332 protein-coding genes, 1 tRNA gene, 8 pseudogenes and 1 riboswitch (2 of these 342 only partly in view) are annotated in these 461,373 nt (G+C 74.0%); of the genes and pseudogenes, 181 read left to right on the plus strand and 160 right to left on the minus strand.

From position 1 onward, the window contains the following. Positions 1-367, plus strand: partial view of a phosphatase PAP2 family protein gene (locus ACQUFX_RS04420; RefSeq protein ID WP_428964745.1) — the end only. Its footprint begins 521 nt before the window's first position; the window shows 367 of its 888 coding nt (coding positions 522-888); its start codon lies beyond the left edge, outside the window; it ends in the stop codon at positions 365-367. Between the two features lie 59 nt (positions 368-426). On the opposite strand, the gene ACQUFX_RS04425 is transcribed toward ACQUFX_RS04420, so the two are convergent. Continuing rightward, a complete protein-coding gene (locus tag ACQUFX_RS04425; RefSeq protein ID WP_067364692.1) occupies positions 427-879 on the minus strand; it encodes a YbhB/YbcL family Raf kinase inhibitor-like protein in 453 nt (150 codons plus the stop codon). 194 nt (positions 880-1,073) lie between these two features. On the opposite strand from ACQUFX_RS04425, the gene ACQUFX_RS04430 reads away from it, so the two are divergent. The 4 genes from ACQUFX_RS04430 (at position 1,074) to ACQUFX_RS04445 (ending at position 4,414) form a co-directional block, all read left to right on the plus strand. Next, positions 1,074-1,733, plus strand: a complete 660-nt coding sequence (locus ACQUFX_RS04430; protein WP_428966859.1) for a maleylpyruvate isomerase N-terminal domain-containing protein — start codon at positions 1,074-1,076, stop codon at positions 1,731-1,733. A 122-nt stretch (positions 1,734-1,855) separates the two neighbouring features. Next, entirely contained in the window at positions 1,856-2,857 is a 1,002-nt protein-coding gene (locus ACQUFX_RS04435; protein WP_428966860.1) for an LLM class F420-dependent oxidoreductase, read from the plus strand. Then, complete coding sequence (locus ACQUFX_RS04440; RefSeq protein WP_428964746.1) at positions 2,854-3,645, plus strand: SDR family oxidoreductase; 792 nt, start codon at positions 2,854-2,856, stop codon at positions 3,643-3,645. The genes ACQUFX_RS04435 and ACQUFX_RS04440 overlap by 4 nt, the downstream gene beginning before the upstream one ends. Before the next feature lie 61 nt (positions 3,646-3,706). Continuing rightward, positions 3,707-4,414 carry an NPCBM/NEW2 domain-containing protein gene (locus ACQUFX_RS04445; RefSeq protein WP_428964747.1) on the plus strand — a complete coding sequence of 236 codons (708 nt, stop codon included), beginning with the start codon at positions 3,707-3,709 and terminating at the stop codon, positions 4,412-4,414. A gap of 72 nt (positions 4,415-4,486) precedes the next feature. Here ACQUFX_RS04445 and ACQUFX_RS04450 read toward each other — a convergent pair whose 3' ends face one another. The 5 genes from ACQUFX_RS04450 to ACQUFX_RS04470 form a co-directional block, all read right to left on the minus strand. Continuing rightward, complete coding sequence (locus ACQUFX_RS04450; RefSeq protein ID WP_428964748.1) at positions 4,487-6,949, minus strand: transglutaminase family protein; 2,463 nt, start codon at positions 6,947-6,949, stop codon at positions 4,487-4,489. A gap of 74 nt (positions 6,950-7,023) precedes the next feature. After that, complete coding sequence (locus tag ACQUFX_RS04455) at positions 7,024-8,247, minus strand: DUF58 domain-containing protein (protein ID WP_428964749.1); 1,224 nt, start codon at positions 8,245-8,247, stop codon at positions 7,024-7,026. Positions 8,248-8,255: 8 nt separating this feature from the next. Further along, entirely contained in the window at positions 8,256-9,251 is a 996-nt protein-coding gene (locus ACQUFX_RS04460) for an AAA family ATPase (RefSeq protein ID WP_067373676.1), read from the minus strand. A gap of 28 nt (positions 9,252-9,279) precedes the next feature. Then, positions 9,280-11,907, minus strand: coding sequence for a fibronectin type III domain-containing protein (locus tag ACQUFX_RS04465; RefSeq protein WP_428964750.1), 2,628 nt, complete (start codon positions 11,905-11,907; stop codon positions 9,280-9,282). A 311-nt stretch (positions 11,908-12,218) separates the two neighbouring features. Continuing rightward, positions 12,219-12,773 carry a fibronectin type III domain-containing protein gene (locus ACQUFX_RS04470; protein ID WP_428967158.1) on the minus strand — a complete coding sequence of 185 codons (555 nt, stop codon included), beginning with the start codon at positions 12,771-12,773 and terminating at the stop codon, positions 12,219-12,221. Between the two features lie 1,756 nt (positions 12,774-14,529). On the opposite strand from ACQUFX_RS04470, the gene ACQUFX_RS04475 reads away from it, so the two are divergent. Then, entirely contained in the window at positions 14,530-14,793 is a 264-nt protein-coding gene (locus ACQUFX_RS04475; RefSeq protein ID WP_428967159.1) for a hypothetical protein, read from the plus strand. A 383-nt stretch (positions 14,794-15,176) separates the two neighbouring features. Here the strand turns inward: ACQUFX_RS04475 and ACQUFX_RS04480 are convergent. Then, positions 15,177-15,359 (minus strand): annotated as a pseudogene (locus tag ACQUFX_RS04480) (hypothetical protein); the annotation flags it as partial. 221 nt (positions 15,360-15,580) lie between these two features. Here ACQUFX_RS04480 and ACQUFX_RS04485 point away from each other — a divergent pair. From ACQUFX_RS04485 to ACQUFX_RS04495, 3 genes are all read left to right on the plus strand, one after another. Continuing rightward, positions 15,581-15,664 (plus strand) — tRNA-Leu (locus ACQUFX_RS04485). 36 nt (positions 15,665-15,700) lie between these two features. Further along, positions 15,701-16,234 (plus strand): AbrB/MazE/SpoVT family DNA-binding domain-containing protein, encoded by a 534-nt coding sequence (locus ACQUFX_RS04490; protein WP_428964751.1) that lies wholly within the window; start codon positions 15,701-15,703, stop codon positions 16,232-16,234. After that, positions 16,231-17,013 carry a tyrosine-type recombinase/integrase gene (locus tag ACQUFX_RS04495; RefSeq protein ID WP_428964752.1) on the plus strand — a complete coding sequence of 261 codons (783 nt, stop codon included), beginning with the start codon at positions 16,231-16,233 and terminating at the stop codon, positions 17,011-17,013. Before ACQUFX_RS04490 ends, ACQUFX_RS04495 begins: the two co-directional genes overlap by 4 nt. Positions 17,014-17,419: 406 nt before the next feature. On the opposite strand, the gene ACQUFX_RS04500 is transcribed toward ACQUFX_RS04495, so the two are convergent. Continuing rightward, positions 17,420-18,256, minus strand: coding sequence for an SDR family NAD(P)-dependent oxidoreductase (locus ACQUFX_RS04500; RefSeq protein ID WP_428964753.1), 837 nt, complete (start codon positions 18,254-18,256; stop codon positions 17,420-17,422). Between the two features lie 471 nt (positions 18,257-18,727). Here ACQUFX_RS04500 and ACQUFX_RS04505 point away from each other — a divergent pair. The 8 genes and pseudogenes from ACQUFX_RS04505 (at position 18,728) to ACQUFX_RS04540 (ending at position 26,282) form a co-directional block, all read left to right on the plus strand. Further along, positions 18,728-19,621, plus strand: a pseudogene (locus tag ACQUFX_RS04505) (IS5 family transposase). A gap of 236 nt (positions 19,622-19,857) precedes the next feature. Next, positions 19,858-20,661, plus strand: a complete 804-nt coding sequence (locus tag ACQUFX_RS04510; RefSeq protein WP_428964754.1) for an IS3 family transposase — start codon at positions 19,858-19,860, stop codon at positions 20,659-20,661. A gap of 361 nt (positions 20,662-21,022) precedes the next feature. Beyond that, positions 21,023-22,564 (plus strand): flavin monoamine oxidase family protein, encoded by a 1,542-nt coding sequence (locus ACQUFX_RS04515; RefSeq protein WP_428964755.1) that lies wholly within the window; start codon positions 21,023-21,025, stop codon positions 22,562-22,564. Positions 22,565-22,608: 44 nt separating this feature from the next. Further along, positions 22,609-23,256, plus strand: a complete 648-nt coding sequence (locus tag ACQUFX_RS04520; protein WP_428964756.1) for a Rid family hydrolase — start codon at positions 22,609-22,611, stop codon at positions 23,254-23,256. Between the two features lie 607 nt (positions 23,257-23,863). Continuing rightward, on the plus strand, positions 23,864-24,352 hold the full coding sequence (locus ACQUFX_RS04525; protein ID WP_428962602.1) for a winged helix-turn-helix domain-containing protein: 489 nt from the start codon (positions 23,864-23,866) through the stop codon (positions 24,350-24,352). Beyond that, entirely contained in the window at positions 24,331-24,936 is a 606-nt protein-coding gene (locus ACQUFX_RS04530) for an IS630 family transposase (RefSeq protein WP_428966861.1), read from the plus strand. The genes ACQUFX_RS04525 and ACQUFX_RS04530 overlap by 22 nt, the downstream gene beginning before the upstream one ends. Before the next feature lie 193 nt (positions 24,937-25,129). After that, positions 25,130-25,846, plus strand: coding sequence for a hypothetical protein (locus ACQUFX_RS04535; RefSeq protein ID WP_428964757.1), 717 nt, complete (start codon positions 25,130-25,132; stop codon positions 25,844-25,846). 91 nt (positions 25,847-25,937) lie between these two features. Beyond that, positions 25,938-26,282: an ATP-binding protein gene (locus tag ACQUFX_RS04540; RefSeq protein WP_428966862.1), complete on the plus strand. Its 345-nt coding sequence runs from the start codon at positions 25,938-25,940 to the stop codon at positions 26,280-26,282. Here ACQUFX_RS04540 and ACQUFX_RS04545 read toward each other — a convergent pair. Then, on the minus strand, positions 26,197-26,709 hold the full coding sequence (locus tag ACQUFX_RS04545) for an SDR family NAD(P)-dependent oxidoreductase (protein ID WP_428964758.1): 513 nt from the start codon (positions 26,707-26,709) through the stop codon (positions 26,197-26,199). The genes ACQUFX_RS04540 and ACQUFX_RS04545 overlap by 86 nt on opposite strands. Positions 26,710-26,795: 86 nt before the next feature. Beyond that, positions 26,796-27,062: pseudogene (locus ACQUFX_RS04550) on the minus strand (hypothetical protein); the annotation flags it as partial. A 279-nt stretch (positions 27,063-27,341) separates the two neighbouring features. Here ACQUFX_RS04550 and ACQUFX_RS04555 point away from each other — a divergent pair. The 3 genes from ACQUFX_RS04555 (at position 27,342) to ACQUFX_RS04565 (ending at position 29,836) form a co-directional block, all read left to right on the plus strand. Then, positions 27,342-28,520, plus strand: coding sequence for an IS701 family transposase (locus tag ACQUFX_RS04555; RefSeq protein WP_428966863.1), 1,179 nt, complete (start codon positions 27,342-27,344; stop codon positions 28,518-28,520). Between the two features lie 224 nt (positions 28,521-28,744). Beyond that, entirely contained in the window at positions 28,745-28,882 is a 138-nt protein-coding gene (locus ACQUFX_RS04560; RefSeq protein ID WP_428962625.1) for a hypothetical protein, read from the plus strand. A gap of 30 nt (positions 28,883-28,912) precedes the next feature. Further along, entirely contained in the window at positions 28,913-29,836 is a 924-nt protein-coding gene (locus ACQUFX_RS04565; protein ID WP_428964759.1) for an IS630 family transposase, read from the plus strand. Between the two features lie 240 nt (positions 29,837-30,076). On the opposite strand, the gene ACQUFX_RS04570 is transcribed toward ACQUFX_RS04565, so the two are convergent. Further along, positions 30,077-30,370, minus strand: coding sequence for a helix-turn-helix domain-containing protein (locus ACQUFX_RS04570; RefSeq protein WP_428964760.1), 294 nt, complete (start codon positions 30,368-30,370; stop codon positions 30,077-30,079). Between the two features lie 321 nt (positions 30,371-30,691). On the opposite strand from ACQUFX_RS04570, the gene ACQUFX_RS04575 reads away from it, so the two are divergent. Both ACQUFX_RS04575 and ACQUFX_RS04580 read left to right on the plus strand, forming a co-directional pair. Beyond that, complete coding sequence (locus ACQUFX_RS04575) at positions 30,692-31,474, plus strand: transposase family protein (RefSeq protein WP_428964761.1); 783 nt, start codon at positions 30,692-30,694, stop codon at positions 31,472-31,474. Positions 31,475-31,801: 327 nt separating this feature from the next. Beyond that, positions 31,802-31,975: pseudogene (locus ACQUFX_RS04580) on the plus strand (helix-turn-helix domain-containing protein); the annotation flags it as partial. Here the strand turns inward: ACQUFX_RS04580 and ACQUFX_RS04585 are convergent. Further along, a complete protein-coding gene (locus ACQUFX_RS04585; RefSeq protein WP_428966864.1) occupies positions 31,951-32,544 on the minus strand; it encodes a hypothetical protein in 594 nt (197 codons plus the stop codon). The pseudogene ACQUFX_RS04580 and the gene ACQUFX_RS04585 overlap by 25 nt on opposite strands. After that, positions 32,426-32,884 carry a hypothetical protein gene (locus tag ACQUFX_RS04590; protein WP_428964762.1) on the minus strand — a complete coding sequence of 153 codons (459 nt, stop codon included), beginning with the start codon at positions 32,882-32,884 and terminating at the stop codon, positions 32,426-32,428. The genes ACQUFX_RS04585 and ACQUFX_RS04590 overlap by 119 nt, the downstream gene beginning before the upstream one ends. Positions 32,885-33,286: 402 nt before the next feature. Between ACQUFX_RS04590 and ACQUFX_RS04595 the strand changes: the two genes are divergently transcribed. The 3 genes from ACQUFX_RS04595 (at position 33,287) to ACQUFX_RS04605 (ending at position 35,786) form a co-directional block, all read left to right on the plus strand. Next, entirely contained in the window at positions 33,287-33,964 is a 678-nt protein-coding gene (locus tag ACQUFX_RS04595) for a nitroreductase (protein WP_428964763.1), read from the plus strand. Between the two features lie 237 nt (positions 33,965-34,201). After that, entirely contained in the window at positions 34,202-35,002 is an 801-nt protein-coding gene (locus ACQUFX_RS04600; RefSeq protein ID WP_428964764.1) for an NAD(P)H-dependent oxidoreductase, read from the plus strand. A 214-nt stretch (positions 35,003-35,216) separates the two neighbouring features. Beyond that, complete coding sequence (locus ACQUFX_RS04605; protein ID WP_428964765.1) at positions 35,217-35,786, plus strand: TetR family transcriptional regulator; 570 nt, start codon at positions 35,217-35,219, stop codon at positions 35,784-35,786. 247 nt (positions 35,787-36,033) lie between these two features. On the opposite strand, the gene ACQUFX_RS04610 is transcribed toward ACQUFX_RS04605, so the two are convergent. Then, positions 36,034-36,252 (minus strand): hypothetical protein, encoded by a 219-nt coding sequence (locus ACQUFX_RS04610; protein WP_083978730.1) that lies wholly within the window; start codon positions 36,250-36,252, stop codon positions 36,034-36,036. Positions 36,253-36,775: 523 nt separating this feature from the next. Continuing rightward, positions 36,776-37,606, minus strand: a complete 831-nt coding sequence (locus ACQUFX_RS04615; protein ID WP_428964766.1) for an SDR family oxidoreductase — start codon at positions 37,604-37,606, stop codon at positions 36,776-36,778. A gap of 413 nt (positions 37,607-38,019) precedes the next feature. On the opposite strand from ACQUFX_RS04615, the gene ACQUFX_RS04620 reads away from it, so the two are divergent. Beyond that, a complete protein-coding gene (locus ACQUFX_RS04620; protein ID WP_428964767.1) occupies positions 38,020-38,223 on the plus strand; it encodes a hypothetical protein in 204 nt (67 codons plus the stop codon). Between the two features lie 209 nt (positions 38,224-38,432). On the opposite strand, the gene ACQUFX_RS04625 is transcribed toward ACQUFX_RS04620, so the two are convergent. Together ACQUFX_RS04625 and ACQUFX_RS04630 are read right to left on the minus strand one after the other, a co-directional pair. Further along, positions 38,433-39,152 (minus strand): ABC transporter permease, encoded by a 720-nt coding sequence (locus tag ACQUFX_RS04625; RefSeq protein ID WP_428964768.1) that lies wholly within the window; start codon positions 39,150-39,152, stop codon positions 38,433-38,435. A gap of 26 nt (positions 39,153-39,178) precedes the next feature. Then, positions 39,179-40,060, minus strand: a complete 882-nt coding sequence (locus ACQUFX_RS04630) for an ABC transporter ATP-binding protein (RefSeq protein ID WP_428964769.1) — start codon at positions 40,058-40,060, stop codon at positions 39,179-39,181. 107 nt (positions 40,061-40,167) lie between these two features. Between ACQUFX_RS04630 and ACQUFX_RS04635 the strand changes: the two genes are divergently transcribed. Together ACQUFX_RS04635 and ACQUFX_RS04640 are read left to right on the plus strand one after the other, a co-directional pair. Continuing rightward, a complete protein-coding gene (locus tag ACQUFX_RS04635) occupies positions 40,168-41,325 on the plus strand; it encodes a sensor histidine kinase (RefSeq protein ID WP_428964770.1) in 1,158 nt (385 codons plus the stop codon). Continuing rightward, complete coding sequence (locus ACQUFX_RS04640; protein ID WP_428964771.1) at positions 41,322-41,924, plus strand: response regulator transcription factor; 603 nt, start codon at positions 41,322-41,324, stop codon at positions 41,922-41,924. The genes ACQUFX_RS04635 and ACQUFX_RS04640 overlap by 4 nt, the downstream gene beginning before the upstream one ends. Before the next feature lie 199 nt (positions 41,925-42,123). Here ACQUFX_RS04640 and ACQUFX_RS04645 read toward each other — a convergent pair whose 3' ends face one another. Beyond that, positions 42,124-42,672, minus strand: a complete 549-nt coding sequence (locus tag ACQUFX_RS04645; protein WP_428964772.1) for a hypothetical protein — start codon at positions 42,670-42,672, stop codon at positions 42,124-42,126. Positions 42,673-43,055: 383 nt separating this feature from the next. On the opposite strand from ACQUFX_RS04645, the gene ACQUFX_RS04650 reads away from it, so the two are divergent. Both ACQUFX_RS04650 and ACQUFX_RS04655 read left to right on the plus strand, forming a co-directional pair. Further along, on the plus strand, positions 43,056-43,637 hold the full coding sequence (locus tag ACQUFX_RS04650; protein ID WP_428964773.1) for a hypothetical protein: 582 nt from the start codon (positions 43,056-43,058) through the stop codon (positions 43,635-43,637). Between the two features lie 26 nt (positions 43,638-43,663). Next, positions 43,664-44,152: a DUF2690 domain-containing protein gene (locus ACQUFX_RS04655; RefSeq protein ID WP_428964774.1), complete on the plus strand. Its 489-nt coding sequence runs from the start codon at positions 43,664-43,666 to the stop codon at positions 44,150-44,152. 15 nt (positions 44,153-44,167) lie between these two features. On the opposite strand, the gene ACQUFX_RS04660 is transcribed toward ACQUFX_RS04655, so the two are convergent. The 3 genes from ACQUFX_RS04660 to ACQUFX_RS04670 all read right to left on the minus strand — a co-directional run bounded on the left by ACQUFX_RS04660 (position 44,168) and on the right by ACQUFX_RS04670 (position 48,111). Then, positions 44,168-46,657 carry a tetratricopeptide repeat protein gene (locus ACQUFX_RS04660; protein WP_428964775.1) on the minus strand — a complete coding sequence of 830 codons (2,490 nt, stop codon included), beginning with the start codon at positions 46,655-46,657 and terminating at the stop codon, positions 44,168-44,170. A 41-nt stretch (positions 46,658-46,698) separates the two neighbouring features. Then, the gene (locus ACQUFX_RS04665; protein ID WP_428964776.1) at positions 46,699-47,112 is read right to left on the minus strand and encodes a hypothetical protein; all 414 of its coding nucleotides are present in this window, start codon (positions 47,110-47,112) and stop codon (positions 46,699-46,701) included. Between the two features lie 126 nt (positions 47,113-47,238). Further along, entirely contained in the window at positions 47,239-48,111 is an 873-nt protein-coding gene (locus tag ACQUFX_RS04670; RefSeq protein ID WP_428964777.1) for an alpha/beta fold hydrolase, read from the minus strand. 322 nt (positions 48,112-48,433) lie between these two features. Between ACQUFX_RS04670 and ACQUFX_RS04675 the strand changes: the two genes are divergently transcribed. After that, positions 48,434-50,857 (plus strand): ATP-binding protein, encoded by a 2,424-nt coding sequence (locus tag ACQUFX_RS04675; RefSeq protein WP_428964778.1) that lies wholly within the window; start codon positions 48,434-48,436, stop codon positions 50,855-50,857. 52 nt (positions 50,858-50,909) lie between these two features. Here the strand turns inward: ACQUFX_RS04675 and ACQUFX_RS04680 are convergent, their stop codons facing one another. The 7 genes from ACQUFX_RS04680 to ACQUFX_RS04710 all read right to left on the minus strand — a co-directional run bounded on the left by ACQUFX_RS04680 (position 50,910) and on the right by ACQUFX_RS04710 (position 57,280). Then, positions 50,910-52,424, minus strand: coding sequence for a cellulose binding domain-containing protein (locus ACQUFX_RS04680; RefSeq protein ID WP_428964779.1), 1,515 nt, complete (start codon positions 52,422-52,424; stop codon positions 50,910-50,912). Positions 52,425-52,610: 186 nt separating this feature from the next. Next, a complete protein-coding gene (locus ACQUFX_RS04685) occupies positions 52,611-53,441 on the minus strand; it encodes an AAC(3) family N-acetyltransferase (RefSeq protein ID WP_428964780.1) in 831 nt (276 codons plus the stop codon). A 62-nt stretch (positions 53,442-53,503) separates the two neighbouring features. Continuing rightward, the gene (locus ACQUFX_RS04690; protein ID WP_428964781.1) at positions 53,504-54,445 is read right to left on the minus strand and encodes an aminoglycoside phosphotransferase family protein; all 942 of its coding nucleotides are present in this window, start codon (positions 54,443-54,445) and stop codon (positions 53,504-53,506) included. 57 nt (positions 54,446-54,502) lie between these two features. After that, complete coding sequence (locus ACQUFX_RS04695) at positions 54,503-55,021, minus strand: pyridoxamine 5'-phosphate oxidase family protein (RefSeq protein WP_428964782.1); 519 nt, start codon at positions 55,019-55,021, stop codon at positions 54,503-54,505. 147 nt (positions 55,022-55,168) lie between these two features. Next, entirely contained in the window at positions 55,169-55,534 is a 366-nt protein-coding gene (locus tag ACQUFX_RS04700; protein WP_428964783.1) for a GntR family transcriptional regulator, read from the minus strand. Continuing rightward, positions 55,531-56,310 (minus strand): hypothetical protein, encoded by a 780-nt coding sequence (locus ACQUFX_RS04705; protein ID WP_428964784.1) that lies wholly within the window; start codon positions 56,308-56,310, stop codon positions 55,531-55,533. The genes ACQUFX_RS04700 and ACQUFX_RS04705 overlap by 4 nt, the downstream gene beginning before the upstream one ends. 97 nt (positions 56,311-56,407) lie before the next feature. Continuing rightward, positions 56,408-57,280: an aldo/keto reductase family oxidoreductase gene (locus tag ACQUFX_RS04710; protein WP_428964785.1), complete on the minus strand. Its 873-nt coding sequence runs from the start codon at positions 57,278-57,280 to the stop codon at positions 56,408-56,410. A 126-nt stretch (positions 57,281-57,406) separates the two neighbouring features. Here ACQUFX_RS04710 and ACQUFX_RS04715 point away from each other — a divergent pair, with 126 nt between their 5' ends. Continuing rightward, entirely contained in the window at positions 57,407-57,850 is a 444-nt protein-coding gene (locus tag ACQUFX_RS04715; protein WP_428964786.1) for a winged helix-turn-helix transcriptional regulator, read from the plus strand. A gap of 105 nt (positions 57,851-57,955) precedes the next feature. On the opposite strand, the gene ACQUFX_RS04720 is transcribed toward ACQUFX_RS04715, so the two are convergent. Continuing rightward, positions 57,956-58,510: a sugar O-acetyltransferase gene (locus ACQUFX_RS04720; protein WP_428964787.1), complete on the minus strand. Its 555-nt coding sequence runs from the start codon at positions 58,508-58,510 to the stop codon at positions 57,956-57,958. A gap of 81 nt (positions 58,511-58,591) precedes the next feature. Here ACQUFX_RS04720 and ACQUFX_RS04725 point away from each other — a divergent pair, with 81 nt between their 5' ends. Continuing rightward, positions 58,592-59,554 carry a LysR family transcriptional regulator gene (locus tag ACQUFX_RS04725; RefSeq protein ID WP_428964788.1) on the plus strand — a complete coding sequence of 321 codons (963 nt, stop codon included), beginning with the start codon at positions 58,592-58,594 and terminating at the stop codon, positions 59,552-59,554. Positions 59,555-59,573: 19 nt separating this feature from the next. On the opposite strand, the gene ACQUFX_RS04730 is transcribed toward ACQUFX_RS04725, so the two are convergent. Then, complete coding sequence (locus ACQUFX_RS04730; protein WP_428964789.1) at positions 59,574-59,840, minus strand: helix-turn-helix domain-containing protein; 267 nt, start codon at positions 59,838-59,840, stop codon at positions 59,574-59,576. A 90-nt stretch (positions 59,841-59,930) separates the two neighbouring features. Between ACQUFX_RS04730 and map the strand changes: the two genes are divergently transcribed. From map to ACQUFX_RS04755, 5 genes are all read left to right on the plus strand, one after another. Continuing rightward, the gene (map, locus tag ACQUFX_RS04735; protein ID WP_428964790.1) at positions 59,931-60,725 is read left to right on the plus strand and encodes a type I methionyl aminopeptidase; all 795 of its coding nucleotides are present in this window, start codon (positions 59,931-59,933) and stop codon (positions 60,723-60,725) included. A gap of 427 nt (positions 60,726-61,152) precedes the next feature. After that, positions 61,153-62,616, plus strand: a complete 1,464-nt coding sequence (gene rox, locus ACQUFX_RS04740) for a rifampin monooxygenase (protein ID WP_428964791.1) — start codon at positions 61,153-61,155, stop codon at positions 62,614-62,616. 543 nt (positions 62,617-63,159) lie between these two features. Continuing rightward, positions 63,160-63,762: a hypothetical protein gene (locus tag ACQUFX_RS04745; RefSeq protein ID WP_428964792.1), complete on the plus strand. Its 603-nt coding sequence runs from the start codon at positions 63,160-63,162 to the stop codon at positions 63,760-63,762. Between the two features lie 136 nt (positions 63,763-63,898). After that, positions 63,899-64,414: an RNA polymerase sigma factor gene (locus ACQUFX_RS04750; protein ID WP_428964793.1), complete on the plus strand. Its 516-nt coding sequence runs from the start codon at positions 63,899-63,901 to the stop codon at positions 64,412-64,414. Beyond that, positions 64,404-65,273 (plus strand): RICIN domain-containing protein, encoded by an 870-nt coding sequence (locus ACQUFX_RS04755; RefSeq protein ID WP_428964794.1) that lies wholly within the window; start codon positions 64,404-64,406, stop codon positions 65,271-65,273. Before ACQUFX_RS04750 ends, ACQUFX_RS04755 begins: the two co-directional genes overlap by 11 nt. Before the next feature lie 30 nt (positions 65,274-65,303). Here the strand turns inward: ACQUFX_RS04755 and ACQUFX_RS04760 are convergent, their stop codons facing one another. Then, a complete protein-coding gene (locus tag ACQUFX_RS04760; RefSeq protein ID WP_428964795.1) occupies positions 65,304-66,128 on the minus strand; it encodes a Rossmann-fold NAD(P)-binding domain-containing protein in 825 nt (274 codons plus the stop codon). A 143-nt stretch (positions 66,129-66,271) separates the two neighbouring features. Here ACQUFX_RS04760 and ACQUFX_RS04765 point away from each other — a divergent pair, with 143 nt between their 5' ends. Then, a complete protein-coding gene (locus ACQUFX_RS04765) occupies positions 66,272-66,691 on the plus strand; it encodes a MarR family winged helix-turn-helix transcriptional regulator (RefSeq protein ID WP_428964796.1) in 420 nt (139 codons plus the stop codon). A 63-nt stretch (positions 66,692-66,754) separates the two neighbouring features. Here the strand turns inward: ACQUFX_RS04765 and ACQUFX_RS04770 are convergent, their stop codons facing one another. Beyond that, complete coding sequence (locus tag ACQUFX_RS04770; protein ID WP_428964797.1) at positions 66,755-67,381, minus strand: RICIN domain-containing protein; 627 nt, start codon at positions 67,379-67,381, stop codon at positions 66,755-66,757. A 315-nt stretch (positions 67,382-67,696) separates the two neighbouring features. Between ACQUFX_RS04770 and ACQUFX_RS04775 the strand changes: the two genes are divergently transcribed. The 9 genes and pseudogenes from ACQUFX_RS04775 to ACQUFX_RS04815 all read left to right on the plus strand — a co-directional run bounded on the left by ACQUFX_RS04775 (position 67,697) and on the right by ACQUFX_RS04815 (position 74,552). Then, on the plus strand, positions 67,697-68,083 hold the full coding sequence (locus ACQUFX_RS04775) for a PALP domain-containing protein (protein ID WP_428964798.1): 387 nt from the start codon (positions 67,697-67,699) through the stop codon (positions 68,081-68,083). Next, the gene (locus tag ACQUFX_RS04780) at positions 68,080-68,376 is read left to right on the plus strand and encodes a transcriptional regulator (protein WP_428964799.1); all 297 of its coding nucleotides are present in this window, start codon (positions 68,080-68,082) and stop codon (positions 68,374-68,376) included. Before ACQUFX_RS04775 ends, ACQUFX_RS04780 begins: the two co-directional genes overlap by 4 nt. Before the next feature lie 425 nt (positions 68,377-68,801). Further along, the gene (locus ACQUFX_RS04785; RefSeq protein WP_428964800.1) at positions 68,802-69,179 is read left to right on the plus strand and encodes a DUF2089 domain-containing protein; all 378 of its coding nucleotides are present in this window, start codon (positions 68,802-68,804) and stop codon (positions 69,177-69,179) included. Continuing rightward, a complete protein-coding gene (locus ACQUFX_RS04790; protein WP_428964801.1) occupies positions 69,179-69,436 on the plus strand; it encodes a hypothetical protein in 258 nt (85 codons plus the stop codon). The genes ACQUFX_RS04785 and ACQUFX_RS04790 overlap by 1 nt, the downstream gene beginning before the upstream one ends. 9 nt (positions 69,437-69,445) lie before the next feature. Then, entirely contained in the window at positions 69,446-69,871 is a 426-nt protein-coding gene (locus tag ACQUFX_RS04795; RefSeq protein WP_428964802.1) for an SHOCT-like domain-containing protein, read from the plus strand. A gap of 383 nt (positions 69,872-70,254) precedes the next feature. Beyond that, positions 70,255-70,506: pseudogene (locus tag ACQUFX_RS04800) on the plus strand (RNA polymerase subunit sigma-24); the annotation flags it as partial. A 205-nt stretch (positions 70,507-70,711) separates the two neighbouring features. After that, positions 70,712-71,716 (plus strand): zinc-dependent alcohol dehydrogenase family protein, encoded by a 1,005-nt coding sequence (locus ACQUFX_RS04805; protein ID WP_428966865.1) that lies wholly within the window; start codon positions 70,712-70,714, stop codon positions 71,714-71,716. Between the two features lie 78 nt (positions 71,717-71,794). Continuing rightward, complete coding sequence (locus ACQUFX_RS04810) at positions 71,795-72,775, plus strand: helix-turn-helix transcriptional regulator (protein WP_428964803.1); 981 nt, start codon at positions 71,795-71,797, stop codon at positions 72,773-72,775. Between the two features lie 10 nt (positions 72,776-72,785). Further along, positions 72,786-74,552, plus strand: a complete 1,767-nt coding sequence (locus ACQUFX_RS04815) for a glycoside hydrolase family 15 protein (protein ID WP_428964804.1) — start codon at positions 72,786-72,788, stop codon at positions 74,550-74,552. A gap of 25 nt (positions 74,553-74,577) precedes the next feature. On the opposite strand, the gene ACQUFX_RS04820 is transcribed toward ACQUFX_RS04815, so the two are convergent. Genes ACQUFX_RS04820 through ACQUFX_RS04835 form a run of 4 tightly spaced genes read right to left on the minus strand, consistent with a single transcriptional unit; the run spans position 74,578 to position 80,722 of the window. Then, positions 74,578-75,666 (minus strand): enolase C-terminal domain-like protein, encoded by a 1,089-nt coding sequence (locus ACQUFX_RS04820; protein ID WP_428964805.1) that lies wholly within the window; start codon positions 75,664-75,666, stop codon positions 74,578-74,580. Continuing rightward, positions 75,663-78,740, minus strand: a complete 3,078-nt coding sequence (locus ACQUFX_RS04825) for an FAD-binding and (Fe-S)-binding domain-containing protein (protein WP_428964806.1) — start codon at positions 78,738-78,740, stop codon at positions 75,663-75,665. The genes ACQUFX_RS04820 and ACQUFX_RS04825 overlap by 4 nt, the downstream gene beginning before the upstream one ends. Further along, complete coding sequence (locus ACQUFX_RS04830; RefSeq protein WP_428964807.1) at positions 78,737-80,503, minus strand: thiamine pyrophosphate-dependent enzyme; 1,767 nt, start codon at positions 80,501-80,503, stop codon at positions 78,737-78,739. The genes ACQUFX_RS04825 and ACQUFX_RS04830 overlap by 4 nt, the downstream gene beginning before the upstream one ends. Before the next feature lie 36 nt (positions 80,504-80,539). After that, entirely contained in the window at positions 80,540-80,722 is a 183-nt protein-coding gene (locus tag ACQUFX_RS04835) for a hypothetical protein (protein WP_428964808.1), read from the minus strand. A 198-nt stretch (positions 80,723-80,920) separates the two neighbouring features. On the opposite strand from ACQUFX_RS04835, the gene ACQUFX_RS04840 reads away from it, so the two are divergent. The 3 genes from ACQUFX_RS04840 (at position 80,921) to ACQUFX_RS04850 (ending at position 82,482) form a co-directional block, all read left to right on the plus strand. Beyond that, positions 80,921-81,094: a hypothetical protein gene (locus ACQUFX_RS04840; protein WP_428964809.1), complete on the plus strand. Its 174-nt coding sequence runs from the start codon at positions 80,921-80,923 to the stop codon at positions 81,092-81,094. A 92-nt stretch (positions 81,095-81,186) separates the two neighbouring features. Continuing rightward, positions 81,187-81,609 (plus strand): DUF6086 family protein, encoded by a 423-nt coding sequence (locus tag ACQUFX_RS04845; RefSeq protein WP_428964810.1) that lies wholly within the window; start codon positions 81,187-81,189, stop codon positions 81,607-81,609. 186 nt (positions 81,610-81,795) lie between these two features. Next, a complete protein-coding gene (locus ACQUFX_RS04850; protein WP_428964811.1) occupies positions 81,796-82,482 on the plus strand; it encodes a hemerythrin domain-containing protein in 687 nt (228 codons plus the stop codon). Between the two features lie 24 nt (positions 82,483-82,506). Here ACQUFX_RS04850 and ACQUFX_RS04855 read toward each other — a convergent pair whose 3' ends face one another. Then, on the minus strand, positions 82,507-85,842 hold the full coding sequence (locus ACQUFX_RS04855) for a BTAD domain-containing putative transcriptional regulator (RefSeq protein ID WP_428964812.1): 3,336 nt from the start codon (positions 85,840-85,842) through the stop codon (positions 82,507-82,509). A gap of 239 nt (positions 85,843-86,081) precedes the next feature. Between ACQUFX_RS04855 and ACQUFX_RS04860 the strand changes: the two genes are divergently transcribed. Next, positions 86,082-89,216, plus strand: a complete 3,135-nt coding sequence (locus ACQUFX_RS04860) for a hypothetical protein (protein WP_428964813.1) — start codon at positions 86,082-86,084, stop codon at positions 89,214-89,216. Positions 89,217-89,329: 113 nt separating this feature from the next. On the opposite strand, the gene ACQUFX_RS04865 is transcribed toward ACQUFX_RS04860, so the two are convergent. Continuing rightward, positions 89,330-91,081, minus strand: coding sequence for a DUF6461 domain-containing protein (locus ACQUFX_RS04865; protein ID WP_428964814.1), 1,752 nt, complete (start codon positions 91,079-91,081; stop codon positions 89,330-89,332). Between the two features lie 86 nt (positions 91,082-91,167). Between ACQUFX_RS04865 and ACQUFX_RS04870 the strand changes: the two genes are divergently transcribed. After that, the gene (locus tag ACQUFX_RS04870; RefSeq protein WP_428964815.1) at positions 91,168-91,569 is read left to right on the plus strand and encodes a lytic polysaccharide monooxygenase; all 402 of its coding nucleotides are present in this window, start codon (positions 91,168-91,170) and stop codon (positions 91,567-91,569) included. A gap of 2 nt (positions 91,570-91,571) precedes the next feature. Beyond that, the gene (locus ACQUFX_RS04875; protein WP_428964816.1) at positions 91,572-91,808 is read left to right on the plus strand and encodes a cellulose binding domain-containing protein; all 237 of its coding nucleotides are present in this window, start codon (positions 91,572-91,574) and stop codon (positions 91,806-91,808) included. A gap of 84 nt (positions 91,809-91,892) precedes the next feature. Here ACQUFX_RS04875 and ACQUFX_RS04880 read toward each other — a convergent pair whose 3' ends face one another. From ACQUFX_RS04880 to ACQUFX_RS04930, 11 genes are all read right to left on the minus strand, one after another. After that, positions 91,893-92,489, minus strand: coding sequence for a LutC/YkgG family protein (locus ACQUFX_RS04880; RefSeq protein WP_428964817.1), 597 nt, complete (start codon positions 92,487-92,489; stop codon positions 91,893-91,895). Then, positions 92,486-93,916: a lactate utilization protein B gene (locus ACQUFX_RS04885; RefSeq protein WP_428964818.1), complete on the minus strand. Its 1,431-nt coding sequence runs from the start codon at positions 93,914-93,916 to the stop codon at positions 92,486-92,488. The genes ACQUFX_RS04880 and ACQUFX_RS04885 overlap by 4 nt, the downstream gene beginning before the upstream one ends. Further along, positions 93,913-94,650 (minus strand): (Fe-S)-binding protein, encoded by a 738-nt coding sequence (locus ACQUFX_RS04890; protein ID WP_428964819.1) that lies wholly within the window; start codon positions 94,648-94,650, stop codon positions 93,913-93,915. The genes ACQUFX_RS04885 and ACQUFX_RS04890 overlap by 4 nt, the downstream gene beginning before the upstream one ends. A 1-nt stretch (position 94,651) precedes the next feature. Then, entirely contained in the window at positions 94,652-96,031 is a 1,380-nt protein-coding gene (locus tag ACQUFX_RS04895) for a rhamnulokinase (RefSeq protein ID WP_428964820.1), read from the minus strand. A 242-nt stretch (positions 96,032-96,273) separates the two neighbouring features. Next, positions 96,274-98,304 (minus strand): bifunctional aldolase/short-chain dehydrogenase, encoded by a 2,031-nt coding sequence (locus tag ACQUFX_RS04900; RefSeq protein ID WP_428964821.1) that lies wholly within the window; start codon positions 98,302-98,304, stop codon positions 96,274-96,276. 38 nt (positions 98,305-98,342) lie between these two features. After that, positions 98,343-99,524 (minus strand): L-rhamnose isomerase, encoded by a 1,182-nt coding sequence (rhaI, locus tag ACQUFX_RS04905; protein ID WP_428964822.1) that lies wholly within the window; start codon positions 99,522-99,524, stop codon positions 98,343-98,345. A 73-nt stretch (positions 99,525-99,597) separates the two neighbouring features. After that, on the minus strand, positions 99,598-100,653 hold the full coding sequence (rhaS, locus tag ACQUFX_RS04910; protein WP_428964823.1) for a rhamnose ABC transporter substrate-binding protein: 1,056 nt from the start codon (positions 100,651-100,653) through the stop codon (positions 99,598-99,600). Then, positions 100,650-101,699 carry an ABC transporter permease gene (locus tag ACQUFX_RS04915; RefSeq protein ID WP_428964824.1) on the minus strand — a complete coding sequence of 350 codons (1,050 nt, stop codon included), beginning with the start codon at positions 101,697-101,699 and terminating at the stop codon, positions 100,650-100,652. The genes rhaS and ACQUFX_RS04915 overlap by 4 nt, the downstream gene beginning before the upstream one ends. Continuing rightward, positions 101,689-102,732 (minus strand): ABC transporter permease, encoded by a 1,044-nt coding sequence (locus ACQUFX_RS04920; RefSeq protein ID WP_428964825.1) that lies wholly within the window; start codon positions 102,730-102,732, stop codon positions 101,689-101,691. Before ACQUFX_RS04920 ends, ACQUFX_RS04915 begins: the two co-directional genes overlap by 11 nt. An 11-nt stretch (positions 102,733-102,743) precedes the next feature. Next, positions 102,744-104,231, minus strand: coding sequence for a sugar ABC transporter ATP-binding protein (locus ACQUFX_RS04925; RefSeq protein WP_428964826.1), 1,488 nt, complete (start codon positions 104,229-104,231; stop codon positions 102,744-102,746). 295 nt (positions 104,232-104,526) lie between these two features. Next, complete coding sequence (locus ACQUFX_RS04930) at positions 104,527-104,871, minus strand: STAS domain-containing protein (protein WP_428964827.1); 345 nt, start codon at positions 104,869-104,871, stop codon at positions 104,527-104,529. A 447-nt stretch (positions 104,872-105,318) separates the two neighbouring features. Between ACQUFX_RS04930 and ACQUFX_RS04935 the strand changes: the two genes are divergently transcribed. The 5 genes and pseudogenes from ACQUFX_RS04935 to ACQUFX_RS04955 all read left to right on the plus strand — a co-directional run bounded on the left by ACQUFX_RS04935 (position 105,319) and on the right by ACQUFX_RS04955 (position 111,279). Beyond that, the gene (locus tag ACQUFX_RS04935) at positions 105,319-105,930 is read left to right on the plus strand and encodes a class I SAM-dependent methyltransferase (protein WP_428964828.1); all 612 of its coding nucleotides are present in this window, start codon (positions 105,319-105,321) and stop codon (positions 105,928-105,930) included. 480 nt (positions 105,931-106,410) lie between these two features. Next, positions 106,411-106,536 (plus strand): annotated as a pseudogene (locus ACQUFX_RS04940) (winged helix-turn-helix domain-containing protein); the annotation flags it as partial. A 317-nt stretch (positions 106,537-106,853) separates the two neighbouring features. Beyond that, positions 106,854-108,029, plus strand: a complete 1,176-nt coding sequence (locus tag ACQUFX_RS04945) for an MGDG synthase family glycosyltransferase (protein WP_428966866.1) — start codon at positions 106,854-106,856, stop codon at positions 108,027-108,029. 512 nt (positions 108,030-108,541) lie between these two features. Continuing rightward, positions 108,542-109,507 carry a TauD/TfdA dioxygenase family protein gene (locus ACQUFX_RS04950; RefSeq protein ID WP_428964829.1) on the plus strand — a complete coding sequence of 322 codons (966 nt, stop codon included), beginning with the start codon at positions 108,542-108,544 and terminating at the stop codon, positions 109,505-109,507. Positions 109,508-109,650: 143 nt separating this feature from the next. Next, positions 109,651-111,279 (plus strand): hypothetical protein, encoded by a 1,629-nt coding sequence (locus tag ACQUFX_RS04955; RefSeq protein ID WP_428964830.1) that lies wholly within the window; start codon positions 109,651-109,653, stop codon positions 111,277-111,279. Positions 111,280-111,507: 228 nt separating this feature from the next. Here the strand turns inward: ACQUFX_RS04955 and ACQUFX_RS04960 are convergent, their stop codons facing one another. Next, entirely contained in the window at positions 111,508-113,160 is a 1,653-nt protein-coding gene (locus tag ACQUFX_RS04960; RefSeq protein ID WP_428964831.1) for a glycoside hydrolase family 27 protein, read from the minus strand. Between the two features lie 605 nt (positions 113,161-113,765). On the opposite strand from ACQUFX_RS04960, the gene ACQUFX_RS04965 reads away from it, so the two are divergent. The 4 genes from ACQUFX_RS04965 (at position 113,766) to ACQUFX_RS04980 (ending at position 117,745) form a co-directional block, all read left to right on the plus strand. Then, the gene (locus tag ACQUFX_RS04965) at positions 113,766-115,859 is read left to right on the plus strand and encodes a family 43 glycosylhydrolase (protein ID WP_428964832.1); all 2,094 of its coding nucleotides are present in this window, start codon (positions 113,766-113,768) and stop codon (positions 115,857-115,859) included. A 104-nt stretch (positions 115,860-115,963) separates the two neighbouring features. Further along, positions 115,964-116,656 (plus strand): hypothetical protein, encoded by a 693-nt coding sequence (locus ACQUFX_RS04970; protein ID WP_428964833.1) that lies wholly within the window; start codon positions 115,964-115,966, stop codon positions 116,654-116,656. 190 nt (positions 116,657-116,846) lie between these two features. Then, positions 116,847-117,305 (plus strand): Atu4866 domain-containing protein, encoded by a 459-nt coding sequence (locus ACQUFX_RS04975; RefSeq protein WP_428964834.1) that lies wholly within the window; start codon positions 116,847-116,849, stop codon positions 117,303-117,305. Continuing rightward, complete coding sequence (locus ACQUFX_RS04980) at positions 117,302-117,745, plus strand: hypothetical protein (RefSeq protein WP_428964835.1); 444 nt, start codon at positions 117,302-117,304, stop codon at positions 117,743-117,745. The genes ACQUFX_RS04975 and ACQUFX_RS04980 overlap by 4 nt, the downstream gene beginning before the upstream one ends. Here the strand turns inward: ACQUFX_RS04980 and ACQUFX_RS04985 are convergent. Next, on the minus strand, positions 117,706-118,641 hold the full coding sequence (locus ACQUFX_RS04985; RefSeq protein WP_428964836.1) for an SDR family NAD(P)-dependent oxidoreductase: 936 nt from the start codon (positions 118,639-118,641) through the stop codon (positions 117,706-117,708). The genes ACQUFX_RS04980 and ACQUFX_RS04985 overlap by 40 nt on opposite strands. Positions 118,642-118,751: 110 nt before the next feature. On the opposite strand from ACQUFX_RS04985, the gene ACQUFX_RS04990 reads away from it, so the two are divergent. Together ACQUFX_RS04990 and ACQUFX_RS04995 are read left to right on the plus strand one after the other, a co-directional pair. Continuing rightward, the gene (locus tag ACQUFX_RS04990) at positions 118,752-119,330 is read left to right on the plus strand and encodes a TetR/AcrR family transcriptional regulator (protein ID WP_428964837.1); all 579 of its coding nucleotides are present in this window, start codon (positions 118,752-118,754) and stop codon (positions 119,328-119,330) included. Between the two features lie 196 nt (positions 119,331-119,526). Beyond that, positions 119,527-121,788 carry a hypothetical protein gene (locus ACQUFX_RS04995; protein WP_428964838.1) on the plus strand — a complete coding sequence of 754 codons (2,262 nt, stop codon included), beginning with the start codon at positions 119,527-119,529 and terminating at the stop codon, positions 121,786-121,788. 49 nt (positions 121,789-121,837) lie between these two features. On the opposite strand, the gene ACQUFX_RS05000 is transcribed toward ACQUFX_RS04995, so the two are convergent. The 11 genes from ACQUFX_RS05000 to ACQUFX_RS05050 form a co-directional block, all read right to left on the minus strand. Then, complete coding sequence (locus tag ACQUFX_RS05000) at positions 121,838-123,430, minus strand: mucoidy inhibitor MuiA family protein (RefSeq protein ID WP_428964839.1); 1,593 nt, start codon at positions 123,428-123,430, stop codon at positions 121,838-121,840. Positions 123,431-123,527: 97 nt separating this feature from the next. Continuing rightward, entirely contained in the window at positions 123,528-124,166 is a 639-nt protein-coding gene (locus tag ACQUFX_RS05005; protein ID WP_428964840.1) for a DUF1775 domain-containing protein, read from the minus strand. Continuing rightward, the gene (locus tag ACQUFX_RS05010) at positions 124,163-125,878 is read right to left on the minus strand and encodes a copper resistance CopC/CopD family protein (RefSeq protein ID WP_428964841.1); all 1,716 of its coding nucleotides are present in this window, start codon (positions 125,876-125,878) and stop codon (positions 124,163-124,165) included. Before ACQUFX_RS05010 ends, ACQUFX_RS05005 begins: the two co-directional genes overlap by 4 nt. 16 nt (positions 125,879-125,894) lie before the next feature. Beyond that, positions 125,895-126,608 carry a YcnI family copper-binding membrane protein gene (locus tag ACQUFX_RS05015; protein WP_428964842.1) on the minus strand — a complete coding sequence of 238 codons (714 nt, stop codon included), beginning with the start codon at positions 126,606-126,608 and terminating at the stop codon, positions 125,895-125,897. 214 nt (positions 126,609-126,822) lie between these two features. Then, the gene (locus ACQUFX_RS05020) at positions 126,823-127,575 is read right to left on the minus strand and encodes an SDR family NAD(P)-dependent oxidoreductase (RefSeq protein WP_428964843.1); all 753 of its coding nucleotides are present in this window, start codon (positions 127,573-127,575) and stop codon (positions 126,823-126,825) included. Position 127,576: 1 nt separating this feature from the next. Further along, positions 127,577-128,716, minus strand: a complete 1,140-nt coding sequence (locus ACQUFX_RS05025; RefSeq protein WP_428964844.1) for a beta-ketoacyl synthase N-terminal-like domain-containing protein — start codon at positions 128,714-128,716, stop codon at positions 127,577-127,579. After that, positions 128,706-130,088, minus strand: coding sequence for a class I adenylate-forming enzyme family protein (locus tag ACQUFX_RS05030; RefSeq protein WP_428964845.1), 1,383 nt, complete (start codon positions 130,086-130,088; stop codon positions 128,706-128,708). The genes ACQUFX_RS05025 and ACQUFX_RS05030 overlap by 11 nt, the downstream gene beginning before the upstream one ends. Positions 130,089-130,093: 5 nt before the next feature. Further along, positions 130,094-131,848, minus strand: coding sequence for a thiamine pyrophosphate-binding protein (locus ACQUFX_RS05035; RefSeq protein WP_428964846.1), 1,755 nt, complete (start codon positions 131,846-131,848; stop codon positions 130,094-130,096). Beyond that, positions 131,845-132,540 carry a hypothetical protein gene (locus tag ACQUFX_RS05040; protein ID WP_428964847.1) on the minus strand — a complete coding sequence of 232 codons (696 nt, stop codon included), beginning with the start codon at positions 132,538-132,540 and terminating at the stop codon, positions 131,845-131,847. The genes ACQUFX_RS05035 and ACQUFX_RS05040 overlap by 4 nt, the downstream gene beginning before the upstream one ends. After that, positions 132,533-133,756 (minus strand): aldehyde dehydrogenase family protein, encoded by a 1,224-nt coding sequence (locus ACQUFX_RS05045; RefSeq protein ID WP_428964848.1) that lies wholly within the window; start codon positions 133,754-133,756, stop codon positions 132,533-132,535. The genes ACQUFX_RS05040 and ACQUFX_RS05045 overlap by 8 nt, the downstream gene beginning before the upstream one ends. Continuing rightward, positions 133,753-134,706 carry a ribonucleotide-diphosphate reductase subunit beta gene (locus tag ACQUFX_RS05050; RefSeq protein WP_428964849.1) on the minus strand — a complete coding sequence of 318 codons (954 nt, stop codon included), beginning with the start codon at positions 134,704-134,706 and terminating at the stop codon, positions 133,753-133,755. The genes ACQUFX_RS05045 and ACQUFX_RS05050 overlap by 4 nt, the downstream gene beginning before the upstream one ends. Before the next feature lie 367 nt (positions 134,707-135,073). Here ACQUFX_RS05050 and ACQUFX_RS05055 point away from each other — a divergent pair, with 367 nt between their 5' ends. The 10 genes from ACQUFX_RS05055 (at position 135,074) to ACQUFX_RS05100 (ending at position 147,516) form a co-directional block, all read left to right on the plus strand. Beyond that, entirely contained in the window at positions 135,074-137,212 is a 2,139-nt protein-coding gene (locus tag ACQUFX_RS05055; protein ID WP_428964850.1) for a hypothetical protein, read from the plus strand. Then, positions 137,209-138,516 (plus strand): MFS transporter, encoded by a 1,308-nt coding sequence (locus tag ACQUFX_RS05060; protein WP_428964851.1) that lies wholly within the window; start codon positions 137,209-137,211, stop codon positions 138,514-138,516. Before ACQUFX_RS05055 ends, ACQUFX_RS05060 begins: the two co-directional genes overlap by 4 nt. Beyond that, a complete protein-coding gene (locus tag ACQUFX_RS05065; protein ID WP_428964852.1) occupies positions 138,513-139,358 on the plus strand; it encodes a glycosyltransferase family 2 protein in 846 nt (281 codons plus the stop codon). The genes ACQUFX_RS05060 and ACQUFX_RS05065 overlap by 4 nt, the downstream gene beginning before the upstream one ends. Before the next feature lie 10 nt (positions 139,359-139,368). Then, on the plus strand, positions 139,369-140,292 hold the full coding sequence (locus ACQUFX_RS05070; protein WP_428964853.1) for a glycosyltransferase family protein: 924 nt from the start codon (positions 139,369-139,371) through the stop codon (positions 140,290-140,292). 23 nt (positions 140,293-140,315) lie between these two features. Then, a complete protein-coding gene (locus ACQUFX_RS05075) occupies positions 140,316-141,014 on the plus strand; it encodes a phytanoyl-CoA dioxygenase family protein (protein ID WP_428964854.1) in 699 nt (232 codons plus the stop codon). Between the two features lie 3 nt (positions 141,015-141,017). Beyond that, positions 141,018-142,061: an NAD-dependent epimerase/dehydratase family protein gene (locus tag ACQUFX_RS05080; RefSeq protein ID WP_428964855.1), complete on the plus strand. Its 1,044-nt coding sequence runs from the start codon at positions 141,018-141,020 to the stop codon at positions 142,059-142,061. An 82-nt stretch (positions 142,062-142,143) separates the two neighbouring features. Continuing rightward, positions 142,144-143,526 carry a condensation domain-containing protein gene (locus ACQUFX_RS05085; RefSeq protein ID WP_428964856.1) on the plus strand — a complete coding sequence of 461 codons (1,383 nt, stop codon included), beginning with the start codon at positions 142,144-142,146 and terminating at the stop codon, positions 143,524-143,526. Positions 143,527-143,535: 9 nt separating this feature from the next. Beyond that, positions 143,536-144,588, plus strand: coding sequence for a MupA/Atu3671 family FMN-dependent luciferase-like monooxygenase (locus ACQUFX_RS05090; RefSeq protein WP_428964857.1), 1,053 nt, complete (start codon positions 143,536-143,538; stop codon positions 144,586-144,588). After that, positions 144,581-145,828, plus strand: coding sequence for a beta-ketoacyl-[acyl-carrier-protein] synthase family protein (locus tag ACQUFX_RS05095; protein WP_428964858.1), 1,248 nt, complete (start codon positions 144,581-144,583; stop codon positions 145,826-145,828). The genes ACQUFX_RS05090 and ACQUFX_RS05095 overlap by 8 nt, the downstream gene beginning before the upstream one ends. A gap of 29 nt (positions 145,829-145,857) precedes the next feature. Beyond that, complete coding sequence (locus ACQUFX_RS05100; protein WP_428964859.1) at positions 145,858-147,516, plus strand: carbamoyltransferase C-terminal domain-containing protein; 1,659 nt, start codon at positions 145,858-145,860, stop codon at positions 147,514-147,516. Between the two features lie 66 nt (positions 147,517-147,582). Here ACQUFX_RS05100 and ACQUFX_RS05105 read toward each other — a convergent pair whose 3' ends face one another. After that, the gene (locus ACQUFX_RS05105) at positions 147,583-148,227 is read right to left on the minus strand and encodes a response regulator (RefSeq protein WP_428964860.1); all 645 of its coding nucleotides are present in this window, start codon (positions 148,225-148,227) and stop codon (positions 147,583-147,585) included. Next, on the minus strand, positions 148,224-149,474 hold the full coding sequence (locus ACQUFX_RS05110; RefSeq protein WP_428964861.1) for a sensor histidine kinase: 1,251 nt from the start codon (positions 149,472-149,474) through the stop codon (positions 148,224-148,226). Before ACQUFX_RS05110 ends, ACQUFX_RS05105 begins: the two co-directional genes overlap by 4 nt. Before the next feature lie 150 nt (positions 149,475-149,624). On the opposite strand from ACQUFX_RS05110, the gene ACQUFX_RS05115 reads away from it, so the two are divergent. Then, on the plus strand, positions 149,625-150,389 hold the full coding sequence (locus tag ACQUFX_RS05115; protein ID WP_428966867.1) for an ABC transporter ATP-binding protein: 765 nt from the start codon (positions 149,625-149,627) through the stop codon (positions 150,387-150,389). Then, on the plus strand, positions 150,386-152,929 hold the full coding sequence (locus tag ACQUFX_RS05120) for an FtsX-like permease family protein (RefSeq protein ID WP_428964862.1): 2,544 nt from the start codon (positions 150,386-150,388) through the stop codon (positions 152,927-152,929). The genes ACQUFX_RS05115 and ACQUFX_RS05120 overlap by 4 nt, the downstream gene beginning before the upstream one ends. Before the next feature lie 117 nt (positions 152,930-153,046). On the opposite strand, the gene ACQUFX_RS05125 is transcribed toward ACQUFX_RS05120, so the two are convergent. After that, positions 153,047-155,530 carry a M14 family zinc carboxypeptidase gene (locus tag ACQUFX_RS05125; RefSeq protein ID WP_428964863.1) on the minus strand — a complete coding sequence of 828 codons (2,484 nt, stop codon included), beginning with the start codon at positions 155,528-155,530 and terminating at the stop codon, positions 153,047-153,049. Positions 155,531-155,932: 402 nt separating this feature from the next. Here ACQUFX_RS05125 and ACQUFX_RS05130 point away from each other — a divergent pair, with 402 nt between their 5' ends. From ACQUFX_RS05130 to ACQUFX_RS05185, 12 genes are all read left to right on the plus strand, one after another. Continuing rightward, the gene (locus ACQUFX_RS05130) at positions 155,933-157,375 is read left to right on the plus strand and encodes a glycoside hydrolase family 43 protein (protein ID WP_428964864.1); all 1,443 of its coding nucleotides are present in this window, start codon (positions 155,933-155,935) and stop codon (positions 157,373-157,375) included. 334 nt (positions 157,376-157,709) lie between these two features. Beyond that, entirely contained in the window at positions 157,710-158,708 is a 999-nt protein-coding gene (locus ACQUFX_RS05135) for an ABC transporter substrate-binding protein (protein ID WP_428964865.1), read from the plus strand. Positions 158,709-158,767: 59 nt separating this feature from the next. Further along, complete coding sequence (locus ACQUFX_RS05140) at positions 158,768-159,535, plus strand: ABC transporter ATP-binding protein (protein ID WP_428964866.1); 768 nt, start codon at positions 158,768-158,770, stop codon at positions 159,533-159,535. Then, positions 159,532-160,347: an ABC transporter permease gene (locus ACQUFX_RS05145; RefSeq protein ID WP_428964867.1), complete on the plus strand. Its 816-nt coding sequence runs from the start codon at positions 159,532-159,534 to the stop codon at positions 160,345-160,347. Before ACQUFX_RS05140 ends, ACQUFX_RS05145 begins: the two co-directional genes overlap by 4 nt. Beyond that, the gene (locus ACQUFX_RS05150; protein WP_428964868.1) at positions 160,344-161,411 is read left to right on the plus strand and encodes an Ldh family oxidoreductase; all 1,068 of its coding nucleotides are present in this window, start codon (positions 160,344-160,346) and stop codon (positions 161,409-161,411) included. The genes ACQUFX_RS05145 and ACQUFX_RS05150 overlap by 4 nt, the downstream gene beginning before the upstream one ends. 100 nt (positions 161,412-161,511) lie before the next feature. Next, entirely contained in the window at positions 161,512-162,246 is a 735-nt protein-coding gene (locus ACQUFX_RS05155) for an SDR family NAD(P)-dependent oxidoreductase (protein WP_428964869.1), read from the plus strand. After that, positions 162,243-163,847: an FAD-dependent monooxygenase gene (locus ACQUFX_RS05160; protein ID WP_428964870.1), complete on the plus strand. Its 1,605-nt coding sequence runs from the start codon at positions 162,243-162,245 to the stop codon at positions 163,845-163,847. The genes ACQUFX_RS05155 and ACQUFX_RS05160 overlap by 4 nt, the downstream gene beginning before the upstream one ends. Before the next feature lie 32 nt (positions 163,848-163,879). Further along, positions 163,880-164,251, plus strand: a complete 372-nt coding sequence (locus ACQUFX_RS05165; protein WP_067359298.1) for a cupin domain-containing protein — start codon at positions 163,880-163,882, stop codon at positions 164,249-164,251. Further along, the gene (locus ACQUFX_RS05170; RefSeq protein ID WP_428964871.1) at positions 164,248-164,787 is read left to right on the plus strand and encodes a cupin domain-containing protein; all 540 of its coding nucleotides are present in this window, start codon (positions 164,248-164,250) and stop codon (positions 164,785-164,787) included. The genes ACQUFX_RS05165 and ACQUFX_RS05170 overlap by 4 nt, the downstream gene beginning before the upstream one ends. Positions 164,788-164,813: 26 nt before the next feature. Further along, the gene (locus ACQUFX_RS05175; protein WP_067359299.1) at positions 164,814-165,227 is read left to right on the plus strand and encodes a RidA family protein; all 414 of its coding nucleotides are present in this window, start codon (positions 164,814-164,816) and stop codon (positions 165,225-165,227) included. Next, the gene (locus ACQUFX_RS05180; protein ID WP_428964872.1) at positions 165,224-166,105 is read left to right on the plus strand and encodes a fumarylacetoacetate hydrolase family protein; all 882 of its coding nucleotides are present in this window, start codon (positions 165,224-165,226) and stop codon (positions 166,103-166,105) included. The genes ACQUFX_RS05175 and ACQUFX_RS05180 overlap by 4 nt, the downstream gene beginning before the upstream one ends. A 142-nt stretch (positions 166,106-166,247) precedes the next feature. Continuing rightward, entirely contained in the window at positions 166,248-167,009 is a 762-nt protein-coding gene (locus tag ACQUFX_RS05185; protein ID WP_428964873.1) for a GntR family transcriptional regulator, read from the plus strand. 124 nt (positions 167,010-167,133) lie between these two features. Here the strand turns inward: ACQUFX_RS05185 and ACQUFX_RS05190 are convergent, their stop codons facing one another. Then, the gene (locus ACQUFX_RS05190) at positions 167,134-169,380 is read right to left on the minus strand and encodes a tetratricopeptide repeat protein (RefSeq protein WP_428964874.1); all 2,247 of its coding nucleotides are present in this window, start codon (positions 169,378-169,380) and stop codon (positions 167,134-167,136) included. A 259-nt stretch (positions 169,381-169,639) separates the two neighbouring features. Between ACQUFX_RS05190 and ACQUFX_RS05195 the strand changes: the two genes are divergently transcribed. The 3 genes from ACQUFX_RS05195 to ACQUFX_RS05205 all read left to right on the plus strand — a co-directional run bounded on the left by ACQUFX_RS05195 (position 169,640) and on the right by ACQUFX_RS05205 (position 173,578). After that, positions 169,640-170,647, plus strand: a complete 1,008-nt coding sequence (locus ACQUFX_RS05195) for a peptidoglycan-binding domain-containing protein (RefSeq protein ID WP_428964875.1) — start codon at positions 169,640-169,642, stop codon at positions 170,645-170,647. Between the two features lie 112 nt (positions 170,648-170,759). Beyond that, positions 170,760-172,922, plus strand: a complete 2,163-nt coding sequence (locus ACQUFX_RS05200; RefSeq protein WP_428964876.1) for a sensor histidine kinase — start codon at positions 170,760-170,762, stop codon at positions 172,920-172,922. Next, positions 172,919-173,578 (plus strand): response regulator transcription factor, encoded by a 660-nt coding sequence (locus ACQUFX_RS05205; protein WP_428964877.1) that lies wholly within the window; start codon positions 172,919-172,921, stop codon positions 173,576-173,578. The genes ACQUFX_RS05200 and ACQUFX_RS05205 overlap by 4 nt, the downstream gene beginning before the upstream one ends. 139 nt (positions 173,579-173,717) lie before the next feature. Here the strand turns inward: ACQUFX_RS05205 and ACQUFX_RS05210 are convergent, their stop codons facing one another. The 6 genes from ACQUFX_RS05210 to ACQUFX_RS05235 are packed head-to-tail and all read right to left on the minus strand — an operon-like array spanning position 173,718 to position 192,351. After that, complete coding sequence (locus ACQUFX_RS05210) at positions 173,718-176,477, minus strand: peptidoglycan-binding domain-containing protein (RefSeq protein WP_428964878.1); 2,760 nt, start codon at positions 176,475-176,477, stop codon at positions 173,718-173,720. A 58-nt stretch (positions 176,478-176,535) separates the two neighbouring features. Beyond that, positions 176,536-179,643, minus strand: a complete 3,108-nt coding sequence (locus tag ACQUFX_RS05215) for a peptidoglycan-binding domain-containing protein (RefSeq protein WP_428964879.1) — start codon at positions 179,641-179,643, stop codon at positions 176,536-176,538. After that, positions 179,640-181,529, minus strand: coding sequence for a hypothetical protein (locus ACQUFX_RS05220; RefSeq protein ID WP_428964880.1), 1,890 nt, complete (start codon positions 181,527-181,529; stop codon positions 179,640-179,642). The genes ACQUFX_RS05215 and ACQUFX_RS05220 overlap by 4 nt, the downstream gene beginning before the upstream one ends. A gap of 13 nt (positions 181,530-181,542) precedes the next feature. Continuing rightward, positions 181,543-186,507, minus strand: coding sequence for a hypothetical protein (locus ACQUFX_RS05225; protein ID WP_428964881.1), 4,965 nt, complete (start codon positions 186,505-186,507; stop codon positions 181,543-181,545). A 19-nt stretch (positions 186,508-186,526) separates the two neighbouring features. Further along, positions 186,527-188,740, minus strand: coding sequence for a hypothetical protein (locus ACQUFX_RS05230; RefSeq protein WP_428964882.1), 2,214 nt, complete (start codon positions 188,738-188,740; stop codon positions 186,527-186,529). A 2-nt stretch (positions 188,741-188,742) separates the two neighbouring features. Beyond that, positions 188,743-192,351, minus strand: a complete 3,609-nt coding sequence (locus tag ACQUFX_RS05235) for a DUF6603 domain-containing protein (protein WP_428964883.1) — start codon at positions 192,349-192,351, stop codon at positions 188,743-188,745. A 441-nt stretch (positions 192,352-192,792) separates the two neighbouring features. On the opposite strand from ACQUFX_RS05235, the gene ACQUFX_RS05240 reads away from it, so the two are divergent. Further along, a complete protein-coding gene (locus ACQUFX_RS05240; protein WP_428964884.1) occupies positions 192,793-194,454 on the plus strand; it encodes a bifunctional 3-(3-hydroxy-phenyl)propionate/3-hydroxycinnamic acid hydroxylase in 1,662 nt (553 codons plus the stop codon). A 64-nt stretch (positions 194,455-194,518) separates the two neighbouring features. On the opposite strand, the gene ACQUFX_RS05245 is transcribed toward ACQUFX_RS05240, so the two are convergent. Continuing rightward, a complete protein-coding gene (locus ACQUFX_RS05245; RefSeq protein ID WP_428964885.1) occupies positions 194,519-195,421 on the minus strand; it encodes an AraC family transcriptional regulator in 903 nt (300 codons plus the stop codon). Positions 195,422-195,581: 160 nt separating this feature from the next. On the opposite strand from ACQUFX_RS05245, the gene ACQUFX_RS05250 reads away from it, so the two are divergent. Beyond that, positions 195,582-196,355, plus strand: coding sequence for an SDR family NAD(P)-dependent oxidoreductase (locus ACQUFX_RS05250; RefSeq protein WP_428964886.1), 774 nt, complete (start codon positions 195,582-195,584; stop codon positions 196,353-196,355). Positions 196,356-196,452: 97 nt separating this feature from the next. Here ACQUFX_RS05250 and ACQUFX_RS05255 read toward each other — a convergent pair whose 3' ends face one another. Then, positions 196,453-197,148, minus strand: coding sequence for a GntR family transcriptional regulator (locus tag ACQUFX_RS05255; protein ID WP_428964887.1), 696 nt, complete (start codon positions 197,146-197,148; stop codon positions 196,453-196,455). 7 nt (positions 197,149-197,155) lie between these two features. On the opposite strand from ACQUFX_RS05255, the gene ACQUFX_RS05260 reads away from it, so the two are divergent. From ACQUFX_RS05260 to ACQUFX_RS05270, 3 genes are all read left to right on the plus strand, one after another. After that, the gene (locus ACQUFX_RS05260) at positions 197,156-200,017 is read left to right on the plus strand and encodes an FAD-binding and (Fe-S)-binding domain-containing protein (protein WP_428966868.1); all 2,862 of its coding nucleotides are present in this window, start codon (positions 197,156-197,158) and stop codon (positions 200,015-200,017) included. A 358-nt stretch (positions 200,018-200,375) separates the two neighbouring features. Further along, positions 200,376-201,872, plus strand: a complete 1,497-nt coding sequence (locus tag ACQUFX_RS05265; RefSeq protein ID WP_428964888.1) for a family 43 glycosylhydrolase — start codon at positions 200,376-200,378, stop codon at positions 201,870-201,872. Between the two features lie 34 nt (positions 201,873-201,906). Beyond that, complete coding sequence (locus ACQUFX_RS05270; protein ID WP_428964889.1) at positions 201,907-203,388, plus strand: family 43 glycosylhydrolase; 1,482 nt, start codon at positions 201,907-201,909, stop codon at positions 203,386-203,388. Between the two features lie 338 nt (positions 203,389-203,726). On the opposite strand, the gene ACQUFX_RS05275 is transcribed toward ACQUFX_RS05270, so the two are convergent. Both ACQUFX_RS05275 and ACQUFX_RS05280 read right to left on the minus strand, forming a co-directional pair. Continuing rightward, positions 203,727-204,422 (minus strand): hypothetical protein, encoded by a 696-nt coding sequence (locus tag ACQUFX_RS05275; protein WP_428964890.1) that lies wholly within the window; start codon positions 204,420-204,422, stop codon positions 203,727-203,729. A 2-nt stretch (positions 204,423-204,424) separates the two neighbouring features. Further along, positions 204,425-204,802, minus strand: a complete 378-nt coding sequence (locus tag ACQUFX_RS05280; protein WP_428964891.1) for a PadR family transcriptional regulator — start codon at positions 204,800-204,802, stop codon at positions 204,425-204,427. 20 nt (positions 204,803-204,822) lie between these two features. Here ACQUFX_RS05280 and ACQUFX_RS05285 point away from each other — a divergent pair, with 20 nt between their 5' ends. Continuing rightward, positions 204,823-205,749 (plus strand): TIGR03557 family F420-dependent LLM class oxidoreductase, encoded by a 927-nt coding sequence (locus ACQUFX_RS05285; RefSeq protein WP_428964892.1) that lies wholly within the window; start codon positions 204,823-204,825, stop codon positions 205,747-205,749. Positions 205,750-205,762: 13 nt separating this feature from the next. On the opposite strand, the gene cobF is transcribed toward ACQUFX_RS05285, so the two are convergent. The 3 genes from cobF to cbiE are packed head-to-tail and all read right to left on the minus strand — an operon-like array spanning position 205,763 to position 208,545. Further along, positions 205,763-206,545 (minus strand): precorrin-6A synthase (deacetylating), encoded by a 783-nt coding sequence (gene cobF, locus ACQUFX_RS05290; protein WP_428964893.1) that lies wholly within the window; start codon positions 206,543-206,545, stop codon positions 205,763-205,765. A gap of 6 nt (positions 206,546-206,551) precedes the next feature. Continuing rightward, positions 206,552-207,322, minus strand: coding sequence for a precorrin-4 C(11)-methyltransferase (gene cobM, locus ACQUFX_RS05295; RefSeq protein ID WP_428964894.1), 771 nt, complete (start codon positions 207,320-207,322; stop codon positions 206,552-206,554). Further along, positions 207,319-208,545: a precorrin-6y C5,15-methyltransferase (decarboxylating) subunit CbiE gene (gene cbiE / locus ACQUFX_RS05300; protein WP_428964895.1), complete on the minus strand. Its 1,227-nt coding sequence runs from the start codon at positions 208,543-208,545 to the stop codon at positions 207,319-207,321. Before cbiE ends, cobM begins: the two co-directional genes overlap by 4 nt. A 268-nt stretch (positions 208,546-208,813) precedes the next feature. Here cbiE and ACQUFX_RS05305 point away from each other — a divergent pair, with 268 nt between their 5' ends. The 3 genes from ACQUFX_RS05305 to ACQUFX_RS05315 are packed head-to-tail and all read left to right on the plus strand — an operon-like array spanning position 208,814 to position 213,746. Continuing rightward, entirely contained in the window at positions 208,814-210,898 is a 2,085-nt protein-coding gene (locus tag ACQUFX_RS05305) for a magnesium chelatase subunit D family protein (RefSeq protein WP_428964896.1), read from the plus strand. Next, positions 210,898-211,512 (plus strand): cob(I)yrinic acid a,c-diamide adenosyltransferase, encoded by a 615-nt coding sequence (cobO, locus tag ACQUFX_RS05310; RefSeq protein WP_428964897.1) that lies wholly within the window; start codon positions 210,898-210,900, stop codon positions 211,510-211,512. Before ACQUFX_RS05305 ends, cobO begins: the two co-directional genes overlap by 1 nt. Beyond that, entirely contained in the window at positions 211,509-213,746 is a 2,238-nt protein-coding gene (locus tag ACQUFX_RS05315; protein WP_428964898.1) for a cobyrinate a,c-diamide synthase, read from the plus strand. Before cobO ends, ACQUFX_RS05315 begins: the two co-directional genes overlap by 4 nt. Positions 213,747-213,787: 41 nt before the next feature. Here ACQUFX_RS05315 and cobN read toward each other — a convergent pair whose 3' ends face one another. Then, entirely contained in the window at positions 213,788-217,426 is a 3,639-nt protein-coding gene (cobN, locus tag ACQUFX_RS05320; protein WP_428964899.1) for a cobaltochelatase subunit CobN, read from the minus strand. Between the two features lie 72 nt (positions 217,427-217,498). Continuing rightward, positions 217,499-217,580: riboswitch (cobalamin riboswitch) on the minus strand. A gap of 67 nt (positions 217,581-217,647) precedes the next feature. Here cobN and ACQUFX_RS05325 point away from each other — a divergent pair. The 3 genes from ACQUFX_RS05325 to ACQUFX_RS05335 are packed head-to-tail and all read left to right on the plus strand — an operon-like array spanning position 217,648 to position 220,990. Further along, positions 217,648-218,847 carry a precorrin-3B synthase gene (locus ACQUFX_RS05325; RefSeq protein ID WP_428964900.1) on the plus strand — a complete coding sequence of 400 codons (1,200 nt, stop codon included), beginning with the start codon at positions 217,648-217,650 and terminating at the stop codon, positions 218,845-218,847. Then, entirely contained in the window at positions 218,847-219,476 is a 630-nt protein-coding gene (locus tag ACQUFX_RS05330) for a precorrin-8X methylmutase (protein WP_428964901.1), read from the plus strand. Before ACQUFX_RS05325 ends, ACQUFX_RS05330 begins: the two co-directional genes overlap by 1 nt. A gap of 2 nt (positions 219,477-219,478) precedes the next feature. Next, positions 219,479-220,990: a precorrin-2 C(20)-methyltransferase gene (locus tag ACQUFX_RS05335; protein ID WP_428964902.1), complete on the plus strand. Its 1,512-nt coding sequence runs from the start codon at positions 219,479-219,481 to the stop codon at positions 220,988-220,990. Here the strand turns inward: ACQUFX_RS05335 and ACQUFX_RS05340 are convergent. Then, the gene (locus ACQUFX_RS05340; protein WP_428964903.1) at positions 220,978-221,820 is read right to left on the minus strand and encodes a cobalt-precorrin-6A reductase; all 843 of its coding nucleotides are present in this window, start codon (positions 221,818-221,820) and stop codon (positions 220,978-220,980) included. The two genes, ACQUFX_RS05335 and ACQUFX_RS05340, sit on opposite strands and share 13 nt — an antisense overlap. 191 nt (positions 221,821-222,011) lie before the next feature. Here ACQUFX_RS05340 and ACQUFX_RS05345 point away from each other — a divergent pair, with 191 nt between their 5' ends. After that, positions 222,012-222,266 (plus strand): CDGSH iron-sulfur domain-containing protein, encoded by a 255-nt coding sequence (locus tag ACQUFX_RS05345; RefSeq protein WP_428964904.1) that lies wholly within the window; start codon positions 222,012-222,014, stop codon positions 222,264-222,266. A 90-nt stretch (positions 222,267-222,356) separates the two neighbouring features. Here ACQUFX_RS05345 and ACQUFX_RS05350 read toward each other — a convergent pair whose 3' ends face one another. Next, positions 222,357-223,301, minus strand: coding sequence for a glycosyltransferase (locus ACQUFX_RS05350; RefSeq protein WP_428964905.1), 945 nt, complete (start codon positions 223,299-223,301; stop codon positions 222,357-222,359). Positions 223,302-223,357: 56 nt separating this feature from the next. Then, entirely contained in the window at positions 223,358-224,362 is a 1,005-nt protein-coding gene (locus ACQUFX_RS05355) for an iron-containing redox enzyme family protein (RefSeq protein ID WP_428964906.1), read from the minus strand. Positions 224,363-224,537: 175 nt separating this feature from the next. On the opposite strand from ACQUFX_RS05355, the gene ACQUFX_RS05360 reads away from it, so the two are divergent. Further along, positions 224,538-227,801 carry a fibronectin type III domain-containing protein gene (locus ACQUFX_RS05360; RefSeq protein WP_428964907.1) on the plus strand — a complete coding sequence of 1,088 codons (3,264 nt, stop codon included), beginning with the start codon at positions 224,538-224,540 and terminating at the stop codon, positions 227,799-227,801. On the opposite strand, the gene ACQUFX_RS05365 is transcribed toward ACQUFX_RS05360, so the two are convergent. From ACQUFX_RS05365 to ACQUFX_RS05375, 3 genes are all read right to left on the minus strand, one after another. Continuing rightward, positions 227,794-228,339 carry a hypothetical protein gene (locus ACQUFX_RS05365; RefSeq protein WP_428964908.1) on the minus strand — a complete coding sequence of 182 codons (546 nt, stop codon included), beginning with the start codon at positions 228,337-228,339 and terminating at the stop codon, positions 227,794-227,796. The genes ACQUFX_RS05360 and ACQUFX_RS05365 overlap by 8 nt on opposite strands. Positions 228,340-228,612: 273 nt before the next feature. Beyond that, complete coding sequence (locus tag ACQUFX_RS05370) at positions 228,613-229,608, minus strand: hypothetical protein (protein ID WP_428964909.1); 996 nt, start codon at positions 229,606-229,608, stop codon at positions 228,613-228,615. A 16-nt stretch (positions 229,609-229,624) separates the two neighbouring features. Continuing rightward, entirely contained in the window at positions 229,625-230,164 is a 540-nt protein-coding gene (locus tag ACQUFX_RS05375) for a hypothetical protein (RefSeq protein WP_428964910.1), read from the minus strand. Positions 230,165-230,483: 319 nt separating this feature from the next. On the opposite strand from ACQUFX_RS05375, the gene ACQUFX_RS05380 reads away from it, so the two are divergent. Next, on the plus strand, positions 230,484-231,221 hold the full coding sequence (locus ACQUFX_RS05380; RefSeq protein ID WP_428964911.1) for a lytic polysaccharide monooxygenase: 738 nt from the start codon (positions 230,484-230,486) through the stop codon (positions 231,219-231,221). A 73-nt stretch (positions 231,222-231,294) separates the two neighbouring features. After that, on the plus strand, positions 231,295-232,110 hold the full coding sequence (locus tag ACQUFX_RS05385) for a DUF305 domain-containing protein (RefSeq protein ID WP_428964912.1): 816 nt from the start codon (positions 231,295-231,297) through the stop codon (positions 232,108-232,110). A gap of 78 nt (positions 232,111-232,188) precedes the next feature. Here the strand turns inward: ACQUFX_RS05385 and ACQUFX_RS05390 are convergent, their stop codons facing one another. Beyond that, positions 232,189-234,729, minus strand: coding sequence for a glycosyl hydrolase family 18 protein (locus ACQUFX_RS05390; protein ID WP_428964913.1), 2,541 nt, complete (start codon positions 234,727-234,729; stop codon positions 232,189-232,191). A 346-nt stretch (positions 234,730-235,075) separates the two neighbouring features. On the opposite strand from ACQUFX_RS05390, the gene ACQUFX_RS05395 reads away from it, so the two are divergent. The 6 genes from ACQUFX_RS05395 (at position 235,076) to ACQUFX_RS05420 (ending at position 248,448) form a co-directional block, all read left to right on the plus strand. Continuing rightward, the gene (locus ACQUFX_RS05395; RefSeq protein ID WP_428964914.1) at positions 235,076-235,933 is read left to right on the plus strand and encodes a DUF4132 domain-containing protein; all 858 of its coding nucleotides are present in this window, start codon (positions 235,076-235,078) and stop codon (positions 235,931-235,933) included. After that, positions 235,930-240,957 carry a hypothetical protein gene (locus tag ACQUFX_RS05400; protein WP_428964915.1) on the plus strand — a complete coding sequence of 1,676 codons (5,028 nt, stop codon included), beginning with the start codon at positions 235,930-235,932 and terminating at the stop codon, positions 240,955-240,957. The genes ACQUFX_RS05395 and ACQUFX_RS05400 overlap by 4 nt, the downstream gene beginning before the upstream one ends. 121 nt (positions 240,958-241,078) lie before the next feature. Further along, entirely contained in the window at positions 241,079-242,269 is a 1,191-nt protein-coding gene (locus tag ACQUFX_RS05405; RefSeq protein ID WP_428964916.1) for an ATP-binding protein, read from the plus strand. Then, on the plus strand, positions 242,266-246,051 hold the full coding sequence (locus tag ACQUFX_RS05410; protein ID WP_428964917.1) for a vWA domain-containing protein: 3,786 nt from the start codon (positions 242,266-242,268) through the stop codon (positions 246,049-246,051). Before ACQUFX_RS05405 ends, ACQUFX_RS05410 begins: the two co-directional genes overlap by 4 nt. Then, a complete protein-coding gene (locus ACQUFX_RS05415) occupies positions 246,048-247,988 on the plus strand; it encodes a hypothetical protein (RefSeq protein WP_428964918.1) in 1,941 nt (646 codons plus the stop codon). The genes ACQUFX_RS05410 and ACQUFX_RS05415 overlap by 4 nt, the downstream gene beginning before the upstream one ends. 169 nt (positions 247,989-248,157) lie before the next feature. Next, positions 248,158-248,448, plus strand: coding sequence for a DUF1540 domain-containing protein (locus ACQUFX_RS05420; protein ID WP_428964919.1), 291 nt, complete (start codon positions 248,158-248,160; stop codon positions 248,446-248,448). Between the two features lie 52 nt (positions 248,449-248,500). Here the strand turns inward: ACQUFX_RS05420 and ACQUFX_RS05425 are convergent, their stop codons facing one another. The 5 genes from ACQUFX_RS05425 to ACQUFX_RS05445 form a co-directional block, all read right to left on the minus strand. Beyond that, positions 248,501-249,259 carry a class I SAM-dependent methyltransferase gene (locus ACQUFX_RS05425; protein WP_428964920.1) on the minus strand — a complete coding sequence of 253 codons (759 nt, stop codon included), beginning with the start codon at positions 249,257-249,259 and terminating at the stop codon, positions 248,501-248,503. Beyond that, entirely contained in the window at positions 249,256-249,849 is a 594-nt protein-coding gene (locus ACQUFX_RS05430) for a hypothetical protein (protein WP_428964921.1), read from the minus strand. Before ACQUFX_RS05430 ends, ACQUFX_RS05425 begins: the two co-directional genes overlap by 4 nt. 21 nt (positions 249,850-249,870) lie before the next feature. Continuing rightward, positions 249,871-251,823 carry an alpha/beta fold hydrolase gene (locus ACQUFX_RS05435; protein ID WP_428964922.1) on the minus strand — a complete coding sequence of 651 codons (1,953 nt, stop codon included), beginning with the start codon at positions 251,821-251,823 and terminating at the stop codon, positions 249,871-249,873. A 119-nt stretch (positions 251,824-251,942) separates the two neighbouring features. Beyond that, a complete protein-coding gene (locus ACQUFX_RS05440) occupies positions 251,943-252,179 on the minus strand; it encodes a hypothetical protein (RefSeq protein WP_428964923.1) in 237 nt (78 codons plus the stop codon). A gap of 95 nt (positions 252,180-252,274) precedes the next feature. Further along, the gene (locus ACQUFX_RS05445; RefSeq protein ID WP_428964924.1) at positions 252,275-254,356 is read right to left on the minus strand and encodes a BTAD domain-containing putative transcriptional regulator; all 2,082 of its coding nucleotides are present in this window, start codon (positions 254,354-254,356) and stop codon (positions 252,275-252,277) included. Positions 254,357-254,917: 561 nt separating this feature from the next. On the opposite strand from ACQUFX_RS05445, the gene ACQUFX_RS05450 reads away from it, so the two are divergent. Next, complete coding sequence (locus tag ACQUFX_RS05450) at positions 254,918-256,135, plus strand: AfsR/SARP family transcriptional regulator (RefSeq protein ID WP_428964925.1); 1,218 nt, start codon at positions 254,918-254,920, stop codon at positions 256,133-256,135. A 284-nt stretch (positions 256,136-256,419) separates the two neighbouring features. Continuing rightward, positions 256,420-257,508: a LacI family DNA-binding transcriptional regulator gene (locus ACQUFX_RS05455; RefSeq protein ID WP_428966869.1), complete on the plus strand. Its 1,089-nt coding sequence runs from the start codon at positions 256,420-256,422 to the stop codon at positions 257,506-257,508. 107 nt (positions 257,509-257,615) lie between these two features. Here ACQUFX_RS05455 and ACQUFX_RS05460 read toward each other — a convergent pair whose 3' ends face one another. From ACQUFX_RS05460 to ACQUFX_RS05490, 7 genes are all read right to left on the minus strand, one after another. Continuing rightward, positions 257,616-258,656 (minus strand): hypothetical protein, encoded by a 1,041-nt coding sequence (locus ACQUFX_RS05460; protein ID WP_428964926.1) that lies wholly within the window; start codon positions 258,654-258,656, stop codon positions 257,616-257,618. Positions 258,657-258,740: 84 nt separating this feature from the next. Further along, on the minus strand, positions 258,741-259,358 hold the full coding sequence (locus ACQUFX_RS05465; RefSeq protein WP_428964927.1) for a hypothetical protein: 618 nt from the start codon (positions 259,356-259,358) through the stop codon (positions 258,741-258,743). A gap of 159 nt (positions 259,359-259,517) precedes the next feature. Further along, positions 259,518-261,437, minus strand: a complete 1,920-nt coding sequence (locus ACQUFX_RS05470; protein WP_428964928.1) for a glycoside hydrolase family 127 protein — start codon at positions 261,435-261,437, stop codon at positions 259,518-259,520. 2 nt (positions 261,438-261,439) lie between these two features. Beyond that, complete coding sequence (locus ACQUFX_RS05475) at positions 261,440-262,357, minus strand: carbohydrate ABC transporter permease (protein WP_428964929.1); 918 nt, start codon at positions 262,355-262,357, stop codon at positions 261,440-261,442. A gap of 4 nt (positions 262,358-262,361) precedes the next feature. After that, positions 262,362-263,279, minus strand: coding sequence for a carbohydrate ABC transporter permease (locus ACQUFX_RS05480; RefSeq protein ID WP_428964930.1), 918 nt, complete (start codon positions 263,277-263,279; stop codon positions 262,362-262,364). 104 nt (positions 263,280-263,383) lie between these two features. Further along, the gene (locus tag ACQUFX_RS05485; protein WP_428964931.1) at positions 263,384-264,682 is read right to left on the minus strand and encodes an ABC transporter substrate-binding protein; all 1,299 of its coding nucleotides are present in this window, start codon (positions 264,680-264,682) and stop codon (positions 263,384-263,386) included. A 460-nt stretch (positions 264,683-265,142) separates the two neighbouring features. Continuing rightward, positions 265,143-266,171: a LacI family DNA-binding transcriptional regulator gene (locus tag ACQUFX_RS05490; RefSeq protein WP_428964932.1), complete on the minus strand. Its 1,029-nt coding sequence runs from the start codon at positions 266,169-266,171 to the stop codon at positions 265,143-265,145. Between the two features lie 426 nt (positions 266,172-266,597). Here ACQUFX_RS05490 and ACQUFX_RS05495 point away from each other — a divergent pair, with 426 nt between their 5' ends. From ACQUFX_RS05495 to ACQUFX_RS05520, 6 genes are all read left to right on the plus strand, one after another. After that, positions 266,598-267,404 (plus strand): OmpL47-type beta-barrel domain-containing protein, encoded by an 807-nt coding sequence (locus ACQUFX_RS05495; protein WP_428964933.1) that lies wholly within the window; start codon positions 266,598-266,600, stop codon positions 267,402-267,404. A 392-nt stretch (positions 267,405-267,796) separates the two neighbouring features. Further along, on the plus strand, positions 267,797-269,455 hold the full coding sequence (locus ACQUFX_RS05500; protein WP_428964934.1) for an ABC transporter substrate-binding protein: 1,659 nt from the start codon (positions 267,797-267,799) through the stop codon (positions 269,453-269,455). Positions 269,456-269,461: 6 nt separating this feature from the next. Next, positions 269,462-270,466 carry an ABC transporter permease gene (locus ACQUFX_RS05505; protein WP_428964935.1) on the plus strand — a complete coding sequence of 335 codons (1,005 nt, stop codon included), beginning with the start codon at positions 269,462-269,464 and terminating at the stop codon, positions 270,464-270,466. A 52-nt stretch (positions 270,467-270,518) separates the two neighbouring features. Next, positions 270,519-271,451 (plus strand): ABC transporter permease, encoded by a 933-nt coding sequence (locus ACQUFX_RS05510; protein WP_428964936.1) that lies wholly within the window; start codon positions 270,519-270,521, stop codon positions 271,449-271,451. Between the two features lie 4 nt (positions 271,452-271,455). Continuing rightward, positions 271,456-272,475 carry an ABC transporter ATP-binding protein gene (locus ACQUFX_RS05515; protein WP_428964937.1) on the plus strand — a complete coding sequence of 340 codons (1,020 nt, stop codon included), beginning with the start codon at positions 271,456-271,458 and terminating at the stop codon, positions 272,473-272,475. Next, positions 272,475-273,524, plus strand: coding sequence for an ABC transporter ATP-binding protein (locus ACQUFX_RS05520; RefSeq protein ID WP_428964938.1), 1,050 nt, complete (start codon positions 272,475-272,477; stop codon positions 273,522-273,524). The genes ACQUFX_RS05515 and ACQUFX_RS05520 overlap by 1 nt, the downstream gene beginning before the upstream one ends. Before the next feature lie 88 nt (positions 273,525-273,612). On the opposite strand, the gene ACQUFX_RS05525 is transcribed toward ACQUFX_RS05520, so the two are convergent. Genes ACQUFX_RS05525 through ACQUFX_RS05535 form a run of 3 tightly spaced genes read right to left on the minus strand, consistent with a single transcriptional unit; the run spans position 273,613 to position 276,544 of the window. Continuing rightward, positions 273,613-275,082, minus strand: coding sequence for an FAD-dependent oxidoreductase (locus ACQUFX_RS05525; protein ID WP_428964939.1), 1,470 nt, complete (start codon positions 275,080-275,082; stop codon positions 273,613-273,615). Beyond that, on the minus strand, positions 275,079-275,348 hold the full coding sequence (locus ACQUFX_RS05530) for a (2Fe-2S)-binding protein (protein ID WP_428964940.1): 270 nt from the start codon (positions 275,346-275,348) through the stop codon (positions 275,079-275,081). Before ACQUFX_RS05530 ends, ACQUFX_RS05525 begins: the two co-directional genes overlap by 4 nt. Further along, the gene (locus tag ACQUFX_RS05535; protein ID WP_428964941.1) at positions 275,345-276,544 is read right to left on the minus strand and encodes an NAD(P)/FAD-dependent oxidoreductase; all 1,200 of its coding nucleotides are present in this window, start codon (positions 276,542-276,544) and stop codon (positions 275,345-275,347) included. The genes ACQUFX_RS05530 and ACQUFX_RS05535 overlap by 4 nt, the downstream gene beginning before the upstream one ends. A 225-nt stretch (positions 276,545-276,769) precedes the next feature. Here ACQUFX_RS05535 and ACQUFX_RS05540 point away from each other — a divergent pair, with 225 nt between their 5' ends. The 5 genes from ACQUFX_RS05540 (at position 276,770) to ACQUFX_RS05560 (ending at position 282,073) form a co-directional block, all read left to right on the plus strand. Beyond that, on the plus strand, positions 276,770-277,666 hold the full coding sequence (locus ACQUFX_RS05540) for a dihydrodipicolinate synthase family protein (protein ID WP_428964942.1): 897 nt from the start codon (positions 276,770-276,772) through the stop codon (positions 277,664-277,666). An 18-nt stretch (positions 277,667-277,684) separates the two neighbouring features. Continuing rightward, the gene (locus ACQUFX_RS05545) at positions 277,685-278,695 is read left to right on the plus strand and encodes a proline racemase family protein (protein ID WP_428964943.1); all 1,011 of its coding nucleotides are present in this window, start codon (positions 277,685-277,687) and stop codon (positions 278,693-278,695) included. An 18-nt stretch (positions 278,696-278,713) separates the two neighbouring features. After that, complete coding sequence (locus ACQUFX_RS05550) at positions 278,714-280,093, plus strand: aldehyde dehydrogenase family protein (protein ID WP_428964944.1); 1,380 nt, start codon at positions 278,714-278,716, stop codon at positions 280,091-280,093. Positions 280,094-280,181: 88 nt separating this feature from the next. Then, positions 280,182-280,862, plus strand: coding sequence for a GntR family transcriptional regulator (locus tag ACQUFX_RS05555; protein WP_428964945.1), 681 nt, complete (start codon positions 280,182-280,184; stop codon positions 280,860-280,862). Beyond that, complete coding sequence (locus ACQUFX_RS05560; RefSeq protein WP_428964946.1) at positions 280,859-282,073, plus strand: metal-dependent hydrolase family protein; 1,215 nt, start codon at positions 280,859-280,861, stop codon at positions 282,071-282,073. Before ACQUFX_RS05555 ends, ACQUFX_RS05560 begins: the two co-directional genes overlap by 4 nt. 61 nt (positions 282,074-282,134) lie before the next feature. Here the strand turns inward: ACQUFX_RS05560 and ACQUFX_RS05565 are convergent, their stop codons facing one another. The 3 genes from ACQUFX_RS05565 to ACQUFX_RS05575 form a co-directional block, all read right to left on the minus strand. Then, a complete protein-coding gene (locus ACQUFX_RS05565) occupies positions 282,135-284,282 on the minus strand; it encodes a DUF6055 domain-containing protein (protein ID WP_428964947.1) in 2,148 nt (715 codons plus the stop codon). Between the two features lie 181 nt (positions 284,283-284,463). Beyond that, positions 284,464-285,774 carry a cellulose-binding domain-containing protein gene (locus ACQUFX_RS05570; RefSeq protein WP_428964948.1) on the minus strand — a complete coding sequence of 437 codons (1,311 nt, stop codon included), beginning with the start codon at positions 285,772-285,774 and terminating at the stop codon, positions 284,464-284,466. 223 nt (positions 285,775-285,997) lie between these two features. Then, positions 285,998-287,188 (minus strand): cytochrome P450, encoded by a 1,191-nt coding sequence (locus ACQUFX_RS05575; protein WP_428964949.1) that lies wholly within the window; start codon positions 287,186-287,188, stop codon positions 285,998-286,000. A gap of 826 nt (positions 287,189-288,014) precedes the next feature. On the opposite strand from ACQUFX_RS05575, the gene ACQUFX_RS05580 reads away from it, so the two are divergent. After that, positions 288,015-291,116 (plus strand): beta-L-arabinofuranosidase domain-containing protein, encoded by a 3,102-nt coding sequence (locus ACQUFX_RS05580; protein WP_428964950.1) that lies wholly within the window; start codon positions 288,015-288,017, stop codon positions 291,114-291,116. 527 nt (positions 291,117-291,643) lie between these two features. Then, positions 291,644-294,241 (plus strand): M64 family metallopeptidase, encoded by a 2,598-nt coding sequence (locus ACQUFX_RS05585; RefSeq protein ID WP_428964951.1) that lies wholly within the window; start codon positions 291,644-291,646, stop codon positions 294,239-294,241. Positions 294,242-294,311: 70 nt separating this feature from the next. On the opposite strand, the gene ACQUFX_RS05590 is transcribed toward ACQUFX_RS05585, so the two are convergent. Then, complete coding sequence (locus tag ACQUFX_RS05590) at positions 294,312-296,411, minus strand: NACHT domain-containing protein (protein ID WP_428964952.1); 2,100 nt, start codon at positions 296,409-296,411, stop codon at positions 294,312-294,314. 229 nt (positions 296,412-296,640) lie between these two features. Here ACQUFX_RS05590 and ACQUFX_RS05595 point away from each other — a divergent pair, with 229 nt between their 5' ends. Continuing rightward, entirely contained in the window at positions 296,641-296,970 is a 330-nt protein-coding gene (locus tag ACQUFX_RS05595; RefSeq protein ID WP_428964953.1) for a putative quinol monooxygenase, read from the plus strand. Between the two features lie 188 nt (positions 296,971-297,158). Here the strand turns inward: ACQUFX_RS05595 and ACQUFX_RS05600 are convergent, their stop codons facing one another. The 3 genes from ACQUFX_RS05600 to ACQUFX_RS05610 form a co-directional block, all read right to left on the minus strand. Next, complete coding sequence (locus ACQUFX_RS05600; RefSeq protein ID WP_428964954.1) at positions 297,159-298,733, minus strand: PQQ-dependent sugar dehydrogenase; 1,575 nt, start codon at positions 298,731-298,733, stop codon at positions 297,159-297,161. A gap of 387 nt (positions 298,734-299,120) precedes the next feature. Then, positions 299,121-299,321, minus strand: a complete 201-nt coding sequence (locus ACQUFX_RS05605) for a DUF397 domain-containing protein (protein ID WP_428964955.1) — start codon at positions 299,319-299,321, stop codon at positions 299,121-299,123. Further along, positions 299,312-300,112 carry a helix-turn-helix domain-containing protein gene (locus ACQUFX_RS05610; protein WP_428964956.1) on the minus strand — a complete coding sequence of 267 codons (801 nt, stop codon included), beginning with the start codon at positions 300,110-300,112 and terminating at the stop codon, positions 299,312-299,314. The genes ACQUFX_RS05605 and ACQUFX_RS05610 overlap by 10 nt, the downstream gene beginning before the upstream one ends. A gap of 235 nt (positions 300,113-300,347) precedes the next feature. Between ACQUFX_RS05610 and ACQUFX_RS05615 the strand changes: the two genes are divergently transcribed. From ACQUFX_RS05615 to ACQUFX_RS05630, 4 genes are read left to right on the plus strand one after another with little or no spacing between them, the layout of a single operon-like run. Further along, entirely contained in the window at positions 300,348-300,599 is a 252-nt protein-coding gene (locus ACQUFX_RS05615; RefSeq protein ID WP_428964957.1) for a hypothetical protein, read from the plus strand. Continuing rightward, entirely contained in the window at positions 300,593-300,838 is a 246-nt protein-coding gene (locus ACQUFX_RS05620) for a hypothetical protein (protein ID WP_428964958.1), read from the plus strand. The genes ACQUFX_RS05615 and ACQUFX_RS05620 overlap by 7 nt, the downstream gene beginning before the upstream one ends. Beyond that, complete coding sequence (locus tag ACQUFX_RS05625) at positions 300,835-301,110, plus strand: hypothetical protein (RefSeq protein ID WP_428964959.1); 276 nt, start codon at positions 300,835-300,837, stop codon at positions 301,108-301,110. Before ACQUFX_RS05620 ends, ACQUFX_RS05625 begins: the two co-directional genes overlap by 4 nt. Next, complete coding sequence (locus ACQUFX_RS05630; protein ID WP_428964960.1) at positions 301,107-301,508, plus strand: hypothetical protein; 402 nt, start codon at positions 301,107-301,109, stop codon at positions 301,506-301,508. Before ACQUFX_RS05625 ends, ACQUFX_RS05630 begins: the two co-directional genes overlap by 4 nt. On the opposite strand, the gene ACQUFX_RS05635 is transcribed toward ACQUFX_RS05630, so the two are convergent. After that, the gene (locus ACQUFX_RS05635; protein WP_428964961.1) at positions 301,407-301,985 is read right to left on the minus strand and encodes a DUF1707 SHOCT-like domain-containing protein; all 579 of its coding nucleotides are present in this window, start codon (positions 301,983-301,985) and stop codon (positions 301,407-301,409) included. The two genes, ACQUFX_RS05630 and ACQUFX_RS05635, sit on opposite strands and share 102 nt — an antisense overlap. 218 nt (positions 301,986-302,203) lie before the next feature. Here ACQUFX_RS05635 and ACQUFX_RS05640 point away from each other — a divergent pair, with 218 nt between their 5' ends. Together ACQUFX_RS05640 and ACQUFX_RS05645 are read left to right on the plus strand one after the other, a co-directional pair. Then, entirely contained in the window at positions 302,204-303,154 is a 951-nt protein-coding gene (locus ACQUFX_RS05640) for an MBL fold metallo-hydrolase (protein WP_428964962.1), read from the plus strand. A gap of 69 nt (positions 303,155-303,223) precedes the next feature. Continuing rightward, the gene (locus ACQUFX_RS05645) at positions 303,224-303,652 is read left to right on the plus strand and encodes a hypothetical protein (RefSeq protein WP_428964963.1); all 429 of its coding nucleotides are present in this window, start codon (positions 303,224-303,226) and stop codon (positions 303,650-303,652) included. Between the two features lie 70 nt (positions 303,653-303,722). On the opposite strand, the gene ACQUFX_RS05650 is transcribed toward ACQUFX_RS05645, so the two are convergent. The 15 genes from ACQUFX_RS05650 to ACQUFX_RS05720 all read right to left on the minus strand — a co-directional run bounded on the left by ACQUFX_RS05650 (position 303,723) and on the right by ACQUFX_RS05720 (position 326,870). Then, a complete protein-coding gene (locus ACQUFX_RS05650; RefSeq protein WP_428964964.1) occupies positions 303,723-304,448 on the minus strand; it encodes a nitroreductase family protein in 726 nt (241 codons plus the stop codon). Next, positions 304,441-305,739: a cytochrome P450 gene (locus ACQUFX_RS05655; RefSeq protein ID WP_428964965.1), complete on the minus strand. Its 1,299-nt coding sequence runs from the start codon at positions 305,737-305,739 to the stop codon at positions 304,441-304,443. The genes ACQUFX_RS05650 and ACQUFX_RS05655 overlap by 8 nt, the downstream gene beginning before the upstream one ends. Then, entirely contained in the window at positions 305,736-306,638 is a 903-nt protein-coding gene (locus ACQUFX_RS05660) for a UbiA prenyltransferase family protein (RefSeq protein ID WP_428964966.1), read from the minus strand. The genes ACQUFX_RS05655 and ACQUFX_RS05660 overlap by 4 nt, the downstream gene beginning before the upstream one ends. After that, complete coding sequence (locus ACQUFX_RS05665; RefSeq protein WP_428964967.1) at positions 306,635-309,514, minus strand: PEP/pyruvate-binding domain-containing protein; 2,880 nt, start codon at positions 309,512-309,514, stop codon at positions 306,635-306,637. Before ACQUFX_RS05665 ends, ACQUFX_RS05660 begins: the two co-directional genes overlap by 4 nt. Beyond that, positions 309,514-310,191, minus strand: coding sequence for a methyltransferase family protein (locus ACQUFX_RS05670; RefSeq protein WP_428964968.1), 678 nt, complete (start codon positions 310,189-310,191; stop codon positions 309,514-309,516). Before ACQUFX_RS05670 ends, ACQUFX_RS05665 begins: the two co-directional genes overlap by 1 nt. Further along, on the minus strand, positions 310,188-311,048 hold the full coding sequence (locus tag ACQUFX_RS05675) for an AfsA-related hotdog domain-containing protein (protein ID WP_428964969.1): 861 nt from the start codon (positions 311,046-311,048) through the stop codon (positions 310,188-310,190). The genes ACQUFX_RS05670 and ACQUFX_RS05675 overlap by 4 nt, the downstream gene beginning before the upstream one ends. A 417-nt stretch (positions 311,049-311,465) precedes the next feature. Further along, the gene (locus ACQUFX_RS05680) at positions 311,466-315,752 is read right to left on the minus strand and encodes a discoidin domain-containing protein (protein WP_428964970.1); all 4,287 of its coding nucleotides are present in this window, start codon (positions 315,750-315,752) and stop codon (positions 311,466-311,468) included. 106 nt (positions 315,753-315,858) lie between these two features. Further along, positions 315,859-318,249, minus strand: a complete 2,391-nt coding sequence (locus ACQUFX_RS05685; protein WP_428964971.1) for a discoidin domain-containing protein — start codon at positions 318,247-318,249, stop codon at positions 315,859-315,861. Between the two features lie 143 nt (positions 318,250-318,392). Then, complete coding sequence (locus ACQUFX_RS05690) at positions 318,393-320,030, minus strand: glycoside hydrolase family 13 protein (RefSeq protein WP_428964972.1); 1,638 nt, start codon at positions 320,028-320,030, stop codon at positions 318,393-318,395. A gap of 75 nt (positions 320,031-320,105) precedes the next feature. After that, on the minus strand, positions 320,106-321,068 hold the full coding sequence (locus ACQUFX_RS05695; protein ID WP_428964973.1) for a carbohydrate ABC transporter permease: 963 nt from the start codon (positions 321,066-321,068) through the stop codon (positions 320,106-320,108). Between the two features lie 47 nt (positions 321,069-321,115). Then, positions 321,116-322,015, minus strand: a complete 900-nt coding sequence (locus ACQUFX_RS05700) for a carbohydrate ABC transporter permease (RefSeq protein WP_428964974.1) — start codon at positions 322,013-322,015, stop codon at positions 321,116-321,118. Positions 322,016-322,098: 83 nt separating this feature from the next. Then, complete coding sequence (locus ACQUFX_RS05705) at positions 322,099-323,451, minus strand: ABC transporter substrate-binding protein (protein WP_428964975.1); 1,353 nt, start codon at positions 323,449-323,451, stop codon at positions 322,099-322,101. A gap of 214 nt (positions 323,452-323,665) precedes the next feature. Continuing rightward, the gene (locus tag ACQUFX_RS05710; protein ID WP_428964976.1) at positions 323,666-324,667 is read right to left on the minus strand and encodes a LacI family DNA-binding transcriptional regulator; all 1,002 of its coding nucleotides are present in this window, start codon (positions 324,665-324,667) and stop codon (positions 323,666-323,668) included. A 60-nt stretch (positions 324,668-324,727) separates the two neighbouring features. After that, the gene (locus ACQUFX_RS05715) at positions 324,728-325,327 is read right to left on the minus strand and encodes a TetR/AcrR family transcriptional regulator (protein WP_428964977.1); all 600 of its coding nucleotides are present in this window, start codon (positions 325,325-325,327) and stop codon (positions 324,728-324,730) included. Positions 325,328-325,340: 13 nt separating this feature from the next. Further along, positions 325,341-326,870 (minus strand): MFS transporter, encoded by a 1,530-nt coding sequence (locus ACQUFX_RS05720; protein WP_428964978.1) that lies wholly within the window; start codon positions 326,868-326,870, stop codon positions 325,341-325,343. Positions 326,871-327,013: 143 nt separating this feature from the next. On the opposite strand from ACQUFX_RS05720, the gene ACQUFX_RS05725 reads away from it, so the two are divergent. Further along, positions 327,014-327,427, plus strand: a complete 414-nt coding sequence (locus ACQUFX_RS05725; protein WP_428964979.1) for a hypothetical protein — start codon at positions 327,014-327,016, stop codon at positions 327,425-327,427. Positions 327,428-327,476: 49 nt separating this feature from the next. Here ACQUFX_RS05725 and ACQUFX_RS05730 read toward each other — a convergent pair whose 3' ends face one another. The 6 genes from ACQUFX_RS05730 to ACQUFX_RS05755 all read right to left on the minus strand — a co-directional run bounded on the left by ACQUFX_RS05730 (position 327,477) and on the right by ACQUFX_RS05755 (position 337,472). Next, positions 327,477-328,793 (minus strand): toxic anion resistance protein, encoded by a 1,317-nt coding sequence (locus ACQUFX_RS05730; RefSeq protein WP_428964980.1) that lies wholly within the window; start codon positions 328,791-328,793, stop codon positions 327,477-327,479. Positions 328,794-328,807: 14 nt separating this feature from the next. Then, positions 328,808-329,965 carry a hypothetical protein gene (locus tag ACQUFX_RS05735; protein ID WP_428964981.1) on the minus strand — a complete coding sequence of 386 codons (1,158 nt, stop codon included), beginning with the start codon at positions 329,963-329,965 and terminating at the stop codon, positions 328,808-328,810. Between the two features lie 10 nt (positions 329,966-329,975). After that, positions 329,976-330,572 carry a hypothetical protein gene (locus tag ACQUFX_RS05740; protein ID WP_428964982.1) on the minus strand — a complete coding sequence of 199 codons (597 nt, stop codon included), beginning with the start codon at positions 330,570-330,572 and terminating at the stop codon, positions 329,976-329,978. 38 nt (positions 330,573-330,610) lie between these two features. Further along, positions 330,611-332,251 carry a vWA domain-containing protein gene (locus tag ACQUFX_RS05745; protein ID WP_428964983.1) on the minus strand — a complete coding sequence of 547 codons (1,641 nt, stop codon included), beginning with the start codon at positions 332,249-332,251 and terminating at the stop codon, positions 330,611-330,613. Positions 332,252-332,456: 205 nt separating this feature from the next. Next, positions 332,457-334,100 (minus strand): bifunctional 3-(3-hydroxy-phenyl)propionate/3-hydroxycinnamic acid hydroxylase, encoded by a 1,644-nt coding sequence (locus ACQUFX_RS05750; RefSeq protein WP_428964984.1) that lies wholly within the window; start codon positions 334,098-334,100, stop codon positions 332,457-332,459. A 156-nt stretch (positions 334,101-334,256) separates the two neighbouring features. Then, positions 334,257-337,472 carry a BTAD domain-containing putative transcriptional regulator gene (locus ACQUFX_RS05755; RefSeq protein WP_428964985.1) on the minus strand — a complete coding sequence of 1,072 codons (3,216 nt, stop codon included), beginning with the start codon at positions 337,470-337,472 and terminating at the stop codon, positions 334,257-334,259. A gap of 110 nt (positions 337,473-337,582) precedes the next feature. On the opposite strand from ACQUFX_RS05755, the gene ACQUFX_RS05760 reads away from it, so the two are divergent. Next, the gene (locus tag ACQUFX_RS05760) at positions 337,583-338,527 is read left to right on the plus strand and encodes an acyltransferase domain-containing protein (RefSeq protein WP_428964986.1); all 945 of its coding nucleotides are present in this window, start codon (positions 337,583-337,585) and stop codon (positions 338,525-338,527) included. 10 nt (positions 338,528-338,537) lie between these two features. Here the strand turns inward: ACQUFX_RS05760 and ACQUFX_RS05765 are convergent, their stop codons facing one another. Further along, complete coding sequence (locus tag ACQUFX_RS05765; RefSeq protein ID WP_428964987.1) at positions 338,538-339,770, minus strand: IS701 family transposase; 1,233 nt, start codon at positions 339,768-339,770, stop codon at positions 338,538-338,540. A 240-nt stretch (positions 339,771-340,010) separates the two neighbouring features. Between ACQUFX_RS05765 and ACQUFX_RS05770 the strand changes: the two genes are divergently transcribed. Both ACQUFX_RS05770 and abc-f read left to right on the plus strand, forming a co-directional pair. Further along, positions 340,011-340,580 carry a nucleosidase gene (locus ACQUFX_RS05770; RefSeq protein WP_428964988.1) on the plus strand — a complete coding sequence of 190 codons (570 nt, stop codon included), beginning with the start codon at positions 340,011-340,013 and terminating at the stop codon, positions 340,578-340,580. A gap of 143 nt (positions 340,581-340,723) precedes the next feature. Then, positions 340,724-342,379, plus strand: a complete 1,656-nt coding sequence (gene abc-f, locus ACQUFX_RS05775) for a ribosomal protection-like ABC-F family protein (RefSeq protein WP_428964989.1) — start codon at positions 340,724-340,726, stop codon at positions 342,377-342,379. A gap of 21 nt (positions 342,380-342,400) precedes the next feature. Here the strand turns inward: abc-f and ACQUFX_RS05780 are convergent, their stop codons facing one another. From ACQUFX_RS05780 to ACQUFX_RS05790, 3 genes are all read right to left on the minus strand, one after another. Next, positions 342,401-343,183: a thioesterase II family protein gene (locus ACQUFX_RS05780; protein WP_428964990.1), complete on the minus strand. Its 783-nt coding sequence runs from the start codon at positions 343,181-343,183 to the stop codon at positions 342,401-342,403. Between the two features lie 74 nt (positions 343,184-343,257). Then, the gene (locus ACQUFX_RS05785; protein WP_428964991.1) at positions 343,258-344,409 is read right to left on the minus strand and encodes a DegT/DnrJ/EryC1/StrS family aminotransferase; all 1,152 of its coding nucleotides are present in this window, start codon (positions 344,407-344,409) and stop codon (positions 343,258-343,260) included. A 50-nt stretch (positions 344,410-344,459) separates the two neighbouring features. Beyond that, positions 344,460-345,677: a cytochrome P450 gene (locus tag ACQUFX_RS05790; protein ID WP_428964992.1), complete on the minus strand. Its 1,218-nt coding sequence runs from the start codon at positions 345,675-345,677 to the stop codon at positions 344,460-344,462. Positions 345,678-346,298: 621 nt separating this feature from the next. Here ACQUFX_RS05790 and ACQUFX_RS05795 point away from each other — a divergent pair. The 11 genes and pseudogenes from ACQUFX_RS05795 to ACQUFX_RS05845 all read left to right on the plus strand — a co-directional run bounded on the left by ACQUFX_RS05795 (position 346,299) and on the right by ACQUFX_RS05845 (position 394,951). Beyond that, positions 346,299-347,510 carry a cytochrome P450 gene (locus ACQUFX_RS05795; RefSeq protein WP_428964993.1) on the plus strand — a complete coding sequence of 404 codons (1,212 nt, stop codon included), beginning with the start codon at positions 346,299-346,301 and terminating at the stop codon, positions 347,508-347,510. 225 nt (positions 347,511-347,735) lie between these two features. After that, the gene (locus tag ACQUFX_RS05800; RefSeq protein WP_428964994.1) at positions 347,736-360,848 is read left to right on the plus strand and encodes an SDR family NAD(P)-dependent oxidoreductase; all 13,113 of its coding nucleotides are present in this window, start codon (positions 347,736-347,738) and stop codon (positions 360,846-360,848) included. Further along, positions 360,845-366,496, plus strand: coding sequence for a type I polyketide synthase (locus ACQUFX_RS05805; protein WP_428964995.1), 5,652 nt, complete (start codon positions 360,845-360,847; stop codon positions 366,494-366,496). Before ACQUFX_RS05800 ends, ACQUFX_RS05805 begins: the two co-directional genes overlap by 4 nt. Before the next feature lie 83 nt (positions 366,497-366,579). Then, positions 366,580-377,619 (plus strand): annotated as a pseudogene (locus ACQUFX_RS05810) (SDR family NAD(P)-dependent oxidoreductase); the annotation flags it as partial. Positions 377,620-377,689: 70 nt separating this feature from the next. Further along, positions 377,690-382,384: pseudogene (locus tag ACQUFX_RS05815) on the plus strand (type I polyketide synthase); the annotation flags it as partial. Positions 382,385-382,419: 35 nt separating this feature from the next. Further along, positions 382,420-387,798 (plus strand): SDR family NAD(P)-dependent oxidoreductase, encoded by a 5,379-nt coding sequence (locus tag ACQUFX_RS05820; RefSeq protein ID WP_428964996.1) that lies wholly within the window; start codon positions 382,420-382,422, stop codon positions 387,796-387,798. Between the two features lie 56 nt (positions 387,799-387,854). Continuing rightward, positions 387,855-389,159: a cytochrome P450 family protein gene (locus tag ACQUFX_RS05825; RefSeq protein ID WP_428964997.1), complete on the plus strand. Its 1,305-nt coding sequence runs from the start codon at positions 387,855-387,857 to the stop codon at positions 389,157-389,159. Next, complete coding sequence (locus ACQUFX_RS05830; protein ID WP_428964998.1) at positions 389,147-390,448, plus strand: activator-dependent family glycosyltransferase; 1,302 nt, start codon at positions 389,147-389,149, stop codon at positions 390,446-390,448. Before ACQUFX_RS05825 ends, ACQUFX_RS05830 begins: the two co-directional genes overlap by 13 nt. A 17-nt stretch (positions 390,449-390,465) precedes the next feature. Beyond that, positions 390,466-391,182 (plus strand): class I SAM-dependent methyltransferase, encoded by a 717-nt coding sequence (locus ACQUFX_RS05835; protein ID WP_428964999.1) that lies wholly within the window; start codon positions 390,466-390,468, stop codon positions 391,180-391,182. Positions 391,183-391,307: 125 nt separating this feature from the next. Next, positions 391,308-392,648: a crotonyl-CoA carboxylase/reductase gene (gene ccrA / locus ACQUFX_RS05840; RefSeq protein WP_428966870.1), complete on the plus strand. Its 1,341-nt coding sequence runs from the start codon at positions 391,308-391,310 to the stop codon at positions 392,646-392,648. A gap of 290 nt (positions 392,649-392,938) precedes the next feature. After that, the gene (locus ACQUFX_RS05845) at positions 392,939-394,951 is read left to right on the plus strand and encodes a helix-turn-helix domain-containing protein (RefSeq protein ID WP_428965000.1); all 2,013 of its coding nucleotides are present in this window, start codon (positions 392,939-392,941) and stop codon (positions 394,949-394,951) included. Here ACQUFX_RS05845 and ACQUFX_RS05850 read toward each other — a convergent pair. Further along, entirely contained in the window at positions 394,896-396,113 is a 1,218-nt protein-coding gene (locus ACQUFX_RS05850; protein WP_428965001.1) for an IS701 family transposase, read from the minus strand. The two genes, ACQUFX_RS05845 and ACQUFX_RS05850, sit on opposite strands and share 56 nt — an antisense overlap. Positions 396,114-396,555: 442 nt before the next feature. On the opposite strand from ACQUFX_RS05850, the gene hflX reads away from it, so the two are divergent. The 4 genes from hflX to erm all read left to right on the plus strand — a co-directional run bounded on the left by hflX (position 396,556) and on the right by erm (position 401,813). Beyond that, positions 396,556-397,959, plus strand: coding sequence for a GTPase HflX (gene hflX, locus ACQUFX_RS05855; protein WP_428966871.1), 1,404 nt, complete (start codon positions 396,556-396,558; stop codon positions 397,957-397,959). A 60-nt stretch (positions 397,960-398,019) separates the two neighbouring features. Continuing rightward, on the plus strand, positions 398,020-399,249 hold the full coding sequence (locus ACQUFX_RS05860) for a dTDP-4-dehydro-6-deoxyglucose aminotransferase (RefSeq protein ID WP_428965002.1): 1,230 nt from the start codon (positions 398,020-398,022) through the stop codon (positions 399,247-399,249). A gap of 34 nt (positions 399,250-399,283) precedes the next feature. After that, positions 399,284-400,726, plus strand: a complete 1,443-nt coding sequence (desII, locus tag ACQUFX_RS05865; RefSeq protein WP_428965003.1) for a dTDP-4-amino-4,6-dideoxy-D-glucose ammonia-lyase — start codon at positions 399,284-399,286, stop codon at positions 400,724-400,726. 253 nt (positions 400,727-400,979) lie between these two features. After that, complete coding sequence (gene erm, locus ACQUFX_RS05870) at positions 400,980-401,813, plus strand: 23S ribosomal RNA methyltransferase Erm (RefSeq protein WP_428965004.1); 834 nt, start codon at positions 400,980-400,982, stop codon at positions 401,811-401,813. Between the two features lie 53 nt (positions 401,814-401,866). Here the strand turns inward: erm and rfbB are convergent, their stop codons facing one another. Both rfbB and rfbA read right to left on the minus strand, forming a co-directional pair. Beyond that, a complete protein-coding gene (rfbB, locus tag ACQUFX_RS05875; protein WP_428965005.1) occupies positions 401,867-402,856 on the minus strand; it encodes a dTDP-glucose 4,6-dehydratase in 990 nt (329 codons plus the stop codon). Positions 402,857-402,969: 113 nt separating this feature from the next. Next, positions 402,970-403,854, minus strand: a complete 885-nt coding sequence (gene rfbA, locus ACQUFX_RS05880; RefSeq protein WP_428965006.1) for a glucose-1-phosphate thymidylyltransferase RfbA — start codon at positions 403,852-403,854, stop codon at positions 402,970-402,972. Between the two features lie 339 nt (positions 403,855-404,193). Here rfbA and ACQUFX_RS05885 point away from each other — a divergent pair, with 339 nt between their 5' ends. From ACQUFX_RS05885 to ACQUFX_RS05900, 4 genes are all read left to right on the plus strand, one after another. After that, the gene (locus ACQUFX_RS05885) at positions 404,194-405,546 is read left to right on the plus strand and encodes a sensor histidine kinase (protein WP_428965007.1); all 1,353 of its coding nucleotides are present in this window, start codon (positions 404,194-404,196) and stop codon (positions 405,544-405,546) included. Then, a complete protein-coding gene (locus ACQUFX_RS05890; protein WP_428965008.1) occupies positions 405,543-406,226 on the plus strand; it encodes a response regulator in 684 nt (227 codons plus the stop codon). Before ACQUFX_RS05885 ends, ACQUFX_RS05890 begins: the two co-directional genes overlap by 4 nt. Before the next feature lie 202 nt (positions 406,227-406,428). Next, the gene (locus ACQUFX_RS05895; RefSeq protein WP_428965009.1) at positions 406,429-409,581 is read left to right on the plus strand and encodes an efflux RND transporter permease subunit; all 3,153 of its coding nucleotides are present in this window, start codon (positions 406,429-406,431) and stop codon (positions 409,579-409,581) included. 132 nt (positions 409,582-409,713) lie between these two features. Next, complete coding sequence (locus ACQUFX_RS05900; RefSeq protein ID WP_428965010.1) at positions 409,714-411,006, plus strand: low temperature requirement protein A; 1,293 nt, start codon at positions 409,714-409,716, stop codon at positions 411,004-411,006. Positions 411,007-411,112: 106 nt separating this feature from the next. On the opposite strand, the gene ACQUFX_RS05905 is transcribed toward ACQUFX_RS05900, so the two are convergent. From ACQUFX_RS05905 to def, 5 genes are all read right to left on the minus strand, one after another. Continuing rightward, positions 411,113-411,808, minus strand: a complete 696-nt coding sequence (locus ACQUFX_RS05905; RefSeq protein WP_428965011.1) for a class I SAM-dependent methyltransferase — start codon at positions 411,806-411,808, stop codon at positions 411,113-411,115. Further along, entirely contained in the window at positions 411,805-412,602 is a 798-nt protein-coding gene (locus ACQUFX_RS05910) for an ABC transporter ATP-binding protein (RefSeq protein WP_428965012.1), read from the minus strand. Before ACQUFX_RS05910 ends, ACQUFX_RS05905 begins: the two co-directional genes overlap by 4 nt. Next, positions 412,599-413,588, minus strand: coding sequence for an ABC transporter substrate-binding protein (locus ACQUFX_RS05915; protein WP_428965013.1), 990 nt, complete (start codon positions 413,586-413,588; stop codon positions 412,599-412,601). Before ACQUFX_RS05915 ends, ACQUFX_RS05910 begins: the two co-directional genes overlap by 4 nt. A 29-nt stretch (positions 413,589-413,617) precedes the next feature. Further along, positions 413,618-414,706, minus strand: coding sequence for a FecCD family ABC transporter permease (locus ACQUFX_RS05920; protein ID WP_428965014.1), 1,089 nt, complete (start codon positions 414,704-414,706; stop codon positions 413,618-413,620). A gap of 299 nt (positions 414,707-415,005) precedes the next feature. Beyond that, complete coding sequence (gene def / locus ACQUFX_RS05925; protein WP_428965015.1) at positions 415,006-415,554, minus strand: peptide deformylase; 549 nt, start codon at positions 415,552-415,554, stop codon at positions 415,006-415,008. Positions 415,555-415,995: 441 nt separating this feature from the next. On the opposite strand from def, the gene ACQUFX_RS05930 reads away from it, so the two are divergent. After that, complete coding sequence (locus tag ACQUFX_RS05930) at positions 415,996-417,354, plus strand: endo-1,4-beta-xylanase (protein ID WP_428965016.1); 1,359 nt, start codon at positions 415,996-415,998, stop codon at positions 417,352-417,354. Positions 417,355-417,507: 153 nt separating this feature from the next. On the opposite strand, the gene ACQUFX_RS05935 is transcribed toward ACQUFX_RS05930, so the two are convergent. Next, positions 417,508-418,329, minus strand: coding sequence for a maleylpyruvate isomerase family mycothiol-dependent enzyme (locus ACQUFX_RS05935; protein WP_428965017.1), 822 nt, complete (start codon positions 418,327-418,329; stop codon positions 417,508-417,510). Between the two features lie 389 nt (positions 418,330-418,718). Here ACQUFX_RS05935 and ACQUFX_RS05940 point away from each other — a divergent pair, with 389 nt between their 5' ends. After that, on the plus strand, positions 418,719-420,050 hold the full coding sequence (locus ACQUFX_RS05940; RefSeq protein ID WP_428965018.1) for a S8 family peptidase: 1,332 nt from the start codon (positions 418,719-418,721) through the stop codon (positions 420,048-420,050). Positions 420,051-420,139: 89 nt separating this feature from the next. Here ACQUFX_RS05940 and ACQUFX_RS05945 read toward each other — a convergent pair whose 3' ends face one another. Continuing rightward, a complete protein-coding gene (locus tag ACQUFX_RS05945) occupies positions 420,140-420,739 on the minus strand; it encodes a DUF998 domain-containing protein (RefSeq protein WP_428965019.1) in 600 nt (199 codons plus the stop codon). A gap of 216 nt (positions 420,740-420,955) precedes the next feature. On the opposite strand from ACQUFX_RS05945, the gene rfbD reads away from it, so the two are divergent. The 4 genes from rfbD (at position 420,956) to ACQUFX_RS05965 (ending at position 425,605) form a co-directional block, all read left to right on the plus strand. After that, a complete protein-coding gene (rfbD, locus tag ACQUFX_RS05950; RefSeq protein ID WP_428965020.1) occupies positions 420,956-421,888 on the plus strand; it encodes a dTDP-4-dehydrorhamnose reductase in 933 nt (310 codons plus the stop codon). Positions 421,889-422,217: 329 nt separating this feature from the next. Continuing rightward, entirely contained in the window at positions 422,218-423,450 is a 1,233-nt protein-coding gene (locus ACQUFX_RS05955) for a S8 family peptidase (protein WP_428965021.1), read from the plus strand. Between the two features lie 86 nt (positions 423,451-423,536). After that, positions 423,537-424,820, plus strand: a complete 1,284-nt coding sequence (locus ACQUFX_RS05960) for a VWA domain-containing protein (protein ID WP_428965022.1) — start codon at positions 423,537-423,539, stop codon at positions 424,818-424,820. Beyond that, a complete protein-coding gene (locus ACQUFX_RS05965) occupies positions 424,820-425,605 on the plus strand; it encodes a peptidase (protein ID WP_428965023.1) in 786 nt (261 codons plus the stop codon). The genes ACQUFX_RS05960 and ACQUFX_RS05965 overlap by 1 nt, the downstream gene beginning before the upstream one ends. A gap of 71 nt (positions 425,606-425,676) precedes the next feature. On the opposite strand, the gene ACQUFX_RS05970 is transcribed toward ACQUFX_RS05965, so the two are convergent. After that, complete coding sequence (locus tag ACQUFX_RS05970; protein WP_428965024.1) at positions 425,677-426,870, minus strand: endo-1,4-beta-xylanase; 1,194 nt, start codon at positions 426,868-426,870, stop codon at positions 425,677-425,679. 342 nt (positions 426,871-427,212) lie between these two features. Further along, complete coding sequence (locus ACQUFX_RS05975; protein WP_428965025.1) at positions 427,213-428,838, minus strand: glycoside hydrolase family 43 protein; 1,626 nt, start codon at positions 428,836-428,838, stop codon at positions 427,213-427,215. A 250-nt stretch (positions 428,839-429,088) separates the two neighbouring features. Between ACQUFX_RS05975 and ACQUFX_RS05980 the strand changes: the two genes are divergently transcribed. The 4 genes from ACQUFX_RS05980 (at position 429,089) to ACQUFX_RS05995 (ending at position 433,349) form a co-directional block, all read left to right on the plus strand. Further along, positions 429,089-430,384, plus strand: a complete 1,296-nt coding sequence (locus ACQUFX_RS05980) for an extracellular solute-binding protein (protein ID WP_428965026.1) — start codon at positions 429,089-429,091, stop codon at positions 430,382-430,384. Positions 430,385-430,441: 57 nt separating this feature from the next. Continuing rightward, positions 430,442-431,434 carry a carbohydrate ABC transporter permease gene (locus ACQUFX_RS05985; RefSeq protein ID WP_428965027.1) on the plus strand — a complete coding sequence of 331 codons (993 nt, stop codon included), beginning with the start codon at positions 430,442-430,444 and terminating at the stop codon, positions 431,432-431,434. Further along, positions 431,431-432,270, plus strand: a complete 840-nt coding sequence (locus ACQUFX_RS05990; RefSeq protein WP_428965028.1) for a carbohydrate ABC transporter permease — start codon at positions 431,431-431,433, stop codon at positions 432,268-432,270. Before ACQUFX_RS05985 ends, ACQUFX_RS05990 begins: the two co-directional genes overlap by 4 nt. Before the next feature lie 98 nt (positions 432,271-432,368). After that, positions 432,369-433,349 carry a LacI family DNA-binding transcriptional regulator gene (locus tag ACQUFX_RS05995; RefSeq protein ID WP_067371978.1) on the plus strand — a complete coding sequence of 327 codons (981 nt, stop codon included), beginning with the start codon at positions 432,369-432,371 and terminating at the stop codon, positions 433,347-433,349. Between the two features lie 91 nt (positions 433,350-433,440). On the opposite strand, the gene ACQUFX_RS06000 is transcribed toward ACQUFX_RS05995, so the two are convergent. Together ACQUFX_RS06000 and ACQUFX_RS06005 are read right to left on the minus strand one after the other, a co-directional pair. Next, positions 433,441-434,220 (minus strand): SDR family NAD(P)-dependent oxidoreductase, encoded by a 780-nt coding sequence (locus tag ACQUFX_RS06000; protein ID WP_428965029.1) that lies wholly within the window; start codon positions 434,218-434,220, stop codon positions 433,441-433,443. Between the two features lie 59 nt (positions 434,221-434,279). Further along, positions 434,280-435,131, minus strand: a complete 852-nt coding sequence (locus ACQUFX_RS06005; RefSeq protein ID WP_428965030.1) for a fumarylacetoacetate hydrolase family protein — start codon at positions 435,129-435,131, stop codon at positions 434,280-434,282. Positions 435,132-435,337: 206 nt separating this feature from the next. Here ACQUFX_RS06005 and aroA point away from each other — a divergent pair, with 206 nt between their 5' ends. The 3 genes from aroA (at position 435,338) to ACQUFX_RS06020 (ending at position 439,055) form a co-directional block, all read left to right on the plus strand. Next, entirely contained in the window at positions 435,338-436,585 is a 1,248-nt protein-coding gene (gene aroA / locus ACQUFX_RS06010; RefSeq protein ID WP_428966872.1) for a 3-phosphoshikimate 1-carboxyvinyltransferase, read from the plus strand. A 749-nt stretch (positions 436,586-437,334) separates the two neighbouring features. Continuing rightward, the gene (locus tag ACQUFX_RS06015; protein WP_428965031.1) at positions 437,335-437,610 is read left to right on the plus strand and encodes a hypothetical protein; all 276 of its coding nucleotides are present in this window, start codon (positions 437,335-437,337) and stop codon (positions 437,608-437,610) included. 755 nt (positions 437,611-438,365) lie between these two features. Further along, positions 438,366-439,055, plus strand: a complete 690-nt coding sequence (locus ACQUFX_RS06020) for a response regulator transcription factor (RefSeq protein WP_067371969.1) — start codon at positions 438,366-438,368, stop codon at positions 439,053-439,055. A gap of 22 nt (positions 439,056-439,077) precedes the next feature. Here ACQUFX_RS06020 and ACQUFX_RS06025 read toward each other — a convergent pair whose 3' ends face one another. The 4 genes from ACQUFX_RS06025 to ACQUFX_RS06040 all read right to left on the minus strand — a co-directional run bounded on the left by ACQUFX_RS06025 (position 439,078) and on the right by ACQUFX_RS06040 (position 444,233). Beyond that, positions 439,078-440,946, minus strand: coding sequence for a hypothetical protein (locus ACQUFX_RS06025; protein WP_428965032.1), 1,869 nt, complete (start codon positions 440,944-440,946; stop codon positions 439,078-439,080). After that, positions 440,943-441,275, minus strand: a complete 333-nt coding sequence (locus ACQUFX_RS06030) for a 4Fe-4S dicluster-binding protein (RefSeq protein ID WP_067371973.1) — start codon at positions 441,273-441,275, stop codon at positions 440,943-440,945. The genes ACQUFX_RS06025 and ACQUFX_RS06030 overlap by 4 nt, the downstream gene beginning before the upstream one ends. A gap of 116 nt (positions 441,276-441,391) precedes the next feature. After that, a complete protein-coding gene (locus ACQUFX_RS06035; RefSeq protein WP_428965033.1) occupies positions 441,392-442,915 on the minus strand; it encodes a glutamine synthetase family protein in 1,524 nt (507 codons plus the stop codon). Positions 442,916-442,922: 7 nt separating this feature from the next. After that, entirely contained in the window at positions 442,923-444,233 is a 1,311-nt protein-coding gene (locus ACQUFX_RS06040; RefSeq protein ID WP_428966873.1) for an amidase, read from the minus strand. Between the two features lie 316 nt (positions 444,234-444,549). Between ACQUFX_RS06040 and purB the strand changes: the two genes are divergently transcribed. After that, positions 444,550-445,824 carry an adenylosuccinate lyase gene (purB, locus tag ACQUFX_RS06045; RefSeq protein ID WP_428965034.1) on the plus strand — a complete coding sequence of 425 codons (1,275 nt, stop codon included), beginning with the start codon at positions 444,550-444,552 and terminating at the stop codon, positions 445,822-445,824. Then, positions 445,821-446,222: a GNAT family N-acetyltransferase gene (locus tag ACQUFX_RS06050; protein WP_067374441.1), complete on the plus strand. Its 402-nt coding sequence runs from the start codon at positions 445,821-445,823 to the stop codon at positions 446,220-446,222. Before purB ends, ACQUFX_RS06050 begins: the two co-directional genes overlap by 4 nt. Here ACQUFX_RS06050 and ACQUFX_RS06055 read toward each other — a convergent pair. Both ACQUFX_RS06055 and ACQUFX_RS06060 read right to left on the minus strand, forming a co-directional pair. Then, on the minus strand, positions 446,212-447,033 hold the full coding sequence (locus ACQUFX_RS06055; RefSeq protein WP_428965035.1) for a carbon-nitrogen hydrolase family protein: 822 nt from the start codon (positions 447,031-447,033) through the stop codon (positions 446,212-446,214). The genes ACQUFX_RS06050 and ACQUFX_RS06055 overlap by 11 nt on opposite strands. 5 nt (positions 447,034-447,038) lie before the next feature. Then, entirely contained in the window at positions 447,039-448,250 is a 1,212-nt protein-coding gene (locus ACQUFX_RS06060; protein ID WP_428965036.1) for a nitric oxide synthase oxygenase, read from the minus strand. Between the two features lie 354 nt (positions 448,251-448,604). Between ACQUFX_RS06060 and ACQUFX_RS06065 the strand changes: the two genes are divergently transcribed. From ACQUFX_RS06065 to ACQUFX_RS06075, 3 genes are read left to right on the plus strand one after another with little or no spacing between them, the layout of a single operon-like run. Beyond that, positions 448,605-449,630, plus strand: a complete 1,026-nt coding sequence (locus tag ACQUFX_RS06065) for a ParB/RepB/Spo0J family partition protein (RefSeq protein WP_428965037.1) — start codon at positions 448,605-448,607, stop codon at positions 449,628-449,630. Positions 449,631-449,676: 46 nt separating this feature from the next. Then, complete coding sequence (locus ACQUFX_RS06070; protein WP_428965038.1) at positions 449,677-451,167, plus strand: FAD-dependent monooxygenase; 1,491 nt, start codon at positions 449,677-449,679, stop codon at positions 451,165-451,167. A 2-nt stretch (positions 451,168-451,169) separates the two neighbouring features. After that, positions 451,170-451,925: an SDR family oxidoreductase gene (locus tag ACQUFX_RS06075; protein WP_428965039.1), complete on the plus strand. Its 756-nt coding sequence runs from the start codon at positions 451,170-451,172 to the stop codon at positions 451,923-451,925. 440 nt (positions 451,926-452,365) lie between these two features. On the opposite strand, the gene ACQUFX_RS06080 is transcribed toward ACQUFX_RS06075, so the two are convergent. Beyond that, a complete protein-coding gene (locus ACQUFX_RS06080) occupies positions 452,366-453,145 on the minus strand; it encodes an alpha/beta fold hydrolase (protein WP_428965040.1) in 780 nt (259 codons plus the stop codon). A gap of 272 nt (positions 453,146-453,417) precedes the next feature. Between ACQUFX_RS06080 and ACQUFX_RS06085 the strand changes: the two genes are divergently transcribed. The 4 genes from ACQUFX_RS06085 (at position 453,418) to ACQUFX_RS06100 (ending at position 458,249) form a co-directional block, all read left to right on the plus strand. Next, positions 453,418-454,425 (plus strand): methyltransferase, encoded by a 1,008-nt coding sequence (locus tag ACQUFX_RS06085; RefSeq protein WP_428965041.1) that lies wholly within the window; start codon positions 453,418-453,420, stop codon positions 454,423-454,425. A 46-nt stretch (positions 454,426-454,471) separates the two neighbouring features. Continuing rightward, positions 454,472-455,704 (plus strand): FAD-dependent monooxygenase, encoded by a 1,233-nt coding sequence (locus ACQUFX_RS06090; RefSeq protein WP_428965042.1) that lies wholly within the window; start codon positions 454,472-454,474, stop codon positions 455,702-455,704. Between the two features lie 216 nt (positions 455,705-455,920). Beyond that, the gene (locus ACQUFX_RS06095) at positions 455,921-457,411 is read left to right on the plus strand and encodes an FAD-dependent monooxygenase (RefSeq protein WP_428965043.1); all 1,491 of its coding nucleotides are present in this window, start codon (positions 455,921-455,923) and stop codon (positions 457,409-457,411) included. Between the two features lie 67 nt (positions 457,412-457,478). Next, positions 457,479-458,249 carry an SDR family oxidoreductase gene (locus ACQUFX_RS06100; protein WP_428965044.1) on the plus strand — a complete coding sequence of 257 codons (771 nt, stop codon included), beginning with the start codon at positions 457,479-457,481 and terminating at the stop codon, positions 458,247-458,249. 81 nt (positions 458,250-458,330) lie between these two features. Here the strand turns inward: ACQUFX_RS06100 and ACQUFX_RS06105 are convergent, their stop codons facing one another. From ACQUFX_RS06105 to ACQUFX_RS06120, 4 genes are all read right to left on the minus strand, one after another. Beyond that, positions 458,331-459,434 carry a ScyD/ScyE family protein gene (locus ACQUFX_RS06105; protein ID WP_428965045.1) on the minus strand — a complete coding sequence of 368 codons (1,104 nt, stop codon included), beginning with the start codon at positions 459,432-459,434 and terminating at the stop codon, positions 458,331-458,333. Between the two features lie 206 nt (positions 459,435-459,640). Then, entirely contained in the window at positions 459,641-460,192 is a 552-nt protein-coding gene (locus ACQUFX_RS06110; RefSeq protein WP_428965046.1) for a cupin domain-containing protein, read from the minus strand. 57 nt (positions 460,193-460,249) lie between these two features. Further along, positions 460,250-460,963, minus strand: coding sequence for an antibiotic biosynthesis monooxygenase family protein (locus ACQUFX_RS06115; RefSeq protein WP_067372370.1), 714 nt, complete (start codon positions 460,961-460,963; stop codon positions 460,250-460,252). A 41-nt stretch (positions 460,964-461,004) separates the two neighbouring features. Further along, positions 461,005-461,373, minus strand: partial view of an FAD-dependent monooxygenase gene (locus ACQUFX_RS06120; RefSeq protein WP_428965047.1) — the final stretch only. The gene runs 1,125 nt beyond the window's last position; the window shows 369 of its 1,494 coding nt (coding positions 1,126-1,494); its start codon lies off the right edge, out of view; the stop codon is at positions 461,005-461,007.

The raw sequence follows: 461,373 nt of genomic DNA on the forward strand, positions 1-461,373 counted from the left end.
CCTCTCCGCCGGCTGGCACCGCCCCAGCGACGCGGTCGCGGCGTACCTGGTGGTCGGGGTCTGGACGGCGCTGGCCGGCCTGCTGCTGCTGATCACCCAGCGGGAACAGGCCGAGATCGCCCCCGAGGACGCCCACCGCAAGGCCGCCGTGGTGCTCGGCGTGGCCGGCGTCCTGGCGCTGTGCGTCTCCGCCCTCGCCCTGGCCTGGCTGGTCGACCTGCCCCGGGTCGCCCCGGAGGCGCTCACCCGGCGACCGCTCTTGGCCGGGTACGCCGGCAGCGCAGCCGGGATCGTCGGCGCCATGGCGGTGGTGGCGGCGCTGGTGCTCGCCGTCGTGCACCGGCTGGTCCCCCGGCACAAGGGCTGACCGCCCGCCCCGCCACGACCCCACCCCCGGAGGGCCGGTGGCCGGCCGGGCGGCACGGCTCAGCGGTAGTACGTCCCCACGGTGGTGCCGCTGGCGATCTCCCGCCCGGCGACCGCCCGGTGCACGTCGTCGGCCTGCGGCGCGCCGGACAGGTCCAGCGGGGCGCCGAGGGCGAACAACCGGAAGAAGTACCGGTGCGCCTCGTCGCCCTGCGGCGGGTTCGGGCCGCCCCACCCGGTCCCGCCGAACCCGTTGGGCCACTCCCGGCCACCCGGCGGGACGGTGCCCTCGGCGACCCCGTCGGAGGCCGGCGCGATCCCGGTGACCAGCCAGTGCAGGAACGGATGACGTCCGGCGTCCGGATCCTCGACGAGCAGCACCAGTTCGGCGGTGCCGTCGGGCACCCCGGACCACTCCAACGGCGGCGAGACGTTCCCGCCCTCCTGGGCGAACCGCCCCGGCAACAGGTCGTGGTCGGTGAACGCGGTGCTGCGCAGCATGATGCCGGCCATGTGTCGCCCCCTCCTCTGCCCGTCCGGCGGCGGGTACCCGTGCCGGGCCCGGCGAAACCGCCCACCCCCGCCGGTCGCGGGCGGCGCGACGGGGGTGGTGCGCCGGGCCGCCCGCGACCGCGCGCATGATCGGGGACAGCCCGGCCGATGCCGGACGGGCACGGGGGAGGGGGGCGGCCGTGGAGACGGTACGGATGGCGTTGCGGGTCGAGTGCGAGCGGTTGGCCACCGTGCTGCGTGGTCTCGACGGGCCGGACCTGGGGCGGGCGACCGGCTGCCCGCCGTGGACCGTGCGGGACCTCGTCGCGCACGTGCACACCGGCGTCGGCCGGCTGGTCGACATGCTGGCCGCCCCGCCACCCGAGCGGGCGCGGGTGGACGCGACCGGGTACTACGGGGCCGACAAGTTCGCCCCCGAGGTGGACGCCGAGCGGATCGACAGCGCCCAACGGGCCGCCCGACAGCCGGCCACCGGACCGGAACTGGCCGGGCGTCTCCTGGACGCCTGGCGGGCCACCGACGCGGCGGTCGCCCGGCAGCCGGCCGGCCGGCTGGTCCGGACCCGCCACGGCGATCCGATGCGGCTGGACGACTTCCTCGCCACCCGGGTCACCGAGGTCGGGGTGCACGGCCTGGACCTGGCGTACGCCCTGGACCGGACGCCGTGGCTGACGCCGGACGCGGCGGTGGTCGTCGCCGGGCTGCTGACCGACGGCCGGGACCTGCCCGCCGGTCTGGACTGGGACCGGCTCACCCTGATCCGCAAGCTCACCGGCCGGGCCCCGCTGACCGACGCGGAACGGTCCACCCTGGCCGGCGCGGGTCTGCGGCCACCGGCCTTCGCGGCGGACTGACCGCCCCGCCCGGCAGCGCACCGGTGCCGGTCCGGTCGGGCCCCGGTTCATCGACGCCGGGTGGGGGTGTTGCCGGGGCGGCGTGGCGCGGGCAGGATCGAGCGGTGACGACGCGATGGGGCATGACGGTGCCGCTGGACCGGATACCGCTGGCCGAGCACGCCGACGTCTACGCGACCCTGGCCCGGGCCGGCTTCACCGACCTGTGGTCCTCCGAGGTCAACGGCGCCGACGCGTTCACCCCGCTGGCCCTGGCCGCCGCCTGGCAGCCCGGACTGCGCCTCGGTACGGCGGTCGCGCCGGTGTTCACCCGGGGCCCGGCGCTGCTGGCGATGAGCGCGGCGGCACTGGCCGAGGCCGCCCCCGGCCGGTTCGCCCTCGGGATCGGCGCCTCCTCACCGGTGGTCGTGCAGGGCTGGAACGCCACCCCGTACGTGGAGCCGTACCGGCGGACCCGGGACGTGCTGCGCTTCCTGCGGGCGGCGTTGGCCGGGGAGACCGTCGACGAGGCGTACCCGACGTTCACCGTCGGTCGGTTCACCCTGGACCGTCCCCCTGCGGTGCCGCCGCCGCTGCTGCTGGCCGCGCTGCGCCCCGGGATGCTGCGGTTGGCCGGGGCGGAGGCCGACGGGGTGATCCTGAACTGGCTGGCCGCCGGGGACGTGCCGCAGGCGCTGGCGCAGGTGCAGCCGAGCCGGCCCGGGTTCGAGGTGGTCGCCCGGATCTTCGTCTGCCCGACCGAGGACGCCGCGCACGCCCGCGCGCTGGGCCGGCGGCTGATCGCCGGGTACCTCACCATCGGCGCGTACGCCGAGTTCCACCGCTGGCTGGGGCGGGCCGAGCAGCTCGGGCCGATGTGGCGGGCCTGGGCGGCCGGTGACCGGCGGGGCGCCGCCGCGGCGGTCCCGGACGACCTGGTCGACGAGCTGGTGCTGCACGGTTCGCCGCAGCGGTGCCGGGAGCAGGTCGCCCGGTACGTGGCGGCCGGGGTGCGGGTGCCGGTGCTGGCGGTGCTGCCCACCCCGGAGCTGGTCGCCGGTGGCGCGGCGGCCCTCGCCGACCTGGTCACCCGCCTCGGCCCGCCGGACGGCTCGGACTCAGCGACGGCGGGGGAGCCGGCGTGAACCTCACCGAACGGGTCGTGGTGGTCACCGGGGGAGCGGGCGGCATCGGCGCGGCCCTGGCCCGCCGCTGCGTCGCCGAGGGGGCGACGGCGGTCGTGGTGGCCGACCTCGACGCCGCCGCCGCGCGGGAGGTCGCGGCCGGGATCGGCCGGCCCGCGTCCGCGCAGGCGCTCGACGCCGCCGACGAGGAGCAGGTGCGGGCCCTGGTCGCCGAGGTCGAGCAGCGGTACGGGCGGATCGACCTGTTCTGCGCCAACGCGGGCGTGGCCACCGGCGCGGGGTTGGACGCCGACGCCGCCGACTGGGAGCGGTCCTGGCGGGTCAACGTGCTGTCCCACGTGTACGCCGCGCGGGCGGTGCTGCCGGGGATGGTGCGCCGGGGCAGCGGGTACCTGCTGCACACCTGCTCGGCGGCGGGCCTGCTGACCGCGGTCGGCGACGCGCCGTACACCGCGACCAAGCACGCGGCGGTGGGGTTCGCCGAGTGGCTCTCCATCACGTACCGGGACCAGGGGGTGCGGGTCAGCGCGCTCTGCCCGCAGGGGGTGGACACGCCGATGCTCACCGACGGGCTGGCCGCCGGGCACCTCGGCGCGCAGGTGATCGCCGCGTCCGGTGCGGTGCTCGACCCGGACGTGGTGGCCGACGCGGTGATCGCCGGGCTGGCCGAGGAGCGGTTCCTGATCCTGCCGCACCCGGAGGTGGCGGCGTACGCCCGGCGGCGGGCCGAGGACCCGGACGGCTGGCAGAGCGGGCTGCGGAAGCTGGTCCGGCGACTGCGCGGCTGAGCCGGCCGGCGGTTCCGGGCATCGGCGCGCCGGGATGGGCGGCGGCTGACACAATCGACGCGTGTCCACGCAGCGGAACCGCCGACGGAGGAACCCGGCCATCGTCGGTGCGGTCATCGCGGCAGCGGCCACCGTGGCCGCCGCCGTCATCCCGGTCACCGTCGAGCTGGTCCGGGGCCGGCTGGCCGGCGACGCGCCGCCGGTCGCGTCGGCGTCCCCGTCCGGGCCGGCGGCCTCCCCGCCCGCGTCGGCGGAACCCCCGACGGTCGGGGTGACCGGACCCGGTACCCCGTCGCCGACCGTGGGCGCGGCCCCGCCGTCGGGCGGGCCGTCCAGCCCGGCGCCGGGCGAGGCGCCGCCCGAGGCCGGGCAGCAGTCGCTGACCGAGTTGCCGGAGGTGGACGACTTCGAGGGCTGGCAGCAGGAACCGCAGGTCGTCGCCGGCAGGCGGTACGACACGGTGCTCTCCGCCTCGCCGTGCTGGCTCAACGACAACTTCACCGCGACGTTCGTGACGAGCCGTGGATACTCCACCCTGGAGGCGCGGGTGGGGGTGGCCGACGACTCGGTGCCGGCGCCGCTGCGCTTCGCCGTGCTCGTCGACGGCAAGTCGGTCTTCACCACCAGCGTCGGGCTGGGGCGTACCCGGGCGGTCAAGGTGGACGTCAGCGAGGCCACCCAGGTGGGCCTGCGGATCAGCACCACCAGCACCGACCAGTGCCACGACAACAACGTCGGCGTGTGGATCGACCCCCGGCTGCGCCGCTGACCGGCCACGCCGCGCGGCCGGTTGTGCCGTGGCGTGCCGCACCGGCGGCCGGGGTCCGACTGGTGCCCGGGGCTAGCGTCGCCAGCGCAGTGGGCCGGGGTGCACCGACCAGAGCAGGCGTCGCCACCACGGGCGGGCGGCCCGCAGCGCGGCGACGTACCCGCCGGCCACCGCCGCCGCCCCGTCGGCCTGCTCGCCGGTCGTGCTGCCGGGCGCGAACGCCACCTGGTTGAGCAGGTCGGCCAGGTCGTCCACGGCGGGGCCAGCCGAGGCCGGGCCGCCCGGGACTGAGGCGGCCGAGGCCGGGCCGGCTGACGCTGAGGTGCCTGAGCCTGAGTCGACCGATGCTGAGTCGGCCCACGCCGGGCCGGATCCCGGTGGGGCGGGTGGGGTGCCTGGACGCTGCGGGGTGCGGGTCGCGCGGGCCTCGGTGAGCACCGTGCGGGCCTGCGCGGCCACCTCCGTGGCGGCCAGGTCGCCGCCGACCGGGTGGCCGGCCAGCCGCAGCGCGTCGGTCACCTCCCGCCACGCCCCGGCGATCCGCGCCGCCGGGTCGCCACGCCCCAACCGGGCGCGGGTCTGCGCCCGGCGCATCGCGGCCAGCACCAGCAGCACCCCGGTCAGCAGCAGCAGGGCGCCGCCGGCCCCGCCGCCGACCAGCACCACCGGTGGTACGCCGCCGTCGGTGTCGGTGCGTCCGGGGGCCGCCGCCGGGGGTGGGGTGGGCGTCGGCTCCAGGGTGGGCTCCGGGACGTCCGGGGGCGGGGTCTCCTCCGGGCGGGGCCGGAAGTCCTCCTCCACCGGGCGCGGTTCCTCGTCCGGCCGGGGCATCGGGTCGAACGGCACCCAGCCCAGCCCGGTGAAGAGCACCTCCGGCCAGGCGATGGCGTCGGCAGCCCGCACCGGGCCGTCCCCGCCGGGCCGGAAGCCGACCACGACCCGGGCGGGCAGCCCGCAGAGCCGGCCCAGCACGGCGAACGCCGCCGCGAACTGCTCGGAGGTGCCCTGCTGCCCGCCGCCGTTGCGCGGCCCGACGAGGAAGAACTCCAGGTTCGGGTACGCGTGCCCGCTGGGCGCGTCCGCCACCACCCGGTAGTGCTCGGCGAGGAACTGCTCGATCGCGCTGGCCCGCGCGTACGGGGCGCTGTTCTCCTCGGCGAGTTGGGTGGCGAGGCGGCGCAGCGGTTCGGGTACCCCGTCGGCGACCCGCAGCACCCGGGCCACCGGGTCGCCGGCCGGTACGTCGGCGGTGGCGAGGAGGTTCAGGTCCGGGCGTTCCCGGGCCGAGGTCACCGTGTACCGCAGCCCCGGGGTCAGCCCCTCCGGCCGGATCAGCGTGCCGGTCTGCGGGTCGTACGCCACCCGCGCGCCGGTGACCTCGCGGGGGGTGGGGACGGCGGGCAGCAGCCGGCCGCTGAGGTCGGCGACGGTGATCTCCTGCCGGATCTCGTCGACGGTAGTGTGCGGCGGGGGTTCGGTGGCGGGCAGGATCCGTCCGGCGTTGCGGTAGGTCGCCCCGACCCGCCAGGTGACCCCGTCGTAGTCGCTGAGCACGGCGAGCCGGATGCGGGGTGGTGTGCTGCCGCCGGCGGGGCCGCCGGGGCGGGTGGTGTCGACCTCCAGCAGTCGTTGGTCGGGGTTGAGCGCCCAGCCGGAGATCCGGATCAGCGGGTTCTCGTCGAGCGAGTCCACCTGGGGTGGTTCCACGTACCGGCGGGGGTCGACCGGCCGGCGGTCGACCAGGGCGGCGACCGCCGGGCCGACCACGGCGGTGGCGGCGACCACCAGCACCACCCCGGTGGCCGAGGCGACGGCGAGGCGGGCCCGCACCGCCGGCGGGGTCGCGGGTCCCGGGGCGGTGGGGGCGCCGCCGGGCCCGGTGGGGCCGCTGTCCGGCACGGCCAGGCCGACGGCGGCGACCGCGACGAAGGCCACCGCCGGCCAGATCGCCGGGTCCGCGTTGGGGCCCACCACGTAGAGGGCCCCGGCGAAGAGCGCCGCCGGGGGCAGGTAGCCGAGCAGGACCCGGCCGGCCCGCAGCGCCACCTCGGCGGCGGCGAGGCCGGCCAGCCAGGCGGCGACCAGCGGCACCAGCACGGTGTCGGGGGTGGGTTCGACCGGGATCATCGCGGTGAGCAGCCGGGGGATCGCGTTGCGGGCGGCGTCGGCGGTCACCTCGACGAGCCCGCCGGGCAGGTCGGCGGCGTCGGCGGCGAGCCGCACCGACCACAGCGTGTACCCGGCGAGGGCGGCCACCGACAGGGGGGCGACCAGCCAGGACCGCAGGCGGCGGGCGGCGACGCTGACCAGGACCGAGCCGGCCGCCGCGCCGACGACGAGGCGGGTCAGCAGGTCGTCGGCGTACACCCGGCTGAGGACCGTCCCGGCGAGGGAGACCAGCGCGACCAGGACCAGTGGCGGCACGGCGGCCCGCAGCAGCCGCCCGGTCCGCGACCCGCGCGCCGGGCCCGCCGGGTCCGGTGCGGCCCGCGTCGTCTGCGGTCCCGTCGCGTGCGGCGGTGCGGCGTGTGTCATGGGTGTCGGGTCCGGTCCCGTCCCGTGCGCCGGTGTCACGTCCGGGAGGTGGGCGCCGGCCGGTGGGCCGCCGGTCACCACCGGCGGATTCCGTCCCACTCGGCGGCGAACGCCGCGCCGTCGGCGGCGTCGAGCACCACCGGTCCGGTCGCGGGGGCCGCCGACGGTTCCCGCGCGCCGAGCACCCCCACCACCACCGACGGGTACGCGCCGCGCAGCGCGCCGACCAGGCCCAGGTCGGCGCGGCCTCCGGGGCCGGTGAGGACGACGAGGGTGTCGCCGAGGCGGTCCTGGCGCAGCCGGGAGGTGGCGGTGCGCAGCGCCGTCGCGCCGTCGCCGGTGGCCAGCTCGACGGCGGCGAGCCGGTCCAGCGGCCCGCCGCCGCCCGGCAGGGTCGTCGCGGCGTCGGCCGGGGCGGTGGTGTCCGGGGTCCCGGGGGGTGGGTCGGTGTCGGGCAGGCCGCTGGCCTCGGGGGCCACCAGCAGCAGGGTGACCGGCAGGTCGGCCCGGTGCGCGGCGGTGACCACCGACGCCGCCGCCTCGCAGGCCGACTCGAAGGACTCGGCGACCCCGTCGACGCGGTCCGGGTGCGCGGCGGCCCGGTTGTCGAGCAGCACCACCAGGCGGGGCAGGCTGGTGTCGACGTTCTCCCGGACCATCAGCTCACCGACCCGGGCGCTGGTGCGCCAGTGCACCCGGCGCAGCTCGTCGCCGACCACGTACTCCCGCAGCGAGTCGAAGGTGATGGAGCCGTGGGGGACGCCGTCGACCCGGCCGTCGAGGCTGCGTCCGGCGCCGGTGGGGGTGGCGGTCAGCGGGTGGACGCGGGGGTGCACCCAGACCGGCACCGTGCCGCCGTACGGGCGGGCCAGGCAGACCAGGCCGAGGGGGTCGCGGCGGGTCACCCGCAGCGGGCCCACCGGCACCACGCCCCGGCGGCTGGTCGGCACGTTGTACTGGACCTCGGTGTCGCGGCCGGGTCGCAGCCGCAGCAGGGGAACCGGCACGGTGGTGGGGCCGCAGCGGTCCTCGGCGAGCAGGTTCGCCGAGCGCAGCCGGCCGGCGTTGCGCACGGTGAGGGTCATGGTCGCCGGTTCGCCCCGGGTCACCCGGTCCGGGTCGGCGTGGCGGGACACCGCGAGCCGGGGCCGCCAGGCCGCCGTGGCCAGCGCGTAGCCGACGGCGAGGCCGGCCGCCGCGCCGAGCAGCGTCAGCTCCGGGTACGCGAAGCGGAGGCCGGCGCCGAGCAGCAGCGCGGCGGCGGCGAGCAGCCCGGCGCCCCGGGCGGTGATGCCCACGCCGCCGGTCAGCCCCGCGCCGGGGCCGGCTGCCCCGAGGGCAGTGGCACCGGCACCGACGCCACCGCCTGGCGCAGCACCTCGGCCGCGCTCATGCCGCGTACCTGCGCCTCGGGGGTGAGCAGCAGCCGGTGGGCGAAGACCGGCTCGGCGAGGGTCTTCAGGTCCTCGGGCATGATCCAGCCCCGGCCGTCGATGAGCGCGTACGCGCAGGCGGCGCGGGTCAGCGCGATGACGCCCCGGGGGCTCACCCCGACCCGCACGTGCGGGTGGGTGCGGGTGGCGGCGGCCAGGCGCACCGCGTACCCGTAGAGGGGTTCGGCGATGTGCACCCGGCGGGCCATGGTGACCATCTCCCCGACGGTGGCGGTGTCGGTCAGCGCGGTCAGCGCCTCGGGGGAGCGGACGGTGGCCCCGCGCAGCACCTCCACCTCGACCGCCTCGTCGGGGTACCCGACCGACAGTTTCACCAGGAACCGGTCGAGTTGCGCCTCGGGCAGCCGGTAGGTGCCGTCCATCTCGACCGGGTTCTGGGTGGCGACGACCAGGAACGGCTGCGGCACCGGGTGGCGGACGCCGTCCACGGTGACGGTGCGTTCCTCCATCACCTCCAGCAGCGCCGACTGGGTCTTCGGGGAGGCCCGGTTGATCTCGTCGGCGATGACGATGTTGGCGAAGACCGGGCCGGGATGGAACTCGAAACCCCGGGTGGCCTGGTTGAAGATGGTCACCCCGACCACGTCCGAGGGGAGCAGGTCGGGGGTGAACTGGATGCGTCGCCACTCGCCCCGCACCGTCGCGGCGATGGCCCGGGCCAGGGTGGTCTTGCCCACCCCCGGGACGTCCTCCAGCAGGACGTGACCCTGGGCGAAGAGCGCGGTCAGCGCGAGCCGGACCACCTGCGGTTTGCCCAGCACCACCGAGTTGACGTTCTCGGCCAGCCGGGCGGCGAGGGCGGCGAAGCCCTGCACCTCCTGCTGGCTGAGCGGCTCGTGCGTGTTCACGGTGGGTCAGGGCTCCTTGCCTGGTCGGTCAGCAGGTCGGCAGGCTGTTGATTCTGTCGCCGTCCTCCAGGTTGAGCCAGGCCCACGGGATGTAGTTCTTCCCGCTGTACTCGACCTGCACCCACCAGGTGCTGCGCTTGTTGTCGTTGTAGACGTAGGCGTAGACCTCTTCGCCCTGCCGCTTGCAGTGCGCCTTCAGCCGGGTGCCGGGTCGGGCCCAGCCGACCTGCCGGTCGTTGTCCTGCCGGGGCACCGAGAAGACCTCGTTGCCGTTGCGGCCGTCCCGGTCCTGGTCGCAGTAGGTGAGCTGGTCGGGCTTGTCGCCGTTGACGCAGGTGGCGATGCCGTACATGGCCTCGGTGCTCTGCCGGCGGGTGGCGGTGCCCTCCCCGGCGGCGTTGGCTGCGGTGACCGTGACCGTGTACGCCGTGTCCGGGGTCAGGTTCGGCATCGACAACCGGGTGCACGCGCCCGACACCGTCGGCTCGCCCGGGGTGCTCACCGCGCAGGTGGCCTGCCCGCCGCCGGCGTCCACGGTGAACGACACCGTGACCGAGGTGGCCGTCGCCGACGACCCGGTCACCGTGACCCGGGGCGGCGCGACCGTCCGGGCCGACGCGGTCGCCGCCGGCCCCTCCCCGGCCTCGTTGACCGCCTTCACCGCGACCGTGACGTGCTGGCCGTCGCCCAGGCCGTCCAGCGTGGCCTGCGGCTCGGTCACCTCGGTGCTGCGACCGCCCACCTCCACCAGGTACTTGCTCACCGGCCGGCCGTTCGCCGGGCCCGGCGCCCACCGGACGGTGACGGTGCCCGGCCGGTCCGGCACGGTCGCCGCGTCCAGCCCGGTCGGCGCGCCCGGCGCCGCGAACGGCACCACCGTGTTGCTGACCGGGGACGCCGTCGACCCGGCGCCGGCCTCGCTCACCGCGATGACGGTGAACGCGTACTGGGTGCCGTACTCCAGCTCACCGGCCGGCACCACCAGCTCCGTCTTCGTCGCCTCACCCACCGGGGCGTTCGCCCCGGCCGAGGTGGCGGTCACCGTGTACCGGGCGATGGCGTTGCCCTGCCCGTCCGCCGCCGGCCAGGTCACCAGCACCGTACCGTCGGGACGTTCCTGCGCGGTCACGCTCGCCGGCGGATCGGGCACCTCGGCGGTCGGGGTGACCGGGTTGCTGTTACGCGACGGCCCGGCGCCCTTGGCGTTCACCGCGTGCACCGTGAACCGGTACGTCTCGCCGTTGGTCAGCCCGGTGATCTCCACCGACCGCTGGTTGGCGCCCACCTCGTGCCGCTGGCCGGCGCCCTCCACCACGTACCGGACGATCTGCGCGCCGTTCGCGGCGGCCGGCCGCCAGCTCACCCGGGCCTGCGCGTCGCCGGCCGCGGCGGTGACGTCCCGGGGCGGGCCCGGCTTGGCGACCTTCGGCTTCGGCGGCGGGGGAGGCGGCGGCGGGGCCTCCTCCGGCGGCTCCGCGCCGAGCACGTCGGAGGCGTACTTGTCGACGTCGCGCACCTCGTGCCGGTCGTTGACCACCCGGGCCCGCGCCGAGTCCGGCGCGTTGATGAACAGGTGGTTCTCCCGGACCTCCAGCTCCAGCGGCCCGGACAGACCCCGGCCGCCCTTGATGGTGTCGACGAGCTGACCGCCGACGTCGAAGGAGTAGACCGTCCCGGCGCCCTCGTCGGCGGCGTAGAACCGGTCGGCCCAGGCCACCACCGGACTGAGCCGGTCCCCCCGACCCGGCACCGTGAACTCCCGCACCTGCGGGCCGTCCACCACCAGCACCCGCCGCTGCTCCGGGATGGTGACCGGCACCCGTGACCCGCTGGTACGCGCCGGCAGCGTCGCCACCCCGGTCAGCTCCAACGGGTGGCGGGCGGTGGTCCCGCCCCGGAGGGTCACCAGGTCACCCCGGGTCCGGTCGAGCACCGCGACACCCTCGTCCAACGTCGAGAGCACCAGCTCGTGGTTGCGTTCGGCGACCTCGTAGGTGGCCACCCGCTTCGGGCTCAGGCCCTCACCGGCCGCCCCCGGCGTCGCCGGCAGGTCGGCGGCGGTGACCGCCGACACGGTGCCCTCGCTCGGGACGGCGATCCAGAGCCGGCCCTCCCCGTCGAACGTACCGCCGGTGATCCCCGGCGGGTACCGCACCGGCTCACCGACCGGGGCGAGCGAGCGGGGGTCGAGCTGCCGGACCACGCCCTGCACCGCGTCCACCACGAACGCGGCGTCCTCGTGCAACGCCACGCTGACCCCGAGACCGGGGGTGGTCCGGGTGGTGGCGGTGATCTGCAGGGTGGCCAGGTTCAGCGAGCTGACCTGGCCGGTGTGCAGGTCCCGCAGGATGAGCTGCCGGTCGGTCTGCACCACCTGCATCGGGTGGCGGCGGGTGTTGGGCACCTCGACCCGGGTGTCCACCCGGGCGGTGATGCCGTTGACCCGGGCCATCTCCCCGCGCGTCGAACTCCACAGCCAGGAGGAGGCGTCGTAGCTGGCCACCGCGTTGTCGGCGGCACCGAGCCCGAGGACCGTCAAACCCATCGCGGCGAGCAGCGCGCCCACCGTGCCGAGGGTGATGAAGCCACCGCGCATCCGCCGGCCGCGGCGGGAGCCGGCCGTCCCGACGGCCCCGCCGTCGTCGATCGTGGCCACAGCCGACCGCCTCCCCGTGTCGTCCGTCGTGGCGGAGGATCCCGTGTGGTGGCGGTCCGACCCGCCCGGAGCCGGGTGCCATCATATGGGGCGCTTCGGCGCGGGGAAACCCGCACCGTCCGGCCCCGGACACCCAGCGTGCACGCTAAACGGACGTCGACCAGCCACCCTGGACGGCTCCGTGCGCAGCGCTCCGTGTGCCGCCCGTCCACACGTGGTTGACGGCCGGTCGACCGAGTCGGCGGAGCGGAGTGGTCGGCCGGCTCGACGAGGCGCAGCCACCGGTCAGGTTGACCGGATGGCGCCGCCGGTCAGGTCGACGGGGTGGAGCGGTCCCGGTTGGTGCAGACCTGACCCGAGGTGGCGAACTCGTCGGTGGAGTACACCGCGAGCACCGTGAAGCAATAGTCCACCCGCGAGTTCAACCCGTTCACCGTGTAGCTGGTCTCGCCCGGGTCCACCGTGGCCATCACCCCGAGGGCCTGCCCGGCCCGACCCCCGGCCACCATGAACGGCACCGTCCCGTCGGTCGGGTCCGACCAGGTGATCGTGATCGTGGTCGCGTCGTCCCGTAGCTCCAGGTCGGCGGGAGGTGGCCCGCTGGTCGCCGGCCCGGCCGCCGTCGGCGCCGCGCCGCCTCCCGGGCCCGGCGTCGCCTCCCGGTTCAGCAGCACCACGCCCACGCCGACCACCGCCGCGACCGCGACCACCGCCCCGGCGACGGCCACCGCCACCAGCGCCCGGCCGCGCCGGCTCTCGCCCTCCTCCGGCACCTGCGAATACCCGGGGTACGTCGGCACCGCCTGCGGCGGCGCACCCGGGGGCATGTGGGACGGCGGGACCGGGGTGCCATGGGGCATCGGCACGGGAGCCGTGGGTGGCGCCGGCACGGGCGCCGGGTGGTGTGTTGGCGCGGGGGTCGGGTGGGACGTCGGGACGGAGGCAGCGGGAGGTGGCGGGACGGTGGCGGTGACCGGCGGTGGGGCCGGCTGGCCCGGGTACGCACCGCTCGCCGGTCCAGCCCCGTGGGGCCTGGTGCCGTCGACCGTTCCTGCTCCGTCCACCGTTCCGGCTGCGCCCAGCGTCCCTGCTTCGCCCGGCGTTCCTGCTTCGCCCGGCGGGGCATCGTCGGGCCCGAGGTGCCCCAAGGCTGGCGTCGCCGGGTGGGCCGGGACCGTCGGGTGGGTCGGGGGCGGTGACGGCTGGCTCGGCTGCGTCGGCGCTGGCGGATACCCGGCCAGCGACGGGTACGTCGGGGCCACCACAGGCGCGCCCGCCGGGGCGGGTGGCGCGACCGGGGTCCCGGACGGGGGGTCCGCCCGGAGTGAGGGGAAAGGCTCCGTCCTGTCCTGCACCGGCGGGGTGTGGTGCGGGGCCGGCCCGGCAGGGGCGACCAACTCCTGCTCCGGTCGTCCGGGCAGGTCGTCAGCAGCGGGCCACCCTGCGCTCGGGGCAACCGACGGGGACGGGAGTTCCGGTGCACGGTCGCTGTTGTCGTGCGGCCCCGCCGCGCCGGCAGTACCGCTCTCGGCGGGACCCGTCGCGGAGTCCGGCGGGCTGGCCGGCTGCGGTGGGACGACGCGACCCCACGGCGGGGCGGTCATCCCCCAGGGCGGCACCACCGGCCCCGGATCGGGTACCGCGCCGGCCGGCGGTCCGCTCGGCGGCGGCCCGACTGCCCGTGGGCCGCTCGGTGGCGGCGTGCCGACGGACGGTGGCCCGCTCGGCGGTGGCGGGACGAACGGTGGCCCGCTGGTCGGTGGGGCGCTGACGGGGGCGCTGCTCACGGGTGAGTCACTGACCGGGGCGCTGTGGGCGAATGGGGCGCTGACCGGGGCGCTGGGTACCGGTGGGGTGCTGCCTGCCGGTGGGGCGCTGACCGGAGGGTTGCCGGCCGGCGCGGTGACGGCGGGCATCGCCCCGGCCAGCCGGGCAGGGGTACCCGGCTCGTTCGGGACCAGCGCGCCGATCTGCTGGACCACGATGGTCGGGTTGTCCCACCCGGCCGGCCGCGCCGACGGCGTACCGGGGCGGTCGTCCTGCCGCCGCTGCGATCCGGCGGGCGGGGCCGTCGGGCCCGGCGTGACCACCGGGCCGGGCCTGCTCTCCGGTCCCGGCTGGGTTTCGGGGCCCGCCGGTGCCGGCGCGTCGGCCGGGTTGGCCGGGTGCTCCCGATGGGCGGTGGTGTCCGAGGGCGGCGGGACGATCGGCGGCGGGGGAGGCAGGGGGGCCGAGGGTCGCGTGCCGGGGCCAGCCGGCTCGGCCGGGGGTGGGAGCGGACGGTCCGGTGGGGCGGGAAGGGGCACCCTCGGGGATGGCGGCGGGGCGGCGTCGGTAGGCGGTGCCAGCGGCCTGGGGCCCGGCGAGGGCAGTGGGCCAGGGGGCGGCGGTGGGAGGACGCCTCCCGGCGGCTGCGTGGGGCCCACCGGGTGGCGGGGCGGCGGCACCGCGGTCGTGCCCGGTCCGGCCGGCGTGGTCCCGGCCGCAGCCTGGGGGGTGACGGTGGGTGCGGCTGGTGGAGGTGGCAGAGGGCTCGGCTGCCGTGCCGGCGGAGTGGGCAGCGGTATCGCCCGGCGGGGGATGGGCACCGGTCCGGGCCGCTGCGGGGGTACCGGTCCGGCCGTGGCCGACCCCGGCGGCCCGGACGCCGGTGGCGTGGAGAACGGTGGCGCGGAGGCCGGCGGCCCGGAGAACGGTGGCCCGGAGAACGGCGCGGTAGGGACGGGCGGCGCCGACAGCGGCGTGCCGGCGGCGGGCACGGTCGGGGCCGGCGGTGGCGGGAGCGGCGCGCCCGGGAACGGCGGAGCCGACCGGGGCGGGCTGGCGGCCGAATCCACAGCCGGGGGCGGGGGTGCCCAGGGCGAGGGTGGAGCGGCCGGCGGCTGAGCTGCCCCTGGACCGGCTTCCGAGATGGGTGCCGGGGGTGCGGTGGGCAGCCCCGACAGCGGGACGGTCGGCTCGGAGAGGGCCGGGGTGCCGGCCTGCGGGAAGCGTGGGCCGGGGTGCGGCGGTGGCACGGCGTCGCCGAGGTACTGCCGGGCGGCCCGGACCGCCGGGTGGTCGGGGCCGAACACGGCCGGCCCGTGCTCGGCCACCCGGGCGTAGTTGCGGCGGGCCTCGTGCCGGTTGCCCAGTTCCTCGGCGACCGAGGCAAGATCGAAGGAGATCGCCAACATCAGCGGCTGGGCGGGACTCCACCGCCGCTCACCGGCGGCGTACGCCTCCTCCAGGACCCGCCGGGCCGCCATCGGGTCGTCCGCCTCCCGGTGCAGTTGCGCGAGGAGCCGGCCGGTACCCAGGACGTCGGCGTGGTCGGCGCCGTACGCGGGGCGAGCCGCGTCGAGCGCGTCGGTCAGCAGCCGGCAGGCGGTGGCCAGGTCGCCGGAGGTACGCAGGGCGAGCGCCCGTTGCTGGGCAGCGGTCAGCGGGGAGGGGTGTGACACCCGAACCATGCTGCCGGTAGTCGCCACCGCATGCCACCCACCCCCGGTGGTCGGCGGTCACGGCCCGTTCGGCAGAAGGCCTGACCTGCCCGAACATCGACTGCTTTCGCCCACCGGAAGGCGATGTGCATGATCCACCGGGGCCGTGTACAGTAAGGCCCCGTGCGGCCCGCCGGGGCCGGCAGGCGGTGACGAAGTCCCGCAGCCGACACGGTAGGCTGGATGAGTAGGTCCGGGTGGCGGAATGGCAGACGCGCTAGCTTGAGGTGCTAGTGCCCGTATAGGGCGTGGGGGTTCAAGTCCCCCCTCGGACACAGTTTCCCCGCATATCTGCGTGATGTGACGTACCGGTGGTCGAACGGCGGCCGCCGGACTCCGGCTTCCGGCGCTGTCTTCCCCGCTTCGTCTCGGGGGTGGTCGCGGTGAATGCCCGGGTCGTGTCAGCGGTGGTGCCGCCCTCGATTCCCGCTGGGCCGAGGGGCGTGCCGAGCAACGATCGGCGTGCCTTGCCGGTTGCGCAGCTCGCTCCCGAGGCCCGGCCGACGGTGCCGTATGGGATGGCGGCGATCGATCGTGATGGTCGGCTGGCCGAGGCGGTGGTCATTCCTGCTCTGGGCTGGCGGTCGGGTACCCGGGTGGATGTTCGGGTGCGCGGCGGCCTAGTGCTGGTGACAGCCGATCCGCACGCGGTGTTTCGGGTGACTCGGCCTGGTCAGGTTCGGTTGCCGGCGACGGTCCGGCACTGGTGTGGGCTCACCGCCGGCAGTCGTCTGCTGCTGGTGGCTGACCCGGCAGGCGGGCGGCTTGTGGTCCATCCGCCTGCCGCCGTGCACGCGATGATCACCGCTTTCCAGGCGGCTGCGTTGGACGGTGAGGCGGCATGACCACGCAGCCCTCGTCGAGCCGGCCGAGCCAGGCTGACCTGGACGCAGCGATGCTGCTGCTGTCCCGGCTCGGTATCTCACCGGGCGACCTGCAGCAGACCGCCCCTGCCGGTCCGCCGGCACCGACGTTCGCCGAGTACATCCCCGTGGTGTCCGAGGCCGTCAGCGCCGGCACCCGCAGGGTCTACGCCTCCTACTGGAACCGGGTTCTCGCCGAGTGGGGCCACCGGCGGTTGGACGAGCCTGACCCGACCGAGATCAAGCGCCTCGCCGAGCACGTCAAGGCGAATGTCGTCACGCGCCGCAACGCCCGCGGCGGTCGCAGCGCGGCGGAGCACCTCATCGCGGCTCTGCGGTGTCTCTACCACCACGCCGTCGCCGACGGGCATCTCGCCGAGGCGGACAATCCCGCCCGTAAGGTTGCCAAACCGCGGCGGCTGCCCAGCACCCGCCGTGCGGTGCCGGACACTCGGCTCGCCGAGATCAATCAGGTCGCCGCGACGACCGGCGACGACCCGGCTCTGGACTGCCTGCTGCTACGGCTCCACACGGAGACGGCCTGCCGTCGGGGCGGAGCGCTGGCCCTGCGGCCAGCGGACCTTGACCCGGACCAGTGCCTCATCATGCTGCACGAGAAGGGGGGAACGGTGCGCTGGCAGCCGGTGTCGCCGACCTTGATGCGGCATCTGCAACAGCACGTGGAGGAGCGGCCGGCCGCGCCGACAACGCCGCTGTTGCGTTACCGCAACGGCAAAACCGATCACCTATCGCCGCTATGACTACCTGTGGGAGCGCATCGGCAGACACCTACCCTGGGTCGCGACCCAGCAGATCAGCACCCACTGGCTACGCCACACCACCCTGACCTGGGTCGAGCGGAACTTCAGCTACGCCGTCGCCCGAGCGTTCGCCGGCCACAACGACAGCGGCGGCGACACGGGCACCACGACCACCTACGTACGCGCCAGCCTGCAAGAGATCGCCGCTGCCGTGGCAGCCCTCACCGGCGAGCCACACCCGCTGGCGTAGACAAGTCGGTTCGCCTGGTCAGGGATTGCGGCCAGATGCGGATGTCGTTGGCGCTCCCCTGTTGGCGTCGACGCCGGGCGTGCCGAAAGAAGGTGAAGGACCTTGCGGGCGTCGGTGCCACGCTGGCGGGTCACAGCGGGTAGGGACGCCGGGTCGTCAACGGGTGGTGAACTCGCTTGCGGCCGCGACCACGTCGGCGGCGAAGCCGCCCGCGTACGCTGCCGTTGCGCCGCCGTCGACCGGCAATACGATCCCCGTGACGAAGGACGACGCGTCGCTTCCGAGCCACAGGGCGGCCTCGGCGATGTCTGACGGCAAGCCCAGGCGCCCGATCGGCTGCGAGGCACCCAGCTTCTCCTCGAGGAAGTCGCTGAACGCATCCGCCTGGTCTGGGGGAACGCCGAAGCTGCGCGCCATGATGGGCGTGCGGATGATGCCGGGGGCGATGGCGTTGGACCGGATGCCGAGCGGTGCGAACTCGACGACAGCCTGCCGCACGACCCCGACGACTGCGTGTTTCGCGATCGTGTATCCCGCGGCACTCCAGCCGCCCTGTAGGCCGGCGGCGCTCGCCGTCGAGGCGATCGAGCCGCCGGTGCCCTGGCGCCGGAACTGCCGCGCCGCGTACTTGTGGCCGAGCACGACCGAGCGCGTCAGCAACGCGATTGTCTTGTCGAAGCCCTCGCTTCCGATCTCGATCATCGGAGACGGGTCTCCCTGCGCGCCCGCGTTGTTGAACATGATGTCGAGCTTTCCGAACTCACTCACCGCCCTGTCGACAGCGGCGGCGATGTCGGCCTCGCTCGTGACGTCGGTATGGACGTAGACGAGCGAACCCCCGTACTCCTTCTGGAGCGCCGCGCCCAGTTCGTCGTTGATGTCGGCGGCGACGACCTTCGCGCCCTCGGCGACGAAGAGATCAGCGCCGCCGCGACCGATGCCGCTCGCCGCGCCCGTGATCATCGCGACCTTGCCCTTCAATCGATCTGGCATGGGTCTTGTCCTTTCGTGAGACCGCCTCTGACAGTCAGGCGATCCGCAGGGCAGTGCGCGGGAGGCGGTGATTCAGCATTCGAGACTTGCTGCGGTGATGAGCTCGGCAAGATCGGGCGGAAAGGCTGCCCGTTGCGACCCTGCGCTTGAGCGCGCCGCGCAGGATGTGATGGTCGCTGCAGCGAGCGCAATGCCGGCCTCAGAAGCTGCCAGCATCGCCGCGTCATCGTGGAACCGAGCCGCGGCTCCAGGCTACGTCGTTGGTGGCCGCATACGGCCCCAACGACAAGATTGAACACCGTATCTAACAAGACCGGACACCTGTAACAACAGGCACCCGCTCATCGGCTAAGGCGTGTTTCATAAGTCGGGTTGGTGGCGTCGAGGTCACGGCGTGGCGGTGGTCGACAGCTGAAGAGGTCTCCGGTATCTGGTTCTGCGACCAAGCAAGAACTTCATACCGGAGACCTCGTGCCCAGCGTAGCGGTGACGAGGCGGCATGACCTGACCGACAGGCAGTGGGCTGTTCTGGCTCCGCTGTTGCCTGCCGCGCCGAGGACGGGTCGTCCGCCGAAGTGGGAGAAACGACAGCTCATCGACGGGATCCGGTGGCGGATCCGGGTCGGTGCCCCGTGGCGGGATGTCCCCGTCGAGTACGCGCCCTGGCCCACCATCTACGGACTGTTCCGCCGGTGGCAGCGCGACGGGACCTGGGACAGGATCCTGTCCGCGTTGCAGGCCGTCGGCGACGCGACCGGCCGGATCGGCTGGACGGTGAGCGTGGACTCGATGACCAGCCGCGCCCACCAACACGCCGCCGGCGCCCGCACCAACGGACACCTGCAGAAGGAACCGCCCGGCGGTGTGCACGACGAGCCGGCCGATCACGCCCTCGGTCGTTCGCGCGGCGGGCTGACCACCAAGACTCATCTGGCCTGCGAGCAAGGACAGAAGGTCCTCTCCCTGATCGTGACCGCCGGGCACCGGGGTGACAGCCGCAGTTCATTCCCGTCCTGCGCCGCATCCGCGTGACCCGTCTCGGCGTGGGCCGGCCCCGCACCTGCCCCGACCTGGGTCCTGGCCGACAAGGCCTACACCAGTCGCGGCAACCGCGGTCACCTGCGCTCACGCGGGATCAAAGCCTGCATCCCCCGCAAGACCGACCAGGACGCCCACCGGAAGGCCAAGGGCTCCAAGGGCGGCCGCCCACCCGCCTTCGACAAGGACCTCTACCGGCTACGCCACGCCGTCGAGAACGGCATCAACCGCCTCAAACGCCACCGCGGCGTCGCCACCCGATACGACAAACTCGCAGTCCGCTTCCACGCCGTCCTGACCATCACCATCATCACCGAATGGCTCTGACCAGCTTATGAAACAGGCCTTAGATCCGGAAGCCACTAGGAACAGCCTGCCGTCACCCAACGTAATCATTGAGTCGTTTGCCTCCCGACGTCGTCGGGCTCACTCGCGCTCTCCGACGCCGATCATCGCTACGTATGTCCAGGCGTACCTGGCTCTGCACTGGTGCCCGTACGCCGACATCAGCCGCCGGACGGGGCCGGTCGCTCATCACCCCTGGATAGATCGCAACGCCTGGGGTGCACGACGCGCTCCGGGCCCGCGGCGGAGTCGCTCATCACCCCTGGAGGGATCGCAACTTCAGCCGCGACGGGTCGCCGGAACCGCGCAACCGGCCGCCATCGCAACGGGCGCTGCGTCACGCGTGGCTGACCGAACAGATCCGAGCGGTGCATCTGGCCTCCCGGGGAACGTTCGGTTCTCGCCGCGTGCACGCCGAACTACGGCTGGGCCGTGGCCTCGTCGTGGGCTATCACGCCGTGGAGATGCTGATGCGCCGCGCCGGCATCCGCGGCCTGCCCGGTAGCCGGCGGCCGCGGCCGAAGCACCAGACCCCGACCGCGAGCGACCTGGTCAACCGCGACGTCACCCGCTCATCGCCGAACCAGTTGTGGGTCACTGACATCACCGAGCACCCGACCCGGGAGGGCAAGGTGTACTGCGCGGTCGTGCTGGACACCTTCTCCCGCAGGGTCGTCGGCTGGTCCATCGACGCCACGCAGACGGCCACCTTGGTGACCAACGCCCTGAGCATGGCCATCAGCAGCCGCCAGCCGTCCGGCACCGTGATCCACTCGGACCACGGAGTCCAGTTCACCTCATGGGCTTTCACCCGCCGGGTCCAGGAAGCCGGTCTGGCGCCGTCGATGGGATCGATTGGTGACTGCTACGACAACGGCATGATCGAATCGTTCTGGGGCCGGATGCAGACCGAGCTGCTCAACCGCCGGACGTGGCGCAGGAGCGGCCCGTTCACGACCGGTCCGGATGATGTGCGCGACATATGCTCACCGGCCGGCCCAACCCGGGTCAACCGGTGCTGACGTGGGGCGTCGTGGCCGGTCGGTGGTCGCAGGCGGCGAGGACCCTGCCGGCCCGGCCCCGCGTCCGGCCCGCGCCGGCCGTCTGCTCCTTTGCTCATCACGACCGACACGTGCCGAGCCAGGCGGCGGCGGACGCGGGACAACCGGTATGTCCCGATGGACCCCGGGCTCCGTAACCGGAAAGGCGATCTACCAGCCGGTACGTGATGTGGCCGACCTCGGGATGATCCGCCGGCTTAACGAAGGCTTCCTAGCGTCCGGATTGATCAATCCCACACCCGGAGGCCTGATGAGCCAGACCCGCAGGGACTTTCTCCGTCGCGTCGGTATCACCGGCGGTGCCGGCGTCATGCTACACAGCATGGGCGCGCTCGGTCTGACCAGCGCCCACGCCGCGGAGACACCACCGTTCACACCACCGAAGAAGAGCGACCTCGGCCGGCACGGCCGCAAGAAGGTCATCGTGATGGGCGGTGGCATCGCCGGCCTCACCGCGGCCTACGAACTACTCAAGGGCGGGTACGACGTCACCGTCCTGGAGGGGCGCGACCGGCCCGGCGGCCGTAACCGGACCGTCCGGGGCGGCGACACCGTCACCGATCTCAAGGGGCAGACCCAGCGGGCGACCTTCTCCAAGGGCCAGTACATGAACGCCGGCCCCGGCCGTATCCCGCAGATGCACGTGACGATCGACTACTGCCGGGAACTCGGCATCCCGATCGAGGTCTTCACCAACCAGAACGCCGACGCCTTCCTCTACCGCGAGAACGTGCCGGGTGCCCTCAACGGCGTCCCGGTCCGGCACCGGGCCGCCAAGGCGGACGCCCACGGGTACACGGCCGAGCTGCTCGCGAAGGCGACCGACCAGGGCTCGCTCGACCAGTACCTCACCGCCGAGGACAAGGAGCGCCTCCTGGCCTACCTGCGCAGCTTCGGTGCCATCGGGCCCCGGGTCGCCGGCGACCCGGCGGCCAGCTTCCGGTACACCGGCGGCGGGCGGCGCGGCTACGCCACCCAGCCGGGCGCCGGCCTGGAGTCGGGCACCACCATCCCGCCGTACGCGATGTCCGACCTTCTCGCCTCGACCGTGGGCAGCTACTTCTCGTTCGAGATGGGCTTCGACCAGGCGATGATGATGTACCAGCCGGTCGGCGGGATGGACAAGATCGCCTACGCCTTCGCCGCGGCGATCGGTGCCCGCCGGATGCGGTACAACGCCGAGATCGTCGAGTACCGCAACACGACCTCGGGCGTCGAGGTGGTGTACACCACCCCGGCCGGTCCGAAGAAGGCGGTCGCCGACTTCGCGATCAACACCATCCCGCCGCACATCGCCGCGAAGATCAGTTCCAACCTGCCCAAGGCGGTCGTCACCGCCCTCGGGTCGGTGAGCGTCACCAACGCCGGCAAGATCGGCATCGAGTACGACCGCCGGTGGTGGGAGGAGGACTTCCGCATCTACGGCGGCATTACGAACGCCAACACCAACCTCGGGAACATGTGGCACCCGTCGTACGGCTACAACGGCGACCGGGGCACCATGATCGGCTACTACAACACCGGCGGGAACGCGAACTTCTACGGCAACCTGACCCCGGCGGAGCGACTCGTCGAGGCGGTACGGCAGGGCAAGAAGATATTCGGTGACGTGTACGGCGAGGGGATCACCGCCTCCTACTCCCAGGACTGGGTCTCCACGCGGTTCTCCGAGGGGGCGTGGGCCGGCTGGCCCGGCGCCATCGGTGGGCAGACCGGTGCCGCGTACCGCAGTCTCCTGGAGCCGACCGGCAACGTCTACTTCGCCGGCGACCACCTCAGCCACGCCATCGCCTGGCAGCACGGCGCGATGGTCTCCGCCCGTGTCGCCGTCGAGTCCCTGCACGCCCGCGTCACGGCCGCATGAGCACGCCGGCCACCCCCGGTCGCCTTCGCAGAAAGGTCCCCACCGTGCGCCGAAGCGCCATCCTCGTCCCCGCCGCCGTCGTCCTCCTCGCCATCCCCACCGGCGCCGTCGCCGACGGGCTGTTCCCGCCCCGGCCCGGTACCACCGTCACCCTGCTCCCCGCCGGACAGGACAACCCCTCGATCGCCGACGGCGTGGCCATCGGCAAGGGCACCGCGCTCTACAAGACCAGCGGGCTCGGCCCGGCCGCCCTCAACCCGGCCGCACCGGCCGGGTCGGAGGCGCGTTACATCGACACCGCGGTGTTCCCCGGCGGTGTGCTGCCGCCAGGCGTGACCATCACCGAGGCACAGGGCATCAACGTGCTGCGTCGGATCGGGGAGAACCTCGCCCGCGCGGGCCTGACCTACCAGGACGTCATCAGCATGCGGGTGTTCCTCCAGAACCCCGCCGGCCAGGAGCGGATGGACTTCAACGGCTGGAACCGGGCGTACCGCCAGTTCTTCGCCAACACCAGCCTGTCGACCGGCAAGCCGGTGCTCGTGCCGCTCGGGTCGGCCGCCCCGGCCCCGCCGATGGTGGTCAACCCCGCCCGGCCGTCGCGGTTCGCGCTCGAGATCGAGAACCTGCCGGTCAACGGCTGGCTGGTCGAGGTGGAGGTGGACGCCGCCTACCCCGCGAAGAACGAGTGACCCCCCGGCACAGGCGCACCGTCGACCGGCCGCCCCAAGGTCATGGAGCTGGACCGGTTCGACCTCGCCTGATCCGGCACGCCTGATCCGGCACCCCTCCGACGGGCCTCGGTCGATCCGCCGCGATCGGCCGGGGTCCGTCCGTGGGTGTCGGTAGCCGGTGGCGGGGCGCCGTCGCCTCCCGGGCCGCCCGGCCGCCCGGGAGGCCCCGGCTGGCGTCGGAGCAAATCTGCACCTTCGTTGCCGAAGGCGCCTGCGGTACATCGACGAACTCGCAGCCACCGAGCCGCAAGCCTTCGCCGCACGTCGCGACGCGGCAACGTCCACCCTGGCCGACCTGCAACAGAGCCCCGCCGATCCCGCCCTGAACTGCCAGCACCCAGGTCACCTGACCTGGACGACCCAGCAAATGACGCCGCGTAGCTGCACCCGGTGCAGAGCCAGATTCGCCAGCACGCACAACCGACCATCGACGTCGACAAGTGCCTACGGGTAGTCGGCAGGGAAGACGTCAGCCGAGGCATGAAGCTCACTACAGAGATTGAAAGGTTGATGTCTGTCGGCGTGGCGGCGTGATGTGGGTCGGTGGGTTCGGTAGGCCGGGGTGATGAGGTATCCGACTGGTGGTGGGTTGAACGCGGCGGCCAGGGCTCGGCGTGAGGCGGTCCGGGAGCGGGCCGCGGTCATGTTCAAGGAGTCCAAAACGACTACACAGATCGCTTCTGAGCTGCGGGTTTCGGAGAAGTCGGTGCGGCAGTGGCGGCGTCGGTGGGCTGCTGGTGGGACGGCGGCTCTGGCGTCGTCGGGGCCTGGCGGCTCGGACTGCAAACTCGACGGTGGGCAGCGTAAACAGTTGGCTGTCGTGCTGGATGAAGGCCCGGTCGCTCAGGGCTGGGCCGATGCCCGCTGGACCCTGGCTCGGGTTGCTGAGGTGATCGAGCGGCGGTTCGGCGTCGGGTACACGTTGCGCGGGGTGTCGTATCTGCTGCACCGGATGGGCTACAGCCTGCAGGTTCCCGCCCGGCGTGCGGTTGAGCGGGACCCGGAGGCGATCGCGGGTTGGCAGCGCAGGCGGTGGCCGGCGGTAAAAGGTTAGCGGCGGCGCGGGGCGCCTGGATCTGCTTCCAGGACGAGGCGGGTCAGACCCTGCGACCGCCGAAGAGCAGGACCTGGGCACGTCGAGGGCGCACGCCGGTGGTCACGGTGTCGGGCAAGGGCTCCGGCCGAGTCTCGATCGCCGGGCTGGTCTGCCTCAGGCCGGGTGAACGAGGGCGGCTGATGTGGCGCACCCGGCTGCACCGCGGTCGTGCCGGGGAACGGGGCAGTTTCAGCGAGGACGACCACATCGCGTTCCTGGACCAGGCCCACCACCGACTGGACGCGCCGATCGTGCTGGTCTGGGACAACCTCAACACCCACGTCAGCGTGCGGATGCGCACCCTGATCGCCGCCCGGGACTGGCTGACCGTGGTGCGGCTGCCGGCCTACGCACCCGATCTCAACCCGACCGAGGGCGTCTGGGCCTGGATGAAACGCGGCATCACCAACATCGCCGTCCACGGCGTCGACCACCTCGCCCACCTGGTCAGGCAACGGCTACGCGCCTGCCAGAACCAGACCGACCTCATCGCCGGCTTCCTCGCCCAGACCGGCATGACCCTCGACCCCGAACCACCCTGACAACACAGACCTCGAACTTTCAACCTCTGTAACTACGCGACGTAACGGTGGAGGCGGTCCCGCGACGTGCGGATCTGCCGATGAGCCTGCACTCGCTCCGGACTTGCCACTGACCGGTGACGGCGGGACCCGCACTCATGCCGGGAACGGCTCCACGTGCCCGCTCTACCCTCGACCGACTACTCTGCCAGCCATGAGCAACGCGGCCGGGGCGAAGGCCACCCGCGAGGAAGAGATCGCGTTTCTGGCCATGGAGCAGGTGCTCGGGATCGACATCCAGCTCGCGGATGCCGGCGCTGGCGACAAGATGCCCGACGGCTCTTGGGTATACCCTGACGGCCGGGAGCGCCACGGCATCGTCGAGGTCACCTCGCCCCCGGCCGCAAGCCTGATGGTGCGATGGGCGCGCGCGAAAAAGGCGGGACTGCCCCAGACCGAGAGCGGATCGATCCCCTTGCGCTTGAACGAGCTCGCGCAGGTGTGCGATGAGATGCTCGCGGCGGACTGGGCTCGGGAGAACATCCACAAGCTCCTGGCCCAACCGGCCGATGAGCGGCATCTCTTCCTCTTTGGGCGGCGTCACGAGGAAGAGCACTACTTCTTCCGACTGTCCGATCTTGACGACGACGGGGAAGCCGAGCCCGTCGATGACCTTGTCCTCCCGAAGGGCCTCTCGGACGTATGGTTCCGGGGCCGGACACGGCTCGACCGTGACCAACCACGTGACCAACCAGTGGGCACGATGGAACTCAGGTTGGCGCGGTTTCACGCGGAGTCGGGTTGGCACCGCTACGTGGTCCGGATCGAGGAGCGGCACCTGCCGACCCCCAATCGGCATATCACCGATGATCGAGTTCCCGCTGGATGGCGACGTCCCAAAGTTCGATCTACCAGGCCGGCCGATGACTGAGGCCGACTGGGTCGGCAATCACGTATCGGGTGCAGGCCTGCTCGTGCCGCGGATCCTCGTGCCAGCGGTCTGATCGGCGAGCGGCCCACCGCTGGACTCCCAACCCGATCTTGACCCCCGCAAGGTCCGTGACCTCGCCACTCTCGCGTTCGTGCAGGCCAAGGCCAACGTCGCGTTCCTCGGCCCGCCCGGCGTCGGCAAGACCCACATCGCCGTTTCACTCGCGGTCGCCGCCTGCCGAGCCGGGTTCACCGTCTACGTCGCCACCCTCGACGACATGGTCCGCCACCTCAAAGCCGCCGACGCGATCGGCCGGCGTGCCCGCAAGCTGCACACCTACGGGAAACGTTCTACTTGCCGTGTGGGTCGGCGGCGTTCAGCGTCGCGACGACCTGGTCGTATTCGCCACGCACTTCGGCGTACCGGAGGAACTTGACCCGGTCGACGTGGATCTCGTTGGCGTCGGGCTGCTGCTGGAGCAGCGTGATCACCCCAGCCAGGTAGTCCTCCATCGGCATCGCGAAGTCACTGTTCTCCTGACCGGGCAGCAGCGACGTCCGTACCGCCGGCGGCACGAGCTCGACCACCTTCACCGGGGTGTCAGCCAGTTGCAGCCGGATCGACTCGCTGAGCATGTGGATCGCCGCCTTCGAGGCGTTGTAGCTGGGAGTGGCCTTCAGTGGGGTGAAGGCCAGGCCCGAGGACACGGTGACGATGGTGGCGTCCGGCCGGGTCCGCAGGTGGTCGATGAAGGCGGCGATGAGGCGGATCGGACCCAGCACGTTGGTGGTGACGACCGACTCGGCGGAGGACAGGAAGCCGGCGGCGGTGTGCCAGTCCTCCACCCGCATGATCCCCGCCATCGTGATGAGGACGTTGAAATCGGGTGGCGGTCCAGGACTTCCTTGGCGGCCGTCTCGATGCTCTGTGGGTCGGCGGTGTCGATGCGAACCGTGTCGATGCCGGGGTGCTCGGCGGCGATCTGCGCCAGCAGCTCCGTCCGGCGGCCGCCGACGACGACCGTGTTGCCATGCGTTTGCAGTTCGACGGCCAAGCCGAGGCCGATGCCGCTGGTCGCGCCTGGGATGAAGATGGTGTTTCCGGAGATGTCCATGTCGAAATTCTTTCCGAGCTGGTGCGCCCGATGCAGGGCCTGTTGATCCGGGGATTCGCAATCCCTGGTTGGGCTCATTCGGTCGATGTCGTCGATGCCCATCCCATCGCCCCGTGTCAGTCGACCGGCGTCAAGGTAACCGGTGGATGACCTGTCCGACCGGGTGTCCTCTTTGAAGAACCCGCTGTCATCGACGGTCAGCACCCTAGTACTCTAGCCGCAGTTGCCTCATCTGAAGTTTCAGCAGCTCATCGGCATGATCGATGTCGGAGTTGAGTCCGCCACGCAGCTGCGGATGTCGATGCTATTCGGTGGGCGGTTTGCGTGGTCGCACTGTCTGTCTGTTGTGGCCAGTCGCAGTGCGGGCAGGCTTCCGTGTTTGTGTTGATCGATGAGATTGTGGGCTGGCGGGCGGGTCTGGATGATCTGCTGGCGCGGTTCGCGCACCGGTTCGGGCGGGCGGAGCCGCGCCGGCAGGCGCTGACCTACCTGATCGGGTTGTTGTCACCCCTGGCCAGCAAGAACGGCTGGACCCTGGCCGAGGCCGCGGGCGACGCGACGCCGGATCGGATGCAGCGGCTGCTCAACCGGTCGGCGTGGGACCCGGACGCGGTCCGCGATGACCTGTTCGCCTACGTGTCCGAGCACCTCGGCGACGACGACGGGGTGCTGATCGTCGACGAGACCGGCTTCCTGAAGAAGGGCATCAAGTCGGCCGGGGTGCAGCGTCAGTACTCGGGCACGGCCGGGCGGACGGAGAACTGCCAGCTCGGGGTGTTCCTGGCCTATGCCAGCCCGGCCGGGCGCACGCTGATCGACCGGGAGTTGTATCTGCCCCGCGGCTGGTGCGACGACCCCGCCCGCCGCGAGGAAGCCGGCATCGCAGCGAACATCGGGTTCGCCACGAAACCCGCTCTGGGCCTGCGGATGCTCGAACGCGCCATTACCGCCGGCCTGTCGGCGAGGTGGGTCACCGCGGACGAGGCCTACGGACAGGACTCGAAGTTCCGGACCTGGCTGCAGCAGCACCGGATGGGCTACGTGCTTGCCGTGCCCTGCAACCAGCGGGTCCCGACCACGATGGGCAGCTCCCGCCCGGACGTCCTCGCCGCCAACGCGCCGGGCCTGGCGTGGAAGCGGCGCAGTTGCGGCGACGGCGCCAAGGGACCACGACTCTATGACTGGGCCGTGGCCTCCCTGCCCGGCACGGTTGACGGATTCGGCCACTGGCTGCTGATCCGACGCAGCATCACCAACCCCACGGACCTGGCCTACTACCTGTGCTTCGGCCCCGCGGGCACCCAAGACGAGCAGCTGATCCGGGTCGCCGGGACCCGTTGGGCGATCGAGGAGTGCTTCCAGACCGCCAAGACCGAGGTCGGCCTCGATCACTATCAGGTGCGTAGGTACGACGCCTGGTACCGGCACATAACTCTCGTTCTGTGCGCCCACGCCTACCTCGCCATCACCGCCGCGCAGGCCAAAAAGGGGGCGCCGAATCCGATGATGGCCTCATTCCTCTTACTCTCGGTGAGGTCCGACGTCTCCTGGCACACCTGATCACCACCGTCCGACCCTTCGACTACATCCATCGATGGTCACGATGGCGACGCCGACACCAGTGCCGCGCCAGAACAGCCCACTACCAGCGAAGACTCCCACTTCATCAGGTGCGGCTGGAGTACTAGTGCCTCGTCTTGGAACGTCGAACGGGTAATCCGTCGGTTTCTGAGGATGGATCGGGCAGGCTGTCTCCCAGCACTCGTGATGGGAGGTGATGGCCGGTGGGCAGACGGCCGGAGGTGTTCGTCCGACAGGTGTCGATGGCCGAGGGTCAGCGGTTGCAGAAGATCACCAGGACCGCAAGGGACCCGGTGAAGCTGCGGCGGGCGATCGTGGTGCTGATGTCCGCCCAGGGGTAGCCAGCCCCGGACATCGCCCACCTGCTGACGGTGACCGACGACTACGTGCGCGATGTGATCCACGCGTTCAACGAGCGGGGGTTCGACGCCCTGTCCCCAAAATGGAGCGGGGGCGCACCGAGACGGATCGATGAGCAGACCCGCGACTGGATCTGTGTCATCGCCCGGTGCGACCCCCGCTTCCTCGGCCAACCGTTCTCCTGCTGGTCGTTGGCCAAGCTGCGCGACTACCTCATCGCCGCCGGCTATGTCACGACGATCAGCGTCGAGACCGTGCGCCGTGTCCTGCACGAACGCGGGGTGACGTGGCAGGCCACCAAGACGTGGAAGGCCAGCACCGACCCCGACTTCACCTCGAAGATGCGCCGGATTCTGGACCTCTACGACCATCCACCCTCCGACGGCAGGGTGCTCTGCGTTGACGAGTTCGGGCCGTTGAATCTGCAACCCCGCCCCGGACGGGCCTGGCGACCCGTCGCACACCCGGTGCGACTACGGGCCACCTACACCCGCGACCAGGGCGTACGGCACATGATCGCCGCCCTGGACCTGGCTACCGGCAAGCTGCACTACCGCATCCGCGACCGCAAACGCTGGCGGGAGTTCCTGGCCTTCCTCAAGACCCTGCGCGCCCGCTGGCCCGACCAGAAGCTGTATCTCATCCTGGACAACTTCTCGCCGCACAAGCACCCCGAGGTCCGCGCCTGGTGCGCCGCCAACCGCGTCGACCTGGTGTTCCTACCCACGTATGCCTCGTGGCTGAACTGGATCGAGGCCGAGTTCGCCGCCGTGCGGTACTTCGCCCTCAACGGCACCGACCATCGCACCCACGCCGAGCAGGACGCCGCCCTCGGCGACTACATCCGCTGGCGCAACCAACGCGCCCGACCCAAGACCGGATTCGCCACCGGCTCCAAGATCCGCCACCCGGATTACCCGTTAAAGGCTGCATGACGAGGCACTAGCAGGGCTCGTGGATCAGGCAGACCGGCGAGTGCTCCGGGCAGCCCACCAGCGGTGTCGGCAACGGTCAGAGCCGGTGCGTCGGATAGGGGCGACATCAGCGATCGTGGCAGCGCGGGCATGACTCACTTTGTCGATCAGCATGGCGGAGAGAACCTTGATGATCCTCTGAGCGGGTCATGCCCGTCTTGCTGCCACCACCGACGGCGCTTCTGTCCCAAGCCTCACAAGTCAGACACCGTCACGACTGTGCCGGGGCCCTGTTCGGGTATCAGCTCGATCGTGGATGAACACATAGGAAGCCAAACACGCCTGCATCCGTGAGCTGAGGTCGAGCTTCGTCATTATGTTTGCGAGATGCGCACGAACGGTCCGCTCGGTGATGAACAGCTGATCGGCGATCACCTGGTTCTGCTCACCCTTCGCCAACAGCGTGAAGACCTGCATCTCGCGGTCGGTGAGGGTGGCAGTCTTCGACAACGCGCCAACCCATCTGCAACACGCGAACTTGTCTGCTGAACCCATTTCTCCCCCATAAATGCCGCAGCGTGGCCCCCGGTAGCGACAGCAACATACGGACGGGGACCCCCGGCGGCGGTCGGTGTTCGCTGCGGTAGGTCCTGGCGGTGCCATTCCGCGGGCGGAGCACGTGGCACTGGGTGTGGGCGAGCGGCGAGACGCATGGTGACACCGAATCATGCAACTGCGGCCGATTCGACTGAGCCCTTTTCAACGTGACCGCGCAGGTCAGGAGTGGTGGGCGCAGCCCGGTGATCGATGAGGGCGAGGCTCCAGGTAAGACAGCAAATCGACCAAAACCCGATGCCCCAACCGGGAGCCTCGCCTGTGCTGTCTTACCCCTCCGCGATCTCGTTGTCCAGCCGGACCCTGAACCACCTCGCCGACCGCATCCGCCAGCACCGTAACCAGCGCCGATCCCGATGGCGACGCCTCGACCCGGGCCGACAGGCGCTGCTCGCCCTGGCCCACCTCCACAACGGCGACACCTACACCCGCCTCGCCGCCGGATTCGATGTCAGCATCGCCACCGCCTGGCGCTACGTGCAGGAAGCAATCGCCCTGCTCGCAGCCGCCGCCGACACCCTGACCACGGCCATGGACCGGATACGCCGGCTGGCGTACGCGATCCTGGACGGCACCCTGATCCCGATCGACCGGGTCGCCAACCAGAGGCCGTACTACTCCGGCAAGCACAAGCGCCACGGCGTCAACGTGCAGGTCATCGCCGACGCGGCCGGCCGACTCGTCTGGGCCTCACCGGCACTACCCGGCTCAGCGCACGACCTCACCGCCGCCCGCACCCACGGCATCCTCGAAGCGCTGACCAGCGCGGACGTGATGACCTTCGCCGACAAGGGCTACCAAGGAGCCCGGGGCAGCGTACGCACGCCGTTCAAACGGCGCCGCTACCGCCCGAAGCTGTCACGCCGGCAGAAGGCCGTCAACCGCGCCCACGCCACGATCCGCGCCCGAGGCGAGCGGGCGATCGCCGCCCTCAAGACCTGGAAGGTCCTGGTCAGGCTGCGCTGCTGCCCACGACGAGCGACCCCGATCGTGCAGGCCATCCTCGTTCTGCACCACGTCGAAGCCAACCGCTACGCAGGATGAAAAAGGCTCACTGTTCGAGGCCACCGAACATGTTCGGAACAGATCCGAACACCAGGTGCTGTCCGGTGCGGCGATGCTCCTCGGGTAGCCGGCCGGGTGCACTACGGGGACGGAATCCGGTAGCAGGTCGTCGTCGCGTCCGATCTGGGGCAGCCCGGCGGCAGCGGCGATGGCCTCGACAGCGTCGACCAGGGCGGTGGTCTCCGGTAGGACGAGTTCGCCTGGCCAGCCCAGATCTCGAGGTGGCCGGCAACTTACCCGTGGTAACTTACCGGGAGTGGTTGCTGGCCGTCGCGTCGCCGAGGAGTCCGCGTGACTGATCTCCCGGTGTCTCCGCGTCGCCGGCTGTCGAAGCAGGAGCGGCACGTCCAGCTCCTGGAGGTCGCCCGCGAGCTCATCCGGGACTCGGGCACGGACGAGTTCACGCTCGGCCGGCTCGCCGAACGGGCCGGGGTGACCAAGCCTCTCGTCTATGGTCACTTCGGCGACCGGGCCGGAGTGCTCGCCGAGTTGTACCGCGAGTTCGAGGCCCGGCAACGGGAGATGCTCGCCGTCGCGCTCGCCGGCGCTCGGCGCGACCTGGCGGCGGTGGCGGGCGTCATCGCGGGCGCGTACATCGACTGTTGCCTCAAGGAGGGGCGGGAACTGGCCGACGTCGTCGCCGCGCTCGCGGGCTCGTCCACCCTGAGCCGGTTGCGGCGGGAGGCCGAGGAGGCATACCTCGTCATGTGCCGTGACGCGCTGGAACCCGTCGCCGGCCCGATCGACGCCGCGGGTCTGCTGGGGATCGTCGGCGCCGGTGACGCGTTGGGCAGAGCTGCCCTCACCGGCAGGATCAGCGCCGACCGAGCACGCGACACCCTGGCCCGCGTCGTCACGGCCGTCGCCACCGAAGGCCGCCAGCACGTGACGGGGGCGACCCTCCGCCGGGCGGCCCCGAAAACGGCGAGGTCATGAACCGGAGGGGCGGTCAGCCTCGTCGGCATCGTGGGTAGTGGGAGGGCTTTCAGCGTGTTGCCGCAGGTGACCCTGGAGCACCATCGGGCGTCGGTGGTTCTGCCGCGGTCCAGCAGGAACAGGGCGTACCCGTGGTTGGCGCACGGCGGAGCCGGTCGGGACGTATCGGACTGGTGTGACGGTGAAGCCGCTGGCGTTCCCGGGCAGGGCGGAGGAGACGAGGCCGCCCGGCGGCTGTCGCAGCAGCGGCGGCCCCTCGGGAGCACCGACGATCAGCAGGTCGGCGGTGCCGGTCGTCACCCGCGCGCCGGTGCCCGGAGCCAGGTCGACCAGCTTCGGCAGCAGGACGCGGGCATCACCGTGGAGCGCGCCCGGCGGTCCGACCGGCCGGATGATCACTGTCCGGTTCCGGTAGCGGTCGGCGCTGACATCTACCGGTGAACCGATGTCCACGCCGCCGGCGGTGAGCCGGCCCTGCGTGAAGAGAGGACCGTGAGCCGGGTGCCGGCCGGTGTCCCGCTCGTGGGCAGGGAGCGTGCCGGGCCAGCAGGTGGACCCGGGGTAGCGCGACCACGTGGGCCGCGAGACCACCCCGACCGTACCCGCGCCGCCTCGACGTCTCCGGGACACACCACGCCCACCCGATCCGCCACCTGTCGCCACCCTGCACGAACCATGCCGACGCCGCAGCCCTGAAAGGGCCCTTCATTCGGGTTCACGCCTTCACCGGCCTCTTTGGAGGGCCGAGTCGACTCAACGCCCTCCGAAGTAGACGGTGCTGTTTACCCGGTCGGACCCGATCGGTTACAGTCGTCTAAGTAAACGCGAACGTTTACCTAGGCTGAAGGAGAAAGCATGACCGACGACCTGCGCCCCGAGTACGCCGAGCGCCTGATCCGCGGACGACGCGCCACGCGCGCCTTCCGCAGCGACCCCGTTCCGCAGTCGACCCTGGAGGCGGTCTTCTCCCTGGCCGCCGCGGCACCGTCGAACTCCAACACCCAGCCGTGGCACATCGAGGTGGTCAGCGGCGCGGCCCGTGACCGCCTCGCCGACGCGCTCGTGGCGGCTCACCTGCGCGGGGACACGACCCCCGACTTCCCCTACCGGCCCGATCTCTACCAGGGCGTCCACCAGCGCCGGCGGCGGCACGCCGGCCAGCAGATGTACGGCGCCGTCGGTATCGCCCGCGACGATCACGAGGCACGGGCGGCCTACGACGTGGAAAGCCTGCGCTTCTACGGCGCGCCGCACGTGGCGCTGCTGTTCACCGCCCCGACGGCGGAGGAGAGGATGGCCGCCGACGTGGGGATCTACGCGCAGACCCTTTTGCTGGCGATGGCGGCGTACGGCATCGACAGCTGCCCGCAGGGCCTGCTGAGCTTCTTCGCCGACACCATCCGCTCCGAGCTCGGCGTGCGCGATCGCAAGCTGCTGCTCGGCATCTCCTTCGGGTACGCCGACGAGGGGGCCCCGGCCAACCGGCTTCGCATGCCACGGGCGGCACTCGCCGAGACGACGCGATTCCACTGAGGCGTCGCCCGGCACCCGGAAGGGCGTCGGAACTCACGCGGGCGTTCGAGGGGCAGCCGCGGATGATCAGCGTGACGCGCCATGCCCGCAGGGGAGCGCTGGTCGAGGGGGTCTGCGTTCGGCGGCGCAGACCGGCTGTGAGCCATGCCGTGCAGTAGGTTACTCGTGGTAACTTACTGATGGTAACTTGTTCCGGGGTGTCGCGTCCGGTCCGCGCGCCACACATGAGGAGGTCCCATGACGATCACCCACCCGCCCGAGCCGGGCACCGCCCTCTGGGTCTACGCGCACCCCCGCCGGGGATCCTTCAACGACCGCCTCTTCCGGGCCGGCACCGAGGCCCTGTCCACGCGCTACCGGATGCTCACCTCCGATCTGAACGCCCAGAACTTCGACCCGGTCCTGTGCGACCGCGACCTCGGCGACCTGGCCGGAAAGCCCGGCAACATCGCCGAGTTGGCCGGCGCCGCGTACGCCCGGGGGCAGCAGCCCACCGACGTGCGGCAGGAACAGGCGAAACTTGCCGCCGCCGAGCTGCTCATCGTGCAGTTCCCACTGTGGTGGTACGGGCCGCCAGCGATCCTCAAGGGCTGGTTCGACCGGGTGTTCACCAGCGGCTTCGCCTACGGCGACGTCGACTCCGAACTCGGCGTGCCGCGACGGTACGGCGACGGCGGACTCGTCGGGCGTCGCGCGCTCGTCGTGGTGACCGCGGGCGAGGACGCCGGCTCGATCGGCCCGCGCGGCATCAGCGGTGACATCGAATCCCTGCTGTTCCCCGTCACCCACGGCGTGCTCTGGTACGTCGGCATCGAGCCGCTCGATCTGCACGTCGTCCACGACGCCGACGACCTGGACGCCGCCGCCGTCGAGCGTGAGGTCGAGCGCCTGCGTCACCGGCTGCGTACCGTCGACACCGAGCCGGCCCGCCCCTTCCGGCGTCTGCGCGACGGCGACTACCAGGGCACCCGCGCCCTGCGCGCGGACCTCCTGCCCGACCGCACCGATCTCCACATTCACGTCGCCCCCCGCGACTGAGGTCGATCGAGGCCGTCGAGGGCGCCACGCCGGCCGTGCCTGCCTTCTGCCGGGCGGTGACCGCCGGTGCGCCCTGGTCACGGTGACCGACGTCGCCCGGCCTGTCGGTCGGCGTGGTCTCCGACCACCCGACCGGGGTGGGAGGCGGGGCGGGGATCGGATGACGGTGGGCGGTGCCGCACCGAAAGGTAGACGCTGACGTACACTTGCCGGCATGGCGACGCGGCGCGGGCGTGGCGGCCGGGAGCGGATCATCGCCGCGGCGACGACCCTCTTCGAGACGTACGGGATCAACGCCGTCGGGATGGAACGCCTCGCGGCGCAGGCGCCGGTGTCGAAGCGGACCCTCTATGCGCACTTCCCGACCAAGGAACAACTCGTGGTGGCCTACCTGGACCACCTCGTCCACGGCGGGCAGACAGTCGAGAGCGCGCTCGACCGGACGGATCTGTCTCCCCGCGAGCGGATCCTCGAACTGTTCACGGTGCCGGGCACCGGCACCGCCCCGATCCGGGGGTGTCCGTTCGTCGACGCCGCCGTGGAGTTCCCCGACCCCGACAGCACGGTGCACGCCTTCGCCCGACATCAGAAACTGCGGGTCGGCGAACGCATCACCCAGCTCCTGCGCGACCTCGGAGTCGAGGATCCCGAGGAACTCGGCGAACAACTCAGCATCCTGGCGGACGGCGCCGCCAGCCGCGCGATGGTGCTCAACGACGCCTCGTGCGTGGTGCGCGCCCGCGCGGCTGCCGAAACCCTTCTGGATGCCGCCCTACCGAGGTGAGCCCAGACGACGCGATCCCCGTCGCGGCCGTCGTGCCGCGACCGGATCCCGTCCGCCGGGCGCGCCGGTCAGCGGCGCGTGGCGAGCCAGGTGCCGATGCCGGTAAGAAGCGCCGAAACCGAAAGCTGATGTGGTTCGTGGCCAGTTCCCCGGCGATCGGCGACATCACGTTCGTCATGACGAGGAGTCCGGCACGGTCAACCAAGGCCGTGATGCGCGAGGTCGGCCAGGTACCGGTTCAAATCGCTCAGTGTGGCAGCTCGCGCCAGGCCGGGTTGCCCCCGCGCCAAGCCCTCGCGAGGATGCTCGCCGAGCTACGGCTGAAGCACTCCAACACCTCGGAACGGCCGCGCGCACCACCGATCTGCGCCTGCACCTCCCAGCGCCGGCCATCGGTACGGATGTAGATGTCGCGACGTCCTCGTGTCGACGCCTCCCCGTTCCACCAGTGCTCCTCGACGATCACCCGGCGACCGTACCACCAGGAGCCCGGCCGGCCGAGAGTGTGGCCGCAAGCCGTCCGGCTCAGACGAGACGCTGCATCCGTACCTTCGGGCCCTCGCCCGTTGTCGCCTGCTCCTGGCTTTTCGCCACAACGCCCTGAATCCGGCGAGAGAGAGCTGATCAGTCGACTCCCCGCGCGTTGGTCGTGGAGATTGGCGCTGAACAGATGGGATCCGGTTGCGGTGGGTTGCTCGTCGGGGCTGGTGGCGGTGAGTGCGGCGACGTCGGCCAGGGGGAGGTCGCCGGCCAGGGTCAGTCGGAACTCCACACCCATGGGGCTGCCACTTCTCACCGTCGCCGCAGGATCTGCGTGATCCTACCGTCGGGGGTGACCGCAACGGCCTCCTTGATCCGGTCGATGGGCCACTGGTCGAACTGGCGTTGCAGGGCGGCTGCTGTCCGGACCTGCCGATCAGGATCGATGCACCGACGCCAACGGCACTCCATGCTCCCGAACGCGCGACCTGACGACGATCCTTGCCCGACTACGCCACCAACTCCTCGCTGAGGGCCCAGAGGCGCGCGGCGGCGTCGGGGTCGCGGGCCAGGGAGCTCGGCTCGGTCTGCTTGCCGCGGACGAAGTAGCCTCCGGTGACGTCGGCTGCCTCCGGGGCGGTGGCCAGGTAGAGCGGGGTGGCTGCGCCGGTCTGGACGGTACCCATGAAGGGTTTGGCGGCCGCGACGAGCAGCTTGGTGACGCCGCGGGCCTCGCGGCCCAACCGGGTCCGGATGAGACCGGGGTGCAGGCAGTTGGCGACCACGCCGGTGCCGGTCAGGCGGGTGGCCAACGCGACGGTGAACAGGATGTTCGCCAGTTTCGACAGCGGGTAGCTCGGCTCGCCGCGGGCCAGGTCGTCCCAGGGGATGTGTGTGGCCGACCTGTGGGCGTGGGACGACACGGTGATCACGCGGGCCGGCGCGCTGCTCACCAGCCGTTCGCGCAGCAGGTTGGTCAGCAGGAAGGGTGCCAGGTGGTTGACGGCGAACATGGTCTCGTAGCCGTCGACCGTGAGGTGCCGCTTGAGCATGATCACGCCGGCGTTGTTGTCGAGCACGTCGAGCCGGTGGTACTTCTCCAGGACCTCGGCGGCCAGCCAGCGCACGTCGGCCAGGCTCGACATGTCGGCTGTCAGGAGGTCCACCTCGGCGTGGGGTGCCCGGTGCCGGATCTCGGTGACGGCCGATCGTCCTCGCTCGGCGTCGCGCCCGACGACGACCACGGTGGCCCCCAGTTCGGCCAGCCGGGCCGCCGTCTCCCGGCCGATCCCGCTGGTCCCACCGGTCACCAGGCACACCTTGCCGGACATGGTGGTCATCGACCCTCCCGGATGCACTCGCCGCCGCACCATTCTCTCCAAGTGACGACCCGGGTACAGGTGTGCTCAACGCCGCCAGCAGACGTGCCCGGTTCGCCCCGCTCTCGGCGATCCTCGATGCCGCCGTCAGCCACCCCACCGTCCAGATCGCTGCCGTAGCGCCGCCCCACACGTCACCCCGCGCTGGGACCGAACCGGTCAACAACCTGGACCGCCACAGCAATCACCACACCGAACGGCGCGCCTGAGGTGGGCGGCCACCACGCCGAGTCAGTCGCGAAGGCAGGCGACCAGGGCGGCGGCTGCTGCGGTACGACGGTCGCGACCTGCTGTCGTACCTCGTCGAGCGATCACTGCGAGCCCGGCGGACCTCACCACCAACGGGCATCCTCGACTGTCTACGAGCCGACCCGGTGGACCGCCGCTACACGATCGCCGCCCTCACCGACGCCGGCTACGACGTCGTGGTCGCCGCCGCGCCCGCCCATGCGCGCTTGGTGCGGCGCTACGTGCTCGACCCGCTCACCCCCGTCGACCGACGCGCGCTGATGCGCATCGCCGCCAAGCTCAAGGCACGGCCGGTCGACCTGACCGAGGAGACGGCCGGCCCGCAGTAGCCGCAGTCTCCTCGCGGCAGCGGGTGGCGTTGAACGAACGTCCAGGTGACCTCGCTGGCGTCGGGGCCTTCCCGCAGGACCGTGGTCCGGAACAGACCGAGCACCGTGCGCGGCTCCTCGTCGATGTCGACGGTCCCGGAACCGGGCTGGAACAGCAGCAGGAGAACTTTTCCAGGTCGGAGTGTCCGGACGCGGTCGGGGTGCGGCGTTCATCGGCGGGGCTCCCAGCGGAAGAGCCGGGTGGCCAGGGCGACGGCGATGACGACCCAGCCCAGGGTGGGCGCGAGCAGCAGCAGGGAGTCGGTCACGGCGACGCCGCCGTTCCAGGCGTTCCTGGTCAGCTCGGTGGCCGCGCCGCCGGGCAGCAGCCGCTTGAGCCAGGCGAGGTCCGCGGTGCCGGTGATCCCCACCCAACTGGCCACGGCGATCACGCCGAGGGTGACGGGCAGGGTGGTGACCTGGGCGTGTTCGGGGGAGTTCGTCAGCCCCGCCGTGGCGAGCGCCAGACCGATCATCATGGCCACGGTCGCGAGGACCGCCACCACCAGCAGGGCGACGTTCGACGGTCCACCGGCGACCACGGCCAGGGCGGTCAGGATCGCGGCCACCTGGATCAGGGCGAGCACGGCGACGGGCAGCAGCAGGCCGGTGAGGATGCGGGCGTCGCCGGCCGCGGTGGAGCGCAGCCGCTTGAGGAAGAGGTTCTGGCGTCGGGAGGCCAGAGTGGTGACGGCGGTGGCGTAGAGCCCGAACGCGGCCACGGTGAAGGTCACGATCGCCGCGATGTAGCCGAGGCTGCCGATGGCGGCGAAGGTCTCGTGCTGGCGGACGAAGAGCACGCAGACGGCCACCGGGACGATGAGGCTGGTGACCAGCACCAGCCGGTTACGGAAGATCTGGATCAGTTCGCTGGAAGCGATGGACAACATGGCGACTCTCCTCTCGAAGGACCGAATCAGGCGTTGATTGCGCGGAACACGTCGTCGAGCCGGGTCGGCCCGGCCGCCAGGTCCCGCAGCTCCACCGCGTGCTCCTGCGCCCACCCCAGGAGAAGGTGCAGGTCCTTCTGCAGGGCGAAGGTCTCGATCACGACCTCTCCGTCGGCGTCGACGGCGGCCGGCAGCGGCAGCGACGGCACCGGTGCCGCGAGGGAGAACCGGATCACGGCCGGCAGGGTACGGGTCAACTCGGACACCGTGCCCTCACGCTGGAGGCTGCCCCGGTGCATGAGCCCGATCCGGTCGGCCCGCTGCTGCGCCTCCTCCAGGTAGTGCGTGGTGAGCACGATGGTGGTGCCGTTCTCGCGCAGCCGGTCCACCGTCGCCCAGACGGCGTCGCGGGACTGGATGTCCAGGCCGGTGGTCGGCTCGTCGAGGAAGATCAGTTCCGGGGTGCCGTAGACGGCGGTGGCGAAGTCGAGCCGCCGCTTCTCGCCGCCGGAGAGCTGGGCTACCCGCCGCCCCGCCCGCCCGGTCAGGTCGACGACGTCGAGCACCCGGCCGACGTCGTCCGTGCGTCCGCTGAGCCGGCCGATCAGGCCGACGGACTCACGGACCGTGAGGTCCGGGGAGAATCCGCTCTCCTGGAGCATCACGCCCATCCGGGGACGGACCGCGCGGCGGTCCTGCGGGCTGCGTCCGAAGACGCGTACGGTGCCGGAGGTCGGCCTCCGGTGTCCCTCGACGACCTCCAGGGTCGAGGTCTTCCCGGCCCCGTTGGTACCCAGCAGCGCGTAGAGCTCCCCGGGCCGGACCTCGAAGGTGAGGTCCCTGACGGCGTGGAAGTCGCCGTAGGTGAGGTTCAGCCGGTCGACGGTGATGACGGGTGTGGTGGACATGCACCCATGACAGCGCGGACCCGCCCCGCCCGTCAGTGGCGCGGTGTCACGACCGTATGTGACGTGGTGTCACTGGTCGGGGCCGCGGCCTGCCGGATACTGGGATGGTGACCGCACCAGCGCCACGCTTCACCGCGTCGACACAGAAGAGGCTGCGCCGACTCAACCTCGCCACCTCACTGCCGCCGGTGGTGTTCGCCGCCGTGGTCCTGGTCTACATGGACGTCCGTGCCTGGTGGCACGTCGTCGTCCTGGCGCCGGGGGCGGTGGCTGCCCTGGTGGCCTTCGAACGGTGGACGGCCAACGACCTCGCCCGGTTCGCGCTGCCCTGCGTCGTGGTGGCGGGAGCGGTATGGCCGGTGGGGGTCCTGGTGACCGGCAGCCCCAACGCGTACTGGGGTATCTGCGCCGTGGGGTCGCTCGCCCTGCGCGAGGTGCAGCGGCGGCGGCGGGCCCTGGCGGTGGCCGGGTTGCTCTGCTTCGTCGCCGTGATCGGCGCGACGCGGCTGCTGGTGCAGCGCGACGACATCGGCGATGTCCTGGGGCTGTACGTCCTCCTTCCGACCGTCCTCACCGTCGTGGTGGCCGCCCTGACGGTGGCGGGGGAGCGGTTCTTCGACCTCATCCGGGAACTCGAACAGACCCGTGAGCGCGAGGCCGAGCTGGCCGTGGTGCGGGAACGCGTCCGGTTCGCCAGCGACCTGCACGACATCCAGGGGCACACCCTGCACGTGGTCAAGCTGAAGATCGCCCTGGCCCAGCGGCTGCTGGACCGCGACACCGCGCGGGCGCAGAAGGAACTCCGTGAGACGTACGCACTGGTCAGCGACACCATCGCGCAGACCAAGGAACTCGCGTACGCCCAACGGCGGCTCAACCTCACCGCCGAGGTCGAGAACGCGAAGAACCTGTTCGAGGCCGCCGGCATCCGGGTCCGGGTGACCCGGGAGGCCGAGGCCGACGCCCGCAGCAGCGAACTGCTCGGGCAGGTGCTGCGGGAGACGACCACCAACATCCTGCGCCACGCGCAGGCCACCCAGGTGCAGATCACGCTCACCGGGGCGGGTATCACCATCGTCAACGACGGCGTGACCGTCGGCACGCTGCCCGAGCTCCGGGGACTGGCGGCGCTGCGGCAGCGGGTCACGGGTGACGGAGGTGTGCTGACCGTGGAGCAGTCGGACGAGCGGTTCCTGACGGCTGCGGCCTTCCCACCCGCTCGTGCCGACGCGGCCCCGCCCGCCCCGGGGGAGGACGCCCGATGACCACCATCGTGCTCGCCGACGACGAGGCGCTGCTGCGTACGGCCATGGCCGCGCTGCTGCCCATGGAGGGCGACATCACCGTCCTGGCCGAGGCGCCCGACGGCGAGTCGGCCGTCGAAGCCACCCTGCGGCACCGGCCCGACGTGCTGGTCATCGACCTGGAGATGCCGGGCGTGGACGGGCTCACCGCCGTCGCCGAGATCCGCCGCGTGCGCCCGGAGCAGGTGATCCTCATGCTCACCCGGCACGCCCGTCCGGGCGTGCTGCGCAAGGCGTTGCGGCTCGGTGTCCAGGGTTTCGTCAGCAAGTCCGCCGAGCCGGCGCACATCACCGAGGTCATCGCCACTCTGCACGCGGGCAAACGCTGGATCGACCCGGACGTCTCCGCGCTCGCCGTCACCGAGGACTGCCCCCTCACCGACCGCGAAGCCGACGTGCTGCGGGTCACCGGCGAGGGCTACTCGGTGGCCGACATCGCCGCCCGGCTGCACCTCGCCCCCGGCACCGTGCGTAACTACCTCTCCAACGCGATGCGCAAGACCCAGACCCGGACCCGCCACGAAGCGGCGCGCTACGCCCGCGAACACGACTGGCTGTAACCGGCCGGCCCCCCTGACCGGCCCTTCGCGGGGCCGGACTCCTGACCGATCCGAACTCAGTCCTGTCGGGGACGGTCGGCACCGATCGGGCCACGCGCTTCAGCCCGGGACCTCCGGCGTGGCCGGAAGGGCCTCCGTTCGAGCACGCTGAGGGCGGTCACCTGCCACCCGGTGGCGGGCTGCCCGTGCAACGTGTCGGTCAGCGGCGGTCGAGCGCCGACTCCAGGCGTTGGATGAGGGTCTTGCGGCCCTTGCCGGCGCGTTCCGCGCGTAGCGCGGCCCGGAGCTGCCTGACGTCGAGATCCCGGACGCGGCGGGTCGCCTCGGCGACCGTCAGGTCGGTCAGCGGGACGGCTGCGGCGGTGCGGCGGGCCTGTTTGGCCGGCCCGGTATTGGCGACGTACTGCTTGCCGGAGGCCGACCCCCGGCGCTTCTTGGCGTCGGTGGCCCGTTGCTGCTCGGGGGAGAGCTTCTTCCACGCCTGTTCCGGAAGGTAGCGGTCGGTTTCGCCGTCATGCCGTGCCCGGGTGGTGCCCTGCCTGGTCCGCCACTTCTGGTCGCCCCAGCGCTGGAGGGACTTCTGGCGCTCGTCCTTCGGGCCCTGGAATCCGCCGCCACGCTTCTCGTACTCGTTGGTGAGAAGCTGCGACTTGCGCGCCGACCACTGCCCCGGCCGGCCGCCCCGGTCGGACGCCCTGATCTCTTCCTTGAGCTGTTCCCGCAGCTCGGGCTTCGTGTATCGCGCCATGGTCGTGGGTACCCGTCGTGGGACGTCGTAGTCACCGCCACCGGCACGAGCGCCGTGAACGCTTCTGGCTGCGCCAGCCGAGCGGCCCAGCCGGTCCAGCCATCGGTCCAGGCCGAGCTGCCCGCAGCTTCGACGCCGGTCCCGGTCGCGCGGTGCGGCACGATGGGGCCTGCCGGCGGTGCGAGCGGTACGAGTGGCAGCAGGCCACCACTGAAGCACGGACCGCCCAGAGCTGACCGGGACGGGGCCGGGCGATCGGCCCCACCACGCCGACTGTCGGATCACGGTCAGCGCGCTCCGCCGAGACGGATGTTCCCTACCCTCGTGATATCGATCCCGGTGCGCGCCGAAGCCGGCCGGCGACCCCGTCATGGAGGTGGTCCATGTCCCCCCACCACACCCTTTTCACTTCCCGCCCACGTCGTCGTCCACCGGCCCTGCTCCTGATCCTCGGGTTGCTCCTGGGTCTCGCCGCGCCCACGGTGACGGCGGCACCCGCGTCCGCCGGGCCCAGCGTGCTGACCCTCCCGTTCTGCACCTCCAGCGCCTTCTTCGAGCCGGATCCGATCGTCGGCCCCGTCACCACCGGTACGACCTGGACGTTCATCGGAGCCCGGAGCAACGGGCCCTTCACCTACCGGTACTGGATGGCGCAGCGGCCATCGGGCGGGTCGTCGATCCTGTACTACCGGAACAGCCTGGTGGCCGAGTGCAACTCGGCGAACCTGCTGGTCTCCAGCACGGAGCTCACGACGAACAGCGCCTCCGCCAGCAGCATCTACTGCACCCGCTACACCGACATCTCGTCCCCGGTGATGGCGAGCACCGAACGGTACGTCGGGCAACGATGGGTTCCCACCACGGGGCTCACCCCGACCGCCACGATCCGGTACTGGCACGGGGAGTGGTACTCCCTCACCTCCCTGACCTGGAACTACAGCTACAGCTACGTGGTGCGGTGCTGAACACCCGTCTGGAGGAGTCCCCGCTCATGAGTAGAAGCGTCTCGCGGGTCGCCGCGGCGGTGGCCCTCACCGCCGGGCTGGCCCTGGCTCCGGTCCAACCCGTCCAGGCGGCACCGCCCGGCAGCCAGTACGACTACACCGACCCCGCCCAGACGGGCTGCTCGGCAACCGCCGTCACCATCTGGTCGAAGCAACTCCAGCACCCGGTCACCGGCGTGGTCAACGGCGTCATGGAGGTGCGCTACTCCACGGCGTGCCAGACCAACTGGGTGCGAGTGAACAACTACGTCAACGGCGCCGCAGCCACGAAGATCATGATTCGTCCGCGAGTGCACACTCCGGAAGGTGGGTCGCTGGAGTACGCCTCGGACACCACCGTCGACGTCTACCACGGCTGGAGCTACGGGCTGCAGTTCTACGCCCCGTCCTGGGTCTGCATCCAGGTCGGCGCGACGCTCACCCTCGGCAACGAGGTGATCGGCTCCAACGGGCAGTCCGTCGACTGGGTCTGCTGACCGACGCCGGAACGGTCACCGCTCTCCGCGGTGGGCCCGTAACTGGTCGAGCCGCGCTTCGACGAGACGGGTCAACGGATCGTCCGGTCCGAACTCGTGGACGATCCTGGCATGCTCGCGCCTCCAGTAGGTCAGCGGGTCGGTGAGCATGCCGTCGACGTCGGCGCCGGACTGACGGAGGGCACCGAGACCCTCGGTGAGGACGCGCAGCGTGCCGAGCCGTTGCTCCACGATCGCGGTGTGCGGGTGGTCGGGACCGAGCACCCGCGAGCAGTCGGACAGGAGGCCTTCCCACGCGCTCCCAGCGCCTGCCAGGTCCCCGGAGGCCTCGATCCAGTGCGCGGCGTTGTGCCGGATCGTCAGGGTGTGGGGATGATCGGGGCCGAGGGCCAGGCGGTAGGCGGTGGCGAGAGCCTCGTGGGCTGCCGCGGCAGCCGTGCGGTCGCCCGCGTGTCCGTACGACCGGGCCAGGTTGGCGCGGGCCTGCAGAGTGGTCGGATGGTCGGGGCCGAGGAACTCCTCGCAGTCCCTGAGCAGCGCCGTGTGGGGTGCCGGGTCACTGGCGTGGCTGAGCGCGTTGACCTCGCATCGCGTCGACAGGGTGTCCGGATGGTGGGGGCCCAGGATCCGCAGGCAGTCGGCGAGGACCAGGTGAAGGTCGGTGGGCTCCCCGGCCCGGGCGAGGAGGACGGCGAGGTTGTTCCGGGTGGCGATCGTCTGCCGATGCTGGTCGCCGAGGACCCGGCGCTGATCGGGGAGGAGACTCTCGTACCCCGCGATCGCGGCCGCGCGGTCCCCGGCCTCCGCCCGCATCCGCGCGAGATTGTGGCGGGTCACCAGGGTGGCCTCGTGGTCGGGGCCGAGAACACGTAGCTGCTCGGCCAGCAGGCCGGTCAACGTGGTGGCGGCACCGGCGTGGTCGCCGGCGATACCCTGCCAGTAGGCGAGGTTCCCCCGGGTGGCCAGGACGTCGGGATGATCCGCCGGGTGGCGGCGCTGGTCGTCCAGGAGCAGTTCGCGGTACGTGGCGACGGCCCCGGCGTGGTCACCTGCCAGTCCTCGACTCCCGGCGAGACAGTGCCGGACGTGGCGGGTGTGCTCATGATCGGGGCCGAGCAGCCGGCGCGCGGTCGCCCACAGGCCGCTCCAGTAGGTGACGGCGGCACGGACATGGCCCTGGTCGCGGAGGCTGGCCCCGGTGTGGAAGAGCACCGGGTGGGCACCGGGCTGCCACAACAGGTCCCCGCTGTGGCCGAGCAGCGCCTCGGCGTTCGCGCGCAGACCCTCCTCCGCTGCCGGGGTGCGGAACCTGCTGCGCCAGATCCGGGCCAGGGCGTCCGCGGCGGCCTGCGCGACCGTCCGGGCCTGCTCGGGCAGCAGCCTGTCCCGGGTGGCGCGTTGCACCAGCGCATGGACGCGGATCTCGTCGCCCTCGATGGTCAGCAGGCTGAGCCGCCGAAGGTTGCGCAGGCCGTCGAGGAGGTCCTCGGTGGCCGGCCGTGGCCCCGTGCCGCGCAGGTGCGCGTCGCACGCCGCGGCGACGACCACCGTGAGCGGGATGCCGTTCGGGTCCAGGAAGCTGGCGAGGTGCAGCAGCGGCCGAGCCTGCCCGGCCGGGGACAACCGGTCCGCGGCCTCGATCGACAGGGACCAGGTGACGGCGATCGTGGCGGTCTGGTCGTCGGGCAGCGCCTCGGTCTCCGGCACCAGCTCGGCGAGCGTCCTCCTGCGTTCGGCGAACCTGCGCCGGTAGCCGGCACAGGTCAGGTCCCGGTCGAGGAGGTACGCGGCGGCCTGGGCCAGGGCCAACGGCAGGTACCCGAGGTCGGCCGCCAACCGCTCGGGCTCGTCCAGCAGCGCCGGATCGCCGCCGAGCTTCTCACCCAGGTACCGGTGCGCCTCCTCGGGCGTGAACAGGCCGACGTCGACGATGCGCCGACCCTGTGCGGCGAGAACGGCGTCCCGCCGACGGGTGGTCACCAACACCCGGCCGCCGGCCGTGCGTGGCGGCCACAGACCAGCCAGGTCCCCGGGTGCGGCGAGGTCGTCGAGGACGATCAGCCAGCGGCGGCCGTGCGGCTCCGCGAGCCAGGACAGGAAACGGGCGGCGCCCTCGGCCGGGTCGGCCGCGTCGACACCGGTGAGGTCGGTCGCGGCGCTGGAGAACGCGCCCAGCACGGCCACCCGAGACCTGGCGGTGACCCACATCAACAGGTCGACGTCGCCCTCCCGCCACGCTCGGTCGGCGAACTCGGCGGCGAGCTGGGTCTTGCCGACGCCGCCCAGGCCGGACAGCACCTGGCAGGACCCCACCGTCGAGCCGTCCGGCACCGCAGTCAGTAGGTCCTCGTCGACCTCCCGGCGCTGCCGGCAGTCGGCCAGCGCCGGAACGACACCGAAGCGGCGCGGCCACCTCGACGCCACCCGGCCCTCGTCGACGCCGGCCGGATGGACGTGGATGGACGAGCCGTAGAAGACCCCGGCCGCCCCGTGGTTGCCCGTCACCTGGACCACCGCCGGACCGGAGCCACCGGGGACGGCCGGCCCTACGCCGTCCCCGGCTCCGCCGGGGGGCCGGGCCTACCCCCACCCGGCGCCTGATGGGTGACCGTCACCGGCGCGTGGAACGTGCCGACCGCACCGAAGTTGGTGTCCACCCGGACACGGTCGCCCCTGCCGGCGACATCCGCGCCCGCCAGGTCCAGCAGGCGCTGGGCGGTGGCGAGGACCTCCCGGTCCGCGTCCGCGCCGCACACGGCGAGTGCCACACCCAGGCGGACGGGGGTCACCTCAGCCGCCGCGTCCAGCACGCCGACATCCGAGCCCCGGCGAGCCAACAGCCGGGACAACCGGCCCTTCAACGCCGCGTACGCATCGGCGACCGCGCTGTTCGCAGCCGTCGACACCCCCGCCGCGGCCCCCGTCGCCAGCGCGGCGAGGATCAGTTCGACACCGGTCACGACCACCTCCCACGCGCCAGCGTCACAGACGGGGTCAACCGCCGTGACCCCGCGCCGATCGTCCCTGCCGACGTCGTTGTCCAGCTCACCGGGCTGACCGTGAGTAGCGGCGGCAAGAGACCCGCTTCAGCGGTCGTCGTCGAGCGTCTGCCGGAGGGTCACCGCGAACGCGTCCGGGTCACCCGGCCAGCCGAACTCCCCACCGAGGAAGCCGCCGTGGTGGCTGGGGAAGACCACCGCCGTCGTGCCGAGCCGGTCGGCGACGGCGAGCCCGCCGCGGTGGGCCAGCTCGCCTTCCGATTCGGCCCCGACGCCGACCACGATCCGGGTCGACGCCGCCCGCAGGGCGTCGAAGTCGTGCTCATGGTGGGTGCAGGTGATGAGGTTCTGCCCGAGCATCACGTCGTCGCGGGAGCCGTCGTCGTCGGTCGGCAGGCCGAACGCGGCCGGATCGGGTGCCGGCCGCTCGGTGTAGTCGGCCGGGATCTCGCCCCGGAATCCGGTGAGCGCCATGAACCGCGCCATGCCCGCACCGAAGCCGTCCCGTTCGTACGCCCGGCGGACGTCCGCGGTCGCGGCCAGCGCCGGCTCCCGATCCGGCAACACCTGGGCGGCCGGAGGCTCGTGCGCCACCAGGACGCGCACCTGCTCCGGGTGCCGGGCCACCAGCACGAGCGCGTTGACGGCGCCACCGCTGCTGGCGAAGACGTCCACCGGCCCGCCACCGAGGGCCTCGATCACCCGGTGCAGGTCGTCGGCGTGCTGCTCGGGCGTGGACTCGCCGCCGGTGTCGGTGCGCCGGCTGCGTCCGGCCCCGCGCGGGTCGACGGTCACCACCGTACGGTCCCGGAAGTGCGCGGCGAGGCTGGTGAACCCGGTGGCGTCCATCGGGGAGCCGATCATCAGCAGCGTCGGTGCGGCGCCGGCTTCGCCCTCGCGGACGTCGTAGTGCAGGGTCGCCCCCGGCACGTCCAGGACGTGGGTGCGTGCCTCGGTCATGGTGATGCCCTTCAGGAGGTGCCGGTGGCGGGCGGCCCGGTGGGACGGTCGGTGCGCCCCGGGACGGGACCACAGGACGCGATCGAGCGGTTCGACGCGAAGCTATCACCGGCCACCGACAGAAACGCTCCGCTCGACCGCTTCCACCCACCCACGGCGGACAGGCCGCTGCCCGGACGGGCTCCGGTGCCGGTCCCGGTGACTCGTCACGGATCCACCATGGTGATGATCACACTCTGTGCGCGCCCGCCCGATGCTCGTCACGCACGTGCGAGCATCTATGCGCGTTACGTGAGTACGGGGCGTTGGTGGTGGGGGGAGCATGCCCACGAGTCGGGTGCAGCGTGACCAGTTCGGAGGCCTGCTCAGGACCCTCCGCCTGGAGCGGGGGCTGACCCAGGAAGAGCTCGCCGAGGCGGCCGGTTCCAGCGTCCGCGGCATCCGGGAGATGGAGAGCGGCCGGGTACGCAGCCCGCAACGACGGACCGTGGTGCTGCTCGCCGACGCCCTGCGGCTGGCCGGGGAGGACCGCGACCGCTTCGTCACCCTGGCCCGGGCCGACCGGCAGCCACCCACCAGGGGAGCAACGCCACCCGACGACGCGGTGGTGTCCAGCCGCCCGGCGGTGGTCGTACCCGGGGAACTGCCCGCCGCCGTGCCCGACCTGACCGGCCGGGCGGAGATCCTGGCACGGCTCTCGACACTGGCCGCCGACGTCACCGCCGGGCGACCGGACACCCCCTCGGTGGTGGTGCTGCACGGGCCGCCGGGAATCGGCAAGACCAGCCTCGCCGTCGCGGCCGGACACCGACTCAGCCCCGCCTTCGCCGGCGGACAGCTCTTCGTCGACCTGCAGGGCGTCCCCCCGGACGGGCCGGTCGACCCGGCCGAGGCGCTGGCCGGCATGCTCCGGTCACTCGGGGTGCCCGACGCCCGGGTGCCGGTGTCACCCGCCGAGCGGGGCGGCCTGTTCCGCACCCTCACCCGCGACCGGCCGCTGCTGGTCGTCCTGGACAACGCCGCGAACGAGGCACAGGTACGCCCCCTGCTGCCGGCCGGGCGGGGATGCCTCGCGCTGATCACCTGCCGGCGCCCACTGACCGGTCTCGCCGGTACGGCCCGCCAACCCCTCGACCTGCTCGACCCGGCAGCCGGTCGACAACTGCTCACGGCGATCGTCGGCGCCGACCGCATCGCCGCCGAACCCGCCGCCGCCGACCACCTCGTCAAGCTCTGCGGCCGGCTGCCCCTGGCCCTGCGGATCGCCGGCAACCGCCTCGTCAGTCGACCGCAGTGGTCGGTCGGCTGGCTGGTGGACCTGCTCCGCGACCAGCGTCGACGGCTGACCGTCCTGACCGCCGGAGACCTGGGCGTCCGGTCCGCGTTCGAGGTCTCGTACCGGCAACTGGACCCCACGACCGCGCGGGTGTTCCGGCGGGCCTCGCTGATCCCCGGCACCGACTTCGCACCCGCGCTGGTCGCCGCCGTCGCCGGCACCGACGAGGAGACCGCGGCGGCAGCCCTGGAGGAGTTGGTCGAGGCCGGCGTCCTCCTGACCACGGGGGACCGGTACCAGTTCCACGACCTGGTCCGGCTCTACGCCCAGGAACGCCTCGACGCCGAGGAACAACCGGCCTGCCGGACCCGGGCGCACACGCAGATGGTCGACTGGCTGCTGCGGCGTACCCGACAGGCCGGCGCCATGTTCGAACCGGTCGCCTGCCGGGCCGACTCCCCGTTCGACGACGACCGGGCGGCGGCGTCCTGGCTGGACCGGGAGTCCGGCAACTGGCTGGCCGCGCTCCGCGACGCGGCCCGCTCCGGTCGGCACGCCGACGTGGTCGCGGTCGCCCGGGCCCTGCACTGGTACTCCGACGCCACCAGCCACCGGCACTCCTGGGACGAGATCTTCTCGCTCGGGGTGACCGCGGCCCAGGCCACCGGCAGCCCCCGCGACGAGGCCGTCCTGCTGAACTTCCTGGGCTGGGCCCGGTACTTCTGCCGGGACCGCAACACCGACGGGCTGGCCGCCCTGGCCCGGGCCCTGGACCTGGCCCGGCGGATCGGGGACCGCCGGGAGGAGGCGTGGGCGCTGACCTACACCGCCGCGATCCACATCCGGCTCGGCCGCGCCGCGACGGCCATCGACCACGGCCGCCGCGCCGTGGACCTGTTCCGCGAGGTCGGGCACACCCTCGGCGAGCACAGCGCGGCGAGCGTGCAGGGCGGAGCGCTGGCCGCGCTCGGCCGGTTCGCCGAAGCGGCCGAGCTGCACCGCGAGGTGCTGGCGTTCTACCGCCGGGGCAACGGTCTCAGCCGTACCGGCGCGGCGGTGGCCCAGGCCGGCGCGATGACGAGTCTCGGGGCGGACCTGGCCGGGATGGGCCGGTGGCGCGACGCCGCCGACGAGTACGCCCGCGCCTGGCGGGTGTTCCACCGCTGCGGCGCGACCTTCAGCGAGGCCAGCGCCCTGCACCGGTACGGGCTCGCGCTCCAGGCGTTGGGCGAGGTCGACGCGGCGGCCGAGGCGCTGGGCTCGGCGCTGGCCCTGTACGCCGCACTGTCCTGCCCGTGGTGGGAGGCGCAGACCCTCTACGCGCTCGCGGCGCTGGCCGACGCGGCCCCGGACCGGGCCGCCGAGGCCCGCCTGCTGCGCCAGCGGGCCCTCGACCGGTGCGGCGAACTGGACGCCCCGGAGGTGCGGACCCTGCGCGCCACCCTGCGACGCGAACTGGCCGAGTCCTGACCGCACCGGCACCGGGCCCCGCCGACGGCGCGGCGGGGCCCGGTGGACGGGGTCAGTTGCAGGTGGTGCCGTTGAGGGTGAACGGCACCGGGGTGGCCGGGGAGCCGTTCGCGGTGAAGCCGACGTTGACGGCGCCGCCGGTCGGGATGGCGGCGTTGTGGTTCTCGTTGGTGACGGTCACCGCCGACCCGGTCTGCTGGAAGACACCGTGCCAGTGGCCCTGGAGGGTCTGCCCGCCCGGGAAGGACCAGCCCAGCGACCAGCCGTTGATGGCCGGGCCGTCGTTGTAGACGGTGACGCTGGCGCTGTAGCCGGTGCCCCACGAGTTGGTGACCACGAAGGAGACCCGGCAGGTGCTGGCGAGCGTCGTCGCCGGCACGAGGTTGCCGTAGTCGTCGCGGGCGGTGGCGAAGTCCTGGAACCCGAAGCCCGGGCCGGCCGACCGGGTGGTGGTACCGGCGGCGAGCACCGTGCCGTCGGAGTTGACGGCGTAGACCGGGCCGCCACTGTCGCCGCCCCGGGCGGACTCCTCGCCGTCGAGCTGGGTGGCCTCGACGAGGTCCTCGATGTCGGTGTAGTGGAAGTCGACCCGCAGGTTGCAGACGGGACCGCCGATCTCACCCGCGGAGGTGTACCCGGACTGGCACAGCAGCTGACCGGGGATGACCTGGGTCCAGCCGACCACCTCGGCGCGGACCTCGTCGTGCTGGCCGCCGACGTAGATGTGGTCGCCGGGCGACGCCGTCGAGATGATCATCGTGTCGTGGTCGTCGTTGCTGTCGACCGCGTAGCCGACCAGCGTGCCGGTGTTGGTGGTCGTGTTCCACCCGACGTGCCAGGGCGAGCCGATGGCTCCGCAGTGCTCGGCGGTGAGGACGTACCCGTTGCCCGTGTCGGCGTTGCGCACCCCGAAACCGGCGGTGCAGCCGGGGGTGGTGAACCCGATGCCCGACCCCCCGTCGAACGGGGCGACGTCGTTGGCCCGGGACCGCTCGACCATCCGCTCGCGCTCGACGACGCTGGTACGCACGCCGGTGGCCGGCAGCTTCGGCAGCCTGGCGCTCCGGGCATCCTTGACGGCGAGCTCGATGCCGCTGCCGTCGGTGCGCAGCCGGACCGAGTGGATGGCGTCCGCCGGGTCGGCGGCCACCACCGGGGCGAGCCTGGCCGCCGCCGCGCGCAGCTCGGCGCGGGAGTAGGTCGCGTCGACCACCTCGACCGGCGCGGTGCGGCGGGCGGCGGTGACGGCGGCGAGGACGTCGGTGGGCGGCGCGCCCTTCCACCACAGGGTGACGTGGTCGTCGACCAGGCCGATGCCGGCGTAGCCACGGGCCGGCGTGCGCTCCACCGCGGTACGGATGACATTGGCCGCGTCGACCAGCGGAGCCTGGGCGAGCATCCGGTCCAGGGTCGGCGCCGGGATGATGTCGAGGATGGACGTGGCGGCCCCGGCCGCCGTGGGCTGGCTGGACTCCGCGTACACGGAGGCGGAACCGGTGAGCGCCGTCGCAGCGACCAGTGCCCCGACGACCACCGTACGGGTGATCGCTTCCCGAAGTTGTGTCATGGCGCTGAGTCAAACAACGCCCGATGCCGGGAGACAGGCAGGACGCCCGGCAGGAGTCATCCTGCCGGGCGTCGACCGGCGCTGTCGGTCCGAGACCGCCTCGGATCACCCCAGCCATCCGCATCAGGCTCAGGTATCCGGAGCCCAGCTCCGGGCGTTCGCGGGCAGCCGACGGTGCTTCGCTCGCTACGCCCCGCCGGTCGGGGGCGCGGTGCCGGCAGTGGGCTCTGCCCGGCGGTTGGCGGCCATCCAGGCGGTCGCGAAGTCGACGAGGGCAGGCTGGGACATCAGGCGGGCCGTCGCACCACCGACGGGACCGACCACGGCGGCACCGGTGGCCTCGAAGTCAGCGCCCAGCCGGTCGAAGTCGCTCTCGTCGGTGACGACGTCCACCCACGTCGTCCAGCGGCTCGTTCCGTCCGGCTGCCGGACCGACGAGCCGGTGCCCGCCCGTGGGGGCGACGCCTGTCGCCACTCCGCCAGGTGCAGCGACGTGTTGGTGCGGTGACCGCAGCCGAGCAGGAGCACCGTGCCGTCGAGCCGGTACACCGCGCCCAGCGGTGAGTGCTCACCCAGCGCGTCGTCGAGCTGGTGCCTGCCCACGACGGTCGCGGCGTTCCTGCCGAGCGCGGCGCAGGAGACCTGCGGGTGATCGCTGCGCAGCGCACCCGGCCACGTGCGGACCGCCTCGGCGATGACACCCATCCACCGGCCCGGCGTGCACGACGGGTCGAAGCCGGGAGCCTGCTCGCGGATCACCGGCCACCACGCCTCGGGGACCGGCGGATGCCGCCACCCGGCCGGGTCCGTGTTCTCGGACGTGTGGGTCGGCACGACGAGGGTGCCCTCCGGTCCGAGCACGTCCAGCACCGCGTGCACCACCGCCTGGACGCCACCGGCCACGAATCCGAGGCTCCGGTACGAAGAGTGCAGCAGCAAGACGTCGCCCGTGGCGATGCCGAGCGCCCGCAGGTCGGATGCCAGGGACCGGACGGTGTGGGGTGACGGCTGCTCCATTCGGCGCAGCATAGGCGGAGCCGCGAACCCTTTCGGCGCCCGGCGCGCGTGACGGGGCCGGCTCAGCGGGTGGTGGCGTCGGCCAGGATGTGGTCGAGCCGGGCCCGGCACTCGGCGACGAACGCGGGACAGGTGTGCCAGTAGTAGGCGATCCCGCTGACGCCGACGGCGACGGCCCAGGCCCGGGCCCGCGTCCAGGTCGCCTCGTCGAGGTCCATGGCGTCCCAGTACGCCTGGCGGCCCCGGGCCGGCAGGTCCCAGACGGTGGCGTGTTCGGCGTCGGGGAAGCCCACGGACAGGCCGCCGAAGTCGATGACGGCGTGGAGGCTGCCGTCGGTGACCAGCAGGTTGCTGGGCTTGAGGTCACCGTGCAGCCACACGGGGCCGGCGGCGGGCTCCGGCAGGGCGAGCGCGGCGCGCCAGAACCGTTCCAGCGTCGCCACGTCCAGGTCGTCGCCGACGGTGGCCCGGCAGTCCTGGAAGTACTGGCTGACCCACTCGTCGCAGGGTTGCAGGGGCCCGGCGCGGTACCAGCTCAGGTCGTCGGTGCGGGGTGCTCCCATCAGGTCGACGCGGTGGAGTTCGCGGACGAAGGCCGCCAGGTCGGCGCCGAACGTGGCCCAGTCGCTGACGGTGTCGGGCCGGGGCTCCTGTCCGTCGATCCACCCGAGGACGGACCACGGCAGCGGGAACCCGGGGGTCGGTGTGCCGGCGTGGCGGGGTTCGGGGATGGCGCGGGGGAGCAGCGGCGCGAGCCGGGGCAGCCACCGTTGCTCCTTGCGCAGGGACCGGGCCTTGTCGGCGGTCCGCGGAACGCGGACGAGCAGGTCGTCGCCGAGCCGGTACATGGTGTTGTCCGTTCCGGCGCCGGCGGGTGACAGCGGCAGGTCGGCCCACTGGGGGCACTGCGCCCGCACCAGTGACCGGACAATGTCCTTGTCGACGGGTACCTCGTCGTGGTGCAGGGTCACGTCAGGGATCTTCCCGCCGTGGGACCGGGTCATGCCATCGATTTCCGGCAGAGCGCGCGGAGCAGGTCGAGCGGGTGACGCCCCTCCCGCTCAGCCGGTGACGAGGGTGTCGACGTCGGGGGCGTAGACGGTCATCCAGTGCGGTCGCAGCCGGTAGTAGACCACCTCGTTGTCCCAGTCGAAGGCGTCCGGGCCGTAGAAGTCCTGGAAGTAGGCGAGCAGGTCCGGCCAGTCCGCGGCCGGCTCGCCGCCCCGGGGGTTGAGGACCTCGACCGTGCCGTGGGTGAACACGCCGAGGTCCTCGCCGCGCAGGTGCGCGACGCTGGCCGCCGGCCGCGCGGCGAGGTGACGGGCCTTGGCGGCGCCGGGCGCCGTGCCGAAATGCCACCTGCCGTGCAGGAAGTGCCCGTCCACCCCGCTGATCCTCGGCTCGCCCTTCGCGGTCACGGTGGACAGGGCGAGGGTGCACATGCCGGTCAGGACCCGGGTGAGCTGCGCCGCGGTCAGGGTGCGCTCGACGACGATCGAGCGGAGGTGGGCGGTGGAGCGGGACAGGGAGGAGTCGAGCAGGGCCTGCAGTTCGCTGAGCTCCTCGGGCGTTTCGCGCACTCTGGGTCGTCCCTTTCTGCCGGTGGGGCCGGTACACGTCCGCCACCGACGCGACCGGTCCCACCATGCTCCGCCAGAAACCTGACACCCCACGTCGCATTTCCCCAATGACGGCCGGCAGGTCCGGGAGCGGGGCGCGGCGGTGACTCAGGGCGTCGCCGATCGGCCCAGCGCCGCCTCGACGATCCGGATCGCCTCGGTACGGTCGATGCCGACGCTGGAGATCACCGCCGCGTACTCGCGGGCGGCCCGGTGCGCCTGCTCCAGCGCCTGCTCACCGGCGGCCGAGACGAACGAGCCGGCCCGCCCCCGGGTCTCGATCAGCCCGGCCTCCTCCAACTCCCGGTACGCCCGACCGACGGTGTTCACGGCGAGGCCGAGGTCGGCCGCGAGCCGGCGGATCGTCGGCAGTCTCGTGCCGACGGCGAGCGAGCGCTCCTGGATCTGCCGCGCGAGCTGGGCCCGGAGCTGCTCGTACGGCGGCGTCGGCGAGGCCGCGTCGATGACGATCATCGGACGGCCAGGGCCCGCCGCGCCGCCGTCCCGACACCCGTGGTCCGGATCTGGATCAGGCCACGCGCGATCACTCCCGCCACGACCAGCGCCACGGCGGCCGCGTTCCACCAGCCGATCGACTCCCCGACCAGGAAGATGGGCGGCAGCGACCACACCAGGCTGGGCGTGACGAGGGCACGGACGTCCTCGACCCGCATGATGACGTCGGCCGTGAGCGACGCCTCGTCCTCCGCCACGGCCGGGGCCGCCAGCACCTGACGCAACTGCAGGACGGTCCCGGCGCCGGCCCCGGCGAGGCCGATCAGCACGACGATCGCCCCGTACCGCAGGCCGGGATCCGACACCGGCAGCACGCTCACCGCCAGCAGCAGCGCGCCGCTGAAGGTGGCGGCCATGAAGATGGCGTACGGCCAGCCCAGCACCGCCGGCCAGCCGAGCTGGACCGGGTGGGCCACCCGCTGGGACAGTTGGGCGCCGGCCCACCGGTCGACCCGCCGTACCCACCAGCCGAGCCGCCACTGGCCCACCAGCAGCCCGCCCACGAGCGCCACCAGCGCCAGCAGCGGCGGCCAGGAGAACGTCGGGTCGGGGAACCGCCCCCAGACGTGGGTGAGCGCCGCGCCGATGAGGAACGCGGCCAGCAGGCAGCTGTCGACCAGCTTGGCGCGCCGCCGCACCGCCAGCCGGGTCGCGAGCAGCGGGGTCGGCTCGACGTCGGTCAGGCCGTGCCGGTCCAGCCACCGCCTCGCCTCCGGAAGATCTGCTTGGCGCATGTCGCACCTCCGTATGTCGCAATCCTTGTCTCAATAAGATGAGTCATAGCATGCGACAAAGTCAAGGGTGGCGGACCGGCCGCTGCCGCCGCGCCAATCAGCGACCGATCTGGTCCAGCTCGGCCAGGTCCTCGGGCGAGAGCGACAGACCCGCGCCGGCGATGTTCTCGCGCAGGTGCGCCGCCGACGAGGTGCCGGGGATGAGCAGGACGTTCGGTGACCGGTGCAGCAACCAGGCGAGGGCGACGGCCATCGGCGTCACCCCACGCCGCGCGGCCACCCCCGACAACGTCGAGGACTGCAGCGGGGTGAAGCCACCCAGCGGAAAGAACGGCACGTACGCGACGCCCTGCCCGGCGAGCGTGTCCACGAGCGCGTCGTCGTGACGGTGGGCGAGGTTGTACATGTTCTGCACGCACACGATCGGCGCGATCGACTGGGCCTCGACGACCTGCTCCACCGTCGCGTTGCTGACCCCGAGGTGGCGGATGAGCCCCTGCTCCCGAAGCTCGACGAGCGTCCCGAACGCCTCGGCGAGCGAGCCCGCCTGCGGCCCCTCGGCGTCGCCGAGCCGGAGGTTGACCACGTCGAGGACGTCGAGCCCGAGGCTTGCGAGGTTGTCGTGGACCTGGCGGCGCAGATCCTCGGGCCGTCGCGCCGTGGGCCAGCCGCCGTGCCCGTCCCGGGTCGCGCCGACCTTGGTCACGATGTGCAGCGACGGGGGATAGGGGTGCAACGCCTCCCGGATCAGCTCGTTGGTGACCCGCGGCCCGTACGCGTCGCTGGTGTCGATGTGGGTGACACCGGCCTCGACGGCCGCGCGCAGCACGGCCCGCGCGCCGTCCCGGTCCGCGGGCGGCCCCATCACCCCGGGACCGGCGAGCTGCATGGCGCCGTACCCGAACCGGGTGACGGTCAGATCGCCCAGGGCCCAGGTGCCGCCGGGAAGTCGTGCGGAGGAGGTGCTCATCGTGGTGCCTCTCGTGGTGACGCAGGGGGTGCCTTCCGGCCTCCTGCATCATTGTTGGGAGGTAACTTCCTGTCAGGAAGAAGGCACCTGGAAGTGCGTAGGTCACCACGGGGTGGGGGAGCATCGATGGCGACGGTGACGGCGGCCCAGCGCAGGGCCCAGGCCAAGGCGGAGTACGACGCGTTCCTGGCGGCGTGCCCCAGCCGCGGGCTGCTCGACCGGATCTCGGACAAGTGGGTCGTCCTGATCCTGTGCGCGCTCAGCGGTGACGGCCCGCACCGGTCGGACGCCGACGCCGGCGGCGAACCCGGCCCGATGCGGTACTCGGAACTGGCCCGCGCGCTGGCCGGTGTCAGCCAGAAGATGCTGACCCAGACACTGCGGTCGCTGGAACGCGACGGTCTGCTCACCCGTACCGTCACCCCGACCGTGCCCGTCACCGTCACCTACCAGCTGACCGACCTCGGACTCTCGCTCTACGAGATGACGCGCGGACTCAGGAGCTGGGCCGAGACGCACATGACCACGGTGCTCACACACCGCGACGCCTACGACGCGCACACCTCCTGAGCCGCGACCACGTCGACGGCCACCCGGCCCGGGCAGCGCTACCCGGAGGAGGTGGTCACCGACAGCCGGAGCCACGGCCGGTGCAGGCCGGCGTAGCCGTCCGGGTCAGGCGTCCCAGGTCCTGCGCGCGGAGGCGGCCGGGCCGGTCACGAGCGTGTTCGGCGGGACGTCCCTGGTCACGACGGCACCGGCGCCGACCACACAGTTGCGGCCGATCGTGACGCCGGGCAGGACGGTGACGGCGGCGCCGAGCCACACGTCATCCTCCAGGGTGATCGGCGCCGCCAGGACGTACTCGCGCCGCTGTCCGGGCGGGACGGGATGCCCGGAGGTGACGAGGTTCGACTTCGGGCCGATCATCACCCCGGAGCCGATCCGGATGCCGCCCTGGTCCAGGAACGTGCAGCCCTGGTTGACGAAGACGTCCTCATCGAACGCGGTGTTCAGGCCGTAGTCGGTGAAGAACGGCGGGAAGATCCGCACGGACTGGGGGAGGGGACCGGCGAAGACCTGCGCGAGCAGCGCGGCCCGTGCCTCGGCGTCGCCGAACGGCAGCACGTTCAACCGCGAGGTCAGGTCGGTGACCTGGTGGATCCGCTCCGCGTAGCGCGCGAACTCCGTCGTCCGGACATACATCCGCTGGGTTGTGGCGGTAGACATGTGATGATCTCAGCAAAGACCCCGACCAGCGGGCAAACAACCGACACGCCCTCCAGACACAACCGAAAGTTGGGACAGCGAATGGATCTCGACGGCGTCCGGACGTTCGTCCTCGCGGCCGAGCTCGGCCAGTTCCAGGAGGCCGCGGACGAACTGGCCGTCACCCAGCAGGCGGTCTCCAAGCGCGTCGCCGCCCTGGAACAGGCCGTCGGCGCCGTGCTGTTCGCGCGGACCACCCGTGGCGTGCGGCTCACCCTCGACGGGCAGACCTTCCTTCCGCACGCCCGTGAGCTCCTACGCGCCGCCGAGCGCGCCCGGAACGCGGTCCGACCCGGCAGCCGCGCGCTCCGCGTCGACGTCACCCACCGGCGCATCGCGCCCGCCGTCGCCCTGCACGACTTCCACGTCGCCCACCCCGACCAGGACCTCGACGTGGTCACCCTGGCCGAGAACAACCTCACCGCGGCGCTGGCCGCCGTGCGCACCGGCGCCGTGGACGCCTCCTTCCGCGCCGTGACCCTGCCGGCCGACACCCTGCCGGCCGGCATCAGCACCGCCCGCGCCATCGACCACGAGCTCGAAGTGCTGCTCGGGCCACGGCACCCCCTGGCCAGGGAGCAGCACCTCGAGCCGGCCCGCCTCGCGGGGCACCGGATCTGGATACCCGGGATCGTTCCCGGCACCGAGTGGGCGACGTTCTACCACGACTTCGCGGACGCCTTCGGCCTGAGCATCGACGGCATCGGCCCGCACTTCGGCGACGAGGCGCTGCTCGACCAGTTGTCCACGTCCGCCGACCTCGCCACGATCGTCGGCAGGCGCGACCGCTACCTGTGGCCGGCCCGCTACGACCTGCGCCGGATCCCGCTGCGGAACCCGACCCCGATCTATCCCCATTCCCTCATCTGGGCCACCGCCAACCCCCACCCCGGCCTGGCCGCCCTGCGGGCGTACCTGTCGGCCGCGCGCCACGCCCGGACACCAGCCGCGCCGCTCTGGACGCCGGCCTGGACCACGCCCGACCACGGCGGGCTCCAGAGCTGACGACGAGGGCTGCGGGTCGCTAGGACGCCTGGCGGACGGGCATGTCGGCCAGCCAGACGTCGGCCAGGTCGGCGAGGGGGACGTCGAGGGCCTGGCTGAGGCAGACCACCGTGCCGAACGCCGGTGCGGGCAGCCGGCCCGCCTCGATCTTGCGCAGCGTCTCGGGGGAGATGCCGGCCGCCAGGGCCACCTCGACGAGGCTGCGGCCGGCCCGCGCGGCCCGCAGGGCGGTTCCGAGGCGCTGGCCCGCGGCGATCTGTGCGGCGGTGAGTGGTTGGCGAACCATGCCAGCAGGATATCCCTGCGGAGCGCCCGGACCCTGCGTGGTATAAAAATGCCGGTATAGAAATACCGCATGGGGGAGAGGGAGGCAGCCGTGATCGAGCTGAAGTCCACCGAAGAGATCGGCCGGATGGCGGTCACCGGCCAGTTCGTCGGCGAACTGCTCGCCGACCTGGCCGGTGTCGCCGCGGTCGGCGTCAACCTGATGGACCTCGAACACCACGCCCGCCGCCGGATCGCCGACCGTGGCGCCGAGTCCTGCTACTGGGACTACGCCCCCTCGTTCGGGCGCGGCCCGTTCCGCAACGTGTTGTGCCTGTCGGTCAACGACGCGGTGCTGCACGGCCTGCCGCACGACTACGTGCTGCGCGACGGCGACCTGCTCAGCATCGACATGGCGGTCAACATCGACGGCTGGGTCGCCGACTCCGCGCTCTCCGTCGTCGTCGGCACCCCCGACCCGGCCGACCTGAAGCTGATCGAGGCCACCGAGGTCGCCCTGGAAGCCGCCATCACCGCCGCCCAGCCCGGTGGCCGCCTCGGCGACATCTCCGCCGCCATCGGCGAGGTCGCCCACTCCTACGGCTACCGCGTCAACGCCGAGTTCGGCGGCCACGGCATCGGCCGCACCATGCACGAGGACCCGCACGTCTCCAACAACGGCCGCGCCCGTCGGGGCCTTCGACTCGACCCCGGCCTCACCATCGCCATCGAGCCCTGGTTCTGCCGCTCCACCGACAAGATCAGGTTCGACGACGACGGCTGGACGATCCGCTCCGCCGACGGCTCCCGCACCGCCCACTCCGAGCACACCGTCGCCATCACCGCCTCCGGCCCGCAGGTCCTGACCCGCCGCCCCGCTCCCACCACCACGCCCGCCGCCTCCTGACCACGCGCCGTCAGCGGCCAGCCGAACCGGTGCCTCGGCGCGTGCGGACGCGCGTGCGGCGGCGGCGATGCGGGCGGGTGGAGGGCCAGGTGCCCGGCGGGCCACGACCGGGCACCTGGCCCTCGGTCGATGATCTCCGCTCGGAAGAAAAGCGAGCATCCCGAGCGGGCGACGGCACGGGCACAGCGAAGATCCGCGCCCCGGTTGTCCTCGATCGCCGCGGCCATCCTTGCCACGGCCGTGATTGTCACGGCCACAGCGTGTCGCGGGCAGCCGTGCTATCCCCGCTTGCGACAACAACAAAGGCAAGGAGGGAAACTCCTTGCCACTACTAACGTATACCGCACCCCCGGGCTTGCGGCAATACCCCGGCCGTGGCCCACAATCGTCGGCCGAGCGTACGAATCGGCACACCATGGGGGAATGCATGTTCGATGTGATCATCGCCGGCGGCGGCCCCACCGGCATGATGCTGGCGAGCGAACTGCGGCTGCGGGGTGTCGCCGTGCTCGTGCTGGAGAAGGAGGCGCAGCCGCCGCCGTTCGTACGGTCCCTCGGGCTGCACGTACGCAGCATCGAGCTACTGGACCAGCGGGGACTGCTGGAGCGGTTCCTCGACAACGGCACGCAGTACCCGATCCGTCCCGGTGACGTCCGGGGATTCTTCGCGGGCATCGACAAGCCCGCCCCCACCGGCCTGGACACCGCGCACGGGTACGTGCTCGGCATTCCCCAGACGCTCACCGACCGGCTGCTCGCCGAGCACGCGGCCGAGGTCGGGGCCGAGATCCGGCGCGGGTGTGCCGTGACCGGGCTGGAACAGGACGACGACGGCGTCACCGTCCACCTCGACGACGACACCACGGCACCGGTGCGGGCGCGGTTCCTCGTCGGCTGCGACGGTGGGCGCAGCACCGTCCGGAAACTGCTCGGAGTCGCGTTTCCCGGCGAGCCGTCGACAGTGGACACGCTGCTCGGCGAAATGGAGGTCACGGCCTCCCCGGCCGACATCGCCGAGGTGATGACCGAGGTGCGCAGGACCGAGAAACGGTTCGGGATCGGGCCGTCGGGCAGGCCGGGGGTGTTCCGCGCGGTCGTGCCGGCGGCGGCCGTGGCCGAGGACCGCTCCGTGCCGCCCACGTTCGAGGAGTTCCGGCACCAACTGCACAGGTACGCCGGCACCGACTTCGGCGTGCACTCGCCCCGCTGGCTGTCGCGCTTCGGCGACGCGACCCGCCAGGCCGAGCGGTACCGCGTCGGCCGGGTCTTCCTGGCCGGGGACGCCGCGCACGTCCACCCGCCGATGGGTGGACAGGGGCTCAACCTCGGCCTCCAGGACGCGGTCAACCTGGGCTGGAAACTGGCGGCGGCCGTCACCGGCTGGGCGCCGGAGGGCCTGCTGGACAGCTACCACTCCGAGCGGCACCCGGTGGCCGCCGACGTGCTCGACAACACCCGCGCGCAGATGCACCTGACGAGCACCGAGCCCGGACCGCAGGCGGTACGGCGGTTGCTGGCGCAACTCATGGACCTCGACGACGTCAACCGGTTCCTGATCGAGAAGATCACGGCGATCAGCGTCCGGTACGACCTCGGCGCGGGCCATGCTCTGCTCGGGCGGCGGCTGCGCGACGTCCCACTGACACCGGGCCGCCTGTACGAGCTGCTGCGCACCGGCAACGGACTGCTGCTCGACCGGACGGGCCGGCTCTCGGTGGACGGCTGGGCCGACCGGGTCGACCACGTCGCCGACGTCAGCGACGAGTGGGGCGTACCGGCGGTCCTGCTCCGGCCGGACGGCCACGTCGCGTGGGTCGGCGAGGAGCAGCGGACACTCGGGGAGGCCCTGGCCCGGTGGTTCGGCGACGCCGCAACCCCGACGGCCGGCTGAGGGGCGCTGTCGGGGACGGTGCTGCACTACGGTGGCGAGGGTGACGAGTGCTCCCCGGGAGGCGCAGACGCCGATCGGCCCGATCGGTGCGGCCCTCTGCCGACTGGTGTTCCTGGCCATCTCTTCAGGATCACGTGACGGCGGGCCACAGTCCGGTGCGCCCGGTGCGTCGCGGCGGTCGCCGGCCCGGTCCGTTGGTGAGGACACGCGGACCTCACGGCAGGCGCTGATCCACCCTCGTACCCAGGGGGAGGCCGGCGTCGGGGTAGCCGTGCCGGCGGTAGGAGCGCACCGCGTCGACGCTGCGGTGGCGGTCGCCGGCCGACAGGTGCACGATTGCCCGTCCCGCCGCCCGCCGTGGGGCCGCCCGCAGCACCGCCGACCCCGCCCGGAGCGGACAGCCCCGGGGACCCCGGCCGTGATCGGCAGGCGGGCGGGTGAAACCACCGTCCGGTCCCGCGCGTCATGAGGCTGTATCGATCCGAGCGCCTCGGACCGCCCCGGCGGTCCGGGGGCGGTGACGCACGAGGGTGGGAGGACGTGATGTCGGTGCGGAGATGGCTCGCGGGCGTGGGGCTGGTGGCGGTGGCCGGTGCCGGGATCGGACTGTACGGCGGGGCGTCGGCGTCGGCGGACGACGGTGCGCCGGCCGGTCCCGGCGCGGTCGCGGAGCAGGCGCGGAGGGCGTCACCGGACCCGGTGCTCTCCGGTACGCGGCGGGTCACGATCGTCCGGGTCGGCGCGTTCGAGTCGGGGCTGTCGTTGCTGGACGGCGGGCGGCTGGCCGAGGTGGACGACGACCGGGGGCGGCAGGTGTTCGTGCCGACCCCGCTGGGCGGGCAGCAGTTCCTGGTCAGGTCCTACTACGGCGGCGGGACGGGGCAGCCGCTCTGCTGGCGGGCGCACAATCCGGGCAACGCGCAGCCGCTGGTGGTGCGGGGCGCGACCTGCCGGGCGGACGACCCCGCCCAGCGCTTCGTGATCACCGCGGCCGTCGGGGGCGGCCCCCGCGAGTTCGTGATCAGCAACCGGTCCGCGTACCTGCGTGACTCGGCGCGGTCCGGGCTGATCCTGGAGGAGTTGGGCGACGCCGACCCGTTCAGCAGCTTCCGGTTCAACGACACGGGCCCGGCGCCCCGGCCGTAGTGCCCACCCGCATGCCGGGCCGCGTCGGGCCCGCCACCGGCGCGCTGCCACCTCGGCCCGGTCCGCCGGTGGACCGACCCCGCCGGCGGGCCAGGCCATGACCGTACGAAACCAGACCGGGTGGGGGCACTGTTCGATGCGTGACGCCGCGGAGTTCGACTTCTTCTACTCCGCGTCGGTCCAGCGCGTGCTGGGCCAGCTGTACGCGATGATCGGCAGCCGGGTGGAGGCCGAGGACGCGGTGGCGGAGGCGTACGCCCGGGCCTGGGACCGGTGGGGGGCGGTGCGCGAGTGCGACAGCCCGGAGGCCTGGGTGCGAAGCGTGGCGTACCGGGTGGCGGTGAGCGCGTGGCGCAAGGCGGTGAACCGGCTCAGCGCCCACCGCCGCCAGGCCGCGGCGCAGCCCGTGGAGGCGGTCACGGTCGACCACGTCGCGCTCGTGGTCGCGTTGCGCCGGATCCCCGCCGAGCAGCGCCGGGTGGTGGTCCTGCACCATCTGGTCGGCCTCAGCGTGGCCGAGATCGCCACCGAGGCCGGCACCAACGTGAACACCGTCAAGACGCGGCTCGCACGGGGACGTCGGGCCCTCGCCGCGCATCTCGCCGACGACGAGTACCAGATCACGGGTGGGGGGAGGGGCCATGAGGTCTGACCGGAGTCTCGACGACGTCCTGCGGGCGCTGGCCCGGCACGGCGCGGACGGGACGGTCCCCGCCCCGGTCGACGTCCGGCGGCGGGGCGACGTCCGGCGGCGGCGTCGCCACCTCGCGTCGGTCGCCCTCGGTGCCGTCCTGGTCGGGGTGCTCGGCGGCGGCACTGCGGTGATCCGCCTGTCCGGGGCCCCGGACCCCGTCCCGGTCGGTCCCGCCGTCCCGACCACGACACCGACACCGGCGCCGGCCCCGACCACCGGTCCACCCACCCGGGGCCCGACCCCAGCCGCCGCCAGCCCGCCCACCGGAACGTCCGCCCCGGCCTCCGGTGGACCCGGTCCGGCCACGCGCACCACGAACGGCTCGACCTCCGGTACGCCCGGCACCGCGCCGAGCGTCGATCCGGGGCTGGCCGGGCAGCGCCAGGTCACCATCGTGCGGGCCGTGGACCAGGCCGGCGCTCTGTCGCTGCTCGACGACGGCCGGCTCGGCGAGGTCGACGGCGACGAGGGGCGTCGCCTGTTCGTCCTCGCGCCACAGAACGCCGGCCGGCACCTGATCCGCGTCGCCGAGCCGGCCGCCGACCTGACCGACACCTGCTGGGAGGTCCGGGCCTCGGGCAGCCAGCCGCTGCGGGTGGTGGCCGCCGCCTGCGCGCCGGAGGAGCCGGCGCAGCAGTTCTCGGTGGTCCGCGACGGGCAGCGCAACGGAGAGCCGACCTACGCGATCAGCAACCGCTTCGCCTACCTCCAGTTCTCGCCCACCCGGGGCCTGATCCTCGAGGAACTCGGTGACGCGCCGCTGACCACCCGGTTCCGGCTCGTCGACAACGGGGACGCGTCCCGGGGCCCACGGTGAGTCACCCGGCCCCGGGACGCGCTCGGGCCGTCAGCTCGCGGCCCGCAGCGGGGGCTCGGTGTCGGCCAGGAACTCCGGCAGGGTCCGCGCCGGCCGGCCGGTGACCCGCTCGACGGCGTCGGTCACCACCGCGAAGCTGCCCGCGTGCACGCGCTCGAAGGTCAGCGCGAAGAGTTCCCGTTCGAAGCCGGTGGTCCCGGCGACGGCCTCGTCGATGGTCAGCTCCTGATGGGTCACCGGTCGTCCTGCCGCAGCCGAGAGCAGCTCCGCGGTGCGCGGCAACGAGAGGGCCTCCGGGCCGGAGAGTTCGTACACCTGACCGGCGTGCCCCTCCTGGAGCAGCGCCCGCTCGGCCACGGCCGCGATGTCCCGGGCGTCGATCCAGGCCAACCGGGCACCGGCAGCGGGGAACGGCAGCAGTCCGGCACCGGCGATCTGGTCGCGGTAGAAGCGCGCGTCGGTGAAGACCTGCATGAACCAGCTCGGCCGCAGGATCGTCCAGGGGTGCCCGGCGTCGGTCACCGCGCGTTCGGCCCGCGGCGCCCACCCGTCGGCCCCCATGTAGTCCGCGTCCTGCTCGGAGAGCAGGACGATCCGGGTCCGCGTCGGCGTCTCGGTCAGCAGCGCGCCGATGAGCTCCGGCGCGTCCGCACGGTCCGGTCGGACGACGTACACCGCGTCGGCGCCGTCGGTGGCCGCCGCCCACCCGGACGGGTCGTCCCACGAGAACGCGGTCGGGCGCACCCCCTCGAGGCTGACCGTGGACGGATCGCTGCTGCCGCCGAGCACCTCCACGCCCCGCGCCACGAGCAGGCGCGCCAGCGGCAGCCCCGTCTTGCCGCGGACCCCGGTCACCAGCACGCGGGTCCTGCCGGCCCCGTCCGAGTTCGGACGTCCCACCGTGAACCACCCCTTTGGTTGAGTGACTAAAGTTTCATCACCCACCTCAACACCGATACTTGAGTTAGTCAAGTAATCCCGGGAACTAATCTCCAGCTATGACCGAGGTGGCAGACACCCTTGAGCAGCAGTTGTGGGACTTCGTGTTCGCCTACGACGCCGCGTACGGACGGGCGGCGCAGACGGTGGGGCTGAGCGCCGCCCAGGCCTGCCTGCTGGAACACCTGACCAGGGGCAGCCGCTCCATGGGTGAGCTCGCCGCCGACCTGCTGTGCGACGCCTCGAACGTCACCCAGCTCGCCGCCCGGCTGGAGGCCCGCGGCCTGGTGTCCCGCGCGCCCGACCCGGCCGACCGACGGATCAAGCAGGTGTCGATCACCCCGGACGGGCGCGACGTGCAACGCGCGATGCGGCGGTCCTTCGACTTCCCGGCCGACCGGCTCGGACGCCTGACCGCACCGGAGCAGCGCCAGTTGTCCGAGCTGCTGGCGAAGGTGCTGGCCACCGGCACGGCCTAGCGACACCGGGCCGCCGCCGGCGCGGCGGAACCCGTGTCCCGCCACGCCGGTCGGTGCGCCAGTTCAGCCCCAGGTGCCGGCGTAGACGAGCCGCCAGTGCTGGTTGGTCCCGCCCCAACAGGTGCCCTGCACCACGTACGCGCCGTGCGCGATGCTGGCGTTCGCCACGTCCAGACACCGGTCGCTGTGCCGGGCCCGGATCTCGTAGAAGCCGTTGCCCAGGTTGACGAACCGCCAGTGCTGGTTCGTGCCGCCCCAGCAGTCGCCCTGCACCACCGACGCGCCGTGCGCGTTGCTGGCGTGCGCCACGTCCAGGCACTTGCCGCTGTGCTGCGGGCGGATCTCGTAGTAGCCGTTGCCGACGGCGATCCACCGCCAGCGCTGGTTGGCCCCGCCCCAGCAGTTGCCCTGCACGACCTGCGTGTCGTGGGCGATGCTGGCGTTCGCGACGTCCAGACACCGGTCGCTGTGTCGGGGTCGGACCTCGTAGTAGTCCACCGCCTGGATGCTGGGCCCTGCCGCGTCCCGCGCCGACGCCACCACGGACCCGCCCTGCGCCCCGCCGGCCCCGGCCCGGGACGAGCCGGGATCGGCCTGCGCCCCGCCGGCCCCGGTCGCCAGCAGGCCACCGGCCAGCATCACGGCGAGCCCGGTCCGCAGCGCAAGCCGCCGGACCACCCGTCGATCCACGCGCGGCTTCCGGGACAGTTGTTCGGACCGCGGAGATCCGCTGGTTTCCACCACGACCGCTCCTCACCTCGTCGGATACCCCGGCTCCTGGGAGCCGGTGGGGTCCACCCTGGTGGGTGTGCGTGCTGTCCGACGGATTCCCGGACACCCCCGCCCACCGCCGACCCGGAGAGGCCCGTGGGGCCGGTGCCTCCACCCGTCCGGACACGGGCGAGGCCGGTTCCTGGCCGGATCCGATAGTTGCCGATATGGCAACTATCGGATATGGTTGCCGGCGTGGAAACTAGTTATCCGGCCCCGGGTCGACGCGAGGCGTTGGCCGATCTCGACGCCGTGGCGGACGCGCAACGCGCTGTTCGGGACCGCCCGTGGCCGCTCTGGCTCTATCCGGCGAACACGCTGCTGCTGGGCGTGATGGCGCTGACACCCCTGCTCGGGGTGGTGAGGCTGGGGGCCTGGGTCGTGCTGGGGTTGGCGGTGTTCGGGCTCAACTACTGGGCGGGGCACCGAATCGGCACGCCGTTCGCGGTGCCGACGAGCCGTGGCTTCCGTGTCGCCCTGACGGCCACAGCCCTCTTCCTGGCTACGGCCATGATCACCGGTACCGCCGGCTCTTCCTGGCTCGTCGTGGCCTCTGCGGTGGGCACCATGATCAGCTACGGGGTCGGATCGGTGTTCCACCACCGGAGCACCCGCCGGTGACCGCGGAGCTCGACCCGGTCATCCATCCCACCCACCGGCTGAAGATCTGTGCGATGCTCGCCGTGGCGACGACTGTCGAGATGGCGGTCCTGAAGGACACCCTCGGTCTCAGCGCCTCGGCGCTCAGCAAGCAGGTCGCCGCGCTCGTCGACGCCGGTTACGTCGCACAGGACCGGTCCAAGCTCGACTCCCGCCGCATCTGGCTGACGTTGACCAAGGACGGCAAGCGCGCCTACCACCGCCACGTCAGTGCACTACAGGACATCGTCGCCGACTCCCTGCGCCACCTGTGACGGCAGGACGTCCAGCCCCGGTGGGCTGGACGTACCGCTGATCTTGACCTTGACGGAGGGAACCCGCAACGGCCACCCCCGGCCCGTTCCAGGTTGTCGAGCAGTGCGACGCGGCGCTGCCGCAGGCGCTCGCCGCGCGCCGATCCGACGTCGCTGGTGGTGCCGTCGGCGATGGGTGACCGACCCGCCGCTCGACCTCGCCGGCTCCCGTGCCGGGGTGGCGGAGATCTCCACGGTCAACGGCATCTGCGCGTGCTGGACGGATCCCCGCGTCACGATGAACGCGAACCCGCACGGCCGCCCTGGTCGAGGCGCTCCGGCCGGTCGTCGTGTGCCGACCGGGCTGACTCTGCGGTGAACCTGGATTAAGAAAATCAAGATCTACATCTTGAAAGTTAATAATTGGTGGGTCTACTCTTTCGGCTATGACAGAGCAGGCCATGGACTGGCAGGAACTCACGAACCTGACCCGGGGTCAGCCGTTCGTCGTCGAGCGGGTGCGCCTGGCCGGCAGCGGCGTCGCGATCGAGGGCCGGTTCGAGCTGCCGCAACTGGCCCAGCTCACCGTCGAGGACCAGGTCTTCGTCACGGCGTTCGTGCGCTGCCACGGCTCCATCAAGGAGATGGAGCGGATCTTCGGGGTGAGCTACCCGACGATCAAGGCACGGCTGAACCGGATCACACAGAAGCTCGCCTTCGTCGACACCGATCCGGCACCACCCCACGCCGACACCATCGACCGGTTGCGCCGGGGCGAGATCACCGCCCAGCAGGCGCTGTCCGAGCTCCAGGGGCGGGCGTGATGCCGCAGCTGGTGGCCGTGCGGTGCACCCGGGCGCACGGCCGGCCCCTGCGGATCTGGGTCCCGGTGCTCCCCGTGGTGCTCGTGCTGTCACCGGTGCTGCTCCTGGCCGTCCTGGCGGCGGCCGTGGCCTGCCTGGTGTACCGCATCAGCGTGGTGCGGGCACTCGGGGCCGGGTGGGGCGTCGTGTCCGCGCTGCCCGGCACCCGCATCGACATCGAGCACGGCCGCACGGCTGTGCTCGTGACCATCCGATAGGAGAACCCCGTGAAGGAACAGCGCAAGGACATCCTCGACATGCTGGCCGAGGGCAAGATCACCGCAGCGGAGGCCGAGCAGCTCATCGCCGCGCTCGAACGGACCCAGCCGCCGACGACGGCCAGCATCGACGCCCGACCGAAGGGCAAGGCCAAGTACCTGCGGGTGATGGTCGACGCCGTCGACGAGAACGGCGAGCCCGGCCGGGTCAACGTGCGGGTGCCGTTGCAGTTGCTGCGGGCCGGCGTACGGCTGACGGCCCTGATCCCGCCGCAGGCCCTCGGCACGGCCAACGCCGAACTGACCAAGTCGGGCGTGCCGTTCGACCTCACCCAGCTCAAGCCCGAGCAGCTCGAGGCGCTCGTGGACCACCTCGACGAGATGACCGTGGAGGTGGACCAGCCCGATGCCAAGGTGCGGGTCTTCTGCGAGTAGGCGCCGTCCAGACGGACGGGCCCTCAGGAGGGTGCTGCAACACCCTCCCGAGGCCGCACGCGCTCCAGCGGAGCGGAGCACGGTTGAACTGCCAACCTGAAGTCTAGCCCGCCAGCGGAGACCCGACCGGGCTCGCACCCCGCCTGCTGCCCGTCGGCCCGACCGGCGACGGTCGACCCGTCGTCGACGGCCGCACCGTCGGCCGCGGCACACCGTGACCGACACGTGGCGACGTTCCCTACCGGGCCGTCGCCACGTGTCGGTTCCCGCGCACCACGACACCTGATCCACCCGCCACACCGGGATCCCGATGTGACGGCGATCACGCCAGGCCGGGACCGGATCCGGACGAGCCCGTCGTCTTACCGACCGTGAGGACAGGCATGGACGGCCCCGACGAGGGCGAACTCGTCCGTCGGGTGGCCCGGGGGGACCGGCGGGCGTTCGACGAGCTCTACCGGCGTACCGCGCCGTGGCTGGAGGTACGCCTGCGCCGCCGGTGCGCCGACCCCGACGTCGTCGCCGAGGTGCTGCAGGACACGTACCTGACGGTCTGGCGGGCCGCGGGCAGCTTCGCCGGCACCCGGACCGGCAGCGGCGGTGGGGCCCGGGGGAGTGCGGTGGGCTGGCTCTGGCGGCGCGGAAGTGGCGGCTGACCCGTACGGTCCGTGTCCGCCGACCCAGCCCCTGAGGGGGACTGGCAGAACCTCCCGGCGGGCCGTCGTCGCTGCGTACCGTCGTGATCACGGGCCCTGCGAGGTCAGCGGACCCGCAGTCGCCCGGGCGAGACGGTGACGACGTGTAGCCAGGGAAGTGAGGACCAGCATGCGTGGCGTGGTGATGTACTCGGCCGGGGACGTCCGGGTCGAGGACCGCGAGGACCCGACGATCATCGACCCGACCGACGCGGTCATCCGGCTGACCGCGACGTGCATCTGCGGCTCGGACCTGTGGCCGTACCGGGGGATCGAACCCGCCGACCACCAGGTGATGGGACACGAGTACGTCGGTGTGGTGGAACAGGTCGGGGACGAGGTGACGACGATCAAGCCCGGTGACTTCGTCGTCGGCTCCTTCGTCATCTCGGACAACACCTGTGAGATTTGCCGGGCCGGCTTCCAGTCCAAGTGCGTGCACGCGGAGTTCGTGGCCCAGATCGGCACCCAGGCGGAGAAGGCCCGCATCCCGTACGCCGACGGCACGCTCGTGGCGACCCCGGGCCAACCGGACGAGGACCTCGTGCCGGCGCTGCTGGCGGCCTCCGACGTCCTGGGGACCGGCTGGTTCGCCGCCGACGCGGCCCAGGCCGGGCCCGGCAAAACCGTCGCGGTCGTCGGGGACGGCGCCGTCGGCCTGATGGCGATCCTCGCGGCCAAGCACCTGGGCGCGGAGCGGATCATCGCGATGTCGCGCCACCCGCAACGGCAGAAGCTCGCCCGCCACTACGGCGCCACCGACATCGTCACCGAACGCGGAGACGAGGGCGTCGCCCGGATCAAGGAGCTGACCGGCGGGCTCGGCGCGCACTCCGTCGTCGAGGCGGTCGGCACCCAGGAGTCGTTCATGCAGGCCGTGGGCGCCACCCGGGGCGGCGGCCACCTGGGGTACGTCGGCGTCAACTACGACGTCACGATCCCCGGTATCCAGCTGTTCTTCGCCGGCATCCACACCCTCGGCGGGCCCGCCCCGGTGCGCCGCTACCTGCCGGAGCTGATCCGGATGATCTGGGACCGCACGATCGACCCGGGCCTGGTCTTCGACCTCACCCTGCCGCTGGAGCGGGCCGCGGAGGGCTACCGGGCGATGGACGAGCGCCGCGCCACCAAGGTCCTCCTCACCCTCTGAGGCACACCATCCCCGGTGGGGTGGGGGGTCCTGCCAGAACCCCCCACCCCACCCCGAGACAGCCCTACCGTTGAGGCCATGAGCAGCAAGGACGAGGTGCGGGAGTTCCTGATCTCCCGGCGCGCGCACGTGACCCCCGAGCAGGCCGGCCTGCCCGACTTCGGTGGGGAGCGCCGGGTGCCGGGGCTGCGACGCGAGGAGGTCGCCCTGCTCGCCGGGGTCAGCCTCGACTACTACACCCGCCTCGAACGCGGCAACATCCGGGGCGCGTCCGAGAGCGTGCTCAACGCGGTCGCGCGGGCGCTGCAGCTCGACGACGTCGAGCGACAGCACCTGTTCGACCTGGCCCGCACCGCCCCGGTCGGCTCGACGGCGCGGTCCAGGAAGAAGGTCACCCCGGCCCTGCGCACCTCGGTGCAACGCGTCCTGGACAACCTGGCCGTCCCCGCCATCGTGTACACGGCACACCAGGACCTCATCGCCTCGAACCTCATGGGCCGGGCCCTCTTCTCGCCCCACTTCGAGGCCGAGCAGCCGAACCTGGCCAGGTTCGTCTTCTTCGACCGGCGGGCGCGGGACTACTACGTGGACTGGCCGCTGGCCCGTCGGATGACCGCCGCGATGCTCCGACTGGAGGCCGGACGTGACCCCCTCAACAGCGACCTCACCGCCCTGATCGGGGAGCTGTCGACCCGCAGCCCGCAGTTCCGCGCCGACTGGGCCGCCCGGGACGTGCACGAGCACCGCACCGGGCGCAAGGTCTACCGCCATCCCGAGGTCGGCGAGCTCGAGGTCACCTTCGACGTGTTCGAGATGCCCGGCGAGGCCGGCACCTTCGTCACCACCTACAGCGTCGACGAGGGCTCCGACTCCGCCGACCGACTCGCCCTGCTGGCGAGCTGGGCGGCGACCGGACTCGCCGGCCCGGACACCGACGGGGCCGAAAGGGACGACATGCCGGAAACCACGCCCCGGCGCGCGGACACGCCCGACCGGGCGCCCGCCACGCCGAGCCCGACCGACCGGGTACCCGGCCGGCGGCGCGGACCCACCCGGTGACCGTGCCGGAATGTCCCGGACGGAGGCGACCCCGAGCACCGGCAGGATGCCGGCGGTCCTGCGCAACTACGCGCTGCTCGCCGACGGGCACCGGGGCGCGCTGATCGACCCCGGCGGGGACATCGTCTGGCTGTGCGCCCCCGGCTGGTCCGACCCGGCGGTCTTCAGCGCGCTGCTCGACGGGGCGGGCCGGTTCCGGGTCGCCCCGGCGGCCGACCGGTTCGTCTGGGGTGGCTACTACGAGCCAGGGTCGTTGATCTGGCGCAGCCGGTGGGTCACCGGGGACGGGATCATCGAGTCCCGGGAGGCCCTGGCCTTTCCCGGCGAGGCGGACCGGGTGGTGCTGTTGCGCCAGATCCGTGCCCTGGACAGGCCGGCGCGGGTGCGGGTGGTGGTGGACCCCCGGGCCGGCTTCGGCCGGGAACCCGTGCGCGACCCCGTCCGCGACGGTGACCGGTGGCGGGCCCGCACCGGCAACCTGCACCTGCGCCTGCAGGGCGGCGCCCGGCTGCACCAGGACCAGCAGGGTTTTCTCGCGGGAGAGCTGACGATCCCCCCGGGCGGTCACCACGACCTGGTCCTGGAGATCGCGAACGGCCCCCTCGACCCGGCGCACGAGTCGGCCGCCGAGCTGTGGCGGACCACGGAGCAGCACCGGTCCTCGGTGATCCCGTCCCTGGACGGGCCGGCCCGGCGCGACGCGACGTTGGCCTACGCCGTGCTGCGGGGAATGACCCGGCCGGGCGGCGGCATGGTCGCCGCCGCCACCACCGCCCTCCCCGAGCGGGCCCTGGCGGGCCGCAACTACGACTACCGGTACGCGTGGATCCGCGACCAGTCCTTCGCCGGCCAGGCCGCCGCGCTGGTCGGCCGGTACGACCTGCTCGACGACGCCGTCGCCTTCTTCACCGCCCGGGTCCTGGCCGACGGGGACCACCTCGCCCCGGCGTACACCGTCACCGGCGATCCGGTGCCCCGGGAACAGCCGCTGCCGCTGGCCGGCTACCCGGGTGGCCGGGTCCGCACCGGCAACTGGGTACGCGGCCAACTGCAACTGGACTCCTTCGGCGAGGTGCTGATGGTGCTGGCCGCCGCGCAGCGCCACGACCGGCTCGACACCGACGGCCGGCACGCCATGCAGGTCGCCGCCGACGCGATCGGGCGGCGCTGGTCACAGCCGGACTCCGGGATCTGGGAGCTGTCCCCCCGGCAGTGGACCCACTCGAAGCTGACCTGCGTGGCCGGGCTGCGGACGGCGGCCCAGGTCGCCGCGCCCCCGTCGGCCGCCCACTGGTCGGCCCTGGCCGACCGGATCCTCGCCGACGTCTCGGCGAACGGCCTCGCCGCCGCCGGCCACTGGCGGCGCGCCTACGACGACGACCGGGTCGACGCCGCGTTGCTGCTGCCCGGCATCCGGGGGGCGCTCCCGCCGCAGGACCCCCGCGTGGACCGCACCCGCCGGGCGGTCACCGGCGAGCTGGAGCAGGACGGTTACCTGTACCGGTTCCGCCCCGACCGGCGTCCACTCGGCGACGCCGAGGGCGCGTTCCTGCTCTGCGGGTTCGCCGCCGCCCTGGCCGCCTGGCAGGCCGGGGACGTGGCCGGCGCGAACCGCTGGTTCGAACGCAACCGGGCGGCGTGCGGCCCGCCGGGCCTCTACACCGAGGAGTACGACGTGCAGCAGCGGCAACTACGCGGCAACCTGCCGCAGACGTTCGTGCACGCGTTGATGCTGGAGACGGCGGTGACGATCGGCCAGGTCGACCCCTGCCGGTGACCGCGCCGTCGCGGCCCGCCCGCCCTCAGGCCACCCGGTACCGCTGCGCCTGCTCGGCGCGGAACTCCAGGCCGGTGCCGGGCCGGTCCAGCGGCACCGGGACGGTGCCGCCGGTGGCCGACGCCGCGCCGTCGAAGAGCATCGCCTCGATGCGGACGTGGTCGTGGAACCACTCCAGGTGCCGCAGGTTGGCCACGGCGGCGGCCACCGGCAGGTGCTGGTGCGGCGCGCAGTGTCCGGACACCTGGATCCCGGCGGCGTCGGCCACCGCGGCGACCCGGAGGAACTCGCTGATCCCGCCGCAGCGGGTGACGTCGATCTGGAGGCAGTCCACGTACGGGGCCATCCGGTGGAAGTAGGCGAGGTCGAACCCGTACTCACCGGCCGTCACGTCGGGGGTGACCCGGTCGCGGACCAGGCCGAGGCCGGGCAGGTCGTCGGAGCTGACCGGCTCCTCGTACCAGCGCACGTCCAGGTCGACCACGGCGTGCGCCACCCGGACGGCCTGCTTGCGCTGGTACGCGCCGTTGGCGTCAACGAACAGCTCGGCGCCGTCGCCGATGGTGCGACGCGCGGCCGTCATCCGCGCCACGTCCCGCTCCACCGCGGTGCCGCACGACTCGCCGATCTTGATCTTCACCCGGGGGATGCCCTGCTCGTGTACCCACTCGGCGAGCTGCCGGTGCTGCCGGTCGGTGTCGTAGGTGGTGAGTCCGCCGCTGCCGTAGACGGGCACCGCCCGGCGGGCGGTGCCGAGCAGCCGGGCCAGCGGCAGGCCGTGCCGGCGGGCCTTGAGGTCCCACAGCGCGCAGTCGGCCGCCGACAGGGCGAGCCCGGCGACGCCGGGGCGGCCGACGTTGCGCAGCCGCCGCTGCATGCTCGTCCAGGCCGCCGGCACCTCGTCCGGGTCGAGGTCGGCGACCGCCGGGGCGAGCAGGTCGGCCACCACGGCGACGACGGCCACCGGCCCGTACGTCCAGCCGAGCCCGGTGCGTCCGTCGGCGTGCGCGCGGACCAGCACCAGGGTGGTGCTGGTCCAGGCGAAGGTGCCGTCGCCCTCCGGCGCGTCGGTGGGGACCTGGTACGCCTCGGCGGTCAGCCGGATCCTGGTCACCGCGTCCACCGGCGGGCCAGCACCGCCACCGAGGCCAGCCCGGTGGCCGCCACCAGACCGGCCGCCAGCCACCGGGTGACCGCCCCGGGGGGCCGTGGCCGGGTGGCCCAGAAACCCTCGGGCCGGGCCGGCACGGTGTCGTCGTGCAGGCCGGCGCGCAGGAGTTCGGCCAGGTGGATCGCCGTGCGGCCCTCGACGGCGCTCTGCTCGACCTGGGTACGACAGCTGAAACCGTCGGCGAGGATCACGTCCGTCTTGGCGGCTTGCCGGACGGCGGGCAGCAGCACCCGCTCCGCGCACGCCTCGGAGACCTCGTAGTGCCCCTGCTCGAAGCCGAAGTTGCCGGCCAGCCCGCAGCAGCCGGAGTCGAGGAACTCGGCGTCCACCCCGGCGGCGGCCAGCACGGCCTGGTCGGCGGCGGTGCCGAGGATCGCGTGGTGGTGGCAGTGGGTCTGGATCAGGGCGTGCGCGTCGAGGTGGGGCGGCTGCCAGCCAGGGCTGTGCTCGTGCAGCAGTTCGGCGAGGGTGACGGTCTGCTCCCGCAGCCGGGTGACGTCGTCGTCGGCCGGGAACAGCTCGTGGGCGTCGCTGCGGAACACCGCCGTGCAGCTCGGCTCCAGCCCCACCACCCGGGTGCCGGCCCGCAGGTACGGCCGCAGCACGTCGACGGTGCGGCGGAGCACCCGCTTGGCGACGCCGAGCTGCCCGGTGGAGATCCAGGTGAGCCCGCAGCACACCGGGGCGTCCGGGACGCGTACCCGCCACCCGGCCGCCTCCAGGACCTCGACCGCCGCCTGGGCCACCCCCGGGTGGAAGCGGTTGGTGAAGGTGTCCGGCCACAGCACGACCTCGCCCCGGGAGCCGTCGCCGCCCGGGGTACGGCGGGTGAACCACCGCTGGAACGACTCCGGCGCGAAGAGCGGGATGTCGCGCCGCCGGTCGATGCCACCGATGGTCGTGGCCAGCCGGCGGAGCCCGGGGGCGTGGGTCAGCGCGTTGACCGCGCGGGGCAGGCGCCCGGCGGCGGTGGCGATCAGCGGCAGCCAGCCCATCGAGTAGTGCGCGCGGGGGCGCAGCCGGCCGGCGTAGTGGTGGGACAGGAACTCGGCCTTGTAGGTGGCCATGTCCACGTTGACCGGGCAGTCGGCCTTGCAGCCCTTGCAGGCCAGGCAGAGGTCCAGGGCGTCGCGTACCGCGTCGGAGCGCCAGCCGTCACCGATCACGCCGTCGCGGGCGGTGCCGTCGAGCATCTCGAACAGCAGCCGGGAGCGGCCCCGGGTGGAGTGTTCCTCCTCCCGGGTCACCATGTAGGAGGGGCACATCACCCCGCCCGAGTGGCGACGGCACTTGCCGACCCCGACGCAGCGCAGCACGGCGGCGGCGAAGTCGCCCCCGTCGTCGGGGTAGGCGAAGACCGTGCCCCCGGCGTCGTGGTCGTAGTCCACGCCCAGCCGCAGGTGGCTGTCCAGCGGATACGGGGGCATCACCTTGCCCGGGTTCATCCGGTCGTCCGGGTCGAAGATCGCCTTGAACTGCCCGAACGCTCTGGTCAGCCGCTCGCCGTACATCCTGGGCAGCAGCTCGCCACGGGCCTGCCCGTCGCCGTGCTCCCCGGAGAACGACCCGCCGTAGGACACGATCAGGTCGGCGGCGTGTTCCAGGAAGTCGCGGAAGTCCCGGATCCCCCCGGCGGTCCGCAGCCGGAACGGGATCCGGGAGTGCACGCAGCCCTGCCCGAAGTGCCCGTACACCGACGCCTGCTGGTAGCCGTGCGCGCGGTAGAGCGCCGCCAGGTCGCGCAGGTAGTCCCCGAGCCGTTCCGGGGCGACCGCCGAGTCCTCCCACCCCGGCCACGTGTAGTCCGAGTCGGGCAGCCGGGTGGTCGCGCCCAGCGCGGCTTCGCGGACCTCCCACATCCGCCGCTCGGCGACCGGGTCGGCGAACTCGTGCACCCGGGGTCCACCGTCGCGGCGCACCGCGGCGATCAGCCGGTCGGCGGCCGTCCGGGCCTGCTCGGGGGTGTCGCCGCCGAGCTGCACCATCAGCCAGGCCCCGCCCTCGGGCAGCTCGTGCAGGGCGTGGGGGTGCAGGCTCTTGTGCTGTTCGAGGTCGACCAGCTTGTCGTCGATGCCCTCCAGGGCGATCGGCCGGTGCTCCAGGATCCTCGGCACGTCGTCGCCGGCCGCGGCGATGTCCGGATAGCTGAGGAAGACCATGGCGGCGGCCTTGACCTGCGGGATCAGCCGCAGCCGGGCGCGCAGGACGGTGACCAGTGTGCCCTCCGACCCGACCAGGGCCTGGGCGACGTGGAAGTTCTTCTCCGGCAGCAGGCTGTCGAGGTTGTAGCCGGAGACCCGCCGGGGGATGTCCGGGTAGCGGGTACGGATGTCGGCCAGGTACCCGTCGCGTAGCGCCCGTAGCTGCCGGTACACCTGCGCCGGGCGGCCGCCGACTCGCTGGATCCGGGCGTACTCCTCGTCGCTGGTCACGCCCACCCACATGCGGGTGCCGTCGTAGAGCAGCACCTCCAGGGCGACGACGTTGTCCACCACCTTGCCGGCGCGTTGGGCCGTGGCGCCGCAGGAGTTGTTCCCGATCATGCCGCCGAGGGTGCAGTGGTCGTGGGTGGCCGGTCGGGGACCGAACTCCAGCCCGGTCGGTCCGAGCTGGGCGTTCAGCTCGTCGAGGACGATGCCGGGTTCGATGAGGCAGGTGCGGGCCTGCTCGTCGACCTCCAGCAGCCGGTGGCAGTACTTCGACCAGTCGAGGACCACGGCGGTGTTGGTGCACTCGCCGGCCAGGCTGGTACCGCCGCCCCGGGAGGTCAGCGGCGCGCCGTGCCGGCGGCAGACGGCCACGGCGGCCACCGCCGCGTCCACCGTCCGGGGCACCACCACCCCGATCGGCACCTGCCGGTAGTTGGAGGCGTCGGTGGAGTACGCGGCGCGGGAGCCGGCGTCGAACCGGATCTCCCCGTCGACCTCGGCGCGCAGGTCGGCGGCGAGGGCGGCCACGTCGACGTCGCGGGCCGGGTCAGGGGGGCGCAGCACCGGGTCGGGCAGCACCTCGGTCATGACCGCAGTTCTTTGATCTTGTCTCGGGCGACGGTGGCCAACGTCGCGATCTTGTTCGGCTGGCCCCGCAGGAACGCCTCGGTGAAGTGCTTCGCCTGGTCGTACTTGATCTTGCCGGGCATCGGCGGCTCGTCCGGGTTGACGTCGCAGTCCACCAGCGCCGGCCCGGGGTGTGCGAGGGCCTCCCGGATGGCCCCCGGCAGGGTCTTCGCGTCGGTCACCTTGACGCCGAAGGCGCCGCAGCCGCGTGCCCAGGTGGAGAAGTCCGCCTCCGGCTGGCGGTGCCGCACCGCGTACTCCGGGTAGCCGAGGACGATCTGCTCCCAGAGGATCTGACCGTACGAGTTGTTGTTGTTGACGACCACCTTGATCGGCAGTTCGTGCCGTACCGCGGTGAGGAACTCGGCCATCAGCATGGCGAAACCGCCGTCGCCGACGAACGCGATCACCTGCCGGCCCGGGTGGGCGTGCTGCATCGCGATGGCGTACGGCAGGCCGGGCGCCATCGTCGCCAGGTTGCCCGACAGGTAGAACTCGCGGTCACCACGGATCGTCCAGTGCCGCGCCGACCAGGTCGCGATCGTCCCGGAGTCACAGGTGAGAATGGCGTCGTCGGCGGCGGCGGCGTCGACGCAACCCATCAGGTACTGCGGCGCGATCGGTGACCGCTGCGGGTCCACCAGGCTGGCCATCTCCGAGCGCCAGCCGTCCATCTTGCCCTGGTACTTCTGCAGGAACGAACGGTCCGGGCCGTGCGTGAGCAGCGGCAGCAGTTCGCGCAGCGCCAGGCGGGCGTCCGCGCAGACCGGCGCGGCGACCGGCAGTCGCATCCCGATCAGGCTCGGGTCGACGTCGATCTGCACCACCGTCGCCTGCCCCGGCGCGGGCAGGAACTTCCCGTACGGAAAGGAGGTGCCGACCATCAGCAGCGTGTCGCACTCCGCCATCAGTTCCTCGCTGGGCGCGGTGCCGAGCAGGCCGAGTCCGCCCGTGGTCAGCGGATGGTCGTCGGGCACCACCATCTTGCCCGGCAGGGTCTTCACGATCGGGCTGCCGAGCGCCTCGGCCACCGCGAGCACCTCCTCGCGGGCCCCACGGGCACCGACCCCGACCAGCATGGCCACCTTCCGGCCGGCCTTGAGCACCTCGGCCGCCTTCGCCAACTCCTGCGGGTCCGGCGGCAGTCGGGGGTACGACACCGTCGCCGCGCTCATCGGTGGCCTGCCGGGGCTGACATGCCGGTACGGGTCCTTGGCGGCGGGCGCCACCTGCACGTCGTTGGGGAAGGTCAGGTGCGCCACGGTCCGCTTGCTCAGCGCGTCACGGATCGCCAGGTCCACCACCGCCGGCATCTGCTGCGGGTTGGTGACCATCAGGTTGTACGAGGCCACGTCCTGGTAGAGGTGGGTGGTGTGCACCTCCTGCTGGTAGTGCGCGCCCAGCACCGAGGTCTCCTGCATGCCGGTGAGCGCCAGCACCGGCACATGGTCGAGCTTGGCGTCGTACAGCCCGTTGAGCAGGTGGATCGCCCCGGGACCCGAGGTGGCCGCGCAGACCCCGAGCCGGCCGGTGGCCTTGGCGTAGCCGGTGGCCATGAAGGCCGCCGCCTCCTCGTGGTGCACCAGCACGAAGCGCAGCTTCTCCCGCTGCCGGCGGAAGCCCTCCATCAGGCCGTTGATGCCGTCCCCGGGCAGGCCGAACACGGTGTCGACCCCCCAGGCCACCAGCCGTCGGGCCAGGCTCTCGCCCACGATCTCCTGCACGTCGTCCTCCTCGTCCCCGCCGCCGCGGCCACCGCCTCAGGCGCGCAGCCGGGACCGGGCCAGCAGGTAGCCGAGGGCCAGGCCAGCGGCCAGGGCCAGCAGGGTGCGGGGCCCGGTCGTGGCTCGCACCTTGCCGAGAGCCGCCTTCGGGTCCACCACGCCGCCCGCCACGTCGCCGGCCGTGCCCACCACCACGTCACCGAACCTGCCACGCTCCACCGGTCCACCGCCCTTTCAGCCGCCGGCGGCTACCCGGCACCACGGCGACCAAACATCCCCGTCGGGCCGCAGACGGGGGGCGCGCCGACCCCGTCCGACGACCGGCGTTACCGCCGCTCGACGCTACGGGTCCACCCTGCGGCGCGGGTTGCTTTCCGCCTCGGGTCGCCCGAAAGCGACCAACCGGCGCCCGCCTCCGTGGCGGGATACGCCTGGTGGCAGGTGCACGTCTACCTCGACCAGAGCTGCCGCTGCGCTTCCTCCCACCCCGACTACAGCAACATCCACGGGCGGAACCTGATCGCGTTGGCCGAGGCGACCACCGCCCGGGGCATCGCCCTGGACGCGCTGGAGAAACTGCGACAGCCCTGACCCGCGTGACGAACGGGTGCCGGCCCGGACCGACGGCGCGAGCCGACGGGCACGGTCCACGGACGACGGTCCGGGCTGGCACCATGGCGCGGGTGAGTCAGCACTTCCAGGCCGGTGACCGCGTCCTGTGGAATCCCGCCACCACCGTCGCCACGCTGTTCGTCCGGATGACCGAGGCGATGGTGGAGGTCGCCGGGCGGCCGTCGGGCGTCGGACCGGACACCGGGCGCGACGAGTACGACATCGACCCGGACACCTTCGCCGCGTTCGTGAACGCGCTGACCGCGCGGTACCTGTCGACGAACCACCCCGTTCTCACCGCCATGCTGGCGGGGTACCTGCCCACCGCGCTCGTGCTGGTCGAGCGCAGCGGCCGCGACGTACCGGCACTCGCGGAGGCGGTCAGCCGGCACGACCGCGACATCGCACTCCACCCCGACGCGTTCGACCCCGACGCCGACCGGCACCGCCTGCGCGTCCTGGCCGCGCAGCACGCGCGGTCGGTGCCCACCTGAGCGGCACCGTCGACCCGCGTCCCCCCGCGCCGTCGGGCCTTCGCGCCAGCCCCGCCAAGTCGACGCCAAGTGTGCGCCAACCGCCCCACTCCACAGTCGGGACACACCAGCCGGTAGCCGCCGCGGAGCGGCCCACCGGTAGCCGACCACCCGACCAGGCCGCCGCCGGCGCGGCCGGAGGAGACCATGGGCAGCACGACCCACCACGACGAGCCGAACCTCACCGGCTTCCGGATCAACCACCGCACCATGCGGTCCGACACCCGCCGGCTGGCCGACCTGGTCGGTCGCGTGGCGGCCGGCCAGATCACGTACGACCGCCGCCGGGCGACGGCCCTGCGGACGTACCTGCGGCTGCTCTGCGACGGCATCCACCACCATCACGCGATGGAGGACCAGGTCCTCTGGCCGGTGCTGGCCCGGTCGGCGGGCGCGGAGATCGACCTGCGGGACCTCAGCGACGACCACGCGGCCCTCGATCCGGTGCTGGACGAGGTCCGCGTCGCGGCGGACGACCTCCTGGCCGCCTACGCCGCAGGCCGTCCCGCGGCGGGCCCGGCGCACACCGTCGCCCGGCGTCTCGCCGCGACCCTCGCCCACCTGCGCGACGTCCTCGACGAGCACATCGAGGAGGAGGAACGGCTGATCTTCCCGGTGATCCGCCGGTACGTCAGCGTGGCCGACTGGAACACCGTGGAACGGGCCGTCCGCAAGGGTGGCGCGCTGCGCTTCGAGCTGCCCCGGATCGAGCGGTACGCCCACCCGGAGGAACTCGACGAGCTGAAGAGGATCGCCGGGCCGGTGCTGCGGCTGATGCTGGTGGCGCTGCGACCCGGGTTCCGCCGACGGGAGGCGACGGTCTTCGGCACCTGACGCCGCCCCGCACCGGTGCCCCGCTCAGCGCACCGCCGCCGGCACGGACGCCGACTCGTCGCTCCACGGCACGGCACCGACCCGGCGGGCCAGCCGGAGCCCGGCGGCCCGGTGCGCGGCGGCGGCCGGGTCGCCCAGCGTGTCGGCGAGCTCGGCGAGGGTCTGGTCCACCGGACCGAGCGAGATCGACCCGCACTCCAGCCCGGCGAACCGCCCCGCCCACGGCAGCAGCTCCTGGTAGCAGCGCCGCGCCGCCGGCCGGTCACCGAGCCGCGCCGCGACCTGCCCGCGCAGCGTCATCCAGTACAGCCACAGGTAGTCGGGGCGGATCGGGGTCTGGGGCCGCCACACCGCCCGGGCCGCCGCCCGGTCACCCGCGGACAGCAGCGCGTGGGCCAACACGTCGTGCGCGTCGTCGGGCACCCGCGCGTGCACCTGCCGGAGCTCCCCGAGCACCTCGTGCCCGCGCCCGACCGTGCTGAGCACCGTGAACCGGCCCATCAACCCCATCGCCGCCGCGTTGGGACCACCGACGCGAACCATCCGCTCGCTGACCTCCGCGTACCGGCGCGACGCCTCGTCGAGATCCCCGGCGAAGAGCGCGCGCAGGCCGGTGAACCACCCCATCACGGCGAGGATCAGGCCGAGCTGACCCGTGGTGGCCTCCTCGATCGCCCGGTCGACGTGGTACCGCGCCCGGTCGAAGTCGGCCTCGGCGAGCGCGGCCTGGTACAGGATGTGGTGGGCCTCGCACTGGTACGCGGTGAGCCCCGCCGCCTCGGCGACCGCCAGCAGCTCCCGCCCGACGTCCGGCAGCTCGGCCCGGTACGCGGGGGCGACCGTGACGAAGTAGCGGGCGTTGAGCGCCCGGCAGAGCACCGCCGGATCGTCCTGCCGGCGGGCCAGCGCGAGGCACTCCCGGGTGACCTCGTCGGCACGCCGCAGATCGGCGCCCTCGATCTCGAAGGCCAGGGTGCTCAGCAGCCGGGACCGCAGCGCCGGCTCGTCCCCGCCCACCCGGGACAGCTCCTGCTCCAGCAGCCGGACCAACGGCCCGTCGACGGCGCGGTCCGGCCGGATGGTCCAGGTCACCGGGGCGTCGAAACAGGTCAACGCGGAGTGCACCGCCTGCGGGTCGTCGAACCCGGTGGCCAGCCGCACCGCGTCGGCGCGCGCGGCGCGGGCGGTCAGCACGTCACCGGCGAGCGCGCTCGCGGTGGCCCGCTGACAGAGCAGGTCCAGACGGGTACGCGCGGCGGCGGGGGCGAGGTCGGCCGCGCGCAGCGCGCCCGCCCAGAGCACGGCGGCTTCCCGGGGCGCGCCGAGGTCACCGGCCCGGCGGGCGGCGGCGGCCAGGTGACCGATCGCGTCCCCGGCGGTGGCCGGGGTGAGCGCGGCGAGCGCGTGCCGCCCCAACGCGGCCACCTCGTCGGCGCGCTGGGCACGCAGCACCGTGAGGATCCGGTGGTGCATCCGGGTCCGTCGCAGCAACGGCACGCTGTGGTAGAGCGCGTCCCGTAGCAGGGCGTGCGCGAAACGGATCCGCCCCGGCTCGGGCTCCACGAGCAGACCCGCGGTCACCCCGGCCTCCAGGCCGTCGAGGACCGGCTCCTCGGGGCCGCCGTCGACCGCGACCAGGATGTCGACCTCGGCGTCGGGCCCCAGGACGGCGGCGTGCCGCAGCACCGTCCGGGCGGCGGCCGGCAGCCGCGCCAACCGCCGGGCCAGCACGTGACCCAGCGCGGCGGGGATGCCGTCCAGCGCCGACCCGGGCCCTTCGGCCGCGATCAGCCGGGCCAACTCGATCGTGAACAGCGGATTCCCCGCCGACCGGTCCCGCACCGTACGCAGCAGCTCGGTGTCGGTGGTGTCGACGCCGTGCCGCCGCAGCAGCTCGGCGACGGCCCCGTCGTCGAGGCCGTCGAGGTGCAGTTCCACCGCCGGCACGCCGGTGAGCGCGGCCCGGGCCGCCACCACGTCCTCGGTCACCTCGTCGGGGCGGAACGTCGCCACCACCAGGACCGGCGCGTCGGCGAGGGTGACGGCGAGGTGACGCAGCACGCGCAGGGTCTCACCGTCGGCCCGGTGCAGGTCCTCGATCACGACGAGCAGCGGGCCGTGACCGGCCAGCCGGCACAGGTAGGCCCCCAGCGCCTGCCGCAGGTGGAACTCGTCGTACCGCCCGGCGCCGGCCGCCGTAACGGTCCCGAGGTCCACGAGAAGCCGCAGGCCAGCCGCCTCCGCCTCGTCGAGCGGGAACCGCGTACGGGCGGCGGTGACCACCTCGTGCCACGCCCAGGCCGGTGGTGCGCCCTCCACCTGCGGGCAGGTGCCGGTCGCGGTGATCCAGCCGTCGGCGGCGAGGCCGCCGGCGAGGTGCCGGGCCAGCGTCGACTTCCCGCCGCCCGCGTCGGCGCCGACCCAGCAGAAGCCGAGCCCGGCGCCGGTGACGCGGTCGGCCGCCGCGCGCATCCGGGCCAGCTCCACCGCACGCCCCACCGGCGGTGGCGCGGCGGTCGGCCGCTGCCCTCCGGCAGGCGGTGGCTCGGCCTGCCCGGCAGCGGCCACCGGGCGGGCGGTCCGGGCGGCCGACGGCCCCAGCCGAGGGTCCTGCCGCAGCAGATCCGTCTCCAGGCTCCGCAGCTCCGGCCCCGGGTCGATGCCCATCTGCTCGCTCAACGCGGCCCGCGCCGCCCGCACCACGTCCAACGCGTCGGCCTGCCGTCCGAGGCGGTACAACGCGACCGCGAGCAGCATCGCGGCCTGCTCCCGCAGCGGGTGGTCCCGCACGAGCGGATCGAGGTCGAGGACCACCTCGTCGGCGCGGTCCACGTCGAGCAGCAGCTTCGCGCGCTGTTCGACGGCGGTCAGCCGCAGCCGGCCCAGCCGGTCGCTCTCCCGGTCCGCCCACGGCTCCCCGACGAACTCGGCGTACGGCAGGCAGCCGTCCCAACCGGCCAGGGCCTCGTCCAGGTCGGCCACCGCCGCCTGCGGCGGCGTCTCGGCGGCCCGCGTCGCCGCACGCAACGCCGCCTCGAACCGCCAGGCGTCCACCTGGGGCGTCGGCAGCCGCAGGGCGTACCCCGGGGCCGCGGTGACGAGGATCCGAGCGGGATGGCGGGGCGGGCGGTCCGGCTCCAACGCCCGGCGCAGGTTCGACACGTACACCTGCAGGGCGGCCTGGGCCCGGGGCGGCGGGTCTCCCGACCAGAGGTCCTCGACGAGCTGGTCGACCGAGACCACGTGACCGCCGCCGGCGACGAGCCGGGCCAGCACCGCGCGCTGTCGCGGCGCCCCGAGGTCGATCGGGACGCCGTCGCGCAGTGCCCGCACGGGGCCGAGCACACCGATCGTCGTCACGCTGCCACCGTAGTGAGCCGCGACCGTCGGGGAGATCCACTATCCGACACCTACGCGACCGAACGGTCGGCCCGCTCCTCGGAACCGGCAGCACCTCCGGACCGGTCCTGGTCGGACGCCCGCCACCGCACCCCACCAGCCCACCAAGACGACGTTAAGGGCGCGCCAACCCTGCTGCGGCCTGATGGAACCCGCACCTCGTCCCACAGACCTGCGGGACGCCGGAGGAAGGACATCGATTGAGAACCACGAAAGGCCTGAGCCACCCCCACCGCTGGCTCGCGGCCGTGACCGGCGTGAGCCTGGCCGTCGGGCTGGCCGGACCGGCGGTCGCCGCCGACCCCGTCCCGTACGACGAGCAGGCCGTGCACCACGCCCTGTTCGCGGCGGTCGTCCAGGTCCGTGAGGGCGGCACCCGTGGCCTGCTGGACGCCGTGGTCGCCGCCGAGCTGAGCGACTGGCGCGGCGCGCACCCGACGGCCGACACCGCGACCGTCACCACCCACCTGAACACCGTCACCACCCTCGTCGGGCAGGCCGTCCCGGCGTCCGACGAGTCACCCGGGAAGCTGCACCTGCTGGGCACGGCGATGGCGAAGCTCGCCGGCAGCGGCGACGCCCACCTCGGCGGCCCGACGGTCAAGGCGCTGCTGCGCAGCACCACCGGCGAGGAACTGGGCGGCATCGTGCCGCCGATCGAACAGATCCGCAGCGGCACCCAGGACCACCTGTGGGAGATCGTCTCCCGGGGCGCGCTGACCGAGGTGTGGGGCACGCTGCACGCCCGCGCCGCCACCGATCCGACCCTCGCCGAGGTGTGGAACGGCGTGGTCGGCACCCGGCTCGGCATCCGCCTGGACACCCCGGCGGCCGACCTCGCGCAGCTTCCCGACCTGAGCGGACACCTCGACCTGGCGGCGATCACCGCGAAGCGCCACGACCGGGACGCCTACCGGGCGGAGATCCAGTCGCAACTCGACGCGGCCCTCGCCGCGCTCCGCCAGCGGGCCGCGACCACGGTGACCGACGTGGTCGCCCAGTCCGACCGGTTCCCGATCGACGGGCCCACCAAGCCGACCAGCGCCGACGAGGCGGCGGCCAAGGCGAAGGCGGAAGCCGACCGCAAACTCAACGAGAAGCTCGGCCAGGCCGTGACCGTCCTCGGCAAACTCGCCGGGATGGTGGACAAGCAGTTCGGCAAGCAGATCGAGACCATCGCCAAGGCCGTGGTCGGCGCCATCTCGGCGATCACCACGTACACCGCGGCGATCTCGGCGGCCGGCATCACCACGGCGGCGCTGGCGATGTCGACGTTCACCCTGGTCGGCGGCCTGGTTGGCGCGGCGATGATCCTGCTGCCGCTGTTCACCGGCGACGGCGGCGCCGACGCCGGCACCGCCCGGGAGATCGCCGCCCTGCGCGACCAGATCAACCGGCTGGCCGCCGGCATGGACAAGCGGTTCGACCGGATCGAGAAGATGCTCGGCGCGATGTACGACGGGCTCAGCGCCCAACTGACCGCGCTGTCCCGGGACCTCGCCGAGGTACGCGCCCAGCTCACCGTCATCGCCGGCCAGTTGATCGTCCTCGACCAGCGGGTCGACACCCTGGCCCTGGCGAGCCAGGCCGCCTTCGAGCAGATCGCCCAGCAGCCGTTGAAGACCAGCGTCGACCGGTACGTGCACCGGGAGGCCCGCACCGGCTCGCCGATCGACTCCCTCGCGACCTACTTCGACCAGGCCGACTCCCCGACCCGTACCTTCGCGGCCGACAGCGCCCGGCAGGCACCGTACGTCGTCCCGGCCGGCACGTCGCTGGCCAACCCGGTGGGTACGGTCGACCTGCACCTGCCGGCCGGCGCGATCGACTACCTCGCCCAGTGGGCGGGTGCCCGGGGCGTCGCGCTCACCCCCGCCCCCGGCGACCAGCCGGCCTCCGGAGTGGCCAACCCCTCGGCGTGGCTGCTCGGCGCTCGGGCCAACCTCATCCTGCAACTGCAGAACCCGCAGTACGCGGCCCAGATCGCCGCCGCCGAGACGGCGAGCACGATCGCCGCGGGCGACGCGGTCAACCGCCGGGTGCGACAGTTCAGCGCGCCCACCGCCGACGGTGGCACCAACGCCCTGTTCCAGCGGCTGACCGCCGACTACCGGGCGGCGGTCGGGCAGTGGAAGACCGTCCTCGACGACGTCGGCCGGGGAGTGCGCTGGGTGGAGACCGACCGTGACTACGACATGTGGGGCAGCGTCGACCAGGACGTCCCGGCCGCCGGCCGTGTCGCGGACGTGCCTCACCTGTCCTTCTGCGACTCCTCGATGGGCACGAACCTCACCGTCCCCAGCCGGGTCAACCGCTCGGCCCTGCCCAACGTCTACCACCTCGCCGCCTACGCGATGGCGCCCGGCCACCGGCCGCAACTGCGCTCCTGCATCGACCGGGAATTCGTCAACCTGGAGGTGAACGACGGCCCGCGCTACCAGCAGACCATCGGCGACCTGCGGCTGGTCGTCCGGCAACAGGCGAAGTGGTTCGGCGGTGACTGGCAGGACGTACGGACGGTGACCTGGCAGACCAGGCTGACCGACATCTGCCTGTGGGATCAGCGCTCCAACCCGCCCAGCGGCTACTGCCGGGAACCCGACTACTACCTCACCAGCAAGTGGAACTCGACGTACCGGGCGGCGATGGACAGCAGGGGCACCGTGGTGGACAACGCCGCCGCGCTGGCGCTGGCCCGGACCAAGACCCAGGCCATGCTGACCGGCAAGCAGCGCTACTACTACCGGGTGGCGGCGCTCGGCACCGGCGTGGACCGCCCACCGGCGGGCACCTGGTCGCTGTCGCACCAACTGTGGGAGGCCGGGAAGAAGGTCTCCGACGCGGTACGGATGCTGCAGATCTTCTCGGACCTGGGCTGGTCGTCGGCGCTGGAGCGGGACGACGTCATGCGCGGCCAACTCTTCGGTGACCGGTCGCTGCCGGCGGACTACCGCCTGCCGCGCAGCCAGGACAGCTACAACAGCGGGTCGCTGCACCTGGCCAACGCCTACCAGCGGGCGCTGGCGAACTACGCCACCTGCCAGCAGCAGGTGGACTGGGACCCCTGTCAGGGCGACGTCTCCGGGCTGAACCCGCTGGCGCAGCAGGAACGCTTCGGTGTCGGCTGCCCGGCGGCCCCGGCCGCCCAGGCGCCGGACGACCCGCTCGGCTCGTGCGTCGTCCAGGCCGGGTCGGCCGGCATCGGCACCCTCACCGACCGGTACGGCCACTGGTCCGGCCGGATCACCGCCGGCGCCCACCAGGAGGGCCTGGTGGCGGTGAAGAGCGTCGTCGGGCTGCTCCGCGCGACGAACGTGGCGGTGCGCGCGGCCTGACCGCAGCCCAGGTGCGGGGGGCTCACCGTCGTGGTGAGCCCCCCGCCGGCGCCCGGCCCGCCACCCCGGCGCCCGTGACCCGGTGGCCCTGCCGACCCCGTGACTCCGGCCGCCTAGCCGGTGACGCGGAACCCGATGTTGGCGGTCCGGATCCGGGTGAGGTCACTCGCCGTCATGCCACGGCCGGTGAACCGCTCCACGGCGACCAGACCTTTCTCGATGCGGTCGCGGGGTGCGGTGAAGTCGAGCCCGGCGAGTGCCGCGCCCACCGCCGGTGGTCCGGTCTCGCCACCCCATGGCTCGAATGCGGCGAGCAGGTCGCCGGCCTCGGCGAAGCCGAGCTGGGTGTCGGCGTTGACGTTCCAGAACATGCTGGCTGCCCGGCCCGCCGAGGATGCGGCGCGCAGCACCCTCGCGTCGGTGCCCCGGAAGCCGTTGCCCTCCACGACCAGGACCGCGCCGTCAAGATCCAGCACGGTGATCCAGGGTTCGACGACCTGACGCAGCGACAGGTCACGCCCGATGTCGTCGATCCGCTCCGGTCGCTGCGGGTCGGCGCCGAACGCCCGCAGTACCTGCTCGACCGTGGCACCGGTGACGACGGTGACGGTGGCCGCCTCCGCGATCTCGCTGTGGCGCACCCACCGGTAGGCGTGCTCGGGCGGCCGGGCCGGCTCGGGTTCACCCCGCAGCCGGTACCCGAGCCGGTCGGCACGGGCGTGCACGATCTCCGGCGCGGCGGGCGCCGCCCACACCACGAGGTGGTAGGCCTCCAGACCGGCGTCGGGGTCGTCGCGGCCCCGGGCGTGCACCCGGACCCGGTACTCGCCGGGCCACGGCGGGGTCCGTAGTCGCAGTGCCCGGCCGGTCGTGCCGCCCGGTGCCACCACCGCCGCGTGGCCCTCGGCGGCCCGCCGACTGACCTCCACGACCTCGTCCCAGTGGGACTCCACCGCGTCCGGCGCCTCGGCGAGCACGGCCAGGGCGACGCGGACCGTGCCCTGCCCGACACCGGTCCGCACGACGACACCGCCGTCGGCGACGGCGACCAGCCCGTTGCCGGAGAAGTCGGCCTCGTCGGGCAGGCCCTGCTCGGCCAGCCCGAACCGGTGTCCCGTCACGACCAGCTTGCCCGAGCTGTGCGCCGGCAGCAGGTACTCCGCGCGGAGCCGTTCCCGCAGCGCCGCCGCGTACGCCGGGGGCAGGGGCACCTCCCGCAGCAGCAGCGCCGCCGCGCCGATTCCCAGGCCCACGATGGCCACGGCCCGTTCCACGACGGCCGGCGGGTCCGCCTGCTGGACCACGGCACCGGCGACCGCCACCGCCAGCGCGAGGTGAGCGGCCCCGTGCCCGGCCGCGACCGACTGCTCGTCGGCCGCCGTCGGTGTCACCGCCAGCAGCGGGGCGACCGCCGGGTGGTGCGCCGCCGCCCGCACCACGGTCACCGTCCGGTCGGCCAGACCGGGAAAGAGCCCGTCCAGCATCCTGACCACCGACGTCGCCTCGCTGTCGTGGCCACCGGCCACCAGCCACGCGCCCCCGACCCCCGTCGGCGGACGCAGGCCCGGCGTCGCCACCGGGGCGCTGCTCCAGTCGTGCCCGGCGACGGTCAACTCCAGCGCGCCGAGCAGCCGTTCCACCGGCAACGCCCCCACCGCCCGCACCGCGGCCAGGCACTCGGACTCGCCGTCGGGCCGCCGGTGCGGCCAGTGCTGGCCCGGCGACAGTCGATCCGCCTCCTCGGGCGCGGCCAGTCGCCCCAGCAGCCGCGCGGGCGCAGCGGGAATGCGTTCCCTGAACACCGGCATCGTCGCCGCGACGAACGCCGCTACGTCGTCGCTGACCGCGACCGGCCCGTGAGTCATCGTCTGCTCCCCGTCAGCACACCACCATCCGGCGCCGGAAGGATAGCGACGGCGACGCCGCCGCGTCGCATCCGCAGGCCTGGACCATGCACGACCAGGCCCGGCACGGCGGCGCGTACATCCGCATCCACGTGACGAAACAGGGCTTCGACCCGCTCACCCAACGGCTGCGCTGGAGTGACCTGGAGCAGGTCCTGGACACCGGCCCCTTCCCGGACGAGGGCCCCACCACCGACGACCCCATCCTCGACGGTGTCTCCTACTCCTTCCAGGTCACCGCCCCCGGTCGGACCGGCCGGCACATCGTGTACGCGGTCTGGCGCGCCGGTCACGCCGACCAGAACTACTACATGTGCTCCGACGTGCGGTTCCCCGGCGGCGCTCCGGACCCCACCACCCCGCCGCCGTCCCCGCCGGCCCCGAACGACGGCTGCACGGCCGCGTACACCCCGCCCGGTCAGTGGACCGGGGTTTCCAGGGCGAGGTGAAGGTGACCGCCGGTCCGGCCGCGATCCGGGGCTGGACCGTGACGATGCGCTTCCCGAACGGCCAGACCGTCGGACAGTCCTGGAACGCCTCGGGCACCTCGGACGGCTCCACCGTGACGGCCCGCAACGTCACCTACAACGGCGCCCTCGCCCCGGGGACCAGCGCCACCTTCGGAGTGCTCGGCAACTGGCTGGGTACCAACGACCCGCCGACCCTGAGCTGCACCGCGACCACCTGACCACCGACGTCCCCGGCAGTGCCGACCGGGGGCCCGTGGCGCGCCCCGCCGGCCGGTAGCCGCCCGGCGGGGCGCCGCCGACGGTCAGGGCAGCAGCACGACGTGCAGGACGCGCGGGCCGTGCACGCCCTCGACCCGGTCGAGTTCGATGTCGCTGGTGGCGGAGGGCCCACTGATCCAGGTGAGCGGCCGGTGCGGCGTCAGCCGGGCCAGTGCCTCCGGCACCCCCGCCACCACCTGGGCGGCCCGGAGCACGCAGATGTGCAGGTCCGGCAGGAGGGTGAGGATCCGACGCCCCTGGTCCGGCGAGCCGTCGAGCACGACGGTGCCGGTGTCGGCGACGCCGACGGCGGCGGCGGTGACGACGCCGTCCGCGGCGGCGATCCGCGCGGCGTCGAGGCCGTCGTCGGGGAGTGCGGTCACCGTCGGGGGCAGCCAGGCGGGCGGCAGCCCCGGTGGCACGACGACGGTCGCGCCGGGCGGCAGGAGCCCGGCGACGGTGTCGGCGACGGCCGCCTCGGGCACCCGGTGCACCCGGGCCCGGTAGTCGGTCAGCCGGTCCACCAGCCGGTCGAGGTCGACCGGGTTCTCCCGCCGGTACTCGCGGGGCACCCGCCCCGCCGGCCCGTCGGCGGACACGGCGGCGCGCAGCCGGCCCAGGACCAGGTCCCGGCCGCTCACCGCGCCGCCCACCACTCGCGGAAGGTCTCAGCGGGTGGGTCGGGCAGGTCCCGGCTGGCGGTCCAGCCGGACAGCGGCGGTGGCAGGCCCCGACCCCGGCGGCCGGCGAGGCGGCTCAGCCGCGCGGCCCGCTGCGCCGCCGCGTAGAGCGTGGGGTGGTCCATCGTGTACGCGGCGGCGGCCATCGCGGCGGACTCCGCGCGGGGATGGGGGGCCTCGGCGCGCAGGTGCACCAGGATCGACGGAATGTCGATCATCACCGGGCAGGCGTCGTAACAGGCTCCGCACAGCGTCGACGCGTACGGCAGGGAGGCGTTGTCGGCGACGCCGGTGAGCTGCGGCGACAACACCGCCCCGATCGGCCCCGGATACACCGACCCGTAGGCGTGACCGCCGGTGCGTTCGTAGACGGGGCAGACGTTGAGGCAGGCGGAGCAGCGGATGCAGTGCAGGGCCTGCCGGCCGACGGGGTCGGCGAGCACGGCGCTGCGCCCGTTGTCCAGCAGCACGAGGTGGAACTCCTGCGGCCCGTCGCCCGGCGTCACCCCGGTCCACATCGACGTGTACGGGTTCATCCGCTCGCCCGTCGACGCCCTCGGCAGCAGTTGCAGGAAGACCTCCAGGTCCCGCCAGGTGGGGATCACCTTCTCCACGCCCATCACGGTGATCAGGGTGCGCGGCAGGGTCAGGCACATGCGCCCGTTGCCCTCGGACTCGACCACGGCGAGGGTGCCGGTCTCGGCGACGGCGAAGTTGGCCCCGGAGACCGCCACCGGCGTGCTGAGGAAGGTCTGCCGCAGGTACCGGCGGGCCGCAGCCGCCAGCGCGACCGGTTCGTCGGTGAGGCCGGGGTCGACGCCCGGCATCGCGCGCAGGAAGATCTCCCGGATCTCCGCCCGGTTGCGGTGGATCGCCGGCACCAGGATGTGGCTGGGCCGGTCCTCGCCGAGTTGCACGATCAACTCGGCGAGATCGGTCTCCACCGGCGTGATGCCCGCCGCCGACAGGGCCTCGTTCAGGCCGATCTCCTGGGTCACCATCGACTTGACCTTGATCACCCGGTCGGCGCCGGTCGCCGCGACCAGGCCGGTGACGATCCGGTTCGCCTCGACCGCGTCCGCGGCCCAGTGCACGACACCCCCGGCGGCGGTGACCGCCGCTTCGAGCTGCACGAGCAGGTCCGGCAGGCGGGCCATGACGTCGGCCTTGATCGCCGCACCGGCGGCCCGTAGCTGCGGCCAGTCCGGCACCTCGTCGATCACCGCCGCCGACTTCCCCCGGATCGTGCCGGTGGCGTGGCCAAGGTTACGGCGCAACTGCGGGTCGGCCAGGGCCCGCCGGGCGGCGGCCGGGAACGGCTCGTCGCCGCGCAAATGGCCCACCCCCGGCGGCGCGGTCGCCGGCATGCCGAGAAAGGTCCGGGTCATACCGCCTCCTCCGTCGAGGCCAGGATCTCCGCCAGGTGCACCGTCCGCATCCCGGCCCGCAGCCGGGACAGCCCGCCGCCGATGTGCATCAGACAGGACACGTCCCCCGCCGTGCACACCTCCGCCCCGGTCGACAGCACGTGCCGCATCTTGTCGGCCAGCATCGCCGTCGAGGTGTCCGCGTTCTTCACCGCGAACGTCCCCCCGAACCCACAACACTGCTCCGCCGCCGGCAACTCCACCAGGGTCAACCCCCGCACCGCACGCAGCAACCGCACCGGCCGGTCACCGACCCGCAACGACCGCAGCGAGTGGCAGGTCGGGTGGTACGTCACCCGGTGCGGGAAGTACGCCCCGACGTCGGTGACGCCCAGCACGTCCACCAGCAGCTCCGACAACTCGTACGTCCGTCCCGCCACCGACTCCGCCCGACCGGCCAACCGCTCGTCACCCGCCCGCCGGGCCACCCACGCGTGCTGGTGCCGTACCGACCCCACACACGACCCCGACGGCGCCACCACCACGTCGTACGGGTCGAAGGTCCGCGCGAACCGCCGCACCAACGGCACCGCCTCACCCGGGTAGCCGGTGTTCACGTGCATCTGTCCACAACAGGTCTGCCCCGCCGGAAACACCACCTCGTGGCCGAGCCGTTCCAGCAACCGCACCGTCGCCTTCGCCGCCTGCGGGAACACCGTGTCGGCCAGACAGGTCACGAACAGCGCGATCCGCACCTCACACCTCCACCCGTCGGTCGTCCGGCCCCGCCGGGACCGGTCCGCCGCTCGGCTCGTACCGCTCGATGCGCTGAGTGTCGCGGACCAGCCGCCGCAGGGCGGCCAGGTCGTCGCCGACCACGCCGGCGGCGCGCGCCTGCACCAGCACGTTACCGATCGCGGTGGCCTCCACCGGCCCGGCGAGCACCGGCAAACCGCAGGCATCGGCGGTGAGCTGGCAGAGCAGGGCGTTGCGGGCCCCGCCGCCGACGACGTGCACGGCGTCGACGTGCCGGCCGGACAGGTCCTGCACCTGGCGCACCGCCCGGCGGTGCGCCAGGGCCAGGCTGTCGACGACGCACCGCACGACGGCGGCCGGCGACCGGGGCACCGGCTGCCCGCCGCGCCGGCACGCCTCGGCGACCCGGTCCGGCATGCCGCCGGGCGGCAGGAACGACGGGTCGTCGATGTCGACCACGCTGCGGAACGCGGGTTCCCGCGCCGCGGCGGCGAGCAGCCCGGACAGGTCCGGGTCGCCCCAACCGCGCAGGCACTCCTGCAACGGCCACAGGCCCATCACGTTGCGCAGGTACCGGACGGTGCCGTCGACGCCCCCCTCGTTGCTGAAGTTCGCGCGGCGGCTGGCCTCGGTGAGGACCGGCGCGGTCAGCTCGACGCCGACGAGCGACCAGGTGCCGCAGGAGATGTAGGCGAACCGCTCGTCGGCGGCCGGCACCGCGACCACGGCGGAGGCGGTGTCGTGTGAGCCGACCGCCACCACGTCCGTGCGGTGGGAAAGGTCGAGCCCGGGCAGCGTCGCACCGATGCGGGTACCCGGCTCCCGCAGCGGCGCGAACAGGTGCCGGGGAATCCCGGCCTCGGCCATCAGGTCGTCCGCCCAGGCGCGGGCGTGCAGGTCGTAGAGCTGGGTGGTGGAGGCGTTGGTGGCCTCCGCGCCGATCTCCCCGGTGAGCCAGTACGCGATCAGGTCCGGGATCATGAGCAGCCGGTGGGCGGCGGCCAGTTGCGGCGACCCGGCGGCGGCCGTGAGCTGGTACAGCGTGTTGAACGGCAGTTGCTGGACCCCGGTGGTGGCGTAGAGGCGTTCCGCGCCGAGTCGTCGGGTCACCCGCTCCAGGACCCCGTCGGTCCGCGCATCGCGGTAGTGCACCGGGTTGCCCAGCAGCGCGCCGGTGGAGTCGAGCAGGCCGTAGTCGACCGCCCAGGAGTCCACGCCGACGCTGGCGACCGGGCCGGCCCGGCGCAGCCCGGCCAGCACCTCGCGGAACAGGGCCAGGACGTCCCAGTGCAGGGTCCCGCCGACGCGCACCGGGTCGTTGGGGAACCGGTGCGCCCGGGTCAGCCGCAGCGTGTCCCGGCCGACCCGCGCCAGCACCACCCGGCCGCTCGACGCGCCCAGGTCGACGGCGGCGACGCCGACCTCCGCACCGCGCCGGGGCGGCGGCGCGGTGCGGGGGCGGGCGACCCCGGGCCCGGCCGGTCGGCCCGCCCCGGGCGGCGGCCCGGCCCCCGGTTCCGGTCGGTCCGACCCGGGCGGCGGCCCGGCCCCCGGTTCCGGTCGGTCCGACCCGGGCGGCGGCCCGGCCCCGGGTTCCGGACCGGTGTGCGGCGGCACCGGCGTCACCGCAGGAACGCGGCGGCGACGCCGGCGTCGACCGGGACGTGCAGGCCGGTGGTGTGCGACAGGTCCCCGGCGGTGAGGGCGAAGACCGCGTTGGCGACGTGGACCGGCAGCACCTCCCGCTTGAGCAGGGTCCGCTGCGCGTAGAACTCGCCGAGCTTCTCCTCGGGCACGCCGTAGACGGCCGCCCGGTCGGCGCCCCACCCCCCGGCGAAGAGGCCGGAGCCCCGGACCACCCCGTCGGGGTTGACGCCGTTGACCCGGACGCCGTGCGCGCCCAGTTCGGCGGCGAGCAGCCGGACCTGGTGGGCCTGGTCGGCCTTGGCGGCGCCGTACGCGATGTTGTTCGGACCGGCGAAGACCGAGTTCTTGCTGGCGATGTAGACGATGTCGCCGCCCATGCCCTGGGCGACGAGCACCCGGGCGGTCTCCCGGGAAACCAGGAACGACCCCCGGGCCATCACGTCGTGCTGCAGGTCCCAGTCCCCGGTGGTGGTCTCCAGCAGCGACTTCGACAGGGACAGTCCGGCGTTGTTCACCACCAGGTCGACCCCGCCGAAGGCGAGCACCGAGGCCTGCACGGCGGCGGCGACCTGCGCCTCGTCGGTGACGTCGAGCGGCACGGCGACGGCGACGTCAGGCCCGCCGATCTCGGCCGCGACGGTCTCGGCGGCGGCGGCGTCCCGGTCGGTGACCACGACACAGGCGCCCTCGGCGGCCAGCCGGTGGGCGACCGCCCGGCCGATGCCGGACCCGCCCCCGGTGACCAGCGCGATCCGGGTCGCCAGGGGCTTGGGTCGGGGCATCCGCTGGAGCTTGGCCTCCTCCAGGGCCCAGTACTCGATCCGGAACTTCTCCGCCTCGTCGATCGGCGCGTACGTCGACAGCGCCTCGGCGCCCCGCATCACGTTGATGGCGTTGACGTAGAACTCGCCGGCGACCCGGGCGGTCTGCTTGTCGGCCCCGAAGCTGACCATGCCGACGCCGGGCAGCAGCACGACCGCCGGATCGGCGCCGCGCATCGGCGGGCTGTCCGGCCCGGCGTACCGCTCGTAGTAGGCGCGGTAGTCGTCGCGGTAGGCGGCGTGCAGCTCCGTGAGCCGCTCGACCGTCTCCGCCAGGCCGGCGGTGGGCGGCAGGTCGAGAACCATCGGGCGGACCTTGGTCCGCAGGAAGTGGTCCGGGCAGGAGGTGCCCCGCGCGGCCAGCTCGGGCATCCGTTCCCGGCCGACGAAGTCCAGCACCACGTCGCTGTCGGTGTAGTGGCCCACCTGGGCCCGGTCGGTGGAGGCGAGGCCGCGCAGCACCGGCAGGAGGGCGGCGGCCCGGGCGTGGCGCTCCCGCTCGGGCAGCGGCCCGTGCGCCACGGCGCCGAGGGGGTCCGGGCGGGCGTGCTCGGCGAGGTACCGGGCCGCGGTGGTGATGATCTCCATCGAGTGCGCCTCGCACTCGTCGCTGGTGGCCCCCCAGGCGGTGATGCCGTGCCCGCCCAGGATGACGCCGATCGCCTGCGGGTTGGCCTGCTGGACGGCGGCGATGTCGAGGCCGAGTTGGAAGCCGGGCCGGCGCCACGGCACCCAGAGCACCCGGTCGCCGAAGATCGTGCGGGTCAGCTCCGGGCCGTCGGCGGCGGTGGCGATCGCGATCCCGGCGTCCGGGTGCAGGTGGTCGACGTGGGCCACCTCGACCAGGCCGTGCATGGCGGTGTCGATGGAGGGCGCCGCCCCGCCCCGCCCGTGCAGGCAGTAGTCGAAGGCGGCGACCATCTCGTCCTCCCGGGCGACGCCCGGGTAGGCGTCGGCGAGCGACCGGAGCCGGTCGAGCCGGAGCACCGCCAACCCCCGCTCGGTGAGCGTCCCGAGGTCGCCGCCGGACCCCTTGACCCACAGCAGCCGGGTGGCCTGGCCGGTCACCGGGTCGGTCCCGGTGCCCTTCGCGGAGGTGTTGCCGCCGGCGTAGTTGGTCGTGGCCGGGTCGGCGCCGAGCCGGTTGCTGCGGGCCAACAGGTCGCGCACCGCGGGGTTCGTCATGGTGTCCTTCGCTGTCGTCGAAAGTGTCATCCGGGGCGTCAGGCGCCCCAGCCGGCCTGGTCGCCGCCCACCCGTTCGGCGCTGACCCGCTCCAGGTGACCGGAGCGCTTGTACGCCGCGACGGGGTCGGGATCCAGGCCCATCTCCGCCCGCACCTCGCGCAGCAGCGGCCGGACGTCGGTGTTGTAGGCGTCCATCAGCACGGCGTTGGCCTCCAGCACGTCACCGCAGCGCTGCGCCGCGGTCAACGCCGCCACGTCGACCAGCAACGCCTTGGCCGTCGCCTCCTGGACGTTGAGCACCGACCGGATGACGGCCTGCACCTTCGGCTCGATGTTGTGGCACTGGTCGAGCATGAACGCGACGCCGTGGCGTGGCCCCAGCGCGTCCGACAGGACGATCTCGTGCATGATCCGGAACAGTTGGAACGGGTCGGCGGAGCCCACCATCAGGTCGTCGTCGGCGTAGAACCGCGAGTTGAAGTCGAACCCGCCGAGCTTGCCGGCCCGCAGCAGGAACGCGACGATGAACTCGATGTTCGTGCCCGGCGCGTGGTGGCCGGTGTCGATGACCACCCGGGCCCGCTCGCCGAGGTCGAGGCAGTGCGCGTACGCCGTACCCCAGTCCGGCACGTCGGTCATGTAGAACGCCGGCTCGAACAGCTTGTACTCCAGCAGCAACCGCTGCTCGCCGGTGAGCCGGTCGTACGTCTGCCGCAGCGCGTCCGCCAGCCGGTCCTGGCGCTCCCGGACACTGTCCTGCCCCGGGTAGTTGGTGCCGTCGGAGAACCACAGCTTCAGGTCCCGCGACCCGGTGGCGTCCATGATGTCGATGCACTCCACCAGGTGCCCGATCGCCTTGCGGCGCACCGCCGGGTCGGGATTGGTGACCGAGCCCAGCTTGTAGTCGTCGTCCTGGAACACGTTCGCGTTGATCGTGCCCAGCGCGATGCCCTGCTCCGCGGCGTACCCGGCCAGCGCGGCGTGGTCGTCCACCCGGTCCCACGGGATGTGCAGCGCCACCGTGGGCGTGACGCCGGTGAAGCGGTGCACCGTGGCCGCGTCCGCCACCTTCTCGTACGGGTCGCGTGGCACCCCCGGCTGCGGGAACACCCGGAACCGGGTGCCCGAGTTGCCGTACCCCCAGGACGGCGTCTCGATGCGCTGCTCCCGTAACGCGTCGACGATCCGCCTGCGCGTGGTCGGGTCGATCTCGGTCATCACTGCTCCCCAGTCGTTCCTCACGGGTCGATCTCGATCGGGGCGGCGGGCGCACGCCCCACCCACCCGTGCCTCAGAAGTCGAACCCGTCGATGTTCGCGGCGGTGAACTCGAAGGGGTCACCCAGCAGGACCTCGCCGTTCGCGCCGACGGTGTACTCGCCGAGCTTGCCGGCGGTGAACGTCTCACCCTCCTTGCCGGTGATGATCCCCGAGGCCAGCGCGGCCCCGGTGTAGGCGGCGAGGTACCCGAGGTCCGCCGGGTTCCACAGGGCGAAGGACGTGACGGTGCCGTCCTTGACGTACTGGCGTAGCTGGTTGGGCGTGCCGAGGCCGGTGAGCTGCACCTTGCCCTGGTACGACGAGCCGGACAGGTACCGTGCGGCGGCGGCGATGCCGACGGTGGTGGGGGAGACGATGCCCTTCAGGTCGGGGTACTTCGACAGCAGCCCCTGGGCCTCCTGGAAGGACTTCTCGTCCTGGTCGTCGCCGTAGACCGTGGCCACCAGCGTGAGCTTGCTGTACTCCGGCTTGGCCAACTCGGTCTTCATCAGCTCGATCCAGGCGTTCTGGTTGGTCGCGTTCGCCGTCGCCGAGAGGATGGCGATCTCGCCGCCCTCCGGGCCCACCGCGTCGGAGATCAACTTGATCTGCGTCCGGGCGATGCCCTCCGGGCTGGCCTGGTTGACGAACGCGTCCCGGCACTCCGGTTTGGTGTCCGAGTCGTACGTGATGACCTTCGCCCCGGCGGCCTTGGCCTCGGTCAACGAGCCGCAGACCGCGTCCTGGTCGTTCGCCGCGATGATGATGACGTCGGTGCCCTGCTGGGACAGGGTGTTGATGTACGACACCTGCGCCGACGGGCTCGCCTCCGAGGGGCCGGTCTGGGCGTACTGCCCCTTGAACTCCTCGACCGCCGGCTTGCCGCCCTTGTTGTCGGACGTCTCGAAGTACGGGTTGTTGACCTGCTTGGGCAGGAAGGTGATCTTGAGGCCCTCCCGGATCGTGCCGGTGGGGTTGCCGGCGTCACCGGAGCCGGAGCCGGCGCCGGTGTCCTCGGCGCACGCGCCGAGGAGCAGGGCCATGGTGGCCAGGACGGCGGTCGTGGCGATCCGGGTACGTCTGCTCATGACGGAGTCCCTTCAACTGTGGTGGTGGGCCGACGCCGACGCCACCGCTCGCGCGTCGCGCGCACGACGTTCGGTCCGACGACGGAGAGGATGAGCAAGCTGCCGGTGACGATGGTCAGGGTGTTGGCGGGCACGTTGGCCAACTGCAGGGCGTTGCGCAGGACGACGAGCAGGGCCACCGCCGCGAGCACCCCGACGAGACCGCCCCGACCGCCGAAGATGGAGACGCCACCGAGCAGGACGGCCGCGACCACCGCCAACTCCAGGCCGGTCGCGTTGTCCGCCCGCGCGCTGGCGAAGCGGAACGTCCAGAACACCCCGGCCAGCGCCGCCATCGCCCCGGTGGCGACGAAGAGCCAGAACCTGGTGCGCAGCACCGCGACGCCGGAGAAGGTGGCCGCCTCGGCGTTGTTGCCCATCGCGTAGAGCGACCGGCCGACCGGGGTGGCGTACAGCAGCACGCCGAACGCGACGGCGAGGGCCGCCAGCACCAGCACGAACCAGGGGACGACGGTGCCCGGGACGGGGGCGACCGCGTTGCGCGTCCAGGCCGGCGGGTAGTCGGCGACCGCCCGGTCGCCGAGGACGACGTAGGCCAGCCCACGGTAGAGCGCGAGGGTCCCGATGGTGACCGCCAGCGAGGGCAGGCCGAAGACCGTGACGAAGACCCCGTTGACGGCCCCGAGCACGGCCCCGAGCAGCAGGCTCAGCCCGATCAGCAGGGGCAGCGACGTGACCCCGAGGTGCCAGAGCTGCCCGAGCACCGAGCAGGTGAGCCCGACGGTGCTCGCCACCGACAGGTCGATCTCACCGGTGATGACGACCAGGGTCATCGGCAGCGCGATCAGCGCGATCGGGATCGCCTCCAGCGCCACGAACCGGTAGAACCGGGGGCTGCCGACGCCCTCGACGGTGGCGGCGGCGACGATCACCACCGCCGCCAGCGCGACGAGCAGTACCGCGTCCCACGAGCCGAGCAGCCGACCGGGGGAGGGCCACCGCGTGCCCGTGGTGCCGGCCGGGACGGCCTGTGTGTCAGGTGCCACGGGTCGTGCCTCCTCGCAGACGACGTGCCATCCGGACCGCGAGCGCCCGGTCGAGCCCGATGGCGGCCAGGATGAGCGCGCCGACGGCGGCACGCTGCCAGAACGGGGTGACCCCCAGCACCGGCAGCGCGCTGCCGATGGTGGTCAGCAGAACGGCGCCGAGCGCCGCGCCGTAGACCGAGCCGCTGCCGCCGAAGATCGCCACGCCGCCGACCACCACGGCCGCGACCACGTTGAGTTCCAGGCCGAGCCCGGCGTTGGCGTCGACGGTGCCGAACCGGGCCGCGTAGAGCACCCCGGCGAGGCCGGCGAGCGCCCCGCTGGCCAGGAAGGCGACGAAGACCCGCCGACCCACCGCGATGCCGGACAACCGGGCCGCGTCGGGGTCGGAGCCGATCGCGTAGAGCTCCCGACCGCTGCGGTAGTGCTTCAGCAGGTAGCCGGCGGCGACGAGCACGGCGACCGCGACGAGCGCGAGCACCGGCACCCCGGCGACGGTGGCGGTGCCCAGGCGCAGGAAGGCGGGTGGCATGTCCGCGGCGTTGATCTGGCGACCGGTGGCCCAGGTGTGGTCGAGGCCGCGGAACACGTACAGCGTGCCGAGGGTGACCACCAACGCCGGGACGCGCGCCGCCGCGATCAGGCCGCCGTTGACCGCGCCGCAGGCCGCCCCGAGCGCCGTGCCGACCAGGATCGCCACCGGGATCGGGACGCCGGGGTTGTCGACGAACAACACCCCGGTGGCGAACGCGGACAGGCCCAGGATCGAACCGACCGACAGGTCGACGTTGCGGGTGATGATCACGACCGCCTGCCCGACGGCGAGGATCGCCAGGATCGTCGAGCCGAGCAGCAGGTCCTTGACGTTCTGTGCGGAGAGGAACCGCTGGTTGACGGCGAAGGTCACCCCGACCAGCAGCACCAGCGCGAGCAGGATGCCCAGCTCCCGTACCACGAACAGGCGGTGCACCAGGCCGGCGCCGGACTCGCCGGTGGGCGCCCGCCCCTCGGGGCCGACGGCCCTTCTCCGCACGTCCGGGGCGGTCATGCGGCAGCCGCCCGTTGCCCGGTGGCGGCGAGCATGACGCTCTCCTCGTCGGCCTCGCCGCGGGGGATGTCGGCGACCAGCCGGCCCTCGTGCATGACGAGCACCCGGTCGGCCATGCCGAGCACCTCCGGCAGTTCGCTGGAGACCATCAGCACCGCCACCCCCTCGGCCGCGAGCTGGGACAACAGCCGGTGCACCTCGGACTTCGTCCCCACGTCGATGCCCCGGGTCGGCTCGTCGACCACGAGCACCCGGGGGGCGGTCGACAGCCACTTGGCCAGCACGACCTTCTGCTGGTTGCCGCCCGACAGGGTGGACACCGCGTCGGTGTCGCGGGCCGCCTTCACCTGCAACCGCCGGGCCCACTGCGCCGCCGAGCGTCGCTCGCTGCCGCCGAACAACAGGCCGAACCGGCTCAGCGCCCACCGGCGCGGCAGGGTGGCGTTGCGCTCGATCGACAGCTCCATCACCAGGCCCTGCTGGCGGCGGTCCTCCGGCACCAGCGCCACGCCCGCCGCGATCGCCCTCGGGGGGTCGCCGGGACGCAACCGCCGGCCGTCGACGCGGACCTCGCCGGCGTCGTACCGGTCGACACCGAAGATCGCCCGCGCCACCTCGCTGCGCCCCGCCCCGACCAGCCCGGCGAGCGCGACGATCTCGCCCCCGCGCACCGTGAACGAGACGTCCTGGAAGAAGCCCCGCCGGGTCAGCCCCTCGACCTCCAGGCGTACCTCGGCCGGGGTGGTCGCCACCTTCGGGAAGAGCGCGGAGACGTCCCGTCCGACCATGGTGCGCACGACACCCTCGACGGTCAGGTTCCCGATCTCGTCCGTGACGATCCACCGCCCGTCACGCATCACGGTGACCCGCTGGCAGAGGGCGAAGACCTCGTCGAACCGGTGTGAGACGAACAGGATCGCCACGCCGTCGTCGCGCAGCGCCCGGGCCACGGCGAACAGCCGCTCGACCTCGACACCGGACAGCGCGGCGGTGGGTTCGTCCATCACCAGCACCCGGGCCTCGAAGGAGAGGGCCTTGGCGATCTCGACGAGCTGCTGGTCGGCGATGGACAGTCCCCGGGCCGGCCGGTCCGGGTCGATCCGGACGCCCAGCCGCGCGAACAGGTCGCTGGTGCGCGCCCGCACGGCCGCCGCGTCGATGCGCCCCAGCCCCCTGCGCGGCTGGCGTCCCATGAAGATGTTCTCCGCGACCGACAGGTCGGGAAAGAGGGTCGGCTCCTGGTAGATCACGGCGATGCCCGCCGCCCGGGCGTCGCCGGGGTTGCCGAAGACGACCGGGGTGCCGTCGAGCAGCACCTGGCCGGCGTCCGGGCCGTGCACGCCGGCCAGGATCCTCACCAGGGTGGACTTGCCGGCGCCGTTCTCGCCGACGAGCGCGTGCGCCTCGCCGGGGAACAGCTCCAGCCGGGCGTCACGTAACGCGGCGACGGCACCGAACGACTTGTCCACACCTGTCAACGCCATGACCGGAAGCACACGGTCTCCTTCACCAGTGGTCGGAGATTGTCCTGGTCAGGTGTATGAAACGTTTCATGAAAGTGCCCCGACTCTAGGTGTGACCTCCGCCTCAGGTCAAGGGTTTCGATGCGGTTTCCGGTCTGCCGACACGGCGCGCCCGGCCCCGTCGGACAGCCTCCGGCGGGTCCTCGCGCACCGAGCCCGTGCCGGGGCGGGAAGTGAAACGTTCTACGGCGACATCGAGTCCGCCGGCCCGCCGGGACGCCCCGTCGGGTCGGGGCGGCCTGACCGGGTCACCGCGTCAGGACAGCGGTGGGTAGTCGAAGAACTGGCCGGCGCTGCCGAGTGCGAGCACGCGCTCCGGCGCCCCGACGGCGGCGGTGATCACCACCTGCTGGCCGCGCGCCGTCGCGTGGTCACGGACCGTCAGCAGGGCGGCGAGGGCGGCGCAGTCGAGGTGCCGCAGCGCGGTCAGGTCGAGGGCGAGCCGGGTGACCCAGCGGGGTGTCAGCAGGAGCACCAGGTCGTCTTCGAGTTGGCCGACGGTGGCCAGGTCGGCCTCGCCGGTGAGGGTGACGTGGCGGACGCCCGACGTCCCGTCGTGATAGTCGGTACGGAGAACGGTGCGGTCAACGGTGGTGACCATCGGAAGACTTCGGTCCTCGCCCAGCGACGGGCGTATCGGAGGGCCGGACGAGGTGGCACCATCAGTCCGGCGCCAAGGAGGACAAGCTTGAGTGCGGCGGTGCCGACCTCGACGTGGCGCACGAGCGCCACCCCGAACGCTACCGGGGGTCGCCGTGATGCGCCACCCTGCCGGTCCTGACGTTCCGTTGTCGGAAAGTCACCCATCGTAACTGTCGCGCCGGGTGCCGGCACATCGCCGCGAGCGAGAAACCACCGGGGGTCGACTGGGGGACGGATTCGCGCGTCCCGCCGGTGAGCAGGGAGTCTGTCGATGACCCGGGTTACGGTATCGGGCATACCGCCCGCATCCGCCCGCCCATCGGTCGGTGGGCCTCCGGCGAGCGGCCGGGTACATCGACCACTCGCGCGACGGCATCCCGCGGTACCCCGTCTAACGTCGACCACCGTGATCAACGACAGCTCGGCCTTCCTCACCCAGTTCATCCGGCACCCCCTCACCACCGGTGCCGTGCTGCCCAGCGGATCGACGCTCGCCCGGGACATCACGGCGACGGTGCCGCAGCGGGGACACCCCCTGGTGGTCGAACTCGGCCCCGGCACCGGAGTGTTCACCCAGGCGATCCAGCAGCGGCTGGCCGGCCGAGGACACCACCTGGCCGTCGAGCTCAACCCGACCTTCGCCAGCGGCCTGGCACGCCGGCACCCCACCGTCGACGTGGTGCACGCCGACGCCGCCACGCTCGGCGGGTTGCTGACGGAGCGTCGCCTGGCCCCCGCCGACGTGATCATCAGTGGGCTGCCCTGGGCCGCCCTGCCCGGCAACCGGCAGTCGGCGATCCTCGACGCCGTCGTCGGGGCGCTCGACACCGCCGGCGTCTTCACCACCTTCGCGTACCGGCACGCGCTGCCGACCCGCCCGGCGCGACGCTTCCACCGGCTGCTGACCGAGGCCTTCGACGAGGTGACCGTGGGCCGTACCGTCTGGAGCAACCTGCCGCCCGCCCTGGTCTACCACTGCCGTGGCCCGAAGGCCGTGGCATCCGGCAGCGGCACCTAGCCTCGCGTCCGTCCAGCCTGGTGCCGCCGACGGCACCAGGCTGGACCTGGTCGCCGCCACCGGCCGCCCTCGGCCGGTCGACTCCTGTCACCCCGCGCGCCCGTGCCGTCGCGCCCGGACCTGCCGCCGTCGGCTCCCGCCGGCCGTCCCGCCAGCGGCGCGCTCCGTGGCCGCGGTCACGCCGCCGTCCGGGCGGCGTGAAAAGGGCGTCAAAAAACACCGGACCGCCGTCATGGTCGCGTCATAGCCCCTGTCACCGCACGGCGTACGGCGTTGTGATGGCCCGGCGCGGCCGCACAGCGGCCGGAGCGACCTGTTCCGAGGTGAGGAGTCAGACGTGTCCGACGTGGTGTACGTCCTGGTGACGGTGGCGCTGTTCGCGGCGCTCGCCCTGCTGGTGACCAGCGTGGAGGAGCGGTGAACGCCACCAACGCCGTCGGGCTGGTGCTGCCGCTCGGCCTGGCCGTGTTCCTGCTGGTCGTCTGGGGCCCGGAGTACCAGCACGAGACCAACTACCTGCGTCAGTACATGGCCCAGCTGCGGCGCAAACTGGAGGACGACCCCGCCCGCCCCCGCCATCTCATCACCGAACCCGGCATGGGCTAGCGCTATCGCCCCTGACGTCACCCACCGGCGGGCGGCCCCGGCGGGCCCGGAGGGTCGGCGCCGAGCAGGCCCCGGCGCAGCTTCCCGGACGCCGCCGCCGGCCACACCACGGTCACCCGGGCCTGTGAAACCCGACATCCGTACCCCTGCCCGGTCCGTCGCCCGTCTCGGCGCTGCGGGTCAGGGGCCCCTGGCATGACGGTGGTGTGGGCGGGTAACCGCGCCCGGTGAACCGACCGGGTGGGGGCCACGCCGACGGGCCGGCCGTCGACGGGGTCGAGGCCGGCCACCCCGGGCCGCCCACCGCCGCCGGCCGGTTGACCGGCCACCGTGACCGGGCCGGTGACCCGGAGGGTCGGTCCGGTGGCGGGCGGGTGGTGGTCGTGTCCGCCGACATCGGCGCGGGACACGACGACGCCGCCGTCGAGCTGGCCGGCCGGCTCGCCGCCGACGGCATCGTGGCCGAACACCTGAACTTCCTCGCGGCCCTGCCGCGCCCGCTGCACGCCCTCGTCCGCGAGGGGTACCGGGCCATGCTGAGCTGGCTGCCCCGGGGCTACGACGCCCTGTTCACGATCACCGACCGGTCCCCGCTGACGGTCACCGCGGTCAGGGCGGGCCTGCGGCTGGCCGCACAACGCACGCTACGGCGGCTACCGCCGGACACCCGCCTGGTCGTCACGACCTTCCCGCTCGCCAACCAACTCCTCGGCCCCCTGCGCCACCGGGGACAGCTCACCGCCCCGGTGATGACCTACGTCACCGACTTCGTCGTGCACCCGACCTGGATGTCACCCGGCATCGACGTCTACTGCGTCATCCACGACGTCGCCCACCAGCAGGCCACCGCGCGCGGCGCGCGGGACGTGCGGGTGGTCGGCCCCCTCGTGTCCACCCGGTTCGCGCCGGCGCCCACCGCCCACCGGCGGGCCGCCCGCGCCCGGTTCGGCCTGCCCGAGCAGGACCGGCTCGCGCTGATCGTCGCGGGCGCCTGGGGCGTGGGCGAGGTGACCCACACCGCCGAAGAGGTGCTCGCCACCGGCTGCGTCACCCCCGTCGTGGTCTGCGGTCGCAACGACGTGCTGCGCCGCCGGCTGCACACCTTTCCCGGCCACGTCCTGGGCTGGGTCGACGACATGCCCACCCTCATGCGGGCGGTCGACGTCGTCGTGGAGAACGCCGGAGGACTCACCTGCCAGCAGTCCCTGGCATCCGGACGGCCCACCGTCACCTACCGGCCGATCCCCGGGCACGGCCGAGCCAACGCCCGGGTACTGGCCGAGGCGGGCCTCACCACGTACGTCACCACCCCCGCCCACCTCCGGCCGGTGCTCACCGCGCTGACCGCCACCGACGACGCCCCGTCCCTGGTGGCCGCCGACGACATGACCGCCGTGGTCGCCGAAGCCGTCCAGCACGGGGCTCACGCCTGCCTGCTGGACCGCATTGCCGCCGACAACTCCGGGGGCGCTTTCCGGGAAAGGAAAGGATGAAACCGTCGTTATCGACGGTCACCGACCGCTTTCGACGCCGCCGACCGTTAATGCCAAACATTTGCCTATGTCAAGACGTTGGCATTCGCTGAGTGGGCTTTGCGTGATGTCGGGGAGTGCGCCCCCGGCGTGGCCGCGTCCACGCTTCCGGACGGTCGCAAAGGCGCTTGCCTGACGTCCTCCCGACATGGCACCATCGTCGATGTCGCTGCGGCGACGCGCCATCCGGCGTCCGGGCGATCCGTGGCGAGCGACCCTGTGGTCGACCTGCTCCACCCCTGCGGGTGAATCGCACGCCGCCGGTCCGGCAAGGTTTCGCGACGCGGCGAATCCGCCCGGAATTCCACGGTTGTGGTCAGGCTGCCGGAAGCTGTGGCAATCGGGTCACACCGAATGTCCCCGCCGCATTTCAGCTCATCGGCGAATGGCCAGTTCCACCGGCACGTCAACCGCCCACCGGCACGGGCCGGCTGGTGTCGGAATCGTCACCGTCATCGATTGGGGAGCCTGTCATGAGTACGCCGCAAACGGGTGACATCGACGTGCGCCGAGTGGCCACCTGTCTGGGCGCGGAGATCGGCGGTGTCGACCTGTCCCGACCGATGTCCGACCGCGTCGTCGCGCAGATCACCGACGCGCTGCACCGCCACCGGGTCATCTTCTTCCGCGACCAGCACCTCGACCACGCCAGTCACGTCGCCCTCGGCCGTCGCTTCGGCGAACTGACCTACGCCCACCCGCACGACGAGGCGCCGCCCGCCGGGTATCCGGAGATCTTCACCGTGGACCCCAACTGGAACCGGGAACGCTACGGCGACGACTACCTCACCGCGAACCGCCGACGCCAGTACACCTACCTCACGGGGTGGCACACCGACATCACCCCGGCGGTCAACCCGCCGGCGGCCTCCATCCTGCGGGCCCACGTCGTCCCCGCCGAAGGGGGCGACACCATGTGGACCAGTCTCGTCGCGGCGTACGAGGGGCTCTCCGCCCCGATGCGGGCCTTCGTCGACACCCTCCGGGCCGAACACCGCTACGGCGGCCGGGACTGGCCGGCCGGCAACGGTGAGTACGCGCGCCGGATCAACGACAACCCGCTGATCGCCATCCACCCGGTGGTACGGGTCCACCCGTACACCGGCGAGCGGGGGCTGTTCGTGAACCCCGGCTTCACGAGCCACATCGTCGACCTCTCGCCCCGGGAGAGCCGGGCGATCCTGGACGTGCTCTTCGACGAGCTGACCCGGCCCGAGTACACCGTGCGACTGCGCTGGGAGCCGGGCACGGTCGCGTTCTGGGACAACCGCACCACGGCCCACCTCGCCCCGCGCGACCTCAACCGGATCGAGGGCGGGCGGACCCTGTACCGCGTCACGCTCGTGGGCGAACGCCCCGTCGGGCCGGACGGACGGCCGTCCGAGCTGGTGGCCGGCGAGCCGTACGGGTCGCAGCGGACGGTCGTGCTGAGCGGGTGACCCGCCCGGCGCGCGTGACGCCGCCCCGGTGAGACGCCGCGCCCGCCCCTCGATCGTTGGACGTTGCGCCGTTTCCGACGCCCCGGTGCGGTCGGCCGGGGCAGGCTGCGAGGTGGGTGCGGCAGCGTGCTGGGGGGCATGGGGTGGACCGGAGGTTCGTGGGCCTGCTGGTGCTCACCGGGCTCCCGCCTGCCGTCGAGGCGAGCGTCCTGGTGGGGTTGGGATTCGCCGCCGCCGAGGGGCTCGCGCCGCAGGCCGCCGCCGTCTGGCCGTACGACACCTACCACGACCTGCGGTGGCTCTTCGTCTACCACGACTCCTGGCTGAGCTTCGGGCTGTGGTTCACGTTCCTGGTCGTGGCCCGGGGGCTGTTCCACACCGTCCTGGTGATGCTGGCCTGGCCGGCCGAGGTGGCCCGCCCGCCGCTGCGCTGGCTGGTGGGCCGCAACCTGGGCCTGGCCCTGGTGGTGGCCTTCTTCGTCGCCCCCTGGGCCCTGGTCTCGGTGGCGGCCTCCGTGGTGGCGCTGTCCTGGGTGCTGTTCGCGTCGCTGCTGCCGCTGTTCCTGATCGCCCCGTTCCTGCAACGGGCCGCGGTGGTGACCCCGTGGTGGCGGGGACTTCCCTCGGCCGCCCTGGTCGGCTGGTCCCTGCTGAACTTCGTGGTGCTCACCGTGGCCGGCGCGGTGTGCTGGAGCGTGCCCACGGCCTGGTCGATACCGGTGGCCGCCGGGGCGGGCGTGGTCAACGGGCTGCTGTGGCACCGCACCCTCCGGGCGGTCCTGTTCGCCCCCCGGACGCGGTGGGCCCGGGTGCCGGTGACCCCCCTGGCGGCCCTGCTCTCCCTCGCCGTACCGCTGGTCATTCCGCCGTTGGTGCAGGTGGTGCCCGGCGCGCACCTGCGGGTGGAGGCGGTGGTCACGGAACAGTCCCTGCCCCCGCAGGTCCAGCACGCCCTGGTGGTGCTGGCCGGCTACGGCTCCGCCTACACCGGTGAGGAGCCCGTCGACCCCCGGGTGCAGCGCTTCTCCTACCGGGGGCTGGGCCCCGACCACCGGCCGTTGCCGTACCGGCCGGCGGACACCAGGATCTCCGTGGCCGACAGCGTCCGACTACTCCACCAGCAGGTGGAGAGCCTGCACCGCCGGACCGGCCGCAAGATCGTCCTGGTCGGGGAGAGCGAGGGAGCCATGGTCGCCCGCACCTACCTGGACCGCGACCCGCACCCGGCGGTGGAGATGCTGGCCATGTTCAGCCCCCTGATCACCGCCGGGCGGGCCTACTACCCGACCCCCGACCGTCACCAGGGCTACGGCGTGGTCACCGGATGGCAGCTCCGGGCCGTCTTCCGGCTGGTCGGCCTGGCGGGCGGGCCGAACAGCGGGCCGGACGAGCCGTTCATCCGGTCGCTGCTCGACGACGCCCCGTTCTACCGCAACCAACTGATGTGCCCCGTACCCGGCGTACGGATGGTGGCCTTCCTGCCCACCACGACCGCCACCGAGGCGCCCCCGGGGCAGTACACCCGGATCCCGGTCGTCCAGACACCCGGAGTGCACGCCGGGTTCCTCCACCGCGCCCCGGTCCAGGACCATCTCGTCACCTTCCTCGCCAACGCCGACGTCAGCCAGCTCCGCAGCGAGTACGAGATCCTCCAACGTCTCGGATCCGCCTGGCAGGCACCGCCCCTGGCCATCCACGCCAATCCGGCCTGGGCCCACAACCGGCAACCGGACCCCGCCTTCACCGGCCGGGTGTGCCTGCCACCGGACTGAGGCCGACGGGCGGTGCGCGGTGGGGCGACCCCCGCTGAGCCCACCCCCGCGCCGGCCGTGGGCACGCGGGCGGTGGGGGACCGGTCCCCCACCGCCCGCGGCCCGAGCCGGATCAGGCTCGGATTCCTCGCCGGCTGCCGGCGGAGCCCCACCCGCGCCGCCGCGTACGCGCCGGGCCGCCGCGCGGCGGTGCGGGGCCGGGACCCTCACCGGTCACCGGCCCACGGGTCACGCCCGGCTCCACCGTTGGTTGGCGTTGCCGTGACAGGACCAGAGGAGCACCGCCGTGCCGTTCGCGGTGCCGCCGTTGTCGACGTCCAGGCACAGGGACGGATGGCGGACGTTGCTGATCGTGCCGTTGCTGTTGAACGTCCACTGCTGGTTGGTGCCGCCGTTGCAGTCCCAGATCTGCACCCGGGTGCCGGCGGCCGCGCTCGTCGGCACGTCCAGGCACTTGCCGAGGATGCGCAGCGTCTGACCCTCCTGGCTGACCTGCTGGTTGGGGTTGCCGTGGCAGTCCCAGATCAGGGCTCCGGTGCCGTTGGCGGTGTTGGAGTTGTCGAGGTCGAGGCAGCGGCCGGCCGACTCGCTGCGCAGCCGGAAGGTGGTGGGGGTCGGGGGGTTGGTGGTGCCGCCGCCGCTGACCCGGTACACCACCGTGCCGTGCGCGGGGACGCTCGCCGAGATCGCGCCGGTGGTGGTGGAGGTGGCGTTGGTCCAGGCGTCCCGCAGGGTGAAGGAGCTGCCGGTCTTGCCGATCGCCGCGGCCGTGGTGGAGATGGTGGTGGTGGCGTTGCTCTGGTTGAACAGGGCCACCGCCACGTCCCCGTTGGCCAGCCGCTTGGCCAGGATCCGCCGGGTGCCGTCGCCCGCGACCTGGACCGCCTGGAGGCCGAGGCTGTCCTGGTTGATGGCGATGAGCTGCTGGTTGCGCAGGATGGCCAGGGTCGCGGCGCTGGCCGACCGGAGGTCGTTGCCCATCATCAGGGGGGCCGCCATGATCGCCCAGAGGGCGAAGTGGCTGCGCATCTCGGTGTCGGTCATGCCGCCGTTGCCGACCTCCAGCATGTCCGGGTCGTTGAACCCGCCGGGGGCGGCGTACCCGGCCAGCGGCACGTTGACGTTGACGATGTTCTGGATGCCCATCGGGTACCCGTTGCTCTGGCCGGTGTTCCACGCGTTGGTGATGTCCTCGGTGGTCCGCCAGAGGTTCGCCACGTCGCTCCAGTTGCGCTGCGGCCCGGTCTTCTCGTGGATGCTGTTGGAGTTGATGCTGTAGACGATCGGCCGGCCGGTGGCGGCGAGGGCGTCGCGCATGATGCCGAAGCGCGCCACCTGGTCGTTGATGGTCCCGGTGGGGGAGCACCAGTCGTACTTGAGGTAGTCCACCCCCCAGGCGGCGAACTGCCGGGCGTCCTGGTACTCGTGCCCGAGGCTGCCGGTGGACCCGGGGAAGGCGTCGAAGTACTGGGCGCAGGTCTGGTCCAGGGGGCCCTGGTAGATGCCGAACAGCAGGCCCCGGGAGTGCAGGTAGTCCCCGAGGGCCTTCATCCCGCTCGGGAAACGCTGCGGGTGGGCCTGGAGGTTGCCCTGCGCGTCCCGGTCCGGGTTGAACCAGCAGTCGTCCACGACGACGTACCTGTACCCCAGGTCCCGCAGGCCGTGGTTGACGATCGCGTCGGCCATCTGCCGGATCAGGGTCTCGTTGATGTTGCAGCCGAAGGTGTTCCAGGTGTTCCAGCCCATCGGTGGGGTCCGGGCGACGCCGTTGTTCAACGCCTGCGCCGGGCGGGGCGCGACGACGCTGTCGGTGACGGTCGTCGTGAGCGTCAGCGCCAGCACGCCCAGGACGGCCACCAGCCATCTCTTCGGTCTACGCACGTTGCTCCTCCTGTCGGAGAGGTGTTCGGCCGCCGCCGGTGCGGGGGAGAACGGACCCGCGTGCGTACCGGTCGCGGTCGGCTCTCCTCGTCCGGGTCTGCGGTGGGGCGGGGTACCGCTGGCACCCGCGCCTCGGGTGGCGGCGGCTGCCGCGTCGTCGCGGACCCGGCCGGCTCCCGCCGGGGCGCCCTGTCGGGTGATGTCACGATGGTGTCAAGGATGTTATCGATAACATCGATGCATGTAAACCAGCTTCCGGCGTGACCCGGCTTTCCGGGTGGCACCGGCGCGGGCGTGGTCGGTTCCACCGCCGGGCGGAGCGGGTTCGCCGCCCGGCCGGCGGGGACCACCCTCCATCGTGGTGATGGCCTGCGGTGGGGTCCTTCGGTGGGGGTGGTCCTGCGCGGGATTCGGTCATCTGGTCGCGGCCGGCCTTCCGGCCGTGGCCGCCGCCTGCGGGTCCCGCCGCCGTCCCGTCGCGTGACGTCTTGACGACCACGATGTTATCGTTCACAGTCGATGCGTGGGGTGGCTGGCCGGCCCGCCGACGGTCCCCGGATCGCGACATCGGAGCGACCCGGTTCCTGTCATCTCTGAGGAGGATCATGGTTGTCAACGGTGGGCTCGCCCCGGCCGTACCCCGGCGGCGCAGGTGGTGGTCGCGGGCCTTCGCCGCCGTGGCGGCGGTGCTGGTGGGCGGCACGCTCGTCGCGGTGGCCCCGACACCGGCCTCGGCCGCGACGGTGGACACCAACGCCTGGTACGTGCTGGTGAACCGCAACAGCGGCAAGGCGCTGGACCTGTACAACTCGGCCACGAACGACGGCGCACGGATCACCCAGTGGTCCCGCAACGACGGCAACTGGCAGCAGTGGCAGTTCGTCGACTCCGGCGGCGGCTACTACCGGCTGCGGTCACGGCACTCGGGCAAGGTGCTCGACGTGCACAACTTCTCCACCGCCAACGGCGCGAGCATCGTGCAGTGGACGGACCTCAACGGGACCAACCAGCAGTTCCGGCTGGTGGACTCGGCCGGTGGGTACGTGCGGTTGCTCAACCGCAACTCCAACAAGGCGCTGGAGGTGCAGAACGCCGCCACCGCCGACGGCGGCAACATCGTGCAGTACGACGACTTCAACGGCAGCCACCAGCAGTGGCAACTCGTCCGGGTGGACGGCTCCGGCAACCCCGGCACCCCCGGCGGCAGCTTCACCAACCCGGTCGTCTGGCAGGACTTCGCCGACGTCGACATCATCCGGGTGGGCGACGTCTACTACATGTCCGCCTCCACCATGCACTACTCGCCCGGAGCGCCGGTGCTGCGCTCCTGGGACCTGGTGAACTGGGAGTTCGCCGGGCACTCGGTGCCCCGGTTGGACTTCGGTTCGAAGTACGACATGGCCAACGGCAGCCACGCGTACGTCGACGGCATCTGGGCCTCCACGCTGAACTACCGGCCGAGCAACCGGACCTTCTACTGGGCCGGCTGCATCGACTTCGCCCAGACGCACATCTACACCGCCTCCGCCGTCGACGGCACCTGGAGCCGGCACGCCACCATCCCCAACTGCTACTACGACGCCGGGATGCTGATCGACGACAACGACACCATGTACGTCGCCTACGGCAACGGCACGATCAGCGTGGCCCAGCTCTCCGCCGACGGGCGCACGCAGGTGCGGGCCCAGCAGGTGTACCAGACGCCGTCGAGCATCGGCACCCTGGAGGGGGCCCGCTTCTACAAGCGCAACGGCGCCTACTACATCTGGCTCACCCGGCCGGCGAACGGCCAGTACGTCCTCAAGTCGACCAACGGCCCGTTCGGCCCGTACGAGCAGCGGCAGGTGCTGCTCAACATGCCGGGCCCGATCTCCGGCGGCGGCGTACCCCACCAGGGCGGGCTGGTGCAGACCCCGAACGGTGCCTGGTACTACATGGCGTTCACGGACGCGTACCCCGGCGGCCGGGTGCCGACGCTGGCCCCGATCACCTGGACCAGCGACGGCTGGCCGCAGGTGCAGACGGTCAACGGGTCCTGGGGCGTCAACTACCCCAACCCGCTGCCGCTGCGCCCGGTCAAGCCCCTCACCGGCACCGACACCTTCCCCGGCGGCACCCTCGGCGTCCAGTACGAGTGGAACCACAACCCGGACAACAGCCGGTGGTCGGTGAACAACGGCCTGCGCCTGCAGACCGCGTCGGTGACCAACGACCTGTACCGGGCCCGCAACACGCTGACCCACCGGATCCAGGGGCCCACCTCGACCGGCACCATCGAGCTGGACTACTCCGCGATGCGCGACGGCGACCGCAGCGGGCTCGCGATGCTGCGGGACACGTCGGCGTGGATCGGCGTCAAGCGGGACAACGGCACCACCCGGGTGGTCATGACCAACGGCCTGACCATGGGCACCAACAACTGGAACACCGTCGGCACCGGGACCGAGATCGCCAGCGCCCCGGTCTCCGGCGGGCGGATCTGGTTGCGGGCCACCGCCGACATCCGCCCCGGCTCGGGCCGCCAGGCGAGGTTCTCGTACAGCACCGACGGGGTCACCTTCGTCCCGCTGGGCAACGCACTGACCCTCAACAACGCCTGGCAGTTCTTCATGGGGTACCGGTTCGGCATCTTCAACTACGCCACCCAGGCCCTGGGGGGCGCGGTCACCGTGCGCCAGTTCTCCCTGACGACACCGTGACCCCGGCCCGGTCCGGTGCCGTGGACGCCCACGGCACCGGACCGGACACCCGGGTGCGACCTGGCGGCGGGGGGTCGGCGTGGGCGGTGCCGGAGGATGGGTGGATGGGGCATGGTCTGGACGCGGCGGGTCCGCTCAGCAACCGGGCGCGGGCGTTCCTGAACGCGTACGCGCGGTGGGTGACGGTCGACCCCGGGCCGGGTGACGAGGAGTGCCGAGCGGCGATGACCGCGGCGCTGGGGTACTGCGACGAGGACGCCCTGACCGCGTTGCGGCGGATCCAGCACCGGTACTCCGGGCTGACCTACCGCAGCCCGCTGCGCGCCAGCGAGATCGTCGTCGAGCCCGTCTTCGACGTCGACCCCGACGAGCGGCTGATCAGGTTCGACCACGCCGTCTCGGACACCGCCCCGGACGGCTGCCGCTACGGCCTCCTGCATCCCGACGGCACGCTGTGGTTCGGCTTCCTGGAGACCCACGTGCCGGCGTTCCCCTCACTGGAGCACTTCCTGGAGTGTGACGCCCTGCTCCACCACGCCCACCGCCAGGACCTCCGGTCCACCGAGGCGCCCACCGACGCCACCGCCCACCGGGAGCTGCTGCTCGGCTCCCACCCGAAGCTGCGTCGCCTCGACACGGCGAGCGGGTCCTGTGTCGAGTGGTGGACCGACGACGAGCACCTCGTGTTCTACGACGGGCTGGCCGGACGGTTGGCGGCGGACGGCCGTGGCGCGAGCCGGGCCCCGACCACGGTGCTGACCTGGCGTCTCGACGCGCCCGTCACCTCCGCCGCCTGAGGCGCGGCCCCCCGTGCGCCGGGAGGGTCGGGGGGACACGCATCCCGTTCCCGGCGGGCTGCGGGAGGGTGCAAGGCCGGCTGCGTCCTGGGAGTGCTGGGGCCAGGCTCCCGGCGGGCCGCGCCCCTAGCGTGGGTGGCACGGCGGACCGTCGCCGGTCCCCGTCCGACAGCGACCCACGGGAGGGTTCATGAGGCACCTGGCCAGAATCGTGCTCGGCGGCGCGTGCGTCGCCGTGCTGCTCGCGGCGTGCACCGTCGGGCCGGACACCGCAGGCCGGACCGGCACCGACGACGCGGCGCAGCCGAGCCCACCGGAGTCCACGCCGCCCGGCGCGGTGGCTCCGCAGACTCCGCCGTCACCCTCCGCTGACGTCGGACCGCACCCGTACGTCGGGATGTGGGTGACCGCCGACGGTCACATCCGTCAGATGCTGCTGGCGAACGGCCGCTACGACGAGGCGCGGGGCGCACGGCAGAGCGCCTACACGGGCTCGTACGAGATCCTCGGGGACCGGATCGAGTACGTCGACGACACCGGGTTCAGCGCGGACGGCACCTTCGACGAGGACGTCCTGCACCACGGGGGTTTCGTCTTCTACCGCGAGGGCAGCGGGGCGCACCGACGGGCGGGGGAGGAGCGGCGATGACGACCAGCGCAGTGCGGCCCAGCCGGCGTCTGCTGGTGACCGCCGGGATCGCCGGCGGCCTGACGGTGGTCGCCGGGACCAGTGCCGCCGCAGCCGGGTCACGGGAGCACGACGACGGGCCGCGGGCCGACCGGCGGGCCAGGGAACGTCGCGACACGGCGGCCGTGCTCCGGGCCTTCGAGCGGCAGAACGCCGGTGGCGACATCTACGAGATCCTCCACGACGACGTGCGGTGGACGATCGTCAACGGACGCACGTACCGGTCCAAGGCGGAGTTCCTCGCCGAGGGGTCCGCGCCGATCCTGGATCGGTTGGCCCCGACGCTCGTGATGACGATCCGGGACCGGACCCGGGGACGCTCGGCCGGGCGCCCGGGTCCGGGCGGGCGGGGTCGCAGGGGTCAGGGGCGTGGGCTCGGCTGGGCAGCGTCGTCGAGGTAGCGCACCCCGGTGGCGGTCTGCGAGACGGCCCAGAGCCGGCGGGCGAGCGCCGGGTCGGTGGCGGGTCGGACGAGGGGGCGGGCGTGCACCCGGTGGTCCCACCTGTGCAGGGCGGGGCCGAGGAAGACCCCGCTCTCGGCGGCGGGGGCGGTGGCGGCGTAGAGCAGCGGGATGGTTCCGCTCGCCGCGCTGCGGGCCAGGACGGCGCCACCGATGCGGGTCACGATCCACGCCGCGGGACCGTCCGCGTTGGCCTGCATGGGGGTCCGGGCCATACCCGGGTGGGCGAGGAGGCTGCGCACGGGGCTGCCGGCCTGGCGTAGCCGGCGGTCGAGTTCGACGCCGAAGAGGAGGTTGGCCTGCTTCGACCGGATGTACCGGACGATCGGTGGGCCGGCCGGGATGCCGGTGAGATCGTCGAGGTCGGGTCCGTCGGACAGCAGCCGGTAGAAGCCGGAGCCGACGGTGACCACGCGGGGGTCGCGGTCCGGGCGGAAGCGGTCCAGCAGCAGGCCGGTCAGGGCGAAGTGGCCCAGGTGGTTGGTGGCGACGATCGACTCGTACCCCTGGGCGGAGCGCTCGGGACCGTGCGCGCCGCCGACGCCGGCGTTGTTGAGCAGCAGGTCGACCGGGCGGTCCTCGGCGCGGAGCCGGTCGGCGAAGGCGCGGACCGAGTCGAGGTCGGCGAGGTCGAGCCGGCGCACCAGCAGGTCGCCGGTGAGCCCGGCGCGGACGCGTTCACCCTTGGCCTCGTCGCGGACCGCCATGATCACGGTCGCGCCCCGGGCGGCCAGCCGTTCGGCCGCGACGAGGCCGAGTCCGCTGCTCGCGCCGGTCACCACGGCCGTCCGGCCGGTCTGGTCGGGCATCTCGTCGGGAGTCCAGGCGACGGGCATGGTGCACCTCCGGTTCGACCGATCGGATAATCTATCCGTTCGCTGTCCCGAAGCGTAGCACTGGATCGGATAACTTATCCGCTGCGGTGTGACGGGCTATCCTCACCACCGTGGAGAGCACTCCGACGACCAGCGCCGACTCCCTGCGGGCCGACTCCGCCCGGGTCCGCGCCCGGATGCTGCGGGCCGCCCGGGACCGGATCACGGCAGGGGACCTCGACCTGCCGATGAACGCCGTCGCCAAGGCGGCCGGGGTCGGCGTCGGCACCGTCTACCGGCACTTCCCCACCCGCCAGGTGCTGCTGGAGTCCCTGGCCGCCGAGCACTTCACCCGGCTCGTGGACACCGCCGCCCGCGCCGCCGCCGCACCCGACGTCGCCGCCGGCCTGACCGACCTGCTCCGGTCGGCCCTGGAGTCGCAACGCGTCGACCCGGCACTGGCCCTGGTCCTGGCCGAACCCGACGCGGCCTGCCCGGAGACCGTGGAGCTGGGCCGGGCGCTGACCGCCGCCGTGGACCGGTTGCTGGAGCGGGCCCGCGCCGCCGGGGTGATCCGACCCGGCATCACCGCCGCCGACGTCCAGGCCCTCCTCTGCGGCCTCCGGCGTGCCGTGGAGGTCGGCGGCGACACCACCACCGACCGCTACCTCGACGTCCTGGTACGCGGACTGCGGGCCGACGCCGGCTAGGCAGGACCCGCAGCCCGGCGGCCGTCGCCGGGTCGCCGCCCCTCGCCGGCAGCAGGCGCCGGGCCTGGCCCGGGTCTCCCCGACCGCCACGCGCACCCGTCTGGTCATGCGACTGTTTGCGTGAATCGCGACGGAGCCGCCGCGCGGCTCACTACCGTGAACCGGGGTCGGTAGCTGGCCGGGAGGCGGGCGGGCGTTGACGCACGAGGTGGTCGAGCTGCGGGTGCACGGGGTCTCCGGCGCGTCCGCCGAGGCCCTGCTCGACCACCCGGTGGTGACCCGGGTGGCCGGCGACGACAACGCCGGCTTCTACCGGCCCCGCCCCGGGTACGGGACCAGCGACCGGCCGGCCGGGTTCCGGGTCGAGGCGTACCGCTGGGGCGCGCTGACCGCCGGCAGCGCGGTACGGACCCTGTCGCTGCTGTTCCTGCTGCCGTTCATGCTGGTCAACATCGCCGTCTGGACCCGGCCGCCGACCGGCGGAACCGGCGGGATCATCGGTCCCGTCTGCCGGCTGCTCGCCGCCACCCTGACCGCCGCGTTCGTCCTGTCGATCGTCGGGGTGACCGTCGACATCGTCGGCTGGCAGTGCACCCCCTACCGTCCCTGCGTGCGGGGCCGCGGCTACCTGGGCTGGCTGGCGGACCTGCCGCTGGGGCCGCGCCTGGCGCTGCTCGCGTTGCTGCCGATCGCCGCGCTGCGGCTGCTCTGGTGGCTGGGGGAGCGTTCCGCCCGGGCGTTCGAGGCGTTCCCGGCCGCGCGCGGACAGGACCGGGGCAGCGGCGGCGAGGACCGGATCGACCGGCCGGGCTTCTGGAACGACGCGCTCGTGGTCCAGCGCCTGCGGGCCATCCACGTCGCGGTCGGGCTCGGCACGCTCGACGCCAGCCTGCTCGGCGCGCAGCTGCACATCTACCCCACCCCGGTCGCGTACGTGCTCTTCGTGGCGGTCTGGTTCCTCCTGGCTGCCTGCGCCGTCATGCTCTGCCTGCCCGCCCGCCGCGCCGAGGACGGGTCGGGCCGGGGGCCGGTGGACCTGCGCGGCATCCGGACCCTGCGGCGGGTCGCCACCGGGCTCACCGTCCTGGCCCTCGTCTACACCGCGGTACCTCTGGAACCGCAGCCGCCACACGAGCAGCTGCCCGGGTACGAGGGCGCGGTGGCCGCGTCGATCGCCGCCCAGGCCGCCCTGCTGGCCGTCCTCACCGCCACCACCTTGCACCAGCGGCGACGCAGCCACCACACCGCCTCGTCCTGGCTGAGCGGACTGGCCACCCCGGTGCTCGCCGCCGCGGCGGTCGCCGCCTCGTACGGCTTCTCCGCCGCCCTCGTCTACCGGGTCGCCGACGTCCTCGACCGGGGGGAGATCCCGAACCCGGCCCGGCCGAAAGTGCCTGACGCACCGCCGTTGGAGCCGCCCGTCTCCTACCGCTGGGCGGCGCTGGCCGGGCTGGTGGCGGTCCTGGTCGTCGCCGCGACGACGGTCTGGCGGATCGTCGTGACACGCCGGCGGCGGCGCCGGCTGGCCGAGGAGATCGTGCGGCGGGACTTTCCCGACACCCCGCCGGAGGCGCTGTCCCGCCGGGCCGCCGTCCGGGAGGTCGTCGCGCGGGCCGCGGTCGCCGAGCAGCTCAGCCCGGCCTTCATCGTGTTCCTGGTGCTGTCGTTGCTCGGCGTCACCGTCGTCGCCCTGGACCTGATCGGCATCGGGCCGTCGGAACTGAGTGACCAACTGGTCCACGCCGACGACCAGGCGGCCACCAACCTGGCGATCGCCACCGACGTCGGGATGTACGCGATCGGTCTGGTCGCCCTCGGCATCCTGGTGCTCGGACTGTTCTCCTACCGGTCGGACGACACCCGGCGCACGGTCGCCGTGATCTGGGACCTGGGCACCTTCTGGCCACGGACGGTGCACCCCTTCGCGCCGCCCTGCTACGCGGAACGGGCCGTGCCGGAACTCGCCAAACGGATCACCGCGCTGACCGCCCGGGGCGGCGTGATCCTCTCCGGGCACAGCCACGGCTCGGTCCTCGCCGCCGCCACCCTGCTCCAGCTGCCGCCGGAGGTGCGGGGGCGGGTGGCGTTGCTGACCCACGGCAGCCCGCTGCACCGGCTCTACGCCCGGCTCTGCCCCGCCTTCCTCGGCGACCCGACCCTGCACGAGCTGGGCGACCGGATCGGCTGGCGGTGGGTGAACCTGTGGCGCGACACCGACCCGATCGGCGGCCCGCTGTTCTCCGCGCACCGGCCGGGCGAGCCACCCCGGCAATCCGGCCCGGCCGGCACGGTCGACCGGCGGCTGCGCGACCCCCGCGCGATCGTCGTAGACCCGGACGACACCGTCCCACCACCGATCGACCGGCACTGGCCGTACCACACCGACCGGGCGTACGAGACCGCGGTGCGTGAGCTGGCGGGGCGGCTCGACCTGACCGACGCCCCGGGTGACCGGTAGGCCCCCGGGCCGCCACCGCCCCGGTTCACCAGCGGGCCGGGGAGCCGGTTCACTCCCGCCAGCCGGTCAGCTCCACCCCCTTGGCGAGGTCCACCCGGAACCCCAGGGCGATCTCGCCGCTCTCCCCGGCCCCGAGCGGCAGCCGCCAGGTCAGCTCGCCCAACTCGGTACGCTCGGCCGGCGGGGGGACCAGGGCGGCCTCCCGGACGACCACCCCGTCGTCGCGGGAGACCGGGAACTGGTCGCGTACCTCGACCGTCGTCGGCCGGGGCGTGTGGTTGGTGACGCTGATCCGGTACTCCACCTCCCGTCGCCGGGTCGAGCCGAGCGTGGCCCTGGTGTCGGAGCGCCGGTGCAGCGTGCGTTCCACCCGCAGCCGGTCGTCCACCCCGAGCGCCAGGTCGGTCTCCTCGCCCGGCGCCCAGACCGGCAGCCGGGTGGCCGCGACGAAGTCGGCGCCGTGGAACACCGCCGCCGGGCCGGGCAGCAGCGTGTGCGCCGAGGTGTTCCGGACCGTGGCGCGCAGGTGCGCCTCGACGGCCCGGACCGGCACGGTCACGTGCTCCAGCCGGGCCGGCAGCTCCAGGACCGCGACGGTGGCCCGGTGGGCGGTGCCGTCGGCCGGTACCGCCACCGGCCGGGCCGGGCGGTAGGTGGCCGCGCTGACCCCGTGCTCGACCTCGGCGGCGGCGGTCCGCATCGTCGGCCGGGGCGTCCCGGACCGGGCCACGCCACCGGCGGGGGCCGCCACCGGCGGGGGGCCCGCCGGCAGCGCCATCTCGGCGAACGCGCCCGCCGCCACGGGCATCGGCGGCGGCGTGGGCCGGCGCCGGTCGAGGTACCAGGGCGACAGGTCGGGGACCGCGGTCGCCGCCGCCGGCCGGGCGGTCGAGAGCCGGAGGTCACACTCCGGCCAGTCCTCCCCGGTGTCCTGGCTGACCAGCCCGAACCAGGTGACGGTCACGGTGTCGTCGACCAGCCGCAGGTCGTAGGAGGGCTGCCAGCGGGCCCCGTCCACCAGGTAGGTCAACTCCAGCTCCAGGTCGGTGTCGTCGGCCTCCACGGAGACGCTCACCTCGGCGGCCAGCCGGTCCGGCTCCCGCTTGCCGTGCGCGGCGTCGAGCTGGCGCTCGACGAGGGCCAGCTCCTCGGCCAGGTCGACACGCCGACGGGCCAGCGCGCGTCGCCCGGTGCGGGAGTCGGCGAGCTGACCGGCCACCGAGTCGGTGAAGGTGGCCACGTCGCCCGGGGTCGCGTCGCCGGTGGCCAGCGCGCGGGCGTACGTGCCACCGGCCCGCTCGGCCAGCCGGGCCAGGAACTGCCCCCGCTGCTGCTCGATCTCGTCGGCGTCGTCGACCTCGGCCAGTTCCTCGGTCAGCTCGCGTCGCCGCTGCTCCAGCTCGCTGACCTGACCATCGGTGCTGCGGGCCTGCCGCCAGGTGGTCACGTCCACGCCGAGCACGGTGGCCGCGCCCCGGCCACCGACCCGGATCGAGTCCCGGCGCAGGCCCAGGGGGAGCGGCGCGATCCTGACCCGGTGCTCGCCGGCGGCCAACCGGGCGCTGCCCCGACGGGTGATCCGGGCCCGGTCCGGGTAGACGGTGACGCCGACGACGGGTGCTTCGATCTCCGCTGTCTCCACGGCGGCGAGGGTAGTCGAACCGCGCCCGCCCGTGGACTCGCGCAGCGGTGGCCCGGGGCGGCCCCCTCGACCGGGGCCGTCCCGGACCGTCGGGACGTCAGTGACCGGCCCTCGGCCGGCGCCGGGCGAGCATGGTCCCGCCGGCCGCAGCGACGGCGACGAAGCCGGCGAGCACGACCAGCGCGTGCCCCAGCGTGGCGCCCTCGCCCTGCCCCGGCCCGCCGTCCCTGCTGGCCGTGGCGGGGGTCGCCGCGGTCGGGTCGGGCTGGGTGGCCAGGACGGCGGTGGTGGCGACCAGCCGGGGCGCCGGTTGCTCACTGTCGGGCGTGAGGTCGATCCAGTGGTACGAGCCGCCGTCGGCGCACCGCTGCAGCACCGGGAAGTGCAGGGTGTCGCCAGCCCTGGCCACGATCCGCGCGGTCACCCCCACCTGCGCGGTCGTCAGGCCGGCTCCGGTGAAGGTGACGCGGTCCCCGGCGACCGCGCCCGACCAGCCGTCCGGCGTGACGGTGCCGGTAGCGGTCACGCCGTCCGGCACGGCGACGACCAGCTCGGTGGTGGGGGAGCCGTCGCAGCTGTGGTCGAAGCTGAAGGTCAGGGTCGCGGTGCCGTCGCCGTTCGGCTGCGCCGTGGTCAGCTCGACATGAGCGGCGGCCGGCGTCGCGGTCAGCGCCAGGGACGCGACGGTGGCGAGCGCCGCCGCGGCCAGGGCCCGGCTCCACCGGCCCGTGCTCATCGGACCTCCACGGTGAAGCGGGCGACGGGGTTGTCGTACCTGGAGGTCCGAACGCTGATCTGCACCGTCCAGGAGCCGGCGAGGGGCAGGTCGACGGGCGCCTCGTAGGTACCCGGTCCGGTGGTGGTCAACGGGCGCTCCAGCGGGCCGACGTCCATCGCGGGCAGCCGTACCGTCAGCTTCGGCTCGGCGACCGGGACGACGGGCTGACCGGTGGCGTCGAGCAGGGTCAGTTCCATCGAGTTCACTCCTGTCGTGCCCGGTGTGAATCGGGCGACCGCGCGCCCCGACCCCAACGGGGCCTCCACCACGAGCGGCCCGCTCGCGGTGGCGTCGGGGGCGGGGCGGGGGGTGGTGCCGGCGACCGGGCTCTGCGTGACCAGGAGACCGGTGGCGAGGACGACGGCGACGAGCACCGACGCCTCGAACCGGACGGTGCGGCGCAGCAGCCGCCACGCCGCCGGGGAATCCTCGGCGCGGTCGGCGGCCGAGATCCGGGGTACAAGGCGGAAGCGGTTGTACGCGGCGACGGTGAGGACCACGGCGGTGAGCCCGACCTTGGTGAGCAGGGCCAGCCCGTACGTGGTCTCCCACAGCGCCGCCCAGGAGGACAGGATGCGCCAGCCGAGCAGCACGCCGGCGGTCCCGAGCAGGCCGACGAGCACGGCGGCGGCGCGGGAGAACGCCGACACCGTCTCCGCCGCCGCCCCGACCGCGAGGTCGGCCGAGCGGGCGAGGGACCAGGACAGGGCCACCAGCCCGCCCAGCCACACCCCGGCCGTGGTCACGTGCAGGACATCGGCGGGGACGACCAGCCAGGCCGGGCCGTACGTGCGGGTGTGCCCGACCAGGGCGACAGCCCCCCAGGCGAGGGCGACGCCGGCGAACGCGACGGCGGCCGGTAGGGCACGCCCGGCGGTTGCGGCGCTCGCCCACAGCGCGGCCGCCAGCCCGACGACCACCAGCAGGGAGCTGAGGGCCTCCTCCGAGGCGAAACCGGCCCGCCACAGGTCGGCGTCCCCCAGGCCGGTCAGGTCCCGGCCGTCCTGCCAGGCCGGGACGGTCGGGAGCAGGACCAGCCGTGCCAGCGCGGTCGCGCCCGCCGACCCCCAGGCGAGCCGCCGCAGCCGGCGTCGCAGGACCGGCGCGTCGGCGCGCAGCAGGACGAGCAGGAAGACGACGAGGCCCGCGCTGACCAGCAGGCCGAGGTAGGCGGTGGCCTCCGCTGCCTGCCGCAGGAGGTCCAGCGGGAGGCTCGGCCGGCTCTCCGGCACCGTGACGGCGGCGCTGCTCGGCGCGCCCACGGCGAAGCTCAACCCGCCCGAGACGGGGTGGCTGTCGGCCGAGATGACCCGAAAGGTCACGATGTAGGTACCGTCGGGTAGGTCCGGTGGAACGGTCAGGACCACGGAGCTGTCCACCGCCCGGCTGTCGGTGGACAGCTCCTCGCCGGTGGCGTCGAGGAGCCGGACCCCGCCCGGACGTACCGCCACCGGCTCGTTGAAGGTCAGGGTGACCTGCTGCGGGGTGGTCGCCAGCACCGCCCCGTCCGTCGGATCGGTGCCCAGCAGGACGGCGTGGGCGGCGGCGGGGGCCGCCGGGATGATGGCGGCCAGCAGGCCGAGCAGGCCGGCGAGCACGGTGGAGACCATCCACCGAGCCCGCCGGACCGGCCCGCCCCGCCGCGCGGCCGGGACGCTGCGCGACCTCACCTGCGTCATCGGCCGGTCAGGCGGCCTTGCGGGTACGCAGCAGCGCCAGCCCGCCCAGCCCCAACCCCAGCGCACCGAGCGCCAGGGCGATCCAGCCGACCACCCCGGTGCCGCCGTCTTCGGAGCCGTCGGTGGTCTGGCTGACCTGCTGGGCGGCCGGCTGGACGGCGCCCTCGCCGGTGTCGGTCTTCGCGGTCAGCGCGAAGCTCGGCGCGGGGTAGTCCAGCCCGTCGGCGTCCTGCCCGTCGGCGGGCACCTCCACCCAGGCCGCCTCGCCCTGCTCACAGGTCTGCACGGTCGGGAAGACCAGCGTCTCGCCCGGGGTGTCGGGCAGCTTCAGCGACAGCTCGAAGGTGTCCCGCAGGTCGCTCGGCAACGGCGTCCGGGCGGTGTAGACGACCTCGGAGACCCGCTGCGTGACCTCGTTGCCGTGGCTGTCCTTGACCGGCGGGTTGAGGTCCGCCATGACCTTCTGCACCGTCCAGTTCGGGTTCACGGTCGGGGTGACCGTGACGAGCTGCTCGGGCATCTTGATGGACACCTTCGTGGTGGCGGACGTGTCGCAGCCGTGCGGCACTCCGAAGGTCAGCACGGTGTAGGCGTTCGCGGTGGTGACCGACGGGCTGACCGAGACGTGCGCGGCGGCCGGTGCTCCGGTGAGCGCCACCGTGGCAGCGACGACGATGCCGAGCGCGCCGACCTGGGCGACCCTGCGTCGGGAGAGAGCCATAGCTGGACGACCTTTCGAGGAACGGCGCCACGACGTCGCTGCGGCGCCTCACACTCCCCTTGGTCGGGGCGCGGGGCAGGTTAGTTCCCGGGAACGCCGGCGGACCTGGTGCGATCCGACTCCGGTGGGCCGGTCCGGCCGGTCGACTGCACCCACCGATCGGTGGGCCGTACGGGCGGCCGGGTGAGCCGGCCACCCGGCCCCGTGCACCCGGTCAGCCGCGCCCGTACACCATGCCGCCGTTGACCTGGATGATCTGGCCGGTGGTGAACCGTGCCTGCGGCGACGCGAGGTAACCCACCGCCGCAGCCACCTCCTCGGGGGTACCGGGCCGGCCCAGCGGTGTGGCGTCCACCCGGGACCGCCGGAACTCCGGGGTGATCTGGTCACCGAAGAACTCCGTGTCCGGGATGAAGCCGGGGGCCACCGTGTTCACCGTGATCCCGTCGCCGCCCAGTTGGGTCGCCAGCGTGTACGTCCAGGCGTGCACGGCCGCCTTCGCCGCCCCGTACGAGCCGGTGGGCCGGTACGCGGCCACGGAGCCGAGCAGCACGACCGCGCCGCCGGGACGGCGCAGGTCCGCCCGGAACGCCTCCACCAGCAGCACCGAGGTGACGACGTTGGCCTCGAAGTCGGCGCGCCAGGCCGCGACCTCGGCGTCCAGCCCGGGGCCGGTGTGCCGCCGCCCGGCGTTGCCGCCCGCGTTGGCGACCAGGACGTCCACCGCGTCGCCCCGCTCCCGCAGTCGGCTCGCCACCTCGGCGACCTCGTCGGCGACGGTGAGGTCCACCGGGTACGGGACGACCCGCTCGTCGCCCACCGTCTCGTTGATCTCCGCGGCGGCCCGCTCCAGGACGGCCGCCCGCCGGCCCAGGACCGCCACCGTGGACCCCTCCTGGGCCAGGCGTTCGGCGACGGCCCTGCCGATACCCGTACCTCCACCCGACACGATGCTGAGCCGCGCCACGCTATACCCCCCTCGTCCGGTGCCGCAGCAGCACGCTGGCCGTGCTGCCGCCGAAGCCGAAGCTGTTCACCATAGCCAGCCGTCGGCCGGCCAGCGGTGCCGTGGTGGCCGGCAACCAGGCCGGGCCGGCGCGCCGGGACCGTCCCAGGCCGACCGTCGGTGGCGCCGTCCCCGTCCGCAGGGCCGCGCTCGCGGCGACGAGCGCCGGGAAGAACGACGAGTGCAGCAGGTGCCCGACGGCACCCTTGTGCGAGCTGACCGGCACGCCGGCGGGGCCGAGGTCGGCCAGCACCTCGCCCAGGGCGTCCAGCTCGACGTCGTCGCCCTGCGCGGTCCCGGTGGCGTGGGCGTGGACGTAGTCGGGTCGGGCCGGCTCCCCGGCCCCGGCGGGCGGCGCCGCGTCCGCGTCGGCCAGCGCGGCCCGCATGCACCCGGCCAGGTCGGCGGTGGCCGCGGCGGCGGGGAGCGCACCGGCCACCCGCGTGGCACCCCCGGCGACGACGATCTCCCCGGCCGCGCCGGTCGCCGGCCGGAGCACGACCGCGCCGCCTCCCTCGCCGAGCGAGATGCCGGCGCGGGCCGGGTCGAACGGCCGGGCCGGCTCCGGGCTCAACGCCTTGACGACCTCCATCGACCGGTGCTCGTACTCGTTGAGCACGTGCGCGCCGAGCACCACGGCGGTGCCGGTGTGCCCGGAGCGGACCAGGTCCCGCGCCAGCAGCAGCCCGAAGGCCGCTGACGCGCAGGCGTGCGAGACGTACCAGACGGGCACCGTGGGCGGCAGCCGCGCGGTCAGGTCCGGGCCGGTGAACTCCCGCATCCCGGCCGGCCGGTCGGCGCGTTCCGGGGCGGGCGGTGCCTGGCTGGCCGCCACGACCACGGCGTCCGGCGGTACGGCGGACAGCCCGGCCCCGGCCAGCGCCTCGCGCAGCGCGGTCTCGGCGTACCGGAGTTTGCGGGGCTCGTCCGGGTCGGGGGCGGCCGGGTCGTCGACGGGCACCTGGCCGACCACGCCGTAGCCGGGCCGGGTGGCCGGCCGCAGGGCGCTGCGGCCGGCGCAGAGTTCACGCCAGTAGCGCTGCGCGCCGGGCCCGAACGCGGTCACCAGGCCGAGCCCGGCGATCGCCACCTCACCGGTCACCGGGTCCGACCTCCGCCGGGTCGACCGTCCCCGCCAGCGCCCAGGCGCGGATCGTGCGCCGGTCGAGCTTGCCGGAGGCGAGCCGGGGCAGCCGGGGCACGACGGTGACCCGGGCCGGGCGCAGGGCCGGGGGCAGCGCGGCCCGGCAGGCCCGCCCGGCGCGGTCCACCGGGTCGGGCGTGGGCTCCAGCACCAGGTACGCCACCACCCGGTCCCCCCGCCGGGCGTCCGCACCGGGCAGCCCGACCAGGGCGGCCTCCAGCACGCCGGGCTGGTCGACGAGCGCGTCCTCCAGCAGCACCGGCGCGTACGTCCGCCCGTACACGTTGATGATCTCCCGCCGCCGGCCGGTGATGGTGAGCCGGCCGGCGGCGTCGATCTCGCCGAGGTCCCCGGTGTGCAGCCAGCCGTCCACCAGGTGCGCGGCGGTGGCCTGCGGATCGGCGAGGTAGGCCAGCATGACGCTGGGGCTGTGCACGAGCACCTCGCCGTCGGCGCCCAGCCGGACCCGGGTGCCGTCCAGCGGCCGGCCGACCCCGGCCGTGGCCGGCTCGTCGGGGCCGGTGAGCGCCACGTTCGGCCCCGCCTCGGTCAGCCCGTAGCCGTCGTGCAGCGCCCCACCGATCCGGTGGGCGAACTCGTGCCGCAGCCCCGGCGCCAGCACGTCGCCGCCGCAGCCGCGTACCCGCAGCGCGGCGAGGTCCGCCCGCAGCGCGGGGCAGTGGCGGGCCTGGCGCAGCAGCAGCCGGTACATCGCCGGTACGCCGTCCAGGGTGGTGATCCGGTGCTCGGCCAGCCGGCGGGCGACCAGGTCGACGCTGAACCGGCTCTCCACGAACAGGTCCGGCCCGCCGGCGATCCACTGGGCCAGCACGCTGAAGCCGTAGGCGTGGCGGGGGGACAGCGGCAGCAGCAGCGCGTCGGACGGGTCGTATCCCAGCCGGGCGGCGGTGGCCCGGACCTGGTAGCGCATCGCGGCCGGGCTGTGCACCACGATCTTGACGTCGCCGGTGCTGCCGGAGGTGGTGAACAGGTAACCGGCCTGCTCGGGCAGCGGGCCGGCGGCCCGGTCGAGGGGTACCGGCTGCGTCCGCGTCCGCCCGGCGTCGGTCCGTACCCGGGCCGCGACCGGCAGGTGGCGCGCGGGCCCGGCACCGGTCGGGGCGGACCCGCCGAGGTGCAGCGGCGCGCCGAGGCGGTCGGCCGCGAGCGCGGCCACCACGGTGCTCAGCGGCTCCTCGTCGGCGACCCCCAGCGCGTGGCCGGGCCCGACGCCGGCGTCGGCGGCCTCGGCCGCGCACTGCCGGACCAGGGCCGCCAGCGTCGCCTCGGGCACCGGCTCCCCGTCCAGGTGCAGCCGTCCGCGTTCCATCCGGGCTACCCGCCGTCCTGCGGTGGCCCGAGCAGCCGGCGTACCCCCACCGGCACGTCGGTGTCCGGCACCGGGACGCGGACCAGGGCCAGTTCGCCCCGCCCGGCCGCCGCGTGGGCCTCGCGCAGCACCGCGCCGAGGTCGGGGGTGACGGCGAGGTCCGCCGCCCACCCGCCGCAGGCCCGCACCCAGTCGAGCACCGGCACGGGCGTCGGGAACCGGGCCGGCCCGGGCGGCTCGCCGGCGAGCGCCCGCAGGTGCCGGGGCCAGCCGAAGCCCTGGTTGTCGAACATCAGCACGGTGATGCCGAGCCGGCGGGCGGCGGCCGTCGGCAGCGCGTTGACACTGAGCTGCACGGCGCCGTCCCCGGCGAGCACCACCACCGGGCGCTCCGGCGCCGCCGTCGCGGCCCCGATCGCCGCCGCGACGCCGAAGCCCATCATGGTCTGCTCGCCGGGACAGACCACGGTGGCGCCCGCCGCCACGGTCAGCGCGGGCCGGTGGTAGCTCCAGATGTCGTGCAGGCCGTTCTCGTGCACCCAGACCACCCGGTCGCCGTAGACGGCGGCGACCTCGCGCAGCGCCCGGCGCACCGGCGACCGGTCGAGCTGGTCCGCGACCGTGCGGGTGGCACCGGCCCGGACGTCGCGCAGCAGGGCCGCGCGGTCGGCGCGGTCGACCGCGTCGACGTCGTCGTCGGCGATCCGGTCCGCCAGCGCCGCCGCGGTGGCCCCGGCGTCGCCGAGCAGGGCCAGGGCCGGGGGTACGCCGGCGTCGAAGGCCCGTACGTCCAGGTCCACCTGCACCAGCGCGGCCCGGGACAGGCCCGGCCAGTCCATCCGGACGGTCTCCTCCAGCCGGCTGCCCAGCGCCAGCACCACGTCGGCCCTCTCCAGCAGCGCGTCCACCGGGGGCGTGGCGTACAGGCCGGCGCAGCCGAGCGACAGCGGGTGCCGTTCGTCGACCACCCCGCGACCGGCGGCGGTGGTGACGATCGGCGCGTGCAACCGCTCGGCGAGGCGCACCACGGCGGCGGCCTGGTCACCCCAGCGGGTGCCGCCGCCGGCCAGGATCACCGGCAGCCGGGCCCCGGTCAGCAGCCGGGCGGCCCGGTCCAGGTCGGCGGCGGGCGGGACGGCGACCAGCCGCCGGGCCGGTGCGACCGGCTCCCCGGCCGGGTCGACGACCTCGCGGGCCACCTCGTCGGTGACCTCGACGACGGTCACCCCCGGTCGGCCGGCGACCGCGAGCGCGACCGCCCGGCGGACGGCCCAGACCAGCCGGTCGGGCCGTTCCACCAGGGTGTACCAGGTCAGCAGCGGGTCGGCCATGGCCGCCTGGTCGACGTACTGGAAGGCGCCCCGGCCGAGCTGGGCACCGGGGGCGCGGGTGGTCACCACGACCACGGGCGCGCAGAGGCTGGCGGCCTCGGAGAGCCCGGCCAGCGCGTTGACGAAGGCCGGGCCGGTGGTCAGCGCGAGGACGGCCGGCGCGCCGGAGGTCAGCGCGTGGCCGGCGGCGGCGCAGGCCGCGACGCGCTGGTCGGCGACGGCCACGGCGGTCAGGTCGGGATGCGCCTCGGCCGCGTCGAGCAGGCCCGGCTCGTCGGTGGGCAGGCCGAAGACCGCCCGGCACCCGGCGCGGGCCAGGGTGTCCGCCAGCACGGCCCAGGCCGGCCCGGCGGCGGGTGCCGGGGCGGCGTCGGCTGGCGCAGCGGCGGTCGGTTCCCCGGCGGCGGCGGTGGTGGGTCCGGCGGTCACGGCTGCCGTCCCCACAGCGTCGCGGTGGCCACGAAGTCCGGTGTCCCGTCACCGGCCGCTGCCCTGTCGTCGGCGGCCCGGACGGTGCCGGCGGGCGCGTCGGCACCGGCCGGGGCGGGCGTACGGGCCGGGGCGGCGGCCCGCAGCTCACAGTGCACCAGCGGCGAGCGGATCCGGCGCAGGGCCGCCACGGCGGCCCGGGCGGCGGGCCCGTGGGCGTCGGCGCCGGCCAGGATCACCGCGTCCCCCGGCCAGCCGGCGCCGGCGTCGAAGGTCCGCAGCAGCTCGGCGGTCTCCAACCGGATCGAGTCCGACGGGCGCAGCCGTCGGCTGGTGTCCCGGCACCGCCCCGCGTACCGGTCGGCGGCCCAGGCGCAGTACGCGTCGGCCGCGAAGACCAGCGCGACACCGGTCCGCCGGCCCGGTGGCAGGTGCGCCAGCACGCTGCCGAGCACCCGGTGCACCAGCTCCGGCGCCGTGGCGCAGCCCGGGTGACGGGCCGTCGTCACCGGGTCGCCGGCCCCGGCGGGCTCGACCGGGTCCGGCAGCGCCCCGGTGGCACCGGTCGACCGGGCGAGCACGACGACCGGACCGGCCCCGGCGCGGGCCACCGGCGGCGGGTCGGCTGGCGGCGCGCCGGCCGGCGGGGGCGCGGCGGTGGACGGTGTCCGCGTCGGTGTCGGCTCAGGCATGGAGCACCGCACCGGAGGGTCGGGCGCGCAGCGCCTGCCCGGCCGGCCCCAGCTCGGCGGAGAGCAGCAGGGGACGCGCCGACACCAGGTCGCCCCGGCGCACGGAGTTGGCCTCGATGCCGTACCCGCCGAACGGCCGGTTGCCGTCCTCGACGTCGAGGGTGGTCACCCCCGACAGGACCACGCTGGTGCCGAGCACCCCGTCGGGCAGGCCGGTCTCGCCGTACACCGAGACGTACATGCCGCGTCGCCGCTGCGGGGCCGACTCCAGCCAGGCCCGGATCTGCCCGGCGTGGTCGTACTCGACCAGGTCGAAGACGGGCGCGAAGAACTCGGGTGGCTGGACGTCGGCCGTCCACGGCCGCAGCAGCACGGTCGGCTCGACGAGCAGCCGGTCCCGGTCCACCCGCCCGCCGCTGCGCACGTACCGGGCGTGCTGCTCCAGGTACTGCTCCAGCGGGGGCAGGACGTCCGGGTAGGTCAGCGCCGACACGACGGTGTCCGGCCGGGCGCGGGGACCCACGGCCAGTCGCCCGACCGACCGGACCAGCCGCTCCGTCAGCTCGGCCGCCACCGCGCGGTGCACGAAGACCACGTCGGGGCAGAGGCAGTCCTGACCGGAGTTGTACAGCCGGGCGCGCAGCAGGTCCGGCACGACCTGTTCCGGGTCGCCGTCCGGGCCGACCACCACCGGGTTCGGCCCGGAGCCGAAGGTCAGCAGCAGGGTCTGCGGGGACAGGCTGGCGGCCACGCTGTCGGCGTTGGCCGGCTGCCCGGTGAAGACGGCCACGTCGGCGTCGCGGTGCCGGGTGAGGAACTCCCGCTGGGAGGCGTGCGCCAGCGTCACCGGCGTCGGGCGGGGCATCGCCGGGTCCGCGCTGAGGATCCGGTGCACCGCCGCGGTCGTCGAGGCCACCCGGCTGGACGGCCGGGCCACCACCTCCCGGCAGTACAGCGCCGGGACCAGCCCGAACAGCACGTACGAGTAGAGGACGTTGTTCGACGGCAGGAAGACGATGAGCTGGTCCCGCTCGGCGGGGCGGTTCTGGGCCAGCTCCCACTGCGCCCCGGCCAGCGCGCGGATGGACCGGCGGATCTCGTCCACGGCGGCGCTGTGGGTGGCGACCTGCACGAGGGCGTCCAGCAGCGCGTCGTGGTTGCGGCGGATCACGTCGATGGCCAGCAGGTCGAGGTCGGTACGGCGGACCGGGCTCACCGGATCGCCTCCTGCGGCTCGGCGGCCAGGGCGCGGCGGGTGACGTGCTCGACGTACGGCTCGGGCAGGTCCAGCCGGCGCATCGCGCGGCCCAGCCGCCGGGCGCAGAGCTGCGCGCTGGCCTGGATGTGTCGGGCCTGCGCCCGGGTCGGGGCGTCCACCGCGTCGATCCACACCGTCAGCGTGGCGGCCTCCTCGATCGTCTCGCTGATCTCGTCGGCGTACCCGGCGGCCACCGCCTCGCGCAGGGTGTGGATCCCGTAGTTGACGTGCCGGGACTCGTCCCGCGTCATGGCGATGAACGCGGTGGTGAGGCCGGGCAGCCCGGGGAGTTGCTTGAGCAGGCGGATCATGGCGGTCTGCCCGGCGACGGCCAGCACCTCCTCGGTGATGAGGTGGAAGAGCGTGACCGTCCGCAGCCACCGCCGGTAGTCGCCGGGGTGGGCCTGGAGGTCGGTGACGATGCGGGTCTCCAGGGCGGCCAGGCGCCGGTGGGCCGGCGTGACGGCCAGCCACGCCTCGTCCAGCAGCCGGCGGGTGTCCAGGTCGAGGCCGAGCAGTTCGGTGCCGAGCCGCAGCATCAGCCGGGTGTGCCGTGCCTCGTCGGCGACCTGGGTGCCCAGGAAGAGCAGGTCGGCCTCGGCGGGGGCGCCGGCCAGGATCGGGCCGAGCAGGTCCAGGCCGGTGTACTCGCCCACGATGAAGGTGTGGATCGTGGCGGTCAGGTACCGGCGGTGGCCCTCGGCGAGCTGGTCGAACCGGTCCCGGTCCGGCTCCAGCGGGATGTCCTCGGCCCGCCACTGCTGCCGTTCCCAGCGCTCGTAGAGGTTGGCCGGCGACGGCCGGTACGTCGCCAGCGCCTCGCGGTGTCGCAGGATCTCGGAGACGGGGACGTGGGGCAGGTCGTCGAGTCGCGCTTCGTCGAGCAGCAGTGTGCTCCACCTTGTCATGATCAACCTTCCGGGAGGTTATCGACAATGCCCCTGGCCAGTGCGTGAATACCGCGCGCTGCGACCACTCCCGGTTCCCCCGCGCCGAAAAACACCGCCTGATTGGGCGACAGTAGTCAATGTCATTGCATTACTGAGTGTCCGTTGAAGTCGATTAAAAGTGTCGCCGATCACCCGATGCTCGGAGAGTAGCATGACGATCGATGTCTGCGTCAGTCCTCAGTGGTGCTCGTCCCGGATCGACGGGAAAGCCTTTTCTCCAGGGGTGATCGTTTGCTAGGGTCGGTCGGGTGGTCGACCGGCGGTCGGCGCTGACAGTCGTGCGAATCCAGGTAAGACAATGCATATTGAGTCAGAAAACGGGGGCATGTCCGACCGCAGATACCTCCTGCATCCTGCGACGGTCAGCGCGGACGCGGGTAATTACGTGGAGCTCAGTCGGGCCGACGATCGGCTGTGCGTGGACCAGGAGTTGGCGGCGGCGTGCGCCGCGCTCGCCCGGGCCCCGCACTCGGTCGCGCAATTCGACGACCTGCTGCCCCGGCCCGGCGTCGGGGAGCGGCTGCTGTCCCTGCTGCTGTCGCGCGGCCTGGCCTGCGCCGCGCCGCCCCCACCCGGCACCCGGTCGCCCGGGGCCGCCACCGGTCACCTGCCGGCGACCACGCCCGACGACGCCGGCCGGTCACCCGCCGCGCCGTCCGGCGGCCCGCTCGCCGCCGCCGCGTCCGCGCGGTACGTCCAGCCGAACCCCCTGCGGGTGGCCGACCTGGCCGCCGCCGGGCCCGGAGCGCCGCGCCCCCTGCGGGTGTTGCTGATCGGCGGCTGTGTGCTCCAGTTCGCCGAGGACTCCCTGGTCCGCGCCGCCGCCCGGCGGGGGCTCGACGTGCGGACCACCCACCGGTGGCCCGACTCCTGGCGGGACCAGCCCCTCGACGACGTGGACCTGATCGTCTTCCAGCCGACCACCATCCACTTCCTGGCACCCCTGTGGGACGACGGCCCGTACCGCTCAGGCGACGACCGGCGACGGCGGCTGACCGCCCTGGTCCGGGTGCTGCGCACGACCGTGACGGAGCTGGCGCGGGCCGCGGGTGACCGCCCCGTCCTGGTGCACAACGTCGCCGCGCCGGCCGTCTCCCCGTTCGGGCGCACCGACTTCCGGCAGCCGGTCAACGTCCGCGACATCGTGTACGCGGTCAACAGCGAACTGGACCGGTGCGCCCAGGCGCACCCCACCGTGCTCGTCGTCGACGAGCAGGCGCTGGCCGCCCGGCACGGCGCCGCCCACCTCCTCGACGACCTGGTGTTCCCGTACGCGCACCACGGCGGCGCGGTCGACCCGGCCGTGGAGCAGCCACACCAGACCGGGCCGCTGAGCGACCTGCTGGCCGAGGAGTACGTCGCGCTGTACCTGCTGCACACCGGCGCCGACCGGATCAAGTGCGTCGCGGTCGACCTGGACGGCACGTTGTGGCCCTCGGTGGCGGCCGAGGACGGGTTCGGCTGGCTGGACCGGGACACCACCAGTCGCTGGCTGCACCTGGGCCTGCACCAGGCGCTGCGGATCCTGCGGCACCGGGGCATCCTGCTGGTCAGCCTGAGCAAGGGCACCGAGGAGGTCACCCTGGGGCTGTGGCGGCAGCACGCGGCGGGCCTGCCGCTCGGGCCGGACGACTTCGTCGCCCACCGGATCAACTGGCAGCCCAAGTCGGCCAACCTCGCCGCGCTCTGCGCCGACCTGGGCATCGCCCACCACCAGGTCCTCGTCCTCGACGACCACCCGGTCGAGCGGGCCGAGATCCGGCACGCCCTGCCGGACGTGCACGTCCTCGACGCGCCGGTGGCCGACTTCCGCCGGCTGCTGCTCAGCGACCCGCGCTGCGAGGTGCCCTGGTCCACCCCGGAGGGGGCCGCCCGGTCGGACACCACCCGGGCGGTGCTGGCCCGCCAGGCGGTCGAGGCGCGCGCCGCCGACCGCGCCGACTTCCTGCGGGAGCTGGGGATCCGGCTCACCGTCCGGCCCGCCGTCGCCGCCGACGCGGCCCGCCTGGCGGAGCTGTTCAGCCGGACCACGCAGTTCACCACCACGGCCCGCCCGCTCACCGAGGCCCAGGTGCGCCACCTGCTGGACCGCCCGGACGCCGCCGTCTTCGCGCTCACCGTGCGCGACCGCTTCGCCGACTACGGGCTGACCGGGGCGCTGGTGCTGGAGGGGGAGACGGTCACCGCGATGGCGGTGAGCTGTCGGGTGCTCGGCCTGGACGTGGCCGTACCGTTCCTCGTCGCCGCGGTCCGCGCGGCCGGCCGCGCGCACGCCGGCCTGCGCGGGCTGGTGGTCCGCACGCCCCGCAACGAGCCGGCCCGCACGGTCTTCACCCAGGCCGGGCTGGTCGAGGTGGCCGACGGCGAACACACGCTGCGCGACCCGGCCCACCTGGCCGACCCGGGGGCCCATCCCGGGCACGTCGAGGTGCAGGCGCCGGCCGCGACGGGGGCGGCCCGATGACCCGGCACGCCGACGCGCCCCCGGACCTGACCACCCGGTCGCTGCTGCGCAACGGCCCGTTCGTCCGGCTGACCCTGTCGCTGTTCCTGCTCCGGCTGGGCACCGGGATGACCACCGTCGGCCTGCCGTTGCTGGTGCTCGACCGGTACGGCCTGGGCCTCGACGTCGGCCTGGCGCTGGGCATCCGGTTCCTGCCCAACATCTTCCTCGGCGCGGCCGTCGGCCACATCACCGACCGGTACGATCCGCGCCGCGTCGCGGTCTACAGCGCGTTGGCCAGCGCGGCCGTGGTCGCGCTGTTCCCGTTCACCACGGCGATGTGGCAGATCCAGGTCCTCGCGTTCCTCGTCGGGCTGTCCTTCATGTTCGGCGTGCCCACCCGGATGGCGCTGCGGCCCGCGGTCATGCCCAGCGGCAGCGAACTACGCGGCAACAGCCTGCTGGTGACCAGCGAGCGGCTGACCAGCTTCCTCGGCCCGGCCACGGCGGGACCGATCGTCGCCTTCGCCGGCATCGGCTGGCTGTTCGGGGTGGAGGCGGTGACCGCCGTGCTGGCGGCGGTGCTGCTGCTGGGCCTGCCGCCGGTGCCCCGCCCGGACGCGGCCGCCGGGTCGCCCCCGGCGGGACCGGGCGACGCGCCCGCGCCGACCGGCGGACGCCGGTCCGTCGGCCGGGTCGCCTGGGACCTGGTCCGCCGGGTGCTGATCACCAGCCCCCGCGAGTTGGCCGGGCTGGTCCGCCGGGACCGGCTGATGCTGGCGCTGACGGTCACGGCCTTCACCTACGTGGCCGCGGTCAGCCTGGGGCGGGTGTTCCTGACCGCCTTCGAGACCGAGCGGTGGCCGGACTCCGGCGCGTTCGCGTACGCGCTGGCCGCCATGGGCGTGGGCGGGGTGCTCGGCGGCCTGCTGGGCGGGCGGCTCGGTCGCCTCCCCGCCGGCTGGCTCTACCTGCTCGCCAACGTGGTGGAGGGGCTGTGCTGGCTGGTGATGCCGCTGGCCGGCTCGGTGGTGGTGCTGATCGGGCTGACCTTCGTGGCGGGCGTGCTGGAGTCGGTGGCCACGGTGGTCTTCTTCGCCGAGGTGCAACGCCGGCTGCCCGCCTCCCACATGGGCCGGTACTACGCCGGCCTGGTCCCGTTGACGGACCTGTTCGTGGCCATCGGGTTCATCGGCGGCGCGCCCGCCGTGGGGCTGCTCGGGCTGGGCTGGTCGGCGGTGCTGATCACGCTGCTGATGGCCGTGCCGGTGCTCGCCTTCACCCGGTCGTTCGTCCGGGTGTCACCCGCCGGGGGGCCGCCGTGACATCCCCGCCCCTGGTCAGCGTCGTGACGCTCACCCGCGACCGGCCCCGCCAACTGCGCCGCGCGATGGCGTCCGTGGTGGCCCAGCGCGGCGTCCGGGTGGAGCACATCGTGCTCGGCGACGACTGCCCGTACCTGGGCGACCCGGCGGCCGGCGAGTCGCTGCGGCGACAGTTCCCGGCGGCGGTGCTCCGGGTGGTCCACGGCTCGGCGGACGACGGGGAGTACCTGCCCGCCCGGCTGGCCCGGCTGCGCAACGAGGGCATCGGGCTGGCCAGCGGCGAGTACGTCGCGCAGCTCGACGACGACAACGCCTACCACCCGGAGCACCTGCGCTCCCTGGTGGACGCGCTGGCCGCCGAGCCGGGCGCGCAGGTGGCACACAGTTGGCGGCGGCTGCTCACCGAGGACGGCCGGCCGTTCGTGCCGGACGGGGAGGATCCCTGGCACCCCGATCCGCAGCAGCGGGCCGAGTCGTACCGGCAGCTCGTCGGGTGGGGCGTGCTGGAGCCGGGGTCCAACGTGGTGCGCGACACCCTGCGGGCGGCCGGCATCCCGATCACCCGGGTGGACACCAGCGAGTACCTGGTCCGCCGCGACCTGCACGCACGCATCCCGTTCCCGACCCGGTACCCGTCCTGGCGGCGACGCCGCGGCTACACCGAGGACCTGGCCTTCAGCATCGAGCTGGTCCGCCAGGGCGTGCCGGTGACCTGTTCGCAGCGGGCGACGCTGGACTACTACATGGGCGGCTACTCCAACGCCGACGCCGGATCGGTCCGCCAGGTGACCGGCCCGGACGACGCGGGGGCGACCGACGAGCGAGAGGGGCTGGTCCGATGAGGTGGACGGCGTGAGCCCGGCGGGCACCCCGGCGGCGTTCCGGGTGACACTGACCGCCACGGCGGGTTTCCTGCCGTACGTCGCGGCGGCGATCGCCTCGCTGCGCGAGCACAACCGGTCCGTGCCGGTCACCGTCTTCGCCGACGAGCCCTCGCCCGTGCTCACCCGCCTCGCCGACCTGCTCGACGTCGACGTCGAGGTGGTGCCGGTGGGCCCGGACGACCTGGCCGGCGCCCGGCCGGCCGACGCCGAGTCGATCCGGTCCCGGATTGTCAAGATCACCTCGATGGCGCGGGCCCGCACCGCGCAGCACCTGTACCTCGACTCGGACACCATCGTCCGCGCCGACATCGGGCTGATGGCCACCGAACTGGGCCCCGGGGTCGACCTGTACTCGCTGCTCAACCGGCCCGTCGCGCCGACCCTCTGGGGGGACCGGCGGCTCTACTTCACCGACCCGGACATCGACCGGGCCGGCGTGCTGGAGCTGGTGCACCGGACCTTCGGCGTCCGCCTGCCCGCCGCCGCGCTCGACGAGATGCACTGCTGGAACAGCGGCATCCTGCTCGGCTCGGCACCGGCCCTGCGCCGGATCGCCGACCGGTGGCTGCGGCACTACCGGGCGATGCTGCCGATGGCGGCGGCCGGCGTGATGATCCCGCGCGACCAGTTGGGCTTCTGGCTGACGATGTGGGAGCTGCGCCACGACCTGCGCGTCGAGGAGATGCCGGTGCGGTGGAACTTCATGGCCGGGCACCTGGTGCCGGTGCCCGTCGGCACCGGGCACCTCGACGAACGGGCGTACCGCGACGCCGCGATCCTGCACCTGGCCCAGAACAAGTCCGACCCGTGGGCACGGCACCTGGTCTCCGGGGCGCTGGAGCGCAGCGGCGCGGCCGAGGTGTTGACCCAGGCGGGCATCAGCGCGCGGTGACCCGGGCGCGGAGAGGAGAGAACATGGGCACCCACGGGGGAGGCGCCGCCACCCGCGAGTACGTCGTGGCACCCGACTGGCTGCCGCCGCAGTGGTGTGACCGGCTGCGCGCCGGCCTCGACGACCTGGCCAGCACCGAGCCGGGCCGCAAGCGGCTCATGCCGCACCCGCCGTTCCTGCGGCTGCTCGCCGAGGGGGTGCTCGACCCGCTGGTCCGGCCGGTGCTCGGCGACACCTACCTGTTCCACCACGCCAACGGCATGCGGCTGACCCGGGGCGAGGGCAAGGCCTGGCACCACGACTACGACAGCGACCAGCCCTGGGACGGCCGGTCCGACACCGCCATGGTGCACGTCATGATCTACCCCGCCGGCCTCACCGCCGACAACGGCCCGCTGGTGCTGCGCCCCGACACGCACACGGCCCGGGTGCCCCGGCACCACCCCAACCGGTACGGCTTCGAGGTGGGACCGGACGACGTCACCGTCGTCGGCGGCGCCGGGACGGTGGCCGTGGTCAACTCCGCCACCTGGCACATGCGCCCGCCCAGCCCGCACGGCAGCGTGCGCTACTACCTCAACTACAGCTTCATCGGGCCGGGCGCCGCCGCCCGACCCGAGCGCGACGAGTACCACGACCTGCTGGCCACGCTGCCCACCCTGGTGGACGACCCCGCCGGGGCGGCGCGGCTGTCCGCGCTCTGCCGCCGGCACGCGAGCTGACCGATGGCTGACCGACACCCCGGGCACGGGCTGCCGCCGAGGTCCCGGGTCCTGGTGACCGGCGCGGCCGGGTTCATCGGCTCGCACCTGGTCGACGCCCTGCTGGCCGACGGGCACCACGTGGTGGGGCTGGACCTGCGGGCCCCCGACGGGCACCGGCCGGCCGGCCCCGCCGCCACGCCCGCCCGCCCCGGCTACACCCCGCTGCTGTCCGACATCACCACCGACGACCTGGCACCGGCCGTCGAGGGCTGCGACACCGTCTTCCACCTGGCCGCCATCCCCGGGGTACGCCCCTCCTGGGACGCCTTCCGCCGGTACGCCGAGACGAACGTCCTGGGCACCCAACGGGTCGCCGAGGCGTGCCTGGCCGGGTCCGTCCGGCGGTTGGTCTACGCCTCCTCGTCCAGCGTGTACGGGCTGGTCGGCGGCCCCAGCCGGGAGGACCAGGCGACCGCCCCGGCCTCGCCGTACGGGGTGTCCAAACTGGCCGGGGAGCAACTGTGCCACGCGTACGCCGCGCGTCCCGGGCACCCGACGACCGTCGTCGCGCTGCGCTACTTCACCGTGTACGGGCCCCGCCAGCGGCCGGACATGGCGATCGGCCGGCTGCTGACCGCCGCCGCCACCGGCGAGCCGTTCCCGCTCTACGGCGACGGCAGCCACCGGCGGGACTTCACCTTCGTCTCCGACGTGGTGGCCGCGACCGTCGCCGCCGCGTCGGCCGACCTGACCGCCGGCGGCCCGGCCGCCCGGAGCGCGCCCGGTGGCGCGCCGCCCCGCTCGGTGACGGTGAACGTCGGCGGCGGCGCGAGCGTGCCGATGACCGAGGTGGTGGACCTGGTGGAACGGGTGACGGGGCGACCGGTCCGGCTGGACCGGCTGCCCGAGCGCGACGGTGACGTGCCGGCCACCGCCGCCGACCTGACCGTGGCCGCCCGGGTGCTCGGCTACCGGCCGCGCGTCGGACCGGCCGAGGGGATGGCCCGGCACGCCCGCTGGCTGCGCCGCGTCGAGTCCACCGCCGCCCTGTCGGGGACCCGGTGACCGCCCGCCGCACCCGCCCGGCCCGGTCCGGCCGGACCACACCGGCACCCGTGGACACGGCGGCCGAGTCAGGGAGGCGCACGTGACCCCGGAGCCGATCGCCGCGTACGGCATGCAGCGGGAGTTCTGCCTGCGCGCCACCCTCGACGAGGCCGGCCACCCGCGCCGCCCACCGGTCAACCCGGTGTGGGACGCCTTCCACCTCCACGGCGACCTGCACGAGGACCACTTCCGGACCGCGCTGCGGCTGGTGACGGAGGCGGTGGACGTGTTCACCGCGCGGCTGCGCGGCGGCGCCGACGGCTTCCGGTTCGTGCCGGAGGACGGGGCCGCCGCCGTGTCGGTCGAGCAGGTCGACCTGCGCGGCTGCGCGGGCGACCGGCACCGGGCCCGGCTCGGCCTGCACCTGATGCGCAGCTACACCCCGCTGATCGACATGCAGGACGGTCCGCTGGCCGCGGTGACGCTGATCCGGGAGGCCGACGACCGGCACGTGCTCGCGATGGCGATCGACCACACCGTCGCCGACCAGCAGAGCATGGCCGCGATCCTGCGCACGGTCGGCCGGGTCTACCAGGCGCTGCTGGACGGGGACCCGGCGCAGGCGGCCCGCGCGGCCCGGACACCGTCGTTCCTCGCGTACGCCCGCAGCGTGGCCGCGGACCGCGACGGCCTCGCCGAGACGGACCGGTTCTGGGCCCCCGCGCTGGCCGAGCCGCCGCCCCGGGTGACGTTCCCCGGCGGCGGGTGGAAACCGTGGCAGCAGCGGCAGGCCACCGGCAACCACTTCGTGGCGCTCCCGCTCGACGAGGGACGGGCGCTGACCGACCTCGGCGCCCGCACCGGCGCGTCGCTGGCCCACCTGTTCCAGGCGGCGGTCTCCCTCGCGCTGCTCGCCGCCTTCGACGGGGAGTTCCTGCCGGTGACCGCGCACCGGCACGGCCGCGTCCGCGCCACCCTGCGGCTGCCCGGCCCGCTGTGGGAGACCCTGATCACCCGTCCGCCCGCCGCCGACGCGACGGGCGGCACGGTCGGCGACTGGGTGGCCGGGTTCGTCGCCGCCAACGCCGGCGCCCCGCCGCTGCGCAGCCGGGCGCTGGTGGACTACGCGACGCTGGACACGGTGATGGAGCTGCGCCGGGTGACGGTCAACGTGTACCCCACCACCCGGCCGATCCCGATCGGGCCGCTGCGGGCCGTCCCGCTGCCCAACGAGGAGCTGGCCGCCGCCCGCCCGCACCCGATCCACCAGCGCACCGTGCTGCCCCACAACACCGGCCTGCGGCTGTTCGCGCTGCGCGGCGGACGGCTGGAGGTGGCACTGCACCACGACCCGGAGGACCTGCCCGACGCCGAGGTGTTCCTGGCCGTCATCCGCCGGGCCGCGACCGTGCTGACCTCCGCCGCCGACCTGCCGCTCCAGCAGTGGATCAAGGAGGCCGGCCAGACCTGGGGCTCCGGATGAGCCCGGCCCGTGACCGAGCGCACCTTCGGGGGACCGATGGACTTCAGCCTGCTCTACTTCGCCAACCGTGAGGCGACCGACCCGCCGCGCGAGTACGACCTGCTCATCCAGACCGCCCGGTTCGCCGACAGCCACGACTTCACCGCGCTGTGGGTACCCGAGCGGCACTTCCACCCCTTCGGCGGCTCGTACCCGAACCCGGCGCTGGCCGCCGCGGCGCTGGCCGTGTCCACCAGCCGCATCCGGCTGCGGGCCGGCAGCGTGGTGCTGCCCCTGCGCGACCCGGTGACCGTGGTGGAGGACTGGGCGTTCGTCGACAACCTCTCCGGCGGGCGGGTCGACCTGGCGCTGGCCACCGGCTGGATCGCGAACGACTTCGTGCTCGCCCCCGACCGGTTCGCCGGACGCCGGCAGTTCGTGATCGACAACATCCCGGTGCTGCGGGACCTCTGGGCGGGTACCCCGATCACCCGGCCCAACGGCGAGGGCCAGGACACCGAGTTCCGGACCTTCCCCCGGCCCCTCCAGCGGGACCTGCGGCTCTGGCTGACCTGCACGTCCGGGGTGGAGACCTTCGTGCTCGCCGGCACCCACGGGCTGAACGTGCTCACCGGGCTGCTGGTGCAGCGGGTCGACCAGCTCGCCACCAAGATCCAGGCGTACCGGGAGGCCCGCCGGGCGGCCGGCCACGACCCGGACGGGGGCACCGTCACGCTGATGCTGCACACCTTCGTGCACGAGTCCGACGAGCGGGTACGGGAGGTCATCCGGGAGCCCTTCGTCCGCTACCTGCGCTCCTCGGTCAACCTGTGGCGTCACCAGTGGCCCGAGCTGGCCAGCTCCGACCTGGACCGGCTGTCCAGCTTCGCGTTCGAACGGTACTTCGGCACGTCGGCGCTGTTCGGGTCGGTGGAGAAGTGCGTCGGCCTCGTCGAGCACCTGGCGGAGATCGGGGTGACCGAGGTGGCCTCGCTCGTCGACTTCGGCGTCGACGAGGACCAGGTGCTGGCCGCCCTGCCGTACCTGGACGCGGTCCGCCGGAAGGTGCGCGGCGGTGACTGAGCAGGGGCCGCGCCGGGTCGTGGTCACCGGCTGCGGCGTGGTGTCCCCGATCGGGTCGACCACCGCGCAGTTCTGGGCCGGGCTGCTGGCCGGGCGCAGCGGCATCGGCCCCCTGCGCCGGATCGACGCGACGGCGCTGCCGGTGCGCATCGGCGGCGAGATCCACGACTTCGACCCGGCCCCCTACATGCCCCGGACGCTCAGCCGCCGCATCGACCCCTACGCCCAGTACGCGATCGCGGCGGCGGCGCAGGCGGTCGCGCAGGCCGGGCTGCCGGCCGACGGCGACCTCGGGCCCCGGGCCGGCGCGTTCGTCGGCACGGCGGTCGGCCCCACCCAGCTCTGCGTGGACGGCGCGCTGGCGTCGCAGCGGCGGGGACACCGGGCGGTCAGCCCGCACTTCTTCGCCGTCAGCGGGCAGGACCACGCGGTCAACGAGATCGCCCTGCGGTACCGGATCCAGGGCCCCACGATGTCGGTGGCCACCGGCTGCGCGACGGGCACCACCTGCGTCGGCGAGGCGATGCGGCTGATCCGGGCCGGTGTCGCGGACGTCATGCTGGCCGGCGGCGCGGACGCCCCGCTCACCGTCCTCGACGTCGGCGCGGCGGCGATGGCGGGGGCGCTGTCGCGCCGCAACGACGACCCGCAGCGGGCCAGCCGGCCCTTCGACACCGGCCGGGACGGGTTCGTGATGAGCGCGGGCGCGGCCGTTCTCGTGCTGGAGGAGGCCGGGCACGCCCGGGACCGGGGCGCCACGATCCTGGCGGAGCTGACCGGGTACGGGGCGACGACCGACGGGTACCACCTCACCGCGCCGCAGCCCGAGGGGCTCGGCAGCGGCCGGGCGATGGCGGCGGCGCTGGCCGACGCGGGCATCGGCCCGGCCGACGTCGACCACGTCAACGCGCACGGTACGGGCACCCGGCTGAACGACAGCGTGGAGGTCCGGGCGATCCGGCGGGTCTTCGGCGACCACGCCACCCGCGTGCCGATCACCGCCAACAAGTCGATGACCGGGCACATGCTCGGCGCCGCCGGGGCCGCCGAGCTGGTCGCCACCGTGCACACGGTCCGGACCGGCCGCATCCCGCCGACGATCAACTGCGACGAGCCGGAGGACCCGGAGCTGGACCTCGTCCGGGACCGGCCCCGGGAGCACCCGGTACGCCGCGCGATGACCAACTCCTTCGCGTTCGGCGGGCACAACGCGGTCCTGGTCGTTCAACGGTGGCCGTGAAACCAGGGGATGGAGAGGGAGGCAGCGCCATGTGGGTCCTCGGGGTCAACGCGCCACCCACCGGCTGGCACGACACCGCCGCGTGTCTGGTCAACGGCGCCGGTGAGGTGGTCGCCTTCGCGGAGGAGGAGCGCATCAACCGGCGTCGGCACTCGCTGTTCCGCAAGCCGGCCGGCGCCGTCCGGTTCTGCCTGGACCAGGCCGGCATCGATCCGTCGGACATCGACGTGGTGGCCATCGGCTGGGACGGCGAGCAGCTCTACCCGCACCGCTTCGCCACCGACGCGGAGCTGCTGTCGCACGCGGTCGGCCTGGACTTCGGCGGCCGGACCCCCGAGGTGGTGCAGGTGCCGCACCACCTCGCGCACGCCGCGTCGGCGTTCCACGCCTCGCCGTTCCGCCGCGCCGCCGTGGTCGTGGTGGACGGCAACGGGGAGAACGAGTCCTCGACGATCTGGACCTTCGCCGACGGCGAGGAGCCCCGGCTGGAGCGGAGCTGGCCGCGCAGCGCCTCCCTCGGGTACGCCTACGACGCCGCGTCGACGTGGCTGGGCTTCTCCTTCCTCAACGCCGGCAAGACCATGGGGCTCGCCGCGTACGGGCGGGCCCGGGGGCTGGCCGTGGACCCCCTGGTCGAGCTGGACCGCGACGGGTTCCGGCTGGCCGTGCGGACCGCCGGGCACGACGACGGACCGGCCACCGCCGACGAGGTCGAACGGCAGTACCGCGCCACCGTCGCCGCCTGGCGACAGCGCTACTGCGCGCTCGTGCGCGCCGACGGCCCGATCGTGCCCGGTGACCGGCTGGCCGACGACCCCCGGGCCGTCGCGGTGGCGTACACCGCCCAGCGGATCGTCGAGGAGACCGTCGGTCACCTGGCGGCGCTGGCCCGTACGGCGGCGGGCGTGGACGCCCTCTGCCTCAGTGGCGGGGTGGCGCTGAACTGCACCACCAACGGCGGCCTGCCCGGCCCGGTGTACGTGCCACCGGTGCCGCACGACGCCGGGGTCGCGCTCGGCGCCGCCTGGACGGTCCGCCCGCCGCTCCGGCGCACCGGGCCGCTCAGCCCGTACCTGGGCATGGACGTGGCGGGCCCGCCCCGGGGCGGCGCCGGCGCGCCGGTCGACCTGTCCGGTCTCACCGCCACCGACCTGGACGTCGACGAGGTGGTCGGGCTGCTGCTCGAAGGCCGGGTCGGCGCCGTCGCCCAGGGCCGGGCCGAGGTGGGCCCGCGCGCCCTGTGCCGCCGCTCGATCATCGCCCTGCCGTACCAGGCGGAGGTCAACGGACGGGTCAACGCCATCAAGCACCGGGAGCCGTGGCGCCCGTTCGCCGGGGTGACCCGCGCCGACTACGGCGCCCGGCTCTGGGCGGGCCAGGAGCACCTGAGCCGGTACATGCTGGGCGCCGCCCGGGTCACCGAGCTGGGCCGGACGGTCGCCCCCGGGGTGGTGCACGTCGACGGCACCACCCGGCCCCAGGTGCTGCACGGAGACGACGCGCCGGCGGTCGGGGCGATCCTGGACGTCCTGGACCGACGGGGGGCACCGCCGGTCCTGCTCAACACCTCGTTCAACGACAAGGGGGAGCCCATCGTCAACACCACCGCCGACGCGCTCGCCGCGTTCCGGTCGATGGACCTGGACTTCCTCGTCCTCGGCGACTCGCTGATCCGCAAGGCACCCTGACCCACCGCCTGCCCGGCCGGTCGGCCCGACGACGGTGCCGGCGTCCCGTCCCGCCCGGGGCGCCGGTCAGTCGACCAGGCGGCGTTCCCACGCCCAGGCGGCGATCTCCACCCGGTTACGGACGTCGAGCTTGGCCTGGACACTGCCCAGGTGCGTCTTGACGGTGCCGACCGAGATGTAGAGCCGCCCGGCGATCTCGGCGTTGGTCGCGCCCCGGGCCACCAGCCGCACCACCTCCAGCTCGCGCGGGGAGAGGCCGCCCTCGGGCGCGCCGGCCGGCGTCTGCGGCGGGTTCAGGTGCCGCAGCAGCCGGACCGTGACCGAGGGGCTGATCAGCGCGTCGCCGCTGGCGGCGGCCCGGACCGCCTCCACCAGCAGGGCCGGGCCGGAGTCCTTGAGCAGGAAGCCGCAGGCGCCGTCGCGCAGCGCGGCGTGCACGTACTCGTCCAGGTCGAAGGTGGTGACCACGACCACCCGGGTCGGATGGGTCGCGGTCGGGCCGGTGAGCAGCCGCAGCGCCGCCAGGCCGTCCAGCCGCGGCATCCGGATGTCGAGCAGGGCGACGTCCGGGCGGGTCCGCCGGGCCAGTTCGACCGCCTCGACGCCGTCGCCGGCCTCGCCGACCAGCTCCATGTCCGGCTGCGCCCCGATGATCATCCCGAAGCCGGTCCGCACCATCGCCTGGTCGTCGGCGACCATCACCCTGATCACCGGGGCACCGTACCCTCCGGTAGCGGCATGTCCGCGTCACCCTCCCGCAGCGGCAGTTCCGCGTCGACGGTCCAGCCGCCGTCGATGCCCGGCCCGGCGCGCAGCCGGCCCCCGGTGGCGGCGACCCGCTCGGCGAGCCCGGCCAGCCCGAACCCCTGCCCGCCGCGCCGGGACGCCCGCTGCGCCGGTGCGTCGTCGACCACCCGGACCAGCAGCCGGTCCGGGGTACGGCTGAGCCAGACGTCCACCCGCCGGGCCCCCCGGGCGTGCTGCCGGACGTTGGTCAGCGCCTCCATCACCACCCGGTACGCCGAGGAGCTCACCTCCACCGGCAGGTCGTCGAGGACCCCCTCGGTGTGCAGCCGGACCCGCACCGGCCCGGCGGTGGTGAACCGGTCCACCAGCTCCGGCAGGTCGCCGACACCGGCGAGCGGGGCCAGCGGGCCGTCCGGCGCGCTGTCCTGGTCCCGCAGCACCCCCACCATCCGGCGCATCGCGGTCATGGTCTCCGCGCCGGCGTGCTCGATCCGCTCCAGCGCCTCGACCGCCCGGCCCGGATCCCGGCCGGCGACGTACCGGGCACCCTGGGCCTGCACCACGATCCCGGTGACGTGGTGGGCGATGAAGTCGTGCAGGTCACGGGCGAACTCGGCGCGCTGCTCGGCGCGGACCGTGGCGAGTTGGCGGTCCCGGACGGCGGCGGTCAGGCGCAGGTACATGCCACCGGCGGCCACCCCGGTGGCGAGCAGCGCGTAGACCATGCCGACGAACAGGAAGACGTAGTCCGTGCCGCTGCGCAGCGGCATCACGGTCAGGGCGCCACCGGTGACCGTGATGGCCAGCAACGCGGGCACCGGTCGGGCGGTCCGGGCCAGGGCGAAGACGACGCCGAGCAGGGCCACCGACTCGGGCAGACCCCAGAAGGTGGACGGGCCGCCGCCGTACCGGACGTCCGGCACGACGAGGGCCCGGAGCGGGAGGTACGGCCCGAGGCTGACGGCCGCCGAGACGACGGCGACCGCGCCGGCCGCGACGGGCAGCCACGTGGGGCCGAGCCGTCCGGCGGCCAGCCACACCCCGGCGGCGAGGACCGCCAGCAGGCCCCGGACCAGGAGGACCGGATCGAGCAGGTGGCCGTCGGCGAGGATCCGCCCGTAGGTCAGCTCGAACAGCCCCACCACGCCCAGACCGACCAGGGCGAAGGCCGTCCCGGCCCGCCCCCACCAGCGCTGCATGGTCTCCGTCATCGTCCGCCAACGGTAGCCACCACCGGCCGGCACCCGGATCGGCCGAAAGTCAGAGTCGCCGCCTCCGGACCTGCCCGTGGGCGGATGTGCCGGGGGCCGGGCCCCGGCCACGATCGTCGACGTCACCGCAGACGTGGAGGAACGATGAGGATGCAGCACGGCGACCCCGCCGGGGCGCAGTCGCCGACGACGGCCGTGGCGGCGGTCGACCTGGTGAAGGTGTACGGCACGGGAGCGACCGCCGTCCGGGCGCTCGACGGGGTCACGGTCGGGTTCGGCCGGGCCGCCTTCACCGCCATCATGGGGCCCTCGGGTTCCGGCAAGTCGACCCTGATGCACTGCCTGGCCGGGCTGGACACCGCCACCTCGGGCCGGGCGCTGCTCGGCGGCACCGACCTGACCCGGCAACCGGACCGGGTGCTCACCCGGGTCCGGCGGGAGCGGCTCGGCTTCGTGTTCCAGGCGTTCAACCTGCTGCCGCAGCTCACCGCCGAGCAGAACATCCGCCTGCCGCTGGACCTCGCCGGCCGCGCCCCCGACCCGGCGCTGTACGCCCGGGTGGTGGCGGTGCTCGGGATCGGCGACCGGCTCCGGCACCGGCCCAGCGAACTCTCCGGCGGGCAGCAGCAGCGCATCGCCCTGGCCCGGGCCCTGGTCACCGCCCCGGAGGTGGTCTTCGCCGACGAGCCGACCGGGAACCTGGACTCGCACTCCGGGGCGGAGGTGCTGTCGTTCCTGCGGACCAGCGTGCGGGAGTGGGGACAGACGGTGGTGATGGTCACCCACGACCCCGCCGCCGCCGCGTACGCCGACCGGGTTGTCCTGCTCGCCGACGGGCGGATCGCCGGTGACCTGGACCGACCGGACCGGGCGACGATCAGTGGCGCGCTGCACGACCTGGCGGTGCCCCGGTGAGCCGGCGCACCACCGTCCTGCGGACCCAGGTGATCGACGGGATCCGCCGGCCCCGGCGGGTCCTGCTGATGGGGCTGGCGATGATCATCGCGGCGTTCGTCACCTTCGGCACGGTGCTGGCGGCCCGCAGCACCGAGCGGACCGTGACGGCGCACTTCGCCGGCACCCCCGCCGCCGTCGACTACGTGGTCGGCCACGAGACCGGCGCGACCCGGCCCGACCTCGACGCCCTGCGCGGGCTGCCGGAGGTCGCCGAGGCGGTGGCCCGCCTCGCCGTGACCACCCCGGTGGCCGGGGACGGCCGGCTGCTCACGGTCACCGCCGACCCCGGCACCGGCCCGCTGGCCACCGTCCGGGTGACGGCCGGCCGCTACCCGAGCGGCAGCGCCGAGATCGCGGTGACCAGCCGTACCGTCGAACGGTCGCGGCTCGACGTCGGCGACACGGTCCGCGTCGAGCCGGTCACCACCGGACCGGACGCGGCGCCGCCGGTCACCCTGCGGGTGGTCGGCGTGGTCGAGGCCCCCGAGGACGACGGCGCGGCGGCCTACACCACCGACGCGGCGATGCTGCGCCTCGTCGACGACTGGGCCACCCGGATCGACGTGCGGCTGGCCGCCGGGACCGACCCCGAGACGGCGCTGACCGCGCTGCAGCGGGCCACGGCGGGCACCACCGACGCGCCGGCCCCGTCGATCGCCACCGGCGCGGAGATCCGCCAGGCGGAGCTCGACGCGGTCAGCGACAACGTCGACCGGCTCTTCGCCCTGATCGGCATGTTCGTCGCGGTCACCGTGGTGGCCGCCGCCCTGGTGGCGACCTCCACCTTCCGGATCGTCTTCGCCCAGCGGATGCGGCAGCTCGCCCTGCTGCGTGCCGTCGGCGCCGACCGGGGCGCGCTGCTCCGGGCCCTGGTCACCGAGGGCGCGCTCACCGGACTGGTCGCCGGCGTGGCCGGCGTGGCGCTCGCGTACGCCCTGGGTCTGCTCCTGCCGCCGCTGGCCGGCCTGGCCGGCGTCGAGGTCGTCGCCCCCGGACACCCGGTCGGCGCGGCGGTCGCGGTGGTGCTGGGCGGCATGCTGCTGACGGTGGGCGCGGTGCTCGCCCCGGCGGTCACCGCCGCCCGGGTCGCCCCGCTGGAGGCGCTGCGCACCGCCCACACCACCGCCGGACGCAGCGGCGTGCCCCGGCTGCGCGCCGGGCTGGGCGGGCTGCTGCTGGCCGGCGCGGTGGCCGTCGCCGCCCTGGTGGTCACCCGCCTGCCCGGTACCGAACCGCAGGCGTACGACGCGCGTGGACCGCTGCTGCTGGTCGTCCTCTCCGGCGCCCTCGGCTACGGCGCGCTGGTCGCCCTCGGCCCGGTGCTGGTCCGGCCGGTGCTGGCGGCGGTGGGCTGGCCGCTGCGCCGGCTCGGCCCGCTCGGCCGGCTCGCGGTCGGCGGGGTCGGTGGCGCGCCGCGCCGGGCGGCGGCGGTCAGCGTGGTGGTCGCGCTCGGGGTCACCCTGGTCGCCGGGGTCCTGGTCGGCAACGCCTCGCTGCGGCACCTGCTGGACCGGGAGCTGGCCGGGACCGCCCCCGCCGATCTGGAGCTGCACGGCAGCGTCGGCAGCGGCGTGCCGTTGCCCATCGGGGCGCTGGACCGGGTCCGCGCCGCCGACGAGCTGACCCGGGTGGTGCCCTTCCGGGCGGTCCGTGACGTGCGGGTCGACGAGGTCCGGATCGAGGGACTGGACACCGCCGACGTGGACCTGCGGGCCCTGGCCACCTGGCCGGACTTCCACGCCACCACCGGCAGCGTGGCGGAGCTGGGCCCCGGCCGGGTGGTGCTGCTCACGGCGGTGGCCAGGGCGGCGGGGGTCGGTCCGGGGGACACCGTCACCCTCACCCGGGGCGACCGGTCGGTGGACCTGGTGGTCGCCGGCACCCTGGACAACACCCCGGTCAACGCCGGCTCGCTGGTGCACCCCGGGGACCTGGACCGGCTCGGGATGCCGGCGGAACCGACGGCGCTGCTCGCCGACGTGGCCGGTGACCGGGACCGGGACCGGACGGCGGCGGTCGAGGCGCTGCGCGCGGCCGGCGGACCCGACGCGCACCTGACGGTCCTGGCGGACGAGCGCGACGACCTCAGCGGGAGCCTGGACGCGGTGGTGGCGGTGATGCTGTCCCTGCTGGGCCTGACCGTCGTCGTCGCGGTGGTCGGGGTGGGGACCACCACCTCGCTGTCGGTGGTGGAACGGACCCGCGAGTCCGGCCTGCTCCGCGCGGTCGGCATGGCCCAGGGCCGGCTGCGGCTGATGATGACGGTGGAGGCGGGCCTGTACGGGGTGATCGGCGCCGCGCTCGGCCTGCTGCTGGCCCTGCCGTACGGCAGCCTGGCGGTACGGGCGCTCGGCGCGGACGCGCCGGTGGTCCTCCCGGTCGGACAGTTGCTGCTGGTGGTCGCGGCGCTGTCGGCGGCGACCGCGCTGGCCGGTCTGCTCCCGGCCCGGCGGGCGGCCCGGATCAGCCCGGTCACGGCCCTGGCCGCCGACGGCTGACCGGGTCCGCTGCCCGGCACGGGTCGCGCCGCTGGCGGCCCGGCCGGGGCGGACGCGGCACGGCCTCGTCGACGCGGTGCCACCCGCGTCGACGAGGCCGTGGTCACGGACCGGCCGTCACTTCTTGATGGTGACCGTGGCCGAGCGGTAGTTGTCGCGGGAGTCGTTCTTCGTCGGGTCGTAGTTGCGCTCGATGTTGCCGGCGGTGTCGACCGAGAACCACTTGAACGTCGTCGTCTCGGTCACCCGGAACACCTGCCCCGGCTCGCGGAACTCGGTCGCCTGGTAGCGGGGCGACTCAAGGGTGGGCCGGCTGCCGTCGGTGGTGTAGTAGATGGTGGCCGGCTCGCTGGTCTCGAAGCGGACGTCGACCGGCCGGACGTACGTCCCACCGCCGGGGACGAGCGTGGAGCTGGGCTTCTTCTTGTCCTTGCCCCAGTCCGCCGCGACCCGGAACATCTCCATGATCCCGTTGGCGTACTCCATGGTCTCGGCGTGGCCGCTGACGAGGGCCGGGTCGCCGACCCACGGCGGCTGGAACGAGCCGCCCTGCCAGTTGCCGGTGGCCGGGTTGTAGATCGAGCCGCCGACCTCCCAGCCGAACGAGTAGATCCCGTAGGTGTGGTACAGGTCCTCCCGCACGTTACCGGCGGAGGAGTACAGCACGTCCGACGAGCCGCCGACGTTCTGCGGCGTGACCACGGTCTCCCGGTGCGCCTTGACCTGCGACAGGATCCGGGCGGCCGACTGCCAGTAGAACGCCTCGTCACCCAGCGGCGGGCGCGGCGTGGTGATCCGGCCGTCCGCGATGTAGGCGCCGGGCTGCCAGAAGAGCTGGCCGCCGTTGGAGTGCACCGACATCATGAACTTGATGTTCGAGTACTTCTCGACCAGCCAGATGACGTTCTTCGACTCGGGCTCGGAGAGCTTCTCCGGCCCCTGGAAGGTGTCGCTGACGCAGCTCGTCGACGCGCCCGCGTAGCCGTCGTGCCCCGACCCGACCCGGTAGTTCCGGTTCAGGTCCACGCCCCAGGAGTTGCGGCGGGCCGGATCGGCGTTCGCGTCCGGGCAGTGGTTGGTCATGTTCCGGCGCTGCGAGGCGAAGTTGTAGAAGCTGTAGTTCGCGCCGTCCGGGTTGTTGGAGAGGATGAGAAAGATGTCCGTGTTCCGGACGATCCTCTTCGTCTCCGGGTCGGTCTTGAAGTTCTGCACGAGCCGCTCGGCGGTCTCCAGCGTGGTCGTCGCCGGCACCCACTCGCGGGCGTGGTCCTGCGCCTGGATCAGCACACCGGGGTTGCGGCCGTCGCGGTGCTTGCCGATCCGCAGCACGGGGATGGTGGCCGGGCCGCGCGGCACCTCGCCCTCCGGGGCGCCGACCCGCTTCTGGTCGAGGAAGTCGGTCAGCGCGACCGGGGTGGCCGTGGGCACGACGACGCCGGTGCCGGTGTTGGTGCGGTACGGGTGCGCCCGGTCGATGAGCCCCTGGGACTGCGTCTGCAGGGCCGCCGCGACCTCGGCGGCGGTGCTCGTGGCAGCGCCGGCGGCGTCCGTGGCGAGCAGGACGCGGACGGCCTTGCCGGTCACCTCGACGGCCAGCGGGAGGTTCGCCCCCGGCTGGTTGGCGAACTCGACGGTGATGTCGTTGCCGCCCTCGTGGCCCCAGGCCGCCGAGCTGACCACGACTGCGGACTGCCCGGTGCCACCGATGGTGGCCTGCGCCTTGCGCTGGTAGCCGTTGGTCTCGTGCGGCAGGTAGACGATCTCGGCGATGTCCGGGTACTGCCGGGCGATCTCCTCGGCGCGGGCGAAGAGCTGCTGCGGGGTCTTGTAGCCGTCGATGAAGTCCGACTTGTAGCCCCGGGCCGAGGTCAGCGGCGGTGGCGCGTTCTCCAGCCAGTCGGAGACGACACCGGTGGCGACGCCACCGGTCGAGCTGGTGACCCGGATCTTGTTCGGGCGGGTGTCGAGCTTGAACAGGTTCCGGTGGAACATGTACTGCCCGGAGTCGACGAAGCGGCTCATCGTCCGGGCGAAGCCGAACTCGGTACCCCGACCCGAGTCGTTCTCCAGCTGCATTCCCACGATCGGCGTGGTCTGCTGCCCCTCGGTGGTGCGCGCCTCGACGTAGAGGAAGCCCTGGCCCTTGGTGGTGAACCAGTCGGCGCGCACGATGCGTGCGGTGGCGGTGTTCGCCGGCTGGGCCGTGGCCTGGGCGGTCCGCGCGCTGGTGTTGCGCAGGCCACCGTCGGCCACGTGGCTCCACTCGAAGCCCTCGTCGGCGCCGAGGATCCGGACGCCCATCGCGGTGAGCGTGGCTACCTGCCCGGCGGTCACCACCGCCTCGGCCTCGATGCCGTCGGGCACGCGCTGGAGGCCGTGCCCGACGTCGATGCCGGCGTCCACCACCTTCTCGAGCATGGCGCCGCCGGTCATCTGGATGCGGACGTGGCGTACCGCATCCTCGTCCTCGAGGGGGGACCGGTCCGATCCGGCGGTCGGGGGCCCGGCGGGTTCCGCCCCCGCCGGCGTGGTCGCCGTGAGGACGATGCCCATCAGGGCGGGTAACGCGAGAAGCGTGGCGCGCAGTCGTGTGCGTCGCATGCTCCCCTCCTTCTGTGTGCGGCCTGTGGTTGATGCCGTGGTCGGACCTGCGGGCGGGCCCGACCGGGATCGGTCCGGTCAGGACGGTTGTGCTGCGCTCGCCCCGGCGGATGTGGTGACCAGGAACGGTCGCTGTGGTGGGAGGCGGAGGCGAGCCGGGTGCGGTGAGCGTATGGGCATCCGTCGCATCGACGGATCACCCGACCTGGGTCTTGAGCATTACTTGAGCTTGTCGTCGGCGCGGCTGCCGGTGGTGGGGCCCGCCGGACGCCGGGCAAGCCATTGACAGAGTTCACTATGTCACTACCGTGGTCCCTGACACACCCGCAACGGGCCCGACGCGCTGGTGGGGGTGCCACCCGTCACCCGCCGCCGGATCCGCCCCGCCGCTAGGAGACGCGCATGTCCCGAGCCGTGACCCGGTGCGGCGCCCTGGTCGCCACCGTCCTGCTGCTGCTCACCTCGTGGTCGGTGGCCGCGCCGACCCGGGCGCTCGCCCTCGACCCGTTCACCGGCTACCTGATGGCCCACTTCACCGGCGAGTCCGCCACCGGCCAGCAGATCCACCTGGCCCACAGTCCGGACGGCCTGACCTGGACCGACCTGGCCAACGGAGGCCCCGTCCTGCGCTCCACGGTGGGCACCCGGGGGGTCCGCGACCCCGCGCTGGTCCGGTCACCCGCCGGGGACCGGTACTGGCTGCTCGCGACCGACCTGTGCATCGGCTGCGGCCAGAACTGGCAGGACGCCCAGTACAACGGCAGCCGCAACCTCGTGGTGTGGGAGTCCACCGACCTGGTCACCTGGTCGGCGCCATGGCTGCTCAACGTCGCCGGCGCCATCCCGGACGGGCGCAACGCGTGGGCGCCGGAGGCGATCTGGAACCCCGCCAGCAACGACTACCACCTCTACTGGGCCACCAACGCCACCGTCAACGGTGTCCTCAAGCACCGCGTCTACGCCGCCCGCACGACCAACTTCCGCAGTATCACCACGCCGCAGCTCTACATCGACCGGGCCGGCGCCCAGGACATCATCGACACGCAGATCGTCGAACTGCCCGCCGGGGTCGGCAGCCACCGGTACGTCCGTGCCTCCCGCGACGGCCAGATCACCATCGAGGGCAGCAACTCGCTCCTCGGCACCTGGACCCACCTGGGCAACCTGTCCGGCATCGGGCTGACCGGCGCGCAGGTGGAGGGCCCGATGTGGACGAAGATCAACACTCGCAACGAGTGGGTGCTGTACCTGGACCAGTACGCGTCGGGTCGCGGCTACCTGCCGGTGCTGACGACCAACCCGTCGAGCCCGGCCGGCTACCGGACCGCCGGGGCGGGCTCGTACCACCTGGGCGGCACGAAGAAGCGCCACGGCGCGATCCTCAACCTGACCGGGGCGGAGCAGGAGCGCGTCCTGGCCCGCTGGCGCAGCACCGCGCCGAACCGGATCCAGTCCTACAACCACCAGGACCGGTACGTGCGGCACGTCGACTTCGACGTGCGGATCGACGCGAACGTCAGCCCGCTGGCCGACTCGCAGTTCCGGCTCGTCCCCGGCCTGGCGAACGGATCCGGGCACGTGTCCTTCCAGTCGGTCAACTACCCCGGCCACTACCTGCGCCACTACGGGTTCGACCTGCGGCTGGAAGCCCACGACGGCACCGCCACCTTCGCCGCCGACGCCACCTTCCGCCCGGTCGCCGGACTCGCCAGTGCGTCGTGGACCTCGTTCCAGTCGTACAACTACCCCGACCGCTACCTCCGGCACGACAACTACCTGTTGCGGCTCGACCCGATCGGCGACGCCCAGGGCCGCAGCGACGCCACCTTCCGCCTGACCTCGTGACCCGGCTCCGGCTCCGGCACGGGGCGGCCCGGCCGACGACTCCGGCGACCGCCGGCTGCCCGTCGCTTCTCCGGCGGGCACCCGTCCGGGCCTGACCCGGCACCCGACCGCCACCGTCGGCGCCGCCCCCGGGCGCCCGGTCACCCGCCACCGGCCCACGCTCCCCGCCACCGGTCCACGCTCCCCGGCAGGGGTCGTGGACCGGTGGCGCTTGCGCGCCTCCTCGCGGGTGGCGGCCTCGGCGGGAGGGTCGGCCGGTGGCCGATGCCGAAATGAGACCTTGACGACTCGGCGTATTTGACATTTGATAAAACCCGCTCATGGAGGAGGTCTTATGTCAGGTCGTCGCCGTCTCGTCGCAGTTGTCGCCGCATCGGCTCTCGCGTTCACCGTCACCGCCTGTGGTGGATCGGCGGCGGAGGACGCCGCCGACGGCACCTCCGTCACCTACCTGACATCCTTCGGGACGTTCGGTCGGGACTCGTACGTCTACGTCGCCCTGGAGAAGGGCTACTTCCGGGAGGCGGGGCTCGACGTCACCGTCAAGCCCGGCACCGGCACCGTCGACGTGATGAAGCTGATCGGGTCGGGCCAGGCCGACTACGGCACCGGCGACCTCTCCGGCGTCATCACCACGATGGCGAACGAGGCCATCCCGGTCCGCGCGGTGGCCGCCATCCACCAGCGGTCGATGGCCGGGATCGCCTCCCTCGACAAGGCGATCGACTCCCCGGAGAAGCTGGTCGGGACCAACATCGCGGACAGCTCCGGCTCCACCAACATGATCATCTTCCCGGCGTACGCCAAGGCGGCCGGCATCGACCCCGCCTCGGTCACCTTCGTCCCGTCCTCGCCCCAGTCGCTGCCCCAACTGCTCGCCGCCGGCTCGGTGGACGCGATCGGTCAGTTCGCCGCCGGCAAGCCGTTGCTGGAGAAGGCGGCCGGTGGCAAGTCCGTGACCATGCTGCCGTACGCGGACAAGCTGCCCGACCTGTACGGCAACGGCCTGCTGGTCTCCGCCGCGAAGCTCGACAGCGACCGGGACGAGGTCGGGAAGTTCACCGAGGCGCTGATCAAGGGCCTGGTCTACGCGGTGGAGCACCCCGAGGAAGCCGCACAGCTGCTCAAGAAGCACGACCGTACCGCCGACGAGACCGTCGCCGCCGCCGAGCTCACCGAGATGCGCCCCTACGTCCTCGGTGACGGCGGGTCGGCCGGGACGCTCGACCGGGCGCGGATGGAGCGCATGATCACGCTGCTGGCCGGCACCGGCACCCTCAAGTCGACGCCGAGCGCCGACGACCTTGGTGCCTACGACATCACCACGCCCTGACCCCCTCGACGACGGCGGTGCGGACGGCCCGAGGGCCGCGAGCACCGCGAGAGGCGAACATGATCGGAATTAGGAACGTTTCGCAGGTGTACCGCACCCGCGCGGGCGACGTGGAAGCCCTCCGGGAGGTGTCGCTGGACGTCGCCGACGGCGAGTTCGTGGCGATCGTCGGACGCTCCGGGTGCGGCAAGTCCAGCCTGCTGCGGCTGGTGGCCGGTCTCCAGACGGCCACCTCGGGCGAGATCACCGTCGCCGGCACCCCGATCCGGGGCCCCCGGCAGGACATCGGGTTCATGTTCCAGCGGCCCGCCCTGCTGCCGTGGCGGTCGGTCATCGACAACGTCATGCTGCCCATGGAGGTGTTCAAGGTGGACCGCCGGGCCGCCCGGGCCCGCGCGCACGAACTCCTCGACCTGGTCGGGCTGAACGGCTTCGACAAGCGCCTGCCGCACGAACTCTCCGGCGGCATGCAGCAGCGGGTCTCGCTCTGCCGGGCCCTCATCCAGCAGCCCCGGGTCCTGCTGATGGACGAGCCGTTCTCCGCGCTCGACGCGCTCACCCGCGCCGACCTGACGGTCGAGCTGCAACGCCTCCAGATGAAGAACGCCTCCACGGTGCTCTTCGTGACCCACTCCGTCGACGAGGCCGTGCTGCTGGCCGACCGGGTCGTCGTGCTCAGCCCGCGGCCGGGCCGGTTGCGGCAGATCGTCGACGTCGACGTCGCCCGCCCCCGGTCGCTCGGCCACGACGGCCACTCCGCCGCCCTGGGGGAGCTGCGGGCCCGACTGCACGACCTGCTCATGACGACCGAGGAGATGGCCCGGTGACCGTCACCCAGGCCCCACCCGCCCGCCGCGACAACCCCCGCCGGGAGACCACCCGCCGGATCGGTCAGTGGTCGCAGCATCTCCCACCCGTGCTCGGCCTGGCCGGCGCGGTCGCCCTCTGGTGGGCGGTCACCGTCGTCTTCGAGGTGGAGAGCTTCATCCTGCCGTCCCCGATCGAGGTCGCGCAGACCCTGGTCGAGGACGCCGGCTACCTGTGGGACAACACCCTGGTCACCCTCTGGGAGACGCTGCTGGGCTTCCTGCTGGCCATCGTGGTCGGGGTACCGCTGGCCCTGGTCGTCACCGCCTCCCGGATGCTGGAACGGACCGTCTACCCGCTGCTGCTGATGCTCAACGCCGTACCGAAGGTGGCCGTCGCGCCGCTGCTGGTGGTCTGGATGGGCTTCGGTCAGTTCCCCAAGGTCTTCCTGGTCTTCCTGGTCTGCTTCTTCCCGATCGTCATCTCCACCGCCGCCGGACTCAGCTCCACCCAGGCCGACCTGGTGGAACTGGGCCGGTCGCTGAAGATGAACTGGTGGCAGACCTTCCGGATGATCCGGATGCCCGCCGCCGTCCCGCAGCTCTTCGTCGGCCTCAAGCTCGCCATCACCCTCGCCGTCATCGGCGCGGTGATCGCCGAGTTCGTCGGCGCCACCGAGGGGCTCGGCTACGTCATCGTCGCCTCCGGGGCGAGCGCCGACACCGCGCTGGCCTTCGCCGCGATGATCCTCCTCGGCGTGCTCAGCGTCGTGCTGTTCTACCTGACCGCCGCCGTCGAGCGGTTCTTCGTGCCGTGGGCGGACCGGTCGTGAGCGCGTCGAGGGTTTCCGTCGGGTGGCTCACCGACGCCGTGGCCTCGGTCTTCCGCGCCCTGGGCTTCTCCGGGCACGCGTCCTACCTGGTGGCCGGCAGCCTGGTGGACGCCGACATGCGGGGCATCGCCTCGCACGGGGTGATGCTGCTGCCGATGTACGTGGACCGGATCACCGCCGGCTCGGTGAGCCGGGCCGAGCACGCCGAGGTGGTCCGGGACAGGGGCGCCATCGCGGTGCTCGACGCCGGGCACGCGCTGGGACAGCTCACCGGTGACCAGGCGATGCGGCTGGCGGTGGCGAAGGCGCAGCACTACGGCGTCGGGGTGGTCACCGTCCGCCGGGCGTTCCACTTCGGTGGCGCCTTCCGGTACGTGGACCTCGCCGCCACCCAGGGGTGCGTCGGCATCGCGGCGGCCAACACCCGTCCGCTGATGCCGGCGCCCGGCGGCGCGTCGGCGGTCGTCGGCAACAACCCGATCGCCGTGGGGGTGCCCCGTGCGGGTGGTCGACCGGTGATCCTCGACGTGGCGCTCTCCGAGGCCGCGCTCGGCAAGATCCGGCTGGCCGCCGGCGAGGGCCGGGAGATCCCCGCCACCTGGGCGACCGACGCGCAGGGACGTCCCACCACCGACCCGACCGCCGCGCTCCGGGGGCTGCTGCTGCCCTCGGGCGCCCACAAGGGATACGGTCTGGCCCTGATGATCGACGTGCTCACCGGTGTGCTGTCCGGCGGCGCGTACGGCCAGGGGGTGCAGGGCCTCTACGCCGACGTGTCAATACCCAACGACTGCGCGCACTTCTTCCTGGCCCTGGACGCCGAGACGTTCGCCGAGGACGCGCAGGACATCGCCCGCCGGGTCGACGACCTGGCCCACCAGGTGTACGGCTCCACACTGGCTCCGGGCACCGACCGGGTCCACCTGCCCGGTGACATCGAGGCCGACCGGTACGACCGGGCGGTGCGCGACGGGGTCGCGCTCCAGCCGTCGGTCCTCGCCGGCCTGACCCGGGTCGCCGCCGGGCTCGGGGTGACCCTGCCGGCCCCCGACGGGGCCGGCTGACCCGGCCGGAACCGACGAGGGCTCCGGCCGGGAGCCCGACGAGGGACCCGGCCGGGGCCCGACGAGGAAGCCGGCCAGGACACGAAGGAGAAGGAACGACATGCAGGCCAGTTTCGACGCCACCGGTGAGGTGCTCGTGGTCACCGGCGGTGCCAACGGCATCGGCGCCGCCCTCGCCCACGCCTACGCCGACGCCGGGGGCACGGCCGTGGTGTTCGACGTGGCACCCGCCGCGCCGCACCCCAGCGGGCGGGTGCACGCACACCACGTCGACGTCGCCGACCGGGACGCGGTGTGCGCCGCGGTCGCCCGGGTCCTCGCCGACCACGGCCGGATCGACGCGCTGGTGGCCGGCGCGGCGGTGCAGCCCCGCAGCGACGTCTCCGTCATGGACCCGCAGGAGTGGCGGCGCACCCTCGCGGTCAACCTGGACGGGGTCGTGTGGTGCGCGCAGGCGGTCCTGCCGGACATGATCGCCCGCCGGTCGGGAAGCATCCTGGTCTTCGCCTCGGGCCTGGCCACCGCCGGCCGGGCGCAGGCGTCGGCGTACGCGGCGAGCAAGGGCGCGCTGATCGCCTTCGCCAAGTCGCTCGCCGCCGAGGTCGCCGAGCACCGCATCCGGGTCAACACCGTCTTCCCCGGCGTGGTGGACACCCCGCAGTTCCAGCAGGCCAACCCGACCGGCGGGGAGCGGGAGCACTGGGCCCGGACCACCGGCATCGGCACGCCGGAGGACGTCGTCGGCCCCCTGCTGTTCCTGCTGTCGTCCGCCGCGACCATGACCGGATCCACCCTGACCCGTGACCGCGCCTACCCGAGGAACGAGGAAGCATGAGCACCACGACCGAGCAGTTGCCGGTGGGCGTGGTCGGCGCCGGACCCGTCGGCCTGATCACCGCACTCGGGCTGGCCCACTACGGGGTGCCGGTGGTCGTCTTCGAGGAGGACGACACCCTCTCCCGGGACACCAAGGCGGGCACCGTCCTCACCCGCACCCTGGAAGTTCTGCACCGCTACGGCGTCCTCGACGACGTGCTGGCCGGGGCGCTGCGCATCGACGAGATCGGCGAGTTGGACCGGGCCACCAACCGGCAGACGCTCAGCGTCCGCACCGGCGACCTGACCGAGGACACCCGGTTCCCCTTCGTCATCAACATCCCGCAGCACGAACTGGAGCCGATCCTGCGGGAGCGGCTCGACGCCACCGTTCCCGGCGCGCTGCACATGGGGCACCGGCTGCTCGACTTCACCCAGCACCCGGACCGGGTGGACGTCCGGCTGCACACCGCCGACGGGGAACGGACCGTGCCGGTGCGGTACCTGCTCGCCTGCGACGGCGGCCGGTCCGCCGTGCGGGACCAGATCGGCGCGGTGGTCGAGGGCGAGACCTACCAGGAGCGGTACATGCTGGTCGACCTCAAGGTCGACCTGGACGTGGAGAACCCCCGGGACTACCCGTACCTGGCCTACTTCGGCGACCCGCAGGAGTGGATGATCCTGGTGCGTCAGCCGCACTGCTGGCGCTTCCTGTACCCCCTGCAGGCGGGGCAGGACGAGCCGAGCCGGGAGGAACTGGCCGACAAGGCCCGCCGGTTCATCGGCGACACCGAAACCCTGGAGATCATCGGCACCAACATCTACCACGTCCACCAGCGGGTGGCCGACCGCTGGCAGGACGGGCGGGTCTTCCTGCTCGGCGACGCCGCGCACCTGATCACGCCGATGTGGGCGCTGGGCCTGAACACCGGTGTGCTGGACGCCTCCAACCTGCCGTGGCGGATGGCCTGGGTGCTGCGCGGCTGGGCCGAGCCGGGACTGCTCGACGGGTACCAGGTCGAGCAGGCGCCGGTGGCCGCCAAGGGCTCCGCGTCGATGGCCGCGGCGGCGCGGGCGTACATGGCCCGCCGGGCCGACGACCCGGGCGTGATGACCGCCGGCAACTGGGGCAACGCCTTCACCCGCGGCATGCTCGGGGTACGCCTGGACGTCGACGGCACCGGCGACTGGTCCATGGTCGCCGCGGGCGACGAGCCGCTGCCGGTGCTGGCCGGGGCGCGCAGTCCCGACCTGCCGCTGATCGGCCGCACCGGCCGGGTGCACCTGCACGACCTGACCGCCGACGCCTTCGTGGCGCTGTACTTCACCGACCCGCGCCGGGCCCCGGTGCTGCCGCCGCAGGACTCGCCCGCGCTGCGGCACTACGTGGTGAGCCGGTGGGACGCCCCGCACGACTCCGGGCTGCGGGACCGGGCGCTGTTCGACCCGGGCGACCGGGTCCGGCGCCGGTTCGCCGTACCGGACGACACCCTGGTGCTGATCCGCCCGGACGGGCACGTCGCCGCGATCGTACCCTTCGATCCCGGCGCCGACCGCGACGCGGCCAGCGGGATCTACCAGCGCATCACCGGGTGCCCGCCGCCGCGCGACCCGGCCTGACCACACCCTGCGTCCCGGAAGGAGAGAAACAGATGAGCGAGTACGGTCACGCGACCGCCCCGGACGGCAGCTCCGTCCCCCTCGGCGCCGTCGGTCAGGAGGTGGTCTTCGAGAACGAGCAGGTGCGGGTCTGGGAGATCACCCTGGAGCCGGGCGAGCAGCAGCCCTGGCACCACCACCTCAACCCGTACCTGGTGATCGCGCTGGAGGCCGCCGACAACCGGATCGACGCCCTCGCCGGCGGCGACCCGCGCCTGGTGCACGAGCAGGTCGGCGGCGTGGTCTACCGCGAGCCGGGCGAGATCCACATGCTGACCAACCACGGCACCAGCCGGTACCGCAGCCGCCTCGTGGAACTCAAGTGCCTGGGGGAGAACCTGGTGGCCGGCGGGGGTGACCGGTGAGCGGGCAGCAGCCGGCGGTGGTGCCGGCCCCGCCGGTGCCGGCCGGCGTCGACCCGCAGGAGTGGGCCCACAACCTCTCCGAGCCGTCGGCCTACGGCGGCGAGGCGGCCGAACGCTCCCGCGAGCAACTGGTGCCCGGCCCGGACGGCCTGGTGCTGGCCCGGTTCCGGGAGATCCTGCTCCAGACCGACGAGTTGGACTGGGCGGACAAGACCCTGGCCGGCCTGTCGCACAAGGCCCTGTGGCGCGACGAGCAGACCGAGGCCTCCATCTCGCTGATCCGGTTCCGCAAGGGCGCCGGCATCCCGCTGCGCCACTCGCACGCCTCCAACCAGTTCATGTTCTGCCTCAGCGGCCGCTACACCTACGTGCCGACCGGGCTGACCCTCACCCCGGGCGCCTTCTACTGGAACCCGAAGGGCAGCCTGCACGGCCCCACCCTCGCCGAGGAGGAGAGCGTGCTGCTGGAGATCTACGACGGGCCGCACTACCCGACCCAGCCGCAGTGGTACACCGATCCGGCGGACGCCCGCTAGCACCACACCTGAAAGAGAAGAGCACCATGCCCAAGCAGCAGATCGTTTCCCCCGAGCTGGCCGCGCCGAACGGCCACTTCGCCCAGGCGACCCAGGTCCGGGCGCGTGGCCGGATGGTGTTCGTGTCCGGCATGACCGCCCGCAACCGCGACGGCGGGGTCACCGGCGTCGGTGACGTGACCGCCCAGACCCACCAGGTCTGCCAGAACCTGCGCGCCGCGATGACGGCCGCCGGCGGGTCGCTGGACGACGTCGTCCGGGTGGACGTCTACGTCCGCAACATGGAGGACTTCGACGCCATCCACGCGGTACGCCGGCAGTACTTCACCGGCGAGCCGCCGGCCTCGACCATGGTGGAGGTCTCCAAGTTCGTCAACAAGGACTACCTCATCGAGATCAACGCCATCGCGGTGGTCGACGACGGACAGGACGACCGGTGAGGATCGCCAGCGTCCGCACCGACACCGGCCGGCGCATCGGGGTGGTCGACGGCGACACGATCGCGGTGCTCCCCGCCGAGGCGGGCGTCCTGGACGACGCGATCCGGGGCGGGGCCGCCGCGCTGGACGCGGTGCGCGACGCCGCCGCGCGGGTCACCCCCGTACCGCTGGCCGAGGTCCGGCTCGACGCGCCGCTGCGCCGGTTCAACCGGGACATCCTCTGCACGGGCTGGAACTACTGGGACCACTTCGAGGAGTCCCGGGGCCGACGGGAGGGACAGGACCCGACCGAACGCCCCAAGCATCCCACCTTCTTCACCAAGGGCCCGGACACCGTCGTCGGCCCGTACGACGACATCGCCTACGACCCGCAGGTGTCGGCCAAGTGGGACTACGAGGCGGAGGTCGCCCTGGTCATCGGGGCGGACTGCCGGTCGGTGAGCGAGGCGGACGCGATGTCGTACGTGGCGGCGTTCTGCGTCGCCAACGACGTGTCGCAGCGCGACCTGCAACGTGCCCACGGCGGGCAGTGGCTCAAGGGCAAGAGCATCGACGCCACCATGCCGCTCGGGCCGTGGCTGACCACGGTGGACGAGGTACCGGACCCGGCGGCCCTGCGCATCCGGTGCGAGGTGAACGGGGTGCCGTTGCAGGACGCCTCGACCGCGCAGATGGCCTTCCCGTTCGCCCGCCTGATCGCCGAGCTGAGCTGGGGGATGACCCTGCGGACCGGTGACGTGCTGCTCACCGGCACGCCCAGCGGCATCGGCAACGCCCGGGACCCGCAGGTGTTCCTCACCGACGGCGACCTGGTGGTGACCCGGGTGGACGGGCTCGGTGAGCTGCGCAACCGGGTACGGCTCACCGACCTGCACTGACGACCGTGACAGGGGTGCGGGCGTGGCGACACGGACACGTCCCGCACCCCTGGACAGGGCCGGGATTGATACCATTTCCAGGGGGTGTGAGCGCGTTGGCGGAATCATCCGACGACCGTGCGCCTCGATCCGGAGGCACACCGTGACGGCAACGCGGCAAGGGTCCACCCCGGGTGACCTCGGCGGTGACGGCCTCGCCGGGGCCGACGGGCAGCAGCACCGCACCCTCGCCGACTCGGCGACCGCCATCCTGCACGAGGCGATCCTCACCGGCCGGCTGCCGGCCGGGACCCCGCTGCGACTCACCGAGATGGCCGACCTGCTCGGCATGAGCATGAGCCCCGTCCGTGAGTCGATCCGCCGGCTGGCCGCGATCGGTCTGGTCGAGGTGGTGCAGCACAAGGGCGCCTGGGTCATGCCGTTGACCGTCGAGGACGCCATCGACACCCACGAGGCCCGGATCGCCATGGAGACCGCGCTGGTGGAGCGGGCGGCGACCCGTTTCACCGAGGCCGACGCCCAGCGCGCCGCGGCGGCCCTCGCCGAGCACGTCGCCGCCTCGGCGCGCGGCGACGCGCCGGCCGCCCGCCGCGCGCACACCGAGTTCCACTTCACCATCTACCGGGCCGCCGGGTCGCGCTGGCTGCTGCGCGGCCTGGAGCCGGTCTGGGAGAACAGCGAGCGGTACCGGTTCGCCACGGTCACCCCGCCGGGGCAGCACGAGGAGCGGGTCCGGGAACACCAGGCCATCCTGGACGCGTGCGTGACCGGTGACGTGGCGGCGGCGGTCGCCGCCGTACAGGTGCACATCCGGCACGCCGCCGAACGTGTGCTGGCCAAGATGACCACCGACGCCGTGGCGGTGCCCGCACCCCGGGGACCGGAGGCGCACCCCGCCGGATGACCGGCCGCGCGCCGGCCCACCCTGCGCACCCGTGCCGTCCGGGTCGCGCGGTCGGGTCCGGCACGCCGACGTCCGGACGCCGACCACCGCGCGTCCGTACCCCGCTCGGGCAGGGGTGCTCCGATCAGGAGGCCGGCTCCGGGCCGGCCAGCAGGTCCCGGGTGGCGACGGTCGCCGGGTGGTCGGCGCCGAGCATGGTGGACTGCTGCTCCAGCAGGCGGGTGAGGATCCTGGTGGCCTCGCGGTCGCGGCCCTGGCCCCGCAGGGCCCGGGCGAGCCAGTAGTGGGGCCGGTTGTCCAACGTCTCCGGGTACTCCGCGCCGACGAGCCGCTCCCGGGCGTCGATGACCTGACGCAACACCGCCTCCGCCTCCGCGTGGCGGCCGTCGAGCACGTAGCCTTCCGCCAGTGAGTGGTAGGCGTCGATGACCTCGACGTGGTCGTCGCCGAGCACCGCCCGTCGGTCCGCGATCACCGCGTGGTACCCGGCCTCGGCCTCGTCCGGGAACCCGGTGCGCCACAGCGCCCAGGACAGACAGCAGCGGGTGTGCAACGTGTCCGGGTGGTTGTCGCCGAGCAGGCTCCGACGCTGCTCGCGCACGGCGGTGAGCTGGGCACGGGCCCGCGCCCAGTCCCCGGTCATCCCGACCGACCAGGCGAGCTTGTGACGGACGTCCAGCACGACCTGCGGCGGCGGCTCGGGCTGGGCCGTCCAGGCGTCGAGCACCGAGGTCAACAGGGTGTGTGCGACGTCCCAGCGGCCGTTGCGGCCCCTCGCCCAGGCCAGCTCGGTCCGCAGGGCCAGGCGCGAGACGTGGTCGCCGAGCGGCTCGGTGCGGGCCAGCGCGTCGGCGGCGAGCTGCTCGCTGGTCGTGGCGTCCCCGCTCCACGCCCCGGCGGCGACGAGCCGGGCGGCGGCGTCGAGCAGCAGGGTGCCGTGCCGCTCGCCGAGATACGGCGTGCTGGTGGCCAGGAGCTGGCGGACGTGCGGGACGAGCGTCGCGGCCAGGGGCCAGGTACGGCTGTCGTCGGGCCGCAGGGGGCCGAGCGCGCCGGCGACCGTCTCGACGGCGACCTCGTGCGGCGTGCGCGCCGAGGACGGGTCACCGGCGCGCCGCAGGTGGCCGCGGTTGGTCTCGCTGACCAGCGGATGCAGCGACACCGCGCTCGTCGGCGCCCCGTCGTGGTGCAGGTGTTCCTCGGTGATCAGGCTCAGCCGGGCCAGCTCCCGCAGCGCGGCGTGCAGGTGCTGCTGCCCGGCGGTGTCCCCGGGAGGGCTGTCGAGCAACGCGTGGACCGCCGGGCAGGCCAGCAGACCGACCGGGACCGGTAGGTCCGGCGCGAAGCAGGAGAGCAGCCGGAGCAGGGGCGTGGCCTGCGGGAAGCCCGCCTGCCGCAGGCTCTCCAGGGACAGCTCGAACGTCGCGGTGACGGCCTGGCGTTGGTCCGTGGGCGTCCCGCCGTCGAGGACGTCGGCCAGGTCCTCCGACTCCAGGGCCTGCTGGTAGGCGCGGAACGAGTCCCAACGGGAGAACTCCCAGGCGAGCGCGCTGCCGGCGAGCCTGAGCGCCAGCGGCAGCCCGCCCAGGTGCCGTGCGAGGCTGCGCGCCTGCGCCTCGCTGCCGGCCCTGGCCAGGTCGAGCAGCAGTTGGGCGCCGGCGTCGGCCCCGAGCCGGTCGAGCTCGATGATCTCGGCGTCGCGTCCCCACACCTGCCGGCTCCTGACCCGGCTGGTCACCACGATCAGCCCACGCCGGCTCCGGCGCAGCCAGCCACGGCCGTCCAGGGTGCCCAGCACCCCGATGTCGTCGGCGTCGTCGACGATCAGCAGCCAGCCACGGCGGGCCCGACCGAGCAGCTCCCAGAACCGGTCCCGGGCGTGTCCGGTGCCCGCCCGGATGGCGTCGGCGTCGGCGGGGGTCGTGGCGCCGAGGGAGATCGCGACGGAGACGAGGCCCTCGACGAACGTCTCCGGGGTGCGGGCCGAGATCCACCAGACGGGCCGCCCACGGCGGCGGGCCGCGTGGGTGTGCAGGGCCAGCGCCAGCGCCGACTTTCCGACGCCGCCGAGGCCGGCCAGCACCCGGAACGGCCCCGACGGCCGGGCCAGCGCGGCCCGCAGCCGGGACAGCTCGGCGTCGCGTCCGCGTAGCGTCGCCGGCGCGTTGCCGACCGGTGCCGCCACCGACTGCTCGGCCGACCCCGCGACGGCAGGGCTCTGGGCCGGGCCGGGCTGGACCTGGCGTACCTGCGCCCAGCCCGCGACCGCGCTGACCGCGCTGACCGCGCTGACCGCGACGCCCAGCAGGACGCCGACCGAGCTGACGACCTGGGGTTCGAGGAAGAACGCCGAGGCGACGGAGGAGCCCACGACAGCCGTCCCGCCGATCCCCGCGTAACGCACACGACGGGAGACAACCCGGAGAGTCACCCGGCAATTGTCGTTGATCGCCGCAAGGCCCCGCCGTCGGCAGGGTGGACTTCTCGCGCCCGGACAGCCCGGTCCGCCCGGTCCGCGTGGTGTCACACCGGTCGTGCCCGGCACCGTCCCGGTCGCCCGGGACAGCCGTCCCTGGTGCCTGGGTCGCCGCGCGACACAGACTCGCCGCCGGAGTCGAGAGGAGGACCCGGTGGACATCATTGTCGAGGTGCCCGTGGCCGGCACGCTGCTGGAGGACGAGGACCCGGAGAGCCGGATCGGCGAGGCGGTCGACTACGACCTCTTCGACCGCGAGGACCAGGCCGATCCGGAGGTCGGTGCGGAGGACCCGGCGGGGGCGCGGGCCGCGTACCACCTCGCGCCGACGCTGAAGGTGCTGCGGGACGAGGTCGACCGGCGCTGGCCGAAGCGGGACCGGACCTCGGACGGCTGGATCGGGGACGCGGCGCACCGGGGCACCCGTTCCGACCACAACCCCGACGCGGACGGGTCGGTCAACGCCCTGGACATCGACCGGGACGGCATCGACCCGATGCTGGTGGTCCGCCGGTGCATCGTCCACCCGTCGACCCAGTACGTCATCTTCGACCGGACCATCTGGAGCCGGACCCGCAACTTCGCCGCCGCCCGGTACACCGGCAGCAACCCGCACGACAAGCACCTGCACGTCAGCGTCAGCCACGACCGGGCGCTGGAGAACAGCACCCGGAGCTGGGGGATCGCCGACGCGGTCGTCCCGAAGCTCGGCGACCGGGTGCTGCGCCGCGGCAGTACGGGCAGCGACGTGCGGGAACTGCAGACGCTCGCCGGCCGGCTCGGCGCGAAGCTCGCCGTCGACGGTGACTTCGGCTCCCGCACCGAGGCCTGGGTCCGCGACTTCCAGAAGGCGCAGCGGCTCACCGTGGACGGCGTCGTCGGTCCCCGGACCCTCGCCGCGTTGCGGGCGGCGACCGCGCCCGCCCCGCCGTCGGCCGGCCGCAAGCCCGGGTCGCGGACCGTGCGTCGGGGCAGCACCGGCGCGGACGTGGCCTTCGTCCAGCGCTTCGTCGGCGAGCGGCGGTGTGGGCCGGCGACCGGGTCGTTCGACGCGATGACCGAGTCGGGCGTGCAGTGGTACCAGGGCATCCGGGGGATCACCGTGGACGGCGTCGTCGGCCCGCAGACGTGGCGGCAGATGGGTGTCCAGGTGACCTACTGACCGTCGCCGGGCCCGGCCGGCGGTCACCGCCGGCCGGCGTGGCGGCGGCGCGACCGGGTGGGCGCGCGGTGGTGTCGGGGCGGCGGTTCGTCGGTGCCGGGAAGGCGGACGGGTGAGGCATGATGCGTGCGGCGAGATCGACCCGACCGGATCCGAACCGGAGCCGGCCGGCGGCCCGGCGGTGGAGGACGCGATGGCGGTGGCCGGCACTGACCGGGCTCGGCCGGTCGTGGCGTGGCTGGCGCTCACCGTCACCGGCGGGCTCACCGTCGGCGCGGCGGTCGCCTGGACGGTCTCCGCACCGCCCTGGCCACCGGGGACGCTCTGGTGGCTGGTCGACCTGACCGTCGGCGCCAGCTACGGGCTGGCCGCCTGGCTGACCCTGCTGCGCCGGTCGCACCCGGCCGCCGGGCTCATGGCGCTGGTCGGGGTGGCCGCTGCCGGCTCGGCTGCGGCGGTCGGGTGGGCGACGGCGGCCCACCGCTGGCCGCACCTGTGGGCACCGGAGGTGCCGTCCGCCGGGGCCGGGGTGCCGGCCTGGTCGGCCCTGGTCGTGGTGCTGCCGTGGCTGCTCCCGGTGCGGCCGGTGAACCGGTCGACGCGGATCGCCGTGGGAGCCGCCGTCGCGGTGCCGGTGATCGTTGCGACCGTGGCGCACGACTGGGTCCTGCCGGCCGGGTGGGGGCCGGCACAGCTCACCGGGCCGACCCGCGACGCGGTGGGGGCGGCGCTCGGGGCCTGGCTGCCCCCGGTCCTCGCGCTGCTCGGGTTCGCCGCCGTGGCCGGCGTGCTGGCCCGCCGCCGGGCCCTGCCGCCGTGGCAGCGGCACGGCCTGGGCTGGCTCGCCGTCGGCACCCTGCTGCACGCGCTGGCGTTGCTGGCGTCCGCCCTCCACCCGGTCCTGCCGCTCGGTGTCCCGGCCCCGGCCGCGCCGCTGCTGATGCTCGCCGCGCAGGCGTTCCTCCCGGCGGCGGTGCTGGTGCTGGTGCTGCGCCAGCGGCTGTGGGCGCTGGCGCACACCGTCCGGTGGACCCTGGTGTGGGCGCTGACCACCGGGCTGCTGATGGGCGCGTACACCCTCGGGGTGGTGGCGCTGGGCGCGCTGTGGCCGGCCATCTCGGTGCTGCCCGAGGTGCTGGTGACCGCGGCCCTGGCGGCGGTGTTCCACCCGGTGCGCCAGTGGGTGCAGCGCCGGGTCGACCGGCTGGTGCACGGCGACGGCGGGCAGCCGTTGATCCGCCAGGTCGCCGACCGGTTACGCAGTGCCGACGGAGGGATGCAGATGCTCGACGCGGTGGCCGACGGGATCGCGGACTCGTTGCGGCTGGCGACGGTGACGATCACGGTGACCGGGGACCCTGGGGTGTCCGTGCCCGCGCAGTGGCTGAGCGGTTCGACCCCGGTCGCGCCGGCCACCGCAGCGGGCCCGGCCGGCGGGCCGACGGGGCGGCGCGCGGCGCCGCTGACCGTGCGCCTGGTCAACGGCGACCGGCTGGTGGGGGTGCTGCGGGCGTGGCCGCGTACCGGCGAGCGGGTGGCCGGCCGGACGGCGTCGGTGCTGGCCGACCTGGCCCCGGTGCTGGCCGCGCTCGCCGAACTGGCGGTCGCCCAGCAGGACCTGGAGCGGTCGCGGCTGCAACTGGCCCGGGGCCGTGACGAGGAGCGCCGCAAGCTGCGCCGGGACCTGCACGACGACCTGGGACCCGCGCTGAGCGGGGTGTCGCTGGGGCTCGCCGCCGGGCGCAACATGCTCCGCCCGCACCGGGAGGTGCCGGCGGTCGCGGCGGTCGACGACCTGCTGGAGCGGCTGATCGCCGAGGTCGACCGGCAGACCGTGGCGGTGCGGGACAACGCCCGCGACCTGCTGCCCCCGCTGCTCGACGACGGGGCGCTGCGGCCGGCGCTGGAACGGCTGCGGCAGCGCTACGCCGACGCCGGGCTGCTCCTGCGGATCCGGTCACCCGAGGTGAACCTCCCGGAGCCGGTGGCGACGGCGGTGTACGGCATCGTGGCCGAGGCGGTCCGCAACGTGCACCGGCACGCCGATGTGGACCGCTGCACGATCGACGTGACGGACGGGCCGGACGGGCTGGAGGTGTGTGTGGTGGACGAGGGCAGGGGCATCCCGCCCGAGGCGGCCGTGGGGGTCGGCACCCGCTCCATGCGGGAACGGGCGGAGGGGATCAGCGCCGACCTGACCATCGGTCCCGCCCACACCCGGCCGGTACGCCCGGGCACCCGTGTCCGGCTGCTGCTGCCCGGGAGCCTCCGGTGAGCCGGGACCAGCCGGAGCGGCCGATCCGGGTCGCCGTCGTGGACGACCACCCGGTGTTCCGGCTCGGCATGACCGCGCTGCTCGGCACCCTGGCCGGCATCGAGTGCGCCGGCGAGGCGGTCGACGTCGACTCGGCGCTGGACCTGGTCGCCAGCCACGCGCCGGACGTCGTCCTGATGGACCTGCACCTGGGCGAACGTTCCGGGGTGGAGGCCACCCGGCTGATCCGGGCCCGGCATCCCGACGTCGCGGTGCTGGTGGTCACGATGTTCGACGACGACGACTCGCTGTTCGGGGCGCTGCGGGCCGGCGCGTCCGGGTACCTGCTCAAGGGCGCGGCCCCGCAGCAGGTGGAACGGGGCGTCCGGGCGGTGGCCAACGGCGAGCTGCTGCTCGGCCCGGAGATCGGTGCCCGGGCGGTCGGCTTCTTCACCCGGGGCGCCGATCCGACGCCCTTCCCGCAGCTCACCGACCGGGAACGGGAGATCCTCGACCACGTGGCGCAGGGGCTGGGCAACGCCGCCATCGCGCACCGGCTCGCGCTCAGCCCGAAGACCGTCCGCAACCACCTGTCGAACATCCTGGTCAAGCTCGGTGTCGGGGACCGGGCCCAGGCCATCGTGCGGGCCCGGGAACACGGCTTCGGCCGGCGCTGAGCGGGCCGGCCCCGGCGTGACGTGCACGACCCGGCCGTTGCCGGCGCACGGAACGGCCCGGTCCCGCCGCCCGGCCGGATGCCGGCCGGGCGGCGGGACCGGGTCACCGTCCGGTCGACCCGCCCGAGGCGCGGGCCGTCTACTCGTCGACCTCCGGGGGCCACAGCTGCGCGAGTTGGAACGAGCCGGCGACCGGCGAGAGACCGGCGTCGCCCGCCGCCACGGCCACGCTGGCACCGAAGCCCGGTGGGTACGCCGGGGCCAGGTCCACGAGCGCGGCGGTGAGGGCCGCCTGGGCCGCGTCCGCCTCGGCGCCGGTACGCGGGTCCAGCAGGTGTGGCCCGGGGCCGTGCACCGCCTCGAAGACCGCCCGGAGCGCGTCCTCGACCCCGTGCTCGCCCAGCACCTGCTCCGGTACGGCGGTGTGCCACCGCAGCAGCGCCGCCACGGCCTGCTCGCTGGTGAAGACCTCGCCGAGGGTGGCGTCCCGGGACGAGTCGGACCCGTTGCGCACCACCGGACCGGTCGGGATGCTGCTGCCGGGGTAGCGCCAACTGCGCTGCCGCAGCCGGCCGATCCGCCGGACGGCGAACCGCCACATCGTCCGGCGCAGCCCGTCGGTGGTGCGCAGGGTCATCACCAGGCGGTGCACCGTGTGCCAGCCCCGCAGGTGGTCGAGCACCTGGTCGTCGGCGGGGCCCAGCGGCAGCAGGTCGTACGGGTGCACCCGGCCCTCGGCGTCGCGCAGCCCGTACAGGGCGAGCCGGCCCGCCTCGCGGGCGCGGTGGCCGGCCTCACCGGTCGACCAGGCGTCAGCCGGCCACCACGGCTGCGCCGGCCAGATCCCGTACTGGCCGAGGTCGCGCTGATACCCGGCCGGATCGAGGAACTGGTAGTAGGCGAGCAGGGCGGCCAGGTCGCCGAAGCCGTCGGCGCCGAGCGACCACCGCAGCGGTCCCAGCCGCAGAAGGTCTGTGCCGCTGGCGTCGACCGCGTCGAAGTGCGTCCCGCCGCCGGCCTCGGCCACCGCCCGGATCACCCGGTACGTGCTCAGGTCCTCCGGCAGCGGCGGTGGTGGTGGGTTGTCCTCGTACTCCGGCGGGATCCACGCCGGGGTGAGCGCCAGCTCGGGCCAGAGTGCGGCCCCGGTCACGTCGGGACCGCCGGGTGCGCCGGTGCCGGGGCCGGGTGCGGCGTACCGCCCGAGCGCGACCCGGCCGGGACCGCCCGGCAGCCGCCGGGCCGCCGGGATCGGGTACCGCTCCAGGTGGTCGGTGGCGTACACGCCGAGGGTCGGGTCGGTCCCGTCGGCCGGGTGCCAGAGGTTCGCCGTGACGACCTCACCCGGCACGGTGCCCTGCATCCGGTACGCGTCCACGGTGGCGGCGTTGCGGGTGCGCCGGGCCTCGCCCCTGACCGGCGTGAGCCAGGCGGCCAACACCGTGGCCGTGTCGGGGGTCAGGCAGCCGTTGATCAGGCCCTGGTAGCGGCGGACTGCCAGCTCCCGGGCGTGGCCCACCGGGTTGCCCGCCTGGTCCCGCCACACGGTGTACACCTGGGCCAGCCGTGCCGAGATCTGGAACTCGCGCAGGGCCGACGCCGTCTGCGGGCCGAAGCTTCCGGACGGGTCCGGCGCGGTCGAGAAGCCGACCGCGGCCAGGTGCTCCTGGAGGTCGCGCACGGCGGTCCGGGGTGGGACGTCGCCGTGGACCACGCCACCGTAGCGGTGTTCGGCGTCGTTGTCACCGATGCGCAGCATCTCCCCGCCGTACCCGTGGATCGCCTGCGGGTTCACCCGCCACGAGCCGATGTGCCAGCCGTGACTGGCCAGCCCGTCGCGCAGGAACCGGGTGAACCGCGCGACGACGAGGTCCATCATCGCCAGGCCCCACTCGCTGTCCAGGTCGGAGGAGGGGATCTTGAATTTGGACCACATCATCGCCGAGACGGCACTGCGCACGGACGCCGCGATCGCGCTCTCGGCCTGCGGGTCCAGCGTGACCGTGCCGGTGGTCTCGTCGTAGGAGTGCGGGATCGCCGGTTGCGACCGCCGGACGAACAGGTGGAACCGGTTGTCGGAGTGCAGCACCCGCCGGTCGGGCGGGGTGCCGTCGGCGCCGGTGCCGGGTGTGCCGGGGCCGTAGTAGCGGCGCAAGAGGTCGGTCAGGGGGGTGGGCAGCGTCGGGTCGAGCGTTTCCATCTCGGGCATGAAAATGATGGCATCCATGTCGCCGAGCATGTCGTCGACGGCGCACCGACCGGCGGCGGCATCCAGCCAGGCGGTCGGCACCGCCAGTGACTCCGGATCGGTGGGCTCCTCCCACCCGTCGCCGGCCGCTTTCTTGGCCTTGCGCCGGGCCTCGTTGTACCCGATCCACCACGAGGCGAGGTCGCCGACCCAACTGAACAGCCCGTACGGATCAGTGTAAGTGCCGAGGGCGATCCCGTAGATCGTCAGCCCGTTGAGCGCCCTGTCGGCGCAGACCCAGAAGTGGGACAGCTCGACCGCGGGGCGCAGCCGGCCGTCGGGGCCATCGCTCCAGGTGCTGACCGAGCCGGTGCTGACCAGGCCGTCGAGGGCTTCCTGCGTTCCGTGCTCTCGAATGAGCGGCGCGAACCTCCAGCCCGGGTGGGAGTTGAGCAGTACGTCGAACTCCGGCTGTTTATTGGTGAGCCCGTAGTGCAGCATGCGGATCCGCTGCGCGGTCTCCTTGCTGTCGCCGATCGTCGACTCGACCTCGGACAGCCAGTCCAGGTACTGCTCCAGGTAAGGGCTGAAGGCCTTGTACTCGCGGCGCAGGGTGACGGGGCCGTCGATCCAGCGGCGGCCCTCTTGCGGCAGCGTGTGCAGCGCAGTGGACAGGACGACGGCGACCGGGTCGGTCGTCTCGGTGCTCATGATCCTCCCTCGGCCGGTACCGGCCCTGGTGGTGGACGTCGGGGGAAGGGCCGGCGGCTCACGGCGCGGCCGGCCCGGCGGGGCGTTCGTCCGGGCGGACCAGCCACAGCCGGGCGGCGATCATGTTCTGCCACTGGGCCGTCGTGACGTGCGGCGGGGGCGGGGTCAGCGGGTCGGTGTTGCTGCGGGTCCACAGGGCCCGGGAGTCGGCGCGCCCGAGCGGGGCCAGGTCGGCCAGCGGCGGGTCGGGCGCCAACCCGAGCAGCGCCCGCTCCTGCTGGTGGAGCCCGATCAGGGTCTGCCGGAGGTCGAAGTAGTCGGGCGAGACGATGCAGCCCGCCGATCCGGTGCTGGACGCCGCGTCGTCCCCGGTGTTGGTGTGCCCGTCGTGGAACCGGATGAAGCGCTTGCCGTCGGGGTCGTCGCGGACGTGCAGCAGCGGCGCGAACGGGTGCCAGGTCGGGTTGACGCCGGGCAACGGCCGGGGGTTGCTGATGTCGTCCAGGTAGTAGCGGCCGTGGGCGACGTGGTCGTTCTCGCCGGGGGTGACGATCTTGATTGAGTAGTTCTTGAAGGCGTCACCGGACCGGTACGACAGACAGTCGTAGTGGGTGTTGCCCCGGATCGCCGACCGGTTGTCGTCGTTGTACCGCCAGGCCGAGTAGCTGGTGAACGAGTACGCCGCGTGCTGCCGGCCGCCGTGCACGACGAGGGCCACGCCGCCGTAGTGGTCGGTGCCGCGCTGATCGGGCCGGAACCCGGTCGGGATCGGGTCGAACCGCCCGCCGACGCCGGCCGGGATCTGCCAGGCCGACGACTCGCCGTCGAGGGCCGGCTCGCCGTCCAGCGTCAGGGTCCGGGTCGCCAGGTCACACCCGAGGATCCGGTACGTCGCCGAGGGGCGGGCCACGTCGGCGGGCAGGTGGATGGTGTCGGCATTGAGGTTGAGCAGGGTGAGCCCGGCGTCGCCGTCGAGGATCACCTGGTTCGCCGCCGCACCGGGCCGGGCGCCGGTGCCGACCAGGTGCGGCCGTTCGCCGACCGGGTCCACCATGACGATCTGCGGGCGGCGGCGCAGCAGCCAGGACTGGTCCGGCCCGACCAGCTCCGGGTTGCCGTGCACGGTGACGGTCCGGGTGGCCGCCTCGACGCCCGCCACCCGGAACCACCGCTGCGCGGCGGGCGCGGTGCCGGCGAGGAAGAGCAGGTCCCGGTGCGGCCCGTTCGCTCCGTCCGACCGCCACACCCCGGCCAGGTCGGCGTCGCCGTCGAGGCGCAGCCGGAACTGGTTCGGCGGATGCGGTGGCGCGGGTGTCGCGGCGGTCCCGGCGGGGTCGAGCAGGTCCACCCGGTGGTACCCCTCGTCCTCCGGCGGGCGGGGCACGTTGCGCCCCACCATCTCCCCGGCGTCGCGCGGCAGCCACGGGTCGTTCACATTCAGGTAGAACTCGGTGACCGCCTCCAGGTGGAAGAGGTTCCCGTCGGCCACGTCCAGCACGTACGGGGGCTCGCCGCCCTCGTCGACGGCGAAGCCGGCGCGCACCATCAGCCGTCGACGCCACAGGGCCTTCTGCGCGTCGCCGACCTGCCGCCACTGCGCGGGGGTCAGCGGGACCCCGTCCCGGGCCGCCACCAGCGTCGACCACGGGTACAGCTCCCGGGCGGCGCGGGTCAGCACGGTGGCGGCCGGCAGCCCGGTCAGCGTCGGCCGGACGATCCGCTCCGCGTCGGGCACGCCGTGGCGGCCGGGCTGCCGCCAGAGGTCGATGGTGCCCGCGGTCTCCTCGTCCAGCCGGCCGTGCGGCAGGCCCAGGTGCCGCCGGTACGCCGGGCCCCGGGATTCCCCGGCGACCTCGGCGCGGGTCGCGGTGACCTCCCGGTGGGCGGCGACGGTTTGCAGCTCGCGCAGGGCGCTCTCGGTGGCCGCGTCGAACCGACCGGTGACGGCGACGGCGAACCCGAGTTCGGTGAGGTCCCGCTGGAGCAGGGCGACCGGGGTCTGTGCCGGGTCACCGGCCCGCACCCGCCCGCCGAAGCGGCGCTCGGCGTCGCTGTCGCCGTGGCGCAGGTGCCAGCCGCCGTAGCGGCCGAGCGCCGTCGGGGCGGCCGGCCAGTCACCGGCGGTCCAGCCGTCGCCGGCCGCCCCGGCCAGCAGGACGCCGGCGAACCGGTCGACCAGTTCGGTGAGCATCGCCGCGCCCCAGGCGCTGTCGAGCGCCGCGACCGCGTCCGCCGCCGCCCACGGGGGCCAGGAGCGGCCCAGGTGCTGCCGGATGACCAGGAACATCGCCGCTCTCGCCACCGGCGGGCGCAGGGCGGCGGCGAGCCGGGCCGGGTCGGACTCGAGGGGGACCGGTGGCGTGGCCGCGTCGTACAGCAGGCGGAACCGGTTGCGCGCGTGCCGTTCGGTCGGGTCCGTGGTGGCCGGGCCGGCCGGGTCGTAGTACCCGGCCAGCAGCGTGCTGACCGGGGTGGCCGGATCCCAGGTCGCGGCGAGGTTCAGCCCGTCGACGACCGCGAAGAGCCGTTCCACCCCGGCCCGTTCGGCGGTCGCCTCGGCCAGCCACTGCCGGGGGCGGGCCAGGTCGGCCGGGTCCTCGACCCAGGTGCCACCGGCGTCCCGGGCCACCTGCTCGGCGGCGCGGCGGCGCAGCTCGTAGCCGAGCCACGCCTCGGCCAGCAGGCCCGGCCAGCCGAGCAGCGCGGCCCCGTCGTACACGGCCCCCTGGGGGGTCGGCTCGCCGAGGCGCTGGTCCAGCAGGCACCAGATCGGGTACGTGTCGACCAGCCGGGGCGCACCGGTCGGCCCGACGCCGATCTGGAGCCGCCCGGTGCGGTACAGCCCGTTGAGGGCCGGGCGGGGGACGTCGGCGACGGTCAGCGGTGTCCGCGCCCACGAATGCGCGTCGGCGATCAGCTCGTCCGGCTGCCAGGTCTCCGGCGGCTCCCCACCGGCGACGAGCAGCCGCATCCGGCGCACCACGTCCCGGGGCTGCCAGGGTGGCTGGTGCGGGCCCGCCTCCACGGCCGCCAGCCAGGACCGGTAGCTGCGCCAGCCCGCCAGGTGGGCGCGCTGCTCCCCGGCCAGGGCGGTGGGGCCGAACGGCCACCGCTCTTCCGCGCGGGCGCGCAGCGTCTCGATCGCCTCGACGACGGGGGCGGTCACGACTGCTCCGCCGGGGGCCGGGCCGGCACGTCGGGCGCGGGTGTGCCCGGCCCCGACGGTCGCGGTACGGCCGGCGGGCCGCCCGGCGCGGCCGGGCCGGGCAGGCCCGGCGCGCTGACCGGGCCGGGCCAGAGCACGTCGTGGTACCGGCCGCTGGCACCACCGCCGCGACCGACCGTGGCCCGCCGGCCGAGCCACAGGTGCTGGCGGCCGTCGGTCCAGCGGGCGTACTGCCAGGCGCGGGTGAGGTGGGTGCCGGCCCGGGTCACCTCCTCCCGGTGCAGCCGGTGCTGCCGGAGTTCGCCGAGCAACCGGCCCCAGGGCACCGGGGCGGGCGACCCGTCCAGCGGCGGGACGGTGCCGACGTCGAGCATCTGGGCGGCCTGCGGCGACGGGTCCAGCGGGAACCAGTGGCCCGGGGTGTCGGTCCGCAGCCGGTAGCGCAGCGGCAGGTCCGGGTCGGCGGAGGGGGTGACGGTGCCGCCGGTGGCGGCGCGGCCGGCGGCGTGGCGTTCCGCCCGGTCCACCGGTCGCCCGTCGGGGCCGCCGGCGGTCGCCTCGACCGCCCACACCTGGTTGGCGGTCTCGTCGCGCAGCAGCCAGACCTCCTCGACCGGGGCCGAGTCGTGGCTGTCGTCCAGGGTGGGCAGCAGCGTGAAGGTGCTGTCCCGCAGCAGCAGTGGCCGGGTGCCGCCGCTGAGCGGGTCGTGCACGCTGTGCTCGTAGATGGCGAACTCGGCGCCGCGCGCCGCCGACCGGGTGGGCGGCACGAGCATCCGCTGCCCGAAGGTGTCGTGCACGACGAGCGACGACACCCGGCAGACCGAGCCGACCTCCATCGCCACCGGGAACAGGAAGAAGTCGTTGCTGTAGACGGTGGCGTACTCGACCAGCAGCATGGTGGCGATGCTGTCCCCGGAGGCCCGGACGCTGCCGAAGTCGACCGCCGCGTTCTCGAACTCCCACCACCGGGCGGCCGGCATGCCCCGGAACGTGACCGGCGTCGGGATGCCCGCCGACAGGAACGGGCGGACGGTCCCACCCGGGTCGCTCGGCACGGCTCCCAGCGACCCGCCGGGCACGCTGTCGAAGGCGTACCAGTCCAGGCTGCCGGAGGCGTACTCGTCGGTGGTGAGCACGAACTCCTCCGCCCCAGCGGCGGCGGGGGCGGCCAGCGACACCTGGTACTCCAGCCGCTGCGGCGACCAGGTGGGCAGGTCCGGCAGGGCCCGCCCGGTCACCCCGTCGTACCAGGCGAGGAAGCGCAGGGCCGCGGCCCGGATCGGCAGCGGCGACGCGCCGGCCAACGGCGGCTGCGCGGGCAGCATCGGACGTTCCTTACCGGTCGGGCGCAGCGCCGGGTCGAGGGCGGCGAACAGCGCCACCCCGTCCGGCACCCGGGCGGCCAGCAGCCGCTCGCCGGCGGGCAGACCCTCGGTGGGGATCGGGTACGTGGCCAGCAACCCGGCGAGGTAGCCGGCCTGGCTGTCGGCGGTCACTCCGGCGGTCTTCCGCTCGGCGGCCAGCAGGGTCAGGAAGTACCCGCCGGCCCGCAGGGCCAGCTCCCGGCCCGGCTCGGTGCCGACCACCGCCGGCTCCGACTCGACCAGCGCCTCCAGCGGCACGGTACCGACGTCGTACCGCAGCCCCTCGGCGCCACCCGGGCCGGTGGGCGGCGGCCCGGGACGCAGCCGGGTCAGCCCGGTGACCGTGCCGCGCAACCGCGCCCAGACCGGGGTGCCGGCGTCCTCACCGGCGAACTCACCGAGCTGCCACTGCCGGGTCAGCAGCCACAGGGGATCGGCGACCCCCGCCTGCAGGCCCTCCTCCCCGGTCCGTTCCCGGGCCACCGGCTCCAGCCGGGCCCACCCGTTCTGCATGCTCATCGTCTCTCCCCGTTCACAGATCGGTGGTGACCCAGGACATGACCTCGTACGTGAAGGCCCCGACGAGCTTGTCGGACGCGTCCTCCACGCTGTCGCCGTGCTCCCGCGGCCCCTGCACGGCCAGGGTCACGGGCACCTGCCTCCAGTGCTTGACCTTGGGGATCGGTTTGCCGCGGTCGTCGTACTCGACCGGCGGCTTGGGTCGACCGGGTACCGCCAGGGTCACCGTCACCGTCGCCGTCACCGTGCCCGGCTCGTCGTTCGAGGTCATCCCGATCACCGTCAGGCCGGACCCGGGAACCGTGAAGGTGACCGGCGAAGCCGGCGGCGCCGGCAGCAGGTGGTGGCCGCGGACCTGGAGCACTGCAGTGGTGGCGTACTGGTCCTGGCGCACCACGGCGGGGGTGACGCCCGTGATGGTGATGCGCGGGGTGACGAGGACTTTCCGGGTGGCGACGCCACCCCGGTTGGTCAGCCGCAGTTCGTACTCGCCGAGCGGCGGGTAGCCGGTGCTGGTCTGTGCCGCTTTCAGTTCGAGCCGGGCGTGCTTCTCCGACTGGCTGAGCACCCGGAGCTGCAGCTCTGGCCGGTTGACGGTCCACTGGCTGTCCAACAGTTCGTTCTGCAGGTTCTTGCCGGTGACGGCGATCGTGATGGTGCGACCCTGCCGGATCTCGGTGGCAGTTGTCTGCGTGGTCTCCAGGTAGAAGTTGTCGATCTCGGGCTTGCCGGCCATCTGCGGCACACCGAAGGTCGCCGGCACCGACGCCAGCCGGGCCACGTCCACCGCGCCGGGCGCGGTCGCCGGCCACAGCGGCAGGTACGCCAGCGACCCCAGAATGTGGTCGGCGCCGAGGTCGACCCGGTCCATCGACCGGGCCTTGACCAGGTCGATCGTCTCGTTGACGGTCGCGGTCAGGTCGTCGAGGGTCCAGGTGCCGCCGGCCGGCCGTGGCGAGACGGCGAGCAGGACGGCCTGCGGCGCCTGCGCCCCCGGCGCGTCGTAGTGGTACGCGACCGCCGTCGTCTCCCGGCGGGCCGGCACCACCTCGCCCCACTCGTCGAGCAGCAACCCGGCGAGCGAGCCGGTGCCGGCCGGACCGGCGCCGACCGCGACGAGCGAGGTCACCCCGGTCGGCACGGTGCCGGCCGGGTCCAGCGGGGGCAGGCCGACCCAGCGCCGGGCGGGTTCCCCGGCGGCCGGCGCGGGCACCTGCCCGATCGTCAGGTCCAGACCCCACCCGGTGGCCAGCGCCTGACCGAACCGGCAGGCCGTCTCGACCGCCGCGACCGCCGGCCGGATCCGGGCCGCCCGGGCGAACCAGGCCAGCGGCTCCTGACCGGCCGGCGCGGGGCTGACCGACGTGCCGGCGAAGGCCCGGCCGAGCTGGGTCGGGTCGGCCGGGGTGAAGCGGGGCACCACCGGGAAGTCCGCGCCGAAGACGGCCCGGAGCAGGTCGACCCAGTCCGCTGCCCGGCTGGCCCGCGCCGCGATCTCGTCCGCCGCCACGCTGCGGCGGCGCACCTCGGCGTACCCGGCGAGGACCTGGGCGGTGAGGGCGGCCACGGCGGTGGTGGAGGCCTCGGTCGCGGGCTGCCCGTCCGCTCCGGTGGGGTCGAGGGCGTGCCGGGCCACGGGCACCACGCCGGGCACGCCGAAGGCGGTGGCGGTGAGCAGGTGCCCCGCCGCCGTGGCGAGATCGGCGACCTCCTCGGCGTGCCCGTGGTCGTCCGGGTCCCCGACGGCGTCGCGCAGCGCCGCGCGCAGGGTGGTCAGGCCCAGGTGGGCCACCGTCGCCCGCTGCCGCAGCTCGTCCAGGAGCACGCCGTCCGGCTCGTCCTCGTCGGCCGTGCCGCCGACCACCAGATCGGCAGCGGCCAGCGGGCGGGCGGTGGAGAGCACCGCCGCGACCGAGCGCACCACCTCCAGCAGGTCGGTGAGGTACACCTGACCGGGGGAGAGCGGACTCGCCGGGTCCGGCAGGAGCCGCACCCCGGCGTCCGGCCCGACGCCGGCCGGGCGGCGCACCGGGTCGAGCTGGTGCCAGGCGAGCCGGCTCTCGATCCCGGCCGGGTCGTCGGCGTACCCGAGCAGCTCCAGCGGGTACGGCAGCGCCTCGCCGAGGGTGACCCGGCGGGTCGGGGCCGGCGCCGCGCCGGTCGCCGGGCCGGCGAACCCGACGTCGGCGACCACCCGCTGCGCGGGGCCCAGCACCGCCGCCACCCAGGCGGCGAGGGCGGGCTCGGCGGTCTCCCGGGGGCCGACCTGCCACCCGCCCGACCCGGCGCCGAGCGGGGGCGCGTCCAGCATCAGCAGGAGCCGGTGGGTGATCCCGGCGCCGGTGCGGGGAGTGCGGACCACCTCCAGCTCCGGCGGGGCGACCCCGTCGACCTTGCCGATCGCCAGCGCCGCGGCGGCCCGCTGGTAGTTGCCCTGCACCGTGTGGTGCAGTCCCTCGGCGACGGAGAGGTCACCGACCGCGTCGAGGGCCTCCCGGGCCACCTCGATCGCCGGCGCGACGGCGGTCAACCGGGGCAGCCCGTCGACGCCCCACCGGAGCTGCCCGGCGGTGTGCGCGGTGAGCAGCGCGACCCCGTCGACCACCTCCTGCTCACCGGTGTGGCCGGCCAGCGCGGCGACCGCCCGGCGCAGGGCGGGGATGACCGCCGCCTGCCCGGTGTCGTGCAGGGCCCGCTCGATCCGGTACCCGATCAGCGCCGCCAGGGTCTGCCCCTGGCGCAGCCCCTCGACGACGGCGGTGCCGAGCCGGACCCGGCGGGAGGAGAGGTCGAGGGCGAACGGGCTGGTCCCGGTGCCGTCGGCCTCCTCGGCGTGGTTGAGGTGGCCGGCGCGCAGCACGGCGGCGGTCGCCGCGTGGGCCACGCTCGGCGCGTGCAGGTAGCCGGCGTCGCTGGCGCGGCGCAGCAGGCCGGGCGCCTCACCCGGCGGGATCTGGTCGGCCGGTACGGCGACGTCGTGGCTGCCGGGGGCCAGGTTCTCGACGAAGCCGTACCCGCCGAGGGCGAGCCCGGCCGTCGGGTCGGCGCGCAGCCGGGCGAGCCGCCGGGTGGCCACCGAGGTGGCCCAGGCGTCGAGCCGGAACCCGGCCAGGTCCAGCGCCTCGCGGGCGGCCAGGTCGACCACCGTGGCCGGTCGTCGGGCCAGGTCGTCGAGGGCGGCGAGCAGCTCGGCGTACCGGTCCAGCGGCGGCGGCTCGACGGCGTCGCCGAAGTGGCCCCGGGCCGGGTAGTCCCGCACGTCCGGGGCCGGGCCGGTGGCGACCAGCCGGGCCGCGTGCCGCAGCAGCAGGTACAGCACCGAGTCGGCCGGCTTGCCCGGCCAGCCCCCGGCCTCGACGTCGGCGGGCAGGGTGGCCAGCATCCGGGCCCGCAGGGCGGCGAGCCACTCCACGGTCTGCGGGGTGAGGTCGGCCGCGACCGTCGGCAGGTGCCCGTCCCAGGCGGACGCGGAGGTGAACGCCTTGATGAAGTCGAACGGCATGAACGGCGGCACGTTCAACGTGCTGCTGATCCGCCCGTGCTCGGTCCGGGCGTCGACGGTCCGCTGGATCACCTGGGCCTGGTCGAGTCCCTCGAAGCTGATCGCCGTGTCGATCCACGGGCTGGCACCGAAGACGCCGCGCACCGCGTAGCCGTCGGAGACCGGGCGGCGCTTGAGGATGTCCAGCACCGGCCTGGTGTCCGGCCTGCTGGCGGCGACGGCGGTCTGCCAGATCGGGCGCAGCCGGCGGACGAGGTTGGCGACCTGGGCGCCGGTGGGGTCGCCCGGGTCGGCCTGGTAGCGGTCGAGCGAGACGACCGGCAGCACCCCGTACGGCTGGTTGCCGATCCGCAGCGCGGCCAGCGGGCCCCGGGCCCGGACCCAGTCCACGAAGTGCCGCCGGTACGGCTCCAGCCGGGTGAGACCGACGCTGGTCAGGATGCCGTTCAGCAGATAGCCCCAGGTGGCGGGCCAGAGGGCGGCGTTCATCGCCTGCGCGTCGCGCGACTCCCGCCCGTCGGCCCCCTCGACCCTGCCGAACACCGTCCGGGGTACGCCGAGCGCGGCGGCCAGCCGGGCCCCGTCGGAGCCGTCGCCCGCCACGTCGGGCGCCAGTTCCCGGCGGCTGGTGGTGGCCGCGAGTCCCGCCTCGCCGAGGCCGGAGGGGCCCCGTCCGGTGTTGTTCGTCGGGGTGCCCTGGGCGACCAGCGCGAGCCCGTCGGTGTAGCGGTGCGCGGTGAGCAGCGCGGCGAGGTCGGCCGCGCCGCGCGCCGGGGCGGTTCCGCCGGGCTCACCCGGCCGGGCCTCGACCCGGACCCCGAGCACGACGAGCCGGTCCAGGACCAGTTGGGTGGGGCCGAGCGGGACCCGCAGCAGCATGCCGTTCGCCTCGCCCTCGGCGGGGTCGATCATCCAGGCCATGCCCGGCGGCACGTCGACGGGGTCGGGCCGGTGCCCGGAGGCGTCCGGCGGCGACGGAGGCGCGGGCGTGACGGCCTCGTCCGGCGGCGGGCTGACCGCGAGGTCCCGGGGGACCGGTGCGGCCTCGTGCCGGAAGACCACCTGGCCGGCGCGGTACCCGAGCACCACGAAGCGGTCCGGCAGCGCGCGGGCGCGCACCGGCTCGGACCACATGGCCGGACGGTCGCCGAGGGTCTCCCCGTCGGGGAGCCGCCGGGCGAGCCAGGCGGCGCGGGTCTCGCCGAACTGTTCGACGAGCCGCGCCCACGCGGACACCACGTCGGGCGCGTCCGGGTCGAGACGGTGCCCACCGGCGGCGATGAACTCCGCGCGGGCCTGCGCCTCGACCGGGGCCAGCCCCGGCTCGTGCGCGTCGAAGTGGAGCTGGTCGGGGTAGACCCGGACCAGCAGGTCGGCGCCGGGCTGGCCGCCGGACCGGGGCAGGTACCGGGTCTCGATCCGGTACGGCAGCAGGGCGATCGGCGTACCGGTGGGCACGGTGGTGATGTCGGGCATGGCGTCTCGTTCTCCGGCCTCAGTCGGCGGTGAGCAGGTCGGCGGCGTGGATCAGCACCCGCAGCGGCAGCCGCAGGGTGCGGCGGGCGACCTCGGCGGCGGTCACCCCGGCGCCGGCGAGCGGGTCGCCGGTCGGGGGCGGGCCGAACCGGGTCTCGGTGGGTTGCTCGGCGAAGACGAAGAACCAGCCCGGGGCGTCCGTCCGCCCGGTCGCCTGGTCCTGGGTCAGGTCGAAGCCGAAGTAGCGCAGGTCCGTGCCGAGGGCGCCGCCGAAGATCGGGTACGCCACGGTGCCGGCGACGGTCTCGTCCGCCGGGACGGTCCGTGACGCGGCGCGGACCGCGTAGACGGCCGTGCGCGGGTGCCGGCGCAGCAGCTCGCCCCGGACCGCCAGGACCAGGCGGGCGGGGTCGCCGGTCACCACCTTGTCGAGCCGCCGGTCGGCCGGCCACTGGTCGATCGGCGGCACGTCCGGCGTACCGTCGCCACTCTGGCCGCGCCGGTCCCAGAAGTGCTGGAACAGGGTGGCCCGGTCGGCCAGCGGAAAGTCCCGCCAGCGCAGCTCGCTGGCGAGTTCGGCGGTCAGCCCGGCGAGGAACGCGGCGACGAAGCGGGGGTTGGTCTCCAGCGCGACCACGCTGTCCGGCGGGATCCGGTCCGCGCCGGGCAGCAGGAACTGCGGCGCGAGCCGGGCCAGCTCACCGGCCATCGGGGTCGGGAAGGCCGGCGCGATCCGGACCCGGTCCGGCTGGTCGGTGCCGGTGGCCCCGGTGAGCCGACTGGCCACCCGTTGCTTGACGGTGCGGGCCGGTTCGAGCGCGCTGGTCAGGGCCGCGACGTCGGCCGGCGCGACGGTGACCGGGGCAGGTGGGGCGGCCCGCCGGGCGATCGGCCCGCGTCGCCGGCTCACCCGCCGGTACGCGGTGGTGGTGACCACCCCGGCGCCGGCGGTGAGCCCCAGCGGCGCCGTCAGTTGGGTCAGGGTCAGCCCGTCGGCCGGCAGGCCGGTGAGCCGGCGGGCGTGCAGGGTGCTGTTGACCGTGGTCGCCAGGTCGCTGGTGGCCAGCAGCTTGTTGACCGGCCGCACGTCGCCGGCCTGCTGCCAGGCCGCCGCGACCAGGTCCTCCTGCCGGTCCCGCACGACGGCGGCGGCCAGCCCCGCGACGCCCCGGTACCGGGGGTCGAGGTTCAGCTCGGCGAGCCAGCCGGGGTCGCCGGGCGGCACCGACCGCCGGCCGGCGTGCTCGCCGCCGTACAGCGGCGCGGCGCTGCCCGGCCCGGTGCCGACGAGCGGGGCGAGGGCCTGCCGTACCCAGGCGGGCGGGTCGGTGTGACCGCTGCCGGGGCGCACCAGCGCGCCGTCGAACGCGGGCAGCGGCGTCGCCCCGGCCGGGGCGGTGAGCCCGCTGCCGGCCAGGTCGAACGGCCGCCGGCCGACACCCTCGGGGGCCGGCCGGAACCGCAGCGCCCGGACCAGGTCGGCGAAGCTGTGGCCGGCGCCGGTGCTGAACTCCCAGTGGTGGTAGACCGGCAGCGTCACCTCCTGGTCGGTGGACGTCCAGGCCGGCCCGGTGCCGTCGGGCAGCGGCAGGTTCAGCCCGGCCGCCCGGCCGACGGCGAAGGTCGGCACGAGGCAGGCGTGGTAGCGGGCGTCGGGACGCAGCGGCGTGGGGCAGACCAGCCGGGCGACGGTCCGCTCCGGGGCCTGGCGCAGCACCTGCGCGGCGGACTCGCCGGGGGCGAGCGCACCGACCAGTTGCACGTGCGCCCAGGCCCAGGAGTGGGTGAGGTCGGGCAGTTCGAGCCGGGCGTCGGCGGGCGCGCCGATCTCCAGCACGGTGGTGTTGCGCAGCCCGTCGGTGCGTAGCCGGACCCCGGGCTGTTGGCGGACCGCCACCAGGCACAGCCACGGGGGGAGCCGGTCGGCGGCCGGGGGCAGCGGGGTGAACAGCCAGGGCAGGGTCGGCGAGTCGAGGTCCAGGGTGGGGTAGTGGTCCGGCTCGAAGCCGAGCGTGCCGGGCGGCGGGTCGGTGCGCAGCACCTGGTGCGGGGCGAGCCCGGTCACGTCGCCGGGGCCGAGCATGGCGACGTCGACCTCGCCGAGGGGCTCCTCGTTGAGCGACGCGCTGACGGTGACGTGGCCACGGCGCGGGTCCTCGTCGGGTTCCGGCGCGCGGAGCCGGTTGGCCAGGCCCTCCCTGGCCCAGGGCAGGAAATGGTAGGTCGAGGACACGGTCACTCCCGGGGGACGTCGTCGTTGTCGATGAGCTTGCGGAACCCGCCGGCCCCCTGGGCGGCGACCGCCTCCCGGGCCTCGGCGTACCGGGCCGGCGGTCGGGCCGGCGTGAGCACCGCGAGCGTGCCGTCGGTGGGCGGGGTGGCGGTGACCACCGCGTACAGCGGCTCGGCCAGCCCGATGTCGGAGGCGGGCCCGGCGAACGCCCGCGCGCCCTGCGCGCCGGCCCCGTTGACCGCCGCCGCGCCGGCCCCGGCCTGGACCTTCATCCGGTCGTCCGGGATCGGCCGGGTCACCGTCTGCCCGGTCGGGCCAGCACCGGGGGTACGGGTGACGATCTCGTCCTCGGTCCGGGCGGCGACCGAGCGCCAGGCCGGCGCCGGGGGCAGGGTCAACGCCGAGTCGTCGACACGGAAGCCGGACGTCCACCGCTCGAACGAGGGCGCGGAGAGCTTCTCCATGTCGTCCATGTCGAGGTACTCCGCCGGGGGGAAGAGGTCGTCGACCGGTGTGGACCGGGCCGGGGCGTCGTCGAGCACGACCCCGCCGACGGTGAACCGGCGCACTCCCCCGGTGAGCGCCGCCGTGCCGTACCGGTCGACGGTCACCTCCAGCGGGGCCACCTTCTGCCGCACCGTCAGCGACCCGAGCGGGTGCACCAGGACCCCGGCGTCGACGGTGGCCGACTCGGCGAGGGTGACCAGCGGCCCGGAGCCGGTGGGCGGCTCGGCGGTCCAGTTCGCCGGGTCCGCCAGCGCCGCGCGGACCTTGCCCGCGAGGTCCACCCGCACCGGCGGGGCGACGGTGGGGCGTTTGCCGACGGTGACGTCGAACCGGATGGAGTGCCGGCCGAGGAAGGTGAAGCTGGCCCGCCCCACCGCCCGCCACGGGCGTGGCCCGGTCAGGCTGCCGGCGAGCTCCACGGCGAGGACCGGGTCACCGTTCCAGGTGAGCGCCACCATCGCGTAGATGTCGATGGCGAAGGAGAGCGGATCGAGCACGATCAGCGCGTCGAAGCTGAGCACCGCCGCGATGGCGAAGGTGCCGACGATCGGGACCGAGATCCCGGCGTACAGGTCCAGGCGGGCCCCGAACTGAACGGTGTTCGAGGTGACCGCCAGGTACGACGCCAGCCGCAGCCGGGGGTTGCCGTCGCCCAGCGACAGGGTCAGTCGCTGGAGCGCCGGGACGGTGTCCGGCTGCGGGAACCGGGGGTGGAACCCCCCGATGGAGACCAGGAACGAGGGCCGGTCCCCCCAGTTCGCGCGGACCGCCATCCGCCCGGTGAGGGTGAACCCGGCGATCCGGGAGTCGCGCAGCACCCCGTCGATCGCCAGCGTCCGCTCGCCGAAGTCGAGCGCGCCGACCAGGTCGACCTGGATCAGCACCACCGGTTCGGTGCGGCCCGGCGGCAGCGCGATCCGTAGCTGGCCGGCGAGCACCACCCGCACCGGCGTCGGGAACTCCACGAACAGGCCCAGCCGGGCGGTGAGCAGGCCCTGCGCGCCCCAGGTGAGCTCCACGGTCGGCCCGACCACGTGCTGGCCGACGGTGGTGGGGAAGAACCGGTCGAGGTCCCGGACCAGCCGGGGGGCGTTACCGATCGGGTCGGCCGGGAACAGCAGGTCGTCCAGCGCGCCGTCGGCGAGCCCGTCGCGCATCGCCTTCACGTTCACCGTCCGGTTGACGCCGATCAGGCCGCCGACGCCGGTGAGCGCGAAACCGAACCCGAGCTGAACCGGGGGGAACCGCACCGAGATGAGCACGAGCAGGGAGAAACCGGGGGAGCCGTCCGGCATCCGGGTGTCGAGCAGGCCGACGGCGGACAGCGACTGGCCGAGGAAACTGAGCTGGACGACGCCGCCGTACCGGTCGTCGTCCTGGGCGAGCAGGAACCCGCCACCGGTGACCACCCCGGCGTCGACCGCGATGCCGACCCCGGAGGGCCGCAGGAACGCCAGGTCCACGTCGACCGGGCCGAGCGTGCCGGCGCCGTCGGCCGGGGTCAGCGCGGCCCGCAGCCCGAGGCCGGTGGCCGAGGCGGTGACCGGGCCGAGCCGTACCGTCAGGTCGGTGGTCAGCCGCACCTCGACCCCGGCGGTGCCGACGGGGCCGGTGACGCCGCCGCCGGGCAGCCCCGTGCTGCCGGCCCGCACCCCGACGGTGACGTGGTCCACGTGCAGCGGGCCGAAGGTCGCGCCGACCGGCAGGGTCGACTCCAGCCCACCGCCGCCGGTGAGGGTGAGGCCGCCCTCCGGCGACCAGCGCAGCCCGGCGTCCAGCTCGATCCGGATCGGGTAGGACGGCAGGACCGCGGCGAGGAAACCGTCGTCACCCGGTGCGATCAGCAGGCGGGCGCCGTCCAGGCTCAGGACGAGGTCACCGGTCGGCCCGGTGGCGGTGAGCCGGCCCTGTGCGGCGAACCGGAACTGGTCGACCTCCAGCCGGGTACCGTCCGGTGAGCCGAGGCGCAGGGCCGGCTCGCCGGGGGTGGGACCGGCGTACCGCAGCTCGACCGAGCCGGTCAGCTCGGCCCCGGCCGGTGGGGTGGAGCCGTCGGCGGGCCGGAACCGCGCGCCGTCCCGGGTGACCACGACCGGGGTGACCAGGCCGGTGAGCCGGCCCGCCACGGTCCACGGGCCGTGCTCCACGGTGGCGTCGAGGCTCCCCTGTGGTGCGAGCACCAGGGCCAGCGGCGGGTCGACGGGGTCCTGCGTGGTGTCCCGGGCCAGCCCGGCGGCCAGGTGCAGGGTGGCCTGTCCCAGCGGGTCGACGTCCGGGTCGGCGTCCGGCTCGTCGGGGGTGCCGACCGGCGCCGACCAGGACAGGTGCAGCAGGCGTCGGGCGGCGTCACGCTGCGCCGGGGTCAGCTCCGACCCGGCCGAGTCCACGCCCGGCGTGCCGTACGAGGCGGGCACCCCGATGCCGGTCAGCCACCGCACCAGCGGCTCGCCGAGGGCGTCGGCGATCTCGGCGGGCAGCGTGGGCGGGCCCTGCGGCCCGAAGAGCCGGTCCCGGAGCACACCCACCGGGTCGGCCAGCAGCCGGCCCAGCGGGTCGACCGTGAAGAAGGGCCGCTCCCGCCGGTCCCGGGCCTGCCGGCCGCCGATCGTGACGGGCGCGGTGGCGGTGACCAGCCGCCGGACGCCGAGCATGTCGAGGGCGACCAGCAGGTTCGGCGCGTACAGCGCCAAATGGGCGTCGAGCAGGTAGCCGAACAGGTCGGTGAGGAAGAGCAGGTACGGGTCGGCGTCGTGGTGCGGGGGAGCGGGCCGGCCCGCCGAGCCCGGGGCGGGCGGGGGCCGCCAGCCGTCGAGCAGGTCCACGACGGCCGTGACGGCGGTGCGGATGTCGGTGAGACACGCCGCCGCGTCGCCGAGGTCGTCCAGGCCCGCGTCGATCCGGGCGGCGACCCGGGCCACGGTGTCCCGGCAGCGGACCAGGGCGTCGACGAAGGCGGGCAGGTCGAAGCCGGTGAGCGTGGACACGTCCCAGCCCATGCCCTGCAGCAGCCGGTCGCGGGCCTGGGCGTCGCCGGCCGCGGCGGTCAGGGGACGCAGCAGCGCGACCGCGTGCTCGACGAGGATCGCCGGTACCGGCTGGGTCATGGGAGGCACCGTCCACTGTGGCGGAACCGGTGGTCCACACCGGACCTCGCGGTGGCGGTGGGACACCGGCCCGGCGGGCTGGTGCTGTCGGGCATGGCGACGGCACACCTCTGCGGCATGGTCGAACTCCTGTCGGTGGCTGGCCGGACGGCGCTGGGCGAGTCTGTTCGCGCAGCGGGCCCAGACACCAGGGACAGGCGTCCCGTCCGCCCGGGACACGGCCGGACCAGCCGAAAAGGTGAGGGATCCGGCCTGTTGGACCACCACCACCCGGGACGTCCGGCGCGTCGTAAGATCCGGCGGCCGGTGACCCGGGCGACCCGTGGTCTCCACGCGGTCTGCACGGCCCCTCCACGCCCGTTCCACGCCGCGGTGGTGTCGTGGTCGCGTCCTGGGACGGCCGTGCCGCGCCAGCTCAGCCAGGTTCGAAGGGGTCACCTCATGCGTTCAGCCCAGCGTCCGGGTCACGAAGCGGTCCAGGAGGTCGACGTCGTCATCGTCGGCTGTGGCCCGGTCGGGGCGCTGGCGGCGAACCTGCTCGGCGCCCGGGGCGTGCGGACGCTGGTGGTCGAGCGGAGCACCGGGCCGCACCGTCAGCCCCGGGTGTTCTCCTGCGACGACGAGGCCCTGCGCATCTACCAGCAGGCGGGGCTGCTCGACCAGATCGTCGGCGACCTGCACCAGCCGTCGCGGGTCGACTACGTCAACCACGCCGGCCGGGTCTTCGCCACCGTCGACCTGGCGGAGGTCGACTTCGGGTACGGGCACGCGCCGCTGCACTTCTTCGACCAGCCGTCGGTGGAGCAGGCGCTGCGCGGCGGCCTGCGCCGCTTCGACCACGTCGAGCTCGCCCTCGGCGTCGAGCTGGTCACCCTGCGGCAGGACGACGACGCGGTGCACCTGGTGGTGCGCGACGTGGTCACCCAGCGGTGCCGCCCGGTGCGGGCCCGGTACGTGCTGGGGTGCGACGGGGCGCGCAGCACCACCCGGACGGCGGTGAAGATCCCGCTGTCGGGGGCGAGCTACCCCCAGGCGTGGCTGGCGGTCACCGGCGACGTCACCGGCGACGCCGTCCGGGTGGCGCACACCACCTTCGTCTGCGACTGGCGGCGGCCGGCGTTCGTCTCGCCGGGGGCCCGGGGCGGGTACCGGATGGAGTTCATGCTGCGCCCCGGCGAGATCGAGGCGGACCTGCTCCAGCCGGAGAGCCTCGCCCGGCTGGTCGAGCCGTACGTCGACCCGGCCCGGTTCACGGTCACCAGGGCGTTGGTGTCCACCTTCCACCACCGCACCGCCCGGCAGTGGCGCCGGGGCCGGGTCTTCCTGGCCGGTGACGCCGCCCACCAGATGCCCCCGCTGCTCGGGCAGAGCCTGTGCAGCGGCCTGCGGGACGCGGCGAACCTGACCTGGAAGCTGTCCCTGGTGCTCTCCGGCGCCGCCGACCCGGGGGTGCTCGACACGTACGAGATCGAGCGGCGACCGCACACCGTGGCGATGGCGCGGACCAGCGTCCGGATGGCGCGGCTGTTCCTGCCCGGCAGCCGCCGGGCCGCGTGGCTGCGCGACGCGGCCCTGCGGGCGGCGCAGACGGTGTCCCGGGTGCGCCGGTACGTCCGGCACTTCGAGTTCAAGCCGGAGCCGGCGTACCAGCGGGGCCTGCTGGCCGGCGGTCGGCGCGACGGCGCGGTCGGCACGATGTTCCCCCAACCGAGGGTCGGCACCCGGGGCTCGGCCACGCCGCACCTGCTCGACGCGGCGCTCGGCGCGGGCTTCGCGGTGCTCGGGCGGCCCGGCGCGGTGCCGACGGGTGACCTGCGCCGGCTCCGGCTGCCGGTGCGGTTCGTCGCCGTGCACCCCGCCGGTACCCCGGTGGCGGCGCTGCCCGCCGCGCCGGGGCCCGACCGGGCGGCACCCGTCGCGGTGGTCGACGTCGACGGGACCATCGGCGGCTGGCTGCGCGAGCACCGGGCCGACCTGGTGGTGCTGCGGCCGGACCGGTTCGTCTTCGCCCTGGCGGCGGCCGACGGCCTCGACCGCGTCCTGGCCGACCTCGTGGCGGCGCTCGCCCCGCCGGCCCGCGTGGCGGTGCCCGCCGGCCGGTAGCCGCCGGGCCGGTGCCAGGGCACCGCCGTCGCGTGGGCGTCAGCGAACGGCTGCCGCAGGGACGTCAGGGCACGGCTGGTGCGGGGGCGGGCCCGGCGTCCCGCAGGTGGACGCTGTCCTGGCTGGGCGGCACCCCGAACTGGCGGCGGTACTCCCGGCTGAACTGTGACGGGCTGTCGTACCCCACCCGGTGCCCGACGCCGGTGACGTCGTGGCCCCGGGTGGCCAGCAGCAACCGGGCCTGCTGGAGCCGGAGTTGCTTCTGGAACTGGATCGGGCTCATCGCGGTGACCGCCTGGAAGGCCCGGTGGAACGCCGACACGCTCATCCCGGACATCCGCGCGACCTCCTCCACCCGGAACGACTCCCGGTAGTGGTCGCGGATCCAGCGCACCGCGCGGGCGACGTGGGTCAGGCTGCTGTCGGCCAGGCCGAGCTGCCCGACGGTGGCGCCCTGGGGTCCGGTGACGAGCCGCCAGAGGATCTCGCGGGTGATCAGCGGCGCGAGCACCGGGATGTCGCGCGGCTGGTCGAGCAGACGCAGCAGCCGTACCGCCGCGTCGACGAGCGCGACCGGGGCGTCGCTGACGGCCAGCGCGGACGGGGTGCCGCCGGCGCGCGGGACGGCACCGGCCGGTGCCGTCAAAAGCAGCTCGGCGATCGCCGCCGGCTGGAGGACGAGACCGAAGCCGAGCGCCGGCACCTCGCGGCTGGCCTCGGTGTAGTGGCCGGTGACCGGGAGGTCGACCGAGGCGACCAGGTACTGGCCGGCGCGGTACTCGTACACCCGGTCGCCCAGCGCGAGCGTCTTCGCGCCCTGCGCGATGAGCGCCAGCACCGTGCCGGACATGGCCGAAGAGTTCTGGTACGCCTGCTCGGCCCGGCCGATCAGGACGCCGTCGATGGCGGTGGTCCCGTCGGGGCGGGCGTGGCGGGCCAGCAGCGTGCGGAGTTCATCGAGCGGCACGCCTCGATTGAAGCATTCGCCCCCGGTCGTCACAAGGAGAGGATCAGGCAAGGAGCGAGCAGGATCTTTCTACTGTCATACCTGGTCACAGTGGTCGGATGAAAGCACCTCAATCGCAGGGAGCGCACACCGCTCCACGAATGGACAGGCAGGTGCAACCATGCGGGTCGGCATCGTCGTCGGCGCCAGCTCCGGCATCGGGCAGAGCGCGGCCATCCAGCTCGCCACCCGGGGCGCGGGCGTCATCCTGACCTACCGCGGCAACGAGGCCGGCGCGCGGGACACGGTGGCCGCGATCGAGAAGGTGGGGGGCCGGGCGGTCGCGCTCCGGCTCGACGTCGGTCGCAGCGAGACCTTCCCGGCCTTCCGCGAGCAGGTCGTGGCGGCGCTGCACGACACCTGGCGGCGGGACACGGTCGACCACCTGGTGAACAACGCCGGCTTCGGCGGCATGGCGAGGTTCGAGGACACGACCGAGGAGCTGTTCGACCGCTTCGCGCGGGTCCTGCTCAAGGGGCCGTACTTCCTGACCCAGGCGTTGTTGCCGCTGATCGCCGACGGTGGCGCCGTCGTCAACGTCAGCAGCAGCGCGGCGCTGCCCACCGGTCTGGTCGAGGCCGGGTACTCGGCGTGCGCCACCATGAAGGGCGGCCTGAACGTGCTGACCCGCTGCCTGGCCAAGGAGTTGGCCGTCCGGGGCGTACGGGTCAACGCCGTCGCCCCCGGACCCACCCGGACCCGGCTCGCCGACGCCTCCGGGGTGGTGGGCTTCGAGGCGTACCCCGAGGTGATCCCGGCGCTGGCCGCCCGGACCGCCCTCGGTCGCCTCGGCGAACCCGACGACGTCGGTACCGTGATCGCCGCTCTGGCGGGCGACGAGGGCCGCTGGATCACCGGGCAGGTCGTCGAGGTCTCCGGCGGGTACGACCTCTGACGGTCTCGGCCCACGGCTCCCGCTCCTGGCGCCCCGTGCGGGCGGCCAGGCCCGCCGTTCCACCGCGTCGATGTTGCGCGGGCTCTCGATCGCGGGCTCAGTCCACGACCGCGTGCCAGACCTCCGCCACGGCGGGCGCGTCGGGCGGCAGGCCGGCGACCTGGGCGACGAGGAGCCGGCCGGTGTCCACGAGGTGCTGGCGCATCGCCGCCTCCGCGCCGTCGCCGTCACCCCGGGCGATCGCCCTGATCACCGGCTCGTGGTCGTCGCGGATCTGCCGCAGCGAGCGACCGTCGGGGGAGGTGGGCGGGGTGAGCAACCCGGTCGTCGCGCGCAGGGTGGCCACGATGTCGGCCGCGCGCCGGTTGCCGGTGCCCCGCAGGATCCGGTCGTGGAGCAGCCGGTCCGCCGCCCAGAAGGCCCGTTCGTCGTCGTGGCGCAGGGCGGCGTCGAGGGCGTCCAGGGCGTCGGTGACGTCCAGGCCGGCCGCGCCGGCCCGGCGTGCCGCCGGAGGTTCCAGGGCGAGGCGGACCGCGAAGATCTCGGCGACGTCGCGCGGGTCGGGCAGGACGACCCGGAAGCCGCGGTTGCGCTCGAACTCGACCAGTCCCGCCTCGGCCAGCTTGAGCAGCGCCTCCCGGACCGGACTGCGGGAGACACCGAGCAGGTCCGCGAGCTGGTACACGGAGTACCGCTCGCAGGGCACGAAACGACGGGCCCTGATCCCGTCGCGCACCGCCTCGGCCACCTGGTCGGTGAGGGTCGGGGGTACGCGTAAGGGCAGCTCAGACATGAGTAGCATGTTACATGTGACGCGCACTCCTTCCCGCTCGACCGGCCTCGCCGGCGAGCTGCGCCGCGCCGGGCTCGAGGTGCGGAACGACGCGGGAACCAGGGCCATGTACGCCAGCGACGCCTCCCTCTACCGGATCCCACCGATGGCGGTGGTCCGTCCCCGGGACGCGGCCGAGGTCGCCGCCACCCTGGAGGTCGCCCGCGCGGCCGGCGTGCCGGTGACCTCACGTGGGGGCGGGACCTCCATCGCCGGTAACGCGGTGGGTCGCGGCATCGTGCTCGACTTCAGCCGCCACATGAACCGGGTGCTGAGCATCGACCCCGAGGCCCGGACCGCGACCGTCCAGCCCGGCACGGTGCACGCCGTCCTCCAGCGGGCCGCGCTGCCGCACGGTGTCCGGTTCGGACCCGACCCGTCGAGCCACTCCCGGTGCACGATCGGCGGGATGATCGGCAACAACGCCTGCGGCAACCGGGCGCTCGGCTACGGCCGGACCTCGGACAACGTCCGGGGGATGACCCAGTTGCTGGCCTCCGGCGAGACCCTGGTGACCGGGTACGACGCCGACGGCCGCCCGGTCGCCCACGGCCCGGCGGACCTGCTGTCCGACCTGCGCCGGGTGACGGGCCGCCACCTCGCGACCGCCCGTACCGAGTTCGACCGGTTCGGCCGGCAGGTCAGCGGCTACGCGGTGCAGCACCTGCTGCCGGAGCGCTTCGACCTGAACCAGGCCCTGGTCGGCTCCGAGGGCACCCTGGCGATCGTCACCGAGGCGACCGTGCGCCTGGTCAAGGATCCCGACCACCGGGTCCTCGTCGCGGTGGGCTTCGACGACATCGTCGCCGCCGGCGCGGCCGCCCCGGTGGTGACCACCTTCGCCCCGACCGCCTGCGAGGGCATGGACGAGCGGCTGGTCGCGGTGCTGCGCGCGCGCCGGGGCGACGCCGCCGTCCCGCCGCTGCCCAGAGGTCGCGCGTGGCTGTTCGTCGAGATCGCCGGGGACGACCGGGCCGAGGTCCTCGACCGGGCCCGCGCGCTGGCGCGCGCCGGCCTGGGCGTCGAGTCGATCCTGGTCACCGATCCCGCGACGGCGGCGAGACTGTGGCGCATCCGCGAGGCCGGCGCCGGCCTCGCCGGCCGGGCGCCCTCGGGACGCCCGGCCTGGCCGGGCTGGGAGGACGCGGCGGTCCCGCCGGAGCAGCTCGGCTCCTACCTGGCCCGCTTCGACGAACTGGTCGCCGCCCACGGGATGACCTCGGCGCCGTACGGCCACTTCGGGGACGGGTGCATGCACGTCCGCCTCGACTACCCGCTCGACCGGCCGGACGGCCTGCGGGTGCTGCGCCGGTTCCTCGTCGCCGCCGCCGAACTGGTGGCCGAGTACGGCGGCTCGCTCTCCGGGGAGCACGGCGACGGTCGCGCCCGGGGCGAACTGCTGCCGACGATGTACTCGGCCGACGCCATCGCGCTGTTCGGCGGGATCAAGCACGCCTTCGACCCGGACAACCTGCTCAACCCCGGGGTGCTGGTCGACCCCGACCCGTTCGACGCCGACGTGCGGGTCGCCGGGGTGGCCCCGTACCGCGCACGGCTGGCCTTCGCCTACGAGCACGACGGCGGGGACCTCGCCCAGGCGGTGCACCGGTGCACCGGGGTCGGCTCGTGCCGGGCGGACAACTCCGCCGCCGGCGGGGTGATGTGCCCGTCGTACCTGGCCACCCGGGAGGAGAAGGACTCCACCCGGGGCCGGGCCCGGGTGCTGCAGGACGTCGTCCGGGGTGCCGTCGACTGGCGGTCCCCGGCGGTCGCCGAGTCGCTCGACCTCTGCCTGGCCTGCAAGGGCTGCCTGTCCGACTGTCCGACCGGCATCGACCTGGCGACCTACAAGGCCGAGGCCCTGCACCAGCGGTACCGCCGCCGGCTCCGGCCGCTGGCGCACTACACCCTGGGCTGGCTGCCCCGCTGGAGCCGGCTGGCCGGGTACGCGCCCAGGGTGGCGAACCTCGCCGTCCGGCTGCCGTTCCTGCGTCGGCTCGCGCCGCCGCTGCTCGGGATCGACCCCCGCCGGTCGCTGCCGACGTTCGCGCCGACGCCGTTCCGTCGCTGGTGGGCGGCGCGGGTGGCGCCCACGGCCACCACCGGCCGGCCGGTGCTGCTCTTCGTCGACACCTTCACCAACTCGTTCTCGCCGACGGTCGCCGAGGCGGTCGTCCGGCTGCTGCGCACGGCCGGCTTCGAGCCCCGCCTGCCGGCGGCGTCGCTGTGCTGCGGCCTGACCTGGATCAGCACCGGCCAGCTCGACGCGGCCACGCGCATCCTGGGCCGGACCGTCGCCGAGCTGGCGGCCGCGGTCCGGGCCGGTGTGCCGGTGGTCGGCATCGAACCGTCCTGCACCGCCGTGCTGCGCTCCGACGCGGTCGAACTGCTGGCCGGCACCGACCGGGAGGCCGACGCCCGCACGGTGGCGGCGGCCACCCTGACCGTCGCCGAGCTGCTCGCCACCGCCGAGGGCTGGGTGCCACCCGACCTGACCGGAACGGTCGTCGTGGCGCAGCCGCACTGCCACCACCACGCCGTGCTCGGCTGGTCCGCGGACCGGGCGCTGCTGGAGCGGACCGGCGCCACGGTGACCACGCTGGCGGGGTGCTGTGGGCTCGCGGGCAACTTCGGCGTGGAACGGGGCCACTACGAGGTCTCGGTCCGGGTCGCCGGGCAGAACCTGTTGCCGGCCCTCGACGCCCACCCCGACGCGGTGGTGCTGGCCGACGGCTTCTCCTGCCGTACCCAGGTCGCCGACCTGCGCCAGCGACCGTCGCTGCACCTGGCCGAGCTGCTCGCCGGCCCGGACCCCGTCGGATCCCACTGAACGGGGGGAGTGGTTCTCGCCGTGGCGTCCGGCGGGGCGGACAGCAGCCCGTCGCGCACCACCTCCCAGTCCACCATGTGCGCGCTCACGCGCATCGCCCGGTCGGCGGCCGGGGCGGGAGCAGGCCGGCGTAGACCGGCCGTGAGCGGTTACTTCTCCTTGGCTCTCGGGGGCTGGCCGGGTGCTTGACAGTTCTCGGCTGTGAGCGTGAACATAGACGACAATCGTTTGTAACGAGTTCGTCGTCGGACGGAAACACCGAGGTCGATCTCGCGACGGCTCCGGCCGCCTACCGGGCACCGGCGCCCTCGCCGCGAATGCTTCCCATCAATCGACACGCCGACTCCGAAGGGCCATCATGATCTCGCCCCTCCCTGCCGTCCGGAGACTCCCCGCGTACCGTCGGGCGGGCCTCGTCGCCCTGGTCGCCGCCGTCGCGGCCACCGGCGTCGCCGTCACCGCCCGCTCGGCCTCGGCGGCCGTGGTGGACACCACGGCCTGGTACGTCCTGACCGCCCGGCACAGCGGCAAGGCCCTGGAGGTGTACGAACGCTCGACCGCCGACGGCGCGCGGATCGTCCAGTGGTCCCGCAACGACGGCGCCTGGCAGCAGTGGCAGTTCGTCGACTCCGGTGGCGGCTGGTACCGCCTGCGCGCCCGGCACAGCGGCAAGGTCCTCGACCTGCGCGACGCCGCCACCACCGACGGCGCCGAGATCGTCCAGGCCACCGACCGCAACGCCGTCAGCCAGCAGTTCCGCCTCGCCGACTCGGCCGGCGGGACGGTACGGCTGGTCAACCGGCACAGCGGCAAGGCCCTCGACGTCTGGGAACACTCCACCGCCGACGGTGCCCGGGTCAGCCAGTTCACCGACCTCGACGGCGCCAACCAGCAGTGGCACCTCGCCCGGATGGCGGGCGGCACCGCGCCCACCACGCCACCGGCCACCGGCGCCCCGACCACGCCGCCGGCCGGCTACCCCCGGCCGGGCCGGGTGACCGGCGACGTCTCGGTGCACGACCCGACGATCGTGCGACGGCCCTCGGGCGGGTACCTGCTGGCCCACACCGGCGACAACATCGCGCTGAAGACCTCCTCGGACCGCACGGCGTTCCGCAACGCCGGCGCGGCGTTCCCGGGTGGGGCACCGTGGACCACGACGTACACCGGCGGAAGCCGCAACCTGTGGGCGCCGGACCTGTCGTACCACGGCGGCCGGTACCTGCTGTACTACTCGGCGTCGACCTTCGGCTCGAACCGCTCGGCGATCTTCCTGGCCACCAGCCCGACCGGCGACTCCGGCACCTGGACCCACCAGGGCCTGGTGATCGAGACCCGGACCTCGGACACCTTCAACGCCATCGACCCGAACCTGGTCGTGGACACCTCCGGCCGGTGGTGGCTCAGCTTCGGCTCGTTCTGGTCCGGCATCAAGCTGATCGAACTCAACCCGGCCACCGGCCTGCGCGCCGACACCACCGTCCGCAGCATCGCCGGCCGGGGCGGCGGCGCGATCGAGGCCCCGGTGATCGTCCGGCGCGGCGACCACTACTACCTGTGGGTCTCGTTCGACCAGTGCTGCCAGGGCGCGGCCAGCACCTACCGGGTGATGGTCGGCCGCTCCACCAGCGTCACCGGCCCCTACCTGGACCGCACCGGCACCCCGCTGACCTCCGGCGGCGGCACCCAGGTGCTGGCCGGACACGGGAGCATCCACGGCCCCGGCCACCAGGCCGTGCTCACCGACACCGACGGCGACCTGCTGGTCTACCACTACTACGCCGACAACGGCGCGGCCCGGCTCGGGATCAACCGGCTCGGCTACGACGCCGCCGACTGGCCCTTCGTCCACTGACCCCACCGTCCGAACCCGCGAAAGGTCCCCTCACATGCGTACCCGAGCGCGTGCACTCCTGGGAGCCGCCCTGGCCCTGGTCACCGGCGGCGTCGGCGCGGTGGTGGTGACACCGCCGGCAGCGGCGGCCGTCGTCCAGCCGGGCACCGCCTACGTGCTGGTCAACCGGCACAGCGGCAAGGCCCTCGACGTCTACAACCTGGCCACCACCGACGGCGCCGCGATCAACCAGTACAGCCGCAACGACGGCGCCTGGCAGCAGTGGCGGTTCCTGGACTCCGGCGGCGGCTGGTACCGGGTGCAGTCCGCGCACAGCGGCAAGGTCCTCGACCTGCCCACCACGGCCGACGGCATCCAACTCGTGCAGAACACCGACCGCAACGACGCCCGGCAGCAGTTCCGCCTCGCCGACTCCGCCGGTGGGCACGTCCGGCTGATCAACCGCAACAGCGGCAAGGCCCTCGACGTCTGGGAGTGGTCCACCGCCGACGGTGCCCGGGTCAGCCAGTTCACCGACCTCGACGGCGCCAACCAGCAGTGGCAGTTGATCGCCCTCGGCGGTGGCACCCCGGGCACGTTCACCAACCCGATCAAGCGCGGCGGCCCGGACCCGTGGCTCCAGCACCACAACGGCTACTACTACCTGGCCACCACCACGTGGAACTCCACCGTCACCATGCGCCGCTCGACCACCCTGGCCGGCCTGGCCACCGCCACCGACCAGGTCGTCTTCAACCTGGCCGGCCGCCCCAACGGCTGCTGCAACATGTGGGCCCCCGAGTTCCACCTGCTCGACGGCCCCAACGGTCGCCGCTGGTACCTGTACTACACCGCCGGGCAGAACGTCGCGGACTTCAACCCCACCCAACGGCTGCACGTGTTGGAGTCCGCCGGCACCGACCCGATGGGCCCGTACACCTTCAAGGCCGACCTGGGCACCGACTGGCAGCTCGACGCCAGCGTCCTCAAGGTCGGCAGCAACCTGTACCTGATGGGCACCTACGGCGGCGACGGCGCCGGGCAGAGCAACTTCATCCAGCGCCTGTCCAACCCCTGGACCCTGTCCGGCTCCCGGGTCCGGCTCAGCTCCCCGACTCTGAGCTGGGAACGGCAGACCCACCCGGTCAACGAGGGCCCCGAACCGTTGTACCGCAACGGCCGGGTCATGGTCGTCTACTCCGCCTCCGCCTGCTGGGGCCCCGACTACAAGCTCGGCCTGCTCACCCTCACCGGCAGCGACCCGATGAACCCCGCCCACTGGACCAAGCACCCGACCCCGGTGTTCCAGCGCAGCGACGCCAACGGCATCTACGCCCCCGGGCACAACGGCTTCTTCACGTCCCCCGACGGCACCGAGGACTGGATCGTCTACCACGCCAACGACTCGGCGGGTGGCGGCTGCGACATGAACCGCTCCACCCGCGCGCAGAAGTTCACCTGGAACGCCGACGGCACCCCCAACTTCGGCACCCCCGCCCGGCTCGGCGTCACCCTCACCGCACCGTCGGGGGAGTAGGTACCGGCCCGACCCCGCGGGCGAGCGGGAGCTGCCGTCTTCCGACGGCGTCTCGGGTTTCTCGGTGTGGTGCCTGAGGGTTCCTTTCGAACTGCCCGCACGGACGGGGCAGGGCTCGTGCGCCGGTGCGGGCGGAGAGCGGGTGACGTCGGCATGACCGAGGCTGCACGGTGCGGGGCCGAGTGCCGGTGCCGATACCGGAGCCGGTACCGGGGGGCGCGCTGCCCGGGTGTGGGCGTGGTCTTACCGACGGGGCAGTTCGAAAGGGGCTCGTGAACAACCCTCGGCCGGATCCGGCCCCGCCGTGTCGTCCCCGTCGGGTTCACCGGTCGACCACGTCAGGCGGGTGCGATCTCCGGGGCGGTCGGGGACGAGGCGCCGGACGGCTTCCGGCGGTCGCGGAGCGACCAGTGGCGGGCCAGCAGCGTGGCGCCGGCCAGGGCGGCCAGGACCATGGCGACCTCGGTGAGCACGACCGGCGGTGCCGTGCTGTAGTCGGTGGACCAGGCGAAGGCCATGGTGACCGGCGTGACGAGGATGCCGGCCACCGGCATCAGCAGGCTCATCATCCAGCCGGTGCGTTGGATCCGGGGCAGGTCGCGCAGGCGGAGCCGGACCGCGAGGACCGCTCCGGCGACCACCACGAGGGCCGGCACGCCGTAGAAGACGGTGACCGCGACCTGGATCGGCACCTGGACCGAGCGGGAGATGTCGATCATGTTGACGAGCACCGGGTACATCCTGATCAGGACGGTGTAGGCGAGCGCGGCACCGAGCGCCGCACCGGTCAGTGCGGTCTGGAGCACCCGGACGTAGTCCCGGCGGACCCGTCGGACACCGGCCTCGACGGCGAGCCGCCGGGCGAAGCCGGCCACGTCGCCGCCGAGCAACTGCCGGGGGCCGACCCCGTCCGCGGCTGCGGCCTGCAGGTCGAGGCGCAGGTCGGCGGCGAGGACCGCGCGGTCGGCCGCGCCGACCCCGTAGGCGCGCCAGGCCCGGTCCGCCTCGGCCAGGACGTCGTCGATGGAATCCACGGTCAACTCCTCGTGGGGCTGTGGTCGGGGGCGGTGAGGACGGCGGCGACGGTGTCGGCGAAGCGGGTCCACTGGTGCTGCCAGGCAGTCAGGTGGACGCGGCCGGACTCGGTCAGCGCGTAGACCTTGCGGGGTGGGCCGGTCGGGCTGACCTGCTGTTCGTCGGCGACAAGACCGAGTCGGCGCATCCGGGTCAGCAGGGGGTAGATGGTGCCGTAGCTGATCGCGCCGAATCCGGCCGTCTCCATCCGCCGTACCAACTCGTAGCCGTGGGCGGGCTCGCGGGCCAGCAGCGCCAGGAGGCACATGTCCAACGCGCCCCGGAGGAGTTGGGTCTGCCGCTCGTTGTCGTCAGCCGGCTGACTCTCCACCACTACCATGCGACACATAATACGCCACTATGCGGCGCCGCGATATACGGTTCCCCGGTTCGAGCGACCACTTCCACCCCTGGCTGGACGTGCAGGGCCACTCGCCGTTCACCTGGACGGTCTTCGGCGCCATCGCCGCCCGGACCGACCGGGTGGGTCTGGCCACCGGGGTGACCTGTCCGACGGTGCGGTACCACCCGGCGATCATCGCCCAGGCCGCGGCCACCCTCGCGATCGTCTCCGACGGCCGGTTCACCCTCGGCGTGGGCGCCGGCGAACGCCTCAACGAACACGTCGTCGGCCAGGGGTTCCCCGGTGTCCGGGGCCGGCACGAGCGGCTGCGCGAGGCCCTGGAGATCATCCGGCTGCTCTGGTCGGGCGGCTACCAGTCCTACGAGGGCAAGCACCTCCGGTTGGAGGACGCGCGGGTGTTCGACCTGCCCGACCGTCCGCCGGCGATCGTGGTGGCCGCCAGCGGCCCGGCGTCGGCGGCGATCGCCGCCGAACTCGGCGACGGGCTGTTCGCCACCGAACCGAAGCCCGACCTCGTGCGCGACTACCAGCGCGGCGGCGGAGCCGGCCCACGCTACGCCGAGGTGGCGCTGGCCTGGGCCCTGGACGAGGAGCAGGCGGTGCGGGCGGCCTGGCAGACCAGCCGGTGGTCGGTCACCGGGTGGAAGGTGATGAGCGAACTGCCCAACCCGGTGAACTTCGACGCCGCGTCCCGCACGGTGACCGAGGCGGACATCCGGCAGCAGTTCGCCGTCGGCCCCGCCCCCGAGACCCACGTCGCGGCGGTGCGCACGTACGTCGACGCGGGCTTCGACCACCTCGTGCTGCAGAACGCCGGCCCCGACCCCGACGGCTTCCTCGACTTCTACCGGGACACCCTCGCCGACCGCCTCCGCGCGCTCGGCGGTCCCGCCGCCGGTTCCGCGTCACCGCCGGCGCCCTGACCGGTCGCGCCCGCTACGCCGGTGCCGCCGTGCCGGCCCGGGGGTCGCGGCGGCGCAGCAGGTACGTGTCCATGATCCAGCCCTTGCGTTCGCGGGCCTGCGCGCGTGCGGCCACGATGCGCGCGGCGACCTCGCGCACCGGGCCGGCGATGAGGATCTCGTCGGCGGTGCCCAGGTAGGCGCCCCAGTAGATGTCCAGGTCCTCGTCGACGTACCGGGTGAAGGCGCAGTGGGCGTCGAGCATGACCACCACGTCGTCGACGCCGGGCGGGAACTGCGCCGCGAGCCGGCGGCCGGTCGTGACCAGGAAGGGCCGCCCGACCCGGTTGAGGCCGATCCGGTGCCGCGCGGCGAGGGTCGCCACGCTGCTCACGCCCGGGATCACCGTGTGGGTGAAGGCGAGCCGCCCCCGGGCCTGGATCTCCTCGACCACGGCGAGGGTGCTGTCGTAGAGCGCGGGATCACCCCACACCAGGAAGGCGCCGTGACCGTCCGCCGGCACGTGCGCGGCGATCGCCTCCTCCAACAGGTCGGCGCGGGCGCGCCGCCAGTCGTCGACGGCCCCGACGTAGCCGTCGGTGGTGCGGTCGCGCTCAGGGTCGCGTACCTCGACGACCCGGTGCCCGGGGTCGGCGAAGCGGGCCATCAGCTCCTGCCGCAGGGCGATCAGGTCCTGCTTCTCGGCGCCCTTGTCGAGCAGGAAGAACACGTCGGCCTGCCGGATCGCGTCGGCGGCGGCCAGGGTGAGCTGGCCGGGGTCACCGGCGCCGATCCCGATGATGAGGATGGTCCGCATGAGGGTTCAGTCTCCCGTCGGGTCGGGCCGCTTCGCCCGGCGGTCCCGGGCGGGGGAGTAGAGGTAGCTGTCGGGGAAGCCCTCGGCGGCCAGGACGGCGCCGACGACGATCACCGCGGTCCGGCGTACCCCGGCCGCCGCCACCTGGTCGGCGATGTCGCCCAGGGTGCCGCGCAGGACGATCTCGTCCGGGCGGCTGGCGTTGGCGACCACGGCGGCCGGGCAGTCGGCGCCGTAGTGGGGGACCAGTGTCTCGGCGATCTGCCGGGTGTGGGCGACGGCCAGGTGCAGGACCAGGGTGGCCCGGCTGCGGCCCAGCTCCGCGAGGTCCTCCCCGGCGGGCATGGGCGTGGAGCGGGCCTGCGCGCGGGTGAGGATCACCGTCTGCCCCACGGTCGGCACGGTCAGCTCCCGGCGCAACGCGGCAGCGGCGGCGGCGTACGACGGCACCCCGGGAACGATCTCGTACGGCACGCCGGCCGCGTCGAGCCGGCGGGCCTGCTCGGCGACGGCACTGAACACCGCCGGGTCACCGGAGCAGAGCCGGGCCACGTCGTGCCCCTCCGCGTGGGCGTCGGTCATCGCCGCGACGATGTCGTCCAGGGTCAGGTCGGCGGTGTCGACCAGCCGCGCCCCGGGCGGGCAGGTGGCGAGCAGGTTGCCGGGGACCAGGCTGCCGGCGTACAGGCACACCCGGGCGCGGGCGAGGATCCGCTGCCCGCGCACGGTGATCAGGTCGGCCGCGCCCGGCCCGGCGCCGATGAAGTACACCGTCACGGCTTGGTCACCGCCCACTGCACCAGCGGCCGGGCCGGTTTCCAACCGGTGAAACCGCCCAGCGGGGCGGCGCGCTCGACCGACAACCGGGTGAGGTCGCCACCACGCTGGACACTCTGGTCGACGAGGACCCGTTCGCCCTCCAGGGTGACGGCGTGCGCGACGAGCCGGCCGCCGGGGCGCAGCGCCGTCCACACGGCGTCGAAGACCCCGGGCGCGGTGAGCCCCCCGCCGACGAAGACCGCGTCGGGCGCGGGCAGGTCGGCGAGGGCGTCCGGTGCCTGCCCACGGACGACGCGCAGGTGCGGCACGCCCAGGGCGCGGGCGTTGCCGGTGATCCGTTCGGCGCGCTCGGCCCGCGCCTCCACGGCCACGGCCGAGGTGGACGGGTCGGTGCGCAGCCACTCGACGGCGATGCTGCCGCAGCCCGCCCCGACGTCCCACAGCAGGTCGTCAACGGTGGGGGCGAGGCGGGACAGGGCCAGCGCCCGGCCCTCCCGCTTGGTCAGGGCGCCGTCGTGGTCGAAGGCGTCGTCGGGCAGCCCCGGCACGGTGGAGAGCACCCGCGTGCCGGGGGCGGCGGCGACCCGGACCGCGACGACGTGCAGCGGGTCACCCGGCTCGGCGTTCCAGTCGTGCGCGCAGCCGTCGACGCGGTGCTCCCGGTCGGTGCCCAGCGCCGCCAGGACCGTCAGCTCGCTCGCGCCGTACCCGGCGTCGGTGAGGGTCCGGGCCAGCGCGGCGGGGGTGGTGGCGTCGGGGCCGAGGACCAGCAGCAGCCGGCCCGGGGCGAGGTCCCGGCGGACCCGGTCCAGGTCGCGGCCCACCGCGCTGCGGACCGTCACCCGTTCGACCGGCCAGCCCAGCCGGGCGCAGGCCAGCGAGATCGACGACGGGTGGCCGAGCACCCGTACCCGGTGCGGGCCGACGAGCCGGGCCAGGTGGCTGCCGATGCCGAACCACATCGGGTCACCGCTGGCCAGCACGCAGATCCGCCGCCCGGCGTGGGCGGCGAGCAGGTCGGGCAGGGCGGGCAGCAACGGCGTCGGCCAGGGCACCCGCTGCGCCGTCACCTCCCCGGGCAGGAGGTCGAGCTGCCGGCCCCCACCGAGGACGACCTGCGCGTGCCGCAGCGCGGCGCGGCCGGGGTCACCGAGGCCCGGCCAACCGTCCGCGCCGATGCCGACGACGGTGACCGACGCGCCGGGTGTCGTGGAGTTCACGCGTCGCAACGCTAGTCCAGACCCGCGCACCCCTGCCGACGCGGGGGCGGGTGTGACATCATTCGCGGCGACGGCGCGGTGAGGAACACCGGTGAGCCGGCCCCGGGACGGGGCGGCGAATCCGGGGCGGTCCCGCCACTGTGACCGGGCCCGGCGTGCCGGACCCGGAAGCCAGATACTCGCCCCGTCGTGCCGGGTCGTGCACGCCACGCGTCACGTCACGGTCGGTGACCGGTCGCGGGCGAGGATCCCGCGCGAGGTGAAAGGTGTGACCGTGCGGTCGTACCCGTTCTCCGCCGTCGTCGGCATGGACGACATGGCGTTGGCGTTGAGTCTGTGCGCCGTCTCCCCGGCGATCGGCGGTGTGCTGGTCCGGGGCGAGAAGGGCACCGCCAAGTCCACCACCGTCCGCGCGTTGACCGCGCTGCTGCCGCCCGTCGAGGTGGTCCAGGGCTGCCGGTTCTCCTGTGACCCGGGCACGGTCGACCCGCAGTGCCCCGACGGGCCGCACCCGGGCGTGCCGCCGGCCTCGACCCGGCCGGCGCGGCTGGTGGAGCTGCCGGTCGGGGCCAGCGAGGACCGGGTGCTCGGCGCGCTGCACCTGGAACGGGCGCTGAGCGAGGGCGTGACCAGCTACGACCCCGGTCTGCTCGCCGCGGCGCACCGCGGCCTGCTCTACGTCGACGAGGTCAACCTGCTGCACGACCACCTCGTCGACGTGCTGCTCGACGCCGCCGCGATGGGCCGGGCGACCGTGGAACGCGAGGGCGTGTCGGTGACGCACGCGGCCCGGTTCGTCCTGGTGGGCACCATGAACCCCGAGGAGGGGGAGCTGCGCCCGCAACTGCTGGACCGGTTCGGCCTCACCGTCGAGGTCGCCGCCAGCCGCGACCCGCAGGTACGGGCCGAGGTGATGCGCCGACGGCTGGCGTACGAGGCCGACCCGGAGGGCTTCGCCGCCCGGTACGCCGAGGCCGACGCGGCGCTGGGCGCGCGGGTGGCGCAGGCCCGGGCGCTGCTGCCGGAGGTCCGCCTCGACGACGACATGCTGGTCCGCATCGCGGCCCTGTGCGCCGCCGCCGAGGTGGACGGGATGCGGGCCGACCTGGTCATCGCCCGGACCGCGCTGGCACACGCCGCCTGGTGCGGGCGGACCGGGGTGACCGCCGGTGACGTGCGGGTGGCGGCCCGGCTGGCCCTGCCGCACCGCCGCCGCCGCAACCCGTTCGACCCGCCCCAGCAGGACCAGGCGGACCTGGACCGGGCGTTGACCGAGGCCGGCCTCGACGAGCCGCCGCCCCCCGCCGACGAGCCGGAGCCGCCGTCGGACGGCCCCACCCCACCTGACGGACCGCCGGGGCCGGACGACCCCGACGACGGTCCGGACGGGCCACCCGACGGTGGCGGTCCGGGCGGGTCCGGGCCGGACCAGCCCGACGACGGGCGGCCCTACCGGCAGCGGCCCGCCACCGACCAGCACGGGGAGCCGTCCACCGCGCCCCCGCCCGGCACGCCGGTGCCGGCCGGTGCGCCGTACCGGGCCCGGCTGCTGCGGGTGACCGGCACCGGAGCCGGTACGGCCGGGCGCCGCTCCGCCGCCCTGACCACGAACGGACGTACCGTCGGGGAGCAGCGCCCCACCGCCGGGGTGACCGGCCGGCCGCACCTGGTGGCGACGCTGCGCGCCGCCGCCCCGCACCAGCGGGCCCGGGGCCGCCGGGGCCCCGGCCTCCTGGTCCGCCCCGCCGACGTCCGGCTGCCGGTGCGGCAGGGCCGGGAGAGCAACCTGATCCTGTTCTGCCTCGACGCCTCCGGGTCGATGGGGGCCCGGCAGCGCGTCGGCGCGGTGAAGGCCGCCGTGCTGTCCCTGCTGCTCGACGCCTACCAGCGGCGCGACAAGGTCGGCCTGGTGACGTTCCGGGCCGCCGGGGCCGAGCTGGCCCTGCCTCCGACGGCCAGCGTGGACGTGGCCGCCGCCCGGCTGGAGGCGCTGCCCACCGGGGGCCGCACCCCGCTGGCGGAGGGGCTGCTGCGCGCCCGCGAGGTGCTGCGGGTGGAGCGGATCCGGGACCCCCGACGCCGCCCGCTGCTGGTGGTGGTGACCGACGGCCGGGCCACCTCGGGCCCGGAGGCGGTGCCCCGGGCCCGGCACGTGGCCCGGCTGCTCGCCGCCGACGGCACGCCGAGCGTGGTGGTCGACTGCGAGCAGGGCCGGATCCGGATGCGGCTCGCCGCCGACCTCGCCGCCGTCCTCGGCGGGGAGCACCTGCCCCTGGAGGGGGTCGCCGCCGACACCCTCGCCCACGCGGTGCGGACCCGCACGGCGACCCGACCCGGAAGCGAGGCTGCCTGATGCCACAGGGCCAACCGGTCAGCGTTCCCGACGACGGGCTGACCACCCGGCAGCGCCGCAACCGGCCGCTGCTGATCGTCCACACCGGTCAGATGAAGGGCAAGTCCACCGCCGCCTTCGGGCTGGCGCTGCGCGGGTGGAACCAGGGCTGGTCGACCGCGGTGTTCCAGTTCGTCAAGAGCGCCCGGTGGAGCGTCGGGGAGGAGAACGCCCTGCGCGCCCTCGACCAGGTGCACGCCCAGACCGGGCAGGGCGGGCCGGTCGCCTGGTACAAGATGGGCGCCGGGTGGAGCTGGAGCCGTACCCAGGGCACCGAGGCCGACCACGCCGCGCAGGCCGCGGAGGGCTGGGCCGAGATCAAGCGCCGGCTCGCCGCCACCGCCCACGACCTGTACGTCCTCGACGAGTTCACCTACCCGATGAAGTGGGGCTGGGTCGACGTCGAGGAGGTCGTCGACACCCTGCGGCAGCGGCCCGGCCGCCAGCACGTCGTCATCACCGGCCGGGACGCCGACCCCCGGCTCGTCGACGCCGCCGACCTGGTCACCGAGATGACCAAGATCAAACATCCGATGGACGCCGGGCAGAAGGGCCAGCGGGGGATCGAATGGTGACCCTCCCGCCCCGGGTGCTCGTCGCCGCTCCCGCCTCCGGGCAGGGCAAGACGACCGTGGCCACCGGGCTGATGGCGGCGCTGCGCCAGCGCGGCCTGGTGGTCAGCGGCCACAAGGTCGGCCCGGACTACATCGACCCCGGGTACCACGCCCTGGCCACCGGCCGCCGGGGCCGCAACCTCGACCCGTTCCTCCAGGGCGAGCAGCGGGTCCTGCCGCTGCTGCGGCACGGCGTCACCGTCGGCGCACCCGCCGACATCGCCGTCGTCGAGGGCGTGATGGGCCTGCTCGACGGCGCCGTCGGCCGGGCCGGTTTCGCCTCCACCGCACACGTGGCCCGGCTCACCCGCACCCCCGTGCTGCTCGTCGTGGACGTCTCCGGCACCTCCCGCAGCATCGCCGCGCTGGTGCACGGCTTCGCCACCTTCGACCCGCAGCTCACCGTCGCCGGGATCATCCTCAACAAGGTCGGGTCGGCCACCCACGAGGCGGAGATCCGGGAGGCGGTCGCCGTCACCGGCGTACCGGTGCTCGGGGTGCTGCGCCGGGACCCGGCGCTGGACACCCCCAGCCGCCACCTCGGCCTGGTGCCGGCCGCCGAACGGGCCGCCGCCGCGCGCCGCACCGTCGACGCGCTCGCCGGGCACGTCGCCGCCGGGGTCGACCTCGACGCGGTCGTCGCGGTCGCCCGCCGCGCCCCCGCCCTGCCCGGCCCGGCCTGGGAACCCGCCGCCGAACTCGGCGGCCTGACCGTCGACGCGACCGTCGCGGTCGCCGCCGGACCGGCCTTCACCTTCCGGTACGCCGAGACCGACGACCTGCTCGCCGCCGCGGGCGTCCGCCTCGCCCCCGTCGACCCGCTGCGCGACCCCGCCCTGCCCGCCGGCGCCGCCGGGCTCTACCTCGGCGGCGGGTTCCCCGAGATGTACGCCGCCGACCTGGCCGGGAACGCCCCGCTGCGCCGGGCGGTGGCGTCGGCCGCCGCCGCCGGACTGCCCGTGGTGGCCGAGTGCGCCGGGCTGCTCTACCTCGCCCGGGACCTCGACGGCGCGCCGATGACCGGCGTGCTCCCGCTGCACGCCCGGATGACCGACCGGCTGGTGCTGGGCTACCGGGAGGCCCGCGCCGCCACCGCCGGCCTGCTCGCCGACGCCGAGGAGCCGGTCACCGGCCACGAGTTCCACCGCACCCGGGTCGAGCCGCTGGCCGAGTCGGCGCCGGCCTGGCGCTTCCAGCCCCGTCCCTCCGCCGCGCACGGCACCCCCGCCCCGACCCTCGACGGGGTCGTCGGCGGCCCCACCGGGCAGGTCCACGCCTCGTACCTGCACGTGCACTGGGCCGGGCATCCCCGGCTGGCCGCCCGCTTCGCGCTCGCCGCGCACCGGCACGCCACCGGTGTGGCGGTGCCCCTGCCCCGCCGGTCCGCCGGCACGCCGGCACCCGCCGCCGCCCCGGCCGTCGCCCCGGCGGCTGCTGCCGGCCCGCCGGCCACCGGACGGGTCACGCTGGTGGGGGCCGGGCCCGGCGACGCGGGCCTGGTCACCCGGCGCGGTCTGCAGCGCCTCGCCGAGGCCGACGTCGTGGTCGCCGACCGGCTGGTGCCGCACGCCCTGCTCCGCGAGCTGCCGCCCGGGGTACGGGTGGTCGACGTGTCGAAGGTGCCGCGCGGCGCGTTCGTCCCGCAGGAGCGGATCAACGAGATCCTGGTCGAGGAGGCCCGCGCGGGACACCACGTGGTGCGGCTCAAGGGCGGGGACTCGTACGTCTTCGGCCGGGGCATGGAGGAGGTCCTCGCCTGCCGGGCCGCCGGCGTGCCGGTGGAGGTGGTGCCGGGGATCTCCAGCGCCGTCGCCGTACCGGAGCTGGCCGGGGTCCCGGTGACCCACCGTGGCCTCACCCAGGGCTTCACGGTCGTCTCGGCGCACCTGCCACCGGGCGACCCGGGCAGCACCGTCGACTGGGCCGGGGTGGCCCGCGCGGGCACCACCGTCGTGCTGCTGATGGCGGTGCAGACCCTGCCCGAGGTGGCCGCGGCGCTGCTCGCGCACGGCATGGACCCGGCCACCCCGGCGGTCAGCATCGAGAACGGGGGCACCCCGCAGCAACGGATCCTGCCGGCCCGGCTGGACGGCATCGCCGCCGTCGCGGCCAGCCACGGGCTGCGTCCACCCGCCGTCACCGTCGTCGGCGCGGTCGCGGCCTTCGCCGACGCCGCCCGGCCGGCCACCGTCTGACCTGGTGTCCCGGGGCCGAACCGGCCCCGGGACACCAGGGGTCAGCCCCGGTCCTCCAGGTCGCCCTCGACCTCCAGGTAGGCCTGCCGCAGCGCGTCCATCAGCTCCGGGTCCGGCTTGGCCCACAGCCCCCGGTCGGCCGCCTCGGTGAGCCGTTCGACGATGCCGCGCAGCGCCCACGGGTTCGACCGGCGCAGGAACGCCTGGTTCTCCGGGTCGAGGACGTAGCTCTCGGCGAGCTGCTCGTACATCCAGTCGGTCACCACCCCGGCGGTGGCGTCGTAGCCGAACAGGTAGTCCACCGTGGCGGCCATCTCGAAGGCGCCCTTGTAGCCGTGCCGGCGCATCGCCGCGAGCCACCGGGGGTTGACCACCCGGGCGCGGAACACCCGCGCGGTCTCCTCGGTCAGCGAACGGGTCCGGGTCGCGTCCGGGGTGGTGCTGTCCCCGATGTACGCCCGGGGCGCCTGCCCGGTCAACGCCCGCACCGTGGCGATCATCCCGCCGTGGTACTGGAAGTAGTCGTCGGAGTCGGCGATGTCGTGCTCGCGGGTGTCGGTGTTCTTCGCCGCCACCGCGATCCGCCGGTACGCCGACTCCATGTCCTCGCGCGCCGGCCGGCCGTCGAGGCCCCGGCCGTAGGCGAACCCACCCCAGACCGTGTACACCTCGGCCAGGTCGGCGTCGTCGCGCCAGTTCCCGCTGTCGATCAGCGGCAGCAGGCCCGCCCCGTACGCCCCCGGCTTGGAGCCGAAGATGCGGGTGGTGGCCCGCCGCTCGTCGCCGTGCCGGGCGGCGTCGGCGCGGGCGTGCGCGGCGAGGTAGTTCTCCTCGTCCGGCTCGTCGAGGGCGGCCACCGCCCGGATCGCGTCGTCGAGCAGCGTCACCACGTGCGGGAACGCGTCCCGGAAGAAGCCGCTGATGCGCAGCGTCACGTCGATGCGGGGCCGACCCAGGTCGGCCAGCGGGACGACCTCGAACCCGGTGACCCGTCGGGACGCCGGATCCCAGGTGGGCTGCACCCCGACGAGCGCGAGCACCTCGGCGATGTCGTCCCCGGCGGTGCGCATCGCCGAGGTGCCCCACGCCGACAGCCCGACCGAGCGGGGCCAGTCACCGGTGTCGCGGCGGTACCGCTCCAGCAGCGACGTGGCCATCGCCTGCCCGGTCTCCCAGGCCAGCCGGCTGGGGATCGCCTTCGGGTCGACGGTGTAGAAGTTCCGCCCGGTGGGCAGCACGTTGACCAGTCCGCGCAGCGGTGAGCCGCTCGGCCCCGCCGGCACGTACCCGCCGTCGAGGGCGTGCAGGACCGCCGACAGCTCGTCCGTGGTGCCGGCCAGGCGCGGCGCGACCTCGGTCGCGGCGAAGTCGAGCACCCGCCGGACCACGTCGGCGCGGGGATCGTCGGGGCCGAGCACCTCCGCGCAGACCCCGTCGACCGCCCCGGCGGCCCAGCCGTGCGACTCCATCGCCTCGGCGAGGCGGCGGGCCACCGCCTCGATCCGGTCCACCTCGGCGGTCTGCTCGGCGGCGGCCTCGTCGAGGCCGAGCGCGGCCCGCAGGCCGGGCACCGCGCCGACCTGACCGCCGAAGACCTGCCGGGCGCGCAGGACGGCCAGGATCAGGTTGACCCGGGCCGGGCCGGTGGGGGCCTGGCCGAGCACGTGCAGGCCGTCGCGGATCTGCGCGTCCTTGACCTCGCACAGCCACCCGTCGACGTGCAGCAGGAAGTCGTCGAACTCCGCGTCGTGGGGGCGTTGGTCCAGGCCCAGGTCGTGGTCGAGGCGGGCGGCCTGGATCAGCGTCCAGATCTGCTGGCGGATGGCCGGCAGCTTCGCCGGGTCCATGGTGGCGATGTTGGCGTACTCGTCGAGGAGCTGCTCCAGCCGGGCGATGTCGCCGTAGCTCTCCGCGCGGGCCATCGGCGGCACCAGGTGGTCCACGATGGTGGCGTGCGCCCGCCGCTTGGCCTGCGCCCCCTCGCCCGGGTCGTTGACCAGGAACGGGTAGATCAGCGGCAGCTCGCCGAGCACCGCGTCGGGCCCGCAGCCGGCGGAGAGGCCGAGGTTCTTGCCGGGCAGCCACTCCAGCGAACCGTGCTTGCCCAGGTGCACCACCGCGTGCGCGCCGAAGCGCTCGTCCAGCCACCGGTACGCGGCCAGGTAGTGGTGGGTCGGCGGCAGGTCCGGGTCGTGGTAGATGGCGACCGGGTTCTCGCCGAACCCGCGTGGCGGCTGGACCATCAGCAGCACGTTGCCGGCGCGTAGCCCGGCGAGCACGATGTCGCCCTCACCGCCGCCGGAGCGGTCGACGAAAAGCTCGCCCGGCGGCGGACCCCAGTGGCGGGTCATCGCGTCGCGCAGGTCGGCCGGCAGCGCGTCGAACCAGCGGCGGTACTCCGCGGCCGGCACCCGCACCGGGTTGCCCTGCAGCTTCTCCTCGGTCAGCCACTCCGGGTCCTGCCCACCGGCGGCGATCAGGGCGTGGATGAACCGGTCCCCGTCGGCGTCGTCACCGTCGCCGCCGGGCACCAGGCCGGGCAGGGCGTCGGGGCCGTCGACCGGGCCGACGTTGTAGCCGGCCCCGCGCAGCGCCCGCAGCAGCCGTACCGCGCTGGCCGGGGTGTCCAGGCCGACGGCGTTGCCGACCCGGGCGTGCTTGGTCGGGTACGCCGACAGCACCACCGCGATCCGCCGCTCGGCCGGCGGCACGTGCCGCAGGCGGGCGTGCCGCACCGCGATGCCGGCCACCCGCCGGGCACGTTCCGGGTCGGCGACGTAGCGCGGCAGCCCGTCGGCGTCCGTCTCCTTGAAGGAGAACGGCACCGTGATCAGCCGGCCGTCGAACTCCGGCACCGCGACCTGGGTGGCCGCGTCCAGCGGGCTGAGCCCGTCGTCGCTGTCGGCCCAGGTGTCCCGGCTCTGGGTGAGCGCCAGCGCCTGCAGGATGGGCACGTCCAGGGCCGCCAGCGCACCGACGTCCCAACTGTCGTCGTCGCCACCGGCGGACGCCTCCGCCGGCCGGGTCCCCCCGGCGGCGAGCACCGTGACCAGCAGCGCGTCGGCCCGGCTTAGAGTCTCCAGCAGCGCGGCGTCGGGTGTGCGCAGGCTGGCGCAGAACACCGGCAGCGGCACCCCGCCGGCCGCCTCGACGGCCGCGCACAACGTCTCCACGAACGCCGTGTTGCCGCTGAGCTGGTGGGCCCGGTAGTACAGGATGCCCACCGTGGGGCCGGTCCCCGTGGCGGCGTCGCGCGGCAGCACACCCCAACTGGGCTGCTCCGCCGGTGGCGCGAAACCGTGGCCGGTCAGCAGCACCGTGTCGCTGAGGAAGGCGTGCAGCTCCCGCAGGTTGTCCGGCCCACCCTGGGCCAGGTAGGCGTGCGCCTGCGCGGCGATGCCCTGCGGCACCGTGGAGCGGGCCATCAGGTCCGCGTCCGGGAGCTGCTCGCCGCCGAGGGCGACCACCGGCAGGTCCCCGGCGAGCAGCGCGTCCAGGCCGGGCTGCCACATCCGGTAGCCGCCGAGGATGCGCACCACCACGAGGTCCACGCCCGTGAGCAGCGGGGCCAGCGCGTCGGGGTCGTCACCGACCCGCGCCGGGTTGGCCAGCCGGAACGGCGCACCGCTGGCGCGGGCGCTGAGCAGGTCGGTGTCCGAGGTCGACAGCAGCAGGATCATGCGGTCACCAGCACACGCACTGGGTGACTCCTCCCCGGGTCCGCGCCCGTGGTCGTCGGTCGCGGTCGACCGGAGTGTCTGGCTCCCCGCCCGGCACGTGCTGCGCCGAGCGGTGACAGTGGCGGGACCGCCCCGGACTCGCACCGGGTTCCTCCACGCCGACCGCGTGATGCTGATCTCGGCGCGGATCCGCGCCGAGACACCGACTCTACGATGACTTCGTGCCCCCTGTCTCCTCCCCGTCGCCCCGTGCTGCGGACGACCGGTGTCCCGGGGCGCTGCGGGCGCACCAGGCCGCCGACGGGTTGCTGGTGCGGGTGCGCATCCCCGGCGGCCGGCTCACCACCGCGCAGCTGGGCCGGCTGGCCCAGGTGTCGCGCCGGGACGGCACCGGGCTGCTGGAGCTGACCTCCCGGGGCAACGTGCAGCTACGGGGGATCGCCGACGCCGCCGGCGTCGACCGGGTCGCCACCGCCCTGGCCGAGGCCGGGCTGCTGCCCAGCGTCACCCACGAGCGGGTCCGCAACATCGTCGCGTCCCCGCTCAGCGGCCTCGACGGGGGCGGCGACGCCGACGTCCGCCCGCTGGTCGCCGCCGTCGACGCGGCGCTCTGCGCCGCCGGTGACCTCGCGCAGCTCAGCGGCCGTTTCCTGATCGCCCTCGACGACGGCCGGGGGGACGTCACCGCCCTCGGCGCCGACCTGTGCTGGACCGCCGGCACCGGGGCGCTGCTGCTGGCCGGCCGGGACGTCGGGCTGCGGGCCCGCATCGACGAGGTCGCCGACGTGGTGGTCGCCGCCGCGCGGGCCTTCCTCGGCCACCGGGGTGACCGGCGCGACATCTGGCGCGTCGCGGACCTGCCCGAGGCCGCCCCGGCGATCGTCGCCGCGTTGGGCGGCGCCGGCGCCGACCCGGTCGACCCGCCACGCGGCGGTCCGACGCCGGTCGGCCCGCACCCGGGCGACCTCGTGGTCGCGGCGGCCCCGCTGGGCCGGCTCAGCGCGGCGCAGGCCGACACCGTCGCGGCGCTGGCCGACGGAACCGTGGTGGTGACACCCTGGCGGAGCGTCGTCGTCGGCGGGCCGCCCGCGTCGACGACGCCCCGGTTGGCCGGGGCCGGGCTCGTCGTCGATCCCGCCTCACCGTGGATCGGGGTGACCGCCTGCACCGGCCGGCCCGGCTGCGGCAGCGCCCTGGCCGACGTCCACGCCGACGCCGCCGAGGCCCTCGCCGCCGCCGGCCCGCCCCCCGCCGGCGCGTTGCCGCTGCACTGGGCCGGCTGCGACCGCTGCTGCGGGCGACCGGCCGGTCCGGCCGCCCTGCTGGTCGCCGACGGGTCCGGCTACCGTGTCGAGAGCCCCCGAGGGGAGCACGACGGCCCGCTGTCCGAGCGGGTGGCCCACGCACGGAAAGCAACGTGATGAGCTACGACTACGTCCGCGACGGCGCGGAGATCTACCGCCGCTCGTTCGCCACCATCCGCGCCGAGGCCGACCTGTCCCGGTTCCCCGCCGACGTGTCCCGGGTGGTGGTCCGGATGATCCACGCCAGCGGCATGGTCGACCTCGCCGACGACGTGGACGCCCATCCCGACGTGGTCGCCGCCGGGCACGCCGCGCTGCGGGCCGGCGCGCCCGTGCTGTGCGACGCGGCGATGGTCGCCGCCGGCATCACCCGCAGCCGGCTGCCCGCCGACAACGAGGTGGTCTGCACCCTGCGGGACCCGGCCGTCCCGGACCTGGCCCGGCAGCAGGGCACCACCCGCAGCGCCGCCGCGATGCAGTTGTGGCAGGACCGCCTCGACGGCGCCGTGGTGGCCATCGGCAACGCCCCCACCTCGCTGTTCCGGCTGCTGGAGCTGATCGACCAGGGCGTCGGCCGGCCGGCGGCCGTCGTGGGGGTGCCCGTGGGGTTCATCGGCGCGGCAGAATCCAAGCAGGCCCTCGCCGCGCACCCGGCACGGGTGCCCTACCTGGTCGTGCACGGGCGGCGCGGGGGCAGCGCCGTCACCGCGGCGGCGGTGAACGGCATCGCGAGCGAGGTGGAGTGACGATGGCCCAGCCCGGCACGCTCTACGGCGTCGGCGTCGGACCCGGCGACCCGGAACTGCTGACGGTCAAGGCCGCCCGGCTGATCAGCGAGGCCGACGTGGTCGCCTACTACTCGGCCCGGCACGGCCGCAGCATCGCCCGGTCGATCGTCGCCGCGCACCTGCACGACCGGCACGTCCACGAGCCGCTGGTGTACCCGATCACCACCGAGGAGACCGACGACCCGGCCGGCTACGAGGGCGTCATCCGGCAGTTCTACGACGACAGCGCCGAACGGCTCGCCGGCCACCTCGCCGCCGGCCGTACCGTGGTGGTGCTCTGCGCCGGGGACCCGATGTTCTACGGCTCCTACATGTACCTGCACGAGCGTCTCGCGCACCGGTTCCCGGCCCAGGTGGTGCCCGGCGTCACCTCGGTCAGCGCCGCGTCGGCGGTGCTCGGCCGGCCGCTGGTGGAACGCGACGAGGTGCTGACCGTCCTGCCCGGGACGCTGCCGGCAGAGGAGTTGGCCCGCCGGCTCGCCGACACCGACGCCGCCGCGGTGCTCAAACTGGGCCGCACCTTCGGCCGGGTCCGGGCCGCCCTCGACGACGCCGGCCGGCTCCCCGAGTCGTGGTACGTCGAACGGGCCACCTCCGAGCGGGGCCGGCAGGCGCCGCTGGCCGAGGTGGACCCCGACGAGGTGCCCTACTTCTCGCTGGCCCTGCTGCCCAGCCCGACCAGCAGCGCCGTCCACGCCGACCCGCCCGCCCCGGCGGCCTCCGGCGGGGAGGTGGTGGTGGTCGGCCTCGGCCCGGCGGGACCGCGCTGGCAGACCCCGGAGGTGACCCGCGCCCTGCGCGAGGCCGAGCACCTGGTCGGGTACGGCCCGTACGTCGACCGGGTGCCGGTGCGCCCCGGCCAGCAGCGGCACACCTCCGGCAACCAGGTGGAGACGGAGCGGGCCGCCCACGCCCTGGACCTCGCGCTCGGCGGTGCCCGGGTGGTGGTCGTCTCCTCCGGTGACCCGGGCGTCTTCGCGATGGCCAGCGCCGTCTACGAGGTGGCCACCGCCGAGGCCCGCTTCGCGCGGGTGCCGGTACGGGTGCTGCCCGGCCTCACCGCGGCCCAGGCCGCCGCGAGCCGGATCGGTGCGCCGCTCGGGCACGACTTCGCGGTGCTGTCCCTGTCCGACCGGCTCAAGCCGTGGCCGGTGATCGAGGCGCGGCTCGCCGCCGCCGCCGAGGCCGACCTGGTCCTCGCCCTCTACAACCCGGCCTCGGCGAGCCGCCGCTGGCAGGTCGGCGCGGCCCGGGACGTCCTGCTGCGCCACCGTGACCCGAAGACCCCGGTGGTGGTGGCCCGCGACATCGGCCGGCCCGGCGAGACGGTGACCGTGACCACGGTGGCCGACCTCGACCCCCAGGTGGTGGACATGCGCTGCCTGCTCCTCGTGGGGTCGTCGACCACACAGGTCAGCAGCCGGGGGGACGGCTCCGTGGCGGTGTGGACCCCGCGTACCTACCCGGGCTGACCGGCGGGCAGGCGTTCCACCCACCGGGCCGCCTCCTCGGCGGTCTGCACCACCGCCGGCAGGTCGGGTGGGGCCGGCCGGTCGACCATCAGCACCGGCAGCCCGAGCCGGCGGGCGGCGACGAGCTTCGCCTCGGTCAGTGCCCCGCCGCTGTCCTTGGTCACCAGCACGTCGATCCGGTGGTCGCGGATCAGCGCCAGCTCACCGTCCACGGTGTACGGGCCACGGCTGCGCAGCAGTCGGACGTGCGCGGGCAGGGGCTCGTCGGGTGCGTCGACCACGCGGGCGAGGAACCACATCCCGGTCACCGGCAGGAACATGCCGAGGCTCTGCCGGCCGGTGGTGAGCAGCGCCCGCGTCCCGAGCGCCGGCAGGTCCCGTACGGCGGCGGCCATGTCGGGCACCCGGTGCCACCGGTCACCCGGCTGGGCCGTCCACCCGGGCCGTTCCAGCCGTAGGTGCGGCACCCGGGCGGTCGCGGCGGCCTCGACCCCGGCGATCCGCATCCGGGCCGCGTAGGGGTGGGTGGCGTCCACCACCGCGTCGACGTGGTGGTCGGTGAGCCACCGGGCCAGTCCCGCCGGGCCACCGAACCCGCCGATGCGGACCTCGCCGACCGGCAGGCGGGGGTCGGCCACCCGGCCCGCCAGCGAGGAGACCACCGTCGTGGCCGGCTGCGCGGCCAGGATGGCGGCCAGGGCCCGCGCCTCGGCGGTACCGCCGAGGACGAGCACCCGCCGTGTCGACGGCGGGCGGCTGGTGGACGTGTCCACCGCAGGGCCGCGTCGTGCCGTCGGACCGGTCACCGCCTCGCTGTTCGGGGCACCCACCAGATCCTCCGTTCCCACCGGGGGCCGGGCTCGGTCGCCGTGCGGCCCGGCTCCGCTGGCGGCTCGGCCCAGGCTAGCGGCTACCCGGGGCGGGACCGGTCCCGCGTCCCGGACGCCCCGCCGTTCGCCGCGTGCCGGCGGAAAGCGCCGCGCGGCACGTTTCCGCGCGGCGACCGTGGGCATGGACTGCCATGGAGCACACCGGCAGCGAGCCGAACGTCGTCATCACCCCGTACCCGGACGGGCCGTTGCTGGTCCGTGGCGCGTTCCTGTTGCGCGCGCCCGACGGCACGCCGATCGAGCCGGGACGGAGCACCATAGCGTTGTGCCGGTGCGGCATGTCGGCGATCAAGCCGTTCTGTGACGGCACGCACAAGGTGACCGGGTTCCGGGCGGCCAGCGGGCGCGACCCGGGCCCGGAGCCGGCCGGCGCACCGTCGGTTTGACCGGGGCGCAGGGCCGCCGCGCGCCGTCATCCGGCGAGCTGGCACCGCCGGTGCGCCGTCATCCGGCGAGCTGGCACTGCCGGTGCGCTGTCATCCGGCGAGCTGGCGTTGCCGGTGCGCGGCCACCCGGATGCGTGCGCCGGCGTAGCTGATCCCGCCCCACCCGACCCGCCGGGCGAGCGCCAACCAGGCGCAGGTGGCCCGCTCCAGCACCCAGACCGGGGCGAACGCGACGGTGCTGCGCGGGAAGACCCGGGCTCCGCCGGCCCGTCGCCGGCCCGCCTCGGCCAGCGTCACGGTCGTCACGAGCGCCCCCGCCAGGGCTGCCCCCCACCGACCGCTGCGGGCCGCGACGAGCGCCGCCGGGAGGAGGGCGAGGAACACCGCGAAGCGGCGGGGCTGGGCGAGGTCGTCGTAGGCCTGACGGACCCGTTGCGCCCAGAACCGTCGCGCGGTGGGCGGCAGGCGGCGCACGTAGAGGCCGTGGGCGACGATCTCCCGTCCGCCGTGCGCCCGTACCGTCCGGATCAGCTCCAGGTTCTCGAACAGCACGTCGCCGTCGTAGCCGCCGATGCCCAGCACCGTCGACCGGCGGACGCCGAGCGTCCCGGGGAAGTCGGCGCCCACGGCCCGGTTGAGCAGGCTCCGGCCGGTGTCCCACCGGGCGTGCCAGGGCAGCGGGTCGAAGTAGTTCTGCGGGCGGACCACGTCCGCGTGACCGAGCAACTGAGCCATCCGGCGCAACGCCGTGTCGTCGTAGCGGACGTCGTCGTCGGCCACGACCACCCGGTCGTGGCGAGCCACGCGGAGCCCGGTCAGGACGCCGTTGACCTTGCCGTTCGCGTACCGCAGAACCGGGTCGGGTGGCAGGTGCCGCACCAGGGACCGCCACCGGGCCGCGTGCCCGGCCCGCAGTGCCGACGGTGAGCCGTCCACCACGACCACCTCGACGCGGCGGGAGAGCCAGCGCAGGTAGGCGGTCAGTTCCTCCAGGCCCGAATCCTCCGACCAGCGCAGCGGCAGGACGTAGGTCACCGGCTTCGGGACGGTTGCCGCGCCCGGCCCGCCCGTCGCCCGACCGGAGGGGACGCTCACGCGAGCGCCATCGACGTCCGCAGCGAGCTTCGTCCGCTGGACCACGAGGTGACCAGGTGCTCGGCGAAGAGCCGGTCGAGGGCGAGACAGCACGCCGCGCCGAACCACACGTCCGGCGCGAGGTGGGGCTCGCCGGTGACCAACGAGCCGCACAGGTCGTGCGCGGCGATCTGTTCGTGGACGGCGTCGGCCTCGACGTGCTCGTCGTAGAAGCGGGTCGCCGGGGGAGTGCCGCCGAGCCGTCGCAGCGCGTCGCCGTAGCGGCGGTTCGGCAGCGACGAGGTCATCTCGAAGGCCGCCAGGTGCCCCATCAGCGCACCCCGCCACCGTCGGTGCAGACCGAACAGGGACATCAGGTTGTTGGTCGCGAGCGTCACCGCGGGCACCACCTCGACGTACGCGCCGTACCGGGTGTCCAGCTCCAGCCAGGCCATCGTGTCGCGGAAGAGCTGTGCGTGCATCCGGGCGAGCTGACCGCCCCCGTACTCGTCGATCTGGATCTCGATGAGGGCGGCCTTGGCCGGTCCGGCCAGCCGGGGGATGCCCCAGGTGTGCGGATCGGCCTCCCTGAGGTGGTACACCGAGCGGTGCGTCACGAACTCCTCGAACCGCGCGGGTCCGGTCCGGCGGCCGAGCTCGGTGGCCAGCGACGGACCGTCGTCGGCCGCCACCAGCGCGGCCAGGGCGCGGGGGAGGTCCCGGTCGAACCCCTCGGGCGGACGGCCGACCAGCCGGCGCAACGAGGACTCGAACTCCGCCTCGGCGGTGCGGCGCAGCGCGAGCAGCGCCGGATCCCACTCCCACTCGTCGGCGACGTCGTCCCAGCCACGGTAGTGCAGTTCGTAGAGGGCGAAGAGGAGGATCTGGAGGTCCTCGTCCGACAGGGCGTCGCCGGTCCGGGGCACCGTCGGACCGAGATCGGGCGGCAGCTTTCCCGGAGCGCGTCTGAGGGCCTGGAACACCAGCTCCGAGACGGGGCCCCGGGCCGCCGGAAGTCTCATGGGAACCTCCTGATCAGCGTCCGGGCCCGGGTCCCCCGCCGGGTGTGAGGTAAACCCGCACGGCAGCACGCCCGTCCCGGCCAGGGCGGGCGTTGTGTCTGTTTTAGTGACTATGTCCATTAATGGGACCTACAGTGTCCGTGAGACTGGTGGGGACGATGCGGCGGGAGAGACGATGTCGGTCGGGCGGTGGGGTCGCCTGCTGGTGGCCGCCCCGGTGTCGGTCGCGCTGACGGTGACCGCGCTGGTGGTCACGGCGGTGCCCGCCGTCGCCAGCACGGTCCTGTTCGACCAGCCCTTCACGAGCAACACGGCGAGCGGTCAGGGCACCGTGGCGGTGCCCGGCGTCCCCTCCGGCCTGACCAGCAACAGCGCCTGCCTCAGCGCGGCGGGCAACACGACCACCGGGCCGCTGCTGAGCTGTCCCAGCAGCACCGACCCGCAGGGCTCCGGCAAGTTGCGGCTGACCCCGGCCGCCCTGACCCGGCAGGGCGGGGTGTTCGGCGCGGTGAGCGTGCCCACCTCGCAGGGGCTGTACGTCACCTTCAACGCCTACCAGTACGGCGGCAGCAGCCCCGGGGCGGACGGCCTGGCCTTCGTGCTCGCCGCGGTCGACCCGGCCGACCCGCGCTCACCCTCGGCCATCGGCCAGCCGGGTGGGTCGCTGGGCTACTCGGCCGCCTACAGCGGCGGCTCGGTCGGCCTGTCCAACGGGTACCTGGGCATCGGCTTCGACGTCTACGGGAACTTCAGCAACAGCGTCTACCAGGGCACCGGGTGCACCAACCCGGCGTACATCTCCACCACCAACGGGCGGGTGCCGGGCCAGGTCGTGATCCGGGGTCCGGGCCGCAACGGGGTCGGGTACTGCGCGGTCAACAGCACCGCCACCAGCACCTCGTCGTCGGCGGTCCCGCTGCGGGCGAGCACCCGCGCCGCCTCCGTGGTGCCGGTCGAGGTGGTCGCCAACACCACCGCCTCGTCGTACACCACCAGCACCGGGATCACCGTGCCGGCCGGGCGGTACGCGGTCCGCTTCACCCCCGTCGGCGGTACGGCCCGCACCCTCACCGGCGCCCTGCCGGTGGTCCCGTCGAGCCTGTACCCCTCACCGAACTGGTTGAACGCCAACGGCATCCCCCGGCAACTGGCCTTCGGCTGGGTCGGCTCCACCGGGGCGGTCACCGACTTCCACGAGATCGACAACGCCCGGGTGGTCAGCTTCAACGACGTGCCCAACCTGCTCGTGAGCCAGACCAGTTCGGTGGGGGCCAACCCGCAGCCGGGCGACCCGGTGACGTACACGGTCACCGCCCGCGTCGACTCCGGGACCAGCGAGTCGTCGCCGGTCCTGGTGACCCAGACCCTGCCGGCCGGCGTGGTCCCCAGGGGCGCCTACGGTTCCGGCTGGACCTGCGCCGCCCCCTCCGGCCAGAGCATCACCTGCACCAACGCCAACACGCCGTTCCCCGGCGGCACGAGCCTGCCCCCGGTCACCGTGGCCGCCACCGTGACCGGGACGGGGGTCACCCCGACGCTGATCCAGACCGGCACGGTGGCCACCGCCTCGTCGAACGACGCGAGCCCGGGGTACGCCGCCAGCACCACCGCGGTCACCCCGGCGACCGCGCCCAGCGCCGTCACCGTCACCCCGGCGACGGGCTCGGTCGCCGGGGGCGCGGCGGTCACCGTCCGTGGCACCAACCTCGCCGGCGCGACCGCGATCACCATCGGCACGGCCGCCGAGCAGGCGACCGGGGCCTCGGTGGTGCTGCTGCCCTGCGCCTCGGGGCCGGCGGCCGGCTGCTTCACCAGCGGTGACGGCAGCCTCGCCGTCTCCTCGATGCCGGCCCGGTCCGGCCCGGCCCCGGTGACCGTCTCCGTCGTCACCCGGGGCGCGGCCGGCGCGGGAAGCTTCGTCTACGCCTCGTCGCCGGCCGCCCCGGCCACCCCGACCGCCGTCGCCGGGGTCGCCAGCGCCACCGTCACCTGGGCCGCCCCGGCCGACAACGGCAGCCCGATCACCGGGTACGTCATCACCCCGGTCCGGGACGGGGTGACCCAGCCGACGGTCAGCGTGGACGCCTCGACCACCACCCGTACCCTCACCGGGCTGACCACGTCGGCGCAGTACACCTTCCGGGTCGCGGCGGTCAACGCGTACGGCACCGGCACGGCCAGCCCGGCCTCGGCGCCGGTCGTGCCGTACACCGTGCCGGAGGCGCCGACGATCACCTCGGTCACGGCCGGCACCACCTCCGCCACCGTCACCTGGAGCGCGCCGGCCACCGGCGGCTCGGCGATCACCGGCTACCGGCTGACCCCGTACCTCGCAGGGACGGCCCAGACCCCGTTGGCCCTGCCGGCGACGCCGACCAGCCGGACCGTCACCGGCCTGACCGCCGGTGCCACGTACACGTTCCGGGTTGCCGCCGTGAACGCCGCCGGTACCGGTCCCGACTCGGCGGCGTCGGCCCCGGTCACGGTCAACGCCCCGCCCGGCCTCACCTTCCCGCCCCCACCCGCCGGTGAGGTCGGCGCGGCGTACCAGGTCACGCTCACCGTGACCGGTGGCACCGCGCCCTTCGTCTGGTCGGTGAGCGCGGGGGCGTTGCCGCCGGGGCTGACCCTGGGCGCGGCCACCGGGGTCCTCGCCGGCACCCCGACCCAGGCCGGCAGCTACCCGTTCACCGTCCGGGTGACCGACGCCAGCGGATTCTCCGACACCCGGCCGGCCACCGTCACCATCGCCACCGCCCCCACGCTCGACTTCCCGCCACCGCCGCCGGGCAAGGCGTTCCAGCCGTACTCGTACCAGCTCACGGTGAGCGGTGGCAGCGGGCCGTTCGCCTGGTCGGTGAGCGCGGGGGCGTTGCCGCCGGGGCTGGCCCTGGGCGCGGCCACCGGGCTGCTGTCCGGCACACCCACGGCCGCCGGGACCTTCGCCTTCACCGTCCGGGTGACGGACTCGTTCGCCCGGTCCGCCACCCGGCCGGTCAGCCTGGTCGTCGACCCGCTGGGCGGGCTGACCATCAGCGTGCCCGTCGCCGCGTCGCTCGGCCGGGGCACCCCGGGCTCCCCGCCGGTCGCCGACCGGCTCGGACTGGTCCGGGTGGTCGACGACCGGGGCCTGACGGCGGGATCGTGGTCGGCCACCGTCTCCGCCACGGCCTTCGTCACGGGCTCGGGCTCGGCCGGTGAGACCATCCCCCGCAGCGCCGTCAGGTACGCCTCCGGCCCGCCGGTGAGCACGACGGGCACCGGCACCTTCCTGCCCCAACCCGGCACGGTCCTGGACGTGCCCCGCACCGCCGCGGGCTGGTCCGGCCAGGCCGGCGGCGCCAACGCGGTCAGTTGGAACCCCACGCTGTCGGTGCTGCTGCCGCCGCAGGCGGTGGTCGGCACCTACCGGGCCACCGTGACCCACTCGGTCATCTGAGGCCGCGGCGACGCCGGCCGAGCGCGGCGAGCGCCGTGCCGACCGCGATCAGCAGGGCGGCGGCGGCCAGCAGCGGCCCCGGTCCCGGGTCGGGCCCGGTGACCGGCAGCGGCTGCCCCGTCGGATCGGGGTCGGGCGCCGGTTGCGTCGTCGGCCCGGGATCGGGCGTGGGTTGTGCCGTCGGGTCGGGGTCGGGCGCTGGTTGCGTCGTCGGCCCGGGGTCGGGCGTGGGTTGTGCCGTCGGGTCGGGGTCGGGCGCCGGTTGCGTGGTCGGTCCGGGGTCGGGCGTCGGTTGTGCCGTCGGGTCGGGGGTGGGGCTGCCGGACGGGTGGGGCACCACCTCGAAGATGACCCCGGTCGAGCCGTCCGGTGCGGTCGTCGCGGACGCGGCCCGTGCGGCCAGGACGGTGGCCGGTCGCACGCCGTCGGTGCTCCGTGACCCGACGGCGACCACGCCGGCGGCGAGCAGGAGCACCGCGAGCAGGGCGGCGGTGGGCCACCCGGGCGGCGGGGCAACGGTGCGGGTCCGGACCGTCATGACGACCTCCAACCGGGTGTACGTGACCGGCCGGAGCGGGCCCGGCGGGATCCTCGACGTGCCGCCCGCCGGAATCGTCCTTGAGGCGACGCGAAACCGATCCTATATGCCCTTTTGTGGAGGAATCTCGGCTTTGTGTCCGGTGGCATGACGCGACCCGGCCGCCCCGTCACGGGGCGGCCGGGTCGGGGACCCGGCGTGGCGCCGGGCCGGTCGCGATCCGGGCTCGACCGCTGGCCACCGGGAGCGGGGGCCCAGGGGCGGCCGGGGCGGTCAGGCGGGAGTCGGGAGCCGGCGACGGGACCGCCGGCGGGCGAGGGACCAGGCCGCGAAGACCACGACGGCCGCCAGCGCCACCAGCGTGCCGAGCGAGTACACCAGCCACCCCGGCGTCGCGGTCTGCATCGCCGCGCGCGACGCGACCGGCAGGGTGATCCGGCCGTCGGCGGTCCGTTGCACCACGCCGCTGGCCAGGACCAGCCGGGCGTCCCAGACACCGTCCGGCAGGGACTGGGTGATCTCGATCTGCACCCGTCCGCTCTGGCCGGGCGGGACCGTCACCCCGTTGGTCACCGGGAACGGCCCGGCCCGGATCGACTCCCTCGTCAACGTCAGGGTCCCGGTCATGTCCAGCGCCCGCCCCCCGGTGTTGGTCACCCGGGCGGTGACCATCGGGAACTCGCCGGGCCCCGGCTCGGCCGCCACGTCGTCGATCCGGAAGTCGGTCGGCGGCTCGCCACCGGGGCCGATGTCGAGGTAGAGGCGGATGCCCACCCGGTGCACCTGGGTCACGTTGCCGCCCCGCTCGGGCGCGCTGGAGACCTGGGCCCAGATCGCGCCGTACCGTTCACCCCTGGACGCGCTCCGGGGCACCTCGATGTCGACCTCGACGGGCCGGCGTTCGCCCGGCGCCAGGCTCAGCCGTGCCGTCTCCAGGCTCACCCAGTCGCTGAGCTCGTTGCCGTCACGCCCCTCGGGCACGGTGAACGTGGTCCCCTCGATCGTGGCGGCCCCGGCGTACAACTCGATCCGCTGGCGCTCGGCCGAACCGTTGTGGACCTCGACCCGGCGACTGATGGTCGCGCCGGGCTCGACGTGGTCGATGATGTAGACCCGGGCGCGGGGGTCGTCGACCCGCGCGGCGGGGACGTCCACCAGGCGGATGCCGATGCCCTCCCGGTCCCGCCCGGGTGCCTGCTGTTCCCGCGCGGCAACGGCCGGCGCCGCCGGCACCCCGAACGCCAGGAGGGCGACGGAGACCAGCGGCACCAGCCGGCCGAGCGGCCTAGAGCACCGAATGTGTCACCGTCCCGCGGTAGGTGCCCTGGACGGTGGAGGGCGGGATGTTCACCACCAGGGTCGGGTTCCAGGTGGCAAAGTTGTTGCCGCTGCCGCCGGTCTTGCTGAACGCCGTGCGGGGGACGTTGATGATCTGCTGGTCGCCGGGGCCCGGCTGGCCCGGGGTGAAGGTGCCGGTGCCGGAGGTGGCGGTGGCCGGGCCGGACCAGTAGCTCACGTTGATGTTCGGGATCGTCTCGCCGGAGCTGCCGCCCCCGGTGACGAAGTCGGTGGAGATGACCGAGGCGGTCCAGTTCGGAGTGAGCGACGACCGCTGGTCCAGCACGGTGACCGGGCCGAGCAGGCCGGACACCGACGCGCCCTCGATGCCGTGGCCGATGTTCGCCGTGGCGGGCACGGTGATCGACAGGCCGCCGGTGGCGTCCACCGTCAGGGTGACGATCGTGTCCTCCGCGTGGGCGGGCGCGCCGAGCACGACGGACGCGGCCACACCCGCGACGGCGGCGACGAGCAGTTTCTTTCGCATCAAGGCTCCTTCAATGCGGATCGGTGGGGGACGGCAGCTTGAGCCTAAAGGTACGTACGGGCATCTAGGTGACGTTCTTCTCAGATGGTCACTGAACGGGTGAAAGCACGCCCTGTTCCGAGGTGATTCGGGGCGGGGGAGTGGGGCCGGCCCCGACGCGGCGACCGCGGTCACCGGCGCGGGTGATCGCGGCGCGCCGCCCTGGATTCGAGCTTCGTCGATATTTTCGAAGCGGGGTATTTACTGTTAAGAATGTTTACTTTATGTTGGGCCCACTGGGGCGCGCCCACACCTCTCCGACTCCACGCAGGAGGTCCCCATGCGACGAACAGTCACGGTTCCACTGGTGGCGGCCGGCGCCGTCGTGTCCTCACTGGCCCTGGCCGCTCCCGCGCAGGCGCACGGCTACGTCTCCGCTCCGCCCAGCCGGCAGGCGCTGTGCGCCCAGGGCAAGGTCACCAACTGCGGGCAGATCCAGTGGGAGCCGCAGAGCGTCGAGGGCCCGAAGGGGCTGCGCAGTTGCAGCGGCGGCAATGCGATCTTCGCGGTGCTGGACAACGAGAGCAAGGGCTGGCCGGCGACCTCGGTCGGCACCTCGGTGACCTTCAACTGGGTCTTCACCGCCCGGCACGCCACCGCCAACTGGGAGTACTACGTCGGCAACAACCGGGTCGCCAGCTTCGACGGCGGCGGTCGCCAGCCCGGTGCCACCGTCTCGCACACGGTCAACCTCGGTGGCTACTCCGGACGGCAGAAGATCCTCGCCATCTGGAACATCTCCGACACCGCCAACGCCTTCTACTCGTGCGTCGACGTCAACGTCGGCGGCGGCAATCCCGCCCCGACCACCCCGCCGACCACCCCGCCCGCCCCGACCACTCCGCCGGCCTCCACCACCCCGCCGCCCAGCACCGGCGGCACCTGGGCCACCGGCACCGCGTACCGGGTCGGCGACCAGGTCACCTACAACGGACTCACCTACCGCTGCCGGCAGCCGCACACCGCGATCCCCGGCTGGGAACCGCCTCATGTCCCGGCGCTCTGGACGCAGGTCTGACGACCCGGGGCGGGCCCGTACCTGGACGGGCCCGCCCCACCGGCGCGTCTCGGTCCCACCACCGGAGAACCCCATGACCCGTGTCCGGATCGCCGCCACCCTCGGCGGGCTGCTGCTGCTCGCCGGCTGCACCGCCGCGCCCGCGCCCACGCCCGCATCCGTGCCCACGTCGGCGGCCACCGTGGCCACCGCCCTGACCGCCGCCGACGTCACGTACCTGCGGACCATGCTCACCCACCACGAGCAGGCCCTGGAGATCGCCCGGTTGGCGACCGACCGCGCCAGCGACCCCGCCCTGCGGACCCTCGCCGCCGCCATCGACACCACCCAGACCGACGAACTCGCCACCATGCGCGCCTGGCTGGCTGTCCCGAGCGCCACCGGCGGAGCCCGGTCGCCCGCCCCCGGCCACCACCCGGGCCACGGCGGTCACCCGAGCCACGGCGACCACGCCGCCGGTGGCGACCACGCCGCCGGTGGCGACCAGCCGAGCCCCGGCGACCAGCCGAGCCCCGGCGACCAGCCGAGCCCCGGCGACCAGCCGAGCCCCGGCGACCAGCCGAGCCCCGGCGACCAGCCGAGCCCCGGCGACCAGCCGAGCCCCGGCGGGCACCCGGGCCACGGCGGGCACGGCGACGGCGGGATCGAGCCCGCCACCGGCCCCGAGGACATCGCGCGGCTGCGCGCCACCGGCCCCGACCGGTTCGACGCCGCCCTGCTCAACCTGCTCGTCGCCCACCAGCAGACCGCCGCCGAACTGGCCCGCGCGCACCTGCGCGCCGGCGGCGACCCGGCGGTGCGGGACCTGGCGGGCCGGATCGACCGGTCCCGGACGGCCCAGGTCGCCCACCTGCTGACCGTGCTCGCCGAGCACACCGCCCGCCGCTGAGCGCTGCCGCCCGACCGTTTCCCGGTCCGGTCTGGCGCGGTGGGGCGGGCCGCGGCGTGCGACCCGCCCCACCACCGGTCAGCACGGGCCGTTGTCGGTCCAGACCTGCTGGCTGTTCGACCCGGGCACGTCACCCTGGGTCCACCACTTCGCCGTCCACCGGCGACCGTTGTGCGAGACCACCGTCCCGCCGGTGTACGCGGTGCCGGCCGACCACGCGGGTGCCGTGCACGCCCCCGAGGTCGGGGTCGGCGTCGGTGACCCGGTGGGATCGGTGGTCGGTGGCGGGGAGCCGGCGCAGGGGCCCTCGTCCGCCCAGACCGCCGCGCTGCCCGGGGTCTCGCCCTGGGTCCACCACTTCGCGCTCCAGGTGCGCCCGGCGTGCGAGACGCGGGCCCCGCCGGAGTAGGCGGTGCCGGCCGACCAGGCCGGTGCCGCGCAGGTGCCGCCCGGCGGCGTCGACCCGCTCGGGCTCGGCGTCGGCGTGACCACCTGCCCGCCCCGGGCGAGGTCACTGGCCAGGGCGTACGTCTGGCCGCCGAAGGTGAGGGCGAAGTTGGCCGGCCCGGAGATCGGCAACTGGTAGTTGAGGGTCACCTCGGCGTACGACCCGGGGGCGATGGCGGTCGGGACGGTGAGGCGTACCCGGTGGTAGTCGCCCTTGAGGCCGCCGACGTTGCTGCCGGTGTGGCCGGTGGTGACCGTGGTCAGCGCCCAGCCGGACTGCTGGGTGAGGGTCGGCGTGCTGGTCGGGTAGTCGAACTCCAGCGTCGCCCCGGCCGGGATCGGGCTGCCGGAGTTGTTGGTCAGGCGCAGTTCGGGGTTGATCGGGTAGTTGTTGTCGCCCAGGGCGAACCCGCCCATGCTGGCGGTGACGTCGATCGTCCGGCTGGGCAGGGTGGTGGTGGCCCGCCGCGCGCCGTACCCGCCGGCGGCGGTGAACTTGCCGTGCAGCAGGCTGGTCAGTGTGTCGCCCACGCCGTACTGGCCCTTGGCCTGGTCGAAGGCGTAGTCGCCGGCGAGTTCCCAGATCATCACGCCGCCGATGCCCTTGTTCACCACGTAGTCCGCCTTCGCGCCGAGGGACTGCTCGTCCTCGGTGGACAGGAAGACGCTCTTCTGCGCGTTCCACAGCCACGGCGCGACCAGGGCGGGGGAGTAGTGCCGGGAGTAGCTGCCGGTGAGCCGGTCGGCCGGGTCGGTGCCGGGCGTCAGCCCGTGCGCGGACAGGTAGTCGGGGGTGATTCCGCGCTCCAGGTTCTTGGCGTGCCACATCGGGTTGACCCCGGAGGGCACCTCCCGGCCGCCGGCGTCCAGGTCGTGCCAGAGGTTGTCGATGCCGACCGCGCCGTTGCCGCACGGGGTGGTGGAGCCGATGGAGGCGCCGGTGCCGGGTGGGCACTTCGTCTGGTCGGGCAGCGCGGCGCGGCCCCAGAGCCCGTTGGTGCCGCCGGTGACGTTCTGCCAGCCCCGGGTGTAGTAGGGCACGCCGATGTTGATCCGGCCGGCGGGCAGCGCGCCCCGGAAGTAGTGGTAGGCCCAGTCGGTGTTCAGGTAGCCGATGCCGCTGTAGGCGCCGTACACCCCGCCGGCGGCCAGTTCGGCGTCGTCGCCGTTGTCGTACAGGGCGGCGTTGGGCCCGACGAAGTGGTTCCAGGAGCCGTGCAGGTCGTAGGACATGATGTTGACGTAGTCGAGGTACTGCACCGCCTGGTGGGACTCCATGCCGCGCAGCAGCCAGCCGGAGGCGGGGGCGGCCACGGTGAGCAGGTAGTGCTTCCCGTCGGCGGCCGAGGCCCGGTCGAGCTTCTCCCGCAGCGTCTTCATCAGCACCTGGTAGGAGGCGTTGAGTCCGGCGCGCTTGGCGTCGGCCTGGGCGAAGTCGAGCGGGTTGCCGGCCTTGTTGTTCGAGGTCGGGTACTCGTAGTCGATGTCCACGCCGTCGAAGCCGTACGTGCGCAGGAACGTCACCACGGAGTCGGCGAAGGTGGTGATGCCGGCGGTGTTGACCGTGTTGCTGCCGGTCGTCGTCATCCGGTAGAAGCCGCCGGCGTCGACCCGCTCGCCGGCCGCGTCGATGTACCCGCCGGTCTCGGCCCACCCGCCGACGCTGACCAGCGTACGGACGTTCGGGTGCTGCTTCTTGAACTTGTTGAGCAGGTTGAAGTGCCCGGTGTACGGCAGCGTCGGGTCCATCGTGGCACCGGGGACGCCCGGCCAGGTCATGTTGGTCGCCGGGTTGTTCGGCGCGGCCGGGTCGCCGACGGAGATGCGGTTGGTGGCGTCGACGTGGGCGAACGCGTAGTTGATGTGGGTGATCTTGTTCCACGGGATCTGGGAGGCGAGGTAGGCGGGCGCGCCGTTGCGGCCGGTCCGCCAGCTCGTGAAGTAGCCGATGACGCGGCGGGAGTGGTCGTTGGCCATCTTCTCCCGTCCGTCGGTGTCGTAGACGGTGCAGTACGGCACCGCCACGCCCGGGGTCCGGTACAGCCCGTCCGGTCGGCAGGCCTCGCCGTCGACGACGGCGGAGTGTGCCATCGGGGCCACGACCAGCGCCATCGCCGTGGTCAGCAGGCCCGCGAGGCCGGCGGCGAGTAGGCCGCCTGTCCGTTTCCGCATCGGTCCACCTCCAACTCTTAACAATGTTTACTATTTACGGTGGTGTATGTATACCGGCCGGTGTGGACGGGCGCAAGACTGGCTTCGGCGGTGGCGGTGGCGGCGGGGGTGCCGGTCGGCGGCCCGGCCCGTCGTGGGCGGCGACGTCCCGCCGCTCCTCGTCGCGGTCGCGGTCGCCCGCCCCTGGGGGTCCGGGATGTCGGTCGGGCTGCCGGGCAGGTGGCGGGCTCTTCGCCGCCCGCCGCTGAGATTCTGTCGGTCGCTCCTGTTAGCGTGCCGTGCGTTGCCGATCATGGCCGATTTCTTGTGAACTCTGGTGAATGTCCTGCTACGGAGGGTGAGCCTGATGGGCTGGCTACCGGTGGGTGACTCGTACGAGATCTCCCTCGTGGACGGAAAGGTGGCGGCCCGGTCCACCGGCCCCCGGGCCTCCGGCCGTCCACTGAAGACCCTGCCGAAGGCGCTGCGCGACGATCCCGAGGTGGAACGGCTGCGCCAGCTCGCCCAGTGGCTGGACCGGCACGCCGCGCAGTGCCTGGCCCGGGTCGACTCCTGGGTGGTCTCCTCGCTGCCCGTGCCGACCGGGCTGCTGGCCCGGGTCTGGCCGGACCCGGCCTGGCAGGACACGCTGCGCGACCTCGTGGTGCTCGGGGACGACACCACCGAGACCGGCTTCCTGCGGGACGTCACCGCCGCCGGTGACCTGCGGGTGGTCAACCTCGACGGGGAGACCGTCCGGCTCTCGCGGGCCAGCGCCACGCTGCCGCACCCGGTGCGCCTGCCGGACCTGGCCGAGCTGGCCGGGTTCGCCGACGAGCTCGACGTCAGCCAACGGGTCGAGCAACTGCACCGGGGCACCTGGGGCCGGCCCGCCGACCTGAAGGACCGGGACACCACCCTCACCGACTTCCAGGGCACCGCAGTCCCCGCCCGGCTGGCGGCCCGCGCCGCGGCCCTGGGTTTCCGGGTCGCCGGCGCGCAGGTCACCTGCCGGGTCTGGGAGGCCGGCCACCCGGTCGAGGCGGCGCTGCGCTTCGACGAGGACTACTGGGACTCCGAGGCGACCCTGGGCACCCTGTCCTGGTCGGTCGTGGCGGGACCGACGCTGCGGTTGACCGACGTCGGGCCGGTGGCCTGGTCGGAGGGGATGCGGATGGCCACGGTCCTCTCCGGGGCCGTGACCGGGACGGAGGCGAGGGCATGACCGTGGTGACGACGACCGTCCCGGGCGAGGAGCACGGGCACGCCGAGAGCCTGCTGGCCGCCGGCGCGGTGCTGCCGGCCGACACCGCCGGAGCCGGTGACCGGGCCGTGCCCCTCACCGCGCGTGCCTACCGGCACCCGGCCCTCGGCGACCGGCTGGTGGTCCGGCTGGTCGACGCCGCCCTCGGCGAGGGCGAGGACATCGCCGTGGGGTTCCTCGGCCTGACTCCGGCCGCCGAGCCGGCCGTCGTCGGGTGGGGACCGCGCCGCCCGCTGGCCTTCCCCGAGTGGGTGCTGGTCCAGCACCCGGCGGACGGCCGGCACGCCCTGGCGGTGGTGCCGGAGCTACAGAAGCTCGCCAAGCAGGCACGGTCGCGGCCGAAGGCCGCCCTGGACGGGTACCAGAGCGTCGCCGACACCTTCGCCCGTACCCTGCCGCACTTCCTGCCGACCTTCTTCGAGCAGGCGGCGCGGGTGTTCCTGGCCGCCGGCCAGGACGCCTACGCGACGCAGTTGTTCAACAAGGCGCGTCGGGCCGAGGCCCAGCACGGCCTGCCGGTCGACCTGGACCGGTTGGACGAGGTCTACGTGGAGTTCGCCTCGGCCTCGGTGGTCTCCGCGACCGCCCTGGCCGGGTACGCCAAGGAACTGTCCGCCCAGTTGCCGGCCGACGAGGCGCTGGACCGGTTCTGCCGGCTGGCGCTGCGGGCCGCCACCACCGGCGTGGTCCCCTCCACCCCGTCGGCCACCGCGGTGAACAGGCTGCTGCGGGCCGCCACCAGGGACCCGGGCCGGTCCGGTGCCGCCGGGGTCGCCGACCGGGTGGCGAGCTACCTGACCACGCTGCTCCGGCTGCCGGTGGCCGCCGAGGCGCCGGCCGGCTGGTGGCAGGCGCACCTGCCGGCGGTGACCGCCCTGGCCGCCGCCGACCCGGCGGTCCGGGGCAGCCTGCTCGACCTGATGCCCACCGACCGGGACACCCTGGTCACCTGGCTGGCCCTGCTGACCGACACCGGCGCGCTCGCCGGCCTCACCGACCCGGACGCGCCGGCGGCGGCCCGGCCCGCCGACGGCGCCGTCGGCTGGCTGCGCCGCTTCGTGAGCCGGTCCAGCCCCGGCGGCCACCACCGGGTCCGGGTGCCGCAGCTCTACCCGCTGGTCGAGCGGATGACCGACCGGCTGCGCACCGAGCTGACCGACGGCGGCGAGACGCTCACCGCCGACGGTGACCTGGACCTGCTCGACCTGCTGCTCACCCTCGGCCTGCCGGTGGCCGCACCCGGGGAGCGGGAGACCCTCGACCTGGCGCAGTGGGTCCGGGTCGAGGGGAAGCGGGACCTGTCGGCGCTGGCCGGGGACGACCGGTTCGCCGCAGCCCTGCGCCGGGGTCTCGACCAGCTCGACGGGCAGCAGTCCGCCCTGCGCCGGCTGGCCGCCACGCCGGGTGTCCGGCCGCTGCTGACCGACTGGCTGCGGGACCGGGTCCGCGACCGGTTCGCCGCCGGCCTGCCGCACCTGCCGGAGTCGGTGCAGTGGCTGGGCGCCCTCCCCGTGGAGGCGTTGTGCCTGGTCGTCGACGACCCCGCCCGGGCCGGTGACCTCGGGCAGGCCCTGCACGTCGACCTCGCCGAGCGTGTCGCGCGCACCCTGCGCGGCGGGCTGTTCGACGAGGTGGGCTGGCCCGCCTGGGAACTGGCCTGGCAGGAGGTGACCGGCGGCGACCACGAGGTCGTCCCGACCTGTCAGGAAGCCTGGCCGTACCTGATCGTGGCCGGGCCGACGACGGTGCGGGTGCTCGACGCCGACGGCATCGTGCTCCGCCACGACCTGCGCATCCCGACCGACGACAGGTGGGGTCAGCCCGGGTACCACTACGTCGACGACCAACTGCTGGTCTACTGGCGCTCCAAGGAGCTGGACTACGACCTGCGCGGCTACTGGCACCGCGCGCCCGGTGAGCTGCACCCCGTCCGGGGTGTCCACCACGGCAGCCGGCCGCGCCGCAACGGGATCACCCTGCCGCTGGCCACCGGCGGGCGGACCACCGGCGACGGGGTGCTGCACGCCGGTGACACCGCCGTTCCGGCGGAGGTGCCGGTCATCACCGACGGCACCGGCCACTGGGTCTACCGCCACTGCGACGACGACGACACCCGCGGGTGGCGCGAGTACGACCCGGCCGCGAACAGCCACGGCCGGCGCAGCCTGCCCCGGTTCCTGGCCGACCTCCCGGTCCCCGGGAGCCGGCTCACGGAGTCGGCGAGCTGGCTGCGGCCGGCCCTGTCCGACCGGGCCACCCCGGCCGCCGTCGCGGTGGACGGTCTGCTCGGCTGGCGGGTGTCCACCCTGCCGGACGGCTCGGTACGCGGGGAGGACCTGGCCGGTCGGACGGTCACCGTGGCCCCGGGCCGGGAGCCGGTCGCGGCGCTGGTGCTGCCCGGCGACGACCGGCCGCGCGCCGTCCTGGCGAACTTCGTCCTGGTCGACCCGGACGGCGTGGTGTCGGCCGCCGGCGCCGTGTCGTCCGGCCGGGCCGGCGCGTCCGCCGCGATCCCGCTGCCGGCACCGGAGTTCCTCGGCAACCTGCTGCCCCGCGACCCGGCCGGCTCCGCCGCCCTGCGCCGGGTGGACCGGGACACCGCCGCCGACCTGTTCCAGGCCGCCCTCGACGAGCGCCGCGCCGCCCTGGCGGAGGAGGCCGCGCGGGCCGCCCGCCGGACGACGCCCCGGCCCCGGTCGACCGGCACCACGCCGGCCCTCGCCGCGACGGCCGTGACCGGTCCGGCCGGCACCGCCGCCGCAGCCGAAAAGGACCGCCCGGACCCGCTCGTCGAGCTGGTCCGCGCGACGGTGCCGGCCCTCGGCCACGACGCGGTGCTGGCCGGCGTGGCCGGCGTGCTGCGGCTGGCCGCCCGGGTGCGCACCGACCTGGACGCGGTGACCGAGCGGCTCACCCGGTCGCTGGCGGCCGCGGCCACGGCACCGCCGGTGACCGCCACCGGCCCCACCGACGAGCAGCTCGGTCAGGCCCTGGACGGGCTGCGCGGCTGGGCCCACGGGTCGCGCGGGCCGGCCCACGTCTTCACCCAGTTCCAGGCGTTCGCCGCGCACCGGTCGGCCGCGCCCGACGCCGAGGCCGTCGGACCACTGCACGTCGACGGGCCGCCGCTGCCGCGCGCCCTGGACTGGTGGCCCCTGCTCGGTGGCGTCGCGGCCGTCGCCTACCGGGCCGTCGCGGCGGTCACCCCGGACGAGCACCGGGAGACGTTGCGTGCCCTGCTCACCGAGCTGGACCAGCTCGACCTGAGCACGGCGACCGAACCGGCCCGGTGGCGCCGGTTCACCCTGCACCTGCTCGACGGCGACCTGACCGGCCCGGACGGCTCGCACCGGCACCCGCGACCGGGCATCCTGCCGCTGCCCGACGGCGCCTTCCTGGCCGTGCTCTCCGCCAGCGGTACGGCCACCGGCTACACCTTCGACGCCCTGTACCACGACCCGGCCGGCGAGTTCGCCGTACCCGAGCCGTACGAGGTGCGCGCCGCCGAGCCGGTCGGCGACGCCCGGCCGGTGGGCTGGCTGGCCGAGTTGCAGACGCGGTGGGCCGCGCACGGCCCGCTGCCGTGGCGGCCGGAGGCCGCCGAGCGCTTCGCCGACCTGACCGGGATCCCCCTCACCGCCGCGAAGCTGGTGCTGGCCGGCCTGCCGTACGTGGACTCGGCGACCGCCGTGCCCACGGAGCTGCGCGAGGCGCTCGGGATCAGGCAGGCCGCCGAGGTCAAGCTGGCTCTCGGGGTGCTGCGGGAGACCACCGGGCAGCTCCGGCGGGCGGTGCTGTCGGCGCTGGTGCCGCAGGACCCGGCCCGACTGTGGACCGACGGCCCGGACGTGGCCGCCGCCGCGGCCGAGTGGACCGCCGCCCTGGGCCGTCGCACGGCGGTGCCCGAGCACCTGCTCGCCGAGGCGGTGAAGGCGGTCCGCACCGGCTGGGGCCCCGCGAAGGCGTTGCCGGCGCTGCTCGACCCGGCCCGCTCGGCCGAGCTGAGCACCGACCTGGCCTTCACGATCCGGGGCGACCGGGCCCGGCAGGTCGACGGCGAGGCGACCGGATTCACCGGCGCGGTGCTGCACGGCACGCTCGCCCTGACCGCCTGGATCGCCCACCACACGCCGGCCGGCGACCCGTGCCGGGCCGCGCTGCCGGGCGTCCTGGGCGTGCTCCGGGACCGGCTGGCCAACCCCGGCCTGCTGCTCGACCTCGACCGGTACGTCGGCCTGTCCGCGTTCCGTCAGGTGGCCGGCAGTCCGTCGGAGACCGGGCCGGGCTGGGAGCGGTACGGCGCGATCGTGCTGGCCACCTACGACGACCAGCCGTCGCCGGCCCTGCGGCCGGCCCTGCTCGACGCCGACGGCACCGACCCGTACCTGCCGGCGCTGCGGGCGGACGCGGCCCGGCCGTACCCGATGGAGGCGGCGCTGCGCCTGGTCCGCGACCCGCGCTTCGCGGCGTTGCTCGACGACCCGGGGCCGCCGGCCGCCGGCACGGGCGCGGCGGACGGGACCTGGTGGCCGCAGGACCCGAGCCGGTCGGTACCCGACCTGGTCGCCGAGGTGGCCGGGGAGCACGACCTGGGCGCCGACGCGGCGGCGGTGTACCTGATGCTGCTGGCCATGCCGGACCCCACGGACCGCCGGACGGCGACCTGGACCGGCTGGAAGCCGGCCCGGCTGAAGGCGGCCCGCGCCGAACTGGCCGGCACCGACCTGGTCCTCGGGGCCAGCCGGCCCCGGGCCGGCCGGTCGCTGTTCCTGCCCGGCCCGTGGCTGCAGCGCGGCGGCGGGCAGGCGCCGATCGAGGGCTGGAAGGTCGCCCTGTTCGACCTGGCCCCCGACGGCACGGCCAGCCTCGGCGTGACCGTGCCGCTCGAACCGACCGCCGAGCTGTACCGGCGGGCCTGGCGACGCCTGCGCGACGGCGACGCGCCCCGGCTCGACACCCTGCCCACCCGGGGCGCCCGCCGCTGACGTCGACCGGGGCGGCGGTGCCGCGCCGACCCGTCCGGTCGGCGCGGCACGAACCGGGCGTCCCGGTGCCGAGCACCCCTCCGCACACCCCCAACCGCACCAGAGAGATCGAGGAAGATCCGTGTCCGTGACCGAGCACGTCCACTCCACCGAAGCGGCGGAGGATGCCGCCCAGGTCCTCTCCGCCGAGCAGCGCCACGCCGGGGAGTTGGCCTTTCTGGCCGCGTACGACGACGGGGCCCGGCCCCCGGGCTGGGCGTTGACCCCGCGTGCGGTGGTCACCTTCATCCAGGGCAGCGACGGCGAGGCGTTGACGCTGCCCGCCGACCGGCGCACCGGCCCGGCCGGCACCGGCCTGCCGGCCAGCATGACCATCGCGCCGAAGTTCGTCGGTGAGCGGAGCCTGGTCGAACGGTGCGTGGTCACCCTGGCCGGCGAGCGGGGCCTGCTGCTGGTCGGCGAGCCCGGTACGGCCAAGTCCATGCTGTCCGAGCTGCTCGCCGCCGCGGTCTGCGGCACCAGCGCGTTGACCGTGCAGGGCACCGCCGGCACCACCGAGGACGCCTTCCGGTACGGCTGGAACTACGCGCTGCTGCTCGCCCAGGGGCCGACGCCGCAGGCGCTGGTCGACTCGCCGGTGCTGACCGCGATGCGGACCGGTCGGGTGGTCCGGATCGAGGAGGTCACCCGCTGCCTGCCCGAGGTGCAGGACGCGCTGGTGTCCATCCTGTCCGACCGGCGGATGAACGTGCCGGAGCTGGCCGGCAGCGACGACGGCCTGATCCGCGCGGTGCCCGGCTTCACCGTCATCGCCACCGCCAACCTGCGGGACCGGGGCGTGTCGGAGATGTCCTCGGCCCTCAAGCGCCGGTTCAACTTCGAGACCATCCACCCGATCGCGGACGCCGACACCGAGACCGACCTGGTCCGCCGGCAGGCCACCGCCGCCGTGCAGCGCGCCGGCACGGCGTACACGGTGGACGACGCGGTGCTGGACGCCCTGGTCACGGTCTTCCGCGACCTGCGCTCCGGGCGGTCCGGCGAGGGTTGGGACGTGGAACGCCCCGGCACGGTGATGTCCACCGCCGAGGCGGTGCAGGTGGCGGTGTCGCTCGGCCTGGCCGCCGCGTACCTGCCCGGCGGGGACCCCCTCGACCTGGTGCCCGGCCACCTGCTCGGCGTGGTGCGCAAGGACGACCAGAACGACCACGCCCGCCTGCTCGGCTACTGGGACGGGCCGGTGCGCCGCCGCGCCGAGGACGGCTCGGCGATGTGGCGTCGGCTCTGGGACCTGCGGGAGAGCCTGCGGTGACGACCTTCTCCGCTCCGTCGACCGGTGCGGCGGCCGATCCGCGCGTGTCGGTCGACGCGCTCGCCGCGTCGGCCCGGCCGTACCTGATCGGGGTCCGGCATCACAGCCCGGCCCTGGCGGCGGTGGTGCCGGCACTGCTGGACGCCGCCGGGGCCGAGGTGGTCTGCGTCGAACTGCCGGCCGACTTCCAGCACTGGCTGCCGTACCTGTCCGACCCGGCCGCCCGGGCCCCGCTGGCCCTGGTCGGCAGCCACGGCGCGGACGGGCCGATGGGCTTCTACCCGTTCGCCGACTTCTCACCGGAGCTGGCCGCGATCCGCTGGGCCCGGCAGCACGACGTCGAGGTGGTCTGCTGCGACCTGCCGTTGACCGACCCCGGCTGGACCACCGACCCGGGCACCGACCCCGACCCGGGCACCGACCCGGGCGCCGATCCCGACCCGGGCGCCGATCCCGACCCGGGCGCCGATCCCGACCCGGGCGCCGATCCCGAGCCGGGCGCCGGCCCGGCGAGCGGACCCGACCGGACGTCCGGTGCGCCGGTCACCGGCCCGCACCGGTCGTACGCCACCGCCCTGCGCGCCAGCGGCACCGGCCGCGACGGCGACGACCTGTGGGACCGGGTGGTCGAGGTGCGGGCCCCGGGCTGCCCACCCGAGGCGGTGCGCCGGGCCGCCCTCGGTGTCGGCTGGGCGATGCGGACCGACAGCGTGGGCGGCGACGGGGTGCCCGCCCAGGACCTGGCCCGGGAACGGCACATGCGCCGGGTGCTGGCCGAGGCCGGCGCCGGCGGCCGGCGGGTCGCCGCCGTCGTCGGCGCCTTCCACGCTCCGGCGCTGGTGGCCACCGCCACCGAGGCGGTCACCCCGGCGTCGACCAGCGCCCCGTCGACCGTCGAGCCCGGTGCCACGCAGGCCGCCGTGGCCGTGGCCGGATCGACCGCCGAGGTCAGGGCCGGGGCGACGCGGACCGTCGCCGCGCCGGCCGGTGCGCCCCGGTCCGCCTCGACCCGGCCCGATCCGGGTGCCGGCACCGCCACCACCTCCCTGGTGCCGTACACGTTCGACCTGCTCGACTCCCGGTCCGGCTACCCGGCGGGGATCCGCGACCCGCGCTGGCAGCAGCTCGTCCTCACCGCCGCCGGTGACCCGGAACGGATCCGCGCCGCCGCCGCCCGGGCGGTCACCGACCTGTGCCGGGAGCTGCGCGCGGCCGGTCACACCGCCGGCACCGGTGAGGCCGCCGAGACGGTACGGCTGGCCGACGACCTGGCCCGGCTGCGGGACCTGCCCGCCCCCGGGCGGGGCGAGGTGCTGGAGGCGGTGACCACCGTGCTCGGCCAGGGCGAACTGCTCGGCCGGGGCCGCGCGCTGGCCACCGCGCTGGAGACCGTCCTGGTCGGTACCGAACGGGGCCGGACCGCCCCCGGCACGCCGCGGTCCGGGCTCGGCCCGGCGGTCGAGGCGGACCTCACCGAGCTTCGGTTGCCGAACCCGGACAGCCCGAAGCCCCGCGAGGTCCGGCTGGACCCGCTGCGCACCGAGCTGGACGGCCGCCGGGAGACCCTGCTGCAGCGCCTGCAGGTCTGCGGCGTCGGGTACGGCGAGGCGATCACGGTCACCGGCACCGGCGACGGTGCCGCCCTGACCACCCGCTGGCAGGTGGCCTGGACCCCGTCCGTGGCGGCCCGGCTGGACCTGGTCGGCGTCCGTGGGGTGACCGCCGCGTCGGCGGCGGCCGGCACCCTGCGGGAGCGGTTCCGCCGGCAGGCCGCCGACGGTGGACCCACCGCCGCCCACCTGCTCACCGGGCTGCGCGACGCGGCCCGGTGCGACCTGCCCGACCTGGTCACCGACCGGCTCGGCCTGGCCGCCTCGGTGCTGCCGGGCACCGGCACGCTGCCCGAGCTGCTGGCCGCGCTGGACCTGCTGGAGGCGCTGCGCCGGGAACACCTGCCCGGCACCACCGCCGAAAGCCGGGGCCGGGCGGCCGAGCTGGCCGTCGTGCTGCTGGACGCGGCGGTCCGGGGGCTGCCCGGCCTGGCCGGCAGCGACGCCCCCGCCGACGCCGCCGCCCTGGTCGACCTCACGGTGCGCGCCGGTGAGGAGCGGATCGGCCTGCGCCTGGACGAGGCCCTCGACCACCTGGCCCGGACCGGCTCGTCGCTGATCCAGGGCGCCGCCCTGGCCGCCCGGGTGCTGCTCGACCTGACCGACCCGCCGACCCTGGGCACCCGGGTGGCCGGCTGGGTCGACGCCGCGACCGGGCCGGAGAGCCGCCGGCACCTGCACCGGCTGCTCGGTGGGCTGCTCACCGCCGCGCACCCGCTGCTCCAGTCCGCCCCGGCCGCGCTGGACCCGCTGCTGGACCGGATCGAACGGCTCACCGACGCCGAGTTCCTGGACCGGCTGCCGGCGCTGCGCGGTGGGTTCGACGTGCTCACCCCGGCGGCCCGCGAGCGGATCCTGGACACCGTCGCCGACCGGCTCGGTGACCGGCTCGACCTGACCCTGGTCGCCCCGCCCGAGCTGCTGGCCCGCTGGGCCGCCGCCGACGCGGCGGGCCGGGCCGTCCTGCTCGCCCGGGACCTGCCGATCCCGGACGCCCCGACCGGTCAGGCCGCCGCCCCGGCCGGCACCGCACCGGCGGCGTCGGGAACGGCGACCGGACAGCTCGCGGCGACGGACCGGTGGCGGCTGCTGCTCGGCCGGCAACCCGACCGGTTGCCGGCCGACGCCCGCCGCTACGCCCGCGCCCTCGACGAGCTGTACGGGGCGGGGCAGGGGGAGGGCGCCACCGATCTCGGCCAGGCCGCCGGTGGCGGCCAGGAAGCCTCCTTCCCGACCGCGCGGGAGTGGGCGGCCGAACTGGAGGCGCTGTTCGGCACGGCGGTCCGCGAGGAGGTCATCGCCAGCGCGGCCGAGAGCGGCCGTACCGACGTGCTCACCGAACTCGACCCGGCCGCGGTACGCCCCTCGATGGAGCTGCTCACCTCGGTGCTGTCGCTGGCCGGCGGGCTGCCCGAGGGGAAGGTGGCCGCCCTGCGTCCCCTGGTCCGGCGGCTGGTTGAGGAGCTGACCCGGCAGTTGGCCACCCAACTGCGCCCGGCGGTGACCGGGCTGGCCAACCCGCGTCCGTCGCGCCGCCCCGGTGGCCGGATCAACCTCGCCCGTACCCTGCGGGCGAACCTGGCGCACACCCGGCGGCTCGGCGACGGCCGGACGGTGGTGGTGCCGCAGCGCCCGGTCTTCGACACCCGGGCCCGGCAGGCGGCCGACTGGCGGCTGGTGCTGGTGGTCGACGTGTCCGGCTCGATGGAGGCGTCGGTGGTGTGGTCGGCGTTGACCGCCGCCGTGCTGGCCGGGGTGCCCACCCTGTCCACCCACTTCGTCGCCTTCTCCACCGAGGTGGTCGACCTGACCGACCGGGTCGACGACCCGCTGTCGCTGCTGCTGGAGGTCCGCGTCGGCGGCGGTACGCACATCGCCGCCGGGCTGGCCCACGCCCGCTCGCTGGTGACCGTGCCGAGCCGCACCATCGTCGCGGTGGTCAGCGACTTCGAGGAGGGCTACCCGCTGGCCGGGCTGCTCGGCGAGGTCCGCGCCCTGGCCGCCTCCGGCGTTCACCTGCTCGGCTGCGCCGCGCTGAACGACAAGGGCGTGCCCTGTTACTCGGTGCCCGTCGCCGGGCAGCTCGTCGCGGCCGGGATGCCGGTCGCCGCGCTCAGCCCCCTGGAACTCGCCCGCTGGGTGGGCGACCGCATCCGCGGAGGATCACGTTGACGCAGCACCCGCCCATCGCCGTGGACGCCGACCGGTTGCCGCCGGTGTCGCCGCAGGTCGCCGCCGAGGCGGTGGCGGCCCTGCCACCCCGGCTGCACCGGCGGCTCGACGCCACCGTGCAGCGGCTGGCCGGCGTGCCGCCGGGCCGGGTCGACGGCGGCGTGTCGGTCGACTGCGGCCCCGAGGCGCTGGTCACCCTGACCCCCGGCGCGACGGGCGCGGTCACCGAGCCGGGCCAGGCCCGGTGCAGTTGCCTGCTGGCGCCCCGGTGCCTGCACCGGACCGCGGTCCTGGTGGCGTGCCCGGTCGCCGACCCGGCCGCCCACCCCGAGCCGGTGGCCGGCTCGGCGGCCCATCCCGAGCCGGCCGCCGACGCGGCCACCCCGGCCGGCCGGGCCGGTGCCGTCGCCGGCGCGACCACCGGTCGGGCCGGGGCGGCCGGACGCGCCGGCCGGAGCGCCGCGCCGACGAAGGCGCAACGGGCCGCCGCCGCCGCGCTGTGGCGGGCCGCCGCCGTGGTGCTCGCGGCCGGCGCGCCGGCCGCCGGAGCCGTCCCCCAGGCGGAGCTGTTGCGGGCCGCCCACAGCGCCCGGCTGGCCGGCCTGCCCCGGGCGGAGAGCGCCGCGCTCCGCCTGGTCCGTGGCCTGCGGGCGCACCGGAAGCGGCAGACCGGGCACCGGCTGGCCGACCTGGTCGAGGTGCTGCACGACCTGCTGTACGTGGCGGGCCGGCTGACCGCCGGCGACCCCGACCCGGCCCTGGTCGGCGTCCTCCGGCGGCCGTACCAGCCGGACGGCACCCTGGAGGTGCACGGCGTCTGCCGGGAACCGGTCATCAGCGCGACCGGGTACGCCGGAGTGGTCACCCACCTGGTCGCCACCGACGGGCGCCGGCTCACCTTCGGTGACGTCAGACCGGGTGGCCCGGACCGGGCACGCGACAGCGCCCGGGCGGTCACCGAGATGGGCGCGGTCGCGGTGAACCACGCCGTGCTGGCCCGTGGCGGTCTGCGGATCACCGGCACCACCATCTCCCCGGACGGTCGGCTCGGCGCCGGCAAGGGGGTCCGCGCCACCCCGCTCGCCGGGACCGACTGGTCCACCGGGCCGGTGGCGGAGCTGTTCGGTCGTCCGCTCGCCGAGGTGGTCACCGAGCAGCTCGCCGCCGACGACCCGCAGGACCCGGCCCGGGCGGGGACCGCGCTGGTCGGCGGTGACCTGGTGGTGGTGGGTGCCGTCGGGGACCAGGTGCTCGCCCGTGAGCTGGCCCCCGGCACGGACGCCGGGCCGGACCGCGCGCCGGTGCCGGGCGGGCCGGTGATCCGGCTGGTGCCGGACAACGCCCACCCGCTGCTGGCCCACGTGGCCAACCTGCGGCGGCTCGCCTCGTGGCCGGGTCTGCGGATCCGGGTGGTCGGCCGGCTGGATCCGCACCGCGCCGGCACGGTGCGTCCGCTGGCGGTCGGTCCGGTGCCCGGTGCGCGGACGACGCTGCGGTTGCCCGCCGACTGGCAGGGCCGGGCCGACCTCGGCTACGACGAGATCCAGGGCGGCCACCTCCCGCCGCGCGACCCGGCCGCGATGACCGCCCCGGTCCTCGCCGTCGAGGGCGACGCGGTCGCGGAGTCCCCGCTGTGGCGGGTCCGCCGGTTGGTGGAGCTGGCCGTCTCCGGTGGTCGCCGGGCCGTCGCCGAGGCGGCCCGGGGTGGGGAGGCCGGGCCGGCGGGTCCGTTGCGTCGCGCCGGCTTCACCACCGCCGCCGCGGTGGCCGCCGCGCTCGCCGACGAGTCCGACCGACGCGGGCGTGACGTGTTCGGCCGGCGCACCGACGCCGACCCGGACCGGTACGCCTGGGCGTGGCTCGCCGTGTCCGCTCATCTCGTCGCCGCCGAACGGGAGCTGATCCGGTCCTCCTGGACCGCCGTACCCGTCGGCTGACCGGCCACCGGGCCGGGGCGACCAGGCCCCGGTCCGGTGGCCGGCCCGGCGTCCGGGAAGGTAAGGCTTACCTGACCGAATCGTGGATTATTGCGGCTATTAGGGGAGATTACCCGGGCGTGGTGGGGGTATTCGGAAGCTCACACGGATCGCCAGGGAGGGGTACGACATGACGGACATGTTGGAGATGCCGCGGGTGCACGAGTGCACGGTGACCGACTGCGGGTACAACCACGACGGGTGTCACGCGTTCGCCATCACGATCGACGACCAGAACGCGAACTGCGCCACCTTCATCGACACGTCGGTCAAGGGTGGCTTGGACAAGGTGATCGCCCAGGTGGGGGCGTGCCAGCGGGCCGACTGCCGGCACAACGCCGAGCTGGAGTGCCACGCGCCGTCGATCCGGGTCGGCCCCGGCCGCGACGCCGCCGACTGCCAGACGTACGACCCGAGCTGATCGTCGACGGTCCCGGGGCGGTCGTCCGCCCCGGGACCCGGTGGCTCCGGGGTCAGTCGACCCGGCGCAGGACGTACAGGTGGGTGGCCTGGCCGGGGGTGAACTGCCGGTCACCCAGGTTGCGGATCAGCAGGGTCTCCAGCCCGGCGCCCCGGGCCAGCTCCTCCAGCGTGAACGGGTCCACCGTGTAGTGCACGTGGTGCTGGTGCCAGAGCGGCTCGTCCGCGCGGTACAGGGTGAGGAAGGTCCGGCTGCGGGAGAACGCCTCCTCGAACGCGTGCCGCCGCCGGTGCAGGCGCAGGCCGTCGCCGAGGTCCGTCTCGCTCGCGCCGACGTCGGCGTCGGTCCGCAGGAACCGGCGCGAGCAGTAGTCGAACACCAGGTGACCGCCGGGGCGCAGCGCGTCGGCGACCCGGGCCAGGCAGTCCGCCAACCGGTCCGGCGGCAGGTAGTTGAGGCTGTCGAAGCCGGAGACGACCGCGTCGAAGGGCTGCTCGACGGTGAAGTCCGCCATGTCGGCGACGATCCGCCGCTCGGCCGGGACGCCCCCACGGGCCAGCATCTCCGCCGACCGGTCCAGCGAGGTCACCTCCGCCCCGGGCACCAGTTCGGTGAGCACGCCCGTGCCGATGCCGGTGCCCGCGCCCAGGTCCAGCACGCGCGGGGTGCCGGGGGCCAGAACGGCCAGCTCCGCGCCGACGCCGAGCCGCCACACGGCGCGGGCGGCGGCGCCGGCGTAGCGCTCGTAGACCTCGGCGAGGTCGTCGTAACCCGCCCCGCGCCGGGTGCGGACGGTCTGCGGCGCGCTCATCCGGCCCGCTCCGTCAGCGGGACGAACGACGAGATCAGCACGTACGTGGGCTCCTCCTGGAGCTCGTCGTAGCCGGCGTGCTCGATCAGCGCGAACTGGAACCCGGCGGGTGGGGCGTCGCCGTGCTGCCGCTCGCGCACGACCGCGCCGGTGAAGTCCCGCAGGACGGTGTACGCCGGGTGCGCCTCCACCACCTCGGCGGTGACGGTACCCCGCTCGGCGAGCTTGCGGCCCACCACGAGCAGCTCCGCGGCCACGTCGAACAGGGCCTTCGACCGACGTCGGGTGGGGAACCAGACGGTGTGCGCCCAGGTCCGGTGGACCGGCTCCATCACGAACCGCCACGGCGACACCGTGCCGTCGTGCTCCTCCACCCGGTAGATCAGCCCGTAGTCGAAACAGGCCGGGTGGGGGGCGAAGAAGCGCCAGTTGGGCAGGAAGATGCCGTTGCGGTCGAGCCGGCGGACCCGGTTGAACATCTCCGACGGGTGGGCCGCCGCGACGCTGGCCCAGAACCAACCGGCGAAGGCGCCGGCCGCCAGGACGGTCACCAGGCCCCGCCGGGCCGGTGCGGTGTGCTCTGCGGTCATCTGTCTCATCTCTTTCTGCCGTCAGGCGGTGCGGATCGGCGGACGGGGCGCGGCGGAGAGCCGGGGGCCGCTGTCCGTCGGCTCCCGGCCCGCCCCCGGGGCGCCGTCCGGCGTGACCCGGCCCGGCCGGGCCGCCACCGCCGCGTCGACGAAGGCGGCGACCAGGTCCACCACGCGGGCGGCGCCCTCCGCCGTCACGACGACGGATTCGTGGCTGGTGTCCGCCACCACGTGCCGGTGCGACCAGGCCGCCGCCTGCGCCATCTCGTCGTGCAGACGGACCTGCACCGGGTCGAGCGTGGCGGTGCGCTCGGCGGTCAGCACCACCGCCGGTACGTCGACCGGGCGCAGGCGCGCGTCCGGGTGGCCGAAGAACGTCCGGACCGCCCGCCACTCCCGCCGGGCGGCGGCCCACATGCCCGGGTCGGCGTACTGGGCGTGGACCAGGTCCCGGACGTCGGCGGGGAGGTCGTCGACGAACTCCGGGCGCTCGGTCAGCACACCGAGGCCGAGGCGCAGCGAGACCGCCACCTCGTCGAAGTGCCGGTCGTGGAAGAGGGCGCCGGAGTACTGCGCCGCCGACTGGAGCAGCTCGTCCGGGTGCGTGGCGTCGAGCAGCGCGACGCCGCGCACCCGGTCCCCGAGGCGGTCGGTCAGGCGGGGCACCGCCAGCCAGGCCAGGTACCCGCCGAGCGAGTGCCCGAGCACCACCACCGGGCGGTCGCCGGCCTGGTCGGCGACCAGGTCGGTCAGGTCGCGCAGGGCCACGTCCAGGTGGTACTCGCCGGGCCAGCGGTACCGGCTGCTGCCGTAACCGGCCCGCTGGTAGGACAGCACCGCGAACCGTTCGCCGAGCCCCCGCTCCAGCCACACGTTCTGCTCGATCGTCGCGGCGAGACCGCCCTCGACGACGACCAGCGGGACGCCCGGCGCGGTACGGCCCGACCGGCGGAAGGTCAGTTCGTTGCCGGTACCGGTGGTCAGCCGCTGCTCGCCCGGCCGGCCGGCGGTGACCAGCGCCCGCCGCCTCCGGTGCGCCCGGTACGCGCCGGCCACCACCGCCACCCCACCGGCGGCGAGCACCACCGGGAAGAGGTCGTCGCGGCGTTCCGGCCCGCTGGCGGTGACCGCCCGCCGGGGACCGGCCGTGTACAGCACCGACGGGTGCAGCGCCAGGAAGGCCGGCACGAACCGGTGCAGCCCCATCAGCCGCGCGTTGACCACGTGGAAGGCCGCGGCGGACCCGACGAACAGCGGTGCCGCCCGGCCCCGGCCCAGGTACGCCAGCGGGAAGAAGCACTCCAGGGCGAGGACCGCCGCGCCGAGCACCCGCGCCGTGCGGGGGTACCGGCGCACCAGCCGGTACGCCTGCCGGTCGCCGTAGGTGTACGTGCGCAGCACCCCGGGCAGCGCCTCGCCGTTGCGCCACTGCGGGCCCAGCAGCTTGGCCCAGCCGGAGACCGCGTACGACAGGGTGCCCTGCGCGGCCACGTACCACAGCGCCGCGTCGACCAGCGCCGGCCGGTCCGGCACCGCGCGGGCCAGCGCGGCGGCGCTCTGCGCGACGAAGGTCGCCTGGTCGCTGCCGTCGCTGCCGTACGACTCGTGCGGGTAGAGCAGGGCGCTGGTGACGGCCAGCGTGGATCCGGCGGCGAACCGGGTCCGGCGACCGGTCGGGGCCAGCAGCAGCAGCGCGGCGCCGACCCGGAGCACGTGCAGGCCGGTGACGACCCGCCGGTCGGCGACCGCGCCGACGATCCGCCGGGCCACGCCCGAGCGGAAGGTGAACCGGGTGGCCTGGAGGGTGGCCCACTCGTTGGCCCGGCCGGGCAGCTCGCTGCGCGGCTCCATCAGGTACTCGACACTGGAGAGAAGCTGTCCCACCGCGGCGATCCGCTCGGTGGTGAGCAGGGTCTGCTCACGGGTCGGACGGATCGTGGGCAGGCGGCGCAGCGCCCGCGCGACAAGTCCCATGCGACGGCTCCCAGGTGCGGCGGCCGGTGTCCGGCCGGGGTCGGAGAGGGCCCGGGCCCGCCCGGTCGGGGGCGGGCCCGGGTGCGGTGCGGCGACCGGGTGGTCACCGCACCGGCCGGTCAGGCCAGGTTGCTGGGGTCGGTGGCGTTCGGGTCGGGCTGCCGTACGCCGGTGACCTGCGCGACGACCTGGGTGGCCACGTTGACCGTCCCGGTGACGATCGCGGGCGTGACGATGGTCGGCAGCAGCATGACGGGGGACCCGTCCTTGCGGCCCAGCCACGTCGACCGTTCCGCCCGCACGGGCACGGTCTTCAGGTACCTGCTGAAGTTGACGCTGGCCAGAGGGTCGGACATGGAGCATCCTCGATGTCGGTGCCGCCGGCGCCCGGGTGGCCCGGTCAGCCGGTGCCGAGTATCTCGGCGGGGGATAACGCCGGCGGTGCCGGTCGTTAACGGCCCCGCCGGCTCTGGCTGCTCCCCGGCTCGGCACGGGCCGGTCCGGCCTGGTGCGGCCCGGGTGGTCCCTCGGCGTCGGCGGCGACGTCGCGGACCAGCCGCAGCGGCTCGGCCGGGGCCAGCGGCGGGACCGGGATGACGATGGCGTTGTGCAGGCCGGCCCCCCAGTCCGGTCGGCGTCGCGACAACGGCTCGCGGGCGGTCACCACGGTCAGCAGCGGCAGCGCGGCGGGCGTCGCCGTGACGGCGGTGACCGCGTCGAGCAGCTCGTTCGGCGCGTCGTGCAGGTCGTCGAGGACGATCACCACCGTGGCCCCGCCGAGCAGGTCCCGGACCACCTGCCGCCAGCCGGCCGCCGGCGCCACGCCGTCGGGCGTGACGGTCCGCAGGGCCGCCACGACGTGTCGCAGGCCCTGACGTGCCGCCGGGCGTCGCCCGGGCGGTGCCGGGGCGACGCCGGGGCCGGGCGGCCCCGGCAGCCGTTCCAGCCGTACCGTGGGGTCGTCGCCGCCCCCCACCCGGGCGATGTACCCGGTGAGGGCGGGCAGCCGCGCCAGGGCGGCGGCGACCGTCGCCAGGGCGAGCCGGGTCTTGCCGGTCCCGGCCGGGCCGACCAGGGTGACCAGGTGCGGCCGGCGGGACGTGGGCACGTGGTCCAGGATCGCCGCCAGCAGGGCGAGTTCGGCCTGCCGGCCGACGAGGGGGCGGGCCCGGCGCCGGTGCGGGTCGCGGGGCAGCAGCCACGCCGCCCGCGCGGTCCAGGCCCGGTCCGCCGCGTGGTCGGGACCGTCCGCCCCGGCGGTGTCCGGCAGGTACCGGATCAGCCGCCGGCTCGCCCGCCGGGTGGTGTCGTCCACCCGGACCGTGCCGTCGGGGGTGGCCGCGAGCAGGTCCATGCCGGCGTCGACGACCTGGCCGACCAGCCGGGGGCGGGTCGGCTCGGGCGTGGGCACCTCCCGGACCAGGACCGGGCCGGTGACCACCGCGGCGGCGAAACCGGGGCGGCCGGCCACCGCGGCGCGTACCGCCAGCGCGGCGTACACCGCGAACCCGGCGGTGTCGCCGCGACCGGAGACCAGGCCGAAGGAGGCCACCACCGTCGACCCCAGCACGTACTCGATCCGCCCGCCCAGGTTGCGCAGGTTGGCGTGCACGACCGGCAGCGTGTGCGCCGGCCGGGCCTCGCCGCCGGTCGGCATCCGCAGGCACAGCAGGGTCACCCGACGCAGCCGACCGGAGGGCCCGGCCGGCCGGACGGGGGAGACCGGGCCGGTGGGTGCGGGCGGCGGCCCGCCGTCGACGCGCGGCGGCAGGTCCGCGCGCTGCTCCAGGATGGACCGGTACAGCTCGTCCAGCTCCAGGGTGGACTCCCGGCCGGTGTGCCGGACCAGCGCGGTGCGGGCGTCGTGGTACGCGGTGATCGCGTGCGCCTGCTGGTTGGCCCGGTACAGCGCCGTCATGTGCTGGCGGTACAGCCGTTCCCGTCCGGGGTGGGCGCGGACCAGCCCCGCCAGTTCGGCGACGAGCGCGCGGTGCCGGCCGAGGGCGAGGTCCGCGTCGATGCGCTCCTCGATGGTGCGCAGCCGCAGCTCCTCCAGTTCGGCGACCTCCGGCCAGTCGGCGTAGCTGTCGAGCAGGTCCGCCAGGGCCGGGCCACGCCACAGCCGGGAGGCCGCGGCCAGCAACGACGCCGCCTCCGGCGCCTCACCCGCGCCGAGCTTGAGCTGGGCCCGGGGCAGCAGCCGGCGCAGCGCGGCCACGTCCACCGTGTCCCGGTCGGCCTGGAGGCGGTAGCCCTGGTCGACCGTGGCCAGCCGGACCGGACCACCGGCGGGCAGGAGCTTGCGCAGCGCGGAGACGCAGTTGCGCAGCGCCGCCAGGGCGGTGGGCGGGTGCTCCGGCCCCCAGATCCGCTCCAGCAGGACGCCGAGGGCCAGCGGCCGGCCGGCGTGCAGCGCGAGGAGCGCGAGCAGGGCGCGCCGCCGACGACCGGGCAACGCCACCGGTGTGCCGTGGACGCGGACCTCGACCGGACCGAGCAGCCGCAGTTCCACGGTGGGAGGTCGTGCCGGCATGGGCCATCCTTCTGTCCCCCTCCAGCTATCCGCGACGCCGCCCGCTGTTCGACCCGGTGTGGCGGGCCGGTGAACGGGTCGGGCGGGTCGGTACGGACGGCGGGTGGGGGGTGGGTGTGCCGGGCGACGTCGACCGTCCGACGTGGGCCCGTCGGTGGGGAGGGGGCGGGATGTCCGTCGTCCGCTCCCGGGCGGTGGGCCGGGCCGGGTGGAGACCGGCGCCGCAGCGGGCCGCCGACGGCCGGGTGCGGTCGGGAACGGTGCTCCGCCGACACCCTTCGTCGCGTTGCCCACGAGCCCCCCGGACAGCCCTCAGCGCCCCCGTGATACCCCTTTGCGCATCCTTGCCCGGGTAGCTAACACCGGCTCAATTAACGGCTAACGTCGGCTCTGCCGTACGGCGGTCGGGCCGGACCCGCCGACATCGCGGGCGCGTGACCCCTCCACAGCGCGACCGGGGCGTGACAGGCTGTCCACCGGGATGTGTCGATCGGGCGCCGGAACCGGGCCGGTGCGGGACGTACCGGCGGGCCGGTCCGGCCCCACGAGGGGGAGTCCGAGGTGGACGTCGTACGACCGCCGGTCAGGGCTGGGAAGCCCGCCGTCTTCGTCGCCGTGCTCCGGCCGCTGGAGGTGCTGGTGGGCGGTCGGCCGGTCAAGGTCCCCGGCCGGACACGGCGGGCGCTGCTCACCGCGCTCGCCCTGCACCCGAACCGGCCGGTGGCCACCGCCGACCTGGTCGACCGGATCTGGACCGGTCGGCCACCGCGCCGGGCCGGGCTGACCCTGCGCAATTTGGCCTCCGGGCTGCGGGCCCGCCTGCCGGACGGTCCGGGCTGGCGCCTGGTGGTGACCGACGCGTACGCCGAACTGGCGGTCGCGCCGGACGCGGTCGACCTGTTGGTGGCCCGGCGGCTCGCCGCGCACGGCCGGACGGCGGCGCGGGCCGGGCGGCCGGCCGAGGCGGCGGCGCTGATGCGTCGGGCCCTGGGGCTGTGGCCGGGCCGGCCGGCGGCCGACCCGGCCTGGCCCGAGTTCGCGGCCCTGGTCGAGGAGCGGCTGACGCTGCTGGAGGACCGGCTGGACGCCGACCGGGCGGCGGGCCGCCTCGACGAGGTGGTCGACGAGGCGATGGGGCTCGTCGTCGCCGAGCCGCTCCGGGAACGCCTGCACCTCATCCTGATGCAGGCGCTGCGGGACGCCGGCCGACCCGGTGAGGCGCGGGCCGTCTACGACCAGCTGCGCGGCACGCTGGCCGACAGTTGGGGTATCGACCCGGGGCCCGAGTTGCAGGCGCTGCGGCGCTCGCTGGCGGACCCGGTGGTGGGCCGGCCGGCCGAACCCGGCCCGCAGGACGCGAGCGTGCTCATGTTCCGGCTGCGGGGCTTCGCCGAGGTCGCCGCCGGCCCGCAGGAGGAGGCCGCACTGCGCGACGGCTGGGTCGGTGGGATCAACCGGCACGTCGAGCACGCCGCGGGCCGACTGGCGCTCGTCCTGGGCGGGACCGTGGTGGCCCTCTTCCCCGACGATCCCGGGGGCCGGCGTGCCCAGCGCGCCGCGACCGCGGTCCGCCAGGCGGCGGGTGCGGCCGGCCCGGACCCGGCGTTCCGTGCCGCCGGCCGGGTGACCTGCTGCGCCGCGGTGGTCTCCGGTCCGGCCCCGACCGGCGACCTGCTCGGTGGGGACGCCCCGACCCTGGTCGGAGCCGCCCTCGACCGCTGTGCGGCCGTGCTCGCGGCGGCCCGGCCGGGCGAGATCGTCGTGGTCGGCACCCGCTGACGGCCCGCCGGAGGGCGTCCGGGGTGGCGGGCGGCGACGGGACTTGCCGAAAACGTTTTCGGAGTTCATTGTCGGAGGCCAGGACCAGCGATCCCCGTCGAGGTCCGGACCCGGACCACCGGCTCCACGGCGCACGGTCACCGTCGTCGCGGAGCCCTCCTGGCGCGAGGAGGCCACAGGGTGTGAGCGAGCAGGACGGCCGGGCGTCGGCCGGTGCAACAGCAGTGGAGCAGGCCGTCCCGGCCCGCGCCGACCCGTCGGCCGGTCGTCCCGGCCGGTCGGTCATGCGTGACGTCGCCGAACTCGCCGGGGTGTCGGCGCAGACCGTGTCCCGGGTGATCAACGACCACCCGCACGTCGCCGACGACACCCGGGCGCGGGTGCTGGCCGCGATGCGGCGGCTGGACTACCACCGCAACCCCGCGGCGCGCGCCCTGGTCACCCGCCGGTCCGGCACCCTCGGCATCGTCGGCTACGAGAGCCCGCTGTACGGGCCCACCTCCATGCTGTACGCCATCGAGGGCGCGGCCCGGGCCGCCGGCTACTTCGTCAGCGTCGCCAGTGTCCGTCACCTGGACCGCCGGTCCGTGCTCGAGGCGGTCGACTGGCTGAGCCGGCAGTCGGTCGAGGGGATCATCGCCATCGCCCCCAAACCCGCGATGGCCGACGCGTTGGCCGACCTGCCGGCCGGACCCGCCTGTGTGACCGTGGGCGGCGGACGCAACGCGGCGGTCCCGAGCGCCCGGATCGACAACGTCACCGGCGCTCTGGTCGCCACCCGGCACCTGCTCCGGCAGGGGCACCCCACCGTCCACCACGTGGCCGGGCCGACGCAGTGGCCGGAGGCGAGCGAGCGGCTGCGCGGCTGGCGGGAGGCGCTGCTCGCGGCCGGCGCGCCGGTGCCGGCGGTGGTGCCCGGCGACTGGGACGCCCGTACCGGGTACGAGCGGGGCCGGTGGCTGGCCCGTGACCCGGCGGTAACGGCCGTCTTCTGCGCCAGCGACCAGCTCGCCCTCGGTCTCCTGCGCGCGTTGCACGAGGCCGGCCGGCGGGTCCCGGACGACGTCAGCGTCGTGGGGTTCGACGGCACCCCCGACGGTGCGCACTTCCTGCCCCCGTTGACGTCGGTGCGGCAGGACTTCGCCGAGCTCGGCCGACGCAGCCTGCGGCTGTTGCTGGAGCGGATCGGCCCGTCCGGGCAGACCGCGAACCCCCGGCACGACCTGCTGGTGCCCGATCTCGTGATCCGGCACAGCACGGCGCCCCCACGCGGCGGCGACCGCCCGGGTCGGGACCTGGCGTGGTCGGCCCGCACGTCGAGCACGCCGCAGGTGATCGGGGGACCGGGCCGGGCCCGACGCTCCCCGGCCTGAGCCCCCCACGTCGCCCCTGGCCCGGCCGTCGACGGCCGGGCCGTGTCGAGCGTCCGCGTCGGACCCGGCCCGACGGTCCACGTCGGCCCCGGCCGGGGCCTGGTGCCTCACGAGTCCCGGGGCGGGCTGCCGGCGAGGGTGGAGACCCGGGTCTCCGCCCGGCCCTCCTCCCGGGCCTCGGCGAGCAGCCGTGCGAGTCGCCGCCGGCGTCGCCGGACGACGCTGCGGTAGGCGAGGACGAGCCCGGCCAGGCCGACCGCGAGGGCCAGCTGTGGCCAGGGCAGCGCCCAGACCGTCACGGTGGCCGACGACGGCCGCAGGTCGGCGACGGCCGGAGCGTCGCCGTCGACGGCCGGGGAGACGTCGACGGCCGCCCGCAGCGGACCGACCGCCCAGACCCCGGGGACCCGGACGTCGACGGCCCGGCTGCCGCGCGGCAGCGTCTGGTCGACGTCGGCGACGCCGTCCTGCCGGGCCAGCCCGAACGGACCCGAGACGGTCACCCGCCCGCGCCCGGTCGCGGCGACCGTGCCGTCGTTCCTGGCCGTGTACCGCACGCGCATCGTCCCGGCCGCGAACGGGTTCCACGAGGGCCGGTACGTGACGTCCAGGTCGCCGACCGCCAGGCTCGCGGTGATCGCGCCGCTGGCGCGCAGCATGACCCGGAACCCGACCCGGCTCTCGACGGCGACCGTACCGCCGCTGCTGGTGACCGTCGCCGCGATGCCCGCCGGGTGGTCCCCGGGGGTGGCATCCGGTGGCACGGTGATGGTGAACGGCACCACCAGCGTCTGCCGGGCCCCGACGGTGACCGTCTCCCGCACCTCGATCCAGGTGCCGCCGGCCACCGACGGCTGGTGGGACGGGAGCATGGTGAAGCGTCCCCTGTCGGTGAGGTAGCCGTCGGCCGCCTTGAGCGAGAAGACCACGGCGGCGTCGCTGAAGTTGCGCACGGCCAGGTGCTCGGTCACGACCTGCCCCGGGTCGAGGGTGCGCTCGATCCACCGGCGGCCGTCCGGGCCGTCGCGGTCGGCCGGTTGGACCGCCCAGGTGAGCGTCGGTTCCGCCAGGGCGGCGGTGGGCGCGCTCGGCACGGTGGCGAGCAGCACGGCCAGCACGGCGAGCAGCCGCGGCAGGGTTCGGGTCACGGCGATGTCCTTCGCGGGGTGGGAGCGGGGCGGGGGCCGCCGGGGACGGCCCCCACGGCGTGGGTCACTCGAACAGGGACAGGGTCAGGGTCGAGGTGTACGAGCCGGCGGCGACGTCCGCCGGGGTCCGCAGGTACAGGTCAGCGCGGCCGTCCCCGGCCCGGCCCGGGTGGCCAGCGGCGACGCGGCGCGGACGGTGAGGGTCGCCGCCGACCCGCCGGGATTGCTGAAGGTGACGACGGTGACCGCGACGTTGTCGTCGGTGACGAACTTGGTCAGGTCGGCGGTGACCCAGGTGGTGCCGATGGTGTACCGGCTCCGGGCGTGGCTCGGCGCGTCGAACCGGTGCGCGGCGACCTCGGTGACGGTCTGCCCGGGGACGGTGACGGTGTACAGGTTGCCGAGGTTGTTGGGGCCGCCGACGTGCGCGCTGCCGGCGAAGCCCATGGTGGTGAAGTTCGCGTTGTTCGCGCCCCGCAGGTAGAGCGAGCGGCCCCGGGTCATCAGCACCGCCGACCCGAGCGTGCCGGGCCCGCCCAGCACCCGGTCGAGGTAGTAGTCCGTGACCCCGACGTCACCCTCGTTGCCCGGCAGGACCGGGCTGGCGGCGCGGGCCGGTGACGGTACGGTGACCGCTCCGCCCGCCACCCGCGCGGCCAGGGCGACCCGCAGGGGCGCCCTCCTCACGCGTCTACGGCTCATGGTCCCTCCTTGTGGTGGTGGTGCCGGGGTGGGTGGGGGGTCACCGGCCGGGCACCTCGGGGGTGGTGACCCGCGCGGCACGGGCCGGGCCGAGCTGCCCGTTCCCATCTGTGAGCGTTAACATGTGGCGGTGTCGTCCGTCCCTCCGGCCGGCGGTGGTCAGTCGGTCGTCGGCAGCCAGACCCGCATCGTCGAGGGCCCCCGGTTGGCCCACGCGTGGTACTCCACCAGCGCCACCTCGTCGAGGTCGGCGTCCACCGGGTCCGGCGGGGCCGGGGTGCCCCGGTAGGGCCACTCGTCCTCGCGGGGCCGGACCCGCCGGCAGCGCACGGTCACCCGGCCGTCGACCACGCGGGGCGGGTGGCGGGTGTCGACGCGGAACTCGTCGACGGTCCCGACCCCCGGCACGTCCACGGACTCCAGGGCGAGCACCACCGGGCCGCGCTCCACCGCGACGCAGCCCCGGACCGCGTCGATGCGCGGATCCGGGTACGTGAACCGGGGCGCCATCGGCAGGCGCAGGACGACCTCGTCCCCCCGTCGCCAGACCCGTCGCTCGGTGACCATCCCGGGACCGACCGGCCGGGTGTCGGCGTCGACGGTCAGCGTCGCCCCCCGGGTGGCCCAGCCCGGCACCCGTACCGACAGCGACCAGGGCCGGTCGTCGTCGCTGTCGACCCGCACCCGGACCACCCCGTCGTCCGGGTACCCGGTCAGCACCGTCACCCGCAGGTCGGGCCCGTCGGCGAGCCGGTGCGCGATGGTGCCGGGCAGGTACTGGTGCACCTGGAGACCCTCGTCGTCGGCCGTGGCCACGTACGCCGCCAGGCTGGCCAGGGTACGGGCGACGTTGGTCGGGCAGCAGGACACCTCGAACCAGGGCGCCCGCAGCGACGCCGCCGCCCGCAGACTGGGCCGGTCGGCGTCGGGCACGCTGCCGATCTCCCGCCGGTGCAGGGTGTTGGTGTAGAAGAAGGCCCGCCCGTCCGTCGACGACGAGGTCGCCACCACGTTGAACAGGGTGCGCTCGATGAGGTCCGCGTAGCGGGCGTCCCCGTCGGCGAGCAGCAGCCGCCACGCGAGCATCACCGAGCCGATCCCGGCGCAGGTCTCGGAGTAGGCCCGGTCGGCCGGCAGCACCCAGTCGTCGCCGAACGCCTCGTCCTGGTGGCGGGAGCCCTGCCCACCGGTGACGTACGTCCGGCGGGCCACCGTGGCGCGCCACTGGGTGCGGACCGCCTCCAGCAGCGCGGCGTCCTTCAGCTCGACGGCGACGTCGACGGCCCCGGCGGCGAGGTAGTTCGCCCGCACGGCGTGGCCCCGCAGCACGGTGGCCGCCCGGACGGGACGCTCGTCCTGGAAGTACTCCCGGCCGAACTCCACGTCGCCGAGCAGGCCGTGGCCCCGACGGTCGACGAAGAGCGCGGCCTGGGCGAGGTACCGGTCGTCCCCGGTCACCCGGGCGAACTCCACCAGCGCGGTCTCGATCTCCGGGTGCCCGCACAGCCCGGTCACGCCGTCGGGTCCGAACGTCTCGCACACGTTGTCGGCGGCCCGGCGGGCGACCTCGACCAGCCCGTCGTCCGCGCCCGGCCGGGTCCGGGCCCGGGCCACCGCGGCCTGGAGCAGGTGACCGACGCAGTACAGCTCGTGACCCCATGCCAGGTCGGACCAGCGGGGCGCCTGCCCCCGGCGACCGAACCGGGTGTTGAGGTACCCGTCGGGCTCCTGCGCCGTGGCCACCCGGCGCACCACGGACCGGAACCGGGCCTCCAGCCCCGGATCGCCGCCCCGGCCGATCTCCCACGCCAGCGCCTCCAGGAACTTGTACACCTCGGAGTCGGCGAACTCCCGTCCCCGGCGCTCCCCGGCGAGGTCGCCCCGCGCGGCCAGGTCGAAGTTGCGGATCCAGCCCTCCCGCTCGAGCCAGTGCTCGACGTGCGGAAGGCTCGCCACGGCGTTGACCGACTGGCGCTCGGCCCAGAAGCCGCCGGTGATCCGGACGTCGCCCAGCCCGACCGGCCGCAGCCGCCCCCGGATCGGCAGGACCGGCGTGGCGGTGGGTGCGATGCCGCTCATGGTCATCCTTTCAGCGCGCCGGACATGAATCCGCGCATGTACTGGCGTTGCAGGAGCAGGAACAGCACGATGCACGGCAGGGCGAGCACGACGACGCCGGCCTCGGTCGCCCCGTAGTCGACGACCCCCTGCACCTGGCCGCGCAGGTTGGACACGGCGAGCGGCAGCGTCATCCGCTCGGTGTCGTTGATGAGGATCAGCGGCGCCATGAAGTCGTTCCACGCGGCGAGGAAGGCGAACAGCCCGACGGTGATCAGGCCCGGCTTGACCGCCGGCAGCAGCACCCGCCACAGCGCGGTGAACGACGAGCACCCGTCGACCATCGCGGCCTCGTCGAGTTCCCTCGGGACCGCCTCGAAGGAGATCCGCATCAGGAACGTGGCGAAGGGAAGCTGGAACATCGTCAGCACGAGGGCCACCCCGACCAGGGAGTTCTGCAACCCGACCTCGTTGAGCAGCACGTAGAGCGGGATCAGCAGCGTCGCGTACGGGACCATGAGGATGGCGAGCGTGAGCATGAACAGGACGTTGCGGCCCGGGAAGCGGAACCGCGCGAACGCGTAGCCCCCGAGGAACGAGATCAGCAGGGTCAGCGCCACCGTCAGCAGCGACACCAACGCCGAGTTCGCGAGGTAGCGCCACACGCCGGCCTGGTAGCTGGCCAGGGTCGCGTAGTTGCCGAACCCCCAGCCGTCCACCTGGTTCGTGCCGGCCTGCGGGGAGACCGAGGCGACCGCCGTCCACAGCAGCGGGGCCAGGAAGACCAGCCCCACCGACCCGGTCAGCACCCAGTACGGCGTCCGCAGCGCGATGCCGGCGACGGTGACCCCGGGGGACCGGGGCGGGCGGGACGGGGTGGCGTCGGACGGCGGCGGGGCCGCGCTGCCCGGGGTGGCGGTGGAACGGGACACGACGGACATCGCCTCAACTCTCCTCGGACCGGAAGGCGCGCAGTTGCAGCGCGTTGACGAGGACCAGGGCGACCAGCACGATCACCGACAGGGCCGCCGCCACGCCGAGGTCGTTCTGGCCCTGGAACGCCACCAGGTAGATGAGCTGGACGACGGTGACCGTGCTGTTGTCCGGGCCGCCCTTGGTGAGGATGTAGAACTGCTCGAACGCGAGCAGGGAACCGGTCACGCAGAGCACGGTGGTGAGGGCCAGCGTCGGGCGCAGCAGCGGCAGGGTGACCTTCCGGAAGGTCTGCCACCGGGTGGCGCCGTCGGTGCGGGCGGCCTCGTAGACGTCGGCCGGGATCCCCTGCAGGCCGACGAGCATGAGCACCATGTAGAAGCCGGCGTAGCGCCACACGATGAGAAAGGTCGTCGAGACCAGCGCCGCGGTGGGGGAGTCGAGGAAGGTGAGACCCAGGCGCTCCATCACCGGCGCCAGCGGGCTCGCGTACGGGGAGTAGAGCACGTAGAACAGCAGGGAGGCCGACGCCAGGCCGAGGGCGCTGGGGATCAGGAAGGACGCCCGGAGCAGGTTGTTCCACCGGCTCGACTCCTGCACGAGCAGCGCCAGCCCCAACCCGAGCGCCAGCAGCAGGACCGTGGCGAGCACCGTGTACTTGACGGTGAACACCACCGAGTCGGTGAAGAAGCGGTGGTTGACCGCCTTCACGAAGTTGTCGGGGGCGTTGACGCCCTGGTCGCCGGTGAGCAGCGGCCATCGGGACACCGCCATCTTGAGCACGAGCAGCAGCGGGACCGCGAACAGCGCCACCACGAACAGCGCCGTGGGTGCCGCGTAGAGCCAGCCCAGCAGGGCGCGACGGCCACCGGGCCGGGCCCGGCCCCGCATCGCCGCCCGCAGGGGGTGAGACGGCGCTCTGACGTCCATGGGAACCTCTCGTCGGGTCGGCGGGTGGTGGCGCACCGGGTCCGGCGGCGGGCGTGTGTCGGCTCGGTGGACCCGTGGGCCGGCACACGCCCGCGACGCGACGGCTACTGCCGGAGGACGCCGGTGATCTCGTCGTTGTCCTTGCGGAGGTCGCCGCTGCCGGTCAGCACCTGGTTGCGGACGAGAGTCAGCCACGGGCTGCCCGGCGCGTTGAACGCCTGCTGGAAGTTCACCGCGACGGGGGTGTCGCCCTGGCCGGCCACCTCGTTGATGGTCACCAGGCGCGGGTCCTGGGCGGCGTATTTGTTGTTCGCCAGGTCGGAGCGCGACACCACGTCCCTGTTCTTCGCCAGCACCTCCACCTGGGCCTGCTCGGACATCATCCAGCTCAGGAAGTTCCAGGCCTGCGCGGACTTCCTCGAGTCCTTCGACACCCCGATGCCGTCGCCGCCGACGAAGGTGGAGGCACCGCCGTCGGGGCCGGGGATGCCGGCGACCCCGACCTCGAACGGCGTGGAGGAGAGCAGCGTCGCCGGGTAGAACATCAGGCCGACCTTGCCCTCGGTGAAGGCGGCGGTCCAGGTCGGACCCGTCTCGCCCGCCGAGGCGGGCAGGACGGCGCCGGACTGCCACAGGTCCCGCCAGGTGCGGTAGACCCGCTGCGCGGTCTCGTCGGCGAGCTTGGACTCGGTGCCGTCCTCGCTGAGCACCGCGCCGTCGGCGGCCCAGATGGTGGGGAACCAGGTGAAGACGAGGCAGCCGCCGCAGTTCAGGCCGGCGGCCGTGCCGTAGACGCCGGCCTTCTTCGTGGCCTGGATCGCCTTGGCGGCGGCGGCGTACTCGCCGAGCGTCGCCGGTGCCCGCTCCGGGTCCAGGCCGGCGTCCCGGAAGAGCTGCTTGTTCCAGAACAGCATCGACAGGTCCAGCACGAAGGGCAGCACGTGCGGCTTGCCGTCCACCGTGCCGGCCGAGAGGTGTCCCTTGTTGATGGAGTCCTTGAAGCTGAGGCCCTCGACGTTCGTGCTGAGATCCTGGAACAGCCCCTGCCGTACCCAGTTCGGCACGTAGACGATGTCGGCGGCGAAGAGGTCCGGCAGACCGCCCGACCCGGCCGCCGCACCGACCTTCGCGACGTAGTCGTCGTTGGGTACGACGGTGAGCTTGACCCTGTTCTGGTGGCTGGCGTTGTACGCGTCGACGAGGAGCTTGGCCTGCTTCTCCAGCGGCGCGCGGGTCCACATGGTGAGTTCGCTGCCGTCGTCGACACCCTCGGGCCCGGCCTCGGCCACCCCCGGGCCGCTCGGGTCGTCGCCGGTGCACGCCGTCACGCCCAGGGTCAGGACCGTCGCCAGGGCTGCGGCCAGCGACCGCAGGGCGGTACGTCTACCCAGGGTTCTGCTCATGGTGCTCTCCTAGGGTTCGTCGGGGGGACGGAGCCGCGGGGCGGTCCCGGTTGACCGAGGGCTTGTCCGGCGGTGGGGCGTGGTGCCGAGCGGGGCGACGGCCACCGCGTCGGCGCTGGTGCGTGCCGGTGGTCGTACCAGCGGGCCGAGCGGAGGGCGGCTGACCGAGCGGAGGGCGGTTGATCGGTGGCGGCGCTGAGCGTGGTCGAGTCGACGTCCACCGTGGTGGCGGTCGGCCGGGGCGAAGCGGCCAGCCGCGCGGACGGTGTGCGGTGCGGGTCCGGCGGCGCCGCGCCGGTGGGTGGCCGACGCGGTGCGGCGCGCGGGTAGGGGCGGGGAAAGGGGAGATTGCGCGGCTGTGAACGAGGTCACGATCGATGTTAGCGCTAACGATAGTGACGTCAAGAGCGCGAAAAGACAATGTTTCCGGCGGGTTGCGGGCGGCGTTCCCGCCGGTGCCTCACCGCCGCCGGGGCGCCGTGCTGGCGCGGACCACCAACTCCGGGGGGATGACGGCCGACGCGCCGCGCGCCGCACCGCCCTCGATCTCGCCCAGCAGGATCTCGATGCTCCGCCGCCCGACCTCGCGGAACGGCTGGCTCACGGTGGTCAGCGGCGGGGTCACGTACGCCGCCTCGGGGAAGTCGTCGAAACCCACCACGCTGACGTCCTCCGGCACCCGCAAACCCGCCTCCAGCAGGGCCCGCAGCACGCCCAGGGCCATCGAGTCGTTCGCCGAGAAGACGGCGGTGACCCGGGGGTCGCGGGCGAGCTTGCGGCCGGCGGCGTAGCCGGACGCGGCGCTCCAGTCGCCGGCGAGTTCCCGGGGCACCGGCCGGCCGTTCGCCTCGAGGGCGGTCATCCAGCCCTCGACCCGTCCGTTCGCCTCGCTCCAGTCGGCGGGCCCCCGGACGTGGTGGACGGTCTCGTGGCCCAGGGACAGCAGGTGCTCGGTGGCCAGCCGGGCGCCCAGCACCTGGTCGACCGAGACGCTCGTGACGGTCGGCAGGGCGTTCTCCACCGCGACGACCGCGAGGGTGGTGGGCAACGCCCGGACGAACGCCATCGCCTCCACGGCCTGCGGCGCGATCAGGACCAGCCCCTCCACCGACTGGTGGACCAGGCGCTGGACGGCCTGCGTCGCGGCGTCGGCCGTCAGGCGGCGCAGGCTCGCCACGCTGACGGCGTATCCCGCCTCCTCGGTGGCGTGCACGATGCCGTTGAGCATCGACGCCGGCCCGTGGTGCGTGGTGTCGAAGCAGACCACGCCGAGCGTCTGGGACCGCCGGGTGACCAGGCTCCGGGCGGCGCTGTTGCGGCGGTAGCCGAGCTGTTCGATGGCGAGCAGGACCCGCTCCCGGGTCTCCGGGCGCACCGAGCCGGGCTCGTTGAGGACGCGGGACACGGTCATGTGCGACACGCCGGCCAGGCGGGCGACGTCCCCCATGACCGGCAGTCGCCAGTTCTTCGCCACGCTCACGTCGCCCATGCTTCCCCTCGTCCCGCGCGGACCCGGGCCCGCGTCCTTCCCGCGTCGCCGCCATGGCCCCATGGCCACCGTGGCCGGGGTCGGGACCGCGTCTGATAGCGCTAACATACCATCCCTCGTTGCAATTTACGGCCGTGTTCGATAAGCGCCATTCAGTGAGTCGGATGGTCGGGTGGGGGGCGGATTCCGGCAATAACCGCGTCAATGCCGACCGGCCGGCGTTGACGCCTGTCCGGGCCGCGGGGCCGGGTGGGTGGCCGTCGCGCCGGGGCCGGTGGCCCCGTCCCGCGCCGTCGGCGGAGTTCTCGTCCCGCCCGTGTCCGGGCGGTCCCACGTGGGGTTCCGGCCTGGTCGGTCGGGCCTGGGCATCGAGGTTCGTCAGGTTGGCCCTTGACCGTCCGAAGAGGCGCGAAATACGGTGTGATAGTGCAATGGCATACCGAAAGAGGGGTGACGCAGCTCGGGGTGACCGTGGTGGCCACGGGTGGCAACGGGGGCGAGAACCTGGACGGCCCGGAGTTCCTGGGCCGCTTCGACCGTACCGTCCGCGACGCGGGCGCCATCATCGTCGGCGCGGGCAGCAGCACCACCCGGGAACGGCTGGGCTTCTCCGTGCACGGATCGCGGGTCGACCTGCAGGGGTGGGGCCAGAACATCACCACCACCGGCAGCAACGGCAACCTCCAGGGCGGCACCGACCCGGCCAACCTCGACGTCCGGTACACCCGGTCGTTCGGTGGCACCTCCGGCGCCGGGCCGATCGTCACCAGCGCGGTCGTCGCCGTCCAGTCCTACCTCAAGGCCACCGGCCAGGGGGTCTGGAGCGCGGCGCGGATCGCCGACCTGCTCAAGGAGACCGGGACGCCGCAGGGCGGCGACGTCAGCCAGCACATCGGCCCGCTGCCCGACCTCCGGGCGGCCCTGCGGCGGATCGAGGTCGACGCCCCGTCGTCGGCGGTCGCGCTGACCCAGGTCCCGCCGAGGACGGGCGACCGGTACGGCAACCCGACCGTCACCCTCTCCGCCGACGACGGGTGGGGATCGGGCGTCGACCGGATCGAGTACCGGCACAACGGTGGCCCGTGGCGGACCTACGACGGGCCGTTCCGGGTGCTGCGTCCGGGTCAGCACCAGATCAGCCACCGAGCGGTCGACCGGAACGGGACGGTGGAGCAGGCGAAGACGGTCACCTTCCGCAACCTCGGCCCGCCCCGGTCGTCGTCGGGGGACTGACCGGCAGCTCCGGTCGCGCGGCGCGTCGGGACCGCGTCGCGCGACCGTCGCATGTCGGCGGTGCCGGCCGGAGTCGCCCGTGGCGGTGCGCGCTGGCCGTGGTGGTCGGCGGTGACCTGCGGTGACCGTCCTGTCCGGGGGGTCACGATTGAAAAACGAGGTTGCAATTGCACATTGCACCAGCCGTTCCCGCTGGTTAGTGTGCCTGGCAAAGCTCTCCCCGCAGAGGTCGTCGCACCTCGGCGGGGAGCGACGACCGACCCGTTCGCCCCGCCTCCCGTCCGCCCGGATCCCGACGGCCCGCCGGCCACCCCGGCGCGGACGCGCGTGACTCCACAACGGACGGTCGGCGGGCGCAGCGGTTCGCGTGACGGACAGCCAGGGAGGACGACATGCGTGTGTACGGCAGGTTCGGGCGGATGGTCGCCCTGTCGGCCACTGCGGGGCTGCTCGCCGCGGCCGCCGGCTGCAGTGGCAGCGACTCGACCGAGGACGGCGACCGCAAGACGTTCGTCTTCGGCGCCTCAGACGACCCCAAGACACTGGACCCGGCGTACGTCTCCGACGGGGAGTCGTTCCGCGTCATCTTCCAGGTCTACGAGACCCTCGTGGCGCTGAAGCCCGGAACGACCGAGGTCGTCCCGTCGCTGGCCACCGACTGGACGGTCAGCGACGACGGACTGACCTACACGTTCAACCTGGCCAAGGGCGTCACGTTCCACGACGGGGAGGCCTTCGACGCCACCGCGGTCTGTTACAACTTCGACCGCTGGTACAACTTCAAGGGCGCGCAGCAGAACGGCGACATCTCGTACTACTGGCAGACCATCTTCGGCGGCTTCGCCACGCGCGACAGCGACGCCGCGCCGGAGAGCAGCCGCTACGCCTCCTGCGAGGCCACCGAGGAGTCGGTGGCCACGCTGCGCCTGACCCAGCCGTCGTCGGCGCTGCTGTCCGGCCTGGTGCTGCCCGCCTTCTCCATCGCCAGCCCCAAGGCGATCGAGGAGGGCGGCACGGACCTGACCGTCACCGGCGACTCGATCGCCTACAGCGGTGGCTTCGGCACCCGCGTGGTGGCCGGCACCGGCCCGTTCAAGTTCGTGAGCTGGGACCGGGGCGAGCGGCTCATCCTGGACGCCAACGAGAACTACCGCGAGGGCCGGCCCCAGCTCGACCAGGTCATCTTCCGGCCGATCGCCGACGCGACGGCGCGGATGCAGGCGTTGCAGGCCGGTGAAATCGACGCCTACGAGGGCGTCGCGGCGGCCGACATCGAGGCCGTGAAGAACGTCGGCCAGGTGGTCGAGCGGCCGGCCTTCAACGTCGGGTACGTCGGCATGAACCAGAAGGTGCCGCTGCTGCAGAACCGCAAGATCCGCGAGGCGATCGCGTACGCGCTCAACCGCGAGGGCCTGCTCAAGGCGGCGTACCCGGAGGGCGCCGAGGTGGCCAACCAGTTCCTGCCGCCGTCGCAGTGGGGCTACAACTCCGCCATCACGGGCTACCCCTACGACCCGGAGCGGGCCAAGCAGCTCGTCGCCGAGTCGGGGGAGCAGAACCTGACGGTGGAGTTCTGGTACCCCGCCAACGTGTCGCGGCCGTACATGCCCAACCCGCAGGCGGTGTACGAGTCGTTCGCGGCGGACCTGGAGAAGGTCGGGTTCACCGTCGTCCCGAAGACCGTCCCGTGGACGCCGGACTACCTGCAGAGCATCCAGGCCGACGGCAAGGGCCAGCTCTTCCTGCTGGGCTGGAGCGGTGACTACGCCGACCCGGACAACTTCGTCGGCACCTTCTTCCGGGAGACCACCGCCCAGTTCAACCTGACCGACCCCGGCATCCAGGGGCTGCTCAACCGGGCCCTGGCCGAGACCGACCAGGCCACCCGGCAGAAGCAGTACGAGGAGGTCAACCAACTGATCTTCGACTACATCCCCGGCGTGCCGTTCGTCCACAACCGGCCGCTGCTGGCCCTGGGGAAGAACGTGGTCGGCTACCAGCCGTCCCCGGTCAGCCTCGAATACTTCAAGATCGTCAACATCGAAGGCTGACGTCTCGTGCTTCGCTTTGTCTTTCGGCGGCTGCTCCAGTTGGTCCCGATCCTGCTGGGCCTGTCGATCCTCCTGTTCGCCTGGGTCCGGGCGCTGCCGGGCGGCCCCGCCCAGGCCCTGCTCGGGGAGCGGGCGACACCGGAGGCCGTCGAACAGATCGAGGCGCAGCTCGGCCTGGACCGCCCGCTCTGGGAACAGTACGTCCAGTTCCTCGGGCGGGCGGTCCGGTTGGACTTCGGCGCGTCCCTGCAGACCGGTCAGCCGGTCATCGAGGAGATGGCCCGCCGGTTCCCCGCCACCATCGAGCTGGCCATCGCCGCCCTGCTCATCGCCGTGACGGTGGGCATCCCGCTGGGGTACCTGGCCGCCCGCCGGTACGGCACCTGGCTGGACAGCGTCCTGGTGTCGGCCTCCCTGCTCGGGGTGACCGTGCCGATCTTCTTCCTGGCCTACCTGCTCAAGCTCGTCTTCGCCGTCCAACTCGGCTGGCTGCCGACGGCGGGCCGCTCGGACCCACGGGCCCGCGCCGAACATCCCACCGGCTTCTACGTCCTGGACGGCATCGTCACCGGCGACCCGGCCGCCAGTTGGGACGCGCTGACCCACCTGATCCTGCCCGCGGTCGCGCTGGCCTCCATCCCGCTCGCCGTGATCGTCCGGATGACCCGCGCCTCGGTGCTCACCGTCCTGCACGAGGACCACGTGCGCACCGCCGAGGCGAAGGGCCTGCTGGCCGGCACGATCGTCCGCCACCACGTGCTGCGCAACTCGATGCTGCCGGTGACCACCGTCATCGGCCTGCAGATGGGCGTGCTGCTCGCCGGGGCCGTGCTCACCGAGACGGTGTTCGCCTTCTCCGGCGTGGGCAAGTTCATGGCTGACGGCATCGTCCAGCGCGACTTCCCGACCATTCAAGGGTTCATCCTGGTGATCGCCGTGAGTTACGTCCTCGTCAACATGATCGTCGACATCGTCTACGGGCTGCTCGATCCCCGGGTGAGGGTGTCATGAGCCGGCGGCACCGCCGCCCGGACCCGGGGCCGTGGCCCGGCGGGGGGACGGCATGAGCAGCCCGGAACAGGTCGCCGCCACCCGACCCACCGGCGGCGACGAGGCGATCGGCAGCCCCCGGCCGACCCGGGGCCTGCGCGGCGACGCCCTGCGCCGGCTGCGGCGCAACCCGATGGCCATCGTCGGGTTCACGCTGATCCTGCTCTTCGTCGGGGTCGCCGTCTTCGCGCCGTGGATCGCGCCGTACTCGCCGAAGGACAACTCCTGGCTGTCCGAGGTCCGGCCCGGCGCCTACCCCGGCCCCTCCGCCGAGCACTGGCTGGGCATCGACCCGCTGGGTCGGGACGTCTTCTCCCGTCTCGTGTACGGCGCCCGGCAGTCGCTGCTGATCGGCGTGGTGTCGCTGGCCGTCGGCGCCACCGTCGGGGTGGGGATCGGGCTGCTCGCGGGCGCCTTCGGCGGCTGGGTCGACGCCGTCGTCATGCGCCTGGTCGACATCATGCTCTCCGTGCCGGGCCTGCTCTTCGCCATCGCGATCGCCGCGATGCTGGGGCAGAGCCTCACCTCGGTGATGATCGCCATCGCGGTGGTCAACATCCCGATCTTCGCCCGCCTGCTCCGGGGGGAGATGCTCGGGCAACGGGCCGCCGACTACGTGCTGGCGGCCCGCTCGCTCGGCATCTCCCGGGCCGGGATCGTCTTCCGTCACGTGCTGCCGAACTCGTTCACCCCGGTGATCGTCCAGGGCACCCTGACCCTCGCGCTGGCCATCGTCGAGGCCGCCGGCCTGGCCTTCCTCGGCCTGAGCGGCAGCGACCCGTCGGCGCCGGAATGGGGACGCATGCTGACCGACGCCCAGGTCGCGTTGACCTCCGCCCCGCAACTGGCGCTCTACCCGGGGCTGGCGATCGTCCTCGCCGCGCTCGGCTTCACCCTCCTCGGTGAGTCGCTGCGCGAAGCACTCGACCCCAAGCTACGGCGGTGAACGGATGAGCTTCCTGCGCGTACGGGACCTCACGGTCACCTTCACCCGGCCCGGACAGGCCCCGGTACGGGCCGTCGACGGCGTGACCTTCGACGTCGAGTCGGGGCAGTCGGTGGGGATCGTCGGCGAGTCCGGCTCCGGCAAGTCGGTCACCTCGCTGGCCGTCATGCGGCTGCTGCCCGCCCGCAACGTCCAGGTCACCGGCAGCATCGAACTCGGCGACCAGGACCTGCTGGCGCTCTCCGCCCGGCAGATGCGCGACGTCCGGGGCCGGGACATCGCCATGATCTTCCAGGACCCGATGACCTCCCTCAACCCGGTGCTCACCGTGGGCCGGCAACTCGTCGAGGTGATCGTCCGCCACGACGGCAGGTCCGTCGCCGAGGCCCGCAGGGACGCCCAGGCCCTGCTGGAGCGGGTCGGCATCCCCGACCCGGCGCGGCGGCTGCGCGAGTACCCGCACCAGCTCTCCGGCGGGATGCGCCAGCGGGTGATGATCGCCATCGCGGTCGCCTGCCGGCCCCGGCTGCTCATCGCCGACGAACCCACCACGGCCCTCGACGTCACCATCCAGGCGCAGATCCTCGACCTGCTGCGCGACCTCGTCGAGGAGCGCGGCTCCGCGCTGGTGATGATCACCCACGACCTGGGGGTCGTGGCGGGGCTGTGCGAGCGGGTGCACGTCATGTACTCCGGGCGGATCGTGGAGTCCGCCCCGGCGACCGGCCTCTTCGCGCGCCCCGCCCACCCGTACACCGACGGTCTGCTGCGCTCGATCCCGCGCATCGACGACGAGGAGCGCGGCATGCTGCACACCATCCGTGGCTCGGTGCGCGACGTGGTGGCCTGGGAGCACGGCTGCGCCTTCCAGCCCCGCTGCGACCACGCGGTCGGGTCCTGTCTGGGCGGACCACCGCCGGTACGCGACCTCACCGGCGCGCCCGGCCACCGGGTCCGCTGTCCGCGTCCGGTGCACCCGGCGACACCCGCCACCGGCACCGGCCGCGGCGAGGGGAGCGTGTGATGAGTCTGCTGCAGGTACGCGATCTCAAGGTCCACTTCCCGATCCGCAGCGGCACGCTCTTCACCCGCCAGCACGGCTCCGTGAAGGCGGTCGACGGGGTGGACCTGGACGTGGCGGCCGGGACCACCTTCGGCCTGGTCGGCGAGTCCGGCTGCGGCAAGTCCACGCTGGCGCGCGCCATCATGCGGCTGGTCGAACCGACCGCCGGCAGCGTCACCCTCGACGGCCGGGACCTGCTCGGTCTCAGCGAACGCCGGCTGCGCCCGGTGCGCCGGGACTTCCAGATGGTCTTCCAGGATCCGATGGCGAGCCTGGACCCCCGGCAGAACGTGGAGTCCCTGCTCACCGAGCCGCTGCGCGCCCACCGGATCCCCGGCGGGTCGGTGGAGCACGCCCGGCGGATCCGCAAGCTGCTGGAGGTGGTGGGCCTGCCGGCGACGGCCCTGGAACGCTATCCCCACGAGTTCTCCGGTGGGCAGCGCCAGCGCATCGGCATCGCGCGGGCGCTGGTGCTGAACCCCAAACTGGTCGTCGCCGACGAGCCGGTCTCCGCGCTGGACGTCTCGGTCCAGGCGCAGGTGATCAACCTGCTCAAGGAACTCCAGGAGACGTTCTCGCTGACGTACGTGGTCATCGCGCACGACCTCGCGGTGGTCCGGCACATCAGCGACACCGTGGCGGTCATGTACCTGGGACAGATCATCGAGCAGGCGCCCTCCACCGCGCTCTACCGGGCGCCGACCCACCCGTACACGAAGGCGCTCATGGGGGCCGTGCCGGTGCCGGACCCGGCCGTCGAGGTGTCCCGCACCCGGATCCTGCTCCGTGGTGACCTGCCCTCACCGGCCAATCCACCGAGCGGCTGCCGTTTCCACACCCGCTGCCCGTGGCGGCAGGCCACCCGCTGCGCCGACGAGCGGCCGGCGCTGCGCACGCTCGCCCCCGGGCACCAGGTCGCCTGCCACTTCGCGGAGGAGATCGCGGCCGGCCGGATCCAGCCGTCGGCCGCCGCCGGGCCGCCCGCCACCGCCGCCGCCCGGCCGTCCTGACCGGACGGCCGGGCGGCGCGGCCGGGCCGCTGCGGTGGGCCGTCGCCGGTGGGCCGCCACCGGGCGACCCACCGGGGCCGCCCCGACCCTAGGCCGGGTCGTCGCCCGGGTGCCCGTCGCCGGGCGGCGTCGCCAGGTCGCCGAGGGACGTGGGGGCGGCGATCGGTCGTTCCGCGAAGGCCCGCAGGTCCGTCTCGGTGACGGCCCGGCCGGCGTGTCGGGCGGTCAGGCAGGCGGTGGCGAAGCCGCACACCCGGCCCTGGCACCAGCCCATACCGGGCCGGGCGAGCAGCTTGACGACGCGGGCCTCGGTCGCCCCGAGTTCGGTGACCGCGTGCCGGATCTGGCCCGCGCTCACCTCCTCGCACCGGCAGACCAGGGTGTCGTCCGCGCACTCGGCCAGCAGGGCCGGCGGGACCGGATAGACCTGGTGCATGGCGGTGGCGAAGCCGCGCAACGCGCTGCGCCGGTGACGGGCCGACCGGTCGTCCGGCACGTCCCCGGCGCCCAGCGACCGGGCCGCCGCGCGGCCGGCGATCCGGCCCTCGACCGTGGCGAGGTCGGCACCCCCGACGCCGGTGGCCTCGCCGGCCGCCCAGACCCCGGCGACGCTGGTGGCCTGGTCGTCGTCGACGGCCAGCACCAGGCTCCGGTCGACGTCGACCCGGGTCGCGCAGCCGAGCTGCAGCGCCAGTTCCAGTTGCGGGGTGAACCCCCAACCGACGGCGAGCACGTCGCAGGCGATCCGCCGCTCGGAGCCGGCCCGGACCCGGCCCGCCCGGTCCAGCCGGCCGACGACCACGCCGGTGAGCTGGTCGGTGCCGAGGGCCCGCAGCACGGCGTGCCGGTGCCGGACGGGGACCCGGTGTCGCAGCAACCGTCCGGCGTACCCGCCCGCCTCGCCGAGCTTGCCGACCGCGCCGAGCAGCGCGCGGGGGTGCCGGGCGAAGCCGACCGGGCTGTTCGCCTCGACGACCGCCGCCACCCGGGCGCCGTACCGGGCCAGGCCGTCGGCCACCGGCAGCAGGAACGGTCCGGTACCGGCGACGACCACGGTCCGGCCGGCCACCACGAGGTTCCCCTTGAGCAGTGCCTGCGCCCCGCCGGCGGTGATCACCCCGGGCAGGTCCCAGCCGGGGAACGGAAGCTGCCGGTCGTACGCGCCGGTGGCGAGGACGAGCCGCCGGGCGTGCACGGTGACCGGGTCGGGGGTGCCCCGCTGCCGGGGTTCGGCGCCCCGCAGGCAGTGCACCGACCAGTGGTCGCCGGCCGGGACGACGGACCAGACGTGGTGCCCGGCCAGCCGGCGTACCCGGCCGGTGCCGGCCAGGTCGGTGAGCCGGGCGTCGGTGGTGGCGAACCGGCGCCACCCGTGGTGCAGGGTGGTCGGCCGGAACGGGCCCGCACCGGGGTCGGGGGAACGCCAGTACTGCCCGCCGGGGCGGACCCCGGCGTCGACGACCGCCACGCTCACCCCCGCCTCGGCGGCGGCCAGGGCGGCGGCCAGCCCGGCCGGTCCGGCGCCGACGACCGCGAGGTCCACCCGCTGCCCGGTCACCGTCCCGTTCCCTTCTGGCTGCGGATCTCGTCGCCGGGCGCGGCGGGCACGAGACAGGCCCGCACCGAGGGCTGCCCGTTCACCGTGACCAGGCAGTCGAAGCAGATCCCGATGCCGCAGAACAGGCCCCGGGGCCGTCCGTCGTGGCGGGTGTCGCGCCAGGACCGGATCCCGGCGGCGGTGAGCGCCGCGCCGACGGTCCAGCCGTCCCGGCAGGGCAGCGGCGTGCCGTCGAAGAGGATCTCGAACTCGGACGGATGGGTCACCGGGGCACCTCCGGGCCGAAGCGGTCGGGGCGGAACGGGTCGACGTCGAGTGCGGGGGGCTGGCCGGTCAGGCCCTGGGTGACCAGCAGCGCGGTGCCCAGGGACAGGCCGATGCCGGCGCCCTCGTGGCCGCAGGCGTGGTGCAGGCCCGGCGCGCGCGGGTCCGGGCCGATCACCGGCAGGTGGTCGGGGCAGTACGGCCGGAACCCCCGGTACGCGCGGATCACCGCGACGTCGCGCAGGACCGGGAAGAGCCGGACCGCGCCGGCGGCGAGGCGGCGCAGCGCGGGGGTCGAGACCGTCCGGTCGAACCCGACACGTTCCCGGCTGGCGCCGATGAGGACCGTGCCGGCGCGGGTCCCCTCGACCACCGTCGAGGTCTGCAGGGCGGCCGAGTCGCTGGCCACGTCGGCGACGTAGTCGGCGAGGTAGACCTTGTGCCGGACGAGCGGCGGGAGCGGCTCGGTGACGAGGATGTAGCCGCGCCGGGGGGCCACCGGGACCGTGACGCCGGCCAGGGCGGCGACCTGTCCGGCCCAGGTGCCGGCGGCGTTGAGCACGGCGCCGGCGGGCAGGTCGCGCCGGGGTGTGCGGACGCCGGTGACCCGCCCGCCGGCGCGCAGGAAGCCGGTGACCGGCTCGTGGGTGAGCACGGTGGCGCCGGCCCGGCGGGCCAGCCGGAGCAGGTGCGCGGCGGCGAGCATGGGCTGGACCTGCATGTCCTGGGGGTACCGGTAACCGCCGGCGACGTCGTCGGTGAGGTGCGGCTCGACGTCCCGCAGCCGGTCGGTGGGCACGGCGACCGCCTCGATCCCGGGTGCGCGCTGGGCGGCCACGAGCCGGGCGAGACCGTCCAGGGTGGCCTGGTCGGTGGCGACCACCAGCCCGCCCTTGGTCTCCAGCTCCACCGCCCGGCCGAACGTCGTGTCGTCCAGCGGCAGGGCGGCCAGGTCCCGCCACTGCCGGTTGGACAGCACCGCGAGATCGAGCTCTGGACCGGGTTCCTTGTCGGAGACGAGAATGTTGCCCTCACCCGCCCCGGTCGTTCCGCCGGCGATCGGTCCGCTGTCGACGACGGTCACCGACAGGCCGGCCCGGGTGGCGTAGTAGGCGCAGGCGGCCCCGACGATCCCGGCGCCGACGACGACGAGGTCGGGGGTGGGGGAGGTGCGGGGGGACGGGGGCAGGTCAGGCATGGCGCGACCCGGGTCGGTGCGGCGCGGCGGCGTCTGGGTCTGCCGCGAAGGGGGTGTCGGGCATGGGCACCTCGGGGCGTTGCGGGCTGGAAGCCGTTGCTTGCGCTGTTGTAGTGTGACATTGTACGCCCTCGCGGCCCGACGACCACCGTGGCGACCACGACCCGCGTCCACGGTGGGTGGCTTCGACTGGACCCATTGCGACCGTAGGATAAGGAGCGATCGATGCGCGCGCGATTGAGGCCATGGCACGGCGTGCTGGTGGCGACGACGGTGCCACTGGACGACCGCCTGGCGGTCGACCTCGACCGGTACGCCGAGCACGTCCGGTGGCTGGCCGCCGAGGGGTGCGACGGGGTGGTCCCGAACGGCTCCCTCGGGGAGTACCAGACCCTCACCGGGACCGAACGCAGCGCGGTGGTCCGCGCCGCGGTCGACGCCGCCCCGGACGGCTTCACCGTGATGCCCGGCATCGCGGCGTACGGCGCGCGGGAGGCGCGGCGCTGGGCCGAGGACGCCGCCGAGGCCGGCTGCGCGGCGGTGATGCTGCTGCCCCCCAACGCGTACCGCGCCGACGAGCGGGCCGTGCTGGAGCACTACCGGGAGGTCGCGAAGGTCGGCGTGCCGGTGGTGGCGTACAACAACCCGATCGACACCAAGGTCGACCTGACCCCGGCCCTGCTCGCCCGCCTGCACGGCGAGGGGCTCATCGTCGGCGTCAAGGAGTTCACCGGCGACGTCCGGCGCAGCTACGAGATCGCCGAGGCGGCGCCCGGCCTCGACGTGCTCGCCGGCTCCGACGACGTCACGCTGGAGCTGGCCATCGCCGGGGCGCCGGGCTGGATCGCGGGGTACGTCAACGCGCTGCCGCGCTCCTGCGTGCAGTTGTTCCACGCCTCGGCCGACGGCGACCTGGCCACCGCGCTGCCGCTGTACCGGGAGCTGCACCCGTTGCTGCGGTGGGACTCCAAGACCGAGTTCGTCCAGGCGATCAAGCTCTCCATGGATATCGTCGGCCGGTACGGCGGGCCGTGCCGGCCGCCCCGGGTTCCGCTCACCGAGGCGCAGGCACAGGTGGTCCGGGAAGCGACGGAGAAGGCGGTCGCGGCCGGCGGCCGGTGACGGAGAGGGCGGTGGTTCATGCGCAGCAACCGGGTCTTCCACGCGGTCGACTCACACACCGAGGGCATGCCGACCCGGGTGGTCACCGGCGGCGTGGGTGTCGTCCCCGGCGATTCGATGGCCGCGCGCCGTCGGTACTTCATGGAGCACCTCGACCACATCCGCCACCTGCTGATGCGTGAGCCGCGCGGGCACGCCGCGATGAGCGGCGCGATCCTGCAACCGCCGACCCGGGCGGACGCCGACTGGGGCGTGCTCTTCATCGAGGTGAGCGGGTGCCTGCCGATGTGCGGCCACGGCACCATCGGGGTCGCCACGGTCCTCGTGGAGACCGGCATGGTCACCGTCACCGAGCCGGTGACGGTGATCCGGCTCGACACCCCCGCCGGCCTGGTGGTGGTGGAGGTGGCGGTGCGCGACGGGCACGCCGAGTCGGTGACGCTGCGCAACGTGCCCGCCTTCGTGCAGGAGCTGGACGCGACGGTGGAGGTACCCGGGCTGGGCCCGGTCACCCTCGACCTCGCCTTCGGCGGCAACTTCTACGCCATCCTCGGTCTCGACCAGCTCGGCATCGCCTTCACCCCGGCCGACGCGCGCGTGCGGCAGCGGATGCTCGACGCCGGGCTGGCCATCATGGACGCGGTGACCGCGCGGCTGCGCCCGGTGCATCCCGAGGACCCCGGGATCTCCGGCTGCCACCACGTCTACCTCGCGGCGCCGGGCTCGGACGCCCGGCACTCCCGGCACGCCATGGCCATCCACCCGGGCTGGTTCGACCGCTCGCCCTGTGGCACCGGGACCTCGGCCCGGATGGCCCAACTGCACGCCCGGGGCGAGTTGGCGTTGCACGCCGACTTCGTCAACGAGTCGATCATCGGCAGCCGGTTCGTCGGCCGGCTGCTCGACCGCACCACCGTCGGCGACCGGCCGGCCGTGGTCCCGGCGGTCACGGGCCGGGCCTGGATCACCGGCACCGCGCAGTACCTCCTCGACCCGACCGATCCGTTCCCCACCGGTTTCCTGCTCTGACCAGCGCTGGAGTCTCGCATGTCCGTCGTGTTGTCCGTTTCCCCCCAGAGCCCGGACGAGGTCGTCGTGTCGGTCCCGGCCGCGAGCGCCGCCGACGTCGGGAAGGCCGCCGAGGCCGCCCGGGCGGCGCAACCCGGCTGGGCCGCGGCCCCGCCCGCGCACCGGTCGGCGGCGCTGCACGCGGCGGCCGACGCGGTGGCGGCCGACGCGGCCGACCTGGTCGCGTTGACCGTGCGGGAGGTGGGCAAACCGGTCACGGAGGCGCGCGGCGAGGTGGCCCGGGCGGTCGCCCTGCTGCGGTACTACGCCCAGCAGGTCTACGACCCGGCCGGCGCGGTGCACGAGCCGAGCGGCGGCCCGGGGCTGGCGTACACCCGACGTCGCCCGCGCGGCGTCGCCGGACTGGTCACCCCGTGGAACTTCCCGCTGGCCATCCCCCTGTGGAAGGCCGCGCCGGCGCTGGCCTTCGGCAACGCCGTGCTGCTCAAGCCGGCGCCGCAGGCGACGGCGTGCGCGCTGCGGCTGGCCGAGCTGGTCACGCCGCACCTGCCCGAGGGGCTCCTGACGGTGCTGCCCGGCGACGCCGAGGCGGGCCAGGCGGTCGTCGCGGCGAGCGACGTGGTCTCGTTCACCGGCTCCGCCGCGGTGGGCGCCGTCGTCGGGTCGCGCGCGGTGGCCCGGGGCGTGCCGGTGCAGTGCGAGATGGGCGGCCAGAACCCGACGGTGGTCCTGCCGGACGCCGACGTGGAGTCCGCCGCCCGGCAGATCGCCTACGCGGCGTTCGGGTACGCGGGGCAGAAGTGCACCGCCACCAAGCGGATCATCCTGGTCGGCGACCCGGCCGGCTTCACCGACGCCCTCGTCGCCGCCGTCACGGCGCTGGCCTGCGGCGACCCCGCCGCCCCGGACACCACCGTCGGCCCGGTGATCGACGAGGCCGCGCGGGCGCGGGTCCTGGCGGCGGCGGACAGCGGGGTGGCCGCGGGCGGCCGGCTGCTCACCGGCGGCCGGGCCGCCGACGGGCCGGGCTGGTTCGTCGCCCCCACCGTGCTGACCGACCTGCCGGCGGGCCACCTGCTCCAGCAGGAGGAGGTCTTCGGGCCGATCTGCGCGCTGAGCCGGGTCGACACCCTCGACGCGGCGCTGGACGCCGCGAACGCGGTGCGGTACGGGCTCTCCGCCGCCGTCTTCACCGCCGACCTGGACGCCGCGCTGCGCTTCGCCGACGGCTCGGCGGCCGGTCAGGTCAAGGTGAACGCCCCGACCGCGGGCGTGGACTTCTACCTGCCGTTCGGCGGCGAGCGCGACTCCAGCTTCGGCGGGCGCGAGCAGGGCAAGGCGGCGCAGGACTTCTACACCTCCCTGCGGACCGTGACCGTCGCGCCCGCCGGCCGGTGACCCCGGACGACGCCGGTGGCCGGCCGGGTGCCGCCCGCCGGGAACGACCGCCCCGCGTAGTATGCCCGGCTAGGGAGGGTGGGGCGTGATGACTGACTCGTTGGAACTGCCGGCGCTGGGGGCGCGACGGAGCGTGCGCGGGGAGGTCGCGAACGCGCTCCGGGCGGCGCTCGTGGCCGGCCAGATGCGCCCCGGCGAGGTCTACTCCGCACCGACCCTCGCCGCCCGGTTCGGCGTCTCCGCCACGCCGGTCCGGGAGGCCATGCTCGACCTGGTCAAGGAGGGCCTCGTCGAGACGGTACGCAACAAGGGCTTCCGGGTCACCGAGCTGTCCGAGCAGGAGCTCGACAACCTCACCGAGATCCGGCGGCTCCTGGAGGTGCCCACCACCGTCCAGGTGATCGACGTCATCACCGCCGAGGACCTGGCCCGGTTGCGGCCGATGGCCCAGCGGATCGTCGACGTCGCCGAGGACAAGGACCTGATCGCCTACATCGAGCACGACCGGCAGTTCCACCTGGAGTTGCTCGCCCTGATCGGCAACAGCCACCTGGTGTCGCTGGTCGGCGAGCTGCGGGCGCGGTCCCGACTGTTCGGGCTCACCCGCCTCGCCGAGGCCGGGGAGCTGGTGCCCTCCGCGCGGGAGCACATCGAGATGCTCGACCTCATCGAGGCGGGGGACCGGTCCGGCCTGGAACGGCTGATGCGGGCGCACATCGGGCACGTGCGGGGCCGGTGGGCGGGCCGGGCGGAACACCCCGAGCCGTGAGCGCCGCGATGACCGGGCCACCGGAGCAGCTCACCATCGTCAACGCGGCAATCTTCGACGGGGTCTCCGCCACGCTGACCGAGGGCCGGATCCACGTCGTCGACGGGATCGTCACGGAGATCGGCGGAGCCGGCCGGCCGGCCGGACAGGTGCTCGACGCCCGGGGCGGCACCGTCGTCCCCGGTCTCATCGACGCGCACTTCCACGCGTACGGGACGGAACTCGACCTGCTCGCGCTGGAGGCCACCCCGCTGAGCTACCTCGCCCTGGCCGGCGCGGGACGGCTGGCGGCGGCCCTGCGGCGGGGGTTCACCACGGTACGGGACGTCGCCGGTGGTGACCCGGGGCTGGCGAAGGCGATCGCCCGTGGGCTGATCCCGGCCCCGCGCTACCTCTACACCGGAGCCGCCCTGTCCCAGACCGGCGGGCACGGCGACCCCCGGCCCGGTGACGTCGACCTGTGTGCCTGCGGCGCGTACACGGGCGAGGTGGTGGACGGGGTCGACGCGCTGCGTCGCGCGGTCCGGGAGCGGTTCCGCCGGGGCGCCCACGCCATCAAGATCATGGCCTCCGGCGGGGTCATCTCCCACTCCGACCCGATCCGGATCCCGCAGTACTCGCCGGAGGAGATCCGGGCGGTCAGCGACGAGGCCACCCGGCGGGGCAGCTACGTCGCCGCGCACGCGTACTCGCCCGCCGCGATCGCCCACGCCGTCGGCAACGGGGTCCGCACCGTCGAGCACGGCAACCTGCTCGACGCGCCCACCGCGCGGCTCATGGCCGCGCACGACGCCTTCCTGGTGCCCACCCTCGCGGCGTACGACGCCATGGAGCGCCGGGGCGCGGAGTTCGGGCTGACCCCGGTCGGCCGGGAGAAGAACCGTGAGGTGCTCGACGCCGGCCGGGTGGCCATCGAGACCGCCCGGGCGGCCGGGGTGCGCATCGGCTTCGGCACCGACCTGATGGGCCCGCTCGAGGACGAGCAGTTGACCGGGCTGCGGTTGCAGGTCGAGGTCGAGGGGGTGCTCGCCGCGCTGCGCTCCGCCACCTCCGTCAACGCCGAGATCATCGGCCGGCCGGACCTCGGCCGGGTCGCGGTCGGCGCCGTCGCCGACCTGGTGGTCCTGGCCGGCGACCCGTTCGAGGACCCGGCGGTGCTCTGGGCCGGGCCCGACCGGCGCACGGTGATCCAGGGCGGTCGCCCGGCCTGAGCGTCCCAGGACCGGCCCACCGCCCCGGCCGAGCGGCGCGACCAGGGCGGCGGTCCGGGTGTCAGCGTGCCTGGCAGGTGAGGGCGGGCGGGTTGTTGGTCGCCCCGGCGGTGGCGAGGAAGCCGAAGCTGGTCGTCGCGCCGGCGGCGAGGGCGCCGTTCCAGGCCGCGTTGGCGGCGGTCACGGTCGGGCCGGTGCCGGTGACCGTGGCACCCCAGTGCTGGGTGATCGTCTGTCCGTTGGCGAACGTCCAGGTGACGGTCCACCCGGACACCGGCGCGCTGCCGGCCCGGACGGTGACCTCGCCCTGGAAGCCGCCCTGCCACTGCCCGGTCACCGCGTAGCTGGCCGTGCAGCCACCCGGCCCCGGGGTCGGCGGCCCGGTGGTCGGCGGCCCGGTGGTCGGCGGGGTGGTGGGGGTGGGCGTCGGGTTCGGCCCGGTGCCCCCGCTGATCGCCATCTGGGCGTCGGTGAAGGTCGGGTGGGGCGGGTTGATGTCGGTCTCCCCGGGCCCGCCGTCGCAGCGCCGGTCCGGGTTGAAGATGAGGTACGTGCCGGCGCTGCACGCGGTGGCCGGCTCGGCGTCACCGCCGATCACCACGCTCCCGCCGAGGTTGGCGCCGCCCTGCACGAGGGCGTTGTTCTTGACGACCGCGCTGCCGCCGACGGTGGCCCCGCTGTTGATCCAGGCGAGGTCCTCGATCCGGGCGGTGCCGGTGACGGTGCTGTTGCCGTAGACGGCGGCCCGGGGGCCGACGTAGGCGGTGGCCGCGACGGTGGCCCGGTTGTCGACCCATCCGCCGCCGTTGCTGTGCCACCGGCCGCCGCCCGGGGCGGCGGGGCGGACGTACCCGGGCTCGAAGCCGGAGGGCACCGCCCCGGAGAGCCGGAACTGGTACGGGTACCGGTGGTTGCGGGGGTACCCCTCCAGGAAGGCGTACTTGTGGACGGTGTCGGGGGTGCCGGTGACCACCAGGTACACCTCCCGCTCACCGGGCTGGGTCTGGAAGCTCACCTCGGCGTCGCTGGCCACGGTCAGCGGCCCGTACCGGGGGGTGCCGTTGCGGACCGCGACGAAGCCGAAGGTCCAGCCCGAGCCGGCCGCCGGGTTGACGTGGCCCCGGAACCGCATCCGGATCAGCCCGCCGTCCTGGCTCGGTACCAGCTTGATCTTGTTGTACCCGTAGTCGGAGGGGGCGAGGGCGTCGGAGATCCGGAAGTGCCCGGCGGCGGCGTTCACCGCCTCGGCGGGTACCCCGTTGTAGGCGGTGATGAAGGGGTAGAGCCGGTTGATGAACGGCATGACCTCGGCCCGGTTGGCGTAGTCCCAGGTCACGTTCCGCTGGGCGTACTCGCCGACCCGGCGGTTGAGCTCGGCCTGGGTGATCCCGGCGATCCGCCGGTAGGTCTCCAACGGGTGCTCGGTGGTGCGGGCCTCGTTCCAGATCCGGTTGAACATCGCCAGGCCGTCGCGCTCCTTGATGTACTGCAACAGCATCCAGGCGCCGTAGTGGTGCCGGCTGCTGCTGTACGCCAGGTTCTCGGTGCGGATGAACCGGGTGAGGTCGCCCGCGGCGGCACCGGGGTACACCTGCATCGCCATGAACTCGGCGCTGGCCTCCCAGAAGGTGCCCGCCGAGGGATGGGTGAAGCCGTACCCGGAGCGGCCCAGGAAGGTGTAGTTCTGGAACACGTGGGCCAGTTCGTGCGCCAGCCCCCAGGAGCCGGGCTGGGCCGCCGCCGGCGCGATGTTGATCACCCCGACCCGGCCGTCGGTGGAGCCGCCGGTCGCCCAGGCGTCCAGCGGCGCGTTCGACCAGGTACGGGTGATGATCACGATGATCTTGTGCTGGGCGAGCAGCCCGGTCTCCGGGGTGAACCGCATGTCGTTGACGTAGAAGGAGTACAGGCGTTCGAGCTGGTCGAGGATGTTGGCGGGGTCGAACCGGTACTCTCCCGGCGCGGTGCGCGGGTCGGTGCCGGACCGGTCACCCCACAGCAGGATGAAGTTCGCCGACTCCCGGGTGCGTTCCTGCACCCAGGGGACCTCGCCGGTCTGGGTCCAGCGCGCCGGGATCCACACCGTCTTGGCCGCGGCCGAGGCCGGCGGCAGGTCCGGCAAGCCCAGCGGCACCGACACCACCAGCGCGGCGGCGACCGCGAGCAGCAGGCGGGGCCAGTGGGGGATGCTCCACCGTCGTTTCGTCATGGCGTCTCACGTCACCTTCCACAGGCGGTCGATCAGGGTCCGAGGGGGTGCCGTCGGGGCCGGGAGGCGGCGTCGTCACCGGGCGGGGGTGACCCCTGCGTCCGGGGCGGCGACCCGCGTCCACGGCGCGGCACCGGACCCGGTCGGGCCAGGACGGACCCGACCGGGTACGGGAGCGGGCTCAGTAGCCGTAGCGGCTCTTCAGGTGTCGCCACCAGTCACGGAACATCCAGGTGTCGAACTCCGTGATCGAGCTGGCGCTGCCGGCCTTCATGATGAACCCGCCGACGCCGCTGGGAGTCCAGTCGTAGAAGTCGTCGAGCCCGAAGGTGTGCCCGATCTCGTGCAGCAGGATGGTCATGTTCGCGGCGTTGATGTTGTTCATGAAGTACTCGCGGCCCATCCGCTGGCCCCAGTCGCCCCCGGCGCCGCCGCCGAACCCGTCGGTCAGCCACAGTGACTGGTCGTAGTGCCGGGCGACCCCGCCCGGGCAGTTCGGGTACTGGCCGTTCTGGTTGAAGAACCGGCCGCAGGGCTCGGAGCACTGCGGGGCGTTCTCCCGGATGTTGTTGACGTAGATGTCCACGGAGGTGTCCGACCACTGCAACTGGGCGCGGTCGCGGACCGCCCACCCGACGACCCGGATCGGCACCTCGGAGTACGGCCAGGCGTTGTGCCCGACCATCACGTCCATCCACTTCTTGTACTGCCGGGCCAACGCCGCGTGGATCTGGTCCCGCTGGGCCGCCGTCACCGACGCCGAGGAGTCCCACCGTACGCAGAAGTTCAGGTACCCACGGTTGGCCATCACCTGGTCCCACCCGTAGTTACGGAAGCCGTACAGGTTCCCGTTGTTGTACGTCTGCTCCTGGTGCTGCCACACCTGGTTCAACGGCGTCACCAGGTTCGCCGGCGGATTCCACGCACTGGTCGTCGGCGGGGTCGTCGGCGGGGTGGTGGGTGGCGTGGTGGGTGGCGTGGTGGGTGGGGTCGTCGGTGGGGTGGTGGGCGGGGTGGTCGGGGCGACCCCACCGGTGCAGGTGGTGCCGTTCACCGCGAACGAGGCCGGCACCGGGTTCGACCCGGCCCAGGAGGCGTTGAACCCGAACGAGGCGCTGCCCCCGGTGGCCAGGGCGCCGTTGTACCCCACGTTCACCGCGCTCACCTGCGACCCGGACTGCGTGACCGTCGCGTTCCACGCCTGGCCCACCTGCTGGCCCGCCGCGTACGACCAGGTCAGCCGCCACCCGGTGAGCGGGTCACCCAGGTTCGTCACCGTCACGTCCGCGCCGAACCCGCCCTGCCACTGGTTCGTCACCCGATAGTCCACCCGGCACCCCGGGGCAGCGGCCTGCGCTCCTGCCGCCACCAGAACCGCTGCCGCCGCGCCGGTGACGACAGCCGTCACGGCGACCAGCAGCCGTGCCCTTCTCCGATAGGGAGATCCCATCTCGTCCCTTCCGTCAGGCCCGACGGCCGCCGGCACGACCATCGAACAGACTTTGAATGTTGTCTATGCAAATTAAGGCCGACCCCGTGATTGCGCAAGATGGGCGAGCGGTGAGTTTCCACTGTTCAGGAGGTGGGCCGTGGCGATTCGCATACACAGCGTGAAACTTTGTCGTAATGAGCTGGGCGGCTTGCCGAAAACGTTTTCGGCCGGCACAGTGGAGACCCGAGGTGTCGGCCGGCCCCCGGTGGCTCCGCCCCACCCCTCACACGTCGAGCGGCAACCCGTCCCGGTGCAGCCGGAAGCCGTCGAGGGTGGCGGGGTCGACCGCGAGCCGCAGGTCGGGAAGCTGGTCCGCGATGCGCTCGAACATGATCCGGCTCTCCAGCCGGGCGAGGTGCGCGCCGAGGCAGAAGTGGATGCCGTACCCGAAGGCGAGGTGCCGGCGGACGTCGGTGCGGTGGATGTCGTACACGTGCGGGCGGTCGAAGACCGCCGGGTCGCGGTTGGCGCCCCACAGCGACAGCCCGACGCGGTCGAAGGCGGGGATCCGCCCGCCGGCCAGCTCGACGTCCTGGAAGGCGTGACGCGGTGGCACGATCTCGACCGGCCCCCGGAACCGCAGGGTCTCCTCGACCACCGCCGCCGCGAGCGCCGGCCGGTCCCGCAGCGCCCGCCACTGCTCGGGGTGGGTGAGCAGGAGCCGGATGCCGTTGACGATCAGGTCGACGGTGGTCTCCTGGCCGGCGATGAGCAGCAGTTGCACCAGTGCCACCAGGTCGTCGCGGTCGAGCCGGTCGGCCCCGTCCCGGTCGGCCGCCAGCCGCGACACCAGGTCGTCGGCGGGGTCCACCCGGCGTCGGGCCACCAGGTCGTCGAGGTAGGCCGCGAACGCCACGGTGGCCGCCGGGCCGTCGGCGCTGGCCGACACGATCGCGGCCGACCAGGCGCGGAACTGCGGCCGGTCCGGCTCCGGGATGCCGACCAGTTCGGCGATGACGTTGACCGGCACCGGGTCGGCGAGGTCGGTGACCGCGTCGACGCGGCCCTGCCGGCGGGCCCGCGCGACCAGCCGGTCGGCGAGGTCGCCGATCCACCGCTCCAGCCGCGCCGTGGCCCGTGCCGTGAAGTCGCCGCTGACCAGCCCGCGCAGGCGGGTGTGCTCGGGTGGGTCCAGGGTGATGAGCTGCCGGGCCTCGATCCGCGCCGCCTCCGGCAGGTCGCGGTGCTCGGGCGCCGGGTGGCCGGGCCGGTGCCGGTGGACCTCGTGCCCGATCGCCGGGTGGTGCAGCCCGGCCAGCACGTCGGCGTGCCCGGCGATCACCCAGAACCGGTTGCCCGCCGGGTCGATCTGCAGGACCGGGCCGCCGCTGTCGCGGACCCGGTCGTAGAACCCGTGCGGGTCGTGGCGGACCGCCGGGTCCCACAACTCCGACACGCCGACAACGGCGGCCACGGTGCCTCCTTGGGCGAGAGAGGTCCATGCCTGCCCCGGTCGGCGCGCGTCCCGTCGAGCGCGGGGCACCTGGTCGCCGCGGCGGGAGTCCGGCGTTCGCGCGGGCGGTGAACGTCCGGTCGATCAGCAGGTGAGCGCTAACATATATATGTCTCCAAGGGGTGTCAACGGGTAAAATTTTACTCGCCGGTAGGTATTGACGGTCCCGAGCGTGAGCGCTCACACTCCCTGTCAATCAGCGATTCTCGCCCCCACGACGGGGCCCCTTCCACGACCACCACGGGGCCCACGTCGTCCGGATCGACACCCCACCTGACGGAGGATTCCGATGCGATAGTGCCGCCCGCCATTGCGCGCCCCCCGGGGCGATGCGCGGCACCACCGTCACCCGCCCCGACAGCCCGTCCGGCGGTCGCCGCACCGGCGACCCTGCGCCCCCGACCCCGCCCCCGACCCCGCCCCCGACCCCGCCCCCGACCCCGCCCCCGACCGGCACCACCCACCCGTCCGAGGCCCGTCGCAGCCGGCCCGGTCCGGACCCGCGGCGGCACGTGGTCCGCCACCGGTGGACCGTGCCCGTGACCGCGCCGTCGTCGCGTCGGTGGCACCAGCCGCCGATTCACCCCCCGACGCGACCCACCCCACCCGCCCGCCGCAGGCCGACCCACCCCTGCGGGCCGGTCGACCGCAGGGGCGTCGCCTCCACCCGGGAAGCCACCGGATCACCCGGGCCGAATGCCAGGCCCGCCCCGCGGGCCAGTCCCCATATCCCGAGCCGCAGGCCGACCGGGGGGTCGGCCGGCATCCACCTGGAAGGACGAACCCAGTGGCCCTGCCCGACGACCTTTCCGCCAGCCGCCGTCAGATTCTCCAGGCCTCCGCCATCGGTGTGGGCGCGGTGGCCACCGCGACCGTGCTCCCGGCGACCGCCGCCCAGGCGGCCCCCGCGCCGGGCGGGGCCGCGACCGGGTCGACCGCGCTCGGCGCGGCCCCGCCCGATCCCGGCCCCGGCGGCACCGCCCCGGTCCGGCCGTTCCCGCTGCGCGACGTGCGGCTGGGCACCGGACTGTTCCAGGAGAAGCGCGACCGCATCAAGGACTACCTGCGCCAGTACGACGAACGGCGCTTCCTCGTGCTGTTCAACAACCAGGCCGGTCGGCCGAACCCGCCGGGGGTCGCGGTGCCCGGCGGCTGGGAGGACGGCGGGCTGCTCAGCGGCCACTGGGCCGGCCACTTCATGACCGCCCTGGCCCAGTCCTACGCGGACCAGGGCGAGGCGATCTTCAAGACCAAACTCGACCGGATGGTCGACGAACTCGCCGCCTGCCAGGCCGCGATCACCGCGCGGATGGGCGACGGCGACCCGGGCGGTGAGGAGCCGCAGGAGCCGCAGATCGGTCGGGTGCCCGGCCGCTTCGGCAGCGGGCTGCGCCTCAACGGCCCCAGCCGCGCGCAGCACGTCGCCCTGCCGCAGGAGGCGATCAGCCAACTCGCCGACTTCACCATCGCCACCTGGGTCAACCTCGCCTCCGTCCAGAGCTGGAGCAGGCTGTTCGACTTCGGGCAGAACACCACGGTCAACATGTTCCTGACCCCCCGCGCCGGGGTCACCGGCACCGTGCCGAGGTTCGCGATCACGGTCAGCGGGGGCGGCGGCGAGCAACGGATCGACGGCACCACCGCGCTGCCGACCAACCAGTGGGTGCACCTGGCCGTCACGCTCTCGCAGCAGACCGGAACGCTGTACGTGAACGGCCAGCAGGCCGGCCAGAACACCGCCATGACCCTCAACCCCTCGCACCTCGGCAACCCCGGGAACCGGTGGATCGGCCGGTCGCAGTGCGGCGACCCGTACCTGGACGCGACCGTCGACGAGTTCCACATCTTCGACCGGGCCCTGAGCCCGCAGGAGATCCAGTCGCTCCAGGACTCGGCGGCCGGCAGCACCGGCGGCGGCTCGATCGCCTGGTACCGGTTCGAGGAGGAGGGCGGCACCACGATCCGCGACGCCTCGCCCAACGGCCGCGACGGCGGCATCGTGGCGAGCCAGGACGGTGGGGCCGCGCTCTGGATCCCGACCCACCCCGGTTACCTGGGCGCGATCCCGGAGGACGCGGTGCTGCGCCTCGGCCCGCCGAGGTGGGCCGTCTACGGCAGCAACGCGGCCACGAACACCTGGGCGCCCTGGTACACCCAACACAAGATCATGCGTGGCCTGCTCGACGCGTACTACCACACCGACAACCGGCAGGCCCTCGACGTGGTCGTCAGGATGGCCGACTGGGCCCACCTCGCGTTGACCCTCGGCGACAAGAACCACCCCGACTACCCGGGCCCGCTGACCCGGGCCGATCTGAACTACATGTGGGACCTCTACATCGCCGGGGAGACCGGCGGCGCCAACGAGGTGTTCCCCGAGATCCACCAACTCACCGGGGACGCGAGGCACCTGCGGACCGCCACGTTCTTCGACAACCGGCAGTCGCTCTTCGACGCCTGCGTCGAGAACCGCGACATCCTGGTCACCACCCCGGCCACCAACCCCGGCCCCCGCCGCCCGGACCGGCTGCACGCCAACTCGCACGTGCCGCAGTTCGTCGGCTACCTGCGCGTCTACGAGCAGAACGGGGAGAGCGAGTACTTCCAGGCCGCGAAGAACCTCTTCGGCATGGTCGTGCCGCACCGGACGTACGCCAACGGCGGGACGGGCGGCAACTACCCGGGCTCCAACAACAACATCGAGCTGTTCCAGAACCGGGGCAACATCGCGAACTCGATCGCCCAGGGCGGCGCGGAGACCTGCACCACGTACAACCTGATCAAGCTGGCGCGCAACCTGTTCCTCCACGAGCAGGACCCCGCCTACCTGGACTACTACGAGCGGGGCCTGCTCAACCAGATCCTCGGGTCGCGGGCCGACACCGCGAACGTCAACAACCCGCAGGTCACCTACTTCCAGCCGCTGACGCCGGGCGCCGCCCGGGGCTACGGCAACACCGGCACCTGCTGCGGCGGCACCGGCGTGGAGAACCACACCAAGTACCAGGAGGCGATCTACTTCAAGTCGGCCGACGGCTCGGCGCTCTGGGTCAACCTGTACGCCCCGTCGACCCTGACCTGGGCCGAGAAGGGCCTCGTCGTCACCCAGGAGACGACCTTCCCGCGCGGCGACCGGGTCACGCTGACCGTCACCGGCAAGGGCCAGCTCGACATCAACCTGCGGGTGCCGGGCTGGGCGCGGTCGGGCTTCCAGATCACCGTCAACGGGGTCGTCCGCAAGGGCAACCCCAAGCCCGGGACGTACGTGACCCTGCGCCGGGTCTGGAAGACGGGCGACACCGTCGAGCTGCGGATGCCGTTCAGCGTCCGGATCGAGCGGGCCCCCGACCGTCCCGACACGCAGGCGGTCTTCTGGGGCCCCGTCCTCCTGCAGATCCTGGGCAACCCGGGCGGCGGCAGCTACCGCGAACTGTCCCTGTACCGCCACCTGAAGCGCGACGGCGACTACGGCCGCTCGGCGATCACCCACGCGGGCACCACGGCGGCGGGCGACCTGCTCTTCACCTCGAACGGCTTCACCCTGCGGCCGTACTACATCGGCGACACCCAGGCCGCCTCGTCGTACTTCCGGCGGGTCGAGCCGACGGTCGTCTTCGGCTCGGTCGACACCGGGGTGCCCAACCGCAAGCGCGACGACGGACTGCCGCACTACGACGTACCCGTGGAGGGGGTCCCCTCGCCGGGCAGCGACGGCCCGACCTTCCTCGACCTCGTGTGGGACGAGGCGCCCTTCCCGAACCACAGCCGGTTCGTGCAGACGGTGACCCGGATCGCCCGGTCGTTCGTCCAGGCGGGCATCTTCAACCGGGACGAGCGGGCGGCCGTCGTGGAGGCCGCGGCCCGCTCGGAGGCGGAACTCACGCCGTAGGCCGCGGTCGTTGCGACGTTGGACGGTCAGGTCCCGCCGAAGTTCCGTCAGGTGTCGGGTGCCCCCGCGCTGAGCTGCCGGTTACGGTCGGGTGACCACAGCGGGGGTCGTGAATACCTCCACCGCAGCCGGCTCGGGTCGCCGGCTGTGCTGGCGATCCGCCGTCGTCCGGCCGGCCCGGACGACGACGGACGGGGGACCCAGGACGGTGCGACCGACGGCCACCGGCATCCGGTGGTCGGCACCACGGCCAGGTCGTCACGCGACGGCGCTCGACGGTCCGACCCCACCCGGGGTTCCGTGGCCGACCGATGTGGATCCACTGTGCCGGCGTCCGACGGGTCGGGTGCCGGCACCTGACGCAGGAGCGTGGGAGCTTCCACGGCGCCCGCCGTACCACCGTGGGCGGCCGGTGCGACCGCAGACGTGTCCCGGTCAGATGTTGCTGGTGCTGCCGCTCGACGCCGGCGCGGCCCTGGGGCGGCCGGCGGAGAGGTGCGGCGGATGGGAAGTGAGGTGAGCAGTCAGTGAAAGTCAAGGTCGCGATTCTCGCGGCGGCAACCATGGTCGCCGGTCTGCTGAGTGTGACCGCCGGTCCGGCGACCGGCGCCACGGCGGACGGTACGCCGCTGCCGTTGCCCGACCCGAAGGTGCACTCGATCCAGGTCACCGGCCCACCGGCCGAGCGGCTGAACCTGATCCTGCTGGGCGACGGCTACCAGTGGGACCAGCAGAAGCTCTTCCTGGAGGACGTGGACCGCAACCTGGCGGTCATGTGGGCCACCGAGCCGTTCCGGACCTACCGCAACTACATGAACGTGTACGCGGTGGAGATCGCCTCGATCGACCACGGCGTCCGGTGCGACCCGGACGGCCGGGTACGCCACCCGGACGGCACGGTCCGCGACACCGGTGAGCGGGAAGGCCCGATCAACACCAAGAACACCGCCCTGCGGATGATCTACCAGGAGGGCTGCACCGACCCACTGTCCCGGGGCACCGTCTACGGCGGCGCGCCGGTGGACTGCGCGAGCTACGCCGCCTACTACCCGGCCGGGGTGAACCCCTGCGAGACCGGCAACCAGGCGCACAACCGGATCATCGACACCTACGTGGCGCCGGTGCTGGGCATCCCGCGCACCTCGCAGAACGTGCAGACCCTGGCGATCTTCAACACGTTCACCTACGGCGGCATCGGCGGTACGAACGCGACGACCTCCGGCGGCTCCCCGCAGGGTCCGCTGATCTCGCTGCACGAGATCGGCCACTCGCTCGGCACGCTCGCCGACGAGTACCCGTACTCCTCCCGGGACGTGGTGCGTCCCTGCTACACCGGCAACGAGCCGAGCAGCTTCCACCACACCATCCGCAGCGCCGGGCAGTTGGTCGCCGACGAGCACAAGTGGTGGCGGTGGGTCGGCGAGGAGAGCCTGTCCGGCGGCGTCATCGGCGCGCACGAGGGCGGCGGCATGTACCCCTGCGGCCAGCGCCGGCCGAGCGAGCACTCGATGATGCGCTGGATCGGCTTCGACTTCGACCAGATCGGCCTGGAGCACATGGTCGCCCGGGTGACCGGTATGCGGAACTCGGGCCAGATGAACGTCCGGCACACCCCGCTGGGCACCGTGGCGACCGACAGCGTGCTGTGGGTCGAGACCGGCCAGCCGCGCCACCACGAGTTGCGGGTCACCTGGCGGGTCGGCGGCCCGGAGGGCACCGTGCTCGACACCCACAACAGCCGTGACCTGGACCTGGGCGCGCTCGACCTGCCCGCCGGGACCGTGGTGCACGTCGAGGTGCGCGACCCGGTCGGCCCGGACGGCATCGACTGGGTCCGCAACCCGTCGACCAGCAACACGGCCACCAACTCGGGGTACAACGGCCCCCGGTTCGTGCAGACCCGGCAGTGGACGGTGGGAGAGACGACGGCGAGCCCGTCGGCCCCCGAGGCGACTATCACCGGCGCCACGATGAACACCCAACCGGTCGCCGGCGACGAGGTCGTCTACGTCCGGACCAACCACCCGTCCGACCGCGCCGTCGAGGTGACCTGGTCGCTCAACGGGACGACGGTGGCCAACCCGCACAACAGCCGTAACCTGGACCTCGGCGCGCTCAAGCTGGCGCCGGGCACCCACAAGCTGGTCGCGACGGTGACCGACCCGGCCGACCCGGGCGGCGTCTCCGACCGGATGGAGTGGACGGTCGACAACGCGCTGCCGACCGCGCCGCGCACCCTGTCGAAGCCGCTGACCACGCTCGCCGGCGGCGGGGAGCACCCGGTGTACTTCGACGGCTGGGACATGTGGCTGGACCCGACCGACGACCAGACCGGGTACGACGAGAGCCGTTACGTCGTGGGTCAGCTCCGGCTGAACAAGCAGGGCTGGTACAACTACTTCGGCTTCCCCGAGAAGCCGATGCCCGACTCCCCGTTCGAGTTCCGGCACTCCGGCACCGACGTGAAGGCGCTGACGTACGGCAACCTCGGCACCGGTGGCCTCTCCAAGGCCGCGTTCGAGCAGCACCTGCCGGACGACCACCCCAGCGGCGGGTTCGTGCCGGGCTTCGGCACCCACCTGGTGGAGCACCGGGCGATCGACGCCGCCGGCAACCTCGGCAAGGCGGACGCCTACCGGGCCACCGTGCTGCCGGGCTCGTCGCCGGACTGCACCCGGACGCTGACCGGAGCGCAGCGTGGGCTGGAGGTCACCTCGGGGGTGACCTGCCTCAAGGGCGCCCAGATCAACGGCGGGGTCACCGTACGCCCCGGCGCCTCGCTGGTCGTCACCGACAGCGTGGTCAACGGTGGGCTGACGGCGACCGGCGCCGAGGCGGTGCAGGTGTTCGGCAGCATCATGAACAGCCCCACCCGGATCACCGGCACCAGCCGGGACGTGACGATCGCCGGCAGCACCTTCAACGGCGGCCTCACCCTGACCGACAACGTCCAGGTGACCGCCAACGAGCGCTTCAGCCGGCTGGCCGGCGAGTACGGCCCGGTCCTGGTCGGCAGCCGGGTGAACGGGACGGTGAGCTGCACCGGCAACAGCGCGGCGGCCAAGGACTTCGGCGCGCCGAACACGGTCACCGGAGCCAAGCGCGGTGACTGCGCCGCCCTGTAGGGCGCGGTCGCGGTAGCGACAGACACGTGGTGGGGGTCGGGTTGCCGGCCCCCACCACGGTCCGTTCGCCTCAGACCGGGTTCGCTGGCCGGGCGGGGCACGGGCAGGCCTGTGCGAGGCGGTGCTGGAGCATCGCGTGCCGGAACTGGTACACCGGACCGGACTGCCGGAGCAGGCCGAGCTGGTGTGCGTACTCCAGGAAGCGCATGAGTCTCAGCGGGCTCCTGCCGCGCAGGGCCAGGATGACGGTCATGCTCAGATAGACCGAGCTGGCCACCTTCGGAGGCGCGCCGACGATCAGGGCGACCATGAACGCCGTGGCCAGCGCGAAGACGACGTACGGCGCGGCCCCGCCCATGACCGTCGCCGTCAGTGCCGCGACGGTGCCTCCGACGAGCACGAAGACCATGGTGCGCAACAGCGCGAGCTGGAGGTCGCCTCGCAGGACGCTGGCGGGGCTCTGCACGCGGTAGTCCGTCACCGGCGTCGCGACCCAGACCATGAATCCGTACACCAGCCCGAACGCCGTGCCGATGACCGGCGGGCCGATGGCCCCGACGTCGACTCCGGTGATCGTGAGCAGGACACCGACGGCTACGCCGATGGCCAGCCAGGTCACCGTCGCGTACCCGACGGTGCGCAGCAGCGAACTGACCCTTTCCGGCCGCAGCCGTAGGTCGGCGTAGGCGGGCGTCGCCGTGGTGTCGGCGGCAAGACCGAACGCCAACCCGACCATGAATCCGCCGACGAGTCCCGTTGTGGCGGCCAGCATCGGCACGTCGAGCGCCAACCCGACGAGCCCTGCCGTCACGCCGGACAGCAGCGCGAAGAGCAGACCGAGGGCGGTGCCCGTGACAGCCCGGTGCACCGGGCGCACGGTCACCGAATGGCGCAACTGCCACCAGGCGAGATCCCGGCTTCCCGTCCGGTCGAGGTGGCAGGCCAGGAAGGAGAGCCAGCGTTGGGCGTCCTCGGGGCGCCACACCCGACGGGACGACGTGGCGGGTATCCCTGGCCGACCGGCGGAGACGAGCGTGGTGGTGAGATGGTCGAGCAGGTAACCGGTGATCGCCCCCGGGTCAGGGAATGTCGTCCGGTTGCGGAGGGTTCGTGGATCGTTGTCGGAGTCGATGTAGATCTTGCGCAGCAGCCAGAGATTGAGCGGGGTCGCGAGTGCCACCGCCAGCGGGGTGGGCCGGCCGGTGGCGAGTTCCTGGAGCACCTCCGACCACACGTGTCGCCGGCCGTGCTGGCTGCGCAGCAAGCTGGTCAGGTAGGCGACGACGTCCGGTGGCCTGGGTGGCAGCGGCACGATGACCGCGCCGCCGCGTACCCCCGCGCCCAGGGCGAGCGTCGCCTCGTACTCGGCGGTACGGCAGGTCACCACGACCGCGTCGTCTCGGGTGGTCACCGCGTTGATCTCGCTGATGGCGGCGGGGCGTAGCGAGTCCGGTATCTCGTCGAGTCCGTCGAGTATCGGGAGGATCCTGCGGTCGGTCACCAGCACGCGGGGTGCGTCGGTGCCGAACTCGGCAGCCCGCAACATGGGGTAGTCCGTGGCCAACCGCCGGGCCAGCCAGTCGTGCAGGGACTCCTCCGTCGCCCGCCATCCCGACAGGGAGAACAACACGGGGACTTGGCTGGTCGCATCGTTGTCTCTGAGCAGTTCACGCAGCAGCAGAGAGGCGAGGGTCGTCTTGCCCATCCCCGGCTCACCCAGGATCACCAGGCGTGGGGGATCGAGCTTCCGGAAAGCGTCGACCATCACCGCGATGTCGTCCGTGCGTCCCTCGAACCGGCGTCTGCCGATCCTCAGCAGGGACCGCATGAAGTCGGGGCGGCTCTGGCTGCTCACCCGTTCCCCGCGGTCGAACTCGACGAGCCGCCACCGCACGGCCAGGGACATCGGGTCGTCGAGCTGTCGGAGCACGATCTCGTGGCGCCATTGCCGCAGCACCGCTGTGGCCAGGGCGCGTTGTGCCCGGTCGGCCTGGTCGGGGGTGGTGCCCGTCGTCCTCCCTCCGGCCCGCCACCAGGCGGCCAGCGGAACCAGGGCGAGCACCAGGGAGAAGAGTTGCGCCCAGTCCGCTGCGCGTTCCAGATCGTGTACGTGGACATAGGCGAGCCCGATGCCGGTCGCAGCGACCAGGATGCATACGGTGAATGCCACGTGTCTTGCTCTTCGCACCGCCCGATGCTGCTAAATCGGCGTCACGCTGACAAGACCGGAAATCTGACACCCAGCCTGATCAGGGTCAATACGGGCTTGACAGCGGTGCCCGCCGAAAAGGTGATGGTGTCCCGTGTCTCGGCGGCAGCCGAGACACGGCCGTTCATCGGGATTCCTGTACGGGCCACACTGGCCACGTACCGAAGCCGACACCAGGAGGGGCCTTCCGATGATCTTCATTACCGCCAAGTTCCGGGTCCGCCCCGAGGACGCGGACCGCTGGCCCGAGATCAGCCGGGCCTTCACCGAGGCGACCCGCGCCGAGCCCGGCTGCCTGTGGTTCGACTGGTCCCGCAGCCTCGACGACCCGACCGAGTACGTCCTGGTCGAGGCTTTCCGGGACGCGGAGGCGGGCGCGGCGCACGTGCAGTCCGAGCACTTCCGGACCGCCCAGCGGGACCTGCCGCCCCACCTGGTCGCCACGCCGCGCATCGTCAACACCGTGCTCCCGCAGGACGACTGGTCCGAGCTCGGCGAGATGGCGGTGGATCGATCCTGACGTTCGTCACCGACACCCGACCGAGTCGATGCCCGCTGGGGTGGCCGTCGGCTCGGACCGGTGGTGGGGGCGGCCACTTCCGGTGAGGTGCCCGGCGGTCGTGGCACTGACCGCCGGGCACCCCCCGGATGGCGGGACGGTGACTGCGCCCGCACAGTGCTGTGCGGACGCGCGTCACCCCTACCCGGTCAGGCGCAGGCAGCGCCGTTGAGGGTGAACCCCGTCGGTGCGGGGTTCGCGCCCGAGTGGCTGCCGAGGAGACCGAAGGTCACCGTGCCACCCGGCGCGATGGCGGCGTTCCAGGGGACGTTGCGGGCGGTCACCGCCGTGCCCTGCTGGCTGAACTCCGCGTTCCAGCCGCTGCCGACGCGCTGGTTGCCGGGGTACGTCCAGCCGACCGCCCACCCGGTGACCGGGGCCGGTCCGGTGCTGGTCAGCGTGACGGTGGCGGTGAAACCGGTGCCCCACTGGCTGTCCACCCGGTAGCTGACGGTGCAGGTGGCCGGTGGCGCGGTGGTCCCGAACGACACCCGGTGCAACTGCCCGGGAAGGTCGTTGACCAGGTAGATCTCCCCGTCGGCGGTCAGCCCCAGGCTGGTCGGCTGGATGGTCAGCTCCCCGAGCTTGCGGCTGGCGTAACCGCCGTCGGCGGTGGGGCGGATCACGAACGCGGTGCCCGAGCAGTAGTCGGTCGCCAGGTAGGTGCCGGCGGCGATGTCGGCGTACCGGCTGCCCCGGTAGACGTGGCCGCCGATGACGGCGCAGCCGTCGACCGAGGTCGGGTAGTGGTACACCGGGTCGACGTACCGTGCGCCGGCCACGCAGCGCTCGGGGTCGAACACCTGCGGCCCCTCCCGGCAGGACCAGCCCAGGTTCGCCCCCTTCTGGTCCGACGCCAGGTGGTTGATCTCCTCGTACGTGCCCTGGCCCACGTCGGCGATCCACAGCGAGCCGTCGGCCCGGTCGAACGAGAAGCGCCAGGGGTTACGCAGGCCGTACGCCCAGATCTCCGGCCGCGCGCCGGCCGTGCCCACGAACGGGTTGTCCGCCGGGACGCAGTACGGTTTGCCGTCGCAGCCCCGGGACACGTCCAGCCGGAGGATCTTGCCGAGCAGGGTGCCCAGGTCCTGACCGGTGTCGAGCGGGTCGTCGGCGCCGCCGCCGTCGCCGATGCTCCAGTAGAGGTACCCGTCCGCCCCGAAGGCGATCTGGCCGCCGTTGTGGTTGGTGAACTCGGCGTGCGGCTGGCTGAGCAGGATCTCCTCGCGGGCCGCCGGCACCGGGTGCTGGCCGGCGCTGTCGAGCACGAACCGGGAGAGGGTCAGCGCGCCGTCGGGCAGCGCCGTGTAGGCGACGTAGAGGCTCCGGCTGGTGGGGAACGACGGTGCGCTGAGGATGCCCAGCAGCCCGCGCTCGTTGCCGCTGGTGGAGACCCGGCCGCTGAGGTCGAGCAGCGGCTCGGCCGCGAGCCCGGTGTCCTCGTGGTAGACCCGGACGGTGCCGGTCTTCTCGGCGATGAACAGTCGCCCACTGCCGTCGTCCGGCGCGTGGATGGCGGTGGGACGGCGCAGGCCGGAGGCGACCTGGGTGGTGCTGACGGTCAACCGGTCCAGCGGCACGGCGGCCGGGGTGACGGCGGTCGGGCCGCCCACCGCGGTGGTCTCCGGCGCGGACCACGCCGGAGACGAGGGCGTCAGGAGCACCCCGGCTGCCACCACGAGCCCGGCGGCGGCTGCCAGTGCGCCCTTACTGCCTACAGGCATGTCGACTCCAATCATTGCTCGGAGTCAATGTCCGTTGTTGGCGCATGTCCCTACATCGCTGTCCCGGCAAGCGGGAGTTCGATCGGTGCCCGTCTCTCGGATGATGGGACGAGGAGGTGACCGCTGCGGTGTGCGCGGTGGTGGCCGGCGCCTGACGGACGGCGTGTCGCGTTCCGGCGGCGGTATGTCGTCGGCGCGATATACCTGTCAGGCATAAATATACCCCGATGGTATATTGCTCACATCGATATGGTGTCCCGGATGCGCCACGTCGGCGTGCACCACGAACGCCCCGCTGCGCAGTCACCCCACACTGGAGCGCTCGCGGCGGGCAGGGAGGCGACAGGGCTCCCGGCGTCGCGCCGGGAGCCCTGTCGCGCGGGTGGCTCAGGCTGCGGGGCCGATCCGCTTCGCCAGGCCCACGAAGCCCTGCCAGGCGGTCGGGGCGAAGGCGAGGGTGCCGCCGTCGCGGTCCTTGGTGTCGCGCACGAGCACGACACCGGCCAGGTTGTCCGCCACCTCCACGCACGATCCGCCATTGCTGCCCGAGTAGGTCGACTTGCGCCACTTGGCCTTGGTCACGTCCATGTTTGCGCCGCTTCCTTGATCAGATCGAGGGACTGCCTGCGAGAGAGGGCTTCACCCCGTACGGCCTCCCATGTGCGCTGGAGAGTAGCAAGGTCGTCGGCCTGATTGACGATCTGCGCTCTCACCTGGTGGTCCAGGTGAGCGACCACTGAGCCGTCGCGCAGAGTGGCCATGATGAAGCCTCCCTGTAGTCCAGGGTAGATCCCGGCCTCCTCGGTCACCACGAGAACCTGTACCTGCGGCAGTTCGGCCATTTTCGCCAGGTGCGACAGTTGCTCCGACATGACTCCGGGCTGCCCGCTCACGGGTCGGCGCAGCACCATCACGTCGATGGCCGCGACCAGTTGCACGGGATGTCCGCCGCTGGCCAGGATCGCCTGCCGCCCGAGCCGAGAGGCGACGCGCTGCTCGACCTCGGCCTCAGGCAGGAGGTTGTAGGCCAGCGTCGCCCGTGCGTACGCCTCCGTCTGGAGCAGTCCAGGCACCCAGGCGGGCTCGTACCAGCGGAGCTGTTGCGCCTCGGCCTCGAACTCGATCCACTCCCGCAGCCAGGCGGGAGTCGAGGCGAGGCTGCCCAGGTCGCGCAGCATCCGGGTGAAGCGATCGTCCAGCTCGAACTGCGTGTCCACCGCCCTCATGTAGACGTCCGTCGGTGGTCGACCGCCGGTCTCCACGGAGCTGACGTGCGAGGCGGAGTAGCCGATCCGGCGGCCGAACTCCTCCTGGCTGAGCCCGAGCGATGAGCGAAACAGTCTCAGCTCGTTGACCATGTAGCTCGCAGCGCTGCTCATCGATCCCCCACCTTCCGCCCTCTTCTGACGGCGTGTCTGTCGGCCCGCTCGTCACGCTCCGATACGTACCCAGGGTCAGTGAGCGCGTATCGACCGTAGTCCCCGCAGGCCAAGCTGTCACTCGCGCGGACCTGGCTCGTGCCGGAGAGTGACCGAGGTGGGTTCTGCGCTGGCGAGAGGGTCGCCTCGGTCCTTCCGGAGCGGGCGGCCCTCTCGCCCCTACCGAGGAGGTGGCGTGAATCCAGTCGTGGCAGAGGGTGACGTGCTCACCCTTCACCCTGAGGACTACTGCGTGGGCAGGGACGTGCTCCGCATCCGGGTCACGCACGTGCCCCGGTACGCCAACTGCCTCGCCTCCGCCTGGGTCCGTCTCTGCGGCGTGGAACTGCGCCCGGACGGCCTCCCGCTGCGGGAACGCATCATCCTCGCCCGGGTGCGGGCGCTGGTCGAGCAGCGGGCGCGGGCGGACGGGCGGCGACCGTGCTGACGGACCATCCCCCGCTCCACCCCGGCGGTGCCTGCGCCACCTGCGGGCAGCCCTGGCCCTGCTTCGAGCGGCAGGTCGACTCCATCGTGGACTTCGCCGGCCACCGCCAGGCGCTCGCCGAGCTGATGGCCGACTACCTCCGCATGGGGGTGGCCGAGAGGCGGAGCCGGGGGCTGCCGGACGATCCCGGGATGCCGGCGCGGCACCTCGGCTGGATCGACTGCGTGGTGCCCCGGTGAGCCCGGTGCCCCTGAGCTGCGGTGACCTCCTGCACCTCACCCGGGCCGCCAGCGTCCAGTTCGCCGTCCGGCCGATCGTCCTGCGGCTGATCCGGTTCGAGCGGCAGGTCGACTCCATCGTGGACTTCGCCGGCCACCGCCAGGCGCTCGCCGAGCTGATGGCCGACTACCTCCGCATGGGGGTGGCCGAGAGGCGGAGCCGGGGGCTGCCGGACGATCCCGGGATGCCGGCGCGGCACCTCGGCTGGATCGACTGCGTGGTGCCCCGGTGAGCCCGGTGCCCCTGAGCTGCGGTGACCTCCTGCACCTCACCCGGGCCGCCAGCGTCCAGTTCGCCGTCCGGCCGATCGTCCTGCGGCTGATCCGGGTCCGCGAGGACTGGGTCACCTACGACGGCTGGGTGTGGCTCGACGGGTACCAGGTGGACGAGCGGGGTGACGCCGTCGAGCGGCGGACCCTCTTCGTGCTGCGGGCGGGGGTACGGGTGCTCCGGTCGCCGCCCTCCGGGCAGGTCACCGGACGGCCGGTGGCCTCGCCCGGCGGGCGGCGGGTGGGCGGCGCGCGGGCGTCACCACCAGCGCTTGCGCGGAGGGCGGACGGTGACGTCCCCGAAGATGACGCGGCAGTGCACCTCGATCACCGGGGCGCCCGGGGCGACCGGCCCGCGTAGCTTGGAATTCTTGCTGCCGAAGACGGCGGTGCCGGTGAGCCGGACGTCCGTCCCCTCCGGCACGACGATGGTGATGCTGCCGAAGATCGCGTCCGCGTCGATCCGGGTCACCTGCCGGTGCAACTCGGTCTGGTGCAGCTCGATCCGGCAGTCACCGAACACGGCGCGGGCCTCGACACGCTCCGGCACCGGCCAGGCGCCGGTGCGGACGTCGCTGCTGAAGATCGCCACCAGCCGATCCTGGGCCGGGACGACCGTGCCGGCGACCGGCCGGCCCGGCGCGTCCGGCAGGTCCCGGGTCACCAGTGCCAGCTCGCTGCGGGTGACCGAGGCGTGGGCTGCGCCGACCCGTTCGGTGTACTCGCCGAGGGTGAGCCGGCCCTCGGTCACCGCGCGGCCGAGTAACTCCACGACCTCTTCGCGCTCCCGGTCCGAGACCCGCAGCCGCCCAGCGTCGTCGTGCCGTTCCCCGTCCATGCCCCCGAGCCTAGCGGCGGCCCGCCCGCGCGGGGGGACCGCGCTCACCCGCCGCGCCCCAGATCACGCCCACCGGCCCCTTGATCACCTATAAAACCTATGGTCATACTAGGTTTATCCGGCCGTGCTGTCGCGCCGGCTCCACCTCTCCGGCACCCCGCGCCCGGCCGTCGCCGCACCCCGGCACCCGCACCAGAACGACGGGAGAACGTCGCACCATGAGCACCGACGCCCAGCAGCACGCCCACGACCCGACGGCGCCCTACTGGGTCGACACCGGCGGCGGCGCGGGGCCGCTGTGGTCGTTCCCGGTGGGGGAGGTCGAGGTCTTCCCGATCCGGGAGGTCGACTACTTCCCGCTGCCGGCGGACTTCTTCCCCCAACTGGAGACCGGGACCTGGACCGAGGGGGCGTTCTACACCCGGGAGCCGTTCACCCACGACGGCCGGATCCGACTCAACCAGGAGGCCCACCTGCTCAGGATGAAGGACCGGCTGATCCTCGTCGACGCCGGGGGCGGCAACGGCAAGCCCCGCAACGGCGGGGTGTTCGACCGGGCCGACCGGCCCTTCCTGGAACAGTTCGCCCGCGCCGGGGTCTCGCTCGACGACGTCGACACGGTGGTCTTCACCCATCTGCACGTCGACCACGTCGGCTTCGCCACCAGCGCGGACGGGGCCGGGGGCTGGGCGCCGACCTTCCCGAACGCCCGCTACCTGGTGGTGCGCGAGGAGTTCGAGTGGTGGAGCGGCCCCGAGGGCGCGGCGGCGATGCGCCGCACCGGGGACTACCTCGCCGACAGCATCCTGCCGCTGCGCGACGCCGGGGTGCTCGACCTGGTCGAGGCCGACCACGTGCTCGCCCCCGGGATCCACCTCGTGCCGGCCTTCGGCCACACGCCCGGCAACGTGTACCTGGTGGTCGAGTCCGCCGGCCGGCGCGCCCTGTTCGCCGGGGACATGCTGCACCACGGCGTGCAACTGGAACGCCCCGAGTGGAGCATCCGGTACTGCGTGGTCCCCGGCGACTCGGCCGACCAGCGCCGCCGGCTGCTCGAACGGGCCGCCGACTCCGGTGACCTGCTGGTGCCGGCCCACTTCCCGTTCCCCGCCGCCGGGTACGTGCACCGGGCCGAGCGGGGCTTCACCTACACCTTCATCGACGTCTGACCGCCCGCCCGGCCCTGCCCCCGCCCCGGCGCTGACCGGGGCCGTCCGCCGGTCGGTAGCATCCGGCGCATGACCTTCTGGGTGCACTACGTGGTCCCGCCCGGTGCGGCCGGGGACCGGATGCCCGTGCCCCGGGGGGACGAGATCGTCACCGTCGCGCAGACGCTCGACGTCGACGCGGGGGAGCGGACCGTCGAGTTCACCGTCCTCGCCGTCGGCGCCGGGTACCAGATCGGCACGGACCTCGACGGCACCGGCCTGCTGCGTGGTCACCCCGGGGAGGTCGCCGCCGCGCGGGCGGTGGACGACTGGGTGCTCGGGTGCGCGTCCCGCGCGGTGCGGATCCACGAACTGCTGCTGCACCGGTGGTACGAGGTCTGCTCGCCGTCGCACCGGTCGGCGGCCGAGGCGCTGGAGCGGTGGTTGCGGGCGCAGGACCCGGCGGGCGACTACTGGGCCGCGCTCGGCTCCGCGACCGGCCCGCGACCCCGGAGCTGAGCAGGGCGGCCGGCCCTCCGGGTGGGGCCGGCAGCGCGGCGTCCGCCCCGCTGCCGGCCCGTGCCGTGGTTCACCAGCGATCGTCGTGCAGCACGCTGGCCAGCGGCGGGCGGGCCGCCGGGCGGAAGCCCTCACCCCGGTACCAGGCCGTCGGGACCAGGGCCGCCTGGTGCACCCCGGCCGGGATGCCGAGCAGCCGCGCCACCTCCGCCTCGCGGCGCAGGTGCGCGGTGGTCCAGACGGTGCCCAGACCCCGGGCCCGCGCCGCGAGCTGGTAATTCCAGACCGCCGGGAGCACCGAACCCCAGAACCCGGCCTGGTTGCCCTCGGGCAGCGGACCCGGCGTCGCGACGCAGGCCAGCACCAGCACGGGTACCTCGCCGAGCCGGTCGGCGAGGTAGGTGGCGCTGGCCAGCGAGCGGCCGGCGGCCCCCGCCGGCCCCGTCGCGTCGCCGGTGCCGTTCCCCGCCCGGCCCGTACCGCCGCCCGGCTTGGTGCCGCCCCGGCCGGACTGCTGCTCGGTGAAGGCGGACCGGTAGATGTCGCCGAGCCGGGTGCGGGTGTCCGGGTCGGTGACGACGATCCAGTGGGTCACGTTCCGGCCGGACCCGCTGGGCGCCTGCTGGGCGACGCGCAGGCACTCCTCGACCAGGGCGCGGGGCACCGGTCGGGTCAGGTCCAGCCGGCGGCGGACCGCCCGGGTGGTGGTCAGCAGCCCGTCCGGGGTCAGCGGCCCGTCCCGCTCGGGCGTCCCGGCCGTGGCCGCGTCGGCGGGGCCGCCCGGCCCGTCAGCCATCGGGATCGTCCCAGGTCAGCGGCAGCTCCCAGAGCCCCCGGACGTACATGTCGACGCGCCAGCGCAGGTCCGCCTCGTCGACCGCGATCCGCAGGCCGGGCAGCTCGGTGAGCAGGGTGGTGACGCCGACCCGCAGCTCCAGCCGGGCCAGCTCCGCGCCGAGGCAGTGGTGCGCGCCGTACCCGAAGGCGATGTGCGGGTTGTCGACCCGGTCGGGGTCGAGCTGGTCCGGCCGGTCGAAGACCAGCGGGTCGCGGTTCGCCGCGTCCGGGACCGGCACCACCACCTCACCGGCCGTCACCACCGAGCCGTCGGAGAGCGTCACGTCGGTCAACGCCACGTGCGGCACGCCGCCGGAGCCGTTGGCGCAGACGTAGCGCAGCGTCTCCTCGATGATCGGGTCCGCCTCGGCGGGGTCGGCCAGGATCCGCCCGACCAGCTCCGGCCGGCGCAGGATCTGGTGCAGCACGGCGGCCAGCACGTTGCTGGTGGTCTCGTAGCCGGCCATGAGCATGCCGGCGGAGAGCACCACCGCCTCGGTCCGGCTCAACCGGCGGTCCTCCCGGGTCGGGGTGAGCATCCGGGCGATCAGCCCGGTGACCTCCTCGCCCCGGTCGAGCCGGCCCTGCACCGTGTCGACCAACGCGGCGAAGTACTCCTGCATCTCCCGGTGGCAGCGCTCCACCTGCTCGGCCGGGAACTTGTCGATCGACATCAGCACGTCGACCCACGGGCCGAAGCGGGGCATGTCCTCCTCCGGCACCGCCATGATCCGGCACATCACCCGCAGTGTGAACGGCACGGTGAACCGGCCGACCACGTCCGCCGGTCGGCCACCGGCGGCGTACTCGGCGAGCTGTCGCCGGGCCAGCTCGACCACCATCGGTCGCAGCCGCCCGACCTGGTGTGCGGTGAAGGGCGGGGCCACCGTGGACCGACGCCGGGTGTGCACCGGCGCGTCGGTGGTGATCAGCGGCAGCGAGTCGGCGCTGCGCGCGAAGAGCGGCCCCGAGGTGTACGCCGACCGGCTGAACCGGCGGTCGCTGAGCACCAGCCGGACGTCGGCCCAGCGGGTGACGACCAGCGCCTCCCGGCCGTTGCGCAACCGGACCCGGCCGGGCCGGGGCAGGGCGTGCAGGGCCGGGTACTCGGGCGGCGGCTCCACGGTCGGGCCGGCGGCGAAGGGGAACGTCGGCAGCTCGGCCGCCGCCCCGGCCCCGGTGACGGGGCAGGACGAGGGGCGGGTGTCGGTGTCGCCGCCGGTCGGCGCGGCGGCGGGTGGGCGGGTCATCGGGTCGCCACCTCCTGGACGATGCTGATGATCTGGTACCCGGCGAAGCTGGACAGCAGGAACATCGCCGCCGGGCCGTACGGCCAGCGGGTCAGCCGGTCGGCGTGGAACCGCCGCCCGGCCAGCAGCGGCAGGGCCAGCGGCAGCACCGCCAACCAGACCGGCCAGTACGGGGCCGGCCCGCCCCGGGCCACCACCAGCAGCAGCAGGACCGAGGCCAGCGCCGCGCCGACCGCCACCCCGGCGGTGCCGTTCGCCCCGATCCGGGCCGAGTACGTGCGCTCGCCCGGCCGGGGCGAACGGGTGGTCTTGCGGGCGAACTCCAGGTGCAGGAAGGCCAGCGCGGAGACCACGACGCCGACCGCGCCGGACCAGGACGGGCCCAGCCCGACCGAGTGCAGCAGGCCGGCGTAGAGGAACGCGTTGATCATCAACTGGACCGGGAAGTTCAGCACGAAACCGAGCAGCATGGCGTCCCCGGCCGGCCAGCCCCGGCGCAGCTCCACCCCGACCAGGACGAAGGCGTACCCGAGTTGGCCGGCGAGCACCAGGAGCACCGGCCAGCGCCAGGCGTTGAGCGCCAGCACCAGCACCGTACCGACGGCGATCATGACGTACAGGTCCCGGACCCGTACCGCGCCCCGGGCCAGCGGGCGGTCCGGGTTGTGCGTCCGGTCGTACGGCAGGTCCCGGATGTCGTCCAGGGCACGCATCATCAGCAGGGTCACCAGCAGGGTGAGCGCGCTGACCAGCACCCCGACGTCGGGCAGCGCACCGCCGATCCGGTCGTCGACCACCGCGCAGACCGCCGTGCCGCCGAACGCCCAGAGCAGCGCGTACGGCACGTACGCCGACGGCGGGTAGCTGCCGGCGACGTAGCGCAGCAGCCGCCCGGTCATGCCCCGGCCGTCGCCGTCGCCGTCTCCTCGGCCGGCACCTCCTCCGGTGGCACGCTGCGGACCGTGCCGGTCGCCCCGTCCACCTCGATCCACTCCCCGTCGGCGATCAGCGAGGTCGCCTCCGGCACCGCCACCACCGTCGGGATGCCCAGCAGCCGGCCGGTGATCGCGGTGTGCGAGAGCAGGGTGCCCCGCTCCACCACCATGCCGCGCGCCACCATCATCAACATCAACCATCCGGGGTCGGTCTCCTTCGCCACGATGATCCGGTCTCGGCAGGTCTCCGGCGGGGTCGACGGGTCCAGGACGACCCGGGCCCGGCCACGGACCACACCCTTGCTCGACGGCAGTCCCCGCAGGTCGACCCCGTCGCCGCCGTCGGTGGCCGTGGCCGTCCGGGCCGGCGTCACGGCGGTGGCGGCGGGCAGGGCGTCGGCCACCGGCCGGTTCAGCCGCGTGGTCAGCCGGACGCCGAGGTCGGCGGCGGCGGTCGCGGCGAGCCGCTCCGCCCGGCGTCGCGCGACCAGCGCCCGCAGGTCGGTCTCGACCAGGGTGCCGTCGTACGCGCCGAGCACCTCCTCGACGGTCAGGTCGACCACGTCCAGCGGGTCGTCGAGGCGTCCCGCCTCGACGAGCAGCGCGCCGAGACGCCACATCACGTGCCGGGTCAGCCCGTAGAGCTGGCTGCGGCAGTAGCGGGTGTCCTCCCGGGTGCGGACGAACCAGCGCAGCCCGGCGGCCAGCGTGCGGATGACCAGCCGGCGGGGCAGCGACGGGCAGCCCTCGCGCAGTTCCCGTTCCGCCTCGGCCCGGCTGGCCACCTCCCGGGCGCGGCTCTCCGCGACGGTCAGCCCGCTGCGGACCAGCGGCCGCACCGAGGAAATGATCATGCCGGGGCGCTGCCGGGGCGAGGGCTCCTCCAGCTTCAGGTCGTGCGGCGCCCGGTCGCCGTACCGGCGCAGGTGCTCGCGGGCGGAGGCGGCCAGCTCCGGGCCGTACCCGCCGTCGACCACGTCCTGCCAGATCGCGTCGGCCTCCCCGTCGTCGCAGTGCCGGACCCGTTCGGCGAGGGCGGGGTCGGCGCCGATCCGCTCGGCCAGCGCCACCGCCGAGCGGACCCCGAGCACCGAGCGGTTCTCCCGGCCGCCCATCAGCAGGCCGCCGAGGGTCCGCTGCTCGTCGCCGTCGACCCAGCGCCGCACCAGCGCGGAGGCGAAGGTGGCCGTACCGAGCATGAAGAAGGTGTTGACCAGGGTCACCCCCCACCGGTGGCCGACCTCGCTCCACAACCGGCGGTAGCAGGCGATCAGCTCCTCCGGCGTCCAGTCGTCGATCCCGGCGGCGTCGTCGACCAGCGCGTCCCACCAGCGCAGGAAGCGGCGGACCGAGCCGGGCAGCCGGCCCAGCCGCCAGGCCAGCCCCGGCAGGGTGGGCAGGGCGCGCAGCAGCTCCGCCCGGGACGGCCGGTAGTCGCCGGCCATCCCCATCGACTTCTCCCACCAGGGCCGGACCAGCACGAATCCGGGGATCTGGTGGTGCAGCTCGAACCAGGCGTCGAGCCGGTAGTAGACCCGTCCGCGCAGCAGCCCGACCATCCGGTTGAGGTGGTGCTCGCGGGCCCGCAGCCGGCGCTCCGGCACGCCCATCCGCCGGTACACGTCGCGGAAGATCAGCCGGTAGAAGACCCGGGCCTGGGAGTAGGTCAGCGCCCCGGAGATCCCCGGATAGCTTTCCGTGATGTTGTGGTTGCTCCACGGGACGGGCGTGCCGCCGGGCTCGTCCCCCGCCGGGGCGGGCGGGGTGGCGAAGACCACCGGACGGGCCTGGACCAGGTGGATCGTGCCGTCGGCGGTGAGGGTGCCCTCGATGTCCTGCGGCGGGCCGAAGAAGCGCTCCACCTCGGCGGCCAGCGCCGCCACCTGCCGGGCCTCGTCGTCGGTGAGCACCGGCCCGGTGGCCAGGTCCGCCGGCACCGGCCGGACCACCGGGTCCGCCCCGGGGCCGTCCCCCGGGCAGACCATCGTCGTCTTGACCACCGTCTCGGCGCGGACCGCGCCGGCGTCGGGGGCGACGAAGAAGTGGTCCACGTCGGCGCGTTCCTGCACCACACCCTCGCCGATGCCGTGCGCGGCGGCCACCACGGTCTCCGCCGCGCCGGTGCGCGGGTCACGGCTGAACGCCACGAAGGAGCGGACCCCGGGCACCATCCGCTGCACACCGACGGCGACCCGGGTGGCGGCCGGGGCGAGCCCGCGCCGGGCCCGGTAGAGCACCGACTCCGGGCTGAACCCGGACGCCCAGCAGGCGGTGACCCGGCGGGCCACGTCCGCCGCCGGGACGTACAGGAAGGAGTCGGTCAGCCCGGCGAAGGCGTCGGTCGCGCCGTCCTCGCCGACGCCGTCGGCGTCGGCCACCACGCAGGCGCGGACCGCCAGCAGGTCACCCGGCCCGGCCAGCGCGGCGACCGCCTCGTCCAGCTCGGCGGCGAGCCCGGCCGGCAGGGTGGCCGACCGGAGCCGGTCGGCGACCGCCGTCGCCCAGGCCAGCAACTCCTCCGTGGACGCCGTCGCGCCCGGCGCGGACGCCCCCGCCACCGGTGCCGCCGCCGCACCCGCCCCGGCCGCCGCACCCGCCCCGGCCGCCGCACCTGCCCCGGCCGCCGCACCCGCCCCGGCCGGCGTGTCCGCCCCGGCCGGCGGGGACACCGCCGGCGCGGTCAGCAGGCCGGTCGCCGCCGCGTCGAACGCCGACACCGGCAGGCAGCAGAACTCCGGCACCCGGAACCCGGCCAGGCGCAGCCGCTCCTGCCGGGCGAACTTGTGCCCGACCAGGGTGGCGTCGGTCAGCCGGGGGTCACCGGCCCGGATCAGCGCCATCACCACACCCCGGGCAGCAGGCGGGGCCGGCCGGTGGCGAACTCCGGGTAGCCGGGGACCGCCCAGAGCACCCGCTCCTCGGTGCGGATGCGCCACACCAGCACCGCCACCAGCGCCGCCAGCGCCAGCACGCTGACCACGTGGTGGAAGAAGAGGACGAAGCCGAGGTTGGCCAGCAGCATCCCGGAGTAGGCCGGGTGCCGGACCAGGCGGTACGGGCCGGTGGTCACGATCGGGTGCTGCTGCCGCCGGACCACGTGGTGGGTGTAGAGCGCCCCGAGCACCCGGATGGCCACCAGCCGCAGGACGATCCCGGCGACGAAGAGCGCGATCGGCGGCACCATCCACCACGACCACCCCGACCAGGGGGTGGCCGGCAGCACCGTGACGATCACCAGGAGCATCCGGGTGCTGGCGTACGCGGCCAGGGTGCGGATCTCCACCGCCGGCGCCGACGAGCGGCGGAAGGTCACCGGGATCTCCGCGCCGATCCAGGCGAGGTACGCGCCGGCCAGCAGACCGGAGACCAGGTGCTCGGGTGCGGCGGCGTGGGCGAGGTGCCAGACGGCCCGGCTGCCGAGCACGGCCAGCGCGACCACGAACAGCACCCGGGTCAGCAGGGTCACCGGGTCCACCGTCCGGCGGGTGGCTCCGGCGGTCGCGTCCGTGCGGGTCACGGTTGTCCTTCCTGGTTGGTGGCGGGCGTGGCCGGATGGCGCAGCCGCTGGTAGACCGCCTCGGGAGCGGCGTAGTACCGGAAGCCGACGTGCCCCCGGCGGACCCCGTCGACCAGCACGTCGAAGACGAGACTGCGCCGGCCCTTGGCGGGTGGGATCGGCGTCCAGCTCAGTTCCAGGTCGCCGTGGACCGTGCCGGGCAGGTCCGCGTCCAGGTCGAGCAGCACGAACCTCAGGTCCGGGCTGGCGTGGTGCGCGACGTGGTTGATCATGGTGGCGTACTGGCGGGCCGCGTCGATGACCAGTTCCACCTGGTCCGGCTCGCCGGGCGGGCTGGCCAACGGGTGGCCCGCGAACGGCCGGCGGACGGCGACCGTCTGGTCGGCCCCGGTCGGCACCATCCCCGAGATCAGGACGTTCTGGGCCAGCCGGCGGTGCACCAGGGCCGGCTCGGCCGCCGGCGTCTCCGCCGGCAGCAGGCGGGCTGTCGGCTTCCGGACGGCCGGCGCCTCGGCGGCCCCGAACTCGACGTGGCCCGTGCAGACGGCGGTGCCGGCCTGCTCGGCCCGCACCGTGAGCGTCCCCTCGGGCCCGCCGGTGTCGGCGGCGGTCACCCGGATCGTCTGCTCCAATTCGCAGAAGAGCGGAAACCGCAGCGTCGTCCGGATTCGCCGGTCGATCCCCTCCACCGGCGTACCGGTGGCCCTGACCAGTTGGAAGAGGCCGCAGATGAGCGCCATGCCGGGTACGTGGTCGAGTGGATGGTCGAACAAATAGGGATCATCGTGGTCCAGGTCGAGCGTCGCCGACCAGCGGCGGACCGCCGTCGAATTCTCCTCGTCGAGATCGCGTAGCAACTCTGCCGTCCGTTGTGGATCAGCGTGGCCGGTAGCCGGTCGGGTATCCAGTGACACTGCGATCCGCCCCCCATCGGTCTCGTTGTTCACGCGATCTTTGATTGCCGGTGGGATGCACGCAAGCTTCGACCGTTCTCATTCTCGGTCCGGTTCCTGACCCAGGTCCGCCACCTCGGCCTGCGGCAGAGTTACGTAACGTTCCAGGATGGACACTCCGTATTGTCGACGGTACGACCGAGACGGTGCGGAATGCACCACCCGGTTGATCACCGCCCGCGGGCCGGGTGGTGCCGACCGCGCCGGACGCGTCGACGGTGGCCGCTGGGTGGCATTCGTGGTGGTCACCGCACCGGTGCCCGGACACGGCACAGCCGCCGGGAGAGCTGCCCTGCCCTCCCGGCGGCCGTGGCGGTGCCGTCAGTTGCGGGTGATGGTGAACGTGCTGGTGGTGTTGCGGATGTCCTGCCAGTTGTCACTCAGCCGCAGGTTGGTGAAGGTCACCGAGCCGACCGCCGGGCCCTGGCCCTGCTCCGGCAGCTCGTTGACCCAGATCCCGAAGCCCGACTTGGCGTCGAAGGCGTCGCCGCTGCGCCGCGCGCCCGAGATCGACACGTTGGTGAAGACCGTGTCGGTGATCGGGTTCTCCGGCTGGTTGCCGGTGTACTTGGTCTGGAACATGATGCCCGAGTACGTCGGGTCGACGATGTCCACGTCGGTGACGCGGATGCCACGGAACTCCTTCGACGCGGAGAACACCCAGATCGCCGGGAAGGTCTGCGCGCCCCAGAAGTGTCCGCCGGCCCGGATCAGTGAGATGTTCTCGAACCGGGTCGGTGGGCTGGCCCCGAACCCGACAAACGGGTAGCCGAAGTCCAGCGAGCTGATCGTGATTCCGGAGTACGTCAACATATCTGCGATGTAGAGATTGCGGAAGACGTTGTCGTACCCGCCGTACACGGCGATCCCGGCTGCCCGCCAGGTCAGCGTGGCGCTGAGGTTCTCGAACACATTGCCGTGATTCCCGGTGGCGGCGCCCTGGTCGGTCGCGGAGAACAACGCGAACGCGTCGTCGCCGTTGGACCGGCCCTCCGAGTTGCTGATCAGGTTGTTCGTACTGCCATTGGTCATGTTCACCGCGTCGGCGAAGGTGTTCCGGAACCGGCTGTTGGTGATCTTCAACCCGCTGACGCTCACCCCCCAGTACGCGCAGACCGTGTGCTCGACCCAGACGTTGTCCAGGGTCAGGTTGTCGACGTCCTTCAGCTCGCCCCAGACCTTGCCCGGCCCGTCCTGACGGGTGGTGTAGTTGCCGAAGAAGGCCAGGTGCTCGAAGGACGACCCGCTCGCGCTGGGCTCCACCCGGAAACCGGCGTCGGTGTTCTGCTGCGACGGCGGGGTCTGGAAGCGGGTGAACCACATCCCCGCGCCCACCACCTTCACCGGCTTGCCGTACACCTGGAACTTCTGGGCGGTCTCGTACGTGCCCGGCGGCAGGTAGACGCCGACCAGGGTGCCGGTGGTGTCCATCCGGACCGCGTCCAGCGCGCTCTGCACGTCGGCGTGGCCGAACCCGTTGGGCACCCGGTACCGCGCCGGGTCCGGGTTGCCCCGGGGGGTCACCTGCTCCAGGTTGACGAAGTCGACGGCGTACGTGGTGGTGTTCGCCGGGTCCTTCTGCAACCGGATCCGGCTGCCCGCCGGGACGGTCGAGTCGAGCAGCACGTTCGCCTCGTCGTAGAGGTGCCGGGGCGGCCCGGCGCTCGGCGAGTCGCTCGGGCTGGCCTCCGCGCCGTACAACCAGATGTGCTTCGAGGTGAGGCTGACCGGCTTGTGCAGCACCCCGTTGACGTAGATGTTCAGCGTCGCGGTGATCCCGCCCCCGTTCGGGGCGTCCGGGATGGAGAAGCGGGTGACCAGGGCGTTGGCCGGCGCCCTGGTGGTCCACTCGACGTACGCGCCGGTGCTGTTCAGGGTCACCGCCCGCCGGCCGGACGCCTCGCCGGCCAGGTCACCGATGGTCCGGTTCGGCCCGACCACCTGCGCCCCGCCGCCGACCGAGCCCTCCTCGGCCTCGTACATGTCGTACGGCAGGTTGGCGCCCCGGCCCACGAACAGCGGTCGCTCGCTGGTGTTGTTGGCCCGCTTGACGGGCACCTCGTTGGCGTCGGCGGCGACCACCACCCGGACGGTGTACCGGCCGTTGGCCGCCGGCCAGGTGCCCAGGTCGATCGGCCCGGCCGTGGCACCGGCGCCGATCGTGCCGGAGTACGAGCCGGTGAGCGTGCGGACCACGGTGCCGGCGTCGGTGAGCACGGTGAGCGTGACGCCGTGCGCGCCGCCCGCCGAGGCGACCGTCCCCTGGTTGCGCAGGGTCACCGCGAACCGGACCGTGGCGCCCGCGTTCGGCGTGCCGGGTGACCAGGTCACCGCCGAGGCGACCAGGTCGGAACTGGACACCGGGGCGACCGTCAGCCGGGTCGGGCTGGTCAGGCCGTTGTTGGACTCGTCCTGCTCGATGACCCGGTTCGCCTCGTCGACCGTGGCGCTGAGCTGGTAGCTGCCGGCGTCGCGGGGGTCGACGGTGGTCGACACGGCGGTCGACGCGCCGGCCGCGAGGGCACCGACCGGGGCCTGGCCGACGGTCGTCCCGTCGAGGGCGAAGCCGACCGTCGTCGCCCCGGCCGCCAGGCTGCCGGCGTTGCGCACGGTGGCGGTGAGCGTGATCCGGTCGGTCTCCACCGGGGCGGCGGGGGTGACGGTCAGGGTGGTGACGGTGAGGTCCGGGTTCGGCGCCGGGGTGCCGATCACCTGGAGTTCGGCGACCTGCCCGTTGGCCGACCCGGTGTTCGCGGTGAACTGGAGCCGCACGTCGGCGGCGGTCGCCGACACCGGGACGGTCACCGTGTTGCCGCCGGCCGGGCTGAACGCGTAGGCCGCCGTGCCGACCAGCGTGCTGAAACCGGTGGCGGCCTGCTCCCGGCCGAGGATCTGGAAGGTCTGGGTACGCGGCCCCCAGGCCGGGTCCGGGTTGAGTTTCACCACGACCGCGCTGATGCTGGCGTTGGCGCCCAGCGCGACGGTCAGCGTGCTCGGGTACGCCCCCGGCGCACCCTCCCAGTACGTGGTGACGTCGTCGTCGACGGCGTTGGCGGCGGTGAAGACGTGCACCGTCGACGAGGCGGTGGCCGGCTTGCCGGCGGCGAGGTTGCGCCCACCGGGCGTGCTGCCGGTACGGGTGACCGTGTTGCTGTTCGCCGACACGTTGCCGGCGGCGTCCTTCGCCCGGACGTGGTACGTGACGGTGGCGTCGGCGGGTTGGGTGTCGGTGTGGGTGAGCGTGGTGCCGGAGACGCTGGCTCGCAGGACGTTGTTGGCGTAGATGTCGTATCCGGTCACGCCGACGTTGTCGGTGGCGGCGGACCAGGTGAGGCGGATCTGCCCGGTGGCGGGTTGGGTGAACGCCAGGTTCGTCGGCGCGGCCGGCGGCTGGGTGTCACCGGTGCTGCCGGTGCGGGTCACGGTGTTGCTGTTCGCCGAGGTGTTGCCGGCGGCGTCCTTCGCCCGGACGTGGTACGTGACGGTGGCGTTGGCGGGTTGGGTGTCGGTGTGGGTGAGCGTGGTGCCGGAGACGCTGGCTCGCAGGACGTTGTTGGCGTAGATGTCGTATCCGGTCACGCCGACGTTGTCGGTGGCGGCGGACCAGGTGAGCCGGATCTGTCCGGTGGCCGGTTGGGTGAACGCCAGGTTCGTCGGCGCGGCCGGCGGCTGGGTGTCCCCGCCGGCCGGCCCGTACACCTCCAGCTCGGCGAGCTGCGCGGCCGGCCAGCCGGTGTTCGCGCTGACCAGGAGCCGCACGTAGCGGGTCGACGCCGCGCCGACCGGGACGGTCACCGTGTTGCCGGCCGCCGGGGTGAACGCGTACCCGGCGGAGGCGACGAGGGTGCCGAACGTCGAGCCGGTGGTGCTGCCCTGCACGGTGAGCGTCTGGGTGCGCGCCGCCCAGCCGCCGGGCAGCCGGAGCACCAGCCGGTCGACGGTGACCGTGGCACCGAGGTCCACCTGGATCCACTGCGGGAAGGCGTTGTTGGCGCTCTCCCAGTAGGAGCCCTGGTTGCCGTCGTTGGCGTTGCCGGGGACGTGGACGTCGGCGTGGCCGCTGGCGGACATGCTCCGGCCCGCCGCCAGGTTGGTCGACGAACTGGCCGCCCCGTACACCTCCAGCTCGGCCAACTGCGCGGCCGGCCAGCCGGTGTTCGCGGTGATCGCGACCCGGACGTACCGGGTGGTGGTGGCCGGGAAGTCGAGGGTGACGGTGTTGCCGCCGGCCGGGCCGAAGACGCGGCCCGCCGAGCCGACGATCGTGCCGAAGCCGCTGCCGTCCGCGCTGCCCTGCACCGACAGCGTCTGGGTGCGTGACTCCCAGCCCGCCGGCAGCTTCAGCCTCACCTGGTCGATCGACCGGCCGGCGCCCAGGTCGACCTGGACCCACTGCGGGAGGGCGCCGCTGCTCTCCCAGTAGGTTGCGGCGTTGCCGTCGGTGACGGTGGCCGCGACGTAGGAGCCGTTGGTGCTGCTGGCCGTCGCGGGTCGACCGGCGGCGAGGTTCGGGCCGCCGGCCGCGACGGCCGCCGGTGCGGGCGCCACGGTGAGCACGAGGCCGACCGCGACGAGCACGGCGGTCAGCCGGGTACGGAATCTGGACATGGGGGATCGACACCTTCTTCCGGGGAGGTGGAGAGGCGTTACGGGTGCCGCGTGGGCGGCGGGGGCGGGGTGGGCCCCGGTCGGCGTCCGGGGCCCACCCCACGACTCAGGAGGCGTGCACCTCGAACTCGGCGACCTGCGCCGCCGGCCAGCCGGTGTTGCCGGTGACGACCAGCCGGACGTACCGCCGGTCACCGGCGGGCAGGCCGATCGAGACGGTGTTGCCGCCGGCCGGGTCGAAGGTCCGGCCCGCCGGGGCGGCGAGCGTGGCCCACGTGGTGCCGTCGGTCGAGCCGAGCACCGACAGCGTCTGGGTCCGGGTCTGCCAGGCCGGCGACGGTGGCAGCTTCAGCACCACCCGGCGTACCGGCCGGGCGCTGCCCAGGTCGACGGTGAGGGTCTGCGGGAAGACGTGGTTGGCGCTCTCCCAGTACGTGTTCGCGGCGCCGTCCACCGCGTTGGTGGCCACGTACACGTCGGTGTGGCTGGTGGCGGTGACCGGCCGGCCGAGCGCCAGGTTCCCGGTCGTCGGCGGGGTCGTCGTCGGCGGGGTGGTCGGGGGAGTGGTGGTGGGTGGCGGGCTGGTCGGGCCGCCGCCCCACCGGGGCTCCGGCCACGGCCCGCAGTACGGGGTGGCGGTGTACCAGCCCGCGTTGCCGGCGCCCTGGGTGATCTGGAAGCCGCTGCCCACACAGTTGTGGATCGGGGTCGCCTGGGCGATGTTGGTGGCCCGGACGTTGGTGAACGACACCTGGCTGGGCGCCTGCACCTGGAGCGCGTACGTGCCCGCGCCGTCGATGCGCACGTTGCTGAAACTGATCCCGCTGGTGGCGCCCTCGATCCAGTGCAGCGCCGCGTAGGAGCTGTCCAGGATGTCGGTGTCGCTGACCACGATCGACGCGCCCTGGATCGGCTGGTTCAACGCGGAGAACCAGATCGCGCCGACCCCGAACCGCCAGTTGTAGTCGGAGTTGCCGTTGCGGATCAGCGTGTTGCGGGCGACCGTGATCGTGCCGGCGACGGCGGTCGGGCCGGTCACCCCGGTGTACCGGTTGGCCACGTGGATGCCGCCGCCGTTGGTGACCGAGTCGGCGGTCACGTTGTCGGTGATCCGGATGTTCCGCCCACCGTAGGTGACCAGGTGGTTGGCGAGGACGGTCACGCCGATCGTGTTGCGGGTGAACGAGTTGCCGACGTTGGGCACGGTGTCGGCCCACATGGCCAGCGCGTCGTCGCCGGTGTTGCGGACGAAGGTGTTGGTCACCGTCGAGTTGGTGACCCCCCAGTGGAAGTTCACCCCGTCGGCGGTCTGGTCGAGGATCCGGCTGTTGCGGATGGTGAAGTTGTCCATCGGCCCGTCCATCCAGGCGCCGACCTTGGTGTGCTGGAGCCACAGGTTGTCCACCATCGAGTCCGACATCGCCCCGCCGATGGCGTTGACCTGGTCGTCGTCCACCCGTTCCCGGATGTCGCCGATGATGGCGAAGTCGCGCAGCACCACGTTGCGGCTGGGCCCGCCGGCCTCGTGCGGGCGGATCTCACCCCGGTAGCCGCCGCCGGTCACGTACTTGCCGTAGATGCCGGCGGCGCGCCTGCGGTCGGTGGGGTGCCGGCCGCCGAGCACCGAGTGCCACGGCCCCGCGCCACGCAGCGTCACCCCGTCGACCACCACGTGGTCCCAGAGCGTGAAGCTGCCCGGCGGGATCCACACCGTCCGGCCCTGGGCGCGGCCGGCGTCCACGGCGGCCTGGAACCGGGCGGTGGCGTCGGTGCCGCCGGTCGGGTCGGCCCCGAAGTCGGTCACCACGTCGAGGGCGCCGGCCGGTTTGGCGATCGGGGCGGCGACCAGCTCGAAGTCGGCCAGGTCGATGGTGAACGTCGGCGACTGGGCGGTCGAGGAGACCTGGAGCCGGATCCTCGTGCCGGCCGGGTACGTGCTGCCGAGCAGGGTCCGGGTCTCGTCGTAGAAGTGGTGCGGGTTGATGTCGCCGGGGTTGTTGTTGAACGGGTAGCCGCCGTAGTACCAGCCGTACCTCGAGGTGACCGGCACCGCCTTGAGTAAAGCGCCGTTGGCCCGCAGGTCGATGGTGGCGTCGCGGCCGGTGCCGGCGGCGTTGTCCGGGACGCTGTAGCGGAAGGTCACCGCGTTCGCGGGTGCGGTGAGCGTGAACTCGACGTACTCCCCGACCGCGTCGAGGGTGACCGCCTCCCGGCCGCTGGCCTCCGACGGCAGCGTGCCGTAGCGGCGGTCCGGTCCGATCCGGGTGCCGGTGTGCGCGGCCTTCTCCGCCTCGTGCTCGACGAACGGCACGGTGGCGCCCCGGCCGGTGATGTCGAACGGGGAGAGGCCGGCCGCGCGGGCCGGGGTCGCGGTGCTGGTGAGCGTGACGACCGAGATCGACGCGGCGGCGAGCGCGGTGCCGACGAGCGCGGCGATCGTCGTCCGGGTCCGGTGTCTGGGCGGGCGGGGGTGGTGACGGGCGGTGTGGTCGGCCATGAGCAGCGCTCTCCCTTTCCTTCAGGTGGCCAGGTCCCCCGTGTGGTGCGGCGCGTACCTCCTCGTCGTGGGCGGGCTGACCGGCGGCCAGCGGTCGGTGGCGCGGCGTCGGCGGTGGGACGACCACCGACGCCGCGCCCGGGTCACCTCGGGTCGTCCGGCGTGCTCCGCACCCAGACGGCGGTGTCCGGGGGCAGCCGGTCGTCGTCGAGCGGGCCGCTGGCCAGGAGCAGCCCGGCGTGCGGCGGCAGCGGCACCGCCGTGCCGGAGAGGTTCACCAGGCAGGTGAGACCGGGATCGCGGCGCAACGCCAGCACCCCCTCCGGGGCGGGCAGCCACGTCAGGTCCCCGTCGCCGAGCGCCGCCTCGGCGCGGCGCAGGGCGATCGCCGTCCGGTACAGCTCCAGCATCGAGTGCGGGTCGCCGGCCTGCGCGCGGGCCGTACGGTCCTTCCAGTCGGCCGGCTGGGGCAGCCACGGCGGCGCGGTCGCGCCCTCCGGGCTGAAACCGAACGGTGGCGCGTCACCGGACCACGGCAGCGGGACCCGGCAGCCGTCCCGACCCGGGTCGACCCCGCCCGAGCGGAGGAACATCGGGTCCTGCCGCAGCTCGTGCGGGATGTCCTCGACCTCCCACAGGCCCAGCTCCTCGCCCTGGTAGACGTAGGCGGCGCCGGGCAGGACCAGGCTGAGCAGCACGGCGGCGCGGGCCCGCCGGGTGCCCAGCTCCAGGTCGGTGGGGATGCCCTCGCGCCGGGCGGCGAAGCTGAACGTGGTGTCGGCCCGGCCGTAGCGGGTGACGTGCCGGGTGACGTCGTGGTTGGACAGCACCCAGGTGGCCGGCGCGCCGACCGGGGCGTGCGCGGCCAGCGTGGCGTCGACGCAGGCGCGCAGCGCGGGGGCCGTCCAGGCGCAGCCGAGGAAGTCGAAGTTGAACGCCGTGTGCAGCTCGTCGGGGCGCAGGTAGTTGGCGAAGCGCTGCCGGTCGGGCAGCCAGACCTCACCGATGAGCGCCCGGCCGCCCGGGTACCCGTCGGCGATCCGCCGCCAGCTCCGGTAGATCCCGTGCACCGCGTCGACGTCGACGAACGGGTGTGGCCCGTCGGGGGTGACCTCCGGCAGGGTGGGGTCCTTGGCCAGCATCGCCGCCGAGTCGATCCGGATGCCGTCCACCCCCCGGTCCAGCCAGAACCGGATGATCTCCTCGAACTCGGCCCGTACCCTCGGGTGGTCCCAGTTGAAGTCGGGTTGCTGCGGGGCGAACAGGTGCAGGTACCAGTCGCCGGGGGTGCCGTCCGGGTTCGTGGTCCGGGTCCAGGTGCCGCCGCCGAAGGGGGAGACCCAGTCGGTCGGCTGCCGCCCGCCGTCCGGGCCCCGGCCGGGGTGGAACCAGAACAGCTCCCGTTCCGGCGCGTCCGGGTCGGCCAGCGCCGCCTGGAACCAGGGGTGCGCGTCGGAGCAGTGGTTGGGCACCAGGTCGACGATGATCCGCAGGCCCTGCCGGTGCGCCTCGGCGATGAGCTGCTCCGCCTCGGCGAGGGTGCCGAAGACCGGGTCGATGTCGCGGTGGTCGGCGACGTCGTAGCCGGCGTCGGCCATCGGCGAGGGGTACCAGGGGCTCAGCCAGAGCGCGTCCACCCCCAGACCGGACAGGTACGCCAGGCGTTCGCGGATGCCCGCGAGGTCACCGATGCCGTCGCCGTCGCCGTCGGCGAAGCTGCGCGGGTAGATCTGGTAGATCACCGCGCTGCGCCACCACCGGGAGTCGTCTGCTGTGGACACGGGCACCTGCTTTCTGGGTCGGTCCGTCGAGGTCGGCTGGCCCACGCCCAGCGGCCGGCGCTGGCCGGGGCCGGGTCAGCCCTTCAGGCCACCGGCGGAGAGGCCGCTGACGATGCTGCGTTGGAAGATCAGGAAGACGACGAGCATCGGGACGCTGGCGATCACCAGGCCGGCCATCAGCTCGGTCGGGGGGATCTGGCTGGTGTTGGCCAGCCGGCTCAGCGCCACGCTGAGCGTCTGCGTCTGCGGGTCCTGGAGCACCAGCAGCGGCCAGAGGAAGTCCTTCCAGATCGCGATGATCGAGAAGATGGAGACCACCCCGAGCACCGGCCGGGACAGCGGCAGCACGATCGAGGCGAGCACCCGCAGCCGCCCGGCGCCGTCCAGGCTGGCCGCGTCGAGCAGGTCGTCGGGGATCTGGTCGAAGAAGCGCTTGAGCACGTAGATGTTGAAGGCGTTCGCGGCGGCCGGCAGCCACAGCGCCCACGGGGTGTTCAGCAGGTTGACGCCGAGGATCGGCACGTCGCTGACGGTCAGGTACGCCGGCACCAGCAGCGCGGCGGCCGGCAGCATCAGGCTGGCCAGCATCGCGGCGAGCACCACGCCGCCGAACCGGGGCCGCAGCTTCGACAGCGCGTACGCGGCGGTCACCGCCACCGCGAGCTGGATCAGCCAGCCGCCGAGCGCGTAGTACACGGTGTTCAGGAAGTACCGGGGGATCTGCATGTGCTCCCACGCCAGCGCGTACGTCCCGGGGTGGAAGGACTCCGGCACGATCGTCGGCGGGGTACGGGCGAACTCGGCGGGCGCCTTCACCGCCGAGGTCACCATCCAGTAGACCGGGACGAGGAAGACCAGTACGAAGAGCGTGAGCACCAGGGCCAGTACCGCGACGTACAGCACCCGCCCGCGCCCCCGGGCGAGCTGGCGGTCGGCGACCAGGGTGCGGGTGGCGGCGGCGCGCGGTCGCCCGGACCGGCGGCGCGACTCCGGCGGCGGCGCGCCGGTGGGCGGCACGGGGGTGGCGGCGAGGGTCATGGCGGCCTCCTCGGTCGGCGCGGCGGGCTCGAACGGCGCGGCGGGGCTCAGTCGGCGCGGCGGGTGAGCCGCAGGTAGAGGGCGGAGAAGACGCCGAGCACCACGAAGAGCACCACGCTCGCCGCGGCGGCCAGGCCGAAGTCGTTGTTCACCGTGAAGGCGTACCGGTAGATCAGCACCATCACGGTGACCGTGTCCGGGTTCGTGGTGCCGGTGAGCTGGTACGGCTCGATGAAGACCTGCATGGTGGAGATGATCTGGAGCAGCAGCAGGACCAGCATGATGAAGCGCAGGTGCGGCAGGGTCACGTGGCGCAGCCGTTGCCGGATGCCGGCCCCGTCCAGCTCGGCCGCCTCGTACAGCTCGCCGGGCACGTTCTGCAACGCGGCGAGGTACATCAGCGTGGCGCCGCCGAGGTTCGCCCAGGTGGAGACGAGGACCAGCGAGACCATCGCGGTGGAGGAGGACTGGGTCCACTGGCTCTCCGGCAGGTGCGCGCCGCGCAGCAGCGTGTTGAACAGGCCGTTGCCCGGGTCGTAGAGGTACTTCCAGAGCAGCACCACCACGATCGGCGGCAGCATCACCGGCAGGTAGACGGCGATCCGGAAGAACCCCGCGAGGTGCCGCAGCTCGTTGAGCAGGATCGCCAGCGCCAGCGGCACCAGGTACCCGAGCACCAGGGCGAGCCCGGTGAAGACCAGGGTGTTCTTCCAGGCGGTCCAGAACAGCGGGTCGGCGACGAGGGCCCGGAAGTTGTCCAGCCCGACGAAGGTCGGGTCGGTGACGAAGTTGACCTGCTGGAAGCTGAGCAGGACGCCGCGCGCCAGCGGGTACCACGAGAAGAACGCGAAGCAGAGGATGCCGGCCGCGAGGAAGGCGTACGCCAGCAGGTCGTCGCGGAGCCGACGCCGCCGGACGGCGCGGCGAGCGGACGTGCGAACCGCCATCTCAACCCCTTCGGGTGCAAGGAAGGGCCCCCTGTTAACGCTTCTGGTAGAGGAGGGGGCCCCTCCAAACCGCGGTGTGCCGGTCAGCGGACCGTGCTGAGGATCGTGTTGACCTGTTTCTCGGCGTCGGCCAGGAGCTGGTCCACGTTGGCGTCGCGGTCGGTGAGCACCTTGAGCATCGCCACGTCCAGCGCGGCGTAGACCTGCTGCGCGTTCGGCGGTTCGAGCTTGACCGGGATGCTGCCCATCGCGGCCACGAAGGGCGCGTAGTTCTGCTGGGGCACGTTGGCGTACGTCTTGTCGGCGGCGGCCTGGGTCTGCGCGGCGGGGCCGGTGAAGATCTGCGGCTCCGGCAGGCCGACGGGGAGCTTGTTCTCCGCCGCCCACTTGTTCTCCGCCTCGAACCGGTCGGCGCTGGTGAACCAGAAGGTCAACCACTTGAGCCCGGCGCGGATCTTCTCGGGGCTGGCCTTGGCGTTGAACATGTAACCCTCACCGCCGCCCAGGGTGCCCCGGCCGTCCGGGACCGGGCCGAGCCCGTAGTCGGCGAAGTCGCCCTTGTACTGGTTGACGATGGTGGGGATGTTGTCGGCGGTGGCCAGGTACATGCCGAGCTTGCCGGCGCCCATGAGCTGGAGCAGGTCGGCCCACTCCAGGGACTGCCGGGCGCCCATGCTGTCGTCGGTCCAGCGCATCTCCTTGAGCTGGGTGAGCACCTGCCGCCCGGTGTCGTTGTTGAACGCCGCCTTCCAGGTGCCGCCCTCGTTGACCGCGACCTCGCCACCCCGGGAGTACATGTGGGTGGTGAAGTGCCAGCCGCCGGTGTTGGACTTGCTGTACTCGCCGAAGCCCACCGTGCCGCCGCCGAGCGCGGCGATCCTCTGCGCGGCGGTGCGGACCTCGGCCCAGGTCGCCGGCGGCTTGTCCGGGTCCAGTCCGGCCCGGGTGAACAGCGGCCGGCTGTAGAGCAACCCCATCGAGTAGTTCTTGTACGGCAGGCCGTAGAGCTTGCCGGCGTCGTCGGAGAAGACCCGCCTGACCTCCGGCCGGATCTGGTCGACGACCGGGAAGTCCCTGACGTACGCCGAGATGTCGGCGACCTGCCGCTTGGCGATCAGGTTGGCCGGGTCGGTGAAGTAGACGTAGAAGACGTCCTCCAACTGCCCGCCGGCCAGCTTCGCGGCGAAGGTCTGCGGGTCCATCTTGCCCTCGCGGGCGTCGATCCTGATGTCCGGGTGCTGCCGTTCGAACTCGGCGACGTTGTCGAGGAAGCGCTGGTGGTTCGCCGCCTCCGTCGCCGGGGGCAGCCCGTTCACCGTGATGGTCACCGTGCCGTCGGCGGATTGGTCCTCGTCGGAGCCGCAGCCGGTCGTGGAGAGGGCGACCCCGGCGACGAGGAGGACCCCGAGCGCGCGGCGCAGCCTGGTTCTGGTCATGGGGCGCACACCCTTCCCTGGGTGGAGGCGATCTCAAGCTCGTCACTGCCTTGTTTCGTGGCGATGACGATACAAACCCGAATCGATGAACGCAAGAACCAGACTGGACCATGAAAATCAAGGACATCGGTGGGGGAGGTGTCGGGAGACGCGACGAGGGGCGGACCCCGTGCCGGGTCCGCCCCTCGTCCGCGTGGTACCGCCGCCTGGCCGGCTACCCCCTCGGGCTGGGCGCGGTCGAGCCCCGCACCACCAGCTCCGGCTCGAAGAGCAGCTCGTCGGCGAGCACCCCGCCGCCCTCGATCTGGGTGACCAGCAGGTCCACCGCCGCCTGGCCCATCGTCTCGATCGGTTGCCGCACCGTGGTCAACGGCGGGTCGGTGCAGGTCATGAAGGCGGAGTCGTCGAAGCCGACGACCGACACGTCGCCCGGCACCGTCCGGCCGAGCCGGCGCACCGCGCGGATGGTGCCCAGGGCCAGCACGTCGCTGGCGCAGATCACCCCGGTGGCCCCCCGGTCGACCAGCTTGGTCGCGGCGACCCGGGCGCCCTCCATGGAGAAGCTCGACCGCTCGACCCACTCGTTCTCCTCGCCCCACCCGGCGACCCGCCGCAGCGCGGCCAGCTTGCGCCGCGACGGGACGTGGTCCTCCGGGCCGAGCACCATGCCGATCCGCTCGTGTCCCAGCGAGGTCAGGTGGCCGTACGCCTGCTCCACCGCCACCGCGTCGTCGGTGGAGACCCGGGGGAAACCCAGCTCGTCCACGCCCGCGTTGACCAGCACCACCGGCAGTCCCCGCTCGGTCAGCCGCCGGTAGTGCTCGTGCGCGGCGTCGGCCAGCGCGTACGACCCACCGGCGAAGATGACCCCGGAGACCTGGTGGTCCAGCAGCATGTCGACGTACGCCGACTCGGTGACGCCGCCGATGGTGCGGGCGCACAGCGCGGGGGTGAACCCGCGCTGGGCCAGCGAGCCGGTGACCACCTCGGCGAGCGCCGGGAAGATCGGGTTCTGTAGTTCGGGGAGGACCAGCCCCACCAGCCGGGCCCGTTCCCCGCGCAGCTTGCTGGGCCGTTCGTAGCCGAGCACGTCCAGGGCGGTGAGCACCGCGGTCCGGGTCGCCTCGGCGACACCACCACGCCCGTTGAGCACCCGGCTCACGGTGGCCTCGCTGACGCCCGCCTTGCGGGCCACCTCGGTCAAACGTTTCGTCACGACCGCAAGTCTACGCCCGAATGATGAAAGAAACGAACAGCTCGCTGTCGGCGTTTGACGTCAGCTGCCGGTGTGGCGGGACCCGCCCAGCACCTGCCAGCGCCCGGGGTCGTGGGTCAACGCGACGAGCTGGTCCCGCAGCAGCCCCAGGTCCCCGGGGTAGGCCCCGCCGCCCCACAGGGGTGCAGCGCTGGCGCCGTCGGCGGCGGCGACGACCAGGGTGAGGACGTCGTCGGGGAGACCGTCGGCGCGCAGCTCGTCCTGCCAGCGTCGGGCGTCGTCGCGGCTGAGCGTCTCGACCTCGGGGCTGGTCAGGAGGTGGGCGGTCAGCGTGATGCTGTCGCGCAGCGTGCGTTCGTCGACGTTCGGGTCCAGGCAGGCGCGCACGTAGGCGCGGGCGAGCCGCCCCGGTGCCTCGTCGTCGGGGGACAACGCGGCCTCGACCTCCCGGCGGAACCCGTCGAGCAGGTCGGCGGCGAGGGCGAGGACGAGATCGTCCTTGCTGGCGAAGTGGTAGAGCAGACCCCCCTTGGACACCCCGGCGGCCCGCGCGATGTCGTCGAGGGTCGCGGTGATGCCCCGGTCGCGGATCACCGTCGCGGCGGCGTCGAGGAGCAGGCGACGGGTCTGTTCGGGTGGGCGTCCCGCCTTGCGTGCCATCGCAGCCTCCCTCCTAGTGGTTCGCGGATGGGCCGCCGTCGTGCTCCGCCGGCTGTCTCGGCGAGGGAATGGTACGCCAGGCCACGATCGCGGCCAGCGCCGTGATCACCGCCGCGATCACCGAGGTGGTCTGGATGGCGTGGACGAACGCCTCCCGCGCGGCGGCGGCGAGGTCCGAGCCGGGCGCGAGGACGCTCAGGGCCGAGGCCAACGAGTCCTCCACCATCGACCGGGTGGCCGGCGACAGGTCGTCGGGGAGGGCGAGGTTCGCCCGGTAGGTGAGGGTCACCACCGACCCCAGGATCGCGATGCCGAGCGCGACCCCCAGTTCGTAGGCGGTCTCGGAGATCGAGGCGGCGGCGCCGGCCTTGCGGGGTGGCACGGCGGAGACCACCGCGTCGGTGCTCAGGGTCATCGCCAGGCCGACCCCCAGCCCGACCGGCACCAGCGCGAGCCCGAGCCAGAGGTAACTCTCGGCGCTCTCGGCCGCCGCGACCAGCAGCAGCCCGACGGCGGACACCGCCTGGGCGCTCCCGATGGCCCGGCCCCGGCCGAGCCGGGCCATCGCGACCCCGACCAGGCCGACGACGAGGATCGAGGCGATCGTCGCGGGCATCTCGGCCAGCCCGGCGACCAGCGGGCTGAATCCCCGGGCCAGTTGGAGGTACTGGGAGAAGAAGAACAGCAGCCCGGTGAGCGCGAAGATCGAGATGAAGGTGGCCAGCACCGCGCCGCTGAACGCCGGATTGCGGAACAACGTCACGTCGATCATCGGGGTGGTCAGCCGCCGCTGCCGGCGGACGAAGAGCACCCCGGCCCCCCACGCGACCGCCAGGGTCGCGGCGAAGACGCCGTCGAGGCCGGTGCCGACGGCGTGCTTGACCGCGTAGACCAGCGGCACGATCGCCGCCATCGACAGGCCCGCCGACAGCACGTCGAAGGGCCCCGGGTGGGGATCGCGCGACTCCGGGAGCAGGACGATGCCGGCGACCAGGAGCCCGACCATGATCGGTACGTTGATCAGGAACACCGAGCCCCACCAGAAGTGCTCCAGCAACGCTCCGCCGACCAGCGGGCCGAGCGCGATGCCACCCGCCGAGGCGGCCGACCAGACCGCGATCGCCCGGGTGCGTTCCGCCTGGTCGAGGAAGATGTTCCGGATGATCGACAGCGTCGAGGGCATGATCGTCGCGCCGGCCAGGCCCAGCAGGAGGCGGGCCGCGATCAGCGCCTCGGCGGTCGGGGCGAACGCCGCGAGCAGCGAGGCCGACCCGAACGCGGTGGTGCCGATCAGCAGCAGCTTCTTGCGGCCGATCCGGTCCGCCAGGGTGCCCATGGTGACCAGCAGACCCGCCAGCGCGAGCGAGTAGATGTCACCGATCCACAGCACCTGGGTGGCCGTCGGCGCCAGGTCGCGCGTCATCGACGGCACGGCCAGGTACAGCACGGTCCCGTCGATCGCGAGCAGCAGCACGGCACCCACCAGCACCGCGAGCGCCGCCCACCGCCGCCGGGCCGACAGCTCCGTCACCGAGTTCACCATGACGTGAACTATACCGTCTGGTCGGTAAAGTTTTTCCGGGCAGGTGATCCTCTCCGGCCGGCCGCCCGGGTCCCGGCCCGGCGGCGTGCGCGCCGGCCCGGCCCCGCCGCCCGGCCCGCACCGGTGCTGCCACCATGGGGCCCATGCGGGACGGGAATCTCGTCGGGCTCTGGGACAGCAGCCTGTACGACTACGGGGTGATGGAGTCGAGCTGGGTCTGCCTGCGGCCGGACGGCACCGGCTGGAGCGCCTGGGCCAACGCCGGTGGCGCCACCACCAGCCGGCTCCGCTGGAGCTGTCCCGGCGACGGGGAGATCGAGCTGCGCTACGTGTGGACGGCCGAGGGCAGGTTCGCCCCCGGGGCGCCGCCCTTCCTGGCCGAGGTCGACGACGAGGGGCCGGACGACACGGTGGTCCGCACCCGCTTCCGGGTGGGCCCCGACACACCGCCGCTGAGCGCGTCGCCGGTGACCTGCCTGCACGTCGCGGAGGGCATCGAGCACTGCCACCAGTTCGCCCTCGTGACCCGCGACGTCGAGGACGGTCCGCACGTCTGAGCCCGGCCGGCGGGGCCGCCGCGCGTCCGCCCGCCGGCCCGGCCGGGGATCAGCCGGCGGGCTGCTGACGGGGCGGGACGGTCGGCGCCCGGTCGAGGACCGCGGCGGGTAGCTGCGGGCCGGCCGGCAGGGCCACCGGCTCCGTGGCCCGGGTCACCAGCTCGACCACCGTCTGGGAGAGCCGGTTGGCCGACTGCGTCATGGACTGGTTGGCGGTGACGATGGCGGTCACCACCTCGGCGCGCTTCTGCTGTCCGTACCGGACGGCCTCCTCGACGCCCCGCGCCTGCGCGTCGATCGACTCGGCGACCTCGAGCAGGGTCTCCGGGCGGATCGTCGGGGTCTGGATGGTCCGGGCGATCTGCGGGACGGCGGCCTGCGCCGCCCGGGCGTACGCGGCCAGCACGTCGTTGGCGCCGTCGGCCACCACCTGCTGCATGTCGGCGGCCTGGTTGGCCTGCAACAGCAGCGCCCACTGGGCGATGGTGAGCTTCATCGTCGGAATGGTCAGGTTCATCAGCAGCGCGAGCCGCTGACCCAGGCCGTAGTTGAGCGTCCGGATGGTCCGCACCTGCGGCGAGGTCGACCAGGCCACGAAGAGCCGCTGCTGGAACTCGTTGATCCGTACCTCGATCGCCTGGACGAACTCGGTGACCAGCGAGAGCCGCTCCTGCTGGTCGCGCTCGTCGACCGCACCCGGCGAGACGGTGATCGACCTCGCCTCGGCGAGCGCCTCGTCGCGGACCAGCTCCAGCACCGCGATCGCGCCGATGAGCTGGCCGATCGCCGCCTCGTTGGCCCTGTAGAGCTCGTCGCAGAGCACCACGTTGCGCCGCAGCTCCAGCTGCTTGGCGCTGAGCTGCCCGGCGACCCGGTCCAGGTGCTGTTCGACCGTCCGGGCCTCCTCGAACAGCATCTCCAACAGGTTCCGGCCCTTGCGGAAGACCCCCTTGACCGCGTCGGAGAACCGGGTGAACGTCTCCCGGACCGTGGGGTCGCTCGGGTCGTACCGGCGGCGGAAGGTCCGCATCCGGTCGTTGAGCTGGCGCATGATGCTGGTCAGCTCCGGGATGTCGACCCGACCGACCTCTGTGAAGATCCGGCTGACCTGGGCGTTGACCTGGTCGATCGCGCTGGTGCCGAAGGACGCGAGCTGGTCGGTGTCGGCCAGCATCGCCGGGTAGAGCTGCCGGGCGGCGGCCTCGGCCTGGCCGCGCTGGGCGGGACTGAGCAGATCCGTGCAGACCAGCTCACGCGGCTGCCCGGCGGCCAGCGTGGTGCTGATGGCGCTGTCGGCCGCACCGGCCGGCGGGTCGGCCGCGCCGCCCACGATGGTGCCGAAGTCGATCTGCAATCCGTCGGTCATGACCGTCGGCCTCCTCACTGGCAGGTGGTGGCGTCCTTGATGCAGCCCAGCAGCGCGAGCGTCACGTCGGCGGCGGGCGCCGGGGTGGTGCGGACCTGCGCGGCGAGCGCGAGGTCGGGGAAGTCGGCCACGTCGTTGGCGCCGATCCGCAGCGCCGAGCGGAACCCGTACGTCTTCCAGGCGATCGTCTGGATCTCCGGGTCCTTCATCGCCTCGACCAGCCGGCCGGCCGTGCTGGTGAGCGCGAGCAGCGGGTGGTCGCTGTAGATGGTCGGTTCGGGGTACAGCATCCGGACGTTCGCGAGCACGCTGGCGGTGTCCACGCCGCCGCCCGCCACCATCTGGATGAGCTGGTTCTCGTAGCCGGCGTAGAGCGGTGACTTGAACTCGCCGCCCTGGGTGAGCCACTCCCGGAACCCGGAGTCGGAGCTGCGCGCCTGCAACCCCTGCGCGTCGTACAGCGCCCGCACGGTGGGCAGGGCCCGACGCGCCTGGGCGAGGCTCGGCGACTGGAAGACGTCGTCGGTGGCGACGATACTGAGCTGGAGCTGGGCCAGCACGAAACCGCTGTTCGACTTGGCCGCGTCGGTGCTCGCCACGGTGATCGGCCCGCGCAGGTCGGCCGCGCCGATGCCGTCCCAGGTCCGCTTCTTCAGGACGTGGTCCAGCAGCAGGGACTTCATGTCCACGATGTGGTACTGGTGGTCGCGCTGCTCGACCAGTCCCCGCCTGACCAGGGCCTCGGTGCCGCGCGGCCCCGCGTAGACCACCTCGGGGGACTGCAACAGGTTCTCGGCACGGTAGTCCGGGAACGCGCCGGCGTGCCGGGCCTCGAAGACGCTCTGCGCGCTCGCGCTCGACGGCCAGAGACAGTCGATCCGGCGCGCCCGCAGGTCGTCGGCGCTGAGCTGCACCTGGTCGTACGAGCCGAGCGGCTGGAAGGCGACCTCCACGTGGTACCTGTCCCGCAGGATCCGGACCACGTCGGCGTCGGCCATCAGCTCGGACTTCTCGGACCCGCCGAGGCAGGTCACCACGACGTCCGGGGTGCTCCGGGCGGTGCCGGTGGCGGTGCCGTCGGTCGCGGACCGGACCCAGAGCACGGCGGCGACGACGCAGACGACGATCACCGTGACCAGTCCGATCAGGAACCGGACGTTCGGCAGTCTCACGATGGCTCCCTCATCCCAGCTCTGGCAGCTTCGGCGGTGCGACGGTGTCGAGGTTGGCCCGGTACCGGGCGACGTCGCCCTGGTTGACCAGCCGCACGCTGTCCAGCGCGAAGGCGGCGAACCGTTCGAACGCCGCCTCCCCGCTGCGCGTGAGGACCTCGGGGTCGGTGTAGAGCATCGGCGTGGCCTGGACGTCGAGGTACTGCCGCAGCACCCCGTCCAGGCTGGTCAGGTGCCCGCCGATCTGACTGGCGGTCGAGTAGAGGCTGCTCGGCGCGGACGCGGCGACCCGGTCGAACAACTCGGGCACGTACCGGCAGGCCGACTCCAGGGCGGCGCGGGCGGCCGGCGCGTGCACCGTCCGGCCGAGCCGTTCGATGCCGCGCAGCACGGTGAGCGCCTCCGCGACCTTGGCGTGCGCCTCGTCGAGGTACTCGTCGCCCCGGGCCTGCGCCGCCCCACGGTCGTCGAGCATGAGGTGGACCCCGAGCGCCGCGGCGACCGCCAGCAGCGGCGCCCACAGGAAGCTCCCGGTGCCGGCGAAGACCCCGACGAAGACCGCGACCGCGGTGGCGAGCGCGGCCGGGGCGGCCAGCCGCCGCCGCACCGGGACACCCGGTACGCGGCGGGGGCGGCCGTCGCCGGTCACTTGTAGCCCGCCGCCTGGCGCAGCGCCGCCACCAGGTCGTCCTGCTGGACGTACGCGCCGCCGGTGGCCGTGGCGACCTCCCTGAGCTGAGCGGCGTCGACGTCCCGGCCGAAGGCGATGGCGATCACCGGTACGTCCACCGCGGTCAGCGCGGCGACGGCCGCGTCCCGGTTTTGGCCGGTGGACCTGCCGTCGGTCATGAGCACCACCAACCGGCGGCGGTCGGCGGCCTGCAGCCGGCTCAGGTCGCTGGCCGCCCGGCGCAGACAGGCGTACATGTCGGTGCCGCCGTCGGGCTGGTAGGCGTCGATCCTCCCCACGAGGCCGTGCAGCGCGTTCCGGTTGTCGCCGTCGACCCGCCACGGGGTGCCGGCGACGAGATCCTGGGTGAAGATGCCGACGGTCGTCGTGTCCTGCGGGTGGGTCTGCAGGAAGGTGAGGGCGGCCTGGCCCTGGTCGAAGATCTGCCGCCCGGCCGCCCGGACCCCGTTCCACCCCTCGTTCGAGGCCATCGACCCGCTGCCGTCGAGACAGTAGAACGTGTCGACGGGCGGCCGGTAGCGGGTCTGGTAGCGGTCCAGCGCCGCCCTGATGACCGGGGCCGCCGGGTACTGGATGCCCTGCTCGTTGATGGTCGCCTGGATGCCCCACTCCGGGTTGAACACGGACAGGTCGGGGTTGTCCAGGGTCAGCCCGACGCCGCCGACCGGGCGTCGTCCCAGCTTGCGGAGCTGGGCCTGCGCGCCCGCGTCGGTGAGCAGGTGCTCCTGCAACTCGCGGAAGGCCGCGCGCCGGCCGGCGTCCCCGTCGTCGCCGCGCGGGAGGAAGCCCAGTGGCGCGTCGCTGATCGCGAGCGACCCGCGCGGGTACGCCACCACGAGGGGTTCCCGGCCGTCGCGGACCAGCTCCTGGTTCTTCTCGATCACCAGGTCCTCGTAGGTGAACAGGGTCCGGCAGTCGGTCGGGCGGGCCAGGCACTCCGTCATCAGGGTGCCGGTGGACGGCGGTGTCTGGTCCATCGCGGCGACGAACCGGCTCACCCCCTGTTCGACCGCCGGGGAGTCGAGCTGCGCCGCGCTCAGCGGCGTCCCCGGGCCGTTGCCCGCGAAGTGGTTCATGAATCCGAACAGCACCGTGGCGCCGGAGTTGGACTGGGTCGGGTTGGTGATCCACACCCTGGTCCGATCCGACTCCACGGCCCGCAGGATCTCCGCGATGCCGACGTCCGACCGGCCGGCGAAGCCCAGCCGCTGCATCTCGCTGCGCCATCCGGCGAAGACGACCGGCGTCAGGAACATCGGCTTGACGTCCTGCAGCACGGTGGCTTCGTCGCCGAGCTGGCTGAAGACGCTGGAGGCGAACCAGTAGACGTCGTGCTCGCGGCTGCCGGCGGCGAGCAGCCGGGCCTGGTCCACGGAGCCCTGCAACGTCACCACACAGTGGTGGCCCCGGCTCTCGCACCACGGCGTGACGATGGTGTCGATCACGCTCTTCTGCTCGGACCCGGCGACGATCCGCAGTGTCAGCCCCCCGCCGGGAGTGCCCTCCGACCGCCGGGGGGCGGGTTCGTCCCCGGTGCAGCCGGCGACCAGCACCATCACCGCCGCGGCGGCTGCCGCAAGCCCCTTCGCGCGCACGTGTGCTCCGTCCCGCCGTCACCGATGATCTTCACGAGGAACCTGGCTCGTTGGTAGCACCGGTAACCGAACGGAACGGCGAGCAGAAGATGAACTGTAGGGGTCGGGTGGCGGCGGCCCGGTCCGGCCGCCGCGCACGGGCCCGGACGGCCGGACCGGACACGATGGACGGGCTCCTCACCCGACCGGCCTCACCCGACCGGCCTCACCCGACCGGTTGGTCGACCACCTCCGGGTCCCCGAGGGCCGCCGCGAGGTCCCGGCCCACCCGCCGCAGGGCACCGGAGCCGGCGACGGCGAAGACGAACCGGTCCGGGCGCAGCACGACCACGTCGGCCCGGTGCCGGCGCAGCCACGCGCTGATCGCACCGTCCACGTCGACGACGTCGACCCGGTCGCCGTCGCGCCCACCGGTGGCGGGCGGAACCGCCGCCCCGGCGGGATGCACCTCGACGTAGCGCACCGCCGGCCCCGACACCCCGGGCAGACCGGCCGGGAGACCGCGCCCGATCACCGCGAAGCCGTCCCCCAGCACCTCGTCGAGCAGGCGGGGCGTCGCCGACCCGCCGCCGCCGACCCGGGGCTGCGGGAACATCGTCCCGACGGCACCGTCGCGCCGGCCACCGGCCAGCAGCCCCCGCTCGTACGCCGGCACCGGCTTGAACTCGAAGTGCCGCACGAACCGGCGTACCCGGGGCACGGTCTGCGCCGCCCGCAACACGGCGTCGCGCAGCCCGGCCGCCCGCCGGCTGCGGGCCAGGAAGACTCGTCCCAGGCGGACGCTCGTCTGCGCCATCGCCGTGGTGTGCGGCCGGCGTTCCGCCTCGTACGTGTCGAGCACCGCCGGGTCGGCCGCGCCGGACAGCACCAGGGGCAGCTTCCAGGTCAGGTTCGCCGCGTCCCGCAGACCGCTGCACAGCCCCTGCCCGAGGAACGGGGGCATCTGGTGGGCGGCGTCACCCAGCAGGAACACCCGTCGCTCCCGCCACCGCTGCGCGACGAGGTGGTGGAACGTGTAGACCACCGCCCGGGTGACGGTGAACCGCGACGGGTCGACGTACGGGTCGACCAGCCCGGCGATGCGCTCCGGGCGGCTCATCTCGTCCTCGGTCTCGCCGGGCAGGAGCATGAACTCCAGCCGGTAGCTGCCCCGCGCCCCCGGGGACACGAACGCCGGCCGCCGCCAGTCGCAGACGAACGTGGTGTGCGCGCCCCGGACCCCCTCCGGCGGCACGTCGCCCGAGACGGCCAGCCACGGCTCGGCGTAGCTCGCCCCCGCCAGGGGGATCTTCACGGCGGTACGGGTGGTGCTGCGCGCCCCGTCACAGCCGAGCACGTACCGGGCCCGCACCGCGTACGACTGGCCGGTGAGCACGTCGCGCAGGGCCAGGTGCACCCGGTCGTCGTTCTGCCGCAGGCTCACCAGCTCGGTACCCGTCCGCAGCTCGACGTGCGCGAACCGGTCCAGCCCGTCGCGCAGGGCCTGCTCCAGCAGCGGCTGGTCGAAGAAGTTCAGCGGCGCGTGCCCGAAGCCGAAGTCGACCTCGTCGAAGGCGATGGTGGCGAACAGCCGGCCGGCGGCGTTGACGTAGTCGGCCCTCCTCGGCTGGTGCAGGTCGTCGACGATCCGGTCGAGCAGCCCCGCCTGCTGGTAGATGCGCAACGCCTCGTCGTCGCAGGAGAAGGCCCGGGGCTGGCCGTGTGGCGCGGTGCTGCGCTCGACCACCAGCGTGCGCACCCCGCGCAGGCCGAGCAGGTTCGCGGCGAGCGCCCCGACCGGGCCGCACCCGACCACGACGACGTCGATGTCCTGGACCGCTGTGGACGGTGGCGGCTGCGCGGTGTTCATGGTGCTCCTCGGGACGTGCGTGCCCGGTGCTGACCGGGCTCGGGCTGCTGACGGTCCCCACGACACCAGCCCGGCGTGGAGGAACCGTGGAAGCGCCGTGGAGGCCACCCGGACCACCTCCACGGCAGCCCGCAGGCCCGGTCGGCCGGGACGCGGTCAGCGGGGTTCGATGGCCTCCGCGGGGAACCGGGCCAGCAGCAGCCCGCTGCCCTGGTCGGCGGCGATCCGGGCCCCGGTGGCCAGCGCCGCCGGGTCGTCCCGGGCGATGCCGCGTACCCGGTGCAACTCGGCGGCGAAGACCGCCTCACCCAGGTCCGCCACCACCGCCAGGCCCTCCTCGGCCAGCACCGCCGCCGTCGCCGGGTCACCCGCGGCCAGATACGCCTCGGCCATCCCGCTGAACGTCACGGTCCTGGTGGCCCGCAGCCCGGGACGGTAGATCCCCTCGGCGGCGGCGCGCATCACCGGCAGCCGGTCGTGGTCACCGCCGCGGGCCGCGGCCCACTCGAGGAAGAACGTGCCGGTGGCGACGAAGTGCGGCATCCCGTTGGCCGCGCCGATCTCCCGGCACCGCTGCGCCGCCGCCCGTACCGTCGGCACGTCCCGCTCCTGCATCCCCATCCAGGCGCCGAAGAGCGCCGCGTTCGCCCGCCCGTACAGGTCGTCGAGGGCCTCGGCGAGCCGTTCGGCGTCGGCGATGTCCCGCCGCGCGGCGTCGGCGTCCCCGCGCAACGACCTGACCAGGGCGCGGAAGTTGTAGGCGGCCAGGACCGGAAGGCGGCCGACCTGCCGGTTGAGCAGCCGCAGGTCCACCGCCCGCAGCCGGTCGACCGCCACGGTGAGCCGCCGGTCGGCCGCCGGCAGCCGGCCGGTGAAGTAGTCGACCACGCCCAGCAGGTACGCGCCGGCCGCGGCGATCAGCCCGGTGCCGTCGTCCTCGGCCCGGACCAGCCGGTCGGCCAGGTCGGTGCAGACCGCGTAGTCGGCCCGGTTGGCGGCCAGCTCACCCAGCGCCCACAGCGCCGGCCGGACGTCCACCTCCGGCCCGACCAGCACCAGCAGGTCCCGGGCCCGGGAACACACCTCGTCGACGGCGTCGGCGCCCACCCCCACCGTCATCTGCAACAGGGCGGCCCGGTGCAGTTGCACGGCGAGTTCGGTCCGCGCCGCCGCCGGCGACCCGGCCGTCGCCGGGGCCAGCCCGCGCGCGGCACGCGCCAGGTGGCCGAGGGCGTTCTCGTAGGCGAACCGCCGGGTCGCGTCGTCGGCGGCGGCCAGGGACCAGCGCAGATGGTCCTCCCCGTGGCCGAGCCCGACCGCCTGTCCGTAGTGGTGGGCCAGCTCGGCGGGGGCGACGTCGCCGGCCCGCTCGTAGGCGGCGGCCAGCCGGGCGTGCAGCGCGGCGCGGCGCGGCGGCAGCAGCTCGGCGTAGGCGACCTCGGCGAACAGCGGGTGACGGAACCGCACGACCCCCGGCCCGGCCTCGGTGACCAGCTCCGCCGTGTACGCCGCGCCGAGCGCGTCGGTGACCTGGTCCGCCGGGCGGCGCAGCACGGTCGCCAGGGTGCTCGCGTCCACGTCGTGTCCGGCCACGCTGAGCAGGTCCAGGCAGTCGCGGGTCGGTGCGGGCAGCTCACCGAGGCGCAGCCGGACGGTGTCCCGGACGCTCGGCGGCAGGTCCGCGCCGGCCGGGTCGGCCCGGTACCGGAGCAGCTCGGTGATGAAGAACGGGTTCCCGCCGGTCCGGGTCACCAGGCGGTCCACCACCGGCTCGCCCGGCGGTACGCCGGTCCGCCGCCGCACCAGGTCGGCCACGGCGGCGGCGGGCAGCCCGCCCAGCCGCACCTGCCGGAAGCCCGGCCCCCGGGCCAGCTCGGCCACCGTCGCCACCAGCGTCGCCGCGTGTTCGTACGGCCGCAGCGTGGCCAGGACGAACGCCCGGGTGCCGGGGAGCACCGCCGCGAGGAAGCGCAGCAGCAGCAACGAGTCCGGGTCGGCGGCGTGCAGGTCGTCCAGGACGACGAGCAGCCCGCCCGGCGCGGCGGCGGCCCGCACCAGCTCCGCCACGGCCTCGTACGCCCGGAACCGGGCCGCCGGATCGGGCTCCGGGCCGGCGGCCAACCCGGGCAGCGGACCGTCGGCGAACCCGTCCAGCCGCCCCGCCGGGCCGGTCGGGCCGGCCTGCGGCATCGCGGTGAGCGCCCGGACGACCTGACGCCACAGCCAGAACGGCGGGGCCTGCCCGACGTCCGGGCAGCGACCCCACACCACCGGCACGCCCCGCGCCGCCGCCGTCGCGCCGACCGCCACGGCGAGGCTGGTCTTGCCGATCCCCGGCTCACCCACCACGGCGGCGATCCGGCCACCGGCGTCGCCCGCCTCGGTCAACGCCGCCCGCAGGTCGGCCAGTTCGACCCCGCGACCGACCAACGGCTCCGACGCCCCGTCGGCGCCGCCCGCCCCGGTCGCTCCCGTCGCTGCGGGCGGGGTCGCGTCGGTCGGCCCCATCGCGCCGGGTGGCTCGGGCGAGCCGGTCGGGCGGGTCGGGCGCACCGCTGGCGGCGTGCCGGTCGCGGGCGGCGGGGTGCCGGGCGCGGGTCGGAGGGCCGGCGCAGGCGGGACGGCGTGGGCCAGGATGCGGCGGTGCAGGGCGCGGATCTCGGTGCCCGGGTCGAGGCCGTACTCCCCGGCCAGCAGCCGCCGGGCCTCGTCGTAGACGGCCAGCGCCTCGGCCTGCCGGCCGGACCGGTACAGCGCCAGCATGAGCTGCGCGCGGGCCCCCTCGCGTACCGGATTGGCGGACACGAACTGACGCAACTCGGCGAGCACGGCGGCGTGCCGCCCGGCCGCGACCGCCGCGGTGAGCCGCCCCTCCTCGGCGCCGAGCCGCGACTCGGCCAGTCGACCCGCCTCGGGGCGGACCGCCGCCAGGTGCGCGGCACCGGCGAACGGATCGCCCCACCACAGGCCCAACGCCGTGTCGTAGCCCCGTTCGGCCGCCACCGCGTCCCCGGCCGCCAGCGCGCCCGCCGCCTGGTCCACCGCCCGCCGGAACCGGGCCGCGTCGACGGCCTCGGTGTCGACCCGCAACTCGTACCCCCCGGGGTGACCGCGCAGGACGCGGGCCGGCTCGCCGGGGGACCGCTGCGGCTCGACGGCCCGGCGCAGGCCCGCCACGTAGGTCCGCAGGGTCGTGGCGGCGCTGGCCGGCGGCCGACCGTCCCAGAGCGCGTCGACCAGCCAGTCGGTGCTGACGACCCGGTTCGGCCGGACCAGGAACAGCGCCAGCAGGGCACGGTGTTTGGGCCCGCCGACCGGCACCACCTGCCCGTCTCGGACGACCTCCGGTGGCCCCAGCACCCGGAACTGCACGCCACCACCACCCGGCCCGACCCTGCCGGGCCGAGTATGCCAGTCGGGCGCCACCGCCGCTGGCACGCACGCCGACCGCGCGACGCCGTCGGGTCGGTAGGGTCGTCCGCGTGGACCTGGACGACACCGCCGCCCTGCTCGGGGTACCCGTCGAGGAGGTCGACCGCGTGCACCGGCTCGCCGGTGACCGGCCGTCGGCTCCGCTGCCCGCCAGGGCCGACGCGCCGGCGCTCCTGGACCGGCTCGCGGTGCGGCCGGACGACGCGGCCGAGATCATGGCGGGCTGGCCCGACCTCGACTCTCCGTTGTGGACGCCGGAGCTGCGCTGGCTGCTGGACCGCTCGACCGCCCTGGTCCGCGCCGACCTCGGGGGCTACGGGTGGCTGCCGCCCGGTCCGGTCCTGCCGCGCGACCGGGGCCCCGCCTGGCGGCACCTCTACGTCTACGCGTACCTGGCCCTGGTCGACGTCGTCCGGGGGTACCACCGGGACCACGGCGTCGCCGACGCGGTCTCCTGGGCGACCCTCGCGGACCTGGGCCGCAACCTCGCGGTCGACCGGCGGATGCGCGGTGAGGGCTGGCCGGTCATGCAGAGCTGGCTGACGCTGCACGCGCGCGGCGGCGTCTACCAGTTGGGCCGGTTGCAGCACCAGCGCGGCGACACCGCCGTCAACCTGCACATCCCCGAGGCGGGGCCGTTGACCCCGGACGCGGTCGACGCGTCACTCGACGCGGCCCGTGCCTTCTTCCCGCGCCACTTTCCGGCGGAGCGCCACCCGGCGTTCTCCTGCGGCTCGTGGCTGCTCGACCCGCAGTTGCTGGAGTACCTGCCCGAGGACTCGAACATCGTCCGGTTCCAGCGGCGGTTCGAGCTGGAGCCCTACGAGGAGCCGGAAGGAATCGACGCCGACGTCGAGGTGCTGCGGTTCGTCTTCCGTACCCTGAGCACGCCGCTCGACCGCCTGCCACGTCGTACCGTGCTCCAGCGCGCGGTCGTCGACCACCTGCGGGCCGGGCGTCACTGGTACTGGCGCCGGGGCCGTTTCCCGCTCTAGTACTCCAACGTCACTTGGCCTGTCTGCGCTGGTAGTGGGATCGGCGGGCTCGGGCTTGGGATGTGCGTCGCCAGATTGACCAGTGCAGTGTGTGTTCTGGCGGGAGCGATGCGGCGAGGATGAAGGCGTTGAGGAGGCGGCGGATCTCGGCGACGGTCAGCGCGATGATCTCCGGGTCGGTGTCGGGCTGCTGGGCGGCGAGGATGGTCAGGACGGCCAGGGCGAGCATGGCCAGGGTGATGAACCGGTGCCAGCCGGTCCAGCCGCGGACCTGGTAGTGGTCCAGGCCGACCTGGCCTTTGCCGGTCTGGAACAGCTCCTCGATGCTCCAGCGGGAGCCGGCGACGGTCACGAGGGTGTGCAGCGGCACCGGTTGGGGTGACCAGCACAGGTAGAAGGCCAGCTCGCCGGTGGTGCGGTTGCGGCGGATCAGCAGCCACCGGTGTTCACCGGGCTGGGTGGCGGTGGTGATCCAGGCCCACAGGTAGTCGCGTGGTCCTTTCGCTCCGGGTCCGCAGCTGTGCAGCTGCCACTCGGCGGTGGGGATCCGCTCGGCGAGGTCGTCGACGCGGATCAGGGTGCGGCCGTCGTTGACGTGCACGCGTCGGTCGCAGCCGACCGCGAGGACGTAGCCGATCCCGCGATGTTCCAGGTTGTCGCGGAGGGCGGGGTCGGCGCCGTAGACCTCGTCCCCGGTCACCCATGCGAACGGGACTCCGGCATCCAACGCGGCGGCGATCATCTGCCGGGCCAGAGCGGGCTTCGTGGCGAACTCGACGTCGTCCGGGACCCCGGCGGCGGCGAGGCGGTCGGGCTGGTCGCACCAGGTCGTCTCGGGTAGGTAGAGCCGGCGGTCGATCATCGCCCGGCCGGCAGGTGTCACGTAGGCCAGGAACACTGCGACCTGACTGTTCTCGATCCGGCCGGCGGTGCCGGTGTACTGCCGCTGCACCCCGACCGAGCACACGCCCTTCTTCAAGAACCCGGTCTCGTCGGTCACCAGCACCGCGTCGGGATGGCCGAGCTGCTCGATCAGCCACTCACGCAGGTCATCGCGGACGGCGTCGGCGTCCCACACCGCCGTGCGCAGCAGCCGCTGCATCGCCTGTGGATCCCCGTGACCCGCCCGCTCCGCAAGCGACCAGCAGGTCTTTCGTTCGGCCTCCGACAGCAGCCCTGCTACGAACTGCCCGGCCGTCGCCCGCGGCTCGGCCCGCACGAACCGGCCCGCGACACGCCTCATCGCCTCGTCCAGGATGACCCGCCACCCGGCGGGGTCTACGCTGTGGCCCGCGGCCACCGCACGATCTTCGATTGTCCTCACAAACCATCGATGATCAACGCGGTGGCCGTCCTCATGCCTACGCCACGCCCAACGCCGAAGCCAAGTGACGTTGGAGTACTAGCCACCCCTTCGGGCAGCCGCAGTCGGCCACCACCATGGTGGTCGCTGTGACCCCGGGACACCGGATACCATCGCGCGATGGATCTGCGCGGAACGATCAGCCCCGACCGGCCGCTCCTGGTGCTCGCCCTCGCGGAGGAGGCCGCGTACCTCGATCCGGACCTGCCGGTGCTGCTCACCGGGATGGGGAAGGTCAACGCCACGATCGCGCTCGCCGCAACCCTGGCCCGGGGGCCGCTGCCCGCCTCGGTGGTCAACCTCGGCACCGCCGGCGCCCTGCACACCGGCTGGACCGGCACCCACGAGGTGGGCCGGGTCCTGCAACACGACCTGGACTCGGCGGTCCTGCACGCGTTGACCGGCCAGGTCGTCGGCGCTCCGCTGACCCTGGCCGGCACCGGCCCGGTGCTGGCCACCGGCGACCAGTTCATCGCCGACGAGCAGGCCCGGGCCCGGCTCGCCGAGGACGCCCACCTGGTCGACATGGAGGGGTACGCGCTGGCCGCGACCGCGCAGCGGTTCGGGCTGCCGATCCGGCTGGTCAAGCACGTCAGCGACGGGGCGGGCGAGGGAGCGGGCCACACCTGGCAGGAGTCGGTGGACGGCTGCGCCAAGATCCTCGCCCAGTGGGCCCGGGACAACCTCTGACGGTCCCGCGTCGTCGCCGACGGCCCACCCGGGCGCGGGCCGCGGAGGGGATCGCGGCAGCGCCTTCCACGACGCGCGGCGGACGGTCGCGTGGTTGACTAGAGGTGGATATTCGGACGTCCAGCCCGAAACAGGAGTTCCCCGTGCGGACCCGCCCGTCGTCACCCGACTCGCAACTCGTCCTCGACGAGGTCACCAAGCGCTACCCCGAGCGGGTCGTCCTGGAGCGGGTGTCGCTCACCGTCAAGCCGGGGGAACGGGTCGGTGTCATCGGCGAGAACGGTTCGGGCAAGTCCACCCTGCTCCGGCTCATCGCCGGGCTGGAGACACCGGACGGCGGGCACCTGACGGTCTCCGCGCCCGGCGGCACCGGGTACCTCGCGCAGCGGCTGCGGCTGCCGCCCGGTGGCGGCACCGTGCGGGACGTGGTGGACCACGCGCTGGCCGACCTGCGGCAGATGGAGGCGCGGCTGCGGGCCGCCGAGGCGACCCTCGCCGCCGCGACCGCCGAGCAGCTGGACGAGTACGGCACGCTGCTCACCGAGTTCGAGGCACGCGGCGGCTACGCGGCCGACGCCCGGGTGGACGCCGCCCTGCACGGCCTCGGCCTGCCCGACCTCGACCGGGACCGGGCGGTCGACACCCTCTCCGGCGGGGAACGGTCCCGGCTCGCCCTCGCGGCCACCCTGGCCGCCGCGCCGGAACTGCTGCTGCTCGACGAGCCCACCAACGACCTCGACACCGAGGCCGTCGAGTGGCTGGAGGAGCACCTGCGCACGCACCGGGGCACGGTGGTGGTGGTCACCCACGACCGGATGTTCCTGGAGGCGGTCACCCCCACCATCATCGAGGTCGACGCCGACACCCGGACGGTGCACCGGTACGGGGACGGCTACGCCAACTACCTGCGGGCCAAGGCCGCCGCCCGGGCCGCCGGGGAGCGCGCGTACACGGACTGGCTGGCCGAGATCGACCGGCAGACCGACCTCGCGGAGCGGGCCGGCGAGATGCTCCGGTCGATCTCCCGCAAGGGCCCGGCGGCGTTCAGCGGGGCCGGCGCGCACCGGTCCCGGTCCTCGTCGACGGCGACCTCCCGCAAGGCCCGCAACGCCAACGAACGGCTGCGCCGCCTCCGGGAGGAGCCGGTTGCGCGCCCCGCCGACCCGTTGCGGTTCACCGCGTCCGTCACGGCGGGCCCGGCGGACGCCGACACCCCCTGCGCCCAGTTGACCGACGTGCGCGTCGGCGACCGGCTGCACGTTGCCGACCTGGTCGTCGGCCGGTCCGAGCGGCTGCTGGTCACCGGCCGCAACGGGGCGGGCAAGAGCACGCTGATGCGGGTGCTCGCCGGTGAACTCGTCCCGGACGGCGGGCAGGTGCGGCTTCCGGCCCGGGTCGGTCACCTGCGCCAGGACGTGACGGCGGAGCAGCCGGGGCGCACCCTGCTGGAGGCGTTCGCGGCGGGCCGCCCGGGGCACTCCGACGAGCACGCCGAGAGCCTCCTCGCGCTCGGCCTGTTCCGCCCGGACGACCTGGGGATGCCGGTCGGGACGCTCTCCGTCGGGCAGCGCCGCCGGATCGACCTGGCCCGCCTGGTCACCCGCCCGGCCGACCTGCTGCTGCTGGACGAGCCCACCAACCACTTCGCCCCGCTGCTCGTCGAGGAGCTGGAGCGGGCGTTGGACGACTACGCCGGGGCGCTGGTCGTGGTGACGCACGACCGCCGGATGCGCAGCACCTTCACCGGGACCCGCCTGGAGCTGCGCGAGGGGGCGGTCGCCGGCTCCACCCGGGTCTGACGGGCCGGGCGCGAGGGGGCCTCAGCCGCCGACGCCGCCGGGCCGCACCGGGGTCAGCGCCGTGAGCGCGGCGGTGACCCGCCCGCAGACCGCGTCGATCTGGTTGTTCAGGTAGAAGTGCCCGCCGGGGTAGGTGTGGACCACCGACGTCGCCGTCGTCACCTCGGCCCACGCCGCCGCCTCCCCGGCGGTGACGTTGGGGTCGGTGTCCCCGGTGAGCACGGTGACCGGGCAGCGCAGCAGCGGCCCGGGGCGGTAGTCGTAGGTCGCCGCCGCCCGGTAGTCGTTGCGGATCGCCGGAAGGACCATCTGCAGCAGTTCCTCGTCGGCCAGCAGGCTGGAGTCGGTGCCCTCCAGCCGGCGGATCTCCGCGATCAGCTCGTCGTCGGCGTGGTAGTACCGGTCGCGGCGGGGGGTGGCCGGGCCGCGCCGGCCGGAGGCGAAGAAGTGGACCAGCCGGTCGGCGGCGGCGGGTGGGAGCCGCCGACCGACCTCGAAGGCGACCGTGGCGCCCATGCTGTGCCCGAAGAAGGCGATCGGCCGGTCCGCCGCAGCGACCAGGGTGGGCAGCAGCCGCTCCACGAGGGCGTCGATGGAGTCGACGAAGGGCTCGTCGCGGCGGTCCTGCCGGCCCGGGTACTGGATCGCCGCCACGTCCACGGTGGCCGGCAGCCGGCGCGCGAACGGCAGGTACGCGCTGGCCGCGCCACCGGCGTGCGGGAAGCAGAACAGCCGGACGGCGGGGTCGTCGACCGGCCGGTAACGACGCAGCCAGAGCTCGGGTGAATCGGCGGACCGGGACATGACGGTGGACGCTCCTCGGCTTCCTCGACGGTGCGGTGCTCAGGTGGTCGGTGGCCCGGTGGGCGCGGCCCGGCTCACCGCGGGGACGACGCGACCCCGACCTCCGCGTCCAGGTCGGTCAGGATGGCGCGGACCGCGGAGACCACCACCTCGACGCTCTCGTCGGGCAGGTGGGGGCCGATCGGCAGGCTCAGGACCTCCTCGGCGAGGCGTTCGCTGAGCGGCAACGGGCCGGCCCGGCGGACCGCCTCGGTGTCCCGGTACGCGCCGGAGCGGTGCACCGGGGTCGGGTAGTGCACCAGCGTCTCCACCCCGGCCTCGGCCAGCCGGTCCCGCAGCAGCTCACGGTGCCGGGTCCGGACCACGTACAGGTGCCACGCGGAGGTGGCCCAGGGCGCGACGGTGGGCAGGACGAGGTCGGGCAGCCCGCTCAGCGCCTCCGTGTACCGCCGGGCCACCCGGTCCCGTCGCGCGGTCCACTCGTCCAGGTACGGCAGCTTGGCCCGCAGCACCGCCGCCTGGAACTCGTCCAGCCGCGAGTTGCCGCCCTGCACCTGGTGTTCGTACTTGCGCGCGGAGCCGTAGTTGCGCAGCAGCCGGACCCGCTCGGCGACCTGCGCGTCGTCGGTGACCACGGCCCCGCCGTCGCCCAGCGCGCCGAGGTTCTTCGCCGGGTAGAAGCTGAACGCGACCACCCCGCCGGCGCCGATCGGCCGCCCCCGGTAGGTGGCGGCGTGGGCCTGCGCCGCGTCCTCCACCACCGGTACGCCGTGCCGGTCGGCGACCGCCCGCACCGCGTCCAGGTCGACCGGGTGCCCGTAGAGGTGCACGACGAGCACCGCCTTGACCTGCGGGGTGAGCGCGTCCGCCAACCGCTGCGGGCAGATGCCGAAGTCGGACTCGCCCGGCTCCACCGGCACGGGCCGGGCGCCGGTGGCCGACACCGCCAGCCACGTCGCGATGAACGTGTGCGCCGGCACGACCACCTCGTCACCCGGCCCGACGCCGAGCGCCCGCAGGGCCAGCACCAGCGCGTCCAGCCCGCTGCCCACCCCGACGCAGTGCCGCGCCGTGCAGTACGCCGCGAACTCCGTCTCGAACGCCGCCAGCTCCGGACCGAGCAGGTAGCGGCCCGACGCGGACACCCGGGCGTACGCCGCGTCCAGGTCGGCCCGTACCTCGGCGTTGGCCGCACCCAGGTCCAGGAAGGGAACGTCCACTGTCACCTCGGGTTCCGTGCGTGGGGGGCGGGGGCAGGTCAGCGGGCCGGCGGCGATCAGCCGCGGACCACCCGGACGGGCAGGCGCCGCGCGGTGAGCTGGTCCGGGTCGTAGAACTCGACCCCGTCGTGCTCGATGCTGAACTCGCTGAACTCGTCGAGGACCTGGTTGAGGAAGACCTTGGCCTCCTGCCGGGCCAGGAACGCGCCCAGGCAGTGGTGGATGCCGTAGCCGAAGGCCAGGTGCTTGTTCGACTCGCGCCGGATGTCGAAGGTGTCCGGGTCCGTGAACACCTCGGTGTCGCGGTTCGCGGAGGCGATCCAGGCGATCACCATCTGCCCCTTGCGCATCGGCTGGCCGAAGATCTCGGTGTCCTGGGCGAGCAGCCGGAAGATGCAGTTGAAGGGGGAGCGCCAGCGCAGGGTCTCCTCGACCACACCGGGGACGAGGCTGCGGTCGGCGCGGACGGCCGCCAGCGCCTCCGGGTGCTCCTCCAGCACCAGGAAGAGGTTGCTGAGCAGCGTGGCGCTGGAGATGTGCCCGGCGGTGAGCAGCAGCGCCACGATGTTGACCACCTCCTCGTCGGTCAGCTTGCGGCCCTCGACCTCCACCGCCAGCAGCCCGCTCATCAGGTCGTCCTGCGGCCGGGCCCGCTTCTCGGCGATCTGGGCGTACAGGAACTCCGACCACTCCGCGATGGCCGGGCCGACCGTCTCGGTGAAGTCGTCCGGGAGGTTCGGGTACTCCAGGCCCTCGTTGCTGAGGATGATGTCGACCCACTCGCGGAACTTCTCGTGGTCCTCGTTCGGGATGCCCAGCATGTCGGCGATGACCGTCACCGGCAGCGGGTACGCGAGGTCGGCGGCGATGTCGATCCGCTCCTGGCCGCGTACCTGCTCGAGGATGTCGGCGGTGATCGTCTCGATCCGCGCCTCCATCTGGGCGATCCGCCGGGGGGTGAACGCCTGGCTCACCAGTTTGCGCATCGGGCCGTGCCGGGGCGGGTCGATGCCGCCGATGGTGCCCGGCCCCATCAGCAGGGCCAGCTCCGGCGGCACCGGGAAGGCCGGGCTGAAGTCCGAGGAGAAGATCAGCGGGTTGGTGGTGACGGTCAGGTAGTCCCGGTAGTTGAACACGTGCCAGGCCTGCCGGTTCTCGTCCCAGGAGACGGGCCAGTGCTCCCGCATGTACGCGAACCAGTCCAGCAGCCCCTGGGCGTCCGCGCCCTTGGGCAGGTCGAGTGGTGGTGCCGGTGCGTTGTCCGTCTGCGTCATGGTGTCCTCTCATCTCCTCGGTGCTCGTGGCCCTCGGGGCCGGGGGTGGGCAGGACCGGGTGCGCGACGGACCGCCGGGGCAGGGAGGTAATCGTCGGAGGTCGAACCCTCCCGCGTCATCCTTGCCAGGATCCGACGTTCTGGCAATAGCGGGTCGCCGGGATCGGCGGGACGCACCGATTGTGGCGACGATTTTCGGAACGGTGGTGGGCGCGGAACCGAATCGAACCAGCCATGGCGGGAGCGAAGTGTGCGATGTGTGCCATTGCGGTCGATGTGCGGGTGCCGAACCGTGAAGTCAGGACTGCGGCTGTCGGGGGGAGGGCATGCCGAGAACTGCTCCGTGGCACCGGAAGTTACGGACCGGGGGGCGGGAGCCGCAAGGTCGGACTTGACATAGTGCCGTCTCCAACGCTGGGAGCACGCCTGAAGGAGATCGACTGTAGCGATTGTCACAGACAGTTCGATCAGTTCAATTGCGGGACTTGACATAGTCTTCTGTGATCCCGTGACAACGCGTCGTAGGCTCCTGTTGGGTGAATCGCGAAAGGGGCGGGCTGTCGGGGGAGGGAACTTGTCAAGATCGGTACAGGACGGCCCCTTTCTGGAGGAGAAGCTGCCATGGAGTGTCCCGTAACGGCCGGATCCTCACGGTTCTACCCCTTCAGTGACCGTGCCGACCTCACTGTCGATCCCACCTACGGCGAACTGCGCTCGAAGGAGCCGGTCGCCCGCGTCCGCATGCCCTACGGCGGCGGGGACGCCTGGCTGGTCACCCGGCACGCCGACGCCAAGAAGGCGCTCTCCGACCCCCGGCTCAGCATCGCCGCCGGCGCCGGCCGGGACGTGCCCCGCGCCTCCCCCCGCATCCAGGAGGCGGAGGGGCTGATGGGCATGCCCCCCGAGGCGCACGCCCGGCTGCGCCGCCTCGTCGGCACCGCGTTCACCCCGAAACGCGTCCGGGACATCGCCCCCCGGGTCGCCGAGATCGCCGACCGGCTCGTCGACGAGGTGATCGAGACCGGCCCGCCCGCGGACCTCGTGCGCCAGATCGCCCTCCCCGTGCCGGTCACGATCATCTGCGAGATGATGGGGGTGGCCACCGAGGAGCAGCCCATCTTCCGGGCCTTCAGCGACGCCCTGATGTCGAGCACCCGCTACACCGACGACGAGGTGGACCAGGCCGTCCAGGAGTTCATCGCGTACCTCGGTGGCCTGCTCGCGCACCGCCGCGCCAACCGCACCGACGACCTCATCGGCGCGCTGATCGAGGCCCGCGACGACGGCGACCGGCTCAGCGAGGAAGAGCTGATCATGCTCACCGGCGGCCTCCTCGTCGGCGGCCACGAGACCACCGCCAGTCAGATCGCCTCGCACCTGTTCGTCCTGCTGCGCGACCGGACCCGGTACGAGACCCTGTGCGCCCGGCCCGAGCTGATCCCCACGGCCGTCGAGGAGCTGCTCCGCGTCGCCCCGATGTGGGCCACCGTGGGGCCCACCCGCATCGCCACCGAGGACCTGGAACTCAACGGGACCGCCATCCGTGCCGGCGACGCCGTGATCTTCTCCTTGAGCTCCGCCAACCTCGACGAGGACGCCTTCCCGGACGCCGCCGACGTCGTCCTCGACCGCGAGCCCAACCCGCACATCGCGTTCGGACACGGCCCGCATTTCTGCATCGGGGCCAGCCTCGCCCGACTGGAGATCCAGGCCACCATCGGAGCGCTGGTCAGACGACTCCCCGGCCTCCGCCTCGCCGTCGAGGAGAACGAACTCGAATGGCAACGGGGGATGATGGTACGTAGCCTCGTGGCCCTACCGGTGACGTGGTGATCCAGCTCCACGACCAGTTCAGGTGAGGGGTCGAATCAGCACCGACTGATCCGACACGGCCCGACCTGACACACGGGCTGGTGAACGCCACCCTGTCGACCACCGTCGTTACGTGTTTTCGCCGGGAGAACGATCGAGCTGCGCGCGGACGCGCAGCGCACCAGAGCCGTCCTTCGGACCGTGGGTGAGTCTCCCGAGCGCGTTCTTCTCGACCCAGGAGACCTCATGACCGTGAAGAGCAGCGTGCTGCACCCCAGCGATATCGCCGTCGTCGGAATGGCGTGCCGGCTTCCCGGCGCGCCCGGCATCGAGGAATTCTGGGAACTGCTGCGCACCGGTCGGAGCGCGGTCGAACGCCAACCCGACGGCAGTTGGCGGGCCGTGGTGGAGGGCAAGGCGGAATTCGACGACACTTTCTTCGGGATGTCCCCGCGGCAGGCCGCCGCGGTCGACCCGCAGCAGCGCCTGATGCTCGAACTCGGCTGGGAGGCCCTAGAGCACGCCCGGATCCGACCCGCCGACCTCAAGGGCACCGACACCGGTGTCTTCGTCGGCATCGCCGCCGACGACTACGCCACCCTGCTGCACCGCTCCGGCACCGCCGTCAACGGCCACACCGCCACCGGCCTGCACCGCAGCCTCACCGCGAACCGCCTGTCGTACCTGCTCGGCCTGCGCGGGCCCAGCCTCACCGTCGACTCCGCGCAGTCGTCGTCCCTGGTCGCCGTGCACCTGGCGTGCGAGAGCCTGCGCCGGGGCGAGAGCACCGTCGCCCTCGTCGGCGGCGTGAGCCTCGTCCTGGCCGAGGAGAGCACCGCCGGTATGGCGCTCATGGGCGCGCTCTCCCCCGACGGACGGTGCTTCACCTTCGACGCCCGCGCCAACGGCTACGTCCGTGGTGAGGGCGGCGTGGCGCTCGTCCTCAAGCCCCTGGGCCGGGCGATCGACGACGGCGACCGGGTGCACTGCGTGATCCGGGGCGGCGCCGTCAACAACGACGGTGGCGGTCCCAGCCTGACCCACCCCGACCGGGAGGCCCAGGAGGCGCTGCTGCGCCGGGCGTACGAGCGCGCCATGGTCGCGCCGGAACAGGTCACCTACGTCGAACTGCACGGCACCGGTACGAAGGCCGGCGACCCCGTCGAGGCGGCTGCCCTCGGGGCGGTACTCGGCGCGGCCCGTACCCCCGACACCCCGCTCGCCGTCGGATCGGTCAAGACCAACATCGGCCACCTCGAGGGCGCCGCCGGCATCACCGGCCTGCTCAAGGCGGTGCTCGCCGTCCGAGAGGGAATGCTGCCTCCCAGCCTCAACTTCCAGACGCCGAACCCGGACATCCCGCTCGACGACCTCAACCTGCGGGTGCAGACCGACCTCCAGCCGTGGCCGGGCCGCGAGGCCGGGCGCCCGCGCCTCGCCGGCGTCAGCTCCTTCGGCATGGGCGGCACCAACGCCCACCTGATCCTCGAACAGGCCCCCCTGGTGGCGGAGGCCCCCACCGACGACACCGACCACCGCGCCCTGCCGGTGGTGCCGGTGGTGCTGTCGGGCAGGTCCGTGCCGGCGACCCGGGCGCAGGCCGACCGCCTCCGGGCCGTTCTGCCGCACGCGCGGCTGCTCGATGTCGGCTGGTCGGCGGTGTCGACCCGGTCGACGTTCGAGCGTCGGGCCGTGGTCCTCGCCGCCGACCCCGACGCGGCCGAGCGTGGCCTGACGGCGGTGGCGTCCGGCGAGGTCGCTGCCGCAGGTGTGGTGCTCGGGCCGGCGGGCCCGTTGTCCGCCGGTCGGGTGGCGTTCGTGTTCCCGGGGCAGGGGACGCAGTGGGTGGGTATGGGTGCCCGGTTGATGGATGGGTCGCCGGTGTTCGCGGAGTCGATGGTCGAGTGCGCGGAAGCGCTGTCGACCTTTGTGGAGTGGGATCTGCTGGACGTGGTGCGCGGGGGCACGGGGGCGGAGCTGTTCGGTCGGGTTGATGTGGTGCAGCCGGTGACGTGGGCGGTGATGGTGTCGCTGGCCCGGTTGTGGCGGTCGGTGGGTGTGGTCCCGTCGGCGGTGGTGGGTCATTCGCAGGGTGAGATCGCCGCGGCGGTGGTGGCCGGTGCGTTGAGCCTGTCGGATGGTGCGCGGGTGGTGGCGGTGCGGTCGCAGGTGATCGGCCGTGTGTTGGCGGGTCCGGGTGCGATGGCGTCGGTCGCCCTGCCGGTGGCCGAGGTGGAGTCGAAGCTCGCCGCGTTCGACGGCCGGTTGGGTGTGGCGGCCGTGAACGGCCCGTCCGCGACGGTGGTCTCGGGTGATGTCGACGCGGTGGTGGACCTGGTGGCGCGGTGTGAGGCGGAGGGGGTTCGGGCGCGGAAGATCCCGGTGGACTACGCGTCGCATTCGGCGCATGTGGAGGCGATCGAGGCCGAGCTGCGGGATGCCCTGGCCGGGGTGTCCCCGCAGGTGGCGGAGATCCCGTTCTACTCGACGGTGGAGTGTGGGCCGGTTGATGGCGTCGGTTTGGATGCCGGGTACTGGTACCGGAATCTGCGGCAGCGGGTGTTGTTCCGGGAGACCGTGGAGCGTCTGGTCGGGGACGGGTTCACCGGGTTCGTGGAGTGCAGTGCGCATCCGGTGTTGGTGCCGGGTGTGCAGGAGACCGTCGAGTCGGTCGGTGGTGGTGTGCCGGCCGTGGTGGTGGGGTCGTTGCGGCGCGACGACGGCGGCCTGGACCGGTTCCTGACCTCGGTGGCCGAGGCGTTCGTCGCCGGGGTCGACGTCGACTGGAAGGCCGTGTTCGCCGACACCGGGGCCCGGGTGGTGGACCTGCCCACGTACCCGTTCCAACGACGCCACCACTGGGCGCCGCAGACGGACGGAACCGCCTCGCCGGTCCTGATCGACGACCAGGCGGAGCCGGAGATCGACCCGGCAGCCGGCGCGTCAGGACTCCACGCGGAACTGCTGACGCTGTCCGACACCGAACAACTGCACCGACTGCTGACCGTCGTCCGGGCGAGCACCGCTGCCGTGCTGGGCCTCGAATCCGCCGAGGCGGTCGATCCGGAACGGACCTTCAAGGAACAGGGCTTCGAATCCGTCACCGCCGTCGAACTCTGCAACCACCTGCGACTCGGCACCGGCGAGCGGGTGCCGACCACGCTCGTCTACAGCCACCCCACCCCGCTGGCCGCCGCCCGTCACCTCCGCGACGAGATCCTCGGCCGATCGGCTCAGGACCATGCGTTGTCCGCCGTTCCCACCGCTGTTGTGGACGATCCGATTGCGATTGTGGGGATGGGTTGTCGGTTGCCGGGTGGTGTGGTGTCGGCGGATGGTTTGTGGGATTTGGTGGTGTCGGGTGGGGATGCGGTGTCGGGTTTTCCGGTGGATCGGGGTTGGGATGTGGAGTCCCTGTTTGATCCGGTGCCGGGTGTGGTGGGGAAGTCGTATGTGCGTGAGGGGGGCTTCGTGTATGACGCGGGGTTCTTCGATGCGGAGTTTTTTGGTGTGTCGCCGCGTGAGGCTGTGGCGATGGATCCGCAGCAGCGTTTGTTGTTGGAGACGTCGTGGGAGGCGTTGGAGCATGCGGGGATTGATCCGGTGGGTTTGCGGGGGTCGCGGACTGGTGTGTATGTGGGGGTGATGGGTCAGGAGTATGGGCCTCGGTTGGCGGAGGGGGGTGGTGGGTTTGAGGGGTTTTTGTTGACGGGGACGACGCCGAGTGTGGTGTCGGGTCGGGTGGCGTACACCTTGGGGTTGGAGGGTCCTGCTGTTTCTGTTGACACGGCGTGTTCGTCGTCGTTGGTGGCGTTGCATCTGGCGTGTCAGGGGTTGCGGTTGGGTGAGTGTGATGTGGCGTTGGCGGGTGGGGTGACGGTCATCGCGGCGCCGGGTCTGTTCGTGGAGTTTTCGCGGCAGGGTGGGTTGTCGGTTGATGGTCGGTGTCGTGCTTTCGGTGGTGGCGCGGATGGTACGGGCTGGGCTGAGGGCGCGGGTGTGGTGGTGTTGGAGCGGTTGTCGGTGGCGCGGGAGCGGGGTCATCGTGTTCTGGCGGTGGTGCGGGGTTCGGCTATCAATCAGGATGGGGCGTCGAATGGTTTGACGGCGCCGTCGGGTATGGCGCAGCAGCGGGTGATTCGGGATGCGTTGGCGGCGGCGGGTGTGGAGGCGTCGGGCGTCGATGTGGTGGAGGCGCATGGTACGGGGACTCGGTTGGGGGATCCGATCGAGGCTGAGGCGTTGTTGGCGACGTATGGGCGTGGTCGGGTGGGGGGCCCGTTGTGGTTGGGGTCGTTGAAGTCGAATGTGGGTCATACGCAGGCGGCTGCGGGTGTGGCTGGTGTGATGAAGATGGTGTTGGCGTTGCGGGCGGGGGTGTTGCCGGCGACGTTGCATGTGGATGAGCCGTCGCCTTTTGTGGATTGGTCGTCGGGCGCGGTGGAGTTGTTGACGGAGCGGCGTGAGTGGCCGGAGACCGACCGCCCCCGCCGTGCCGGAGTCTCCTCGTTCGGAATCAGCGGCACCAATGCCCATCTGATTCTGGAAGAAGCGCCTCCACTGCCGACCCCGCACACCGAGTCCAGCCCGGGTGCCGCGCCCATTCGTGAACTGCCGGTGGTGCCGGTGGTGTTGTCCGGCAAGTCGGAGGCGGCGCTGCGGGCGCAGGCCGATCGCCTCCGTGGGCTGCTCCCTGACCGGCGACTCCTCGACCTCGGCTGGTCGTTGGCGTCGACGCGGTCGAGGTTCGAGCGCCGTGCCGTGGTCCTCGCCGGCGATCCCACCGTGGCCGACCGGGGCCTGGAGAGCGTCGCCACCGGTGGCTCAGCGACGTCGGGTGTGGTGCTCGGCCCGGCGGTACCGACGGCGGACGGCCGCAAGGTCTTCGTGTTCCCGGGTCAGGGGACGCAGTGGGTGGGTATGGGTGCCCGGTTGATGGTCGAGTCGCCGGTGTTCGCGGAGTCGATGGTCGAGTGCGCGGAAGCGCTGTCGACCTTTGTGGACTGGGATCTGCTGGAGGTTGTTCGCGGCGGCACGGGGGCGGAGCTGTTCGGTCGGGTTGATGTGGTGCAGCCGGTGACGTGGGCGGTGATGGTGTCGCTGGCCCGGTTGTGGCGGTCGGTGGGTGTGGTCCCGTCGGCGGTGGTGGGTCATTCGCAGGGTGAGATCGCCGCGGCGGTGGTGGCCGGTGCGTTGAGTCTGTCGGATGGTGCGCGGGTGGTGGCGGTGCGGTCGCAGGTGATCGGCCGTGTGTTGGCGGGTCCGGGTGCGATGGCGTCGGTCGCCCTGCCGGTGGCCGAGGTGGAGTCGAAGCTCGCCGCGTTCGACGGCCGGTTGGGTGTGGCCGCCGTGAACGGCCCCTCCGCGACGGTCGTCTCGGGTGATGTCGACGCGGTGGTGGACTTGGTGGCGCGGTGTGAGGCGGAGGGGGTTCGGGCGCGGAAGATCCCGGTGGACTACGCGTCGCATTCGGCGCATGTGGAGGCGATCGAGGCCGAGCTGCGGGATGCCCTGGCGGGGGTCAGCCCGCAGGTGGCGGAGATCCCGTTCTACTCGACCGTCGAGGCCGGCGTCGTGGACGGTTCCGGGTTGGATGCCGGGTACTGGTACCGGAATCTGCGGCAGCGGGTGTTGTTCCGGGAGACCGTGGAGCGTCTGGTCGGGGACGGGTTCACCGGGTTCGTGGAGTGCAGTGCGCATCCGGTGTTGGTGCCGGGTGTGCAGGAGACCGTCGAGTCGGTCGGTGGTGGTGTGCCGGCCGTGGTGGTGGGGTCGTTGCGGCGCGACGACGGCGGCCTGGACCGGTTCCTGACCTCGGTGGCCGAGGCGTTCGTCGCCGGGGTCGACGTCGACTGGAAGGCCGTGTTCGCCGACACCGGGGCCCGGGTGGTGGACCTGCCCACGTACCCGTTCCAACGACGCCACTACTGGGCCGAGACCCCCAAGCCCGCCGCCGCCGTCACCAGCGGTGACACCGATCCGACGACGGAGTGGCGGTACCAGGTCACCTGGAAGCCACTCGCCACCGACAAGCCCCGACACCTCACCGGCCGCTGGCTGCTCGCGGCCGACCCCGCGACCGCCGGGTCGGCCCTGGCCGCCGACGTCACCGCGGCACTCTCCCGCCGGGGTGCCGAGGTCGAGCCGCTGAGCCTGGACCCGCTCGCCAGCCGTACCCGCCTCGCCGACCTGCTCGCCACCACGGCCGACGGCGCGACCCCGCTGGCCGGCGTCGTGTCCCTGCTCGGGCTCGTACCCGGCGTCCACCCCGACCACCCGTCCATCGCGCGGGGCGTGGCCGCCTCGCTGGCGCTGGTGCAGGCCGCCGGTGACGCGGGCCTCGACGTACCCCTGTGGACCGTGACCCGGGCGGCGGTGGCCGTGACCCCTCGGGAGGTGCCCGACGCGGTCGGCGCGCAGGTGTGGGCGCTCGGCCGGGTGGCCGCCCTGGAGCTGCCGGACCGCTGGGGCGGCCTGGTCGACCTGCCGCAGGAGCCGGACTCCCGGGCGCTCGACCACCTGGCCGGCGCGGTGGCCGGGGGAGAGGGTGAGGACCAGATCGCGGTACGCGGCTCCGGGGTCTACGGGCGACGGGTGACGCGCGCCTCGGACACCCCCCGCCGGGAGTGGCGCCCCCGTGGCACCGTCCTGGTCACCGGCGGTACCGGGGCACTGGGCGCCCAGGTGGCGCGCTGGCTCGCCCGCACCGGCGCCGAGCACCTGGTCCTCACCAGCCGGCGGGGCGCCCAGGCCCCCGGCGCGGTCGAGCTGGAAGCGGACCTGCGGGCACTCGGCGCGGCGGTGACCATCGTCGCCTGCGACGTGTCCGACCGCGCCGCGCTCGCCACCCTCCTGGAGGCCCACCCGCCGACCGCCGTCTTCCACACCGCCGGCGTCCTCCACGACGGCGTGCTCGACACCCTCACCCTCGCCCACGTCGACGAGGTGTTCCGCCCGAAGGCCGACGCCGCCCTGCTCCTCGACGAACTCACCCGACACCGGGACCTCGACGCCTTCGTCCTCTTCTCGTCCATCACCGGCGTCTGGGGCAACGGCGGCCAGGCGGCGTACGCTGCGGCCAACGCGTCCCTGGACGTGCTCGCCGAGCAGCGCCGCGCCGCCGGTCTCCCCGCCACCGCCATCGCCTGGGGGCTGTGGGGTGGCGGCGGCATGGCCGAGGGGATCGGCGAGCGGAACCTGAACCGGCGCGGCATCACCGCCATGGACCCGGACGGCGGCATCCGCGCCCTCCAACGGGCCCTCGACCGCGACGACGTCTGCGTCACCGTCGCCGACGTCGACTGGGCGGACTTCGCCCCCCGACTCGCCGACCTCCGCCCGGGCCGGCTCTTCGACGGCGTTCCCGAGGCCAGGAGCGCGCTCGACGCCCGCCGGGCCGACGCCGCGACGCCGACCTCCGGCCTGGCGCAGCGCGTGGTGGGCATGTCCGAGTCGGAACGGCAGCAGGTCCTGCTGCATTTGGTGCGCGCGGAGGCGGCGGCCGTCCTCGGCCACGACACCGTGGAGGCGGTCACCCCCGGCCGGGCCTTCAAGGCCGCAGGCTTCGACTCGCTCACCGCACTGGAACTGCGCAACCGCTTGAACACCACGACCGGGCTCACCCTGCCGTCGACCGTCGTCTTCGACCACCCGAGCCCCTCGGCCCTGGCCTCGTTCGTGGAGGAGGCCCTCACCGGCGCCACCCCCGAACCCGTCGTCCCGGTGGCGACCGGCGCCGCACCCGTCGACGAACCCATCGCCATCGTCGGCATGGCCTGCCGCTACCCCGGCGGGGCGGACACCCCCGAGAAGCTCTGGGACCTGCTGCTGAACAAGGCCGACGTCATCGGTCCCGCCCCCGACGACCGGGGCTGGGACGTCGACTCCTTCTTCGATCCCACCCCCGGCGCGGCGGGCAAGTCGTACGTGCGCGACGGCGGGTTCGTGTACGACGCGGGCTACTTCGACGCCGAGTTCTTCGGTATCTCCCCCCGCGAGGCCCTGGCCATGGACCCGCAGCAGCGCCTGCTGCTGGAGACCTCCTGGGAGGCGCTCGAGCGCGCCGGCATCGACCCGGAGGGACTGCGGGGCAGCCGCACCGGCGTGTACTCCGGGCTCACCCACCAGGAGTACGCCGCCCGCCTCCACGAGGCGCCCCAGGAGTTCGAGGGGTACCTGCTCACCGGCAAGTCGGTCAGTGTCGCCTCCGGCCGCGTCTCCTACACCCTCGGACTGGAAGGCCCCGCCGTCTCCGTCGACACGGCGTGTTCGTCGTCGTTGGTGGCGTTGCACCTGGCGTGCCAGGGGCTGCGGCTGGGCGAGTGTGACGTGGCGTTGGCGGGTGGGGTGACCGTGATCGCGGCGCCGGGTCTGTTCGTGGAGTTCTCGCGGCAGGGCGGGTTGTCGGTTGACGGTCGGTGCCGTGCTTTCGGCGGTGGCGCGGATGGCACGGGCTGGGCCGAGGGCGCCGGGGTCGTCGTGTTGGAGCGGCTGTCGGTGGCGCGGGAGCGCGGTCACCGCGTTCTGGCGGTGGTACGGGGTTCGGCCATCAACCAGGACGGGGCGTCGAACGGCCTGACCGCGCCCTCGGGCGCAGCCCAGCAGCGGGTCATCCGCGATGCGTTGGCGGCGGCGGGTGTGGAGGCGTCGGACGTCGACGTCGTGGAGGCGCACGGCACCGGAACCCGGTTGGGAGACCCGATCGAGGCCCAGGCGTTGCTGGCGACCTACGGCCGTGACCGCACCGGCAGCCCGCTGTGGCTGGGATCGTTGAAGTCGAATGTGGGTCATACGCAGGCGGCTGCGGGTGTGGCCGGTGTGATGAAGATGGTGTTGGCGTTGCGGGCGGGGGTGTTGCCAGCGACGTTGCACGTGGACGAGCCGTCACCGTTCGTCGACTGGTCGTCGGGCACCGTCGAGTTGCTGACCGAGCAGCGCGACTGGCCGGAGACCGACCGCCCCCGCCGCGCCGGAGTCTCCGCGTTCGGGGTCAGCGGCACCAACGCCCACGTGATCCTCGAAGAGGCTCCCCCCGTCGCGGAGCCCGCACCTGCCGACGGTACCGACCCCGCCGAATCCGCCGTCCGGCACCTTCCCGTGGTACCGGTGGTGCTCTCCGGCAAGTCGGAGGCGGCACTGCGGGCGCAGGCCGACAGCGTCCGGGCCGTGCTCGCCGATACCGACCTGGTGGACGTCGGTTGGTCGTCGGTGTCGACGCGATCGGTCTTCGAGCGCCGCGGCGTGGTGCTCGCGGCGGACCCCGGCACCGCCACCGCTGCGCTGGGTGCCGTGGCGTCCGGCGAGGTCGCTGCCGCAGGTGTGGTGCTCGGGCCGGCGGGCCCGTTGTCCGCCGGTCGGGTGGCGTTCGTGTTCCCGGGTCAGGGGACGCAGTGGGTGGGTATGGGTGCCCGGTTGATGGATGGGTCGCCGGTGTTCGCGGAGTCGATGGTCGAGTGTGCGGAGGCGCTGTCGGCGTTCGTGGACTGGGATCTGCTGGAGGTGGTCCGTTCCGGTTCGGGGTTGATGGAGCGGGTTGATGTGGTGCAGCCGGTGACGTGGGCGGTGATGGTGTCGCTTGCCCGGTTGTGGCGGTCGGTGGGTGTGGTCCCGTCGGCGGTGGTGGGTCATTCGCAGGGTGAGATCGCCGCGGCGGTGGTGGCCGGTGCGTTGAGCCTGTCCGACGGGGCGCGGGTGGTGGCGGTGCGGTCGCAGGTGATCGGCCGTGTGTTGGCGGGTCCGGGTGCGATGGCGTCGGTCGCCCTGCCGGTGGCCGAGGTGGAGTCTCGTCTGTCTGACTGGACCGGCCGGTTGGGTGTGGCGGCGGTGAACGGCCCCTCCGCGACGGTCGTCTCGGGTGATGTCGACGCGGTGGTGGACTTGGTGGCGCGGTGTGAGGCGGAGGGGGTTCGGGCGCGGAAGATCCCGGTGGACTACGCGTCGCATTCGGCGCATGTGGAGGCGATCGAGGCCGAGCTGCGGGATGCCCTGGCGGGGGTCAGCCCGCAGGTGGCGGAGATCCCGTTCTACTCGACCGTCGAGGCCGGCGTCGTGGACGGTTCCGGGTTGGATGCCGGGTACTGGTACCGGAATCTGCGGCAGCGGGTGTTGTTCCGGGAGACCGTGGAGCGTCTGGTCGGGGACGGGTTCACCGGGTTCGTGGAGTGCAGTGCGCATCCGGTGTTGGTGCCGGGTGTGCAGGAGACCGTCGAGTCGGTCGGTGAGGGTGTGCCGGCCGTGGTGGTGGGGTCGTTGCGGCGCGACGACGGCGGCCTGGACCGGTTCCTGACCTCGGTGGCCGAGGCGTTCGTCGCCGGGGTCGACGTCGACTGGAAGGCCGTGTTCGCCGACACCGGGGCCCGGGTGGTGGACCTGCCCACGTACCCGTTCCAACGACGCCACTACTGGGCGCACACCTCCCCGGCAGGCGTCGGGACCGCCGCCGCGGCCCGGTTCGGCATGGAGTGGGAGGACCACCCGCTGCTCGGCGGCGCGCTGCCGGTCGGCGGCACCCGGAGCCTCCTGCTCGCCGGCCGGCTCTCGCTCGCCTCGCACGGCTGGCTCGCCGACCACGCCGTCTCCGGCACCGTCCTGGTGCCCGGCACGGCCTTCGTGGAACTGGCCCTGCACGCCGCCGAGGTGGCCGGCTGCACCGGTGTCGAGGAACTGCGCCTGGAGGCGCCGCTGGTGGTGCCGCCCACCGGCGGCGTACGGCTCCAGGTGCTGGTGGACGACCCGGCCGAGGGTTCCGACCACCGGCCGGTGAGTGTGTTCTCCCGCGCCGAGTCCGCAGCCGACGACGCCGCCTGGACCCGCCACGCGGTCGGTGTCCTGACCACCGGGCCCCGGCCCGTCCCGGCGACCTCGTGGCACACCGAGACCTGGCCCCCCGCCGGCACCGAAGCCGTCGACGTGGACGCCCTCCACGAGCGGTTCGCCGCGCTGGGCTACGAGTACGGGGAGGTCTTCGCCGGACTCCAGAGTGTCTGGCGGCGCGACGGCGAGGTCTTCGCCGAGGTACGGCTGCCCGGCCGGGTCGCCGCCGAGGCCACCCGGTTCGGGGTGCACCCCGCGCTGCTCGACGCCGCCCTGCAACCGTGGCTGGCGGGCGGACTCGTCGACGTCCCCGAGGGCAGTGTGCTGCTCCCGTTCGCCTGGCAGGGCGTCACCCTGCACGCCACCGGCGCCGACACGCTGCGGGTCCGCATCGGTCGGGCCGGCGAGGCGGCGGTGTCGATGCAGGCCGTGGACCTCGCCGGGGCCCCCGTCCTCGCACTCGACGCGCTCGTCCTGCGGCCCCTCGCCCGGGAACGCCTCGGTGTCACCGGTACCACCACCGCCCTGCCGCTGTACCGGGTGGGCTGGCGGCGGCGGACCGCCGTGGCCGCGCCGCCGCAGCGGCGGTGGGCGGTCGTCGGCCCGTACGGCGCCGAGATGATCGGTGCCGCCGCGCGGTACGGCTGGCCGGTCACCGCCGTCGACATCCACGCCGACCTGGCCTCCCTGCGGGCGGCCCTGGACGCGGGCGCGGAACCGCCCACCGTCGTCCTCGCCGACTTCCGCCGGGACTCCTGCTCCACCGACCCCGCCCACGTCGCCGAGGCGGTCCGGGCGGAGACCCAGGCCGGACTGGAACTGCTCCAGGGCTGGCTGGCCGACGAGCGGTTCACGGCGGCGAAACTCGTCGTGCTCACCGAACGGGCCGTCGCCGCCGGCACCGACGAGGACGTGCCGGACCTCGTCCACGCCGGCCTCTGGGGCCTGCTGCGGTCGGCCCAGTCCGAACACCCGGACCGGTTCGTCCTGCTCGACATCGACGCCGACGACACCTCCATCTCCACGGTCCCGTCGGCGCTCACCCTGGACACGCCGCAGCTCGCGGTCCGGGCCGGCGAGATCCGGGTACCCGAGATCGAGCCGCTGCGCGCGGAACCGGAGCCCGCCGACCCGGCGGCGGGCGGGCTCGACCCGGCCGGTACCGTCCTGGTGACCGGCGCGACCGGTACCCTCGGCGGCCTGCTCGCCCGGCACCTGGTGACCGCGCACGGGGTACGCCGGCTGCTGCTGGTCAGCCGCAGCGGCCCCGGCGCCGCCGGAGCGGACCGGCTGACCGAGGAGCTGACCGGGCTCGGCGCGCACGTGTCGCTGGTCGCCTGCGACACCGCGGACCGCGCCGCGCTGGCCGACGTCCTGCGGGGCATCCCCGCCGCGCACCCGCTGACCGCCGTGGTGCACGTGGCCGGCGTCCTCGACGACGGGGCGCTCCAGGCGCTCACCCCCGATCGGATCGACGCGGTGCTGCGGCCGAAGGTGGACGCCGCGCTGAACCTGCACGAGCTGACCGCGAACCTGCCCCTGGCCGCGTTCGTCCTGTTCTCCGGGGCGGCGGGCATCCTGGGCCGCCCCGGTCAGGCGAACTACGCGGCGGCGAACACCTTCCTCGACGCCCTGGCCCAGCACCGGCAGGCCCAGGGGCGGCCCGGCGTCGCCCTCGCCTGGGGCCTGTGGGGACTGGCCAGCGACATGACGGGCCACCTCGGCGAGAACGACCTGCGGCGGATGCGCCGCTCCGGCATCGCGCCGATGACCGCCGAGGAGGGGCTCGTGCTGTTCGACCGGGCCCTCGACCGGGCCCGGCACGAACCGCTGCTCGTACCCGCGCGCCTGGACCTCGCGGCGCTGCGGCGGGAGCAGGCCGCCAGCGGACCGGACGCGGTTCCGGTGCTGCTGCGCGGCCTGGTCCCGCCGGCCCCGGCCCGACGGGCCGCCACCTCGGGGGGCGCCGGCGGGGCGTCCGCGCCGGCCGCCGCCCCCGCGCAGCAGGCCGACGACCTGCGGCGGCGACTGGCCGGGCAGGACGCGCCGGCCCGGGTCCGGGAACTGCTGGACCTGGTCCGCGCCCACGTGGCGGGGGTGCTCGCCCTCGACGCGGGGGCCACGGCGGTGGACCCGAGACGACCGTTCCGGGAGGTCGGGTTCGACTCGCTGACCGCCGTCGAACTGCGCAACCGGCTGAACACGGCGACCGGCCTGCGGCTGGCCCCGAGCCTGGTGTTCGACCACCCGAACCCGCAGGCCGTGGCCGAGCACCTGGCCGACCGGCTCGCCGCCGACGGGGTGGCCGACGCGGGCGCGACGGCGCTGACCGGGCTCGACACCCTGGCCGCCGCGCTCGGCGGGATGAAGACCGACGACGTCCGCCGGGACATCGTCCGCCGTCGGCTGGAGGAGATGCTCGCCCTGGTCGGCGGGCCCCGGTCCCGGCCGGCGGAGGACGGGCTGGTGGACGCCACGGTCGCCGAGCGGCTGGCCTCGGCGACCGACGACGACGAGCTGTTCGCCTTCATCGAGGAGCAGCTGTGAACCCCGACCGAGGAGACAACCGGCAGATGGCCGCCAACGAGGACCGGATCCGTGAGTACCTCAAGCGCGTCACCGCCGAACTGGCCGGGACGCGGCGACGGCTGCGCGAGCTGGAGGACGGCGCGCGTGAGCCCATCGCCATCGTGGGGATGAGCTGCCGGCTGCCGGGCGGGGTGCAGACCCCCGAGGAGCTGTGGCGGCTGGTCGACGGCGGGACCGACGCCATCTCGGGCTTCCCTGACGACCGGGGCTGGGACGTGGAGAAGCTCTACGACCCCGACCCGGACGCCACCGGCACCAGCTACGCCCGTGAGGGCGGCTTCCTCCACGACTGCGCCGACTTCGACCCGGAGTTCTTCGCCATCTCACCGCGCGAGGCCCTGGCCATGGACCCGCAGCAACGGCTGCTGCTGGAGACCGCCTGGGAGGTCCTCGAACGGGCGGGCATCGCACCCGGCGCGGTCCGGGGCACCCGCACCGGGACCTACGTCGGGGTGATGTACGACGACTACGGCACCCGGCTCGCCGAGGTCCCGGACGACCTGGAGGGCTACCTGGTCAACGGCAGCGCGGGCAGCGTCGCCTCCGGTCGGATCGCGTACACCCTGGGGTTGCAGGGGCCGGCGGTCACGGTCGACACGGCCTGCTCGTCGTCGCTGGTGGCGCTGCACCTGGCGGTCCAGGCCCTGCGGTCCGGGGAGTGCGACCTGGCCCTGGCGGGCGGGGCGACGGTGCTCGCCACCCCGACGATGTTCGTCGACTTCTCCCGCCAGCGTGGACTCGCCGGGGACGGCCGCTGCAAGGCGTTCGCGGACGCGGCGGACGGCACCGGCTTCGGCGAGGGCGTCGGAATGCTGCTGCTGGAACGGCTCTCCGACGCGCTCCGCAACGGGCACCGGGTACTGGCCGTCGTCCGGGGCACGGCGGTCAACCAGGACGGCGCGAGCAACGGCCTGACCGCCCCGAACGGTACCGCCCAGCAGGCGGTCATCCGGCAGGCGCTGACCAACGCGGGGCTGGCCGCCGACGAGGTGGACGCGGTGGAGGCGCACGGCACCGGCACCCGGCTCGGTGACCCCATCGAGGCGCAGGCCCTGCTGGCGACGTACGGGCAGGGCCGGCCGGCGGACCGGCCGCTGTGGCTCGGGTCGCTGAAGTCCAACGTCGGCCACACCCAGGCCGCCGCCGGGGTCTCCGGTGTGATCAAGACGGTGCTGGCGATGCGCCACGGCCGGCTGCCCCGGACGCTGCACGTCGACCAGCCCTCGACCCGGGTGGACTGGTCCACCGGCGCGGTCCGGCTGCTGACCGAGAGTCAGCCGTGGCCGGCGTCCGACGACCGGCCCCGGCGGGCGGGCGTCTCGTCGTTCGGCGCCAGCGGCACCAACGCCCACGTCATCCTGGAAGCCGCCCCCGACCGGCCGGTGGCCGAACCCGCCGACGCGCCGGCCCCGGCCGCCGGGGTGCCCGTCTGGGTCCTCTCCGGCCGCGACGAGGCGGCCCTGCGCGAGCAGGCCCGGCGGCTGCACACCCACCTGACCGGCCGGTCCGAACCCGCCGACGCCGTCGCCCGCGCGCTGGCCCGGACCCGCACCGCCTTCCCGTACCGGGCCGCCGTGACCGGGCCCGACGAGGCCACCCTGCTCGACGGCCTGCGGGCCCTCGCCGCCGGCGGCAGCGCCGCCGGGCTGGTCACCGGCCGGGCCGCCCCGGAACGCCGCGTCGCCGTCCTCTTCACCGGCCAGGGCAGCCAACGGCCGGGGGCGGGGCGGGACCTGTACGCCCGGCACCCCACCTTCGCGCAGGCGCTCGACGAGGTGCTCGCCGAGGTGGACCGGCACCTGGACCGGCCGCTGCGGGACGTCATGTTCGCCGAGCCGGGCAGCGACGCGGCGGCCCTGCTGGACGACACCGCGTACACCCAGCCGGCGCTGTTCGCGCTGGAGGTGGCGCTGTTCCGGCTCGTCACGAGTTGGGGACTGCGGCCGGACGCCCTGCTGGGGCACTCGGTGGGGGAGATCAGCGCGGCGCACGTCGCGGGCGTGCTCACCCTGGCCGACGCCGCCCGGCTGGTGACCGCCCGGGGCCGGCTGATGGCGGACCTGCCCGCCGGGGGCGCGATGGCCGCGCTCGAGGCCGCCGAATCCGAGGTCGCTCCGCTGCTCGCCGGCCGGGACGCCGAACTGTCGATCGCGGCGGTCAACGGGCCGCAGGCCACCCTCGTCGCCGGCGACGAGGCTGCCGTCGAGGAACAACTCGCCTGGTGGCGGGGGCAGGGCCGCCGGGCCACCCGGCTGCGGGTCAGCCACGCCTTCCACTCGCCCCGGATGGACGCAATGCTCGCGCAGTTCGAGAAGACCATCCGGGACCTCGACTACCGGGAGCCGACCATCCCCGTCGTCGGTACCGTGACCGGTACGCCGGCCTCCGGCGACGACCTGCGGACCCCGGAGTACTGGATCCGGCACGCCCGCGACGCGGTGCGCTTCCTCGACGGCGTACGCCGGCTGCGCGCCGAGGGCATCGACACCTTCGTCGAACTCGGCCCGGACGGCGTCCTCACCGCCATGGCGCGGGACTGCCTGGCCGAGCCGCCGGAGCCCGCCGGGACCGACCGGCCCCTGCTGGTGCTGCCCACCCTGCGCCGGGACCGCGACGACGCCCTGGCCGTCGGGGAGGCGCTGGCCACCGCCCACGTCCACGGCCTCCCCGTCGACCCGGTCGCGGCGCTCGGCGACGGCCCGCTCAGCACCGACCTGCCCACCTACCCGTTCCAGCGGACCCGCTACTGGCTCGACCCGCGCCCCGGCACCCCCGACCTGACCGCCGTGGGGCTCGACCTGGCCGGGCATCCGCTGCTCGCCGTCGCGGTGGACCTGCCCGACGGCACCGGCACGGTGTTCACGGGCCAGCTCTCCGTCCGGACCCACCCGTGGCTCGCCGACCACAGCGTGTGGGGGCGCACGGTGGTGCCGGGCGCCGCCCTGCTGGAGATCCTGCACGAGGTGGGCGCCGCCGCCGGCTGCGACCGGGTGGCGGAGCTGACCTTCGAGGCGCCGCTGGTGGTCCCCGACGACGAGGGCGTCCGGCTGCGGGTCGTGCTGGGCGGCCCGGACCCCGACGGCACCCGGACCGTCCAGGTCCACTCCGCGCCGGCCGCCGCCGGACCCGAGTGGACCCGGCACGCCACCGGCCGGGTGGCCGACACCGCCCAGCAGCCGCCCACCGGCGGGGCGGGGCCCGCGACCGACCTCGCCGGTGTCTGGCCCCCCGAGGGCGCACGGCCCGTGGAGGTCGAGGGCGAGTACGAGCGCTTCGCCGACGCGGGCATCGGGTACGGCCCCGCGTTCCGGGGGCTGCGCGCCGCCTGGCGACGCGGCGACGAGACGTTCGCCGAGGTCCGGCTCCCCGAGGAGTACGCCCCGGAGGCGGGCCGCTACCGGGTCCACCCTGCGCTGCTGGACGCCGCCCTGCACGCGATCGTCCTCGGCGACCAGTTCCCCGACGGCGCGCACGGGATGCTGCCGTTCGCCTGGACCGACGTGCGGCTCTCCGCCACCGGGACCGACCGGCTCCGGCTCCGGATCGCCCCGGCCGGCCCCGAGTCGGTCAGCGTCACCGCCACCGACGGCACCGGCACGCCGGTGCTCACCGCCGCCTCGCTGGCCCTGCGCCGGGTACCCGCCGACCGGATCGCCGCCGCCGTCACCGGCCAGGCGCCGCTGTACCGGCTGGACTGGGCGGCCGTACCGTCCACCCCGCCGACCGGGCAGGTCCGGTTCGCCCTCGTCGGCCCCGACCACCCGGCCCTGCTCGCGGCCCTGACGGCCGAGGCGCCCACGCAGGCGTACCCGGACCTGGACGCGCTGGTCGCCGCCCTGGCCGACGGCCCGGTACCGACCCACGTCGTCGTCACCGCCGGCCCGGCCGACGCCGCGCCGGCCGGTGACGTGACGGCCGCCGGTGTGGACCGGGCCACCCGGCAGGCGCTCGACCTCGTCCAACGGTGGCTCGCCGAGGAGCGGTTCACCGGCTCCCGGCTGGTCGTGCTGACCACCGGTGCGGTGCAGACCGGCACCGGCGTCACCGACCCCACCGCCGCCGGGGTCTGGGGCCTGCTGCGGGTCGCCCAGACCGAGCACCCGCACCGGTTCGGCCTCGTCGACCTCGACGACCACCCGGACTCGCTGCGTACCCTGCCCGGGGCGGTGCGAACGGCCGAACCGCAGCTCGCCCTGCGCGCCGGAACGGCCACCGTCCCGGGCCTCGTCCGGGTACCGGCCGCCGACGACGTCGCGCCGCCCTGGCCGGACACCGGCACGGTGCTCGTCACCGGGGGGACCGGACTGCTCGGCGGGGCCGTGGCCCGGCACCTGGCCCGCCGGCACGGGGTACGGCATCTGCTGCTGGTCAGCCGGCGCGGGCCGGACGCCCCCGGCGCGGCCGACCTGACCCGGGACCTGGAGGCCCTGGGCGCGTCCGTCCGGGTCGCCGCCTGCGACGTCGCCGACCGCGACGCCCTGGCCCGGCTGCTGGCCGGGATCCCGCCCGCGCATCCGCTCACCGCCGTGGTGCACTCCGCCGGTCTCGCCGACGACGGTGTGCTGACCGCCCAGACCGGGGACCGGGTCGCGGCGGTGCTCCGCGCCAAGGCGGACGCGGCGGTCAACCTCCACGACCTCACCCGCGACCTGGACCTCACCGCCTTCGTGCTGTTCTCGTCCGTGGCCGGCACCATCGGCAGCGCCGGCCAGGCCGGGTACGCCGCCGCCAACGCCTTCCTCGACGCGTTCGCCGACTGGCGGCGGGGCCGGGGGCTGGCCGCGACCTCGCTCGCCTGGGGGCCACTGGACGGCGGGATGGCCGTCGACCTGGGCCGGGCGGACCTGGCGCGCCTGCGCCGGTCCGGGCTCGTGCCACTCGGCGTCGACGACGCGCTCGTGCTCCTCGACGCCGCCTGCGCCCGCCCCGGGGCGGTCTTCTACCCGGTCCGCCTCGACCCGGCGGCGCTGCGCGCGGGCGGTCCCGCCGGCATGGTGCCCGCCGTCCTGACCGGCCCGACCCGGGCGCGACCGAGAGCCGGTACGCCGGAGCAGCCGGCCGAGGCCACCGTCGCCGCGCGACTGGTCGGCAGGTCGGCGGCCGAGCGTACGGCGATCCTCACCGACCTGGTCCGTACCGAGGCCGCCGCCGTCCTCGGCCACGCCGGGGCGGCGACGCTGAGTGTGAAACGGTCCTTCCGGGACGCGGGCTTCGACTCGCTCACCGCCGTGGACCTGCGCAACCGGCTCGGCGCGGCGACGGGCCTCGGCCTGCCCGCCGCCATCGTCTTCGACCACCCGACCCCCGCCGCGCTCGCCGCCTACCTGGGGGCCGAACTCGACCGCCGGTCCGCCGGCGACCAGGTGCCGACCGACGCCACCGGCGTCCTGACGATGCTGGACCGGCTCCGCACCGGGATCGGGGCGGCGGTGCGGGACGACGCCGACCGCAGCCGCGCCGCCGACCTGCTCCGCGCCCTCCTCGCCGAGGTCGGCGGGGCCCCCGATCCCGACGACGGCTCCAGCGCCGAGGTCTCCGACCGGTTGCGGACCGCCTCCGACGACGAACTGTTCGACATGCTCGACAGCGACTTCCGGCTGTCGTAACGCCGGCCGCGCCACCGACCGACCCAACGACCGACCCCACGACGACACCGGACCACAGGGGGAGCACCGTGCCCGTCACCAACGAAGAGAAGCTCCGCGAGTACCTGCGCCGCGCGATGACCGACCTCCACGAGGCCCGCGAACGGATCCGGCAGTACGAGTCCACCGCTGTTGTGGACGATCCGATTGCGATTGTGGGGATGGGTTGTCGGTTGCCGGGTGGTGTGGTGTCGGCGGATGGTTTGTGGGATTTGGTGGTGTCGGGTGGGGATGCGGTGTCGGGTTTTCCGGTGGATCGGGGTTGGGATGTGGAGTCCCTGTTTGATCCGGTGCCGGGTGTGGTGGGGAAGTCGTATGTGCGTGAGGGGGGCTTCGTGTATGACGCGGGGTTCTTCGATGCGGAGTTTTTTGGTGTGTCGCCGCGTGAGGCTGTGGCGATGGATCCGCAGCAGCGTTTGTTGTTGGAGACGTCGTGGGAGGCGTTGGAGCATGCGGGGATTGATCCGGTGGGTTTGCGGGGGTCGCGGACTGGTGTGTATGTGGGGGTGATGGGTCAGGAGTATGGGCCTCGGTTGGCGGAGGGGGGTGGTGGGTTTGAGGGGTTTTTGTTGACGGGGACGACGCCGAGTGTGGTGTCGGGTCGGGTGGCGTACACCCTCGGACTGGAGGGTCCTGCTGTTTCTGTTGACACGGCGTGTTCGTCGTCGTTGGTGGCGTTGCATCTGGCGTGTCAGGGGTTGCGGTTGGGTGAGTGTGATGTGGCGTTGGCGGGTGGGGTGACCGTCATCGCGGCGCCGGGTCTGTTCGTGGAGTTCTCGCGGCAGGGCGGGTTGTCGGCCGATGGTCGGTGTCGTGCTTTCGGTGGTGGCGCGGATGGCACGGGCTGGGCCGAGGGCGCCGGGGTCGTCGTGTTGGAGCGGCTGTCGGTGGCGCGGGAGCGCGGTCACCGTGTTCTGGCGGTGGTGCGGGGTTCGGCCATCAATCAGGATGGGGCGTCGAATGGTTTGACGGCGCCGTCGGGTATGGCGCAGCAGCGGGTGATTCGGGATGCGTTGGCGGCGGCGGGTGTGGAGGCGTCGGGCGTCGATGTGGTGGAGGCGCATGGTACGGGGACTCGGTTGGGGGATCCGATCGAGGCTGAGGCGTTGTTGGCGACCTACGGGCGTGACCGCACCGGCAGCCCGCTGTGGCTGGGATCGTTGAAGTCGAATGTGGGTCATACGCAGGCGGCTGCGGGTGTGGCCGGTGTGATGAAGATGGTGTTGGCGTTGCGGGCGGGGGTGTTGCCGGCGACGTTGCACGTGGATGAGCCGTCGCCTTTTGTGGATTGGTCGTCGGGCGCGGTGGAGTTGTTGACGGAGCGGCGTGAGTGGCCGGAGACCGACCGACCCCGCCGCGCCGCCGTTTCGTCCTTCGGCCTGAGTGGCACGAACGCCCACGTGATTCTCGAGCAGGCTCCAGCGGACGAGGAACCGCCTGTCGAAGCCGCACCGGGTCACATTCTTCCGGTCGTGCCCCTGGTGGTTTCCGGCAAGTCGACCCCGGCGTTGCGCGCCCAGGCCGAGCAGCTCCGTGGCGTACTCGCGAATGCCCCACTCCTGGACGCGGGCTGGTCGTTGGCATCGACGCGATCGGCGTTCGAGCGTCGGGCCGTGGTCCTCGCCGCCGACCCCGCGACCGCCGACCGTGGCCTGGCGGCCGTGGCCTCGGGTGACCTGGCCACGGCAGAGGTGGTCTCCGGGCCGTCCGGTGTGCTGCCCGATGGCCGGGTGGCGTTCGTGTTCCCGGGTCAGGGGACGCAGTGGGTGGGTATGGGTGCCCGGTTGATGGATGGGTCGCCGGTGTTCGCGGAGTCGATGGTCGAGTGCGCGGAAGCGCTGTCGACCTTTGTGGACTGGGATCTGCTCGAGGTGGTGCGTGGGGGCACGGGGGCGGAGCTGTTCGGTCGGGTTGATGTGGTGCAGCCGGTGACGTGGGCGGTGATGGTGTCGCTGGCCCGGTTGTGGCGGTCGGTGGGTGTGGTCCCGTCGGCGGTGGTGGGTCATTCGCAGGGTGAGATCGCCGCGGCGGTGGTGGCCGGTGCGTTGAGCCTGGCGGATGGTGCGCGGGTGGTGGCGGTGCGGTCGCAGGTGATCGGCCGTGTGTTGGCGGGTCCGGGTGCGATGGCGTCGATCGCCCTGCCGGTCGCCGAGGTGGAGTCTCGTCTGTCTGACTGGACCGGCCGGTTGGGTGTGGCGGCGGTGAACGGCCCCTCCGCGACGGTCGTCTCCGGTGACGTCGACGCGGTGGTGGACCTGGTCGCGCGGTGTGAGGCGGAGGGGGTCCGGGCGCGGAAGATCCCGGTGGACTACGCGTCGCATTCGGCGCACGTGGAGGCGATCGAGGCCGAGCTGCGGGATGCCCTGGCCGGGGTGTCCCCGCAGGTGGCGGAGATCCCGTTCTACTCGACGGTGGAGTGCGGGCCGGTCGATGGCGTCGGTTTGGATGCCGGGTACTGGTACCGGAATCTGCGGCAGCGGGTGTTGTTCCGGGAGACCGTGGAGCGTCTGGTCGGGGACGGGTTCACCGGGTTCGTGGAGTGCAGTGCGCATCCGGTGCTGGTGCCGGCCATCCAGGAGACGGCAGAGACGGTCGGCTCGGACGGGTCGGCGGTGGTGGTGTCGGTGGGGTCGTTGCGGCGCGACGACGGCGGCCTGGACCGGTTCCTGATTTCGATGGCGGAGGCGTTCGTCGCCGGGGTCGACGTGGACTGGAAGGCGGTGTTCGCGGGGACCGGGGCCCGGGTGGTGGACCTGCCCACGTACCCCTTCCAACGACGCCACTACTGGGCGCCCACCCCGACCACCGTCGGCACCACCGTCGACAGCGCGACCGGCGACCCGACCGACGAGCGTCGGTACCGGGTCACCTGGAAGCCCCTCCCCGTCGGCACCCCCCGCCGGCTCACCGGCCGGTGGCTGCTGGTGGCACCCGACGCGCTGGGCGGCGACGAGACGACCGACGGCATCCGGCAGGCCCTGACCGCCCGGGGTGCCACCGTGGACCTGCTGACCGTCCACCCGGCCACCGACCGGGCCCGCCTCGCCGAACACCTGACCGCCGCCACCGCGACGGACCCGGCCGGCCTGACCGGCGTGGTCTCCCTGCTGGCGCTCACCGGCGGCGACGAGCCGGACGCCGGGCCGCTCGGCTCGACCGCCACGCTCGCCCTGATCCAGGCCCTGGCCGACACCGACACGCCGGCCCGCCTCTGGGCCGTCACCCGGGGCGCGGTGGCCGTCTCCCCGGGCGACGTGCCGGACGCCGGACAGGCACCGGTGTGGGGACTCGGCCGGGTCGCCGCCCTGGAACTGCCCGACCGCTGGGGTGGCCTGGTGGACCTGCCGGCCAGTCCCGACCCCCGCGCCTACCCGCACCTGGCCGCCGCGCTGGCCGGCGCGGGCGGCGAGGACCAGGTCGCCGTCCGGGTCTCCGGGCTGCACGGCCGACGCCTCGTCCACGCCCGGCCCGGTGCCGGCGCCTGGCAGCTCCGGGACACCGCCCTGCTCGTCGGCGAGCCCGGGTCGGTCACCGTACCCCTGGTCCGTCGTCTCCTCGCCGACGGCGCGGCGCACGTGGTGCTCGCCGGCCCGGCCGAAGCGTCCACCACCGACCTGCCCGCCGACCGGGTGACCCTGGTCGACTGCGACCCGACCGACCGCGACGCGCTCGCCGTCCTGCTCACCGCCCACCGGCCCCGCGCGGTCGTGGTGGCCCCGCCGCCCGTCGCGGTGGCCGCCCTGACCGACACCGGCCCGGCGGACCTCGCCGTCGCCGTCGCCGCCAAGACCACGACCGCCGGCCACCTCGACGCCCTCGTGGCGGAGCTGGACCTGGAGCTGGACGCGTTCGTCGTCTGCTCCTCGGTCACCGGCACCTGGGGCGGTGCCGGGCACGCCGGCTACGCGGCCGGGATCGCCGGCCTGGACGCGCTCGCCGAGGCGCGGCGGGCCCGGGGGCTGCCCGGCACGGCGGTCGCCTGGACCCCGTGGGCGCACCCGGACCCCGCCGACGGGACCGGCCCCGACCCCGAGCTGCTGCGCCGCACCGGGCTCACCCCCCTGGAGCCCGACACCGCGCTCGACGCGCTGGCGCGGGCCGTGGCCCGGGGCGAGGGCCACGTCACCGTGGCCGACGTGGACTGGGCCCGCTTCGTCGCCTCGTACACCGTGGCGCGGCCCACCACGCTCTTCGACGAACTGCCCGAGGCGGGCGCGCTCCGCGACGCCGACCACGCCCCCGCCGACGACGACGGCGGCTCCGACCTGGCCCGCTCCCTGCGCGGCCGGCCGGTGGCCGACCAGCACCGGGCGCTGCTGCGGGTGGTCCAGGCCCACGTCTCGGTCGTCCTCGGCCACGACGAGACCGGGGAGGTCGACCCGGACCGGGCGTTCCGGGAACTGGGCTTCACCTCCGTGGGGGCGGTGGAGCTGCGCAACCGGCTCAACGCCGCCACCGGCCTCGCCCTGCCGGCCTCGGTCGTCTTCGACCACCCGAGTTCCCGCGCGCTGGCCGCGTTCCTGCGTACCGAACTGCTCGGCGCGCAGGCCGGCGACGACCCGGCGGACCCCGCCGCCGGTGACCTGCCGGCCGCCCCGTCGACGGTGGGCGACGACGAGCCGATCGCGGTGATCGGGATGGCCTGCCGGTTCCCCGGCGGCGTCGCCACCCCGGAGGAGCTGTGGGACCTGCTGGAGAAGGGCCGGGACGGCATCTCGACCTTCCCCACCAACCGGGGCTGGGACGTCGACGGGCTGTACGACCCGGACCCGAACGCGCCCGGCCGCACCTACGTCCGGGAGAGCGGCTTCCTGCACGACGCCCCGGACTTCGACGCCGCCTTCTTCGGGATCTCCCCCCGTGAGGCGCTGGCCATGGACCCGCAGCAGCGCCTGCTGCTGGAGACCACCTGGGAGTCCCTGGAACGGGCCGGCCTCGACCCGACCACCCTGCGGGGCACCCGGACCGGGGTCTTCGTGGGCACCAACGGCCAGCACTACATGCCGCTGCTGCGTGACGGCACGGACGACTTCGACGGCTACCTCGGCACCGGTAACTCGGCCAGCGTGATGTCCGGCCGGCTCTCCTACGTCTTCGGTCTGGAGGGTCCGGCGGTCACCGTCGACACCGCCTGCTCCGCCTCGCTGGTCGCCCTGCACCTGGCCGTGCAGGCGCTGCGCCGGGGCGAGTGCGCGACGGCCCTGGTCGGCGGGGCCACCGTGATGTCCACGCCGGACATGCTGGTGGAGTTCTCCCGGCAGCGGGCCATGTCACCCGACGGCCGCTCCAAGGCGTTCGCCGCCGCGGCCGACGGCGTGGGGCTCAGCGAGGGCGCCGCCATGATGGTGGTGCGGCGGCTCTCCGACGCCCGACGGGACGGGCAGGAGGTCCTCGCCGTCATCCGGGGCACGGCCGTCAACCAGGACGGCGCGAGCAACGGCCTCACCGCCCCGAACGGCACCGCCCAGCAGCGCGTCATCCGGCAGGCGCTGGCCGACGCGGGCCTGCGCGCCGACCAGGTCGACGCGGTGGAGGCCCACGGCACCGGCACCGCCCTCGGCGACCCCATCGAGGCCCAGGCGCTGCTCGCCACGTACGGCCAGGGGCGGCCGGCGGACCGGCCGCTGTGGCTCGGGTCGCTGAAGTCCAACATCGGCCACACCCAGGCCGCCGCCGGTGTCGCCGGGGTGCTGAAGGTGATCCTGGCGCTGCAACACGACACGCTGCCCCGCACCCTGCACGTGGACCGGCCGACCCCCCAGGTGGACTGGGCCTCCGGCGCGGTGTCCCTGCTGACCGAGGCGGTGCCGTGGCCGGCGGGCGACGAGCCGCGCCGGGCGGCGGTCTCCTCCTTCGGCATCAGCGGCACCAACGCCCACGTGATCGTCGAGCAGGCCCCGCCCACCGTGCACGAACTGCACGACCACCCCTCCGACGAGGTCACCGTCCCGCTGTTCCTGTCGGCCCGGGACACCACCGCGCTCGGGGCGCAGGCCGGTCGGCTGCGGACCCGGCTGATCGAGGCACCCGACCTGGACATCGCCGAGGTCGGGTACACCCTGGCCGGTAGCCGGGCGCACTTCGAGCACCGGGCCGTGGTGGTCGGGGAGAGCCGCGCCGAGGTGCTCGACGCCCTCGCCGCGCTGGCCCGGGGCGAGGAGCACCCGTCGCTGCTGCGGGGCCGGGCCGCCACCGAGGGCCGGGTCGCGTTCGTCTTCCCCGGGCAGGGCTCGCAGTGGGTCGAGATGGCCGACGAACTGCTGGACCGCGCCCCGGCGTTCCGGGCCAGCGTCGAGGAGTGCGACGCGGCGCTGCGCGCGTACCTGGACTGGTCGGTGCTGGACGTGCTCCGGCGCGAGCCGGGCGCGCCCTCGCTGAGCCGGGTGGACGTGGTCCAGCCGGTGCTGTTCACGATGATGGTGTCGCTGGCCGCCGCCTGGCGGGCGCTGGGCGTGCACCCGGCCGCCGTGGTCGGCCACTCCCAGGGCGAGATCGCGGCGGCGTACGTGGCCGGTGGCCTCACCCTCGACGACGCCGCGCGGATCGTCGCGCTGCGCAGCCAGGCGTGGCTGCGGCTGGCCGGCCAGGGCGGGATGGTGGCCGTGTCGCTGCCGGTCGACCAGCTCCGCGCCCGGCTCGCCCGCTTCGGTGACCGGCTCTCCGTCGCGGCGATCAACAGCCCCGGTACGGCCGCGGTCAGCGGCTACCCCGACGCGCTCGCCGACCTCGTCGAGGAGCTGACCGCCGAGGGCGTGCACGCCAAGGCGATCCCCGGGGTGGACACGGCCGGGCACTCCGCGCAGGTGGACGTGCTCAAGGACCACCTGATGGCGGTCCTCGCCCCGGTGTCGCCGCGCAGCTCCCAGATCCCGTTCTTCTCCACCGTCACCGGCGGGCTGCTGGACACCGCGCGGCTCGACGCCGACTACTGGTACCGCAACATGCGTGACCCGGTGGAGTTCGAGCAGGCCACCCGGGCGATGCTCGCCGAGGGGCACCGGGCGTTCCTGGAGCCCAGCCCGCACCCGATGCTCGCGGTGTCGGTGCAGGGCACGGCGGCGGACGCCGACGCCACCGTGGCGGTGCTCGGGACGCTACGGCGCGGCAAGGGCGGCGCCCGGGGCTTCGGGGTGGCGATCGGCCTCGCCCACGCGCACGGCGTCGCGATCGACGCCGCGGTGCTCTTCGGCACCGACTCGCGCCGGGTCGACCTGCCGACGTACCCGTTCCAGCGGGAACGGTACTGGTACCAGGCGCCGGCCGTGGCCGGGGACGTCGCCTCCGCCGGTCTGAGCGGCACCGACCACCCGCTGCTCGGCGGCGCCGTCGAGCTGCCCGACCAGGGCGGTCACGTGTACCCGGCCCGGCTCGGCCCGCGCAGCCACCCGTGGCTCACCGAGCACGCCCTGCTGGGCACGGCGATCCTGCCCGGCGCCGCCTACGCCGAGCTGGCCCTCTGGGCGGGACGGCGCAACGGGGCCGAGCGGATCGAGGAGCTGACCCTGGACGCGCCGCTGGTGCTGGCCGACGACGGGGCGGTGCAGGTCCGGCTGGTGGTCGGCCCGGCGGACGCGGACGGACGGCGGCAGCTCACCGTCCACTCCCGCGTCGACGGGGCGGAACCGGACACCGCGTGGACCCGGCACGCCCAGGGCACCCTCGGCCCGGCCGACCCCGCCGGCGGCGGGACGCCGGAGCCGGCCTGGCCGCCGGCCGACGCGGAACCCGTCGACGTGGCGGGCATGTACGACCGCTTCGCCGACCGGGGCTACCAGTACGGGCCGCTGTTCCAGGGGGTCCGGGCCGCCTGGCGGGCCGGCGACACCGTGTACGCCGAGGTGGCCCTGCCCACCCCGCAGTCCGGGCAGCCCCGCTTCGGGGTCCACCCGGCGCTGCTCGACGCGGCGTTCCAGGTGATGAGCCTGGGCGCGTTCTTCCCCGAGGACGGGCAGGTGCGGATGCCGTTCGCGCTGCGCGGCGTGTCGTCGTCCGGCGGCGCGGCCGACCGGCTGCGGGTCACCGTCAGCCCGGCCGGCGACGACGCGGTGCGGATCGTCTGCGCCGACGAGCAGGGCCGCCCGGTGGTGACGGTCGACTCGCTGCTGGTGCGCCCGGTCCCGGTGGCGGCGCTCACCTCGGGCGTCCCCGGCACCGGGGACGGCGTGCCGTACCAGGTGACCTGGGCCGCCCGGCCGGTCCTGACCGCCGTACCGGTCCAGCGCTGGGCGGTCGTCGGCGGCGACGACCCCGGGCTGACCGGGGGCCTGGCCCGGGCCGGCACGGTCTGCGACCCGTACCCGGATCTGGCCGCCCTGGTCGCGGCGGTGGCCGGGGGCGCGGCGGTGCCCGACGTGGTCGCCGTGCCGGTCGCCGCCGGGTCGCCGGTCGGGCCGGACGCGGTCCGCGCGGTCGTGCTCCGGGCCCTGGAGCTGACCCGGGCGTGGCTCGCGGTCGACGGCCGGCTGGGCGCGGCCACCCTGGCGTTCGTCACCACCGGGGCCGTGGCGGTCGGCGACGGCACCCCGGAGGTGGACCCGGTCGCCGCCGCCGTGTGGGGGCTGGTGCGGTCCGCCCAGTCCGAGGAGCCGGACCGGTTCGTCCTCGTCGACGTGGACGCCGACCCGGCCGGCGCACAGGCCCTGCCGGCGGCGCTGGCCACCGGGGAACCGCAGGTGGCGGTCCGCGCCGGGACGGTGCACGTGCCCCGGTTGACCCGGCCCCGGCCCCGGCCCGACGGCCCGTTGACGCCCCCGGCCGACGCCGCCTGGCGGCTCGCCGCCGGTGGGCAGGGCACCCTGGACGGCCTGGCGCTGGTGCCGGCCCCGGACGCCGAGGGGCCGTTGCCGGCCGGTCACGTCCGGGTCGCGGTCCGCGCCGCCGGGGTCAACTTCCGGGACACCCTCATCGCCCTCGGCCTGTACCCGGGCACGCCCGTGCTCGGCGCGGAGGGCGCCGGGGTGGTCACCGAGGTCGCGCCGGACGTGGTCGGGCTCGCCCCCGGCGACCGGGTGCTGGGCATGTGGACCGGCGGGTTCGGCCCGGTGGTCGTCGCCGACGCCCGGATGGTCGCCCCGGTGCCGGACGGCTGGACGTTCGCGCAGGCCGCGTCCGTGCCGGCGGTCTTCCTCACCGCCCACTACGCGCTCACCCGGCTCGCCGGGATCCGCCCCGGCCAGTCGCTGCTGGTGCACGCCGGCGCCGGTGGGGTCGGCATGGCGACCCTCCAGCTCGCCCGGCACCTGGGCGTGGAGGTCTACGCCACGGCCAGCCGGGGCAAGTGGGACGTCCTGCGCGGCCTCGGCCTCGACGACGCGCACATCGCCGACTCGCGCAGCCTCGACTTCGCCGACCAGGTCCTGGCGGCCACCGGGGGGCGGGGCGTGGACGTGGTGCTGAACTCCCTCGCCGGGGAGTTCGTGGACGCCTCCCTGCGGCTGCTGCCGCGCGGCGGCCACTTCCTGGAGCTGGGCAAGGCCGACGTCCGTGACCCCGGACGGATCGCCGCCGGGCACCCGGGCGTCGACTACCGGGCGTTCGACCTCGTGCAGGCCGGGCCGGAGCTGGTCGGGGATCTGCTCGGCGAGCTGATGGCGCTCTTCGACGCGGGCGTGCTGCGGCCACTGCCGCTGACCGTCCGGGACGTGCGCCGGGCCCGGGACGCGTTCCGCCTGATCAGCCAGGCCCGGCACGTCGGCAAGGTGGTGCTGACCATGCCGCCCGCGTTCGACCCGTACGGCACGGTGCTGGTCACCGGCGGCACCGGCACGCTCGGCAGCGCCGTCGCCCGGCACCTGGTCACCCGGCACGGGGTCCGGCACCTGGTGCTGGCCGGCCGGGGCGGACCCGCCAGCGAGGGCGCGTCCGCGCTCGTCGAGGAGCTGGCCACGGCCGGCGCGTCGGCCACCGTCGTCGCCTGCGATGCCGCCGACCGGGAGGCGCTGCGCCGCCTGCTCGACGGCATCCCGGCCGCGCACCCGCTCACCGCCGTCGTGCACACCGCCGGTGTCCTCGACGACGCCACCATCACCGCGCTGACCCCCGGGCAGGTGGACACCGTGCTGCGGCCCAAGGCCGACGCGGTGGTCAACCTGCACGAGCTGACCCGGGACCGGGACCTGTCCGCGTTCGTGCTGTTCTCCTCGGCTGCGGCCCTGTTCGGCAGCCCCGGTCAGGGCAACTACGCGGCGGCCAACGGGTTCGTCGACGCGTTCGCCCAGTACCGGCGCGCGCAGGGACTCCCGGCGGTGTCGCTGGCCTGGGGCCTGTGGGCGGACAGCAGCCGGATGGCCGGGCACCTCGACCAGGAGGGGATGCGCCGCCGGATGGCCCGGGGCGGCGTGCTGCCGCTCACCGCCGACCAGGGCCTGGCCCTGTTCGACGCCGCGCAGCGGGTGGACGAGGCGCTCCAGGTCCCGATCCGGCTCACCGTCGGCGCGCTGCGGGCCGCCGGCCCCGTCCCCGCGTTCCTCACCGACCTGGTGCCGAGCGCGGCGACCGGCGGCGCGGCCGGCACCGTGGCCCGCGACGACGCGGAGCGCACCCTCGCCGACCGGCTCGCCGGGCTGACCGCCGACGAGCAGCGGGACCTGGTGCTGGAGAGCGTCCGGGGGCACGCGGCGGCCGTCCTCGGGCACACCGACCCGCAGGCCGTCGACGCCGGCCGGGCCTTCCGGGAGATCGGCTTCGACTCCCTGACGGCGGTGGAACTGCGCAACCGGCTCGCCACCGCGTCCGGGCTGCGCCTGCCGGCGACGCTGGTCTTCGACCACCCCACCCCGGACGCGCTCGCCGCGCACCTGCTCGCCGGCCTCGCGCCCGAGCCGGCCACGGCGCAGGTGCCGTTGCTGGCCGAGCTGAGCCGGCTGGAGGCCGCCCTGGCCAGCACCGACGAGGCCACCCTCGACGCGCTGGACGACCTGGTGCGGCGGGAGATCGGCGTCCGGCTCGCGGCGCTGCCCGGCCGGTGGGGCGCCACCCGGGGCGACGCGGCCGAACCCGACGGCGGCGAGGCGGCCGAGGTGCTGGAGTCCGCCGCCGACGACGACATCTTCGCGTTCATCGACGAGCGGTTCCGCACCTCCTGAGCGGCCCCCGGGGCGGCGACGAGGCGGACGGGACCGACGGACAAGGATGGGTTTGGGCATGTCGAACGAGCAGAAGCTCCGTGAGTACCTGAAGTGGACCACCACCGAACTCACCCGGGTCTCCGACCGGCTGCGCGCGGTCGAGACGCGGGCGCACGAGCCGATCGCGATCGTCGGCATGGCCTGCCGCTACCCGGGCGGGGTCAGCTCCCCGGAGGAGCTGTGGGAGCTGGTGGCCTCGGGTACGGACGCGATCTCCCCGTTCCCCGACGACCACGGCTGGGACGGCCACGCGCTGTACGACCCGGACCCGGCGGCGGCGGGGCGCACGTACTGCCGGGAGGGCGGCTTCCTCGACGGGGTCGGTGACTTCGACGCCGCCTTCTTCGGCACCTCGCCCCGCGAGGCGCTGACCATGGACCCGCAGCAGCGGCTGCTGCTGGAGACCTCCTGGGAGGCGCTGGAGCGGGCCGGCATCCCCCCGGACTCGCTGCGCGGCAGCCGTACCGGGGTCTTCGTCGGGGCCTGGAACGACGGCTACACCGACCTGGCCGGGCAGCCCTCGGCGGAACTGGAGGGGCACCTGCTGACCGGCGGGGTGGTCAGCTTCACCTCCGGGCGCATCTCGTACGTGCTGGGCCTGGAGGGGCCGGCGGTCACCGTGGACACCGCCTGCTCGTCGTCGCTGGTGGCCCTGCACCTGGCGGTACGGGCGCTGCGGCAGGGGGAGTGCGACCTGGTGCTGGCCGGCGGGGCGACGGTGCTGGCCGATCCGGCGGTGTTCGTGCAGTTCTCCCGGCAACGGGGCCTGGCCCCGGACGGCCGCTGCAAGGCGTTCGCCGACGCGGCGGACGGGTTCGGGCCGGCCGAGGGCGTCGGCATGCTGGTCGTGGAGCGGCTCTCCGACGCCGTCCGGCACGGGCACCAGGTGCTGGCCCTGGTCACCGGCACGGCGGTCAACCAGGACGGGGCCAGCAACGGGCTCACCGCGCCCAGCGGTCCGGCCCAGGAACGGGTGCTGCGGCAGGCGCTGATCGACGCCCGGGTGACGGCGGCGGACGTCGACGCGGTCGAGGCCCACGGCACCGGTACCCGGCTCGGCGACCCGATCGAGGCGCGGGCCCTGATGGCCGTCTACGGCGCCGACCGGCCCGCCGACCGGCCGCTCTGGCTCGGCTCGCTGAAGTCCAACATCGGCCACACCCAGGCCGCCGCCGGGGTCGGCGGGGTGATCAAGACGGTGCTGGCGATGCGGCACGGGGTCCTGCCGCCGACCCTGCACGTGGACGCCCCGACCACCGAGGTCGACTGGTCGACCGGTCAGGTGGCCCTGCTGCGCGAGGCGACGCCGTGGCCGCGGACGGACCGGCCGCGCCGCGCCGGGGTCTCCTCCTTCGGGGTCAGCGGCACCAACGCCCACGTGGTGCTGGAACAGGCCCCCGCGCCGGCCGACCCGCCCGCCGGGGCCGGCACCCCGCCGCCGGTGGTGCCGCTGGTGCTCTCCGCCCGGTCGGCGGCGGCGCTGGCCGGGCAGGCCCGGCGGCTGCGCGACACCCTGGCGGCCACCCCGGACCCCGACCTGGCCGCCACCGGCCTCGCCCTGGCCACCACCCGGTCCCTCTTCGACCACCGGGCGGTGGTGACGGCAACCGGCCGGCAGCCGGCCCTGGACGCGCTGGACCTGCTGGCCACGGGCGAGCCCGGCCCCACCGTGACGACCGGCCTCGCCGCGCCCACCGGGCGGACCGTCTTCGTCTTCCCCGGCCAGGGCACGCACTGGGCCGGCATGGCCGCCGACCTGCTCGACCAGTCACCGGTCTTCGCCGAGTCGATGGCCCGGTGCGAGCAGGCGCTGGCGGCGTACACCGACTGGAAGCTCGGCGACGTGATCCGGGGCGCGGCCGGCAGCCCGCCGCTGGAGCGCGTCGACGTGCTCCAGCCCGTCTCCTGGGCGGTGATGGTGTCCCTGGCCGAGCTGTGGCGCTCGCTCGGCGTCGAGGCGGACGCGGTGGTCGGCCACTCCCAGGGCGAGATCGCCGCCGCCGTGGTGTGCGGCGCGTTGACCCTGGCCGACGCCGCCCGGGTGGTCGCGCTGCGGTCCCAGGTCATCGGCCGGGTGCTCTCCGGCCTCGGTGGCATGGCCTCGGTCCAGCTCCCGGCCGACCAGGTCGCGCCCCGACTGGCCCACTGGGCCGGCCGGCTCGACGTGGCCGCCGTCAACGGGCCGCAGTCCACCGTCGTGGCCGGCGACGCCGACGCGGTCACCGCCCTGGTCGCGGCGTACGAGGCGGAGCAGGTCCGGGTCCGGCGGATCCCGGTGGACTACGCCTCCCACTCGGCGCACGTCGAGCGGCTGCGCGACGACCTGCTCGCCGTCCTCGGCCCGGTCGCTCCCCGCCCGGCGCGGATCCCCTTCTACTCCACGGTGGACGCCGCCCGGATCGACACCACCGCCCTGGACGCCGGGTACTGGTACCGCAACCTGCGCGGTCAGGTCCGCTTCGCGGAGACCGTCGGCCTGCTGCTCGACGCCGGGCACCGCGCCTTCGTGGAGGCCGCCGCGCACGCCGTCCTCGTCCCCGGCATCCAGCAGATCGGGGACGCGGCCGGCGTCCGGGTGGTGGCCGTCGGGTCGCTGCGCCGGGACGCGGGCGGCCTGGACCGGTTCCTGACCTCGGCGGCCGAGGCGTTCACCCAGGGGGTGGCCGTGGACTGGTCGCGGGCCCTGGCCGGCGCCGCCCGCACCGCCGTGGACCTGCCCACCTACGCCTTCCAGCGGCAGCGCTACTGGCTGGAGCCCGCCGCGCCGGCCACCGCCGCGACGACCGTGGACGGCTGGCGGTACCGGGTCGGCTGGAAGCGGCTGGAGCCCGCCGGCGGCCCGCTGACCGGACGGTGGCTGCTGGTCACCGCCGGGGACCAGCCGACGGAGCCGGTCGAGGCGGCGCTCACCGCGCGGGGCGCGCAGGTGCGGCACCTGAGCGTCGACCCGGTCACCACCGACCGGGCCGCCATCGCCGCGCTGCTCACCGCCGCCGGCCCGGAGACCGAGGGCGTGCTGTCCCTGCTCGGCGCCGACCGCCGTCCGCACCCCGGGCACCCGGACGTCGCCGTCGGCACCACCGCGACGCTGCTGCTGACCCAGGCCGTCGCCGACGCCCTGCCCACGGCCCGGCTGTGGACCGTCACCCGGGGCGCGGTCGCCGTCGCGCCGACCGAGACCGCCGACGAGCACCAGGCGCAGGTCTGGGGGTTCGGCCGGGTCGCCGCGCTCGAACTGCCCCGGTCCTGGGGCGGCCTGGTCGACCTGCCCGCCGACGCGGACGGGCCGGTCTGGGACGGGCTGGTCGACCTGCTGACCGGCGCGGAGGACCAGGTCGCGCTGCGTGGCGCGGTCGCGTACGGCCGCCGGCTGCGGCACGCCCCCGCGCTGCCCCCGAAGCGCGCGTACCGGCCCCGGGGCACGGTCCTGGTCACCGGCGGCACCGGCGCGCTCGGCGCGCACGTGGCCCGCCGGCTGGCCGCCGACGGGGCCGCGCACCTCGTGCTGACCAGCCGGCGCGGGGCGGACGCCCCGGGCGCGGCCGACCTGGTCGAGGAGTTGCGCGCGGGGGGCGTCGAGGTGACCGTGGCCGCCTGCGACGTGGCGGACCGGGCCGCCGTGGCGGACCTGCTCGCCGGCCTGCCCGCCGACCCGCCGCTGACCGCGGTCTTCCACACGGCGGGCGTCGCGCACTCGGTGCCGATCGGCGAGACGGGTCTGTCCGACGTCGCCGAGGTCTTCGCCGGGAAGGTCGCCGGGGCCCGGCACCTCGACGAGCTGACCCGGGGGTACGACCTGGACGCCTTCGTCCTGTACTCCTCGAACGCGGGCGTGTGGGGCAGCAGCGGGCAGAGCGCGTACGGGGCGGCCAACGCGGCCCTGGACGCGCTCGCCGAACGGCGTCGCGCCGAGGGCCACGTCGCCACCTCCGTCGCCTGGGGCCTGTGGGGCGCGGGCGGCATGGGGGAGGGCGCCGCCGAGGACTACCTCAGCCGCCGGGGCCTGCGGCCGATGTCGCCGGAGCGGGGCGTGGACGCCCTGTTTGCGGCGCTGGACCGGGACGAGACCTTCGTCGCCGTCGCCGACGTGGACTGGGCCCTGTTCACCGCCGGGTTCACCGCGTTCCGGCCCAGCCCGTTGATCGGCGACCTGCCGGAGGTCGGGGCCGCGCTGGCCGACGCCGCGCCGCCGGAGGCGACGTCCGCCGACGGCGACCTGGCGCAGCGGCTCGCCGCGGCGGCCCCGCAGGAACGCCACCGGATCCTGCTCGACCTGGTCCGCCGGCACGTCGCCGCCGTCCTCGGGCACCCCGGCCCGGAGCACGTCGGCCCGGACGCCGCGTTCCGGGAGATCGGCTTCGACTCGCTGACCGCCGTCGACCTGGCCAAGCGGCTCAAGGCGGCGGTCGGCGTGCCGCTGCCGGCGACGCTGGTCTTCGACCACCCCACCGCGACGGCGGTCGCCGGGCACCTGGACGGGCTGGTGACGCCCGCGTCGACCGGCGGCGACCCCGGCGAGGCCGAGGTCCGGCGGGCGCTGGCCAACCTGCCGCTGGCCCGACTGCGCGACGCCGGACTGCTGGACGGCCTGCTCGCGCTGGCCGGGCTGCGCGACGACCCGGTGCCGGCCCAGCCGGACCCGGTCACCGACGACCTCGACGAGATCGACGACCTCGACCCGGAGGAACTGGTGCGGATGGCGCTGGACAGAGCCGACTCCTGACCCGCCCGACCCTCTTCCCCCAAGGAGCCCCACCCATGGCCATGCCCCCCGACAAGGTGCTCGAGGCGCTGCGGACCTCGGTCAAGGAGACCGAGCGGCTGCGCCGACAGCACCGGGAACTGCTCGCCACCCTCCACGAGCCCGTCGCCGTCGTGGGGATGGCCTGCCGCTACCCGGGCGGGGTGGCCTCACCCGAGGACCTGTGGCGGCTGGTCGAGTCGGGCACCGACGCGATCGGTGACTTCCCCGCCGACCGGGGTTGGGACGTCGACGCGGTGTACGACCCGGACCCGGAGTCGCCGGACACCACCTACTGCCGGCAGGGCGGGTTCCTGGCCGGGGCGGGCGACTTCGACGCCGCCTTCTTCGGGATCTCCCCGCACGAGGCGATGGTGATGGACCCGCAGCAGCGGCTGCTGCTGGAGGTGTCCTGGGAGGCGCTGGAGCGCGCCGGGACGGACCCGCGCAGCCTGCGCGGCTCCCGGACCGGGGTGTACGTCGGCGCCGCCCACCAGGGGTACGCGGCCGACCCCGGGCAGGTGCCCGAGGGGTCGGCGGGCTTCCGGCTGACCGGCAGCGCGGACGCCGTCCTGTCCGGACGGATCTCGTACGTCCTCGGGCTGGAGGGCCCGGCGCTGACCGTCGAGACGGCCTGCTCGTCCTCGCTGGTCGCGGTGCACCTGGCCGTGCAGGCGCTGCGCCGGGGGGAGTGCGGGCTGGCGCTGGCCGGCGGGGTGGCCGTGATGCCGGACCCGGCGGCGTTCGTCGAGTTCTCCCGGCAACGGGGCCTGGCGGCCGACGGCCGCTGCAAGGCCTTCGGCGCGGGCGCGGACGGCACCGGCTGGGCGGAGGGCGTCGGCGTCCTGGTCCTGCAACGCCTCTCCGACGCCGTCCGCGAGGGCCGGTGGGTGCTGGGGCTGATCCGGGGCTCGGCGGTGAACCAGGACGGCGCCAGCAATGGGCTGACCGCCCCGAGCGGCCCGGCCCAGCAGCGCGTCATCCGGCAGGCCCTGGCCGACGCCCGGCTCGGGGCCGACCAGGTCGACGCGGTCGAGGCGCACGGCACCGGTACCCGGCTCGGCGACCCGATCGAGGCGCAGGCCCTGCTCGCCACCTACGGTGCCGACCGGGACCCGGACCGGCCGCTCTGGCTCGGCTCGCTGAAGTCGAACATCGGGCACGCCCAGGCGGCGGCCGGCGTCGGCGGACTGATCAAGATGTTGATGGCGATGCGGGCCGGGGCGATCCCACCCACCCTGCACGCCGACGTGCCGACCCCGCTGGTCGACTGGTCCGCCGGGGCCGTCCGGCTGGTGACCGGGGCGGTGCCCTGGCCGACGGTGTCCGGGGCGCCTAGGCGGGCCGCGATCTCCGCGTTCGGCGTCAGCGGCACCAACGCCCACGTGATCGTCGAGCAGCCGCCCGCACCCCCCACCGACGCCCCGGCCCCGCCCGACGGGGCGGCCCCCACGGCGGCCCTGCCGCTGGTGCCGTGGGTGCTCTCCGCCCGTACCGACGCCGCGCTGCGCGCCCAGGCCGACCGCCTGCGCACGCACCTGGCGGCGGCCACCGACCCGGACCCGCTGGACGTCGGGTTCTCCCTGGCCACCACCCGGGCCGCCCTGGCCCACCGGGCGGTGCTGCTGGCGCCCGACGGGGACGGCCTGCGCCGCGCCCTCGACGCGCTCGCCGCCGGCGGCACCGCGTCCGGCCTGGTCCGGGACACGGTACGGCGCGACGGCGGGACCGCCTTCCTCTTCACCGGGCAGGGCAGCCAGCGCGTGGGCGCGGCGCGGGAGCTGTACGGGGCCTTCCCCGCCTTCGCCACCGCCCTGGACCAGCTCGCCGCCGGGCTGGACCGGTACCTCGACCGTCCCCTGCTGCGGGTGCTCTTCGCCGAGCCGGACTCGGTCGACGCCCGGCTGCTGGACGGCACCCGGTACGCCCAGGCCGCCCTCTTCGCCGTCGAGGTGGCGCTGTTCCGGCTGCTCGACGGCTGGGGGGTACGCCCCGACGTGCTGCTCGGCCACTCGGTGGGCGAACTGGCCGCCGCCCACGTGGCCGGTGTGCTCGCCGTCGACGACGCGTGCGCGCTGGTCGCGGCGCGCGGGCGGCTGATGGGCGAGCTGCCGCCGGGCGGCGCGATGGTGGCGGTCCGGGCCACCGAGGAGGAGGTCGCACCGCTGCTGGCCGGGCACGGTGACCGGGCCGCCGTGGCGGCGGTCAACGGCCCCCGGGCGGTCGTCCTCTCCGGCGACGAGGAGATCGTGCTGGCCGTCGCCGAGCGGTGCGCCGCCCTCGGCCACAAGACGAAGCGCCTCACCGTCAGCCACGCGTTCCACTCGCCCCGGATGGACCCGATGCTGGAGGCGTTCCGGCAGGTGGCGCGCGGCCTCACCTACCACCCCCCGGGCATCCCGGTGGTGTCGAACGTGACCGGTCGGCTCGCCACCGCGCAGGAGCTGTGCGACCCCGAGTACTGGGTCCGGCACGTGCGCCGGCCCGTCCGGTTCCGCGACGGGGTGCACGCCGTCCGCGACCGGGGCGTCACCACCTTCGTCGAACTCGGCCCCGACGGGGTGCTGTGCGCACTGGCCGAGGAGAGCCTCACCGGCACCGGCTCCGGGCGGGAGCCGGTGCTGGTGCCGCTGCTGCGCCCCGGCCGGCCGGAGGCGGTCACGCTGCTGACCGCGCTTGCCACCGCGTACGCGGGCGGCACCGGGCTGGACTGGTCCCGGCTCTTCGCCGGCACCGGCGCCCGCCGGGTCGAGCTGCCCACGTACGCCTTCGAGCACCGGCGGTACTGGGTGGCGCCGCCCGCCCCGCCGGCCCCGCGCGCCGACGACTGGCGGTACCGGATCGACTGGCGGACCCTGCCGGCGCCGGCCGCCGGGGCCGCGTCGCCGGGTGGGCACTGGATCCTCCTGGCGCCCACCCACCCGGGCCGCCCCTCGCTGCCCGGCGCGGCCGGGGCCGCCCTACGGCGCGCCGGGGCCACGGTGACCCCGGTGACCGTGGACGCCGCCGACGTCGACCGGGACACCCTCGCCGCGCTGCTGGCCGACGCCGCCGCCGGCACCCGCCCGGACGGGGTGCTCTCCCTGCTGGGCGACGACGACCGGCCGCATCCCCGGTTCGCCGCGGTGCCCAGCGGGGTGCTGGCGACCCTGTTCCTCACCCAGGCCCTGGCCGACGGGGCGGCGTCCGCGCCACTGTGGTGCGTGACCCGGCAGGCGGTCGCCGTCACGACCGGCGAGGGGCCGTCCGTCGCCGGGGCCCAGCTCTGGGGCTTCGGCCGGGTCGCCGCGCTGGAGCTGCCCCGGGTCTGGGGTGGCCTGGTGGACCTGCCGGCCGAGCCGGACGACCAGGACTGGGACCGGCTCCGGGCCGCCCTGACCGGCACGGAGGACCAGGTCGCGGTCCGCGCCGGCGCCGCGTACGCCCGCCGGCTGGTCCCCGCCCCGCCGCCGGTGGCCGGGCGGTCCTGGCGTCCGCGCGGCACGGTGCTGGTGACCGGCGGCACCGGGGCGCTCGGCGCGCACACCGCCCGCTGGCTGGCCCGCGCCGGGGCGGCGCACCTCGTGCTCACCAGCCGCCGGGGCGAGGACGCCCCCGGCGCCGCCGCGTTGCGGGCGGAACTGACCGCGCTCGGCGTCTCGGTGACCGTGGTCGCCTGCGACGTCGCCGACCGGGCGGCCGTGGCCGACCTGCTCGCCGGCCTGCCCGCCGACGCGCCGCTCACCGCGGTCTTCCACGCGGCGGGCGTGCCGCAGGTGTCGCCGCTGGTCGAGACCAGCGCGGAGTTGTTCGCCGAGGTCTGCGCCGGCAAGGTCGCCGGGGCGGTGCACCTGCACGACCTGACCGGCGACCTGGACGCCTTCGTCACCTTCGCGTCCGCCGCCGGGGTGTGGGGCAGCGGCGGGCAGTGCGGGTACGCGGCGGCCAACGCCGCCCTCGACGCGCTCGCCGCGCGCCGCCGCGCCGCCGGGCTGCCCGCCACCTCCGTCGCCTGGGGTGTCTGGGGTGGGGCCGGCATGGGCGAGGGCGCGGGGGAGGAGTACCTGCGCCGGCGGGGCGTGCGCGCGATGGCCCCGCAGGCCGCGCTCACCGCCCTCGGGCGGATCCTGGACGCAGACGAGACCGGGGTGACCGTCTCCGACACGGACTGGGCCCGGTTCACAGCCGGGTTCGCCGCCGCCCGCCCCGCCCCGCTGCTGGCCGACCTGCCGACCGGCGGGTCCGGCCCGGCCGACGACACCCCGGCACACCCGCAGCCCCCGGCGCGCCGGCTTCCGGCGACCGCCGACCGGGCCGCCCTGGTGGCCCTGGTCCGCGCCGAGGCCGCCGAGGTGCTGGGGCACGACGGCGCCGACGACGTCCCGGCCGACGCGGAGTTCGCCGCCCTCGGCGTCGACTCCCTGGCCGCCGTGCGGCTGCGCCGCCGGCTCGCCGAGGCCACCGGGCTGGACCTGCCGGCCCCCGTGGTCTTCGACCACGGCACCCCCGACGCCCTCGCCGCGCACCTGCACCGGCTGCGCACCGACGCGGCCGGCGCGGCGGCCACGCCGGCGGCCGAGAGCGCCCTGGTCGGCATGTACCGGCGGGCGGTCGGCGACGGCCGGGCCGGCGAGGCGGTGACGGTCCTCGGCGCCGTCGCCACCTTCCGTCCCCTCTTCACCAGCGCGGCCGAGTTGAACGGGCGGCACCCGACGCCGGTCCCGCTCGCCACCGGGGCGGGCGGCCCTCCGCTGATCTGCTGCGCCGGCACCGCCGTGGCATCCGGCCCCCGGGAGTTCACGGCCTTCGCCGCGGCGCTGGCCGGCCGGCGCGACGTCGCCGTGCTGCCGCAGACCGGCTTCCTGCCCGGCGAGCCGCTGCCCGCCCGGCTGGACGCCCTGCTCGACGCCCAGGCCGACGCCGTCCTGGCGTACGCCGCCGGGGGACCCTTCGTCCTGGTCGGCCACTCCGCCGGGGCGAACATGGCGCACGCGCTGGCGCTGCACCTGGAGGCCCGGGGCAGCGGGCCGGTGGCCCTGGTGCTGATGGACATCTACACGCCCGCCGCGCCCGGGGCGATGGGGGTGTGGCGGGAGGAGATGCTGTCCTGGGCGACCGAGCGGTCCGTGCTGCCGGTCGACGACACCCGGCTGACCGCGATGGGCGCGTACCACCGGATGCTCCTGGACTGGACGCCCCGGCCGACCCGGGCACCCGTGCTGCACCTGTACGCCGGCGAGCCGATGGGCGCCTGGCCGGACGACGCCGGGCCGGACTGGCGTTCGCGCTGGGCCGGCGCGCACACCAGCACCGAGGTGCCCGGCACCCACTTCTCGATGATGACCGAACACGCGGCGGTCACCGCCGCGACCGTGCACACCTGGCTCGACGAGGTGTGCCCGACCCGCGTGCCGTGACCCGTCCGGCCGGCCCGTCCCGGCTGACCCGACGACGACAGCAGGAGGAAGTGCAGATGACCACAGTCCCCACCGGTGGAGACCCCGCGACCTGGGCCCGCCGGCTGCAACTGACCCGTGCCGCGCAGTGGTTCGCCGGCAACCACGGCGACCCGTACGCGCTGATCCTGCGGGCGGAGACCGACGACCCGACCCCGTACGAGCAGCAGGTGACCGCGCACGGGCCGCTGTTCCGCAGCGACCAGCTGGACACCTGGGTGACCGGGGACGCCGCGCTGGCCGGCGAGGTGCTGACCGACGACCGGTTCGGCTGGCTGACCCGCTCCGGGCACCGCCCCGCCGAGCGGACCCTGCCGCTGGCCGGCACCGCCCTGGACCACGGGCCGGAGACCCGGCGGCGGCTCGACGCGCTCACCGGGCTCGGCGGCCCGGTCCTGCGTACCGACGCCGAGGGGCTGCGGATCCGGGTCGAGAAGAGCACCCTGGCCCTGCTCGACGGGGCCGGGACCGACGTGGACCTCGCCACCGTGGCCCGCCGGCTGACCGCGTCGGTCCTGGCCGACCTGCTCGGGGTGCCCGCCGGTCGGCAGGGCCGGTTCGAGGAGACCCTGGCCGCCGCCGGCCGGACCCTGGACAGCCGGCTCTGCCCGCAGACCGTGGCGCACGCCCTGGCCACGGTGGCCGCCACCGCCGAACTGGCCGGCCTGCTCGCCGAGGCGTCCGCCGCGGCCCAGGGCGAGCCCGGCGCCGGCCCGGCCACCGACGTGCGGGCCGACGACCGGGTGACCGCCGGGCTCGCCCTGGCGGTCGGCACCGCCGAACCGGCGACGACCCTGCTGTGCAACGCGGTCCGGGCGCTGCTGGACCGGCCCGCGCAGTGGGCCCTGCTGTGCGCCGACCCCGACCTGGCCGCCGTCGCCGTCGAGGAGACGCTGCGCTGGTTCCCCCCGGTGCGCCTGGAGAGCCGGGTCGCGCTGGAGGACGTCACCCTCGCCGGGCAGCTCGTCCCGGCGGACGGTCACCTGGTCGTGCTGGTCGCCGCCGCGAACCGGGCGCTGCTCGCGGCGGGCGACCCCGACCGGGACGGCTTCGACCTGACCCGCCCGGCGGCCCCGGCGCTCGGACTCGTCGGGGTGCCGTACCTGGCCGGGGCGGGGGAGCTGATCCGGCTGGTCGTCACGACCACCCTGCGGACCCTCGCCGAGGCGGCGCCCACGCTGCGGCCGGCGGGGCCCGGCGTCCGCTGGCGACGTTCGCCCGTCCTGCTCGGCCACGCCCGGCTCCCGGTCACCCGGGCCGGCGGCACCCCCGAGTCCGATGACCGCCCGGCGACGGAAGAGGCCACCCGATGCGAGTCCTGATCACGTCCTTCGCGCACAACACCCACTACTACAGCCTGGTACCGCTGGCCTGGGCGCTGCGCGCGGCCGGTCACGAGGTCCGGGTGGCGAGCCAGCCCTCGCTCACCGACACCATCGTGACGTCCGGGCTGACCGCCGTCCCGGTCGGCGACGACCAGGCGATCATCGACCTGCTCACCGAGGTCGGCGGCGACCTGGTGCCGTACCAGCGGGGCCTGGACTTCACCGAGACCCGGCCCGAGGTGCTGACCTGGGAGTACCTGCTCGGCCAGCAGACCATGCTGACGGCGCTGTGCTTCGCCCCGCTCAACGGCGACTCCACCATGGACGACATGGTCGCGCTGGCCCGGGAGTGGAAGCCCGACCTGGTGCTCTGGGAGCCGTTCACCTACTCCGGGCCGGTCGCGGCCCGGGTCGTCGGGGCGGCGCACGCCCGGCTGCTCTGGGGGCCCGACGTGGTGGGCAACTCCCGGCGGCTGTTCACCGAGGCGCTGGCGGGACTGCCGGCCGAGCAGCGCGAGGACCCGATGGCCGAGTGGCTGCGCTGGACGCTGCACCGGTACGGCTGCCAGATCGGCGCCGACGAGGTGGAGGACCTGGTCACCGGCGAGTGGACCGTCGACCCCACGCCCGGGAGCACCCGCCTGCCCGTCCCCGGTCGCCGGGTGGCCATGCGGTACGTGCCGTACAACAGCCCCTCGGTGGTGCCCGAGTGGGTGGCCAAGGCCGAGCGGCCCCGGGTCTGCCTGACCCTCGGGGTGTCGAGCCGGGAGACGTACGGCAAGGACGTGGTCTCCTTCCAGGAGTTGCTCGGTGCGCTCGGCGACCTGGACGTGGAGGTCGTGGCGACGCTCAGCGACGCCCAGCGCGACCACCTCGGCGACCTGCCGGACAACGTCCGGATCTGCGACTTCGTGCCGCTGGACGTGCTGCTGCCGAGCTGTGCCGTGATCATCCACCACGGCGGCGCGGGCACCTGGTCGACGGCGACGCTCTACGGCGTCCCGCAGATCATGATCCCGTCGTTGTGGGACGCCCCGCTCAAGGCGCAGCAGGCGGAACGGCTCGGGGCGGGCATCGCCATCCGGCCGGAGGAGCTGACCGCCGACTCGCTGCGGGCCGCCGTGGTCCGGGTCCTCGACGACCCGTCGATCACGGCCGCCGCCCGCCGGCAACGCGACGAACTGCTCGCCGCGCCGTCGCCGGCTGAGGTGGTCCGGATCCTGGAGCGCCTCACCGCAGACCACCGGTCCGGCCGTCCGGCCGGCACCGCCACCGACCACTCCTGAAAGGGCTGACACGATCCATGATGTACGCGGACGCCATCGCCGAGGTCTACGACCTGGTGTACCAGGGGAAGGGCAAGGACTACGCGGCGGAGGCGGAGGAGTTGGCGGCCCTGGCCAGGGCCCGCCGGCCCGGTGCCCGGACGTTGCTGGACGTCGCCTGCGGCACCGGCCTGCACCTGCGGCACCTGGCCGGGCTCTTCGACGACGTGGGCGGCGTCGAGCTGGCACCGGACATGCTGAGCATCGCCCAGCAGCGCAACCCCGGCGCGGCCCTGCACCTCGGTGACATGCGCACCTTCGACCTGGGACACCGTTACGACGTCATCACCTGCATGTTCAGCTCGGTGGGCCACCTCGAGACCACGGCCGAGCTGGACGCGACGCTGGCCCGCTTCGCCGCGCACCTGTCCCCGGGGGGTGTGGCGATCGTCGAGCCGTGGTGGTTCCCGGAGACGTTCACGCCCGGGTACGTGGGCGCGAGCCTGCTGGAGGTCGACGGCCGCACCATCTCCCGGGTCTCCCACTCGGTGCGTGCGGGGGGCGCCACCCGGATCACCGTGCACTACCTGGTGGCCAGCGCCGACGGTGGGATCCGGCACTTCGACGAGAGCCACCTGATCACCCTCTTCGAGCGGGCCGACTACGAGCGCGCCTTCGCGCGGGCCGGCTTCACCACGGAGTACCTGACGCCCGGCCCGTCCGGGCGGGGGCTCTTCGTCGGCGTCCACCGCTGACCGCCCGGCCCGGCCCGGCACCCCGGGCCGGGCCCCGGCGTCCGGTCCCCGGACGTCGGGACGTGACCTGACCCCGATCCACCCCACCCGATTCCTGGGAGACACCGGTGCCAGACACCCCCGAACTGAACCGCATCCTCGACGCGATCCTCGCCCCGGAGCCGGACGCGCGGGAGCTGGCCGCCCTGCCGTTGCCGCCCTCGTACCGGGCGGTGACGGTGCACAAGGACGAGACGGAGATGTTCGCAGGCCTCTCCCGTCGGGAGAAGGACCCGCGCAAGTCGCTGCACGTCGAGGAGGTGCCCGTCCCCGAACTCGGCCCGGGGGAGGCCCTGGTCGCGGTGCTGGCCAGCTCGGTCAACTACAACACCGTCTGGTCGTCGATCTTCGAGCCGTTGGCCACCTTCGGCTTCCTGGAGCGGTACGGCCGCCTGTCCGAGCTGGCCCGGCGACACGACCTGCCGTACCACGTCCTCGGCTCGGACCTCGCCGGCGTGGTGCTGCGCACCGGGCCGGGGGTCAACCGCTGGCGGCCGGGTGACGAGGTCGTCGCGCACTGCCTCTCGGTGGAGCTGGAGTCCGCCGACGGCCACGGCGACACCATGCTCGACCCGGAGCAGCGCATCTGGGGCTTCGAGACCAACTTCGGCGGGCTCGCCGAGATCGCGCTGGTCAAGGCGAACCAGCTGATGCCCAAGCCGGCCCACCTGACCTGGGAGGAGGCCGCCTCGCTGGGGCTGGTCAACTCCACCGCCTACCGGCAGCTCGTCTCCGGCAACGGGGCCCGGATGAAGCAGGGCGACAACGTCCTCATCTGGGGCGCCACCGGCGGCCTCGGCGCGTACGCCACCCAGCTCGCGCTGGCCGGCGGGGCCAACCCGGTCTGCGTGGTCTCCAGTCCGCAGAAGGCCGAGATCTGCCGCCAGATGGGCGCCGAGGCCATCATCGACCGGGTCGCCGAGGACTACCGCTTCTGGTCGGACGAGCACACCCAGAACCCCCGGGAGTGGAAGCGGTTCGGCCGGCAGATCCGGGAGCTGACCGGCGGCGAGGACGTCGACATCGTCTTCGAGCATCCCGGCCGGGAGACCTTCGGCGCCTCGGTCTACGTCACCCGCAAGGGCGGCACCGTGGTCACCTGCGCCTCGACGAGTGGCTTCGAGCACGTCTACGACAACCGGTACCTGTGGATGTCCCTGAAGCGGATCATCGGTACCCACTTCGCCAACTACCGGGAGGCGTGGGAGGCCAACCGGCTGGTCGTGAAGGGGAAGATCCACCCGACGCTGTCCCGCTGCTACCCGATGGAGGAGGTCGGCCAGGCGGTGTACGATGTACACCACAACCTCCACCAGGGCAAGGTGGGCGTCCTGGGCCTCGCGCCCCGCACCGGGCTCGGGGTGCGGGACGCCGAGCTGCGGGAGCGCCACCTACACGCGATCAACCGGTTCCGCGTGCCGGAGTGAAAAACCTCTCCCGGTGGCCGGGGGACAAATGGGGGCGTCGGGGGTGTCCGCGACCTCGCACGGGCCGGGCCCGGTCGGTCGATCCGACCGGCGCCGGCGGCGAAAGACCAGCTCGGCGCGGGTGCGGCGGGACAGGCGGGGCGGTCCGGGCACGCTGGACCGTCCACTACGGAGAGAGCGGGATCGACTGCGATCGGCCGGCTACGCTAGGTGTATCGATGGCGGTGAACGGAGCTTCCCCGGATCCCTGACCCATGTCCGTAGGCGTTGTGTGCGAGGTGGTGGGACGCATGACTGGCCCCGGCTCTCCGTCGCGAGACCACGAGCTTCAGTTCTTCGAACTCCTGGCCCGGGAGGCGCCCGTCCTGCGGTACGAGGAACTGGTGCAGCAGGCGCAGCGCGACGGGGTGGACCGGGCCGCGCTCGACCGGGTCGTGACGGCCAAGCGGCTCGCCCTGGAGCTGCGGGAGACCGTCGGCCGGCGGTGCCGGCGCGGCGCCGAGCTGGCCGCCCTCGTCGACACCGCCCGGGACCTCGCCGGGGCCTCGAACCTGGAGGCCGGGCTGCACCTGGTCGTCCGGCGGGCCCAACTGCTGCTCGCCATCGACGTGGCGTTCGTCAGCCTGGTCGACGAGGTGACCGGCGACTCCTACGTCGCCTCGGCCGTCGGCGCGGCCACCACGCTGAACGACGGTTTCCGGCTGCCCCGCCGGCACGGGCTGCTCGTCACCGCCGGGGACGGCGAGCCGATCTCCTGGACGGCCGACCACCTCGCCGACGAGCGGCTCGAACACCACCCGGTCACCGACGGCCTGATCCGCGCGGAGGGGCTGCACGCCGTCCTGTCGGTGGCCCTGTGCGTGGACGGCCGGCACCTCGGGGACCTGCACGTCGGTCACCGGCAGATCCGGCACTTCGCCCCGGACGAGGTGGCCGCCCTGCGCCTGCTCGCCGACCTCGCGGCGACCGCCGTGGACCGGATCAGCGTGCTCTGCGACACCTGGGCCGACCTCAAACAGGCCCAGCAGGAGGCCGCCCAGGCCCGCGCCGAGCTGAGCGCGGCCCGGGAGGTGGGCGGCCTGCAACCGGAACTGGTCCAGCTCGTCCTCGACGGCGGCGGCCTGGACGACCTGGCCGCCAGCACGGTACGCCGGCTGGGCGGGGCGTTGCAGGTCCGCGACCGGGCCGGGGCCGCGCTGGCCGTGGTCGGTGACCTCCCGGCGCCCGACGAGCGGGAACTGGCCCGCGCCCGGCTCGGCGCCCACACCACCGGCCGGCCCGCCCGGCTGAGCACCGGCTCCTGGGTGGTGCCGGTGGCCGCCCGCGCCGACGACCTCGGCTGTGTGCTGTTCCACCCCGACGAGACGTTCGACGCCGAGCGGGTGGCGACCCTGCCGGCCGTCGCCCAGTCCGTCGCGCTGCTGCTGACCCAGACCGTCGGAGTCCGGGGCCGGTCGGGCGACCGGCTCCTGGAGGACCTGCTGGGCCCCTGGCCGGAGCTGGACCGGGGTGGCAAACGCGGCCGCCGGACCCCGGTCGACCTGGACCGGCCGTACGTGGTGGTGGTCGCCCGCCCCGAGGGCACCGCCCCGCCCGGCGTGGTCGAGCGGGCGGTCTGCGTCGCGCACGGGCTGGACGGCATGAAGGCGATGCGCGACGGCCACGCGGTGCTGCTGCTGCCCGGGGACGACCCGGGAGCCCGGGCCCGGGACGTCTCCCGCGAACTGGGTGGGCTGCTCGGCCTGCCGGTCACCGCCGGCGGGGCCGGCCCGGTGCGGACCGCCGACGCGGTCAGCGGCACCTACCAGGAGGCGGCCCGGTGCGTCGACGCCCTGGTCGCGCTGGACGCGACGGGGCGGGCGGCCTGCTCACGGGACCTGGGCTTCCTCGGGCTGCTGGTGGCCGACGGCCACGACGTCCCCGGCTTCGTCGACCGGGTCCTCGGGCCGGTGCTCAACTACGACGCCCGGCGGCTGGCGAACCTCGTCGAGACCCTGGAGGTCTACTTCGACTCGGGCGGCAGCCGGACCCGCGCGGCGGAGATGCTGCACGTCCACCCGAACACCGTCTCCCGACGGCTGGACCGCATCGCCCAGCTCCTCGGCGACGACTGGCAGAAACCGGACCGCGCCCTGGACACGCAGCTCGCCCTGCGCCTGCACCGGGTCCGGGAGCTGCTCTGCGCGGACCGCGACGACCCGGCCCCGGCCCCGGCCCGGTGGGCGGCGCCCGAGCCGCCGGACGGGCCTACCGACGCCTGGTGCCCAGCATCCGCAGGGCGTGCGCCACGGACGCGAGGGTGACGTGCCGGTGCCAGCCCGGGTACGACCGGCCCTCGAAGTCCTGCATGCCGACGTCGAGGCTGATGTAGGAGAAGTCGGCCTCGACCCGGCGGGTGAGCCGGCTCAGCCGCAGCAGCGGGCCGTACCCGGCACCGGTCATGTTGGTCAGCCACACCTGCCGCACCCCGCGCTCGTACGTCTGCCACTTGCCGAGCAGCGTCAGCGGTAGCCCGAGGGCGGCGGTCCGGGTCGACCCGGCGGCGGACCCGGCGTACGGGCCGCTCGGGCGGGCGTCGGGCTGACTCGGCCAGTACACCTGCAGGGGCGCCACCAGGCTGGTGCGCCGGGCGCCGGGGCTGGCCGGGTCGATCCACTCCACCGGGCGGCGCTGGGCCCGCGCCAGGCCGAGCAGGTGTTCGGCGGAGGCCGCCGAGACGCGGTTCTCGCCCTGGCCGGCCCCGGCGGCCAGCAGGGTGCAGCCCCCGCTGACCCGCAGCAGGAACGGCAACCCCGCCGCGGTGAACGCCTCGACCAGCGGGGGCAGCGCAGAGTACCGGGCGTCCATCACCACCGGACGCGGCTCGATGCCCCAGGCCGCGGCCTTCAGGACCGCCTGGACCGCCGCTCCGTCGCCGGTCGTGCCGTCCTCGTCCTCCGGGACGGTGGCGCGGGTCCGCGTCCGGTTGTCCTGGAGCCACCCCTTGCCGATGGACAGTTGCCAGTTGACCGGCGCGGCGGCCGTCTCCGAGGCCAGCCAGAGCCCGTAGCTCTGCTGGCTGTTCACCGTCTCGCCGAGCGCCGGCACGTACCGGCGTTCCACCCCGACCGAGTGCCGGCCGGTCTTCGGCACCAGCATCGACCGCACCACCCAGGCCCGGGGCGACAGCAGCCGGTCCAGGTGGCGGGCGAGGGAGGCGCGGACGACCGTCCAATCCCAGGTGGAGCAACTGATGAAGTGGTGCAGGCTCTGCGCCGCCGCCGGATCGTCGGTGCTGGTGGCCAGGTTGCGCATGGTCTTGCGACCGGGTGAGGTCAGCAGGCCCCGGACGTACATCTCGCCCTTGCGCCGCTGGTCGACCCGGGGCAGCGAGGCCAGCAGGGTGCCGCACGCCCTGGACACCGTGTCCAGATCGGCCCGTCGCGCTCGGCTCTTCTCCCGGACGTCGAGCATCGGCAGCGTCACTCTCCTCCGGTTGCTGGTGGGACGATGTGTCGGTCACGGCCAGGGCCCGGCCCTCGTCCCACGATCGCCCGGTGGGCCCCGCGTTGCCCAGGTGCGTCGGAACCACACTTGACCGCCGACGGTGGTTGCGCACCCACCGTAGCTGGCTGGGTACCCGAACGTGTCGGCCGCTTGCGGTCCCGGCACCCGGTGACGCCACCACACCTCACGGCCAGGACCGCAGCGAAATGTGTGACCGGCGAACCTCGCATCCCGCGCCACTCTCCGGAAACCTTCTAGGAGATCGGCCATCGTCGTGATGTGCGGCAGGGGCCGGTCCCGCCCTCGGGTTTCCCAGCCCGGTCCGGTCCCACCCGCGACCCGTCGCCCCACCGACCCGCTAAGGACCCCGATGACCTCCGCAGCGCACCACCCCCGGTACTCGGCGAGGGCTGACGCCCTGATGGACGACGCCGACGTCCGGCCGGGCGCCGAGGACGTCGACGGCGCGCAGCTCGACCGGGACGACCGGGCCGCACTGCGGCGGGTCGCCGGCCTGTCCACCGAGACGACCGACGTCACCGAGGTCGAGTACCGGCAGGTCCGGCTGGAACGGGTGGTGCTGGTCGGCGTCTGGACCGCCGGCACGGTCGACGAGGCCGAACGGTCCCTGGCCGAGCTGGCGGCGCTGGCCGAGACGGCGGGGGCGATGGTGCTCGACGGGGTGATCCAGCGCCGCGACCGGCCCGACCCGGCGACCTACCTGGGCTCCGGCAAGGCCCGGGAACTGCGGGACCTCGTCCGGGCGGCCGGCGCCGACACGGTGGTGTGCGACGGCGAACTCAGCCCCGCCCAGTTGGTACGCCTGGAGCAGGTCGTCGACGCGAAGGTGGTGGACCGCACCGCGCTGATCCTCGACGTCTTCGCCCAGCACGCCACGTCCCGCGAGGGCAAGGCGCAGGTGGCCCTGGCCCAGATGCAGTACATGCTGCCCCGGTTGCGCGGCTGGGGTCAGTCGCTCTCCCGGCAGATGGGCGGTGGTGGCGGCGGTGGTGGCGGCATGGCCACCAGGGGACCCGGCGAGACCAAGATCGAAACCGACCGGCGGCGGATCAACGAGAAGATGGCCCGGCTCCGCCGGGAGATCGCCGAGATGCGGACCGGCCGGGAACTCAAACGCCAGGAGCGGCGGCGCAGCAGCATCCCGTCGGTCGCCATCGCCGGCTACACCAACGCCGGGAAGTCCTCGCTGCTCAACAGGCTCACCGGGGCCGGCGTGCTGGTGCAGAACGCGCTCTTCGCCACCCTCGACCCGACCGTCCGGCGGGCCACCACCCCGGCCGGTCGGGCGTACACCGTCACCGACACCGTCGGGTTCGTCCGCCACCTGCCGCACCACCTGGTGGAGGCGTTCCGCTCCACCCTGGAGGAGGTCGCCGAGGCCGACCTGCTGCTGCACGTCGTGGACGGCTCGCACCCCGCCCCGCTGGAGCAGCTCGCCGCGGTCCGCGCGGTCATCCGGGACGTCGACGCGGGCGACGTGCCGGAGCTCGTGGTGGTCAACAAGGCCGACGCGGCCACCCCGGCGGCCCTGGCCGCGCTGGCGGAGGCCGAGCCCCGGCACATCGTCGTCTCGGCCCGCACCGGGCAGGGCATCGACGCGCTCCGGGAGGCCGTCGGCGCCGCGCTGCCGCATCCCGAGGTGCAGGTCGACGTCCTGATCCCGTACACCGCGGGCGGTCTCGTCGCGCGGATCCACGCCGACGGCGAGGTGCTGGCCGAGGAGCACACCGCCGACGGCACCGTGCTCCGGGCCAGGGTGGCCGCCGACCTGGCCGCCGACCTCGACGGGTACGCCAGGACCTGAGCCGGGCCCGGGACCGCCCGGGGCCGGACACAGCCGTGAACCGCGGAAGGAGGCAGGACCATGAAGCGCGACCTCGGGGACCTGGCGCTCTTCGGAGGGCACGCCAGTTTCCTCCAGCAGATCCACGTGGGGCGGCCCAACCGGATCGAACGGACGCGGTTGTTCGACCGCCTGTCCTGGGCGCTGGACAACCAGTGGCTGACCAACAACGGGCCGCTGGCGCGGGAGTTCGAGGAGCGGGTGGCCGACCTGGCCGGGGTGCGCAACTGCGTGGCCACCTGCAACGCGACGGTGGCCCTGCAACTGCTCGTGCACGCGGCGGAGCTGACCGGCGAGGTGATCATGCCGTCGCTGACCTTCGCCGCGACCGCGCACGCGGTCCGGTGGCTCGGCCTGGACCCGGTCTTCTGCGACATCGACCCGCGCACCGGGTGCCTCGACCCGGCGGCGGTGGCCGCCGCCGTGACCCCCCGCACGTCGGGGATCTTCGGCGTCCACCTGTGGGGGCGCCCCTGCGCCGTGGACGCGCTGGAGAAGCTGGCCGCCGACACCGGCCTGCGCCTGTTCTTCGACGCCGCCCACGCGATCGGCTGCACCTCGCAGGGGCGGCCGGTGGGCAGCTTCGGCGACGCGGAGGTGTTCAGCTTCCACGCGACCAAGGTGGTCAACGCCTTCGAGGGCGGGGCGATCGTCACGGACGACGACGACCTGGCCCACCGGATCCGCAGCCTGGCGAACTTCGGCTTCAACCTGCGGACCCCCAGCGCGGCCGGCGGCACCAACGCCAAGATGAGCGAGGCGTCCGCCGCCATGGGGCTCACCTCGCTCGACGCGTTCCCCGAGGTGGCCCGCCACAACCGGGACAACTACGAGCAGTACCGCCGCGAACTGGCCCGGGTGCCCGGCCTCAGCGTGATCGACATCGACCCCGACGAGCGGCACAACTACCAGTACGTGATCGTCGAGATCGACGAGGAGATCACCGGGCTGCCCCGGGACCTGCTCGTCGAGCTGCTGCGGGCCGAGAACGTCGTCGCGCAGCGCTACTTCTCCCCGGCGTGCCACCAGATCGAGCCGTACCGGTCCCGGCAGGAGGCGGTGCACCTGCCGCACACCGAGCGCCTCTCGGCGCGGGTCGTGGCGCTGCCGACCGGATCCACCATCTCCCGGGAGGACATCCGCAGGGTGTGCAACATCGTGCGGTTGGCGGCCACCCGGGGATCCGAACTGACCGCCCGGTGGCACCAGCAGTCCGGGGCCGGAGAACAGGGCGTGGTGCCGGCCGGCTGACCGGCCGGTACCGGATGAACGTGTGGGAGGGCCCATGACCGTAGAGATGTCCGCGACGAACTCCGCGATCCCCGGCAGCGATCTGACGGTGGTGGCGCAGGCACTGCACGAGGAGGTGGCGGGCAGCGGGCTCGTGCCGCCGGCCGAGACCGGCCCGACCGCCCACCGGCTGGCGGCACTGGCGCGCATCTACGGGAACGCGCCCTTCGTGCCGCTGGAACAGGCGCGCCACGAACTCGGCGTGGACCGGGCCGGCTTCGAGCGGTTGCTGGAGCTGTTCACCCGGATCCCGGCGCTGCGGGCCGCCGTCGAGAACGGCCCGTCGGGTCGCTACTGGACGAACACCGTGCTCGGCCTGGAGAGGGCGGGTGTCTTCGACGCCGTGCTCGCCAGAAAGCCGACGTTCCCGCACCTCGTCGGTCTCTACCCGGGGCCGACCTGCATGTTCCGCTGCCACTTCTGCGTGCGGGTCACCGGCGCCCGGTACCAGGCCTCCTCGCTGGCCGGCGGGAACGAGATGTTCGCTTCCGTCATCGACGAGGTTCCCGCCGGCAACCGCGACGCGATGTACGTCTCCGGCGGCCTGGAACCGCTCACCAACCCGGGACTGGGCGCCCTGGTCAGCCGGGCGGCCGGGCGGGGCTTCCGGATCGTCCTCTACACCAACTCCTTCGCGCTGACCGAGCAGAAGCTCAAGGGTGAGCAGGGCCTGTGGGACCTGCACGCCATCCGGACGTCGCTGTACGGGCTGACCGACGAGGAGTACCAGGCCACCACCGGCAAGCAGGGCTCGTTCACCCGGGTCCGGGCCAACCTCGCGCGGTTCCAGCAGTTGCGCGCCGAGCGGGAGGCGCCGATCCGCCTCGGGCTCAGCTACATCGTCCTGCCCGGTCGCGCCGGGCGGCTGAGCGCGCTGGTCGACTTCATCGCCGAGCTCAACGAGGCGGCGCCGGACCGCCCGCTGGACTACATCAACCTGCGCGAGGACTACAGCGGCCGGCCGGACGGGAAGCTCTCCCCGGACGAGCGGGCCGAACTCCAGGACGAGCTGAACCGGTTCCGGGAGAAGGCGGCGCAGCGCACCCCGACGTTGCACGTCGACTACGGCTACGCCCTGCACAGCCTGATGATGGGCACCGACGTGCAACTGGTCCGGATCCGGCCGGAGACCATGCGGCCCACCGCGCACCCCCAGGTGTCGGTGCAGGTGGACCTGCTGGGCGACGTCTACCTCTACCGGGAGGCGGCCTTCCCCGGCCTGGCCGGGGCGGACCGCTACCGCATCGGCACGGTGGGGCCGGACACCACCCTGACCGAGGTGGTGGAGACCTTCGTGACCAGCGGCGCGACGGTCACCCCCCAGGCGGAGGACGAATACTTCCTGGACGGATTCGACCAGGCCGTGACCGCGCGGCTGAACCAGATGGAGACCGACATCGCTGACGGGTGGGGGGAACGGCGCGGTTTTCTCCGCTGACGGAGATCGGCCGCGGCGCGCGGGCGACGAATGTGAAGAAACCGACGGACCCGGCGGTCGGGCCGGGTCCGTGCCCACGTGTTCCGGAGAGTCGGGTATAGTGCCGGGCATGGGTTTTGTGTGGTTCATCAGGTTCCGCCGCGCATAGCGGCGGACTATCGCTCTTCTCAATGAGCTCCGCCGCGCAACGGTTCACCGCCGGTGCGGCATTTCCAGCCGACCGGCTCCGAAACGATAATCGCGGAGCACGCACATGCCTTACCACGAGCACGTCGGACGACACGAGTTCGGCCAGAACTTCCTGGTGGACCGCTCGGTGATCGCCGACCTGACCGATCTCGTCGCCCGGACCGAGGGTCCGATCGTCGAGATCGGAGCCGGCGACGGCGCCCTCACCCTTCCGCTGAGCCGGCAGGGCAGGGAAGTGACCGCCGTGGAGATCGACCCCAAGCGCGCCAAGCGGTTGAGCCGACAGACCCCGGAGAACGTCACCGTGGTCTGCGCCGACATCCTGCGCTTCCGGTTTCCCCGGCACCCCCACGTGGTCGTCGGGAACATCCCCTTCCACGTGACCACCTCCATCATCCGGACCCTGCTCGCCGCCGACCACTGGCACGCGGCGGTGCTGCTGGTGCAGTGGGAGGTGGCCCGCCGGCGGGCGGGTGTCGGCGGCGCGACGCTGCTGACCGCGAGCTGGTGGCCCTGGTACGACTTCGAGCTGCACTCCCGGGTGCCGGCGCGGGCCTTCCGGCCGGTGCCCTCGGTGGACGGTGGGCTGTTCACGATCGTCCGGCGGGGGACCCCGCTGGTGACCGACCGCAAGGGCTACCAGGACTTCGTCCGGACGGTCTTCACCGGTCGGGGCCACGGCCTCGCGGAGATCATCCAGCGGTCGGGGCGGATCAGCCGGCCCGACCTGCAGGACTGGATGCGGGCCAACCGGGTGGGGCCGAACCTGCTCCCGAAGGACCTCGACGCCCACGAGTGGGCCTCCCTGTGGCAGTTGGCCGGCCCGGCCCGGCCCGGTGGCGGTGGCCGTCCCGCGCCGCGCCGGCCACGGAACCCCGCCTCGACCCGCCGGGTCTGACCGGTGGCGGGGCCGGTCCGGTGCGTGCCCGGCCCGGTCCCGCCACCGCCCCGTCAGGTCGTGCCGGGCGGCGTGGCCTTCAGCGGCTCCCACCAGTCGCGGTGGGTGCGGTACCACTCGACGGTCTCCGCGATTCCCTCGGCGAAACCGGTCCGGGGGGCGTACCCGAGTTCGGCCGTGATCTTGGAGATGTCGAGGCAGTAGCGCAGGTCGTGGCCCTTGCGGTCGGGGACCCGACGGACCGCGGTGGCGTCCGCGCCGCAGATGTCGAGCAGCCGGGCGGTCAGCTCGGCGTTGCTCAGCTCCGTGCCGCCGCCGATGTGGTAGACCTCACCCGGCCGGCCCTTCGAGGCGACGAGTTGGATCCCCCGGCAGTGGTCGTCGACGTGCAGCCAGTCCCGGCTGTTGCGTCCGTCCCCGTAGAGCGGCACGGTCAGGCCGTCCAGCAGGTTGGTCGCGAACAGCGGGATGACCTTCTCCGGGTACTGGTACGGGCCGTAGTTGTTGGAGCAGCGGGTCACGCAGACCGGCAGCCCGTGGGTGCGGTGGAAGGCCAGCGCCAGGTGGTCGGAGGCGGCCTTGGTGGCGGCGTACGGGGAGTTGGGGGAGAGCGGCTGGTCCTCGGCCCAGGCGCCGTGCTCGATCGAGCCGTACACCTCGTCGGTCGACACGTGCACGAACCGGCCGACGCCCGCGCGGACCGCCGCCTCCAGCAGCGTGAAGGTGCCCTGCACGTTGGTCCGGACGAACGCCGAGGCGTCCGCGATCGACCGGTCCACGTGCGATTCGGCCGCGAAGTGCACGACCAGGTCGACGTCGCGCATCAGGTCGTCGACGACCACCGGGTCGCAGATGTCGCCCTGGACGAAGGTGAGGTTCGGGTCGTCGGCCACCGGCGCGAGGTTGGCCGGGTTGCCGGCGTAGGTCAGCTTGTCGAGCACCACCGTCCGGGCGTTCTCCCAGTGGGGGTAGGCGCCGGACAGCAGTTCCCGGACGAAGTGCGAGCCGATGAAACCCGCACCGCCCGTCACCAGGATGCGCATGGGGTCACCCTTCTCGGGCCGGGCCGTCGCCCGCCCGGACGTGGACAAGAGCATTCTCCACCCGGCGGCACCCGATCCGCCGACGGCGGGCGGGCGGCCGGCTCGGTCGTGCGTCAGGACAGCGGGGACGTCGCCTTCCAGTCGAGCAACCGGAGCAGGTAGTCCCCGTACCCGCTGCGCGTGAGCGGGCCGGCGAGGGCCCGCAGCTCGTCGTCGTCGAGGAACCCGGCGCGCCACGCCGTCTCCTCCACGCATCCGATCTTGAAGCCCTGTCGTTCCTCGATCACCCGGACGTACTCCCCGGCCTGGACGAGGCTGGTGAACGTGCCGGTGTCCAGCCAGGCCGTGCCCCGGTCGAGCAGGGTCAGGCTCAGCGTGCCCCGGCGCAGGTACTCCTGGTTCACCGCGCTGATCTCCAGCTCCCCCCGGGCGCTGGGCGTCAACCGCTCCGCGATCCGCACCACGTCGCTGTCGTAGAAGTAGAGCCCCGGCACCACGTAGCGCGATCGTGGCCGGGCCGGCTTCTCCTCGATCGAGAGCACCCGCCCCGCCTCGTCGAACTCCACCACACCGTACGCCGACGGGTCGGCGACCGGGTACCCGAAGATCTCCCCGCCGGTCGGGTTGGTGTGCCCGGCCAACTTCCGGCCCAGCCCCACCCCGTGGAAGATGTTGTCGCCGAGGATGAGGGCGGCGGGCCCGCCGGCCAGAAACTCCCGGGCGATGATGAACGCCTGCGCGATCCCCTCGGGTCGGGGCTGCACCCCGTACGTCAGGGAAAGACCCCACTGCTTTCCGTCACCGAGCAGTCGCTGGAACTGCGACTGGTCCTCCGGACTGGTTATCACCATGATTTCGCTGACCCCGGCCATCACCAGGGTGGACAGCGGATAGTAGATCATCGGCTTGTCGAAGACCGGCATGAGTTGTTTCGATACCGCCTGCGTGATAGGCCACAACCGCGATCCCGTGCCGCCGGCCAGCAGGATTCCTCGCATCGCCGCAGCATAACAATAGAATTGCTGCCAGTAAATGTGATGAATGCCCACCCGAATGTGTCAATCGTCTGCTCGGCGGGCGTCGGCGGAGACGGCCCGCCGGCCTCCGGTACACCTGGTAACCGTGGTACACCAGCACCACCGTGCCGGGGCCGGCTGACCGGGGCCGGCCGGTCGAGGCCGGCGCCGGACGACCGGGTCCGGGTCCGGTCGGCCCGCGCCGCAGGACCCCGGCCCGGACGCGGTCACCCCCGGTGCTCCCCGGTCCGCGCCGGTGACCAGCCCGGATTGGTTCTCCGGGACGATGTCCGGCCGCGACCGGCGTCATACCCTGGCCGGATGAGGGTGATCGACCGGGCCCGCGCCCCCGTCCGGGCCCATCCGACCGTGGCCGACCTGGCGCTCGCGCTCACCGTGGCCGGGCTCAGCCTGGCCACGGCACCGGACGGGCTCGGCGCGGCCGATCCGGCCATGGTGGGCTGCGTCGCGTTGGCGGCGACGGCGATCACCGCCCGCCGCCGCCGTCCGCTGCCCGCGCTGGCCGTGGCGCTGCTCGCGGCGACCGTGGAGCGGGCCGTGGTCGGCACCGACAGCTCGCTGGTCGGCGTCCTGATCGCCCTCTACACGGCCTGCGTCCGGACCGACCGGCGGACCGCCCTGCTCAGCGGGACGGTCGCCGCGCTCGTGCTGGCCGGTGGCGCGCTGGTCGAGGGCCGCCCCGGCACGGACCTGTTCGGCCTGGTGATCTGGGCGGCGCTCGGCACGTCGGTCGGGGACGCGGTCCGCAACCGGCGGGCCTACACCGACGCGATGCGGGAACGCGCCGAACGGGCCGAACGCACCCGGGAGGAGGAGGCCCGGCGGCGGGTCCTGGCGGAACGGATCCGGATCGCCCGGGACCTGCACGACGCGGTGGCCCACCACATCGCCCTGGTCAACGCGCAGGCCGGGATCGCGGTGCACCTGATGGACCGGCAGCCCGAACTGGCCCGGGAGGCGCTCGGTCACATCCGGGAGACCTCCCGGTCCGCCCTGGACGAACTGCGGGCCACCGTCGGGCTGCTGCGGCAGTCCGGTGACCCGGCCGGGCCCCGCGACCCGGTCCCCGGCCTGGCCGACCTGGACGACCTGGTGGCGTCGTTCCGGCACGCCGGGCTGGTGGTGGAGGTGTCCCGGGACGGCGGGCTCGGCGAGCTGCCGCCCCTGGTCGACCTGTCCGCGTACCGGATCGTGCAGGAGGCGTTGACCAACGTCCACAAGCACGCCGGGGTCACCCGGGCCTGGGTCCGGCTCGACGTCCGGGCCGGGGCCACCCTCGACCTGCTGGTCAGCGACCGGGGCGGTGGTCCCGGCCGACACGGCCGACACGGCCGGGACGCCGCCGCGGGCGACGGCGACGGCCCGGGGCACGGCCACGGCCTGATCGGCATGCGGGAACGGGCCGAGGCGGTGGGCGGCACCTTCCGGGCCGGGCCCCGCCCCGGCGGGGGCTTCGAGGTCGCCGTGGAGCTGCCGCTGCCCGGCGACGGCCGGCCCCGACCGGCCGCACCGGACCCGTCGGCGGGCGGGGCGAGCGACGGCGGAACCGACCCGGTGACCGGCCCCGCCCCGGCGCTCGGGTCCGGTACGGCGGCCGGTGCCGGTACGGCGGCCGGCGCGGGCGTGGCGTGCGGGACGGAGCGGACGCGATGACGATCCGGGTGGTGCTCGCCGACGACCAGGCGCTGCTGCGCGCGACGTTCCGGCTGCTCATCGACGCGACCGACGGGATGACGGTGGTCGGCGAGGCGGCCGACGGCCGGGAGGCGGTCGAACGCGCCCGGTCCGGCCGGGCCGACGTCGTCCTGATGGACATCCGGATGCCCGGCACCGACGGCCTGTCGGCGACCCGCATGATCAGCGAAGCGGCCGACCTGACCGGGGTGAAGGTGCTGATCCTCACCACCTTCGAACAGGACGAGTACGTCGTCGAGGCGCTCTGGGCGGGGGCCAGCGGCTTCCTCGGCAAGGGGGTCACCCCGGAGGAACTGCTGACCGCGATCCGGGTCGTGGCGGCCGGCGAGGCGCTGCTCTCCCCGGTGGCCACCCGGAGCCTGATCGCCCGGTTCCGGGCGCAGCCCCGTGCCCTGCCCGGTCACCACCACGAACGGCTGGCCGACCTGACTCCACGGGAACGGGAGGTGCTGGTGCTGGTCGCGGCCGGGCTGTCCAACGTCGCCATCGCCGACCGGCTCTACCTGAGCCCGTTGACGGTCAAGAGCCACCTCGGTCGGATCATGACGAAGCTCGCCGTCCGGGACCGGGCGCAACTGGTCGTGCTCGCCTACGAGTGCGGGCTGGTCCGGCCGGGGGACGCCGGCCTGGTGGGGTGAGCGGTCCCGGGCGACTGCTCCTGGGGGAGTAGACCCGGGCCCGGTCGCTGCTCCCTGGGACGCAGCCCGGAGTGCGGCCGGCAGGCCGACGACCGGAGGCCGCCGGCTGGCCAGACTCGATCGTGGCGGGACCGTGGCCGGCCCAGGCGGGCCGGGCACGACGACACCCGCGAGTCCGGCCCGATGCACAGAGAAGAGTCACATGTCCTGGCTGTCCACGATCAGCCTCGCGCACCGGAAACTGGCGGCGCTGATCTTCCTCCTCGTCCTGGCGTTCGGCGCCGCGGTGATCCCCTCGATCAAACAGCAGGTCCTGCCGGACCTGAACCTGCCGGTGGTCGGGATCGTCGCCGCCGACCCCGGCTCCTCACCGGCCGTCGTCGAACAGCAGATCGTCGAGCCGCTGGAGGCCGCGGTGGCCGGCGTCGCCGGGATCGAGCGCACCACCTCGACCTCCCGGCAGGGGGCGGCCACGGTGGCGCTGTTCTTCACCTACGGCACGGATCTGACCGACGCCCAGGCGCAGGTCGTCACCGCCGTCTCGAAGGCCGCCGCGACGCTGCCCACCGGCGTGAGCCCGCAGGTCTTCGTCGCCAGCACCTCCGACCTGCCGACCCTCACCCTCTCCGTGGCCTCGTCCACGATGGACCAGCAGGAGCTGGCCGGCCGGGTGCGGTCCCGGGTGGCGCCCGAACTGGAGCGCATCGACGGGGTGAACGAGGTGACGGTCAGCGGCGAACGGGGCCGGGTCGTCCGGGTCACGCCCGACCCGGCGAAACTGGCCGCCGCCGGGCTGACCGTCGACGCGCTGTCGGCGGCGCTCGCCCCGCTCGGGCGGACCCGGCCGGCGGGCACGGTCAGCGACGACCGTTCGGTGATCAGCGTGCAGGTCGGCGGCCCCCTCGCCGCGCCCCGGGACCTGGAACAGCTCACCGTCGCCCCCGCCGCCCCGGGCGGGGACGCCGGCGGGCGCGCCGCCCGACCGGTCCGCCTGGCCGACGTCGCCACGGTCACCGTGACCGAGGCGCCGGCCACCTCCCTGACCCGGACCGACGGCCGGCCCAGCCTCGGCGTCGCCCTCACCATGGGTACCGGCGGCAGCTCCGCCCACATCTCCGAGCAGGTCCACGAGCGACTCCCCGACCTGCGTGACGCGCTCGGCGAGGGCGCCGCGCTGACCGTGGTCTCCGACTTCGGGCCGTCGGTTCGCGACAGCGTGCAGGGGCTGCTGGTCAAGGGCGCGCTCGGCATGGTGATGGCCGTCCTGGTGATCGTGCTCTTCCTCCGCTCGCTGCGCTCGACCGTCGTGGCGGCGGTCTCCATCCCGCTCTCCCTGGTGATCGCCCTGATCGTGCTCTGGCAGCAGGGCCTGTCGCTGAACGTGCTCACCCTCGGCGCGCTGACCATCGCGGTGGGCCGGGTGGTGGACGACTCCATCGTGGTGCTGGAGAACATCAAACGGCACCTCGGGTACGGCACCGCCCGCGCCGAGGCGGTCCGGACCGGGGTACGGGAGGTCGCCGGGGCGGTCACCTCGTCGACCCTCACCACGGTCGCCGTCTTCGTGCCGATCATGGCGGTGAGTGGCCTGGTCGGGGAACTCTTCACCCCGTTCTCGCTCACCGTCGCGGTGGCGATGCTGGCGTCCCTGGTGGTCTCGTTGACCGTGATCCCGGTGCTGGCGTACTGGTTCCTGACGCCGCCGCCGGTCGGCGCGGACCCGGAGCGGTTCCGCCGCGAGGCCGAGGAGGCGGAACGCAACGGGTGGCTGCAGCGCCGGTACGTGACCGTCCTGCACCGGTCGTTGGCCCACCGGCGCCGGGTGCTCGTGTTCGGGGTGGTGACGCTGCTGGCCAGCGTCGGCCTGGCCGGGCTGCTGAAGACCACCTTCATCGGCGACGAGGGCGGGGACACGCTGACCGTCACCCAACGTCTCGCCCCGGGCAGCGGCCTGGGGGTCACCGACGCGGCCGCCCAGCGGGTGGAGCAGGTGCTGAGCGGGCTCGCGGAGGTCGAGTCCTACCAGGTGACGATCGGGTCGGCCGGCGGGTTCGGCGCGGCGTTCAGCGGAGCCGGCGTGGACACCGCCAGCTTCCAGGTCGCGCTCGCCCCGGACGCCGACCCGGCGGCCACCCGGGACCTGCTCACCGAGCGGCTGGCCGCCCTGACCGGGGTCGGTGACCTCACGGTCGGCACCGGGGAGGCCGCCCAGAGCCTCGTCCAGATCGCGCTGACCGGCGACGACCCCGCCGCCCTGCGGGCCGCCACCGGCACCGTGGTCGACGCCCTCGCCGGCCTGCCGGCCCTGCGGAAGGTCACCAGCGACCTGGCCGAGGCCGCCCCGCAGATCACGGTCACCGCCGACCCGGCGCGCGCCGGCCGGTACGGGCTCACCGACGCGGTGCTCGCCGAGGTGGTCGGCCGGGCGGTCCAGGGCCGGACGGTGAACACCCTGACCATCGGCGACGCCCGGTACGACCTGGTGCTCGACCCGGGCACCGACGTGCCGACCAGCGTCGACGAGGTACGCGCGCTCGCCCTCACCACCCCGGCCGGCCGGGTCCGGCTCGACCAGGTGGCCACCGTCGACCTGGTCGACGCCCCCACCAGCCGGACCCGGGTCGACGGGGAGCCGACCGTCACCGTCACCGCCGAACCGGCCGGTACGGACACCGGCGCGGCCGGCACGGCGGTCCGGGAGGCACTGGACGGCGTCGACCTGCCGGCCGGGGTGACCTGGTCGCTGGGCGGGGTGAACGCCGACCAGGAGGAGGCGTTCCGGCAACTGGGCCTGGCGATGGCCGCCGCCGTGGCGCTGGTCTTCCTCATCGTGCTGGCCACCTTCCGCAGCGTCCGGCAGACCCTGGTGCTGCTCGTCTCGGTGCCGTTCGCGGCCACCGGCGCGATCCTGCTGCTGCTGCTCACCGGCACCCCGCTGGGCCTGGCCGGCCTGATCGGCCTGTTGATGCTGATCGGCATCGTGGTGACCAACGCGATCGTCCTGATCGACCTGGTCAACCAGTACCGGGAGCAGGGGATGCCGCTGACCGACGCCCTCGTCGAGGGCGGCCGGCGGCGACTGCGCCCGATCGTGATGACCGCCCTGGCGACGATCCTCGCTCTCGCGCCGATGGCGCTCGGCATCGGCGCCCACGGCGGGTTCATCTCCCAGCCGCTGGCGATCGTGGTGATCGGCGGCCTGGTCAGCTCGACCCTGCTGACCCTGGTCCTGGTACCCACGCTCTACGCGATGGTCGAGTCGCGGCGCGGCGGCCGGCCTCGCCGGGTCGAGCCACCGGCGCCGGTTCCGGACGGTCCTTCCGGGGCCAACGAGGCGGCCGCCGCCGTGCGCTGACCGCCACCGGCGGACCGGTCCCCGGTCGACGCGCCGCCCCCGGGCGGTCGACCGGGGACCTCCCGCGTGCCGACGGCGGCCGACCCGGTCGTTCCGCCTCGGCGTCGTCGCGGGGCTGCCAGAATCGGCAGGGTGAGCTCCCTGCGCCACCCGGGCCGGTTCCTCCCCGCCGCGCCCGGGTCGCGGGTCACGCGCCTGGAACTCTTCTACGACCTGGTGTTCGTGTTCGCGTTCCTCAACGTCACCACGATCCTGGCGGAGGACCTCACCGCCACCGCGCTCCTGGCCGGCCTGGTGGTCCTGGCCCTGCTCTGGTCGTGCTGGGCCAGCTTCGCCGGCCTGGGCAACTACCTGCGGGCCGACCGGGGCGTGGTCCCGCTGATCGGCGCGGTGACGGTGGCGGCGCTGCTGGTGCTCACCCTGTCGCTGCCCGAGGCCCTCGCGGACCGGCCCGGCGGCGCCCCCGGGCCGCTGGTCTTCGCCGCCTGCTACCTGGTGATCCGCGGGCTCCAGGTCTTCGTGCTGGTGGCCCGGGGCCGGGAGGTGGGCGGGACCCGGCGACGGCTGGTCGTGCCGGTGCTGGCCAGCATGCTGCTGGTCCTGACCGCCGGGCTGGTGCCGTCCCTGGCGCAGGCACCGTGGCTCGCCTGGCTGCAACTCGGGCTGTGGGCGTCCGCCGTGGGGGTGGAGTTCGCCGCCGGGGCCAACGCGCAGGGCGCGGGCCTGGCGGTCGTCTCGGCCGGACACTGGGCGGAACGGTACGCCCTCATCGTGCTCATCGCGCTCGGGGAGTCGATCATCGCGCTGGGTCTGGGGGCGAAGCTGACCAGTGACCTGCCCCTGACCTGGCCGGTGATCGCGGCCGGCATCCTCGGTGTCGCCGTCATCGCGGCGATGTGGTGGATGTACTTCGACACCCTCGCGTCGGCCCTGGAGCAGAAGATGCACCGCACCCGCGACCCGGGCGAGCGGGCGGCGCTCGCCCGGGACGCCTACCTGTGCCTGCACTTCGTGCTGATCGTGGGGGTCATCCTGTTCGCGCTCGGGCTCAAGCGGTACCTGACCACCATCGCCGCGCAGGCCGGCAACGGCTGGCTGGTCCGCCCGGCCGGGATCGACGACGCGGCCCTGTTCGGCGGGGTGATCGTCTACGTGGCCGGGCTGCTCGTCCTGGGCCGGCGGGTCAGCCGGCGGTCCCGGCTGGCCCCGGCCGTCGCGCTCATCGTGCTGGGCTTCGTGCTGCCCGCGGTCAGCCGGCTCCCCGCCCTGCTCGGGCTGGGCGCGCTGGCGCTGGTCTGCGTCACCGTGGTGGTGTCCGGGCTGCGCCGGGCCGACCCGCTGCGCGGACAGGTGCGACAGACGGCGCTGGAGGAGCAGGTCGCCGCCGAGTCGGAGCAGTCCGAGTGGCGTCGCCGGCACCTGTGACGGTCGGCGGACGCCGGGCAGCCGACGCCCGGCGTGCCGTCACCCGGCGTCCGCCGGCCGTCCCGGGCCGCTGCCCGCGCCGGCCCGGGACACCGGCCGGAGGTGCTCAGCTCCGGCCGGCGATCAGGTACTGCATCTGGTGCTCGTGGTCCGGTGCCACACCGAAGCGCCGGTCCAGCTCGTAGATGGTGGTCAGCGGGGTGACCGTGACCTCCGACAGGCCCGCCTTCTCCAGCACCGCCACGGTCTGGTCGATGGAGGTCGCGGCGGCCAGCGGCAGCACGTCCCGCACCCGGGCGTCGTAGAAGTCGGTGAAGTTCTCCGAGGCGTTGTCCAGCCCGCCGGGGAACCAGGTGCTGTCGACCACCGCGACGACGCCGCCGGGCCGTACCAGCCGGGCCCAGTTCGCCACGGCGACCTCCGGCTCGCGCAGGGTCCACATCAGGTACCGGCTGGTCACCGCGTCGAAGCTGCCGGCCGGGAAGTCCGGCGCGACGGCGTCGCCGAGCCGGATCACCGGCGGGTTCGCCAGCGTGGCGGCGTGCTGGCGGGCCCGGTCCAGCATGCCCTCGGCCAGGTCGATGCCGGTGACCCGGTGCCCGAGCCCGGCCAGCACCATGGCGACCTGCCCGGTCCCGGTGCCGACGTCGAGCACGTCCGCCGGCGCCGGCGGCAGCGCCTCGGCCCAGATCCGCGACCACGCCTCCCGGTCGGCGGCGAGCCGGTCGGGTCGCTGCTGGTACTCGTCGTAGTCCGGTGCGCGGCCGGTCCAGTAGGCGTTGATGCGTTCCTGCGCCGTCATGCGGCACTCCGTTCGTCGATGCGTCGTTCGATGGTCTGGTCGATGGGGTGGAACAGCAGGTGGATGGCACCGTCGAGCTCCAGGCGACGGATGCCGATGCCGTACACCGGTTCGAGGACCGCCGGGTCCAGCACCTCGTCGGTGGTGCCGGCGGCGGCGACCCCGTGCCGGCCCAGCAGCACCAGGTCGTCGCAGTACCGGGCGGCGAGGTTGAGGTCGTGCAGCACGACGACCGAGCAGGTGCCCAGGTCGCGTACCAGGTGCAGGACCTCGTGCTGGTACCGGATGTCCAGGTGGTTGGTCGGCTCGTCGAGCAGCAGGTGGGTGGCCTGCTGGGCGAGGGCACGGGCGATCAGCACCCGCTGCCGTTCGCCGCCGGAGAGGCTGGCGAAGGCCCGCGCGCCCAGGTGCGCGGCGCCGACCCGGGTCAGGCAGCGGGCCGCGATCTCGTGGTCGGCCGGCCCGGTGCGCTGGAACGTCGACAGGTGCGGCCCCCGGCCGAGCAGCACCAGCTCGGCCACGGTCAGCGCGGTCTCCCCGCCGCTCTCCTGCACGACCACGGCCAGCCGGCGCGCGGCCTCCCGCGCGGGCAGACCGGACAGGACGTCGCCGTCGACCAGCACCCGGCCGTGCGGGCTGCGCAACGCGCCGTAGAGCAGCCGCAGCAGGGTGGTCTTGCCGGTGCCGTTCGGGCCGATCAGCCCGAGGACCCGGCCCGGCCGGGCGGTCACGCTGACCCCGTCGATGACCGGGTTCGCGCCGTAGTGCCAGGAGACCCCGGTCGCCTCGATCACGGCTTCGCCCCGAAACGGTCCACGATCCGCTCCAGGCCGTCGACGGACAACGGGCTCGGCGGCTCGGTGAAGTTGAAGAGCTGGGTCATCACGGCGCCGTCGCGGACGGCCTTGAGGTTCGCCGCCCCGGGCAGGCCGGTCAGCCCCTGCTCGACGGCCCTCGGGTCGCCGTCGCCGTACAGCAGGATCAGCACGTCGGGGTCGCGGCCGAGCAGCTCCTCCACGGTGACCTCGAAGACCCGTTCCGGGCTGTCGCCGAAGACGTTGCGCAGGCCGGCCGCCTCCAACTGCGGGTGGGCCATGCTGGCCGTGCCGTAGGCGTACGTGACGCCGCCCCCGACCGTCGGGTAGAGCACCGCCGCGGTCCGGCCGGACGACGTCCCCGCCCGGGCCCGGATCGCCGTCACCCGCTCCGTCAGCGCGGTGACCGCGCTCGCCGCCTCGGCCTCCCGGCCGAACACCCGGCCGTACGCCCGCATCTGGGCGTAGATGTCGTCGAAGGTGGGCACGGCCGTGTTGTTCGCGCACATCGCCGGCTCCTCCAGCAGCGGGATGTTCACCGCCGACAGCGTGTCGCGGGACAGGTTGTCGACCTCGCCGAGCACCAGGTCCGGCTGTTGGCTGATCACCACCTCCTTCGAGATCTGGAGGTGGCCGCTGGTGTCGGTCCGGTCGGTCAGCAGCGGGATCCGGTCCAGCGCGGCGATGGTCGCGGCGTCGTAGTACTCCTTCGGGTACTGCCCGGCGCGGGCGGTGACCCGGTCCAGGACGCCGAGCGAGTGCAGGTACGGCACGGCCGCGCTCTTGAGCAGGACGACCCGCTGCGGTGCGGCGTCGAAGGTGACGTCCACGCCGCAGTTGGTGACGGTGACCGGGTAGCCCTCGCCCCCCGCCGAGGTCCCCGCGCCGCTGCCGCCGCCGCAGGCGGCGAGGAGCAGCACGGTGGCGCAGAGCGTCGCGGTCACGGCGAGCCGGGTGACCTTCATGGATGGGTTCTCCCTCGACGTGGGGGCGCTCAGGCGCCGATGGCGTGCAGACGACGGATCAGGACCAGCAGGAAGGGGGCGCCGAGCAGGGCGGTGATGATCCCGATCGGGATCTCCTGCGGGGCCAGCAGGACCCGGGCGACCACGTCGGCCCAGACCAGCAGGATCGCCCCGAGCAGCGCGGCCACTGGGACCACCCGGACGTGCGGTGCCCCGACGAGACGCCGGGCCAGGTGCGGGACGACGAGCCCGACGAAACCGATGCTGCCGGCCGCCGAGACCAGCACGCCGACGCTGAGCGAGACCAGCACGAGCAGGCGCATCCGGAACCGGTCGGGGGACACCCCGAGGGTCTGCGCGGTCTCGTCGCCGATGGCCAGGACGTCGAGCCGCCGCCCGGCGACGGTCAGGTAGATGACCGTGCCGCCCAGCACGATCGCGGCCACCAGCAGCAGGGCGTCCCACCGGGCCAGGCCCAGGGAGCCGAGCAGCCAGAACATCACCGACCGGGAGCCCTCGGCGGACCCGGAGGCGAAGATCAGGAAGCTGGTGGTGGCGTACAGCGCGTATCCGACGGCGACCCCGGCGAGCAGCAGCCGGATCGAGGTCACCCGGCCGCCGCTGCGGGCGATCAGGAAGACCAGCAGCGCCGCCGCGAGCGCGCCGAGGAAGGCGCTGGTGGACAGGGCGTACTGCCCGAAGCCGGCCCCGGCCCCGAACAGGATCGCCGCGGCGGCGCCGCTGGAGGCCCCGGAGTTGATCCCCAGCAGGTACGGGTCGGCCAGCACGTTGCGGACCATGGCCTGCAACGCCACCCCGCACACCGCCAGGCCCGCGCCGACGAGCATGCCGAGCAGGACCCGGGGCAGCCGGACCTGCCAGACGATGGCCTCCTGCGGCGGGGTCCAGGTCACCTCGCCCGGCAGCCCGACGAGGTGGTACCCGATGATCCGGGCCACGGTGGTCGGGGCGATCCCGATCGCCCCGGTACCGACCGCGACCAGCCCGGTCAGGACCAGCCCGACCGTCAGCGCGAGCAGCCAGAACCCGGTCCGGCGGCGCTGCGCCGCGACGCCGAGCAGGTCGTCCCGGCCCGTCGATAGGGCGGTGGCGGTCACCCTAACCCCCTGTGCAATCTCCTCGCTCCTGCAAAGACTTGGCAGAAGCTAACAGCAAGATCAAGCCGGCGGAAGGCCGGTGAGCTGCAGTTCACCGGCCCGACGCCTGCCATCCGCGTGCCCGTGCCGGACTGGCCGCTTTTCGGCCCTCCCGGCCCGCGGTCTGCGGCGTGACCAGGGCCGATGGCGGCGGAGGTCGGCGTGGCGACGGCGTGCGCCGGGGCGGTGCCGGCGTGCGCCGGGGCGGCGGTGGCGGCGTGGGCCGGGGCGGCGGTGGCGGAGGTCGGGGCGGTGGCCACTCACTGCTCCCTGGTCACGCCGGCGCCGACCCCGGGGTGCTCGGCGCTGGCCGCCAGGATCCGCTTGCGCTGCGCGGTGGGGAGGCGGTCGACGTAGGCGAGCCCGTCGAGGTGGTCGACCTCGTGCTGGAAGCAGCGGGCCAGGGTGCCGGTGCCCGAGAGCCGGATCGGACCGCCGGCCGGGTCGAGGCCCGTGACGGTGGCGGTGGCGGCCCGCGCCACCTCGGCCCGCTGGCCGGGCACGGACAGGCAGCCCTCCGAGTCGATCTCCAGGTCCCGGCGTTCGGGCAGGTGGAGCACGGGATTGACCACGGCGGCGACGGTGTGGGCGCCGGTGGCGTCGGGGCAGTCCACGACGAAGATCCGGGCGTCCACCCCGATCTGGTTGGCGGCCAGGCCGACCCCGTGTGCGGCGTACATGCTGGCGAACATGTCGGCCACGAGCTGGGCGAGGGCGTCGTCGAACACGGTCACCTCGGCGCAGCGGCGGTGCAGCACGGGGGTGCCGTACCGGGTGATGGGACGCGGGGTGCCGGTGGGTGTCTGCACAGCGACCCATTCTATGCAACTGCCAAGAGTTGGCAGTAGCGGCGGGCCGGCCAGCGGCCGGGTGGTGGAGCCTCGTGCGCCTCGCGCCGCCGGTGGTCGACTGGACCTGGGGCGCCGGGTGCCGGCTGGGTGCCCCGAGAACTTCCGGAAGTCGGCGTGAAAGTTCGGTCGGAGCCGCGTGTGGTTGGCGGTACCGCGTCGCCGGTGAACAGCGTCAACGCACCTCAGCGCGGTTCAGCGTGCTCGCCCGCCTGTCACGGCAGTCCGAAAGTTTCCGGAAGTCATTGACCCTGATGAAACACCGCTGAAATACTCCGAATCATCGAAGTCGATGTGATCGCCTTTGGCGGACATCACACGATCGTTTCCGTTTGGACCCGTACGTCCGGATGTGCTGCCCGCCCCCGGGCGACCCACCGGACCTGCTGGAAGGGGCGTCAGATGAGCAAGGACTCAGCCGGCACCGTCACCCGGCGGAGGCGGCTCCGCGCCGCGCTCGCCGTCTCGGCCGTCGGGCTGCTGGCCGTGGTGGGTGCCGTGGTCCTGCCCGGCAACGCCAGCGCCGCGAGCACCCTCGGTGCCTCCGCCGCCGAGCGTGGCGGCCGGTACTTCGGCACCGCCGTCGCGGCGAACAAGCTGAACGACTCGGCGTACACGACCATCCTGAACCGCGAGTTCAACCAGGTCACGGCCGAGAACGAGATGAAGATCGACGCGCTGCAACCGCAGCAGGGTCAGTTCACGTACGGCACCGCGGACCGGATCGTCCAGCACGCCCGCAGCCGGGGCATGCAGGTCCGAGGACACACCCTGGCCTGGCACTCGCAGCAGCCCGGCTGGATGCAGAACATGTCCGGCAGCACGCTGCGCACCGCGATGCTCAACCACGTCACCCAGGTCGCCACCCACTTCCGGGGCCAGATCGCCTGGTGGGATGTGGTGAACGAGGCGTTCGCCGACGGCTCCAGCGGGGCCCGCCGGGACTCCAACCTCCAGCGCACCGGCAACGACTGGATCGAGGCCGCCTTCCGGGCCGCCCGGCAGGCGGACCCGAACGCGCAGCTCTGCTACAACGACTACAACATCGACAACTGGACCGACGCCAAGACCCAGGCGGTCTACCGGATGGTCCAGGACTTCAAGAACCGGGGCGTGCCGATCGACTGCGTCGGCCTGCAGTCCCACTTCACCGGTGGCTCGAACTACCCGGGCAACTACCGCACCACGCTGTCCAGCTTCGCCGCCCTCGGCGTGGACGTGCACATCACCGAGCTGGACATCCGCAACGCGCCGTCCGACGCGTACCGCAACGTCGTCAACGACTGCCTCGCGGTCGCCCGCTGCAAGGGCATCACCGTCTGGGGCATCCGCGACTCCGACTCGTGGCGCTCCAACGAGAGCCCGCTGCTCTTCGACGGCGGCGGCAACAAGAAGCCCGCGTACGACGCCGTGCTCACCGCGTTGAACAACGGCACCCCCGGCACCGGCAACCCGACCACCCCGCCGACCACCCCGCCGGGCGGCACCGGGTGCACCGCGACGATGACGCCCGGTCAGGTCTGGGGCGACCGGTACAACACCTCGGTGACGGTCAGCGGCGCCAGCACCTGGTCGGTGGTCGTGGCGATCACCTCGCCGCAGAAGATCTCCAGCACCTGGAGCGGTAACCCCACCTGGGACAGCAGCGGCAACGTGATGACGATGCGCTCCAACGGCAGCGGCAACACGTTCGGCTTCACCACGATGACGAACGGCAACTCCAGCGCCCGACCGCAGATCAGGTCCTGCACCGCCGGGTGACCCGCGACCACCGGTCGACCCACGCCCTCGTCGCCCACCGGCGCGCGGGGGCCGGGTCGAGGTGATCGACACCGAGCAGGTCCGAACCCGCACCGGTTGTCCCGGTCCACGCCCGCACGGGCCGGACCGGGGCGACCGGTGCGCGCGTGCCCGTCACATGACGAGGCGCAGCGTGCCCAGGGGCGCGACGACGGAGGCCGGCGCCCGCAGCGCCTCGGCCAGCTCCGGACCACGTCCGGAGAGACTGTCCAGCACCTCGGTGGTCGACCCGGACCCGTGCGGGTCGCCGGTGGCGCCGGCCGCGACGAAGACGTCGTCGTCGTCGACACCGATCTCGTACCGGGTGGTGGCGTCGTCACCCAGCTCCAGCGTGACCGCCGGCGGGTGACCCGTGACCGTGGCGACACCCCCGGCGATCAGCAGGCCGTACATCGTGACCAGCGGGAAGTCCTCGGCCCGGGATTCCGGCTCCCGCCCGAGCGCCAGCGCCACGTCCCGCTCGTGGATCCAGTTGTCCCACAACACGTGCAGGGACAGCGTCGACCAGTGCAGCTGACGGGTGCTCGGCCCGGTGGTCAGGGGACCGTCCGGCTCGGCGGCGCGGGCCGCGAAGTGCCGCTGCTCCTCCGCCACGATCTGCGTCCACGCCTCGACGGTCGCCTCCGGCGTCTGCTCGGGCGAGTCCTTCAGCCACAGCGCGGGCGTGATCGCCGGCCGGAACGGGCCGTGCCGGGTGAACCGCTCCAGCTCCGGATCCCCGCTGAGGTGACAGACGTGGAACTCGGTGACGTTGAGCATGTGCCGCAGCAGGTCGTGCACCGACCAGTCCGGGCAGCGGGTCGGGGCGGCCCAGTCCTGCGGGTTGAGCGTCGCCAGCAGGCGCAGCAGGTTCGACCGCTGCCGCCGGACCTCCTCGCCGATCAGTTCCGGGCCGACCGTCAGTCCGCGTCGCTCGGTCAACACAAGATCAGGCACAACGGCATCCTTCGGTCAGGGTCGATGGTGTGACGGCAGCCGGACACCGACGTGCGTCGACACCCCGTCCGTCGGTGCGCCTGGTCGGTCCGTCCGCATAGGATAGCCGCCGGTCACGCCGGTTCCGAGGCCCGCGCCCGGCCCGCCCGTGCGGTCCGCACGTCCGTCCCGCCGCCGGCCGCGAAGCGGCGACCGGCGTTCTGATACCTCCCGGCCGCATCTTTGTCGTGCTGCGACAAATGACGCCCGCCGATGCCTGCGACGATTCTCCCGGCCCCGGCGCGTCGGTAGATTCTGGCGACACCGACGCCGTCCGACCGGCCTCGACGCGCGTGCCGGGCGGGTGGCCGCCACGCGCGGGTGTGGCCAGGACGGAAAGAGGGCTGGAGATGGACGTACCTCGACGGTTTTTCCTCCCCGATCCCCGCCGAGGTGGCCGCCGGGCGGTCGTGGCGCTGCTCGCCACGGGTGCCCTGCTCGCCACCGGCTCCGCCGCACCGGCGGCCTCCGCGCACCGGGCCCCGGCGCCCGTCGCGGTGCTCCCGGGCGGCGACGGCGTCGCGGTGCTCCCCGGCGGCGACGGCGTCGCGGTGCTCCCCGGCGGCGACGATGTCGCGGTGCGGCCCGACAGCTACGTCGTCGTGCTCCGCGACGAGGCGGTCGGCGGCCGGGCCGGTACCCGGCAGGCCGCCGTCTCCACCCTCGCCGGTGACCTGGCCGGCCACTTCGGGGCCACACCCGACCGGGTCTGGGGCGGCGTGCTCAACGGGTTCTCGGTCCGCACCTCGGAGGCGGTCGCCCGCCGACTGGCCGCCCACCCGGCGGTGGCCCACATCGAGCGCGACCAGGTGCTGGAGTTGACCAGCACGCAGCAGAACGCGCCGTGGAACCTGGACCGGCTCGACGCCCCGACCGGGCTCAGCACCACCTACACCTACGTCAGCGAGGGCTACCCCGTCCGGGCGTACGTGGTGGACACCGGCATCCACGTCAGCCACGCCGACTTCGGCGGTCAGGCGTACCACGGCTACGACGCCCTCGACGGCAGCCTGCCGGCGGAGGACTGCACCGGCCACGGCACGCACGCCGCCGCCACCATCGGCGGGACGACGTACGGGGTGGCCAAGGACGTCGTGCTGGTCGCCGTCAAGGTGGCCGGCGACTGCGCCGCGCCCGGCACCCCGAGCACGGTGGCGGTCCTGATCGACGCCCTCAACTGGATCGCCGCCGACCACCAGCCGTGGGATCCGCCCGCCGTGGCGAACCTCGGCCTGATGGTCGGCCTGAGCAACGCGGTGAACACGGCGGTGGCGAACCTCGTCGCCGACGGGGTCACGGTGACGGTGCCGGCGGGCAACTCGAACGCCAACGCCTGCAACTTCTCGCCGGCCTCGGTGCCGACCGCGCTCACCGTCGGGGCGACCCAGATGAACGACAGCCGGGCCAGCTTCTCCAACTGGGGGCCGTGCCTGGACATCTTCGCCCCCGGCGTGAACGTCGTGTCGGCCACGTACCTGTCGACCACCGCCACCACACCGTTGAGCGGCACCTCCCAGGCCTCCACCCACGTGGCCGGCATGGCCGCCCGGGTGCTCAGCAACAACCCGGCGTGGACCCCGGCCCAGGTGGCCGGCTATCTGACCGGTGTCGCCAACCCGGTCGTGACCAACCCGGGCAGCGGCTCACCCAACCGGCTGCTGCACCTGTCGCCCCTGCTCTGAGCGGCGGCCCGCCCGCCCCGGCGCCGCCCGGCCGGCGGCGGTCGGGCCGGTGCCGGCGGGCAACTCCGTCCCGCGTCGCCGGCCCACGCTCAGGGCAGCAGGTGCCAGCAGAGCAGGGCGAGCCAGGCCCAGCCGGTGACGATCATCAGCCGTTGGAGCAGGCCGGTCCAGGGGGCGTCGCGTTCCCAGGCGCTGCCGAAAGCCAGCAGCAGCCCGGTGAGGGCGACCGCCGTCAGCGCGGAGTAGACGGCCCACCCGACGCCGTGGACGTTCGGCACCGCGACGGCGGCGGCGGCCGGCAACGCGACGAAGACCACGGCACCGGCCGCGTCGTGCAGCCGGTGCGCCCGGCTGGTGGTCTCCGGGGTGCCCGGGGGCGTGCCCGGCGGGTACCCCCGCATCGGGTCCATCCGCCACACGCCGGAGGCGACCAGGGCGAGACCGAAGACCGCGACCAGGACGGGGAGCCAGAGGCCGCCGGTGGCGGCGCGCAGGCCGGCCGCCGACACGGTGACGAGCAGGCCGTTGACCACGAAGCTGCTGGTCTGCACCCAGCCCCGCCGGCCGAGGGCCAGGGCGCTCACCGGGTGGTGGCGGACGTCGTAGCCGGGGCGGGTGGCACCGTCGACGAGGAAGACGAGGACGAAGAGGGCACTGCCCGCGATGCCGGCACCGAGGGTCCAGCTCATCCCGCCAGCGTAACCAGCGGTGCAAACCCCGACCGGCGCCCAGGCTGGCCGGGCCGGCTGTCCGCGACGTGGTCGACGGCGAGCCCGGCCCCCGAGTCGTCGCGAGTGACCTAGCCTGGGTCAGATGAGACTCCTGGTCACCGGCGGGGCCGGATTCACGGGTGCACACCTCGTGCGGAGCCGGCTCGGCGACGGGCCCGCCGCCGGTGCCCGACCGTGACCCGCTGGCTGGTCACCGGCGCGGCGGGGATGCTGGGGCGGGACCTCGTGGCGGCGCTGGGCCGGCTCGACGGGGCCTCGGTGACCGCCGCCGACCGCGCCGCGCTGGACGTCACCGACCGGCGGGCGGTGACCGAGGCGGTGGGCGGCCACGACGTGGTGGTCAACGCCGCCGCGTGGACCGACGTCGACGGGGCCGAACGGGCGGAGGACGCGGCGACCGCGGTCAACGGCACGGCGGTGGCCCACCTCGCCCGCGCCTGTGCCGGCTCCGGCGCGGTCCTCGTGCAGGTCTCCACCGACTACGTCTTCGCCGGGACGACCGCCGGCCGGTACCCGGAGGACGGCCACCCCGGGCCGGTGAACGCCTACGGGCGCAGCAAACTGGTGGGGGAGGAGGCGGTCCGCCGGCTGCTGCCGCAGCGTGGGTACGTCGTCCGGACCGCCTGGCTGTACGGGGAACACGGCCCCAACGTCGTCGCGACGATGCTCGACCGGGCCGCCCGGGTGCCCCACCTCGACGTGGTCGACGACCTGTTCGGCCAGCCGACCTGGTCCGTGGCGCTCGCCGCGCAACTCGTGGCGCTGGGGCGGGCGGCCCGTGCCGGGCAGGCTCCCCCGGGCACGTACCACGGCACCAGCGCCGGCGAGACCTCCTGGTACGGCCTGGCGCGGGCGCTGTTCGCGCACGCCGGACTCGACCCGGCCCGGGTCCGCCCGGTGTCCCGCACGCGGTTCCCCCGGCCGGCGGTCCGTCCGGTGCGGACCGTGCTCGGCCACGCCGGCTGGGCCACGGCCGGCCTACCGCCGCAGGGGCACTGGCGGGCCCAGGTGCGGGCGGCGCTGGCCACCCCGGGCTTCGCCGCGCTGGCCCGGGCCGCGCGGCAGGCGGAACCGGGCCTCGGCGTCACCCGGAGCGTCGACGACTGACCAGCTCCCACCGTCACCACCGGCGGTGCGTCAGAGCCGACATCGACCCGGTGAGAGCTCACCTCCAGCCCCCGGAGATGCGTCCGTCACGCGCCGGGGTAAGCGACGCAAAGTGACGGGTGGGTTGCCCGCCGTCTGTCGTGCATCGAGATATGTCAGTAGACTCGGTCCGGTCGGCCCGACCGCGCACCGGCGTCCGCACCTGCCCGGCAACGGGTTCGCCGACGCGGCCGACGTGCCCGGCTTCCACCCTCCTGATCAGCACCGTCCCCCCACCGGCCCCGGCGGCGATCCCGTCCGGAGCCGGTCCCATCCGGTGAGGAGAAGAGATGACCAGTTCACGTGTACGGGAACGGGTGCGAGCGCTCGCCCTGGTGGTCGCCCTGGCCGCCGCGCTGCTGCCGGGCGAACCGGCGACCGCCGGACCGGCCGCCGAGGGCGCCGTCCGCCACGCCGGGGCCGCCGGCGCCGTCGCGGGCAGCTACCTCGTGGTGCTCCGGGACGATCCGGTGCGCGCGGCGGCCGGCGCGGACACCGTCGCCGGGGTCACCCGGGTCGCCGACCGGCTGCGGGCCCGCTACGGCGGCGCGGTCGACCGGGTGTACGGCAGCGCGCTGACCGGGTTCGAGGTCCGGCTGTCGGAGCGGGCCGCCCGCCGCCTCGCCGCCGACCCCGCCGTGTCGTTCGTGGAGCAGAACCGCACCGTCGCCGTCTTCGCCCCCGGCACGCAGGTCAACCCGCCGTCCTGGGGGCTGGACCGGATCGACCAGCGGTACCTGCCGCTGGACAACCGGTACTCCTACCCGAACACCGCGCCCACCGTCCACGTGTACGTCGTCGACACCGGGGTCCGGGCCACCCACACGGACTTCACCGGCCGGGTCACCGGCGGGATCGACCTGGTCGACGGCAGCCTGCCCGCCGACGACTGCAACGGCCACGGCACCCATCTGGCCGGCACCATCGGCGGCGTCCGCCACGGGGTGGCCAAGGAGGTGCTGATCCACCCGGTCCGGGTGCTCGGCTGCACCGGCAGCGGCACGGTCGCCACGATCGTCGCCGGGCTCGACTGGATCGCGGCGAACGCGGTCCGCCCGGCGGTGGTGGAACTGGCCATCGGCGGGCCGGCGAACTCGGCCCTCGACGCGGCGGTGACCAACACGATCCTGCGTGGCATCACCGTCGTCACCACCGGCGGCAGCTCGAACGGCAACGCGTGCAGCTACTCGCCGGGGCGGGTGCCGGCCGCGTTGACCGTGGTGGGCACCTCGGTCACCGACGCCCGGCTGTCCAGCGGCAACCACGGTAGCTGCGTCGACCTGTACGCGCCGGGCGCGAGCATCACCTCCACCTGGCACACCACGGACACCGCGACGAACACCATCAGCGGTGGGTCCAGCGCCTCGGCCCACGTGGCGGGCTGCGCCGCGCTCGCCCTGTCCGACAACCCGGGCTGGACCCCGGCCCAGGTGCACAGCTACCTGGTCACCCGCGCGACCGCCGGCATCGTCTCCGCCGTGCCGGCGGGCACCCCGAACCGCCTGCTCTACTGCGGCCCGTGATCCCGGTCGGCGCGGGCCCGGGTGGGCCCGCGCCGGCCTTCCGCCCCCGGTGATCGTCCGGAGTGGACACCACTAGACTCCGCCCGATGATCATCAAGAGACGATCGGCGGTCGTCCTCGTCGGCCTGCTGGCGGCGACCGTGACGACCGGCCCGGCGCCGGCCCTCGCGGCCGCGGAGCCGGTGGCCGAACCGCCGAAGGTCGAGCTGGTACTGGACGTCAGCGGCTCGATGGCCGCCCGGGACATCGACGGACGCAGCCGGATCTCGGTCGCCCAGCAGGCGTTCAACGAGGTCGTCGACGCGCTGCCGGAGGGGACCGAGCTCGGCATCCGGGTGCTCGGCGCGACCTATAAGGGCAAGGACAAGAAGCAGGGCTGCCGGGACACCCAGCAGATCGTGCCGGTCGGCCCGGTCGACCGGGTGCAGGCCAAGGCGGCGGTGGCGGACCTGCGGCCGACCGGCTTCACCCCGGTCGGGCTGGCCCTGCGGGAGGCCGCCGAGGACCTGGGCACCGGCACGACCGCCCGGCGGATCGTGCTGATCACCGACGGCGAGGACACCTGCGCCCCGCCGGACCCCTGCGAGGTGGCCCGGGAACTGGCCGCCCAGGGCACCAAACTGGTCGTCGACACCCTCGGCCTGGCCCCGGACGAGAAGGTCCGCCGGCAGTTGCTCTGCATCGCCGGCGCCACCGGCGGCACGTACACCGCCGCGCAGAGCGCCGACGAGTTGACCGGCCGGATCAAACAACTCGTCGACCGGGCGAAGGACACCCACACCGCCGCCCCGACCGTGATCGCCGGCCGCTCGGCCTGCGGCGACGCGCCGCTGCTCGCCCCCGGGGTGTACACCGACCGGGAGGAGTTCTCCGAGCACCGCTGGTACCGGGTGCCGGTACGCCCCGGACAGGAGCTGCGCGCCTCGGTCAGCATCGCGCTGGACCGCCCGGTGAACCGGGACTACGGGGTGCTGCTGCGGGCCACCGCCACCGACGGCCGGGAACTGGTCCGGGGTGTGGACGCCGGCAGCGGCCGGACCGACGTGGTCTCCGCCGGCCTGCGCTGGTCGGCGAGCGAGGAACCAGGGGACGAAGCCACCCCCACGCCGGAGGCCACCACCGCCGTCCCGGCCACCACGGTCTGCCTGGTGGTGAGCAACGCCCTCGCGCCCCGGTCGGGCACCCAGACCACGCCCGGCATGCCGGTGGAGCTGACCGTGGACGTGGTCGCCTCCTCGCCCGCCCCGGCCGCCCCCGACCTCGGCCGGGGCTGGGTGCTGCTGCTCCTGCTGACCGTGGCCGGCCTGCTCACCGGCCTGGTCGCCGGCCTGCTCACCCGCTGGTGGGTGGCCACCTGGAGGGAGAACTGATGCGTACCCCGACCATCCGTGGCGGGGCGGCGCTGGCCGCCGCCGGCCTGGCCCTGCTGGTCGCGCCGGCCCCGGCGCAGGCCGACCCCACCCCCTCGCCCGGCGCGACCCCGGTCACCCGGGCCGGCACGTCCTTCCTCACCGCCACCGGCATCGCGGCCGGGCAGCCGGTCCGGGTTGACGCCGCCACCGGCGACTACCTCTACTGGTCGTTCCCGGGCTCGGCGGGCGAGCGGCACGAGATCACCGCCACCGTGTCGTTCCCGCAGGCGCGCAGCGGCGGATCGACCTGGACGGTGGAGGTCTTCGACGGGCTGCGACGTCGGCAGTCCTGCACGGCCGGCGCGCAGACACCCACCGTGGACCGGTCCGCCGGCAGCGTGGCGCTGGGCTGCACGCTGCGCCAGGTCCGCTCCTGGGCCGAGCCCTGGTCGGCGGACCCGCTGCCCGGGACGTACTACGTCCGGCTCTCCGTGGTCGACCTGCCCGAGGCCGACCTCGGCCTGCCGATCGACGTGGAGTTGCTGGTCGGCGCGGACGGCGCGGGCTCCCGCGACGACGGCGAGCTGAAGGCGCCCCTGGTGCCCAACACGAAGGCCGGCGCGGTGCTGGACGCCGAACCCACCGCGCAGCCGGCCGGGGAGGACGACGGCGGCTGGTTCGACTGGCTGCCCGACCTCGGCTCGCGCTGGATCTGGAGCACGGTGGGCGGGGTGCTCGCCGCCGTGGCCGGCGTCGTCGGCTTCGCCCTGACCCGCCGGCCCCGCCGGCCCCGCCGGCCGTGACCGGCGCCGGTGGCCGCCGCCTTGCCGGGCGGCGGCCACCGGCCGACCAGGACGGGCGCCGCTAGACGCCGCTAGCGGCGCGGCTTGGGTGCCACCCGGGGCAGCACGTACGGCGGGCCGGCGTAGATCAGGTCGGCCTTCATCACCTGGTACGCCCGCTTGGGCTGGTAGTCCTCGTCGTAGATGGTGGCCAGGCCCTCCGGCGGGTCGTCGAACCAGCCGGGCACCCAGGAGTGCCGGTCGGTGAAGCCCCAGACGGTGAACGACAGGCAGCGGGGCTCGGCCAGGCACGCCTGCAGCAGCACGTGGAAGTTCGCCGCCGACGCCTGGAGCCGGGGGTTGATCTCCTCGGGGTCGCCCGCCTGCACCCCGTCGGTCATCCGGCTGCGCACGTCGACCTCGGTGAACGCGGTCGCCAGTCCCAGCCGGGCGAACCGGCGCAGGGCGTCGGCGACCTGGAGCGTGTCGAAGTTGCCGTACTGGGTGCCCAGGTGGCCCTGGCTGCCGACGCCGTCGATCGGCACCCCCTGCGCCAGCAGCCCCTTGGCCATGTCGTACACGAACTGCGTCTTGTCGTCGGCCGGGTCGCCGGAGCCGAACGCCTCGATGTTGTAGTCATTGTAGAACAGCAGCGCCGTCGGGTCGGCGGCGCGGGCCCAGCGGAACGCGTCCGCGATGTAGCCGGGCCCGAGGTGGCGGGCCCAGAAGCCCTTGTAGTGCAGCGTCGACGGGGTGTCCCAGGGGTCACTGACCGCCTCGTTGACCACGTCCCACTGCCAGATCTTGCCCCGGTACCGCTTGACCACCGTGGTGACGTGCCGGCGGAGGATCTCGCGCAGCTCGGTGGTGCCGATCGAGCCGTCCTCGACGCCCGTGGTCAGCCACCCGGGCAGTTGGTTGTGCCAGACCAGCACGTGACCCCGGATCCGTTGGCCGTTGCGCTGGGCGGCGGCGACGAACTGGTCGGCCGGCCCCCAGTCGTAGCTGCCCCGGGTGGGCTCCAGCGCCTCCCACTTCATCACGTTCTCGGCGGTGGCGCTGGAGAACTCCGCGCGCAGGATCTCCCGGTACCGGGGGTCGGCCGGGTCGTTCAGGGCGGCCGTGTCGACGGCGGTGCCGATGTACAGGCCGTGCCGCAGACCGAGGGTCCGCAGGGTCTGCGCGGCGGGATCGTAGGGGCGGTCCGCTGCGGCCGGTACGGCGTTCAACACGCCGAGGGTCGCGACGGCGACCATGCCGGTGGCTATCCACCGTCTGAGCATCATCGCTTTCCTTTCGCGGGCACGGGGGCGACGGGCGGGAGGAGCGGTGTGCCGTCCCGGTCGCCGGCCGTCGGCGCGGCGGCCCTCCGCGCGCTGACGCGCCGGACCGGAGCCGTGCGATCGGTGGCCGTCGATTACCGGGAGTTGTCTGGAACGTTACGAGCGCGCTCGCGCCCCGGTCAACCACCGATACTTCCGCCAGCCCTGCTCGCGGCGGTGACAGTCGGGCGGTACGGGCCCGGAAGTTCCGGCCCGTACCGCCCGTACCGCCGGCCCGCGTTCCCCCCGGTCCGCCCGGCCTGCCCCGCCCCGGCCCGCCCCGGCCCGCCCGCCGGACCCCGCCGGTCAGAACTCCCGGTAGGTGGCGAGGTCGAAGTCGGCGTGCCCACCGTCGCCGCCGAGGTCCTGCACCCACAGGCCGAGGAACGCGCCGGTGAAGCCCCACGCCGCCGGCTCCCCGTCGACGACCAGGGCGGCGTGCTCGTCGGAGAGGATGGTGGCGTCCAGCGCCACCGGAAGCTCCTGCCATCCGGCGCCGAGGTCGTACCCGAACCGCACCACCGGCCCGTCGAAGACCGCCCGCAGGCCCACCCGGTCGGCGCCGTCGGCGTCGACGGTCAGCCCGGGGTACGCGGTGCGTCGCCCGCTGTCGGAGCTGAGCAGCTCCAGCACCCGCCGGCCGGCGTCGTCGCGGGTCAGGTAGAGGTGGTGCCAGTTCAGGGTGTTGTAGTACGCGGTGATCCCAGCGAGCTGCCGGTGGTCGATCGGGTCGAACTCGACGACCGTCTCCAGCGCGCACCGCGTCGCGCCGACCCGGCGCGCGACCAGGCTCGGGGCCTGCCGGCCCACCGGTGACTGGCCGCCGTGCACCCGCAGGTGCGACGGGCGGGACCGCAGGTCCACCCAGTCCGGTCCGGCCGGCCGTCGCAGCGTCGACCAGCAGGGGGCCAGGTGGTCGGTGTCGAAGTGGTCGGTGGCGGGCTCGGCCGGCCACGGGTGGGCGGGCAGGCCGGGCGCGGCGACCTCCTCGGCCGGGACGCCCCCGGGAATCCGGGGCCAGTCGCCGGCGGGCCACTCGACCCGCTGGATGGCGGTCTCCCGCCCCAGCACGCAGTTGCCCAGCGGGGTGTAGGGGCGGCCGACCAGGTGGGCCAGGTACCAGTCGCCGTGCTGGGTGCGGACCAGGCTGCCGTGCCCGGCCTTCTGCAGTCGCAGGTCCGGCCGGCCCACCGAGCTGAGCAGCGGGCCCGCCGGGTCCACCTCGTACGGTCCGAACAGCTCGCGGGAGCGGGCCACGGTGACCTGGTGTTCCCAGCTCGTGCCCCCCTCGGCGGTGATCAGCCAGTACCAGCCGTCGCGGCGGTACAGGTGCGGGCCCTCGGTGACCCCCACCGAGGTGCCGGTGAACAGCAGCCGGGGCCGGCCGACCAGGCGGCGGGTGGCCCGGTCGTAGCGCTGGATCTCGATGCCGGCGAACCGTTCCCGGCCGGGCCGCCAGTCCGCGCTCATGCTCAGCAGCCAGGTGCTGCCGTCGTCGTCGTGGAACAGCGCGGCGTCGAAGCCGTGCCCGTGCAGCTTCACCGGGTCCGACCAGGGGCCGGTGATGTCCGGCGCGGTGACCAGGAAGTTCTGCGGGTCCCAGTACCCGCTGGCGAAGCTGGCCACGTCGCTGTAGACCAGGAAGAACTCGCCGTCGTGCCAGGTCAGGTCGGGTGCCCACACCCCGTTGGAGTCGCCGCAGCCGCGCAGGTCGAGCAACCGGCGGTCGGTGACGACGCCCCCCAGCGCACGCCAGTGCACGAGGTCGCGCGAGTGGTGCACCCGGACCCCCGGGTACCACTCGAAGGTCGAGGTGGCCAGGTAGTAGTCGTCCCCGACCCGCAGGATCGACGGGTCCGGGTGGAACCCGGCGAGGACGGGGTTGCGGATCGACCGGGCAGCGGTCGCCACGTCAGCGGTCTCGGTCGACACGTCGGCTCCTCCGATACGGATTTCGGCAACTTCCGGATCATCGGCCCGGAAACTCAGGAAGTCATCACCACGCTAGCCGTTCAGGTCGTGATAGGACAGACCCCTTGACCGGGGTGGAGACTTTCTCGTAGCGTGCCGGCCATCAATCGGTAATACCGGTGAACCACCGAAAGTTCCGGAAGTTGACGTTCAGATTCGTGCCGGCTAGCTCGGCATCCGGGCACCTCATGAGTCCCCGAAGGGATGGATCATGACAGCGCACCTCTCCCGTAGATCGCTGCTCGGCCTCGTCGGCGCCGGTGCCGGCGCGTACCTGCTCAGCGGGTGCAGCGGCGACGACGAGTCCAGCGACCCCAACGCCCCCCAGACGATCAACTGGTGGCACATCCAGAACACCGAGCCGATGCTGCCGGTCTGGGCGGCGATGGCGCAGGAGTACCGCACCGCGCACAGCAACGTGACCATCGAGATCCAGCCGCTGGAGAACGAGGCGTTCAAGACCAAGCTGACCACCGCCACCCAGGCCGGCTCCCCGCCCGACCTGTTCCAGTCCTGGGGCGGCGGCGTGCTCCGCCAGCAGGTCGACGCGGGCCTGGTCAAGGACCTCACCGACGACGTGCAGCCGTGGATCGGCTCGCTGCTGCCGGCCGCCCTCCAGCCGTACACCATCGACGGCCGGATCTACGGCATCCCGTTCGACGTCGGCATGGTCGGGTTCTGGTACAACAAGGATCTCTTCGCCAAGGCGGGCGTCACCGAGACGCCCACCACCTGGGCCGGCGTCCTCGACACGGTCCGCAAGATCAAGGCCGCCGGCATCGTCCCGATCGCGCTCGCCGGCAAGGACAAGTGGCCGGCCCACAACTACTGGGCGTACCTGGCCATGCGCATCGGTGGGCTGAGCGCCCTGCAACAGGCCGCCGAGACCAAGAACTTCGACACCCCCGACTTCGTCGCCGCCGGCGAGCGGCTCAAGGAACTGGTCGACCTGCAACCGTTCCAGCGGGGCTTCCTCGGCGCGGAGTACGGCTCCCCGGACGGGCAGGCCGCCACCATGGGCAACGGCGGCGCGGCCATGGAACTCATGGGCCAGTGGGCCCCCTCGGTGCAGGCGTCCAGCTCCACCAGCAAGAAGGGGATCGGCGACAAGCTCGGCTTCTTCCCGTTCCCGGTGGTCGACGGCGGCAAGGGCGCCGGCTCCGAGGCGTTCGGCGGCGGCAACGGCTTCGCCGTCGGCAAGGACGCCCCCGCGTCCACCGTCGACTTCCTCGCCAGCCTGCTCACCGTGGACAACCAGCGCAAGTCCGCGCAGACCGGCGCGGTGCTGCCGACGGTCCGGGAGGCCGCCTCGGGCATCTCCGACCCGAACAACAAGATCGTCGCGGAGAACCTGGCCAGCGCCACCGGCTTCCAGCTCTACCTCGACCAGGCGTACCCGCCCGCGGTCGGGCAGCAGGTCAACGACAGCGTCGCCGAGCTGATCGCCGGCACCAAGTCGCCCGCGCAGATCGTCAAGGACATCACCACGGTGGCGAAGAGCCAGTAGGCAGATGTCCACCGCACCCCCACCCGTCGCCCGCCGCGAGACCCGAACGGAGCAGGCATGAGCAGTCCATCGACCGTGTCGGGTCCGCGGCGCGGCCATCCGGGCGCCGCCGCCCTGCCGGGGCCACGTGGCGTACGCCGCGTCGCCCGGCCCCGGCCGGGCCGGCGCGTCGCCCTCGCCGTCTTCCTCGCCCCGGCCCTGACGCTGTTCCTGTTGCTGGTCATCGCCCCGATCGTGGTGGCCAGCTACGCCAGCCTGTTCAAGTGGAACGGCTTCAACCTGCCCGAGAACTTCGTCGGGCTGGACAACTACCTCCGCGCCTTCGCCGACCCGGTCTTCCGGGGCGACCTGTGGCGGGCCCTGCTGCTGATCGTGGGGTCGCTGACGATCCAGCTCCCCGTGGCGCTGGCCCTGGCCATGCTGCTCAACCAGCGGCTCGCCGGCCGCAGCCTCTACCGGCTGGTGTTCTTCGCCCCGTACGTCCTGTCCGAGGTCACCACCGCCGTCCTGTTCACCCTGGTCTTCTCGCCCAACCGGGGGCTGGGCGACACCATCTCCGGGTGGCTGGGCGCGGAGGCCGGCGCGATCTTCGCCGACCCGGACACCGTGCTGATCGGCGTCTTCCTCGTGGTCTCCTGGAAGTACTTCGGGCTCTACATGATCCTGCTCCTGGCCGCCCGGCAGGGCATCCCCAAGGAGCTGAACGAGGCGGCGCTGACCGACGGGGCCACCACCTGGCAGGCGTTCCGGCACGTCACCCTGCCCCTGCTCGGGCCGACGATCCGCATCGCCGTGTTCCTGTCGGTGATCGGCACCATCCAGTTGTTCGACATGGTCTGGGTGCTCACCGGCGGCGGCCCGATCCACTCCTCGGAGACGATGGCCGTGACCATGTACCAGTACGGCTTCCGCCGCTTCGAGGTCGGCTACGCCAGCGCGATCAGCATCGTCATGTTCCTGCTGAGCCTCGTCTTCGCCCTGTTCTACCAGCGCGTCGTCCTGCGCCGCGACACGGCGGGGGCGCTCACCGTCCAGGGAGGCCAACGATGACCCGCCCGGCGAACCCCGCCCAGCGGTCCCGCCGCCTCGTGCTGCACCTCGTCTGCGTCGCTGTCGGCGCGCTCATCGTCGTGCCGATCCTGTTCGGCGTGCTCGGCGGTTTCAAGGACAACGGGCAGCTCTCCACCAACCCGCTCGGCCTGCCCGACCCCTGGGTGCCCGGGAACTACACCGACATCCTCACCTCCGGGGTGTTCTGGCGGCAGCTCGGCAACAGCCTGCTCATCGCCGTGGCCAGCACCCTGATCGTGGTCGGCGCGGCGGCGATGGCCGCGTTCGTCTTCGCCCGCTACGCCTTCCGGGGCCGGGAACTGCTGGTCACCCTCTTCACGATCGGGCTGATGTTCCCGTTCGCGGTGGCGATCCTGCCGCTGTTCGTGATGCTGCGCGGGATGGGCCTGCTGGACAACCCGCTCGGGGTGATCCTGCCCCAGGCCGCCTTCGGGCTGCCGATCACCATCATCATCCTGCGCCAGTTCTTCCGGACCATTCCCGGCGAGGTCGAGGAGGCCGCGATCCTCGACGGCTGCGGCCCGTTCGGGTTCTTCTGGCGCATCCTGCTGCCGATGGCCCGCCCCGCGCTGGCCACCGTCTCCGTGCTGGCCATCGTGGCCAGTTGGAACAACTTCATGCTGCCGCTGGTCGTCTTCACCGACCAGAGCTGGTGGACCCTGCCCGTCGGGGTCCAGGCGTTCCAGGGCCAGTACAGCGACGACACCGCCCGGGTGCTCGCCTACGTGGTGCTGTCCATGGTCCCGGCCCTGGCCCTCTACGCGGTGGCGGAACGCCAGCTCGTGGGTGGCCTGGCCGGCAGCGTCAAGGGGTAGCAGAGAACCCCTGCGGTAGCCTTCTGGCTCCGTAGGTCCCAGCCGACACGAAAGGGTGGACCGTGGGCCCCGACAACAGCCGGAACGTCACCATCGCGATGATCGCGCGCCTGGCCGGCGTCTCCGTGCCCACGGTCTCCCGTGTCATCAACGGGCGCTCCGACGTCGCCCCGCAGACCAGGGAACGGGTCGAGGAACTGCTCACCCGGCACGGGTACCGGCGACGGTCGCCCAGCCGGCGGCCCAGCCCGGCCCTGATCGACCTGGTCTTCAACGACCTCGACAGTCCCTGGGCGGTGGAGATCATCCGGGGGGTGGAGGACGTCGCGCACGCCGGCGGGGCCGGCACCGTCGTCTCGGCCATCCACCGGCGGACCTCGTCGGCCCGGCAGTGGCTCGACAACATCCGGACCCGCTCCAGCCACGGGGTCATCTTCGTGACCTCGATGGTGGAGCCACCGTTGCAGGCCGAGCTGCGCCGGCTCAACCTGCCGGTCGTCATCGTCGACCCCGCCGGGGTGGCCCCGCAGGAGGCGCCCACCATCGGCGCCACCAACTGGGCGGGCAGCCTGCGCGCCAACCAGTACCTGCTCGGCCTCGGTCACCGGCGCATCGGCTTCATCGCCGGCCCGCCGCAGCTCATGTGCAGCCGGGCCCGGATGGACGGCTACCGCGCGGCCCTGGAGGCCGCCGGGGTCGCCATCGACGACGCCCTCATCCGCCCCGGCAACTTCTACCACGAGTCCGGCTACACCGCCGGTACCCAGTTGCTGGCCCTGGCGGACCCACCCACCGCGATCTTCGCCTCCAGCGACCAGATGGCGCTCGGCGTCTACGAGGCGGTCCGCAAGCGGGGCCTGCGGGTGCCCGACGACGTCAGCGTGGTCGGCTTCGACGACCTGCCCGAGGTGCGCTGGTGCTCCCCGCCGCTGACCACGGTCCGCCAGCCGCTGGCCGAGATGGGCATGCTGGCCGCGCGGACCGTGCTGCGCCTGGCCCACGGCGAGAAGATCGAGAGCCCCCGGGTGGAACTCGCCACGGAACTCGTCATCCGCGACAGCGTCGCGCCGCCCCGGTGACGACTGGTCCGTCGTCGGTCCGCCCGGTCCGCCGTCGGGGCGGACCGGTCCGTCGTCGGGTCCGCCCGGTCCGCCGTCGGGGCGGACCGGGTCAGGCCGGCTGGTCGCCGGGGGGCATGGCGGCCGGGCGGAGCCGGAGGCCGTGCATGCCGCCGTCGACGGCGAGCACGGTGCCGGTGGTGGCGGCGGTCAGCGGGCTGGCCAGGTAGCCGATGGCGGCGGCCACCTCGGCGGCGGAGACCAGCCGACCGATGGGCTGCCGGGCCCGCAGGGCGGTGAGTTCGGCGGCCGGGTCGGCCGCCGCGTCGAGCAGCCGGCGGACCCAGGGGGTGTCGACGGTGCCCGGGTTGACGCAGTTCACCCGGATGCCCTCGGCCACGTGGTCGGCGGCCATCGCGAGGGTGAGCGCCTGCACCGCACCCTTCGTCGCGCTGTAGAGCGCCCGTTCGGGCAGGCCGGCGGTGGCGGCGATGGAGCAGACGTTGACGATCGCGGCGGCGGCGGACGCGCGCAGGTGCGGCAGGGCGGCCCGGGTGGTCCGGACCACGCCGACGACGTTGACGTCGAGCACCCGGTGCCACTCGGCGTCGGGGTTCGCCTCGACGGTGCCCCGCGCGCCGATCCCGGCGTTGTTGACCAGCACGTCCAGCCCGCCGAGCCGGCTCACCGCCGTCGCCACCGCCGCCGTCACGGAGTCGGTGTCGGTGACGTCGCAGGTGACGCCGACCAGCGGGTCCGGCACGCCGGTGGGATCCAGGTCCAGGCAGGCGACGGTGGCGCCCCGCGCGGCCAGCAGCCGGGCGGTGGCCAGGCCGATGCCCGAGCCACCTCCGGTCACCACCGCGGCCAGGCCGGCGAAGTCCCGGGTCACGACGACCTCACTCTCGTCCGGGTCGGGCCGTCCGGTCCGGCGCCCGGGGCCGGCGTCCGTCACGCCGACCCGACGGGCTGGCGTTGCGTGCCCAGGCCGTCGATCTCCAGCTCCAGGACGTCACCGGGGCGCAGGTACGGCTTCGGCTCCGGCATGCCCAGCGCCACCCCGGCCGGGGTGCCCGTGTTGATCACGTCGCCGGGTTCGAGGACCATGAACTGGCTGACGTAGCGGACGATCTCGGCGACCCCGAAGACCATGTTCTTGGTGCTGCCGTCCTGGCGGGGCGTACCGTTGACGCTCAGCCGCAGGCCCAGCTGCTGCGGGTCCGCGACGTCGTCGGCGGTGACCAGCCAGGGCCCGAGCGGGTTGAAGGTCTCGCACGACTTGCCCTTGTCCCACTGGCCGCCCCGCTCCAACTGGAACTCGCGCTCGGACAGGTCGTTGGAGATGGTGTAGCCCGCCACGCACTCCCGCGCCGCGGCCTCGTCGGGGAGGTAACGGGCGGTGCGCCCGATGACGACCGCCAGCTCCACCTCCCAGTCGGTCTTGACACTGCCCCGGGGGATCAGCACCTGGTCGTTCGGGCCGACCACCGTGTTCGGCGCCTTCATGAACAGGATCGGCTCGGCCGGCAGCGCCGCCCCGGTCTCCGCCGCGTGGTCGGAGTAGTTCAGCCCGACGCACACGATCTTGCCGGGCCGGGCCACCGGCGCGCCGACGCGCACCGCCGGGTCCAGGACAGGCAGCCCGCCACCGGCGACCGCCGCCCGCGCCACCTCGATGCCGTCGCCGCCGAGGAAGGACCCGTCGATGTCGGCCACCAGACCGGACAGGTCCACCAGCCGGCCGTGCGCGTCCAGCGCCGCCGGGCGTTCCTGGCCGACCGTTCCCACTCGAAGCAGCTTCACGCCATCCCTCTCCACGACCGACGCCGGATCTGTAGCTGTGTATAGAACAGCGGTGGGGGCGCGGCAAGGGGCCGACCGGTATCCGGGCGGGCGGGTGTCCGGGATCTCGGCCCCCTCGCGGCTGGTCGACGGTGCGGGTGGCCGGTGCCGCACTACTGTGAGGGCTGCCCCGCCACCTGACCTGAGGAGTACCGATGACCCGGGCAATCCGCCAGGCCACGGCGCGCGTCCCCGGCTCGAAGTCCGTCACCGCGCGGGCGCTGCTGATCGCCGCGCTGGCCGACGGTACGACCCGGTTGCGCGAACCGCTGGTGGCGGCCGACACCGTCGCCTTCGCCGAGGGGGTGGCGAGCCTGGGCCTGCCGGTGACCCGCGACGCGGGCGTCTGGACGGTGACCGGCGACCCGGGCGGTCCGCCGGCGCCGGCGGCCACCGTCTGGTGCCACGACTCGGGGACCGCCGCGCGGTTCCTGCCCGCCCTCGCCGCGCTCGGCCGGGGGGAGTACGTCGTCGACGCCAGCGCGCAGATGCGCGCCCGGCCGATGGGCCCGCTGCTCGACGCGCTCCGTCAGCTCGGGGTGAGCGTCCAGGCGCAGGAGGGGGACCGGCTGCCCCTGGTGGTACGCGGCGGCCGGGTGTCCGGCGGCACGGTCCGGCTCGACGCCGGGGTCTCCAGTCAGTACCTCACCGCGCTCTGCCTCGCCGCGCCCGGGATGGAGAAGGGGCTGCGCATCGAGATCGAGGACATCGTCTCCGTCCCCTACGTCGAGCTGACCCTGGCCATGATGCGCGACTTCGGGGTCGACGCCACCTGGGAGGGCTCCACGATCGTCGTCCCGCCCGGCGCCTACCAGGCCCGGGAGTACCGGATCGAGGCGGACGCCTCCACCGCCTCGTACTTCTTCGCCGCCGCCGCCGTCACCGGCAACACCGTCGTGGTACCCGGCCTGGGTCGCCGCTGCGTGCAGGGCGACCTGCGGTTCGCCACCGAGGTGCTGGCGTCGATGGGATGCCGCGTCGAGGTCGGCGAGGACGAGGTCGCGGTGACCGGCCCCCGGCGGCTGCGCAGCCCGGGTGAGGTGGTCATGCGCGACATCAGCGACACGATGATGACCCTGGCCGCCATCGCGCCGTACGCCGACGCCCCGGTCCGGATCACCGACGTGGCGAACTGCCGGGTCAAGGAGTCCGACCGGATCGACGCGATCACCACCGCGCTCGGCGTCTGCGGCATCACCACCCGTACCGGGCCGGACTGGCTGGAGATCGAGCCGGGGCAACCGCACGGGGGCGTGGTCGAGACCCGGGCCGACCACCGGATCGCGATGAGCATGAGCGTGACCGGGCTGCGCGCGGCCGGGATCGAGCTGGACGACCCGTCCTGTGTCGCCAAGACCTTCCCCGGCTTCCACGAGGAGTTCGCCGCGCTCCGGACGGCCTGGGCGGGGAGCTGACGCCGGGGCGGCGGGTGCACCGGCCGGCGGCCCGACGTCGGCCGGGGTGAACAGGACTGTGTGATTCCGCTTTCGCGGGCGGGCTGGTCGCCCGGCGCGCGGGTGGCTTCCCGCTGCCGGCTCCGTGCCGTCCCGACGGTGGCTCCCGAACGGGAGGTCGTGGACGATCAGAGCGGGTCGCCCACCATTCGCACCAGTCGTCACGCATCGGTATTCGTCATCCCCGCAATGCTGTCTGCGGTGGCGAAGAACGAGAATGGGAGGGGGCGGCTCCGGTCCGGGCGGTCCACGCGCGGTAACCCGGGCCGTGTGCCGGGGCCAGCGACAAAAGGATCGGCCCGGCGGCGAAGAGTGTCCGGCCCGGCGGAGTGGGAAGTGCGCCCAGATCTGCCAGGAACAACCGGCGGTAACCGTCGGAAAAATCACCGCGGCGGCGGCTGCGGCCGGTCGGGGCGCGGGCGGCGGGGGCTGTTCGGCCATCGGCTCGTGGTCGGTGTCCGTGCCTGGTCGACGACGGCTCGCGCGGGCTGGTTCCGGCCCCGGAGCCGCCGTCTCGGGTCCGGTGTTTCCCGCCGCCGCGCCGGTGCTGCCCGCCCCGGGCCTGCTGGCGGTCACACGCCGCCGCGCCGGGGCGTGCGGGTCGGCGTCCGGACGGCGCGAACGGCTGACTCCCGCCTGCCCGAGCGGCCATGGCGATCGATGAATGTCGCTGTCTATGGTGGCCGTGCCCACCGAATCGAGGAGTCGTCATGCGTCGAGTCCGGACCTTCCTCATGCTCACCGCCATCGGTGCCGCCCTGGTGCTCGGTGCCGGCGCGCCGGCCGCCCACGGCGCGGCGTCGGCGGACCGCCGCCCCGTCACCGCCGCCGCCGACTCGTACCTGTTCGGCTACTACTACACCGTCGAGGCGTGCCGGTACTTCGGCGACAGTCTCGTCCAGGGTGGGGCGTGGGGCTCCTACACCTGCTCGTACCAGTGGCACCCCTACGACAAGCAGTACTACTGGTACCTGTACGTCTGGTGACCGCCGTCCCGGCACGCGGTCCCGCCTCGGCCCCGTGGCCGCCAGGCCTGCCTGTCGGGTGGGCCGGCGCCCGTCACGGCCCGCCGCCGGCGTGCTCCCGGAACCGCCCCGTCCACCGTGGACGGGGCGGTTCCGCGTGCTGCGGCCGGACCGGGGTGACCCCGCCGTCAGGGGTCACCTACCGTGACCGGTATCGTCTCGGGGAAAGGCGTCGCCGGACAGAAAACATCCTCATGTTCGCTGCCCGTAGGGTGGATCGCCGCTCTTGAAACACCTGAGCTAATATGGCGGTCATCACGGGTTTTCTTCCCGACATCCACCGGTGCCACCGATTCGAGGCGTGGTCGGCCGCGTGCGGAACCGGTACGTGGGTAATGGTCGAGCGTTGCCGAATTCCGGCGAGGTGTCTAGATTATTTGGGTCTGCCGCTTTTCTGTTGGCTGGAAGGCCTTGGCACTGTTTTGCCTTCCCCCCGTACCCTGTGTGAATGCGGAAACGGTGCTACTTGCTGGCGGCACGTGATTCCGTCAGAATAGGCGCGCGCAGATGGAGTGACGTTTATCGGTGCACCGACCCACCTAGCCGCCGCCAACGGCCGACCTGGGGCCGAGCGGCACATCACTGCGCTGTCTGTCAGTCCTAACGAGTAGGGTCCGCGCCGACGGGGGACGACGCGGGCCGGCCTCGTCGAGGCAGTGGCGTGCCTGGCGTGGCGGTGCCGACATCGATCAGCACGGAGCACAGGGGGAGCGACCGTGACCAGGGTCCTTATTGTTGAAGGAGAAGCCTCTAACGCCGAAGCGTTGGCCCATCTCGTCCGCACCGAGGGCTTCACGCCCACGGTGACGACGGCTGGACCGCAGGCTATCGAAGAATTCGAGCGTAACGGTGCCGACATCGTTCTGCTCGAACTCCGCCTGCCCGGGATGAGCGGGACGGAGGTGTGCCGGCAGTTGCGCTACCGGTCCACCGTACCCGTCGTCATGCTCAGCGGGCGCGACACGGAGATCGACCGGGTGGTCGGCTTCGAGGTCGGCGCGGACGACTACGTCACCAAGCCGTACTCGGCACGGGAGCTGATCCTGCGGATCAGGGCGATCCTGCGCCGGGGCGGGCAGGTGACGATCGAACGGGAAGTGCAGCCGACCGTGCTGTCCGGGGGGCCGGTACGGATGGACGTGGTGCGCCACATCGTGACGGTGAACGGTGCCGAGGTGCACATACCACTGAAGGAGTTCGAGCTGTTGGAGTACCTGTTACGTAACCCCGGTCGCGTGTTGCGCCGGAGCGTGCTCATCGACCGGATCTGGGGCCAGGACTACTTCGGTGACACCAAGACGCTGGACGTGCACGTCCGGCGCCTGCGTTCCAAGATCGAGGAGGATCCGAGCTCACCGCGGTACCTGGTCAACGTGCGTGGACTCGGCTTCAAGTTCAACGTCTGAGGGGGAGGCGGCACCGCCGCCGTCACTGGGTGACGGCGGCGGTGATCGTCTGAGCGTGCCAGGGCGTGTCGAAGGCGGTCACGGTGACGTCCGCACCGCCCGCCACGAGTTGGGCGGCGGCCCCGGTCGCCGTGGCGACGAAGCCCGAGAGCCGGTGCGTGACCTGGAGGTCCAGCTCGGTGAAGGGCCTGCCGTCGCAGCGCAGCAACCGGACGTCGACGAACCCGTTGAACCGACGGTCCAGCACCGTGACCCCTTGCGGGCTGCGGATGCTGAACCGGATCCGCGCCGCCACGTGCCCGTGGTGGTGCTGGTCGGAGAAGTGGGCGATGTCCGGGATGGCCGGCGGGACGAAGTGGTCCCGGTCCAGCACCGCGGGCACCCGGGGGAGGTTGCCGGCGATGAAGTGCCAGGAGTTGTACTGCATCCGGGCGGACATCGCCCAGGCGGCGTCGGCGAGCCGGGACACCGAGCCGCCGAAGTGCCGCCGGGCCTCGGGCGCCGGCACCACGCAGCAGAAGAACTCGGGCAGCTCCCACTCGGTGATCCGGTCCCAGTCCGCCGACCGCATCGCCGTGACCAGGTCCGGCAGCGACCGCAGGCCCCGGCTCATCGCGAAGTCCACGTCGAAGGTGTGGACCGCCGCGCGCACCGACTCGTACACCAGCGACTCCAGCCCGGTGGCGAAGTCGCCGTGCGGCGCGGCCAGCCAGGCCGGGTCCTCGGTCACCGAGCGGCCCAGCGCGGCCAGCGAGTCACCGGTGACCGGCAGGCGCTCCCGCAGCCACGCGCACAGCTCCCGCTCCGGCGCGTCGGCCGCCGCGGGCCAGCCGACCGCGACCTGCTCGATCTTGTGCATGAGCGGGCCGTGGATCTCCCGGTAGAGCTGGGCGCTCGCGCCGACCTCCGCGCGCCGCTGCTTGAGCGCGTCCGCCAGCGCCAGCAGGTCGGTCACCCCCGTCGACGCCGCCGGCGCGACCGGCGTGCCACCGGGCACCGACTGGTACCGCTGCCGGGTCCGCTCCAGCAGCTCGGCGACGTGGTCGAGGGTGAGCTGGGTGCTGTTGGCCTCCTCGATGCGGGCGTAGCCCGCCGAGCGCATCAGGATGGTCAGGCAGACGACCATCAGCACGTCGCCGTCCGACCAGAGGTCCAGCGGCACGCCGCGCAGGGCGCTCAGCGCGCAGTCCGGGTGGCCGGGCCAGAGCGTCTTGCCGGTCAGCGTGTTGCGCTCCCGGAAGTTCGTGTAGAGCCGGTTCTCCTGGTACAGCACGAACGGCGCGGTGCGCTGCGTCGCTTCGGTCAGGTCGGCCAGGAACTGGTCCCGCCCGGCGGTGCCGGCGGCGGCCAACCAGGTCCGGCTCTCCTCGATGGCGTCGGCGTACCGGGTCCGGATCGGCTTGAGCCGGTCCTGGTACAGGCTCAGCGCCTGCGCGGACCACGGCACCCGCAGCACGCCGCCGACGAGGTCGACCTCGTCGCGCAGCAGCGGCGCGGACGGCACCCGCAGCACCACCCGCCCGGCGGTGGTGAGCCCGATCTCGCCGAGGAACACCTGCTCGCCGTCGTCGGCCGCGGCCGGCTCGTCGGTGCGCCAGGAGCGTCCGAACAGGGCCGACAGCGCGGCGTCGTCGGACAGCCGCAGCGCCCGCAGTTGCACGTCCGCCGGCACGTGCCCGTTCAGGGTCAGCAGCGTCTGCACCGCCTCGGGCAGCGGCTGCGCGCTGGCCGTCCGCCAGACCTGACCCAGCAGCCCGGGAAAACCGGCGACCGGGTCGTGCGTCCGGTCCGGCGTCTCGGTCCGGCCGCCGAGCTGGCCGAGCCGGCTGGGCCGGCGGCTGAGCCGGGCCTTCGCCCGCGCCTCCCGCCCCGTCTCCGCGCCCGCGCTCATGCCGGCCGCCCCGCGGTGAGCTCCACGTACGACCACAGGTCCGGGCCGGTGGGGGACCAGTCCTCGTCGACGTAGATGCAGTCCACCGGGCACACCACCACACACGCCGGGCAACCGGAGCACAGCTCCGGCACGATCACCACGTCGAGCCCGTTGTCGAAGATGGCCCCGAACTCCGGCGGGCAGCTCCGCAGGCAGGAATCGCAGGTGATGCATTCCGAACGCTCGATCCGGCGCGGCGGTTTCTTCCAGCCGTCATGCCGTGACTGGTTCTCGATCCGTTCGGAGCGTGCCTTGACGGCCGCCGGTGAAACTGTGTTCCGACTCATTCGAGACCCCCAGTATGGGTTTACGACCGGCCCCCAGAATAGGGGCCGGTCCACCCATTCGGGTACCTCGAACTGTGCTACACGGATAGAACGTTCGTTAAACGTGCGCGGGATTGTCAGTACACCGCGAAATACTCGCGGTGCTCCCACTCGGTGGCCTTGGCCGGATCGGGCCGCTCGGCGGCCAGCCCGTCGCGTACCTGGTCGGCGAGCCACCCCTCGAACCGCGACGCCTCGCTCTCCTTGAGCTTGACCAGGCACCGGGCGAGCGGTTCACCGAGCAGGGCCACGGTGTGCGGGCTCTCCCGGAACGCGGTCAGCGACTCCCGCAGCGAGGCGGGCAGGGTGCTCGGCGCACCGCTGGCCGGCTCGTCGATGCGACCGTCGATGCCGTCGAGGCCGGCCGACAGTTGCGCCGCCATGGTCAGGTACGGGTTCGCGCACGGCTCGCCCACCCGGTTCTCCACGTGCGTACCGGAACCGGTGCCGAGCACCCGGAGCATGGCGTGCCGGGACTCGTACCGCCAGCCGATCACGGTGGGGGAGAGGGTGAAGTCGGCGGCCAGCCGGCGGTACCCGTTGACCGTGGGCACCGACAGCAGGCAGAAGTCGGTGGCCCGGGCCAGCAGCCCCTCGACGTACGCCTTGCCCTCGGCCGACAGGCCCTCGGTGTTGTCGTCGACGGCCAGGACGTTGCGCCCGGTCGTCGTGTTCAGCACCGACTGGTGCAGGTGCCAGCCGCTGGGGTCGAAGGAGTCGAGCAACGGCAGCGCCATGAACGAGGCGTGGTGCCCGCGCCGGGCGCACTCCCGCTTCGTCACCGTCCGGAACAGCAGCATCGCGTCCGCCGCGTCCAGCGCGAACAGCGGGTCGAAGGTGGTCTCCACCTGACCCGGGCCCGACTCGTGCTCCACGGTCCGCAGCGGCAGGCCCAGCTCCAGCAGCACCGCCGCCAGCGGGTCGAGCACCGGGGCCAGCGCGTCGGCGTAGGCGTCCAGGTTGAACTGGTACCCGGCGTCGACCGCGGCCACCCGGGGCGCCTCGCCCTGGCTGCCGAACCCGTTGCCGGCGTTGCCGACCGGCCCGTCGAGCAGCCGGGTCAGGTACCACTCGACCTCCAGGCCGACCACCGGGGCGAGCTGCCGGTCGGCGTAGCGCTGGCAGACCCGGCGCAGCAGGTGCCGGGCGGACAGCGGGTGCGGGGTGCCGTCGCGCAGGTACTCGTCGCCGATCACCCACGCCGTCCGGCGTCCCTCGCCGGGCAGCACCTGGAAGGTGACCGGGTCCGGAACCACCACGAAGTCCCCGGCCCCGACCAGTTCGCGGACGCCGACCCCGGGATCGTCGGCGAGGAAGTCCACGGCGACGGCGTGGCCGGTGTCGAACAGGAACGGACCCGGGCTGAAGTCCATGCCGCTGCGCAGCGCGGCCCGGAACGTCTCCGGCGTCAGCGTCTTGGAACGGGCGATCCCGTGCGGGTCGCAGAACGCCAGGCGCACCTGGTCGACGTCGTTCAGGGCCGCCTCGACCTGCCTGGCGGCGGCGAGTTGCCGGTCGTCCCAGAGCCGGAACTCCTGGACGAACGACGGCCGTCCCACCCCGTCGTCCGGGTACGGCCGTGCCCATTGCCGGGTGAACATGTCGACATCAACCCCTCATCGCTGATTGCGGAACCGGTTCGAGCGCGGGCAGGTGCGCCTCCACCTGCGCGGCGGTGGCGAGCAGCAACTGGTCGCCACCGGCCGGCCCGACCAACTGCCCGCCGACCGGCAGCCCGGCCGGGGTCCGGCCGATCGGCAGCGAGATCGCCGGCTGGCCGGTCATGTTGAACGGGTACGTCGCCGGGGACCAGGCCAGCCAGCGCAGGTCCGCCGGGTCGGCGGCCCAGTCCGGCCCGATCGCGTCGACGCCGAACGGCTCGACCGGGACGGTGGTCATCGCCAGCAGGTCGTAGCGGCGCATCACCTCGCCCAACCCGATCCGCAGCCGCAGCCGGGTCTCCTCGGCGCGGGCCACGGCGGCCCCGTCGAGGGTGCGGCCGTACCGGATCACGGCGAGCCGGCCGGGGTCGCAGTCCAGTTCGTCGGCGGGGGACGTGCCGGCCGCGTCGGCGGCGGCCAGGATGTCGACCAGGGCGGGGTACGGGTCGGCGAACGGCAGCGGCAGGTCCTCCACCTGGTGCCCCAGCCCGACCAGGGCGGCGCGCAGCGTGGCGCCGGCCGCCTCGACCGCGGGCTCGGTGCCCGGGAAGTCCAACCAGCCGATCCGCAGCCGTTGCGGGGCCCGCCGACGGTCCACGGCGACGGCGGCGGAGTCCGGGTCACCGGGGTCGGCCCCGGTGGCCACCGCCGCGGCGGCGGCCACGTCGGCCACCGACCGCCCGAACGGCCCCAGGTGCGACAGCCGGTCGGCGCACGGCGGCACGTACGGGATCCGGGCGAAGGACGGCTTGTACCCCACCACCCCGCAGAACGCCGCCGGGATCCGGATCGACCCGGCCCCGTCGGTGCCGAGCGCCACCGTGCACAACCCGGCGGCGACCGCGGCGGCCGAACCGCCGCTGGACCCGCCGGCGGTGCGCTCGGGGTCCCACGGGTTGCGGGTCGGCGGCGCCACCCGGCTCACCGTGCTCGCGCTCCAGCCGTACTCGGAGGTGGTGGTCTTGCCGATCACGACGGCGCCGGCGGCGCGCAGCCGGGCCACGGCGGGGGCGTCGCGCCGGGGCCGGTCGTTGACCAGCAGGGAGCCCCGGGTGGTGGCCAGGTCGGTGGTCTGGATCAGGTCCTTCACCGCCACCGTGACCCCGAGCAGCGGCCGGTCCTGCCAGGCCGCCGGGCCGGCCCGGCGGATCAGCAGGTCGGCGGCCTCCGCGTCGCGCAGCGCCGCGTCCTGGGCGACCGCGACGAAGGCACGCAGGGCCGGATCGCGCTCGGCGATGGCCTTCAGGGCGGCGGTCACCTGGTCGAGGACCGTGGAACCGCCGTCACGGAGCAGTTGTCTGGTCTGCTTGATGCTGAGGAACGTCAACGGGCATTCCTTCCACCGGCGGCCGTTGCGGCGCGGCAACAGGCTACGAAGCCGTTGTCGTGCGGTCAGGCAACACCGATGAAACTCCGGTGGAACGGCTGGCTGGTGAATGTGTAACGGCGACAGAGTTTTCCTCTCCGCGCGGTTCTCGACCGAACCGCGTTGATAGCATGGGCGCGTTCTGCGTCGGCGTGAATTCCCGCCCGCAGAAATTGGAGAGGTGCCCAGGCAATCGAGAGGTGCCGGAATGATTCCCCGTTATACGCTGCCCGAGATGCACGCCCTCTGGACCGACGACGCCAAGTACCGCACCTGGACGAGGGTCGAGGTGCTCGCCACCGAGGGGCAGGCCCGGCTCGGCCGGGTCCCGGCCGAGGCCCTGGCCGACATCCGCCAGGCCCCCGCCCCCTCGGCCGCGGCGGTCGCCCGTCAGGAGCGTGAGCGGGACCACGAGATCCTCGCCTTCCTCGCCGCGTACTGCGCCGGCCTGCCCGAGGAGTCGGCCCGCTGGGTCCACCTCGGGATGACCAGCTACGACCTGGTCGACACCGCGCTCGGGCACACCCTGGCCCGCGCGACCGACCTGGTGCTCACGGCGGCCACCCGGCTGCGCGCGGCGCTGACCGAGCGGGCCGTCGAACACTGGGACACCGTCTGCATCGGCCGTACCCACGGCATCCACGCCGAGCCCACCACCTTCGGGCACAAGCTCGCCACCTTCGCCTTCGCCGTGGACCGCAGCGTGCGCCGGCTGCGCGCGGCCCGCGAGGCGGTCGCGGTCGGCACCATCTCCGGCTCCGTCGGCACGTACGCGCTGATCGACCCCCAGGTCGAACGGTACGTCTGCGACGCGCTCGGCCTCGGCGTCGAGCCGGCGCCCAGCCAGGTGGTGGCCCGGGACCGGCACGCGCAACTGGTGCAGACGCTGGCCACCCTCGGCGCGTGCGTCGAGCAGATCGCGGTCGAGCTGCGGCTGCTGCAACGCACCGAGGTCCGCGAGGTGGAGGAACCCCGCACCGTGGCGTACCAGGGGTCGAGCGCGATGCCGCACAAGCGCAACCCGACCACCTGCGAACGGCTGACCGGGCTCGCCCGCATCCTGCGCGGCCACGTCGGCGCCGTGCTCGAGGACGTCGCGCTCTGGCACGAACGGGACCTGGCGCACTCCCCGGTCGAGCGGGTCGTGCTGCCCGACGCGCTCACCGTCGCCCACTACCAGGTCACCGCCGCCGCCGACCTGATCGAGCGGATGACGGTCTTCCCGGAGCGGATGCGCGCCGCGGTGGACGCCACCCACGGGCTGGTGTACAGCTCCGTCGTCCTGGCCGACCTGCTCGAACAGGGCGTCGAGCGGGAGAAGGCGTACCGTCTGGTGCAGGCCGCCGCGAACCACACCGTCGCCTCCGGCGAGGACTTCGGTACCGCCCTCGGCGCCGCCGGGCTCGACGTGGGCCCGCTGGACCCGCGCCGGTTCCTCACCCACCACACTGTGATCCGCAAGCGATTGGAGTCCCTGCGATGACCTGGAAGACCGAACGGATCAACGGCGCCGACCTGGACATGGCCGAGGTGCGTGACCTCTACGACTCCTCCGGGCTCGGTGAGCGGCGCCCGGTGGAGCAGACGGAGCGCTTCGCCGACATGGTGCGCAACGCCAACCTGGTCCTGGTGTGCCGGGTCGACGGGCAGCTCGTCGGGATCTCCCGCAGCATCTCCGACTTCTCCTACGTCACGTACCTGTCGGATCTCGCGGTCCGGGCCGAGTACCAGCGGCGGGGGGTCGGCCGGGCGCTGATCGACGCCACCCGCCAGGAGGCGCCGCTGGCCAAGCTGGTGCTGCTCTCCGCCCCCGCCGCCGCCGAGTACTACCCGCACATCGGCTTCACCCAGCACCCCTCGGCCTGGGTGCTCAACCCCTGACCGGCAACGACGCGGTGTCCGGCCGGCCCGGTCCGACCAGGTTACGGGGGTAGGTCGACCGGGCCCGCGTCGCCGCGGCCAGGTCGATCTCCCGGGTCGCGACCGGGTCCGACCGGTCCGTGCGGGCCAGCACGGCGCCCTCCGGGTCGATGATCCACCCGCATCCGCCGAACCCACGCTCGGCCGGCGCCGCGCCCGCCGACCGGTTCGCCGACAGCGAGAACGTCCCGCCGGACAGCGCCGCCGCCCGCCCCGCCACCAGCCACCGCTCGGTCCACCCGGCCGAGGTCGCCCGGGGGGTGACCAGCAGGTTCACCCCCGCCGCGCCGGCTGAGCGGGCCCGCTCGAAGTGCCACAGCTCGGAGCAGATCGCGGCGGCCAGCACCGCGTCGCCAGCCCGGACCCCCGCCGGGGCCGGCTCCGGGCCGGGCTCGAACCAGGTCGACTCCCAGTAGCCCTCCTCGGCCGGGAGCCGGCTCTTGACGTGCAGCGGGCGGTACCCGTCGGTGGCGCTCCACAGGAACGCCTCGTTGCGCCGCCGGCCGGCGTGCTCGACCGGCCGGGTCGAGACCACCGTCGGCACGCCGAGGCCGGGCAGCAGGCGCAGCCCGTCCTCGTGCGCGGCCACCGCGGCCCGCCACGCGCCCGGGTCGAACCCGGGCCGGTCGGCGAGCCACGGCGAGAACGGCATCTCCGGCAACAGCAGCAGGTCGCTGCCCGCCCCCGCGAGCCGGTCGGCCAGGTCGGCCCACTCCGGCCCGTCGGGGGCGGCGCCGGGCAGTTCACAGACGGTCACGCGGATGGTCGCCACGAACCTCACCCGCGGAAGAAGTTGGGACGCAGCACGCTCGGATCGTACGACTCCCGGTAGACCGGCGTCGCGGAGGCGGTGATCGGCGGCACGATCCAGCTCCACTCCGCGTGCACCACCTCCCCGGAGCGGCGTCGGGCCTGGGTGTACCGGTGGAACTGGTCGGTCATCGTGTGGTGGTCGACCAGGTGTACGCCGGCGGCGGCGTACGAGCTGAGCACCGCGGCGTTCAGCTCGATCAGCGCCCGGTCCTTCCACAGGGTCCGGTCCTCGCTGGTGTCCAGGCCCAGGCTCTTCGCCACGGCGGGCAGCATGTTGTACCGCTCGACGTCGCCGAAGTTGCGCGCGCCGATCTCGGCGCCGACGTACCAGCCGGTGAACGGCGCCGCCGGGTACGACACCCCGCCGATCTCCATCCGCATGTCCGACACCGTCGGGTACGCGTACCAGCGCAGGCCGAAGTCGGCGAGCCAGTCGTGGTCCGGGTGGCTCAGCGGCACGTCCGGACAGGAGGCCGGGTCCAGTTCCCGCCAGCCCTCGCCGTCGGAGCCGCGCACCAGCACCGGCAGCCGGTCGAACTGGCCGGACCGGGGCTGCCAGCCGGCGGCGACCAGCTCCTCGGTGAGGCCCGTGTTGGCCGGGTCGCCCCGGACACCGCCGTCCGGCTGGCGGTACCCGGCGTACCGGACGAGCTGCGCGTTGACGATCTGGGGCCCCGGCGTCGTCGGCCCCTCCGGGGCGAAGATGGTGATCGTCGGGCGGATCGCGCCGTCCTGGTACACCGCCTCCTGGTGCCGTTCCAACTCGTCGAGGACGCCGTCGACGGTGTGCACCTCGCGGCGGTCCCGGACCACCAGGGTGCGCCAGTAGAGCTGGCCGATGCACCGGGTGTGGTTGCGCCAGGCCAGCTTCGCGCCGATCTCCAGCTCCGGCAGCGTGTGCGCGTACGTGCCGGTGCGGGCGATCTCGGCCAGCACCTCGGTCCGGCGCTGCCGGTACCGGGCGGTGTCCCAGCCCAGCTCCACCGCGCAGGTGCGCAGGAACGCGACGGCCTCCTCGGGGAGGGTGCCCGGCTGGCTGGACGCGTTCAGTGGACGTTCGTCGGCTCCGCCGCTGCGTCGGGGTTCGCGGTGTCCGGTGACCGGGCAGCCCGGTCCTCGCGTGTCATCCGGTCCCGATGCGCTCCGGAGCTGCTGTCGTACCTGCGGTTTCCCCACCAGTGCCCGCCTTCCGGGGTCGGTCGCACTTCACCGGCCACCGGCATCATTGCCGTGAGGGCAGCCGGCGACGTCCGCTCACCGGACGGTAGGGGAAATTGACCGACCGCTGTTCACCACGAAATGGAATACTGATTGAACGCTCGGTCGGCAGACATTGAACCCGCTGGTCGTGAGCGGCAAACGTCAAACGATGGTCAAGCCCTCGTGCGCTGCAGGTCAGGATCGTGGAGGGTACATTGTCGACCCCGACCCCCCGCCCTACAGTCGCAGCAGAGCGCTGCCGGAACGGTGTCATTCCTTTCCCGGCTGCTTCCGGATCGCCCGAGACGATGACCCGGAGGGCGGAGCAGATTGACCGAGTACGCGACCACCGCGCCGGCCCGGACGACCCCGGACGGCGACGGCTACCCCATGGACCCGATCCCCGACCTCGACCGGTACCGCACCAGCACCGTGCCGATCGCCGCGCTGGTCCCCGGTGACTCTCCCCGTCTCGACGGGATCCGACCCGAGCACGTGCGGGTCCTCGCCGCCACCGACGTGCCGCTGCCACCGATCCTGGTGGAGCGGGGCACCATGCGCGTCATCGACGGGATGCACCGCCTGCACGCCGCGCTGGCCGCCGGGCGGGACAGCGTCGAGGTGGTGTACTTCGACGGCTCGGCCCGCAGCGTCTTCGTCCAGGCGGTCAAGGCGAACATCGCGCACGGCCTGCCGCTGACCCTGGCCGACCGGCGGGCCGCCGCCCGGCGGATCATCGGTCTCTACCCCGAGTGGTCCGACCGGATGGTGGCCGCCACCGTCGGCCTGTCCGACAAGACCGTCGCCGCGGTCCGCCGCGCCGCCGGGGACGTCGGCCAACCCGAGGTCCGCATCGGTATGGACGGGCGGGCCCGGCCGCTGAGCAGCGCCGCCGGCCGGTGGATCGCCAGCCAGTTGATGGAGGAGCGCCCGGAGGCCTCGCTGCGCGAGATCGCCCGGGAGGCGGGCATCTCGGTGGCCACCGTGCGCGACGTGCGGGCCCGGATGCGGCGCGGCGACGACCCGGTGCCCGCGGCGGCCGGTGGACGCCGCAGCACCACCCGCCGGGCCGCCCGGCCGGAGGCGGGGGCGGCCTGCCCGGAGCCGGACGGCAGCGCTCTGCTGGAGGGCCTGCGGCAGGATCCGTCGCTGCGGTACAACGAGGTCGGCCGGGAGCTGCTGCGCTGGCTCGACCTGCGCACCCCGCGCAGCCGGGAGCTGGAGGGCGTGGTGGACCGGGTGCCCCCGCACGCCGCGCTGATCGTGGCCCGGGTGGCCCGACGCTGCGCGGCGGGCTGGGAACGCCTCGCCCGCGAGATGGAGCTCAGCGCGGCCGACCCGGCCGACGAGAGCTGACGCGCCGGCCGGCGTCGGGCCGGCCGCACGACCACGGAAGGTGGACATGCCCGCCAACGACACGGATGTGATCATCGCGGGAGCCGGGCCGGTCGGACTCATGCTCGCCGCCGAGCTGCGGCTCGGCGGGGTGCGGGTCGTCGTGCTGGAACGCTCGACGGATCCCACCGACCAGACCCGCGCCCTCGGGTTCACCTCCCGCACGATCGAGGTCTTCGACCAGCGTGGACTGCTGCCCCGCTTCGGCGGGTTCGGCACCATCCCGATCGGACACTTCGGCGGGCTGACCCTCGACTACCGCGAGGTGCCGGGCGGCTCCTACGGCGCCGCGGGCGTACCGCAGTCGCTGACCTCGTCGATCCTCGACGAGTGGGGTACGGAGCTGGGCGCCGACATCCGGCGCGGCTGGACGGTCACCGGGTTCGACGCCGACCTCGACGGGGTGAGCGTCGCGGTGGACTCGCCCGACGGTCCCCGTCGGCTGCGTGCCGCGTACCTGGTGGGCTGCGACGGCGGCCGGAGCACCGTGCGCAAGCTGGCCGGCATCGACTTCCCGGGCCAGGACGCGGTGATGGAACTGGCCTTCGCCGAGGTCGACGGCATCCGGGTGAAACCCCGGCCCAACGGCGAGCGGGTGCCCGGTGGCCTGGTCCTGGCCTTCCAACAGGGCGCGGACCGGTTCCGGGTGACGTACTACGAGCGGGGCGTGGTGCCCAGGCCGGGCACCGAGCCGCCCAGCTACCCCGAGGTCGCGGCGGCCTGGCTGCGGCTGACCGGCGAGGACATCAGCGCCGGCAGCCCGAGCTGGATCGGCCGGTTCACCGACGCCAGCCGCCAGGCGGCCGAGTACCGGCGCGGCCGGGTGCTGCTGGCCGGCGACGCCGCGCACATCCACCTGCCCATCGGCGGGCAGGGCATGAGCACCGGCCTGCAGGACGCGGTCAACCTCGGCTGGAAGCTGGCCGCGGAGATCCACGGGCACGCGCCGGACGGGCTGCTCGACACGTACCACAGCGAACGGCACCCGGTCGGTGCCCGGGTGATCCGCAACACCCTCGCCCAGCGGATCCTGTACGTCGGCGGCCCCGAGGTGGCGCCGATCCGGGACCTGGTCACCGAGCTGACCGCGTACGCCGACGTGCGCCGCCACCTGATCAACACGGTGACCGGCCTGACCATCCGCTACGACGTCGGCCCCGGCGAGCACCCGCTGCTCGGCTGCCGGCTGCCCGGCCTGGACCTCGCCGCCGCCGACGGGCCCACCTCGACGCTGCGGCTGCTGCACCGGGCCCGGGGCGTCGTCCTGGTGCTCGACGACGGGTCCGGCTGGGCGGAGGCCGCCGCGCCGTGGGCGGAGCGGGTCGACACCGTGTCCGTCCGCCCCGCCGACGCCGACGGTGCGGCGGCGTTCGCCGGTGCGGCGGCGCTGCTGGTCCGCCCGGACGGCTACGTCGCCTGGGTCGGCCCGCCCGGGACGTCCCCGCAGCACCTCGCCGACGCGCTGCTGCGCTGGTTCGGCAAGCCGGCGGTGGGCTGACCGTGGCGACGAACCCGCACCTGGACGACCGCGCCGACGGCCGGGTCGCCCTGGTCACCGGGGCCAACCGGGGCCTCGGCCTGGAGATCGCCCGGCAGTTGGCGCACCGGGGCGCGACGGTTCTGCTGGGCGTGCGCGACCCGCGGCGTGGGTCGCAGGCCGCCGAAGAGCTCGCCGCGACCGGCCTCTCCGTCGCCGCCCTGCCGCTCGACGTCACCCACGCCGCGTCGGTGGCCGCCGCCGCGACCGAGATCGACCGACGGTACGGCCGGCTCGACATCCTGGTCAACAACGCCGGGATCGCCGGCGGCTTCACCGGCCCACCCAGCGCCGCGAGCGTCGACGACCTCCGCGAGGTGTACGACACCAACGTCTTCGGCGTGGTGGCCGTCACCAACGCGATGCTGCCGCTGCTGCGCCGGGCACCGGCCGGGCGCATCGTCAACATGTCCAGCGAGGCGGGTTCGCTGACCCGGAACGCCGCGCCCGACTCCTGGTTCCGCGACTACAACGCGATCGCGTACCAGTCGTCGAAGACTGCCCTCAACTTCGTGACCCTCGCCTACGCCAAGGAACTGCGGGATACCGCCGTGAAGGTCAACGCGGCGAACCCGGGCTTCGTGGCGACCGACATGAACCATCGGCGTGGCCATCGGACGGTCGAGGAGGGCGCGGTGATCGCCGTACGGCTGGCACTGCTCGGCCCGGACGGCCCCACCGGCACCTCGCAGGACGACAAGGGGCTCGTGCCCTGGTAAGCGGCAACCCCCGGCGACACCGGGCTGGTGCAAGGCGGCGGGCTGGTGTCCACCCTCCTGTGGAGCCGCCTCGGCCTGGGGTGGGCGGTCGTGCTCCCTGTCGAGCTGCCCCCGTGGACGGGGCAACCGGTCCGGTGGCCGGTCGCCAACCGGTTTGGCGGCTGCGATCGGTGGCCGTGATCGGCCGACGTGCCCGAGGAAGGGGCCGTGCTGCGTCGTGACGCCTGACGACCGGCGGTGGTCCTGTTGGCGGGGCAGCTCGAAAGGCCGCTTGCGCCCGTCTCGCCGTCCGTCCGCCCGCCACGCCGGCCATATCCTCGCGCCGCCCACGTCGTTGCGCGGTCGGCCTGCCGTGCCGTCGCCTCGTCGTGCCGCCGGGCGGTGCGCGTACGTCGACGGGCCCGACGACCAGCGGTCGGTCGGGCCCGTCGACGTGGTGGTCAGTCCTCCAGGACGAAGTCGGCGATGGCCGGGCCGATGTGCTCCGGCGGAACCCGGTGCCACACCCCGGGCAGGGTCGTCAGCCGGCCCTTCGGCAACGCCTCGGTGGTGGCGTGCGCCGCCGCCCGCAGCCAGTCGGCGGTGCTGTCACTGGCCACGATCAGCACCGGGATGTCCAGCTTGGCCAGCCGGTCCACGGGGAGCTGACCATCGCCGCAGATGGCGGTGTCGTAGGCGAGGGTGTGCGCCAGCGCCTCGTTCGAGGACCACAGGGGGCTGGTACGCCAGGTCGCGATCGCCTCCGCCGACAGGCCGGCGACCTGCTCCAGGAACAGCTCCGCCGCGTCGCCGCGCCGGTCCTGCCGCAGCAGCGCGTCCAGGTTCTCGGCGAAGTCCGGCGGCGGCTTCTGGTGCCCGGGCATCCGGTAGGGCGGCTCCAGCAGCGCCAGGCGGGTGATCGGGGCGCCGGCCATCGCGGCCTCCAGGGCCAGGATCGCGCCGCTGGAGCCACCGAAGACCGCCGCCTCGCCGCCGGCCTCGTTGATGACGGCCACCAGGTCCTCGATCTCCCGTTCGAGGGCCCACTGGGGGGCGTCACCGCTCTCGCCCCGGCCACGCCGGTCGTAGCAGTACGTGGTCACGTGCGGGTTCAGGTACGGCACGATCGGCGTGAAGACGGTGTGGTCGCGGAAACCGCCGCCGAGCAGCACGAGTGGTGGTCCGTCGCCCTCCTTCACGTAGGCGATCGTCGTGCCGTCCCGGGAAACGACCTTGTGCATCGCATTCTCCTGTTCCGCGCGGCGGCCCGGTCCGCGAAATTACATTCCGGCCCGGCAGATTTCCCGGCGAAATTACAACCGAACGGGGCAACTGTCAACGAGTGCGGAATGTGCGACCGCGGTGCTTCCGGGGTCGCACACCCGTGCCGTTGTGGGCTCGGGAAAGCACCCCTAACATCGCCCCGGAAGCCACCGGAGCGCATATTCGTCGACCGGGCGTCCAGCCCCGTCGGGTAACGCCACAGCGCCGGCCAGATCGCCAGGAGGACCGCATGTCTTCGATACCTGCCCCGTTCGCACTGCTCAATCTCGTCCAGGGCGCCATGGTCAGCCAGGCGCTGTACGCCGCGGCGACCCTCGGCATCGCCGACGAGCTCGCCGACGGGCCGCTGGCGCCCGAGGAGATCGGCAAGCGGGTCGACGCCGACCCGGAGTCCACGTACCGGCTGCTGCGCGTGCTCGCCGCCTACGGCGTCTTCGCCGAGCGGGAGGACAAGACCTTCGAGCTGACCCCGATGGCCGACGCGCTGCGTACCGACGCGCCGCTGTCGATGCGGCGGATCGCCCGGCTCATGGGCCACCCGACCCACTGGGAGGACTGGGGGCACTTCCTGGAGGCGGTCCGCACCGGCGAGCCGTCCCTGCCGAAGGTGCGCGGCATGAGCGCCTGGGAGTACTTCGGCGCCAACCCCGAGTACGCCCAGGTCTTCTTCGCCGGCATGGGCAACCTGTCGGACCTGGAGACCGTGCCGGTCTCCCAGGGGTACGACTACAGCCCGTTCGGCCGCATCGTCGACGTCGGCGGCGGCAGCGGCGCCCTGCTCGCCGCGATCCTGGAGCGGACCCCGCAGGCCAGCGGCGTGGTCTTCGCCCCGTCCTCGGTCGAGGCCGCGCAGCAGGTGCTGGCGCAGGCCGGCGTCGCCGACCGGTGCACCATCGAGGAGGGCTCGTTCCTGGAGTCCGCCCCGGCCGGTGGGGACGCCTACATCCTCAAGCACATCGTGCACGACTGGCCGCACGAGCAGGCGGTGGCCATCCTGCGCAACGTGCGGTCGGTCATCGGCCCGCAGGGCAAGCTGCTGCTGATGGAGAGCGTGGTGCCCGAGGGGAACACCCCGCACAGCAGCAAGCTGGTCGACCTGTGGCTGCTGCTGCTGGTCGGCGGCCGGGAGCGCACCGAGGCGGAGTACCGCAAGCTGCTCTCCGACGCCGGCTTCGCGCTGTCGAAGATCACCGAGACCCCGGCGGGTGTGGCGATCATCGAGGCCGATCCGGTGTGATCGATCCAGACGTCCCCGGCGGTCCTCTTCGGCGAAGGCGGCAGACATGACTGTGCACACCCGTACCGCGCTGGTCATCGGGGGCGGCGTCGCCGGCCCGGTGGTCGCGACGGCCCTGCGCCGGGCCGGCGTCGAGGCCACCGTCTACGAGGCGTACGACAGCGCCGCCGACGGGGTCGGGGGCGGGCTGAGCATCGCGCCCAACGGGCAGGACGCGTTGGACGCGATCGGGCTCGGTGGCGTCGTCCGGGAGGTCGGCCGGCCGCTGGCGGGCACGGTGCTGCGTAGCTGGAAGGGCGCGGTGCTGGGCGAGATCTCGGTCCCGCCCGGCCTGCCCGAGCTGCGCTTCGTCTGGCGCGCCGAGCTCAGTCGCGGGCTGCGTGACGCGGCGGCCGGGCACGGCGTGCGCACCGTGTACGGCAAGCGGTTGGAGCGGATCGAGCAGGACGGGGAGCGGGTGACCGCCCACTTCGCCGACGGCACCAGCGCCAGCGCCGACGTGCTGGTCGGCGCGGACGGCATCCGCTCCACCGTGCGCCGGCTGATCGACCCGGCCGCGCCCCGGCCGGAGTACGCCGGGCTGCTCGGCTTCGCCGCCGCGGTGGCCGACACCGGGATGGCCCCCACCGGCCGGCGGCTGAACATCAGCTACGGCCGGCGGGCCTCCTGCGGCTACCTGGTGTACGACGACTCCTCGGGCGGGTGGTTCATGAACCTCCCGCACCGGGAGCCGATGACGGTGGCCCAGGCCCGCGCGGTCGGCACCGACCAGTGGCTGCGGACCCTGCGGGAGGCGGTGGCCGACGACCGGTCGGCGGCGCCCGAGCTGCTGCGCCGCACCGATCCGGCCGACCTGCTGATCACCGGGCCGTTGGAGACGCTCAGCACGGTCCCGACCTGGAGTCGGGGCCGGGTGGTGCTGGTCGGGGACGCGGTGCACGCGACCTCGCCCAGCGCCGGGCAGGGCGCCTCGCTGGCCTTCGAGAGCTCCGTGCAACTGGCCCGGTGCCTGCGCGACCTGCCGTACGCCGAGGCGTTCGCCGCGTACGAGGGGTTGCGCCGGGAGCGGGTGGAACGGATCATCGCGGCGGCGGCCCGGACCAACCGGAACAAGGCCAACGCGTCGGCCCGGATCGTGCGGGACGTCCTGCTGCCGATCACCATGCGGATCGCGATGAAAATGCTGCGACCTGGCAAGATGACGTGGCAGTTCGACCACCACATCGACTGGGACGCGCCGGTGCCCGGCACTGTCCCGGTCCGGGCGGGCGGCGCCTAGTCGCCGCTTTTCCGGCGTTCATTTCAACAAGAGTTATATCGTTGTTTCATCTTCAGGCGAGGCGTGGCCGTCGGCGATACGCCGAGGGCGTAAAGGATTGCCATCGGTGAGAGTCTTCCCGTACGGTGAATTTTCGCTCGATGACACGGTGGTCGCCGACAGCCACGTCTCCGGCCGCTGCGCCCTGCAGCGGACCTGCATCCCTCGGGAGTAGACATGAAAGCTGGCGTGGTGGTCGTGGGTGCCGGACCGGTCGGGCTGATGCTCGCGGGTGAACTACGGCTCGGAGGTGCCGACGTCGCCGTCTACGACCGGCTTCCCGCCCCGTCGGGGGAATCCCGCGCGCTCGGGTTCACCCGGCGCGTGGCCGAGGTGTTCGACCAGCGCGGGCTGCTCGCCCGCTTCGGCGAGCTGCGCCAGGGCCAGCAGGGCCACTTCGGTGGCGTGCGGATCGACCTCGGCGCGCTGCCGGAGAGCCACCACGGCGTGCTCGGCCTGCCGCAGTCGCGGACCGAGAGCATGCTGACCGAGTGGTTGACCGAGCTGGGCGTGCCGATCCACCGTGGACACACCCTCGTCGACCTGCGCCAGAGCGCCGACGAGGTGGTCCTCACCCTGGACGGGCCGCAGGGCCGGCACGAGGTCACCACCGGCTACGTCGTCGGGTGCGACGGCGGGCGGAGCACCGTCCGGGCGGTGGGCGGCTTCGACGCGCCGCGCACCGTGCCCTCCCGGGGCATGTACATGGCCGACATCACCGGCGTGGAGGTGCGCCAGCGCCCCATCGGCGAGCGCATCCCCGGCGGCCACATGGTGCTGTCGGTCAGCCTCGGCGACGGGTACTACCGCATCCTCGTCCACGACAAGGGGCTGCGCCCGCCCGCGGACGCCGCCCCGCCCGCGTACGCCGAGGTCGCCGACGCCTGGCAGCGGATGACCGGTGAGTCCCTGCACGGCGCGACCGCCCGGTGGACCGCCGCCTTCGACAACTCCAGCGTCCTGGCCACCGAGTACCGGCGCGGCCGGGTGCTGCTGGCCGGTGACGCCGCCCACGACACCCCGCCGCTGGCGGGCTGGGGCCTGAGCACCGGCATCCAGGACGCGGTGAACCTCGGCTGGAAGCTCGCCGCCGTGGCCACCGGCCGGGCCGGCGACGACCTCCTCGACACCTACCACGCCGAGCGGCACCCGCTCGGCACGCAGCTCGTGCGCAACACCCACGCCGCGTCCCAGCTCTACCTCAGCGGGGACGAGATGGAGCCGGTCCGCGCCGTGCTGCGGGAACTCGTGGACGGCGGCAGTGCCGCCCGCCACCTCGCCGGAATGGTCAGCGGGATCACCGTCCGCTACGACCTGGGTGCCGGTGAGCACCCCCTGCTGGGCCTGCGTATGCCGCCCGACCGCGAGCTGGAGCTCGTCGGGGGCGGCCGGGTCCGCATCGCCGAACTGCTCCGCGCCGGTCGCGGCGTGCTGGTCGACACCGAGCCGGAGGGAGCCGCGGCCACGCTGGGCGCGGACTGGTCGGACCGGGTCGACGTGGTCAGCGGGGCCTGGGTGCCGGCCGCCACGGCTGGCGCCGACGGTCCGCTGGACGCGGTCCTGATCCGGCCGGACGGCCATGTCGCCTGGGCCTCACCCGGTGGGGGCGACCTGGCCGACGCGCTGAGCCGGTGGTTCGGGGCGTCCCGGGCGGTGGTGGCCGCGTGAACCGGGGCGGCCGGCCGCAGGTCGGGGCCGGCGGAGCAGAAGTAAACCACATTGGAACGGGAGACCCATGACGCAATCAAACCTGCCCATCCTGGTCACCGGCGGTACCGGTACCCTCGGTGGCCACGTCCTGCCGCAGTTGCGGGAGGCCGGTCGCCAGCTGCGGGTGATCAGCCGCCGGGACCGCCAGCCCTCCGACGGCGTCGAGTACGTGTCCGGTGACCTGCTCAAGGGCGAGGGGATCGAGCGGGCCGTCGACGGTGTCCACACCGTCCTGCACATGGCCGGTGGGCCCAAGGGCGACGACCAGGTCGCCCGGAACCTCATGCGGGCCGCGGCCAAGGCCGGCGTGCAGTACGTCGTGTACATCTCGGTGATCGGCGCCGACAAGGTGCCGCTCGGCTACTTCCAGGCCAAGTACGGCGCCGAGCAGGCCGTCGCCGAGTCGGGTATCCCGTACACCACGCTGCGGGCCGCGCAGTTCCACGACCTCGTCTACACCGTGGTGTCGAAGATGGGCGGCATGCCGATCGTGCCGGCGCCCAAGGTGATCCGGTTCCAGCCGGTCGACTCGCGCGACGTGGCGGACCGGCTGGTGGAGCTGACCCTCGGCACCCCGGCCGGCCTGGTGCCGGACATCGCCGGCCCGACGGTCTACCCGATGGCCGACCTGATCCGCAGCTACCTCGCGGCCAAGGGCAAGAGCCGTCCGTTCCTGCCGGTCCCGGTGCCCGGCAAGCCCGGCAAGGCGTACCGCAACGGGGACAACCTCACCCTCGAGGGCGCGCTGATCGGCAAGCGCACCTGGGAGCAGTTCCTGGCGGAGAAGCTGCGCTGACCGTCCGGCGGCACACCTGAAACGGCCCGGGTCGAGGATCTCGACCCGGGCCGCTTCGTACGTGCCGTCAGGCGTCAGGCGTCACGGCAGGCGGAGCTTGATGACCTCGCCCTGGCCGGCCTGCAGGCCCTTGTTGGAGACGTAGATGTCCGACCCGGCGACCGTGATGCCGGTCGGCGAGACGATCCCGGTGCTGTACGTCGTCCGGGAGCCGTTGGCCTCGACCCGGATGACCGCGCCCTGGCTGGGCGGGAACATCGCGCCGCTGGTGTGCATCGAGGTGACCAGCAGCCGGCCCTGGCTGTCGAACGCCAGGTCGGTCAGGAGCGAGAAGCCGTCGGCGTACACGGTCGGGGCCTGGCCCGGCACCACCCGGTAGACCCGGGCGCTACCCGGCCGGGCGCTGATCTCCGAGACGTACAGGGCGCCGTCCGGGCCGACCTCGACCGCGGTGGGGGCGCTCTGCACGACCTGGCCGTTGACCACCTTGGTGGGCAGCGCCGCGATCGTCTGGATGACGTTGTTCGGGCGCACCCAGAGCAGCGAGTTGGCCCCGGCGTCCACGACGGCGTACCCGTCGCCGTACGCGGTCATGCCGTACGGGTTGGACTCCTTCTCCGCGCCGGCCGGCGCGCCCGCGCCGCCGTCGGGGTTGTTCTGCACCTCGTACACGCCGAAGTCGGCGCCGAGCTGCGCGGTCGGCGGCAGGGCCGGCGGGTAGTGCACCAGCCGGCCCATCTCCGGGCCGTGCACACCGAACGGGTTGGCCCCGGTCACCGGGTCCACCCCGGAGGCCAGGTTCGACATGACCACGGACAGTTCGCCGTTGTTGATGGCCAGGTCGGCCGGGCCGACCGCGTAGCCGCCGTCGGACTGGTTGGCCAGCGAGGGCAGCCCCGAGATGAGCGGGTACTTGAGCCCGGGGCCGACCAGGGTGATCGAGCCGGTGCGACCGAGGCACTGGGTGGCGTTGGGGCACGTGAGGGTGCCGCCGTTGCCCGCCTCGGCGACCACGACGAAGCCGAAGCCGGCGACCAGGTGCCGCGGCCCGTTGAGGCCGGACGCGAGCACCGTCGCCTGCGGCGTGGTCCTCTTCGACGCGGAGACCGCCGACGCTGGCACGGTCGATGCCAACAGGGCCGCGCCGATCAGGACCGCTGCGGTCCGGAATAGCCTTCTCTTCATACTATTGATCGCTCCTTCGAGGAGTGCTGAACGAGACTGACCCGCCGGACACGTCGTGCCCGGCAGGCCGACCCGGTCGTCGGGGCCCGGCCCGGCGCACAGGCACCGGCACCGGCGCCGGCCGGGACGACCGGGGGTTCGGGGGTGGAACACGGTGGAGCCGGGTCGACCCCGGGAAGCCCACGCCTTCCCGGGGTCGACCCGGTTCAGGAGGCGGCGCCGGCGGTGACGCCGGTCGCCTCGGCGGCGGCGCGGGCCGCCTCGTCGTCGGCGCGACCGGCCTCCACCAGCTCACCGAGGGGGGTCAGCCGGAACGGCTCGTCGCCGGCCAGCTTCCAGTCGAAGCCCTTCGCGATCTCGAAGAGGTCCGCCTGGGTCAGCGCGCGACCCCGGTCGTGCTCGGCCTGCAGCGCGGTCGGGTGGTACAGCTCGTAGCCGCCCGGGGTGTGCAGGGTGAGGAAGTGCGCGTCCACGGTGGGCAGCGTGGCCCAGGTGTGCTCCGTGCCGCGGCTGATGTGCGCGAGCCCGCCGGGACCGATCTCGACGACCTTGCCGTCGACGTACATCAGGAGGGCGCCCTCGATGACGAAGTAGGTCTCCTCCGAGTTGGGGTGGGTGTGCAGCGGCGGACCGGCGGTCGCCGCCACGACCCGCGCCTCCACGAGGGAGCTGACCCCGTTGGTGGCGGAGGTGGGCAGGACGATCTCGAAGCCACGGCGGCCCGCAGGGCGATCCTCGGGCAGGACGATGGTGGTCATGCTTTCCTTCCGGACGACGTGATCGGAGCAGAGGGGTGCGGTCGGAACAGGGGGAGGTCAGCGCACCGGGTCGGGGGTGCGCTCCGCGGACCGGGTGTGCACCACGTGGTACGTGTTGACGATGTAGCGCGTGGTCACGGCGTCGATGCGCGCCTGCACCTTGCGCCGCGGCGCGGGCCACTGCTCGGCCGGGAAGTCCCGGAACTCCTCCCACTGCTCCCGCGAGTCCCACTGCGCGTACCGGACCACGAAGGAACCCTCGTAGCCGCGGGAGCCGATGCCCCGCATGACGGTGTGCGACCGGTAGCCGGGGACGTTGCCCAGCCACTTCATCGACGCGCCCAGGGCGTCGATCAGCTCGTCCTGCTTGTCGGCCTCGACACCGAAGAACTCGATGACGGTGTAGTCGCCGCGCTCCGGGTGCAGCTCCACGGTGCCGCCGAGCGAGGCGTGGGTCTGCGAGTAGACGACCTCGTTCTGCAGCAGCATCATCGACGTCGTGATCTCGGAGAACGTCGGGATCGTGGCGTGCTTGAACTTGTCGTCCTCGTAGCGCTGCATCAGGTCTTCGACGCTGCGCCACTGGATGAAGTTGGCCGTCCCGAGCTTTTCCTGGCCGCTGTGGACGGTGCTGGAGATCCAGCCCGGGAATGCGGCGGTGTCCACGATCGCGCGCATTTCGTCGAGCAGGCGGTCCTGCTTTTCCGGCGCATCCGTGGTGAACACGTTGAGGACGGTGAGGTACCGGTCCTCCGGCGATACCTTGGGCATGCTTCTCCTCGTTCTCGTGAGCGGAAAGCTGGCGGAGCGGGTCAGCGGGACGGGCCGAACCAGCGCGACAGGGCCTCGTCGAGCCCGGTCGCTCCGGCGCCGGCCGGCGCGACCCAGGCGACGTAGCCGTCCGGGCGGACCAGGACGGCGTCCAGGCCGTGGAACGGGTCGTCCGGGTCGGTGGTGTGCGGCGTGGCGCGGACCACGTCGACCCGGTCGGTCCAGCCGGTGGCGGCCTGCGGGCCGGTGGTGTCGTCGCCGAACGCGAACAGCACGCCCCGGCCCCGGTGGAGCTGCTCGAACGTCGTGCTCTTGCCGGAGCCGTCGAACTCGCCGACCAGCTCCTGGTTCGGGATCCGCCGGCCGAGCAGCGGGTGCTCGCCCGCGCCGACGTCGTACCGGATGTCCAG

Origin of the sequence: Micromonospora fluostatini (assembly GCF_050410825.1) — a bacterium.
GTDB classification, from domain to species: Bacteria; Actinomycetota; Actinomycetes; order Mycobacteriales; family Micromonosporaceae; genus Micromonospora; species Micromonospora rosaria.

Bases quoted from the DNA above. Each gene is read 5' to 3' on its own strand.
- ACQUFX_RS04425 (WP_067364692.1), bottom strand. From the start codon at position 879: ATGGCCGGCATCATGCTGCGCAGCACCGCGTTCACCGACCACGACCTG.
- ACQUFX_RS04430 (WP_428966859.1), top strand. From the start codon at position 1,074: ATGGCGTTGCGGGTCGAGTGCGAGCGGTTGGCCACCGTGCTGCGTGGT.
- ACQUFX_RS04435 (WP_428966860.1), top strand. From the start codon at position 1,856: ATGACGGTGCCGCTGGACCGGATACCGCTGGCCGAGCACGCCGACGTC.
- ACQUFX_RS04450 (WP_428964748.1), bottom strand. From the start codon at position 6,949: ATGACACACGCCGCACCGCCGCACGCGACGGGACCGCAGACGACGCGG.
- ACQUFX_RS04495 (WP_428964752.1), top strand. From the start codon at position 16,231: ATGACCACGCAGCCCTCGTCGAGCCGGCCGAGCCAGGCTGACCTGGAC.
- ACQUFX_RS04500 (WP_428964753.1), bottom strand. From the start codon at position 18,256: ATGCCAGATCGATTGAAGGGCAAGGTCGCGATGATCACGGGCGCGGCG.
- ACQUFX_RS04515 (WP_428964755.1), top strand. From the start codon at position 21,023: ATGGGCGCGCTCGGTCTGACCAGCGCCCACGCCGCGGAGACACCACCG.
- ACQUFX_RS04525 (WP_428962602.1), top strand. From the start codon at position 23,864: ATGAGGTATCCGACTGGTGGTGGGTTGAACGCGGCGGCCAGGGCTCGG.
- ACQUFX_RS04535 (WP_428964757.1), top strand. From the start codon at position 25,130: ATGAGCAACGCGGCCGGGGCGAAGGCCACCCGCGAGGAAGAGATCGCG.
- ACQUFX_RS04545 (WP_428964758.1), bottom strand. From the start codon at position 26,709: ATGGCGGGGATCATGCGGGTGGAGGACTGGCACACCGCCGCCGGCTTC.
- ACQUFX_RS04570 (WP_428964760.1), bottom strand. From the start codon at position 30,370: ATGGGTTCAGCAGACAAGTTCGCGTGTTGCAGATGGGTTGGCGCGTTG.
- ACQUFX_RS04595 (WP_428964763.1), top strand. From the start codon at position 33,287: ATGACCGACGACCTGCGCCCCGAGTACGCCGAGCGCCTGATCCGCGGA.
- ACQUFX_RS04600 (WP_428964764.1), top strand. From the start codon at position 34,202: ATGACGATCACCCACCCGCCCGAGCCGGGCACCGCCCTCTGGGTCTAC.
- ACQUFX_RS04605 (WP_428964765.1), top strand. From the start codon at position 35,217: ATGGCGACGCGGCGCGGGCGTGGCGGCCGGGAGCGGATCATCGCCGCG.
- ACQUFX_RS04615 (WP_428964766.1), bottom strand. From the start codon at position 37,606: ATGACCACCATGTCCGGCAAGGTGTGCCTGGTGACCGGTGGGACCAGC.
- ACQUFX_RS04625 (WP_428964768.1), bottom strand. From the start codon at position 39,152: ATGTTGTCCATCGCTTCCAGCGAACTGATCCAGATCTTCCGTAACCGG.
- ACQUFX_RS04630 (WP_428964769.1), bottom strand. From the start codon at position 40,060: ATGTCCACCACACCCGTCATCACCGTCGACCGGCTGAACCTCACCTAC.
- ACQUFX_RS04640 (WP_428964771.1), top strand. From the start codon at position 41,322: ATGACCACCATCGTGCTCGCCGACGACGAGGCGCTGCTGCGTACGGCC.
- ACQUFX_RS04645 (WP_428964772.1), bottom strand. From the start codon at position 42,672: ATGGCGCGATACACGAAGCCCGAGCTGCGGGAACAGCTCAAGGAAGAG.
- ACQUFX_RS04650 (WP_428964773.1), top strand. From the start codon at position 43,056: ATGTCCCCCCACCACACCCTTTTCACTTCCCGCCCACGTCGTCGTCCA.
- ACQUFX_RS04655 (WP_428964774.1), top strand. From the start codon at position 43,664: ATGAGTAGAAGCGTCTCGCGGGTCGCCGCGGCGGTGGCCCTCACCGCC.
- ACQUFX_RS04670 (WP_428964777.1), bottom strand. From the start codon at position 48,111: ATGACCGAGGCACGCACCCACGTCCTGGACGTGCCGGGGGCGACCCTG.
- ACQUFX_RS04675 (WP_428964778.1), top strand. From the start codon at position 48,434: ATGCCCACGAGTCGGGTGCAGCGTGACCAGTTCGGAGGCCTGCTCAGG.
- ACQUFX_RS04680 (WP_428964779.1), bottom strand. From the start codon at position 52,424: ATGACACAACTTCGGGAAGCGATCACCCGTACGGTGGTCGTCGGGGCA.
- ACQUFX_RS04685 (WP_428964780.1), bottom strand. From the start codon at position 53,441: ATGGAGCAGCCGTCACCCCACACCGTCCGGTCCCTGGCATCCGACCTG.
- ACQUFX_RS04690 (WP_428964781.1), bottom strand. From the start codon at position 54,445: ATGACCCGGTCCCACGGCGGGAAGATCCCTGACGTGACCCTGCACCAC.
- ACQUFX_RS04700 (WP_428964783.1), bottom strand. From the start codon at position 55,534: ATGATCGTCATCGACGCGGCCTCGCCGACGCCGCCGTACGAGCAGCTC.
- ACQUFX_RS04705 (WP_428964784.1), bottom strand. From the start codon at position 56,310: ATGCGCCAAGCAGATCTTCCGGAGGCGAGGCGGTGGCTGGACCGGCAC.
- ACQUFX_RS04710 (WP_428964785.1), bottom strand. From the start codon at position 57,280: ATGAGCACCTCCTCCGCACGACTTCCCGGCGGCACCTGGGCCCTGGGC.
- ACQUFX_RS04715 (WP_428964786.1), top strand. From the start codon at position 57,407: ATGGCGACGGTGACGGCGGCCCAGCGCAGGGCCCAGGCCAAGGCGGAG.
- ACQUFX_RS04720 (WP_428964787.1), bottom strand. From the start codon at position 58,510: ATGTCTACCGCCACAACCCAGCGGATGTATGTCCGGACGACGGAGTTC.
- ACQUFX_RS04725 (WP_428964788.1), top strand. From the start codon at position 58,592: ATGGATCTCGACGGCGTCCGGACGTTCGTCCTCGCGGCCGAGCTCGGC.
- ACQUFX_RS04730 (WP_428964789.1), bottom strand. From the start codon at position 59,840: ATGGTTCGCCAACCACTCACCGCCGCACAGATCGCCGCGGGCCAGCGC.
- rox (WP_428964791.1), top strand. From the start codon at position 61,153: ATGTTCGATGTGATCATCGCCGGCGGCGGCCCCACCGGCATGATGCTG.
- ACQUFX_RS04745 (WP_428964792.1), top strand. From the start codon at position 63,160: ATGTCGGTGCGGAGATGGCTCGCGGGCGTGGGGCTGGTGGCGGTGGCC.
- ACQUFX_RS04750 (WP_428964793.1), top strand. From the start codon at position 63,899: ATGCGTGACGCCGCGGAGTTCGACTTCTTCTACTCCGCGTCGGTCCAG.
- ACQUFX_RS04755 (WP_428964794.1), top strand. From the start codon at position 64,404: ATGAGGTCTGACCGGAGTCTCGACGACGTCCTGCGGGCGCTGGCCCGG.
- ACQUFX_RS04765 (WP_428964796.1), top strand. From the start codon at position 66,272: ATGACCGAGGTGGCAGACACCCTTGAGCAGCAGTTGTGGGACTTCGTG.
- ACQUFX_RS04785 (WP_428964800.1), top strand. From the start codon at position 68,802: ATGACAGAGCAGGCCATGGACTGGCAGGAACTCACGAACCTGACCCGG.
- ACQUFX_RS04790 (WP_428964801.1), top strand. From the start codon at position 69,179: ATGCCGCAGCTGGTGGCCGTGCGGTGCACCCGGGCGCACGGCCGGCCC.
- ACQUFX_RS04805 (WP_428966865.1), top strand. From the start codon at position 70,712: ATGTACTCGGCCGGGGACGTCCGGGTCGAGGACCGCGAGGACCCGACG.
- ACQUFX_RS04810 (WP_428964803.1), top strand. From the start codon at position 71,795: ATGAGCAGCAAGGACGAGGTGCGGGAGTTCCTGATCTCCCGGCGCGCG.
- ACQUFX_RS04815 (WP_428964804.1), top strand. From the start codon at position 72,786: ATGTCCCGGACGGAGGCGACCCCGAGCACCGGCAGGATGCCGGCGGTC.
- ACQUFX_RS04825 (WP_428964806.1), bottom strand. From the start codon at position 78,740: ATGACCGAGGTGCTGCCCGACCCGGTGCTGCGCCCCCCTGACCCGGCC.
- ACQUFX_RS04850 (WP_428964811.1), top strand. From the start codon at position 81,796: ATGGGCAGCACGACCCACCACGACGAGCCGAACCTCACCGGCTTCCGG.
- ACQUFX_RS04865 (WP_428964814.1), bottom strand. From the start codon at position 91,081: ATGACTCACGGGCCGGTCGCGGTCAGCGACGACGTAGCGGCGTTCGTC.
- ACQUFX_RS04870 (WP_428964815.1), top strand. From the start codon at position 91,168: ATGCACGACCAGGCCCGGCACGGCGGCGCGTACATCCGCATCCACGTG.
- ACQUFX_RS04885 (WP_428964818.1), bottom strand. From the start codon at position 93,916: ATGACCCGGACCTTTCTCGGCATGCCGGCGACCGCGCCGCCGGGGGTG.
- ACQUFX_RS04900 (WP_428964821.1), bottom strand. From the start codon at position 98,304: ATGACGAACCCCGCGGTGCGCGACCTGTTGGCCCGCAGCAACCGGCTC.
- rhaI (WP_428964822.1), bottom strand. From the start codon at position 99,524: ATGACCGAGATCGACCCGACCACGCGCAGGCGGATCGTCGACGCGTTA.
- rhaS (WP_428964823.1), bottom strand. From the start codon at position 100,653: ATGAGCAGACGTACCCGGATCGCCACGACCGCCGTCCTGGCCACCATG.
- ACQUFX_RS04925 (WP_428964826.1), bottom strand. From the start codon at position 104,231: ATGGCGTTGACAGGTGTGGACAAGTCGTTCGGTGCCGTCGCCGCGTTA.
- ACQUFX_RS04930 (WP_428964827.1), bottom strand. From the start codon at position 104,871: ATGGTCACCACCGTTGACCGCACCGTTCTCCGTACCGACTATCACGAC.
- ACQUFX_RS04950 (WP_428964829.1), top strand. From the start codon at position 108,542: ATGAGTACGCCGCAAACGGGTGACATCGACGTGCGCCGAGTGGCCACC.
- ACQUFX_RS04965 (WP_428964832.1), top strand. From the start codon at position 113,766: ATGGTTGTCAACGGTGGGCTCGCCCCGGCCGTACCCCGGCGGCGCAGG.
- ACQUFX_RS04970 (WP_428964833.1), top strand. From the start codon at position 115,964: ATGGGGCATGGTCTGGACGCGGCGGGTCCGCTCAGCAACCGGGCGCGG.
- ACQUFX_RS04975 (WP_428964834.1), top strand. From the start codon at position 116,847: ATGAGGCACCTGGCCAGAATCGTGCTCGGCGGCGCGTGCGTCGCCGTG.
- ACQUFX_RS04980 (WP_428964835.1), top strand. From the start codon at position 117,302: ATGACGACCAGCGCAGTGCGGCCCAGCCGGCGTCTGCTGGTGACCGCC.
- ACQUFX_RS04985 (WP_428964836.1), bottom strand. From the start codon at position 118,641: ATGCCCGTCGCCTGGACTCCCGACGAGATGCCCGACCAGACCGGCCGG.
- ACQUFX_RS05005 (WP_428964840.1), bottom strand. From the start codon at position 124,166: ATGAGCACGGGCCGGTGGAGCCGGGCCCTGGCCGCGGCGGCGCTCGCC.
- ACQUFX_RS05015 (WP_428964842.1), bottom strand. From the start codon at position 126,608: ATGGCTCTCTCCCGACGCAGGGTCGCCCAGGTCGGCGCGCTCGGCATC.
- ACQUFX_RS05030 (WP_428964845.1), bottom strand. From the start codon at position 130,088: ATGGAACGCGGACGGCTGCACCTGGACGGGGAGCCGGTGCCCGAGGCG.
- ACQUFX_RS05040 (WP_428964847.1), bottom strand. From the start codon at position 132,540: ATGCCTGAGCCGACACCGACGCGGACACCGTCCACCGCCGCGCCCCCG.
- ACQUFX_RS05050 (WP_428964849.1), bottom strand. From the start codon at position 134,706: ATGACAAGGTGGAGCACACTGCTGCTCGACGAAGCGCGACTCGACGAC.
- ACQUFX_RS05055 (WP_428964850.1), top strand. From the start codon at position 135,074: ATGTCCGACCGCAGATACCTCCTGCATCCTGCGACGGTCAGCGCGGAC.
- ACQUFX_RS05060 (WP_428964851.1), top strand. From the start codon at position 137,209: ATGACCCGGCACGCCGACGCGCCCCCGGACCTGACCACCCGGTCGCTG.
- ACQUFX_RS05075 (WP_428964854.1), top strand. From the start codon at position 140,316: ATGGGCACCCACGGGGGAGGCGCCGCCACCCGCGAGTACGTCGTGGCA.
- ACQUFX_RS05080 (WP_428964855.1), top strand. From the start codon at position 141,018: ATGGCTGACCGACACCCCGGGCACGGGCTGCCGCCGAGGTCCCGGGTC.
- ACQUFX_RS05100 (WP_428964859.1), top strand. From the start codon at position 145,858: ATGTGGGTCCTCGGGGTCAACGCGCCACCCACCGGCTGGCACGACACC.
- ACQUFX_RS05110 (WP_428964861.1), bottom strand. From the start codon at position 149,474: ATGACGGAGACCATGCAGCGCTGGTGGGGGCGGGCCGGGACGGCCTTC.
- ACQUFX_RS05115 (WP_428966867.1), top strand. From the start codon at position 149,625: ATGCAGCACGGCGACCCCGCCGGGGCGCAGTCGCCGACGACGGCCGTG.
- ACQUFX_RS05125 (WP_428964863.1), bottom strand. From the start codon at position 155,530: ATGCGACGCACACGACTGCGCGCCACGCTTCTCGCGTTACCCGCCCTG.
- ACQUFX_RS05130 (WP_428964864.1), top strand. From the start codon at position 155,933: ATGTCCCGAGCCGTGACCCGGTGCGGCGCCCTGGTCGCCACCGTCCTG.
- ACQUFX_RS05135 (WP_428964865.1), top strand. From the start codon at position 157,710: ATGTCAGGTCGTCGCCGTCTCGTCGCAGTTGTCGCCGCATCGGCTCTC.
- ACQUFX_RS05140 (WP_428964866.1), top strand. From the start codon at position 158,768: ATGATCGGAATTAGGAACGTTTCGCAGGTGTACCGCACCCGCGCGGGC.
- ACQUFX_RS05155 (WP_428964869.1), top strand. From the start codon at position 161,512: ATGCAGGCCAGTTTCGACGCCACCGGTGAGGTGCTCGTGGTCACCGGC.
- ACQUFX_RS05160 (WP_428964870.1), top strand. From the start codon at position 162,243: ATGAGCACCACGACCGAGCAGTTGCCGGTGGGCGTGGTCGGCGCCGGA.
- ACQUFX_RS05165 (WP_067359298.1), top strand. From the start codon at position 163,880: ATGAGCGAGTACGGTCACGCGACCGCCCCGGACGGCAGCTCCGTCCCC.
- ACQUFX_RS05175 (WP_067359299.1), top strand. From the start codon at position 164,814: ATGCCCAAGCAGCAGATCGTTTCCCCCGAGCTGGCCGCGCCGAACGGC.
- ACQUFX_RS05210 (WP_428964878.1), bottom strand. From the start codon at position 176,477: ATGAGCACCGAGACGACCGACCCGGTCGCCGTCGTCCTGTCCACTGCG.
- ACQUFX_RS05220 (WP_428964880.1), bottom strand. From the start codon at position 181,529: ATGAGCATGCAGAACGGGTGGGCCCGGCTGGAGCCGGTGGCCCGGGAA.
- ACQUFX_RS05225 (WP_428964881.1), bottom strand. From the start codon at position 186,507: ATGCCCGACATCACCACCGTGCCCACCGGTACGCCGATCGCCCTGCTG.
- ACQUFX_RS05235 (WP_428964883.1), bottom strand. From the start codon at position 192,351: ATGACCCAGCCGGTACCGGCGATCCTCGTCGAGCACGCGGTCGCGCTG.
- ACQUFX_RS05240 (WP_428964884.1), top strand. From the start codon at position 192,793: ATGCGTTCAGCCCAGCGTCCGGGTCACGAAGCGGTCCAGGAGGTCGAC.
- ACQUFX_RS05250 (WP_428964886.1), top strand. From the start codon at position 195,582: ATGCGGGTCGGCATCGTCGTCGGCGCCAGCTCCGGCATCGGGCAGAGC.
- ACQUFX_RS05255 (WP_428964887.1), bottom strand. From the start codon at position 197,148: ATGTCTGAGCTGCCCTTACGCGTACCCCCGACCCTCACCGACCAGGTG.
- ACQUFX_RS05260 (WP_428966868.1), top strand. From the start codon at position 197,156: ATGTTACATGTGACGCGCACTCCTTCCCGCTCGACCGGCCTCGCCGGC.
- ACQUFX_RS05265 (WP_428964888.1), top strand. From the start codon at position 200,376: ATGATCTCGCCCCTCCCTGCCGTCCGGAGACTCCCCGCGTACCGTCGG.
- ACQUFX_RS05270 (WP_428964889.1), top strand. From the start codon at position 201,907: ATGCGTACCCGAGCGCGTGCACTCCTGGGAGCCGCCCTGGCCCTGGTC.
- ACQUFX_RS05280 (WP_428964891.1), bottom strand. From the start codon at position 204,802: ATGGTAGTGGTGGAGAGTCAGCCGGCTGACGACAACGAGCGGCAGACC.
- ACQUFX_RS05285 (WP_428964892.1), top strand. From the start codon at position 204,823: ATGCGGCGCCGCGATATACGGTTCCCCGGTTCGAGCGACCACTTCCAC.
- cobF (WP_428964893.1), bottom strand. From the start codon at position 206,545: ATGCGGACCATCCTCATCATCGGGATCGGCGCCGGTGACCCCGGCCAG.
- cobO (WP_428964897.1), top strand. From the start codon at position 210,898: ATGCCACAGGGCCAACCGGTCAGCGTTCCCGACGACGGGCTGACCACC.
- cobN (WP_428964899.1), bottom strand. From the start codon at position 217,426: ATGATCCTGCTGCTGTCGACCTCGGACACCGACCTGCTCAGCGCCCGC.
- ACQUFX_RS05330 (WP_428964901.1), top strand. From the start codon at position 218,847: ATGAGCTACGACTACGTCCGCGACGGCGCGGAGATCTACCGCCGCTCG.
- ACQUFX_RS05335 (WP_428964902.1), top strand. From the start codon at position 219,479: ATGGCCCAGCCCGGCACGCTCTACGGCGTCGGCGTCGGACCCGGCGAC.
- ACQUFX_RS05345 (WP_428964904.1), top strand. From the start codon at position 222,012: ATGGAGCACACCGGCAGCGAGCCGAACGTCGTCATCACCCCGTACCCG.
- ACQUFX_RS05355 (WP_428964906.1), bottom strand. From the start codon at position 224,362: ATGAGACTTCCGGCGGCCCGGGGCCCCGTCTCGGAGCTGGTGTTCCAG.
- ACQUFX_RS05360 (WP_428964907.1), top strand. From the start codon at position 224,538: ATGTCGGTCGGGCGGTGGGGTCGCCTGCTGGTGGCCGCCCCGGTGTCG.
- ACQUFX_RS05365 (WP_428964908.1), bottom strand. From the start codon at position 228,339: ATGACGGTCCGGACCCGCACCGTTGCCCCGCCGCCCGGGTGGCCCACC.
- ACQUFX_RS05375 (WP_428964910.1), bottom strand. From the start codon at position 230,164: ATGCGAAAGAAACTGCTCGTCGCCGCCGTCGCGGGTGTGGCCGCGTCC.
- ACQUFX_RS05380 (WP_428964911.1), top strand. From the start codon at position 230,484: ATGCGACGAACAGTCACGGTTCCACTGGTGGCGGCCGGCGCCGTCGTG.
- ACQUFX_RS05385 (WP_428964912.1), top strand. From the start codon at position 231,295: ATGACCCGTGTCCGGATCGCCGCCACCCTCGGCGGGCTGCTGCTGCTC.
- ACQUFX_RS05390 (WP_428964913.1), bottom strand. From the start codon at position 234,729: ATGCGGAAACGGACAGGCGGCCTACTCGCCGCCGGCCTCGCGGGCCTG.
- ACQUFX_RS05395 (WP_428964914.1), top strand. From the start codon at position 235,076: ATGGGCTGGCTACCGGTGGGTGACTCGTACGAGATCTCCCTCGTGGAC.
- ACQUFX_RS05400 (WP_428964915.1), top strand. From the start codon at position 235,930: ATGACCGTGGTGACGACGACCGTCCCGGGCGAGGAGCACGGGCACGCC.
- ACQUFX_RS05420 (WP_428964919.1), top strand. From the start codon at position 248,158: ATGACGGACATGTTGGAGATGCCGCGGGTGCACGAGTGCACGGTGACC.
- ACQUFX_RS05425 (WP_428964920.1), bottom strand. From the start codon at position 249,259: ATGAGCGCGCCGCAGACCGTCCGCACCCGGCGCGGGGCGGGTTACGAC.
- ACQUFX_RS05430 (WP_428964921.1), bottom strand. From the start codon at position 249,849: ATGACCGCAGAGCACACCGCACCGGCCCGGCGGGGCCTGGTGACCGTC.
- ACQUFX_RS05435 (WP_428964922.1), bottom strand. From the start codon at position 251,823: ATGGGACTTGTCGCGCGGGCGCTGCGCCGCCTGCCCACGATCCGTCCG.
- ACQUFX_RS05440 (WP_428964923.1), bottom strand. From the start codon at position 252,179: ATGTCCGACCCTCTGGCCAGCGTCAACTTCAGCAGGTACCTGAAGACC.
- ACQUFX_RS05445 (WP_428964924.1), bottom strand. From the start codon at position 254,356: ATGCCGGCACGACCTCCCACCGTGGAACTGCGGCTGCTCGGTCCGGTC.
- ACQUFX_RS05455 (WP_428966869.1), top strand. From the start codon at position 256,420: ATGCGTGACGTCGCCGAACTCGCCGGGGTGTCGGCGCAGACCGTGTCC.
- ACQUFX_RS05465 (WP_428964927.1), bottom strand. From the start codon at position 259,358: ATGAGCCGTAGACGCGTGAGGAGGGCGCCCCTGCGGGTCGCCCTGGCC.
- ACQUFX_RS05470 (WP_428964928.1), bottom strand. From the start codon at position 261,437: ATGAGCGGCATCGCACCCACCGCCACGCCGGTCCTGCCGATCCGGGGG.
- ACQUFX_RS05475 (WP_428964929.1), bottom strand. From the start codon at position 262,357: ATGTCCGTCGTGTCCCGTTCCACCGCCACCCCGGGCAGCGCGGCCCCG.
- ACQUFX_RS05480 (WP_428964930.1), bottom strand. From the start codon at position 263,279: ATGGACGTCAGAGCGCCGTCTCACCCCCTGCGGGCGGCGATGCGGGGC.
- ACQUFX_RS05485 (WP_428964931.1), bottom strand. From the start codon at position 264,682: ATGAGCAGAACCCTGGGTAGACGTACCGCCCTGCGGTCGCTGGCCGCA.
- ACQUFX_RS05490 (WP_428964932.1), bottom strand. From the start codon at position 266,171: ATGGGCGACGTGAGCGTGGCGAAGAACTGGCGACTGCCGGTCATGGGG.
- ACQUFX_RS05500 (WP_428964934.1), top strand. From the start codon at position 267,797: ATGCGTGTGTACGGCAGGTTCGGGCGGATGGTCGCCCTGTCGGCCACT.
- ACQUFX_RS05510 (WP_428964936.1), top strand. From the start codon at position 270,519: ATGAGCAGCCCGGAACAGGTCGCCGCCACCCGACCCACCGGCGGCGAC.
- ACQUFX_RS05515 (WP_428964937.1), top strand. From the start codon at position 271,456: ATGAGCTTCCTGCGCGTACGGGACCTCACGGTCACCTTCACCCGGCCC.
- ACQUFX_RS05520 (WP_428964938.1), top strand. From the start codon at position 272,475: ATGAGTCTGCTGCAGGTACGCGATCTCAAGGTCCACTTCCCGATCCGC.
- ACQUFX_RS05535 (WP_428964941.1), bottom strand. From the start codon at position 276,544: ATGCCTGACCTGCCCCCGTCCCCCCGCACCTCCCCCACCCCCGACCTC.
- ACQUFX_RS05540 (WP_428964942.1), top strand. From the start codon at position 276,770: ATGCGCGCGCGATTGAGGCCATGGCACGGCGTGCTGGTGGCGACGACG.
- ACQUFX_RS05545 (WP_428964943.1), top strand. From the start codon at position 277,685: ATGCGCAGCAACCGGGTCTTCCACGCGGTCGACTCACACACCGAGGGC.
- ACQUFX_RS05550 (WP_428964944.1), top strand. From the start codon at position 278,714: ATGTCCGTCGTGTTGTCCGTTTCCCCCCAGAGCCCGGACGAGGTCGTC.
- ACQUFX_RS05555 (WP_428964945.1), top strand. From the start codon at position 280,182: ATGACTGACTCGTTGGAACTGCCGGCGCTGGGGGCGCGACGGAGCGTG.
- ACQUFX_RS05565 (WP_428964947.1), bottom strand. From the start codon at position 284,282: ATGACGAAACGACGGTGGAGCATCCCCCACTGGCCCCGCCTGCTGCTC.
- ACQUFX_RS05570 (WP_428964948.1), bottom strand. From the start codon at position 285,774: ATGGTCGTGCCGGCGGCCGTCGGGCCTGACGGAAGGGACGAGATGGGA.
- ACQUFX_RS05595 (WP_428964953.1), top strand. From the start codon at position 296,641: ATGATCTTCATTACCGCCAAGTTCCGGGTCCGCCCCGAGGACGCGGAC.
- ACQUFX_RS05600 (WP_428964954.1), bottom strand. From the start codon at position 298,733: ATGCCTGTAGGCAGTAAGGGCGCACTGGCAGCCGCCGCCGGGCTCGTG.
- ACQUFX_RS05605 (WP_428964955.1), bottom strand. From the start codon at position 299,321: ATGGACGTGACCAAGGCCAAGTGGCGCAAGTCGACCTACTCGGGCAGC.
- ACQUFX_RS05610 (WP_428964956.1), bottom strand. From the start codon at position 300,112: ATGAGCAGCGCTGCGAGCTACATGGTCAACGAGCTGAGACTGTTTCGC.
- ACQUFX_RS05635 (WP_428964961.1), bottom strand. From the start codon at position 301,985: ATGGACGGGGAACGGCACGACGACGCTGGGCGGCTGCGGGTCTCGGAC.
- ACQUFX_RS05640 (WP_428964962.1), top strand. From the start codon at position 302,204: ATGAGCACCGACGCCCAGCAGCACGCCCACGACCCGACGGCGCCCTAC.
- ACQUFX_RS05645 (WP_428964963.1), top strand. From the start codon at position 303,224: ATGACCTTCTGGGTGCACTACGTGGTCCCGCCCGGTGCGGCCGGGGAC.
- ACQUFX_RS05650 (WP_428964964.1), bottom strand. From the start codon at position 304,448: ATGGCTGACGGGCCGGGCGGCCCCGCCGACGCGGCCACGGCCGGGACG.
- ACQUFX_RS05655 (WP_428964965.1), bottom strand. From the start codon at position 305,739: ATGACCCGCCCACCCGCCGCCGCGCCGACCGGCGGCGACACCGACACC.
- ACQUFX_RS05660 (WP_428964966.1), bottom strand. From the start codon at position 306,638: ATGACCGGGCGGCTGCTGCGCTACGTCGCCGGCAGCTACCCGCCGTCG.
- ACQUFX_RS05665 (WP_428964967.1), bottom strand. From the start codon at position 309,514: ATGGCGCTGATCCGGGCCGGTGACCCCCGGCTGACCGACGCCACCCTG.
- ACQUFX_RS05680 (WP_428964970.1), bottom strand. From the start codon at position 315,752: ATGTCCAGATTCCGTACCCGGCTGACCGCCGTGCTCGTCGCGGTCGGC.
- ACQUFX_RS05685 (WP_428964971.1), bottom strand. From the start codon at position 318,249: ATGGCCGACCACACCGCCCGTCACCACCCCCGCCCGCCCAGACACCGG.
- ACQUFX_RS05695 (WP_428964973.1), bottom strand. From the start codon at position 321,068: ATGACCCTCGCCGCCACCCCCGTGCCGCCCACCGGCGCGCCGCCGCCG.
- ACQUFX_RS05700 (WP_428964974.1), bottom strand. From the start codon at position 322,015: ATGGCGGTTCGCACGTCCGCTCGCCGCGCCGTCCGGCGGCGTCGGCTC.
- ACQUFX_RS05705 (WP_428964975.1), bottom strand. From the start codon at position 323,451: ATGACCAGAACCAGGCTGCGCCGCGCGCTCGGGGTCCTCCTCGTCGCC.
- ACQUFX_RS05715 (WP_428964977.1), bottom strand. From the start codon at position 325,327: ATGGCACGCAAGGCGGGACGCCCACCCGAACAGACCCGTCGCCTGCTC.
- ACQUFX_RS05720 (WP_428964978.1), bottom strand. From the start codon at position 326,870: ATGGTGAACTCGGTGACGGAGCTGTCGGCCCGGCGGCGGTGGGCGGCG.
- ACQUFX_RS05725 (WP_428964979.1), top strand. From the start codon at position 327,014: ATGCGGGACGGGAATCTCGTCGGGCTCTGGGACAGCAGCCTGTACGAC.
- ACQUFX_RS05730 (WP_428964980.1), bottom strand. From the start codon at position 328,793: ATGACCGACGGATTGCAGATCGACTTCGGCACCATCGTGGGCGGCGCG.
- ACQUFX_RS05750 (WP_428964984.1), bottom strand. From the start codon at position 334,100: ATGAACACCGCGCAGCCGCCACCGTCCACAGCGGTCCAGGACATCGAC.
- ACQUFX_RS05765 (WP_428964987.1), bottom strand. From the start codon at position 339,770: ATGAGGCGTGTCGCGGGCCGGTTCGTGCGGGCCGAGCCGCGGGCGACG.
- ACQUFX_RS05770 (WP_428964988.1), top strand. From the start codon at position 340,011: ATGGATCTGCGCGGAACGATCAGCCCCGACCGGCCGCTCCTGGTGCTC.
- ACQUFX_RS05780 (WP_428964990.1), bottom strand. From the start codon at position 343,183: ATGTCCCGGTCCGCCGATTCACCCGAGCTCTGGCTGCGTCGTTACCGG.
- ACQUFX_RS05790 (WP_428964992.1), bottom strand. From the start codon at position 345,677: ATGACGCAGACGGACAACGCACCGGCACCACCACTCGACCTGCCCAAG.
- ACQUFX_RS05795 (WP_428964993.1), top strand. From the start codon at position 346,299: ATGGAGTGTCCCGTAACGGCCGGATCCTCACGGTTCTACCCCTTCAGT.
- ACQUFX_RS05800 (WP_428964994.1), top strand. From the start codon at position 347,736: ATGACCGTGAAGAGCAGCGTGCTGCACCCCAGCGATATCGCCGTCGTC.
- ACQUFX_RS05820 (WP_428964996.1), top strand. From the start codon at position 382,420: ATGGCCATGCCCCCCGACAAGGTGCTCGAGGCGCTGCGGACCTCGGTC.
- ACQUFX_RS05825 (WP_428964997.1), top strand. From the start codon at position 387,855: ATGACCACAGTCCCCACCGGTGGAGACCCCGCGACCTGGGCCCGCCGG.
- ACQUFX_RS05830 (WP_428964998.1), top strand. From the start codon at position 389,147: ATGCGAGTCCTGATCACGTCCTTCGCGCACAACACCCACTACTACAGC.
- ACQUFX_RS05835 (WP_428964999.1), top strand. From the start codon at position 390,466: ATGATGTACGCGGACGCCATCGCCGAGGTCTACGACCTGGTGTACCAG.
- ACQUFX_RS05845 (WP_428965000.1), top strand. From the start codon at position 392,939: ATGACTGGCCCCGGCTCTCCGTCGCGAGACCACGAGCTTCAGTTCTTC.
- hflX (WP_428966871.1), top strand. From the start codon at position 396,556: ATGGACGACGCCGACGTCCGGCCGGGCGCCGAGGACGTCGACGGCGCG.
- ACQUFX_RS05860 (WP_428965002.1), top strand. From the start codon at position 398,020: ATGAAGCGCGACCTCGGGGACCTGGCGCTCTTCGGAGGGCACGCCAGT.
- desII (WP_428965003.1), top strand. From the start codon at position 399,284: ATGACCGTAGAGATGTCCGCGACGAACTCCGCGATCCCCGGCAGCGAT.
- erm (WP_428965004.1), top strand. From the start codon at position 400,980: ATGCCTTACCACGAGCACGTCGGACGACACGAGTTCGGCCAGAACTTC.
- rfbB (WP_428965005.1), bottom strand. From the start codon at position 402,856: ATGCGCATCCTGGTGACGGGCGGTGCGGGTTTCATCGGCTCGCACTTC.
- rfbA (WP_428965006.1), bottom strand. From the start codon at position 403,854: ATGCGAGGAATCCTGCTGGCCGGCGGCACGGGATCGCGGTTGTGGCCT.
- ACQUFX_RS05885 (WP_428965007.1), top strand. From the start codon at position 404,194: ATGAGGGTGATCGACCGGGCCCGCGCCCCCGTCCGGGCCCATCCGACC.
- ACQUFX_RS05890 (WP_428965008.1), top strand. From the start codon at position 405,543: ATGACGATCCGGGTGGTGCTCGCCGACGACCAGGCGCTGCTGCGCGCG.
- ACQUFX_RS05895 (WP_428965009.1), top strand. From the start codon at position 406,429: ATGTCCTGGCTGTCCACGATCAGCCTCGCGCACCGGAAACTGGCGGCG.
- ACQUFX_RS05905 (WP_428965011.1), bottom strand. From the start codon at position 411,808: ATGACGGCGCAGGAACGCATCAACGCCTACTGGACCGGCCGCGCACCG.
- ACQUFX_RS05915 (WP_428965013.1), bottom strand. From the start codon at position 413,588: ATGAAGGTCACCCGGCTCGCCGTGACCGCGACGCTCTGCGCCACCGTG.
- ACQUFX_RS05930 (WP_428965016.1), top strand. From the start codon at position 415,996: ATGAGCAAGGACTCAGCCGGCACCGTCACCCGGCGGAGGCGGCTCCGC.
- ACQUFX_RS05940 (WP_428965018.1), top strand. From the start codon at position 418,719: ATGGACGTACCTCGACGGTTTTTCCTCCCCGATCCCCGCCGAGGTGGC.
- ACQUFX_RS05945 (WP_428965019.1), bottom strand. From the start codon at position 420,739: ATGAGCTGGACCCTCGGTGCCGGCATCGCGGGCAGTGCCCTCTTCGTC.
- ACQUFX_RS05955 (WP_428965021.1), top strand. From the start codon at position 422,218: ATGACCAGTTCACGTGTACGGGAACGGGTGCGAGCGCTCGCCCTGGTG.
- ACQUFX_RS05960 (WP_428965022.1), top strand. From the start codon at position 423,537: ATGATCATCAAGAGACGATCGGCGGTCGTCCTCGTCGGCCTGCTGGCG.
- ACQUFX_RS05965 (WP_428965023.1), top strand. From the start codon at position 424,820: ATGCGTACCCCGACCATCCGTGGCGGGGCGGCGCTGGCCGCCGCCGGC.
- ACQUFX_RS05970 (WP_428965024.1), bottom strand. From the start codon at position 426,870: ATGATGCTCAGACGGTGGATAGCCACCGGCATGGTCGCCGTCGCGACC.
- ACQUFX_RS05980 (WP_428965026.1), top strand. From the start codon at position 429,089: ATGACAGCGCACCTCTCCCGTAGATCGCTGCTCGGCCTCGTCGGCGCC.
- ACQUFX_RS05985 (WP_428965027.1), top strand. From the start codon at position 430,442: ATGAGCAGTCCATCGACCGTGTCGGGTCCGCGGCGCGGCCATCCGGGC.
- ACQUFX_RS05990 (WP_428965028.1), top strand. From the start codon at position 431,431: ATGACCCGCCCGGCGAACCCCGCCCAGCGGTCCCGCCGCCTCGTGCTG.
- ACQUFX_RS05995 (WP_067371978.1), top strand. From the start codon at position 432,369: ATGATCGCGCGCCTGGCCGGCGTCTCCGTGCCCACGGTCTCCCGTGTC.
- ACQUFX_RS06015 (WP_428965031.1), top strand. From the start codon at position 437,335: ATGCGTCGAGTCCGGACCTTCCTCATGCTCACCGCCATCGGTGCCGCC.
- ACQUFX_RS06025 (WP_428965032.1), bottom strand. From the start codon at position 440,946: ATGAGCGCGGGCGCGGAGACGGGGCGGGAGGCGCGGGCGAAGGCCCGG.
- ACQUFX_RS06030 (WP_067371973.1), bottom strand. From the start codon at position 441,275: ATGAGTCGGAACACAGTTTCACCGGCGGCCGTCAAGGCACGCTCCGAA.
- ACQUFX_RS06035 (WP_428965033.1), bottom strand. From the start codon at position 442,915: ATGTTCACCCGGCAATGGGCACGGCCGTACCCGGACGACGGGGTGGGA.
- purB (WP_428965034.1), top strand. From the start codon at position 444,550: ATGATTCCCCGTTATACGCTGCCCGAGATGCACGCCCTCTGGACCGAC.
- ACQUFX_RS06050 (WP_067374441.1), top strand. From the start codon at position 445,821: ATGACCTGGAAGACCGAACGGATCAACGGCGCCGACCTGGACATGGCC.
- ACQUFX_RS06070 (WP_428965038.1), top strand. From the start codon at position 449,677: ATGCCCGCCAACGACACGGATGTGATCATCGCGGGAGCCGGGCCGGTC.
- ACQUFX_RS06080 (WP_428965040.1), bottom strand. From the start codon at position 453,145: ATGCACAAGGTCGTTTCCCGGGACGGCACGACGATCGCCTACGTGAAG.
- ACQUFX_RS06085 (WP_428965041.1), top strand. From the start codon at position 453,418: ATGTCTTCGATACCTGCCCCGTTCGCACTGCTCAATCTCGTCCAGGGC.
- ACQUFX_RS06090 (WP_428965042.1), top strand. From the start codon at position 454,472: ATGACTGTGCACACCCGTACCGCGCTGGTCATCGGGGGCGGCGTCGCC.
- ACQUFX_RS06095 (WP_428965043.1), top strand. From the start codon at position 455,921: ATGAAAGCTGGCGTGGTGGTCGTGGGTGCCGGACCGGTCGGGCTGATG.
- ACQUFX_RS06100 (WP_428965044.1), top strand. From the start codon at position 457,479: ATGACGCAATCAAACCTGCCCATCCTGGTCACCGGCGGTACCGGTACC.
- ACQUFX_RS06105 (WP_428965045.1), bottom strand. From the start codon at position 459,434: ATGAAGAGAAGGCTATTCCGGACCGCAGCGGTCCTGATCGGCGCGGCC.
- ACQUFX_RS06110 (WP_428965046.1), bottom strand. From the start codon at position 460,192: ATGACCACCATCGTCCTGCCCGAGGATCGCCCTGCGGGCCGCCGTGGC.
- ACQUFX_RS06115 (WP_067372370.1), bottom strand. From the start codon at position 460,963: ATGCCCAAGGTATCGCCGGAGGACCGGTACCTCACCGTCCTCAACGTG.